Here is a 456330-nt window from a genome sequence, read left to right as displayed (position 1 = left end):
GCGCCGACCGACCTGTCGGGCCGGCAGAGCTGTGGCCGAGCCGTGGCCGAGCCGTGACCACATCGGTGTCGCGATGCGACCGCGGGCGGCGGGGTGGCCTGCACACTGTGTCGATGGGACGTGCACGGGGGAGGGTCGCGGCACTCGTCGCGTGTGTCGGCGTGGTGGTCGCCTCGTCCGGGTGCGGGAGTCCCGCCGACCCGGCGCTCGCGGCACCGACCGACGTCGCAAGCCAGGCCTCCTGCCTCCGGCTCGACGCCCACCTCACGCCGCGGTGGCAGGGTGGCTTCATGATGAGTGCCGAGGCGGCCGCCGTCGGTGAGGAGCTGCACGCCAGCGCGTCGGCCCACCCTGACGAGGCGACCGGGACCGCGGTGTGCTCCGACGGGTCGGGCTCCGAGATCTACCTGTCCCCGGCCCGGGGCGACGCGCGCACGCAGGCCGAGGCCCTGGCGCGCCGACATCCCGGCCTCGTCCACGTCGCCGAGGTGCCGCACTCCCTCACCGAGCAGCTGGCCGCCATGGATGCGCTCGCCCACCTGCAGTCCACCGAGCCGCGCCTGCACGGTTGGGGTCCCCGTGAGTTCACCGGCGGCCTGCTGCTCATGGTCACGCCGACCCGGAGCACGGCCGAGGACATCTCGCTGCAGCGTGGCGACGACGTCGCCCAGGTGCGCGCGCAGGTCGCCGCCGCAGTGGGAGCCGACTACCCGTTGATCTTCGAGCCTGCCGGGAGCAACGCGGTCGACCAGTAGGGCGAGGAGTGCGACCCGTCGCGCCGAGGGCCCCCGGCCCGTCGTGCCGAGGGCCCCGGCCCGCGCCGCCAGCCGTCCGCCTAGGCTGGCGCGGTGACTCTCGCTACCGGCATCGGCTCCTGGCCCGGCACCTCGGTGCGCGACGCGGTGCGGCAGGTGCGCGAGATCCTCGACGGCCACGTGCCCTACCTGCCCGAGCTGCCGGCACGAGGCCCGGGCGCCGACATGGTCGGGCGCACGGCGGGCCTGCTCGTCGAGCTGCCCGTCGATCTCCAGCCCATCGGCTGGCGCCTCGTCGACCGCCCGGGACGTGACGCGTCGCGCACGGCGGCGATGCTCCGCGAGGACCTCGACGAGCTCGCCGAGGCCTTCGACGGGCACACCGGGCCGCTCAAGCTCCAGGTCGTCGGACCGTGGACCCTCGCCGCCAACGTGTGGCTCTCGCGCGGCGAGCGCGTCATCGTCGACGAGGGCGCCAGCCGTGACCTCGTCGAGTCGCTCGCCGAGGGCGTACGCCTCCACGTGGCCGCCGTGCGCAGCCTCGTCCCCGGTGCGCAGGTCGTGCTCCAGGTGGACGAGCCCAGCCTGCCCACCGTGCTCGCCGGCCGGCTGCCGACCTCGTCGGGATTCGGCCGTCTGCCGAGCCTCGACCCCCAGGTGGCCGCGGCCGGTCTGACGACGGTGCTCCGGGCACACGACGGCGAGACGGTCGTGCACTGCTGTGCGGCGAACCCGCCGCTGCCCCTGCTGCGCGCCACCCGTCCGAGCGCGCTGTCGCTCGACACCTCCCTGCTGCGCCCCCGCGAGTGGGAGGGGGTCGCGGTCGCGGTGGAGGACGGCATACGCCTCCATGCCGGCGTCGTGCCCACCGACGGGAGCCGGACGCGACCGCAGGACCTGGCTGCCGACGTCGTCGAGGCCTGGACACGGACCGGCCTGCCGCTCCGTGCGCTCGCGGACGTCAGCGTGACGCCGGCCTGCGGCCTGGCCACGGTCTCACCCGATGTCGCGAGGGCCGTGCAGCAGGCGGCCGTGGAGACCGCCCGCGAGCTCGAGGAGCGCAGCGCCGGCTGAGCGGCTCCCGAGCACGCCAGAGGCCGGCCACCCCGAAGGGTGACCGGCCTCGTGAGTCTCAGTGAGTCTTCGTGGATCAGGTCAGAGCGCGGAGCCCGACGTCCACTTGGCCCAGCTGAGGTTCCAGTCGGCGTAGCCGTTGCCCATCGTCATCGGACGGCTGGTGCCCGTCGTCTCGACGACGTCGCCGATCTGCATCTGGCTGTAGAGCCACTTGCCGTTGGCGTCGCTCATGCCGGTGCACCCGTGGCTGACGTTGCGGTGGCCCTGGTCGGCCACCGACCACGGAGCGGTGTGCAGGAACTCGCCGGAGTTCGTGACGCGCATGGCGTACTTGACCGGCGTGTCCTCGTAGTAGCCCGTGTCGCCCTTCTTGAGGCCGATGGTCTCGGCGCGCATCGTGATGTTGGTCTGCTTGTCCATGATGACCTTGACGCCCGAGCGGGTGATGAAGCCGGGCTGGCCACCGGTGACCGGGATGCGCCGGGCCCACTTGCCGTTGATGAAGACGTCCATCTGGTGGGTCTTGAGGTTGACCTTGGCGACGACGGCGCGGCCGACGGTGAAGTCGGAGGTCCGGCTCATCTGGCCGTAGCGGTTGCCGCCGGCGGGCACGCCGTTGAGGTCGGCCTCGACGTGCACCTTGGTGCCGGCCTTCCAGTACGTCTTGGGACGCCAGTGCGCCTCGCGCGAGCTCAGCCAGTACCAGGACCCGGCCTGGGCCGGGGTCGAGGTCACCTTCATGTGCTTCTCGAAGGCGGCCTTGTCGACGACCGGCAGGTCGAAGCGGACGACGACCGGCATGCCGATGCCGACGGTGCCGCCGTCACGCGGGGAGACGGCGACGTAGATCTGGTCGTCGAGCGTGAGGTTCGCGGTGCGGAAGGTCTGTGTCGACTCGGTGGTCTTGCCGTCGGCGTCCTCGGCCTCGAGGTCGAGGGTGTACTTGACGCCGGGCTCGAGCAGGTCGCCCGCGGTCCACGTGCCGCCCTCGAGGGTGCCGTCGACCGGGACGCGGTTGCCCTTCTTGCTCTTGTACGAGAGCGAGGCCTTCTTGAGGGTCCCCTTCTCGGCCGAGGCGGTGACCCGCGTGTCGACCGAGACGTCCTCGGAGTCGTCGTCCGGGTTCGTCTTGAAGACCACCGGGTCGGTGGTCGGCGTGGGAGCCGGCGACGACGTCTCGTCGGACGGGGCCGACGAGGAGCTCGCGGGCTTGCCGTTGTCGGCCGTGGCGGTTGCATTGCAGGCCGTGACGCCGAGCATGGCCAGGACGGCCATCCCCGAGACTGCGGCGGAACGGATGCTCAACTTCACGCGTGAATACCCTTCGCAGACGTGACGCCGGGCGGCCCAGGGCGGGACGGGGTGCGGCACGTCGATAGTGACCCTGCTCCAGTGTCACCGATTCGGGTCAATACTCCAAAACGTACGGCGAGTCCAAACCTCGCGTGTCGCAGCGGCGCACGGCGGCGTCAGGAGACGTTCTGGGGGCGCACCTCGCGACGCAGGATCTTGCCCGTCGGCCCCTTCGGCAGCTCGTCGAGCGACCAGATGCGGCGGGGGTACTTGTAGGCCGCCAGGCGCTCCTTGACGTAGCTCTGCACGTCCTCGAGGGTCGTCGTCGTGCCGGGGCGCAGCACGACGGCGGCACCGACCTCCTCGCCCATGAGGTCGTCGGGCACGCCCACGACCGCGGCCTCAAGCACGTCCGGGTGGGTGTAGAGCACCTCCTCCACCTCGCGCGGGTAGACGTTCATGCCGCCGCGGATGATCATGTCCTTCTTGCGGTCGACGATCGTGTAGTAGCCCTCGTCGTCGACGGTGGCGAGGTCGCCGGAGCGGAACCACCCGTCGGGGATGGCCTCCTTCGTGGCCTCGGGCCGGTTCCAGTAGCCCTTCATGATGTTATCGCCGCGGATCGCGATCTCGCCGATCTCGCCGGCGGGGGTGTCGTTGCCCTCGAGGTCGACGAGCTTCATCTCGCAGCCCGGGATGGCCCGGCCGATCGTGCCCGGCTTCGTCGGCTTGTCGGGCATGTTGAACGAGGCGACGGGCGAGGTCTCGGACAGGCCGTAGCCCTCGAGGATCTGACAGTGGAACTTCTCCTCGAAAGCCTTCATGACGGCCTCGGGCATCGCCGAGCCGCCCGAGGCGCACGTGCGCAGGCTGCTCGTGTCGGCCTGGTCGGCGTTCGGGTGGTTGAGGATCGCGGCATACATCGTCGGGACGCCCTGGAAGATCGTCACGTGGTCGCGCCCGAGGACCTCGATGGCCTTGGCCGGGTCGAAGCGGGGGATGAGCGTCAGGGTGCACCCGCGCTGGACCGAGGTGTTGAGGCCGCACGTGAGGCCGAAGACGTGGAAGAGGGGCAGGCAGCCCATGATCACGTCGTCCTCGGTGATCTGCATGATGTCGGTGGCGGAGCGCTCGGCGTTGCGGTGGAGGTTGAAGTGCGTCAGCTCGGCGCCTTTGGGCTTGCCGGTGGTCCCGCTCGTGTAGAGGATCACCGCGGTGTCGTCGTCGGCGCGCTCGACCGGCTCGAGCACCGGCGCGCCGGCCGTCTCGGACGCGTCGAACTGACCCTCGGCCGGACCCATCGGGCCGCACACGACGAGGCGGGTCCCGGTCTCGGCGGCCGCCTTGCCGGCCTCGTCGGCGAAGTCGGGCCACACGAAGCTGAAGCGGGCGCCGCTGTCCTCGTAGAAGTACTGGATCTCGCCGGACTTGAGCAGCGGGTTCATCGGCACGACCACGCCGCCGGCGAGCAGGGTGCCGTAGAAGGCGACGGGGTATGCCGGCACGTTGGGGAGGATGAGTGACACGCGGTCGCCGGGCTCGAGTCCCGCCGCGCGCAGCTGCCCGGCGACGGCCGCAGCCGCACGGTGCAGCGCCGACCACGACAGCTCGATCTGGTCGAGCTTGATGCCCACCTTGTCGGGGACGCGGGCCGCGGTGGCGGTGAGGTTGGCGGCGAGGTTGGTCATCTCTGCTCCTTCGCAGGGGGCGGGCGCTCGGGCTCGCGCCCATTGTTACTGCTGGGTCGCCCCGTGAACAGTCCCGCTGCCACGTGAGGAGCGTCATCGGTCGGTGACCGTCGGAGCAGGCTGGCAGGATGAGCGCGTGAGCGAGAGCACCGGCCCCACGCCCGTCACCGACGACGTCCCGACCGAGGTCCACCAGGAGTGGGCCGAGCTCGCCGAGCAGGCCGCCGCGGCCCAGTTCGCCTACCACGTCAAGGACGCGCCGACCATCAGTGACGGCGAGTACGACGCCCTGATCCGGCGGCTCAACGCCATCGAGGACGAGCACCCGTCGCTGCGCACGCCCGAGAGCCCGACGCAGAACGTCGGCGGCGCGTCGTTCGCGACCGGCTTCGAGACCGTCGACCACGTCGAGCGGATGCTCAGCCTCGACAACGCCTTCTCCTTCGAGGAGCTGCAGACGTGGGCCGAGCGCGTCGAGCGCGAGGTCGGTGACGGCGCCCACTTCCTCACGGAGCTGAAGATCGACGGCCTGGCCATCAACCTGCTCTACGAGAAGGGGCGCCTCGTGCGTGCCCTGACCCGCGGTGACGGCCGCACCGGCGAGGACGTCACCAACAACGTGCGCACCATCGAGGGCATCCCCGAGCGTCTGGCGGGCGACGACGTGCCAGACCTCGTCGAGATCCGCGGCGAGGTGTTCTTCCCGACGGCGGCGTTCGCCGATCTCAACGCGGGCCTCGTCGAGGCGGGCAAGGCACCGTTCGCCAACCCACGCAACGCCGCCGCGGGCTCCCTGCGCCAGAAGGACCCCAAGGTCACGGCCACCCGGCCACTGCGCATGCTCGTGCACGGCATCGGCGCGCGCCGCGGCTTCGACATCGAGCGCCAGAGCGAGGGGTATGCCGCCCTCCGCGCCTGGGGGCTGCCGACGTCCGACGAGGTGCGCGTCCTGCCCGACATCGCCGCGGTGCAGGAGTTCGTGACCTACCACGGGGAGCACCGGCACGACCGCTCGCACGAGATCGACGGGATCGTCGTCAAGGTCGACGAGGTGCCCCTGCAGCGCCAGCTCGGGGCCACGTCGCGGGCGCCGCGCTGGGCCATCGCCTTCAAGTACCCGCCCGAGGAGGTCAACACCAGGCTCCTCGACATCCGCGTCAACGTCGGGCGCACCGGCCGGGTGACCCCGTACGGCGTCATGGAGCCCGTCGTCGTCGCCGGGTCCACGGTCGAGAACGCGACGCTCCACAACGCGTACGAGGTCGAGCGCAAGGGCGTGCTCATCGGCGACACCGTCGTGCTGCGCAAGGCGGGCGACGTCATCCCCGAGATCGTCGGTCCCGTCGTCGACCTGCGCGACGGCACCGAGCGCGCCTTCGTCATGCCGAGCGAGTGCCCCGCCTGCGGCACGCCCCTCGCCCCCGAGAAGGAGGGCGACAAGGACATCCGCTGCCCCAACACCCGGTCGTGCCCTAGCCAGCTGCGCGAGCGGGTCTTCGCCCTCGCCGCCCGTGGCGGGCTCGACATCGAGGCGCTCGGCTGGGAGGGCTCCATCGCGCTGCTCGAGTCGGGGATCATCACCGACGAGGGCGACCTCTTCGCCCCACCCGACGGCAGCCCCCACGCGGGGGAGTACGGCATCACCCGCCAGAAGCTCGCACGGGTCCCGCTCTACACGCGGGCCGCGAAGAAGAGCGACCCCGACGAGAGCGTCGTCGACGGGCGCGTGCTCTCAGCCGGTGGCGACAAGCTGCTCGCCGAGCTCGAGAAGGCCAAGAGCCAGCCGCTCTGGCGGGTCGTCGTGGCCCTCTCGATCCGGCACGTCGGACCCACCGCGGCGCGCGCGCTGGCCGCGCACTTCGGCTCGATGGACGCGATCCGCGCCGCGTCGACCGAGGAGCTCGCGCAGGCCGAGGGGGTCGGCGGCGTCATCGCCGAGGCCGTCACGGCCTGGTTCGAGGTCGACTGGCACCAGGAGATCGTGCGCAAGTGGGCCGACGCCGGGGTGCGGATGGCCGACGAGGTCGACGAGTCCGTCGAGCGGACGCTCGAGGGCAAGACCGTCGTCGTCACCGGCTCGCTCGAGGGCTTCTCCCGCGACGAGACGAAGGAGGCCATCATCAGCCGCGGTGGCAAGGCCTCCGGCTCGGTCTCGAAGAAGACCGACTTCGTCGTCATCGGCGCCAACGCCGGGTCCAAGGCGGCCAAGGCCGAGGAGCTCGGCCTGACGATCCTCGACGAGGACGGATTCCGCCGGCTCCTCGAGACGGGCTCGCCCGAGTGACCGTGCCCGTCGAGGGCACGTGCGACGGGGCGATCCGGTAGTCCCGGCGCGGCGGTCGGTCTGGCACGACCGGACCACGCGCTCATGTGTCGCGAGCCCACAGAACCGTGTCAGGTGTGTGGGTCCCCACCGTCCTTTCGGCGAGCCGCCCTCCTAGGCTTTGGCGAAGTTTCCCAGACTTAGGAGTCCACGCCCGCCGGTCACGCCCGACCGGCACGGTCGGACACCTCGCTCACACGAGCGCGACGCACGAGGAGGTGCAGGTCTTGACGGGTACCCCGTTGCTCGAGACCAGGGCCCTGACCAAGGAGTTCCGCGGTTTCCGGGCCGTCTCGGAGGTCGACCTGACCGTCACCCGCGGCACGGTCCACGCCCTCGTCGGACCCAACGGAGCGGGCAAGACCACGCTCTTCAACCTGCTCACCGGCTTCCTGTCCCCGACGTCCGGCACCGTGCTCTTCGACGGCCAGGACATCACCGGCCGGGCCCCCGAGCAGATCGCGCCGCTCGGCATCGCACGCTCCTTCCAGATCACAAGCCTCTTCGAGGCGATGACCCTGCGCGAGCACCTCGAGCTCGCGCTGGCCAGCCCGACCGGCATGGGCAAGCAGTGGTGGCGCTCGGTCACACGCATGGCCACCTTCAAGGACCGCGCCATGGAGCTGCTCGACCAGGTCGGGCTCGCCGACCGTGCGGGAGCCCCGGCCTCGTCTCTGGCCTACGGCCAGAAGCGCGCGCTCGAGCTGGCGATCGCCATGGCCCTCGACCCCAAGCTGCTGCTCCTTGACGAGCCGACCGCCGGCATGGGCATCGAGGACGTCGACCGCACCATCGCCCTCGTCAAGCAGCTCGCCGAAGGCCGCACCGTCGTCTTCGTCGACCACAACATGCACGTCGTCGGATCGCTCGCCGACCGCGTCACCGTGCTCCAGTCGGGGCAGGTGCTCGCGGAGGGACCCTACGAGCAGGTGCGCGCCGACGAGCGGGTCATCACGGCATACCTCGGAGCAGCCCATGAGTGACGACACGACCGGCACGACGACCACGGAGCACACGGCCCCCGACGGCGCGGTGACCCCGGTGAGCCCGGTGAGCCCGGCGACCCTGGGGTCCCCAGTGACCCCAGGGGCCGGACCCGCCGAGCGCGGCGCGGCACGCATGCTCGAGGTGGCCGGGCTCTCCGCCTGGTACGGCGAGGCCCGTGTCCTCACCGACGTCGGCATCGACGTGGCCCCCGGCGAGGTCGTGACCCTCGTGGGGCGCAACGGCGCCGGCAAGACCACCCTGCTGCGCTCGGTCATGGGTCTGCACCGGCAGATCGAGGGCACGATCACGCTCGACGGGGTCGACCTCGCCCAGCGGTCGGCCGACGCCCGCGCCCGGGCCGGGATCGGCTGGGTGCCCGACGACCGCGGCATCTACGCGAGCCTCACCGTCGCCGAGAACCTCCTGCTGCCGCCGGTCGTCCACGCGGACGCGTGGCCCCTCGAGCGGGTCTACGAGTTCTTCCCCGTGCTCCACGAGCGCCGTGACTTCCCCGGCACCAAGCTGTCCGGCGGCGAGCAGCAGATGCTCGCCATGGCCCGCGTGCTGCGGATGGGCTCGCGGCTGCTGCTGCTCGACGAGCCGAGCGAGGGGCTGGCCCCGGTCATCGTCCAGCGCATCGGCGAGATCATCCGCGAGATCAAGGGCCAGGGCGTCGGCGTCCTCCTCGTCGAGCAGAACGTCACGTTCGCCTCGACGGTCGCGGACCGGCACTACCTGCTCGCACAGGGCAAGGTCGTCGAGCACCTCGGCAACGACGACTTCAGGGCCCGCGAGGGAGAGCTGCTCACCTACCTCGGGATGTAGCCCGAGCCACGGCCCGGCCACAGCACGCGCCGGGCGCACCACGCCACCATCACGACGCCCTCGCGTCATCCCGTCACACCGCCCCACCCCGTCACACACCCGTCACATCTCGTCACAACCCCAGGAGGGGACATGCGTAGCAGGACAGTCCAGGGCACCGTCGCCATCGCGGCGACCGCGTCGCTCGCGCTCGCCGCGTGCGGAGGGGCCGGCGGCCCCCAGTCCGGCGGCTCGAGCAAGCTCACCGACGACAAGGTCGTCATCGGCCTGCTCAACGACCAGTCGGGGGTCTACAAGGACCTGTCCGGTCCGAACAGCAAGGTCGCCATCGAGATGGCGATCGAGGACTACAAGGCCAAGTACGGCGAGAAGGCCGTCGCCAAGGACATCGAGGTCGTCACGGCCGACCACCAGAACAAGGCCGACATCGCCAACTCCAAGGCTCAGGAGATGTACGACCGCCAGAAGGCCGACATCATCCTCGACGTGCCGAATTCGGCCGCGGCGCTCGCCGTCGCCACGCAGGCCAAGAACAAGAAGAAGCTCTACATCAACATCGGCGCTGGCACGACGGCGCTGACCGGAGCGAGCTGCAACAAGTACACCTTCCACTGGGCGTACAACACGGCCGTCCTCGCCCGTGGCACCGCCGGCACGATCACCAAGGAGGGCGGGACGAGCTGGAACATCGTCTACCCCGACTACGCCTTCGGCCAGGACATGAACAAGTCGTTCAGCGCCGAGGTCACCAAGAACGGCGGCACCGTCGGCCAGTCGATCGCCTCGCCGTTCCCGAGCGACAACTTCGCCACCTTCATCACCAAGGCCGGCGAGGGCAGCCCCAAGGTCATCGGCTCGATGCACGCCGGCGGCGACCTCATCAACTTCGTCAAGCAGTTCAACCAGAGCTCGCTCAAGGGCAAGTCCCAGCTCGCGGTCGGCCTGATGTTCATCACCGACATCCACTCGCTCGGTGTCGACCAGTTCGCCGGCACGCAGTTCACGGACGCCTGGTACTGGAACTTCGACGCCGAGAACAAGAAGTGGGCCGACCGCTTCAAGGAGAAGACGAACACCCGTCCGTCCTTCGCCCACGCCGCGAACTACTCGGCCGCGATGAACTACCTCGAGGCCGTCCAGGAGGCCGGCACCGACGACGCCGACGCCATCGTCGGCAAGCTCGAGGGCAAGAAGATCAACGACGTCTTCCTGCGCAACGGCGAGGTCCGCAAGGCTGACCACGCCGTCATCCACGACGTCTACCTCGCCAAGGTCAAGTCCTCCGCCCCGGAGGAGTGGGACTACGAGGACATCGAGAAGACGATCCCGGCCGCCGAGGCGTACGGCGAGGCCAACGCCGCCTGCTCGATGAGCTGATCCACAGGGGAGTATGCCGTCCGGTGGCGTCCACGAGGACGCGCCGGACGGCATACGGCACAGCGCGACTGCCGAGGCAGCCGCACCCAGCCCGATCGACCGCGAACCGAGCGAGAGACATGAGCGAATTCATCCAGTACACCCTCCAGGGGCTCGCCGCCGGCGGCTTCTACGCCCTGTCCGCGCTGGGCCTCGCCGTCATCTTCGGCGTCCTCGGGGTCGTCAACTTCTCCCACGGCGCCTGCTACATGCTCGGCGCCGTCCTCTCAGCCGTGCTGCTCGCCGAGCTCAACGTCGGCTTCTGGGCGGCGCTCGTCATCGTGCCGGTCCTCATGTTCGGCTTCGGCGTGCTCATGGAGCGACTGCTCGTGCGCTGGCTGCTCGAGCTCGACCCGCTCTACAACTTCCTGCTCACGTTCGGCCTGACCCTGGTGATCGTCGAGGCGGTCAAGCAGCGCTACGGCGTCTCGGGGCTGCCCTACCAGGTGCCGGCCGGACTCGGCGGCCAGGTCTCGGTCGGGTCGGTGAACCTCTCGGTCTATGCGATCTTCGCCTGTCTCTTCTCCGTCGTCGTGTGCGTCGCCGTCGGTCTGCTCCTGACGAAGACGCGGATCGGCATGATCGTGCGCGCCGCGACCGAGGCTCCCGACCGCACCCGGGCCCTCGGCATCAACGTCGGCCTCTGGGTCACGCCCGTCTTCGGCTTCGGCATCGCGCTCGCGGGTCTCGCCGGTGTGCTCGCCGCGCCGACCCGCGCCATCACCGCCGAGATGGGGAGCAACTTCATCATCATCCTCTTCGCCGTCGTCGTCATCGGCGGACTCGGATCCATCCTCGGGGCGGTGGTCGCGGGCTTCCTCGTCGGACTCGTCGAGGCCTACGGCATCGCCTACGCCCCCACGTACGCCCAGATCGTCATCTTCGTGCTGATGGCGCTCGTCGTTCTCGTCCGGCCCTCGGGGCTCTTCGGACGGGAGGAGGTCGCATGAGCGAGCAGATGACCGCCAAGGTCGACGTCGACCTGGCCCAGCCCTCGATCCTGTCGCGGCGCAACCCGCTGCGCTACGTCATGCTCCTGGCCGGCCTCGCCGTGCTCGTGATGCTGCCGTACTGGATCTACCCGCCCGTCGCGATGGACATCCTGTGCTGGGGCCTCTTCGCGATCAGCGTCGACCTGCTCCTCGGCTTCACGGGCCTGCTCAGCTTCGGCCACGCCGCGTTCTGGGGCGGCTCGGCCTACTGCACGGGCCTCATCGCGACGCACTGGGGCGTGCCGTTCCCGGTCGCGGTCATCGGCGGTGCGGTCTTCGCGATGCTCATCGCGTGGCCGATCGGCTACCTCTCGGTCCGACGCACCGGCATCTACTTCGCGATGGTCACCCTGGCCTTCGCCCAGATGCTCTACTTCATCGCCAACCAGGCCCGTGACCTCACGGGCGGCGAGAACGGCCTGCAGGGCATCCCGAGGAACTTCTTCGGCATCGAGGCCGTCGAGACCGACCCGTTCTACTTCTACTACGTGGGCGCGGCGATGATCCTCGTCGGGATCCTGCTCGCCTGGCGGGTCGTCAACTCACCCTTCGGCCGGGTCCTGACGGCGGTGCGCGACAACCCCGCCCGCGCCCGTGCCCTCGGCTACGACGTCGAGCGCTACAAGATCACCGCGTTCATCATCTCGGCCGGGCTGGCCGGCCTCGCCGGCGGCGTCTTCGCGGTGAGCCACCAGTTCGCGTCGCTCCAGGAGCTGATGTGGACGACGTCGGGCAAGGTCGTGCTCATCACGGTCCTCGGTGGCATCGGCACGCTGTGGGGTGGCCTCGTCGGTGCCGGCGTCGTCGTGACGCTCGAGGACTACCTCGCGAGCTCGGGTTTCGAGGGCATCGGCCTCATCACCGGCACGATCTTCGTCGTCATCGTCCTGCTCTTCCGGCACGGCATCTGGGGGACCGCGCGCAACGTCCTGCGTCGCTCCGTCCTCGAGCGGCGCGGCAGACGACGCGACTGAGCGTCAGTCCTCCAGCAGTCCCCGAAGGACGCGCCGGACCATGTCGCGGAAGACGTCGTCGGGCTCGCCGGCTGCCTCGGGCCGCAGGGCCGCGAGGTGTGGGAGGTGTCCCTCGCTGACGAGACGGGCGACGTATGCCGCCTGGCCCCGAGCGCGCGCCGGGTCCTGGTCGCCGTGGCGGGACCGGGCGTACGCCGTCGTGAGGGCGTTGAGCGTCGCGTAGGCGACGAGCTTGCGGCCGTCCGGGGACGGATGCTGGTCGAGCACGGTGAGCACGTGCTCGGTCAGCGCGAGTCCGTGCGGGCCGACGACGGGTGTGCCTGTCACGTCGCCGAGCCAGTGGTGGCGCCGGTGGATGGCGAGGCCCTGCACGGCGATGTCGATGAGGTCGGTGAGCCAGTCTCCCGAGGGCGGGTCGAGGCGGTACTCGGCCGCGACGTGGTCGACCATGAGGTCGAGCAGCTCGTCGCGGCCCGTGACGTGACGGTAGAGCGCGCCCCCACCGGTGCCGAGCTCCGCGGCGACGGTGCGCATTGTCACCGCGGTCAGGCCGTGCGCGTCCCCGACCCGCACGGCGGCCGACGTCAGCGCCTCACGGGTCAGCCTGGCCGGTCGTCCCACGGGGGAGTGGTCGGGCCGCATCCAGATGACGTCGTCGCCGGCCGGGCGACTCTGGGGCGCCGTCGCGTCGATGGCGGCTTCCGACGGCGTCACGAGCCCATCCGCCGCAGCCAGTCCCTCAGTGGCGCGGTGCCGTCCTCGTGCGTGAGCGCGTTGCTGACCCTCGACGCGCCACCACGCAGACTCGCCGACGTTGCCGCCTCGGTCATGCGCGATGCCAGGGCGTCGGCAGTCACGCGCTTCATCGGGACCGGCTCGGTGCCCGCCGAGAGGGCCACGAGGCGGCGCGCCCAGAAAGGCTGGTCGGTGTGCATGGGCAGCGTCACCGAGGGCACGCCGGCACGCAGGGCGGCCGCCGTGACACCCGCGCCGCCCTGGTGCACGACCGCGGCCGCCCGCGGGAACAGCCAGGCATGGGGCACGTCGCCGGTGTGGAGCACGTGGTCCGCTCCCACCTCGTCCGCCAGCCGCCGCGCGACGGGCTCGAGGGCGTCGCCCTGGAGCAGGACGCGCAGGCCCGTCAGGCGCACGGCCCCGGCGACGGCCTCGGCGACGGCGCCTCCCGGAGGGAGGCTGCCGAGAGTGACGACGACGGGCGGTGGTCCCGATGCCAGCGCCCCGTCCAGCGCCTGATCCGGTGCCCAGTCGGCCGTGGTGGCGGGCGGCCACCAGAACCCGTCGAGGCTGAGCCGATCCGGCCAGTCGCTTGGGCGCGGCAGGACGACGCGGCTGATGCCGTGGTGCACCGGAAGCCCTGCCGTGCGCCGGCGCCGCTGGGCGTGAGCGCGGCTCTCCGGGGGCATGCCGAGCTCGGAGCGCACCCTGGCGCAGGCGGGGTCGTAGGGCGTCCGCACCCGCTCGGCGACCCGTCCTGCCCACCGGTTCGCGGGGCCCAGGTCGCGCCAGCTGGCGATCATCGGCGGATAGGCCGCGCTCGGCTCGGCCGGTTGGAGGAGCGCGGCCGCGGAGGGCACCCCGAGGTGCTCGGCGATGTCGTGCCCGTACGGCGAGATGGCGTTCGTCAGCACCACGTCGGATCCGGGCGAGGCTGCCAGCGCGGCTGTGGCGGCGGCGTCCATGTAGGCCCGCAGCACCGTGAGGTAGGCGGTCACGCCTGACCCGCGGCGACTCTCGGCGCCGTCGGCTGACGGAGCGACGGGCGGCGACATCGGCGCGTCGAAGCCGACGTGGGCGCACCCTGCTTCCCGGACGAGCGGGGCGTACTCCGTGCCCGCGACGACGGTCACCTCATGGCCGTCGGCGATGAACGACCGGGCGAGTCCGGCCACCGGAGCGACGTCGCCGCGGGTGCCGGGGGCGAGCATGAGGACCTTCACGACGACTCCTTTGCGAACAGTGTTAGCAAACGGAGCGTAGCGCACCCCGGCCGCAGACCGGCGCGGTCGACGGTCGGGTCGGCGGCCGTCAGGGTGTGAGGATCCGGCGGGCGACGCGCCCCACGACGAGCCACGCCACGGCGCCGAGTCCCCAGTTGGTGATGGCGTTCTTGACCGTGGCGCCGTCGCCGGTGAACTGCTTGATGCCCGCGGTGCGGCTGAAGACGCCGAGGTCGGCCCAGTCGGCGGCGCGCAGGACGGCTGCCACGAGGGCGTTGCGCGTGTTGGCGTCCAGCACGACGAGGACGGCTCCGAGCAGGAGCGCCGTGGCCGCGAGGAGGCAGGCGAACCAGACGATCTCGCCGAGCAGGGTGCGCAGCCGCTTGATCCCGGCGCCGGTGAGCGTCACGGCCGTGCGGGCTCCGGCCCGCACGTCGGGGGAGCGACGTGCCGGGACGGGCGACTCCGCCTTGGCCGCCGCCCGGTCGGCGGGCGCCTCGGGGGTCGGGGCAGCGTCCGTGGGCTCGGGCCTCGTGGCGGGCCTCGTGGCGGGGCTCGTCGCGGGGCTCGTCGCGGCAGTCGAGGCGGCGTCGGTCGTCTCGGGCGTCGTGGTGGTCGGGCTGGCCGGGCTCGTCATCGAGGGCTCTCCTTGGGTGGTTCGTGGATCCGATGTGGTCAACGAGCGACCCCGGCGGCAGGACACGCCCGCCACCCCACGACTTCGCGGAACGCAGCACGCGCGGTGACGGCCCCGGGCTCCGGGACGCGTGGTCCGGGCCCGAGGGGCTGCCCCATAGACTGGCCCGCATGTCATCCCTGTCCCGCGACGACGTAGCCCACCTGGCCGGCCTCGCCCGGATCGAGCTCTCGGACGCCGAGCTCGACCGCATGGTCGGTGAGCTCGGAGTCATCCTCGAGTCCGTGGCCAAGGTCCAGCAGGCACCGACCGACGGCGTCGCCCCGATGTCGCACCCGATGCCGCTGACCAACGTGACCCGACCCGACGTGGTGCGTCCGAGCCTCGGCGCCGAGGCCGTGCTCGCCGGCGCGCCCGAGGCAGAGCAGCAGCGCTTCTCGGTGCCGCGCATCCTCGACGAGGACTGAGCGACCCCGAAGCCCGCGTATGCCGCCCTGCCGGGCACCCGGCATACGCCCGCCCGTGACGGGCACCACGAAACCTCCTGTCGCAGCTACGAACCGAAGGCACTGACGTGACCGACCTGCCAACTGACCTGACGAGGGCCACCGCCGCCGGCCTGGCCGACGCGCTCGCGAGCGGGGCCATCAGCTCCGTCGAGGTGACCCAGGCGCACCTCGACCGGATCGCGGCCGTCGACGGCCAGGTGCACTCCTACCTCCACGTCGACACCGAGGGCGCCCTCGCGGCGGCCCGGGCCGTCGACGACCGACGTCGTGGCGGCGAGAGCCTCGGTGCACTCGCCGGCGTGCCGATCGCCGTCAAGGACGTCATGACGACCAAGGGCGTGCCGACGACGGCGGGCAGCAGGATCCTCGAGGGCTGGGTGCCGCCCTACGACGCGACGGTCGTCACGAAGCTGCGCGAGGCCGGCCTGCCGATCCTCGGCAAGACGAACATGGACGAGTTCGCCATGGGCTCCTCGACCGAGCACTCGGCCTACGGCCCGTCGCACAACCCCTGGGACCTCGAGCGGATCCCCGGCGGCTCGGGCGGCGGCTCGAGCTCGGTACTCGCCTCGTTCCAGGCGCCGCTCGCGACCGGCACCGACACCGGCGGCTCGATCCGTCAGCCCGCGGCCGTGACGGCGACCGTCGGCACCAAGCCGACCTACGGCGGCGTCTCGCGCTACGGCCTCATCGCCCTCGCGAGCTCGCTCGACCAGGCCGGCCCCTGTGGTCGAACGGTGCTCGACACCGCCCTGCTCCACGCCGTCATGGGTGGTCACGACCCGATGGACTCGACCTCGATCGACGCGCCGGTCCCGCCGGTCGTCGAGGCGGCCCGCGCCGCCAGCGTCAAGGGCATGCGCATCGGCGTCGTCAAGGAGCTCGGCGGCGAGGGCTACCAGCCCGGCGTGCGCGCCCGCTTCGACGAGTCCGTCGCCCTGCTCGAGGAGCTCGGGGCCGAGGTCGTCGAGGTGAGTTGCCCGAACTTCGAGTACGCCCTCGCGGCCTACTACCTCATCCTCCCGAGCGAGGCGTCGAGCAACCTCGCCAAGTTCGACGCCATGCGCTACGGCATGCGGGTGCTGCCGGAGGGCGTCGACGCCCCGAGCGCCGAGCAGGTCATGGCCGCGACGCGTGACGCCGGCTTCGGGCCTGAGGTCAAGCGCCGCATCATCCTCGGCACGTACGCCCTCAGCTCCGGCTACTACGACGCGTACTACGGCTCGGCCCAGAAGGTCCGCGCGCTCATCGCGCAGGACTTCGACAACGCGTACGCCACGGTCGACGTGCTCGTCAGCCCGACGGCGCCGACGACGGCGTTCAAGCTCGGCGACAAGCTCGAGGACCCGATGGCCATGTACCTCAACGACATCGCCACCATCCCGGCCAACCTCGCGGGCGTCCCCGGCATGTCGATCCCGTCGGGTCTCGCCGACGAGGACGGCCTGCCCGCGGGCATCCAGATCCTCGCGCCGGCCACCAAGGACGAGCGCCTCTACTCCGTGGGCGCCGCCCTCGAGGCCGCGCTCGTCGACCGCTGGGGCGGTCCGATCCTCGACCGCGCGCCCGAGCTGGGCGGCGCCGCTGCTGCGAAGGGAGCCTGACATGACCACCGTTGCGACCGACGCCGTCATGGATTACGACGAGGCCATGACGAAGTTCGACCCGGTCATGGGCCTCGAGGTCCACGTCGAGCTGCACACGGCCACGAAGATGTTCTGCGGCTGCCCGACGGAGTTCGGCGCCGAGCCCAACTCGCAGGTCTGCCCGGTGTGCCTCGGTCTCCCGGGGGCGCTGCCCGTCGTCAACGAGAAGGCCGTCGAGTCGGCCATCCGCATCGGCCTCGCGCTCAACTGCGAGATCGCCGAGTGGTGCCGCTTCGCCCGGAAGAACTACTTCTACCCGGACATGCCGAAGAACTTCCAGACGTCGCAGTACGACGAGCCGATCGCCTTCGAGGGCCACCTCGACGTCGAGCTCGAGGACGGCAGCACCTACCGCGTCGAGATCGAGCGCGCGCACATGGAGGAGGACACCGGCAAGTCGCTGCACATCGGCGGCGCGACCGGTCGCATCCACGGCGCCGACCACTCGCTCGTCGACTACAACCGGGCCGGCATCCCGCTCATCGAGATCGTCACCAAGCCCATGGTCGGGGCGGGGGAGCGCGCTCCCGAGGTCGCCAAGGCATACGTCTCGGCGCTGCGCGACCTGCTGCGCGCCCTCGACGTCAGCGACGTCAAGATGGAGCAGGGCTCGATGCGCTGCGACGCCAACGTGTCGCTGCGCCCGCGCGTCGGTGACCCGCTCGACGAGGCGCAGCTCGCCGTGCCGCTCGGCACCCGCACCGAGACGAAGAACGTCAACTCGCTCCGCTCCGTCGAGCGGGCCGTGCGCTACGAGATCTCGCGCCACGCGGCGATCCTCGACGGCGGTGGCTCGATCCTCCAGGAGACCCGCCACTGGCACGAGGACACCGGCATCACGACGTCGGGTCGCGTCAAGTCCGACGCCGAGGACTACCGCTACTTCCCCGAGCCCGACCTCGTGCCCGTCGCTCCGACGCGCGAGACCGTCGAGGCGCTGCGCGGCACGCTGCCCGAGCCTCCCGGACAGCGCCGCAAGCGGCTCCAGTCCGACTGGGGCTACAGCGATCTCGAGATGCGCGACGTCGTCAACGCCGGCGCGGTCGAGCTCATCGAGGAGACCGTGGCCGCCGGCGCCAGCGCGGCCGCGGCGAAGAAGTGGTGGCTGGGTGAGCCGTCACGGCGCGCCAACGCCGAGGGCCAGGACATCGTCACGTATGCCGCCGGGCTGGGCCTGACGCCCGCGCACATCGCCGAGCTCGACGGGCTCGTCGCCGCGGGCCGCCTCAACGACTCGATGGCGCGCCAGGTGCTCGACGGCGTGCTCGCCGGCGAGGGCACGCCGACGGCCGTGGCCGACGCCCGTGGGCTCGAGCTCGTCCAGGACGACGGTGCGCTCGAGGCGGCCGTCGACAAGGTCATCGCGGCCAACCCCGACGTCGCGGCCAAGATCCGCGACGGCAAGGTCGCGGCTGCAGGAGCCCTCATCGGCCAGGTCATGAAGGAGATGAAGGGCCAGGCCGACGCCGGCAAGGCCCGCGAGCTCATCCTCGCCAAGCTCGTGTAAAGCCCCGCTCCAACCGTCGAAAGGCCACATTCCGGTCGGTCCCAGGGGTCCGTGACCTCGGGAAGTCCCCGGAATGTGGCCTTTCGACGGTGCGCTGCGGCGAGGCAGCGGGAGTGCGGTCAGTGCGGTCAGCGCCTGCCGCCGCCGAGGAGACCGCCGAGCAGTCCGCCGAGGATGTCACTGGCGCCGCCGCTGCCTCCTGACGAGCCGGAGCCGCCGCCGAGCACCTGGCCGAGGATGTCCTGGAGCGGGTTCGAGCCGCCGGAGGCCGCGCCCGTAGACGTCGAGCTGCCCGGCGCCTGCACGGGCCCGCTGTCGGCACCGACCCCGCCGGGGAAGAGGGGGCCGCCGTCGGTCGACCCGGGGCCGGAGGTTCCGGTGGCGCCCGTGGAGTCCGAGCCGCCCCCGAGCATCCCGCCGAGACCGCCCTGGCCCATCTTGTTGGCGAGCCACGACATGACGATCGGGGCGAGGATCGGCAGGAGCTTCTGCACGAGACCGCCGGTCGAGCCTCCCAGGCCGCCGAGCTGGTTCACGACCTGGTCCGTGCTGCCGCCGAAGATGTTGCCGACGATGGCGCGCCCGTCCTGCTCGTCGACGTCGCCGAGGCCGTTGATCGTGCCCTGGTGGTCGGACAGCGCCGTCAGCAGGGAGTCGGCGCCGGCCGGGTCGGAGGCGTTGGCCTGGAGCCCGCCGAGGAGGGCGGGCAGCGCGTTCTCGGCAGCCTGGCGGACCTCGTCGCTCCCGACCCCGAGCTGGCCAGCCAGCTCGTCGATCGGTACCTGGTCGAGTATCTCGTCGTACGAACCCATGGGTGCCCCTCCTGCTCGTGGGTGGCGCCGGTGCCGACCCCTGACCGTCAGGCTAGCCACGTCCGGCTTCCGGTGGCAGGCCCGCGCGTCGCGGGTCCGCGCGTCGCGGGTCCGCGGGCCACCGGTCGGAGGGGCGAGGCTCAGGCGGCCCCGACCGCGGACAGCGGCAGCGAGATGAGCCGGTCGGCGCCGTCGTTGTTGCTCGTCGTGATCCACGCCCGGTTGCCAACGAAGCGGATGTCGCGGATGCGGCCGTAGGTGCCCTGGAGGTGGCGGGTCGGCGTGCCGGCGGAGCCATCGGCGTTGACCGGCACACGCCACACCGACTGCCCGCGCAGCGCAGCCATGTAGACGGCACCGTCGGGACCCACCGCGATGCCGCTCGGTGACATGTCGGAGGTCGGCCACTCGGCGACCGGGTCGACGTAGTCGGGGTCGCCGGCCCGGCCCTCGACCTCGGGCCACCCGTAGTTCTTGCCGGGCTCGATGAGGTTGAGCTCGTCGAAGGTGTTCTGCCCAAACTCACTGGCCCACAGGCGCTTCCGGCTGTCCCAGGCGAGGCCCTGGACGTTGCGGTGGCCGTAGGACCAGATCGGCGACCCGCCGAACGGGTTGCCGGGGGCCGGGTCGCCGTCCGGCGTGATGCGCAGGATCTTGCCGCCGAGCGAGTCGAGGTTCTGCGACAGGGAGGTGTCACCGGCCTCGCCCGTGCCGACGTAGAGGAAGCCGTCGGGCCCGAAGGCGATGCGGCCGCCGTTGTGGTTCCGACCGCGGGGGATGCCCGAGAAGATGACGACCGGCTCGCCGATCGTCCCGTCGCGCCACGGGACGGCAGCGATGCGGTTGTCGCTCTCGGTCGAGTAGTACGCGTAGAAGACGGGGTCGGCGTCGAAGTCCTCGGGCACGGCGAGCCCGAGCAGGCCGCCCTCTCCTTCGGTGCGCGTGATCGGCAGCCTGCCGGCGACCGTCGCCTTTGCGCCGGACCCGGGCTTGGGCACGTGGTGGATCCGGCCGGTGTTGCGCTCGCTGACGAGGGCGCTCCCGTCGGGCAGGACGGCCACCGACCAGGCGATGTCGATCCCGCCGAGCAGGGTCACCGGTCCCGCCGGCTGCGCGGCCGGTGGGCGCGTCGTGGTCGTGGGGACCGCCGACGTCGAGGTGCTCTCCGGCGTCGCGTCCGTGCCCGGGCTCGTCGACGTCGTCGTCCCGGCACCCGTCGTGGGGGCGGAGGGCTCGGCCGTCGAGCACGCGGCCGTGACCAGGGCGACGAGGACACTACCCACGAGGGCGCGGCCGATCGGTCGGGAGGTGTGCGGCATACCTCATTGTGTCCCACGTGGCGCCCGGGACGGCGGTGCTCAGCCGCCGCGTCGCTCGAGGGTCTCGACGAGCCCGTCGCGGACCTCGGGGTGGACGACGTCGGCGTCGACGACCCGTCGCGCGGCGGCGAGGTCGCCGGTGAAGGCCCGGAAGAGCAGGAGCAGGTCGACGTCGTGGGCGGGTCGCTCCACGTCGATGGCCGCACCGGTGTGCACGGTGCCGGGCGTCACGACGGAGAGGTAGGCGCCGGTGCGCCCGGCCTCCGTGAACCGCCGCACCCATCGCCGCTCACCCATGTGCGCGGCGAAGGTGCTGCACGGGATGCGCGGCACCTCGACCCGCAGCACGACGTCCCCGATGCGCCACAGCTCGCCGACGAGCGCGTGCGTCGTGTCGACGCCGAGGGTCGTGATGTTCTCGCCGAATCCCCCTGAGGGGATGGGGCGCCCGATCTGCTGCTCCCAGAACTCCTGGTCCTCGCGAGGGTAGGCGTAGACGGCCTGCAGCGCGCCGCCGTGGTGCTTCGGGTTGCCGATCTCGTCCCCGACGACGCCGCTGCCGAGCCCGCCGCGCTTGGGGCCGGGGTCGCGCACCTCGAACGACTCGACGGGCCGCTTGTCGATCGCGGTGGGTCGGCCGCCGCCCTCGGGGGCGGTGCATCGGCCCGTGCCGAGGGTGAGGACGTGGGGATGGTTCGTCACCCGCGCGAGCCTAGCGTCGGCGTGCCGGACGGCCGCCGGTCCCTCCGTCCGAGGTGGCTAGCGTGGACGTCATGGCTGACCTTCCTCTCGTCGTGTCCGTCCCCGACCCCGAGTTCGCCGAGGCGCTCGCCGACCTCGACGGCGTCGACGCGGTCGTCTGGGACATGGAGCGACCACACCCGCGCGGCCCCGAGATCCGCTACGCCGTCATGCCCTACATGACGAGCCTCGACCTCGCCGACGTCACCCGCGGGCTCGACGCCCTCGACGTCGTCCAGCTGCAGAGCGCCGGCTACGAGCAGTTCGTCGGTCAGCTCCCCGACGGCGTGACCCTCTGCAACGCCGCGGGGGTGCACGACGCCTCGACGGCAGAGCTGGCGCTGACCCTGACGCTGTCGTCGATCCGCGACATCCCTGAGTTCGTCGGGTCGCAGCAGCAGGGGCGCTGGGAGCCGCTGCGCCTGCGCTCGTCGCTCGCGGACCGGCGGGTGCTCGTCGTCGGCTACGGCCGGATCGGCCGGGCGATCGCGCGGCGCTTCGCCCCCTTCGAGGTGACGCTGACGGCGGTGGCGTCCCGAGCGCGCGCCGGCGACGAGCTCGTCCCGCGCGTGCACGGCATCGACGAGCTGCCCGACCTCCTGCCCGACCACGAGGTCGTCGTCGTCATCGTCCCGCTGACGGACGCCACGCGAGGCCTCTTCGACGCGTCGATGCTCGGTCGTATGCCGGACGGCGCGCTCCTCGTCAACGTGGCCCGGGGGCCCGTCGTCGACACCGACGCGCTCGTGGCCGAGTGCGCCTCCGGCCGGCTACGGGCCGCGCTCGACGTGACGGACCCCGAGCCGCTGCCGCAGGACCACCCGCTGTGGACGGCCCCGGGGGTCCTCGTCACGCCGCACGTCGGGGGAGCGACCGACGCGATGCGTCCCCGGGCCGTCGCGCTCGTGCGTCGACAGGTCGAGGCGCTGCTCGCGGGCGAGCCGGTCGACAACGCCGTCGCCGGACCCTTGTCTGCCCCACAGTCATAGTGGACACTGTCAACATGACCGAGACCATCGTCGCCATCGGCACGCGCAAGGGGCTCTGGATCGCCCGCAGCACCGACCGGCAGGACTGGACCCTCGAGGGCCCGCACTTCCTCATGAGCGAGGTCGCCTCCGTCGCCGTCGACACCCGCGAGGGCCGGTCCACGGTGCTGGCGGGCGTCAAGTCGTGGCACTGGGGGCCCACCGTCCAGGCGTCCACGGACGGTGGTCGCACGTGGACCGAGAGCGCCGAGCGGGCCCTGGCCTTCCCGGCAGACACCGACACCGCCCTCGAGCGCGTCTGGCAGCTGACGCCCGACCCCAACGACACCGACGTCGTCTGGGCGGGGGTCGAGCCGCACGCCCTCTTCAAGAGCACCGACCGCGGCGAGCACTACGAGCTCGTCCGCGGCCTCTGGGACCACCCGCACCGTCCGAGCTGGGAGCCCGGCTTCGGCGGCGGGGCCGTGCACACGATCGTCCCCGAGCCCGGACACCCGGAGTCGGTCCTCGTCGCGATGAGCGCGGGCGGCGTCTACCGCTCGGGCGACGGCGGGGAGACGTGGGCGCCGAGCAACCCCGGCATCCGGGCCGGCTTCATGCCCGACAACGAGTACCCGGAGTACGGCCAGTGCGTGCACAAGGTGGCCCGCGGACAGGGCGAGGGCGAGCTCTTCGCGCAGAACCACAACGGCGTCTACCGCTCGCACGACAACGGTGCGACGTGGGACTCCATCGCGGAGGGGCTGCCCACCGACTTCGGCTTCACGGTCCTCGCCCACCCGCGCCGTCCCGGCGTCGTCTGGGTCGTGCCGGTGGCCGATGCGGGCGAGCGCATCCCGCCGGACGCCCAGCTGCAGGTGCAGCGCTCGGACGACGCCGGCTCGACGTGGCGCCAGCAGGCGAGCGGCCTGCCCGACCACAGCTACACGTGCGTGCTGCGCGACGCCGCCGGACTCGACACGGCCGACCCCGTCGGCGTCTACCTCGGCACCCGCAACGGCGACGTCTTCGCATCTGCCGACGAGGGTGAGACCTTCCAGCGCATCGCGACCCAGCTGCCCGACGTGCTCGTCGTGCGCGCCGCCCAGATCGCCTGACACGCAAAGGGATTCCGTATGCCGTCCGCCCCCGTCCGCGTCATCCTCCCGGGCATGCTCCGCGACCTCGTGGGCGGTGTCGCCGAGATCGAGGTCGAGTCACCGGCCGAGTCGCAGACCGTGGCCGAGCTGCTCGACCGGGCGTTCTCGGGTCACCGCATCCTCGAGGGGAAAGTGCGCGACGAGCGCGGCCAGATCCGCAGGCACGTCAAGGTGTTCGTCAACGGCGAGGACGCGACGCGCGGCGAGGGCATCGGTGCGCCGGTCCCGGCCGGCGCCCGGGTCCACATCATCAACGCCGTCTCCGGCGGCTGATCGCGCGGAGCCTCAGGCGTCGACGCCGAGGAGGATGGGCAGGACGGTGCGCTCGAGCTCGCCGACGGTGAGCGAGCGCGGTTCCACGAGGCGCTGGGTCATCGACCCCTGCGCGAGCGAGATGGCGGCGCGGACGAAGAGGTCGGTGGGGATCGGGAGCGTCAGCCCCTGGCGCGACACCGCCTCGTCGACGACGGAGACGAGCTCGTCGCGGACCCGGCGCTGCTGGGCGGCCCACGCGCGTCGCGCGGCGGCGTCGCGGATGGCGTGGAGGGTGAACTCCGTCGTCAGCACGAGCCAGCGCTCGCGGCTGTCGTCGGCCAGCGCCGCGAAGACGTCGCGGAGCACCTCGTCGGCGCTCGCGTGCTCGCGCTTGCTCGCGCGACGGATCCGGTCGACGAGCGCCTCCGAGTGGCGTCGGGAGAGCTCGACGACGAGGTCGTCCTTGGAGCTGAAGTTGGAGTAGAACGCGCCTCGGGTGAAGCCGGCGCGCTCGCAGATGTCCTCGACGGTGGCTCCGTGGAAGCCGCGTTCGGCGAAGACCTCGCTCGCGGCCTCCAGCACGCGGTCACGCGTGGCCTGACGTCGGGCCGTGATGCGAGGGGTGGTGGACGGGGCGGTGGCGGACGGCATACGCAAAGGATACAACCTCGAATTGAATACAACCTCGTATCGGAGCATACTCGTCGGGTGACCACTTCCAGCACCGGACGCCCGACGGCCTCCGACCGACGCACCGTCGTCGTCGACGACGTCAGCGTCGCCGGCACGCACGAACCCTTCGTGGAGCACGTGAGCTTCACGGCCCCCGAGGCCGTCGTGACGCTCGTGCCGACCGACCCGGGCATCCCGCAGGTCGCCCTCGCCCTCGCCATCGGGGGGCGGGTCGCCCTGCTGCGCGGCCGGGTCAGCATCGGCGGGGTCTCGGAGCGAGCCGAGCTGCAGCTGCGCACGCGCCTCGTCGACGTCGCCGACGTCACGGCACCCGAGGACTCGCTGGCCGTGCGGGCCGTCGTGCAGGAGGAGCTCGCCCTCGCCGAGCGCCCCGCCTCCCGTTCGGCCGTCGCCGCCTTCCTGGCCCAGCACGACGTCGCCGACCGGGCCGGGGTGCCCTGGGAGCAGCTGCCCGCGGGCGTGCGCACGAGCCTGCTGCTCGAGCTCGGTGCCCTTCACCCACAGGTGCGCGTCCTCGTCCTCGCTGGTGCCGAACGGCACGGCGGCGACCACGCGGTCTGGCTGGAGACCTGCCACCGGCTGGCCCGGGAGGGCTTCGCCGTCATCGTCCTGACGACGGCAGCCCTGGCGTCGACGCTGTTTCCCGTCGAGGCCTCGGCCGACCCAGAGCCCGCACCAGAGCCGGAGCAGGAGCCGGAGCTGGAGCTCGCGACGGAGTCGCAGCCCGACCCTGCACCTGAGCTCGAACCCGAACCCGCACCCGGAACAGAGCCAGAGCCCGCGACCGAGTCCGAGCCGTCGACCGAGCCCTCGACCGAACCCTCGAGCGAGCCGGAGCCCGGTCCGGAGCCGCAGGACACCACAGCCACCACCCCGAAGGAGCCCTCGGCATGAACCCCGTCCGCCTCGCGGTCGCCGAGCTGCGCCGTCTCACCAGCTCGCGCCTGGCCCGGCTCGCCCTGGCCGCCCTCGTCCTCATCCCCACCCTCTACGGCGGCCTCTACCTCTACGCCAACCACGACCCCTACGGCGGCTTCCCCCAGGTGCCGGCGGCTGTCGTGAGCGACGACGCCGGGACCACCCTGAGCACGGGCGAGAAGCTCCAGGTCGGGGGACAGGTGGCCGACCAGCTCGTCGACTCCGGGTCCTTCGACTGGCACCGGGTCTCGCACGACGAGGCGATGCGCGGCGTCGACGACGGGTCCTATGCCTTCGCCGTCATCCTGCCGCGGACCTTCTCGGCCGACCTCGCCTCGACCGCCGAGTTCACACCGCGCCAGGCCACGATCGTGCTCGAGACGAACGACGCCAACAACTACATGACCTCGACCATCGGCAACCAGGTCATCAAGCAGGTGACGGCGTCGGTCGCGAGCCAGGTGAGCCGGACCGCCGCCAGCAAGCTGCTCCTGGGCTTCAGCGAGGTCCACGACCAGCTCGTCAAGGCCGCCGACGGCTCCGAGCAGCTGCGTGCCGGGGCGGTCAAGGCCGACGACGGCGCGAAGAAGCTCGCGAGCGGCGCGCGAACCCTCGCGACCGGGCTGGACGACCTCGCCTCGGGGGCCAGGCGCCTCGACACCGGCATCGGCCAGGCGGCCTCGGGTGCCGACAGTCTCGAGGCGGGCGCCGGCCAGCTCGCCTCCGGGCTCGCCACCCTGCAGTCCCGCACCGCCAACCTGCCGGCGCAGACCGCTCGCCTCGCCGACGGCGCCGAGCAGGTGGCGGCGGGCAACCGGACCATCGCCTCGTACGGCACCAAGGCGGCGACCGCGTCGACCCAGCTCAAGAGTCGGATCGCCGCTGACCGGTCGAGTTTCCTGTCGGCCCTGCGCGCCCAGGGGCTCACCGACGCGCAGCTCGCCGTCGTCGAGTCCAGGCTCGACGTCGTCGACGGCTACGTCGACTCGGCCGACGCCACGATCCAGTCGGCCTCCGGCAGCCTCACCCGCCTGTCCAAGGGCGCCGACCAGGTCGCGACCGGCGCCCGCACGCTCGCCTCGGCCACGCCGGCCCTGACGAGCGGCATCGCGCAGGCGCACTCGGGAGCCGAGCAGGTCCGCGACGGCGCGAGCTCGCTCGCCACCGGGCTCGACCAGCTGAAGACGGGTTCGGCCGCGCTCGCGTCCGGCGCGACGAAGGCCGCCACCGGGGCCGAGACGCTCTCGTCGGGCGCGACCTCCCTCGCCTCGGGGCTCGACTCCCTCGTCAAGGGCGCCACGGACCTGCACGCCGGCCTCGTCAAGGGCCGCGACGCCGTGCCGGACCCCTCCGACGCGCAGCGCAAGGCGATGGCCCAGACCATCGGCAACCCCGTCGGGGTCTCGTCCGACTCGCTCTCGTCGGCCGGCTCCTACGGGGCAGGGCTCGCGCCGTTCTTCATGAGCCTGGCCCTGTGGATCGGGGCCTACGTCCTCTTCCTCTTCGTCCGACCCCTGTCGACCCGCGCGCTCGCGACGAGCCAGCGGTCGCTCCGCACGGCCGTCGGCGGCTGGCTCGCGCCGGCGCTCGTCGGTGTCCTCCAGGCCGCGGCGCTCGTGCTCGTCGTCGGGCGGGGCGTCGACATCCGGATCGCGCACCCGGTGCTCGCCTTCCTCTTCCTCGTGTTCGTGTCCATGACGTTCGTCGCGATCCTGCACGCCCTCGCCGCACGTCTCGGCGCCGTCGGGAAGTTCCTCGGCCTCGTCCTCATGGTCGTCCAGCTCGTCAGCGCGGGTGGCACGTTCCCGTGGCAGACGCTGCCCGGACCGCTCCAGGCCATCCACCACGTCGTACCGATGACGTACGCGATCGACGGGCTCCGCCGGCTCATGTACGGCGCCGACCTCGGTCCGGTGCCGGCCAGCGTGGCGGTGCTCGCGGCATACCTCGTCGGTGCCCTCGCGGTGTCGACGGTCGCGGCCCGACGCTCGCGGATGTGGACCCCGTCGCGGATCAAGCCCGAGCTGAGTCTCTGACCGGTCCGGGCTGACAACGCGGCCGGTCCGGAGCATGCTCGGAGTCATGAGCAGCGCCTCGAGAGAGAAGACCCTCATCCTCATGCGTCACGCCAAGGCCGAGGAGGGGCCGGGCAAGGTCGACCACGACCGCGAGCTCGCCGCACGTGGTCGACGGGACGCCAAGGCTGCGGGGAAGTGGCTCCATGCCGAGGGGCTCGTGCCCGACCTCGTCATCTGCTCGACCGCGCAACGCACGCGGCAGACCTGGGAGGAGGCGTGCCGCGGTGGGGCGCACACGGAGTTCGTCGAGTTCCGACGCAGCGTCTACCTCGGCGGCTCGGAGCAGACGCTCGAGACGGTGCGCGAGGACGGTGGTGACACCGCGACCGTGCTCGTCGTCGGGCACAACCCCACCATGGCGCAGCTGACGAGCCTGCTCACCGACGGCGAGGGCTCGCGCGAGGCGCACGAGGCCCTCGGGGAGGGCTTCGTCACGAGCGGGCTCGCGGTCCTGCGCTACGCGGGGGACTGGGCCGACCTCGACCTCGGCACGTGCGAGCTGACGCGCTTCCACGTCAGCCGCGGGCACGACGACTGACCCCCGCGGGCACCCGGTCCGGGTCGGGCTCAGGCTGTGAGATGCGGTGTCCACCCAGCGGACACGGTTCTATGCTGCTCGCATGACGCAGACGCCTGACATCAAGCCCCGCAGCCGCGACGTCACCGACGGTCTCGAGAAGACCGCCGCGCGGGGGATGCTCCGGGCCGTAGGCCTCGGCGACGACGACTGGGTCAAGCCGCAGATCGGCGTCGCGAGCTCGTGGAACGAGATCACGCCGTGCAACCTGTCGCTCGACCGGCTCGCCAAGGCGGTCAAGGACGGCGTGCACGCCGGCGGCGGCTACCCGCTCGAGTTCGGCACGATCTCGGTCTCCGACGGCATCTCGATGGGTCACGAGGGGATGCACTTCAGCCTCGTCTCCCGCGAGATCATCGCCGACTCCGTCGAGACCGTCATGAACGCCGAGCGCCTCGACGGGTCGGTGCTGCTCGCGGGCTGCGACAAGTCGCTCCCGGGCATGCTCATGGCCGCGGCGCGCCTCGACCTCGCGTCCGTCTTCCTCTACGCCGGAACGATCCTGCCCGGCATCGCCAAGCTCTCCGACGGCACCGAGAAGGAGGTCACGATCATCGACGCCTTCGAGGCGGTCGGGGCGTGCGCCGCCGGGAAGATGTCGCTCGAGGACGTCGACGCCATCGAACGCGCCATCTGTCCGGGCGAGGGTGCCTGCGGCGGCTTCTACACCGCGAACACGATGGCCGCCGTCGCCGAGGCCATCGGCATGTCGATCCCCGGTTCGGCCGCACCGCCCGCGACCGACCGACGCCGCGACATGTACGCGCGCAAGTCGGGCGAGGCCGTCGTCGAGCTGCTCCGCAAGGGGATCACCGCCCGCGACATCATGACCAAGCCCGCCTTCGAGAACGCCATCGCCGTCGTCATGGCCTTCGGTGGCTCGACGAACGCCGTGCTCCACCTGCTCGCCATCGCCAACGAGGCCGAGGTCGACCTCACGATCGAGGACTTCCGCCGCATCGGCGCCAAGGTCCCGCACCTGGCCGACGTCAAGCCCTTCGGCAGCTTCGTCATGAAGGACATCGACCACATCGGTGGCATCCCCGTCGTCATGAAGACGCTCCTCGAGGCGGGCCTGCTCGACGGCGACTGCCTCACGGTGACGGGCAAGACGATGGCCGAGAACCTCGATGACATCAACCCGCCGCACATCGACGGCCGCGTCATCCGCGAGATGGCGACCCCGATCCACAAGACGGGTGGCCTGACGATCCTCACCGGCTCGCTCGCGCCGGAGGGGGCCGTCGTGAAGTCGGCCGGCTTCGACGAGTCCGTCTTCGAAGGCACCGCGCGGGTCTTCGACGGCGAGCGCGCTGCGATGGACGCCGTCGAGCAGGGCGCGCTGCAGAAGAACGACGTCGTCGTCATCCGCTACGAGGGACCCAAGGGTGGCCCCGGCATGCGCGAGATGCTCGCCGTCACCGGCGCCATCAAGGGCGCGGGCCTCGGCAAGGACGTCCTGCTCCTCACCGACGGTCGCTTCTCCGGCGGCACGACCGGCCTCTGCGTCGGCCACGTCGCCCCCGAGGCCGTCGACGACGGCCCGATCGCCTTCGTCCACGACGGCGACACCATCCGCCTCGACGTCGCGAACGGCACGCTCGACGTGCTCGTCGACGACGACGAGATGGAGCGTCGGCGTGCCGCCGGCGTCACGCACCCCGAGCCCAAGTACCAGCGCGGCGTCCTGGCGAAGTACCGCAAGCTCGTGGGCAGCGCGAGCCGCGGCGCCGTCTGCGGCTGACGCCCGCACAACACGCCGAGCAGGTCGCGACGCACCGGGATCCGATCCCGGTGCGTCCGCCCCTTCTCGGGGTGTCGCACGAAGGGCGCGTATGCCGTGTGGCCGGGTCAGTGCCCGGCGTCGCGGAAGGCGCGGGGCGTGATCCCCGTGTGCTCGCGCAAGCGGCGGATGAGGTGCCTCTCGTCGCTGAACCCGGTCGCCGCGGCGATGTCCCGGACGCCGAGCCCGGTGTGGACGAGCAGGTCGGTCGCGGCCTCGAGCCGCCGTGCGGCCCGGTGGGCGTAGGGACTCGTGCCGGTCTCGGACCGGAACCGGCGCCGCCACGTCTCGTACGTCATGCCCACCTCCTCCGCGACGGACGGCAGGTCGAGCGGCTCGCCGAGGTCGCGGTCGAGCAGCTCGACGGAGAGGTCGAGCCAGTCGGGCCGCCCGGGTCTGCGCAGCGCCGCGCCCGCGGTCGCCGCCGCGCTCGACTCGAGTAGTGCCGCGAGCAGGTCGAGGGCCTCGGCGTCGCGACCGTCGACGGTCGTCGGGCGGGTCCTCTCGCCGAAGGCCGCGAACCGGTGCTGCCACCGAGGGACCGGCAGGCCGTGCACGAGCGGCCGGTCGGCCGTGAGCGCGCCACGCCGGCGCGCCAGCTCGAACGCCACGCCGTCGAAGACGACGAAGACCTCGTCCCAGCCGCCGCGGTCGGCGCCGTACCAGTGCGGGTGGCCGGGGTGCACGACGACGAGCGAGCCCGCGCCCAGGGGCTCGTCGTGACCCGCGTCGCGGTAGCGACCCGTCCCCGCAGTGACGAAGGTGAGCCCCCACGTCGGGTGCCGTCGCGCAGTGCCCGCCGGCAGGCCGCTGCCGCCGGCGATGCGCCCGGCCACGAGCACCTCGCCGAGCCGCCCGGAGGGGACGCGGTGCACGCCGGCGCTCTGGGCCTCCCGTTCGTCCATGGGGCCATCGAACCAGATCGTTCCCCGGTGACCACGACGTTCCGGGTCGTCCCCGTGGCTGTCTGGTGGGCTGTTCCCTGCGACGACCACTCGGGTCGTTCACGATCCACGGAGGACGAGCCGCCACATGCCCACCGACCTGCTTCCCGCGCTCACCACGGCATACCCCATCCATGACGACGACGTCGCGGCCTTTCGCTCGAACGGCCACGTGCGCCTGGCCCAGGTGGCCACGCAGGAGGAGGCGGCGGCATACCGCGCGCCCGTGGCGGCGGCCGTCGAGCGCCTCAGCACCGAGACCCGGCCCCTCGCCGAGCGTGACAGCTACGGCATGGCGTTCCTGCAGGTGATGAACCTCTGGCGGCACGACGAGGGCGTCGCGCGTTTCGTCATGGCCTCCCGCTTCGCCGACGTGGCCGCGCGCCTGCTCGGCGTCCCGCGGATGCGGCTCTACCACGACCAGGCGCTCTTCAAGGAGCCCGGCGGCGGCTACACGCCGTGGCACCAGGACGCGATGTACTGGCCGCTCGACGGGTCGCGGTGCCTGACCATGTGGATGCCGCTCGTCGACATCACGCCTGCCCACGGCGGGCTCGCCTTCGCCACCGGGAGCCACGTCGACGGCCCGTTGAGCGACATCGGCATCTCGGACGCGTCCGAGGAGCACTTCGACCGCGTGCTGTCAGAGCGTCGCCTCGTCGTCGACGAGCCGGTCGCGATGCGCGCCGGTGACGCGTCCTTCCACTCGGGCTGGACGGTGCACAAGGCCCTCGGCAACTCCTCCGACCGGATGCGGGAGGTCATGACGGTGATCTGGTTCGCCGACGGTCTCACCGTGCTCGAGCCGGCCAACCCGGCGCAGGCCAACGACCTCGCCTCGTGGCTGCCGGGGCTCGCGCCGGGCCACGTCGCGGCGTCACCGGCCAACCCCCTGCTGACCCCCTGACTCGCGCAACACACCGAGGAGGTGACAACGCACCGGCATCCGAACCCGGTGCGTCGGGACGTTCTCGGTGTGTTGCGGGTGAGTGGCCGCCGGGCTCTCTTCAGACGCCCGACTCGGCCCGCTCCTTGAGGCCCGCGGCCTCCATCGCGAGGTAGCGGTCGGTCAGTGTCCGGTAGCCGCGGCCGACGACCGAGCCGAGCCAGCCCGACTGGGTGATCGACAGCGTCGCCCGGCACGTGCCGGGGCCCGTCGCCTCGACCCCGTGACGACCCGTCGTCAGCGTGCCGGGACCGCTCGCCTCCCACGTGAAGTCGTGTCCCTCGGTGAGGCCCGTGACGGTCCAGACCGTGGTCGGGATCCGCGGCTGGTCGATGCGGGCGCGCGCCCCGACCCGCAGTCCGTCGTCGAGCAGCGTCACCGACCTCACCGACGCGGTCCACTCGGGCCAGTGCTCGACGTCGCGCAGGACCGCCCACACCCGTGCGACCGGGGCGTCGATGTCGATGCTCGTGTGCTGCTCCACGGCGCCTCCTCAGGCGGGTGCGGCCCCCGGGTCCGGTGTCACGTCTGCCGCCCAGTGGCGCCACACCGACGTGACCTGCATGCCGACCTTCTCATAGAGACCGAGCGCTCCGGTGCGGGAGTCGGTCGACAGCTCGGACCGCTCGCCGCCGTGGGCTCGGGCGACCTCGAAGGCGTCGACGAGGAGCGCTCGGGCCAGGCCCTTGCCGCGCTCGTCGCGGCGCACCGCGAGCTTGTCGACGTAGGCGCAGCCGCTCGACACGACGACGAAGGCCATGCCGACCACCGTGTCGGACGCGTCGACCATGAGCCGCAGCTGCCAGGGCTCGTAGCCGGGGCGCCGCGAGACGTTGGCCGTCCACTCCTCGAAGGTCGTGCGCTCGCGCTCGGACCACTCGAGGAAGGCGTCCTCGTTGACGGTCCACGTCGCGCGGAGGTCGTCCTCGTCGCGAGGCTCGCGGACGGCATACCCCTCCGGGACGGGCTGCGGCTCGATCGCCTGCCCGGCAGGCAGCTCGAGGACCCACGACGTCCAGAGGGTGCGGTAGCCCAGGGCAGCGAGGAGGCGTTCGCCGGCGGAGTCGCCGGGCACGGGCTGGCCGACGACGGTGCCGCCGTCACGCGCGCCCACCGCTCGGGTCCAGTGCGACAGCGCCGTGCCGATGCCCAGCCCGCGGTGCGTCGGCGCGACGGCCGCGTCGGCCCAGCGCCCCTTGTAGACCTCCGCGTATGCCACGAGGCGGTCGCCGTCGAGCACGCCGACCGACTGCGTGGCGAGGTCGAAGGCGGGGCGCTGCCAGTCGCCGACGATGTCGGCCTCCTCGATGAGGACCTCGCCGACGTCGTGCAGCTCGCAGGCCGCCATGAGGGCGGTGACGGCCGCCGCGTCGCCCCGCGTCAGCGGGCGGGTCGTCAGGGTGGCGGCGGTCTCGGGCAGGTGCAGCTGCACGGCCGGGTGCGGGCCGGTCCGTGGCGTCAGGTCACTCGACGTCTCGGTGCTCATGGGGTCTCCTCGAGGGATCGGTCGTGCGGTCGGTCGTGGGTTCGGTCGTGGGTTCGGTCGTGCGGCCGGTCGTCGGGTGGGTCGGGGGAGTCCTCGGCGTCGAGGCCGATCGAGCGGCGGAAGGCCGGCAGGCCCTCGACCGTGACGGGGTGGTCCCCACGCACCAGGTCCTCCGGCCGCAGCACGAGCTGCTGGTTGACGGCCAGCTCGCCCTCGCGGCGGCGCAGCCGCTTCTGGCCGCCGGGCCGGTAGCCGACCTTGCGGCTCACGGCGAGCGAGGCTGCATTGTCGGTGAAGGCGCCCGACGTGAGCTCCTCGGCATCGAGGTGGTCGAAGGCGAAGGCGCAGATCGCGCGGCGCATCATCGTGCCGATGCCCTTGCCCTGGTGGGCCAGGCCCAGCCAGGAGCCGGTCTCGCCGGTCCGGGTCACGAGGTAGTCGCGCGTCGAGATCCCCTGCGTCCCGACGAGCGTGCCCTCGTGCCAGACGCCGAGGTTCAGCTCCCAGCTCTCGAGGGAGAAGTCGGCGCGGCAGCGCCAGTGGAACTGGGCCATCCGGCGGCGGAGCGTCTCCGGGTCGGTGTCGGTCCAGGGGTGGTAGAAGGGCATCCGGTCGGCGGGGTGGATGCCCGCGGCCGCGAGGTCGGCGAGCGTGCCGAGGTCGTCGTCGCCCAGACCACGCAGCTCGACCGGTCCGGCGACGACCCGGAGGCCGAGGGCGGGCAGCAGGTCGGCCACGGTGCTCGTCATGACGGTCAGTGTCCCGAGCCGGTCGCACCGGCGACAACCGACTTTCGCGCACGCGCCCTCCTGCGGGGTCCGGAACCTCGGAGTGACAGTGGGTGAGATCACGAGGTCACATGCTGAGACGCGTGAGATGGTCGATTGACACCGCTGGGGCTTGGTAGGACGGTTGTCACGTGGCCCGACTCCTCGTACTTCCCTAGCGCGCCGACCAGCTCGAACGGTCAGCGCGCTCCCTTCCGTCCCACCGCGGGACCGAAGGGTTTTTTTGTGGCTGGAGTCAGCCCGAACCGGCATCACCACGCAGTGCTCGAGACAAGGAAGAGATCGTGAGCGACACGACGAAGCAGGCGCCCTCGCCCGCCGACGTGGCCTCCCTGGCCCGTCCCCGACCCGCGGCGGAGGCCAAGGCCGTCGAGCCCGTCGGGCCCGTCACGCCGGCCCGTGAGGTCACCGGGGCGCAGGCGCTCGTACTCTCCCTCGAGGCCATCGGCTGCGACACCGTCTTCGGCATCCCCGGCGGTGCGATCCTGCCCGCCTACGACCCCATGCTCGACTCGAAGAAGGTCCGCCACATCCTCGTGCGCCACGAGCAGGGCGCCGGCCACGCGGCCGAGGGGTATGCCTCGGCGACCGGCAAGGTCGGCGTCTGCATGGCGACCTCGGGCCCCGGCGCGACGAACCTCGTGACGCCGCTCGCCGACGCGCACATGGACTCCGTGCCCGTCGTCGCCATCACCGGTCAGGTCGCGAGCGCCGCCATCGGCACGGACGCCTTCCAGGAGGCCGACATCCGCGGCATCACGATGCCGATCACGAAGCACAACTACCTCGTCACCGACCCGGCGAAGATCCCGCAGGCCATCGCCGAGGCGTTCCACGTCGCGAGCACCGGTCGTCCGGGTCCCGTCCTCGTCGACATCAGCAAGGACGCGCTCCAGGCGACGACGACCTTCAGCTGGCCGCCGCAGATCGACCTGCCCGGCTACCGCCCCGTGCTGCGCCCGCACGGCAAGCAGATCCGCGAGGCGTCACGGCTGATGGCCGCCGCCAAGCGGCCCGTGCTCTACGTCGGCGGCGGCGTCGTGCGGGCCCGAGCGAGCGAGGCCCTGCGCCGACTCGTCGAGCTGACCGGGATCCCCGTCGTCACGACCCTCATGGCGCGGGGCACGGTGCCCGACAGCGAGCCGCTCAACCTCGGCATGCCGGGGATGCACGGCACGGTCGCCGCGGTGACGGGCCTGCAGAAGTCCGACCTGCTCATCGCGCTGGGCGCCCGCTTCGACGACCGCGTCACCGGCCAGCTCTCGACGTTCGCCCCGCACGCCAAGGTGATCCACGCCGACATCGACCCCGCCGAGATCTCCAAGAACCGCATCGCCGACGTGCCGATCGTCGGTGACGTGGGCGAGGTCATCAAGGACCTCATCGAGCAGGTCACGCTCGACCGGGCGGGCGCCGACGACGACACCGACGCCTGGGACTACGCCGACTGGCGCGAGCGGGTCGCCGACTGGAAGCGGACCTTCCCGCTCGGCTGGACCGACAGCGACGACGGCACGCTCTCGCCGCAGTACGTCATCGAGCGGATCGGTGCGCTCACCGGACCCGAGGCGACGTACGTCGCGGGTGTCGGCCAGCACCAGATGTGGGCCGCGCAGTTCGTCAAGTACGAACGCCCGAACGCGTGGATCAACTCCGGCGGGCTGGGCACCATGGGCTTCTCGGTCCCGGCGGCCATGGGTGCCAAGGTCGCCGAGCCCGAGCGCACGGTGTGGGCGATCGACGGCGACGGCTGCTTCCAGATGACCAACCAGGAGCTCGCGACCTGCGTCATCAACAACATCCCGATCAAGGTCGCGATCATCAACAACAGCTCGCTCGGCATGGTCCGGCAGTGGCAGACGCTCTTCTACAACGAGCGCTACTCCAACACCGACCTGCAGCCGATGAGCCAGCGCGTGCCCGACTTCGTCAAGCTCGCCGACGCGTACGGCTGCCTCGGCCTGCGCGCCGAGACGCCCGAGGAGGTCGACGCCGTCATCAAGCTGGCGCTCGAGATCAACGACCGACCCGTCGTCATCGACTTCATCGTGCACCGCGACGCCATGGTGTGGCCGATGGTGCCGGCGGGCGTCAGCAACGACATGATCCAGGCCGCCCGCCACGAGGCGCCGGTCTGGGAGCGGGAGGACTGAGCATGAGCAAGCACACCCTGTCGGTCCTCGTCGAGGACAAGCCCGGCGTCCTGACCCGCGTGGCGGCGCTCTTCTCCCGACGCGGCTTCAACATCAACTCCCTCGCGGTCGGCCCGACCGAGCTGCCCGACATCTCGCGCATCACCGTCGTCGTCGAGGTCGAGGGCGCGGCCCTCGAGCAGGTGACGAAGCAGCTGAACAAGCTCATCGAGGTGCTCAAGGTCGTCGAGCTCGACCCGCACGCCTCGGTGCAGCGCGAGATCCTGCTCGTCAAGCTGCGCGCGGACCCGGCGACCCGCAGCCAGGTCATCGACACGATCCAGCTCTTCAAGGCCAAGGTCGTCGACGTGACCACCGACGCGATCGTCATCGAGGCGACCGGCACCTCCGACAAGCTCCGCGCCCTGCTCGACGTGCTCGAGCCGTTCGGCATCAAGGAGCTCGTCCAGTCCGGCATGGTCGCCGTTGGGCGCGGCTCGCGCTCGATCACCGACCGCAGCCTGCGCAGCGCCTGACCCGATCCCCACCGACCGCACCACCAGACCCACTGCACACCGCAACCGAAGGAGAAGGCCACCATGGCCGAGATGTTCTACGACGACGACGCCGACCTGTCGATCATCCAGGGCAAGAAGGTCGCCGTCATCGGCTACGGCAGCCAGGGCCACGCCCACGCGCTCAACCTGCGCGACTCCGGCGTCGACGTCCGCGTCGGCCTCGCCGAGGGCAGCAAGAGCAAGGCCAAGGCCGAGGCCGAGGGTCTGACGGTCACGTCGGTCGCCGACGCGGTCAAGGAGGCCGACCTCGTCGTCATCCTCACGCCCGACCAGGTGCAGCGCACGGTCTACGCCAACGACATCCAGCCCAACCTCAAGGACGGCGCGGCGCTGCTCTTCGGCCACGGCTTCAACATCCGCTTCGGCTACATCAAGCCCGAGGCCGACGCCGACGTGCTCATGGTCGCCCCGAAGGGTCCCGGCCACATCGTGCGCCGCGAGTTCGCTGACGGCCGTGGGGTGCCCGTGCTACTCGCCGTCGAGCAGGACGCGTCCGGCACGGCGTGGGACCTCGCCAAGGCCTACGGCAAGGCCATCGGTGGCCTGCGTGCCGGCGGCATCAAGACGACGTTCACCGAGGAGACCGAGACCGACCTCTTCGGTGAGCAGGCCGTGCTCTGCGGTGGCGCGAGCCAGCTCGTCATGTACGGCTTCGAGACCCTCGTCGAGGCGGGCTACCAGCCCGAGGTCGCCTACTTCGAGTGCCTCCACGAGCTCAAGCTCATCGTCGATCTCATGATCGAGGGCGGCATCGCCAAGCAGCGCTGGTCGGTCTCCGACACCGCGGAGTACGGCGACTACGTGTCGGGTCCGCGCGTCATCGACCCGCACGTCAAGGAGAACATGAAGGCGGTGCTCGGCGACATCCAGAACGGCACCTTCGCCAAGCGCTTCATCGACGACCAGGACGCCGGTGCGCCGGAGTTCAAGCAGCTGCGCGAGCAGGGTGCCCAGCACCCCATCGAGGCCACGGGCCGCGAGCTGCGCAAGCTCATGGCGTGGGTCAAGCAGACCGACTCCGACTACGTCGAGGGCAGCGCCGCACGCTGACGCTCTCGAACGGCTTGACGGCCGGCGCCCCGTTCGTGGGGGCGTCGGCCGTTCCCGTGTCGCGACGGGTCAGCGGCCGCTGAGCCGCTGCGGCTGGAGAGCGAGCCAGTCGGCGAACGTCCGGCCGCCCGTCTGCGCGTCGCCGGGGAAGGGCACGGTCCGCCGCTCGGCGAACGCCTTCATGACCCCGCCGACCGCAGGCAGGCGCACGACCTTCGAGCGGGAGGCGCCCCGGTGCGCGCGCAGCAGGCCGGCGAGCTCGCCGACCGTGAGCACGTCGGGACCCGCGACGTCCGTCGCCCTGGCGTATGCCGTGGGGCGCGCTCCCAGCGCGAGGTCGACGAGGCGTCCGGCGACGAAGTCGGTGTCCACGGGTTGGAGGGCCATGTCGCCGATGGTCAGGGTGACCGGCCCGACGCTCAGCTTCCGGGCGAAGAACGCTGCCAGGGAATGGAACTGGGTGGCGCGCAGGACCGAGGCCGCGCCGCCTGCCGCCTCGATGCCCTGCTCCGCGCGCAGCTTGCGGCGGTAGTAGGCCAAGGGGTGCTCGTCGATGCCGACGATCGAGATGTGCACGAGGTGCACCCCGAGGTCGGCAGCCGCGTCGGCCAGTCGTCGCGTCCCGTAGACGGTGACGGTGTCGCCGCGCGACGTGTCGTCGGCGCAGTGGACGACGGCGTCGGCGCCCGCCAGAACGGCTTCGAGCCCGTCGCCGGTCGCCAGGTCCACGCCGCTCCTCCGGCTCGCCGACACCGCCTGGTGCCCGCGAGCCGTGAGCTCCCGGACGACCCGCGACCCGAGGTCCCCGGCGCCTCCCGTCACGACGATGCGCATGACCCCACCCTGACGTGCTCGCCCCCGGCGGCGCAACGCTTCGCGTCGGATCATGCTGTGGTTCTGCGCACGTTGCCGCGGAAGGCTCCCTTCTCCGTCCAGCGAGCCCGAGGTGTCGGTCGCCGCGAGCACGACGCGCAGCAGGTCGATGGTCGGGTCACGTCCTGGTGCCACCCACCCGACGAGGCGTCCGGCATACGGAATCGGTGTTCCATCAGCTGATACGTGCGCCGCCCTCCGGGCCGTGTTCACATGTTGGTTACATCTCGTGATTCCGCGCGAACGACGGCCTAGACTCGCCGACGGCACATCGCGGTGCCGCCGACGGCCCGCGCCCCCTGTCGTGCGTGAGGCCCCGCTCCGTCCGGAAGGGTTCCCCTGTGAGCAAGCCCGTTGTCCTCATCGCCGAAGAGCTGTCGCCCGCCACCATCGAGGCGCTGGGACCGGACTTCGAGGTCCGTTCGGTCGACGGGGCCAACCGCGACGCACTGCTCCCGGCGCTCGCCGACGTCGACGCGATCCTCATCCGATCGGCCACGAAGATGGACGCCGAGGCGATCGCCGCCGCGAGGCAGCTCAAGGTCATCGCCCGCGCGGGCGTCGGTCTCGACAACGTCGACGTCCAGTCGGCGACGCAGGCCGGGGTCATGGTCGTCAACGCACCGACCTCCAACATCACGTCCGCCGCCGAGCTCGCCGTGGCGCTGCTCCTCGCGACGGCCCGCAACATCGCCCCCGCCAACCAGGCCCTCAAGGCCGGCGCGTGGAAGCGCAGCAAGTACTCCGGCGTCGAGCTGCTCGACAAGACCGTCGGTGTGGTCGGCCTCGGTCGCATCGGCGCCCTCGTCGCCGAGCGCCTCAAGGGCTTCGGCATGAAGATCGTCGCCTACGACCCCTACGCCTCGCCCGCCAAGGCGGGACAGCTCGGCGCCCAGCTCGTCGGCCTCGACGAGCTGCTCGCCCAGTCCGACTTCATCACCATCCACCTGCCCAAGACGCCCGAGACGCTCGGCCTCATCGGTGAGGAGGCCCTCACGAAGGTCAAGCCGTCGGTGCGCATCGTCAACGCCGCACGCGGCGGCATCGTCGACGAGGCCGCCCTCGCGCGCGCCATCGCCGAGGGCCGCGTCGCGGGCGCCGGCATCGACGTCTTCGCCACCGAGCCGACCACCGAGTCGCCGCTCTTCGAGCACGAGTCCGTCGTCGTCACCCCGCACCTCGGCGCCTCGACCGAGGAGGCCCAGGAGAAGGCCGGCATCGCCGTCGCGAGGTCGGTGCGTCTCGCGCTCGGAGGGGAGCTCGTCCCCGACGCCGTCAACGTCAGCAGCGGCTTCATCGCCGAGGAGGTCCGTCCGGGCATCCCGCTCGTCGAGAAGCTCGGCCGGATCTTTACCGCGGTGTCCGGCAGCGTGCCGGCGCAGCTCGACGTCGACGTCCGCGGCGAGATCACGGCCCACGACGTCAACGTGTGGAAGCTCGTCGCCCTCAAGGGCCTGTTCACCGACGTCGTCGAGGACACCGTGACCTATGTCAACGCCCCGGTCCTCGCCGAGCAGCGCGGCTGCGTCGTGCGGCTCGTCACCGACCCCGATGCCGGCGACTTCCGCAACGTCACGACCTTGCGCGGCACCCTCGCCGACGGCTCGGTCGTGTCGGTCTCCGGCACGCTGACCGGCCCGAAGATGGTCGAGAAGCTCGTCGGCGTCAACGGCTACGACCTCGAGGTCCCGCTCTCGGACCACATGCTCGTCTTCGAGTACTCCGACCGTCCGGGCGTCATCGGCGCGGTCGGCCGGATCCTCGGCGACGCCGGCATCAACATCGGCGGCATGCAGGTCTCACGCCAGGACGACCGGGCCATCGGCGTGCTCAACGTCGACAGCGCCGTCCCCGCCGCGATGGCGGCCGAGCTCTCCGAGGTCATCGAGGCCAAGACCTTCTCGGTCATCGGCCTGCAGGACTGACCCGGAGCGGGTCAGCTCCGGCGGGCCGTGTCGGTCCCGACGCGCTCGTCGGGCTCGTCACCCGCGTCGCCGCGCCCGTCGTCCGCGCGCTCACCCCCCTCGTCCACGTCCTCGTCCTCGTCGTCCTTGTCGTCGGCGGTCTCGAGGTCGGCGAGCTCGGGGACGAGCTCGTGCCGCTTGCTGAAGGTGTCGACGATGGCGAGGGCGACCGCCGCGATGGGGATGCCGATGAGGGCGCCGATCGGGCCGAAGAGTGCTGCGCCGGCGATGACCGACCCGAGCGCGACGGCCGGGTGGACGTCCATGGTGCGGCGGCTGATGCGCGGCGTGAAGACGTAGTTCTCCAGCTGCTGGTAGACGGTCGCGAAGGCGGCGATCCACACGGCGTTGATCGGCTTGTCGAGGATGGCGAAGAGGGCGGGCAGCGCGACGCCGATGTACGTGCCGATCGTGGGGATGAACTGGCCGACGATGCCGGCGAAGATGCCAAGGGGCAGCCAGAACGGCACGTCGATGAACCAGAAGAACGCGACGTGGAAGACGGCCGAGAGTGACGCGAGGACGAGCTTGGAGACGACGTAGCCGCCGGTCTTCTCGACCGAGATCGTCCACACCGTGATGAAGACGCGCTGGTAGCGCTGCGGCAGCCACGAGCCGATGGTCTGGCGCAGCCGCGGGCTGTCGGCGGAGAAGTAGTACGCGAAGACGAGGATCGTCAGTGCGTCGAAGAGGAAGGTGATGACGGAGCCGAAGATCCCGATGATGCCGCCGCCGTACTTGCCGGCCAGCTCGCCGAGCTTGTCCGGGGTCAGGCTCAGGGCCGTCTGGATCTGCGCGATGTCGAACTGCGTGCCGAAGGCGGAGTTGACCCAGTCGATGGCCGACGTGATCGCCCCGGGCAGCTGCGACCCGAGCTGGGAGAGCTGCGAGACGAAGACCTGGCCGAAGAGCTCGGCGAGACCCGCGAAGAGCAGGAGCATCCCGAGCATCGTCAGGCCGGTGGCGAGACCGCGCTTCATCCCGCGCTTGCTCAGCCACAGCACCACCGGCTCCATCGCGATCGACAGCAGCCAGGCGAGCAGCAGGAGGAAGAGGAAGCTGCCCATCGCGTGGAAGGCCCACGTCGCCACCGAGAGCAGGACGACGGCGACGAACACCGTGACGATGATGCGTCTCGCGTTGCCGGGCGTGATGGCGATCCATCGCGCCTCGTTGTCGAAGGGCACCCCCGGGACGGCGTGGCTCGTGTGCCTCGCGCGCGTGGAGGTGGCCCGGTGGTCCGGGTGGTCGGCGTGGTGGCGAGCGGTGCCGGTGGAGGGGTCGGCAGGCGCGTCGGGGTGGTCGGCGCTCACGCGGCGAGCCTACGGCCCCCGGCGCGGTGAGCGGGGGATGCGCGACACGTGCCGCGGCCCGGGAGCGGACGAATGGCGGACATCGCGTCTCATCCAGTGGAAACCCCCTTTACCCATGGGTAGCCCGGCGTACCGTGAAATGCATGACGCGGCAGGTCGTACGTATTCCCAGCCGCGGCGAGTCCAGGTAGTCAGCACCTCGCCGCGGAGATCCCGCCACCCCTCTGCTGACCGGTTCGCCCACCCGGGCTGGAGCCACCTGAGACCACCCACACCGCATGCACACCCGAAAGACGTGATCACCATGAGCGAAGACGCCAAGGCCGCCCGTCAGGCCCTCCAGGAGTCGATGGACCTGCGCGACCAGGGTCACACCGAGGACTGAGCGACACCCGACGACGACCCGAACCGCGGTCCCGTTGCGCGGTCGTGACGACGGCCCCTGCCCTCCCGGGCGGGGGCCGTCCTCGTCCGCTCACTAATTGAGACGCAGATTCCACATCACAAGACGGGTTCTAGGCTGACGACATGGCACAGACGCAGGTCAAGGACGCCTACTCCATCGCCGTGATCGGTGGTGACGGCATCGGCCCCGAGGTGGTCGCGGAGGGTCTCAAGGTCCTCGACGCGGTCACCGGAGACAGCGGTCCGAAGTTCGCGACGACCGAGTACGACCTCGGCGCCCGCCGCTGGCACGCCACCGGCGAGACGCTGCCCGACTCCGTCCTCGAGGAGCTGCGCGGCCACGACGCGATCCTCCTCGGTGCCATCGGCGACCCCAGCGTCCCGAGCGGCGTCCTAGAGCGAGGCGTGCTGCTGCCGCTGCGCTTCGCGCTGGACCACTACGTCAACCTGCGCCCGGCCAAGCTCTTCCCCGGAGTCGCGAGCCCGCTCGACGTCGCGCGCGTCGCCCCCGACGGCATCGACTTCGTCGTCGTCCGCGAGGGCACCGAGGGTCCCTACACCGGCAACGGCGGCGCCCTGCGCGTCGGCACCGCGGCCGAGATCGCGACCGAGGTCAGCGTCAACACCCGCTTCGGTGTCGAGCGCGTCGTCCGCGACGCCTTCGCCCGCGCCCAGGCCCGCCCGCGACGCCACCTGACGCTCGTGCACAAGCACAACGTCCTCACGTACGCCGGCCACCTCTGGCGCCGCACCGTCGAGGAGGTCGGTGCCGAGTTCCCCGACGTCGAGACCGCCTACCAGCACGTCGACGCGGCCACGATCTTCATGGCGACCGACCCCGGGCGCTTCGACGTCATCGTCACCGACAACCTCTTCGGCGACATCCTCACCGACATCGCCGCCGCCATCGCCGGCGGCATCGGGCTCGCGGCGTCGGGCAACATCAACCCGGCCCGCACGACGCCCAGCATGTTCGAGCCCGTCCACGGCTCCGCCCCCGACATCGCCGGCCAGTCCAAGGCCGACCCGACCGCGGCGATCCTCTCGGTCGGCATGCTCCTCGCCCACCTCGGCCTCGACGCCGAGGCCGCCCGCGTCGACGCCGCCGTCGCCGCCGACCTGGCCGAGCGCGGAGACGCCGCGCGCAGCACCACGGCCGTCGGTGACGCCGTCGTCGCGCGTCTCTGACCGGGGCGCCCGCGCCGGCCGGACGGCATACGACCACCTCCCGTCGGGGAGGGGCTACTTCTGCGTCTCACGATGTGGGCGATAGCCTGACGTCGAATCACCGCTGATCGCTCTTGGAGGTTGCGCCATGTCCACGGATGCCGCGAAGGCTTCGACCCTGTCGTTCGAGGTGACGCGCCGCGACGACGCCACCCCCCCGGAGCGCATCGCCGAGATCCTCGAGAACCCCGGCTTCGGCAAGACCTTCACCGACCACATGGTCGTCGCGACGTGGACCGCCGACGCCGGCTGGGGCGGCGCGCAGGTGAAGCCCTACGGTCCCTTCCAGCTCGACCCGGCGGCGGCGGTGCTCCACTACGCCCAGGAGATCTTCGAGGGCATGAAGGCCTACCGTCACGCCGACGGCTCGATCTGGACCTTCCGCCCCGAGGCCAACGCGGCTCGCTTTGCCCGCTCGGCCCGACGGCTCGCGCTGCCGGAGCTGCCCGAGGCCGACTTCATCGAGTCCCTGCGCCAGCTCGTCGGCGTCGACCAGGCGTGGGTCCCGGCCGGCGACGCGGGGGAGAAGAGCCTCTACCTGCGTCCCTTCATGTTCGCCTCCGAGGCCTTCCTCGGCGTGCGTCCGGCGCAGCAGGTCACCTACTCCGTCATCGCCTCCCCGGCCGGCGCCTACTTCTCCGGCGGGCTCAAGCCCGTCACTCTCTGGATCTCCACCGACTACGCGCGTGCGGGCGAGGGTGGCACGGGCGCGGCCAAGTGCGGCGGCAACTACGCCAGCTCGCTCGCCGGCCAGCTCGAGGGGATCGAGCACGGCTGCGACCAGGCCGTCTTCCTCGACTCCTCGACGCACACGTACATCGAGGAGCTCGGGGGCATGAACCTCTTCCTCGTCACCAAGGACGGGCGCATCATCACGCCCGAGCTGACCGGCACGATCCTCGAGGGGGTGACGCGCAGCTCGATCCTCGAGATCGCCAAGGAGCTCGATCTCGAGCCCGAGGAGCGGCGCATCCCGATCGAGGAGTGGAAGGAGGGCGCGGCCAGCGGCGACATCGTCGAGATCTTCGCCTGCGGCACGGCTGCCGTCGTCACGCCCGTCGGCGAGCTGCGCTGGGACGGCGGCTCCGTGGACCACCGTCGTGAGGGCCACGAGGACCGCTACGCGGAGGCCATCCGCGCCACGCTGCTCGACATCCAGTACGGCCGCGCCGAGGACTCGCACGGCTGGCTGACGCGCCTCGTCTGAGACGGGGAGTGGCGCCCATGGGCGACGCGCCGTTGGCACGGCCTCGTCTCGTCGCCACCGACCTCGACGGAACGCTGCTGCGCTCCGACGGGGTGATCTCGCCGCGGACCGGCGCCGCGCTGCGCGCCGCCGAGTCCGCCGGCATCGGCGTCGTCTTCGTGACGGCCCGTCCACCCCGGTGGCTCGACCCGCTCGCCGACGCCGTCGGCGGTGACGGCACGGTCATCAGCGCCAACGGCGCCTTCGACTACGACGTGCGCACGCGGACCGTCACCGCGTCCTACCCGCTCGAACGCGCCCTGCTGCTCGAGATCGTCTCCGACCTGCGCGCTGCCGTGCCGGGGATCGGCTTCAGCGCCGAGCTGAGCGACGGCGTGCACACCGAGCCGAACTACCCCGAGCTGCACCCCCGGTGGGTGCCCGACGGCCTCGTCCCCGCACCCATCGACGACCTCCCGGCCGGGGCCGTCGTCGGCAAGCTGCTGGCCCGCACCGAGCACCTTCCCGAGGACGAGGTCATCCCGCGGGTCGCCGAGGTGCTCGGTGGCCGCGCCCTCGTGCAGCACTCGGGCACCGGGGGTCTCGCCGAGATATCGGCCCCCGGGGTCACGAAGGCGGCGGGACTCGTGCGCTGGTGCGCCCGGGCCGGCATCCGCGCCGAGGACGTGTGGGCCTTCGGGGACATGCCCAACGACGTCCCGATGCTCGAGTGGGCCGGGGTGGGGTGGGCGGTCGCCAACGCCCACCCGGACGCCCGTGCCGCCGCGACGCGCACGTGCGCGTCCAACGACGAGGACGGCGTCGCGCGCACCCTGGAGTGGGCGCTCGACCTCTGACCCCCAGTGTCGCCGGCGGCCCGCGAGGTGGTCCCGCTGTCCGAATGGTCTGTTGTGGCTCCTTTGGCCCGGTCACCGGGCAGAAAGGCGCCGGAAACCTGCCTGTCCCAGCACGGAAGAGGTCTCTCGGAGGTCTGTTCGGCTGCGATCCGCGGCGCTAGCATCGGTCCAACTTCATACCGAAGATGGGAGTGCAGGGCATGGCTCAGGCAACTGATCTCTCCGACGACGAACGCCGACTGGCGGAACTCGGCTACAAGCAGGAGCTCGACCGGTCGTGGTCGGGTTTCTCGAACTTCGCGATCTCCTTCTCCATCATCTCGATCCTGGCCGGCTGCTTCACGACGTTCGGCCAGGGCTTCAACAACGGCGGCCCGATCGCGATCTCGTGGGGCTGGCCCATCGTGGCCGCCTTCATCCTCGTCATCGGGCTGACGATGTCCGAGCTCGTGTCGGCCTACCCCACCTCGGGGGGCATCTACTGGTGGGCCAACAAGATGGGCGGCGCGCGCGCCGGCTTCTTCACCGGCTGGCTCAACCTCATCGGGCTCGTCGCCGTCACGGCCTCGGTCGCCTACGGGTGCGCGACCTTCATCGACCTGGCCCTCAGCACGTGGTCCGAGGGATATGCCGCCGGCTACTCGTTGACCCGTGTCTTCTGGATCTTCCTCGTCGTGCTCGTCGCGGCCGCCGTGCTCAACATCTTCAGCGGCCACCTCATGGCGGTCATGAACAACGTCTCCGTGTGGTGGCACGTCGTCGGTGCCGCGGTCATCATCCTCATCCTCATCGTCGTGCCCGACAACCACCAGAGCTTCAGCTACGTCTTCACCGAGCGCTTCAACAACTCCGGCTACTCCGACGGCTCGACGAGCTCGCCGACGTACTGGCTGCTCGTCGTCCCGTTCGGCCTCCTGCTGACGCAGTACACCATCACCGGGTTCGACGCCTCCGCCCACCTGTCCGAGGAGACCTCGGCGGCGTCCAAGGCTGCCGCACAAGGGATCTGGCGCTCGATCTTCTACTCCGCCATCGGCGGCTGGATCCTCCTGCTCTGCTTCCTCTTCGCCGTGCCGGACGGCGCGGACGGCAAGCCCGACAACGTCGGCGTCGGCGGTGGGGGAGTGGCCTACATCTTCACGCACGCGATGGACTCGAAGTGGGCGGCCGCCATCCTGACCATCTCGTGCATCGGCCAGTTCTTCTGCACGACCTCGTGTATGACGAGCGCCTCGCGCATGACCTTCGCCTTCAGTCGCGACGGCGCCGTGCCCGGCTCGCGGCTGTGGTCGACGCTGACCGGGGCGAAGGTGCCGGCCAACGCCGTCATGCTCGTCGGTGTCGTCAGCGCGATCATCACGCTGCCCGCGCTCGTCGAGGTCAACATCGGCACCGAGGAGGCTCCGCTCATCGTGCCGACCGCCTTCTACGCCGTCGTCTCGGTGGCCGTCATCGGCCTCTACCTGGCCTTCCTCATCCCGATCTGGCTCCGGTGGAAGATGGGCGACGCGTTCGTGCCGGGCTCGTGGACCAACGGGCCGAAGTACAAGTGGATGAACCTCGTGGCCGTCATCGAGATCGCGATCATCTCGATCTACTTCATCCTGCCGTTCGTGCCCGGCGGGGTGCCCTTCACCGACGGCTTCGAGTGGAAGTTCGTCAACTACGCGCCCATCCTCACGTTGGGCTCCCTGCTCGTGCTCGGCGTGTGGTGGCGGGTCTCGGCGCGGCACTGGTTCAAGGGACCGAAGAGCAACATCGACCCCGAGGTCGTCGACGCGTTCAGCGAGTGACCACGGAACCGCGGGCCCGGCCGGACCCCGCTCCCGGTCCGGCCGACCAGCTCGCCACCGCCCTCGCTCGGCTGTCCCACGCCGGACAGCCGAGCGAGGTCACGGAGCTTCCCGGCGGGTTGACCAACCACAACTACCGCGTCCGCACGGGCGGCCTCGACGTCGTCGTGCGCGTCTCGTCGCCGACGAGTGCGCTCCTCGCCGTCGACCACGAGCACGAGTGGCTCAACTCGATCGCGGCGGCCGAGGCGGGCGTGGGTGCCCCGGTCGTCGACTACGTGCCCGGCGCGGGCATCCTCGTCGTCGAGTTCCTCCCCGGACGCACGTATGCCCCCGCCGACGTGGCTGCCAACCTCGGCCGTGTCGCGGCGTCCCTGCGTCGGCTGCACGAGGGCCCGGAGTTCGCCTCGCGCTTCGACATGTTCGACATCCGGAGGTCGTATGCCGCCATCGTCCGTGAGCGCGCCCTGCGGGTCCCCGAGGGCTACTGGCTGCTCGAGGAGGCATCGACCCGCGTCGAGCGGGCGCTGCGGGTCCACCCCGACCCGCTCGTGCCGTGCCACAACGACCTGCTCGCCGCGAACTTCCTCGACGACGGTGGGGACGTGCGGATCATCGACTACGAGTACTCCGGCACCAACGAGGCCGCGTTCGAGCTCGGCAACCTCGTCAACGAGTCGCGGCTCGACCACGACCACCTCGTGGAGCTCGTCGAGGCCTACCACGGCCGCGTCAGCGACCGCCTGCTCGCGCGCGCCGAGCTCTGGGGGCTGGCCGGGCAGTACGCGTGGACGCTGTGGGGTGCGATCCAGCACGGCGTCTCCGACCTCGACGCCGACTTCTGGGCCTTCACGACCGAGCGCTTCGAGCCGGCTGCCGCCCTGCTGACCAGCCGGCGCCTCGGCCAGCTCGTCGACGCCGCCACCGGCGACGACCCCGGAGCGCCACGATGACCGAGATCCCCTCTCGCGCAGAGGTCGTCGTCATCGGCGGCGGGGTCATCGGCGCCAGCGTCGCCTACCACCTGGCTCATCTCGGGCGGACCGACGTGCTCCTCGTCGAGCAGGGCACCCTGTCCTGCGGCACGACGTGGCACGCCGCAGGACTCGTCGGGCAGCTGCGGGCGAGCGAGGCCGGCACCCGGCTCGTGCAGTACTCGACCGACCTCTACTCGCGCCTCGAGGCCGAGACGGGACTCGGCACCGGCTACCGGGTCTGCGGCGGCCTGACCGTGGCCCGCACCCCGGAACGCATGGTGGCGCTGCGGCGCACGGCAGCCAGCGCGGCGGCATACGACCTCGACTGCGAGCTGCTGACGCCGGAGCAGGCCCACGATCGCTACCCGCTCATTCGCATCGACGACGTCGTCGGCGCCATCTGGCTCCCCGGCGACGGCAAGGCCAACCCGACCGACCTCACGCAGGCCCTCGCCAAGGGCGCGCGGCAGCTCGGGGTGAGGGTCGCCGAGCGTGTCCGCGTCACCGACGTGCTGACGCGTGACGGGCGGGCCGCCGGGGTGCGCACCGACCACGGTGACGTCGAGGCCGACGTCGTCGTCAACTGCGCCGGGCAGTGGGCGCGAGCCGTCGGCGCGATGGCCGGGGTCAACGTCCCGCTCCACTCGGCCGAGCACTTCTACGTCGTCACCGAGCCGGTCGAGGGCGTGCACCGGGACCTCCCGGTGCTGCGCGACCCCGACGGCTGGACCTACGTCAAGGAGGAGGTGGGCGGCCTGCTCGTCGGTGGCTTCGAGCCCGAGGCCAAGCCGTGGGTGTCGCCCGACCGCATCCCGTACCCCTTCGAGTTCGCGCTCCTCGACGAGGACTGGGAGCACTTCGAGGTGCTCATGGAGAGCGCGATCCACCGTCTCCCGGTCCTGGCCGAGACGGGGATCCGCAAGTTCTACAACGGCCCCGAGAGCTTCACGCCCGACAACCAGTTCATCGTCGGCGAGGCGCCGGAGCTGCCGGGCTTCTTCGTCGGGGCCGGCTTCAACTCCGTGGGGATCGCGAGCGCGGGAGGGGCCGGCCGCGCCCTGGCCGAGTGGGTCGTCGAGGGGCGTCCGACGCTCGACCTCGTCAGCGCCGACGTCCGTCGCTTCTCGCCGCTCGCCGGCAACAACGCCTGGCTGCGCGAGCGGGTCGTCGAGGTGCTGGGCCTGCACTACGCCGTGCCGTGGCCCAACCGCGAGCCCGGCACGGGACGGCTGCAGCGGCTCTCTCCGGTGCACGACCGGCTCGTCGCGCAGGGGGCGGTGCTCGGTACCCGCAACCACTGGGAGCGCGCCAACGTCTTTGCGCCGCAAGGGCAGTCGCCCCGACTCGACTACTCGTGGGAGCGGCCGACCTGGGTCGACTGGTGCGTCGAGGAGCAGCGGGCCACGCGCGAGGCGGTCGCCGTCTTCGACCAGACCTCGTTCTCGAAGTACCTCGTCGTCGGCGCGGACGCCGAGCGGGCGCTGCAGTGGATCTGCACGGCCGACGTCGCCGTACCCGTCGGGCGCACGGTCTACACCGGCATCCTCAACGACGGTGGCACCTACGAGTCCGACGTCACCGTGACCCGGACGGGCGAGCGCGAGTTCCTCGTCGTCAGCAGCGCGGCGACGACGGTGCGCGACCTCGACTGGCTGAGGCGGCACGTGCCCGTCGGCGCCGACGCGAGCGTCGTCGACGTCACGAGCGCGTACGCCGTCCTCGGCGTCATGGGGCCGCGCTCGGCCGACCTGCTGTCCGCCCTCTCGGACGACGCCTTCGACGACGCGTCGTTCCCGTTCGGCTCGAGCCGCGAGGTGCGTCTCGGCGCGGCCGTCGTGCGAGCCACGCGGATCACGTACGTCGGCGAGCTCGGCTGGGAGCTCTACGTGCCGACCGAGCTCGCGGCCGGGGTCCACGACGAGCTCTTCCGGGTCGGTGCCGGGCTCGGGGTCCGGCCGGCCGGCTACTACGCCATCGAGGCGATGCGGCTCGAGAAGGGCTACCGCGCGTTCGGACGCGAGCTGACGACCGAGACCGGACCCGTGGCGGCCGGCCTGACCTTCGCCTGCAAGCTCGGCACGGACGTCGACTTCCTCGGCCGGAGAGCGGTCGAGGCCGCGAGGGCCGTGACCCCGCCGCGACGGGTCGTGTCGTTCGTCGTGGGGGACCCGGCGGCATACCCGTGGGGCGGTGAGCTCGTCCTCAGGGACGGGCGGCCCGTCGGGCAGGTGACGAGCGCTGCGTGGGGCGCGACCGTCGGGGCCGGCGTCGGGCTGGCGCTCGTGGGCGACCGTGAGACGGGCGAGGCCACGAGGGAGTGGGTACGCACGGGGGAGTGGGAGATCGACGTCGCGGGTCACCGCCACCTCCTGGCGGTGGGGCTCCGTGCGCCATTGGACCCGCAGGGGCTGCGACTCCGGAGAACCGGGTCCGACACGCCCTAATGGTTCCTTCTCAGACCATTGACGAGGTGGAGGTGACGGTATTGGATCGACACGTGAGTGCAGCCGTACGTCAGCCGTCCCTCCCGGACGTCGTGCTGCGCCCCGCGGCCGGGAACGTCTTCGAGGGCACCGTCGAGCAGCTCGCGACGGCGATCCGGCTGGGCGTCTTCACGCGCGGCGAGCAGCTGCCGCCCGAGCGGGAGCTCGCCGAGCGGCTCGGCGTCAGCCGCAACACGCTGCGCGAGGCGATCGCTGCCCTGCGCGACTCGGGCCTCGTGACGACCCGCCGCGGTCGCGGCGGCGGCACGTGGGTCACCGACGCTGCGGAGCTCCCCTCGAGCACGACCGGGGCGTTCGTGCGGAGCGGCGCGGCGATGCGTGACGCGCTGACCTTCCGCCGCGTCGTGGAGCCCGGCGCCGCCTGGCTCGCGGCGACCCAGCCCCTTGCCGGCGACCAGCGGGCCTGGCTCACCGACAGCCTCGCCGAGGTCGACGACGCGGTCGACGGCGCGGCGCACCGCGTCGCCGACTCGCGGCTGCACCTCGCCGTGGCCACGCTCTCCGGCTCGCCGATGCTCATCGACGCCGTGACGCGGTCGCAGGCGGCCCTGCACGACATGCTCATGGCGATCCCGGTGCTCCGGCGCAACATCGAGCACTCGAACGCCCAGCACCACCAGATCGTCGGGGCCATCCTCGGCGGGAACCCGGAACGAGCCAGGGCGGTCATGGAGGAGCACTGCGACGCGACCTCCGCACTGCTCCGTGGCCTCATCGGCTGAGACGACAGGAAGGCACGACATGGCGCCCACACCCACGCTCACGCTCGACCGGCTCCGCGAGGAGGTCGAGTCCGGCGACATCGACACCGTCGTCGTCGCCTTCACCGACATGCAGGGACGCCTGCAGGGCAAGCGCCTGCACGGCCACTACTTCCTCGACCACGTGCTCGAGGACGGCACGGAGGGGTGCAACTACCTCCTCGCCGTCGACGTCGACATGAACACGGTCGACGGCTACGCCATCTCCTCGTGGGAGCGCGGCTACGGCGACATGTTCTTCGACCTCGACCTCGACACGCTGCGGCGCACTCCGGGCAGCCGTCACTCGGCGACGGTCCAGTGCGACCTCACGTGGCTCGACGGCAGCGGACCGGTCACGCAGTCGCCCCGCTCCGTGCTCAAGGCCCAGGTCGACCGGGCCGCCGCCCTCGGGATGGCGGCGCACTGCGGCACCGAGCTCGAGTTCATCGTCTTCCAGGAGTCCTACGAGCAGGCCTGGGACGCGAACTACACGGGACTGACACCCGCGAACCGCTACAACGTCGACTACTCGATCCTCGGGGGCGACCGCGTCGAGCCGCTGCTGCGCGAGATCCGCAACGAGATGTATGCGGCCGGCGCCGTCGTCGAGAGCGCCAAGGGCGAGTGCAACTACGGCCAGCACGAGATCGGCTTCCTGTTCGACACGGCGGTGCGAACATGCGACAACCACGTCGTCTACCGCAACGCCGCCAAGGAGATCGCGGCCCACCACGGGCAGTCGCTCACCTTCATGGCCAAGTTCGACCAGCGCGAGGGCAGCTCGTGCCACATCCACCTGTCGCTGCGCGGCCTCGACGGAGAGACCGTCTTCGTCGACGACGAGCGCGAGCACGGGCACAGCGCGATGTTCGAGCACTTCCTCGCCGGCATCCTCGCGACGCAGCGCGAGCTGACCTACTTCTACGCGCCGAACATCAACTCCTACAAGCGGTTCGCGTCGGCGAGCTTCGCCCCGACGACGGTGGCGTGGGGTCGTGACAACCGCACGTGCGCGCTGCGCGTCGTCGGCCACGGCGCCGGCCTGCGCGTCGAGAACCGCATCGGCGGCGGCGACCTCAACCCCTACCTCGCCGTCGCGGCCATGCTCGCCGGGGGGCTCCACGGCATCGAGCACGAGCTCGAGCTCGAGCCGGCCCTCGAGGGCAACGCCTACACGTCGGACAAGCCGCGCGTGCCCTCGACGCTGCAGGAGGCCCGCGACCTGCTCGCCGGGTCGACCATGGCCCGGGCGGCCTTCGGGGACGAGGTCGTCGACCACTACGTCAACGCCGCCGACGTCGAGATCACGGCCTTCAACGCCGCCGTCACCGACTGGGAGCGCAGGAGAGGATTCGAGCGACTGTGACCACCACGCACGACGTCATCAACCCGGCCACCGAGGAGGTGGTCCGCACCGTCGAGCTCGCCTCGCTCGAGCAGACCGACGCCGCGATCGCCAGGGCCTCGGCCGCGAGCCCCGCCTGGCGCGCCGTCAGCCCCGCCGACCGGGCGCTGCTCCTGCGTCGCTTCTCCGACCTCGTCGGCGAGCACCAGGAGGAGCTGGCCCTGCTCGAGGTCGAGAACGCCGGCCACACGATCGGCAACGCGCGGTGGGAGGCGGGCAACGTCCGCGACGTCCTCGCCTACTACGCCGGCGCGCCCGAACGGCACTTCGGCCGGCAGATCCCCGTCGCCGGAGGCATCGACGTCACGTTCCGCGAGCCGCTCGGCGTCGTCGGGATCATCGTCCCGTGGAACTTCCCCATGCCGATCGCCGGCTGGGGCTTCGCGCCGGCGCTCGCCGCCGGCAACACGGTCGTGCTCAAGCCGGCCGAGCTGACCCCGCTGACCGCAGTCCGGCTCGGTGAGCTGGCCCTCGAGGCCGGGATCCCCGACGGGGTCCTCACGGTCGTGCCCGGCAAGGGCGCGGTCGTGGGGGAGCGCTTCGTCACCCACCCCGACGTGCGCAAGGTGTGCTTCACCGGCTCGACCGCGGTCGGCCAGCGGATCATGCGCGGCGCCGCCGACCAGGTCAAGCGCGTCACGCTCGAGCTCGGCGGCAAGAGCGCCAACATCGTCTTCGCCGACTCCGACCTCGAGCTCGCCGCGGCGCGGGCGCCCTACGGCGTCTTCGACAACGCCGGCCAGGACTGCTGCGCCCGCAGCCGCATCCTCGTCGAGCGCAGCGTCTTCGACACCTTCATGGAGCACTTCGAGACCGCGGTGCGCGGCGTCGTCGTCACCGACCCCCGCGACGAGGCCGCCGAGATGGGGCCGCTCATCAGCGCCGGCCAGCGGGACACCGTGCGTTCCTACGTCGAGGACGCCACCGAGGACGTCGACGTGGCCTTCCGCGGGGACGCCCCCGAGGGCAGCGGCTACTGGTACCCCGCGACCGTCGTCCTGCCGCGCTCGACGACCGACCGGGTCTGGCAGGAGGAGGTCTTCGGGCCGGTCGTCGCGGTCATGCCGTTCGACGACGAGGCCGACGCGGTCGCCAAGGCCAACGACACGGCATACGGCCTCTCGGGGTCGATCTGGACCCGCGACATCGGCCGTGGCCTGCGCGTCGCGCGCGGCGTCGAGGCCGGCAACCTGTCGGTCAACTCGCACAGCAGCGTCCGCTACTCGACGCCGTTCGGCGGCTTCAAGCAGAGCGGGATCGGGCGCGAGCTCGGCCCCGACGCGCTCGACGCCTTCTCTGAGGTCAAGAACGTCTTCATCTCGACCGACTGACGGTCGACACGATTCCATCACGCAGATCCACTGGGCTGGAAGGACATCCACATGGCAGGCAGGCTCGACGGCAAGGTCGCGGTCATCACGGGCGGGTGCTCGGGCATCGGGCTCGCGACCGTGCGGCGGTTCGCCGAGGAGGGCGCGAAGGTCGTCATCGGCGACCTCGACGAGGCGAACGGCACGCGCATCGCCGAGGAGGTCGGCGGCACCTTCGTGCGCGTCGACGTCGTGAGCAAGGAAGACGTCGACACGCTCTTCCGCACGGCCAAGGAGACGTACGGCTCGGTCGACGTCGCGTTCAACAACGCCGGCATCAGCCCGCCCGAGGACGACTCCATCCTCGACACCGACCTCGACGCCTGGCGCAAGGTGCAGGAGGTCAACCTCACGTCGGTCTACCTCTGCTGCAAGGCCGCCCTGCCCTACATGCTCGAGCAGGGCAAGGGCTCGATCATCAACACGGCCTCGTTCGTGGCCGTCATGGGGGCGGCCACGTCGCAGATCTCCTACAGCGCCAGCAAGGGCGGTGTGCTCTCGATGTCCCGCGAGCTCGGCGTCCAGTTCGCCCGGGAGGGGGTCCGCGTCAACGCCCTGTGTCCCGGCCCGGTCAACACCCCGCTGCTCCAGGAGCTCTTCGCCAAGGACGAGGAGCGTGCCGCGCGGCGGCTCGTCCACGTGCCGATGGGTCGCTTCGGCGAGCCCGAGGAGATGGCCAACGCGGTGCTCTTCCTCGCCTCCGACGAGTCCAGCTTCATCACGGCGTCGACCTTCCTCGTCGACGGCGGCATCTCGGGCGCGTACGTGACGCCGCTCTGAGGCCGGTGGGAGGCTGGGACAGGAGGTCGTCATGGGTCGTCCGGTCATCGGGATCACCGCCTACGTCGAGCGGGCGTCGTGGGGTCGCTGGGTCGACGTGCCCGGCGCCCTCGTGCCGCACCGCTACGTGCGCCAGGTCGAGGACGCGGGCGGGATCGCGGTCGTCATCCCGCCGCGCCCCGATGCCGACGACGGCACGGCCCTCGCGATCGTCGAGCGCCTCGACGGCGTCATCCTCGCGGGTGGCGTCGACGTCGCGCCCGAGCTCTACGCGGACGAACGGCACGCCTCCGTCCAGGCCTCGCGTCCCGACCGGGACTCGACGGAGCTCGCCATCGCGCGGGCGACGGCGGGAGCCGACCTGCCGGTCCTCGGCATCTGCAGGGGGATGCAGGTCATGGCGGTCGCCGCCGGTGGCCTGCTCGAGCAGCACGTGCCCGACCGCGTCGGCCACGACGAGCACTCGCCGGCCCCCGCGACGTACGGCAACCACGCCGTGCGCACCGTCGCCGGGACCCGGCTCGCCGAGATCCTCGGCGAGGAGGCCGACGTGCCGAGCTACCACCACCAGTCCGTCCTGACCCATCCCGGCTACGAGGCCTCGGCGTGGGCCGACGACGGGACGCTGGAGGCGATGGAGGACCCGGGCGCCTTCTTCCGGCTCGCGGTCCAGTGGCACCCGGAGGTCGGCACCGACCCGCGCCTCTTCCGCGCCCTCGTGGAGGCCGCCGCCACGAGCCGCTGACGTATGCCGTCCGGCCCGGTCGAGGTGGCGCCGCAGCCCACGTGGGTGGCGGGGTCACCCGGGCCGCGGAGTGGGACGGCGGTCCCACGATCCGGACGTGGTGTTTCGCGGACGTTACGCGAGCCCTACCGTGAGCGTGTGATGAAGCGACCCGTGCCCACCGGCACCCTCATTATCGAATAGCGCGACGAGCACCCCTCGTCGCGCAGACCTCCCAACCCTGGGGGGTCTTTTTGTTTCCCGAACCACCCCGACGGAGACACCGCGAAGGCCACCACCCCGGCCGCCGCGACCACGAGAAGAGACCGGGCCGCCCGCCACACCCGCGTCGCCCGCCCCTGAACAGGCGGTCGGCCGAACCCCCGAGACCGAGGACAATGAAGGTCATGGAAGCGCTGCACGTCTACGACACCACCCTGCGCGACGGCGCCCAGCAGGAGGGGCTCAACCTCTCGGTGTCGGACAAGCTCGCCATCGCCGGGCTGCTCGACGATCTCGGGGTCGACTTCATCGAGGGCGGATGGCCCGGAGCCAACCCGAAGGACACCGAGTTCTTCGAGCGGGCCAGGACCGAGCTCGACCTGCGTCACGCGACCCTCGCCGCCTTCGGGGCCACCCGTCGCGCCGGCGGGGTCGCGGCGGAGGACCCCCTCGTGCGTGCCCTCGTCGACTCCGAGGCGTCGGTCGTGTGCCTCGTCGCGAAGTCCCACACCGGCCACGTCGAGAGGGCGCTGCGCACGACCCTCGGGGAGAACCTCGAGATGGTCCGTGACACCGTCGGCCACCTCGTCGGCCGGGGCCGCCGCGTCTTCCTTGACTGCGAGCACTTCTTCGACGGCTGGCACCTCGACCGCGACTACGCCCTGTCGGTCGTGCGCACCGCGCACGAGGCCGGCGCCGAGGTCGTCGTGCTCTGCGACACCAACGGGGGCATGCTCCCGCACCAGGTCGAGGAGGTCGTCGCCGACGTCATCGCCTCGACCGGGGCCCGGGTCGGCGCCCACTGCCACAACGACACCGGCTGCGCGGCCGCCAACTCCGTCGCGGCGGTCCGCGCCGGCGCGACCCACGTGCAGGGCACGGTCAACGGCTACGGCGAGCGCACCGGCAACGCCGACCTGCTCACCGTCGCCGCCAACCTCCAGTTCAAGCTCGGGCTCGACGCGATGGAGCCCGACGCGTTCCGGCGCGCCATGCACATCGCGCACGCCATCAGCGAGGTGACCAACGTCCCCGCCTACAGCCGCCAGCCCTACGTCGGTGCCAGCGCCTTCGCGCACAAGGCGGGCCTGCACGCGAGCGCGCTCAAGGTCGACCCCGACCTCTACCAGCACATGGACCCCTCGCTCGTCGGCAACGGCATGCGCACCCTCGTCTCCGACATGGCCGGGCGGGCGAGCATCGAGCTCAAGGCCCGCGAGGCCGGGCTCGACCTCTCCGACCGGCCTGACGTCGTCGCGGCGGTGCTCGCCGAGGTCAAGGACCTCGAGCTGCGGGGATGGACCTTCGACGCCGCCGACGCCACCGTCGAGCTGATGCTCCGCGAGGCGCTCGAGCCGGGCTGCACCGACTACTTCGAGGTCGAGTCGTGGCGCGTCATCACCGACTCCTCCGGGGAGGGTGACGCGACGTCCGAGGCGACGGTCAAGCTGCGCGCCGACGGTGCCCGCCTCATCGCGACCGGCGAGGGCAACGGCCCCGTCAACGCGCTCGACCACGCCCTGCGCGAGGCCCTCGCCCGCGCCTACCCCGAGATCGAGAAGATCGAGCTCATCGACTTCAAGGTGCGCATCCTGGACGCCTCGCACGGCACGGACGCCGTGACGCGCGTGCTCATCGAGACCTCCGACGGCGAGACGTCGTGGGACACCATCGGCGTCGCCGGCTCCATCCTCGCAGCGTCCTGGCGCGCCCTCACCGACGGCATCGTGCACGGCCTGCTGCGTCAGGGTGTGCCGAGGCGCTGAGCCAGGCGCTCGGCGAGCCCGGGCAGCCAGCCGGGGGCGGCGGCGGCGAAGGTCGACGCGTCGTGGTGCGGGGCCCCGAGGGGGATGGCACCGAGGAGCCCCTCGAGGAGCGCGGCGAGGTAGTCGCGGTTCGTCGTCTCGATGACGTCAGGGTCGTCGGGCCACGCGCCGATGACGATCCCGAGCGACCGGACTCCTCTGTGGGACAAGGCCTCTCGCGTCAGCATCGTGTGGTTGAGCGTGCCGAGCGCACTGCGTGCCACGACGACGACGCCGCTGTCGGGCAGTGCCGTCGCGAGGTCGGCCAGCGTCTCGCCGGCGTCGGTGAGCTCGACGAGCAGGCCGCCCGCACCCTCGACGACGACGAGGTCGTGGCGTACGCCCAGATCCGCGACGCGGGCCACGTGGTCGGCCAGCGTGGGGAGGTCGGCGCCCTCGAGGGCGGCGGCCGGCCTCGGCGCCATGGGCGCCCTCAGGCGCACTCCCTCGACCGTCGCGACGCCGGTCAGCCGCTCCACCTCGGCCATGTCGCCGGGCTCGCCGGGTGCCACCCCCGTCTGCGTGGGCTTGTATGCCGTCACGCCCAGTCCCGCGCCCCGTGCCGTCGCGACGACCGCCGCCGTGACGACGGTCTTGCCGACGTCGGTGTCGGTGCCCGTGACGACGACGACCCGGGGCACGCGCGGCTCAGGCATCGTCGCCGTGCGGTGGGATCGACCCGAGCGGGGAGGGTGGCGCCAGTGGCTGCACGCCCTCGACGGCCGCGACCGACGGGAGGCCACGGACGGGGGAGGGAGCGTCCCCTGCCCGTGGCCCCTCGACGGTACCGGGGCCGGGAGCCCCACCGTGAATCGCGGCCGCGCGGGCCACGTGCCGCGCAGCCTCGTAGAGGTCGGCGCCGGTCAGGTCGGCGCGGGCCGTGACCCGGAGGCGCGACACGCCGTCGGGCACGCTCGGCGGCCGGAAGCAGCCGACGAGGACGCCCTGGGCGCGCAGGTCGAGGGCAGCGGCGACGGCGCTCTCGGGCGAGGGCATCGGCAGCGACTGGACCGCACCGGCCGCTCGCTCGATGCCGCAGATCGCCGCGATGGTGGCGGCGTTGGCGCGGACCGCGGCCGCCAGGCTCGGGTCGTCGCCGACGAGGTCCGCGGCGGCACAGGCTGCCGCCGCCGACGCCGGCGCGAGCCCCGTGTCGAAGATGAAGCTGCGCGCGGTGTTGACGAGGTGGTGGCGCACGGTGGTCGAGCCGAGCACCGCTCCGCCCTGCGAGCCGAGCGCCTTCGACAGGGTCATCGTCACGACGACGTCCCGCGCCCCGACGAGGTCGAGCTCGTGGACGAGGCCGCGGCCGTGGCCGGCCACCCCGATGCCGTGAGCCTCGTCGACGACGAGCAGGGCGCCGTGACGGCGGCAGACGTCCACGAGCAACCTCAGGGGCGCGGCGTCGCCGAGGACCGAGTAGACGGACTCGACGGCGACGACGACCCTCCGGTCCGGTCTGTCGGCGAGCTCCCGGTCGAGGGCGTCGACGTCGTTGTGGGCGAACGTGGCGTAGGGCACCCGGGACATGCGGGCGGCGTCGTGGAGGGAGGCGTGCGCGTGGGCGTCGAGGAGGATCTCGGCCCCGCGCCCGCTGAGCGCCGTCAGCACCCCGAGGTTGGCGGCATACCCGGTCGAGAAGGCGAGCGCGCTCGGCTGGCCCGTCAGCCGGCACAGGGCGGCCTCGAGGTCGCGGTGGACGGGAAGGGTGCCGGTGACGAGCCGGCTCGCGGTCGCCGACGCCCCGTAGCGGTCGAGCGCCGCGTGCGCGGCGGCCACGACCCGGTCGTCGCGGGACAGGCCGAGGTAGTCGTTCGAGGCGAGGTCTAGCGGGTCACGAGACCCGGGCCGAGGGCCGCCCAGCCGCAGGACGGGGTCGAAGCGCTCGGTGCCGCGCTCGGCCCGGAGATCGGAGCGCTCCGCCAGCCACGTGTCCCAGCCGCTCATCCGTGGACCTCCGCCACAGCGCCGACGACCGCCTCGGCGATGAGCCGGACGTCGTCGTCGGTGCAGACGTAGGGGGGCATCGTGTAGACGAGGTCGCGGAAGGGGCGCACCCAGACGCCGCGGCGCAGCGCGGCGCGGGTGACGCGGGCGACCTCTACCGGAGACGTGAGCTGCACGACGCCGACGGCTCCGAGCGTGCGCACGTCGGCGACGTGGGGGAGTGCGGCAGCGGGAGAGAGACGCTCGGCTAGGAGACGCCCGACTCGGGGGACACGGTCCTTCCACGTGGTCTCGACGAGCTCGACGGACGCGTTGGCCACCGCACACGCGAGCGGGTTGGCCATGAAGGTCGGGCCGTGCAGGAGGGCTCGGAACTCCGATCGCGTGATCGCCTCGCCGACCTGACTGGTCATGAGCACCGCTGCGAGAGAGAGGTATCCACCGGTGAGCGCCTTGCCGACGCAGATGACGTCGGGGGCGACGTCGGCCCACTCCGAGGCGAAGAGCCGACCGGTGCGACCGAATCCGGTCGCGATCTCGTCGACGACGAGGAGCAGGCCGTGGTCGTCGGCGACCTCGCGCAGCACCCGCAGGCAGTCGGGGTGGTAGACGTGCATGCCACCGGCGCCCTGGAGGACCGGTTCGACGACGACCGCGGCGAGCGCGTCGGTGTGCGTCTGTGCGAGGACGCGCACCTCGGCGGCCCAGGCCTCGAGCGCAGCCCGGTCGGTCTCCCAGTGGTCCTCGCCGGTCGCCGTCGTGACGAGGCGTGCCGCAGGGGGTCTCGGGGCGAAGACCTGGCGGGCGAGGGCGCCCGGGAAGGCCGAGTGCATGCCGTCGACGGGGTCGCACACGCTCATCGCCGCGAAGGTGTCACCGTGGTAGCCGCCGCGCACGGTGAGGAACCGGTGGCGGTGGGGACGTCCTCGCGCGGCCTGGTACTGCAGGGCCAGCTTGAGGGCGACCTCGACCGAGACCGAGCCGGAGTCGGCGAAGAAGACGTGCGCCATCGGTCCGGGGGCCATCGCCGTGAGGCGCTCGGCGAGCCGGACCGCGGGCTCGTGGGTCAGCCCCCCGAACATGACGTGGCTGAAGCGGTCGACCTGCTCGTGGGCCGCGGCGTCGAGGATGGGGTTGCGGTAGCCGTGGACGGCGCACCACCACGACGCCATCGCGTCGACGGCCTCGAACCGCTCTCCGTCGGGTGACGTGAGGGTCAGGCGGACGCCCGAGGCGCCCTCGACGGCATACGGCTCGGGCCCGTCGAGGGGGGCGTAGGGGTGCCAGACGAGCCCGCGGTCACGGGCCGTGAGCGGGGACCCCAGTGGCTCAGGCATTGGCGGGAAGGTCGGTGCCGGCCCCCCGACGCCGCTTGGCCGGGTCGTGCGTGGCCGCGGACGGGAGTGCCGGACGGGTGGTGGACTCGTCGGCACCGAGGACGACGAAACCGTGGTCACGGATCAGTTCGAGGTCGGCCTCCGCGGCCTGCCCCTCGGACGTCAGGTAGTCGCCGAGGAAGAGCGAGTTGGCGACGTGGAGTGCGAGGCCCTGGAGCGAGCGCAGGTGCATCTCGCGCCCCCCGGCGATGCGGATCTCCTTGTCGGGGCAGACGATCCGCGCCATGGCCAGGATGCGCAGGCAGCGTCCGGGCGTCAGCTCCCACGTGCCCTCGAGCGGGGTGCCGTCGAACGGCATGAGGAAGTTGACGGGGATCGAGTCGGACCCGAGGTCCCGGAGGGCGAAGAGCGCCTCGACGAGCTGTTCGTCGGTCTCGCCGAGGCCGGCGATGAGGCCGGAGCACGGCGAGAGGCCCGCCGCCTTCGCCTTCGTCACGGTGTCGACGCGGTCGGCGTACGTGTGGCTCGTGACGATGTCGTCGTGGTGCGACTCGGCGGTGTTGATGTTGTGGTTGTACGCGTCGACGCCGGCCTCGCGCAGCCGTTCCGCCTGGCCGTCCTTGAGGAGGCCGAGGCAGGCGCAGACCTCGACGTCGGGGTGCTCCTGCTTGAGGGCGCCGACCATCCCGGCCACGCGCTCGACGTCGCGGTCGGTCGGTCCGCGTCCGCTCGAGACCATGCAGATCCGGGTCGCGCCGCCGCGCAGTCCGGCGGCCGCCTGCTCGATCGCCTCGTCAGGCCTGAGCCAGGTGTATCTGAGGATGTCGGCCTGCGAGCCGAGGCGCTGCGAGCAGTAGTGGCAGTCCTCGGGGCAGAGACCGGACTTGAGGTTGACGAGGTAGTTGACCTTGACGGTGTTGCCGAAGTGCTTGCGGCGCAGGCGTGCTGCGGCCGCGACGACGGCGAGGAGCTCCTCGTCCGTGGCGCGCAGGACGTCGAGGGCGTCGTCGGGGGTCGCGGGGGTGCCGGCGAGGACGGCGTCGGCGAGATCGTCGAATCGGCGGGTCATGCGGGCTCCTTGCGCGCTGCGTTGAACGGTGTTCAACTTGAACGGTGTTCAGTATGCCGAGTCGCTAGGCTCGGCTGTCAACGCGGGTCCGCCGGACCCGTCCGTCGAGGGCAGGGGAGCGCGTGGCACTCAGTCGGGACCAGGTCGTCGCGACCGCCGTCGACCTGCTGCGGCGCTACGGCCTCGGCGACCTGTCGATGCGCCGCCTCGCCCGCGAGCTCGGCGTCGCCCCGGGCGCCCTCTACTGGCACGTCGCGAACAAGCAGGAGCTGCTCGTCGAGGTGGCCGACGTCCTGCTCGCCGAGATCCCGGCCCCGTCGGGCGACCGCCCGCCAGCCGACGCGCTCGTCGGCCTGGCCGTCGCCGTGCGCGACGCGCTCGTGCAGGTTCCGGACGCCGCCGACGTCGTCGGGCTCGCGTATGCCGTCGAGCCGGGTGCCGCTCGCGCGCTCCGCGACATCGCCCGCCTCGTCCACGACGCCGGGGCGCCGGCCTCCGAGCGCGACGAGGTGGCGGCACTCGTCGTGCACCACATCCTGGGATCCGTTGCGGGGCAGCAGGATCGAGCACTTGCCGCGTCCGTCGACCCCGATCTCCCGGCGCCTGACGCGACGACCGAGGCCAAGGCCTTCGAGGTCGGGCTCTCCGTCATCGTCCGGGGGCTCGCGACCTCCCGCTGAGCGTCCCCGGACGTCGTCAGTGCTGGGCGGTCCAGGCCCCGCCCAGCACCACCCCCTGAAGGGTGGAGATCGTCGACGCGCGTGCCTGGACCTTCGCCGACACCCCTCAGAGCGAGTGGCGTCACGGCTGATACGTCGGTCGGCACCTTTCTCCCCACCTCCGAGGCGTTCGCCCTTGGCATGCTGGGGTGATGCCGCTACGAACGACGAAGCACTGGTTCGGCGTCGTGCTCGACGCCCCTGACGCCTCCGTGCTCGCGCACTTCTACGAGCGACTGCTGGGCTGGACGCTCTACAAGGACACCCCCGACTGGGCGACGCTCGCGCCGTCGGAGACCGCGGGCTACAACCTGTCGTTCCAGACCGAGAGGAACTACGTGCGCCCGGTCTGGCCCAGTGAGCCGGGCAAGCCGATCATGATGCTCCACCTCGACCTCGAGGTGGACGACCTCGAGGCCGCCGTGGCGTATGCCGTCGAGGTGGGTGCGGAGCTCGCCGACTTCCAGCCTCAGGAGGACGTCCGCGTGCTGCTCGACCCCGCGGGCCACCCGTTCTGTCTCTACGTCGACGACTCCGAGCCTCCCGAGCCCGCCGAACCCGCAGAGCCCCCCAAGGCCGCCCGGGCACGCTGACGCCCGGGAGTCGGAGCCCTGCTCACGCGAGCCCGGATGTGACATCCGTCCGGTTCGCCCCATCCCGCGTCCGGGCAGTGCGTCCGGTGACACGGTGGAGGGAGTCGAGCAGATCCAGGAGGGGTTTCCCATGACCACAGGTCGCACGAGGACGTCGAGAGAGGGACACGGTCCGTCGGGGTGGTGGCCGCCGGGTGCTGCCGAGCGCGGGCAGTGGGTGCACGAGGGTGGGCCCAGGACCGGCCAGGGCCGGCGACCCACGCCGGGCCACGGACACGGGCCGGGCCCGGCGACGGGCCACGGCCACGGCCACGGCCACGGCCACGGCCACGGCCACGGCCACGGCCACGGCCACGGCGCCCCGACCGGGGAGATCCTCTTCTTCGCGTGGACCATCGACGGCACCGAGCCGACGTCGCAGGAGGACATCTTCGGGTGGACGTGGCGACCGGTGCCGTGCGGCGCTTCACCGACCAGTCGTCCGGAAGCCCGTTCATCTCCGACCGTGACGCGTCCTGGTCGCCGGACCACAGCCGTCTGGTCTTCATGAGCAGCGACGCCGTCGTGCCGACGCACCTGCCCGTGCTGTCGTCCGCCGGCGCGCCGGTCGCGGACCTGCCCGTCGAGGGGACGACGCCGGTCTGGAAGAACGCGAGCACCGTCATCTGTGCGGTCGCGCGGTCGGAGTCCGACGACACGGGGTGGCGCGACGACCTCGTGGCCGTCGACGTGCCGGCCGGCACGGTGCATCCACTGACGGCGGTAGCCCCCGGCGACCACCTCGGTGAGCCGGCCTGGCATGCCACCGGTGGCCTCGCTGCCACGCTCTACCGGGAGGATCCGGGCACGGGAGACTGGTCGCTGAGCCAGCTCGTCGTCGCGCCCGCCTCTGCCGTCGAGGCGGTGTTGGCAGGCGGGCCGCCCCTGACTGCAGCCGCGTTCACCGACGTGGCCCCCGGGTGCGCGTGGCCCGCGAGCCCGGACTGGTCGCCCGACGGCACACGGATCGCCTTCAGCGCCACCCGTCCCTGCGCGTCGACGCACGAGGACGGTACCCCGTTGCTGCAGATGGACGTCGCCGTCGTCACGCTGCCGATCCCGGGGAGCGGGGGAGCCGGGACCGTCGCGTGGGTCACCGATGACACGGCTGCCGACTACGAGTCCGGGATCAACGACTCCTCCCCGGCCTTCTCTCCCGATGGTCGGTGGCTGGCCTGGGCCCGGGGGCACGAGGACGACTGGACGCACATCGTGCTCGAGGACGTGGGCGCTCCGGGCTCGCCCACCGTGCTGTTGGACGGCACGCACTGGTTCCGAGGCGGACTCGACTGGTGACCGGTGACCCCGGCACCATCCGGCTGGCCCCGCCGGGGCGGCGGATCACGGTCGTGGTGCCGCGGCGGCGGTAGGGATGCGGTCGATGGCGTCGACGAGGCGGGCGCGGAGCGCCTGACCGCGGGCCGAGAAGCCGCGCTGCGCGGCGGCATACTCCGCCTTGCCCTCGGCGGTCTCGATCCGCACCGGCTCGTAGCCGAGCTCGCGCAGGTCGTAGGGGGCCGCGCGCATGTCGAGGGCCCGGATGTCGCGGGCGAGCTCGAAGCAGTCCATGACGAGGTCGCTCGACACCGCGGGCACGAGCTTGTGCGCCCACTTGTAGAGGTCCATCCCGGCGTGGAGGCAGCCCGGCTGCTCCATCTCCGACTGGAGCTCGCGGGTCGGCGCCAACGCGTTGAGCGGCGCCGCCTCGGGCGTGAAGAAGCGGTACGCGTCGAAGTGCGAGCAGGCCACCTGGTGGCTCTCGACCACGGCGTCGGTCCCGGCGGCACCGAGCCGCAGCGGCCACCCCGAGTGGCGCACGTCGGACGGGTCGAGCCGGTAGACCATGGCCCACTCGTGCAGCCCGAAGCAACCGAACCGCGCCGGCCGACCCGCCGTGCGCACGAGCAGCTCGCGGACGAAGCGCAACGTGTCGCCGCGCGCCGCGGTGAAGGCCTCGACGTCCACGCCGACGACGTCGCCCCGGACCGCGTAGAACCGCCACTCCGCGTGCGGCGCGTCAGCAGCCTCCGCGATGCACGTCCCGGCCCCGGGGTGCCAACGACGCAGCTGCGCGGGCTTGAAGGAGTAGTACGTGAAGAGGAAGTCCTCGACCGGGTGCGTGCGGTGGTCACGACGACGGGCCAGGTGCGCCGACGTCGCGGCGTCGACCCGCGCCTCGTGCGCCGCCGTCCGCTCTCGCCACTCCGGCTCACCCAGGACCTGCACCCCACGAGGGTAGGCGACTCCCGGCGCCGAACCCCACCGCGCGGGGCTGCCGCGACGGCAGGATGGCCTCATGGCACCTGACGCCGAGCGGCCCACCCACCTGCTGCACCGCCTGACCTCCTACACCCCCGAGCGGGAGTGGACGGAGGTCCCCGACGACGACCGGCTCGTCCAGGACCTCGTGCCCAACGACGTGACGCGGCGACCGCAGTCCTACAAGCGCTACGACGACGACCTGCGGCGCGTCCTCCTGCCGCCGGACCTCCCCGCGTCCTCGGCTCCCGCCACCGCCGTGCTCGCGGGCACGGCGGACGTCGAGCCGAGCCGGCTCGACCTCCCCGGCCTGGCCCGTCTGCTCTACCTGTCGTCCGGGGTCACCCGGCGCACGAGGCGGCCCGACGGCGGGGTCATGCTCTTCCGCGCCGCGGGCTCCGCGGGGGCCCGCTTCCCGCTCGAGCTCTACGTCGCCGTCCCGCGCGGGGCCGCGGTCGACGGGCTGGAGCCGGGACTGCACTGGTACGACCCGGAGGCCCATGCTCTCGTCGTGCTCGGCCCGCCGCCGTCGGGTGACGCCCTGACCGTCGTCGTCACGGGGGTGCCGTGGCGCACCGGCTGGCGCTACCGCGAGCGCGGCTTCCGCCACGTCTACTGGGACGCCGGCACCATGCTGGCCCAGACGCTCGCCCTCGCCGACTCGGCAGGCCTGACGGCGCGCCTCTTCACCGCCTTCCCCGACGCCGAGGTGGCAGCGCTCGTCGGCGCTGACCGCGTGCACGAGTTCCCGGTAGCCCTCGTGGCGCTCGGCCCCGGAGACCCGGCCGTGCACCTGACCGGCGACCCGATGTCGGGCCACCACGACGCCGACGGCCTCGAGTTCCCGCTCGTCACGGCCGCGCAGCGCGCGGGGGAGCAGCGCACGCTCGGCGCCGAGCTCGAGCGCGGGGCGCCGGTCGAGCTCACCTCCGAGGGCGGCCCGAGCACCGACGCCGTCGTCGTCAGCAAGGGGTCGATCCGCCGGCTCCACCCCGAGCGCTCCCTGCCGCGCCACGTGCTCGTCGACGCGATGAGCGCCTCGCTGCGCGGCATCGACGTGCCGCACTGGGTGGGGGTCAGCGGCGTCGACGACGTCCCGACCGGGATCCACCGCTGGCCCGACCTCGCGTCGCCCGTGCGCCCGCTCGACGAGCCGTCCGTCCGCGACGAGCTCTTCACGGCCGCCCTCGAGCAGGGACTCGCCCGCGACGCCTCCTTCGTCGCCATGAGCGGCATCCCCCTCGACGGGCTCGACGGGCTCGACGGGCTCGACGACCACGGCTACCGCGAGGCCCAGCTGCTCGCCGGGCTCGCCGAGGGCCGGCTCCACCTCATGGCGTACGCGTTGGGCGCGGCGGCGTCGGGCATGACCTTCCGCGACTCCGACCTCGCCCACCTCCTCGGGACGGACGTGGCGGGTCTGCTGTGGACGTGCGTCGGCGTGCCGGAGTACCGCACCCGACCCAGCGGGCAGCCCGGGTCGCCGGCCGACGTCACCATCGTCTGGCCGCGCTGACCGCCTCCGCGGCCAAGCCCCACCCGTCGTAGGGTGGGCGCGTGCGCATCGCGAGGTTCACGACCGGGGACGACCCGGCATACGGCATCGTCCAGGGCGACCCCGGCAGCGAGGTGATCACGCCGCTGGCCGGCGACCCGCTCTACATCGGTCTCCAGCCGAGCGGGCAGCCGCCCGTCATGCTCGACGACGTGCGCCTCCTCGCGCCGGTCATCCCGCGCTCCAAGATCGTCGCGATCGGCAAGAACTACGCCGACCACGCCAAGGAGATGGGCGGCGAGGCTCCGGCCGAGCCGATGATGTTCTTCAAGCCCAACACTGCCGTCGTCGGTCCGTTCGACCCGGTCGTCCTGCCGGCCGGGAGCAGCGAGATCTCCTACGAGGGCGAGCTGGCGGTCGTCATCAAGACCATCACCAAGGGTGTCAAGGCCAAGGACGCGGCCGAGTGCATCTACGGCTACACCATCGCCAACGACGTCACGGCGCGCGACTGGCAGCGCAGCGACGGCCAGTGGGCCCGCGCCAAGGGCTTCGACACGAGCTGCCCGCTCGGCCCGTGGGTCGAGACCGAGCTCGACACGGCCGACCTCTCGATCGTCACGACGCTCGACGGCGACGTGAAGCAGGACGGCACGACCGCCGACATGATCCACGGCATCGCGACGATCATCGAGTACGCCTCGGCGGCCTTCACGCTGCTGCCCGGTGACGTCATCCTCACCGGCACCCCGGCGGGGGTCGGGCTCGTCGAGGCCGGCCAGCAGGTCACCGTCGAGATCGCGGGTATCGGGTCGCTGACCAACACCTTCGTGCGTCGCTGACCCTTTCGGGCTCCCACTAGGCTGGGTCGCACCATGAGCGACAACACCACCAGCACAGGTATGCCGTCTTCCACCGCCAGCGACGCCGGCGAGCTCGTCGAGATCCGCACCGAGGAGGGCGCGCGCGTCTCGACCTCGGACGGCTCCGGCCCGGTGCGCACCCGCGTCGCGCCGTCGCCGACCGGTGACCCGCACGTCGGCACGGCGTACATGTCGCTCTTCAACCTCGCCTTCACCCGGCAGCAGGGCGGCCAGTTCGTCCTGCGGGTCGAGGACACCGACCGCGCGCGCTTCCGTGAGGACTCCGAGGCGCAGCTCTACGACACCCTCGCGTGGCTCGGGCTGCACTGGGACGAGGGCCCGGACATCGGTGGGCCCTTCGCGCCGTACCGCCAGTCCGAGCGTCTCGAGACCTACCGCCCCTACGTCGAGCGGCTCCTCGAGGACGGCCACGCGTACTACTGCTGGTGCTCCAAGGAGCGCCTCGACCAGATGCGCGAGATCCAGCAGAAGACGAAGCAGCCGACCGGCTACGACCGTCTCTGCGTCGGCAAGACCCGCGAGGAGCGCGCCGCGCTGCCCGGTTTCAGCGAGACCCCGGTCGTGCGCATGCTCATCCCCGACGACGTGCCGCTCGTCTTCGACGACGTCATCCGCGGCAAGGTCTCGGCGCCGCGCCCCGACGACCAGGTGATCCTCAAGGCCGACGGGTTCCCCACGTACCACCTGGCCGTCGTCGTCGACGACCACCTCATGGGCATCACCCACGTCGTGCGCGGCGAGGAGTGGATCAGCTCGACGCCGAAGCACGTCCTGCTCTACCGCTGGCTCGGGCTCGAGCCGCCGGCGTTCGCGCACATGCCGCTGCTGCGCAACACCGACAAGTCCAAGATCTCCAAGCGCAAGAACCCCGCCGCGCGCCTCACATGGTTCCGCGAGCAGGGCTACCTTCCCGAGGCCCTCGTCAACTTCCTTGCGCTGCTTGCCTATCCGCCGCAGCAGGACGCCGAGGGCACGGACGTCGAGGTCTTCACGTTCGACGACTTCAGCCGCACGTTCGACTGGGCCAAGGTCAACCCGATCGGTCCGATCTTCGACCTCAAGAAGCTCGACTGGCTCAACGGCGTCTACATCCGGTCGCTCGAGGTGGGCGAGTTCGCGAGCCGTCTGCTTCCCTACCTGGTCGCCGACGGTGTCCTCGGCGAGACGCAGTCGCTCGGTGAGCTCGCGCGCCTCAAGTCCGTCGCCGAGCTCATCCAGACCCGTATGGCCCTGCTCACCGAGGCGCCCGCGCTCGTCCGTCCCTTCTTCGTCGCCGACGACCAGCTCGTCATCGACGAGGACGCCCGCGCGCAGCTCAACGACGACGCCCCCGCCGTGCTCGACGCGGCCCTCGAGGTCCTCGGCGACATCGACGACCACGGCACCGGCGTCCTCGGCACGGGCAGCCCGTGGAACGCCGCCCGCATCGAGGAGGCGCTCCGCGCCGCCATCGTCGACGGTCTCGGCATCAAGCCGCGCTTCGCCTTCGGCCCGCTGCGCACGGCCGTCTCGGGGGCGCGCATCTCGCCGCCGCTCTTCGAGTCGATGGAGATCCTCGGCAAGACCTCGACCCTGAGCCGCCTCCGGTCGCTGCGCGACTCGATCTGAGGACACGGGGGTGGAGGGCGCCGATGGCTGGTCCTGGCCGCTGCACGGCATCCGCCTGCGCACGGCCGACCTCGACCTGACGGTCATGACCGAGGCGGACCTGCCGACCCTGTGGGCCCTGCTGCCCGCCGACCTCGAGCTCAACCCGCACGCGACGACGTATGCCGGCCTCGACGTCCCGGCGAACCGTCGGGCCGTCCTCGCGCAGGGGTACTGGCGCGCCCTCGGGATGTGGTCGCCCGACGACTGGGCGCTGCCCTTCGTCGTCCGGCTGGCGGGCCGCGTCGTGGGTGCCCAGTGGCTCGAGGGGCCCGACTGGCGCGCGGACCGCACCGTCGACTCCTCGTCGTGGCTCGTGGCCGAGGCGCGGGGGAGAGGGCTCGGCACGCAGATGCGGGCTGCGGTGCTCGCGCTCGCCTTCGGCCCGTTGCACGCCGAGGCGGCGATCAGCTCGGCCGTCGTCGGCAACGCGTCCTCCCTCGGCGTCTCGCGCTCCCTCGGCTACCACGACACCCACCGCTCGGTGCTCGAGCACTCGGGCGAGACGCTGCAGCACGTGCGCCTCGAGCGGGCGACGTGGGACGCGTCCGGTCGGTCCCGGCACGTCGTCATCGAGGGCATGAACCCGGCCCTGCCCCTCTTCGGCCTCGACCCGTGACAGGAGTCACCGCGTGAACGCACCCACCCTGGCCGCCGTCCTCGACGGCGTGCACGCCGTGCTGCTCGACGTCGACGACACCATCGTCGACACGCAGGAGGCGATGGTCGCCGCCGGCACCGAGGCGGCGGCCGCCCTCTGGCCGCACCGCTCGGACGAGGACCACCGCGCCATGGCGCAGCGCTACTACGACGACCCGGAGCGCTGGTTCCCGCGCTACGCCTCCGGCGACGTCCCGTTCGACGCGATGCGGTCGGGCCGGCTCGCCGAGGTGGCGCTGGCCTTCGGCCTCGAGGTCCCCGACGGCGCCCACCGGTCGTTCGAGGACACGTACGCCCCGGCCTTCCGCAGCGCCCAGCGCCTCTTCCCCGACGTGCCGGGCCTGCTCGCCGCGGCCGAGCAGGAGGGGCTCCCGGTCGCCCTGCTGACCAACTCCGCCCACGCGCCGACCCGGGTCAAGCTCGAGGCCCTCGACCTCGCCGAGCGGTTCGACGTCGTCGTGACGACCGACACCCTCGGCTTCGGCAAGCCGGACCCGCGCGTCTACCTCGAGGCCTGCCGGCTCGTCGGTGCGCCGCCCCACCGGGTGGTCTGCATCGGCGACAGCATCGAGTGGGACGTCCTCGGGGCCCAGGCCGCCGGCCTGCGTGCCGTGTGGCTCGATCGTGGGGGTCTCGGGACGCACCAACCGGTCGCCACCGTGCGTGGGCTGGACGAGGTCGCGGCGGTGCTCGACCGCCGATTTGGGCCACCGCTCACGGACCGGTAGTATTCCCATTCGGTTCACCCCGTACCGGCCGCGAGGCAGGCTCGGAGTGAAACCCCTTGGGGTATGGTGTAATTGGCAACACTACGGTTTCTGGTTCCGTCATTCTAGGTTCGAGTCCTGGTACCCCAGCTCTGGTTCACGGCAACGTGAGCCGATTCGGAGAAATCCAGCCTTCACGGTAAGGTTTCTTCTCGTGCCGAGTCCGCTCGGCACCGCTCACGGCCCCGTTGTGTAGCGGCCTAGCACGCCGCCCTCTCAAGGCGGTAGCGCGGGTTCGAATCCCGTCGGGGCTACGTGATGCTCGAGAGAGCACAAGGAGACCCCGGTCCACACGGACCGGGGTCTTCGTGCATGTCAAGGGTCTCCCCGGCCGGCGAACCTTATGCTGACGCTCGTCATAGGCACGCCGAGCAAGGAGCCGCCGCATGACCGCAACGATCGCCGTCGCCCCTCCGGAGGTCGCCGCCCGTCGCCGCACGTGGCACCCGGCACTCGGCACTCCCCGCCGCGTCTTCGACCTGACGTTCTCCGGCGTGGGCCTCACCGTGGCGGCGTGGTTCTTCGCGCTGTCGCTGCTGCCCTCGCTCCTGCCTCGCGGCGCGATGGTGCAGGGCGTCGCCTCGGGCGTCACCGTGATGATCGGCTACGGCATCGGCGCCGGCGCCCAGGCGATCTGGCGCTATCTCGGGATCCCGAGCGTCACCGGTCGCGCGCGCCTTGCCCTCGTCGCGATCTTCGTGGGCCTCGGTCTCTGGGCGGCCGTCTTCACCGGGTGGCGCCAGGTCGGGTGGCAGAACGAGATCCGCACCCTCTACGGCATGGAGCCGGTGTCGCCGACCGACTGGCCGGTCATCATCGGGGTGACGGCGCTGCTCGCGGCCCTCATCCTCGTCGTCGCGCGCAGCCTGCGCCTGCTCTTCCGCACCGTCTTCCGCTGGCTCGGACGCCGGCTGCCCCGCCGTGTCGCCGTGGTCGTCGGCTCGGCGGTCCTGCTCGCGCTCATCTGGTCGCTGCTCACCGGCGTCCTCGTCAACGGCTTCTTCGCCGTGGCCAACAACATCTTCGCCCCGCGCGACACCCTCATCGCCGAGGACATGAACCGGCCGCAGGTGCCGGAGCGGTCCGGCAGCCCGCAGTCGCTGTCGAGCTGGGACCTGCTCGGCCGCCAGGGCCGCTACTTCGTCGGCGGCGGCCCGACCGTCGCCGAGATCGACGCCGCGAGCGGCGGCGGCGCCAAGGAGCCGATCCGCGTCTACGCCGGTCTCCGGTCCGCCGACACCGTGCAGGGCCGGGCCGACCTCGTGCTCGCCGAGCTGAAGCGCACCGGAGCCTTCGACCGGAAGGTCCTCGTCGTCGCCACGACGACGGGCACCGGGTTCCTCGACCAGAACGGCACCGACCCCCTCGAGTTCCTCTGGAACGGTGACACGGCCATCGCCGGCGTGCAGTACTCCTACCTGCCGTCGTGGATCTCGCTGCTCGCCGACCAGGACGCCGTGCGCGAGACCTCACGCGTCGTCTTCGACACCATCCACCAGTACTGGTCGACCCTGCCGGAGGCGACCCGGCCCAAGCTCTACCTCTACGGCCTCTCGCTCGGCTCGTTCGGCGTCGAGAGCATCCTGTCGTCGATCAACGTCATCAACGAGCCGATCGACGGCGCGCTCATGTCGGGGCCGCCGTTCGTCAACGACCTGCACGCCCGGCTCACGGCGCAGCGCGAGCCGGGCAGCCCGGCATACCTCCCGATCTACGAGCAGGGACGCACGGTGCGCTTCACCGCCGAGCAGAACGGCCTCGACCGCGGGGGCTCGAGCTGGGGCCCGACGCGGCTCGTCTACCTCCAGCACGCGAGCGACCCCATCGTCTTCTTCTCGCCGTCGATGGCCTTCAGCCCGCCCGAGTGGCTCGCCAACGGCGACCGGGGGCCCGACGTCTCGGCCAACATGGGCTGGTTCCCGCTCGTCACGATGTGGCAGGTCCTGCTCGACCTGCCGGGAGCGGGCAGCATCCCGATGGGCTACGGCCACCTCTACTCCGCGACGTCCAACCTCGAGTCCTGGGTCGCCGTCACGAATCCGCCCGGCTGGACCGCCGACCAGACGGCGACGCTGGCCTCCGTGCTCGAGAAGCGCCCCTACAAGGACACCTGAGCGTCGTCCCTGCGCGACTGGAGCCCGGCACGGGCCAGGTCGCGCAGGGAGGCCCCGGGAAGGTACGCCGACGTCAGGGCGAGGCCGATGCGCGGCAGGGCGGCCTCGTCGGAGAAGACGAGGTAGACCGGCTCGTGCCGGGGCCGGAACTTCTGCTTGAAGCTGTCGAGCGACCGGAAGCCGTAGAGGGGCTCCATCGCCTCACCGAGCTGGTCGAGGAGCCGCTCGAGCGCGGCCCGCTCGGCCGTGCCGTCGCCGGAGTGCGCGAGCGGCGCACCCGACAGCGAGACGAACGATGCGCCCTGCTCCCGGAAGGACAGGCAGGCGCTCGCGATGAGGAACTCGGTGACGGGCCGGAACCCGTCCGGCAGCCGGCGCATGACGTCGAGCGTCCACCCGCGGATCTCGCCCCCGGCGGAGTGGACGGGTAGCCACGACGTGACGCCGTGGACCGTCATGTCGGCGTCGACGGCCAGCCCGACCCGCGTGTCGGGGTCGAGGGCCTCGTCGACGCCCCCGAGGGTGAAACCCATCTCGGGCAGCCCCTTGTCGGACACCCAGAGCTCGGAGATGGCGCGCACCTGGGTCAGCAGGCCGCGGGGCATCTCGGCGAGCCGCCCTTCGCGATAGGTGATCCCGTCCTTCGTCGCCCGGTTGAGGGCCGTGCGGACGCTCTGCCAGGACCTGCCCTTGAACTCGAGGTCGGGCAGGTCGATGATCGCCTCCTCGGCCACGAGCACGTCGCGCCGGCCGTGGGCCCGCCCCCAGTCGGCGACCTCCTGCGTGACGGAGAAGAAGCACACCATGAGCCCGTGCGTCTCCTGCTCGTCGACGAAGCCCTGCAGCACGGCGGCGCGCGTCGCCGCGTCCGCTGCGACGGGGTCGCCGAGGGCGATGGCCGTCCCCCGGTGCACCTGGAAGGCGACGTAGCCCAGGGGCGCACCCGACGGGTCGCGGTGGATGTACCAGTGGTTGTCGGGCCAGGTCCCCATCCAGGACATCGTCGACCCACCGTGCTCCTTGAGCAGGGCGACCGCGGTGTCACGCTCGCTCGCCCCGGTCGCGAGCTGCGCACGTCGCTTGCGGCTCGACCGGGCCTGGAAGGCCGACCTGCCGAGCACGAGGACGGCGAGCTGCAGCACCGTGATGACGACGCTGACGACGAGCTCCGGGACGGAGGTCGCGACCTGGCCGTCGGCGTTGAGCTGGTCGGGGGCGACGAGCTCGACGACGATGAGCAGGGACTGGGCCAGCAGGGAGAGGGTCGCCAGCGCGCCCGCGAGGAACCAGACCCGACGGGACCCGCGGCGGAGACCGTCGGCGAGCAGGAGCGCGATGGCGGCGCTGACGAGGACGCTGAAGGCGTCCGTGTCGTCGGACGTCGCCCCGAGCGGGCCGTTCGAGGGCGTGAAGTAGAGCAGTATCTGGATCGCCGCGCTGACGAGGTAGAAGACCGACGACACGACGCGCCACTCGTGACGGCTGAAGCGGGGGAGCGCGAGCGACGGACGGCGGCCGAGCAGGACGGGGCCGAGGGCGAGCCCGACCGAGATGCCGATGGCGTGCTCGAGGTCCCACAGGCGTCCGACGTAGAGCAGCGCGACGACCGCGTAGAGGGAGAGGACGGCTCTCAGGCGTCCGCGCCACGGTGGGGTCAGGGTGGCGCTCGCCGCGGCGACGGCCCCGAGGGCGCCGGCGCTGAACCCCGCGTCCAGCTCGGTGGCGAGCCGGGCGGCCCACTCCCAGCCGGTGCCTCCCACGACGAGGAGGAACAGCGAGGCCAGCAGGACGCCGGCGAGATGGGTCGAGGTCGCGGCGACGGCGACCGTGCGGGTGCCGAGGCGCCACTCCGACCACCCGACCATGAGCAGGGCGCCGCCGGCCACGGGGAGGTACTGCCCCGGCGTGAGGGCGAAGACGGCCCCGGTGACGGGTGTCCACCATCGGCCGTCCTGGAGGGCGGGAAGCCCGTAGGCGACGTGGTGGAGCAGGTCCCGGTCCTCGAGGGCGCTCCACAAGGTGCCCGTCGCCACCCCGATGACGAGCATGGTGCCCACGACCGCGAGCGTGAAGGGCAGCCGGCGGGCGAGGGCTACCGCCCGGACCGCCAGGCCGGGGTCCGGCCCGTCGTCAAGGTCGTTCGAAGGTGTCGTCACGCGCGCGGTCCCTTCCCGGGTTCCCGGTCCGCGGTGGACCTGTCTCCGATGCTAGTGCGCGGCTGTCGCCGACGGCCCGGGCTTCGGGCGAGTCACGGGCGGGGCGTGTCGCCGAGCCGCCGGGCGCTCACGGCCTCCTGGGCGACCCGGCGCAGGGCGAGCAGCACCGGGTCGGTCAGGACGGTGCCGACGATCGCGTAGCGCAGGGCCTCCTCGGGTGGGGCGGTGGCGAGAGCGGGGGCGACGTCGGTCTCGGCGACGGAGAGCATGGCCCGGTGCCACGTGGCCAGGGTGGCGTCGTCGATGCTCCACCCGCCGGCGGCAGCGGCGGTGAGCGCCTGGGCGAGCTGGAGCCCGGCCGGCGAGTGCTCGCACCCCGGCGGCCCGAGGGCGCGCACCCGGGCGAGCGACTCGGTCGTGGCGTCCGCCGAAGGGGCGGAGGGGGCCGAGGGGCGCAGGGCCTCGTGGGCGGCCCCGAGCAGCTCGTGGCGACTGGCGGGTGGGTCGTCGAGGGACCGCACGACCTCACGGACCCGGTCGATCGAGAGGCGTCCCACGTCGACGAGGGTGCGCACGAGGCGGACCCGGTCGACGTGGCTCTCGTCGTAGCTCGCGCGGGTGGCGCCCTGGGCCTCCCCGGCATGGAGCAGCCCCTCGCGCAGGTAGTACTTGAGCGTGGGGATGCTGACGTCGGTGCGGCCGGCCAGCTCCGAGATGCGCATGAGAGTCCTCCCTTGACTTTGGATAGTATGACTGTCCAAACTTGGATAGCACCACTATCCGAGAGGCGTGTCATGACCGGTTTCATCCACAGCAGTCACACCCACGACGGCGAGCTCGCCGTCTTCCTCATCGGCATGCGGGTCAACCACCCCTGGCGCCCGGACCTCTGGGGCCCGGTGTTCGCCGCCATGCCGGGCATGGTCACCGAGCTGTATGCCGCCAAGGCCGCGGCCGCGCAGGGGGAGGGGCCCGACCTCGGCTTCCTCGAGGCCCGCACCCTCATCGGCGCCGGAGGGCCCACGCTCGTGCAGTACTGGCGTGACGTCGACTCGGTGTACGCCTACGCCAACGACCCCGAGCGTCGCCACCGTCCCGCGTGGACGGCGTTCTACCGCCGCAGCCGCAAGGCCACCGGAGCCGTCGGCATCTGGCACGAGACGTACGCCGTGCCGGCCGGCGCGCACGAGAGCCTCTACGTCGGGATGCCGCCCACCGGCCTCGGCAGGGCGTTCGGCCTCACCGAGGACCGCAGCCGTCGACGGCACGCCCGGATCGGCCGGCGTGAGGTCGCCACCGACAGCGCGACCCCCGAGGGCGTCGTCAGCTGAGCTCGCGCAGTCCGGGCAGCACGTCGGCCGAGAACTGCTCGAGGAACCGGCCCTGGTCGTGGCCGGGCGCGTGGAAGACGACGTGGTTGAAACCCCAGTCGACGTACTGGCGCACCGCGTCGACGGCCTCGGCCGGGTCGCTCGTGACGATCCAGCGCTTGGCGATCTCCTCGTCGGACAGCTCGTCGGCGTGGCGCTCCATCTCGACCGGGTCGTCGACGCCGTGCTTCTGCTCGGCGCTGAGCGACAGCGGCGCCCAGAAGCGCACGTTGTGCAGCGCCTGCTCGGGGTCGCGGTCGTAGGAGAGCTTGATCTCGATCATCCGGTCGATGTCGTCGCGGGTGCGCCCCGACTTGGCCAGGCCCTCGTCGACGGCGGGCAGCAGCTTGTCCTCGTAGAGCTCGCGGCCCTTCCCGGACGTGCAGATGAACCCGTCACCCGACCGGCCGGCATACCTCGCGACGAGCGGGCCCCCCGCCGCGACGTAGACGGGGATGGGCTGCTCGGGGCGGTCGTAGACCGTCGCCGCGTGCGTGCGGTAGTAGTCGCCCTCGAAGTCGACGCGCTCCTCGGTCCACAGCCTCCGCATCAGCGTCACGGCCTCGCGCAGCCGCGCGAAGCGCTCCTTGAACTCCGGCCACGGCGAGCCGGCGGCGCCGACGGCCACCTCGTTGAGGGCCTCGCCGGTGCCGATGCCGAGGACGATGCGTCCCGGGTTGAGGGCCCCGAGCGTGCCGAACGCCTGCGCCACGACGGCCGGGTTGTAGCGGAACGTCGGGGTCATGACCGACGTGCCGAGCTGGATCCGCTCGGTGCGCTCGCCGGCCGCGGCCAGCCAGCTCATCGCGAACGGTGCGTGCCCCTGCTGGTGGCGCCACGGCTGGAAGTGGTCGGAGATGAAGGCCGAGTCGAGGCCGACCTGCTCGGCCTGCGTGGCCAACGTGACGAGGTCGCGCGGACCGAACTGCTCCGCGGACGCCTTCCAACCAACCTTGAGCACACCGACTCCTTCGGGCCGTGGGGGAGTGACCCCGTCAGCCTACGTCCGGGTGCCCGGACGCCGTCGGGCCGTCGGGCCGTTAGGCCGTCACCAGTGCACGACGACCTTGTCGCCGATCCGCACCTCGTTGTAGAGCTGGATGAGCAGCGGCTTGTTGCGGACGTTGACGCAACCGTGCGAGGCGCCCGAGTAGCCGAGGCGGGCGAAGTTCGAGGAGTAGTGCACGGCCTGGCCGCCGGAGAAGAACATCGAGTACGGCATGGGCGTGTGGTAGAGGTTCGAGATGACGTCGACCTTCTTGAGGTAGACGGAGAAGACGCCCTCGCGGGTCGGCAGCTCGTCGCTGCCGAAGCGCACGTCGAAGCCGTACTGCGGTATGCCGTCGACGACCCACGTGAGGCGCTTGGTCGACTTGCTGACGCACATGACGCGTCCGGTCATGCAGCGCTCGTCGACGTCCCACGACATCGACCCCGGCGCGGGCTCGGCCGGCTTGGGCTTGACGTTGGCGAGCTCGTCGGCCGTCGGGCGATGGGTCATCGAGACGAGCTTGTCCCACGTGCGCTCGTCGAGGGTGCCGGTCGCGTCGAAGCCGCGCTTGGCCTGGAAGCCACGGACCGCGGCGGTCGTCCTCGTGCCGTAGCGGTCGCTGACGTCGCCGTCGAACCAGTTCAGCTGGCGCAGCCGCGCCTGCAGGGAGCGCACCTTCGGACCGGTGTCGCCGGCGCGGAGGACGATGACGGGCACCGGCGTCGGCTCGGCCGTCGCGGTGGGCGCGGGGCGCGGCTTCGCCGGTGTGGTCGTCGGCGGGGCGACCGTGGTGGGGGTGGCCGCCGGGGTGGTCGACGGGGTCTCGCTCGGGGTCTCGCTCGGGGTGCCGGCGGGGGTCTCGCCCGTGGGTGCCGGCGTGCCGGACGAGCTGGACCCAGCGGTCTGGCCGACGTGCGTCGCAGCCACCCCGGCCCCCTGGTCGGGGCTGCAGGCCGTCGTCGCGGCGACGAGGGCGACGGCGCCGGCGAGCACGAGGGCGCGGCGCAGGGCGCCCGTGGCCCGGAGCGGTGAGGTGGCTGTCTGCATCGTGACCCCTTGTCTGAACGCGACGTGCCGTGCGTCGTGCACTGCACTGAGGGTGACGCGACGACGTCGGGAATGGTTGTCCGAGTCGGGGTGTCGATGCGGATCGTGACCGATCCGTTGTGCACGACCGGCCGTCCCCGACACCGTTGTCGGGAGGCGGCAGGGAGCCGGCGGGGTCAGGCGTTGTGCTGCTGCTGTTGCTGCTGCTGCATGGCGTGGTGGCGACGCAGCACCTCGGTCAGCTTGTTGGCCCCGGCGACGACCGTCGCCGCGTGGAGCCGACCGGGCTGGCGCGAGAGGCGCTCGATGGGTCCGGAGATGGAGACCGCGGCGACGACGCGACCCGACGGACCGCGCACCGGCGCCGACACCGACGCGACGCCGGCCTCGCGCTCGGCGACGCTCTGGGCCCACCCGCGGCGGCGGACGCCGGACAGGGCGGTGGCCGTGAAGGCCGCACCCTGCAGGCCGCGGTGGAGCCGGTCGGGCTCCTCCCACGCGAGCAGCACCTGGGCGGCGGAGCCCGCGAGCATCGAGAGCGTCGCGCCGACCGGGATCGAGTCGCGCAGGCCGACGGGCCGCTCGGCCGCGGCCACGCAGATGCGCTGGTCGCCCTGGCGGCGGAAGAGCTGCGCGCTCTCGTTCGTGTGGTCGCGCAGGGCGCCGAGCACCGGACCGGCCGCTGCGAGCAGCCGGTCCTCACCCGCGGCCGAGGCGAGCTCGCCGAGGCGCGGACCGAGCACGAAGCGCCCCTGCATGTCCCGGGAGACGAGGCGGTGGTGCTCGAGGGCGACGGCCAGACGGTGGGCCGTCGGACGCGCGAGTCCGGTGGCTCCGACGAGCTGGGCGAGGGTGGCCGGACCGGCCTCGAGGGCGCCGAGCACCGTGGCGGCCTTGTCGAGAACACCGACCCCTGAAGAGTTGTCCATGCACTGATACTGACGTCTCAGGCACTGAGACGTCAATCCACCGGGCCCACAAAAGGTTCACGCTTGCCGAAGAGCGATGTCGCGACCAGGTCCTCGATGGCGCACGCGCTCGAGCACCGGAACGCCGCCGCGGAGGGAAGTCAGAGGGAGTCATGGCAGGGACACTGGCCGAGAAGGTCTGGGACGCACACGTCGTACGTCGCGCCGAGGGGGAGCCCGACCTCCTCTACATCGACCTCCACCTCCTCCATGAGGTGACCAGTCCCCAGGCCTTCGACGGGCTCCGCCTCGCCGGCCGGCCCGTGCGCCGCCCCGACCTCACGCTCGCGACCGAGGACCACAACGTCCCCACGACGCCGGGCCCCATCACCGACCCCGTGTCGAAGATCCAGGTCGAGACCCTCCGCCGCAACTGCGACGAGTTCGGTGTCCGCCTCTACCCGATGGGTGACGCCGACCAGGGCATCGTCCACGTCGTCGGCCCGCAGCTCGGCCTGACGCAGCCGGGCATGACGGTGGTCTGCGGCGACAGCCACACCTCGACGCACGGCGCCTTCGGTGCGCTCGCGTTCGGCATCGGCACCTCCGAGGTCGAGCACGTGCTCGCCACGCAGACGCTGCCCCTCAAGCCGTTCCGCACGCTCGCCGTCAACGTGCGCGGCGCGCTGCCCGACGGCGTCACGGCCAAGGACATCGTGCTGGCCGTCATCGCCAAGATCGGCACCGGCGGTGGCCAGGGCTACGTCATCGAGTACCGCGGCGAGGCCATCGAGGCCCTGTCGATGGAGGCCCGGATGACGGTCTGCAACATGTCGATCGAGGCCGGCGCGCGCGCCGGGATGATCGCGCCCGACCAGACGACGTTCGACTATCTCCGGGGTCGCCCGCACGCACCGACCGGCGCCGACTGGGACGCCGCGGTCGCCGAGTGGACCGCGCTGCGCACCGACGACGACGCCGTCTTCGACGCCGAGGTCGACCTCGACGCGGCCGAGCTGACCCCCTTCGTCACGTGGGGCACCAACCCCGGCCAGGGCCTCCCGCTCTCGGCCTCGGTCCCCGACCCCGAGGAGTTCGCCGACGAGAGCGACCGCCTCGCCGCCGCCAACGCCCTCGCCTACATGGGCCTCGAGCCCGGCACGCCGCTGCGCGACATCAAGGTCGACACGGTCTTCGTCGGCTCCTGCACGAACGGACGCATCGAGGACCTCCGGGCGGCGGCGGCCGTCGTCCAGGGCCACCGGGTCGCCGACGGCGTCCGCATGCTCGTCGTCCCCGGGTCGGCCAAGGTCCGCCTCCAGGCCGAGTCCGAGGGGCTCGACAAGGTCTTCACCGAGGCCGGCGCCGAGTGGCGCCTGCCCGGCTGCTCGATGTGCCTCGGCATGAACCCCGACACGCTCGCCCCGGGGGAGCGCAGCGCGTCGACGTCCAACCGCAACTTCGAGGGCCGGCAAGGCAAGGGTGGCCGCACCCACCTCGTCAGCCCGCTCGTGGCGGCCGCGACCGCCGTCCGGGGCACGCTGTCGAGCCCCTCCGACCTCGACAGCGCCAGCCGGACCCACGGCCAGCTGGCGTCCGCGACGACCGGAGAGGCCTGAGCCATGGACGCGTTCACGACCCACACGGGCATCGGCGTGCCGCTGCGCCGCAGCAACGTCGACACCGACCAGATCATCCCCGCCGAGTACCTCAAGCGCGTCACGCGCACCGGCTTCGAGGACGGGCTCTTCGCTGCCTGGCGCAAGGACGAGTCGTTCGTCCTCAACAACCCGGTGTATGCCGACGGCTCGGTCCTCGTGGCCGGACCCGACTTCGGCACGGGGTCGAGCCGCGAGCACGCGGTGTGGGCCCTGATGAACTGGGGTTTCCGGGTCGTCATCAGCTCACGCTTCGCCGACATCTTCCGTGGGAACAGCGGCAAGCAGGGCCTGCTCACCGCGATCGTGGCGCAGGACGACGTCGAGCTGATCTGGAAGTACCTCGAGAACAACCCGGGCGCCGAGATCTCGGTCGACCTCGTGGGCCGCACCGTCCACGCCGGTGAGATCGTCGCCCCCTTCGAGATCGACGACTACACCCGCTGGCGGCTGCTCGAGGGCCTCGACGACATCGGACTGACCCTGCGACACGAGGATCTCGTCGCAGATTTCGAGTCGCACCGCGCGAGCCACAAGCCGGTCACCACCCCGGCCTGACGAGACGCCCCTTTGGCGCCCTGGTGGCGCCTTGGACCGAACGGATCCCCTTGTGAGACAAGGGGATCCGTTTGCGTTTCCGGACGAATCAGACACGGCTGGGCTGCCCCTGCGGCGTCCCGGAATCCGCTCAGAACGCGTCAAACTCCTTGCGACACAACGAAAAACCCACCGACCGGTGATGGACGTGCCTGCCGCGGCGGCCTAACGTCAGGAGGTAGCCGGACCGGTTCCGGACGCACATCGTCGGGTCGCCTGACGCCGACAGTCCTCTGGAGGGGAAGACGTGAACAAGGCAGAACTGATCGACGCGCTCGAGGTCAAGCTCGGCAGCAAGAAGGTCGCATCCGACGCGCTGGAGGCGTTCCTGGACGTCGTCATCCGCGAGGTCGCCAAGGGTGGCAAGGTCGGCATCACCGGCTTCGGCACCTTCGAGCGGGCCGACCGGGCCGCGCGCACCGGCCGCAACCCCAAGACGGGGGCGACCGTGAGGATCAAGAAGACCCGCGTCCCCAAGTTCCGTTCGGGCACGAACTTCAAGGAGGTCGTGTCGGGCGCCAAGAAGCTCTCCAAGACCGAGTCGGCCGCCTCGCGCGCCTCCGCCGGCACCTCGGTGGCCGCAGCGCCGGCCAAGCGGACGGCGGCGAAGAAGACCGCAGCCAAGGCCGCCCCGGCCAAGGCTGCTGCCAGGAAGACGACGACGAAGGCCGCTGCCACGAAGGCCGCCCCGGCCAAGCGGGCCACGGCCACCAAGGCCGCCCCGGCCAAGGCTGCCGCCAAGAAGACGACGACGAAGGCCGCCCCGGCCAAGCGCGCCACCGCCACCAAGGCCGCCCCGGCCAAGGCTGCCGCCAGGAAGACGACCACGAAGGCCGCTGCGACCAAGGCCGCCCCGGCCAAGCGCGCCACCGCCACCAAGGCCGCCCCGGCCAAGGCTGCCGCCAGGAAGACGACGGCGAAGGCTGCCGCCACGAAGACCACGGCCGCCAAGAAGACGACGACGGCCCGCAAGACGACCGCGAAGAAGACCGCCTTGAGGTGAGGCCTCGCGGCGGCGCCCGGCAGGGGTGCCGCCGGACGTGACGTGGGCCCGACCGGCGACGGTCGGGCCCACGCGCGTGTCAGCGGATGGGCTGTCCCGGCCCGACGCCCACGATGTGCAGCGCGACGACGAGGTCGTCGACGACCTCGACCGTCAGGCGCTGCCCGAGGCGCAGCAGGCGCAGGCCGCTCGCCTCGAACGCCGGCGCCTCGAAGCGCAGCTCGACACCGTCGTCGCGCAGCACGCTCCCGGTGTGGGTCTCGGGGTCGAAGCGGTGCACGGTGGCCTGCATGCTCCTGATCCAACCAGATGCCCGGTGCTCGAGGACCGCGCGCGTCGCCGGCCCCAGCCCGAGACGGCGCGCCTGCGCCAGGCTCCGCGCGTCGTCGACGTCGGTGCGCAGGCGGGGGAGCGGCAGCTCGAGGCGCACCGCCCCGTCGGCCTCGTGACGCGCGGCGCTGTCGGTGCCGAAGCGCGGCGTGAAGCCGCGGCCGCAGCGCAGGACCGTCCCCGTGCCGTCCGCGTCGGGCACGAACGACTCGTCGACGGACGCCGCGGCCGCGAGCGCCGAGCGCAGCGAGGCGGCGTCGAGCGACGGCACGTCGCCGAGCAGGGCTGCCACGCGGGCACCCGGCCCGGCGTGCCGCATACCCGCAGCGACGGCGTCGTTGAGCCCGGCGCCCGGGTCGGCCACGACGTGCACCCCACGCGTACGCCAGCGGCCCGCCAGGCCGGCGTCGCTCGTCACGAGCACGAGGCGGCCCGGACCGACCGCCTCGAGGGCGGCGGCCAGCGTGTCGGTGGCGATGGCGGCGCTGAGGTCGGCGCGGTCCGAGCCGACGGCGCGCGCCAGGCGGGACTTGCCGTGGCTCGTGTCCTTGACGGGGACGACGACGTGCCAGTCGGTGGTCGGCGCGTCCGGGGGGTGCGCGTGGGAGGAGGTCGTCATGCTGGCGATATCGTCCCACTCGCCGCCTCGCTGCTCGACACCGCGCCGTGAGGTGGACAAGATGAAGCCCTGCCACGTCGACCGGCGTGCGCACGACGAGGAGGACGTGACACCGTGACAGCCGGCGCACCCAAGAGGCGGCTGCCGTTGGCCTACCGGCTCGTGGCCCTCGTGCTCCGGCCGCTGCTGATGCGGGTGACCAAGCGCGACTGGCGCGGGCTCGAGAACATCCCGGCGGAGGGCGGCTTCGTCGTCTCGACGAACCACATCTCCTACGCCGACCCGCTGGTCTTCGCGCACTTCATGTTCGACAGCGGGCGCGAGGCCTACTTCCTCGGCAAGGACAGCCTCTTCGCGATCCCGGTCGTCGGCTGGCTCCTCAAGAAGTGCGGCCAGATCCCCGTCTACCGCAACTCGGCCGCGGCGGCCGACGCCTACCGGGCCGCCGTCGAGGGGGTCAGGGCCGGGAAGCCGCTCGGCATCTTCCCCGAGGGCACCATCACGCGTGACCCCGACCTGTGGCCGATGCGCGGCAAGACCGGCGCCGCCCGCGTCGCCCTCGAGACGCGCTGCCCGCTGATCCCGGTGGCACAGTGGGGCGCCCAGGAGATCCTCTCGCCCTACGGCCACCGGCCCTCGCTCTTCCCGCGCAAGACGATGCACATGTATGCCGGCCCGCCCGTCGACCTGTCCGACCTCTACGACCGGCCGATCGACACCAAGGTGCTGCGCGAGGCCACCGACCGCCTCATGGACCGCATCACCGGGCTGCTCGAGGAGATCCGCGGAGAGAAGCGGCCCGACGAGCGCTTCGACCCGCGCCAGCACGGCGTCCCCGAGATCGGTGACCCGCTGGGGCACCACGAGATCGGGCGCACCAAGCGCCACCGTGGCCGGGACGGGAGCCCGTCGTGACGACTCGCGTCGCCGTCATGGGCAGCGGCAACTGGGGGACGGCCTTCGGGATGATCCTCGCCGACGCCGCGTGCGACGTGACGATGTGGGCCCGACGCCCCGAGGTCGCCGAGGCCATCAACGCCGGTCGCAACGACGCCTACCTGCCCGAGCTCGAGCTGCCGTCGGCGGTCCGCGCCACCGTCGACCCGGCCGAGGCGCTGCACCGGGCCGACGTCGTCGTGCTCGCCGTGCCGTCGCAGACGCTGCGCGCCAACCTGACGCAGTGGGGTGGCTCCATCCCCACCGATGCGCCGGTCGTGTCGCTCATGAAGGGTGTCGAGCTCGGCACGACGATGCGGATGAGCGAGGTCATCGCCGAGGCCGGCGATGTCGGGCCGGACCGCGTCGTCGTCGTGTCCGGGCCCAACCTCGCCCCCGAGATCGCCCGCCGGCAGCCGGCTGCGGGCGTCGTCGCGTGCCGCGACATGGCGACCGCCGAGCGCGTCGCCAGCGCGTGCGCGACGCCGTGGTTCCGGCCCTACACCGACACCGACGTCATCGGCGCCGAGGTGTGCGGGGCGACGAAGAACGTCGTCGCGCTCGCCTCCGGCATGGCCGAGGGCATGGGCTTCGGCGACAACACCAAGGCCACGATCATCACGCGAGGTCTCGCCGAGACGACACGCCTGGGCCTGGCCCTCGGCGCGCACCCGCAGACCTTCATGGGCCTCGCCGGCGTTGGCGACCTCATCGCGACGTGCATGTCGCCGCTGTCGCGCAACCACAGCTTCGGTGTGCGGCTCGGGCGCGGCCGGACCGTCGAGGAGGCCACCGCCGAGCTGCGCACGACGACCGAGGGCGTCAAGTCCTGCGAGTCGATCCTCACGCTTGCCGGTCAGCACGACGTCGACATGCCGATCTGCGAGCAGGTCGTCGCCGTCATCCGCGACGGACACTCGGCGAGCGAGGTCGGTCCGCGCCTCATGTCACGCGACCTCAAGGCCGAGAAGCACTGAGGGCGTATGCCGTCCGCCTCGTCGCGGGTCCCGTGACCTCTGCGTCCGCCTCGGCGCAGCCGACGGACGACCGTAGGTGCACGGCATACGCGTGTCGGCGGCGTGTCGCGGCCTCGCGGCGACCAACGGTCGTCGGTCGGCGCCAGACTGCGACGCGACCCCGTGGGTCAGGCGCGGTCAGGCTGGGGACGGGCCGGGTCAGGCGTGGTCGAGGGCCTGGGACAGGTCGGCCCACAGGTCGTCGACGTGCTCGATGCCGACCGAGAGCCGCACGAGGTTGACCGGCACCTGCTCGGACTCCGAGGGGTGTCGGCGGCGGCGCTCGAGCTGTGACTCGACACCGCCGAGACTCGTCGCGTGCAGCCAGAGCCGCGTCGCGGCGCAGACCCGCTCGGCGCCCTCGGCGTCACCGGCCACGTCGACGGAGACCATCGCGCCGGAGCCGGGGTAGCGCACGCGCTCCACGGCGGGATGGCCCTCGAGGCGCCGGGCCAGCTCGGCCGCGCTGGCACTCGCCCGCTCGAACCGCACCGACAGGGTCCGCAGCCCGCGCAGCGCGAGGAAGACCTCCATCGGCCCCGCGACCGCGCCGTGCAGGGTGCGGTGGCGACGCAGCCGCTCGCCGACCTCGCGCCCGCGCTGGGAGTCCGCGACGACGGTCGCGCCGAGCACGACGTCGCTGTGGCCCGAGAGGTACTTCGTCACCGAGTGCACGACGACGTCGGCACCGAGCGAGAGCGGCCGGCACAGGAGCGGCGTCGAGAGCGTGTTGTCGACGACGCTCGTGACGCCGAGGTCCCGTGACCGGGCCAGGACCACGTCGAGCTCGGTGACGTCCATGAGCGGGTTCGTCGGTGACTCGAGCCAGAGCAGGTCGGCCGACTCGAGGGCGGCGAGGAAACCGGCCGTGTCGGTGGCGTGGACGCGTACGACGGTGCCGCCGGCCTTCTCGTGGGCCACGAGCAGCTCGCCCGTGCCGTTGTACGTCGTGTCGGGCGCGACGACCGTGCCGCCGGCCGGGACGAGCGAGAGCGCCGCCGAGATGGCGCCCATGCCGGACGCGTGGACGAGCGCGTGGCCGCCCTCGAGTCCGCCGAGCGCCTCCTCGAAGGCGTTCCACGTCGGGTTGCCCGAGCGGGCGTAGTTGACGGGCCCGTCCGCGGCATACGTCGACGTCAGCTCGACGGCGACGTTCGCGGGCGAGCCGGGGGAGCGCTCGGGGCGCCCCGACGCCACGAGGAAGGTGTCGACGTGCAGGTGCTGCGAATCCGCTTCGGTGCCCACGCCCTCAGGGTACGAGCGGGTCCCACGGTCTTCGGTAGAGTCTCGCCTGATGACCACGGACCAGCCCCAGCCCGACCTGCCGAGCCGCCCCCGCGTCGCCATCGTCTTCGGAGGACGCTCCTCGGAGCACGCGGTCTCCTGCGCCACCGCCGCCGGGGTGCTGCGCGCCATCGACCGCAGCAAGTACGACATCATCCCGATCGGCATCTCCCGCGACGGGCAGTGGGTCCTCGCCGCCGACGAGCCGAGCCGTTTCGAGCTGACGGCCGGGCGCACGCCCGAGGTCGAGCCGGGCGCCGCCCACGTGGTCCTGCCGCTCTCGACGCGCGAGAGCTCGCTCACCTCCCTCGAGGCCGGCCGGCCGCCGCAGGAGCTCGGCCAGGTCGACGTCGTCTTCCCGCTGCTCCACGGGCCGTTCGGCGAGGACGGCACGCTGCAGGGCTTCCTCGAGCTCTCCGACGTCCGCTACGTCGGCTCCGGCGTCTTCGCCTCGGCCGCGGGCATGGACAAGCACTACATGAAGGTCGTCTTCGCCGGCCACGGTCTGCCCGTCGGCCCGTATGCCGTCATCACCGACCGCGCGTGGCGCACCGACCCCGCCGCCGCCATGGACGCCTGCGCCGGGCTGGCCTACCCGCTCTTCGTCAAGCCCGCCCGGGCCGGATCGTCGATGGGGATCACCCGCGTCGACGACCCCGCCGAGCTCCGGGCCGCCATCGAGGTGGCGCGCGAGCACGACCCCAAGGTCCTCGTCGAGGCCGGGATCGCCGGCCGCGAGATCGAGTGCGCCGTGCTCGAGGGCCACGGCACGTCGGGCCCGCGGACGTCGGAGGTGGGCGAGGTCGCCGTCCACGACAACCACGGCTTCTACGACTTCGAGGCGAAGTACCTCGCCGAGGCCGACGTCGACCTCACCTGTCCCGCCGACGTGCCCGAGGAGATCTCCAAGGAGGTCCGGCGCCTCGCCGCGGAGGCCTTCGAGGCCCTCGGCTGCGAGGGGCTGGCTCGCGTCGACTGCTTCTACACCGACGACGGCCGGGTGCTCGTCAACGAGATCAACACGATGCCGGGCTTCACGCCGCACTCGATGTACCCGCGGATGTGGGCGGCCTCCGGCGTCGACTACCCCGACCTCATCGACGAGCTCATCGCGCTCGCGCTCGAGCGGCGCACCGGCCTGCGCTGACCTGCGCTGACCCGCGCAGACCTGTGGTGACCCGGGCCCACCGCTCTCCTGCGGGCTCGTGCAGAGGCGGCCACACGGCATACGCCCTCAGGAGCAGTGGCGGCCGTTGGTCGGCAGGGACCTCGCGACGTCGGTGAAGGCCGGCAGCAGCAGCGGCACGGCGCCGTAGACACCGGGTGCCAGCACCTCGATGGCCGGGTCGCGGCCGTAGGTCGTCGCGGCGGAGCCGTCGGTGAGCGGGCGCACGACCCAGTCGACGCCGTCGACGGTCACGCAGTCGTCGGTGGTCGGGCCGAGCGGGTCGAGGCCGCAGCGGGCGATGACCGCCGGGTCGCCCCACGCCGCCACCGACCCGTCGTCGGGCTGCGTCGTGACCCGCGCGTGGCCGCTGACGTCACCCGGCCACCGCGCCGACGCGCAGACCGGCGCCGACGCCTGGGGCGCGAGGGCCACCTCGGGCGCCCGGCTGCACGCGGACAGCACGACGGCGGCGCCGAAGAGCGCCGCCGTCGTGAGGTACGTGCGTCCGGTCAGGGGGCTGGCCTCAGACGTGGACGACCGTGCAGGTCAGGGTCCGGGTGATGCCCGGGACGTCCTGGAGCTTGGCGATGACGAGACGACCGAGGTCGTCGACGTTGGAGGCCTCCACGCGGGCGATGACGTCGTAGGGACCCGTGACGTCCTCGGCGAGGGTCACGCCCGAGATGCCCGCGATCGCCTCCGCCACGCTCGCGGCCTTGCCGACTTCGGTCTGGATCAGGATGTAGGCCTGGACCACGTGTCACCTCACTGTGTGTCGATCGTTGGACGGTCGGGCGCGGCGCCGTGCGATGGCCCGACCGGTCGGAACGGCAGGTCCCAGTGTGACTGCGACCGTGCCCTGACGCTACCTTGCCATGGGGCCTCACGTCCCATGGAAACCGGGGGCCTGAGACGGCCGTCCACCGAAAGGGTGTGTGATCCGTGCCGAACGGGCAGCGGCTCCAGCGCGGGCCGATGATGACGGGCGGGACGCCGCTGCGCGACCTCGACGAGGACGAGCTGCTCGGACGCATCCTCCCGGCCTTCCCCGGCACCGACGAGCTGCTCGTGGCCCCGGGTGACGACGCCGCCGTGCTGCGCACGTCCGAGCGCACGATCGCGACCACCGACACCGTCGTCCTCGGCCGCGACTGGCTCGACGCGTGGTCCTCGGGCGCCGACATCGGGCACAAGGTCGTGGCGCAGAACCTCGCCGACGTCGCGGCCATGGGTGGCCGGCCCACGGGCGTCCTCGTCACCCTCGTCGCCGACCCCGACCTGTCGCTGGAGTGGGTGCTCGACCACGTGCGCGGCCTGGCCGAGGCGTGCGCCGCTGCGGGCGTCGCCGTGCTCGGCGGGGACCTCTCGTCCGCGCCGCCCGGGGTCGTCATGGTCTCGGTCACGGCGCTCGGTCGCCTCGACGGCGAGCCGGTGCTCCGGTCGGGGGCGAGGCCCGGTGACGTCCTCGCCGTCCGCGGCTCCCTCGGTCTCGCGGACGCCGGCCTGCGCCTGCTGCAGGCCGACGCCGTCGACCGGCACCCGGTCGCCGTCGCCCGTCAGCGACGTCCCGAGCCGCCGCTCGCCGCCGGCCCCGAGGCCGCGGTCGCCGGGGCGACCGCCATGCTCGACCTCAGCGACGGCCTGCTGCGCGACGGTGGGCGCATCGCCCGGGCGAGCCGCGTCGTCATCGACCTCGACCCGCGCGCGCTCGCCGCGGACGTCGACGCGCTCACCGAGGCGCTCGGGGCCGAGGCGGCGCTCGACTGCGTGCTGGCCGGCGGCGAGGAGCACTCGCTGCTCGCCACCTTCCCGGCGGGGGAGCTGCCGGGCGGCTGGCGGCCCATCGGGTCGGTGCGGGCTCCCGGGGACGGCGAGCCGGCGGGCATCCTCGTCGACGGCCACGTCGTCACCCACACCGGCTGGGACCACTTCCGCGGCGCCTGACCGGACGGCGGGCCTCTCGTCGGGCCAGGGAGGCGGGTACGACGAAGGCCGGCCCCCGAGGGGGCCGGCCTTCAGCGTTGGTGAGGGACGTTCAGCGAACGACCTTGCCCGCCTTGAGGCAGGAGGTGCAGACGTTGAGTCGCTTCGGCGTCACACCGTCCACCAGCGTCCGAACGCGCTGGATGTTGGGGTTCCAGCGGCGCTTGGTGCGGCGGTGCGAGTGCGAGATGTTGTGACCGAAGCTCGGTCCCTTGCCGCAGACGTCGCAGTTGGCAGCCACGGGTATCTCCTGAAATTCGATGTTGACGAAGTGCTGAGCTCCACCACGGAATCGGGGCAGACGCACGAGGGCGCGCGTCACCCCGCAGTCACGGGGGGAACCGGTAAAGCGTAGCCGACGAGATGCTCGGACGACAAAACGGCGTGAGCACGTCGGCGACCCCACCTCACGCGAACGTCCGGGCCGTGTCGACAAGCTCAGCGGCATACGCAGGCCCGTGCGACGCCGCGTGCACGGCGAGGGGGTGGAGCTGGTGCAGCCCGACGAGCTCGCGCCACCCGGCGGCAAGGCCCGCGGCCTCCTCGTACGCGGCGCCGATGCGGCCCAGCCCCGGGCAGCCGAAGAGGGCGAGCATCGCGAGGTCGGTGAGACCGTGCCCACCGTGCGCGGCGGGGTCGATGAGGACGGCGCCGTCCGCGGTGAAGACGACGTTGCCCGACCACAGGTCGCCGTGGATGCGCGCCGGGGGCCGGTCGTCGTCGAGGGCGCCGGACGCCAGCCGGTCGCAGACGCGGTCGACGGTGCGGGCCCCGGCGGCGTCGAGGTGCCCCCGGTCGACGGCCCGGCGCACGAAGGGCCGCACCCGCTGCTCGGCGTAGAAGAGGCCCCACGTCGACGTCGGCTCGTTGCTCTGCGTCTGGCGCCCGATCCAGGAGTCACCGGTCCAGCCGGCCGGGGGAGACCCGAAGGCGGGTGCACCCGCGGCGTGCGTCACGGCGAGCCCCCGCCCGAGGGCCTCGGCCGCCTCCTCGGTCGGACGAGCGGGGTGCAGCCGGGCGAGGTCGATGTGCCCGGCGCCGACGTCCCGGACCTCGACGACCCTGGCGCCGCCCCGCGGCTGCGCCTCCCCGAGCCAGCGCAGGCCGGCCGCCTCGACCTCGAAGAAACCGGAGGGGGCCGCGGGCCACGACTTCCGGTGGGCGGGGGAGGCGCTCGACACCGCGCCCACGGTAGCCGCCCGGGGTCTCGACGGTCCCGGTCGTCGGCGGTGCGCGTCCACGACGCCGGTCCGGAGCAAGGAGTGGTGCATGCGACCGTCCGGGCGAGGCGCTAGCCTGCCGAGCATCGGCGAGCCGATCCCCCGGCCGATGGACACGCACGACGAGCAGGAGGTCCGATGTCCGGCGCAGCGCCGCCGCCCGACGGGCCGCTCAGCCTGCTCGATCTCGTCGCCGTCCGCCGGTGGGCCGTGCTGACCCGGTCGCTCTTCGCCGCCCGCCGCGCCGAGATCGACGCCCTCAACGTCTTCCCCGTCCCCGACGGCGACACGGGCACGAACCTCTACCTCACCTTCGACGGCGCGGTCGAGCGCACCCTCGCCACCGCCGACATCACGAGCGCCGACGCCCTGCTCGCCGTCTTCGCCCGGCACCTGCTCTGGACCGCCCGTGGCAACTCCGGCGTCATCCTCAGCCAGCTGGCCCGGGGCCTCGCCGAGGGCTGCGCGGGTGCCGCCGAGATCGACGGCCGGGTCCTCGCCGAGGGCCTACAGCACGCCGAGCAGCGCGCCCGCCAAGCCGTGACGGACCCGAAGGAGGGCACGATCCTCACCGTCGCCCGCGCCATGGCCGAGGCCGCCGCCCGGGCTGCCGGGTCCACCGGCCAGGGGTCGTATGCCGCCGCCGACGGCACCGGGGACCCCGGCCCGGGTGCCCCCGCGGCCGGCGATGGACCCGTCGGCGTCCACGCCGTCGCGCTCGCGGCCCTCGACGCCTCCCGGGTCGCGCTCGAGCACACCCCCGAGCAGCTCGAGGTGCTGGCCCGCGCCGGGGTCGTCGACGCCGGGGGTGCCGGGCTCGTCGTGCTCCTCGAGTGCCTCGAGCGGGTCTGCGCCGGTCAGCGCGCCCGGTCGGGGGCCGACGCCTCGGACCGGCGCTCCCGGCGCCGACCCGACCCGCAGAGCGCCGCTCTCAGCGCCGCCCGCCCGGCTGACGGTGTCGAGGCCCTCGGCATCCCGGAGTACGAGGTGATGTACCTCCTGCGCGACTCCGACGACGCCGCGGTGGACGCGCTGCGCGCCCGGCTCGTCGAGCTCGGTGACTCGGTGCTCGTCGTCGGCGGCGACGGCGAGTGGAACGTCCACGCCCACGTCGACGACGCGGGCGCCGCCGTCGAGGCCGGCATCGAGGCCGGGCGCCCGCACCGGGTGCGCATCACGCGCCTCACCGACGACCACGGTCACGGCACCCGGGCGCCCGGGGGTGACGGTCCCGGAGTCGCGGCGACCGGTGGTGCCGCGATCGTCGCGTGTGCGGCCGGCGTCGGCCTCGAGGCGCTCTTCGAGGACGCCGGTGCGGTGGTCGTCCGCTCCGGCCCCGGTCGCCGCGCCTCGACGGGCGGGCTCATCGACGCCATCCGCCAGCAGCACGCCCGCGGCGCCTCGGGCGTCGTCGTGCTGCCCAACGACGGCGACACCCTCCTCGCCGCGGCCGCGGCGGTGCGCGCGGTCGCCGACGACGGCATCGAGGCGCACCTCGTCCACGTCCGCACGGCCGTGCAGGGGATCGCCGCGCTCGCCGTCTTCGAGCCGACCGCCGCGGCGTCCGCCAACGTCCTCGCCATGCAGGCGGCGGCGTCGGCGACCCGGCACGGCGCGGTCACCGTCGCCAACCGCGCAGCGCTGACGAGCGGTGGCCCGTGCGAGGCGGGTGACGTGCTCGGCGTCGTCGACGGCGACGTCGTCATCGTCGGCTCCGACCAGCTCGACGTCTCCCGGCAGGTCGTCCGGCGTCTGCTCGCGAGCGGCGGGGAGCTCGTCACCGTCGTGGCCGGTGTCGACGCACCCGACGGCCTGCTCGACGCCGTCACCGCGGAGGCCCGCGGCGCGCACCACGGCATCGAGGTCTCGCTCATCGACGGGGGGCAGGCGGTCTACCCCGTGCTGCTGGGGGTGGAGTGAGGTGCCCCTGCTCACCGAGGACTCGCCGCTGAGCAAGCTCGTCAAGAAGAACGAGGCCGAGCAGCTGGCCCGCACCAAGGGGCTGCTCAGCGTCGCCGACCTCTTCGAGTTCGTGCCGCGTCGCTACGTCCGGCCGGGGCAGCTGACCGACCTCTCCTCGCTCCGCGTCGGGGACGACGTCCTCGTCGTCGCCGAGGTCAAGAAGGCCACGTCGCGGGCCATGCGCAACCGGCGCGGCAAGATGCTCACCGTCGTCATCGGCGACGACCTCGGCAACGAGCTCGACGTCACCTTCTTCAGCGCCTACGGCCACGAGGCCAAGCTCACGGTCGGTGTGCGCGGCTTCTTCGTCGGCCAGATCGGCGCCTACGGCCAGCGCCTCCAGCTGACCCATCCCGAGTACGAGCTCTTCGACGACGACGCCCAGGGCGAGGCAGCCGTCGAGTGGTACCGCACGCACCGCGTCCCGGTCTACTCCACGACCGGCAAGCTCAACTCCCTGCGCCTGCGCAAGCTCGTCCACACCGCGCTCGACAGCGTCGACCGCATCCGCGAGCCCGTCCCCGACGACGTACGCGCGAAGCGCGGTCTCGTCGAGCGTGCCGTCGCGCTCGAGCTCGTCCACCGCCCCGCCGTCGACGACCAGCCCTCGCGTGGCCTCGACCGGCTCAAGTACGACGAGGCGTTCGTCCTCCAGACGATCCTCGCCCAGCGGCGCAAGGCCGCCGAGTCCGAGCTCGCGACGCCGCGGCCCCCGCGTCCCGGCGGCCTGCTGGCCGCCTTCGACGCGCGCCTGCCCTTCGAGCTCACGGCCGGTCAGCGCGAGATCGGCGAGGTGCTCACCACCGAGCTGGCGTCCGACCGGCCGATGCACCGGCTCCTGCAGGGCGAGGTCGGCTCGGGCAAGACGGTCGTCGCGCTGCGGGCCATGCTCGCCGCCATCGACGCGGGCGGTCAGGCCGCCCTGCTGGCCCCCACCGAGGTCCTGGCGGCGCAGCACCACCGCTCGATCACGGCGATGCTCGGAGACCTCGCACAGGGCGGGATGCTCGGCGGCTCCGAGTTCGGCACCACCGTGGCGCTGCTCACCGGTAGCCAGAACGCCGCGACCCGTCGTCGCTCCCTGCTCGACGCGGCGTCCGGCGAGGCCGGCATCGTCGTCGGCACCCACGCGCTCATCCAGAAGCACGTCCAGTTCGCCGACCTCGCCCTCGTCGTCGTCGACGAGCAGCACCGCTTCGGCGTCGAGCAGCGAGATGCTCTGCGCGAGAAGGGGATCCGCCCTCCCCACGTGCTCGTCATGACCGCGACCCCGATCCCGCGCACCGTCGCGATGACTGTCTTCGGCGACATGGAGACCTCGACGCTGCGCGAGCTGCCCCGCGGTCGCTCGCCCATCACGACGCACGTCGTCGACGCCGACCGGCCCGGCTGGGTCGACCGCACGTGGCAGCGCGTGGCCGAGGAGGTCGCCAAGGGCCACCAGGCCTACGTCGTGTGCCCGCGCATCGGCGACGTCGACGACGAGGCCGCTCTCGCACCGGGCAGCAGCGCCCCGTCCCGCGACACCTCCGACGAGGACGCCGGCTGGGACGCCCACTGGGAGGGCGACGAGGGCGAGGTGGAGGCCGATGCTCCCGAACGGGAGCTGACCGGCGTCTACGCGATGCTCAGCACCCTGCGCTCCACCCCGGCTCTCGCCGGCACGCGCATCGGCGTGCTCCACGGCCGGCTCGACCCCGACGCCAAGGACGCCACGATGCGTGCCTTCGGGGACGGCGAGATCGACGTCCTCGTCGCCACGACGGTCATCGAGGTCGGCGTCGACGTGCCGAACGCCTCGGTCATGGTCGTCGTCGACGCCGACCGGTTCGGCATCTCGCAGCTGCACCAGCTGCGCGGCCGCGTCGGTCGTGGCGCGGTCCCCGGCCTCTGCCTCCTCATGACCCAGGGCGCCGGAGAACGTGCGGCCGAGCGGCTCGACCAGGTCGCCGCGACGACCGACGGCTTCGAGCTGGCCCGCGCCGACCTGCTGCTGCGGCGCGAGGGAGACGTGCTCGGCGCGCGCCAGAGCGGCCGCGGCAACTCGGTGCGGCACCTGCGGCTCGGCCGGCTCGAGGACGAGCGGATCATCGCCGACGCGCGTGAGGACGCCTTCGCGATCGTCGACGCCGACCCCGGGCTGCGCGGGCACCCGGCGCTCGCGGCCGCCGTCGCGATGCGCCTCGACGAGGAGCAGGCCGTATGGCTCGAACGGGGCTGACATGACGCGCATCATCAGTGGCACGGCAGGCGGTCGCCGCCTCCAGACGCCACCCGGGTCCTCGACCCGGCCCACGTCCGACCGGGTCCGCGAGGCGCTCTTCAGTCGTCTGGAGCACCGCGGGCTGCTCGAGGGCGCCTGCGTCCTCGACCTCTACGCCGGTTCCGGCGCCCTCGGCCTCGAGGCTGCGAGCCGAGGCGCCGCGCAGGTCCTGCTCGTCGAGTCGCATAAGGCGGCTGCGAAGGTGATCCGCGCCAACGCCGGCGTCATCGGCCACCCGGCCGTCCGGGTGCTCGCCGACACGGTCGAGCGCGCCCTCGCTGCCGGGCCACCCGCCGGGGTCCGCATGGACCTCGTGCTCGTCGACCCGCCCTACGACGTGTCCGAGGAGGCGCTGGCGGCCGTCCTGGCCGCGCTCGTCGCGAACCAGTGGCTCGCGCCCGACGCGTTCGTCGTCGTCGAGCGCTCGAGCAGGTCACCGCAGCCGACGTGGCCCGAGGGGCTGGAGCTGTCCGGCGAGAAGCGCTACGGCGAGACGGCGATGTGGTTCGCCGAGCCACCGCCGACGGAGGTCGTCGCCTGAGGGTTACGCATCCACGACGGGCCGGACGGTAGGTTGGCCGCGTGACGAGCGAAGCGCGCCGCTGTGTCTGTCCCGGCTCCTACGACCCGATCACCAACGGTCACGTCGACGTGGTGACCCGGGCCAGCAGGTTGTTCGACGAGGTCGTCGTGGCGATCCTGCACAACCCGAGCAAGCACGGCACGTTCAGCGTCGAGGAGCGCACCGCGCTCATCGAGCAGTCCGTCGGGCACCTGCCCAACGTCCGCATCGGGACCTGGGCCGGCACGCTCGTCGTCGACGTGTGCCGCGAGGTCGGCGCCGCGACGATGGTCAAGGGGCTGCGTGGCGGCACGGACTTCGCCTACGAGCTGCCCATGGCGCACATGAACCACCACCTCACGGGCGTCGAGACGCTCTTCATCGCCGCCGACCCCACGCTCCAGCACGTCTCGAGCTCGCTCATCAAGGAGGTCGCGCGCTACGGCGGCGACGTCAGCGGGCTCGTGCCGGACCCCGTCCTGACCGCGCTCACCGACCGGCTCACCGACCGGCTGACCGACCGGTCGGGGGAGCGCCCGGGCTGATTTGGGTGCACGGCGCGCCTCTAGTAGCCTTGGAGGTCGGTCCACGTCCGTCTTGGCGCGGGCCGAATCCTCAACTGTGCGCAGGAGTCATGGACCGTCCCGATCCCCGTTCTCCTCTGGTGCTCGACACCAGAGAGCTTGTTCGGCGACCGGGCACGATGCACGAGATCTCGCGCACGGTGACGTTGCCCGACGACCTCGGAACCGACGTCATCTCGATCCAGACCGGTCAGCCGGTCCAGGTCGAGGTGCGCCTCGAGTCCGTCGTCGAAGGTGTCCTCGTCACGGGTTCGGCCAGTGGCACGGCGACCGGCGCCTGCGTGCGGTGCCTGGATCCTCTCGAGCTCGATGTCGAGGGGACCTTCCAGGAGCTGTTCGCCTACGCCGACCGGGCGGCGCACCACCACGCGGTGGGAGCCGACTCGGACGAGGACGAGGTGCACGAGCTGGTCGGTGACCTCATCGACCTCGAGCCCGTGCTCCGGGACGCTGTCGTGCCGACGCTGCCGTTCCAACCGGTGTGTCGGCCTGACTGCCCGGGGTTGTGTTCCGAGTGTGGGATGCACCTCGCGGAGGACCCCGACCATCATCATGAAGTGATCGACCCGAGGTGGTCGTCCCTCAGCGGACTGCTGGGGAACGACCCGCAAGAGAAGAGGAACTGACGTGGCTGTCCCGAAGCGGAAGATGTCGCGCTCCAACACCCGTTCGCGCCGCGCGAACTGGAAGGCAACGCCGACGACGCTCACCACGTGCCCCCAGTGCGGTGCGGCGACCCAGCCGCACATCGCGTGCCCCTCGTGCGGCACGTACAAGGGCCGTCACTACGCCGCTGCCGAGCGCACCGAGCACCAGGCCTGATCACCCCGTGAGCAGCCCCGTGAGCAGCCTTGGCGCTGGGGGTGTTCCGGCGGTGCCGCAGCGGCCCGTCGATGCTCTGATCGCCCACCTCCGTGAGGTGGTCGGCCAGGACATCGACGAGCCGCTGCTCCTGCGTGCCCTGACGCACCGGTCGTACGCCTACGAGAACGGTGGCCTGCCCAACAACGAGCGCCTCGAGTTCCTCGGCGACTCGGTGCTGGGTCTCGTGGTCACCGAGTCCCTCTACCGTGAGCACCCCGACCTCGCGGAGGGGCAGCTGGCCAAGCTGCGTGCCGCCGTCGTCAACATGCGGGCGCTCGCCGACGTCGCCCGGGTCTTCGACCTCGGGCAGTACGTCATGCTCGGCAAGGGCGAGGAGGCCACCGGTGGCCGTGACAAGGCCTCGATCCTGGCCGACACGCTCGAGGCCCTCATCGGCACCGTGTTCCTGTCGACCGACATCGACTTCGCCGCGCGCTTCGTGCACCACCACTTCGACCCCCTGATCGAGGAGGCGGCCACGCTCGGCGCCGGCCTCGACTGGAAGACGAGCCTGCAGGAGATGGCAGCCGGCTCGGCGCTCGGGTCGCCCGAGTACCGCGTCAGCGAGCAGGGGCCCGACCACGAGAAGGAGTTCCACGCCCGCGTCGTCGTCGGCGAGGAGGTCCTCGGCGAGGGTCGCGGCCGCTCGAAGAAGGAAGCCGAGCAGAAGGCCGCCAAGGAGGCGTGGCACACGCTCGACGGCCGACGCAGCGCTGTCGTGCCGACGGCGGTCCCGGGCTCGACGCAGGCCTGAGCCGCCCGTGCCGGAGCTGCCCGAGGTCGAGGTCGTGCGCCGCGGCCTCGAGGACCACGTGGTGGGCCGCCATGTCACGCGCGCCCGCATCACCGGCGTCCGCGTCGCGCGTCGTCACGACGCGGGTCCCGAGGACCTCGCCGCGCGCCTCCACGACGTCACCGTCACCGCCGCGTCACGCCGCGGCAAGTACCTCTGGCTCGCCCTCGACGGCGAGGACGCGCTCATCGTGCACCTCGGGATGAGCGGGCAGATGCTCGTCGAGCCGGCCGACGCGCCGCTCGAGAAGCACTGCCACGCCCGTTTCGACTTCTCCGACGGCGGGCCCCAGCTGCGGTTCGTCGACCAGCGGACCTTCGGTGGTCTCGCCCTGTCGCCGCTGCGCCCCGACGGCATCCCCGAGTCCGTCGCCCACATCGCGCCCGATCCCTTCGAGCCGGTCTACGACCAGGCGGCGGTCGTGCGGCGGATGAAGCAGCGCGACAGCGCGGTCAAGCGCGCCCTGCTCGACCAGTCCCTCGTGTCGGGGATCGGCAACATCTACGCCGACGAGGCGCTCTGGCGTGCCAGGCTCCACGGCGAGAGGCTGTGCTCGTCGCTGACCAAGCCTACGCTCTCCGGCCTCCTCGACCACGCGCGCGAGGTCATGGCCGAGGCGCTCGGCCAGGGCGGCACGAGCTTCGACTCCCTCTACGTCAACGTCAACGGGGCGAGCGGCTACTTCGACCGCTCGCTCCACGCATACGGCCGGGCGGGCACCCCGTGCGACCGGTGCGGCACGACCATGCGGCGCGAGCAGTTCATGAACCGCTCGTCCTTCTCGTGCCCCGTCTGCCAGCCCCGTCCGAGACGCCGCAGCCCGTCCTGACCGTCAGGGACGGTGGACGGGCTGCGCGTCGTCGTGGCGGTCGGTCTCTCGGCCGTGCCGCGGGTGGTGGCAGTGGTGTCAGGACCCGGTCGGGCGACGCTTCGGGGCCGGGCGCACCGGGTCGTCGTCGACGCGTTCGACGTGCTCGGGCACGACAATCGGCTTGATCCGCGCCCAGACGAAGAAGAAGGCGGCCATGACGAGCAGGACGATGCCCGCCCACAGGTTGGCGTTGACGCCGCCGGTCTTCTGCAGCGACTGGTCCCCGAAGATCCCCATGACGAGGAGGATCAGGCCGTAGAGGCCCAGCAGGGCACCGATGAAGTTGCGGATGTCGAAGGCGCCCGCGGTGTGCCTCGCGCCCCGCTTCTCGTCGGGGTCAGGGGCGTCGAGCCGGTGTTGGTCACTCATGTCGAGGCTCCTGTCAGAACAAGAAGTTGAGGATGATGACGAGACCGAGCGAGATGCCGGCGAGGGGCAGCGTGCGTCGGTACCACGGCAGCTTGCGCTCCTCGGGGTCGACGAGCTCCTCTCTCGGCGTCTCGGAGTAGACGAGTCCGCGCAGCTCGGAAGCCGGCTTGGGCTCGGTCACGAGCGACACGCCGACGCTGAGCACGATGTCGACGACGAACGCCGCGGACGCCGCGACGAACGCGGCGCCCTGGCCGCTCAGCGGGATGACCCCGAGGCTCGCCGACCCGAAGCCGTCCTCGCTGAGGAACGCGACGAGCACGGCCGAGAGCGTGCCGGCCGTCAGGCCGACCCACCCGGCGGTTGCCGTCATGCGCTTCCAGAACATGCCGAGGATGAACGTCGCGAAGAGCGGCGCGTTGAAGAAGCCGAACAGCGACTGGAGGTAGTCCATGACGTTGCTGAAGGAGCTGGCGATGGTGGCCGTGAAGATCGCGATGACCGTCGCTCCCACTGTGGCCAGACGGCCGATGCGCAGGTAGTAGTCGTCGCTGTGGTCCTTGCGGATGTAGCGCTGCCACAGGTCGTAGCTGAAGACGGTGTTGAACGCCGAGATGTTGGCGGCCATGCCGGCCATGAACGCGGCGAGCAGGCCGGCGATCGCGACGCCGAGCAGGCCGTTGGGCAGGATGTCGCGCATCAGCAGCAGGAGTGAGTCGTTGTACTTGACGCCCTCACCCGAGGCTCCGCCGGCCGGGGTGCCACCCGCCTTGAGCTCGGCGATCTCCTTGACGAGGACGGCAGCGACCATACCCGGGATGATGACGATGAAGGGGACGAACATCTTGGCGAACGACCCGATGATCGGCGTCTTGCGCGCGGCCGACATCGAGTTGGAGGCCATGGCGCGCTGCACCTCGACGAAGTTCGTCGTCCAGTAGCCGAACGACAGGACGAAGCCGAGACCGAAGACGATGCCGACGACCGACCAGAAGGGGGAGTCGAAGCCCGAGAGCGCCTGACCGGGCCACGACTGGAGCTGCTGCTCGGCCGACGGGACGCCAGCGGCTGCAGCGGCGGGCGTGGCCGCGAACTCGGTGATCCTGTCCTTGAGCCCCTGGTAGCCGCCGACCCGGTGCAGGCCGATGAGCGTCAGCGGCAGCAGCGCGGCGACGATGACGAAGAACTGCAGCACCTCGTTGTAGATCGCTGCCGACAGGCCACCGAGCGTGATGTACGACAGGACGATCGCGGCGGCGACGAGCAGCGCGACCCAGAGCGGCCAGCCGAGCAGCGCGTGCACGATCGAGCCGAGCAGGTAGAGGTTGACGCCGGCGATGAGCAGCTGGGCGACCGCGAAGCTGATCGAGTTGACGAGGTGGGCCCCGGTGCCGAACCGGCGGAACATGAACTCGGGGACCGAGCGCACCTTCGAGCCGTAGTAGAAGGGCATCATCACGACGCCGAGGAAGAGCATGGCGGGGATCGCACCGACCCAGAAGTAGTGCACGGTCGAGATGCCGAGCTCGGCGCCGTTGGCCGACATGCCCATGATCTCGACGGCTCCGAGGTTCGCCGAGATGAAGGCGAGGCCGGTGACCCAGGCCGGCAGCGACCGGCCGGAGAGGAAGAAGTCGATCGAGTCGGACACCGCGCGCCTCGCCATGACGCCGATGCCGAGGACGAAGACGAAGTAGAGGGCGATGATGAGGTAGTCGACCGGTTCGGCGCTGATGAGGGCGTCCGCCGTGGGCAGACCCGCCAGTGCGTGCATGCGTTCAGTCCCTTCGTTGGGCGACGACTGACGCTAGCGCAGCCCCTGGGGCGGGGCGAGTCAGGATGCGCGAGTGCCGCGTGCCCTCGTGATGAGCCGTTTGAGCGGGACGGAGGTGTCCGCCGCCGAGTCGGCCTCGATCGTCATACCCTTCTCGAGCGCCCGTTTCACGGCGAGGTAGTCGGTCGGGACGCCGACCGACTCGACGGCGATGAGCAGGCCGTCACGGTAGCTGAGCAGCGAGAAGCGTTCGGCTGCGACGTCGCCTCGCACGACGGTCTGGTCGGCCCCGTGCGGGAGCCCCGCCATCTGGAGCCGCAGGTCGCCCTGGTCGCTCCAGAACCACGGCACGCGGTCGTATGCCGTCGGGTGCCCGACGAGGGTCGCCGCGGCCGCCCGCGCCTGGTCGGTCGCGTGCGGCACGCTCTCCAGCCGCATCGCGCCCGGCTCGCCGCGGTCGAACGGGTTGGGTCCGACGGCGCAGTCGCCGGCCGCGACGGTGAGCCCGTCCGAGGTCAGTGCGCACTCGTCGACGACGATGCCTCGGGGTTCGACGAGCAGGCCGAGCTGCTCGGCGAGCGCCGTGGCGGGGACGGCCCCGATCCCGACGACCACGAGGTCGGCGGGCAGCACGGCGCCGTCACCGAGCTCGACACCCGTGGCACGTCCGCCCTCGCCGGTCACGCGGACCGCACTGGAGCGCAGCAGGATCCGCGTCCCGCGGCGCTCGTGGGCGTGCCGCACGGCGTCGGACAGGATCGGGGTGACGGCTCGGCCGAGGACGCGGTCGGTCACCTCGACGACGGTGACACCGGCGCCGAGGGCCCGCGCACCGGCAGCGATCTCGAGCCCGATGAAGCCGCCTCCGACGACGACGACCTCGCGCGCGGCGCGGAGGCGGGGCGCCAGCCGGTCGGCGTCGGCGAGCGTGCGGACGTCGTGGACCCCGTCGAGGTCGGCGCCCTCGACCCCCAGGCCGCGGTTGACGGCGCCCGTGGTGAGGGCGAGGCGCTCGAAGGCGAGGGTCCGGCCGGCCTGCGTCGTGGCGGTCCCCCCGGAGGCGTCCCGGCCGATCGACACGACGGCGTCGCCGGTGACGAGCTCGACCCCGAGCTCGGCGAACCAGGCTGCGTCGTGGAAGACGAGAGAGGCGCGGTCGTGCTCGCCGCGCAGGTAGCTCTTCGACAGGGGCGGGCGCTCGTAGGGCGGCTCGGGCTCGGCGCCGACGAGCACGACGGTCCGCGTGTCACCGAGCTCGCGCAGGGCCGTGACGAGCGAGATGCCGGCCTGCCCGGCGCCGACGACGAGGGTGCTGACGGTCGCGGCGGTGGCCATGCGTCCACCCTAGGGTGGGCCCATGACGTGGTCTCCCGCGAACCCCGAGTCCGTCTTCACCTACGGCGCCCCGCAGCTGAAGTTCGGCACCGGCGCGGCCGATGAGATCGGGCACGACCTGCTGGGGCTCGGTGCCCGCCGGGTCCTCGTCGTCACGGACGCCGGCGTGCTCGCGACCGGCTGGCCCGACCGCGTCGCCGAGGGCATCCGCGGGTTCGGGGTCGAGGTCGTCGTCCACGACTCGGCGCACGTCGAGCCGACCGACGCGAGCCTCCTCGCCGCGGTCGAGCGGGCCCGGGCCGACGGGCCCTTCGACGGCTACGTCGCCGTCGGCGGTGGCTCGGCCATCGACACCGCCAAGGCGGTCGACCTGCTCCTCAGCGACGGCGGCGAGCTCATGGACTACGTCAACGCCCCGGTCGGCGCCGGCCGCGCCCCGACCTGTGCGCTCGCACCGCTCGTGGCGGTGCCGACCACGACGGGGACCGGCGCCGAGAGCACGACGATCTGTGTCCTCGACGTGCTTGCGCTCAAGGTCAAGACGGGCATCAGCCACGTACGGCTCCGGCCGAGCCTCGCCGTCGTCGACCCCCGACTCACCGCCACCCAGCCCGCGGGAGTGACGGCGAGCGCGGGCATGGACATCCTGTGCCACGCGCTCGAGAGCTGGACGGCCCGACCGTTCACGAGCTACGAGCGCAAGCAGCCCGGCGAGCGCGTGCCCTACTGCGGCAGCAACCCGATCGCCGACATGTGGTCGGAGCGCTCGATGTCCTTGCTGGCCAAGGCTTTCCGGACGGCCGTTCGCGACAGGTCCGACGAGTCCGCCCGCGGCGAGATGGCGCTTGCGGCGACGTTCGCCGGCCTGGGGTTCGGCAATGCGGGCGTGCACGTGCCGCACGCCAACGCGTACCCCATCGCCGGTCGGGTGCGCGACTTCCACCCGGACGGCTACCCGAGCGACGAGCCGATGGTGCCGCACGGCATGGCGGTCGCGCTGACGGCACCCGAGGCGTTCCGGTGGACCTTCGAGTCGGACCCCGACCGGCACCTCGCCGCGGCCCGGCTCCTCGACCCGGCGCACGGCGCCCGCTGGGACTCCGAGCCCCGGGACGTGCTGCCCGGCGTCCTCGTGGACCTCATGCGCGACATCGGCATGCCGAACGGCCTGCGTGCCGTCGGCTACGACGAGGGCGACGTCGACGCCCTCGTCGAGGGTTCCCTCACGCAGCAGCGACTGCTCGCGACGAGCCCGCGCGAGGTCGGCCCCGACGACCTCGCCGGCATCGTGACCCGCTCCCTGCAGCTCTGGGAATAGCGGTCGACGCGAGGGGAGGGTGGCGGCATACAGTGCCGTCTGTGACCACGGAGCCCACGCACCTGCCCCTGCCCCTCGAGAGCGACTGGCTCGACTGGGTCGGCGCCCGAGGCGAGCAGCAGCTCGCGCTGGCGCGGTCCCTCGTCGAGGGCCTGCGCAGCGACCCGCCCACGGAGCCGCTCGAGGTGCTCCGGGTCTGGAACGACGCGCAGACCGCCCTGTCCAACGCCGCGTCCGTCGGGTCGCTCTTCTCCGAGGTGCACCCCGACTCGGGCGTGCGCGAGCGGGCCGAGTCCGTGGCCCAGCAGGTGCAGAAGCTCGACACCGACCTCGGTCTCGACACGCAGCTGTATGCCGTCCTCGCCCAGCTCGACGCGAGTGGCCTCGACGCCGACGCGACGCGAGTGCTCGAGCGGACGCTGCGGGACTTCCGTCGCTCGGGCGTCGACCGCGACGAGGAGACCCGCGACCGCCTCCGTGCGCTGAGCGAGCGGGCGATCCTGCTCAGCCAGGAGTTCAGCAAGAACATCCGCGAGAACGTCCGCAGCATCCGGGTCACGCCCGACCGGCTCGCGGGCCTGCCGCAGGACTGGGTCGAGGCGCACCCGGTCGAGGACGACGGTCTCGTCACCGTGACCACCGACTACCCCGACGTCGTGCCGTTCCGCACCTTCGCGCACGACGCGCAGGCGCGCCGAGACCTCGTCACCGAGTTCCTCACCATCGCGTGGCCGGCCAACGACCGCGTCCTGCAGGAGATCTTCGCCGTCCGGCGCGAGCACGCCTCGCTCCTCGGCTACGCCTCGTGGGCCGACTACGACGCCGAGGTCAAGATGATCGGCAGCGGAGACGCCATCGGCGAGTTCATCGACCGCATCACCGAGCTGTCGGCCGCGAGTGCCGAGCGCGACAAGGCGGTGCTGCTCGAGCGTCTGCGCCAGGACCGTCCCGACGCCACCGACATCGACGGCGCCGACGTCTCCTACTACGCCGAGCTCGTCCGCAAGGAGGACCTCGCCGTCGACGCGCAGCGCGTGCGCACGTACTTCCCCTTCGAGTCGGTCCGACAGGGACTGCTCGACGTCACCGGCCGGCTCTTCGGTCTCGAGTGGTCACCGGTGCCCCGGGAGGACGCCCGCACGTGGCACGAGGAGGTCGCGACCTACGACGTCTCCTTCGACGGCGAGCGCATCGGCCGCATCCACCTCGACCTGCACCCGCGCGACGGGAAGTACAAGCACGCGGCGCAGTTCGACCTCGCGCGTGGTGTCGCCGGCAGCCAGCTCGCCGAGGGCGTGCTCGTCTGCAACTTCAACCGTGGCCTGATGGAGCACGACGAGGTCGTGACCCTCTTCCACGAGTTCGGCCACCTCGTGCACCACGTGCTCGCCGGGCGCACCGAGTGGGTGCGCTTCTCGGGCGTCGCGACCGAGTGGGACTTCGTCGAGGCCCCGAGCCAGATGCTCGAGGAATGGGCCTGGGACGCCGACGTGCTCGCGACCTTCGCCCGCGACGCCGACGGCGAGACCATCCCCGCCGAGCTCGTCGAGGCGATGCGCCGGGCCGACGACTTCGGCAAGGGCTACGACGCCCGGACGCAGATGTTCTACGCCGCGCTCTCCTACGACTTCCACGTCAACGAGAGCGACGACCTCACGGCCCGCCTGCGCGACCTCATGGGGCGCTACTCCGTCTTCCCGTACCTCGAGGGCACGCACATGCAGTGCCACTTCGGTCACCTCGACGGCTACAGCTCGGCGTACTACACGTACATGTGGTCGCTCGTCATCGCCAAGGACATGTTCTCGGCCTTCGACAAGGGCGACCTCTTCGACCCGGAGGTCGCCGGTGCCTACCGCGACAAGGTCCTCGCGCAGGGTGGGCGGCGCGACGCCGCCGACCTCGTCGAGGACTTCCTCGGCCGTCCCTACACGTTCGACGCGTATGCCGCATGGCTGGCGGAGTGACCGCGTCGCGCCCTGAAGGCCTTCGCGTCACGGCGCTGACGGCCTACCCGGTCAAGTCGCTCGCGGGCGTCCCGCTCGAGGAGGCCGTCGTCGAGCCGCAGGGCCTGCGTGGCGACCGACGGTGGGCGGTCGTCGACCCGCACGGCACGAAGGTCACGGCTCGCGAGGAGCACGCCCTCCTCGGGCTGTGCGCAGAGCCTCTCGACGGTGGGGGAGTGCGCCTCGGCGGACCCGGGGCGGGGTCGCTCGACGTCGTCCCGCCGCGGGACGCCGATCCCGTTCCCGTCCGGTTCTCCGGACAGGACCACGCGCTCCCCGCCGGACCCGATGCCGACGCGTGGCTGAGCGCGCGGGTCGGCCGCCCGCTCCGGCTCGTGTGGCAGGACGACGACCTGCGCCGACCGATCCGACCGGACATGGGTGGCGCCGACGGCGACCGCAACTCGCTGTCGGATGCGGCACCGCTCCACGTCACGACGGAGTCGTCCCTCGCCCGGCTCAACGACTGGCTGCTCGAGACGGCGGCCGATCGCGGCGAGGAGCCGCGAGATCCCTTGGGGCACGACCGGTTCCGCCCCAACGTCGTCGTGTCCGGGTGTGAGCCGTTCGCCGAGGACGCGTGGTCGTCGGTCCGCATCGGGGAGGTGCCGTTCCGCACGACGATGGTGTGCGACCGCTGCGTCATGACGACGGTCGACCGGGTCGAGCTGCGCACCGGCAAGGAGCCGATCCGCACCCTCGCCCGGCACCGCAAGTGGGACGGCGCCACGTGGTTCGGGATCCGCCTCACCCCCGAGCTGCCGCTCGCCGAGGGAGCGGTGCTCCGCGTCGGCGACCCCGTCGTCGCCACCTGGGCCGACGAGCCGGGGACGGTCTCAGGTGAGGCGTGACAGGACGTCACGCAGGTCGGTGAGCGCGGCCGCCTCCTCGGGGCTCAGCGCAGCGAGCGGCGTCGACGCCAGCCGGCGGTAGACGGCCGCCATGCCCTCGAAGAGCTCGGGTGAGACGCCCGCCGAGTGCTGGGTGGCCGCGATGCTCTCCATCTCGTCGACGAAGCGGGCGCTCTTGGCCGTCGCGACGGCGATGCGGCGACCTGCCCCGGCGACCTGGTGCGGGAACTCCTCGGCGAGGTCGTCGAGCACGACGTCGAGCACGCCGAGCGCCTCGGCCGACTGGAGCGCCTGGGCCCAGATCGCCGTGGTGCCCTTGTAGACGGAGGCGGTGCACATCTTCACGGCCGACGCCTGACCAGGGCGGTCGCCGACGACGCGACGACGCAGACCGTCTGCCGGCAGTGCCGCGACCTCGGATGCGCGCCGGCCAGAGAGGTAGAGCATCGTGTCGCCGCCGGGTGACGGGGGACCGCCGCTCACCGAACCGTCGACGAGGTCGAGACCGGCCGCCGCGGCTCGCGCGTCGAGCGACGCCACGAGGTCGGGGGCGACGGCGTTGCACTCGACGACCAGCGGCGTCGGGCCGGTGCGGGAGGCGGCGGCGACGATGTCGGCGAGCACCTGCTCGGCTGCGGCCGGCGGGCAGATGCTGACGACGAGGTCGCTGGCGGCGACGACGGCGTCGAGGCCATCGAGCAGCTCCAGGCCGGCAGCGAGACCAGCCGTGCGCTCGCTCCGCCCGACGACCGTCGCCACGACCCGCGTCCCGGCCGTCGCCCAGCTGCGCCCGAGGGCCGAGCCCATGGCTCCGGGCGAGACGATCCCGATCGTCCTCACACCCCGTGCTCCGAGCCCGAGGCCGCCGGTGGGAGCGGACCGTCCGTGCGTCCGGGGGTCACGGGATCGGGAGCTCCTTGAGCACGACCGGCTTGCCGGTGTTGCGCTGCGACAGGTCGGCCATCGCCTGGCGCACCGTCTTCGAGAAGAGGTGGGCACCCTTGATCGTCGGGTGGACCCGGTCGGACTGGACCTGCTCGGGGTGGGCCCGGATGGCGTCGGCCCAGTCGGCGACGATGACGTTGGGGCGGCCGCGGGCGATGAGGTCGAGCGTCGCGTTGTCGGTGTCGACGCGCGCGAACGGTCCCATGATGTTGACGAGGACGACCATGCGGTCGGGGCCCAGCACGTCGAGCACCTGCTTGACGCGGTCCTCGTCGACGCCGGCGTTGGTGCCGAAGGCGAGGATGATCGCGCGCCGGTTGCCGTCGCCACGCGCCGCGACCTCGGCGAGGCCGTCGGACCAGCGCCGGTTGGACTTCGCGTCGATGCGGATGCCCGGGAAGTAGTAGCGCAGCGCCTGGAGGCTGCCGACCATGATCGAGTCGCCGTAGGCGTCGATCTCGGGCCCGGCGGGCATCGTGAAGGACGCGTTGCCGGCCGTCGCGACCGCGGACCCGGACGGGCCCGCGGTGGCCGTCGTGGCCGGTCTTCCCGCCGTCGAGCCCGCCGTCGAGCCCGGCGTCGCGGCCGAGGGGGACTGGCTCGACATGGCGTCGGCGGCCGCCTCGTTGGCGGCGAGCATGCGCGCGGTCTCGCTCTGGTCGGGGGCGGTCAGGACGATGACCGCCGTCACGACGGCCAGCGCGGCGACGCCGGCGCCGACGACCTGCTTGGTGCGTCGGGTCAGGCCGGAGACGCGGCCGCGCAGGCGCGAGGCCACGCCCCGGAAGCCGAGGGTGCGGAAGGGCGTCTCGACGAGACGGAAGGTGAGGTCGGCGAGGGCGAGCGTCACGAGCACGCACCACAGGCGGGTCAGCAGGTGCGACGTGGTGCCGGGGGCCGAGGGGTTGTCGAGCGCGACGAGCAGGATGACGGGCCAGTGCCAGAGGTAGATGGAGTAGGACCGCGCGCCGACCCAGCCCGCGACCGGGTGGCGCATGACCCGCTGCACCGCGGTGACCCGGTCGGGACGCCGCTCGATGACGCCCATGACGAGGACCGCCGTCGCGAGCGACGCGAGCACGATGCCGCCGCGGAAGGTCAGGGTGGACTGCTCGTCGAGGAGGGCCATCTCGGCGAGGAGGACGGCGAGGGCCAGCGGGACGGCATACGACCCGAGACGACCCCAACGCGAGGGCGCCACCCAGAGCGCGAGCTGCGGGCTCGCCCAGGCGAAGGCGAGGGCCGCGCCGGCCATGAGCCCCATGACATGGGTGTCGGTGCCGTAGTAGACGCGCGTCGCGTCGGTGCCCGGCGTGAAGAGCAGCGCCATGAGCAGGGACGAGCCCAGCCCGACGGCCGCCGCCACGCCGACGCGCACCCGGCTCGACACGGCGAGCAGCGCGAGGGTCACGAGCGGCCAGAGCAGGTAGAACTGCTCCTCGACGGCGAGCGACCAGAAGTTCATGAACAGCTGCGGCGCGGTCTGGTCGAAGTAGCTCGTGCCGGCCGTGATCTCGGCCCAGTTCGTCGAGAACGTCAGTGCCCCGACGATCTGCCGGCCGATGTCGACGAGGAGGTCCTGGCTGACGGCCCGCGCGATGAGCACGCTCGTGACGACGCAGAGGACGAGGGCGGGCAGGAGCCGGCGCGCGCGTCGCACCCAGAACTGCGAGAGCGCGATGCGGCCGGTGCGGTGGTGCTCGCGGACGAGCAGGGTCGTGATGAGGAAGCCCGAGACGACGAAGAAGACGTCGACGCCGAGGAAGCCGCCCGGCAGCCACGAGGCGTTGAGGTGGTAGACGAGGACTCCGACGATGGCGAGGGCGCGGAGCCCGTCCAGCCCCTCGATGCGAGCCGGGCGTCCCGACGGCGCACGCCCCGATCGGGGGATGGCCCCCGTGGCCGTGTCGGCGGTCTGACCCGTGCCAGCCGCCCGTGAAATCGCCGACGTCGTCACGTCGCTCCTTCCGTGGGCCGCGGTGAGTGGAGTCACCGCCGTGCCTGTTGTGAGCATAGGTACGCGTGGGGCTCCCGTTGCGGCGCCACGCGGCATACCGTGTCCCGGTGGCTGTGGAGCAGGATGCCGAGGAGACCGGCGCGCCGGTACGCGTGACGATGTTCGTGCGCGGGGAGGTGCAGGGCGTCGGCTTCCGCTGGTGGACGCGGGCCCGCGCGCTCGAGCTCGGTCTGGCCGGGCACGCCCGCAACACCGCCGACGGCCGGGTCGAGGTCGTCGCCCAGGGCAGCGCAGAGGCGGTCGACGCGCTCGAGGCGCTGCTGCGGGAGACCCCGTCGACGACCCGTCGGCCGGGACACGTCGAGAGCGTCGTCGTGCAGCAGGGCGTTCCGAGGGACGGAATCTCCGGGTTCGTCGAGCGCTGACCCGCCTAGGCTGACCGGGTGAGCGACGTGCCCGAGGTCCCCGCCGAGCTCGCTCGGCTGCGCAGCAGCATCGACAACATCGACGCCGCGCTCGTCCACCTGCTCGCGGAGCGCTTCAAGTGCACCCAGCAGGTCGGCCGGCTCAAGGCGGAGGAGCACCTCCCCGCGGCCGACCCCCAGCGCGAGGAGCGCCAGATCGCACGGCTGAGGGCGCTCGCCGACAGCGCGGGCCTCGACCCGGTGTTCGCCGAGGCGTTCCTGGGCTTCATCATCGCCGAGGTCATCCACCACCACGAGCGCATCGCCAACGGCGACACGTAGGCGTCCCGCCGGCGAGCCGGAACCTCAGTAGAGGGTCGCGTCCTGCCGCGCGCCGAGGGCCGCGTCGTACGCCGCTGCCTCGGCGTCGGAGGCGAACCCGCCGGCCTCGCGCGTCATCGCGCCGGCCGTCGGGAGGGTCTTCGGGTCCACGCGGGACTCGCTGTCCCACAGGCGACTTCGCTTGATCGCACGAGCGCACTGGAAGTAGATGCGCTCGACGGTGACGACGAGCACGGACGCCGGCAGCACACCCCTGACCTCGTGGCGGGCCAGCTCGTCGGGGTCCGTCGAGACGACCGCGGTGCCGCGCACGCGCAGCTCCTCGCCGAGGCCCGGCACGAGGAAGACGAGACCCACCCGAGGGTCGGCGACGACGTTGCGCAGGGTGTCGAGGCGGTTGTTGCCCCGGCGGTCGGGGATGACGAGCGTGCGCTCGTCCCGCACGACCACGAAGCCGGGTCGGTCCCCGCGCGGCGACTGGTCGAGGCCTCCGTCACCGACGGTGGCCACGACGACGAAGGGCGCCGCCTCGATGATCCGGGCCTGGCTCGGCGTGATCGTCGCGGACTCCTTGGCGAGGCTGTTGGCCGCCGGCGCCGTGGGGTAGACCTCGCGCAGGCGCTCGAGGGAGGTGACCGTGTGACCGTCGTGACCGTCGTGCTCTGCGTGCTCCTCGGCATCCACCCGACCACGGTATGCCGTCCGCCCCCGCACGCGCAGGTGCTCACCTCCCCGGAGCACGGCCCCACGACTAGTACGCTGACCGGGATCGCTGGCTGGCTGGACAAAGGATTTCTCGGGTCGTGTACGTCAAGAGCCTCACTCTGAAGGGCTTCAAGTCCTTCGCCTCGGCGACCCACCTGCGTCTCGAGCCCGGCATCACCTGCATCGTCGGCCCCAACGGCTCCGGCAAGAGCAACGTCGTCGACGCGCTCGCCTGGGTCATGGGCGAGCAGGGCGCCAAGTCGCTGCGCGGCGGCAAGATGGAGGACGTCATCTTCGCCGGCACGTCCGGCCGCGCGCCGCTCGGCCGCGCCGAGGTGGCCCTCACCATCGACAACACCGACGGCGCGCTCCCGATCGACTACACCGAGGTGACGATCGCCCGCACGATGTTCCGCAACGGTGGCTCGGAGTACGCCATCAACGGCACCCCGTGCCGCCTGCTCGACGTGCAGGAGCTCCTCTCTGACAGCGGCATCGGCCGCGAGATGCACGTCATCGTCGGCCAGGGCCAGCTCGACACGGTCCTGCGCGCGACGCCCGAGGAGCGCCGCGGGTTCATCGAGGAGGCGGCCGGCGTCCTCAAGCACCGCAAGCGCAAGGAGCGCGCGCTCCGCAAGCTCGACACGATGGAGGCCAACCTCACCCGGGTCCAGGACCTGACGGGTGAGATCCGCCGCCAGCTCGGCCCCCTCGGTCGCCAGGCCGAGACGGCGCGCAAGGCGGCCGTCATCCAGACCGACGCCCGCGACGCGCGCCTGCGCCTCGTCGCCGATGACCTCGTCCAGCTGACGTCGACGCTCGAGCAGGAGGTCGCCGACGAGTCCGCCCTCATCGAGCGTCGCTCCGAGGTCGAGGCGTCCATCGGCGACCTCGGCCACCGGCTCTCCACCCTCGAGGAGGCCGCCGAGGCCGCCCGTCCGGCCCTGACCCGGGCCCAGGACGAGTACGTCGCGCTCGGCCGGCTCGTCGAGCGGATGGCGTCCACCCGGTCGCTCGCCGCCGAGCGCGTGCGCCTGCTCAGCGAGGACGACGAGCCCGAGGCCCCCGGACAGAGCCGTGACCCCGAGCAGCTGCGCGCCCAGGCCGCGGACGTCCGCGAGCAGGAGACGTTCCTCCTCGAGGAGATCGCCGAGGCCAAGGCCGCCCTCGAGAACGCCGTCCTGTCGCGCACCGAGGCCGAGCGGGGGCACGCCGAGGAGACCACCCGCCTGCAGCGCGAGGCCCGGGCCGCAGCCGACCGTCGCGAGGGCCTGGCCAAGCTCGGCGGCCAGGTCGGCGCCAAGGCCTCGCGCATCGAGGCCCGCGAGGCCGAGGTCGGACGCCTGCGCGGCACCATCGAGGCCGCCCAGGCCCGCGCCGCCGAGGCCGAGCACGAGTTCTCGCGGCTCGAGTCGAGCGTCGCCCAGGACGAGGAGGGCGAGGAGGGACTCGACACCGCCTACGAGGAGGCCGCCGCGCGCCTCGACGCCGCCGAGGCCGAGCTCGCCCGCTGGAAGGAGGCCGAGGCGACCGCCGAGCGTGCCCGCACCACGGCCGCCGCTCGCGTCGAGGCCCTCGGCCTCAGCCTCAGTCGCAAGGACGGCGCCGCGGCGCTCCTCGCCGCCGCCGACGAGGGCCACCGCATCCTCGGCTCGGTCGCCTCCCTCGTCACCGTCGAGCCGGGCCTCGAGAACGCCGTCGCCGCCGCCCTCGGGACGGCCGCCGAGGCCCTGGCTGTCGGGTCGCTCGACGCCGCCGCCGCGGCCCTCGACGCGCTGCGCGACGGCGACAACGGCCGGGCCAGCCTCCTCGTCGCGGAGTCCGCGACCCGCGTCGACACCGCGTCCTGGCCGGCGCTCACCGGCGACGCCCGCTGGGTCCGCGACGTCGTCGAGTGCCCCGACTCCGTACGCCCGGCCGTGGAGCAGGTGCTCGAGCGCGTCGCGCTCGTGCCCGACGGCGCAGCCGCCCGCACCCTCGTCCGCAGCCACCCGGGCGTCACGGCCGTCACCCGCGGCGGCGACGTCTACGCACCCGGCACGGTCCGGGGTGGCAGCACGACCGCGCCCAGCCTGCTCGAGCTCCAGGCCGCCTTCGACGACGCCCAGGACGCCATGGCCCGCGCCACCCGCGAAGGGGAGGAGGCCCGCTTCCGCGTCGCGGGCGCCGACGCCACGCGTGCCGAGCTGGCCGACGCGGTCGAGGCCGCCCTCGAGCGCCTCAACGAGAGCGACGCCCGGATGGCCGCGATCGCCGAGAAGCTCGGCTCCCTCGGCCAGACCCTGCGTGCCGCCCGGTCCGAGGTGGAGCGCACCGAGAAGGCCATCGCCGATGCGACCTCGGCCCTCGAGGCCGACCAGACCGAGCACGCAGCCCTGCTCGAGCGGCTCGAGGCCGCGAGCGGGGAGGGCGACTTCGCCGACGAGCCGTCGACCGAGGAGCGCGACCGTCTCGAGGCCGTCGCCCGCGAGGCCCGCGCCGCCGAGACCGAGCTCCGTCTCGCGCTGCGCACCCGCGAGGAGCGTGCGCGTGCCCTCAAGGACCGCGCCGACGCGCTCGAGCGCGGCGCCCGCCACGAGGAAGAGGCGCGCCAGCGCCTGGCCGAGAAGCGGGCCCGCCGTCAGCGTGAGGCCGCCGTGGCCGGGGCCGTCCGCACCGCGGCGGCCTGGGCGCACGAGTTGCTCGCCGAGTCGGCCGAGCAGGCCGGTCGCGCCCGCGCCGCCGGGGAGGCCGAGCGCACCGAGCGGGACGCCGAGCTCGCCGTCGTGCGTCGTGACATCTCCACGCTCCAGGCCGAGCTGCGCGAGCTCACCGACACCGTCCACCGCGACGAGGTCGCCCGCACCCAGCAGCGCCTGCGCATCGAGCAGCTCGAGACGAGGGCCGTCGAGGAGCTCGGCATCTCGCCGTCCGACCTCGTCGAGGAGTACGGCCCGCACCAGCTCGTGCCGGCCGTGCCGGACCCCGACGCGGACCCCGACGCGCCGCAGCCCGAGCCGGTCCCGTTCGTGCGCGAGGCCCAGGAGAAGCGGCTGCGTCAGGCGGAGCGCAAGCTGAACGCCCTGGGTCGCATCAACCCGCTGGCGCTCGAGGAGTTCACGGCGCTCGAGGAGCGGCACAAGTTCCTCACCGAGCAGCTCGAGGACCTCAAGAACTCCAAGCGCGACCTGCTCGACATCGTCAAGGAGGTCGACGAGCGCGTCGAGCGCGTCTTCGCCGAGGCCTTCGAGGACACCGCGGTCCAGTTCGAGCGCGTCTTCCAGCGGCTCTTCCCGGGTGGCGAGGGACGGCTCGTCCTCACCGACCCGTCCAACATGCTGACGACGGGTCTCGAGGTCGAGGCGCGCCCGCCGGGCAAGAAGATCAAGCGGCTGTCGCTGCTCTCCGGTGGCGAGCGGTCCCTCGTCGCCGTGGCGCTTCTCGTCGCGATCTTCAAGGCGCGGCCCTCGCCCTTCTACATCATGGACGAGGTCGAGGCCGCCCTCGACGACGCCAACCTCGGCCGCCTCATCACCCTCTTCGAGGAGCTGCGCGACAGCTCGCAGCTCATCGTCATCACGCACCAGAAGAAGACGATGGAGATCGCCGACGCCCTCTACGGCGTCAGCATGCGCGGCGACGGCGTCACGACGGTCGTGTCCCAGCGACTGCGCGACGTCGCCGACCGACCCGCCTGACGACACGGCACACGCCCGACGTCCGCACGCCCCCGGGGCGGCGGCGCCGCGCGAGTGTGCGCCGAAAGTCTTCGAGTTGCGAAATCGTCACTCCGTGCTATTTGCGTCACACGGGTCACATGCGTCACTCTTGTCACATGGTTTACCTGGTCATCTCGATGCTCGTCGTCACCGTGCTCGCTGTGGCGGTCGTCGGCGTCGTCGCGGTGCCTGCGCACCGTGGCGGCCGGGACCTGCTCACCGCCAAGGGGGAAGGGGTCGCACGCTCGGCACGTCGCCGGGCCGGCACCCTCGGTCGCCCGCGCGCCCGCACGCACTAGTCGCGCCCGACCGCCTGCCCACCCACCTCGGCCACCGGCCACCGCCGGTGGCCGAGCCGCGTCCGGCTGCACCAGCGGCCCTGCCCGAGCCGTGATCGCGGCGTCCGGTACGTCCCCGCCACCGTGGTTGGATGGCTGACGTGGACACTGTCTGGACATACGTCATCATCGGCGTCGCCATCCTCGTCGGCGCGGTCGCCTACGGCGTCAGCCTCGTGCGCGGCCGCGGCCGCACCGTCGAGCGCGAGGCCCCGCCGGCCCGCCCGGGGCTGCCCGCCGAGGACCTCGACCGCCGGCCACCCAGCGACACCACCGGCACGACCGACACCGTCGCCCCACCTGCGGGCGAGGGTGCCACCACGACGCTCGAGCCCGAGGCTCCCACCGCGCCGGAGCCGACGCTCGAGCCGACCCTCGAGCGGCCGGAGTCGGCGCGAGGGCGCCTGCAGCGCCTGCGCGCCCGCCTCGCCCGGTCCAACTCCTCCATCGGCCAGGGACTGCTCGCCCTCCTCTCGCGCGGCAAGCTCGACGAGGAGGCGTGGGAGGAGGTCGAGGACACCCTCATCTCCTCCGACCTCGGCGTCGAGGCCACGACCGAGCTCGTCGAGTCGCTGCGCACCCGCGTCAAGATCGACGGCGCCACCGACGAGGCCACGGTCCGCGGCTGGCTCCGCGACGACCTGCTCGCCCTCGTCCAGCCCGAGATGGACCGCCGCATCGCGAGCAGCCGCGTCGGCGACCGCCCTGCCGTCATCCTCGTCGTGGGTGTCAACGGCACCGGCAAGACGACGACCGTCGGCAAGCTCGCCCGCGTCCTCGTCGCCGAGGACCGCGAGGTCCTGCTCGGTGCTGCCGACACCTTCCGCGCCGCGGCCGCCGACCAGCTCGAGACATGGGGCGCCCGCGTCGGCGTCGCGACCGTGCGCTCCGACAAGGACGGCGCCGACCCCGCCGCCGTCGCCTTCGACGCCGTCAAGGCCGGCATCGAGGAGGAGGTCGACGTCGTCATCATCGACACCGCCGGCCGCCTGCACAACAAGGTGGGCCTCATGGACGAGCTCGGCAAGGTCAAGCGCGTCATCGAGAAGCAGAGCCCCATCGACGAGGTGCTCCTCGTCCTCGACGCGACGACGGGGCAGAACGGCCTCCAGCAGGCCAAGGTCTTCTCCGAGGCGGTCGCGGTCACGGGCATCGTCCTGACCAAGCTCGACGGCACCGCCAAGGGCGGCATCGTCGTCGCGGTCCAGCGTCAGCTCGGCGTCCCGGTCAAGCTCGTCGGCCTCGGCGAGGGCCCTGACGACCTCGCCCCCTTCGACCCCGAGGCCTTCGTCGACGCCATCGTCATGTGACACCGGGGGAGTGCGTGCCCCCAGCCCCGACGCACGCCCACGTATGCCGTCCGGCCCCGCCGGGCGGCATACGTGCGTCCTGGGCCGGCCGGCGGCACGGCTGGGCGGGTCGGCGTCCTCGACGGTCCACCGGCCGGGCGGCCGAGTCCACGATCCGGACGCCCACGGTGGGGGAAACCATCCGCTAACACCGTCCACCCGTTGTTGACACGGCTGTAACAAACGGCGCCGTCGGGCGAAACCGCGCGTCCACAGACTGCTGCGCATGACACCAGCACTGATGCCCTTCGCGGCAGAAACACCAGTGATCAACGAGGCCGCGACCGCATTCATGCTCATCGCGTCCTCGATGGTCCTCCTGATGACGCCCGGGCTCGCCCTCTTCTACGGCGGCATGACCCGGAGCAAGTCCGTCCTCAACATGATGATGATGTCGTTCGGCGCCATGGCCGTCGTCGGCATCGTCTACGTGCTGTGGGGCTACTCGATGTCGTTCGGCAACCTGCAGGACGGTGGCGACGACATCGCCGGCATCTTCGCCAACCCCTTCCACCTCTTCGGGCTCAGCCAGCTCGCCGGTGAGGACGGCGCCCGCCTCATCGACCCGTTCGGGGTCGGCGTCTTCATCCCGGAGTACATCTACGCCGGCTTCCAGCTGACCTTCGCGGTCATCACCGTCGCGCTCATCAGTGGTGCCATCGCCGACCGCGTGAAGTTCGGCACCTGGATCACCTTCGCCGTCATCTGGGTCACCATCGTCTACTTCCCGCTCGCCCACATGGTCTGGGGCGGCGGCCTCCTCTCGGGTGCCGAGGGCGGGCTGTCGGCCAAGCTCTTCGGTGTCACGGAGGGTGTGGCCTCGGTCCTGCCCATCGACTTCGCCGGTGGCACGGTCGTGCACATCAACGCCGGTGCCGCGGGCCTCGCCCTCGCCATCGTCGTCGGCAAGCGCCTCGGCTTCGCGAAGGTCGCCATGCGTCCGCACAACCTGCCGCTCGTCATGATCGGCGCGGGCCTGCTGTGGTTCGGCTGGTTCGGCTTCAACGCCGGCTCCGAGCTCGCCGCCGACGGCGTCGCCTCGGCCGTGTGGCTCAACACGACGGTCGCCACGTGTGCGGCCGCGATCGGCTGGCTCGTCGTGGAGAAGATCCGTGACGGTCACGCCACCTCGCTCGGTGCCGCGTCCGGTGTCGTCGCCGGCCTCGTCGCCATCACCCCGGCCTGTGGCGCCCTGTCGCCCGTCGGCTCGATCATCCTCGGTGTCGTCGCCGGTGGCCTCTCGGCCCTCGCCGTCGGCCTCAAGTACAAGTTCGGCTACGACGACTCGCTCGACGTCGTCGGCGTGCACCTCGTCGCCGGCCTCTGGGGCACCATCGGCGCCGGCCTGCTCGCCACCACCACCGGCCTGCTCTACGGCGGCGGCTGGCAGCAGACGGTCCTGCAGATCCTCATCGCGCTCATCTCGCTCGTGTTGTCCTTCGCCCTGACGTACGTCATCGCGGTGGCCCTCAAGGCCACCCTCGGCTGGAGGATCACCGAGGACGAGGAGTCCGAGGGCATCGACCAGGCCGTCCACGCCGAGTCCGGGTACGAGATCGGTGGCTTCCCCGCATCGGGCGGCCGCACCAGCACCCGTCCCGCCGTCACCTCATCGCAGGTCGAAGGAGCCAACGCATGAAGCTCATCACCGCCATCATCAAGCCCCACCAGCTCGACGAGGTGAAGGAGGCCCTGGAGGCCTTCGGGGTGGCTGGCATGACCATCAGCGAGGCCAGCGGCTACGGCCGCCAGCGCGGCCACAGCGAGGTCTACCGCGGCGCCGAGTACACCGTCGACTTCGTGCCGAAGGTGCGCCTGGAGGTCCTCGTCGACGACGTCGACTCCTCGGACGTCCTCGAGGTCATCCTCAAGGCGGCCCAGACCGGTCGCATCGGCGACGGCAAGATCTGGTCCGTCCCGGTCGAGGAGGTCGTGCGGGTCCGCACCGGCGAGCGGGGCGTCGAGGCTCTCTGAGCGTCGGCGGACCACTCGCAGCACGAAGCACGAAGCAGCACCACACACGCAACTCAAGGGGACGGCGAGACCTGACATGACGGATGTGACCTCACGACGTCTGGACCTCGCCGGCACCCGAACCTTCGCGACGCCCGGCGCGGGCCAGACCCGCCGCCGGGCGCTCGCGGAGTTCGGGTTCGGATGGCTCCAGGAGCTCTGGCGCGAGGCGTGCGCCGGGCGTCGGCACGAAGGTGTCGCCCTCGCAGCGGTCGGCTCGCTGGCCCGTGGCGACGGCGGACCGCTCAGCGACTACGACCTGGTGCTCGTCCACCACCCGCGAGGCCTGTCGGGCAAGGAGGTCGGCGCCTTCGCCGACAAGCTCTGGTACCCGATCTGGGACGCCGGCGTCCGGCTCGACCACAGCGTCCGCACCGTGGCCGACTGCCGGGCCGTCGCGTCCGACGACCTCTCCGCGGCCGTCGGCCTGCTCGACCTCACCCACGTGGCCGGTGACGCCGACGTCGTCAACGCGGCCCGGTCCACCGTGGCGCACGACTGGCGGGCCAACGCCCGCACCCGGCTCGGCGAGATGCACGAGTCGGTGCTCCAGCGCCACGCACGCCAGGGCGACCTGGCCCACCTCATCGAGCCGGACCTCAAGGAGGCCCACGGCGGCCTGCGCGACATGTCGGTCCTGCGGGCCCTCACGGCCGCCTGGCTGACCGACCGTCCGCACGGCGAGGTCGACGAGGCCTACGAGCGCATCCTCGACGTGCGCGACGCCATCCACGTCGTCACGGGCCGGGGGAGGGACCGGCTGACCCGCGACGACCAGGACGCGTGCGCCGCGCTGCTCGGCTACATCGACGCCGACGACCTCCTCACCGACCTCTCGACGTCGGCGCGGACCATCGCGTATGCCGTCGACGGCACCCTGCGCCGCGCCATGCAGTCCCAGCGCGCCCGCACCCTGCGCGTCGGTCCCCGCCGCCCGCAGCTGGCCCCCCTCGGCTACGGCCTCTACCGGCACGACGGCGAGGCCGTCCTCGGACCGTCCGCCGACCTGTCGTCCGACCCGATCATCCCGCTGCGCGCTGCCGTCGTGGCCGCGCGCGGCGGCATACCCCTCTCACCGACGACGCTGAAGAACCTCGCCGCCACCGCTCCGGTCCTGCCGGAGCCGTGGCCCGAGGTCGCCCGCAACCTCTTCGCCGACCTGCTCGCGTCGGGCCCCGGGCTCGTCACCGTGTGGGAGGGCCTCGACCTCGCGGGGGTCATCGAGCGGTGGATCCCCGAGTGGAAGGCCGTGCGGAGCCGCCCGCAGCGCAACGCCGTCCACCGGCACACGGTCGACCGCCACCTCATCGAGACCGTCGTGGCGGCGAGCGGCATGGTCCGCGACGTCGCCCGGCCCGACCTGCTCATGCTCGCCGCCGTGCTCCACGACATCGGCAAGGTGCCCGGGTCGCAGGACCACTCCGTGACCGGGGCCGAGCTCGCCGACACCGTGCTCCAGCGGATGGGTGTCACCGACGCCGACCGCCGCACCATCGTGCGCCTGGTGCGCGAGCACCTCACGCTCGTCGACCTCGCCACCCGCCGGGACCCCGAGGACCCGGCCACCATCGCCGCGCTCTCGGAGGCCGTCGACGGGTCGGCCATGACCCTCGACCTCCTGCGCGCCCTCACCGAAGCCGACGCCTCGGCTGCCGGCCCCAAGGCCTGGAGCGACTGGCGCGCCGGTCTCGTCCAGCGCCTCTACCAGGCCTGCCGGACCGCCCTGACCACCCAGACCCAAGCAGAGGGGCCTCTCGTCGTGGAACCGATCGAGACCCTGCCGCTCTCCGATGACGCGCTCGACCGCATCGCGTCCGGAGAGCCCTACGTCACCGTGTCATCCCTCGGTGGCGCCCACCGCATCGACATCATCGACCGCGACCGCGCGGGCCTCTTCGCCGACACCGCCGGCCTGCTCGCCGCGCACGGCTTCGTCGTGCGCTCGGCGATCGTCCGCACCATCGACGGCCTCGCCGTCAACGAGTGGTGGGTCGACTCGCCTGGCAGCGAGACCCCGCTGCCCGAGGTCATCGCGCGCGACCTCGTCCGCGTCGCGAAGGGCGACCGCTCGCCCCTCGGCAAGCTCCAGCGGCGCAAGTCGACGGGGGTGCGCAGCCCCGGCTCGGGCTCCGTCGACTCGACGCGGGCCATGGTCATCAGCAGCGCGTCGGACAGCGCGACCGTCGTCGAGGTCCGCGCGACGGACCGTCCGGGACTGCTCCAGGACATCGGCATCACGCTCGCCCGGGCGTCGCTGTCGGTGCGCTCGGCGCACATCGCGACGTATGCCGGCCAGACGCTGGACACGTTCTACGTGACCGAGTTCGGTGGCGGGCAGCTCGCGCCGGCCCGGGCCGCCCAGGCCGTCGCGATGATCATCGACACCTGCGACGCCGACTGACCCGACGGGTCACGCAACCGGAACGGTGGCGTCTCCGGCGGCCGACCGAGCGTGGCCGCGCGCGAGTGTCCTGTTGGTCGACCTCGTCAGTCGAGCAGGCCCGCGTCGTGCAGGTGGGCGAGGACCAGCCGGTCGACGGCGGACACCCGGTCTCCGTCCCCGGCCGTCAGCCAGGCGATCTCGTCGATCTCCCGCGACGGCACCAGCTCTCCGCTGTGCGTCGCCGTGTAGCAGGTGAGGCGCACGACGAGCCCGTCCGTGCGGGCGTCGGCCAGCGCTTCGAACGTCCCGACGTGGGCGGCGGTGGTCGGGTCGACTGACACGGTCAGTTCCTCGTCGAGCTCGCGGACCAGCGTCTCGAGGTCGCTCTCGCCCGGCTCGCGCTTGCCACCCGGCAGGTAGAAGCGGTCCCGGCCGGCGTTGCGGGCCGTGAGGAGGCGGCGCTGCTCGAGGTGGATCCACGCGATCTTGTCGATGAAGGGGGGCGGGGCAGTGGGGTCACTCACCCGCGCGACCCTACGCGGCGGCGTGCGCCGTCGCGCCCGTGGGAGGCGGTCGAGTCGGAGTTGGTCGGCGGAGCGGATAGCCTTGCCGGGTGTTTGCATCCCTGTCTGACCGCCTGACCGCGACGTTCAAGAACCTCCGCGGCAAGGGCCGGCTCACGGAGTCCGACGTCAACGCGACGATCCGCGACATCCGCCTCGCCCTGCTCGACGCCGACGTCGCCCTACCCGTCGTCAAGCGGTTCACCGGGTCGGTGCGCGAGCGCGCCCTCGGGGCCGAGGTCAGCCAGGCGCTCAACCCGGCCCAGCAGGTCGTCAAGATCGTGCAGGAGGAGCTCGTCGCCATCCTCGGCGGGCAGACGCGCACGATCCGCTTCGCCAAGCAGCCGCCGACCGTCATCATGCTCGCGGGCCTGCAGGGCTCGGGCAAGACGACCTTCGCGGGCAAGCTCGGCAAGTGGCTCAAGGACCAGGGCCACACGCCCCTGCTCGTGGCCGCCGACCTGCAGCGCCCCAACGCCGTCACCCAGCTCGAGGTCGTCGGCGAGCGCGCCGGCGTCCCCGTCTTCGCACCGGAGCGCGGCAACATGGGCGGCCACGACGCCGTCCTCGACTCCGGCGAGGGCACCCGGTCGTTCGGCGACCCGGTCACCGTCTCGCGGATGGGCATCGAGCAGGCCCGCGCCAAGCAGTACGACGTCGTCATCGTCGACACCGCCGGCCGCCTCGCCGTCGACGCCGACCTCATGCAGCAGGCCTCCGACATCCGCGCGGCGATCTCGCCCGACGAGGTCCTCTTCGTCATCGACGCGATGATCGGCCAGGCGGCCGTCGAGACGGCCCAGGCCTTCCACGAGGGCGTCGCCTTCACCGGTGTCGTCCTGTCCAAGCTCGACGGCGACGCCCGTGGTGGCGCCGCCCTGTCGGTCGCCGAGATCACCGGCGAGCCGATCATGTTCGCCTCGACGGGCGAGAAGGTCAGCGACGTCGAGGTCTTCCACCCCGACCGCATGGCGAGCCGCATCCTCGACATGGGTGACGTGCTGACGCTCATCGAGCAGGCCGAGCGCGCGTTCGACAAGCGCGAGGCCGACGAGATGGCCCGCAAGTTCCTCGCGGAGGAGGACTTCACCTTCGAGGACTTCCTCTCGCAGATGAACGCCATCAAGAAGATGGGCTCGCTCAAGTCGATGCTCAAGATGATGCCGGGCATGCAGGGGATGCGTGACCAGCTCGACGCCTTCGACGACCGCGAGTTCGACCGCGTCGAGGCGATGGTCCGCTCGATGACGCCCTTCGAGCGCACCCACCCCAAGCAGATCAACGGCTCCCGTCGCGCCCGCATCGCCAAGGGCTCGGGTGTCACCGTCACCGAGGTCAACCAGCTGCTCGAACGCTTCGGCCAGGCCCAGAAGATGATGAAGTCGATGGCGCGCGGCGGCGGGGGCGGCCTCCCGGGCATGCCCGGCATCCCGGGCACGGGCAAGCGCGGCAAGCAGCAGCAGCCGCAGCGCAAGAAGAGCAAGAGCGGCAACCCCGCCAAGCGCGCCGCCGAGGAGCGGGCCGCGGCGGAGAAGGCCGCCTCCGGGCGGGCCGCGTCGGCGGCCAGTGCCTTCGGGGCGCCGGGTGCAGGCGGTGCCAACGGCGCCGGCGCGTCCGACGAGGACCCGCTGGCCGGCTTCGACCCGTCGAACCTGCCCAAGGGCTTCGAGAAGTTCCTCGGCGGTCGCTGACCCCGTCACGACCGACCGGTAGGCGGGTCGCCGTCCACGGTGACCGAGACGGCGTGCTGGCCGACCCCGGAAGATTCTGCTCCGGCCGAGGGATCCGACCACGCCCGCGTGTCGTCGGAAGCGCGTCCTGACGAGACGTCACGACGACCCCGGAGCCCGAGGAGACGCGTACCCGCATGCCCATGACCCGCAAGTCCGCCGCCGTCACGGTCGGTGCCGTCGCGCTCGCGTCCCTCGGCATCTACGCCGCGGTCCAAGACGACGACCACGACTACGCCGGGGTCTGCGTCGACGAGGCGACCCGGACGCGCATCGCCGACGAGCAGTGCGACGACCACCACTCGTCGGGCTTCCACGGGGGTCACGGCTGGTACTTCGTGCCCCGCGGCGTCGCGGCTCCGGCCATCGGCGCGCGGGTGGCCGGCGGCTCGTACACCGCGCCGCCGTCGTCGAAGTCGTGGGGGACCGGCTTCAGGGCCGAGGGCGGCGTCGTGACGCGCGGCGGCTTCTCCGGCCACGGCTTCTCCGTCGGCGGCTGACCCGTGGACCGCGTCCCGAGCTCGCCGCGTGACGGCTGGCTGCACACCGTCGAGCAGCAGGGGTTGTCGTACGCCGTCGACGGCGCCGCCGACGGCAGTGCCGTCCCGTACTGGGACGAGACGGCGTGCTACGAGCTGACCGAGTCCGACGTCGAGGTGCTCGAACGAGCCACCGGCGAGCTGCACCGGATGACCGTCGCGGCGGTGCACCGGATGGCCCACGACCCGGAGGTCGTCGCCCGTCACGGCCTGCCGGACGGCGCCGGGGCGTGGCTCGCGGCATCGCTGTCGGACCCCGACGCGACCTCGGTCTACGGCCGGTTCGACCTCGCGTGGGACGGCGACGGCCCGCCGAAGCTGCTCGAGTACAACGCCGACACCCCGGCCGGGCTCGTCGAGGCCGCCGTGACCCAGTGGTTCTGGCTCGAGGACCTGCACCCCGGCCACGACCAGTGGAACCTGCTCCACGAGCGCCTCGTCGAGGGCTGGCGCCGGATGCGGGCGCGCACCGGGGTCGAGGTCGTCCACTTCGCCGTCGGTCAGGACGAGCCGACCGAGGACTGGGCGACCGTCGCCTACCTGCGCGACACGGCCCAGGAGGCCGGCCTCGTCGCGCTCGGCATCACGATGGAGGACATCGGCTGGCACCACGGGCAGCAGCGTTTCGTCGATTTGCACGGCGAGCCGATCACGCACTGCTTCAAGATGTACCCCACCGAGTGGATGCTCGACTCGCCCTTCGGCGGCTACCTGCTCGGCGGTGCGTCGACGACGCAGTGGGTCGAGCCGCCGTGGAAGCTGCTCGCCGGCTCGAAGGCGCTGCTGCCGGTCCTGTGGGAGATGTTCCCCGGCCACCCCAACCTGCTGCCCGCCTACTTCGACCACGCCCACGGCATGGCCGCTCACGTGTCGAAGCCGCTCTTCGGCTGGGAGGGGGACGGTGTCGACGTGATCGGACCCGACGGTGTCGAGCGCTCGCCGCGGCTGCGCACCGAGGGCCAGCAGCGGGTCTACCAGCAGTACACCCCGCTGCCCGACATCGACGGCAACCGGCCGGTCTTCGGCACGTGGGTCGTCGACGGCAAGCCGGCGGGGCTCGGCATCCGCGAGTCGACGAACCTCGTGACCAACACCGGCGCCCGCTTCGTGCCGCACCGCATGCTGACGCCGCGCTCGACCCCGGAGCAGGTCGCCTCCTGGGTCGCCGAGCCCTGAGCGCCCACCTCACCCCGGACCAGACCCCGTCACCCGACACCCGAACACTGGAGCCTGCATGGACCTGCTCGTCCACACCGGATACGCCCTCGTCTACGCCGTCGTCGGCATCGCCGTCCTCGGCCTGGGCTACGCCGCACTCGACCTCGTGACGCCGGGCCACCTCGGCTCGCACATCTGGACCGAGCGGTCCGTCAACGCCGCCATCGTCCTCGCGGCCGGCTTCCTCGGTCTCGGGCTCGTCGTCTTCGCCGCGATCTGGACCAACGGCACGGGCTCGCTCGGCGTGGCGCTCGGCTGGTCGGTCGTCTTCGGCCTGCTCGGCGTCGTGCTCCAGGCCCTCGCCTTCCGGCTGCTCGACCTCGTGACGCCGGGAGACATGGCCGAGCTCGTGACGCAGCGCGACTTCCACCCGGCGTCGATCGTGGCGGCGGCCGTGCAGCTCGCCGTGTCGCTCATCGTCGTGGCCTCGATCGCCTGAGCCGTCCGGCGCCCGGCCGGAGCGGGACGCGACGCCGGTGACGGTGCCCGCCGGGCGGCATACGCTCGACGCGTGGTCACCACCGACGGACGCTCGCGGGTGCGGCTGCCCGACGGGCGGCGCGTCGACGTGTGGCAGGGCGGCGCCCCGCGCGGCGCCCCGCTGGTCTTCTTCCACGGCACGCCCGGCGGTCGCCTGCAGGCCGCGCTCGGCGACGGCGCGGCCTCCCGCGCGGGCGTCCGGCTGCTCGCGTTCTCGCGTCCGGGCTACGGCGGGTCGACGGACGCCCCGACGACCCTGACCTCCGTCGCGCTGGACGCCGGCTCGGTCGCGGACGCGCTCGGGATCGACGCCTTCGCCGTGCTCGGCGTCTCCGGGGGAGGGCCGTATGCCGTCGCGGCGGCTGCCGTGCTGCCCGACCGCGTGCGCGTGGCCGGGGTCGTCGCCGGCGTCGGGCCGCTGCTCGAGCTCGACCCGAGAGCGGCCGACGACCCCGCCGTCCGCGCAGCGCGCCGCGGGGACCTCGACGCGGCCATCGCGCTCCAGGACCGTGCGACGACCGACGGCGCCCGGGGGAGCGGGACGGGCACGTCTGCGACGGTTCGCGTGGGCGGCTTCGTCTCGCCCGAGATCCTGGAGCCCTGGACCGGTCGCGGGCGCCCCGGCGTGCCGGCCTACCGCGGGGTGTCGCGCGACGCGCTCGCCTTCACGGCCGGCTGGGACGTCGAGCTCGCAGACGTCCGCGCACCCGTCCACCTCTGGTACGGCGACCGGGACCGCACGGTCGGGCTCGAGCACGGGCAGTGGCTGCACACCCACCTGCCGACGTCCCGGCTCGTCGTCCGGGAAGGTGCGGGCCACCTCGCGACCCTCATGGCGCACTGGGCCGACGTCCTCACGGATCTGGCGCACGACGGAGGTTAGGGTCGGTGCCATGAGTGCACCGGTGCTCCACGTCCGCGGTCGGGTGCTCGTCGGTCCCGACGACGTCGTCGACGAGCTGTGGGTCATCGGCGGGCGCGTGTCGTTCACGCCGCCGACCGACCGCAGCGACGTGCAGACGCTCGAGGGGTGGGTGCTGCCGGGTCTCGTCGACGCCCACTGCCACGTCGGTCTCGGGCCGCACGGGGGCGTGCCGCGCGAGGAGGCCGAGCAGCAGGCGATCACCGACCGCGACCGCGGCACGCTCCTCATCCGCGACGCGGGGCAGCCCGGCGACACGCACTGGGTCGACGAGCGCGACGACCTGCCCAAGATCATCCGCGCCGGCCGGCACATCGCCCGCACGCGGCGCTACATCCGCAACTACGCCCACGAGGTCGAGGAGGACGAGCTCGTCCGCCACGTGCGGCTCGAGGCGCACCGGGGCGACGGCTGGGTCAAGCTCGTCGGCGACTGGATCGACCGCGACGTCGGCGACCTCGCCCCGAGCTGGTCGCGACAGGTGGTCGCCGACGCGATCGCGGCCGCCCACGAGGAGGGGGTCCGCGTCACGGCGCACTGCTTCGGCGAGGAGTCCCTGCGCGACCTCGCCGCCGCCGGCATCGACTGCATCGAGCACGCGACCGGCCTGCGCGAGGACTCCATCGACACCTTCGCCGCCCAGGGCATCGCCATCGTGCCGACCCTCGTCAACATCGCGCAGTTCCCCGACCTCGCGGCCCCGGCGAAGGAGAAGTTCCCCGACTACCACCGCCACATGCTCGACCTGCACGAGCGGCGCTACGCCACGGTCGGGGCCGCGCACGAGGCCGGCGTGCCGATCTACGTCGGCACCGACGCCGGTGGCAGCCTCCCGCACGGCCTCGTCGCGCAGGAGATGGTCGAGCTGACCAAGGCCGGCCTGAGCAACGCCGAGGTCGTCGCCGCTGCGACGTGGGGCGCGCGCGAGTGGCTCGGCCGCCCCGGCATCGTCGAGGGCGAGGACGCCGACCTCGTCGTCTACGCCGCCGACCCGCTCGCCGACGTCACCGTCGTCGGAGACCCGCAGGGCGTCGTGCTGCGAGGTCGCGTTGTCGTCTGACCACCTGCGCGAGCCCGCCTCCGACGGGCCGCCGCTCACGGCCGTGGGCGAGCGCGTCGAGGTCCGTCCCCCGTCGACCGCAGACATCGAGGCGTATGCCGCGGCCGTGACCCTCTCGGAACGGCGCCTCGCGGACTTCGCGATGCCCAACCCGCACAACCTGCCGGTCGTCCTCGACAACCAGTCGCCGACGTACCGCACCTTCATGGTGCACGCCCTCGACCCCGAGGGGTCGCACGGCCTCGTCGGCCGCATCAACGTCGCCAACGTCGTCGAGGGGGCCTTCCGCAGCGCGACCGTCGGCTACGACTCCTACGACCCGTATGCCGGCCGGGGCCTCTTCGTCGAAGGGCTGCGCCTCACGCTCGACCTCCTCTTCGCCGACCAGCCGCACGGCATGGGCCTGCACCGCGTCGAGGCGAACATCCAGCCCGCCAACCACCGCTCGGCCGGCCTCGTGCGCTCGCTCGGCTTCGTCCACGAGGGCTTCTCGCGCGACTTCCTCTACCTGCCCGGCATCGACGGGCGCCGGGACTGGCGCGACCACGACCGCTTCACGCTGCTCTCCACCGACTGGCCCGCCGTGCCCTACCGGCCCCACGGCCACCGGCGCCTCGCCTGCGTCGTGAGCGGTGCGGGGTCCACGGCCTTCGGCGCCTACGGCGGCACGAGCCTCGCCTCGGCCGTCGCGGCCGAGCTCGGCATCCCGCTCTACTCCGCGTCGACCGTCGAGAGCACGGCGACGCTCTTCGAGCTGCTCCGCGTCTCTCCCGTCGGCGGGGTCGTCGAGTGCCGGCTCACCGGGCCGGAGCTGCGGATGGGCCTGGCCCGCGCGGGTTTCGAGCCCGCCAGGGTGCCCGTCCTCGAGGGCGCCACCGACGTGTCCCGGCGCGAGGTCGTGCGCCACGCCCTCGCGGTCCGCGCCGCCCACGCCTGAGGGAGCGGACGGCATACGCGGTCGGTCTGCGGGGTGCGTGTCCGGAGCATCCCTTCGGGTCTGGCAGAATGGAGGGCTGTACCCGTCCGGCCCCTTCCGGCTGGACCGGACGCCTACACACCGAGCGTCGGCACCCCGGCTGAACCCAGTCGGTCTCGCCGCGCTCACTACTGGTTGAGGAGACCGCCACCATGGCAGTCAAGATCCGTCTGAAGCGCATGGGCAAGATCCGTGCACCGTACTACCGCGTCGTCGTCATGGACTCGCGCACCAAGCGCGACGGCCGTGCGATCGAGGAGATCGGCAAGTACCACCCCACCGAGCAGCCGTCGCTCATCGACATCGACATCGAGCGCGCGCACTACTGGCTCGGCCAGGGCGCGCAGCCGACCGAGGCCGTTGCGGCGCTCATCAAGATCGTCGACGAGGGCAAGCTCCAGACCAAGGAGCCGAAGACCCCGAAGAAGGACCTCTACGAGGCCGCGATCGCCGCTGCCGGTGGCAAGAACGACGCCGGCACCGACGGCCCGACGCCGCGCAAGAAGGCCGCCAAGAAGGCCGAGCCCAAGGCTGAGGCCAAGGCCGACGAGACCACCGAGCCCGCCGCGGCGACCGAGGCTCCGGCCGACGCCGCCGGCGACGACGCCGCGAAGGCCGAGGCCTGAGCATGCTCGAGGAGGCGCTCGAGCACCTCGTCAAGGGCATCGTCGACCACGACGAGGACGTCGTCGTGGTCCGCAAGGAGCTGCGCCGTGGTGAGCTGCTCGAGGTCCGGGTCCACCCCGACGACCTCGGCCGCGTCATCGGCCGCTCCGGCCGCACGGCGAGCGCGCTGCGCACCGTCGTCGGCGCCCTCGCGGGCACCAACAACGTGCGCGTCGACATCGTCGACACCGACCGCGTGCGCTGAGCGCCGACGACTCCCACGCGAGTCACCGAGAGGGGCGTCCCGGAATGCCGGGGCGCCCCTCTCGCGTCCCCGCGCCCGACCTGCGTGCACCGGTCTCCGAGCGCTCCCAAACCTGAGAGGATTCGGCCCATGAACGTCGTCCTCGCCCGCATCGGCAAGCCCCACGGTCTGCGTGGAGAGGTGACCGTCCAGCTGCACACGGACGACCCCGAGACCCGTTTCGCCGTCGGCACCGTCATCGAGACCGAGGCCGAGCCGGGTTCCGGCGTGCCGACCGCGCTGACCGTCGCCTCGACCCGGGTGCACCGTGGCATCTGGCTCATCACGTTCGAGGAGATCCCCGACCGCGGCGGCGCCGAGAGCCTGCGCGGCACGCGCCTCGTGCTGCCGGAGTCCAACCCCCAGGTCGAGGACGAGGCCTTCTACGAGGAGGACCTCGTCGGGCTCGAGGCCCGCGACCCCAGTGGCGAGACGGTCGGCACCGTGAGCGGCCTCGAGATCGGTCCGGCCCAGGACCGTCTCGTCCTCACGCTCACCGACGGCGTGACGGCCTACGTCCCGTTCGTCAAGCGCATCGTGCCCGTGGTCGCCGAGGACCACGTCGTCGTCGACCCGCCGCCCGGCCTCTTCGACCTCTACCGCGAGGGCACCGAGTGACCGTGCCCGACCCGCGTCCCGAGGCTCGTCCCGACACGCGTGCGGCCCTGCGCGTCGACGTCGTCTCGATCTTCCCCGACTACCTCGCCCCGCTCGACCTCTCGCTCATCGGCAAGGCGCGCGAGGACGGCCTCCTCGACGTCCGCGTCCACGACCTGCGCGACTTCACGCACGACCGGCACCGCACCGTCGACGACACCCCGTACGGCGGGGGAGCGGGCATGGTCATGAAGGCGCAGCCGTGGTCCGAGGCGCTCGACCACGTTCTCGCTCAGGACAACCCGTCGCAGGCGAAGCCACGGCTCGTCGTCCCCGGGCCCGGCGGGCAGCCGTTCACGCAGGCGCTCGCACGCGAGCTCGCCGACGAGCCGTGGCTCGCGTTCGCGTGCGGACGCTACGAGGGCATCGACGAGCGCGTCTACGACCACGCCCGCGAGGACCTCGGTCTCGAGGTGTCCGTCGTCAGCCTCGGCGACTACGTCCTCAACGGCGGCGAGGTGGCCGTCCTCGCCATGGTCGAGGCCGTCGGTCGTCTCGTGCCGGGCGTCATCGGCAACGCCGAGTCGCTCGTCGAGGAGTCGCACGAGGACGGGCTGCTCGAGTACCCCATCTACACCAAGCCCGCCTCGTGGAACGGCCGCGACGTCCCGCCGGTCCTCCTCTCGGGCAACCACGGAGCCATCGCCGCCTGGCGCCACGAGCAGCGGCTCGCGCGCACGGCAGCGCGCCGGCCCGACCTGCTCCACGCCTCGCACGCCGCCCGCGACGCCAACGACGTCGTCATCAGCGCCGCGACACCGGGCGACGTGCCCGAGCTCGCCGTGCTCATGCGCGCGTGCTGGGTGCAGGAGGCCCTCGCCAACGACACGCTCGACATCCCGGCCCTGCACGAGAGCCTCGACGACGTCCGGGCGAGCCTCGACACGACCCAGACCTGGGTCGCCCGCAGCGGCGGCCGGCTCGTCGGCGCCGTGCGGACCGCCCGCGGCGGCGCGGACGACGACTGGTTCGTCGGGCGCCTCTGCGTCGCCCCCGACCTCCAGGGTCGTGGACTCGGCCGACGCCTCCTCGAGCACGCCGAGTCGACGGCGCCGGACGGCATACGCACCTTCACGCTGCACACGGGCGCGCGCAGCACCGACAACCTGCGGATGTACAAGAAGGCCGGCTACCGCCTCGTCGACACGACGGCGCCGATCCCGGGTGCGGTCACGCTCGTCAAGCGTCGCCGCCGCTGACGGCCGGCCCGGTCACGACACGAGCGCGAGGCCGAGGTCGGCCGGCAGCAGCAGGCGCCGGCGGATGAGCGCAGCCTGCACCCCGGCCGTGATCGACTGCGTCGCCATGATCGCGAAGAGGACGAGCACCTGCGCCGTCGCGGCCTGCACGGCGCTGCCGCCACCGAGCATGACGCCGATGAAGGCGCCCGGCAGCGTGACGATCCCCGACGTGCGCACCTGGTCGAGGCTCGGGACGATGCCCTCGGGCACCCGTCGCGCGATGATCTCGTCGATGGCCTGGCTCGAGGTGAGTCCCAGCGACAGTGACGCCTCGTACTGCCCGTGCTCCTCGCGCAACGCGGCGAAGGTGCGCCGCCCGACGAGCGTGTGCACCGTCATCGTGTTGCCGATGACGATGCCGGCGATCGGGATCACGGCGATGCCCGTCAGGGGGACCGCGCCGGTGGCGAGCACGATGGCGACGACGGGCACGACGCCGCACGCCATCGCGGCCGCGGCCCACGGCCACGTGCGCGGGGCGCCGACCCGCTTCGACGTCGTCGCGACGGCCATCGCGAACATCGCACCCACGGCGAGGAACGAGAGCCACAGCGACCCGACGACGGCCGTGATGACGAGCGCCACGAGGGAGAGCTGCACGACCGCCCGGGCGCCGGCGACCGCCGACTGGCGACCCAGGCCCACGCCGCTCAGCCGGTTGGCGAGCAGCGTCACGACGAGCAGGACGGCGAGACAGAGGTACACGGGCCAGCCGGGGGAGACGTCCACGGGGCCACGCTAGGGCACCGGCGGTCGTCGTCTGGCGTCGCCGATTTCTGGTATGCCGTGCGCTCTGGCAGACTTGCTCCTTGCGTCCGGCACACGACGGCCCCTGCCACAGGGGGAGTCGGGTCACCACAGCTCGACCGGATCCACCCGGTGACTCGACGCGGCCCGACGGACGCGACCCACACCTTTGTGACGAGGTGGCCTGTGGCACCCAGGAAAGCGAAGCATCATGCACACGTTTGACGACATCAACGCGGCATCGCTGCGCTCGGACGTCCCCGACTTCCGCGCCGGCGACACCCTCAAGGTCCACGTCAAGGTCATCGAGGGCACGCGCTCGCGTGTCCAGGTGTTCCAGGGCATCGTCATCCGTCGCCACGGCGGCGGCATCGGCGAGACCTTCACGGTCCGCAAGATCTCCTTCGGTGTCGGCGTCGAGCGCACCTTCCCGGTGCACACCCCGGTCATCGACAAGATCGAGGTCGTGACCCGCGGTGACGTCCGTCGCGCGAAGCTCTACTACCTCCGTGGTCTGCGCGGCAAGGCTGCCAAGATCCGCGAGAAGCGCGACAGCATCCCCACCAAGGCCGGCGCGAAGAGCTGACGACCTGCTGACGCAGCCGTCCGTCTAGACACGCGAGGCGCGGTGGACCCCGAGCGGGACGTCCCGGAGCGATCCGGTACGTCCCCCGACTCGGGGTCCGCCGCGCCTTCGTCGCGTCCAGGGGACTCCGCGCCGCCGGGGGACCCCGCGCCATCGGGCAGCGGTCGCGGACGGGCCACCCGTCCGGCATACGCCGCCGCGCGCCGTCACCGGTGGCTGCTCGGTCCCGCCCTGCTGCTGCTCGCGATCGTCGTGGTCCGGGCCTTCCTCGTGACGCCCTTCGGCATCCCGAGCGAGTCGATGCAGGACACGCTCCTCATCGGCGACCGCATCCTCGTCAGCCGCACCACGGCGCCCGCCGACCTCCAGCGCGGCGACATCATCGTCTTCGACGCCTCCGAGGCGTTCAACCTGCGCGTGCCCGAGCGCGGCATGGTGCAGACCCTCGTCGAGGCCGTCGAGAGCCTCGCCGGCAAGGGCCAGCCCACCGACTACGTCAAGCGCGTCATCGGCCTGCCGGGCGACCACGTCCGGTGCTGCGCGGCCGACGGGCGGCTCGAGGTCAACGGCGTCGCCGTCACCGAGCCGTACGTCGCGCCGGGGCAGAAACCGAGCGGCCTGACCTTCGACGTGACGGTCCCCGCCGACCGGTTCTGGGTCATGGGCGACAACCGTGGCTCGTCCGCCGACTCCCGCGCACACCTCGGCGATCCGGGTGGCGGCATGGTGCCGGGGGACGACATCATCGGCAAGGTTTGGGTGCGATACTGGCCGCTCGATCGGCTCGGACCGGTCGACCAAGCACCAATTGCCTCCGTCCCACGAAATGGTGAGTGATGTCGCAGTACACCGGACGCCCCGAAGACCCGACGCGCGGGCGGAGTGCTGACGACACCGACGGTGACCTCGACGACGACAACCTCGACGACGACTACGACGACGAACCCCGCGGTTTCGGCGGGACGATCCTCGCCGGCCTCAAAGAGCTCGTCATCGTCGTGGTCCTCGCCATGGCGCTCTCCTTCGTCGTCAAGACGTGGCTGTTCCAGGCCTTCTACATCCCGTCGGGCTCGATGGAGAACACCCTCGTCAAGGACGACCGCGTCATCGTCAGCAAGCTGACGCCAGGCCCGCTCGACCTCAAGCGCGGCGACGTCGTCGTCTTCGAGGACCCGGGCGTGCCCAGCCCCTGGCTCGGCGACCTCGGTGAGCAGCGCAGCAACGTCGGTGGCCCGTTCCACGACGCCCTCGTCTTCGTCGGCCTGTTGCCCGAGGACTCCGAGAACCACCTCATCAAGCGCGTCATCGGCCTGCCGGGCGACCACGTCCAGGCCGACGGCGACACCGGCAAGCTCAAGGTCAACGGCGTCGAGATCACCGAGCCGTACGTCAAGCCGGGCGACTACCCCAGCGAGGGCAAGAAGTTCGACATCACGGTCCCCGCCGGACGCGTGTGGGTCATGGGCGACCACCGCAGCGACTCCTCCGACAGCCGCTGGCACGACGACGGCACCGGGGCCACGGGCTCCGTGCCGATGGACAAGATCGTCGGTCGCGCCCTCTTCGTCGTCTGGCCGATCGACCACGTGACCTGGCTCGGGGTGCCCGAGCGCACCTTCTCGCAGGTCCCGACGCCTACGACGCCGTCGACGGCACCGACGAAGAAGGCCACCGTCAACCCGAGCCAGAGCGGCAAGCCGAGCGCCACGACGACGAAGGCCGCGGCGGGCTGATCGGCTCGAGCAGCACCATGGCACGCCCAGCACCCTCCAAGAAGCCCTCGCTGCGGGTCGAACGCGCCCTGCAGCGCTCGGGCCACCGTCTCCTCGCCGGCATGGACGAGGTGGGCCGCGGCGCGCTCGCCGGCCCGGTCAGCGTCGGCGTCGTCGTCATCGACGAGACGGTGCGCTCGGCGCCCATCGGGGTCAAGGACTCCAAGCTCCTGACGGAGCGGGCCCGCACGGTGCTCGTGCCCCGCATCCAGCGGTGGGCCGTGGCGCACGCCGTCGGGCACGCGAGTCCCGACGAGATCGACGAGATCGGCATCATGTGCGCACTGCGCCTCGCCGGCCTGCGCGCGCTCGGCGGGCTCGGTGTCGTGCCCGACCTCGTCATCCTCGACGGCAACCACGACTGGCTGACGGCCCCCACCGAGGTGGGCCTCTTCGCCTTCGCCGACGACTCCGCGCCGACCACCCCGCCGGTGACGACGATGGTCAAGGCCGACATGAAGTGCTCGTCGGTCGCGGCTGCGAGCGTGCTGGCGAAGGTCGAGCGGGACGACATGATGGTGGCCCTTTCGGCCGACCACCCGGCATACGGCTGGTCCCTCAACAAGGGCTACTCCGCGCCCGAGCACATGGACGCGCTGGCGCGGATGGGGCCGTGCGAGCTGCACCGGCGCTCGTGGCGCCTGCCCGGTGTGTACGTGGGCGAGCCCGTCGAGGTGTTGAATGAGGGGACGGAGACGTTCGCTCCGGTGCCCATCACGGCAGAGCAGACAGGGACGGCGATCAGGTGAGTTCGGAAGATCTCGAGAAGTACGAGACCGAGATGGAGCTCCAGCTCTACAAGGAGTACCGCGACGTCGTCGGCCTCTTCACCCACGTCGTCGAGACCGAGCGCCGCTTCTACCTCGCCAACTCGGTCGACGTGAAGGTGCGCAGCGACGGCGGCGAGGTCTTCTTCGACGTCACGATGGCCGACGCGTGGGTCTGGGACATCTACCGGCCGGCGCGCTTCGTCAAGAACGTGCGGGTCGTGACGTTCAAGGACGTCAACGTCGAGGAGCTGCCCAAGCCCGACATCAAGCTGCCGGAGAACGGCGACTTCAGCTGAGCCGGCGGGGTTCGTCCACACCCCCTCGCCTATCGCGTATGCCGTCCACAGCCTCGCGCTGACGGGTGTCCTCGCCGGGTCGGTGCCGGGAGGGTGGTCGCCATGGACCTCTCCACCCGTGCCCTCGGCGACTACGGCGAACGCCTCGCGTGCCGCTACCTGCTCGCCCAGGGCCTGACGATCATCGACCGCAACTGGCGCTGCGTGCGCGGCGAGATCGACGTCGTCGCCGTCGAGGGCCGCGAGCTCGTCGTCTGCGAGGTCAAGACCCGCACGAGTGAGGCCTTCGGCGCACCGTTCGAGGCCGTGACCTGGAGCAAGCAGCGACGGCTGCGGCGGCTGGCCGGGCTGTGGCGCGACGATCACGACGAGCTCGTGCGCGGTCTCGCCCTGCGCATCGACGTCATCTCGATCCTGCGGCCGCGCTCGGGTCGGGCCAGCCTCCAGCACCTGCGCGGGGTGTGCTGATGGGCACCGGTCTCGGCCGCACCCGGTCGGTCGGGCTGCGCGGGGTGCACGGGTTCGTCGTCGACGTCGAGGCGCACGTGACGCCCGGGCTGCCCGGCTTCGCGATCAGCGGGCTCGGGGACTCCGCCGTCAAGCAGTCGTCCGACCGGATCAAGGCGGCCGCCGCCCTCATCGACGACATGCCCGTCAGCCAGCGGAGGGTCACCGTCAACCTCTCTCCGGCGGGGGAGCGCAAGGTCGGCACCGGCTTCGACCTCGCCATCTTCGTCGCGGTCGCGGCCGCGATGCGGCTCGTGCCGACCGAGGTGGTGCGCGACGTCGTCCACATCGGCGAGGTGGGCCTCGACGGGACGGTGCGACCCGTCCCCGGGGTCCTGCCCCTGGTCCGTGCGGCGGCCATGACCGGGGTGCGTCACGTCGTCGTGCCGGTCGCCAACGCCGGGGAGGCCCGTCTCGTCTCGGGCATCGGCGTCCACCCCGTGTCTGACGTCACCGAGCTCGTGCGGCGCTACGACGCGCTGGGCAAGGGGCGGGCCGTCGACGAGGTCCCGGTGCCGCTCGTCGTGCCGCCGGCACCCGAGCCGGTGCGCGACCTCAGCGAGGTCGTCGGGCAGGCCGACGCGAAGCTCGCCCTCGAGATCGCGGCCGCTGGTGGTCACCACCTGCTGCTGGCCGGTCCTCCGGGCGCGGGCAAGACGATGCTCGCCGAACGGCTGCCGGGTCTGTTGCCGGCACTCGACGAGGCGGAGTCGATGGAGGTCACGGCGATCCACTCCGTGCTGGGCGCCCTGGGTGCCGGTGAGGACGTGCGCCTCATCTCGAGACCGCCGTTCGTCGCGCCCCACCACGGAGCCTCGCAGGCCGCCGTCATCGGTGGCGGCAGCGGACACATCCGGCCGGGCGCCATCACCCAGGCCCATCGGGGCGTCCTGTTCCTCGACGAGACCCCGGAGTTCGACAAGGGTGTCCTGCAGTCGCTGCGCACGCCGCTCGAGCGCGGCTCCGTCTCCATCGCCCGTGCCCAGGAGACGGTGACGTTCCCGTCGCGATTCCAGCTCGTCCTCGCCGCCAACCCGTGTCCGTGCGGCAACGGCTGGGGCAAGGGCCTCGACTGCACGTGCACACCGCTCATGCGCCGGTCCTACTTCGGCAAGCTGAGCGGGCCGCTGCTCGACCGGGTCGACCTGCAGGTCCACGTCCAGCCTCCGGGACTCTCGATGGCGGGGGCACCCGCGGGCGAGTCCACGACGTCGGTGGCCGCGCGGGTCGCGGGCGCCCGCGCTGCACAGGGCGAGCGCTGGCGAGAGGTGCTCGAGCACCGTCGCGGGGTCAACGCCGACGTCCCGGGCTCGGTCCTGCGGGGGCGGCCCTGGCGACTGCCGACGTCGGCGACGACGACCCTCGACCGCACCCTCGAGAGCGGCTCGCTCAGCCTGCGTGGCTACGACCGGACCCTGAGGTGTTCGTGGACCATCGCCGACGTCCTCGGGCTCCAGCGGCCCGGTCGCGAGGAGGTCGACCTCGCGCTGTCGCTGCGTCACCGGGCCGGGGTGGCGGCATGAGCGCGCGAGGCTGGTGCCGACGCCTCGCAGCTGGGCGTCGTGCGGCCTCAGGGCAGGAGCTGCGCCGTGGACGCTGACCGGTTCGCCCGGGCGGCGCTGTCGCGTCTCGCCGAGCCGTGCGACAAGGAGGTGCCGGGTCTCATCGAGGAGCTGGGGGCCGTCGAGACCTTCGCGCGCATCCGCGCGGGTCGTGGCACGCTGGCCCGGTTCCGGGCGAGGCTGGCCTCGCTCGACACCGAGCGCGATCTCGACATCGCGGCGAAGGTCGGCGCCCGGGTCGTCGTGCCCGGCGACGAGGAGTGGCCCGACCGGCTCGCCCAGATCCCCGTGCCGCCCTACTGCCTCTGGGTGCGAGGACCACTCGACCTCGCCGAGACGGTGGAGCGCTCCGTCGCGATCGTCGGCTCGCGGACGGCCACCGGCTACGGCGAGCAGGTTGCCGCCGACCTCGCCGCCGGCGTCGCGCAGCGGGGGTGGACCGTGGTGTCCGGCGCCGCGTTCGGCATCGACGGCAGCGCCCACCGCGGCGCACTGGCCGTCGACGGCGCCACCGTCGCCGTCCTCGCCGGTGGGGTCGAGCGGCCCTACCCGTCGGCCCATGCCACCCTCATCTCGCGGATCGCCCGCGACGGGCTCGTCGTGTCCGAGGTGGCGCCCGGGTCGGCACCGATGAAGTCCCGGTTCCTTGCCCGCAACCGCCTCATCGCCGGGATGACGCGTGGCACGGTGGTCGTCGAGGCCGACCTGCGCTCCGGCTCGCGCAACACCGTCAAGCACGCGATCGAGGCAGGCCGCCACGTCGGGGCGGTGCCCGGTCCGACGACGTCGATGACCTCGGCCGGATGCCACCAGGAGATCCGCGACGGCCGGGCCGTGCTCGTCACGAGTGCCGACGAGGTCATCGACCTCATGGGCGACCTCGGCGACGACGCGTGCGAGCCGGCCCGCGGGCCGGTCCGACCGGAGGACGACCTGCCGCCTCTCGATGCCTCGGTGCTCGAGGTCGTGCCCTTCCGCTCGGGCCAGACCCTCGACGCGATCGTCCGTCAGGTCGCCCACGCGCCCCTCATGGTCCGTGCGGCGCTCGGACGCCTCGAGCGCAGGGGCCTCGTGACCGAGTCCGCCGGGACGTGGCGCAAACGCCCCCAACCCCGCCCCGCCAAAGCCGAGTGAGCGCCAGCCCCACTCGAGTGGCCTCACTGTCACACGGGTCCCACCCGGGGCCGTGACGGATGGGGTCACGCGGCCACTCGAGTGAGCGCCCGGTCCCAGTCGAGTGGCCTCCCTGTCACACGGGTCCCACCCGGGGCCGTGACGGGCGGGACCACGCGGCCACTCGAGTGAGCGCCCGGTCCCAGTCGAGTGGCCTCCCTGTCACACGGGTCCCACCCGGGGCCGTGACGGGCGGGACCACGCGGCCACTCGAGTGAGCGCCCGGTCCCAGTCGAGTGGCCCACCTGTCACCCGGCTCCCGGGTGAGGCGTGGCGGAGGGGCCGCGGTGCCGCACGACAGGTGCAGTCGAGCCGGGCCAGACCTCGGCGAGATGGGCTCCGACGCAGTGCGGTGCTTGCCATGCGACGACGGCTTTGCGATGGTGCGGGAGTGACGGATGTGGTGAAGGCGGTGCCGGACGTGCTCGAGCGGCACTCCGAGCTGCTGCATGCCTACTCCCGCCACCTCGGCGCAGAGCGCGGCCGCTCGGTGCACACTCGACGCGCCTACCTCGGGGATGTCCGGCACCTACTCACCTTCGCCGCGACCCGGGGGATCGACGAGATCGCCGACCTGCGCATCGGCGACCTCCGTGCGTGGCTTGGTGTTCAGGCCGATGCAGGCGCCGCACGGGCGACCATTGCGCGCCGAGCCGCATCCGCCCGAACCTTCCTCCGGTGGGCCGAGCACACCGGTCGCATCCCCAGCGATCCCTCCTTGCGTCTCGTCGCACCCAAGCGGCACGCCACCCTGCCCGGCGTGCTGCGTCAGGGCGAGGCGAGCGAGATGCTCGACCTGGCCGCCACGAGGGCCGACGACGCGGACCCGATCCACGTGCGGGACCGCGCGGTGCTCGAGCTCCTCTACGCCAGTGGCATCCGGGTGGGCGAGCTCGCGGCGCTCGACATCGACGACCTCGACCTGTCGCAGGGCGTCGTGCGCGTCATGGGCAAGGGCGCCAAGGAGCGGATCGTGCCGTTCGGGGCCCCGGCGGCCCGGGCCATCGAGTTGTGGCTGGCCGTCAGGTCCAGGCTTGTCGGTGAGCACTCCGGACCTGCGCTCTTCCTCGGACGCCGGGGACGTCGCGTCGATGCACGGCAGGTCCGTTCCGCTGTGCACGAGCTGCTCTCACACCTGCCCGACGCCCCAGACCTCGGTCCGCACGGGCTCCGACACAGCGCCGCCACGCACCTGCTCGAGGGTGGCGCGGACCTCCGCATGGTCCAGGAGATCCTCGGCCACGCGAGCCTCGCGACGACCCAGATCTACACGCACGTCTCCGTCGACCGGCTGCGGCGCAGCTACGAGCAGGCACACCCTCGAGCCTGACCGACAGGTCCGCGACCCTAGGGGATCGGGAGCAGGACGACCGGCGCTCGACCCACGAACGACAGGGGGTCGAGATAGGTCTCACCGCGCAGCACGCCCCAGTGCACGCAGGTGCGGGGCGCACAGTGACCCGGGGTCGTCGTCACGACGCCGACGCTGTCGCCGCGTCCCACCACGGTGCCCACGGAGGCAACCGCGGCAACCGGCTCGAAGGTGCTCCTCAGCCCGCCGCCGTGCGCCACGACGACGACGACTCGTCCGGCGATGACGCCGGTCCACGAGATCCGACCCGCCGCCGGAGCCTGGACGGACTGCCCTGTGGTGGCGGCGAGGTCGACGCCGCGGTGACCGGGCAGCCACGGTTGGTCGGGACGGTCGAACCGCCGCACCACGTCGGGACGCGGGTCGAGGGGCCAGGCCCAGGCGGCCGAAGCAGTCTCCGTGGTGACACGCCCGGCAGGGGCGTCCAGAGCGCTGCTCACAGACGGATGCGCGCTCGCACCGGTCACGGACGCGGCCGCGAGGACCGCGCTGAGAAGAGCTGACCCGATGGACATGGACCCATGCTCGTCCGGCATTCCTCCGCGGTGCAGACGCAGTCGACGCCTGTGGACGAGCGAAGACCTACCCCAGCGGATGTGGACAACCGTGGCCGTGTGACGGGTGAGGCGGGGTGGCCACTCGACTGAGTGGTTGCGTCCCACGGTCTGTCGGCGGTCTCAGATCGTCTGCGCAACACGGATGTCGTGTGGAGGCGGGACGATGGCTGGTGGACTGAGGAGGTATTCGCTATCTCAGCGGGAGCAGGCGTTGGGGCTGCTCGAGCAGGGGCTGTCGGGGCTGGAGGTCGCCCGGCAGGTCGGGGTGGACCGGTTCGCGGTGGCCCGGTGGGCCAAGGTGGCCGGCATGAGGATGCGGATCGGACCGGTCGGTGGGATGGTCAACCCGACCTTGGCGGCGCCGTCGGTGCGCGGTGACTTCACCGACCCGCGGGGCCGGTTGACCGAGGCCGGTCGGGGCCTGATCGCGCTGCGGCTGCGTGAGGGCCGGTGCCCGGCCCGGATCGCGGCCGAGCTGGGCGTGCACCGCTCGAGCGTGACCCGGGAGCTGCACCGCAACCGCGTCGCCGGGGTGTACTCGGTGCGGGTCGCGCAGGCCCGCACCCGCGCCAACCGGGCCCGTCCCCAGCCGCGGAAGCTGGACCGGCCCGAGCACGCCGCGCTACGCGCGGTCGTCCTGCACGGGTTGACCTCGCACTGGTCCCCGCAGCAGATCCAGGGCGAGCTGGTCCTGCGCTTCCCGGACGATGAGTCCATGCGGATCTGTCACGAAACTCTCTACCAGGCCCTCTACGTGCAGGGCCGCGGCAGCCTGCGCGCCGAGCTGGCCCGGGAGAAGGCGCTGCGCAGCGGGCGCACCTCGCGGGTGCCGGCCTCGAAGCTGGCCGCCCGGCCCCGGGGGAAGTCCTGGGTCGGGGACGCCGCGATCACCGCCCGCCCGGCCGAAGCGGCCGACCGCGCCGTTCCCGGGCACTGGGAAGGCGACCTGGTCATCGGCGCCCGCGGCTCCAGCGCCGTGATCACGCTGGTCGAGCGGGCCACCCGGTACCTGATGCTCGCGCGGCTGCCGGGCCGGCGCGACGCTGCCACCGTCACCGACCGGCTCACCACGATGATCACCACGCTCCCGGCCCACCTGGCCAAGACCCTGACCTGGGACCAAGGCGCCGAACTGGCCGACCACGCCCGGTTCACCGTCGCCACCGACTGCACGGTCTACTTCTGCGACCCTCACTCGCCCTGGCAACGCGGCACCAACGAGAACACCAACGGCCTGATCCGCGAGTTCTTCCCCAAAGGCACCGACTTCACCACCGTCCCCGACGAGGAGATCACCCGCGTCGAGCAGCTGCTCAACACCCGGCCCCGAGCCACCCTCGGCTTCCAGACCCCCGCCTCTAAACTCAACGAACTACTCACCGTTGCGCACACGCCCTGAAACCGCCGTCACTCGTGTGGGGTGGGGCGCTCACTCGTGTGGGGTGCGGACGTGCCGGCGGCGGCGAGGCGGCGGCTGGCCTCGAGCAGCACCTCGTCCTTCTTGCAGAAGGCGAAGCGCACCAGGGTGCGCGCGGCGTCCTGGTCGTCGTGGAAAACCGATACCGGCACGCCGACGACACCGGCGAGCTCAGGCAGCCTTCGCGCGAACTCGAGTCCGTCGACGGCACCGAGCGGCGCCGCGTCCGCGATGACGAAGTACGTGCCCGACGGGCGGGCGACCCGGAGCCCGGACGCCTCGAGGGCCGAGCACAGCAGGTCGCGCTTGGCCTGGAGGGAGTCCCGCAGGCCGGCATACACCTCGTCGCCGAGCCCGAGCGCGAGGGCCACGGCCGGCTGGAACGGCCCGGACGCGACGTACGTGAGGAACTGCTTGACGGTGCGCGCCGCGGCGACCGCCTCGGCGGGACCCGAGAGCCAGCCGACCTTCCAGCCGGTGGCCGAGAACGTCTTGCCGCCCGAGCTGATCGTCATGGTGCGGTCGGCCATCCCCGGCAGGGTCGCCATCGGCACGTGCTCGGCGTCGTCGAAGACGAGGTGCTCGTAGACCTCGTCGGTGACGACCCACGTGTCGTGCTCACGGGCGAGCGCCGCGACGAGCTCGAGCTCGGCCCGCGTGAAGACCTTGCCGGTCGGGTTGTGCGGCGTGTTGAGCAGCACGAGACGGGTCCGCGGCGAGAAGGCCGCCCGCAGTGACTCCTCGTCGACGGCGAAGTCGGGGAAGCGGAGCACCGACGTGCGGCGGGTCGCTCCCGCGAGGGCGATCGTGGCGGCATACGAGTCGTAGTAGGGCTCGAAGGTGACGACCTCGTCGCCGGGCTCGCACAGCGCGAGCACGACCGACGCGATGGCCTCGGTCGCGCCGGCGGTGACGAGCACCTGCGACGACGGGTCGAGCGAGATCCCGTAGAAGCGCTCCTGGTGGGCGGCGACCGCCTCGAGCAGCTCCGGGACCCCCGGGCCCGGTGGGTACTGGTTGCGGCCCCCGTCGATCGCGGCCTTCGCCGCCTCGAGCATCTCGCGCGGCCCGTCCGTGTCGGGGAAGCCCTGGCCGAGGTTGATGGCGCCGGTCCGGGTCGCGAGCGCCGACATCTCGGCGAAGATCGTGGTCCCGAAGGGCTGCATGCGCGAGATCAGCGGCGAGCTCATGGCCCGAGCGTAGCCACGACCGACCCCGTGACAGGGGAGAGCCCCCGCCGGGCACGGGGCGCGGGGCGGGGGCTCTGGCGCCTGCGGCGGCTGTGGAGGGTCCGTGCCGCGGACGTGGGTGGAGATCCCACCCGGTCAGGGGGTCCGTGCGGGATCTCCATCACCACCATCGCGGGCGCGCCGCGAGCGTTACGTGCCGTCCACCGGACGGCGCCGGAGAGCCCGAGGGCGTATGCCGTCCGGCCGGCTCAGGAGGTCGCCGCGGCGCCCAGCCCGCACCCGGTGACGCGGTAGAGCGTGTAGTCGCCGTCGGTCCGCACGGGCTCGACGCCGTCGACGTTCGCGAGGTCCGTGAGTCCGGACGAGCGCTCCGGGCGGTCGAGCCAGTAGACGTGCGTCGAGTCGATGGCCCAGCGGATGTCGTGACGGGCCATGGCCGCGCAGACGTCCGGTCGGTTCGCCATGTCGTCGAACCCCGTGCCGATGACGATCTCGTCCCCGGTCGTGGGGATCGGGATCGAGCGGTAGAGGGTGTTGGTGCCGAAGAGCGGCCACATGAGGGGCGAGCCGTTCTCGGGGCGGCCGACGACGCCCTCACCGGCCGGGACGAGGGCGTTGAGCCGGCGGAGCGAGTCCTGGGCCTCGAACGACAGGATGACCTTCTTCGGGTCGTCGGGCTGGAAGAAGGCGGTGAGCATGCGGTGGCGCGTGGCGCCGTTGAGACCGAGCGTGAGGACGGGGATGGCCAGCACCGCGACGAGCCCGACGACGACGGGCCGCGACCCGAGGCCCGGCACCTTGCGCAGCAGCTCGCGCAGGGCGGGGGTGGCCGCGGCGACGAGCACGACGCCGGGGACGGCGGCCAGCGAGGCGAGCCGGACCTTGTCGTTGTACCAGTAGCCGGTCACGAGCGAGGTCCACGACATCGTCGACGAGGCCGCCATGACGTAGAGGACGACGACGGTGCCCCACATCGCCACGACCGGGAGGGCGGCCCGGGCCCGCAGCGCGATCCAGCCGATCCCGAGGGCGATGAGCAGGACGAGGCCCCAGAGCACGTCGGGGATCTGCAGCCGGCCACCGACGACCTCGACGAGCGCGGTCCAGACCGACACGCGGTCCTTCCACTCGTAGGACTGGGTCGAGGCCAGCCGGGCCGACACGACGGGGGCGGCCACGAGCCCGACGACGCCGACGACCGCGACGATCGTGAGGTCGCGTGCGACGACCCACCACGAGACGTGGTGCAGCAGCCCGGCCCGCACCCTCGCGGTGACGAACCAGACGAGCGCGAAGAGCACGAGCGCCACGAGGGCGTTGGGCTGGATCAGGGCGAGCCCCGGCAGGGCGGCGACGAAGGCGAGCCACTGCCCCAGGCGCCCGGACCGTGCGGCCTGGAGCATGAGGGCGAGCGCGCCGGGCGTCAGGGCGGTCGCCATGAGGTTGGGCCACAGGACGCCCCAGCCGAGGAGGATCGTCGGGAAGGCGATGAAGGCCGCGGAGGCGAAGCCGGCGGCATACGTCACGAGGCGGGAGGTGCCGAGCGCGTGGCGCACGAGCGCGACGCAGCCGACCGGCCACACGAGGGCCGCGAGCACGATCGTGGCGACGTTGGTGCCGGGCAGCACGTCGGCGACGCCGGGCAGCAGGCTCGTCGCGATCCACGAGTGGAAGCCGTTGGGGTAGAAGGTCGGGTTGGCGATCGAGAAGTTGCCGGTCTCGAGGAAGGTCTTGATGCGCCCGAGGTGGTAGACGGCGTCGGGGGAGTCGACGAGCTCGTCGGGTCGCCCGATGGCCGGGAGGATCGTCACGAGCGCGAGGACGGCCCCGATGGCGATGGCGACGACCGCGTCGGGCCGGGGGCGGCCGAGCAGGCGTCGGGTCGCGCCGAGCTGCGGGTCGTGCCGGCGAAGGAGCCGCATCCCGCCCCAGGCGACGGCCACGGCGAGGGCCGTGACGGCGACGAGCGGCAGCAGCCCCCAGCGCACGCCGAGCCGCTGGGCGAGCGTCGCGCAGACGGCGATGATGCCGACGGACACGGCCGGGGAGACGGCCAGGGCCTCGAGCCCGCGCGCGCCCAGGGCCCGCACGACCAGCCAGCCGGGCAGGAAGAGCACCACCGAGAGGACGACGAAGGCCGGGATCGTCTCCACCCAGTGCGCCATGCGGGCCATTCTGTCGGGTCGCCACGATTTCTCCACAACCCGGGTCAGGACGTACGATGGTCGGCGGTCCCGTGTGCTCGTCGCACGGACCGTAATTCGCGCGTCTTCTACCGGTCCGCCGGACCGGGTCGCACCACGGCAGTCCCCACCGCTCGCGGCGGGGCGGGGTGCTTCAGGCGCCAGGAGTGAGGTCGTATGCCGCAGGCCGGCTCACGTGTTCCACGTGACCGTCAGGCGTCAGCGCCCACGCACAACTGACAACACACAACCTAGGGAGAACACGGCATGGCCGTCGTCACCATGCGCCAGCTCCTCGAGAGCGGCGTCCACTTCGGGCACCAGACCCGTCGCTGGAACCCCAAGATGAAGCGCTTCATCATGACCGAGCGCAATGGCATCTACATCATCGACCTGCAGCAGTCGCTGACGTACATCAACAACGCGTACGACTTCGTCAAGGAGACGGTGGCCCACGGTGGCACCATCCTCTTCGTCGGCACGAAGAAGCAGGCCCAGGAGCCCATCGCCGAGCAGGCGACGCGCGTCGGCATGCCGTACGTCAACCACCGCTGGCTCGGTGGCATGCTCACCAACTTCCAGACGATCTCCAAGCGCCTCACGCGCCTCAAGGAGCTCGAGGAGCTGAACTTCGACGACGTGGCCGGCTCGGGCTACACGAAGAAGGAGCTGCTCATCCTCAAGCGCGAGATGATCAAGCTCGAGCGCACCCTGGGCGGCATCCGCACCATGGCCAAGGTCCCTTCGGCCGTGTGGATCGTCGACACCAAGAAGGAGCACCTCGCCGTCGACGAGGCCCGCAAGCTCGGCCTCCCGGTCATCGCGATCCTCGACACGAACTGCGACCCCGACGAGGTCGACTACAAGATCCCCGGCAACGACGACGCGATCCGCTCCGTCACGCTGCTGACGCGGGTCATCGCCGACGCCGTCGCGGACGGTCTCGTCCAGCGCTCGTCCGGCAAGTCCGGTGGCGACGCGCAGGCCGAGGAGCCCCTGGCCGAGTGGGAGCGCGAGCTCTACGCCGACGCCGCCGCCGCGACGGAGACCACCGAGGCTCCCGCTGCCGAGGCTCCCGCTGCCGAGGCTCCCGCTGCCGAGGCTCCCGCTGCCGAGGCCCCCGCTGCCGAGGCGACCGAGGCTGCCGAGGCCCCCGCCGCTGAGGCCACCGAGGCCCCCGCCGAGGCGACGGCCGGTGCCGAGAAGGCCTGACGGCCCTCGCACCAGCCGCACCACACGAGTCAATCTCCACTGACGAAAAGAGCGATACAGAGCATGGCGAACTACACCGCCGCTGACATCAAGGCGCTGCGCGAGCAGACGGGCGCCGGCATGATGGACGTCAAGAAGGCGCTCGACGAGGCCGAGGGCGACCGCGCCAAGGCCATCGAGATCCTTCGCGTCAAGGGCCTCAAGGGCGTCACGAAGCGTGAGGGCCGCTCGGCCTCCAACGGCCTCGTGGCGGCCTCGGCCACCGACGGCGTCGGCACCCTGGTCGAGGTCAACTGCGAGACCGACTTCGTCGCGAAGGGCGAGAAGTTCATCGCCCTGGCCGACCAGGTCCTCACGCAGGCCGTCGCCGCCGGTGCCACCGACGCCGACTCGCTCCTCGCCAGCACGCTCGATGACGGCAAGACCGTCAAGGAGCTGCTCGACGAGGCCAACGCCACCATCGGCGAGAAGATCGAGGTCCGCCGCGTGGCGCGCCTCGAGGGCGACAAGGTCGTCTCCTACCTCCACAAGACGAGCCCCGACCTGCCCGCGCAGATCGGCGTCCTCGTCGCGCTCGAGGGTGGCGACGAGACGGTCGGCCGCGACGTCGCGATGCACATCGCCGCGTTCAGCCCCACGGTGCTGACGCGCGAGGAGGTCCCGGCCGAGACGGTCGAGAACGAGCGCCGCGTCGCCGAGGCCACGGCCAAGGAGGAGGGCAAGCCCGAGGCTGCCCTGCCCCGCATCATCGAGGGTCGCGTCAACGGCTTCTTCAAGGAGAACGTCCTGCTCGAGCAGGCCTTCGCCAAGGACGCCAAGAAGACCGTCGGCAAGGTGCTCGAGGAGGGCGGCGCCACGGCGAAGTCCTTCGCGCGCTTCCGCGTCGGCCAGTGAGGTCCTGACCTCCTTCGTGCCTTCGCACCACTCGTAGCGCAGAACCCGCGCATCACGACGACGTATGCCGGTCGCCCCGTCGGGGCGGCCGGCATCGTCGCGTCCGGGGGCCGTCACCGGCCGCTCCGGACCCAGCCCAGGAGGATCCCCATGAGCACGAGCACCGCCACACCGGCCGGCGCCGAGGTCGACGGCCCGCTGACCGTCTCGATCACCCGTCGCGTGGCCCCCGAGGACGAGATGCTCATGCAGGCCTGGGTCCACGCCGGCACCTCGATGGCCGAGCGCTTCGAGGGCTTCCTCGGCGCCGGCTGGGTGCGGTCGGGCACCGAGGACTGGCACATGCTCTACCGCTTCGACTCGCGCGCCCACCTCGACACGTGGGAGCGGTCGCCCGAGCGGCTGCGGTGGCTGCGGTCGGCGGCCGACCTCGTCGAGCACCGTCGCACGGAGTACCGCACCGGCATCGAGGGCTGGTTCGACGAGCCGGCGTCGTCGTCGGTCCACGAGGCCGGCGAGGCCGGACCGACCGGACCGACCGCGCCGCCGCGCTGGAAGCAGGCGAGCGTCATCTGGGTCGCCTTCTTCCCGACCAGCCTGGCGCTGTCCTACCTCCTCTCGCCGTGGAGCGGGGACTGGCCGGTCGTCCTGCGCGTCCTCGTCACGACCCTGCTCGCGACGCCCTGGATGACCTACGTCCTCCTGCCGTTCGTGACCCGGCTCTTCGGTCGGTGGCTCAAGGCCGACCGACGTCGCCGGCGTTGACGGGAACGTCGACGAAGTCCTTTGTGAGGCAAGACTTTGTCTCGCACCTCACAGTCCTTCTGTCTCGTGGATCACAGCGCCCCCGATACCCATGGGGGTACTTTCGGAGCATGACCACCACCATGAGATCGCTCGTGGTCCTGGGAGCGGGCACGGCCGGCACCATGGTCGTGAACAAGCTGAGGCACCGCCTCCCCACCAACGAGTGGCGCATCACCGTCGTCGACAAGGACGACGTCCATCACTACCAGCCGGGCTACCTCTTCCTGCCCTTCGGGCTCATCGAGCCGGAGCAGGTGAGGCGCAGCCGGCACGCCCTCATCACCGACGGCGTCGAGCTCGTGCTCGGTGACGTCGACCGCGTCGACCCGCAGACCCGCGAGATCTCGCTCCTCGACGGACGCACACTCACCTACGACGAGCTCGTCATCGCCTCCGGCACGAGCCCGCGCCCCGACCAGACGCCGGGGATGCTCGGACCCGAGTGGCATCGCAGCGTCGGCGAGTTCTACACCTACGACGGCGCGATGGCCCTGCGTGAGTCGCTCGCCGGCTTCTCGGGCGGCAGGCTCGTCGTGCACATCACCGAGATGCCCATCAAGTGCCCGGTGGCGCCCCTCGAGTTCGCGTTCCTCGCCGACGACTTCCTCCGCCGCCGGGGTCTGCGCGACCGTACCGAGATCGTCTACGTCACGCCCCTCGACGGCGCCTTCACCAAGCCGGTCGCGAGCCGTGAGCTCGGCCACCTGCTCGCCGACAAGGGCATCACCCTCGAGACCGACTTCATGGTCGAGCACGTGGACCAGGAGCGCCGCGTCCTCGTGTCCTACGACGAGCGCGAGGTCGCCTACGACCAGCTCGTGACGATCCCGCTCAACATGGGCGCGGAGTTCGTCGCCCGGTCCGGTCTCGGCGACGAGCTGAACTACGTCCCGGTCGACAAGCACACGATGCGCTCCACCGAGCACCCCTCGATCTTCGTGCTCGGCGACGCGAGCAACATCCCGACGTCCAAGGCCGGCTCCGTCGCGCACTTCTCCGTCGAGGTCTTCGTCGACAACTTCGTCGAGCACGTGCACGGGCAGGGGATGACCCACTCGTTCGACGGCCACGCCAACTGCTTCGTCGAGTCCGGCGGTGGCAAGGCGATGCTCCTCGACTTCAACTACGACACCGAACCGCTGACCGGCACCTTCCCGCTGCCGCTCCTCGGTCCGATGACGCTGCTCAAGCAGTCGCGGGCCAACCACCTCGGCAAGCTCGCGTTCCGCCACATCTACTGGAACCTCCTGCTCCCCGGACGGCCTCTCGGACTGCCCGCGCAGATGTCGATGGCGGGGAAGGTCCCCGCCGCCTGAGCTCGACCAGACACAGACAAGGAGCGCCACCATGCCCACCACGACGATCGCCGGCCATGCCGTCGAGGTCAACGACGAGGGCTTCCTCACCCGTCCCGACCAGTGGTCGGACGACCTCGGCACCGAGCTCGCCCGCCTCATCGGGATCGAGCTGACCGACGACCACTGGAAGCTCGTCCACTTCCTGCGCGACGACTTCGCGCACCAGGGCGAGACCGCCACCCTCCGCCGCGTCAGCACGCAGACCGGCACCCCGATCAAGTCCCTCTTCGACCTCTTCCCCGGCAAGCCGGCCAAGAAGATGGCCTACGTCGCGGGGCTGCCCAAGCCGAAGGGATGTGTGTGATGACCACGCACGCCGACCAGACCGCGCCGTTCGTGCCGATGTTCGACTCGCCCGGGTCGCAGGGCCGCAAGCTCGCGATCATCTGCAGCAAGGGCAACCTCGACATGGCCTACCCGGGCCTCATCCTCGCCAACGCGGCGCTCGGTGAGGGCGTCGAGACCCACCTGTTCTTCACCTTCTGGGGCTGCGACATGATCAACCGGAAGACCTCGGGAGACCTGAAGTTCACGATGCTCGGCAACACCGCGACGCACCTGCCTCAGGGCCTCGGGGGCATCCCGGGGATGACGCACCTCGCCACGTCGCAGATGAAGAAGGCCATCGCCGACCTCGACGTCCCCGAGGTCCCGGAGTTCCTCGACCAGATCGTCGGCTCGGGCGGCACCTGTGGGCCTGCCGGATGTCGACGGACATGCAGCACCTGACCGAGGAGGACCTCCGCGACGACGTCGAGGGGATCATCTCGGCCTCGGACTTCATCGAGCTGACGGAGGGCGCACAGCTGCTCTTCATCTAGAGCCACCGTGGTGGGTGGGCGGCCGGTCGGGCCGGTGTGGGCCCGGCCGGCCTTCACACGATCTCCACACGTCGCACCCTCGCTGCCCGCGTGCCCGCTCCTAGGCTCAGGGACATGAACCAGGGGTATGCCGCATCGTCCTCGAGCGCCAGCGCTCCCGTGCTCCTCGTCGTCGAGGACGACCCGACGATCAACCAAGCTGTCACCGATCGTCTTGTGGCAGAAGGCTTCCGGGTCGTCCAGGCCTTCGACGGGCCGGGTGCGGTAGCGGCCCACGGCGAGCACGCGCCGGACCTCGTCGTCCTCGACCTCATGTTGCCCGGCTTCGACGGGCTCGAGGTCTGCCGGCGCATCCAGGGGGAGCGCCCGGTGCCGGTCCTCATGCTCACGGCACGCGCGGACGAGACGGACCTCCTGGTCGGGCTCGGCGTCGGTGCCGACGACTACGTGACCAAGCCGTTCCGCATGCGCGAGGTCGTCGCCCGCATCCGCGCCCTGTTGCGTCGCGTCGAGCGGGCACGCGAGCTGGCCGCCGAGCAGCCGCCCGTGCTGTCGGTCGGCGACCTGACCGTCGACCGCGGCTCGCGCCGCGTCTCCGCCCGGGGGAGCGAGGTGCACCTGACGCCCCTCGAGTTCGACCTGCTGCTGGCCCTCGCCGCCGAGCCGGGCGCGGTGCGCGAGCGAGACGAGCTGATGCGCGAGGTGTGGGGCTGGGCGGACGCCGGCGGCACCCGCACCCTCGACAGCCACGTCAAGTCGCTGCGCGCCAAGATCGGCGCCGACCGCGTCCGCACCGTCCACGGCGTCGGCTACTCGCTCGAGGTGGGTCCGGCGGGCGACGAACCCGCCGACGAACCCGCCGACGAACCCGGTGGGGGCCGGCCGTGAACGCCGACCGCCCCCTCGACGGCATCCGCTCGATCAAGGCCAAGCTCGGCCTGCTCGTCGCCGTGAGCATCGTCGTCGCGTCCCTCGTGTCGGTCATCGGCGACCGCGCCGGGGTGCCCGGCTGGCTCACCCTCCCGGTGACGGTCGCCGCCGCGCTCGGGGTCACCCAGTGGCTGGCCCGCGGCATGACCTCACCGCTGCGCGAGATGACGACCGCGGCGTCGCGGATGGCGACCGGCGACTACTCGCAGCGCGTCACGGCGACGTCGGCCGACGAGGTCGGGGTGCTCGCCGACGCCTTCAACACCATGGCTGCCGACCTCGCCGGCGCCGACCAGCAGCGACGCCAGCTCGTCGCGACCGTCTCCCACGAGCTGCGCACGCCGCTCGCGGCCCAGCAGGCGCTGCTCGAGAACCTCGTCGACGGCGTCGTGCGCCCCGACGACGCCGTCCTGCGCACGGCGCTGGCCCAGGCCGAGCGACTCGGCACCCTCGTCGGCGACCTGCTCGACCTCAGCCGCGTCGACGGCGGACGGACCCCCCTCGCCCTGGCGGAGGTCGACGTCCGCGCCCTGGCCGAGGCGGCCGTGGCGGAGGCCGGCGTGTCCCGGCGCGGCACCGTGCACGTCGTCGAGATCCCCGCCGACCTGCGCGTCACCGCCGACGCGGCCCGTCTCGCCCAGGTGCTCGCCAACCTGCTCGACAACGCCGACCGGCACAGCCCGCCCGGAGGCCGCGTCACCGTGAGTGCGGGGCCCGACGGCCCGGACCGGTGGTGGCTCATGGTCGCCGACGAGGGGCCGGGCATCCCTCCCGAGCACGTCCACCGCATCTTCGACCGCTTCGGGTCGGGTGACGACGCCGGGGGAGGCACCGGCATCGGGCTCGCCATCGCGAGCTGGGTGTGCGAGCTGCACGGCGGGTCGATCTCCGCCGTGGCGCCCCGCGCGGGGGAGCACGGCGCCCGCCTCCGGGCCGTCCTGCCCCGGACCCCGGGACCCACGCCGTATGCCGCCGAGGGGGTCGCGGACGTCCCCTCCGGGCCGACGGGCCCGGTCGTCACGACCCACCCGACCGGCCCCGTGAGCCAGGCCGTCCCGACCGACTCGACCGACCCGACCGCGCCCGACCTCGAAAAGCCCACCGTGCCCGCACCTGTCCCCGCCGCGGCGGGACCCACCCCAGCCGGAGCGCCCGGCGCCCCGGGCGCCGATGCCCGCCCCACGGCATACTCCGGCGTGCCCGTCGGGGCACCCAAGCCCGTCGTCGACTCGCTCTTCGGCGATCTCTGGCCGGAGGCGGGTCTCGCACCGCAGGTGCGCCTGCTGCTGGTCTGCCTCGGGGTCGGGGTCCTGTCGGCCGTGCTGCTGCCCTACCGCGACATCGGGGTCGCGCTCTTCGGCGTGCTCCTCCTCGGGGGCGTCGTGCTGTGGCGCACGACGCGCCACCGCACCACCCGCTGGACGGCACTCAGCAGCGTGCTCTGCGTCGGTCTCGCCTCCTTCTCGGTGCTGCGGGCCGCCGAGTGGCTCACCGTCATCTCCGTCATGCTCGGGGTCCTCGTGCTGACGACGGCGCTGACCGACGCCAAGGGCTTCCTCTCGCTCGTCGCCGGACTCGCGTCCTGGCCCCTCGCCGCGGTCCGGGGGCTGCCGCTGCTCGGGCGCACCGTCTCCGCGACGAGCCGGATCAGCGTCGTGTGGCCGGTCGTGCGCACCGCCGCCATCTCGGTCGTGGCGCTCGTCGTCTTCGGCGGACTCTTCGCCTCGGGCGACGCCGTCTTCGGCTCGTGGGCGCAGGCGCTCGTGCCGCACTTCGCGTGGGACGGGCTGACCTTCCGCTTCTTCGTCGGGTTCGTCATGGGCGGAGCCCTGCTCGCTGCCGGCTACGTCGCCCTCAACCCGCCGCGCGTCGACCGCGTCGCCCTGCCGGAAGGGCGCCCCGTCGCTCGCCTCTGGGAGTGGGTCGTGCCCGTCGGTCTCGTCGTCGCCCTCTTCGCGGCGTTCGTCGTGGCGCAGGCCGCGGCGCTCTTCGGCGGGCACGACTACGTCCAGCGCACGACCGGGCTGACGTACGCCGAGTACGTCCACCAGGGCTTCGGCCAGCTGACGGTCGCCACGGTGCTCACTCTCGCGACCGTGGCGCTCGCCGTCCGCAAGGCGCCGCGCTCGACGGCCCGTGAGCGGCTCGTGCTGCGGGTCGCGCTCGGCGCGCTGTGCGCCCTGACGCTCGTCGTCGTCGCGTCGGCGCTGCACCGGATGGACCTCTACCAGCAGGCCTACGGCTTCACGCTCCTCCGGGTGCTCGTCGACGGTTTCGAGCTGTGGCTCGGCCTGCTCGTCGTGCTCGTCCTCGTCGCAGGGGTCCGGCTCTCGGGCTGGTGGCTGCCCCGGGCAGCGCTCGTCTCCGCCGTCGCCTTCGTGCTCGTCGGCGGCCTGGCCAACCCCGAGGCGTGGGTCGCGCAGCGCAACATCGACCGCTACCAGGCGACGGGCAAGCTCGACGCGGCCTACCTGCGGACGCTCGGAGCGGACGCCACCCCGGCGATCGTCGCGGGCCTGCCGCGCGACGTCTCGGCCTGCATCGTGCTCCCGTCGACGATCGCCGCACGTGCCGGGCGCGAGGACGCCCTGTCGTGGAACCTCGGCCGATCCCGGGAGGCGTCCGTCGACGTCGCGCCGATGACCCCCGCCGAGGCGGCCAGGTGCCCGGCCCTGATGTCGGGCGGTCCCAACCCCTGAGGCAGGATGGCCGGGTGCGCCGCGACATCGCCGAGCTGTTCGAGCTCGACCCGGCCCTGACCCACCTCAACCACGGTGCGTTCGGGGCCGTGCCCCGCTCGGTCCGGGAGGCGCAGGACCGCGCCCGCGCCCGCATCGAGACCGCGCCCATGCCGGCCTTCCGCGACGAGCTCCCCTCGGCGCTCGCCGGCTCCCGCGAGGCCGCGGCGGTCTTCCTCGGCGTGTCGGCCGGGTCGACCGCGCTCGTGCGCAACGTCACCGAGGCGGTCGGGGTGGTGCTCCAGGGTCTCGGGATCGGCCCCGGTGACGACGTCGTCGTCGGCAACCACGGCTACCTCACGGCCGGCTGGTCCGTCGAGGCGCGCGGCGGGACGCTGCGCTCCGCGGACGTCCCGGTCGACGGCGACCCGGACGACGTCGTGGCTGCCTTCGCGGCCGCCGTGACCGACCGCACCCGCCTCGTCGTCATCGACCAGATCACCTCGCCGACGGCCCTCGTCCTGCCCGTCGCCGAGGTGGCGGCGGCCGTCGCACCCGTCCCGGTCCTCGTCGACGCCGCCCACGTGCCCGGCGCCCTGCCGGACCTCGACGTCGAGGCGCTGGGCGTCGCGTTCTGGGCGGGCAACCTGCACAAGTGGGCCTACACGCCGCGCGCGGCCGCCGCGCTCTGGGTGGCCCCTGGGCGCCGCGAGGCGATGCGTCCTCTGGTCACCTCGTGGAGCCACGGGCTGCCCTTCCCCGAGCGCTTCGACCTGCAGGGCACCGTCGACCACTCGTCGTGGGTGGCCGTGCCCGACGGCCTCGCGGCCTGGGCAGCCCTCGGCGGGTGGGACCAGGTCCACCGCAACGCCGAGCTGCTCCTGCGCGGGGCCGAGCTCGTGCGGGACGCGCTCGGCACGGACAGCCCGCACGGCGGCATACCCTCCGCCCCGTGCCTGCGCCTCGTCGCGCTGCCCGACGGGGTGGCGACGACGACCGAGGACGCCGAGGCCCTGTGGCAGCGGTTGTACGCGGCCGGTTTCGTCGTGCCGCCCATCGCCTTCGAGGGGCGCGGCTACGTCCGGCTCGCGGCCGCGCCCTACAACGACGAGGACGACTACGCCCGCCTCGCGGCCGCGCTGCCGGGGCTGCTGACCGAGGTCCGCACCGGCTGAACCCGATGCGGCCGAAGTCCTCGGGATGTGGAAAGATCGACCGACCGCCGGAACGCTGCCCACGAGGAGGCCCTGCGCCATGACCGACGCCCAGACAACCCCCTTCCACCGGGTCCTTCTCAAGCTCTCCGGTGAGGTGTTCGGGGGCGGGAGCATCGGGCTCGACCCGGCCGTCGTCTCCGGCATCGCCAAGCAGATCGCCGACGCCGTCCGCGGGGGCGTCGAGGTCGCCGTCGTCATCGGCGGCGGCAACTTCTTCCGCGGCGCCGAGCTGCAGCAGCGCGGCATGGACCGCACGCGCGCCGACTACATGGGCATGCTCGGCACCGTCATGAACTGCCTCGCCCTGCAGGACTTCCTCGAGAAGGAGGGCATCGAGACGCGCGTGCAGTCCGCGATCGCGATGCAGCAGGTCGCCGAGCCGTACATCCCGCGCCGGGCCATCCGTCACCTCGAGAAGCACCGGGTCGTCATCTTCGGAGCGGGCGCCGGCATGCCGTTCTTCTCCACCGACACGGTCAGCGCCCAGCGCGCCCTCGAGATCAAGTGCGACGCCGTGCTCATCGCCAAGAACGGCGTCGACGGCGTCTACGACTCCGACCCGCGCACCAACCCCGACGCCAAGAAGCTCGAGACGGTCACGTTCCAGGACGCCATCGTCGAGGGGCTCAAGGTCGTCGACGCCGCGGCCTTCAGCCTCTGCATGGAGAACAAGCTGCCGATGGTCGTCTTCGGCATGGAAGGCGCGGGTAACATCACGCGCGCCCTGCTCGGTGAGAAGATCGGCACGCTGGTCACCAACGCCTGAGCGCTGCGGCGCCTGCCGCGCGCGAGCACGACCACCCGAACCACCTGTCACCCCGCAGCACCCCCGCAGCACCCCCGCAGCACCCCCGCAGCACCCACGAACGAGGGACGAGGAAGCCAGAGCCATGATCGAAGAGACGATGTTCGAGGCCGAGGAGAAGATGGACAAGGCCGTCGAGGTCCTCAAGGAGGACTTCGCCGGCATCCGCACCGGGCGCGCCAACCCGGGCCTGTTCAACAAGCTCACCGTCGAGTACTACGGCGCGCCGACGCCCCTGCAGCAGCTCGCCTCGTTCCAGAACCCCGAGCCGCGCACCATCCTCGTCATCCCGTTCGACAAGTCGGCGATGCACGAGATCGAGCGCGCCATCCGCGACTCCGACCTCGGCGTCAACCCGAGCAGCGACGGCAACCAGATCCGCTGCGTCATGCCCGAGCTGACCGAGGAGCGCCGCCGCGAGTACATCAAGCTCGCCAACCACAAGGCGGAGGAGGCGCGCGTCTCGGTGCGCAACATCCGTCGCAAGGCCAAGACCGACCTCGACAGGCTCGTCAAGGACGGCGAGGTCGGCGAGGACGACGGCTCGCGTGCCGAGAAGGAGCTCGACGGCCTGACCAAGAAGCACACCGACCTCGTCGACGGGCTCGTCAAGGCCAAGGAGGCCGAGCTGCTCGAGGTGTGACCTCGATGCTCGACCGATGATGACGACTGACTCCCCGTCGGACCCCGTGGATCCCGCACCCGCGGCGCACGCCGGCGACGGCGGGGCCGGGCCGCTCGAGCCCGTCCCCTACGACCCTGCCCTCGACGAGCTCGCCGGCCTCCCCGCCGAGCAGGTCATCGAGAAGAAGCAGAGCCGCGCGGGCCGCAACCTGCCGGCGGCCATCGCGGTGGGCGTCGGGCTCGGCATCCTCATCGTCGCGACCCTGCTCATCCGCAAGGAGTCGTTCATCGTCCTCGTCGCGCTCGCCGTGGCCGTGGGCATCTGGGAGCTGCGGGCGGCGTTGCGGCACGCCGCGGTCCGGGCGCCGCTCGTGCCTCCGGTCGTCGGCATGGTCGTCATGCTGTGGGCCGCCTTCGTCCACGGTCCCGCCGGCCTCGTCGTCGCCTGGTCGCTGACGTGCCTCGCCGTCGTGCTCTGGCGCGGCACCGGGCGCCTCGACGGGGCAGGGCGCGACGTCCTCGGTGGCATCTTCATCGCCACCTACCCGACCTTCCTCGTCGGCTTCGCGATCCTGCTGCTCGCGCCCGCGGACGGCGTGGGCCGCCTCTTCGTCTTCCTCATCACGACCGTCTGCAGCGACGTCGGGGGGTATGCCGCGGGCGTCCTCTTCGGCAAGCACCCCATGGCCCCCACGATCAGCCCCAAGAAGTCGTGGGAGGGCTTCGCGGGCTCGGTGCTGCTCTGCATCGTCGCTGGCTCGCTCACCGTCCACTTCCTGCTCGACCACTCGTGGGTCATCGGGATCGCGCTCGGTGTCGGGGTGGCCGTCGCCGCGACGGTCGGTGACCTCATGGAGTCCCTCATCAAGCGCGACCTCGGCATCAAGGACATGTCCAACGTCCTGCCCGGCCACGGCGGCATCATGGACCGGCTCGACTCGCTCGTCGTCGTCGCCCCCATCGTCTGGGCCGTGCTGACGCTGCTCGCCGCCAAGCCGGGCTGACCGGGTGGCTGCGCCCCGGGCGTCCGGTGCCGTGACCGCGCCCTTCGACCAGAGCGGCCGGGTCGCGCTCGTGACGGGTGCCGGCAGCGCGACCGGCATCGGCTTCGCCACGGCGCTGATGCTCGGCCGGATGGGTGCGACCGTCGTGCTCGGTGCCACGACCGACCGGGTGCACGAGCGCGCGGCCGAGCTCCGTGGCGCGGGCGTGAGGGCCAGCGGCCACGTCGGCGACCTGACCCGGGAGCTCGCGGCCGAGGAGCTCGTCGAGGCCTGCCTCGCCGAGCACGGGCGCCTCGACGTCGTCGTCAACAACGCCGGCATGACGAGCGCGGCCGACCCCGACACGCTCGGCGGCGACCTGCCGGCCACCGACCCGTCGCGCTGGCACGGCTCGCTCGCCCGCAACCTCGACACCGCCTACCTCGTCACCCGGGCCGCACTGCCGCACCTGCGGGCGTCCGGGTCGGGCCGGGTCGTGCTCGTCAGCAGCGTCACCGGGGGCGTCATGGCCATGCGCGGCGAGGTCGCCTACGCGACGGCCAAGGCGGCGCTGGTCGGGCTCGCACGGGCCCTCGCCGTCGACGAGGGAGTGCACGGCACCACGGTCAACGCCGTCGCCCCGGGCTGGGTCGCCACCGGCTCGCAGACCGACGACGAGGCACGCGAGGGACGGGCGACGCCGCTCGGCCGCTCCGGCAGCGCCGACGAGGTGGCCGCGGCCATCGCCTTCCTCACCAGCCGAGAGGCGTCCTACGTCACGGGGCAGGTGCTCGTCGTCGACGGCGGCAACGCGGTCAGCGAGCAGCGCGCACCCCGGGCGTGACCGAGGCGTGGGCACCGGCTGCGGGAGGGCGGCATACGCCCTCGGTCGTGGTCGCCGCGCGCCCGACCCGCGTTTTGACTCCACCTGAGAGACTGGAGGGGAGATGACCGACACCCCAGCCCCCGCCTCCGAGTCCGCCGCTGCCCCAGCCCCGGAGCCTGCTTCCGCGCCTGCTTCCGCGCCTGCTTCCGAGACCGCCTCCGGGGCGGCGCCCGTCGCGCTGCCCGAGCCGACGACCGCCCGCCCCGTGCCGGGGCAGCTGACCTTCCAGGCACCCCGCCGCGGCAAGCCGCCGCGGCACCTCGCCGACTTCACGCCGTCCGAGCGCAAGGAGGCCGTCGAGTCCCTGGGGCACAAGGGTTTCCGAGCCAAGCAGCTGTCGACGCACTACTTCGAGCGCCTCGAGGACGACCCCGAGCAGATGACCGACCTGCCGAAGGCCGTGCGGTCCGAGCTCGTCGCCGACCTGCTCCCGACCCTGCTGACGCCGATCGTGCAGCGCGTCGCCGACGACGGCCAGACGATGAAGTACGCCTGGCGACTGCACGACGGCGCGATCGTCGAGTCCGTGCTCATGCGCTACCCCAACCGCGTCACGATCTGCATCTCGAGCCAGGCTGGGTGCGGCATGAACTGTCCCTTCTGTGCCACGGGCCAGGCGGGCCTGACGCGCAACATGTCGGCCGGCGAGATCGTCGAGCAGGTCGTGTGGGCGGCCCGGGCGCTGCGACGCGGTGAGCTCGCCGGCGGCGGGGACGACGACCGTGAGGCGCCGCTGCGGGTCAGCAACGTCGTCTTCATGGGCATGGGCGAGGCGCTGGCCAACTACAAGGCCTCGATCGGCGCGATCCGCCGCCTCACCGACCCGGCGCCCGACGGCCTCGGCATGTCGGCCCGCGGCATCACGATGTCGACGGTCGGGCTCGTCCCCGGCATGGACAAGCTGACCGCCGAGGGCATCCCGGTCACCCTCGCGCTCTCGCTGCACGCCCCCGACGACGAGCTGCGCAACGAGCTCGTGCCGATCAACACCCGGTGGTCCGTCGACGAGGCGCTCGACGCCGCGTACCGCTACTTCGAGGCGACCGGGCGTCGGGTGTCCATCGAGTACGCCCTGATCCGCGACATCAACGACCAGGGCTGGCGCGCCGATCTGCTCGGCGAGAAGCTCAACCGGCGCGGCCGGGGATGGGTGCACGTCAACCCGATCCCGCTCAACCCGACGCCCGGGTCGAAGTGGACCGCGAGCCGGCCGGGCGTCGAGCAGAACTTCGTCGAGCGCCTGCGCGCCCACGGCATCCCGACGACGATCCGCGACACGCGGGGTCAGGACATCGACGGGGCCTGCGGGCAGCTCGCCGCCTCGACGGCCTGACACGCGTACGCTGGCGGGGTCGTGCCCCGCTCGGGCACTGGTGACGAGTCGCCGGGCAGAGCGCGGGGCGGCCCACCAGGAGGTCCTCGCATGGTCCAGCTCAGCCTCGGCGTCATGGCCCGGTCCCTCAAGGAGAACGAGCACCGGCTGCCGCTGCACCCCAAGCACGTCGACCGCATCCCCGAGGAGCTGCGCGGGCGGATCTTCCTCGAGACCGGCTACGGCGAGCGCCACGGCGTGTCCGACGACCAGCTCGAGCGCTACGTCGGCGGCTTCCTCAGCCGCGAGGAGCTCGTCGCGCAGTGCGACGTCGTCCTCGCGCCGAAGCCTCTGCTCAGCGACATCTCGGCCCTGCGGGTCGGTCAGGTGCTCTGGGGCTGGCCGCACTGCGTGCAGGACGCCGAGCTGACCCAGGTCGCCATCGACCGGGAGCTGACCCTCATCGCCTTCGAGGCGATGAACCACTGGAACAAGGACGGCTCGTTCAGCCTCCACGTCTTCCACAAGAACAACGAGCTCGCCGGCTACTGCTCGGTGCTGCACGCCCTCCAGATCGCGGGGATCACCGGCGACTACGGCCCCCAGCGGCGCGCCGTCGTCATCGGCTTCGGCGCCACGGCACGAGGGGCCGTCACCGCGCTCAAGGCCCTCGGGATCGGCGACGTCGACGTGCTGACCCACCGCCAGAAGGCGGCCGTGGCCTCGCCCATCCACTCGGCCCGGATCGTGCACTTCGACACCGACGACACGACGGCGCGCGTCAGCCACGCGGTCACGGAGGACGGCCCGGTCGCCCTGGGGGAATTCCTCGCCGAGCACGACATCGTCGTCAACTGCGTGCTCCAGGACACCGACGCCCCCATCACCTTCATGTCGGACGACGACCTCAAGCGGATGACGCCGGGCAGCATCGTCATCGACGTGTCGTGCGACGAGGGCATGGGGTTCAGCTGGGCCAGGCCGACGACCTTCACCGACCCGACCTTCCTCGTCGGTGACCACGTGCTCTACTACGCCGTCGACCACAGCCCGTCCTACCTCTGGGACGCCGCCACGTGGGAGATCAGCGAGGCGCTGCTGCCCTTCCTGCCGACGGTCATGGGCGGCCCCGAGGCCTGGGACGAGAACCCCACGGTCCGGCGTGCCATCGAGATCCGTGACGGCGAGATCCAGAACCCCGCGATCCTGTCGTTCCAAGGCCGTTCGTCGAAGCACCCGCACCTGCCGCTCGCAACCTGACCGGAGCCGCATCGACCCGGAAGGGAGGGGACGGCGTGCTCACTGCGCTGGCAGGGCAGCCGATCCTGCTCCTCGCGCTGCTCATGCTCGTCGGCACGATGCTCGGGCGGGTCCGGCTGGGGACCGTCGAGATCGGCCCGGCCGGAGTGCTCTTCGCCGCGATCGCGGTGTCGGCCATCGGCGTCGCGAACGGCGTGAAGCTCCAGATCCCCGAGAACGTCGGCACCCTCGGGCTCGTGCTCTTCACCTACACGGTCGGGGTCGTCTCGGGCCCGAGCTTCTTCGCCTCCCTGCGCCGAGGGTGGCCGGTGATGCTCTCGGTCGTGGCGACGATCGCCGTCGTCGCGGTCGCCGCCGTGCTGGTCGGCCGGGCCCTCGGGCTCACGTCGTCGGTCGTGGCCGGGGCCTTCACCGGCGCCCTCACCAACACCCCCGCGCTCGCCGCGGCGACCGAGCGGGCCGCGGACCCCGCCGGCCCGACGGTCGGCTACTCCATCGCGTACCTCTGGGGGGTCGTCGGGATGCTCCTCGCAGCGGCGTGGTCGCTGCGCCACCGCGGCAACGAGGCGCCGCCCAGCGAGCCTCTCGTGCACCAGACGATCCGGACGGAACGCGGCGCGGGCCTCTCCCTCGCCGAGGTCGAGAAGCGCTACGACCACAAGGTCACCTTCTCGAGGCTCAAGCACGGCCACCTCGCCAACCCCACGCTCGTCGCCGACGACGAGCTGCTGCTCGGCCCGACGACCTCGTGACGGTCGTCGGACCACGCGACCTCGTCGACCGGGTCACCCTCGAGCTCGGCCACCGCTCTTCGCACGACATCGTCGAGGAGCACGAGGACCTGGACTACCGCCGGGTGACGATCTCCAACGAGCGGGTCGCCGGCCGGTCGGTGGGCGAGATCGACCTCGAGAGCCGCTTCGGCGCCCACATCAGCCGGGTCCGGCGCGCGGACGTCGACCTCGTGGCGTCGCCGGCGCTCGTGCTGCAGATGGGGGACCGGGTGCGCGTCACGTCGCCGGTGACACGGATGCCGGAGGTGTCGGCCTTCCTCGGGGACTCCGACCGGGGGATGTCGGACATCAACCCGGTCGGCTTCGCCCTCGGGCTCTCCATCGGCCTGCTCGTCGGCATGGTCCACATCCCCCTGCCGGCGGCGGCTTCGCGCTGGGCGCCGCCGCCGGCACGCTGCTCACCGGACTCGTGTTCGGGCGGCTCGGCCGCATCGGTCCCGTCGTCACCTCGATGTCGAACGGCGCCGCCCAGTCCCTGTCCTACTTCGGCGTCATCACCTTCCTGGCGTATGCCGGCACCCGGGCCGGCGAGCGGATCGTCGGTGCGATCACGTCCGACGTGGGCTGGAAGGTCGCCGTGCTCGGTTTCGTCGTCACGACAGGAGCCGCCGTGCTGCTGCTCCTGGCCGGACGCCTCGTCCACCACATGGGCGGGACCCAGCACGCCGGCATGCTGGCCGGCGCGCAGACACAGCCGGCGATCCTGGCGTTCGCCAACGACCGCACCGGCTTCGACACCCGGGTGAGCCTGGGCTACGTGCTCGTCTACCCGGTGGCGATGATCGCCAAGATCGTCATCGTCCAGGTCCTCGCTGGGCTCGGCTGAGCCTCCGAGCCCTCCGAGCCCTCCGAGCCCTTCTAGCCCGAGCACCCCCTCGGCCGGTCAGGCCGGCTCGGCCCGGTAGGTGCGACGGTAGGCGAGCGGCGACAGGCCGACGGCGGCCGTGAGGTGCTGGCGCAGCGAGGCGCTCGTGCCGAAGCCCGCGGCGGCGGCGACCCGGTCGACCGGCAGGTCGGTCGTCTCGAGCAGGTGCCGGGCACGGTCGACGCGGGCCCGCGCGAGCCACGTCCCCGCCGTCTCGCCCGTCTCCTCGCGGAAGCGCCGGGTGAAGGTGCGCACGCTCGTCCCGGCGTGGCGGGCCAGGTCGGTCAGGCCGATCGGCTCGTCGAGGTGCTCGAGGGCCCACGTCCGCGTCGACCCGGTGCCGGCGTCCGAGGCGTGGGGGACGGGGCGCTCGATGAACTGGGCCTGACCGCCCGCCCGCCACGGGGCGACGACGGCGCCCCGGGCCACCCGGTTGGCGGCCTCGGTGCCGCGGTCGCTGCGGAGCACGTGCAGCAGCAGGTCGATGCCCGCGGCGTTGCCGGCCGAGGTGAGGACGTCGCCGTGGTCGACGTAGAGCACGGCCGGGGTGAGGTGGACGGCGGGGAAGTGGCGGCGGAAGAGGTCCTCGTAGACCCAGTGCGTCGTCGCCTCGCGTCCGTCGAGCTTGCCGAGGCCGGCGAGGACGAAGGCGCCGGTGCAGATCGAGAGCCAACGCGCATCGGGCCGGGCCGTGCCGGCGAGCGCGACGAGCTCTGCGGGCAGCTCGCCCTCCGTGACGATCGCGGTGTTCGTGATGCCCGGGACGATGATCGTGTCGGCCTGCGCGACAACGGAGTTCGGGTGGGTCGGCACGGCGGCGTAGCCGGCCGACGTCATGACGGGCCCGTCGTCGAGCGCGCACATCGACACCTCGTAGGGCGGGGGAGCGCCGGTGAGGCGGCCGGGCCAGCCGGGGTCGAGGGCGCTCGCGCTGAAGAAGCGGTGCGGCAGTCCGAGCTCGAACGCGACGACGCCGTCGAGGGCGAGGACGGCGACGCGGTGCGGTCGCGAGGGAGCGGCGGTCATGGCCAGATTCTTGCACATCGTGTCCTTCTGGCCACTCGTCGCGGCCGGGGCCGCTCCTGCAGAGTGGGTCCGTGAGCCTGACCGACCGCCGCGCCGACGTCCCCGACGACGCCACACCCGCGCCCGCCACCACACCGATCCGATCCGGTCACCGGGTCCACCCGGCCTGGTGGGTCGCCGTCGTCACCTTCCTGACGATCATCGGCTCGGCCGGCTTCCGCTCCACGCCGGGCGTGCTCATGACGCCGCTCCACGACGAGTTCGGCTGGCCGATGGGCGTCATCGGCGGTGCGGTGTCGGTCAACCTCGTCCTCTTCGGGCTGGCCGCGCCCTTCTCGGCGGCTCTCATGGAGCGCCTCGGCATCCAGCGCGTCGTCGCCGTCGCCCTCGTGCTCGTCAGCGTCGGCTCGCTGCTGCCCATCTGGATGACGGCCTCGTGGCAGCTCGTCCTGTGCTGGGGCATCGTCGTCGGCCTCGGCACGGGCGCCATGGCGATGAGCCTCGTCGCCACCGTCACGGGGCGCTGGTTCGTCGAGCGGCGCGGCCTCGTCACCGGCGTGCTCACGGCCGCCGGGGCCACCGGCCAGCTCGTCTTCCTTCCGGTCCTCGCCTGGCTGGCCGAGAACCACGGCTGGCGCACCGCCGCGATCGCCACCTCGGCAGCGGCCCTGACGGTCGTCCCGCTCGTGCTGTGGAAGCTGCACGACCACCCGAGCGTCCTCGGCATCACGGCCTACGGGGCACCCGAAGGCACCCCGGTCGGGCGCCCGCCCCGCCCGACCGGTCACCCGGCTCACCTGGCCCTGGCGACGCTGCGCGATGCGGCCCGCACCAAGGTGTTCTGGCTGCTCGCCGGCAGCTTCGCCGTGTGCGGCGCCTCGACGAACGGCCTCGTCGGCACGCACTTCATCCCGGCCGCGCACGACCACGGCATGCCGACGACGACCGCCGCCGGCCTCCTCGCCCTCGTCGGCGTCTTCGACATCGTCGGCACCGTCTTCTCGGGCTGGCTCACCGACCGGGTCGACCCGCGCATCCTGCTCGCGGCCTACTACACGCTCCGGGGCGGCTCCCTCTTCCTGCTTCCGGCGCTCTTCAGCGACTCGATGCACGTCAACATGCTCGCCTTCGTCCTCTTCTACGGCCTCGACTGGGTCGCGACGGTGCCCCCGACGATCGCCCTGTGCCGCAGTGCCTACGGCGAGCGTGCGCCGATCGTCTTCGGCTGGGTCTTCGCCTCGCACCAGATCGGGGCGGCCGCCGCGGCCCTCGGCGCGGGCCTCGTCCGCGACCAGCTCGGCACCTACGACCTCGCCTGGTACGTCGCGGGCGCCCTGTGTCTCGTGGCCGCCGTGATGTGCGTCGCGATCACGACCGCTCGTCTGTCAGATGCGTCACCTCGGCGCACCGACTCTGGCGCGCAGGCGCCACCGGCGGCACAGTGAGGCCATGAGCGACGGCGCTTCGACGGCATACGAACGCATCCACGACGACAGCCTGCGCGACCCCGAAGGGTTCTGGCGCAGGGCCGCCGAGGGCATCGACTGGGTGACGCCGCCGACGCGCATCCTCGACGACTCGCGGCCGCCGTTCTACCGGTGGTATCCCGACGCCGAGCTCAACGTCTGCTTCAACGCCGTCGACCGTCACGTCGCCGCCGGCCGTGGTGAGCAGGCCGCCATCCACTACGACTCGCCGGTCACCGGCACGAAGACCACGCTGACGTATGCCGCCCTGCTCGAGCGGGTGCGCGCGGTGGCCGGCGGGCTGCGCGGGCTGGGTGTCGCCAAGGGCGACCGTGTCGTCATCTACATGCCGATGGTCCCCGAGGCCGTCATCGCGATGCTCGCGTGCGCCCGCATCGGCGCCATCCACTCCGTCGTCTTCGGCGGCTTCGCGCCGCAGGAGCTCGCTGCCCGCATCGACGATGCTGCGCCGAAGGTCGTGCTCTCGGCGTCGTGCGGGGTCGAGCCGAGCCGGGTCGTGCCCTACAAGCCCTTCCTCGACGAGGCGATCAGGCGCTCGGAGCACCAGCCCGAGCACTGCGTCGTCCTCCAGCGCGAGCAGCTCGTCGCAGAGCTGGGGGAGCGCGACCTCGACTGGGCCGACCTCGAGTCGAGCGACGCGGCCCGCGAGGGCAGCGAGTGCGTCACCGTGGCGGCGACCGACCCGCTCTACATCCTCTACACCTCAGGCACGACCGGGAAACCGAAGGGCATCTACCGCGACAGCGGTGGCTACGCCGTCGCCCTGCGCTGGTCGATGGCCAACATCTACGACGTCGCCCCGGGAGAGACGATGTTCACCGCGAGCGACGTCGGCTGGGTCGTCGGGCACTCCTACATCGTCTACGCGCCCCTGCTGACGGGCGCCACGACCGTGCTCTACGAGGGCAAGCCGGTGGGCACCCCGGACGCCGGGGCGTTCTGGCGCGTCATCGCGGAGTACGGCGCCGTCTGCATGTTCACCGCTCCGACCGCCTTCCGCGCCATCAAGAAGGACGACTCGACGGCGTCGAAGGTCGCCGAGCACGACCTCTCGGGGTTCCGCGCGCTCTTCCTCGCGGGGGAGCGGCTCGACCCCGACACGTACGAGTGGGCCTCGGCAGCGCTCGGCAAGCCCGTCATCGACAACTGGTGGCAGACCGAGACGGGGTGGCCGATCGCCAGCAACCCCAAGGGGATCGGGCTGCTGCCGATCAAGGCAGGCTCACCCACCGTCGCCGTCCCCGGCTACGACGTGCGGGTGCTCGACGCCACGGGCGAGCAGGTCGAGCCGGGCATCGAGGGGGCGATCTGCATCAAGCTGCCGATGCCGCCCGGCACGCTGCCGACGCTCTGGGGCGACGACGACCGCTACGTCAGCTCGTACCTGTCGGCCTACCCCGGCTACTACCTCACCGGCGATGGCGGCTACCTCGACGAGGACGGCTACCTCTACGTCATGGGCCGCACCGACGACGTGCTCAACGTCGCGGGTCACCGCCTCTCGACCGGCTCGCTCGAGGCTGCCCTCGCGGGCCACGAGGCCGTTGCCGAGTGTGCGGTCATCGGCGTCCACGACGACCTCAAGGGCCAAGTGCCGCGTGCCCTCGTCGTGCTGAAGTCGGGCGTCGACGCAGAGGCCGACGGCGAGCGGATCAAGCGCGAGCTCGTCGCGCGGGTGCGTGCCGAGGTCGGGGCCGTGGCGGCGCTGCACCAGGTCGACATCGTGGCCGGCCTGCCGAAGACGCGGTCGGGCAAGATCCTGCGCAAGACGATGCGCGAGCTGGCCGACGGCAAGGCACCGGCCGTGCCCGCGACGATCGAGGACGCCTCGGTCCTCGAGACCCTGACGCCCGTCCTGCGCGGCCCATCGTCCTGAGGCCCCTCCTGCACCGAACGCAGCGTTCGGTCTCGAACTCACTGTTCCAACAGCGCGTTCGGCACCGAACGCTGCGTTCGGTCGGGGAGTCGGGGAGTCGGGGGGGTCGGGCGTCAGGAGTCAGGGAGTCGGGGCTGCCAGGAGGGGGAGGACCTCGTCGATCGAGTCGACGAGGTGGACGGCCTCCTCCATCGGGCGACCGGCGGCGATGGCGCGCAGGGCAGGCCAGACCGGCAGGCGCTCGGTCCAGTGCTCGCGCCCGACGAGGACGAGCGGGGGCAGCGGCGCCTCCTCGGGCGCGTAGTAGAGCGGCGTCACGGCCTGGAAGATCTCCTGCACGGTGCCGGCCGCGCCGTCGAGGACGACGATCCCGGCGTTCGACCGGGCGAGCAGGCCCTCCTCGCGGATCGCGTTGGAGAAGTACTTGGCGATGACGTCGCAGAAGACGTTGGGCGGCTCGTGACCGTAGAACCACGTCGGGATGCCGAGTGACCGGGCCGACGGGCCGAGCGTCTCGGACGGGGCCTGGGGCTCGTCGCCGACGACGACCCGCCGTGCCGCGAGGGCCGTCGTGGCCCACGCCGTCACGTCCGGCCGGAATCCCCGCACGTTCGCGATACGGCCCACGGTCTCCTCGACGGCTGCCACGCTCCGGCACAGCGCGCCGAGGTTGGCCGCCTCCATCGCACCGGGACCACCGCCGGTCGCGACGAGGTGCCCCTCCTCGGCGAGCGCGTGGCCCAGTCGCGCCGCGCCTGCGTATGCAGCCGAGTCCCGTTGCAGCGCATGGCCGCCCATGATCCCGATGACCGACCGACCCTGGACGAACTCGTCGAGCTCGTCGGTGACGGAGTCGTCGTGGATCGCGCGAACGAGCGTGGCGTACGCGTCGGTGCGCAACCGGGCGTCGACGAGCCACGCGTACGCCCTGGCATCGGGGGTCTCGGCGTAGCCGTGCTCGAGGCCCTCATAGAGGTCCGACGGGAAGTAGAGGCCGCGCCACGGGTCGACCGGGGCGTCGGCGATGCCCGGGAAGAGGATCGCGCCGCGGGTCAGCAGCACCTCTGCCACCGGGACCGGCACCGTGCCCCCGAGCACGACGAGCCCGGTCAGGTCGCCACGGGAGGCGAGCCGGTCGCCGTAGGTGGTGAGGTCGAGGTCCTGGAGCCGCAGTCCGCGCAGCGGCCCCTCGGAGGCGAGGTGGTCGTCCAGCTCGTCGAGCGTCTCGATCTCCATGCCCCCATCCTGCCCCGGGCGGATGGCCGAGGAGCGGACCCGGGCGACGTCGCGTCGTCGCCGGCTGGAAGGATCGCCGCCATGGTCGGCGTGCTCGAGGGATTCGCGACGATCGCGATCATCGTCGCGGTCGGCTGGCTGCTCGCCGACCGCCGGGTGCTCGACGACTCGGCGCAGGTCAACCTCTCGCGGCTCGCCTTCCACGTCGCCTCGCCCGCGCTGCTGCTCACCGTCATGCAGCGCACCTCGCTCGACGCCGTCCTCTCGGCCAACCTCGTGACGTCGCTCATCAGCTTCGCGATCATTGTCGGCGTCTACCTGCTCATCGCCCGGTTCCGTTGGGCGGGAGGCACGCTCGGGTCGCGACTCATCGGCAGCCTCTCGGCGGCCTACGTCAACGCGGGCAACCTCGGCATCCCGATCGCGCTCTACGTCCTCGGCGACGTCGCGTGGGTCGCGCCGACGCTGCTCATGCAGCTGCTCATCATCACGCCGGTCTACATGGCGCTCTTCGACAGCGACGCCCGCGGGGAGCGCCCGACTCTAGGCCGGAGCCTGCGCCGGATGTTCAGCAACCCGATCACCCTCGGCGCCGTGGCAGGCCTGCTCATCGCCGTCTTCGACATCGACCTGCCACGCGTCGTCGCAGCCCCCATCGACCTGCTCGGCGCGATGGCCGTCCCGTCGATGCTCGTCGCGTTCGGCATCTCGCTGCGACGCGGGCCGCGCCCGGCGACCGGGCGGGCTGCCGAGCACGTCTGGACGATCGTCGTCCTCAAGACCCTGCTCATGCCGGCCGTCGCGCTCGGCGTCGGCCTCGCGCTCGGACTGCGCGGCGAGGCGCTCTTCGCCGTCGTCGTGACCGCGGCCCTCCCGACGGCGCAGAACATCTTCACGTATGCCGTCCGGTACCGGCGCGAGGTCAACCTCGCCCGCGACGTCATCTTCGTCAGCACCTTCGCGTCGGTCCCGGTGATCCTCGGGATCGCCGCGCTCTTCCACTGGCTCGCCGGCGTCTGACCGCAGCCGGGCGCCCGAGCTCCCGTCGAGTGGCCCCGTCGTCACGCCCCGACGGCTCGCGTCCCCGTCGAGTGGCCCCGTCGTCACACCCTTCTGGCCCGTCCTGCGTACCACGCAGGGGTCAGGTGTGGCTCGTGTGACGACGGGGCCACTCGAGTGGTGTTGCGCGCTCCCTCGAGTGGTATTGCGCGCTCACTCGAGTGGGCGAGGTGGGGTCAGCCCCAGTTGGCGGCCTGCGTCAGGCAGAACGGGTGACCGCTCGGGTCGAGCAGCACGCGCCACGTCTCGCCCGGCTGCTCGTCGGGCAGCGTCGCGCCGGCAGCGACGCACTCCGCGGCCGCCGCGTCGAGGTCGTCGACGGCAAGGTCTAGGTGGAACTGCTTGGTGCCGTGCTCGTTCGGCCAGGCCGGTGGCTGGTGGTCGTCGACGAGGCCGAGGCCGAGGGCGAGGCCCCCGGGGCCGGTGAGCATGGCGTACTCGTCCTGGGCGTGCGCGACCTCCCAGCCGAGCACCGTCGACCAGAAGGTGGCGTCGCGGCGAGCGTCCGAGCTGTCGAGGGTGAGCATCTTGAGGTCGGCGATGGCCATCGGGGTCCCTTTCGTCGGTGACGGTGAGCGCCCAGCATCGCTCGTGCCGGCCGTCGCCGTCTTGGACGAACCCGACACCTGAGCAGACGGTCGGGCAGACGGACGCGGCGCCCGGTTCCGTGGCCCCGAACGAGTCGTGGACCACGGGAAACGAACGCCGCGCGACGATCCTGGCTACGGAGTGGCTCAGAAACCCCCGAAGTCGCCCCCGCCGCCGAAGTCGCCGAAGTCTCCTCCGCCGCCGAAGTCGCCGAAGTCCGAGCCGCCGGCATCCCCACCGGCATCCCCACTGGCGTCACCGCCCGCATCGCCCCCGGTGTCTCCGGTGTCTCCGGTGTCGCCGGCGTCGGCGCTCGCGTCGCCGGCCTCCTGCGCCTCGGGTGAGGACTCGTAGCCGCCGAGCATCATGTCGGCGAGGGCCGAGCCGACGACGACGCCCGCGATGGTGCCGAGCATCGAGCCGGCGATCATGCCGCCCATCCCCATGCCGCCGCCCATCCCGCCGCGGCCTCCGCCGCCGAAGGCGCCCTGGAGGTAGCCGGGCCGGCTCATCTCGGCGCGGGTCGCGCTGCGGGCGAGGTCGGCCGGCTGGTCGCTGCGCGGGCGCTCACCCTCGGGGAGGTCCTCGTTGAGGCGCTGGAGGACGATCTGGCGCTGCTCGGGCGAGAGCTTGGCGAAGGCCTCCGTGTGCACCTTCTCGATGTCCTCCGGCGGCGCGGTGCGCAGCAGGTACTTGTAGCGGGCGATGGCCCGCTCGTCCTCGGACGACGCGCCACCGCGCGGCGGCGGGACGGCATACGGCGCCCCTGTGGGCGGCTGCTGGGCCCGCTGCTGCTGCTGGAGGGGCTCACGGCCCAGGAGCTTGTCGAGGAATCCCATGTCTTCTCCTTCGTCGGCGGTGCGTCGGCGTCGCACTCGTCGGATACCTACCCCAACGAACGGCCCGTGCCAGCGTTCCGAGCCGTCCCGTGCGCCTGCGTGACCCGGACACGCACGAAGCCACCCGCTAACGGGTGGCTTCGTGGCCGGCGACACCCCCACGGCATACGCACGGAGTCGGGAAGGCTGGGGTCAGAGGTGGTTCTCGGCCTCCGTGAGCACCGAGCGCAGCCGCGACTCGATGTCGTCGAACTGCTCCGGGCCCATGATGAGCGGCGGCGCGAGCTGGATGACGGGGTCACCGCGGTCGTCGGCGCGGCAGTAGAGGCCCGCGTCGAAGAGCGCCTTGGAGAGGAAGCCACGCAGCAGTCGCTCGGACTCGGCGTCGTTGAAGGTCTCGCGGGTGGCCTTGTCCTTGACGAGCTCGATGCCGTAGAAGTAGCCGGCGCCGCGGACGTCACCGACGAGCGGCAGGTCGAGCAGCTTGTCGAGCGTCGCCTTGAAGATCGGGGCGTTCTGCTTGACCCGGTCGTTGAGACCCTCGCGCTCGAAGATGTCGAGGTTGGCCATCGCCACCGCGGCCGACACCGGGTGGCCACCGAAGGTGTAGCCGTGCGGGAAGTACGTCGTGCCGTGCTTGAACGGCTCGAAGAGGCGGTCGCTCGCGATCATCGCGCCGATGGGGGAGTAGCCGCTCGTCATGCCCTTGGCGCACGTGATGATGTCCGGCACGTAGCCGAAGTCGTCGCACGCGAACATCGAGCCGATGCGGCCGAAGCTGCAGATGACCTCGTCGGACACGAGGAGCACGTCGTACTCGTCGCAGATCTCGCGGACCCGCTCGAAGTAGCCGGCGGGCGGCGGGAAGCAGCCACCGGAGTTCTGCACCGGCTCGAGGAAGACGGCCGCCACGGTGTCGGGACCCTCGAACTCGATGGCCTCGGCGATGCGGTCGGCGGCCCAGCGGCCGAAGGCCTTCTCGTCGTCGCGCAGGTGCTCGGGGGCGCGGTAGAGGTTGGTGTTCGGGACCTTGTGCGCACCGGGCACGAGCGGCTCGAACATCTCCTTGGCCGCCGGGATGCCGGTGATCGACAGGGCGCCCTGCGGCGTGCCGTGGTAGGCGACGGCCCGCGAGATGACCTTGTGCTTGGTCGGCTTGCCGGTCAGCTTGAAGTACTGCTTGGCGAGCTTCCACGCGGTCTCGACGGCCTCACCGCCACCCGTCGTGAAGAAGACCCGGTTGAGGTCGCCGGGGGCGTGGCTCGCGAGCCGCTCGGCGAGCTCGATGGCCTTGGGGTGCGCGTAGCTCCACAGCGGGAAGAAGGCGAGCTCCTTGGCCTGCTTGGCCGCGGCCTCGGCGAGCTCCTCACGGCCGTGGCCGGCCTGGACGACGAAGAGGCCGGCGAGTCCGTCGATGTACTCGTTGCCGCGGTCGTCCCAGATCGTCCAGCCCTGGCCCTTGGTGATGATCGGCACGGTGTGGCCGAGGCCGCCCTCGGTCCGGTCCTCGAACACCGAGTGGCGCGTGAAGTGCATCCACAGGTGGTCGCGCGCGGCCTCGGAGTGGAGGGTGCCCATGGGCGTGCGGTGGTCCGAGGTGGGTTCCCAGACCTCGTTCGGGTTGATGCTCATCGTGTACCCCAGTTGTAGAGCTGTTTGTTGAGTTTCAGGTAGACGAACGTCTCGGTGGCCGTGACGCCCGGGAGCGGGCGGATGCGGGTCGTGAGCAGCTCGAGCAGGTGGGTGTCGTTCTCGCAGACGACCTCGGCAAGGACGTCGAAGCTCCCGGCCGTCGTGACGACGTAGGAGACCTCCTCCATCTCGGTCAGCGCGTCGGCGACCGACGTCATGTCTCCCGACACCCGCAGCCCGACCATCGCCTGGCGCTGGAACCCGACCTGCAGCGGGTCCGTCACCGCGACGATCTGCATGACGTCGGCGTCGAGGAGTCGCTGCACGCGCTGGCGCACCGCGGCCTCGGAGAGCCCGACCTCCTGGGCGATGGACGCGTAGGACTTGCGCCCGTCGTGCTGGAGCAGCTCGATGATGGTCTTGCTCACGTCGTCGAGATTGACCGAGGGTCTCTTGGCCCCGTTCCCCCCGGTGTTGGCCACACCTCGGATCGTCGTCATGCGCCGATACTGACCTGTGGAACACGCTGTTGGCAAGTCCCTGCACAACTGATTCCGAAGATTTATCTCGACAAGTCTTCACGATTGCGAAGGTATGTGTTTAGCATTCCCGCATGACTTCGCAGCCGCGCCAGCTCCGCAACTTCATCGGTGGCCAGTACGTCGACCCCGACGGCGACGCGACGACCGACATCGTCGACCCGTCCACCGCGCAGGTCGTGGCCACGGCCCCCGTCAGCGCCCAGGCGGACGTCGACCGGGCGTATGCCGCCGCGGCCACCGCGTTCGAGACGTGGGGTGACACGACCCCCGGCGAGCGGCAGGCCGCCCTGCTGAAGTTCGCCGACGCCATCGAGGCCCGGGCCGACGACTTCATCCGCCTCGAGGGCGAGAACACCGGCAAGCCGCACGCGCTGACGCAGAGCGAGGAGATCCCCCCGATGCTCGACCAGCTGCGCTTCTTCGCCGGTGCCGCCCGGGTGCTCGAGGGCAAGTCGGCGGGGGAGTACATGAAGGGCCACACGTCCTTCGTGCGTCGCGAGCCGATCGGCGTCGTCGGCCAGGTGACGCCGTGGAACTACCCGATGATGATGGCGATGTGGAAGATCGCCCCGGCGCTCGCCGCAGGCAACACCATCGTCCTCAAGCCCTCGGACACGACGCCCGAGACGACCCTGCTCCTCGCCGAGCTCGCCGCGGAGTTCCTGCCCGAGGGCACCTTCAACGTCATCACCGGTGACCGCGAGACCGGCCGCATGCTCGTGGAGCACCCCACGCCGGCCCTCGTCGCCATCACCGGCTCGGTGCGCGCCGGCATGCAGGTCGCCGAGAGCGCGTCGCGCGACCTCAAGCGCGTCCACCTCGAGCTCGGTGGCAAGGCGCCGGTCATCGTCTTCGACGACGCCGACATCGAGGCCGCCGTCGAGGGCATCGCCATCGGCGGCTACTTCAACGCCGGCCAGGACTGCACCGCCGCGACCCGCGTCCTCGCGGGCCCGCGCATCCACGACGACTTCGTCGCCGCGCTCGCCGAGTACGCCAGGGGCTCGGCCAAGGTCGGCATGCCGGACGACCCCGACGCCCTCTTCGGCCCCGTCAACAACCCCAACCAGGTCGCCCACGTCGGAGGCATGATCGACCGCCTGCCCGACCACGCCCGCATCGAGGCCGGTGGCCGCCGCGCCGAGGGCCTCGGCGAGGGCTACTTCTTCGAGCCCACCGTGCTCGCCGGCCTCCGTCAGGACGACGAGCAGATCCAGAACGAGATCTTCGGTCCGGTCATCACGGTGCAGCAGTTCACCGACGAGGCCGAGGCGCTCGCCTGGGCCAACGGTGTGCAGTACGGCCTCGCGTCGTCGGTGTGGACGCGGGACTTCGGCAAGGCCATGCGCATGAGCAAGCGGCTCGACTTCGGGTGCGTCTGGATCAACACCCACATCCCGGTCGTCGCCGAGATGCCGCACGGGGGTTTCAAGCACAGCGGCTACGGCAAGGACCTGTCCATGTACGGCCTCGAGGACTACACCCGCATCAAGCACGTCATGGCCAACATCGACTCCTGAGCCTCGCGCCGTCCACTGCGGGCGGCGCGAGCTCGTCTGTCGGACACGGCATCCCAGAGCACCACCATCTCGGGTCAGCGCTGATCCCTCCAACCGACCCCCACGAAACCCCTGGAGACGAACCCATGAACGACAAGTCCTTCGACACGGACAACCCGGTCTTCCGCGCGGCTCTAGCGCGCGGTCTCGTCAGCCGTCGTTCGGCGATGATGGGCGCCGCCGGAGTGAGCGCTGCCGCCTTCCTCGCGGCCTGCGGCTCGTCCGGCAAGAACCCCGCGACGGGAGGCGGCGCCTCCGGGACCGTCGCACCCGCCAAGACGGCGGCGGCCGCGCAGGACATGTCCGACACGGAGAAGGTCGTCAACTGGTCGAACTGGACCGAGTACATCGACACGAGCGACGACGGCAAGTCGCGTCCGTCGCTCGACGCCTTCCAGAAGAAGACCGGCATCAAGGTCACCTACACCGAGGACTACCTCGACAACGACGAGTTCTACGCCAAGGTGCGCCCGCTCCTCGAGGGCGGCAAGGACACCGGCCGTGACGTCTGGTGCAGCACCGACTGGATGGTCGCACGACTCATCCGCCAGGGCTACGTCCAGAAGCTCGACCTCGCCAACATCCCGAACGCCGGCAACCTGGACGACTCCCTGAAGAACGTCGAGTTCGACCCGGGCCGGCTCTACTCGCTCCCGTGGCAGAGCGGCTTCGCCGGGATCGGCTACAACCTCAAGGCGACCGGCGGCAAGAAGATCGAGTCGATCACCCAGCTGCTCACCGACCCTGCCCTCAAGGGCAAGGTCACCCTGCTCACCGAGATGCGCGACACCGTGGGCCTCGTGATGATGGAGCAGGGCAAGAAGATCGACTCGTTCACGGACGCCGACTTCCAGGCCGCGATCGACATGATCCAGCAGGCCAAGGACTCCGGGCAGATCCTCCGGTTCACCGGCAACGAGTACACCGAGGGTCTCGCCAAGGGCGACATCGCCGCCTGCGTGGCCTGGACCGGCGACGTCGTCCAGCTCCAGTTCGACGACCCGAACATCCAGTACGCCCTGCCGGAGAAGGGCTTCACGCTCTGGTCCGACAACTTCGTCATCCCGGCGCTCGCCAAGCACAAGAAGAACGCCGAGAAGCTCATCGACTACTACTACGACCCGGCCGTCATGGCGCAGGTCGCCGCCTTCGTCAACTACATCGCCCCGGTCAAGGGCACGGCGGAGGAGCTGGTGAAGATCGACCCCGAGCTCGGCAAGAACCCGCTCATCGTGCCGACGGCCGACGTGCTGTCGCGGGCGCAGGTCTTCCGCGGCCTCAGCACGGTCGAGGAGACGAAGTACAACAAGCTCTTCTCCGCGCTGACGACGGCATGAGCGAGCAGCAGGGAAAGGGTGACCTCAGCCTCGTCGCCCTCACGAAGTCCTTCGCCACCTTCACGGCCGTCCACCCGCTCGACCTGACCGTCCCGCAGGGCTCGTTCTTCGCCCTGCTGGGGCCGTCGGGCTGCGGCAAGACGACGACGCTGCGGATGATCGCGGGTCTCGAGGAGCCCACCGACGGGCGCATCCGCATCGGCGACGCCGACATCACCGACACCAAGGCCTACCAGCGCAACGTCAACACGGTCTTCCAGAGCTACGCGCTCTTCCCGCACATGAGCGTGCTCGACAACGTGATGTTCGGGCTGCGGCGGCGTGGTGACAAGGATGCCAAGGCCAAGGCCGACGAGGTGCTCGAGCTCGTGCAGCTGGGACAGGTGGCGAGCAAGAAGCCGACCCAGCTCTCGGGCGGCATGCAGCAGCGCGTGGCGCTCGCCCGTGCGCTGGTCAACCGGCCGGACGTCCTGCTCCTCGACGAGCCGCTCGGTGCACTCGACCTCAAGCTGCGTCGGCAGATGCAGATCGAGCTCAAGCGCATCCAGCAGGAGGTCGGGCTGACCTTCATCCACGTCACCCACGACCAGGAGGAGGCCATGACCATGGCCGACTCCATCGCGGTGATGAACGCGGGCCGCCTCGAGCAGCTCGGGGACCCGGCGACGCTCTACGAACAGCCGCGGTCGACGTTCGTGGCCAACTTCCTCGGGCAGTCCAACCTGCTGCGGGCCACGGTCAACCCGGGAGGCACCGACCACGTCGTCACGGTCCGCGCCCACGACGCCGACCTCGAGGTCTCGCGTGAGCACCTGCCCGACGGCGTCCGCGACGTCTGGCTCGGCGTGCGACCCGAGAAGCTGCGCCTCGGCGAGGAGGGCGGTCCCAACCACCTGCGCGGCATCGTGCGCGACGTGTCGTTCAGCGGCGTCGCCACGCAGTACTCCGTGCAGATGCCCTGGGGGCAGGAGCTCATCGTCGTGCAGCAGAACGACGGCACGGCACGAGCGGCCCTCGGGGAGACCGTCACCGTCTCGTGGGCGGCCCAGCACGGCTTCGCCCTCGACGCGTCGCAGGACGCCGAGGCCGGGGCCGAGCTGGTGGACGACCATGGCTGAGGCGGCCGTCCTCTCGACAGGCTCCGCGGCGCCCCCGTCGAGGCGCCGGCGCAACTGGGTGCCCTACGCCCTGCTGCTGCCCGGTCTGCTGTGGCTCGTCGTCTTCTTCGTCCTGCCGATGGTGACCCTCGGGTCGCAGTCGCTCCAGGAGGGCAACGTCGACGACGGCTACACCTTCACCGGCAACGTCGGCATCTACGTCGACGCCCTGAAGCAGTACTGGCCGCAGTACGTGCGCTCGTTCCTCTACGCGGGCACGGCCACCGTGCTCGCCCTCCTGCTCGGCTACCCCCTGGCGTACTTCATCGCGCAGAAGGCCGGGCGCTACAAGAACCTCGTGCTCGTGCTCGTCATCGCGCCGTTCTTCACGAGTTTCCTCATCCGGACGCTGGCGTGGCGCACGATCCTCTCCGACGACTGGTTCGTCACGACGTGGGCGCAGAAGCTGCACATCACCGACCTGCTCCAGGCCGTGGGCCTCACGGCCAACGACTCGCTCCTCAACTCGAAGTTCGCCGTCATCATGGGCCTGACCTACAACTTCCTGCCCTTCATGATCCTGCCGCTCTACACCTCGCTCGAGCGCCTCGACCCACGGCTCATCGAGGCGGCGGGCGACCTCTACGCCTCACCGTGGCAGACCTTCCGCAAGGTCACCTGGCCGCTGTCGCTGCCGGGCGTCGTGGCCGGCACGCTGCTCACCTTCATCCCCGCGGCCGGCGACTTCATCAACGCCCGCCTGCTCGGCAACACCCAGACGACGATGATCGGCTCGGTCATCGACAGCCAGTTCCTCCGGGTGCTCGACTACCCGCTGGCCGCCGCGCTGTCGTTCATCCTGCTCATCCTCATCGTCGCCATGGTCTCGGTCTACGTGCGCCGAGCCGGAACCGAGGAGCTGCTCTGATGGCCTGGATCAAGCGACACCTCATCGCCTTCGCCGCGATCGCGGTGCTCATCTACATGCTCGTGCCCAACGTGATCGTGGCGGCCTTCTCGTTCAACGACCCCAAGGGCAAGTACAACTACAACTTCAACGAGTTCTCGACCGCCGCCTGGACCAACCCGTGCGGGGCGCAGGGGATCTGCGAGTCGCTCGGGCTCAGCCTGCAGATCGGCGTCATCGCGTCGCTGACGGCGACCGTGCTCGGGACGATGATCGCCTTCGCGCTCGGCCGCTACCGCTTCCGCGGGCGGTCGGCGACGAACCTGCTGATCTTCATGCCGATGGCCACCCCCGAGGTCGTCATGGGATCGAGCCTGCTCACGCTCTTCCTCATGCTCGGCGTGCCGTCGGGGCGCACGGCCATCCTCATCGCGCACATCATGTTCTGCGTGTCCTTCGTCGTCGTGGCCGTCAAGGCCAGGGTGGCCACGCTCGACCCCAAGCTCGAGGAGGCTGCGGCGGACCTGGGGGCCAACCCCGCCCAGACCTTCCTGCGCGTGACCCTGCCGCTCGCGGCCCCCGGCATCGCGGCAGGCGCCCTGCTCGCCTTCTCGCTGAGCTTCGACGACTACATCATCACCAACTTCAACGCGAGCCCGAGCTCGATCACCTTCCCGATGTACGTCTGGGGGGCCTCGGCCCGTGGCGTGCCCGTGCAGGTCTACGTCATCGGGACGCTGATGTTCCTGCTCGCGCTCGTGGTCGTCCTCACGGGGCAGCTCATCTCCAGCCGACGCAACCGACAGGTGGCCTGATCCCCGATGCGTGTCCTCATGATCGGCTCCGGCGGGGTCGGTGACGCCGCCGCGCGTATCGCCGCCGAGCGTGGCTTCTTCGAGCGCTGGGTCGTCGCCGACTACGACGTGTCGCGTGCCGAGCGCACGGTCGCAGCCGTCGCCGGACGCCACCCGGGGGAGTCGCGCTTCGTCGCGGCCCGGGTCGACGCCTCGTCGGCCGAGGCCGTGACGGCGCTGGCCCGCGAGCACGCGGCGACGCACGTCTTCAACGCCGTCGACCCGAAGTTCGACATGCCGATCTTCAACGGCGCCAAGGCTGCCGGGGCCGACTACCTCGACATGGCGATGAGCCTGTCGCAGCGTCATCCCGAGCAGCCCTACGAGAAGGTCGGCGTCATGCTCGGCGACGAGCAGTTCGCCGTGGCGGGGGAGTGGGAGGCCGACGGTCGCCTCGCGCTCGTCGGGATCGGTGTCGAGCCGGGACTATCCGACGTCTTCGCCCGCTACGCCGCCGACCACCTCTTCAGCGAGATCGACGAGCTCGGCACCCGCGACGGCGCCAACCTCGTCGTCCACGACGACGACGGCAACGAGGTCTTCGCCCCGAGCTTCTCGATGTGGACGACGATCGAGGAGTGCCTCAACCCGCCCGTCGTGTGGGAGAAGGACCGCGGGTGGTTCACGACCGCGCCCTTCAGCGAGCCAGAGGTCTTCGACTTCCCGGAGGACATCGGGCCGGTCGAGTGCGTCAACGTCGAGCACGAGGAGGTGCTCCTCATGCCGCGCTGGGTCGACGCCAGGCGGGTCACCTTCAAGTACGGCCTCGGCGAGGAGTTCATCACCATCCTCAAGGTGCTGGGCACGCTCGGCCTCGACCGCACCGAGCCCATCTCGGTCAAGGGCGTCCAGGTCTCGCCCCGTGACGTCGTCGCTGCGGCCCTGCCGGACCCCGCGACGATCGGCCCCCGGATGACGGGCAAGACGTGCGCGGGTCTCTTCGTCACGGGCACCGGCAAGGACGGTCGGCCGAGACGGACCTACCTCTACCACGTCGTCGACAACGCCGAGACGATGGCGGGCTACGACGCCCAGTGCGTCGTGTGGCAGACGGCGGTCAACCCCGTCGTCGCCCTCGAGCTGCTGGCCCGGGGCACGTGGAAGGGCGCCGGCGTGCTCGGCCCCGAGGCGTTCGACGCCGTGCCGTTCCTCGACCTGCTCGCGGCGCCGAAGCCCGAGGGCTACGGCTCTCCGTGGGGCATCGACGAGCGCTGAGCCCACTCGGACGGACAGGGGCCCGACACGGGCCACGACGACAGGAATAGGGTTTCAGGCATGGCAGCGGTGACGCAGAAGTCAGTGATCGACTCGGTGCCCAAGGGCCTGCTCATCGGCGGGCGGTGGCGCGACGGCAGCGACGGGCAGACCATCGCGGTCGACGACCCCTCGAGCGGCCGGGTGCTGACCCACGTCGCGGCGGCCTCGGTCGCCGACGGCCGGGCCGCCCTCGACGCCGCCGTGGCGGCGCAGGCCGACTGGGCCCGCACGGCGCCGCGCGACCGTGGCGAGCTGCTGCGGGCGGCATACGAGAAGATCACCGAGCGCGCGGAGGAGTTCGCGATGCTCATGACGCTCGAGATGGGCAAGACGCTCGCCGAGAGCCGCGGCGAGGTCGCCTACGGCGCCGAGTTCTTCCGGTGGTTCTCCGAGGAGGCCGTGCGCATCTCGGGTCGCTGGTCGACCGCCCCCAACGGGGCCACCCGGCTCATGACGATGAAGCAGCCCGTCGGCCCGACGCTCATGATCACGCCGTGGAACTTCCCACTCGCGATGGGCACCCGCAAGATCGGCCCGGCCATCGCGGCCGGCTGCACCATGGTCGTCAAGCCGGCCAGCCAGACGCCCCTGACGATGCTCGCCCTGGCCGACCTGCTCCGCGAGTGCGGGCTGCCCGACGGCGTGCTCAACGTCGTCATGACGACCCACGCGACGACGGGCGAGGTCATGGAGCCGCTCATCCGCGACCCGCGCCTGCGCAAGCTGACCTTCACCGGCTCGACCCCCGTGGGTCGCTCGCTCATGGAGCAGGCCTCGCAGGGCATCCTCCGCGTCTCGATGGAGCTCGGCGGCAACGCGCCCTTCCTCGTCTTCGAGGACGCCGACGTCGACAAGGCCGTCGACGGCGCGATGCTCGCCAAGATGCGCAACATGGGCGAGGCGTGCACGGCCGCCAACCGCTTCTACGTCCACGAGTCGCTGGCCGACGAGTTCAGCGCGAAGCTGGCCCGCCGGATGGGCGCGCTGACGCTCGGCAAGGGCACGAAGAAGGGCGTCGACGTCGGCCCGCTCGTCGACGAGAAGGCCCGTGACAAGGTGTCGGCCCTCGTCGACGACGCCGTCGCCAAGGGGGCGAAGGTCCTCGTCGGCGGCTCGGCACCGAAGGGCGCCGGCTGGTTCTACAGCCCGACCGTCCTCGCCGACGTGCCGACCGACGCCGACATGGCGCGCGAGGAGATCTTCGGTCCCGTCGCGCCCGTCACGACCTTCCGCACCGACGCCGAGGCGATCCGCCTCGCCAACGACACCGAGTACGGCCTCGTCGCCTACCTCTTCACCCGGGACCTCTCGCGGGCCATCACGATGAGCGAGGCGCTCGAGTACGGCATGGTGGGCGTCAACCAGGGCATCGTCTCCAATCCTGCGGCTCCCTTCGGCGGCGTCAAGGCGTCCGGCGTCGGGCGTGAGGGCGGCTTCGAGGGCATCGAGGAGTACCTCGAGACGAAGTACGTCGGCATCGCGCTCTGACGCCGTCGGGCGCGGCCCGCGCGCCCTGAGGACATTCGCCGAACCGGCCCGGCTCGTGGGCACCCTGTGGTGCAATCTGCGCATGGTGACACCAGCCGGCCCCCGCGACGCGGGATCCCTGCGTCCGCTCGGCGCCCTGCTCAGCGAGACGGACGACGTGCTCCGACGAGGGTCCCCGGCCGGGGCCCGCGTCTGGTCGACGGGCTTCCCGGCCCTCGACACCGTCCTGACCGGCGGCTTCCGCTCCGGTGAGCTCGTCCTGCTCGGCGGGCCGGCCGGCCACGGCAAGACGACGATCGGGCTCCAGCTGGCCCGCAACGTCGTCGCCGCCGGCGCCAGCGCCCTCGTCCTGTCCTACGAGCACGAGAGCCACACGCTGCTCGAGCGGCTCATCTCGATGGAGGCCGCCGAGGGCGACGCCGGCGAGGTGGCCGGGGTCATCGACGTGCGTCGTGCGCTCGAGACGGCCGACCACGGCGGCTCGCTCGGCTCGGTCCTCGGCAGCCTCCCCGGCGGCGAGCGGGCCCTCGCGGCGCTCGGAAGCTACGGCGACCGGCTCCAGATCCACGAGTCGTCCGGCGCGACGACGACGCTCGCCACGATCGGCGAGACGGTCGACCGCGTCACCGAGGCCACGGGCCAGGCGCCCTTCGTGCTGCTCGACTACATCCAGAAGGTGCCCGCCGACCGTGCCGAGGAGGACGAGCGGATCACCGCGGTCGCCGAGGGGCTCAAGGACCTCGCGCTTGCCGCGCGCGTGCCCGTCGTCGCCATCTCGGCCGCCGACAAGGAGGCGCTCGCCGCCGGCCACCGGATGCGCACGCACGACCTGCGAGGCTCGTCGGCGCTCGCCTTCGAGGCCGACGTCGTGCTCATCGTCAACGACAAGGTCGACGTCGTCTCGCGCGAGCACCTCGTCTACAACCTCGGCAACATCCAGCGCTTCCGCGGCTGGTCGGTCGTCAGCGTCGAGAAGAACCGCCACGGCAAGGCCCACGTCGAGCTCGAGTTCGCCAAGGACTTCGAGCACGGCCGCTTCCACACGGAGGGCCAGGAGGTCACCGAGCGGCTCATCGACGACCGGGTCTTCGTCTCCTGAGCCGTCCCACCGATGGCGTATGCCGTCCCGTGGCGTCCGCGCGCCCGCGCCGTCTCGCGCGGGGTGGCGTGCCGGCACAGGCCGGCCCTGCGTCCGGCCGCTAGCGGGTGATGACGGTGACGTGGAGGTCGTCGCGCTCGTCGGCGACCTGCTCGAGGATCTCCACGACGGTGTCGTAGGCGCCGCGGTCACGCTCGCGCAGGGCTGCGGCGTGGTCCCAGACGAGCTCGACGGGCACGCCTCGCGCGCCGTCGAGGTCGCGCAGCGCGTCGAGCAGGGCGTCCCAGTTGTGCCCGAACCAGTCGGGCAGGTCGAGACCTGATGCGAAGGCGTCGAGCACTCCGGCCTTGTCGTCCCCGCCCGAGACGACGCGCACGTCGTGGCCGAGCCAGACGAGCTGCGCGATGTGGTCGTCGGCCTCGCTGTGCCGGCCCAGGAACGTCGTCACGTGCCCTCCCTGATGCGGCTGAACGACGCGTAGTGGTCGTCGGTCCAGTATCGCTCGCCGCTGCTGCCGGTGATGATGCGGCGTGCACCGCGATCAGCGGATCCCGGTGTGACGACGGTGAACTCGCGGTAGTAGCCGCTCGTGTGGGGTGGCAGCAGGCGCTCGCGGTTGGCGAAGCTCCGGTTGTCGCTGCGGGGGTAGGGGAACGGGCCGCCGGCGCGGATCAGGGCCAGCGTCTCGCGGGCCTGGGTGGGCAGGGCCGACTCGTCGACCCACGGCAGCCCCGAGACGGGGTCGGTCCCGTCGGTCCCGCCGGTCGCGTCGGTGCCGCCGGCGGACGGCCCGCTCGCCGTGGTGTCGCGGGCCGAGGGTCCGGCGGGTGTGGCCGGCCCCTGCGCGGCGCGCACGACGACCCAGGCCAGCACGACGAGGGCCACGGCGAGCACGCCGAGGAGGACCTGGCGCGAGCCGAGCGTCTTCACGTCGTCATCATGCCCGAGGAGGGAATGGCCGAATCCTCTGACGGCGGCGCGCCGCTGGGGGAGACTGCCGGTCGTGAGCCTTCTACGCGGCCTCTTCGGGGAGCGGGGCGGTCGGCGTGACGAACCGCCACCCGCGGTCGTGGCGCGCGACGTGGGCCACCGGGTCTTCGTCGAGCGCCGACCCGAGCAGGTCTGGCCGCACCTCGTCGCCCCCGCGCCGGGGGCCGAGCTCGGCGTCGACTGCGTGCGGGTGCTCGCCCTGCGGGCCTCGGGCCCTGCCGGGCTGCCCGAGTTCGCCGGCGTCTGGCGGCGGTCCAACGGCCGGCTCTGGGTGGGGCTCAGCACCGTCGTCGCCGTCGAGCACGGGGTCCAGGTCGTGTCCCGGTCGGCGGACGGCGCGACGGCGCTCACCCTGACGACGACGGTGGAGCCGCTCGACGACGGCTGCGTCGTCGCCCAGCGGCTCGACGGCCTCGCGCCCACCGACCCCGTGGCGGAGTTCGCCCGGGCCTGGATGGCGCGGGCACTGCTCGGGCTCAAGGCCGACGTCGAGGGGACGCCCCGCAGCCGGACGACCGACCCGACGTCCGACGGGCCGGTCGAGGACGCGATGGTGAGCGGCTTCGTCGGACACGGCGTCGCCACGGCCGGCGGTCCCGGAGTCCTGCCCGTGCACGAGACCGCCTCGATCGAGGTCGCCGTCGCCCCCGACCGGCTCCGGGAGCTGCTCGAGCAGCCGGCGTCCGAGCAGCTGCTCAAGCCCTCCCTCGAGCAGCTCGTGCGCCTCGAGCTCGCCGACGAGCCCGGACGCGAGCACGTGCTCGCCGTGCACCGCCACGACGACGGGCGACGGGCCGGCTCGGTCTCGCTCGTCGCCCCGGCGTCCGAGCCCGGACGGACCGTCGAGCGGGACCTGACCTCCTCCCACGAGGCCGACGTCGTCACGACGGTCGAGCCCTGCGAGGGGGGCGCCCGTCTCACCGAGACCTTCACCGGCTGGCTGCCCGCCGGGCCCGGACGCGTCGTCGACGGCTCCGGGATCGCGGCGCTGATGGCCACCCGCCTCGCCGTCGTCAAGAACCTCGCCGAGGCCGGCGTCGCCCCGCAGCGTGACCCGAGCACCGGCTTCCTGCCGCCGGGGCAGCTGCCGGACCTCCCGCCCCCGACCGGCGCGCCGACGCCCCACGCACCCGTGGCATCGCTCGGCCCGGCACCGGCCGCGCCTGCCGCGCCTGCCGCGCCTGCCGCGCCGACCGCGCCAGCCGCGCCAGGCGCCGCCCCAGCCGCGGGCGCCCGCCCGTCCGTCCCGTCGAGCGTCCTGCTCCCGCCCCCGCACGTCGCGGCGCCCGCCGCCGGCTACGACGTCGGGCCGTGGCAGCTGTGGACCGACGACGGTTTCTACGCCGCGAGCGAGGCCACGTGGTGGTGAGGTCGCCGGCGAGGACAGCAAGGACGATCAGGTCCGGCGTCGGCGCTCGGCGCTAGCGTCGGAGGATGCTCGAGACACCTGACGAGACAGCCGCGCTCCAGGACCTGCTCGACGCCTCGCACGCCAGGGCGTCCGGCCACCTGCGCAGCATCATCGACGACGACCGCACCCTCACCGCCGAGCAGCTCGTCGCGCTGCTCACCGGCATGAAGGTGCTCTCCGTGGCCACCGTCACGGCGGCGGGCGAGCCGCGCATCAGCGCCCTCGACGGCCACTTCCTCCACGGCACGTGGACGTTCAGCACCGCAGGCACGTCGGCCAAGGCGAAGCACCTCGAGACGCGCCCGGCGGTCAGCGTCGCCCACGTCGACGGGGAGGACCTCGCCCTCTTCAGCCACGGGTACGCCGACCTCATGCCCCCGGGACCGGAGCGCGACGAGGTCGAGGCCCACTGGACCGCGCACTACGGCAGCAGCCCGTGGACCTGGGCCGACGACATCCGGATGTACCGCCTGCGCATGACCTGGGCCGTCGCCTACGCCTTCAAGCGCGACGAGCTGCTCCGGGCGAGGGGAGTGACCGCCTGACCCGCGGGGCCGCGGCCTGCGCGAGAATGCCGGGGTGACTGACACCTCGACGCGCCCCCGCCGCATCGTCCTGCTCGGCTCGACCGGCTCGATCGGCACGCAGGCCATCGACCTCGTCCAGCGCAACCGCGACCGCTTCGAGGTCGTCGGGCTCTCCGCCGGCGCCAACCTCGACCTCGTCGCAGAGCAGGCCGTCGCGCTCCGCGTCCCCGTCGTGGCCGTGGCGAGCGGGACGCAGGACGACCTCGCCGCGGCGCTCGCGCGCGCTTGCGACGCGGCGGGCGTGACGGCATACGACCCCGAGCTGCTCGTCGGCCCGGAGGCCAGCACGACGCTCGCCGCCCGCGAGGCCGACCTCATCGTCAACGGCATCACGGGTGCCATCGGCCTCGAGCCGACGCTGGCCGCGCTGCGCGCCGGCACGACGCTCGCGCTCGCCAACAAGGAGTCGCTCATCATCGGCGGCCCACTCGTCAAGGCGCTCGCGGCCCCCGGCCAGATCGTGCCCGTCGACAGCGAGCACTCCGCGATCGCCCAGTGCCTGCGCGGGGGCACCGCCGACGAGGTGCGTCGGCTCGTCGTCACCGCCAGCGGTGGCCCGTTCCGCGGCCGGTCGCGCGCCGCGCTCGCGGACGTCACGCCCGAGCAGGCCCTCGCGCACCCCAACTTCTCGATGGGCCGCGTCATCACGACGAACTCCGCCACGCTCGTCAACAAGGGGCTCGAGGTCATCGAGGCCCACCTGCTCTTCGACATCCCCTTCGACCGCATCGACGTCGTCGTCCACCCGCAGCAGATGATCCACTCGATGGTCGAGTTCGTCGACGGCTCGACGATCGCCCAGGCCGGCCCGCCGCGGATGCTCGTGCCGATCGCCCTCGGGATGAGCTGGCCCGAGCGCATCGCCGACGCCGACGTCCCCGTCGACTGGACGCGTGCACAGTCGTGGGAGTTCGAGCCGCTCGACGACGACGCCTTCCCCGCGGTCGCCCTCGCCCGCCGGGTGGGGGAGGTCGGGGGCACGTGGCCGGCCGTCTACAACGCCGCCAACGAGGTCGCGGTCGACGCCTTCCACGAGGGCCGCATCGGCTTCGTCGACATCGTCGACACCGTGGCGCACGTCGTGGACGCGTATGCCGCCGAGCCGGCCTCCCGGGTCACCGACCTCACGCTCGACGACGTCCTCGCCGCCGACGCCTGGGCGAGGGACCAGGCCCGCAGGATGGTCCCCACCCCCTGACCGCCGGTTCGATGTATCTGCGCGGGCTCTTGCGTGCGCTGGTACATCGACCCGGAGGGGGGATCCGCGTCAGGCGGCACGGCGCTGCAGGAGGCCGCGCTCGACCTGCTCGAGGAAGCGGTCGGTCTCGAGGCGGAAGCCGATGACGTCGATCCGGAGGACGCGCTCGCCGGAGAGGGTGACGTCGTTCTGCCTCAGGTTGTCGCCGGTGACGGCGGCTCCCCAGCGGTGCTGTGCGCCGTCGATCTCGACGACGAGGTCGTAGTCGTCCCAGGCGACGTCGAGGTAGATGCGCCCGCCCGGCGTCTGGCGCACGACCTGGCGAGACGGCTCGGGCAGTCCGCGGCTCCGGCACTGGCGCGCGAAGTCGAGCTCGCCGAGGCTCTGCACACCGAAGGCGATGTCGCGCACGACGGCACGGATGAACGCCCTCCGTGTGCGCCCGCGGACGAGGCGCTGCGCCGCGGCGAGCCGGCGTGGGGTCGTCAGCCGTTGCTGGACGGTCATCAGCAGGATCAGGGCGGCCTGACGGTCGGAGCTCGCCCAGTGGGCGGCGCGGACCGCCGCCACCGCCGGACGGGTCCGCGCGAGACCGGCGAGGACGAGCTCGCCGCTCACGCGACGGATCACCTTGTGGACCACGACGCCGGGAAGCCGCTCGGTGTTGTGGTTGTGCACCGCCGAGACGTGGATCCGGTCGTCGACGAAGCCGGTGAGCCCGGCGTGCTGGAGTGCCGTCACGCCGTCGACCGCGGCGATCGTGACCCCCGTCTCGAAGACCGCTGACCACCGGCGCGCCACGACACCCAAGGAGCCGTTGTGCACGGCCACCGTCTGGTGCCCGTGCGCGCGCCAGCGGCCGGCGTCCACCTCGTAGCGGACGTCGTGCCGGCTGATGCCCGCGGCCGCGAGCGTCGCCCTGGACACCACGCCATCCGCTGGCTCGGCGAGCTCTGCCGCCAGGCGGCGGCGTGCCTCTCTCTCCACCGAACCACCATCGAGCCATCGCCGGGTCGCCGTCCGCCCCGGCCCCCCCGGCTGTGGACGACCGAGGTCCGTCGGCAGGGGCTGTGGACGCGTCCCGGATCGATGTATCCGCGCGGCCTGGAGCGTGCGCTGATACATCGACTCGGGTTTGGTGGGGGGTCGATGTGACAATGGAGGGGTGCTGTTCTTCCTAGGGGTCCTGGTCGTCGTCGTCGGTGTGGCGCTCAGCATCGCGCTGCACGAGATCGGCCACCTCGTGCCGGCCAAGAAGTTCGGGGTCAAGGTGACCCAGTACATGGTCGGCTTCGGCCCGACGGTCTGGTCGCGCCAGCGGGGCGAGACCGAGTACGGCATCAAGGCGATCCCGCTCGGCGGCTACGTCCGCATGATCGGCATGCTCCCGCCGCGCCCCGGTGACAAGCCGGGCGAGCTGCGCACCCTCTCGACCGGCCGCTTCAGCCAGATGGTCGACCAGGCGCGCGCGGACTCGATGGAGGAGGTCAAGCCCGGCGACGAGGACCGCGTCTTCTACAAGCTGAGCCCCGGCAAGAAGATCGTCATCATGCTCGGTGGGCCGGTCATGAACCTCATCATCGCGTTCGTCCTCATCACCGGCGTCATCACGCTCTACGGCCTGCCGCAGGTGGCCCCCAAGGTCGGGCTCCTCTCGGCGTGCGTGCCGACGACCGCCCCGACGTTGCAGGTGCCGCAGCCCGAGTGCAAGCCCGGCGACCCCGTCGCGCCGGCCAAGGCCGCGGGACTGCAGGAGCGCGACCGCATCCTCTCCGTCGACGGCAAGGCGGTCAGCACGTGGGACCAGGTGACCGCGGCCATCCGCGACAGCAAGGGTGCCACGATGTCGTGGGTCGTCGAGCGCGGCGGCCAGCAGGTCACCATCTCGATCACGCCGGCGGTCCTCGAGCGTGCCACCTACGACGACCAGGGCAACCCGGTCGCCAAGGACGGCAAGCCCGTCCTCGCCTCGATGGGCTTCGCGGGCATCACACCGGGCCAGGAGCTCGTCCGCACCCCGGTCGCCCAGGCGCCCGGCTTCGTCTGGGACCGCCTCGTCGACACCGCCTCGATCATCGTCAAGATCCCCGAGAAGATGACGGGCGTCGTCCAGGCCGCCTTCGGCACGCAGGAGCGCGACCCCAACGGGCCCATCTCGGTCGTCGGCGTGGGCCGCATCGGCGGCGAGGTCGCGGCCCTCGACATCCCGGCCGACGAGGGCGGCAACTGGGTCAAGCTCGCCCAGCTGATCCTGCTCATCGCCTCGCTCAACCTCGCGCTCTTCGTCTTCAACCTCATCCCGCTGCTGCCGCTCGACGGCGGTCACGTCGCCGGGGCCCTCTGGGAGGCCGTCAAGCGGGGCTGGGCGCGCCTGCGCCATCGCCCCGACCCCGGCTTCGTCGACGTCGCCAAGGGGCTGCCCATCGCCTACGGCATGAGCCTCGTGCTCATCACCATGTCGGTGCTGCTCATCTACGCCGACATCGTCAAGCCGATCAAGCTCTTCGGCTGAGCCGGGTACGCCCCGGCGCCGGGCGCCGGGGCCCGCCGGACGGCATACGCACCCGGGTCGTGGCCCCTGGGGGCCGGGAGTGTCACCTCCCCGGCTCCCGGCCCGGTGGGGCGGGACATAATGGCGACATGAGCGTCTCCCTCGGTATGCCGCCCCTGCCCCCACCGGTCCTCGCCCCGCGGCGCCAGACCCGCCAGATCCAGGTCGGCAAGGTCGGTGTCGGGAGCGACTTCCCGGTGTCCGTGCAGTCGATGACGACGACGCCGACGACCGACATCAACGCGACGCTCCAGCAGATCGCCGAGCTGACGGCCTCCGGCTGCGACATCGTGCGCGTGGCCTGCCCGAGCCAGGACGACGCCGATGCGCTGCCCGCGATCGCCCGCAAGAGCCAGATCCCGGTCATCGCCGACATCCACTTCCAGCCGAAGTACGTCTACGCGGCCATCGACGCCGGCTGTGCGGCCGTGCGCGTCAACCCCGGCAACATCCGCCAGTTCGACGACCAGGTCAAGGAGATCGCGCGCGCGGCCAAGGACGCCGGCGTCTCCATCCGCATCGGCGTCAACGCCGGCAGCCTCGACAAGCGGATCATGGAGAAGTACGGCAAGGCGACGCCCGAGGCGCTCGTCGAGTCGGCCGTCTGGGAGGCGAGCCTCTTCGAGGAGCACGACTTCCACGACTTCAAGATCTCGGTCAAGCACAACGACCCCGTCATCATGGTGCGCGCCTACGAGCTGCTCGCCGAGCGCGGCGACTGGCCCCTGCACCTCGGTGTCACCGAGGCCGGCCCCGCCTTCCAGGGCACGATCAAGTCGGCCACGGCCTTCGGCGCGCTGCTCTCGCGCGGCATCGGCGACACGATCCGCGTCTCCCTCTCGGCCCCGCCGGTCGAGGAGGTCAAGGTCGGCATCCAGATCCTCCAGAGCCTCAACCTACGCCCGCGCAAGCTCGAGATCGTCTCGTGCCCGTCGTGCGGCCGCGCCCAGGTCGACGTCTACACGCTCGCCGACCAGGTGACCGCCGGCCTCGAGGGCATGACCGTGCCGCTGCGCGTCGCCGTCATGGGCTGCGTCGTCAACGGCCCGGGGGAGGCCCGCGAGGCCGACCTCGGTGTCGCGTCCGGCAACGGCAAGGGCCAGATCTTCGTCAAGGGTGAGGTCATCAAGACCGTGCCCGAGGCGCAGATCGTCGAGACGCTCATCGAGGAGGCCATGCGTCTCGCCGAGGAGATGGGCGAGCCGGTCGACGAGGAGTCGGCCGGAGCCCCGAGCGTCACCGTCAGCTGAGGTGCGTCCGCCCGTTCCCTCGACCCCGAGTGGAGCCGGGGACGAGCCACGCCCGAGCTCGCGAGGGCCCGGCACGTCACTCCGGTATGCCGTCCTGCGGGACCTCGCCGACCGTGTCGTCGCGCTGCGGCCGGGTGAGCGCGTGGCCGTGGCCGTCGACGGGTTCGACGGCGCCGGCAAGACGGTCCTTGCCGACCAGCTCGCCGAGGTGACCGGGACGGTCGACGGCGCCAGGGACGTCCTCCGGGTCTCGATCGACGGCTTCCACCGGCCGAGGGCCCAGCGCATCGCGCGGGGTCGCGGGCCCGAGACGTTCTACGAGGACTCCTACGACTACGCCGCGTTCCGGCGCGCGGTGATCGAGCCGTTCCGTGCGGGCCGCCCCGTCACCCCCGCGGTCAACGACGTCGACGCCGACCGGCCGGTGCACCCGGACCCCGTGGCTGTCGGGCCCGACACGGTCCTCCTCGTCGACGGGATCTTCCTCCAGCGTCCTGAGCTCGCCGACGTCTGGGACGGCGCGGTGTGGGTCGACGTGCCCTTCGCCGTGTCCGTGCCACGCGGCAACGCTCGCTTCGGAGAGGGCCACGACCCTGACCCGGAGGCGGAGGCGAACCGCCGCTACGTCGGCGGACAGCGGCTCTACCTCGCGGCGGCCGACCCGCGGGCCTGCGCGACCTGGGTGCTCGACAACACCGACCTCGAGCGGCCCGTCCTCGGCACCGGACGCTGAGAGCCGGCCCGGCACCGCCGTCACCGGGTCGTGACGGGTTCGTGAGGCGCGCCGGGGTGACACCCGGCCCGCGGGCGGGCACTCTTGGGAGGTGCTCCGCCAACGCCTCCCCGTGCGACCGCTGTCGGTGGCCGACCACGACGCCGCCCTCGAGGTGTGCGCGCGTGACCGGGTGGCCAACGCCTTCGTCGCCGCCCGCATCGCCGAGGGATCGCTGCGCACGTCCCCGGGCGCCCTCCTCGGGCACTGGGGCGACGGAGAGCTGCGCGGCCTCGCGTGGGTCAGTGCCAACGTCGTGCCCGTCGAGCTCGACGACGACGGCGTCGCGGCCGTCGCGTCGCGGATCAGCAGGATGCGCCGTCAGTGCGCCTCGATCTTCGGACCGAGCGGACAGGTCGTCGGCCTGTGGGACCGGCTCGGCCCGACGTGGGGGCCCGTTCGCGCCATCCGCACCCACCAGCCGCTGCTGACGACGCGCACGCGTCCGTCGGCTCTCGGCATGACCCTCGACCCCGGCGTCCGGCCGGCCCGACTCGACGAGGTCGACCTCGTCCTGCCGGCGGCGGCGCACATGTTCACCGAGGAGATCGGCTACCCGCCCTACTTCGGCTCCGACCGCGGCTACCGGGCGAGCATCGCGGCCCTCATCCGCAACGGCCACACCTTCGTGAAGGTCGAGGACGGCGAGGTCGTCTTCAAGGCCGACGTCGGCTCACTCGCGCTCGGCTGCGCCCAGGTCCAGGGCGTGTGGCTCCACCCTCGGCTCCGGGGACAGGGGCTCTCGGTGCCCGCGATGGCGAGCGTCGTCGAGCAGGTGCTGTCGGGCCTGGCCGACGAGGTGTCGCTCTACGTCAACGACTTCAACGTCGCGGCCCGGGCGACGTACGAGCGCTGCGGCTTCCGCGAGGTCGGGTCGTTCACCACGGTGCTGCTCTAGCGTCCTCGGGCGCCCGGCCTAGGGTGGGCTCATGAAGACCGCGACGAACGCCCCGCTCGGCAAGGACGCCATCGCCCTGGCCGGCCTCTTCCTCACCTCGGGGACGATGCACTTCGTCAAGCCGGAGCCCTTCGAGGCGATGGTGCCGAAGCAGCTGCCGTCGCGTCGGGCGCTCGTGTATGCGTCCGGCGCCCTCGAGATCGCTTGCGCGGTAGGGCTCTTCATCCCTCGCACGCGCCGCGTGGCCGGTCTCGCGTCCGCAGCCCTCCTCGTCGCGGTCTTCCCGGCGAACGTCACGATGACGGGCCAGGCCAAGCGCCGGCTCGACCGCAAGCCGGACGACGCGAAGCGGCAGGGCTACCTCGCCGCGACGGTCGCGCGGCTGCCCCTCCAGTGGCCGATGATCCGCACGGCGCTGCGCGCCGGGGGAGTGGTGCGCTGAGGCGTCAGGCTCGCTCACCGAAGGCGATGCTGATGCTGTCACCGACGCGGCGGTAGCCCATCGCCCCGTAGATGGCGTTCGACGTGGGGTTGGCGAGGTCGGTGTAGAGCATGCAGGCCTCGCCCGCGTCGAGACGGGCGGCACTGAGGGCTGCCACGACGCCGCTCGCGTAGCCGTGCCCGCGCAGCTCCGGCGGGGTCCACACGCCCGAGATGCGGGTGACCCCGCCGCTGGCGGGGGAGGCGTACGCCATCGACACCGTGCGCCCGGCGTCCTCCCAGAGACCGACCCGCCCGTCCGCGACGTGTCGGTCGAGCGACGGGACGACCCGACCCTGGCCCTCGATCGCGTCGACGAACTGCTGGTGCCAGGGGTCGACGAGCTCGATGTCGGTGCCGTCCGCGAGCCGAAAGGACCCGCTCACCACGAACGGCACGTGCGGACGGGCGGGCAGGTCGTAGCGACCCACCTCCATGGCGACCCTCGACGTCGCTCCCGTGCGCGCGACCCACTCGGCGGCGAACGCCTCGGCCGGTCCTCGCTGGCCGCCGACGCCGGGCAGCGCGTCGTCCTGGTCCGCGAGCAGCGCTGCGAGGTCACGCGCCTCGTCGACGGTGGCGAGCGCGATGTGCACCGGGTGGGGAGGCGTGTGCATGACGGCGCCGACGACCTCACCCGACGCGTCAGTGACCGCCCACCAGCGCGGCCCGGCATAGCGGCTCGGGTCGGCGACGAGACCCTCCGTCACGCTCGCGATGACGCTGAGCGCCTCGGGTTCGCGCGCCACGAGGTCCGCGAAGCGCGCCCGTGCCGCGGCGGCGTCGGTGACGAGCGTGAAGGTGGAGGAGGAGCGCGGCATACGGCAACTCTCGCAAAGCACGCCCGGTGACCGCGACCGGATTCCGGAGTGGCCCGGGCCGTGGACGTGTCAGACGTGGGCGAGGACCTCGGCGTGGGTCATCGCGAACCACGCGTCGGGGTGCGTCGACCAGTCCTGCCAGGCGGCACTGATCTCCGCGAGCTCGTCGGCCGTCGCGAGCCCGCGCTCGAGGGCCTGCGTCGCGAAGGTCGACTCGAGCGTGCGCCGCGCCCACGCGCGGCCCCACCAGGCGCACTGCTCGGGCGTCGTGTAGCTCCACAGCGAGGCCGACGGCGTGAGCCGGGGGAGACCGGCGGCGTGCGCCCAGGCGACGAGGTGGCGGCCGGCATCCGGCTCGGCGTGGTTGAGACGCGCGAGACGACGGTAGAGCTCGAGCCAGCGGGTCATCGCCTCGGAGGCGGGATGCCACACCATCGAGGCGTAGTCGACGTCGCGCACCGCGACGAGGCCGCCGGGACGCGCGACCCGCGCCATCTCGCGCAGGGCACCCACGGGGTCGGTGAGGTGCTGGAGCACCTGGTGCGCGTGGACGACGTCGAAGGACGCGGCGGCATACGGGAGTGCCATGACGTCGGCGCGCTCGAACCGGGTGCGCTCGTCACCCCGCGCTGCGGCGTGGCCGCGAGCCCGCTCGAGGGGCCCGTCGACGTTCTCGATGCCGACGACCTCGCCCGAGGGGCCGACGGCGGCGGCGAGGTCGAGCGTGATGGTGCCGGGCCCGCAGCCGACGTCGAGGACCCGTAGGCCGTCGCGCAGGTGGGGGAGCAGGTAGGCCGCCGAGTCGGCGGCGGTACGCGCGCCGTGGGAGGCGAGCACGCTCGCCTGGTGACCGTGGAGGTAGACGTCCGCCATGGCGCGACGCTACGCCTCGAGCGTGGTGCACGGCTTCGGCGTCCACGCACGACGAAGGCCCGCCCCAGGACGGGGCGGGCCTTCACCGAGGTGGTTGACCGAACGGTCTCAGCTCACTTGGTGAGCGGGGCCAGCGTCGGGTCGTTCGCGTAGGCCTCGGCTGCGTTCTCCTTGGTCACGATGACCGGGGGAAGCAGGTTGGCCGGGACGACCTTGACACCGTTGTTGTAGGACTTGGTGTCGTTGACCGTCGGGGCCTGGCCCTTCTGGAGGGCGGAGACCATGGCGATGGTCTCCTTGACGAGGTTGCGGGTGTCCTTGTTGATCGTGGAGTACTGCTCACCCGCCATGATCGACTTGACCGACTCGACCTCGGAGTCCTGGCCGGTCACGATCGGCACGGGCTTGCCGGCCGCCTTGACCGACGTGATGATCGCGCGGGCCAGCGTGTCGTTGGGCGACAGGACGCCGTCGAGCGCCGCGCTCGTGTAGTTGGCCGCGAGGAGCGTGTCCATGCGCTTCTGGGCGTTCTCGGCCTTCCAGCCCTGGGTGACGACCTGGTTGAAGTCCTTCTGGCCGGACGTGACCTTCAGGGTGCCGTCGTCGATCTTCGGCTGGAGCACCTTCATGGCGCCGTCGAAGAAGACCTGGGCGTTCGCGTCGTCGGGCGAGCCGGCGAAGAGCTCGATGTTGTACGGGCCGTTCGGCTTCTTCTTGGCCATGCCGTCGAGCAGGGCCTGGCCCTGCAGCTCGCCGACCTTGAAGTTGTCGTAGGCGACGTAGTAGTCCACGGCCGCGGTGTTCTTCACGAGACGGTCGTAGGCGATGACCGTCGCGCCGGCGTCCTTGGCGGCCTTGAGCTGGGTGCCCAGCTGCGAGCCGTCGATGGCGCCGACGACGATGACCTTCGCGCCCTTGGTGACCATGGCCTGGATCTGGTTCTGCTGCTCCGACACGCCGCCGTTGGCGAACTGCACGTCGCCCTGGAAGCCGGCTGCCGACAGGCCGTCCTTGAACAGCTGCTCGGCGAGCACCCAGTTCTCCGACGTCTTCTGCGGCAGGGCGACGCCGATGACCGCGTTGGCGGGGAAGCCCGCCGCAGCGGATCCGCCGTTCGATGCGCCCGGCGTCGTGCCGGTGTCGCTGCTCCGACCGCAACCGGTCAGAACAAGGGCGGCCACAGCCGTGACGCCCAGCACCTTGGTGAAGGTACGCATGTGCTCTCTTTCCTCTCATCGCGTCCGGGCGGAGCGCGGATCCATCTCGGTCGCGGGCGGGCGCCCTGACCGGGTCTTTGGTGGGTCTTGGGTGGGTCTCAGGAGGGTCCTGGTCGGGCGAGCCGCAGGCTCAGCTGGACTGACGGATGGTCTCGGAGACGGGGGTCGTCTCGGTGGCCGCGGAGGGCGGGGGCGGGGCGGCCGAGTCGTCGTCGGTGCCGCCGCGTCGGAAGTTGCGGGTCAGCATCCCGAGGAGCGAGACCCGGCCCTGCGACTTGTTGTAGACGTCGAAGGCGACGGCGACGAGGAGCACGAGGCCCTTGATCATCTGCGTCGCGTCGGCGCCGATTCCCTTGAGCTGCAGGCCGTTGTTGAGCACGGCCATGACGAGGCCTCCGACGATGGAGCCGACGACGGTGCCGACACCGCCGGTGACGGCGGCGCCACCGATGAAGACGGCCGCGATGGCGTCGAGCTCCCAGCCGACACCGTCGGACGGGCCGGAGGCGGTCGAGCGCGCCACGAAGATCATGCCGGCCAGTGCCGCCAGGATCGACATGTTCATCATGACGAGGAAGTTGACCTTCTTGCTCTTCACGCCGGACAGCTCGGCCGCGTGGCGGTTGCCACCGACGGCGTAGATGTGGCGGCCGATCACGGTGCGGTTGGAGATGAAGCCGTAGAGCAGGACGAGGACGGCCAGGATGATGCCGGAGATCGGGAAGGACGTGCCGGGGCGGCCGGAGCCGAAGAGCAGCGTCGCACCGATGATCGCGGCGCAGATGAGGGCGAGCCGCACCCACATGACCCAGGCGTCCTCGACCTCGGCACCGAGCTTGACGAGGGCGCGACGGCTGCGGAGGCTGCCGACGACGATCCCGACGGCGAGCAGCAGGCCGATGAGGACGGTGAGGTTGTTGTAGCCGGTGTCGGGCCCGACCTCGGGGAGGTAGCCGCCGCCGATGACCTGGAAGTCCTCGGAGACCGGCACCGAGTTGGACTTGCCGACGTACTGGTTCGCGCCGCGGAAGAGGAGCATGCCCGACAGCGTCACGATGAAGGCGGGGATGCCGACGTAGGCCGTCCACAGACCCTGCCAGGCACCCACGAGGGCGCCGATGGCGAGGCCGAAGATGATGCCCATCCACCAGCTGAGGCCCCAGTCGCGCATCGCGATGGCCACGCAGATGCCGACGAACGCCGCGACGGAGCCCACGGAGAGGTCGATGTGGCCGGCGATGATGACGAGCACCATGCCGATGGCGAGCACGAGGATGTAGGAGTTCTGCTGGAAGATGTTGATGACGTTGTCCGGCGTGAGCGTCAGCCCGCCGGTCCAGATCTGGAAGAAGATGATCAGCGCCACGAGGGCGAAGATCATGCCGAGCTGACGGGTGTCGCCACCGAAGATCTTCTTGACCTTGTCCATGGGTGCAGTCCTGGCTGTGTCGGGTGTGGATGGGGGAGGTGTCGGGTCCGGCGTCGCGGCGCCGGTCACGCGCTCTCGCGCGTGGTCGCCTGGGAGCCGCCGTGGGTGCGCCGGGTCATGAGTCGCATCAGCGACTCCTGGTCGGCCTCCTCACGGGACAGCACGCCGGTGACCGCGCCCTCGGCGATCGTGTAGATGCGGTCGGACAGGCCGATCAGCTCGGGGAGCTCCGACGAGACGAGGATGACGCCCTTGCCCTCGGAGGCCATCTTCTGGATGATCCCGTAGATCTCGAACTTGGCGCCGACGTCGATGCCGCGCGTCGGCTCGTCGAGGATGAGCAGGTCGGGCTCGGTGAAGAGCCACTTGGCCAGCACGACCTTCTGCTGGTTGCCTCCGGAGAGCTTCGAGACTCCCTCGTCCACGTTGGGGGCCTTGGTGCGCAAGGACTTCCGGTAGGACTCGGCGAAGTTGTACTCCTCACGCTCGTCGACGACGAAGCCGCGCGTGATCCGCGAGAGCCGTGCCGAGACGGTCGTGCGCTTGATGTCGTCGAGGAGGTTGAGGCCGAGCGTCTTGCGGTCCTCGGTGACGTAGGCGAGGCCGGCGTCGATGGCGTCCGAGACGGTCCGCAGCCGCAGCTCCTTGCCGTCCTTGACGATCGTGCCCTCGACGTAGGTGCCGTAGGAGCGACCGAAGAGGCTGCGCATGAGCTCGGTGCGGCCGGCACCCATGAGGCCGGCGAAGCCGACGATCTCGCCGCGGCGGACGAAGAAGTCGCTGTGCTTGGCCACGAGCCGGTCGGGGACGCTCGGGTGGCGCACCGTCCAGTCGCGCACCTCGAAGAAGACCTCGCCGATCTCGGGGGTGTGGTCCGGGAAACGGGACTCGAGGTCGCGACCGACCATGCCGCGGATGATGCGGTTCTCGTCGACGCCGTCCTCCTTGACGCGGAGGGTCTCGATCGACTTGCCGTCGCGGATGATGGTGATGGAGTCGGCGATCTGCTCGATCTCGTTGAGCTTGTGGCTGATCATGATGCAGGTGACGCCCTTGGAGCGCAGGCCCGCGATGAGGTCGAGCAGGTGCTGGGAGTCGCCCTCGTTGAGCGCGGCGGTCGGCTCGTCGAGGATGAGCAGCTTGACGTCCTTGGACAGCGCCTTGGCGATCTCGACGAGCTGCTGCTTGCCGACGCCGATGTCGCGGATCTTCGTGTCCGGCTCCTCCTCGAGGCCGACGCGGGCCAGCAGCTCGCGCGCCTTGACGCGGGTGGAGAGCCAGTTGATGACGCCGCTCTTGGCCGTCTCGTTGCCGAGGAAGATGTTCTCGGCGATCGACATCTCCGGGATGAGCGCGAGCTCCTGGTGGATGATGACGATGCCGGCGTGCTCGCTGTCGCGGATGTTGTTGAACTCGCACAGCTGGCCCTCGAAGTGGATCTCACCGTCGTAGGTGCCCGCGGGGTGGACGCCGGAGAGCACCTTCATGAGGGTCGACTTGCCGGCGCCGTTCTCTCCGCAGATCGCGTGGACCTCTCCGCGGCGGACGGCCATGGAGACGTTCGAGAGCGCCTTGACGCCGGGGAACTCCTTGGTGATGTCCCGCATCTCGAGGATGACGCTGCCGGCCGGGTTCGCGGGGGCGGCCGCGGCTCCGGTGCTGTCCGCACCCGAGGATCCAGGAGCCGGGATGGAGGGGTCGCTCATCTGGTCGTCAACACTCCTTTGTGGTGTTCGTGAGGCGCGGACGCCCTCCCCGATTCTTCCTCACCGTTCAGGTGCGCGTGGCCGAACACCCCGTCGTGTTGTCACAAGGACGTCACGATGTCTGGACGAGTTCGAGCACGGCGCCGAGCCGGCAGGCTCACTGAACACGCGGGGCTCCTCGTCGGTCAAGCCCGTGACCGGTTCCTGTCCGGTCAGGACGGGAAGTGGACAGGACACGGGCCAACGGGACATCACGGGCGGCCGATATCCTGCCGGGGTTCCGCACCCGCCCGCGCCCCTCGTGGCGCGGGGTGCACCCTGTTCCACTCGAGGAGTCCCGGTGGCCCTGCACATGTCGTCCCTGTTCCTGCGAACCCTTCGTGAGGACCCGGCGGACGCAGAGGTCCCGAGCCACCGTCTGCTCGTCCGCGCCGGCTACGTCCGCCGGGTCAGCCCCGGTGTCTACACGTGGCTGCCGCTCGGCCTGCGGGTGCTGCGCAACGTCGAGAAGATCGTCCGCGAGGAGATGGACGCCATCGGCGCCCAGGAGCTGCTCTTCCCGGCGCTGCTGCCCAAGGAGCCCTTCGAGGCCACGGGCCGCTGGACCGAGTACGGCGACAACATCTTCCGCCTCCAGGACCGCAAGGGCGCCGACCACCTCCTCGGCCCGACCCACGAGGAGATGTTCACCCTCACGGTCAAGGACCTCTACAGCTCCTACAAGGACCTGCCGCTCTCGATCTACCAGATCCAGACGAAGTACCGCGACGAGGCACGTCCGCGCGCCGGGGTGCTGCGCGGCCGCGAGTTCGTCATGAAGGACAGCTACTCCTTCGACGTCGACGCCGCGGGGCTCGACAAGAGCTATCAGCTGCACCGCGAGGCCTACGTCCGCATCTTCGACCGCCTCGGCTTCCACTACGTCATCGTCGAGGCGATGGCGGGCGCGATGGGTGGGAGCAAGAGCGAGGAGTTCCTCGCGACGGCCGAGGTCGGCGAGGACACCTACGTGCGGTGCACGAGCTGCGGCTACGCCGCCAACGTCGAGGCCGTGCGCGTGCCCACTCCCGACCCCGTCGGCTGGGACGGCGTGCCGGCCGCGCACGCCGAGGACACCCCCGACACCCCGACCATCGACACGCTCGTCGCCCACCTCAACGAGCGCTACCCGCGCGAGGACCGTCCGTGGTCGGCGGGGGACACCCTCAAGAACGTCGTCGTGACGCTCGTCCAGCCCGACGGCACCCGCGAGCCGCTCGCCGTCGGCGTGCCCGGTGACCGGGAGGTCGACGAGAAGCGCCTCGGCGCGCAGGTCGAGCCGGCGGAGGTGAAGGCCTTCACCGAGGCCGACTTCGCGGCCAACCCGGCGCTCGTCAAGGGCTACATCGGCCCCGGCGCGCTCGGGCTCGAGGGAACGACCGGCATCCGCTACCTCCTCGACCCCCGGATCGCGGAGGGCACCCGCTGGGTCACCGGTGCCAACGTCGCGGGCCAGCACGTCATCGACCTCGTCGCCGGCCGCGACTTCACCGCCGACGGCATCATCGAGGCCGCCGAGGTGCGCGCCGGTGACGCCTGCCCGAACTGCGACCACACGCTGTCGACGGCCCGCGGCATCGAGATGGGTCACGTCTTCCAGCTCGGGACGAAGTACGCCGAGGCGCTCGACCTCAAGGTGCTCGACCAGAACGGCAAGCTCGTCACCGTCGTCATGGGCTCCTACGGCGTCGGCGTCTCGCGGGCCGTGGCTTGCGTCGTCGAGGGCAACCACGACGAGTCGGGCATCATCTGGCCGCGCGAGCTCGCTCCGGCCGACGTCCACATCGTCGCGGCCGGCAAGGACGAGGCTCTCTTCGTCAAGGCGGAGGAGATCGCCCGCGAGCTCGAGGTCCAGGGCCTGACCGTCCTCGTGGACGACCGCAAGGGCGTCAGCCCCGGCGTGAAGTTCAAGGACTCCGAGCTCATCGGCGTCCCGACCATCCTCGTCATCGGCCGGGGCCTCGCCGACGGCACCGTCGAGATCAAGGACCGTCGCACCGGCGAGCGCCGTGAGGTCGCCGTCGACGACGCCGTCGCGGCCCTCACCGCCGAGGTCACCGCGGAGGTCGAGCGCTCGTGACGCCGGCCGTCCCGCCCGTGCGGGCCGTCCTCTTCGACTGGGGCGGCACCATCACGCCGTGGCACGAGGTGGACTTCCACGCCACGTGGGGGGCGTATGCCGCCGGGCTCGGTCACACGGGCGACGCGCACGCCGCGTTCGTCGCGGCCATCTGCGGCGCCGAGGACGCGGCGTGGAAGCGAGGCCGGACCGGCGGCGGCAGCGCGCGCCTGCACGAGCTGCTCGAGTCGGTGGGCGTCACGGACGGCCACCCGGGCGCCGAGGAGGCGCTCACGGCATACCGCACGATGTGGGAGCCCCACACGATCACGGCACCGGGCATCCGCCCCCTGTGGGAAGGCTTGCGCGAGAGGGGGATCCGCGTCGGCGTGCTGTCCAACACCCTCTGGGACCGCGACTACCACCGCTCGATCCTCGAGCGGGACGGCGTGCTCGACCTCGTCGACGTCGACGTCTACTCCAGCGAGACCCCGTGGGTGAAGCCGCAGCCCGAGATCTTCGCCCACGCAGCCCGTGAGGCCGGCGTCGAGCCTGCCGAGTGCGCCTACGTCGGGGACCGGTCCTACGAAGACGTGCACGGTCCGCAGCGGGTCGGCATGCGCGCCATCTGGGTGCCGCACTCGAGCATCCCGGTCGACCAGCAGGTCTCGCACGACGCGACCCCCGACGCCGTGGCGCACGAGATCACCGACGTGCTGACGATCGTCGAGTCCTGGAACGCCCGCGCCGACGGTGCGGACGCGTGAGCGACCCGACCGTCACGACCCTCGCCTTCCTCGGTGCCGCGGCGTTCGTCGCGGGCTGGATCGACGCCGTCGTCGGTGGCGGCGGCCTCGTGCAGCTGCCGGCGCTGCTCATCGGCCTCCCCGGTGCGTCGCCGGCCCAGCTGCTCGCGACGAACAAGTTCGGCTCGATCTTCGGCACGGCGACGAGCTCGGTCACCTTCTACAAGCGCGTGCGCCCCGACCTGCGCACGGCACTGCCGATGGCGGCCGTCGCCTACGTCGGGTCGATCGGCGGGGCGCTCATCGGGCTGCACATCCCCAAGTCGGCCTTCAACCCGATCATCCTCGTGCTGCTCGTCCTCGTCGGCGCGTACACCCTCTTCAAGCCGGACCTCGGCAAGGAGTCGATCCGGCGCTTCCACGGCGCCAGGCACACCGTGCTCGCGATGCTGACGGGCTTCACCATCGGGGTCTACGACGGCGCGCTCGGGCCGGGCACGGGCAGCTTCCTCGTCTTCGCGCTCGTGGGCCTGCTCGGCTACAACTTCCTCGAGGCGAGCGCCAAGGCCAAGATCGCGAACTTCGCGACGAACCTCGGGGCCCTGACGGTCTTCCTGCCGATGGGCCTCGTGCTCTTCAAGGTCGGCGTCGTCATCGCGGGGGCCAACCTGCTCGGCGGCTACGTCGGGGCGCGCACGGCCGTGGCGAAGGGGAGTGGCTTCGTCCGCGCCATCTTCGTCGTCGTCGTCACCTCCTTCATCGTCAAGATCGGCGGCAGCCTGCTCGGCTGGTGGCCCTGACGGGTCGCCCCGGTCGCGTCCGGTGGCGTCCGGTCGCGTCGAGTCTCGGGCCGGTCTCAGGCGCGGGCGACGACGAGGCGGCGGTAGGTGGGGATGAGGACGCCGCGGGCCGGCTCGCGGTCGACCACGGTCCAGGGCCCGGCGTCGGCGAGGGCTGTCAGCACGGCCCGCAGCTCGGCCCGCGCGACCGGCGCGCCGAGGCAGAGGTGGCGCCCCGCCCCGAACCACAGGTGCCGGTTGTCCGGCAGGTAGGGCCGGTCGAGGTCGAACGCCCCCGGCGCGGTGTTGGCCACGTAGGTCAGGGCCAGCACCCGGTCGCCCGCCCGGAGCCGGCGACCGCCCAGGGTGACGTCCTTCGTGACGTGTCGCCCGATGACCGGGGCCGGTGTCGTCACGCGCAGGCCCTCCCGGACGGCGACGTCGAGCAGCTCGTCCCGCTCGGCACCGGAGGCTGCACTGACCCGTGCCGCCTGCCCGGTGTCCGCGAGCAGGGCTGTGGTCCGGGCGATCGCGCTCGCCGCCGTCTCCGTGCCCGCGACGAGCAGGAACGAGGCCAGTCCCGTCGCCTCCTGCTCGGTGACGCCGAGCTCGCGGCAGCGTCCGAGCACCGTCGTGCCGGGGGAGGAGCGGTAGGCCGCCGGGACCCCACCGGTCAGACCGCCGAGGATGTCCTGGGCGCGGAGCACCGTGTCGGCGGACAGCGTCGTGTCGGACTGCGTGCCGAGCGCCAGGGCAGCGAGCTCCTCGCCGCGGGCGAAGACGAGGCGGTAGACGCCCCAGCCGTCGTCGTCGAGCCCCGCCGCTGTGGCCTCGTCGGCGAACGTCGCCCCGTCGATGCCGAGCATCGCGACGACGAGCCGACCGACGAGGACCCGGGCCAGGTCGGCGACGTCGACGGCTCCTGCCTCGCGCAGGCGTCGCCCGATCAGCTCCGTCACGGGGCCGGCGGCGTCCGCGACGAGGTCGTGGGCCGCGGCGTCGGTGAAGAGGTCACGCGCGCGCGTCCGCAGGGAGTGGTGCCCGCGGCCGTCGAAGAGGTCCTCGACCCAGTCGCCCAGCACCTGTGACCAGAGGTGGCCGACACCGCCCTCCCCGAGCAGCGACGTCGAACGGTGGTCGACGAGCAGCTCCCGGATGAGGACGGGGTCACGCACGAGCCAGCCGAGGAGCGGCAGCCGGACGACCCGCGGTCCCAGGCGCGCTGCGGTGACGAGCAGCCCCAGCCGTGGGTCGGCCGACCAGACGACGCGCCGCTCGTGGCCTGCCGCCGTCCGGTGGGCCGCGTGGTCGGTGCCGACGTCACGGGCCTGAGTACGTCGGCTCAGCGCGGGTGCCATGGGCTCACCGTAAACTGCCCGCACGGCTCCGGAGGGGCCACGTCGCCGAGCCAGGGAGTGCCGCGTTCGCATGTCCAGTCGCCTGCCCAGCCGGATCACCGGCGTCAGCGCGCACGTCGCCGAGCACGCCCTCACCGTCGAGGAGGTCGAGGCCCGCGTCGTGGGGTCGAGCGACGGCTTCGCGCCTCCGACCGGGGTGCTCGGACGCCTCACCGGGGTGCGGCGCATCCACCACGCCGGACCCGACACGCAGGCGTCCGACCTGGCGGCGCACGCGGCCCGCACGTCGCTCGCCTCGCTCGGCCTCGACGTCGCCGACGTCGACCTGCTCGTCTTCGCCTCCGCGTCACAGGACCTCGTCGAGCCCGCCACCTCGCACATCGTGGCCGACCTGCTCGACGCCCGCTGCCCCGTCATGGACGTCAAGAACGCGTGCAACTCCTGGCTCAACGGTGTCCAGGTGGCCGAGGCCCTCATCGCCATGGGGCAGTACGAGCGGGTGCTCGTCGTCACCGGTGAGATGCCGTCGCGCGCCGCGCGGTGGGCGGTGCGCGACGCCCGGCAGTTCGTCGAGTCGGTGCCCGGCTACACGATGAGCGACGCCGGGGCCGCGGCGCTCGTCGAGCGAGCCGCCCCCGGTGCACGCGGAGAGATCCTGCACCGCTGGTTCACGGCGGAGTCACGGCACTGGTCCGTCGGCCAGCTCCCCGCCGGCGGCACGCGCCACCCCCGCGACGTCGACAAGGGCTACTTCGTCATGGACGGCGCGCGCCTGCGCCAGGCCTTCGACAGCGTCGACGTCGAGGAGATCCACCGAGCCCTCAAGTCCGACGGTCTCGGGGTCGAGGACTTCGCCGCCGTCGCCGTCCACCAGGTCGCGATGCCCTACCTCGACGTCTTCGCCGCACGCCTCGGGCTGCGCCGCGACCTCGTCGTCGAGACCCTGCCCGACCACGGAAACTGCGCCTCGGCCACCCTGCCGCTCCAGTGGCAGCAGATCGAGCGGCTCGGTCTCGCCCGGCCGGGCGAGCCGGTGCTCCTCGTGGGGCTCGCCGGAGGCATCAGCGTGGGCACGATGGCGGTGCGCTGGTGACCCGTCCCGCACCGCTCGGTGCCGGAGGCGTCCGCCTCTGGGTCGTCGTCCCGGCCTTCAACGAGCAGGCCGGCATCGGGCACACCATCGCTGCCATCGCGGCGCAGCGCGACCGCGACTTCCGCCTCGTCGTCGTCGACAACTCCAGCACCGACGAGACTGCGGCTGAGGTCGAAAGGGCCTGTGCGGCATACGATCTCGGCGTCACGATCGTCACCGAGACGCGCAAGGGCACCGGCGCGGCCTCCGACACCGGCGTGCGTCACGCGATCGCGCGCGGCGCGACGCACGTGCTGCGCACCGACGCCGACACGCTGCCGGTCCGCGAGTGGACCGCCGTGGGTCGGCGCGCCTTCGCAGCCGGGGCCGATCTCGTGACGGGACCGATGCGCGCGCGCACCGACGAGGTGCGCCTCCAGCCGTGGGAGCGGGTCGTGCTGCCCGGGGTCATCGGGCTCTGCCAGACGTTCGGCCGCTTCCGTCCGAGCAACCGGTCTCCCGAGCTGCACGGGCCGTACCGGATGAGTCCCGGCTGCAACATCGGCGTCAGCGCCACGGCCTACGAGGCCAGCGGTGGCTTCCCGCGCACCGCCATCGAGGAGGTCCACGAGGACCGCGAGCTCGTCAACCGGGTGCGTCGCGTCAGCTCCCGCGTCGAATACCACCGTGACCTCGTCGTGCACGCGTCGGTGCGTCGACTGCGGGCCTACGGCCTGCGCAACACCCTGCGGTGGTATCTCGACCACGGCCACCGCCCCGACGTCGTCGACGTCCGGGGCATCGCGTGAGGGCACTCGCCGGCACCGACCCCGGGAGCCGCTGGGAGGCCCGGCTGGTCCGCTCGGCACATCCCGTCGTCGCCCGCGTCGTCGACGCGGCCGTGGCGCGGCGCGGGGTCGTACGCGTCCCCGGCCTCGGCGTGCTCGTGGCCGACCCGCGGTCGGCGCGGCAGGTGCTCACCGACACGGACGCCTTCGCCAAGAACGGCCCCGGCTCGTCGGGAGCGCTGTGGACGCCCGTGCTCGGCGACCGCGTGCTGCTCAACATGGAGGGCGAGGACCACCGCAGCCTGCGACGCTCGCTCGCCGACCTCTTCTCGCCCCGCGTCGTGCGCGAGGTCTGCGACGCGGCCGCCGGTCCGGTCGTGTCGGACGCCGCGGCGCGGCTACGGCGAGGGGAGGAGGTCGACGTCGTCCGGCTCGCCCGTGAGGTGTCCGCCGCCGCGATCGGCGTGGTCGTCGGGCTCGACCCCGCGACGCCGCCCGCGGCGCTCCTCGAGGCGAGCGACGCCATCGAGTCGATGGTGACGTGGCGCACCCGCACCTTCGACGACGCAGCCGCGCACCGGGCGCGCGCGGCCCTGGCCGTGGTGCAGGACGCCGCCGGGTCCGCCCACGCCGCAGCGTCGTCAGACACCGTCATGGGCCGGCTGGCCCGACAGGGCGCCTCGCTCGACGACGCGCGCTCCCTGGCCGCAGCCCTCTTCCTCACGGGCACGGGCACCGTCAGCAGCGCGCTGCCGCGGATCGCCGGGCAGCTGGCCGACGCCGGACTGCTCGAGGCGCCCGCGGCGACGGGCTGCGACGTCGACGACGTGGTCGCCGAGGGCCTGCGCATGACGACGCCGAGCCTCGCGACCCTGCGCCGCTGCGTCCGTCCGACCGACGTGGGCGGGGTCCGTCTGCGCAGCGACGAGCGCGTCGTCGTGCTGCTGTGGTGGGCGACGCGACGCGACGGGGGCTTCGAGCCGGGGCGACCCGCGACGGGCGACCTGCGCCACCTGTGGTTCGGAGCCGGCTCGCACTTCTGCCTCGGTGCGCCGCTCGCGCTCGCGGAGCTGCGGGCCATGACGGGCATGCTGCTCGACGTCGCGGGGGAGCAGGGGCTCGTCGTCACGTCGCGCCGGGCCGCCCGTCGCGTCCTCGTGCCGAGGTACGCCGAGCTCACCGTGAGCGGCGCGGGCGTGTCCCACGTCCGGCGCGAGGGCCGAGCGGCATGACCGGGGAGCTCGACCTCGTCACGGAGGTCCTCGCCCGGGCATCCGCCGAACCACATCGCGTGGCCATCCGGGACCACCGTGCCCGTTCGGTGACCTACGGCGAGCTCGGCAGCGGCGTCTGCGCCGTGGCCGCGCACCTCACCGAGCACGGCGTCGGCGCGGGAGACGGGGTCCTGCTCGCTGTCCGCCCCTCCGCGCGGGCCGTGGCCGCCGCCCTCGGCATCGTCCTCGCAGGCGGTGTCGTCGTCGTCGCCGACCCCGGAGCAGGAGAGGCGCTGCTCGACGTCCGCCGTCGCATCGTGCCCGTAGGCGCGGCGGTCGCGGACACCCTCGTGCACGCGGCCGGCCGCCCGCCCCTCTCGTCCCTGCTCGCGCGGCTGCCGGCCACGAAGGGACTCCGGCTCCCCGACCTGTCGACGCGGGGCCTCGTCCACGTCGTCACCGGACCGCGCCTTCCCGGTGTGCCGCGCTCGGCGACCCGCTGGGAGCACCTACCGCCTGCACCCACGGACGCGCCCGTCGTGGGCGACCCGGCGCGCGACGCGCTCGTCGTCTTCACGTCGGGCTCGACGGCCGCGCCCCGCGCCGTCGTCCACACTCTGGCGTCGCTCTCGGCCGGGGTCCGCGCCGCCGTGTCGGCCCTCGGGCTCGACGCCGGGGACGTCATGCACACGGACCAGCTGATGATCGGGCTGCCGACGCTCATGGCCGGGGCCGTCTGGTCGCTCCCGCCGGTGACCGCCTCGCCCGACGCGTGGCTGCGGCAGGCGGAGCGCGAGTCGGCGACCCACGCGTACGCCGTCCCGGCCAAGGTGCTCGCAGCAGCCACCGGGGGACTGCCACCGACGGTGAGGCACCTCGCCATGGGCGGAGCGCCCGTGCTGCCGGCCACGGTGCGACGGCTCGAGGCCCTGGCGCCCGGCGTGGACGTGCGCGCCGTCTACGGGCTGACCGAGGCGCTGCCCGTCGCCGTCGCCACCGGGGACGAGGTGCTGGGGTCACCCGCCGGACGCACGAGCCTCGGCCGGCCGCTGCCCGGCGTCTGCGTGCGCATCGACGCGTCGGGGTCGGGCCGGGTCGGCGAGATCGTCGTCCGGGCGGCGCAGGCACGGCACCGCCTGGCGGGGGAGGCCCCGACCGAGGAGGTCCGCACGGGTGACCTCGGCGAGCTGGCGGCCGACGGCACCCTCCTGCTCGCCGGCCGGGCCAAGAACATGATCATCCGCGGCCAGGCCAACATCTACCCGGAGCTCGTCGAGCCGCTCCTGCTCGAGCAGCTCTCGACGACCATCCGGGACTGCGCGCTCGTCGGGCTCCCCGACCCGGTCACGGGCGACGAGCTGGTGGTGCTCGCCGTGGTCCCCGCCGCCGCGGCCGGCCGGGTCGGGCCGGCGGAGGCGGCCCGGGTGAGCCGTCTCGTCCACGCCACGTGGGCGGCCCTCGCCGACGAGGCCTGGCGACCCGACGACGTCGTCCTCGTCGAGACGGTGCCACGTCGAGGTCGATCCGCGGCGGTCGACCTCGACGGGCTGCGAGCCCTCGTCTCCCACGACCGGGTGCGAGCGGCCCGATGAGGGTCGCGGTGACCGGGGCCAGCGGCTTCGTCGGCGGAGCCGTCGTCAGCCGGCTGCTGGACCGCGGCCACGAGGTGCTCGCGCTGAGCCGACGGCCGGTGCCGGCGCGCCCGGGGCTCGAGCACCGCCGGTGGGACCTCACCGGCGGCGTCCTGCCCGACCCGCCGCCGGTCGACGTCGTCGTCCACGCGGCCGCGCACGTCGACGAGTGGGACCCGTGGGCCGTCCACGAGGCCGTCACCGTGGGCGGGACGCGTGCCGTCCTCGAGACCTGGCGTGGGGCCAGGGTCGTGCTCGTCTCGTCGTGCAGCGTCTACCCCCTCCGGGCCCCGGTCCGGCCCCGACACGTCTTCACCGAGGACGTCCCGGTGACGACCCGTCACCTGTCGGCCTACTCGCGCGCCAAGGCGGAGCAGGAGCGGCTCGTCCTCGGGCGTCAGGGCAGCATCGTGCTCCGGCCGCACGCCGTCCACGGTCCCGGCGACCCGACGCTGCTCCCGCGCCTCGAACGTGCCCGTCGCCGCGGGCGGCTGCTCTGCCCCGGGAGCGCCGACACGCTCGTCCACCTCACCGATGTCCGCCTTCTCGCCGAGGCCGCCGTTGCTGCCAGCGAATCCGTATGCGGCACAACGGTCCTCAACGTCGCCGACGCTCGAGCCCTGCCGCTGTCCGAGGTCGCGGCGGGTGTCGCGGCGGCCAACTGCTGGCCCGAGCGCCCCCTCCTCATCGGAGCGGGTCTCGCGTGGACCACGGCACTCGCCCTGGAGGCGACCGCCCGGCTGAGCCGGGCGTCGACGCCCCCGCTGCTCACGGCATACGCCGTCTCGCACCTCGCGGTGACCCGGGTCTTCGACACCACGCGGCTACGGCAGCGGCTCGGGGTCGAGCCCGGCCTCACGGACCTGTCGCGGTGGCGTCAGGAGCCCCGGAGACCGGCGTCCGGCGACTCATACGACTGACACCCCGTCGACACAGCGCACGCACAGGGTCCGTCACAAGTGTGGGTGACATGACCTCACTCGCCCTCCCCGAGAGCCGCGACCTCTCGGTGCCGGCCGCGTCACGGCCCCAGGCTCTCGCCCCGACGCCCCGGTGGTGGCGCGACGCGTCCGCAGTGTTCGCCTGGGGGGTCACGCTCTTCGTCGTGGCGCTCTGGGTCGCCGGTGGCGGACTGACTGCCTTCGGCTCGCTCGGCGAGAGTGTCACCAACGTCGGGCGCCTCAGCGGCCTCGTGGCCTCGGTGCTCCTGCTCCTGCAGGTCCTGCTCATGGCGCGCATCCCGCTCGTCGAGCAGGCCTGGGGGCAGGACGAGCTCGCCCGCGTGCACCGGCTCGTCGGCTTCACGTCGTTCACCCTCATGCTCGCCCACATCGTCCTCGTCATCGTCGGCTACAGCGCCGGCACCGACCTCGGCGTCATCGCCACCTTCGTCGACCAGGTCCTGCACTCCCCGGGCATGCTGCTCGCCCTCGCCGGCACGATCGCGCTCGTCATGGTCGTCGTCACCTCGGTGAAGAAGGCCCGGGCCAGGCTGCGCTACGAGTCGTGGCACCTGCTGCACCTCTACGCCTACCTGGGGGCCGGCCTCGCGCTGCCGCACCAGCTCTGGACCGGGGCGGACTTCACCGCGAACGTCGTCGCGACGGTGTTCTGGTGGGGTCTGTACGCCTTCGCGCTCGTCGCCGTCCTCGTCTACCGGGTCGGGCTGCCGGTGCTCCGCTCCCGCCGCCACCGCCTCGTCGTCTCCGAGGTCGTCACGGAGTCGCCGACCGTGACCTCCGTCGTCATGACGGGGCGCCGCCTCGACCGCCTGCCCGTCCGGGCCGGCCAGTTCTTCCAGTGGCGCTTGCTCGACGGCCCGGGGTGGACCCGCGGCAACCCGTACTCCCTCTCCGCCGCGCCCGACGGCCGCTCGCTCCGGATCACGGCCGAGGCCGTCGGTGCATCGAGTGCGCGACTCGCGTCACTCCGCCCCGGCACACCGGTGGTCGTCGAGGGTCCGTACGGCCGACTGCACACCGGTGTCCGCACCAGGGAGAAGGCCGTGCTCATCGGCGCCGGCATCGGCATCACGCCGCTGCGCGCCATCCTCGAGGAGCTGCCCGCCTCGCCCGACGGCGTCGTCGTGATCTATCGCGTCGGCAGCCAGTCCGACATCGTCCTCGGCGACGAGCTGCTCGACCTCGCTCGCGCCAAGGGCGGCCGCGTCGTCGCCGTCGTCGGGCACCGCAACCGCGACCGCGCCAGCTGGCTCCCCGTCGACTCACGACACCTCACCGACGTCGAGGCCCTGACCCGGATCGTGCCCGACATCGCCGAGCGCGACGTCTACGTGTGCGGCAACCCCGCCTGGATGGACACCGTCATCGCCGCCGCCCACGAGGCCGGCGTGCCCCACGACGCCGTGCACCACGAGCGCTTCAGCTACTGAGACGCGCGGCCCGGCACGTCCGGCTCCGCGACCTGCACCCACCCCAACGACCTGCACCGACCTGACCGACCCGAATCGAGCCCCCATGCGCCGCATCGTCCTCTGGGCCATGAGCACCCTGACCGTGCTCGTCCTCCTCTTCAGCTACAGCACGTCCCGCAGCTCGTCCGCCGTCGTGGCCGCCGAGACCCGGCAGGTGACGACGAGCAGCAAGACGTCCGACAGCACCGGGTCGACGTCCGGCTCGGCGTCCGCGTCCTCGACCGACTCGTCCGGCCAGGAGCCCGCCGACGACACGGCCGACTCGGGCACCTCGTCGTCCGGGACGAGCGGTTCGAGCTCGTCCTCGGGCTCGTCGGGTGCGTCCGGCTCGACGGGCACCTCGTCGGCGGCCGCGACGTACGCCGGTGACGCGGTCATGACCCGCTACGGCAACGTCCAGGTCCAGATCACCGTCAAGGACGGCAAGATCACGGCGGCCGAGGTGCTGCAGGTGCCGTGGAACGACCGGCACGACCAGATGATCAACTCGGCCGCCGTCCCCGTCTACAACGAGGAGACCGTCACCGCGCAGTCGGCGCAGATCGACGTCGTGTCCGGGGCCACGTACACGTGGGACGGCTACACGCAGTCCCTGCAGTCCGCCATCGACCGGGCCAACCTCTGAGGCACTCTTGAGACACGCGACCAAGGAGCGATCCATGAGCCGACGCGACACGCGACCGAGCCAGACCGGCGTCCCCGACTCCGCACCTGCACCGGCACCAGCCCCCGCTCGACGGGCGTGGGTCGAGCAGATCATGGGCATGCCGATCTCCATCCACCTGCGCGGCGACGACGTCGACGGCAGCGCCGCGAGCGAGGCGGTGGCCTCGGCCTTCCGGATCCTGCGCGAGATGGACTCGATCTTCTCGACCTACCGCGACGACTCGGACCTCATGCGGCTGCGCCGCGAGGAGGTCGAGGTCTCGCAGTGCAGTCCCCTCGTGGAGGAGGCACTCCGCATCGGGCAGGAGGCGGAGGTCCTGACCCGGGGTGCGTTCACGACCCTGCTCCCCACCGGTGACGGCGACCTCGCGTTCGACCCGACCGGCCTCGTCAAGGGGTGGGCCGTCGACCGTGCGTCCGTGCCCCTGCTAGCGCTCGAGCGGATCTCCTTCTGCATCAATGCCGGCGGCGACATCCTCATCGGAGCCCACCCCGACATGCCCACCGACGGGCCGAGAGCCATCACGTGGCGCGTCGGCGTCGAGGACCCCGTCGACCGGCAGCGGATCGCGAGCACCCTGACCCTGACGCGTGGTGCCGTGGCGACGTCGGGGACCGCAGCCCGCGGGGCGCACCTCTACGACCCGGAGTCGGGTGAGCTCGTCGGACGTCCGGGGTCGGTGACGGTGACCGGCCCGACCCTGCTGTGGGCCGACATCTGGGCGACGGCACTCTTCGTCGGCTCGGAGCGCACGAGTGCGGCGTTCGCGGCGAGCGCGACGGACTACCTCTCGACAGCGCTCTGACCCGACCTCGTGGTGCGGTGCGACCGCCGTCGGTTGGCCCCGGCGGGCACCCGCGAGGACAAAAGCCGCAGGGGGACGCGAACCGGGAGGGCCTTGAGGCTTTCTTGCGGAAACCGTGCGTGGCACGGGGTTCGGGCCTTGCAGTTGGCGCGGCAGAGTCGTCCTCATCAGCAGGAACGGTCGGGGGACCGGCTCGCTGACTCAGAGACCTTCGGGCGAGTGCCCGCCGATCCGGGGAGGAGAGCGCCATGACCACCAGCACCAGCACTGACCCTGCAGTGACGGTGCGCGGTCGCAGCGCCCTCCCCGGTCGGCGGGCCCACTCGAGGATTTCGGTGGGGGGAGGGGACCGGAGCGGGGCGGGCCACCTGGTGGAAGGCAGGCCCGTCCCGACCCGGCACGTCGTCCGACGTCCACGGAGCCGCTGGGTGACCGGTGCCTTCGAGGCGTTCGACGCCTCCGGCGCCGGCCGTGGCCGCTGAGCAGGTCGTGGGCCCGGTCTGTCCCGGACTCACGGTCGACGAGCTCGACCCGGCGGCCCTGACCCGGCTCGCGGCGGAGCTCGAGAGCGACGACCTCGCCCGCTCGATCGCCCGGACCTACCTGCGGATGCTCGACGCCCGTCTGACCCGCGCCGCGTCGGCGCTGGATCGTCGCGACGAGGTCGCGGCGATGGACGTGCTGCTGAGCCTGCGCGTCTCCTCGGCCACGGTCGGCCTCGTCCGGCTCGAGTCGGCCGTGCTCTGCGTCATCGACGCGGTCCGCCGCGGTGAGGCCGACCTGGCCCGCGAACGCGGGGCGTCCATGCTCGGTCTCGCGCCCGCTGCGCGCGTCGCGCTCCGGTCGCACCTCGACCGCGCCGCACCGCCCGTCGTCGCCTGACGCTCGACGCCCCCGACGCGTCACGCACGACTGCAGCAGACCGGGCCGCGTGGGCCGTCGGCGTCAGAACGCGTCGGGCTCCTCCATGCGGTAGCCCACGCCCCGCACGGTCCGGATCGGGGCGCGCATGCCGTCGGGGCCGAGGCGGCTCAGCTTGCGGCGGAGGTTGCCGACGTGCACCTCGACGAGGTGCTCCTCGGACCAGCCGGGCCCCCAGAGGCTGTCGAGGAGGACGGCACGCGACCACACGCGGCGCGGTGCGCTGACGAGGGTCGAGAGCAGGTCGAACTCGGTGCGCGTCAGGTCGACCTCCTGGTCGTCGACCGTGGCGACACGGCCCTCCGGGTCGACGGCGATGCGGCCGTGGCGGACGAGCTCGGGTGCTGGCCCGCCAGGTGTCGCGGCGTCGGCGGGCACCCCGCTCGTCGAGGACGCAGAGCCGTTGGCACCGGTCCCCGGCGTCTCGTCGGAGCCAGCGGGCGCGGCCGTGCGGGGTCGCCGGAACATCGCGTTGACGCGGGCCTGGAGCTCGCGGGGGCTGAACGGCTTCGTGAGGTAGTCGTCCGCGCCGATCTCGAGGCCCATGAGGCGGTCGATCTCGTCGGTGCGCGCGCTGATCATGACGACGTAGGCCTGGCTCACGTCGCGCACCCGACGGCAGACCTCGATCCCGTCGAGATCGGGCAGGCCGAGGTCCAGGGTGACGAGGTCCGGGTCGGTCGCGACGACGAGCTCGAGGCCGGCCTGTCCTGACGCCGCCGCCGAGACCTCGAAGCCCTGCATGGTCAGGCTGTGAGTGATGAGCTCACGGATGTCGTCGTCGTCCTCGACGACGACCGCGGTGCGTGCTGAGCCCATCATGCGGTGATTCTTGCAGAATGAGCGGGTTTGGCCCGCCAGATGCGAATGTCGGGCGGTTCGTCGCCTCAGCCGACGGCTCCGCCTGACCCGTCGGCGACGCCGTCACCCAGCTGCACCGCCAGCTCGCCGGGGTCGGTCGTGGGCAGGTCGCAGACCATCCCACGGCACACGTAGGCCGCGGCGCGGCCGGCGACGAGCGTGCGGCCCGCCAGCAGCGGGAGGCCGGGCGCGTCCGGTTCGCCACGCACGACGACGAGTCCCGGACTCGGTGACCGTCGCGCCACCGCCTCGAGGGCGTCAGCGTCGGGACCGGACCCGACGACGGCGACCTGCAGCGGACCGGAGACGAGAGCCTCGGCGACCGCGAGCGACCACCCGCCGAAGCGCGGCTCGCGGACGGCGAGCCCGAGCCCTGCGGCGGTCGACCCGGCTCCCGCCTCGAGGGCGGCGGTGTCACCGGTGACCGCCCCGAGCGTCACGAGCGCTCCCGCCAGTGCGGACTGCCCCGACGGCTCGGCGTTGTCGGCGGCGCTCCGTGGGCGCAGGTAGAGCCGCTCGGCGTCCTCGGCGGTGTCGTGGAACCCACCGTCGTCGGCGGCGAAGTCGCGCGCGGCGTCCAGAGCCTGGCGCGCGGCGTCCAGCCAACGCGCGTCGCCCGAGACCTGGTGCAGCACGAGGAGCCCCTCCGCGAGGTTGCCGTGGTCGTCGGCGACAGCCCGGGCGGTGCCGACGCGGCCGTCGCGCGACGCGCGTCGCAGCTCGCCGTCGACGACGTGGACGTCGAGGACGTGTGCTGCGCACCGGGCCGCTGCCTCCACCCAGTCCGGCCGGTCGAAGGCGGCGCCGGCGCCGGCGAGCGCGGCGATCGCGAGGCCGTTCCACGACGTCACGACCTTGTCGTCGCGACCGGGCTGAGGTCGCTCGGCGCGGGCCGCCAGCAGTCGTGCCCGCACGTCGTCGAACCAGCCGCGGTCGCCCGGCTCGCTCGGCAGCTGCAGCGTCGAGGCGCCGTCCTCGAACGTGCCCTCCGTCGTCACGCCGAGCAGCTCGGCGGCGACGGGGCCGTCGTCGCCGAGGACCTCCCGCAGCTGCGCCGGTGTCCACGCGTACGTCAGACCCTCGACACCGTCGGCGTCGGCGTCGAGCGACGACGCGAACCCGCCGGTCTCCGTGCCGAGGTCGCGCACGACGAAGTCGGCCGTCTCGCGGACGACGCGCTCGGCCAGTGGGTCGCGGGTCACCTTCCACCACGTGGTGCAGGCCCGGAGCAGCAGGGCGTTGTCGTAGAGCATCTTCTCGAAGTGGGGCACGACCCACCCGGCGTCGACGGCGTAGCGCGCGAAACCACCGGCGAGCTGGTCGTAGAGGCCGCTGCGCGCCATCGCCTCCAGCGTCCGGCAGGCCATGTCGAGCGACGACGGGTCCCCGGTCCGAGCGTGGTGACGGAACAGGAACTCGAGCACCATCGACGGCGGGAACTTCGGCGCGCCGCCGAATCCGCCTGCCACGTGGTCGAACTGACGGGCCAGCAGCCCGACCGCGGACGACAGCGCCCCCGGCTCGACGGCATACGGCGTCGGTGGTTGGAGGGCCTCGGCGAGGCTGGTGGCGATGTGCGTGCCCGACGCGCGCACCTCGTCCTCGCGGGTGCGCCAGGCCTCGTCGAGGGCGGCCAGGACGCGCAGGAAGTGGTCGCGCGGGAAGTACGTGCCGCAGAAGAACGGCTCGCCCTCGGGGGTGAGGAAGACCGTCATCGGCCAGCCGCCGTGGCCGGTCGTCGCGGTCACCGCCGACATGTAGACGGCGTCGATGTCGGGGCGCTCCTCGCGGTCGACCTTGACCGAGACGAAACGCTCGTTGAGCGCGGCGGCGACGGCCTCGTCCTCGAACGACTCGTGGGCCATGACGTGGCACCAGTGGCAGGCGGCGTAGCCGACCGACAGGAGCACGGGGACGTTGCGCTCGCGCGCCTCGGCGAACGCGGCGTCGCCCCACTCCTGCCAGTGCACGGGGTTGTCGCGATGCTGGAGCAGGTAGGGGCTCGTCGCTCGGTCGAGGCGGTTCGGCATGGCTCCACTCTCGCGCACGCCGGCGGCCGCCCGGCGACTGGTGCGTCACACCCGTCGTCCACGCATACCCCCCGGGGTTAGCCTCGAGGTGTGACCAGAGGTCGTCCCACCCATCGCTCGCCGGGTGGCTGGGTCGCGCTCGCCGCTGCCGGCCTCGTGCTGGCCGGGTGCGGGTCCGCGCCCGTCGCGACCTCCCCGATGGGTGGGGCCATGGGCGGCATGCGCTCCGGGTCGACCACGGGCGTCGGCATGGCGGCGCCGTTGTCGTGCCAGGCCCCGACGGACCTTCCCGGGTCACGCGTGACCGTCACCCTGGTCGACATGGGGATGTCGCGGATGATGGGTGGCATCGCCCCGATGGGGGCCCGGATGCTGCTCGTCGCCAGGCCCGCGACCGTGCGCTCCGGACCGGTGAGCTTCGTCGTGGAGAACTCCGGGTGGCGCACCCACGAGCTCGTCGTGCTCCCTCTCGCCGCCGGCGCCGTCGCCGGACAGCGCGTGCCGGGGCAGGACGGCACGGTCGACGAGTCGGGGAGCCTGGGCGAGGCCTCCGCCGCGTGCGTCGCCGGCGAGGGGGACGGCATCGACTCCGGCGCCGTCGGCTGGGTGACCGTGACCCTGGCGTCAGGGCGCTACGAGCTCGTCTGCAACCTCGAGAACCACTACGCGAACGGCATGCGCCAGGAGCTCGTCGTCACCGGCTGAGGTCCACTGACGACGACCGACCAAGGCCGTCAGGCGGCGACGGCCTCGCGCGGCGTGACCAGCCGCTCCCAGCGGATCCGGCGCGCGCGCCACGTGAAGATGGCGAGCTTGGCCAGCTCCTCGAGGATGCGGGCGACGAAGATGCCGACGTAGCCGAGCGGGGTGTGCAGGCCGAGCAGGACGGCGAGCGGCAGCCCGATCGCGAAGGCGCCCACGACGTCGCCCATGATGACGCCCCGCACGTCGTTGGCGCTGGGCAGCACGCCCGCGCCGACGATCATGTTGCGCACCTTGACCACCTGGAAGGCCGCGTTGATGAGGATGCCGACGCCGGCCATGGTGCGCACGTCGCGCCCGGCCTCCCCGAAGAGGACGTCGAGCAGCAGCACCGAGGCGGCGAAGAGCACCCCGAAGACCGCCGCGGTCCCGATGCCCGCGCGCGTCAGCCGCCGCACCCACGCCATCGCGTCGTCGACGTCTCCCCGGCCGACCGAGCGGCCGACGAGGGTCGTCGTGGCGCTCATCAACCCGATGCTGCCGACGACGAAGACGCCCTCCAGGGTCGTGACGATCTGTGCCGCGGCCAGCGCCTCGTCGCCGAGCTGCTGGAACACGACGTTGTAGAGGAAGGTCCCGACGGTCCAGAAGAGCTCCGTGACGCCGAGGGGGAGCGCCAGGACGAAGAGGGGGACGATGACGGCTCGCCACTGCCGGACCCCGTCGGGCAGGCTCCAGCCGACGACGGCGCGCCGGCCGTAGGCCATCCACAGGAGGATGAGCGCCTTGACGACGGCGGTCAGGAGCGTGGCCCACCCCGCGCCCGCCACGCCGAGCGAGGGCAGCGGGCCGAGCCCGACGACGAGGGAGTACGCGACCGCCGAGTTCGCGACGACGGTGACCATCGTCGCGATCATCGGGCTCGTCGGCCGGCCGGCCGAGCGGAGCACGCCGGACAGGATCGCGCTGAGCATGACCGGCAGCGTCGCGAGGACGGTGAGGCGGAAGTAGTCGGTGCCCGCCGCCGCCACCGACGGGGACGCTCCGACGAGCGACATCAGGTGGTCGGCGAAGAGCCACGGCACGAGCGAGACGACGATGCCGAGCCCGACGGCGACGACCAGTGCCGCGGTGACCGTGTGGTCGAGGGCGTCCCGGCGACCGGCGCCGTGCGCCCGCGCGACGAGGATGCTCACCGACGTGCCGAGGCAGCCGAGCGTCACGGCGAGGATGAAGGTGAGGCTGTTGGAGAAGCCCACGGCCGCGATCGCGGTCGCGCCGAGGCTCCCCACGACGATCTGGTTGACGAAGTTGAGCACCAGCATGAGGACGAACTCCATGCTCACCGGCACGGCGATGCGCGCGATCTCGCGAGCAGGGGTCGGCGGGGCCGAGCGCTGGTCGCGGGAGGTGGGCATGGCAAGGCGAGGCATGCGAGTGCCTTTCGACAACGAGGTGGGGGATCGCGTCAAGGTTAAGGCTTCAAGCACCTCGAGTCGAAACGATTTGACCGATGGCGTCGCGCGCGTGTCGTCGGAGTGTGCCGAGGGTGTGCGAAGGGCGCCGCGAGGGTGTCCTGACGGTGTCGTGTCGGCGCTCGCGAGCCCGACGGCTCAGTCGTTCATCGCCTTGATGATCGTCACCGCGAGGCTGATCCGGTCGTGGGCCCAGGCGTCGTCGGCCGGGCCCTTGCCCAGCGACTCGGCGGCGTCGAGGGCGTTGTCGGCCTCGCGGACGATCGTCCACGCGCGGGCTCGTCCCTCGTCGAGACCGGCGCGCTCGCAGATGATCTCGAGCCGCCGACGCAGGGACCAGCGGACCTCCGAGCCGGTCCCGAGCTCGTCGGCCCGGTTCCACAGCGCCGGGGCCACCTCGAACGCAGGGTCGCCGGCCATCGGCTTGGGGTCGATGGCGAGCCACGGGGAGCGGTAGGCGGCGAGCACGTTCGTGTAGTGCAGGTCCGTGTGCAGCAGCCGGTCCTCGGCCGGTGCGCGGTCGACGAGCTCGCGAGCGAGGGTGGAGGCCTGGTCGAGGTAGCGCCGCGGCAGCACCGCGGGCGCCGCCCGCAGCTCCTCCGACTGACGCAGGGCGTATGCCGTGAGGCTGGGTACCCGCGGGTGCGGGGGTCGGCGCAGCACCCTCAGCAGGTCACCGATGACCCCGCAGGCATCGTCGATCTCGACGCGGGTGAGGTCGCGCGTGTGCAGCCGCTCGAGCAGCAGGGCGAAGCGCGCGGGGTCGGCGCGCACGAGGCGCACCGCACCGTGCCCGTTCCACGTCTGCAGCGCGAGGTGCTCGGTCGCGGCCTCGGGGTGCGGCCAGGTGATCTTGAGGATGCCCTCGCCGCTCACGCCGACGACGTCGCGACCCGAGCCCAGCAGCCGCACCGGGATGGCCACGGCGCACACGCCGTTGGTCGCCCGCCCGATGGGCTCGAGCTCCCACTCGGCGAGCAGGTCGGTGATGAGCCCCGGGAGCGCGTCGATCCAGTCCTCTCCGGAGACGTAGCCGTCGGGCTCGTAGCCGCTCACCTCGTGGGCGAAGAGCGCGGGGATGAGGTCGTACATCGGGTCGTAGCTCACGCGGTGGCTCCCGGGAAGGCGGTCAGGGGCACGTCCCAGTCGACGGCGAGTGCCTGGATGTTGGCGCTCCAGCGTGCGACGTCCTCGAGCGAGGCGGCGCTCGGGCTCGGTCCGGCGACCTCGGTCCCCGAGTCCACGGCGGACGACAGCGTCTGCGTCGCGAGCCGGCCGGCCGCGTCGGGAGTGGTCACCGGGAAGGGGAGCGCCCATCCGGCGGGGGTCGTCGAGCTCGCACCGGACACGGCGATGTCGAGACGCAGCAGCGCGGCGAGCGTGTCCTCCGCCCTCGCCCGCTGGTCGCCGGAGCTCTGGGCCGCGACGACCTCGAAGGCGTAGACGAGGGGGGAGGTCCGCGACACGACCGTGGGCCGCACCGGGCTGGGCGGGGACACGGCGACGTCCCTCCCGAGGAGCACCGCGCCGGCGAGGCGTTGGCCGTAGGCCGCCGCGAGCAGCTCGCGGGTGTCTGCGGTCGCCGTCGTCAACGCGGACCAGTCGTCGGGACCGAGGGAGTCGAGCAGGGCGGCGAGCGCCCTGCGGGTGCGCACGGGCGGCGGGCTCGTCGCAGCGGCGCCCGAGGGGGAGGGGGTGCCCGTGGAGCCGGCCTGCGACGACGGCACCGGTCCGGCGGCCACGGCTGCGTCGATGACGGTCGTCGGGACGCCGGCGTTCGTCAGGCGGCCGCGCAGCACGCGCAGCTGCTCCCGGTTGACCGTGCGCAGCCGACGGACGAGGGCCCCGCCCTCGTCGCCCTCGAGGACGGAGGTCTCGGCCGCCACGACGCGCTCGAGATCGGCCACGGCCGAGAGCAGGAGCGCCTCGTCGGGAGCCGGACGGCGCGTGGGCACCGGCGGCGGGGGCGGCGGGACGTCGAGCCGCAGGCCCCGGTCGACGAGCAGCGCGAGGGCGGCGGCACCCCCGCCGAGCACGAGGAGGCGGCGTGGGGGACGGCCGAGACCGTCCATCACCCGTGACCCGAGCCCACGGGTGTCGCCGTCCATGCCGAGATCTTCGCACGCGGGCGGCGGTCTGCGACGACCCCCCGGCGCCGATAGAGTGGTGGGCACGCGGTGCCCCTCGCGCCCTTCGGGGCGTCGGCGCCGGACATTCGAGAAGAGCAGGAGGCGTCGACTGATGAGCACGGCCCAGGAGATCAGAGCGACGCTCGAGCCGGTGCTCGCGCCCCTCGGGCTCGTCGTCGAGGACGTCTCCGTGTCTCCCGCCGGCAAGCGGCGACTCGTGCGCGTGCTCGTCGACTCCGACATCGCCGGTCTCGACGCCGCCGACACGACGAGCACCGTGCCCCCGCTCTCGCTCGACGCCGTCGCCGAGGCGACGCGTGCCGTGAGCGACGAGCTGGACGCGAGCGACGTCATGGGCTCGGCCCCCTACGTCCTCGAGGTGTCCTCGCCGGGGGTGGGCCGTCCGCTCGCCTCCCGCGACCAGCTCCGGCGACAGGTGGGGCGGCTCGTCGAGGTCGTCCACCAGGACGGCACCGACACGGGACGGCTCACCGAGGTGGGCACCGACTCGCTCACCCTCGAGGTCCCGGCGACGAAGAAGACCCCGGCGCGCCACGTGACCCTCGACCTCGACTCCGTCCAGCGCGGCACCGTGCAGGTCGAGTTCACGCGCACCGGACCCGCACACGACGCCTCAGACGACGCCGCAGACGACGTGCCGGACGGCTCCGTCGACGGCGCACCCGACCACACCCACGACCCGGACGAGACGTCCGCCCTGGAAGGGGACCACTGATGGACATCGACCTCGCAGCCCTGCGCGCCCTGGAACGGGAGCGCGACATCAGCCTCGACGTGCTCATCCCGGCCATCGAGCAGGCGCTCCTCGTCGCCTACCACCGCACCGACGGCAGCCAGCGCATCGCGCGGGTCGAGCTGGACCGCAAGACCGGCCACGTCATCGTGTGGGCGCGCGAGGAGGGCGACCTGCTCCCGGTCACCGAGGAGGGCGAGCGCCCGCAGCGCGGCGAGCCCGGTCCCGAGTTCGACGACACCCCGGTCGGCTTCGGCCGCATCGCCGCCTCGACGGCTCGTCAGGTCATCGTCCAGCGCCTGCGCGACCTCGAGGACGAGGCCATCCTCGGGGACTTCAAGGGCCGCGAGGGCGACGTCATCTCGGGCATCATCCAGCAGAGCCAGGACCCCCGGAACGTCCTCGTCGACTTCGGCACGGTCGAGGGCATCCTGCCCCTGGCCGAGCAGGTGCCGGGTGAGCGCTACGTCCACGGCGAGCGCCTGCGCTGCTTCGTCGTCAGCGTCAAGCGCGGGCCCAAGGGCCCGCAGGTCGGCCTGAGCCGCACCCACCCCAACCTCGTGCGCACGCTCTTCAAGTTCGAGGTGCCCGAGATCGCCGACGGCACCGTCGAGATCGCCGCGCTGGCCCGCGAGGCCGGCCACCGCACGAAGATCGCGGTCCACAGCCGGGTTGCCGGCGTCAACGCCAAGGGCGCGTGCATCGGCCCGATGGGCGCCCGCGTGCGTGCCGTCATGACCGAGCTGCGCGGCGAGAAGATCGACATCGTCGACTACGCCGACGACCCCGCCACCTTCGTCGCGGCCGCCCTGTCGCCGGCCCGCGTTCAGTCGGTCGAGATCGTCGACGCCGCGGCCCGCGCCGCCCGGGTCGTCGTCCCCGACTACCAGCTGAGCCTCGCGATCGGCAAGGAGGGCCAGAACGCCCGCCTCGCCGCCAAGCTCACGGGCTGGCGCATCGACATCCGTCCCGACACCGAGGCGGCCGACGCCGCAGGTGCTCCGGGATCGAGTGCCGATGTGGCGCCCGACGAGCGCTGAGCGCCGGGTACGCAGCACCCCGTGGAGCGGGCAGCAGCCCGAACGCGGTAGACTTACCTGTGGCCGACCGGACTGGACTCCGTGCTGAGCCGTCCCGCACCTGTGTGGGATGTCGAGGAATGGATAGCTGGTCGGCCCTGCTGCGAGTGGTCGCGGCGACGGACAGAGACGCTGGGGACACCTCCCCGGTCACGCTCCGTCCCGACCCGAGGCACCGGATGCCGGGACGTGGTGCATGGCTGCACCCGACGCCCGACTGTTTCGAGCTGGCAGTGCGCCGCAAGGCGTTCGGTCGTGCCCTGCGCCTGCAGGTCGCGCTCGACGTCAGCGCGGTGGCACGACACCTCGGAGTCCAGCACGCGTAGCAACGTTCCGGTGCCCCACACGGGTCGCACCGATCAGTCAGAGATCAGTCAACGAACCAAGGCGGGTTGAAAACGCTATGAGCACCCGATGAGTACTCAGCGATGAGCAAGCCCCAGCAATAACCCACGGTTCGGCCACTTCCTGTTCAGGCCGGACCAGGAACAGGAGAGATGTGGCTAAGGTCCGGGTCTACGAGCTCGCAAAGGAGCTTGGAGTCGAGAGCAAGACACTGCTCGCACACTTGAAGAGCCAGGGAGAGTTCGTCCGGTCGGCATCGTCGACCATCGAGCCCCCCGTTGTCCGCAAGATCATCGAAACCTTCCCCCGGGAAGGCTCGTCCAGCGGAGACAAGAAGCCGGCGGCCCCCAAGGCCGCCCCCACGAGCGCGGCCCCCTCCGCGCCCCAGAAGGCTGCCCCGGCGCCGTCGGCCCCCGCGCCGGCCGCTCCCGCAGCCGCAGCGCCGGCGGCTCCCGCCCCGGCCGCTCCCGCAGCACCTGCCGCCCGCGAGGCCGCTCCGGCGCCCGTCGCCAAGGCAGCTCCCGCACCCGCCGTCCCGGCACCGAAGGCTCCGGCCCCGGCTGCTCCGGCTCCCGCCGCTCCCGCCGCTCCCGCGGCGTCGGCTCCGGCGCGGGTGCAGTCCAGCCGTGACGGAGGTCAGCAGTCCTCCGGCGTCCCGGCCTCCCCGCGTCCGGCTCCCCGTCCGGGTCAGCCGCGTCCGGGCAACAACCCGTTCGCCCCGAGCCAGGGCATGGGCCAGTCCCGCGCCCCGCGTCCCGGTGGCGACGCCGGCCCGCGTCCGGGCAACAACCCGTTCAGCCCCAGCCAGGGCATGCCGCGTCCGCAGCAGCGCCAGGGCGGTCAGGGTGGCCAGGGCGGTCAGCGTCCCGGTGCTCCCGGCGGCGCCCCGCGTCCCGGTGCGCCCGCCGCAGGCGGTCGTCCCGGTGCTCCCGGTGGCGCCCCGCGTCCCGGTGGTCCCCGTCCTAGCCCGGGCATGATGCCCGAGCGCAGCACCGTCGGTCGTCCGGGCCAGCGCCCGGCCGGCGGCCCCGGCCGTGGCGGCCCGGGTGGCGGCGGTGGTCGTGGCGGCTTCGGTGGTGGCCCCGGTGGCGCCCCCGGTGGCGGTCGTCCCGGTGGCTTCGGCGGTCCCCGCGGTGGTGGCGGCGGTCGCGGCTCGACGGCTGGTGCCTTCGGTCGTGGCGGCGGTCGCCCGGTCCGAGGCCGCAAGTCCAAGCGCGCGAAGCGCCAGGAGTTCGAGCAGATGCAGGCCCCGAGCCTGGGTGGCGTCAGCGTCCCCCGTGGTGACGGCAAGACGACCATCCGCGTCCGTCGTGGTGCCTCGCTGACCGACTTCGCCGACAAGATCAACGCGAACCCGGCGTCGCTCGTCACCGTGCTCTTCCACCTCGGCGAGATGGCCACGGCCACGCAGTCCCTCGACGAGGAGACCTTCAAGGTGCTCGGCGCCGAGCTCGGCTACGAGATCGAGGTCGTGTCGCCCGAGGACGAGGAGCGCGAGCTGCTCGGCTCGTTCAACATCGACCTCGACGCCGAGCTCGAGGCCGAGGAGGACGAGGACCTCGAGCCCCGTCCGCCGGTCGTGACCGTCATGGGTCACGTCGACCACGGCAAGACGAAGCTCCTCGACGCGATCCGCTCCGAGGAGGTCGCCGAGGGCGAGGCCGGTGGCATCACCCAGCACATCGGTGCCTACCAGGTCGCCACGACGCACGAGGGCGAGAAGCGCGCCATCACGTTCATCGACACCCCCGGTCACGAGGCCTTCACGGCCATGCGTGCCCGTGGTGCGTCGGTGACGGACATCGCGATCCTCGTCGTCGCCGCCGACGACGGCGTCATGCCGCAGACCATCGAGGCGCTCAACCACGCCCAGGCGGCCAACGTGCCGATCGTCGTGGCCGTCAACAAGGTCGACAAGCCGGACGCCAACCCGGCGAAGATCCGCCAGCAGCTGACCGAGTACAACCTCATCGCGGAGGAGTACGGCGGCGACACGATGTTCGTCGACGTCTCGGCCAAGAACGGCACGAACATCGACGGGCTCCTCGAGGCCGTCCTGCTCACCGCCGACGCGGCCCTCGACCTGCGCGCCAACCCTGACAAGGACGCCCGTGGTGTCGCCATCGAGGCGCACCTCGACAAGGGCCGCGGCCCGGTCGCGACCGTCCTCGTCCAGTCGGGAACCCTCAGCGTCGGCGACTCGATCGTGGCCGGCAGCGGTCACGGCCGCGTGCGTGCCATGCTCGACGAGCACGGCAACAACGTCGAGCAGGCCGGTCCCTCGCGTCCGGTCATGGTGCTCGGTCTGACCTCGGTCCCCGGCGCCGGTGACACGTTCCTCGTGGCACCCGACGACCGCACGGCCCGTCAGATCGCCGAGCGTCGTGAGGCCGCGTCGCGTGCGGCGAGCCTCGCCAAGCGCCGCAAGCGCATCTCGCTCGAGGACCTCAACGAGGCCCTCGCCGCGGGCAAGGTCGACACCCTCAACCTCATCCTCAAGGGTGACGTGTCGGGTTCGGTCGAGGCGCTCGAGGACGCGCTGCTCAAGATCGACGTGGGCGACGAGGTCGACCTGCGGATCATCCACCGCGGTGTCGGCGCGATCACGCAGAACGACGTCAACCTCGCGACGGTCGACAACGCGATCATCATCGGCTTCAACGTCCGCCCTGCGGAGCGTGTCGCCGAGCTGGCCGACCGGGAGGGCGTCGACATGCGCTTCTACTCGGTCATCTACCAGGCGATCGACGACGTCGAGGCAGCGCTCAAGGGCATGCTCAAGCCGGAGTACGAAGAGGTCCAGCTGGGCACGGCCGAGGTCCGCGAGGTCTTCAAGTCGAGCAAGTTCGGCAACGTCGCGGGTTCGCTCGTGCGCTCCGGCGAGATCAAGCGCGGGACCCGTGCGCGGATCATCCGCGACGGCACCGTCATCGGCGAGGGGATCGAGATCACCGGACTGCGTCGCTTCAAGGACGACGTCACCGAGGTCCGCGAGGGCTTCGAGTGCGGTATCAACCTCGGCAACTTCAACAACATCGAGATCGACGACGTCATCGAGACGTTCGAGATGCGCGAGAAGCCGCGCGCCTGAGCTCGACACGCTCGACGGCGCCGGCCCCCACGGGGGTCGGCGCCGTCGCCGTCCGCGGGGTCGCACCCGACCCGCGGACGCCCGGGTGGGAATGCGCGGGGCCCCCGGCCCGCTACTAGGGTGAACACGACGTCGGCCCGGCTGTCACGGCCCGACCGCACAGCACACGAAAGAGGTAGTCATGGCTGACCCCGCCCGCGCCCGCAAGATCGCCGACCGGATCAAGGTCATCGTCGCCGAGTACCTCGAGTTCCGGCTCAAGGACGAACGCCTCGGCTTCGTCACGATCACCGACGCCCGTGTCACCGGGGACCTCCAGCAGGCCTCGGTCTTCTACACCGTCTTCGGCAGCAACGAGGACCGCCAGGCCACGGCCGAGGTGCTCGAGGCCAACAAGGGCCGCATCCGCTCGGCCGTCGGCAAGGGCATCGGCATCCGCCTGACACCGTCGATCGAGTTCATCGCCGACGCGCTGCCCGAGGGCGCCGCCCACCTCGAGGACCTCGTGGCCCAGACGCGGGCCCGCGACGAGGAGCTGGCGCGCGCCGCGGCCAACGCCAAGCCCGCCGGCGACCCCGACCCCTACCGCAAGCCGGTCGACCGCTCCGCGGACGACGACGATGACGAGACCGTCGACGCCGTGGACGCCGAGGACGCCGAGGACGCCGAGGACGCCGTGGACGCCGAGGTGGACGCGGACGTCGACGCCCGATGACCGACCGTTCGGGTGGCCTGCTCGTCGTCGACAAGCCGGCCGGATGGACGAGCCATGACGTCGTGGCGCGCGCCCGCCGCCTCTGCGGCACGCGGCGGGTCGGCCACGCCGGCACGCTCGACCCGATGGCGACGGGCCTGCTCGTGCTCGGCGTCGAGCGCGGCACGAAGCTGCTGACCTTCCTCGTCGGCTGCGACAAGTCGTATGCCGCGACGATCCGTCTCGGGATGGCCACGCTGACCGACGACGCCGAGGGCGAGACCACCCAGGCGCTGGGGGTCGACGACGTCCCGGCGCTCGAGGCGGCCCTGCCGGCCGCCGTCGCGGGTCTGACGGGCGAGATCCAGCAGGTGCCGAGCTCCGTCAGCGCCATCAAGGTCAAGGGCGTGCGCAGCTACACCCGCGTCCGTCAGGGCGACACGGTCGAGCTGCCGGCCCGACCGGTCACCGTGAGCCGTTTCGACGTGCTCTCGGTGCGTCCCGGCACCGAGACGGTCGAGGTCGGGCCCCCGATCGACGTCGTCGACGTCGAGGTCGAGGTCGACGTGTCCTCCGGCACCTACGTCCGTGCGCTCGCCCGTGACCTCGGCGAGGCGCTCGGCGTCGGTGGGCACCTCACGGCGCTCCGGCGTACGCGGGTGGGCCACTTCGGGATCGACGCCGCGGTCTCGCTCGACGACCTCACGGCCACGTCGGAGGCCGACGGGCCGGACGGCATACCCCTGCTCCCGATCGCCGAGGCGGCGCGGGCCCAGCTGCCGGTCCACGAGGTGACGGCCGAGGAGGCCGTCGCGCTCGGCTACGGCCAGCGCATCCCGAGCGTCGTGGCCGGCTCCGACGCCGTGGCCGCGATCGACCCGGACGGGCGGCTCGTGGCGGTCCTCGACGAGACGCGTCCGACCGCGCGGGCCAAGGTGGTCTTCGCCGCGTCCGGGGCGGGGGCCTGAGCCTCGTGCCCCAGCCCTCGGACGTCCGCTCCGACGCGGCCACTACAGTGGTCGCCGTGCAGCGCTGGTACGGACTCGACGACATCCCGGCCGACCTCGGGCCCACCGTCGTCACCCTCGGCAACTTCGACGGGGTGCACCGCGGGCACCGCGAGGTCCTGACGCGCGTCGTGCGCGAGGCCGCGGACCGCGACGCGCTCCCGGTCGCCGTCACCTTCGAGCCGCACCCGATCGCCGTGCTCTACCCCGACCGCGCGCCGGCGGCCGTCATGTCGCTCGAGCAGCGCCTCGACGCCCTGGCGTCGGTGGGCGTGGGCGCGGTCCTCGTCATCGAGTTCACGCGCGAGTTCGCCCAGCAGACCCCCGAGGAGTTCGTCCGCGGCACCTTCGTCGAGGCCCTCGGCGCGTGCGCCGTCGTCGTCGGCAAGGACACCCGGTTCGGCGTGCGCAACTCCGGCGACGTCGGCACCCTGCGCGACCTCGGCGCCGTGCACGGCTTCGAGGTCATCACCCTCGACGACATCGGCGAGGGTGCCGACGAGGGCGCCCGCTGGAGCTCGACGCAGCTGCGCGCCGAGCTGCTTGCCGGCAACGTCGACCACGCCGCCCAGATCCTCGGCCGTCCGCACCGGGTCACCGGCACCGTCGTGCACGGCGACCACCGAGGCCGCGAGCTCGGCTACCCGACGGCGAACCTCTCGCAGGACCACGAGGGCCTCGTGCCGGCCGACGGGGTGTATGCCGGGTGGCTCGTCCGTCTCGGCCTCGACGAGGGTGCCCCGGACCGCACCCTGCCGGCGGCCGTATCCGTCGGCACCAACCCGACGTTCGACGGGCACCAGCGCCGGGTCGAGGCCTACGTCCTCGACCGCACCGACCTCGACCTCTACGGCGAGCGCGTCGCGGTGGAGTTCGTCTCGCACCTGCGTCCCACCCTGAAGTTCGACTCGATCGACACCCTCGTCGAGCAGATGGCCCAGGACGTGGTCCGGTGTCGCGAGATCCTCTCGGCGATCGTCCCGTCGTAGCCTCACCGCTCCTGCGGTCGACGCGCCCTGACGGCGGCGTGCGGCGCCCGTCACGGCGCGCCGCCGGCCCCTCGTGGCTCCGGGTCGACCTCGGCCTGCTCATCGGAGCCTTCGGCCTGTCGGTCGTCGGCGTCGTCCTCGTCTGGTCGGCGACCCGCGCGTCGGCCGGCGGCACGGCGGCGCTCAAGCAGCTCGTCGCGCTCGGCGTCGGCATCGCGTGTGCCGCCGTCGTGACACGGCTCGACGTGCGCGTGGTCCGCGCGGTCGCTCCGGTCGTCTACGTCCTCGCAGTCCTCGGGCTCGCCGCGGTCGTCTCGCCGCTCGGGTCGACCGTCAACGGGTCACGGTCCTGGATACGACTGCCGGGCGGGATGAGCCTGCAGCCCTCGGAGCTCATGAAGGTGGCCCTGGCGATCGGTCTCGCGATGCTCCTGGCGGAGCGGGCCGAGCGCGGGCTGCGCCAGCGTCATCGGGACGTGGTCCTCGCGTGGGTCGTGGCCGGCATACCCGTCATGCTCGTGCTCGCCCAGCCCGACCTCGGCTCGGCCCTCGTGCTCGTCGCCATGGCCGTCGTCATCATCGCGGCCGCCGGTGCGCCGGCCGTGTGGACGCTCGGCGTCCTCGTCGTCGGCGCGGCCGCCGTCGCCGCCGCCTTCCTGACGCCCGCCCTGTCGGCCTACCAGCGCAACCGGCTGCGTGCCTTCCTCGACCCCTCGCTCGACCCGCAGGGCATCGGCTACCAGACCCGCCAGGTGCGCATCGCCATCGGCTCGGGCGGGCTCGACGGTCAGGGCCTGTTCGCGGGCCGCCAGACCCAGGGTGGCTTCATCCCCTTCCAGGAGACCGACTTCGTCTTCTCCGTGGCGGGGGAGGAGCTCGGCTTCCTCGGGGCTGCCGGGCTCGTCGTGCTCATCGGCTTCATCGTGGTGCGGTGCGTCGTCGTGGCGCGCGGTGCCGACGCGTTCGGGCGCCTCGTCGCGATCGGCGTCGCGGTCTGGCTCGGCGTGCAGGCCTTCGAGAACATCGGGATGAACCTCGGGGTCATGCCGGTGACGGGGCTGCCGCTGCCGTTCGTGTCGAGCGGTGGCTCGTCCCTCATCGCGTCGTGGATCGCGATCGGGCTCGTCGGCAACGTCGCCTCGGCGTCGCAGCGGCGCGGCGGTCGTCCTCCGGTGGAGCGCACCCGACGGGGGTGACCCTCGCCCGTCCTGGTTACCGAGGGGTCACATTTCGACGAGGACGCCGACGGATGCGTGACTGGCGGGTGGATTGTTGACATCATCCCCGCATGGCGGTCGCCCGCAGACGCCGATGACGGGCAACCGCAGTGACAAAGGAGTCCACATGCCCCTCCAGGCACTTGCCGACCGGGACGTCGACCAGAACGTCCTCGACGGACGCGCTCCCAGCGTGGGCGCGCTCTTCCGCAGCAGGGTCCGGGCCACGCCCGACGCCCCGGCCTACCTCTACTTCGCCGAGGGGTCGAGTCAGCTGACCACCCTGACGTGGCGCCAGACGCACGAGGTCGTGGAGCAGTGGGCCGCCGGGCTCGTCAGCCTCGGGGTGCAGCTGGAGGACCGGGTCGCCATCGCCTCGACGACCCGCGTCGAGTGGATCCTCGCCGACCTCGCCGTCATCTGTGCGGGCGGTGCGACGACGACCGTCTACCCGACGACGATCGCCGAGGACGTCGCCTACATCCTCACCGACTCCGGCAGCGGCATCGTCTTCGCCGAGAACGCGGAGCAGGTCGCCAAGCTCCAGCACGTGCGCTCGGAGGTGCCCGGCGTCCGCCAGGTCATCGCCCTCACCGGGCCCGGCAGCGACGACGGCTGGGTCATCACCACCGACGAGCTCGCCGAGCGCGGTCGCGAGTGGCTCGCCGCGACCCCCGACCTCGTCGACTCGCGCATCGACCAGCTCACCCCCGAGTCCCTCGCGGTCGTCATCTACACCTCGGGCACGACCGGCCGGCCCAAGGGCGTGCGCCTCGTCCAGGACAGCGTCGTCTACGAAGGCGCGGTCATCGACGCCATCGGCACCTTCACCAAGGACGACCTGCAGTTCCTCTGGCTGCCGCTGTCCCACGTCTTCGGCAAGATGCTCGTCGCGACCGGGCTGCAGATCGGCTTCCCGACCGCCGTCGACGGCCGCGTCGACAAGATCGTCGAGAACATGGCCGTCATCAAGCCGACCTTCATGGCCGGGCCGCCGCGCATCTTCGAGAAGGCGCACGGACGCATCGCCCTGATGTTCGCCGGGGAGAAGGGCGTCAAGAAGAAGCTCATCGACTGGGCACTCAAGGTCGGCGGCGAGATGCGCGACGTGCAGGCCCGCGGCGAGCAGCCATCGGCGGGCCTGCAGCGGCGCCACGCGCTCGCGACGAAGCTCGTGCTGCACAAGGTGCAGGAGCGCTTCGGCGGCCGGGTCCGCTTCATGATCAGCGGCTCCGCGCCGCTCAACGCCGAGGTCGCGCGCTGGTTCGGGTCGGTGGGCCTGCTCGTCCAGGAGGGCTACGGCCTGACCGAGACCTCGTCGGGCACCACGGTCAACGCCCCCGAGCACGGCTCGTACCAGTACGGCTCCGTCGGCTGGCCGCTGCCGGGCACCGAGGTGCGCATCGCCGAGGAGGACGGCGAGATCCTCGTCAAGGGTCCCGGGGTCATGCGTGGCTACCACAACAACCCCGAGGCGACCGCCGAGGTGCTGACCGAGGACGGCTGGTTCCACACCGGCGACATCGGGCGCATCGACGAGCGCGGCTTCCTCTACGTCACCGACCGCAAGAAGGACGTCTTCAAGACCTCGGGCGGCAAGTACATCGCCCCGGCCGAGATCGAGGCGCGCTTCAAGGGCCTGTGCCCCTTCGTCAGCCAGTTCCTCGTGCACGGCGCGGGCCACAACTACGCGACGGCACTCGTGACGCTCGACCCCGACGCCGTGGCCGGCTGGGCCCCGACCGTCGGGCTCGACGGCAAGCCGTATGCCGAGGTGGTCGCCTCGCCGCAGGCGCACGCCCTCGTGCAGCGCTACGTCGACCAGCTCAACGACGGCCTCAACCGCTGGGAGACCATCAAGAAGTTCACCATCCTCGACAAGGACCTCACGGTCGAGGAGGGCGACCTGACCCCGAGCATGAAGCTGCGTCGCAAGGCCGTCACCGAGAAGCACCGCGCCGAGCTGGACGCGATGTACGACGGCGCCTGACGCCCGGGCTCAGCGCCGCGCCGGGAGGTCGATGACCGTCCCGGCGTCGGCGTGCCCCGGCTCGGGGAACACGACGCGGTGCCCGTGCGTCTCGACGAGCCGCGGGTCGGCCCAGCGTTCGGTGCGGGGCGTGCGGTAGTTGAACCACAGGGTCGGCCCGGCCGGGGCGCCGAGCACGACCCGGGCGAGGGCAGCGTCGTCGGGGTGGTGGAAGACGTCACCGTTGGTCGAGACGAGGTAGTGGCTGGCCGGCGCCGCCTCGAGCAGGGCCGCGACGACGTTGGCGTCGCTGCCGTGGTGAGGCAGCTTGAGGGCGTCGACGGTGAGGGTCTCGCCCCCACGGGCGCGGGCGACGCCCTGCAGGGCCGCCGCCAGCACGCTCCCGTAGGCGTCCGCACCGAGGACGACGCTCGCCCCGCGGTGCTCGACGAGCAGGGCGATGCTGCTCCCGTTGGGCACCGACGAGTCCCGCGGCGTCCGCTCGTCGGCCAGGTGCCTGAGGTCGTCGAGCGGCCCGGGCGCGTCGAGGCCCATCGCGCGGTCGTGGTCGCCCAGCGCGGCGAGCAGGCTCTTCGACCACGTGTGGGCCAGGCGCGTGAGCCGCTTCGTCGTCGGCGAGAGCACCGTGACCGTCGGTCCGTCCCGCACCGCGACCTCGACGAAGCCGCCCGTCGCGCCGGTGTCGACGGGCCCGCCACCGAACGCGACGTTCCACGGCAGGGCACGGCGCCGTGACTGCATCGCCGAGGGGCCGCCCGCCAGAGGATCCGCCTCGGGGCCGCTGAGCGCGGCGACGAGGCTCTCGCCCTGGTCGACGCTCCGGGGCCGGCCGGGCCCGCTCACCGGAAGGTGCGGGCGCCCGTTGAACCAGAAGTCGCGGACGTCCGCGGCGAGGTCGCTGGCGAGGAGCGGCAGCATGCCGCCGATGTGGTCGCTGTCGATGTGCGTGATGACCGCGACGTCGATGTGGCGGTCACCCGGGTCGAGGCGGCGCAGCCGCGCCTCGAGGAGCGGCCAGGTGTCCGGAGGGCCGCCGTCCACGAGCATCCGCCACGTCCGGCCGTCGGGGCGCGGGCACTCGACGAGCAGGCAGTCGCCCAGTCGCGCGGGCAGCACCTCCACGTGGATCGCCGTCGGCTCCGTCGCCACCTCTCCACCTCCGCCCACCCAGACTAGGTGGGGCGCCCCCGCCTGTCCGCGGCTTGGACGGGTGCGGGCGGTTCGCCGTGTTTCGGCGCAGCGGTAGACCCACGTACCATGGCGGGATGCCCGGAGAGTCCCTGTTCAACGCCCTCGAGCCCCTGCTGGAGCGGGTCAACAAGCCCATCCAGTACGTCGGCGGCGAGCTCAACTCCACGGTCAAGGACTGGCACGTCGGCGGCCACGGCCCCGACGGCGAGGAGCTGACCACCCGGTGGGCGCTGATGTACCCCGACGCGTACGAGGTCGGCGTCCCCAACCAGGGCGTCATGATCCTCTACGAGGTCCTCAACGAGCGCGCTGACGCCCTCGCCGAGCGCACGTATGCCGTGTGGCCCGACATGGAGGCGCAGCTGCGGGAGGCGGGCCTGCCGCAGTTCACCGTCGACGGGCACCGCTCGGTGCGGGACTTCGACCTCTTCGGCCTCAGCTTCTCGACCGAGCTCGGCTACACCAACATGCTGACGGCGCTCGACCTCGCCGGCATCCCGCTGCACTCGGTCGATCGCGACGTGGACGACCCGATCGTCATCGCGGGCGGGCACGCGGCCTTCAACCCCGAGCCCATCGCCTCGTTCATCGACGCCGCCATCGTCGGTGACGGGGAGCAGGCCGTCCTCACCGTCACCGACATCGTGGGGGAGTGGAAGGCCCAGGGCCGTCCGGGCGGCCGTCGTGAGGTGCTCCTGCGCCTCGCCCGCACGGGCGGCGTGTACGTCCCGGCGTTCTACGACGTCTCCTACCTGCCCGACGGGCGCATCCAGCGCGTCGCGCCGGCCGCCGACGCCGCTGGGGTGCCGTGGCGCGTGGCCAAGCACACCGTCATGGACCTCGACGCGTGGCCCTACCCGAAGCAGCCCCTCGTCCCGCTCGCGGAGTCGGTGCACGAGCGCATGTCGGTCGAGATCTTCCGCGGCTGCACGCGCGGCTGCCGCTTCTGCCAGGCCGGCATGATCACGCGGCCGGTGCGTGAGCGGTCCATCACGGGCATCGGCGAGATGGTCGAACGTGGCCTTGCCGCAACGGGTTTCGAGGAGGTGGGCCTGCTCTCGCTGAGCTCGGCCGACCACTCCGAGATCGCCGACCTCACGAAGGGGCTCGCCGACCGCTACGAGGGCACCCAGACCGGGCTGTCGCTGCCCTCGACGCGCGTCGACGCCTTCAACATCGACCTCGCCAACGAGCTGACCCGCAACGGCCGCCGGTCGGGGCTGACGTTCGCGCCCGAGGGCGGGTCAGAGCGCATCCGCAAGGTGATCAACAAGATGGTGTCCGAGGAGGACCTCATCAACACCGTCGCCGCGGCCTACGGCGCTGGCTGGCGCCAGGTCAAGCTCTACTTCATGTGCGGGCTGCCGACCGAGACCGACGAGGACGTGCTCCAGATCGCCGACCTCGCCAAGCGCGTCATCGAGACCGGGCGCCAGGTGTCCGGCCGGCGCGACATCCGCTGCACCGTCTCGATCGGCGGTTTCGTGCCCAAGCCGCACACGCCCTTCCAGTGGGCCTCGCAGCTCGGCGTCGAGGAGACCGACGCCCGGCTCGCCAAGCTGCGCGAGGCGCTTCGCTCCGACAAGCGCTACGGCTCGTCCATCGGGTTCCGCTACCACGACGGCCAGCCCGGCATCGTCGAGGGACTGCTCTCCCGCGGTGACCGCCGCGTCGGCAAGGTCATCGAGGCGGTGTGGCGCGACGGCGGTCGGTTCGACGGGTGGAGCGAGCACTTCTCCTACGACCGCTGGATGCGCTGCGCCGACGAGGCCTTCGCCGACGTGCCCGTCGACCTCGCCTGGTACACCACGCGCGAGCGCGGCGAGTCCGAGGTGCTGCCCTGGGACCACCTCGACTCCGGTCTCGACAAGGACTGGCTCTGGGAGGACTGGCAGGACGCCCTCGACGAGACCGAGGTCGACGACTGCCGCTGGACCCCGTGCTTCGACTGCGGCGTCTGCCCACAGATGGGCACCGAGATCGAGATCGGGCCCACCGGCAAGACCCTGCTGCCGCTTACGGTCCTCGGGTCCGGACGCCAGGACCTCCTCGAGCACCAGCACTGAGGGCCCCACCCCGGACACGCGCGGCTCGAGGCCTCGGGCCGTATGCCGCCGGCCGGGGGAGGGTGGCGGAGCGGCATACGGCGTCCGGGGGCGTCATCCTCACAAGGAGTCGCAAGGGCCCGTCGAGCAGGTGCTCGACGGGCCCCTGTTTCCTGTGGTGACTCAGACGGCGAAGAAGGTGCGCGAGATGCTGTTGATGGAGACGCTCGTGCCGTTCGTCGTGTCGGTCAGCACGATGTTGCTGTACGTGACCGCAGCGAGGACGAGACGCTGACCGCCGGGGCAGGTGAAGGCTCCGGCCGAGATCGGGCCCGCGCTCAGGCTGGCCTGGACGCGACCGTTGCGCGACTCGAAGCTACCGGCGGCGCTGACGTCGCCGTTGGCCGTCTCCTTGTTGGCGGCCTGCGGGTGGTTCCCGCCGCCGTTGATGCAGGCGTACACCGCGACCGAGTCGGCTGCGAGCACGTAGTCGATGTTGCCGTTGCCGAGCCCCCGCTCGTCGAAGCTGACGACCAGCGCGCCCGAGTTGTTGACCGAGGCGCTGACGGAGTGGAACTTCGCCGCGACGGCCGAGGCCGGGCTCGCCATGACGACGAGGGCGAAGAGGGCGACGAGGGCTGACTTGATGACCTTCATGATGGTGCTTCTTTCCCTGGTGGAGGTGCCCGAACCCCCGACTCGGGTCTGTGACGACAGCGACCGTTGTCGGTCGCGTCGTGCTCTGGAGGCGGGAACGACCTCCCCCGAACGCGTCCCGCCGGGCTGGCTGCAGGTGCCAGAAACATCCGTGATGTGTACTTACGAACGCTTCCTGCCGAATATTGCGAGCTCTCGTGGCCCTTGGCTAGCGTTCGGCTGGCCTCCGCCGCGGAGGTGTCGGTCGCAGGGGAGCCGTCCATGCACCGACCCACGGGTCGGGCCAACGAAGGGAACCGCTGCATGAGTCTTTCCGCCGTCGCACGACCAACCCGCCACACCGTGAGCGCCCTGCTGGGCCTCGGGGCCGCCGCCGCGGTCCTCATCGCCACCTCGGCCCCGGCAGAGGCCCGGCCGCTCGGCGACCGCGTGTCTGGTGCCAGCCGCACGTCTAGCGTCACCATGATCCCCGTGGATTCCGCAGACGCGGTCGTCAACTACGGCGACGAGGTCACCTTCACCGTCTCCACGACCGTCACCGACCGCCCGATGGTGAAGTTGTACTGCTACCAGAACGGCACCGAGGTCTACTGGGCGTCGGCGGGCTTTTTCCCCGACTACCCGTGGCCGTGGGCGCGGAACTTCACACTCCGGTCGGACTACTGGGCAGGCGGGGCCGCCGAATGCACGGCGACGTTGTACTACTCGGCCGGCCACAACAAGTTCCCCACGTTGGCCACCAAGTCCTTCCACGTCGAGGGGTGAGCCCCGGGCGCAGCGGGACACGGTGCCCGGGAGCGACGGCTCCCGGGCACCGCTGTCACTCAGTTGGTGATGGTCAGACTCGTGCTCTCACAGTGTTCGCTGTTGCCCACGAGCGCGTTGTCGCTCGTGAACGCGACCTTCCACGACACCGTCTTCGTGACCGTGACCGAAACCGTGGAGTTGCTCGTCGACTTCGTCACAGGTGACGCGCCGTCGACGGCGATGGTCTCAGTCGGTCGCAGCACGGTGCCCGTGCAGTTCGCGCTGTCGTACAGCGTGAAGGCGAGCGAACCCTTGAGTGCGGTTCCGCCGAGCGAGGTGATCGTGGCGGAGTCGTTCGGGAGCCAGGTCTGCTCTGAGGTGGCAGACGTCGTGTCCGTCACCGTGAAGCACTCGTTGGCCCTCGAGTCACTCGAGTTCGTGTAGTTGACCGTGTTCGACTTGTACTCGGCGCGGAAGCACCACTTGCCGACCACGTTGGCGTTGACCGCGTTGGAGTCGGCCGTCGCGGTGTTGCCCGCCCCTGCCGTCAGCGGCTTGTCGGCGCCGGCGGACACGCCACCGGTGCTGCACAGCTGGTTGGCGTCGAGCTGGCTCGGGCTGCAGATGAAGAAGTCGACCGTACCGGTGGGCGAACCACCGGCCGCGGTTCCGGTGACCACTGCGTGGTCCGTGACGGAGGTTCCGACGGCGACGGTGCCCGAGATGGGCGATCCGGACACCTGCGGGGTCGTCACTGTGGTCGTGCTGTCAGGGTTGACCTTGACGCACTCGGTCGTGCTTCCCGTGTCGTTGGACGGGTCGTACACCGACCCGGTCGGCACGTAGTCGGCCCGGAAGCACCAGACTCCCGCGATGTTGCCCAGGACCGCACCCGAGATGGCGAATGCCGCCGGTGGGTTGCTACCGACAACGGACGCGAGCGCCTTCGGGTTGCCCGTCACCGGTGAACCGGTGCCCGCGGCGCAGACGCCGCCGGTGAGCTGGTTCGGGTTGCAGACGGAGAAGTTGACGTTGCCCGTCGGCGTTCCGCCGATGGCCGTCCCCGTCACGACAGCCTTGTCGAACAGGTTGGTGCCGAGGGCCACACCGGTGGTGGTCGGGTTCGGGATCGGAACACCCGAGCCGTCCGTCGGCGTGGTGACCGTGTTGGTGGGGATCGTGCGGACGAGGAAGCACTCGCTGTTACCCGTACCGGTGTGGCTCAGCGGGTCGGGGTAGTTCGCGTCGCCCGGCCAGGTCGCCCGGAAGCAGTAGCGTCCGGGACTGAGCGGGGACGCCGCGGTGTTGACGAAGTTCGACAGGGCCGTGGCCTCGCCGGCAGGTGGTGCCGAGCCCGCAAGGGGGTTGACACCGACGGCCGTGCCGCCTGTGGTGCAGAGCGCAGTCGAGTTGGCAGCGGTCGGTCCGCAGAGGAAGAACGAGACGTTGCCGGTCGGCGTGGGCGGGGAGCCGGTGCCCGAGCCCAGGATGACTGCGGTGTCACGCACCTGCTCGCCCGGGGAGACCGCGGTGGCCTCCGTCACTCCGGCCGACGGGGTCGTCGTCAGCGTGGCGCTGCAGAGGGCGAACTGGCCGAGGACGAAGTCCTTGAGGGTCGCGGTGGTCGACGTGGAGGAGCGGGTCTCGGCGGTGAAGCTCGAGAAGCACTCGCCGCCCAGTCCGATCGAGGGATCGCTGAGGTTGACGCCGCCCTCGTAGAACTCGCCGTTGAGGTAGGTGCTGTTGCCGCTCTTGTCGGTGAACGACCACGGTGCGACGGTCCCGTTGGTCGGGTTGACGATGCCGCAGAACGGGTCGTTGGTCGTGCCACCGCACTTGGACGTGGCCCCGCCGGTGAGGAAGGTGAGCCCACCCGCGGCGTCGGTGCCGGTCCACTTGTAGATGTTGATCGTGGAGACCTGGCCGCCGTTGCTGAAGTCGCTGAGGATCAGCAGGTCGCCGTCCTTGTGGACGCCGACGAACTTGCCGGTGGCCGGGTCGAGCGTGACCTTGTTCTGGAAGAACCAGAAGCCCTGTTGGGCGTCGCCGCTGTTGTCGAAGCGGTCGGACCCGAAGTAGAGGACCTCACAGTTCAGGGCCCCCGGTGTGGGGTTCGGACACGCGGTCGACTTGGGGATGGAGTAGCGGGCCGCGAAGGCGTCCTGGAGGTTGTCCTTGTCCGGCAGTCCGCCGGACTGGTCCTTCCACGCCCACCCGGTGAGGGTCAGCGGGTCCTTGGAGCCGCCGCCGGTGAAGATGGTCGCGTTCTGGGCGCCGTCGTTGGCCCACGCGACCGCGGTGTTGCTGGCCTCGAGCGATCCGGCGCTGGCGCACTGGTCCGGGATCGCGTTGGCAGAGTCGTTGGTGATCGTGACCGCCTTGCAGACCTCGTTCCAGTCATCGGGTGCGTTGGCGCCGCTCTGCGGCAGGGATGCGACGGCGTTGCCGTCGAGCTCGATGAGGTTGAGCTCGTGTACGGCCTGGGCCGACGGGGCGAGCAGAACCGCCCCCGAGAAGGCCAGGGCCGCGGACGCCACCATCACGGTGGCCTTGCGACGGGATGAATGTGTGCTCAGCCCTGTTGCGGGCTTCCCCCGAGACACGGTCCATGAAAGGTGCATGTGTGTCTCCATACATGAGCGGTTGTCGGCCCCCGCACCGTTGGAGGATGTGCATCGGCGATGCCGGCACGATCACCACGAGCCCCACAGCTCCAGCCCCCGAGTGGTCGCCCGCACAGGGCCCACCCACGTCCTCCTGCGAAGGTAGGACGACGTCACGGAGAGCGAGGCAGATCACAGAAAGTCGTCCGCTATGCCAGAACAGTCCCGTGAGAAGTCACACGATCAGCCGGATGATCAGCAAAAAGCACTGTTTTGGTGTCGATGTCAGTGGGAGACCCGACGTGCGTTTGCGACTGAAGGGCCCGGTCGCCTCCGCGACCGGGCCCCTCAGCGCTCAGTGAGTGACCGTTCGGCCAGATCCTGATCAGTTGGTGATCGTCAGCGATGTCTTCTCGCAGTGGCTGCTGTTCCCGACGAGCGCGTTGCTGCTCGTGAACTCCACCAGCCAGGAGACAGCCGACGACGTCGACACCGTCACGGTGCTGTTGGTCGTGGACCGTGTGGCAGGCGAGGCCGCATTGGTGAGCGAGAAGGTCTCGGCGGGCCGCAGGATCGAACCGCTCGTCACACCGCAGTTGTCGTCGGAGTAGAGCGTGAACGACAAGCTGCCGTTCAAGGCCGTGCCACCGGCGGACGTGATGGTCGCCGAGTCGTTCGGCAGCCAGACCTGGGCTGAGGTCGCCGATGTGGTGTCGGCGACGAAGAAGCACTCGCTACCCGCGGCCGTGCCAACGTGGCTCAGCGGGTCGGGGTAGTTCGTGTCGCCCGGCCAGGTCGCGCGGAAGCAGTACCGTCCGGGCGCGAGGGGAGCCGCCGCAGTGTTGACCGCGTCGGACGTTGCCGAAGCCTCCCCGGCCGGCGGTGGTGTGGCTGCCAGAGCCTTGACTCCAGCGGCCGTGCCGCCTGTGGTGCAGAGGGTCGTCGAGTTGGCAGCGGTCGGTCCGCAGAGGAAGAACGAGACGTTGCCGGTCGGCGTGGGCGGGGAGGACGTGCCTTGTCCTTGGACCACGGCCAGGTCGGTGATGGCCGTGCCTGGCAGGACAGCCGTCCCGACCGTCGTTCCACCGCTCGGCGTCGTCGTCAGCGTGGCGCTGCAGAGGGCGAACTGGCCGAGGACGAAGTCCTTGAGGGTCGCGGTGGTCGACGTGGAGGAGCGGGTCTCGGCGGTGAAGCTCGAGAAGCACTCGCCGCCCAGTCCGATCGAGGGATCGCTGAGGTTGACGCCGCCCTCGTAGAACTCGCCGTTGAGGTAGGTGCTGTTGCCGCTCTTGTCGGTGAACGACCACGGTGCGACGGTCCCGTTGGTCGGGTTGACGATGCCGCAGAACGGGTCGTTGGTCGTGCCACCGCACTTGGACGTGGCCCCGCCGGTGAGGAAGGTGAGCCCACCCGCGGCGTCGGTGCCGGTCCACTTGTAGATGTTGATCGTGGAGACCTGGCCGCCGTTGCTGAAGTCGCTGAGGATCAGCAGGTCGCCGTCCTTGTGGACGCCGACGAACTTGCCGGTGGCCGGGTCGAGCGTGACCTTGTTCTGGAAGAACCAGAAGCCCTGTTGGGCGTCGCCGCTGTTGTCGAAGCGGTCGGACCCGAAGTAGAGGACCTCACAGTTCAGGGCCCCCGGTGTGGGGTTCGGACACGCGGTCGACTTGGGGATGGAGTAGCGGGCCGCGAAGGCGTCCTGGAGGTTGTCCTTGTCCGGCAGTCCGCCGGACTGGTCCTTCCACGCCCACCCGGTGAGGGTCAGCGGGTCCTTGGAGCCGCCGCCGGTGAAGATGGTCGCGTTCTGGGCGCCGTCGTTGGCCCACGCGACCGCGGTGTTGCTGGCCTCGAGCGATCCGGCGCTGGCGCACTGGTCCGGGATCGCGTTGGCAGAGTCGTTGGTGATCGTGACCGCCTTGCAGACCTCGTTCCAGTCATCGGGTGCGTTGGCGCCGCTCTGCGGCAGGGATGCGACGGCGTTGCCGTCGAGCTCGATGAGGTTGAGCTCGTGTACGGCCTGGGCCGACGGGGCGAGCAGAACCGCCCCCGAGAAGGCCAGGGCCGCGGACGCCACCATCACGGTGGCCTTGCGACGGGATGTGGTGACGTGTTGCCCGGAAGTGGGCTTCCCCCGAGACACTGTCCTTGTAAGGTGCATGTGTGTCTCCATGTGCAGGTGATGGCCCGGCCCCTGTGCCGGATGGAGAGCGCCGACCGGCGGTGTGACTGCGGCTCGCGGGACGAGGCATCAACCACGAGACGTCCGGTGTCACGATGTCGCCGCACAGGGTCGACCAACGCTCAACTCTCCACGCTAGGCCGGTGTCCGGCGTCACACCCGAGATCGTCGCAACGCGTCCGAAATGGTCGGGAAGTCCGGACCGAAGTCATGAACTGTCTTGCGTTTCAGTCAATCCCGCGAATTAGTCACCTTTAGACGGGGAAACCGACGTGCGCCAGGGCCTGGCGGACGAGGACGCCGTGGGAGCCCGACATCTCCGAGCCGACCGCGATGGTCGCCGCCTCCTCAGGCGTCACCCACGACAGGTCGAGGGCGTCCTGCTGCGGCCGGCAGTCGCCCATGACGGCGACGACGAAGGCCAGCGACACCGCGTGCTGACGTGGGTCGTGGAAGGGGGTGACGCCGGGCGTCGGGAAGAACTCGGCGACCGTGAACGGCTGCGGCGACAGGGGGATGCGGGGGAGCGCCATCGGACCGAGGTCGCTCTCGACGTGCCGCGTCAGGGCGTCGCGGATGCGCTCGTGGTAGAGCACGCGACCGCCGACGACCTCCTGCCCGATCCCGCCGTCGCTGTCGGCGCGGAGCAGCAGGCCCACGTGGGTGACGACGCCACGGTCGTCGACGCGGACCGGGATCGCGTGGACGTAGAGGATCGGCAGTCGGTCACGGGCGTTGTCGAGGTCCTCGCGGCTCAGCCACGCACCCGTCGTGTCCACTTCGGTCATGACGTCATCCTGCCAAACGCGTGCGCCGACCCCGGGGGCAGTCCATCAGCGGCGCGTCGGGCTCAGCGCAGCGAGCGGATCCAGGCCCAGAGGACGGCGCCGGATCGTGCGAGCTGACCCCCGTCGACGACGGAAGGCACGTCGCCGGCCGAGTGGTAGGCCGCGTAGGGCACGCTGCCGAGCCGGGCGGCGGGGATGCCGGCCTTCTCGAACGACACGTGGTCGCTCGCCCTGTTGACACACCCCCTGGTCGGCGCGGCGGCGCCCGCCGCGCGACGGATCGCCTGCGCGAGGGAGGCGTCGGCGCCCGCGACGTGGCACACCGGCACCGCTGCCGCCCGGACGCCGACGCGGTCGAGGGCGACCATGCCACTCACGGCGCGACGCTCCGCCGCACCGAGCGAGCGGACGAGGTGCCGCGAGCCGAACGCATACACCGTGCCGTTGCCGCCGCGTGCCTCCTCGGCGCCGAACGCGACGAACCGCACGGGGAGGGCGCCGGGCTGCTCGCGCGTCATCCTGGCGACCTCGGCCATGACCATCAGGCCGGAGGCGTTGTCCTCGGCTCCGGGCGACTGGGGCACGGTGTCGAGGTGCGCTCCGACGACGACGTGCGGTGCCGTAGGGTCGAAGCCGGGCGGGTCGGCGACGACGTTCACCGTCGTGCCGGCCGGGACCCGGACCCCCCACGAGACCCCGGCGGGCACCGCGACGGGCTGGAGGGTGACGCGGTAGCCCGCCGCGCGCAACCGCCCGGCGACGTAGGCGGCCGCCCGGTCGCTCGCCGGGCTCGCCGCGTCGCGCGGTCCGAGCGACGCCAGAGCTCGTATGCCGCCCAGCACCCTGTCGACGTCGAAGGGGTCCGCGCGTGGCGGGGGAGCAGACGTCGCCGGAGCCGGTGCGGCCGGACGAGTCGCCGTGGCTGCAGCCGAGGAGCTCGAGGAGGGAGAGACGGGCGAGGAGGCCGTCGAGGACGGCGGCGCCGAGACGCTGTGGCCGGCCGGCGACCCGCCCGTGCAGGCTGCCGCCGCCAGTGCGAAGGCTGCAACGAGACCGGCGCCGCGGATGCCCATCACCCACGCTAACCCGGGAGTGCGGTGGATCCCCGGCGCCAGGTGCCGAGGACCCACCGCACCCGACAGGTCAACGGGGTGCGACGGGGAAGACCTTGCCGGGGTTCATGATCTCGAGCGGGTCGAAGACGGCCTTGAGGCGGCGCTGCCGGTCGAGCTCGGCGTCCCCGAGCTCGAGACCGAGCCACGGCACCTTGACCGAGCCGATGCCGTGCTCGCCCGTGATGGTGCCGTCGAGCGAGAGCCCGAGCCGGATGAGGTCGTCGAAGGCCTCCCACGCGCGCGCCAGGCTGTCGGGGTCGTCGTGGGTGAAGACGATCGAGGGGTGCAGGTTGCCGTCGCCGCCGTGGCCACTCACCGGGATGAGCACCGACCGGCGCTCCGAGATGGCCTCGATGCCGCGGACGAACTCGGCGAGCCGGCCGATGGGCACGCACATGTCCTCGGCGAGACGCCCGCCCATCGCCTCGAACGCGGTGCTCATGACGCGGCGCCCGGCGAGCAGCGCCTCCGACTCCTGCGCGTCGTCGGCGACCGCGACGTCGGTCGCGCCCGCGGACTCCAGCAGGGCGGCATACCTCGCGACGTCGTCGGCGACGTGGCCCGGGCGGTCGGACTGGACGAGCAGCACCGCCGCGCAGTCGTCGGGGAAGCCGAAGTCGCCGAAGGCCTGGATGGCCCGGACGCTCGTGCGGTCGATGATCTCGAGCAGGCACGGCCGGTGCGGGTCGCGGCGCAGGGCGACGATGCCGGCCACGGCCGCGTCGAGCGAGTCGAAGACGGCGAGCGCCGTGAGGGCGGGGTCGGGGGCGGGGTCGAGCCGGACCACGGCCTCGGTGACGACGCCGAGGGTGCCCTCCGAGCCGACGAAGAGCCCGGTCAGGTCGAAGCCGGCGACACCCTTGGCGGTGCGGTGACCGGTCTGCATGACCTCGCCGCCCGGGAGCACGACCTGCAGGGCCTTGACCCAGTCGGACGTCACGCCGTACTTGACGCAGCACAGCCCGCCGGCGTTCGTCGCGATGTTGCCGCCGATGGTGCACGTCTCCCACGAGGCGGGGTCGGGGCCGTAGAAGAGGCCGGCCGCGGCCGCCGCACGCTTGAGGTCGGCGTTGACGACGCCGGGGCCGACGACGGCATACCCCTCGAGCTCGTTGACCTCGTGGATCTCGTCGAGCGCCTCGACGTTGAGCACGATGCAGTCCTCGGTGGCGACGGCGCCGCCCGAGCGCGACGTGCGCGCGCCCTGCGGCACGACCGCGGTGCCGGTGGCCTGTGCGTGCTCGAGCACGGCCACGACGTCGCTGACGTCGCGGGCCCGCACGACGGCGAAGTCGTCGGGCGGGGGAGCGAGGGCGACGGTCGCGTCGAGCGCGTACGACCGACGCACGTCGGGGTCGGTGACCTCACGATGGGCGATCTGCTCGGGCAGGCTGGGCATGACGACAGGCTAGACTGGGCGGCACAGGCGTCGGAGCCGTGTATCAGCGGCGAGCCTCCGGAAGAACAGGGTCACCCACCTCGGCGGGTGGCCCCCACTAGAACCGGACGGGTGGGCCCGTCACAGCCTTCGACAAGAGCGGTCGTATGCGGTCAGCCCGAGCGGGCGGGCGCGTGCGGCAAGCGGGGTGGTACCGCGGCAGCCTCCGGCAGGAGACGTCGTCCTCGTGGCAGAGACGAGCGACCAACAGACGCGAACGCAGGAGACCACGAGCATGACCTATCCCAAGGTCACCACGAACGACGACGCCGGCCAGTCCACGACGGGCGGCGTCCCGTCCAACCCGCGCTTCCCCGAGATCGAGCAGCGGGTCCTCAGGTACTGGGACGAGGACGGCACGTTCATCGCGTCGGTCGAGGGCCGCGACGCCGGCACCGACGGCTCCAACGAGTTCGTCTTCTACGACGGACCGCCTTTCGCCAACGGCCTGCCGCACTACGGCCACCTGCTCACCGGCTACGTCAAGGACATCGTCCCGCGCTACCAGACGATGCGCGGCAAGCGCGTCGAGCGCCGCTTCGGCTGGGACACCCACGGCCTGCCCGCCGAGCTCGAGGCGCAGCGCCAGCTCGGCCTCAAGACGAAGCAGGACATCGTCGAGCTCGGCATCGACACGTTCAACGACGCCTGCCGCAGCTCGGTGCTCAAGTACACCGGCGAGTGGCGCGACTACGTGACGCGCCAGGCGCGCTGGGTCGACTTCGACCACGACTACAAGACGCTCGAACCCTCCTACATGGAGTCGGTCATCTGGGCCTTCAAGCAGCTGCACGACAAGGGCCTGGTCTACGAAGGCTTCCGCGTCCTGCCCTACTGCTGGAACGACCAGACGCCGCTGTCCAACCACGAGCTGCGCATGGACGACGACGTCTACAAGATGCGCCAGGACCCCGCCGTCACCATCGGCCTGCGCCTCGAGACCGGCGAGCTCGCCCTCGTGTGGACGACGACGCCGTGGACCCTGCCCGCCAACCTCGGCATCATGGTCGGGCCCGACATCGACTACGTCGTCGTCGAGTCCGACGTGACGGGCACGACCGAGCGCTACGTCATCGGCGCGGCCCGCCTCGCGGCCTACGCCAAGGACCTCTTCGGGGCCGACGTCGACCTGGGCGCCCTCGACGAGCGCGTCGTCGAGCGGCTCACGGGCCGCGACCTGCTCGGCCGCTCGTTCACGCCGCCGTTCTCCTACTACGAGGGGCACGAGCGCGCCCACCGCGTCTTCCCGGCCGACTTCGTCACCACCGAGGACGGCACGGGCCTCGTCCACACCGCCGGCGCCTTCGGTGAGGAGGACAAGATCGTCACCGACGCGGCCGGCATCGAGCCGGTCGTGCCCGTCGGCGCCGACGGCCGGTTCCTCTGGCCCGTCACCGACTACGAGGGCATGCACGTCTTCGACGCCAACGCCCACATCATCGACCACCTCAAGGCGGCGACCCGCGGCGAGGGCGAGACCGGTTCGGTGACGGCCGGCACGGTGCTGCTGCGCCGCGAGACCTACGACCACAGCTACCCGCACTGCTGGCGCTGCCGCGAGCCCCTCATCTACATGGCGGTCTCGTCGTGGTTCGTCGAGGTCACGAAGATCAAGGAGCGGATGCTCGAGCTCAACCAGGAGATCGAGTGGACGCCCTCCCACATCAAGGACGGCCAGTTCGGCAAGTGGCTCGCCAACGCGCGCGACTGGTCCATCTCGCGAAACCGCTTCTGGGGCAGCCCGATCCCCGTGTGGAAGTCCGACAACCCGGAGTTCCCGCGCCTCGACGTCTACGGCTCGTTCGAGGAGCTGGAGCGCGACTTCGGCGTCGAGGTCACCGACCTGCACCGGCCCTTCATCGACAGCCTGACGCGTCCGAACCCCGACGACCCGTCGGGGCGGTCGACCATGCGCCGCGTCGAGGACGTCCTCGACGTCTGGTTCGACTCCGGCTCGATGAGCTTCGCCCAGGTGCACTACCCGTTCGAGAACGCCGACTGGTTCGAGCACCACTTCCCGGGTGACTTCATCGTCGAGTACATCGGCCAGACGCGCGGGTGGTTCTACACCCTGCACATCCTCGCCACGGCGCTCTTCGACCGGCCCGCCTTCAAGACGTGTGTCAGCCACGGCATCGTCCTCGGGTCCGACGGCCAGAAGATGAGCAAGTCGCTGCGCAACTACCCCGACGTCCGCGAGGTCTTCGACCGCGACGGCGCCGACGCCATGCGCTGGTTCCTCATGAGCAGCCCGATCCTGCGCGGCGGCAACCTCGTCGTCACCGAGCAGGGCATCCGCGACGGCGTGCGCCAGGTCATGATCCCGCTGTGGAACGCGTGGTCGTTCTTCTCGCTCTACGCCAACACGGCGCGCGGCGGTGAGGGCTACGAGGCGAAGCGCTCGACGACCTCGTCCGACGTGCTCGACCGCTACCTGCTCGCCAAGCTGCGCGAGTTCGTCGGCGACATGACCGAGCAGCTCGACGCCTACGAGATCGCCGCTGCGTGCGACACGATGCGCGCCTTCCTCGACGTGCTGACCAACTGGTACATCCGCCGCTCCCGCGACCGCTTCTGGGGCGGTGAGACCGACGAGTCGCTCGCGGCCTTCGACACCCTGTGGACGGCGCTCGAGACGGTCACGCGTGCCACGGCGCCCCTGCTGCCGCTCGTGACCGAGGAGATCTGGCGCGGCCTGACGGGCGAGCGCTCGGTGCACCTCACCGACTACCCGACGGTCGACGACCTCCCGGCCGACCACGAGCTCGTCGTCGCGATGGACCGGGCGCGGGAGATCTGCTCGACCGGCTCGAGCCTGCGCAAGGCCCGGGGCCTGCGCGCGCGCCTGCCCCTCGCCGAGCTGACCGTCGTCGCGGCCGACCCGGCCGCGCTGGAGCCGTTCCGGGCGATCATCCAGGACGAGCTCAACGTCAAGGCGTTGACCCTCGTGGACGTCGCGACGGCGAGCGAGGCCGACTTCGGCGTCAGCCAGCGCCTGACCGTCAACGCCCGCGCGGCCGGACCGCGCCTGGGCAAGGACGTCCAGCGCGCCATCAAGGGCAGCAAGTCGGGCGACTGGAGCGTCGACGCCGACGGCACGGTCACGTCCGGCGGGCTCGCGCTCGTCGAGGGCGAGTACGCCCTCGAGACCGTCGTCGCCGGCGACGCCGACGCGGGTGCCACGGCGATGCTCCCCTCGGGTGGCTTCGTCGTGCTCGACACGACCGTCACCTCCGAGCTGGCCTCCGAGGGCCTGGCCCGTGACCTCGTCCGCGCGGTCCAGCAGGCCCGTCGCGACACCGGCCTGCACGTCAGCGACCGCATCAGCCTGACGGTTCAGGGCGGCGCCGAGGTGTTCGAGGCCACGGTGACCCACCGCGACCTCATCGTCGGGGAGACGCTCGCGACGCAGTTCGCCGCGGCCGGACCCGACCACGCGCTGCCCGACGGGCTGCCGGGCACACCGACCGACGTCGTCGTCGGCGACAACCACCCGGCGACGATCCTCGTGGTCAAGCGATGATCGCCGCGAACCGCGAGGACGAGCTGGAGGGCGCCGACGTGAGCACGACCCCCGACCCCGACCCGACCGACCACGACACCCGCACGGACGGGCGACCGGCCGACGGCGTCGTCGTGCGCGGGGCCGTGGGCGACGACCTGGCGGGCGTGCTGTCCGTCGGTCACCGGACCTGGCTCGCGACCTACGAGCCGATCGCCGGGCCCGAGTACGTCGCCATGGGACTGGCCAAGTGGTGGACGAGCGACGTCGTCACCGACTCGATCCGCAAGGGCCGCACCCTCGTCGCCGTGAAGGGTGACGAGGTCGTCGGAGTGGCGACCTTCGGATCCCAGGACGAGTCGTTCGTGCTGTGGAAGCTCTACGTCCTGCCCGGCCACCACGGTCACGGCATCGGCTCGCGCCTCATGGACGCCGTCGTCGCCCGCGCCCTGGAGAGCGAGCACCCGCGCATCACCCTGTCCTACCTCGAGGGCAACCAGCAGGCGGCGCGCTTCTACACGCGGCACGGCTTCGTCGAGACGCACCGTGAGACACCCGGATCGGGCCTGCCCGAGAGCGTGTGGATGGTCCGCGAGCTGGGCACGGGGGAGCCGGCATGAACGGCCGCCCGGACGCCGCCGCCGTCGAGGCCGCGCGCAACCTCGAGGAGATGAAGCGGATGCGCGAGATCGAGGAGGAGATCCTCGCCCGAGCGCCCGAGAACGACATCGGTCCGTCGCTCGACCGCATCCGCGCGGTCATGGAGCTCGCCGGCGACCCGCAGCGCACCTACCCGACGATCCACCTCACGGGCACGAACGGCAAGACGTCGACGAGCCGCATGATCGACTCGATCCTGCGCGAGACCGGACTGTCCACCGGACGCTTCACGTCGCCGCACCTGCACGACATCCGTGAGCGGATCACCTTGTCGGGCAAGCCGATCCCGCGCGAGAAGTTCATCGCCGCCTACGACGAGGTCGCGCCACTCATCGAGCTCGTCGATGCCCGGTCGCTCGAGTCCGGCGGCCGCCGGATGAACTTCTTCGAGGTGCTGGTCGCCCTCGCCTACGCCGCGTTCGCCGACGCCCCGGTTGACGTCGCGATCATCGAGGTCGGTCTCGGTGGCTCCTGGGACGCCACCAACGTCATCGACGCCCAGGTCGCCGTCGTCACCCCCGTCGACCTCGACCACACCCACCTGCTCGGTGACGACGTCGTGTCCATCGCCGAGGAGAAGAGCGGCATCATCAAGGCCGACTCCGTCACCGTCTCCGGCGTGCAGGACGAGGACGTCGCGCGCGTCCTGGTCGACCGCGTCGAGGAGGTCGGTGGTGCCCGGATCGTCTTCGAGGGCAACGACTTCGGCGTCCTCGCACGAGAGGTCGCGATCGGCGGCCAGCAGGTGTCGATCCGTGGGCTCGCGGGGGAGTACGCCGACCTCTTCCTCCCGCTCCACGGCGCGCACCAGGCGAGCAACCTCGCCACCGCGGTCGCGGCCGTGGAGTCCTTCCTCGGGGGCGGCGACCAGCGCATCGAGCCCGAGGTGCTGACCGCTGCCGTCGCGGGCATGACCTCCCCGGGGCGCCTCGAGATCGTCCGACGGTCGCCGACCGTCCTCGTCGACGCGGCCCACAACCCGCACGGCGCCCGCTCGCTCGTGGCGGCGCTCGGGGAGGCGTTCTCCTTCACCCGTCTCGTCGGGCTCGTCGGCATCGTCGCCGACAAGGACGCCGCCGGGATGCTCGAGGTGCTCGAGCCCGCCCTCGACCACATCGTCGTCACCCGCAGCTCGTCGCCGCGCGCCATGCGGCCCGAGGCTCTCGGCGCGCTCGCCGTGGAGCTCTTCGGCGAGTCCCGGGTGACGGTGGTCCGCGACCTGCCGGACGCGCTCGAGCAGGCCGTGACGATCGCCGAGTCCGACGGCATGGGCGGCGGTGTCGTCGCCACCGGGTCGGTCATCACCGCGGGCGAGGTCCGGATGCTCCTCGGGCACACCGACCTCTGACCCCGTCGACCCCTCGACCCCGACCTAGGCTGGCCCCATGCACCCTCTGGTGAAGCTCGTCCTCATCGTCATCGTCATCGTCGTCGCGGTCGTCGTCTGGGGACGGGTCATGGGGCGCAAGGACCCCGACCGCGAGCTCGTCGGCCTCACCGACGCGGTCCGCGCCCGGGTGAGCCGCGAGATCAGCGCCGGCCACAAGATCAACGCCATCAAGATCTACCGCGAGGCGACGGGGGCACCGCTCGCCGACGCCAAGCGGGCCGTCGACAGCTGGTTCGTCCCGGGCCAGGGGCCGGGCGTGCGCGACGCGGCGGCCTCCTACACCGACGGTCGTCTCACCGACGAGGCCCGGTCGCGCATCAGCGAGCTCATCCTCGCCGGCCGGCGCGAGGACGCCATGAGCCTCTACGCCGAGGCGACGGGGGCGAGCGGCGCCGAGGCGCAGGCCATCATCCGCACCTGGGACACCACCCAGAACTACTGAGCCCCACCGGCCACGAGACCCACACCCGAGGCGAGACCCACTCCCATGCGTTCGATCATCTTCTACGGCCAGACCGGCAAGTTCACGTTCCGCATGCTCGCGACGGTGCTCGGTGGGCAGGCCATCTGCATCCTGCTCGGTGCGCTCGTGGCCCGGGCCATCGCGGCCACCGACGAGGGGAGCGGGCCGAGCACGGCATACCTCGTCGTCGGCCTCGGCCTGGGCGCTCTCAGCATCGTCGCAGCGGGCCTCATGCGTCGCCCGTGGGGCGTGACGCTCGGCTGGGTCGTGCAGGCCCTGACCCTGCTCAGCGCCCTCGTCGTGCCGATGATGCTCATCGTGGGCCTCTTCTTCCTCGCCCTCTGGGTCACCTGCCTCGTCAAGGGCACCCAGGTCGACGCCGTCGTCGCCCGCCGCGAAGCGGCCGCAGCCGACGGCGACGCGGCCGATAGGGTGGACGGGTGACCACCGAACGTTCCCTCGTCCTCGTCAAGCCCGACGGTTTTCAGCGCGGCCTCACCGGTGAGGTGCTGCGTCGCATCGAGGGGAAGGGCTACCGTCTGGTCGCCCTCTCCGTGCTGACGCCCACCCGTGAGCAGCTCTCCGCGCACTACGCCGAGCACGAGGGCAAGCCCTTCTACGAGCCCCTCGTCGAGTTCATGAGCTCCGGTCCCGTCACGGCGGTCGTCGTCGAGGGCCAGGACTGCGTCAAGGGCTTCCGCAGCCTGGCCGGAGCCACCAACCCGACCGAGGCCGCCCCGGGCACGATCCGCGGCGACCTCGGGCGCGACTGGGGCACCAAGGTGCAGCAGAACATCGTCCACGGATCCGACTCCCACGAGTCCGCCACACGCGAGATCGGCATCTGGTTCCCCGATCTCGAGGGCTGATCGGGGCACAATCGCGGCATGACCTCCCGACCGTGGCTGCGCCCCCTCGGGCGTGACCTCGCGATCGACCTCGGCACCGCCAACACCCTGATCCACGTCCGTGGGCGCGGGGTCGTCGTCGAGGAGCCGTCGGTCGTGGCCGTGGAGGTCGGCACCGGCCGGCTCGTCGCCGCCGGCACCCGGGCCAAGGAGATGCTCGGGCGGGCTCCGGGCACCATCCGGGCGGTCCGGCCGCTCCGGGACGGCGTCGTCTCCGACGCCGACGAGACCGAGCGCATGCTCCGGTGGTTCATCGACCAGGTGCGCACCTCACGGCTCGTGCGTCCCCGCATGGTGCTCTGCGTGCCGAGCGAGGTGACCGGGGTCGAGCGCCGCGCCCTCGAGGACGCCGCGACCCGGTGCGGCGCGCGCCGCGTCTACATGATCGAGGAGCCGATGGCGGCCGCCATCGGCTCGGGCCTGCCGGTCTACGAGACGGCGGCGAGCATGGTCGTCGACATCGGCGGCGGCACGACCGACGTCGCCGTCATCAGCCTCGGCGGCATCGTCACCTCGAACTCGCTGCGCATCGCCGGCGACGAGATCGACGAGGCCCTCATCGGCTACGTCAAGAGCGAGTACTCCCTCCTGCTCGGCGAGCGCAGCGCGGAGGACATCAAGGTCGCCGTCGGGTCGGTGTTCCCCCTGCGCGAGGAGCTGACGACCCGCCTGCGCGGCCGCGACCTCGTGACCGGGCTGCCCAAGACCGTGCAGGTGAGCTCGGTCGAGGTCCGCCGCGCCATCGAGACCCCGGTGCTCCAGATCATCGAGCTCGTCCGCGCGACGCTCGACGTGTGCCCGCCCGAGCTCGCCGGTGACATCCTCGACCGCGGCATCACGCTGACCGGGGGAGGCGCCCTGCTGCGCGGTCTCGACGAGCGGATGCGCCACGAGCTCGGCGTGCCGGTCCAGGTCGCCGACGACCCGCTGCGGGCGGTGGTGCGCGGCGCCGGCCGGTGCGTCGACGAGTTCGCCGGCCTCGAGCGCGTCCTCGTCGGGGACCACCGCCTCTAGTCGCATGCAACCCACCGTCCGCCGCCGTCTCCTCGTCGTCCTCGCCTCGCTCACCCTCGCGCTGCTCGTCGCCGACCTCGCCCATCTGGCCGTCGCCGACGGGGTCCGCCGGACGGGCGGCCTGGTGCTCGGCCCCGTGCAGCGCGCCCTCGCGGGGGCGCCGCGTGACGACGTCGCCGCGCTCGAGAGCGAGAACGTCCGCCTGCGCGCGGTGGCCGCCGAGCAGCAGCACCGCCTCGAGGAGCTCGGTCGGCTCGACGAGCTCCTCGGCTCTGACGCCACGACCGGTCGCACGCTCGTGCCGGCGCGCGTCGTCGCCACCGACGTCAGCGCGCTCGGCGGACGGAGCGTGACGATCGACGTCGGCTCGAGGGACGGGGTCCGCACCGACTCGACGGTCGTGGCTGCCGACGGTCTCGTCGGCCGCGTCGTGGCCGTCTCGCCGTGGACGAGCGACGTGCAGGTCCTCGGCAGTGCCGACTCGGTCGTCGCGGTGCGCGTCGGCCCGGCCGGCACGCTCGGCACGGTGTCGCCGCCGGCGCCCGGCGACTCCGAGTCCCGTCCCCGTGGCTCGCTCCGGCTCGTGGGCATCGCACCGTCCACCCCCGTCGTCGGCGACGTCGTCCGCACCCTCGGCAGCGTCGACGAGACGCCGTATGCCGCCGGGATCGTCGTCGGGACCGTGACCGCCGTCGACCCCGACCGGGGCCAGCTGACGCGCGGCGCGACGGTGCGCCCGGCCATCGATCCCGACGCGATCGACGTCGTCGCCGTGCTCGTCCCGACCGCGCGCTCGACCCCGCGCTCGACGGAGGGTGCGACCGCGCCCGCCACTCGCCCGACGACGGGCTCCGGACGATGAGGCCGACGCTGCTGGGAGTGCTTCGGACGGCATACGTCCTCGTCGCGGCGCTCGTCGTGGCGACCCTTCTGCCGCGTCTCGGCGTCGAGCCCCGCTGGGTGCCCGACCTCGTGCTCGTCGGGGTCGTGGCGACCGCCGTGCTCCGGGGCCCTGTGCACGGTGCCCTCGTGGGGCTGCTCGCCGGCTGGGTCGTCGAGCTCGTGCCGCCCGTCGGCAGCCCGGTCGGACTGACCCCCCTCGTCATGATGGTCGCCGGGCTCGTCGCAGGCCTCCTGCGCCGATCCTCGTCACGCTCGCGGCTGAGAGCCCCGGCGGCCCTGCTCGCGGCGGCCGCCGTCGTGCTCGTCGCACGCCTCGGCTCGGCGGTCCTCGCCGAGGGCAGCGTCGAGCTGACCGACGGGCTGGTGCGGCTGCTCGTGACGGTGGCCGTCGGCGGGCTGCTGCTGCCGGCGTTCCTCGCGCTCGACCGGGCCCTCGTGCGCCGGAGGCTCGGGTGAACGGCCCGCGACGACGGGTCGGCGTCGCGGGGGTCGTGCTCGTCCTGCTCGTCACGCTCTTCGGGCTGCTGCTCGGCCGCCTCGGACAGCTCCAGCTCGTCGAGGGTCAGGACCTCGCCCGCGCCGCCGTCACGGTCAACACCCGAACCGTCAGCGAGCACGCCTTGCGCGGCCGCATCCTCGACCGCACCGGGGCGCCCTTCGTCGACAACACCTTCGACACCGTCGTCACGGTCCAGCGCTCGGTGCTCGTCGGGGCCGACAACGGCGGCCGCGACCTCGTGACGCGACTCGCGACCGCGGTCGGCCAGCCCTTCGAACGGTTGTGGGGCAAGACGATGCTCTGCGGCACGACCGGGGCGCCGCCGGCCCCGGCGTGCTTCAACGGCTCGCCCTACGTGCCGATCCCGGTCGCGACCGGTGTCGACGCGCGCCGCGCCCTGACGCTGCTCGAGCAGCCCGAGAAGTTCCCGGGCGTCGGGGTCACCACCGAGCCCGCCCGCGCCTACCCCCGTCCGCGGGGAGCGCTGGCCTCCCACCTGCTCGGCTGGGTCGCCCGGGCCGGCGCCGACGATGTGAGCGGCAGCCAGGGACGCATCGACGCCGAGGACGTCGTCGGACGCTCGGGGCTCGAGGCGCAGTACGACCGCGTGCTGCGCGGCACCAATGGGAGCACGGTCGTCGCCATCGACCCCCGGGGGATCGTCACCGACACGGTCAGCGCCACGCCTCCCGTGGCCGGCCGTGACGTCGTGACCCACCTCGACGCGCGGCTGCAGGCGCGCACCGAGGCCGCGCTCGTGCGAGCCGTCGCGTCGGCACGGGCCCAGAAGCTGCGCGCCGACACCGCGGCCGCGGTCGTCGTCGACGTGACGAACGGTGCCGTCGTCGCCGCAGCCAGCTACCCGTCCTACGACCCGTCCGTCTTCTCCGGCGGGATCAGCACCACGGAGCTCGCGCGCCTCACCGACGAGCGAGCGGGCACGCCGCTGCGCTCACGGTTGACGGCCGAGACGTTCCCGCCGGCCTCGACGTTCAAGGTCATCTCGGTGCCCGCGGCGGTCAGCTCCGGGGCCCGGCTCGACGGGACCTACGACTGCTCACCCAACGTCTCCGTCGGTGGCCGACGCTTCAACAACTTCGAGTCGCGCGGCTACGGTCCCATCGACCTCCACCGGGCCCTCGTCGTCTCCTGCGACACCGTCTTCTACCGCCTCGCGTATGCCGCGTGGCTCGAGCAGGGAGGCCTCGCCGCGCCCGTGAGCGCCGCCGACCCCTTCGTCTCGATGGCCAAGGCCTTCGGGCTCGGACGGCGCACCGGCGTCGACGTGCCGGGCGAGGCAGCCGGTCGCGTCCCCGACCGCGCCTGGAAGGAGCAGTACTGGCTCGCGACGAAGGACGAGACGTGCCGCCGGGCGAGCAGCGGCTACCCGGAGGTCGCCCGCACCGACCGCCAGCGCGCCGACTACCTCAAGCGGCTCGCCACCGAGAACTGCTCGGCCGGCTACCAGTACCGCGCGGGCGACGCCGTGAACTTCTCCATCGGCCAGGGCGACACGGCCGTGACGATCCTCCAGATGGCGGGGGTCTACGCCGCCATCGCCAACGGCGGCACCCTGTGGCAGCCCCAGGTGGCCGCCGGCTACCGCACGGCCGCCGGGGTGACGACGCCGATCGTGCCGAAGCGCGTCGCCACGGTGCCCCTGCGACGCGACGTGCTGGCATACGTCCGCTCTGCCCTCGGCGACGTGACCCGACCCGGTGGGTCGGCGGGGACGGCCTTCGCGGGCTTCCCCCAGGACCGCTACCCGCTCGCGGGCAAGACGGGGACGGGTGAGGTCTTCGGCAAGCAGGCGACTGCGTGGTTCGCGGGCTACGGACCGACGACGAGACCGAGGTATGCCGTCGTGGTCGTCGTCGGGCAGGGCGGCTCGGGCTCCAAGGTCGCGGCCCCTGCCGTGCGACAGATCTTCGATGCCATCCTTTCCCTGGGGCTCTAGCCCTGGACGATCGGATGCACGAGTGACTACCCGCACGACCCCCGGTGGCACCTGCCGCGGGGACCGACCGAGAGGCGCGTTCGTGGACGACTACCTGAGGAGCGACGCCCCGGTCGCCGAGGCCCTCGACCGTGCCTGGGACCGGAGCCGGCTCAGCGTCCGCACCCGGTTCGAGCGACTGCGCTCGCGGATCTTCCTCCTCGTCCAGTGCGCCGTCTCGGCCGGTGTCGCCTGGTGGCTCGCGACCGACGTCTTCGGGCACGCCTCGCCCTTCTTCGCACCCATCGTCGCCGTCGTCTGCCTCGGCATGTCCTACGGCCAGCGGCTGCGCCGGGTCTTCGAGGTCGCGATCGGCGTCGCCGTCGGCGTCTTCACGGCCGACGTGTTCGTGCACGTCGCCGGCAGCGGCCCGTGGCAGATCGCCGCCGTGGTGCTCGTGTCGATGGCGATCGCGACCCTCCTCGACGGCGGGCCGGTCATCGTCACCCAGTCGGCCGTGCAGGGCATCGTCATCGCCGCCCTCGTCGCGAGCCCGGGCCAGGCGTTCGGCCGGTGGACCGACGCGCTCATCGGCGGTGGCATCGCGCTGGTCGCCGCCACGGTCGTGCCGCAGGCGCCGCTGCGTCGACCGCGGGTCGCGGCCGCCGAGGCGGTCCGCAAGATCGGTGAGCTGCTCCGGCGGGCGGCGGTCAGCGCGCGCGACGGCGACGTGGAGGGCGCGGCCGAGGTGCTGGCCTCGGCCCGCGGCACGGAGTCGCTGCTCCGCGAGCTGCGGCAGGCGGCCGACGAGGGCCTGTCGGTGATCACCTCGTCGCCCTTCAAGCGTCAGCACGCCGCCGGGGTGCGCAAGATGGTCGACCTCGTCGAGCCGCTCGACCGCGCGATGCGGAGCACGCGGGTGCTCGTCCGCCGGGTCACGGTCGCGGTCGGGCGCGGCGAGCCGTTGCCGCCCGGCTACGAGACGCTCCTGCTCGAGCTCGCGTCGGCGACCGACGTCATCGGACGAGCGCTCTCCGAGAACGCCTCTCCCGAGGTCGGGCGGACGGCGCTGCTCGCGGTGGCGGCCGCGACGGGGGAGGTGCCGCGCACGTCGAGCCTCGCCACCGAGACGGTGCTCGCCCAGGTGCGCTCCACCATCGTCGACCTGCTCCAGGTCACCGGTCTCGACGTCGACGAGGCCATCGCCGCCCTCCCGCCCGAACGCCCCCGCGACCCCTGACACCCACTCGAGTGAGCGAGCCGCCCCACTCAAGTGCGCGCCCCGCCCCAGTCGAGTGGCCCCGTCGTCGCATCCTCGGAGGGTCCCATCCGGTCGAGTGGCCTCGTCGTCACATCCTCGGAGGGTCCCACCCGGTCGAGTGGCCTCGTCATCACATGGTGCAGGTGGGGTCACGGGGCCACTCGACGGTGTGGGGGCTGGCTCGGTGGGGCGGGTGGGGTCACGGGGCCACTCGACGGGGTGGGGGCTGGCTCGGTGGGGCGGGTGGGGTCACGGGGCCACTCGACGGGGTGGGGGCTGGCTCGGTGGGGCGGGTGGGGTCACGGGGCCACTCGACGGTGTGGGGGAGTCGGGACGCGCGGAGGGCCGGGTCCTTGCGGACCCGGCCCTGCGGCATACGTGCTCGGACGCGTCAGGCGGACGGCGTCGTCTCGTGGGGGCCGACGGCCAGCTTCTCGACGCGGGGGTCACCGGCGTCGGCGAAGTAGTCGGCCGGGATCGTCGCGTCCTCGCCCTCCGGAGCCTTGGCGGCCCGGAGCACGAGGGTGAGGATCGCGGCGACGACGACGTTGATCGCGAAGGCGGTCACCGCGATGTAGCCGAGCTGCCCGATGAGAGGCATGTTCGCGACCGACCCGGCGAACGGCGCGCCGGTGGCCTTGTTGGTCACGTTGTACGCGGCCAGCGTGCCGTAGACCATGCCGACCGCCCAGCCGGCGAGCAGCGCCCAGCGGTGGAACCACCGCGTGTAGAGGTAGAACACCAGGGCCGGGAACGTCTGGAGGATCCAGATGCCGCCGAGGAGCTGGAAGTTGATCGCGTTGCTCTTGTCGAGGGTGAGCACGAAGATCAGCGCGAACGCCTTGACGACGAGCGAGGTGAGCTTGCTGACCTTCGCCTCCTGCTGCACGGTCGCGTCCGGCTTGATCCACGCCTTGTAGATGTTGCGCGTGAAGGTGTTGGCCGCCGCGATCGACATGATCGCTGCCGGGACGAGCGCCCCGATGGCGATCGCCGCGAACGCCACTCCCGCGAACCACGAGGGGAACATGTCCTCGAAGAGCTGGGGGATGACCAGCTGGCCGTTCACCTTGCCGTCGAGGCCCACGGGCTTCGTGCCGGCCGCGATGGCCACCCAGCCGAGCAGGGCCAGCAGGCCCAGGAGGAAGGAGTACGCCGGCAGGATCGAGGCGTTCTTGCGGATCGTGTTGCGGCTCTTGGCCGACAGCGTCGCCGTGATCGAGTGGGGATACATGAACAGCGCCAGGGCCGAGCCGAGGGCGAGCGTGCCGTAGGCCCAGTACGCCTTGGGCCCGGGGATGAAGACGTTCGGGTTGCCCGTCGCCGGGTTGGTCGTCGTCGTCATCTTCTCCTTGGCCGAGTCGAACACGTGGCCCCAGCCGCCGACCTTGGAGGGCAGGTAGATGACGGCCACGATGATGACGAGGTAGATGAGGATGTCCTTGACGAAGGCGATGATCGCCGGCGCACGAAGGCCCGAGGTGTACGTGTAGAGCGCGAGCACGAGGAACGCGATGAAGAGCGGCAGGTCCTTGGCGACCCAGTTGTTGCCGCCACCGACGCCGGCGACCTCGAGGACGGCCTGGATGCCGACGAGCTGCAGGGCGATGTAGGGCATCGTCGCGAGGAAGCCGGTGACGGCGACCGCGAGGGACAGGACCCGGGACCCCGAGCGGCCCTCGACGAAGTCGGCCGGCGTCACGTAGCCGTGGCGGTGGGACACCGACCAGAGGCGCGACATGAAGACGAAGATGATCGGGTAGAGGACGATCGTGTACGGCACGGCGAAGAAGCCGTTGACGGCTCCGAAGGCCCACATGGCGGCGGGCACGGCGACGAACGTGTAGGCCGTGTAGAGGTCACCGCCGAGCAGGAACCACGTGATCCACGTGCCGAACGAGCGCCCGCCGAGCCCCCACTCCTCGAGGCTCTCCATGCTCTCCGGGCGACGCCAGCGGGCCGCCCAGAAGCCGGCCCCGGCGACGACGACGAAGAAGAAGATGAGGACGGTGAGCGCGACGCCGTTGACGCCACCGGTGTCGGCGGCCGGTGCGAGAGCCGGCGCGAGAGCCGGTGCGGGGGCGGTCATCGGGTGCCGTCCTCTCGCGTGTCGTCGTCGTCGACGAAGGAGTCACCCTCGGGGTTCATCGGCACGTGCGGGCGTGCCTTGAGCACGATGCGGTAGGCCGTGTAGGTCAGGGCCGAGCAGAGGACCACCCAGAGGAACTGGTACCAGATGAAGAAGGGGAAGCCGCCGAGACGGGGCTCGTCCTTGGCATAGGTGCCGACGAGCATCAGGGCGACGATGGGGATGGCGAGGAGGACGCCGGCGAGGGCCAGCAGGCCCTTGTTCGCCGGTGGCGCCTCGTGACGGTGCGGAGTGGTGCTCACGCGGGTGACCTCCGTTGGTCGGGCCGGACGGGTTCGGCCGTGCGTCGGGGAAACTTACTCTCGCCACGGCGGTCCGTGTGCTCTGCGACACAGGGAAATGCACAGTTCTGCGCAGATCGTGATGTGCGGGTGGGCGCCGTCTCGGAGCGCTCCCGCTCACGGATAGGCTGGGGCCATGGCTGATTTCGATGTCGTTGTGCTCGGTGCCGGTCCTGGTGGCTACGTCGCGGCGATCCGCGCGTCGCAGCTCGGCAAGAAGGTCGCCGTCGTGGAGAAGCAGTACTGGGGCGGCGTCTGCCTCAACGTCGGCTGCATCCCGAGCAAGGCCCTGCTCAAGAACGCCGAGCTCGCGCACACCCTGACGCACGAGAAGAAGAAGTACGGCATCGAGGGCGACGCCACGATGAGCTTCGGCCCGACGCACGCCCGCAGTCGCTCCGTGTCGGCCGGCATCGTCAAGGGCGTCCACTTCCTCATGAAGAAGAACAAGATCGAGGAGATCGACGGCTGGGGCACCCTGACGTCGGCGTCCTCGATGGACGTGGCGCTCAACGACGGCTCGTCGCGCTCGATCACCTTCGACAACCTCATCCTCGCGACCGGCTCCGTGACGCGGATGATCCCGGGTGTCGAGGTCAGCAAGAACGTCGTGACCTACGAGGAGCAGATCCTCGACCCCGAGCTGCCCGGCTCGATCATCATCGCCGGCTCCGGCGCCATCGGCGTGGAGTTCGCCTACGTCATGAAGAACTTCGGCGTCGACGTGACGATCGTCGAGTTCCTCGACCGCATGGTGCCCACCGAGGACGCCGACGTGTCCAAGGAGCTGCTCAAGCACTACAAGAAGCTCGGCGTGAAGGTCATGCTCGGCACCAAGGTCGAGTCCGTCGAGGACACCGGCTCCGGCGTCAAGGTCACGGTCAGCCCCGCCGCCGGCGGCGACCAGCAGGTGCTCGAGGCCGACCGTCTCCTGTCGGCCATCGGCTTCGCGCCGCGTACCGAGGGCTTCGGCCTCGAGGCCACCGGCGTCGAGCTCACCGAGCGCGGCGCCATCGCCATCGACGAGTACGGCCGCACCAACGTCCCCAACGTCTACGCCATCGGTGACGTCACCGCGAAGCTCATGCTCGCCCACGTCGCCGAGGCCATGGGCATCGTCGCCGCCGAGACGATCGCCGGCGTCGAGACGATGGCGATCGACTTCGCCTTCATCCCGCGGGCGACGTACTGCCAGCCGCAGATCGGCTCGATGGGTCTGTCGGAGGCACAGGCCAGGGAGGCCGGCCACGACGTCAAGACGGCAACGTTCCCCTTCTCGGCCAACGGCAAGGCGATGGGCCTCGGCGAGCCCGTCGGCTTCGTCAAGGTCATCGCCGACGCCGAGCACAACGAGATCCTCGGCGCCGCGATGATCGGGCCCGACGTCACCGAGCTGCTCCCCGTCCTCAACCTCGCGCAGACGTGGGACCTCACGGCCGACGAGGTGTCGCGCACCGTCTTCGCGCACCCGACGCTCGGCGAGGCCGTCAAGGAGGCCGTGCACGGCATCGCCGGCCACATGATCAACTTCTGAGCCCCTCACGGACAGGCGTGCGTATGCCGTCCGGCCGGCTCACGAGGGCACTCCCGATCGTCGGGGGGGCCCTCCGCCTGCGGACGTCCTGAACGCCCGGGGCACGCGTGGGTCGTGGGCGCGGGGTCGGCCACACGGCATACGACCCCGGCCACACGGCGTACGACCGCTGCCGGCCGGGGACGCAAGACGCCCCCGCGGAAGTCCGCGGGGGCGTCTGGTTCCTGCTGGTGGTGCGACCGATCAGTACCAGTGCTTCCGGCCACCGATGGCGCGTCCCGACGCGCCGAGGATGAAGAGCACCGCGCCCACGACGACGAGAATGATGCCGATCGTGGTCAGGATGCTGATCTTGGCGAAGATGCCAATGAGCAGCAGGATGAGTCCGAGAACGATCATGGTGTCGCTTGTCTCCTTCAAGAGGGTTTCCCCGAGCAACCTCTGTCGTACCCATGCTCCGGGCCGGGCCAAACACGCCCGCGGTCACGAAACGGTCACGGCCGCCGACGTGTCCTCGTAGCCGCCCCGAAGCCCCCGTGAAGCCCTCGTGACGCACCCCGAAGGCCCGATTAGGGCGGCACGTACCCCGCTGTTACGCTTGGAGACGCCGTCGAACGGCCGCGGATTCGATAGCGCCCAGGTGGACATGCCCTGGAGCACCGCGCAACGAGATGAGAAGGAGTCGGTTCATCCATGCCTTTGGACGCTGACGTGAAGAAGCAGATCATGACCGAGTACGCCACGGTCGAGGGCGACACCGGCTCTCCCGAGGTCCAGATCGCGATGCTGACGCAGCGCATCAAGGACCTGACCGAGCACGCTCGGGCCCACAAGCACGACCACCACAGCCGTCGTGGTCTCCTCCTGCTGGTCGGCCGCCGCAAGCGCATGCTGCGCTACCTCGAGGCGACCGACATCGAGCGCTACCGTTCGCTGATCAAGCGACTCGGCCTGCGTCGATGAGTTCGTGACGAAAGGCGGTCACCGCGTTCCGCGGAGACCGCCTTTCGTCGTAGGTGCAGGCGGGCGACGCCCGTCGTCCGCCGCACCAGGGCCACCCGGCCCGAAGAAGGAAACCACGCACACAACGACGATGTGCGCGGGCACATGAGAAAAAGAAAGCGAGGGCCCACATGGAGGGTCCAGACATCACCTTCGCCGAGGCCGTCATCGACAACGGCAGCTTCGGCACCCGCACGGTCCGGTTCGAGACCGGCCGCCTGGCACGTCAGGCCGGCGGCGCCGTCACGGCGTACCTCGACGACGACACGATGCTCCTGTCGACGACGTCCGCGGGCAAGTCCCCGAAGGACCAGTTCGACTTCTTCCCGCTGACGGTCGACGTCGAAGAGCGCATGTACGCCATCGGCAAGATCCCCGGCAGCTTCTTCCGTCGTGAGGGTCGCCCGTCGACCGAGGCCATCCTCACCTGCCGCCTCATCGACCGCCCGCTGCGCCCGACCTTCAAGAAGGGTCTGCGCAACGAGGTCCAGGTCATCATCTCGGTGTTCTCGCTGAACCCCGACCACCAGTACGACGTGCTCGCCATCAACGCGGCCAGCGCGTCGACGCAGATCTCCGGCCTCCCGTTCTCGGGCCCCATCGGTGGCGTGCGCGTCTCGCTCATCGACGGCCAGTGGGTCGCCTTCCCGAACTTCTCCGACATCGAGCGCTCGGTCTTCGACATGGTCGTCGCCGGTCGTGTCGTCGGTGACGACGTCGCGATCATGATGGTCGAGGCCGAGTCCACCGAGTCGACCTGGGACCTCGTGAAGAACGAGGGCAAGCAGGCTCCGACCGAGGAGGTCGTGGCCGAGGGCCTCGAGGCCTCCAAGAAGTTCATCAAGCAGCTGTGCGATGCCCAGGCCCAGCTCGCTGCCGAGGCCGCCAAGCCGGTCCAGGACTTCCCGATCTTCCTCGACTACGAGGACGACGTGTACGCCGCCGTCGAGTCCGCCGTCGAGGCCGACACGACCGCTGCCCTCACGATCGCGGGCAAGCAGGAGCGTGAGGAGCGCCTCGACGAGATCAAGGCCGCCGTCAAGGCGCAGCTCGCCGAGCAGTTCGAGGGGCGTGACAAGGAGGTCTCGGCCGCCTTCCGCTCCGTGCAGAAGAAGCTGATCCGCCAGCGCATCCTGCGCGACAAGGTCCGCATCGACGGTCGTGGCCTCGCCGACATCCGCGCCCTGGGCGCCGAGGTCGAGGTCCTGCCGCGCGTGCACGGCTCAGCGATCTTCGAGCGTGGCGAGACCCAGATCATGGGTGTCACGACGCTCAACATGCTCAAGATGGAGCAGCAGCTAGACACGCTGAGCCCCGTCACGCGCAAGCGCTACATGCACAACTACAACTTCCCGCCCTACAGCACCGGTGAGACCGGCCGCGTCGGTTCGCCGAAGCGCCGCGAGATCGGTCACGGCGCCCTGGCCGAGCGTGCGCTCATGCCGGTCCTGCCGACGCGCGAGGAGTTCCCGTACGCCATCCGTCAGGTGTCCGAGGCCCTCGGCTCCAACGGCTCGACGTCCATGGGCTCGGTCTGTGCCTCGACCCTGTCGCTGCTCAACGCCGGTGTGCCGCTGCGCGCCCCGGTCGCCGGCATCGCGATGGGCCTCGTGTCCGACACCGTCGACGGTGAGACGCAGTACGCCGCCCTCACCGACATCCTCGGAGCCGAGGACGCCTTCGGCGACATGGACTTCAAGGTCGCCGGCACCAAGGAGTTCGTCACGGCCATCCAGCTCGACACGAAGCTCGACGGCATCCCCGCGTCGGTCCTCGCCGGCGCGCTGACCCAGGCCCGCGACGCGCGTCTGCACATCCTCGACGTCATGGCCGAGGCCATCGACGTGCCCGACGAGATGAGCCCGTACGCCCCGCGCATCATCACGGTGAAGGTCCCCGTCGACAAGATCGGTGAGGTCATCGGCCCGAAGGGCAAGATGATCAACCAGATCCAGGACGACACGGGCGCCGACATCTCGATCGAGGACGACGGCACCGTGTTCATCGGTGCGGTCGACGGCCCCTCGGCCGAGGCGGCTCGCGCGGCGATCAACGCCATCGCGAACCCGACGATGCCCGAGGTCGGCGAGCGTTTCCTCGGCACCGTCGTCAAGACGACGACGTTCGGTGCGTTCGTCTCGCTGCTGCCCGGCAAGGACGGCCTGCTGCACATCTCCGAGGTGCGCAAGCTCGTCGGTGGCAAGCGGATCGACAGCGTCGACGACGTCGTCAAGATCGGCCAGAAGATCCAGGTGGAGCTCAAGGAGATCGACCCGCGCGGCAAGCTCAGCCTCGCTGCGGTCCTCGCCGAGGGCGACAACGGTGACTCCGCCGCCGAGGCCGACGCGCCGGCCACGGAGTCTGCTGACGCCTGACCCATCCGGTGCCGACGCGAGTCGGCCCCGGTCGACCCGTCCAGGTCACGAAGCGGCCCGTCACCCCTCAGGGGTGGCGGGCCGCCCCGTCGTCCGGGTCAGAAGATCGCGTTGACGATGTTCCAGCCGGTGCTGACGAGCACTCGCGGGCTCCAGCCGCCGGCGGCGGTCCGCGGGTAGAGCCACAGCCGGCCGCTCGAGTCGCGGGCCAGCACGTCGGGCACGCGGTCGCCGTTGAGGTCACCGGGGCTCATCAGCGCGGTCATGCCGTTCCAGCCGGTGCCGATCTGGACGCGGGTGCCCAGCGTGCTCGTGCTGGTCCCCGGCACGAGCCAGAGGATGCCGGTCGACGTCTCCCGGGCCAGCAGGTCGGGCCGCCCGTCGCCGGTGACGTCACCCGGCCCGACGAGGACGTTGTAGCGGTTCCACCCGGTGCCGAGGCTCGACCTGGGCTTCCAGCCGCCACTGCCCGTGCCGGGGTAGAGATAGAGCTCTCCGGTGGTGGCCCGGCGGGCCACGATGTCCATCCGACCGTCGCCGGTGAGGTCGCCGACGCCGACGATGGCGTTCATGACCTGCCAGCCAGTCCCGACGCGCACGCGGGGGAGGCGCCATCCGCCCGCGCCGTTGCCCTTGTACATCCACAGGTCGCCGGTCGACGTCTCGCGGGCGAGCACGTCCTGCGCGCCGTCGCCGCTCAGGTCGCCGGGCGTCTCGAGCGCGGACATGCCACCCCAGCCGGTGCCGATCTGGGCGCCGAGTGACAAACTCCCCGTGCCCGTGCCGGCGTAGAGCTTGAGGGCCGCGGTCGCGGTCCAGCGCGCCAGCACGTCGTTGTTCCAGTCGCCGTTGAAGTCAGCGGTCCCGCCCGAGAGGGACGCGGGTGCCACCGGGAGGCGGGTGAAGGCGTACGGGTCGCACGTGCGGTCGTAGTCCCACGTCGCGTCCCACCACTGGGACAGGTAGACCTTGCCGCCGGAGAAGCTCGGCTGGGTGCACTTGTCCAGCGCCTCGTTCGGGTAGTCGAGGGTGCCGGCCGTCGCCCACACGGGGACGCCGGGCAGCCACCAGGACCCCGTGATCGTCTGCCAGCCCGAGGCGTTGGAGTAGACGCCGTAGGAGTAGCCCGCGGCCCGCAGACCGCGCATGATCCCCTCGATGACGTAACGGTTCTCGAGGCGCTGCAGCGTCGTGGACGTGGGCCAGGGCTGCCGTCGCGGCGCCGTGTCGCGTGGCTCGACGTCGATCCAGACCATCCGCGGCGCCCAGCCGGGGACGTCGCGCACGGTCGCGATGGCATACATCGCCTCGGCGTAGCCGACGTTGCTGAGTCGACCTGCGCGCGTCGCGGTCGACCACGGTCCGCTGCCGCCGTAGGTCGTCAGCTGGGCGGCGGTCGGGTATCCCGCCATGGTGTAGGCGTGGGTCGGCTTGGCGTGGTCCGCGGCCCAGTCGGCCTGGGATGCGACACAGGGGTTCTCGGTGAAGGGCAGACCGTTGGTCAGGCCGATGACGAGGAACTGCGTGGACGTCGGCGGGAAGCTCGACGGGCACTGCGGCCACGAGAGGTCGTGCCCGAAGAGGACAGCCGCCTGGGCGCTGGGGGCGACGAGGAGACCGACGATCAGCCCGATGGCCGCGAGAGGAGCCAGGGCCAGGCGACGGAGCCGGCCCACGACGGTGGAGCTTCGCGGACGGACGGACATACGAACCACTTCCTCGGTCCCTTCCAGTGTGCGCCTCGCAGCCGACTCCCAGCAGGGAATCGTGAGGCACGAGTCCGTATGCCGTGTGCCTCGTCCCGAGGCCCTGTGGCCTCGTTAGGCTGGCCGCGTGAGCGACACGACACGCCAGCCGTCCCGCGACACCAGGGTCGCCGTCATCGGCGCGACCGGCCGGATGGGCTCGGAGGCGGTGCGCGCCGTCGAGTCCGCCTCCGGAATGACCCTCGTCGGTGCCTACGGGTCGGGTGACGACCTCGGTGACCTCGGTGGGGCCGAGGTCGCCATCGAGCTGACCGTCCCCGGAGCCTCGCCCGCCAACGTCGCCCACTGCGTCGAGCGCGGCGTCCACGTCGTCGTCGGCACGACCGGGTGGGACGACGCGCGACTCGAGACGCTCCGCGGCCAGCTCGCCGATGCGCCGCCGGCGTCCTCCGGTGCCGGGGTCGGCGTCCTCATCGCGCCGAACTTCGCCATCGGCGCGCTGCTCATGATGTCCTTCGCCGCCAAGGCCGCCCCCTTCTTCGAGTCCGTCGAGGTCATCGAGCTGCACCACCCGGCGAAGGTGGACGCGCCCTCCGGCACCGCCGCGCGCACCGCGGCGATGATCGGTCAGGCGCGGTCCGAGGCCGGCTGCGCGCCGGTGCCCGACGCGACGACCCACGACCCCGACGGTGCCCGCGGCGCCCGGGTGGACGGCATACCCGTGCACTCCGTGCGGCTGCGCGGTCTCACCGCCCACCAGGAGGTGCTGCTCGGCAACGCGGGGGAGATGCTGACGCTGCGGCACGACTCCTTCGACCGCGGCAGCTTCATGCCGGGCGTCATCGCCGCGGTGCGGGCCGTCGCCGACCACCCGGGCCTGACCGTCGGGCTCGAGCACTACCTCGGCCTCGACTGAGCCGCCGCGCACGCGACGAGACCGACATGGCCATCCCCAGGGTCGTCCTCTTCTACGCCTTCCGCCCGCTCGCCGACCCCGAGGCTCTCCGACTCTGGCAGCGCGACCTCTGCGAAGGACTCGGCCTCCGCGGGCGGATCCTGCTGTCGCGCCACGGGATCAACGCGACGGTCGGTGGCGACGTGACGGTGCTCAAGACGTACGTCCGCAAGACGAGGGAGTACGCGCCGTTCCGCGACATCGACGTGAAGTGGAGCGACGGCACCGGGCTGGACGCCGAGGGACGGAGCCTCGACTTCCCGCGGCTCGTCGTCAAGGCCCGCGAGGAGATCGTCTCGTTCGGGGTGCCCGACGAGGTCGTCGTCGACGAGCAGGGCATCGTCGGGGGCGGCGAGCGGCTGAGCCCCGACGAGCTGGACGCCCTCGTCGCCGAGCGTGGTGACGACGTCGTGCTCTTCGACGGGCGCAACGCCGTCGAGGCGCAGGTGGGCCGCTTCCGAGGTGCAGTCGTGCCGGACATCCGTCACACGAGCGACTTCGTCCGCGAGCTCGACGCCGGCCGGTGGGACGAGCTCAAGGGTCGGCCCGTCGTCACGTACTGCACGGGCGGGATCCGCTGCGAGGTGCTGACGAGCCTCATGCGCTCGCGGGGCTTCGAGGAGGTCTACCAGCTGGACGGCGGCATCGCGCGCTACGGCGAGCAGCGGGGCCACCGCGGGCTCTGGGAGGGCCACCTCTACGTCTTCGACGAACGGATGAGCGTGGGCTTCGGCGACGGAGCGGCCCACCTCGCGACGTGCCACGTCTGTGGCACCCCGACGAGCCGGATGCACAACCGCGAGGACCTGCCGGGTCGCCCGCTCCAGCCCGTCTGCGACGCCCACGCCTGAAGCGGGTCGCCCGGACACACCATCTCGGCCCGTACGGGGGTGGTCGTGCGGCGGGGACAGCGTCGGGCCCGAGTTCGTGTGTCGTGCGGGCCCGCCCCGGAAGGGTCGCCTCAGTCGTCGAGCAGGTCGGCGGGCGCTCGCATCCGCCACGCGTCGGTCACGAGCTCGTCGAGCCGGTCCGTGTCCACGTGCTCGAGCCGGACCATGACGAGCGGAGAGCCGTCGTAGGCGGGCGTCGTGAAGAAGAGGTCCGGCTCACCGAGCACGAGGGCCTGCTTCTCCGCCTCGTCGCCGACGTAGAGCACCGCGATGTCGGTGCGGATGACGCGCCGCTGTCCCGGGACGCGCTCGGGATAGGACCAGACGAAACCGTGCCCGCCGACCCGGAAGTCGAAGCCCGCACTGGCGATCTCCTCGACGCCGGGCAGCGCGAGGGCCAGTCTTCGCACGGCGTCCGCATCCGCCACCGTTCAGGCCCAGCCCAGGGCGCGCAGGGAGGCCGCGGTGGCAGCGCCCAGCACGACGACGACGATGAACGGCGCGCGCAGCAGGAGCGCGACGACGGCGACGAGCACGGCAGCCGCCCGCGCATCGAGGACGAACGATCCCCCGGGACCGGTGAACGCCTGTGTCGCGACGAGGGCGGCGAGCAGCGCGATCGGCAGGGCGGCCGTGATCCGGCGGACGCGTGGGGCGTCGAGCAGATGCGCCGGCACGAGATGACCGGTGAGCTTGAGGCCGAAGGCGATCGCGGCCGCGACGATGACCGCGGTCCACAAATTCACGGCTGCTCCCGCCTCGGGGTGCGCCACGCCAGGAGCGAGGCCGCGGCGGCCGCCACGACGGGTATGCCGGGCGGCATCGTCGGCGACAGCACGACCGCAACGACGGCGCCGACGACGGCGATCGCCACGGCGTCCCGGTTGCGCAGGCGCGGCCAGAGCAGGGCGGTGAACGCGGCGCACGCGGCAGCGTCCAGTCCGTAGGTGCGCGGGTCGCCGACGTGGCCGCCGACGAGGGTGCCGGCGAAGGTGCTGAGGTTCCACAGGACGAAGACGGTGACGCCCGTGAGCCAGAAGCCCATCCGCGACGTGCCCACCTCGTCCTGGGCGACGGCGACGGCGGTCGACTCGTCGATGGTCAGGTGTGCGGCCGCCACCCGCCGGGGGCCGCGGACGCCGAGGAGGTGTGTCAGCTCGAGGGCGTAGAGGCCGTTGCGGATGCCGAGCATCGAGGATGCCGCGATCGCTGCCGGTGCGGCGTGCAGGCCGTTGGCGATGATGCCGATGAACGCGAACTGCGACCCGCCGGTGAACATGAGCAGGGACAGCGCCATGGCCTGCCACGTGTCGAGTCCGGCCGCGACGGCGAGGGCGCCGAAGCTGATGCCGTAGGCACCGGTGGCGACACCCACCGACAGGCTCTGGCGCACGACGGCCCGTCGTGCCCCCGGGTCGACGGTCGCAGTCACGGGACCTCCGGGGCCCTGACGTCGGCGATGGGGGAGTCGGTGGTGCCGGACGTCTCGTCGGCGAGGGCTGCCGACAGGCGCACCTCGCGGGCCGTGTCACCGTCCGGCGACACGACGCGCTCGCGGTGAGCACCGTCGGCCACCATCCCGGCCGCCGTGAGGAAGCCGCGCGTGGCGTCGTCCGTGGCCAGCAGCCAGGCAGAGAGCTCGGAGCGGCCACGCGCACGTGCCGTGTCGACGACCGCGTGCAGCAGGCGCGAGCCGTGCCCCTGGCGCCGCGCGTCGGGGTGCACCCCGAGCACCCCGAGCTCGGCCGTGTCGGGGCTCGCGTCGGCGTCGTCCGACGCGCCCACCGCGGCGAAGCCGACGACCTGCTCTCCGGCGCAGGCCACGAGCAGCACGCCGTCCCCGGACTTCTCGCCCTCGAGCGTGGCGCGCCAGGCGTTCGCGAACGCCCTCGGCTCGAAGGTCGCGAGCACGTCGGGCGCGAGCACGGCGGCATACGCGTCCCGGAACACGACGGCCTGGACGAGGCCGACCGCGGGGGCGTCCGACGCGCGCGCGACCCGCACCGACGCGTCTGCGACCGGCCCCCGCTCGTGCTCGTGGTCGTGCTGGTCGTCGTGCTCGCGTGTGTTCGCGTCCTCGTGTGCCACCACGGCATCCTCTCAGGCGTGGACGCGCCGGCTGTCCACCCCGGCACACCCCGGCTTTGGACGCCCTCGGTCCCATCTCGCATACTGGACTCATGTATGGCAATGACGTCATCGACCCGAACGAACCGCTGAACGCGGCCGAGACCGCCGCCTACGACGCGGCGGCCGAGCACGACGACCAGCGGGACGGTCGGGACGCCGTCGGGGACGACTTCGACGCCCTCCTCGCGGCCGACCAGCGCATCGAGCCGCGCGACGCGATGCCGGACGACTACCGCGAGACGCTCATCCGCCAGATCGCCCAGCACGCGCACTCCGAGATCATCGGCATGCAGCCCGAGGGCAACTGGATCACGCGCGCCCCTTCCCTGCGCCGCAAGGCCATCCTCATCGCCAAGGTCCAGGACGAGGCCGGGCACGGGCTCTACCTCTACTCCGCGGCCGAGACGCTCGGCATCGACCGGCAGGAGCTGCTCGACCGGCTCCACGACGGCAAGCAGAAGTACTCCTCGATCTTCAACTACCCGACGCTGACGTGGGCCGACTGCGGCGCCATCGGCTGGCTCGTCGACGGTGCGGCGATCATGAACCAGGTGCCGCTCTGTCGGTGCTCCTACGGCCCGTACGCCCGCGCCATGATCCGCGTGTGCAAGGAGGAGTCCTTCCACCAGCGGCAGGGCTTCGAGATCCTCTGGAACCTCATGCGCGGTACCGAGGCGCAGCAGGCGATGGCCCAGGACGCCGCCGACCGCTGGTGGTGGCCCGCGCTCGCGATGTTCGGCCCGCCCGACACCGGCGAGGCCGCCAAGGGGGGCCACACCGAGCAGTCGATGGCGTGGGGCATCAAGCGGTTCAGCAACGACGACCTCCGCCAGAAGTTCGTCGACATGACCGTCCCGCAGGCCCAGAAGCTCGGCCTCACCCTGCCCGACCCCGACCTGCGCTGGAACGAGGAGCGCGGACACTGGGACTTCGGCGAGATCGACTGGGACGAGTTCTGGCAGGTCCTGCGCGGCGACGGCCCGTGCAACGCCGAGCGCATCGAGCACCGCCGCCGCGCCCACGACGAGGGCGCCTGGGTGCGGGAGGCCGCCAACGCGTACGCCGCCAAGCACACGACGACCGCTGAGGAGAGTGCCGCGTGAGCGGAGCCACCACCCCGACCACCGGTGCCGGGGCCCCGTCCGAGCCTGCCCGGGGGGAGCGCAGCTGGCCGCTCTGGGAGGTGTTCGTGCGCGGCAAGCGGGGCCTGTCGCACGTGCACGTCGGCTCGCTCCACGCGCCCGACGCCGAGCTCGCCCTGCGCAACGCCCGCGACGTCTACACCCGCCGGCAGGAGGGCGTCTCGATCTGGGTCGTCCGGGCCGACGACGTCACGGCGAGCAGCCCGTCCGAGAAGGACTCGTTCTTCGACCCCGCCGGCGACAAGATCTACCGGCACCCGACGTTCTACGACGTGCCCGAGGATGTCGAGTACCTGTGAGCGGCCAGACGACCGACACCGGCACGACCCCCGTCACCGAGCCCGTCACCGAGCCCGTTACCGACGCGGCGACGTCCGCCGCTGGGTCCGCCCGGCGTGAGCCCCTGCCCGGGGCCGCCGAGAACACCGGCGCCGACCCCGGCGCCAAGCCGTATGCCGCCTACCTCGTCGGGCTCGCCGACGACGCCATGGTCTACGCGCAGCGCCTCGGAGAGTGGATGACGAACGCCCCGCAGATCGAGGAGGACATGGCTCTCGGCAACGTCGCGCTCGACCTCCTCGGGCAGGCGCGCGGGCTCTACCCGTACATCGGCTCGATCGACGGCAGCGGTCGCGGCGAGGACGACTTCGCCATGCAGCGCGACGAGCGCGAGTGGCGCAACGTCCACCTCGTCGAGCAGGAGCGCGGTGACTTCGCCGACGAGATGGCCCGGCTGCTGTGGTTCTCGGCCTACCAGGTCGAGCTGCACACCGCCCTGACCGGCTCGGGCGACGACGTCGTGGCAGGCGTCGCGGGCAAGGCGCTCAAGGAGGTGCGCTACCACCTCGACCACGCCTCGCTCTGGGTCGTGCGCCTCGGTGACGGGACCGAGGAGTCCCACCGCCGCATGCAGGCGGCGCTCGAGCGCGTCCTGCCCCACCTCGCCGAGCTCTTCGACGACGACGAGGCCTCGGTGCTCGCGGCCGACCTCGGCGTCGGCGTCCTGCCCTCGACCCTGCACGACGCCGTCGTGGCCCGGGTCGCGCGCGTCGTCGAGCAGGGCACGCTGACGCTTCCCGACGGCTCGCGGTGGCGCTCACGCGGTGGCCGCGCCGGCATCCACTCGCGCCCCATGGGCTCGCTCCTCGCCGAGATGCAGCACATCGCGCGGTCCCACCCCGGCGCGACGTGGTGACCGCCGTGGTCGCGGAATCCGCTGTCGCAGAGGCGATCTCGCGCATCCCCGACCCGGAGGTGCCCGTGATCAGCATCGCCGACCTCGGCATCCTGCGGGCCGTCGACGTCGACGAGGAGGCGCACACGGTCGCCGTGACGATCACCCCGACCTACAGCGGGTGCCCGGCCATGGATGCCATCGCGTCACGCATCGTCTTCGAGGCCGGACGGCAGGGGTATGCCGCCGACGTCCGCACGCAGCTGTCGCCGGCCTGGACGACGGACTGGATGAGCGACGAAGGACGAGCGGCCCTGCTGCGCTTCGGGATCGCGCCCCCGGGCGCAGTCCCGGCGGGGGAGCCGCACGGCCCCGTGGCCGTGACCCTGAGCCGCCACGTGGTCGCCTGCCCGCGCTGCGGCTCCGTCGACACGACCGAGATCGCCCACTTCGGCTCGACCGCGTGCAAGGCCCTGCGCCGGTGCAACGCGTGCCTCGAGCCCTTCGACGAGTTCAAGGCCATCTGAATGACCGACGTCACCACCCCGAGCGCTCCCGCACGCCACCACCGGGCGCGTTTCCATCCCCTCACCGTGGCCGCCGTCGAGCGCCTCACCGACGACGCCGTGGCCGTCACCTTCACCGTGCCAGAGGAGCTCGTCGACGAGTTCGTCTTCGAGCCTGGCCAGCACCTGACGCTCCGCGCCGACATCCGCGGCGAGGACGTGCGCCAGTCCTACTCGATCTGCCAGTCACGCCGGGCCGACCCCGCCGGTCGCAGCCTCCGGGTCGCCGCCGCGCGCGTGCCCGAGGGCCGCATGTCGAACTGGCTCAACGACGGGATCTGGCCCGGCGTCGTCGTCGACGTCATGACCCCGCAGGGTTCCTTCACGTGCCCGACCCGACCGGACGGCATACGCCATCACGTCGCGATCGCGGCCGGCTCGGGCATCACGCCCGTCCTCTCGCTGCTGACCACGGCGCTGGAGGAGGAGCCCGGGTCGCGCGCGACGCTGCTCTTCGGCAACCGGCGCACGTCCTCGATCATGTTCCTCGAGGAGCTCGAGGACCTGAAGAACCGCTTCCCCGGGCGCTTCCACCTCGTCAACGTCCTGTCACGCGAGGCCCAGGACGTCGAGCTCTTCCACGGCCGGCTCGACACCGAGCGGCTCGAGGCGATCTTCGGCTCGCTGCTGCCGGTCGGTTCCGTCGACGAGTGGTACCTCTGCGGGCCGTTCGGCATGGTCACCGGCGCCGAGGCGCTGCTGACCGGGCGCGGCGTCGACCCGCGGCACATCCACCACGAGATCTTCCACGTCGACGACGGCACCGAGCCCAAGCGCAAGGTCGTCGTCGATGCCGCGGCGCCCCCCGAGGCCACGGTCACGGTCAACCTCGACGGGCGCACGACGGTCATCCCGATGCCGAGCCGCGAGGAGACCATCCTCGACGCGACGCTGCGGGCCCGGCCCGACGCGCCCTACTCGTGCACCGGCGGCGTGTGCGGCACCTGTCGCGCCCGCCTCGTGTCCGGCGAGGTGCGGATGGACCGCAACTACGCGCTCGAGCCCGAGGAGGTGGCGGCGGGCATCGTCCTCGCGTGCCAGAGCCACCCGGTGACCGACGAGGTCAGCCTCGACTACGACGCCTGAGCCCGCCGGTCGGGAGTTGCCGAATGTCCCGCAGGCGGCGGTCGACCGGCGCACACTGGGGTCGAAGGCGAGGCGGTGACAGATGAGCAACAACGCGGGCGCCGCGGGTGGGGGCGCGATCTACGGCCTGGGCATCTTCGGGGCCCTGGTCTACTTCTGGCAGCAGGCGGACCAGCTCTGGGAGTACCTGCTTGCCGTCTTCCAGGGTCTCTTCTGGCCGGCCTTCATGGTCTACGAGGTCTTCGCCGCGCTGGGAAGGTGAGCAGCGGCGTCGGACGTCGGTGTTAGGTTGCCGACGTGCGGCAGTACCTCGACCTCCTCGACCACGTCCTGACCCATGGCCAGGAGAAGTCCGACCGGACCGGCACGGGCACGCTCAGCGTGTTCGGCCACCAGATGCGCTTCGACCTCGCCGATGGCTTTCCGGCCATGACGACGAAGAAGCTGCACCTGCGCTCGATCATCGGCGAGCTGCTGTGGTTCCTGCGCGGCGACACCAACGTGCGCTGGCTCCAGGAGCGCGGGATCTCGATCTGGGACGAGTGGGCCGACCCCGCGACGGGCGACCTCGGCCCCATCTACGGCTACCAGTGGCGGTCCTGGCCCACGCCCGACGGTCGCCGCGTCGACCAGATCGCCAAGGTCATCGAGCAGATCCGCACCAACCCCGACAGCCGCCGCCTCATCGTCTCGGCCTGGAACGTCGCCGACGTCGACGACATGGCCCTGCCGCCGTGCCACACGATGTTCCAGTTCTACGTCTCGCCGCCCGGACCCGACGGCCGCCGACGCCTGTCGTGCCAGCTCTACCAGCGCAGCGCCGACATCTTCCTCGGCGTGCCGTTCAACATCGCGAGCTACGCCCTGCTGACGCAGATGGTCGCCCAGCTGACCGACCTCGAGCCGGGCGAGTTCGTGCACACCCTCGGCGACGCCCACCTCTACCTCAACCACCTCGACCAGGCCCGCCTCCAGCTGACCCGCACACCGCACGCACTGCCGACGATGCGCATCACGCCCGGCAAGACCGACATTGACGACTTCGACCTCGATGACTTCGAGCTCGTCGACTACGTCGCGGAGCCCGGCATCAAGGCCCCCATCGCCGTCTGAACCCGCGTCTGGGAGCCTTGGCGCCATGACCACCGCGCTGCCGAACGTGACGATGATCGCCGCCGTCGGGCGCAACGGCGTCATCGGCGACGGGCTGGCGATGCCGTGGCACCTGTCCGAGGACCTCAAGTTCTTCAAGCGCACGACGATGGGCCACCCGATGGTCATGGGGCGGCGCACCTTCGACTCGATGGGGGCGCTCCCGGGCCGGCGCAGCGTCGTCGTCACCCGCCAGCGCGACTGGAACGCGCCCGGCGTCGAGGTCGCGCACTCCCTCCCCGAGGCGCTCGCGCTCGTGGCTGACGCCGACCAGGTCTTCGTCGTCGGCGGGGGAGAGATCTACCGCGAGGCCATGCCGTATGCCGTCCGCCTCCTCGTGACGGAGGTCGACCAATCCCCGGAGGGCTCGGTCACCTTCCCGGTCATCGACCCGGCCGTCTGGACCGAGACCGCCCGCGACGAGCAGCCCGGCTTCGTCTGGGTCACCTACGAGCGGCGCGGCTGAGGCGGCACACGCCATCTCGGGGAAAAATGCCCGGATCGGGCTGTAACGCGACGGCGACCCCGCCGATATAGGGGGTGGCGAGGCACTACTCGGACCCCCGAGCGAGTAGTGCCTCGCCTCTTTCGTGCCCGCCTCGAGCCCGCTCGAGGGTCCGGCGTGGGCGTGGCGTCGTGCGCGAGGGCCCGGGCGCTAACCTTGGGTCCATGGCTGACGCACCCGCCCTCGGACGTGTTCTCTCGGCGATGGTCACGCCCATGCGGCCGGACGGCTCGATCGACCTCGAGGCCGCCCAGCGGGTCGCGACGCACCTCGTCGAGGCCGGCCACGACGGCCTCGTCGTCTCGGGCACCACGGGCGAGTCGCCCACCACCTCGTCCGACGAGAAGGACGAGCTGCTCCGCGCCGTCATCGAGGCCGTCGGCGACCGCTGCGTCGTCATCGCCGGTGCCGGCAGCAACGACACCGCCAAGAGCGTCGAGTCGGTGCGCCACGCGCAGAAGGCCGGCGCCGACGCGGTGCTCGCCGTGACGCCCTACTACAACAAGCCCCCGCAGGCCGGGCTCGTCGCCCACTTCACGGCCCTCGCCGACGCGAGCGACCTGCCCGTCATGGTCTACGACATCCCCGGCCGCTCGGGCATCGCCATCGCGCGCGAGACCTACCTGCGCATCGCCGAGCACGACCGCATCACCGCCGTGAAGGACGCCCGAGGCGACCTCTGGTTCGCGAGCGAGATGATGCAGGAGACCGGCCTCGACTGGTACTCCGGCGACGACGCCATGAACCTCGGCCACTTCGTCAACGGGGCTGTGGGCTTCGTCGGCGTCACGTCCCAGGTGGCCCCGGCGGCCTACCGCGAGATGGCCGACGCGGTCGTCGACGGGCGCTGGGACGACGCCCGCGCCGTGCACCGACGCCTCACCCCCGTCGTCAACGCCGTCATGAACGTCACCCAGGGCGCCATCATGGCCAAGGCCGGCCTCGCCGAGCAGGGCATCATCGAGTCCACGGCCGTGCGCCTGCCGCTCGTGCCCGCGGACGACGAGCAGTCCGCCCTCGTCCGTGCCGCTCTCGCCGCCCTCGCGGCCCTCCCGGCGGTGGGATGACCGCCCCATGACCTCTGACCGGAGCCCCTGACGGCCCGGCAGCACCACCGAATGACAGGACACCTGTGAGCCACCCCCACCCCGAGCTGACCACGCCCCCCGCCCTCCCCGACAACGGCCTGCGGGTCGTCGCGCTCGGCGGGCTCGGCGAGGTCGGACGCAACATGGCCGTGCTGGAGACGAAGGGCAGGCTGCTCGTCATCGACTGCGGCGTGCTCTTCCCCGAGGACCACCACCCCGGTGTCGACCTCATCCTCCCGGACTTCACCTACATCGCCGACCGCCTCGACGACATCGAGGCCATCGTCCTCACGCACGGCCACGAGGACCACATCGGCGCCGTCCCCTACCTGCTCAAGCTCAAGGGCGACATCCCGCTCATCGGCTCCACGCTGACGCTCGCGCTCGTCGAGGCCAAGCTCAAGGAGCACCGGATCCGGCCGTACTCCATGGCGGTCAAGGAGGGCCAGCGCGAGAAGCTCGGCGTCTTCGACCTCGAGTTCGTGGCGGTCAACCACTCGATCCCCGACGCGCTCGCCGTCTTCGTGCGCACCGAGGCGGGCACCCTGCTGCACACCGGTGACTTCAAGATGGACCAGCTGCCGCTCGACGGCCGCCTCACCGACCTGCGCGCCTTCGCCCGCCTCGGCGAGGAGGGGGTCGACCTCTTCCTCACCGACTCGACGAACGCCGACGTCCCCGGCTTCACGACGCCCGAGCTCGAGATCGCGCCGGCCATCGACAAGGTCTTCCGCCACGCCCAGCGGCGCGTCATCGTCGCCTGCTTCAGCAGCCACGTGCACCGCGTGCAGCAGGTGCTCGACGCCGCGGAGAAGGCCGGCCGCAAGGTCGCCATGGTCGGACGCTCGATGGTGCGCAACATGGGGATCGCCGCAGAGCTCGGCTACCTCCGGGTGCCCGACGGCATCCTCATCGACATCAAGAAGATCGACAGCCTGCGGGACGACGAGCTCGTCCTCATCTGCACGGGCTCCCAGGGCGAACCGATGGCGGCCCTCTCGCGCATGGCCAACCGCGAGCACCGCATCGACGTCGGCCCCGGTGACACCGTGCTCCTCGCGAGCAGCCTGATCCCGGGCAACGAGAACGCCGTCTACCGCATCATCAACGGGCTCATGCGCCTCGGCGCCACCGTCGTGCACAAGGGCAACGCCAAGGTGCACGTCTCGGGCCACGCCAGCGCCGGCGAGCTGCTCTACTGCTACAACATCGTCAAGCCGCGCAACGTCCTGCCCGTGCACGGCGAGTGGCGGCACATGTACGCCAATGCCCAGCTCGCCATCGCCTCCGGCGTCCACGAGGACAACGTCGTGCTTGCCGAGGACGGCGTCGTCGTCGACCTGGTCAACGGGGTCGCCGAGGTGACCGGTGTCGTCGAGTGCGGCTACGTCTACGTCGACGGCAGCAGCGTCGGTGGCGCCGACGAGGCCCTGCTCAAGGACCGCCGGATCCTGCGCGACGAGGGCTTCATCACCTGTGTCGTCGTGCTCGACGCGGCCACCGGCAAGATCGCGAGCGGACCCGAGATCACGGCCCGCGGGTTCGTCGAGGCCGACGAGATCTTCCAGCAGGTCATCCCCAAGGTCGAGCGGGCCGTCGAGGAGGCCGTGGCCAAGGGTGTGCGCGACGACCAGCAGCTCCAGCAGGTCATCCGCCGCGCGGTCGGCTCGTGGGTCGGCGGCAAGATCCGCCGTCGGCCGATGATCATCCCGGTCGTGCTGCAGGCCTGACGTGACGGTGCAGGAGGTCGCCCGGCGGACCGGGCCCGCCGGCGACGGCGACGACGTGCCCGCCGACCCGCCGGGGGACACCGGGGAGACCGCCGGGTCGTCGACGCCGGAGCCGGCGCGACGGGGACCGCGCCGGCGCTGGGTCGACGTCGTCATCGGCGTCGTCCTGCTCGTGCTCGTCGCGGTCGGCGCGCTGCGCTGGTACGACTCGACGGCGTACGTCGTCGTCGTGCTCCAGACGGCCGGACCCTTCGTCGTCATCGGCCTGGGCCTGCTCACTGTGGCGACGCTCGTGCTGCGCCGGTGGTGGATGGTGGCCCCGGTCGTCGTCGCGCTCGTCGTGGCGGCGACCGTCGCGGCCCCCGCCTTCCGGGCCACGTCCTCGTCCAAGGCCGACCGCGACCTCACCGTCATGTCGGCCAACGTCTGGGTCGGCTCGGCCAACGCCGGCCAGCTCATGGACGCCGTGCGCTTCCACTCGGTCGACGTCCTCGTCCTCACCGAGGCCACGCCGGCGATCCTGCGGCGGCTCGACGCCGAGGGCGCCGGCGACTACTTCTCGCAGCGCGAGGGCGTGGCCCGCGCCAACACCTCCAGCGGCACGATGGTGCTCTCGCGCTACCCGCTCTCGGTGCGCAGCCTCGGCACCGACCCGGCGATCGAGGGCACCCAGAGCGTCCAGCCCGAGGTCGACGTGACCGTCCCCAACGGCACGGTCCGCCTCAAGGTCGCCCACCCCGCGGCGCCGTTGCGCGGTGACACGCTCGAGTGGCGCGCCGGTCTGCGGGCGCTCGAGTCGTGGAAGCAGCGGCTCGACGGCGACGAGCTCGTCGTCATGGCCGGCGACTTCAACGCCGGCTTCGGCCACCCGGGCTTCCGCGACCTCGCCGCCGGTCTCAGTGACGCGCAGCGCACCGACGGGCAGGGGTGGGTGCGCACCTGGCCGTTCGCGGGCAACCGGCTCCCGGCCTTCGTGCAGCTCGACCACCTGCTGAGCCGCGGGCTGACGGTCGTCTCGGCCGGGCAGGTGGCCTTCAACCGGGCCGACCACGCCGCCGTCTGGGCGAGCTACGCGCTGCCGGCACGCTGACCGACCTCCCCGACCGACAACCCGGACCGCCGGGCCGAAGGCGCTGACACACCGACCCCGATCAGCGGCAGACGCCCGCGGTCACCAGGGTCGCTCGACCTCGACGTCGCGTGGGTCGGTGCCCTCGAGCGCCCAACCGGTCTCGGTGAGCGTCCACTCGGCGTCGGTGCCGTGCTCGACGAGGCGCGCGACGGCGGCGACGAGGCGCTCGACCCCCTCGAGCGTGCTGCCGAGGCCGATGCTGGCGCGGACGGCGGTGACGGAGCGCTCGCCCCAGGGGTCCTCGAGGAGCTCGTCGACGAGCAGGTGGGCGCAGAACTTGCCGTCCCGCACGCCGATGCCGTGCTCGACGGAGAGCACCTGCGAGACGAGCGAGGAGTCCCAGCCGTCGATGGTGAAGGCCACGACGCCGACGCGGTCGCTGTCGTCGCCGAAGATCGAGAGGACCTCGACGCCTGCGACGTCGTCGAGGCCGGTGCGCAGCCGCTCGAGCAGGCGGGTCTCGTGCTCCTCGATCGCCTCGCGGTGGCGGCTGATCGTCGAGCACGCCGCGGCGAGCGCGATGGCGCCGATGACGTTGGGGCTGCCGCCCTCGTGGCGGGCCGGGCCGGTCGCCCACGTCGTGCCGTCCTCGGTCACCGAGCGCGTCGCGCCGCCGCCGAGCAGGTAGGGGTTGCCGGCGTCGAGCCAGTCGGAGCGCCCGGCGAGGACGCCTGCGCCGTAGGGGGCGTACGTCTTGTGCCCCGAGAACGCGACGTAGTCGGCGTCCCACGCGGCGAGGTCGATGGTGCGGTGCGCCGAGAGCTGGGCCGCGTCGACGGCGATTCGGGCTCCGTGCGCGTGGGCCAGCGCGGCGAAACGCTCGACGGGCCAGACCTCACCCGTGACGTTCGAGGCGGCCGCGACGACGACGAGGCGGTGGCGCGACGGGTGGTCGGCCAGTGCCTCCTCGAGCAGGGCGTGCGCGTCCTCGACCGTCTGCGGGACGGGGAGGCGCACGGTGCGGAAGCGGCCCCACGGCAGCAGGGTCGAGTGGTGCTCGGTGCCGAAGACGAAGACCGTCGTGCCGCTCGGCAGCGCCTTGCTCAGCAGCGCCCAGGAGTCGGTCGTCGTCCGGGTGAAGACGACCGAGTCGCCCTCGCGCGCGCCGACGAAGGAGGCGACCTCCGCGCGGGCCTGCTCGTACCACGCGCTCGTCAGCCGCGATGCGAAGCCGGCGCCCCGGTGGACGGAGGAGTAGGTCTCGAGGGCACGGTCGACGGCCGCCTTGACCGTCTCGAGCGCCGGCGTCGAGGCCGCGTGGTCGAGGTTGGCGTATGCCGTGTCGCCGTGCAGCGTCGGCACGCGCAGACCCGCGCCGACGACGGTGGGCAGCGTGCGCGCCTCCGGCACGACGTGCAGGGCGCGGGTGCGCATGAGCGGTGCGGGGGAGCCTCCACAGAGGGAGGCGGCGGGGTGCGTCGAGGGAAGGACCGACATGGGAGTGCTCCTGGGTCATGGGACCCACCTCGTGCAGGTCCGCGCTTGCCGACCTCGAGGACGCATGCGGACCGAGGGCGGCCTGGTCGTCACCCGGAGCACCCCACCGCGGAGGAGGGTTGCTGGCCAGCGAGCCGGGGCTTGTCACTGGCACTCATGACCTGCGCAAGACCATAGGCGGGACGGTCGCCGGCTGTCCACCGGTCGGTCCCCGGGTGTCGCGATCTGAGACGCCGCCCGGCCCGAGGTGCGCCCCGCGGCACCCGACGACGGTCCCCACGGTGCCCGGGAGGTTCGCCCACGGCATACGAGAGCCCTGTGAGCCCTGGAGAGCGCTGTCCGACTGATCGGTCCTGTTGCGCGTGTGACGCGTGAGTTCATCGGTGCGTTGACGTACGGTGCCAGCATGGCGTCACGTCCGTCCACCAGCCAGCGCTCGAGCTCCGCCGCGGCCACCCGCGCCAAGGGGTCCGCGGGCAGCGCCTCGTCACGCCCTCCGGCAGCACGCGGTGGGAGGCCGGCGCAGCGCAAGCCCGCTGCCCGCAAGCCCGCCGCCAAGACGGCGTCCAAGACCCGGGGCGGAGGCCTCCCCTTCCCGCTCGGCGCGATGCGCAACACGTGGATGGGGGTCTCGCACATGGCCGGGGGGGCGGTGCGCCGCGTCGGCCACAGCGCCGCCGACCTCGAGCCCGAGCATCGTCGCGACGGCATCGGCTTCGCCCTCATCGCGCTTGCCGTCGTCGTCGCCGCCCGTGAGTGGTGGGGCGTCTCCGGCACTTTCGGCCAGGTCGTGCACGCCGTCTTCGCCGGCACCTTCGGCCGCGTCGCGTACGCCGTCCCGCTCGTGCTGCTCGCGCTCGGCCTGCGCATGCTGCGCGCCCCCCAGGACGACGCGGCGACCAACCGCATCGTCGTCGGCACCATCGCCCTGACCTTCGCCGCGTGCGGTCTGTCGCACCTCGCCGACGGCATCCCCAACCCGCCCGACGGCGCCGACGGCATGCGCGCCGCCGGCGGCATCCTCGGCTTCCTCGCGTCGAGCCCCCTCGCGGCGGCCGTCTCGACCTACGGTGCGCTCGTCCTGCTCATCCTGCTCGGGCTCTTCGGCCTGCTCGTCATCACGGCGACGCCGGTCAACATGATCCCGACCCGCATGCGGCAGCTGCGCGCGCTGGTCATCGACCGCGACCACGTCGACGAGCAGCCCGACGAGGCGCTCGACGCCCCGGCCGCCGCGGTCAAGCGCGCGCGTCGCAAGGCCGTCGACCTCGCCGACCGTGACGGCGACGAGGCGTTCCGCCAAGCCGCGCAGAAGGCCCTCGAGGACGAGGCGACCACTCATCTGCGGCCCGGCGAGAAGCGCCCGACGCCTCCCGGACTGCTCGCCCCGCGCCCCGGCGGCGAGAAGGGCGCCGAGCGCGTCATCGACGCCACCGACCCCAAGACCCTCGGCGCCCCCGACACGAGCAAGGTCGGCCCCAAGGCCGAGCTCATCCCGCCGCCCATGTCCGACCTGCCCGCTCGCGTCGAGCAGCTGAGCCTCGGCGGCGACATCACCTACCAGCTGCCCGACCACTCGATGCTGACGCCGGGTCCGCCGCACAAGACGCGCAGCGAGACCAACGACCGCGTCGTCGAGTCGCTGACCAACGTCTTCGACCAGTTCGACATCGATGCCGCGGTCACCGGCTTCACCCGTGGCCCGACGGTGACGCGCTACGAGGTCGAGCTCGGCTCGGGCACCAAGGTCGAGCGCGTCACCGCGCTCTCCAAGAACATCGCGTATGCCGTGGCCTCGGCCGACGTGCGCATCCTCAGCCCCATCCCGGGCAAGTCCGCCATCGGCATCGAGATCCCGAACCTCGACCGTGAGAACGTGTCGCTCGGCGACGTGCTGCGCAGCAACACGGCCCGCACCAACGAGCACCCGATGGTCATGGGTGTCGGCAAGGACGTCGAGGGCGCCTACGTCATCGCCAACCTCGCGAAGATGCCGCACCTGCTCGTCGCCGGCGCCACCGGCTCGGGCAAGAGCAGCTTCGTCAACTCGATGATCACCTCGATCCTCATGCGCTCGACGCCCGAGGAGGTCCGGATGATCCTCGTCGACCCGAAGCGCGTCGAGCTGACGGCCTACGAGGGCATCCCGCACCTCATCACGCCGATCATCACCAACCCGAAGAAGGCCGCCGAGGCGCTCGCGTGGGTCGTCAAGGAGATGGACCAGCGCTACGACGACCTCGCGGCGTTCGGCTTCAAGCACGTCGACGACTTCAACAAGGCCGTCCGCGCCGGCAAGGTCAAGCCGCTGCCCGGCTCGGAGCGGCAGATCACGACCTACCCGTACCTCCTCGTCGTCGTCGACGAGCTCGCCGACCTCATGATGGTCGCCCCGCGCGACGTCGAGGAGTCGGTCGTGCGCATCACCCAGCTCGCGCGCGCCGCCGGCATCCACCTCGTCCTCGCGACGCAGCGGCCGTCGGTCGACGTCGTCACGGGCCTCATCAAGGCCAACGTGCCCTCGCGGATGGCCTTCGCGACGTCCTCGCTCGCGGACTCCCGCGTCGTGCTCGACCAGCCCGGCGCCGAGAAGCTCATCGGCCAGGGTGACGCGCTCTTCCTGCCGATGGGCGCGAGCAAGCCGATGCGTGTGCAGGGCGCGTGGGTCAACGAGTCCGAGATCCACGAGGTCGTCAAGTTCGTCACGACCCAGCTCAAGCCCAACTACGTCGAGAACGTCACCGTCGCGGCGCCGAAGAAGCAGATCGACGACGACATCGGCGACGACCTCGACGTGCTGCTCCAGGCCACCGAGCTCGTCGTCACGACGCAGTTCGGCTCGACGTCGATGCTCCAGCGCAAGCTGCGCGTCGGCTTCGCCAAGGCCGGTCGCCTCATGGACCTGCTCGAGTCGCGCGGTGTCGTCGGCCCGAGCGAGGGGTCCAAGGCCCGAGACGTGCTCGTGCGCCCGGACGACCTCGAGCAGACGCTCGCGCTGCTGCGTGGTGAGGACGTGCCGCACCCCAACGAGCCCGTCGACGCCGACGACCTCGCCGACATCATCGAGCCCGCGGAGCCGTATGCCGCCCCGCCCGTCGACGTGGAGCCCCCGGCCGTGTCGGCCGGCTACACCGATGAACCGGAGGAGGCCGCGCCCCAGCGGACGGCCGCCCTCGTCGCCGAGCGTGGCGAGCAGCGCGCCCACGAGGACGAGACGACCGCGGTGCCGACGGCCCGGTGGACGCCGGGCGACATGACGCGCACCGTCGACGAGGACGACGAGGAGTCCGAGGACGCCTGGAACCTCACCGACCGCGGCCCTCGCGAGCGCTACTGACCCGAAGGGCTCGACGTCTTCCCGTCCCAACCGTCGAAAGGCCACAAACCGGGAGGGACGCGCTTCGCGCGGCACACCGGTTTGTGGCCTTTCGACGGTCAGGGGTTGAAGCGGTAGCCGAGGCCGGGCTCGGTGACCAGGTGGCTCGGGTTCGCCGGGTCGGGCTCGAGCTTGCGGCGCAGCTGGTTGGCGTAGACGCGAAGGTAGTTCGACTCGCGGCCGTAGGACGGGCCCCACACGGCCCGGAGCAGGTCCTGCTGCTGGACGAGGTGGCCCGGCTCGCGACACAGAGCCTCGAGCACCCGCCACTCCGTCGGCGTCAGACGGACCTCCTCGCCGTCGACGGTCGCACGACGCTCGGCGAAGTCGAGGACGAAGTGGTCGGTGACGACGGGGCCGAGGTGCCGCCCGAGGTCACCGCCGCGGCGCACCGCGGCGCGCACTCTGGCGAGGAGCTCCTCGACGCCGAAGGGCTTGGTGACGTAGTCGTCCGCGCCGAGGTCGAGCGCCTCGATCTTGTCGTCGGACTCGTGCCGTGCCGACAGGACGATGACGGGCACGACCGATGCGGCGCGGATGCGGCGGAGCACCTCGGTGCCGTCGAGGTCGGGCAGCCCGAGGTCGAGGATGACGACGTCGGGCGCGTCCTCGAGGACCGACTGCACGGCGGTGCGACCGTCGGCGGCCGTGACGACCTCGTTGCCGTGGGCGCGCAGCGCGATCGTCAGCGTGCGCTGCAGCCGCGGGTCGTCGTCGACGACGAGCACTCGGGTCACGCGTCCTCCTTGGTGTCGGCCGGCTCGGTCGCCCCGGTGGCCCTGGTCGCCTCGGTGGCTCCGGTCGCCTCGGTCGAGGTGGTGCCGGCCGCGACGTCCCTGCCGCCATCACCTCGAACCGAAGGGGCGGGCGGGGCGTGCGGGGTCGGGGTGAGCGGCAGCTCGACGACCATGGTGATCCCACCGCCCGGGGTGTCCTCGGGCACGAGCGAGCCGCCGAGGACGCTCATCAGCCCTCGGGCGACGGCGAGCCCGAGGCCGAGGCCGTCGCCCTGGGGCGCATCGCCGACGCGCTGGAACGCGGCGAAGATGCGCTCCTTGTCGGCGTCGGACACCCCGGGCCCGCGATCGACGACCCGCAGCTGCACGGTGTCGCCGATGCGACCTGCGGTGATGCGCACCTCGGCGTCGCCGCTGTGCCGCAGGGCGTTCTCGACGACGTTGGCGAGCACCCGGTCGAGCAGCCCGAGGTCGGTCCGCACGAGGGGGAGGTCCGGCTTGAGGTCGACCTCGACGCGCTGCGGCGCCGACGTGGTGCGCACCGTCGACACGACGGCGTCGAGCAGGTCGATGGAGTGGTGGTGCGCGCGCACGGCTCCGGTCTCGAGGCGTGACAGGTCGAGGAGGTTGCCGATGAGGGCGTCGAGGCGGTCGGCGCTCTCCTCGACCGACTCGAGCAGCTCCGCCTCGTCCTCGGCCGTCAGGTCGAGACCGGCCTGGCGCAACGTCGAGACGCCGGCCTTGATGCTCGCGAGAGGCGTGCGCAGGTCGTGCGAGACGGCGGCGAGGAGCGTCGTGCGTGCGGCGTTGTCGCGCGCGAGCCCGGCGGCCTCGCGCGCGGCCCGGACGAGCTGCTCGCGTCCGTGGAGGATCGCGGCGTGCGCGGCGTAGGCGTTGACGACGCGCTGGTCCTCCGCGGCCACGGGAGGGCCGTCGAGCAGCAGGTGGACGCCGTCGTCGACGGTGACGTCGAGCGCCCAGCCCGTGCCGGCAGGGAGCACGCTTCCCGCCGGCAGGTCGGCGTCGGTCGAGGCGACGACGGTCGTGGGCCGGTCGGGGTGCACCTCGGCGAGCACGGCGGCCCGCATGCCGAGGTCGTCCCGCGCCCGGTCGAGCAGGGCCGGCAGGGGCCGAGGCTCCGCGAGCAGGTCACGGCTCATCGCGGCGAGCGCCGACGACTCGCGCTCGGCCGAGATCGCCTGTTCGGTGCGGCGGGCGGCGACGTTGACGACCGACGAGACGGCCATGGCCACGAGCACGAAGACGGCGAGCGCCAGGGCGTTGGGTGGGTCGCTGATGGTCAGGGTGCCCCGCGGCTCGGTGAAGAACCAGTTGACGACGAGCGACCCGACGACGGCGCAGAAGAGCGCGGGCCAGATGCCGCCGACGAGAGCGCAGACCACGGTGAGGGCGAGGTAGAGCAGCAGGTCGAGCGACAGGGTGTGACCTTCTCGCGTCGCGACGAGGACCCCCGTCAGGGCGACGAGGGCGACGACGGCGAGGAGCAGCCCGGTGACCACCCGACGGGTGGGCAGGCCGGTCGCGCGCGACCGCCGTCGGCCCACCTTCGAGCCCTCGTGCGACACGAGGTGGACGTCGATGTCGCCCGACTCGTCGGCGACCTCGGAGGCGATGCTCGGTCGGAGGATCTGCTGCCAGCGCCCACGTCGGCTCACGCCGACGACGATCTGCGTCGCGTTGACGCCTCGCGCGTGGTCGAGGATGGCCTCGGCCACGTCGTGACCCGACACGTCGTGGAACTCCGCGCCGAGGTCGTGCGCCAGCCGGTGCAGGCGAGCGAGCACGGCAGGGTCGGTCGAGGTCAGCCCCTCGGCGGACCGGACGTGGCAGGCGATGAGATCCCCGCCGGCGGCCCGGGTGGCGATCCGGGCGCCGCGTCGCAGCAGGGTCTCGCTCCCGGTCTCGCCGGTCAGCGCCACGACGACGCGCTCGCGCGCGGGCCACTGGTCGAGGATGCCCTGGTCGGCCCGGTAGCGCTCGAGGGCCTCGTCGACCCGGTCGGCGAGCCAGAGCAGGGCGATCTCGCGCAGCGCCGAGAGGTTGCCGACCCGGAAGTAGTTGGCGAGGGCGGCGTCGACCTTGTCGGGTCCGTAGATGTTGCCGTGGGCCATGCGACGGCGGAGGGCCTCGGGCGACATGTCGACGAGCTGCACCTGGTCGGCGTGGCGCACCACCTCGTCGGGCACGGTCTCCTGCTGACGGATGCCGGTGATCGACTCGACCACGTCGTTGAGGGACTCGAGGTGCTGGATGTTGACGGTGGAGATGACGTCGATGCCGGCCTCGAGGATCTCCTCGACGTCCTGCCACCGCTTCTCGTGGCCGGCGTCCGGACCGTCCGCGACTCCGCCATCGGTGGTGTCGCGGCTGCGGACGTTGGTGTGTGCGAGCTCGTCGACGAGGACCACGTGGGGACGTCGGGCGAGGACCGCGGGGACGTCGAGCTCGGTGAGCCGGCTGCCGCGGTACTCGACCGTGCGACGAGGGAGGACCTCGAGGCCCTCGAGCATGGCCGCCGTGTGGGACCGCCCGTGCGTCTCGACGTAGCCGACGACGACGTCGGTGCCGCGCTCGAGGCGGCGGTGGCCTTCATCGAGCATGGCGACCGTCTTGCCGACTCCCGGTGCTGCCCCTAGATAGATCCGCAGCGACCCACGCCCCATGAGGCGATCCTCTCAGGTCGCCCCGCGCTCGGCGCCGTGAGGCGCGCGAGGGCGAGGTTGAGCTCGAGGACGTCGACGCGCGGCTGACCGAGGAAGCCGGCCACCCGCTCCCGTGTGTGCTCAGCCACGAGCGACCGCACCTGGGTCACGTCGAGCCCACGGGCTGCGGCGACGCGCTCGACCTGGGCTCCGGCATACGTCGGCGAGATGTGCGGATCGAGCCCGCTGGCGGATGCCGTCAGGGCGTCGGCGGGTGCGCTGGTCGCGTCGAGGGCGGCGGCCTGCCCGCGCTGCGCGACCTCGGCGTCGAGGTCGGGCCCGGGCCCGAGGTTGGTGCCGCCGCTCGTGTCCCCGGCGTAGGCTCTGGCCGAGGGGCGGCCGTGGAACCACTCGTCGCCCTGCCACAGCTGGCCGATGAGGCTCGAGCCGACCACCCTGCCGCCGGACGAGACGAGCGAGCCGGCCGCCTGGTCTCGCGCCACGACCTGGCCGACACCCCACACGACGGCGGGGTAGAGCACCCCGAGCAGGACGGTGAGGACGAGCATGGCCCGGAGGCCCGCGAGGGACTGCTTGACGACGTTGTTCACAGGTCTCACATCATTCCGGGTAGGTGGCTCACGACGAGGTCGATCAACTTGATGCCGATGAAGGGGGCGATGACGCCGCCGACGCCGTAGACGAGGATGTTGCGTCGCAGGAGGGCGGTGCTGCCGGAGGGTCGGTAGCGAACGCCCCTGAGCGACAAGGGGATCAGCGCGACGATGATGAGCGCGTTGAAGATGACGGCCGAGAGCATCGCCGACTTCGGGGTCGACAGGCCCATGACGTTGAGCGCGTCGAGACCGGGGAAGAGGACGACGAACATCGCCGGGATGATCGCGAAGTACTTCGCGATGTCGTTGGCGATCGAGAAGGTGGTCAGCGCGCCTCGGGTGATGAGCAGCTGCTTGCCGATCGAGACGACGTCGATGAGCTTCGTCGGGTCGGAGTCGAGGTCGACCATGTTGGCCGCCTCCTTGGCTGCGGACGTCCCGGTGTTCATCGCGACACCGACGTCGGACTGCGCGAGTGCAGGGGCGTCGTTCGTGCCGTCACCCGTCATCGCGACGAGCCGGCCGCCCTCCTGCTCCTTCTTGATGAGCGCCATCTTGTCCTCGGGCGTCGCCTCGGCGAGGAAGTCGTCGACCCCGGCCTCTGCCGCGATGGACCTGGCCGTGAGTGGGTTGTCGCCCGTGATCATCACGGTGCGGATGCCCATCGCGCGCAGCTGGGCGAAGCGCTCCTTCATGCCCGGCTTGACGATGTCCTTGAGGTGGACGACGCCGAGCACCCGAGCCGGCTCGCCCGGCTGCATCGACGCGACGACCAGAGGGGTCCCGCCGGAGCTCGCGATCCCCGCGACCTCGGTGAGCACCCCGGACGGGACGCCGCCCCCGTGGTCGGAAGCCCAGCGGCACACGGCGTCGGACGCGCCCTTGCGCACGGACGTGCCGTCGGGCAGGTCGATCCCCGACATGCGGGTCTGTGCGGTGAACTCCACGAACGTGGCACCCTCGCGCCGGACCTCGTCGAAGCGGGTACGCGTCTCGTCGGCGAGTCCCCGTGCCGACAGCTCGACGATCGAGCGCCCCTCGGGCGTCTCGTCGGCCAGCGAGGAGAGGTATGCCGCCTCGGTGACCTCCACGTCGGGGAGCCCGGGGGCCGCGAGCAGCTCGGTCGCACGGCGGTTGCCGAAGGTGATGGTGCCGGTCTTGTCGAGCAGGAGCGTGGACACGTCACCCGCCGCCTCGACGGCGCGCCCCGACATGGCGAGGACGTTGTGCTGGACGAGCCGGTCCATGCCCGCGATGCCGATCGCCGAGAGCAGCGCCCCGATGGTCGTCGGGATGAGGCAGACGAGCAGGGCCACGAGCACGACGACCGACTGCGCCTGCCCGGAGTAGACGGCGAGCGGCTGGATCGCCATGACGGCGAGGACGAAGATGATCGTCAGCGTCGTGAGCAGGATCGTGAGGGCGATCTCGTTGGGCGTCTTCTGCCGGGCGGCCCCTTCGACGAGCGCGATCATCCGGTCGATGAAGGTCTCACCGGGCCTGGTCGTGATGCGCACGGTGATGCCGTCGGAGAGCACGGTCGTGCCGCCCGTGACGGCGCACCGGTCGCCGCCGGACTCGCGGATGACCGGGGCGGACTCGCCCGTGATCGCCGATTCGTCGACCGTGGCCATGCCCTCGACGACGTCTCCGTCGCCGGGGATGACCTCGCCGGGCCGCACGACGACGAGGTCGCCGATCGTGAGGTCCGAGGCGGCGACCGTCTCGAGGGAGCCGTCGGCACGCCGGCGCTGCGCCGTCGTCGTGGTGCGCGTGGCCCGCAACGTGGCCGCCTGGGCCTTGCCGCGACCCTCGGCGACGGCCTCGGCCATGTTGGCGAAGAGCACGGTGGCCCACAGCCACAGCGTGATGCTCCAGGCGAACCACGAGGGGTCGACGACGGCGACGACCGTGGTCACGAGCGAGCCGACCCACACGACGAAGACGACGGGGCTGCGCCACACGTGGCGTGGGTCGAGCTTGCGGACGGCCTCGGGGAAGGTCGCGACGAGCTGCCGCGAAAGGGTGGCGAGCGACACGGACGCACGCGCGGCACGGATGAGCTCCGACGCGGGAGGCGCCGTCTCCGTGGCGCCGGACCTCGGGTCGGTGCCGGCGCCCTGACCGGTGGTGGGTGACGACGGCGTCGTCGTCGACGACGGCGTGGGCGAGGGGGTCATGACAGTGCCTCCGCGAGGGGACCGAGGGCCAGGGCCGGGAAGAACGTGAGTCCGGTGACGATGACCGCCACCCCGACGAAGAGGCCCGCGAACGTGGGTGTGTGGGTGGGCAGCGTGCCGGCATTGACAGGCCGGCGCCGTTGCGCCACAAGAGAACCGGCAAGAGCCAGCACGAGGACGATCGGCACGAAGCGGCCGAGGAACATGCACAGGGCGAGGGTGAGGTTCGTGTAGGGCGTGTCCGCCGAGAAGCCCGCGAAGGCGCTGCCGTTGTTGTTGGCGGCCGACGCGTACGCGTACATCACCTCGGTGAGCCCGTGCGGCCCCGAGGCGAGCATCTGCGACGAGACGAGCGGCGCGACCATCCCGATGCCGGTGAAGACGAGCACGAGGGCAGGCATGACGAGCAGCGCGAGCGCGGTGAGGGTGATCTCGCGCCGCCCCACCTGCTTGCCGAGCAGCTCGGGCGTGCGCCCGACCATGAGTCCCGAGATGAAGACGGTCAGCACGGCGAGGAGCAGCGCGCCGTAGAGCCCCGAGCCGACGCCACCGGGGGAGACCTCGCCGAGCAGCATCGAGAAGAGCGCACCGCCGCCGCCGAGCGCACTGTAGCTCTCGTGCATCGAGTTGACGGCGCCGGTCGACGTGCCGGTCGTGCTCGCCGCGAAGAGCGCGGACGGCCAGACGCCGAAGCGCAGCTCCTTGCCCTCGAGGCCGCCGAGGGGTCCGCTCGCGGCACTCACCTCGGCCCACGTCACGGCGGCGACCATGAGCCCCCACAGGGTCCCCATGAAGGCGAGCACCGTCCAGCCCTGCCGGCGGTCGCCGACGAGGACGCCGTAGGTCCGCGGCAGCGAGAAGGGGATGACGAGCAGCAGGAAGATCTCGACGAGGTTCGTGACGGCGTTCGGGTTCTCGAAGGGGTGGGCGGAGTTCGCGTTGAAGTAGCCGCCCCCGTTGGTACCGAGCTCCTTGATCGCCTCCTGGGAGGCGACGAGCCCGCCCTGGATGACCTGCGACCCGCCGGACACGGTCGTGACCTCCGTCGGCGACATGAGGTTCTGGATGACGCCGCCGAGCAGCAGCACGACGGCGCCGACGAGCGCGAGCGGCAGCAGGACGCGGACGGTGCCCCGCACGAGGTCGACCAAGAAGTTGCCGATCTCGGCGCCGCTGGAGCGTGACAGCCCGCGCACGAGCGCCACGGCCACGGCGAGGCCCACGGCCGGAGAGACGAAGTTCTGGACGGTCAGCCCGAGCGTCTGGACGAGCGGCGACGTGCCGGACTCACCGGCATACGACTGCCAGTTCGTGTTCGTCACGAACGAGACGGCGGTGTTGAGCGCGGTGTCGAGGTGCATCGACGCGCCGCGCGCGAGCGGCAGGACGCCCTGCAGGGCGATGAGCGCGAAGAGCAGGACGATCCCGACGACGGAGAAGCCGAGCACGGCGACGGCATACGTGCTCCAGCGCTGCTCGGACGACGGGTCGATGCGGCACAGGCGGTAGACGAGGCGCTCGACGCGCCAGTGCTTGGCGTCGGTGAAGACGCGGGCCATCCACGACCCGAGGGGCACGTGAGCGACGGCGAGGGCGGCGACGAGGACGGCGATCGTGAGCAGCCCGCTGGCGGTGTCGCTCATCAGAAGCGGTCCGGGTGGAGGAGCACGTGGACGAGGTAGGCCAGCACGGCGAGCCCGACCACGCCGAGGAGGATGGAGGTGAACATGACTCCTTCCTAGGGTCGCCACCGCTGCCGACCGCGGCCGTTGACCTCGCGCTGACGGCTCTTGACGCGTTCTTGACGGGGCCGCCACTAGAGTCCGAGTCGTGAGTGCGTCGCTGGAGCTCTGGCCGTCATCGCCCCGTCGTTCGGGGCCGCCGTCGCGGGTCGACCGCCTGCGCCGCAAGGTGAACGAGCTGCCGTGCGCCCTCCTGCTCTTCACCCAGCTCGCGGCGCTCGTGGCCTACCCGTTCATCGAGACGCGGGCGGGTGACGTCCGTGAGACGGGCCGGGCCATCTTCGGCCTCATCGGCCTCGTCGTGCTGTTCCTCGCCGTGCGGGCGGTACGGGCGACACCGGCCCTGACGTGGGTCGCGGTGGGGCTGGGCGGCCCGGTCGTGCTGCTCACCATCGGCGAGGCGGTGTGGCCGACGAACGACGTCGTCGCCTTCTGGAGCGCCCTGCTGCACGCGCTCTTCTACTTCTACACGGGCTACGGGCTGCTGCGGTACATGTTCGCCGACAACTGGGTGACGCGCGACGAGCTCTACGCCACCGGCGCGACGTTCACCGTCGTGGCGTGGGGCTTCGCCTACCTCTACGTCGCCGTCCAGCTCCTGTGGCCGAACTCGTTCACCATCTACGGCGAGGCCGACCCGGGCACGCGCACGTGGTTCGAGCTCCTCTACCTCTCGATCACGACCATGACCTCGACGGGCCTCTCCGACATCATCGCGGTCGAGCCGCACGCCCGGGCCTTCGTGCTGCTCCAGCAGATCGCGGGCATGCTCTACGTCGCGCTCGTCGTCGCCCGCCTCGTCGGGCTCACCATCGCTCGCTTCCGCCAGTAGGCGTTCGCGCCCACCGAGGGCGTATGCCGTGCGCCCGGGTCGCGCTCGGACGACCTCAGCGGGTGCCGTCGAGCTCGGCGAAGGTCCTGAGGCTCGGGGCGCGGGTGGCCTGCAGGTCGCGGGCCACGGCCTCGACGTCGCGCATGACACGCAGGGTGTTGCCGCGGACGAGCCGCGCGACCTCGGCCTCGGACCACGACCGGTCGAGCAGGGCGGCGACGAGCCGCGGGTAGCCGCTGACGTCCTCGAGACCGACGGGGAAGGTGTCGGTGCCGTCGTAGTCGCCGCCGATGCCGATGTGGTCGATGCCGGCGACCTCGCGCACGTGCTCGAGGTGGGCGACGACCTGCTCGATCGTCGCGTCGGGCTTGGGGTGCTCGCGCTGCCAGCCGGCGGTGAACCGGCCGAACGCCTCCCAGTCCCGCGCCTCGACGCCCACCTCGGCCGCAGCCGCGGCAGCCTCGACGCGCCAGGCGGCGGTCGCGGGGGAGACGAACTCGGGCACGAAGGTCACCATGCACACGCCGCCGTTGGCGGGCAGCGCGGCGAGCACGTCGTCGGGCACGTTGCGGGGCGTGTCGCACAGTGCGAGCGCCGAGGAGTGGCTGAAGATGACGGGGGCGTCGGTGGTCTCGAGCGCGGTCCGCATCGTCGTCGCGGCGACGTGGCTGAGGTCGACCATCATGCCGAGCCGGTTCATCTCCCGCACGACCTCGCGGCCGAACTCGCTGAGCCCGCCGACGACGGGCACGTCGGTGGCCGAGTCCGCCCACGGCGTGTTGTCGTTGTGCGTCAGCGTCAGGTAGCGCACGCCGAGGACGTGGAGCAGGCGCAGGGTGCCGAGCGAGCAGCCGATGGAGTGACCGCCCTCGGCGCCGAGCAGCGACGCGACGCGGCCTGTCGCGGTGGCCGCCTCCACCTCGTCCGCGGTGCGGGCCAGAGCCAGCCGGTCGGCATACGACCCGATCATCCGGTGCACGCCGTCGACCTGCTCCAGCGTCGCCGTGACGGCCGAGTCGCCCTGAAGGGTGCTCGGCACGAAGACCGACCAGAACTGGGCGCCGACCCCGCCCTCGGCCAGGCGCGGGAGGTCGGTCTGCGTCGACGTGAGGCGACCGGAGATGTCGAGCGCCTCGAAGTCGTAGCCGGTCTGCTCGCGCGCCTCCCACGGGAGGTCGTTGTGGCCGTCGACGAGGGGGTGCTCCCGGAGGAGCTCGCGTGCCCGCGTCAGGAGGTCGTCATGGCCCTGGGGGGCGGTTCCGAGCATGTCGGCCATTGAACACCCCGCCATCTAGAGTGGACGCATGACCCCTCCCCACCCGAGCGCCGACAAGAGCGTCGCACTCGTCACCCTCGGGTGCACGCGCAACGAGGTCGACTCCGAGGAGCTGGCCGGCCGGCTGCTCGCGGAGGGCTGGCGTCTCGTCGACGACGCGGCCGAGGCCGACGTCGCCGTCGTCAACACGTGCGGCTTCGTCGAGCAGGCCAAGAAGGACTCCATCGACGCCCTCCTCGAGGCCTCCGACCTCAAGGGCGAGGGCGGCCGCACGCAGAAGGTCGTGGCCGTCGGCTGCCTCGCCGAGCGCTACGGCAAGGAGCTCGCCGACCAGCTGCCCGAGGCCGACGCCGTGCTCGGCTTCGACTCCTACCGCGACATGAGCAGCCACCTGCAGACGATCCTCGCCGGTGGCCACGTCGAGAGCCACACGCCCGGAGACCGCCGCACGCTGCTCCCGCTCACCCCGGTCGAGCGCCAGCAGGGCTCCGCGTCCGTCTCCCTCCCGGGGCACGGCGACGCCCGCCCGGACCTCGCCGACAGCGACGTGCCGACCCCTGCCTCCGGGCCCCGCGTCATCCGCGCACGCCTCGACGGCCGCCCGTGGGCGCCGCTCAAGATCGCGTCGGGCTGCGACCGCCGCTGCTCGTTCTGCGCCATCCCGATGTTCCGTGGCGCCTTCCTGTCACGCCGTCCGGCCGACATCGTCGCCGAGGGCCGCTGGCTCGCCGAGCAGGGCGTCAAGGAGCTCTTCCTCGTCTCCGAGAACTCCACGAGCTACGGCAAGGACCTCGGCGACCTCGCCCTCCTCGAGAAGCTCCTGCCCGAGCTGACCGCCATCGAGGGCATCGAGCGGGTCCGCGTCTCCTACCTCCAGCCGGCCGAGATCCGTCCGGGCCTGTTGCGTGCCATGGCCGACACCCCCGGGGTCGTGCCCTACTACGACATCTCCTTCCAGCACGCGTCCGAGCCGCTGCTGCGCTCGATGCGCCGTTTCGGCTCGCGGGAGGCCTTCCTCGACCTGCTCGGCCGCGTGCGCGTGGACGCGCCGGAGGCCGGCATCCGCTGCAACGTCATCGTCGGCTTCCCCGGCGAGACCGAGGCCGACCTCGACGAGCTCGAGGCCTTCCTCACCGAGGCGCGCCTCGACGTCGTCGGCGTCTTCGGCTACTCCGACGAGGACGGCACGGAGGCGGAGGGGTATGCCGGCAAGCTGGCCCCAGAGGTCGTCGCCGAGCGTCTCGACCGCTTCACCCGCCTCGTCGAGGAGCTCAACGCCCAGCGGGCCGAGGAGCGCGTCGGCGAGCGGGTCCTCGTCCTCGTGGAGGAGATCGACGACGAGGAGGGCACCGTCATCGGGCGCGCCGACTTCCAGGGCCCCGACGTCGACGGCGTCGCCATCGTGCACGTCCCCGAGGGCGCCCCGGCCCCTCAGGTCGGCGACCTCGTGCCGGCTGTCGTCGTCGGCACCGAGGGGATCGACCTCGTCGCGGAGCCGCGATGACGCCACAGACCTTCCACCGGGGGGAGGGGCCCGCGCCCCGGCCCACCGACTGGAACCTGCCCAACGCCCTGACGGTGCTGCGCTTCCTGCTCGTGCCCGTCTACGCGATGCTGCTCTTCCAGGACGGCGGCCACGAGCCGTGGTGGCGCTTCTGGGCCTGGGCGGTCTTCGTCCTCGCCGCGGTCACCGACGGCATCGACGGCAAGATCGCGCGGCAGCGCGGCGAGATCACGAACTTCGGCAAGGTCGCCGATCCCATCGCCGACAAGGCGTTGACGGGCACGGCCTTCATCGGGCTGTCGCTGCTCGGGGTCGTCTGGTGGTGGGTGACGGTCGTCATCCTCGTCCGCGAGATCGGCATCACCGTGCTGCGCTTCGTCGTCATCCGGCACGGCGTCATGCCGGCCGGTCGCGGCGGCAAGCTCAAGACGATGCTCCAGACGCTGTCGCTCGGCGCCCTGACCTTCCCCCTCTGGGTGCTCCCGTTCGGCGACGCCTGGCTGCTCGCGGCGTACGTCGTGCTCGGCGCGGCCCTCGTCATGACCGTCATCAGTGGCATCGACTACGTCTTCAAGGCCGCGCGACTGCGCGAGACGAGCGAGCGGACCCTGGCACGGCGGGCCGCCCGCGCCGCTGCCCGCGATGCCGCCCGCGATGCCGCCCGCGATGCGAGGTCCGAGGCGGCGGACGGCCCGTCCGGCGACCCGGCACCGCCCGAGCGGACGGCGAAGCGGGACTGACGTGGACGACGTCGCCGAGTCCGTCGAGTCCGCCGAGTCCGCCGAGTCCGTCGAGTCCGTCGAGGCGCCCGGGGCGCGGCTCGTGGCCCGCCTGACCGAGGCGCACGAGACCGTGGCGTGCGCCGAGTCGCTGACGGCCGGCCTCGTCGCCGCCACCCTGGCCGACACCCCCGGTGCGTCCGCGGTGCTGCTCGGTGGGGTCGTCGCCTATGCCGCAGCCGTCAAGACGGCACTGCTCGGCGTGCCCGCCGACCTCGTCGCGCGGGTCGGCACCGTCGACCCCGAGGTCGCCGTCCTCATGGCCGAGGGCGTACGCCGCCGGCTGGGCTCCACGTGGGGTCTCGCCACGACCGGCGTGGCCGGTCCGGGACCGTCGGAGGGCAAGCCCCCGGGCACGGTCCACGTGGCCGTGGCCGGGCCGTCGGGAACAGTGACGCGCGCGCTGGGGTTGAACGGGACCAGGGCCGAGATCCGGTCGGCCACCGTCGACGCGGTGCTCCGGCTCGCGGTGGAGGAGACGGGCGCCACGCGCCAAACACCTGCGCCGCCGTGGGACCCTCGGGGTACGGTAGGGCTGTCGGGTCGCCCCGACGACGGCTCCACACCCGAACGCACGACACCAGCGACCTGAAGGAGGACGGCATGACGACACTGTTGCGGCGCGAGCTCGGCGACGTCCTCCGTGAGCGCCGGCGCGCCCAGGGTCGCACCCTCCGTGAGGTCTCGGCGACCGCCTCCGTCTCCCTCGGCTACCTCAGCGAGGTCGAGCGCGGCGAGAAGGAAGCCTCGTCCGAGCTGCTCGCCTCGATCTGCGGCGCGCTGTCGCTCCCGCTGTCGCAGGTCCTCATCGACGTGTCCAACCGGATGGCCGAGAGCGAGGGCCTCGCCCCGACCGTCTCGCTGCCCGTCCCGTCGGGCGACGTGGTGTCCGCCTCCGCCGCCTGATCGTCTACCGTGCTGGGGTGCGCAGCCCCTTCTCGGACCTCGACTCACGACTGGACCGGGCCGTGGTGCCCCGGGACCCGTCGGCTCAGCCGCAGCCCGCCACCGTGTCGGTGTGGCTGGGCGACCTGCAAGGCCGGACCCGCTACGAGCACGACGCGCTCGCACCCCACTACGCGGCGTCCACCATGAAGCTCCCGCTCGTCATCGCCGCCTTCCGGCGCGTCGTGCGTGGCGAGCTCGACCTCGACGCGCCGGTCGCGGTCACCGGCACCTTCGCCTCCGTGCTCGACGGCTCCCCGTTCGAGCTCGACGAGTCGGAGGACCAGGACCCGCAGACGTGGGCGGCCGTCGGCGGCACCCGCACCCTGGGTGAGCTGGCCGAGCAGGCCATCACCCACTCGAGCAACATCGCGACCAACCTGCTCGTCGACGTCGTCGGCCTCGACGAGGTCGCCGAGGTGCTCCGCATCGTCGGCTGCTCGCCGGCCACCGTGGTCGGGCGCGGCATCGAGGACGCCGTGGCTCGTCACGCCGGGATCACCAACACCGTGACCGCCGCCGACCTGGGGCTCGTCATGGCCGCGGTCGGGCGTCGCGAGCCCGCTCTCGGCGGCGACGAGGTGCTCACACCGGTCGAGGAGATGCTGGCCCGTCAGGTCCACGTCGACCAGGTGCCGGCCGGACTGCCGCCGGGCACCGCGACCGCGAGCAAGTCGGGCTGGATCCCCGGCGTCTCCCACGACGTCGCGCTCGTGCGTCCGGAGGGGGAGGAGCCCTTCGTCATCGCCGTCTGCACGACGATCGACCTCGACGAGACGGAGGCGGCCGTCTTCGTCGCCGGCATCGCCCGCGACGTCTGGCGCGCCGAGCACCCGACCGAGGACACCAGCGAGAACACCGAGGAGGAGCGAGCATGACCACCGTCGCGCGGGTGACGACGACGACCTCGTCCGTGCCGCTGCACACGCCGTTCGTCACGGCCCTGCGCCGCACCGAGACCACCGACACCGTCGTCGTCACCGTCAGCGACAGCGACGGCCGCACGGGCTGGGGCGAGGCGCCGCAGGTGTGGCAGGTGACGGGGGAGTCGCTCGCGAGCGCCACCGCCTGCATCGAGCAGGTGCTCGCCCCTGCCGTCACGGGTCACCGGCTCGACGACCGCAGCGACCTCGCCGCAGCCGCTGCCGTCGTCCAGCGCGCCGTGGCCCGCAACTTCGGCGCCAAGGCCGCGGTCGACGCGGCCCTGCACGACCTCGTCGCCCAGGCGGAGGGCACGTCGGTGGCGGTGCTGCTCGCGGCCCGGCCGGACGGCATACGCGAGGTCCTGACGACCGACGTCACCCTGTCGGCAGGTGCCGCTGACGCCCTCGCCGACACGGCGCGAACGCGCGTGTCCGACGGTTTCCGCACCCTGAAGATGAAGGTCGGCACCGACGCGAGCACCGACGTGCAGCGTGTCGCGTCGGTGCGCGACGCCGTCGGTCCCGACGTCGCCATCCGGCTGGACGCCAACCAGGGCTGGACGCGCGAGGAGGCCGTGCAGGTCATCCGTGCGCTCGAGGTCGCCGACCTCGGGGTCGAGTTCGTCGAGCAGCCCGTCGTGGCCGACGACGTCGAGGGACTGGCCTGGGTGCGCGAGCGGGTCGGACTGCCGGTCATGGCCGACGAGTCGTGCTACGGCCCCTTCGACCTCGAGCGGATCATCCGGCTGGACGCGGCCGACCTCGTCAACGTCAAGCTCGCCAAGTGCGGGTCGCTCACCGTGGGCCGTGACATGCTGCGCCGCGCCCACGACGCAGGACTGCGCACCATCGTCGGATCGATGATGGAGAGCCACGTCGGGGTCGGGGCCGCGGCGGCGCTCGTGGCTGCCGAGCCGACCACCGAGGTGAGCGACCTCGACGCCGCATGGTGGTCGGTCAGCTCGCCCGTCATCGGGGGAATCACTTACTCCGGCAACCAGATCCGTGTGCCGACCACTGACGGCCTGGGGATCACGGGGTTCGTCGACCGCGCGTGACCCCGCTGGTGCCAGACACACGAAGGGCCCCGCCGGAGCGGGGCCCTTCGTGTGTCGCGGGTCGGGTCAGTCGCCCAGGACCCGTAGTGAGAACGAGCCCTCACCGTTGCCGGTGTTGGTGGCGGTGAAGCCGACGGCACGCAGCGACTCGAGGAAGGACTTGGCCTCGCCGTGCACCTCGCCCTTGACGATGGCGTCGATCTTGTCGAGGTCGACGAAGAGGGTCGCGGTGGCGTTGCCGACGTCGCCGACGGCGAGCTTGAACGTGTCGCTCTCGCCGAGCTTGCCGCCCGACTTGAGGTCGTCCGCGTAGTCGGGCGTCGTGGCCACGAAGACCTTGTCGCCCTCGACCTTGTGGGTCAGCACGTCGCTGCCCACGCCGGCCGACTCCATGAGGCGACCGACGAGCTCGTCGGCGCGCTTGGCGTCGCTCGAGACGACCTTCGCGCCGAGGACGGGCACGTCGGACTGGAGGTCCTGCTCGGGCATGGCCAGGGTGAAGGACCGGCCGAGCAGCACCTTGAGGTCGTCGGGGAGCTTCATGCCGAGCTGCTGCTCGACCATGCCGATCGGGTCGGACTCACCGTCGGCGGCGGCGAGGCTCTCGATCTGCTTCTTCAGCTGGGGCCACGCGGAGTCGAGCATCTGGTCGGCGCCCGAGACGTTGAAGGCGGCCATCGTGTTGGCCGGGAGGGAGGCCACCTCGCTGCCGTCGCCCTTGACGGACCTCGTCGCGTCGGCGCCGCGCACGACGCCCGCCATCTCGACGTAGTCGGCGTCGAAGCGGACCGCCGTCGCGACGCGTCCCTTGGCCGAGGCCAGGGCCGTCGCGTCCATCCCCGTCGTGCCGCTGAGCTTCTGGATCTCCTTGAGGCCCGTGCCCATGTCGAACCACGCCGACAGGATCCCCTGCTCGCCGAGCGCCGCCATGTCGGAGGTGAAGCCGGCGTTCTGCGCGAGCGTGCCCTTGGAGGCGGCGGCGAGGGTGGCGTCGCCGACGCCGGGCGGGGTGACGATGGCGTAGCCGTCCTTCATCCGCAGCTCGGTGTCGGAGCCGCCCTTGTCGCAGGCGAAGAGCCTGGTCAGGGTGTCCTTGGCCGCCGACTCGTCCTTGACCTGGATCGCGATGGCGACGTTGGGGGCGTCCTCGGTGCCGCCGGGCCGGATCGCGGCGCCGACGCGGTCACCGAGCCAGGGCGCGATGTCGGTGTCGTAGCTGAACTTGGCGACGCAGTCGTTGCTCGCGTCCTTGGAGGCGAGCTGCCACAGCTGCTTGCGGGGGTCGTCGGCGCCGAGCGTGTCCTTGACCTTGGGCAGCTTGCCCAGGAAGCGCACCGCGGCGATCTTCTGGCCGGCCGACGGGTCGATGTCGAGACGGAGGTAGGCGTACGCGTCGCCGGGCAGCACGTCGGCGGGCTGGGAGCCGCCACCGCTCAGCGTCTGGAAGGCGAAGGCCCCTGCGCCGCCGAGGACGAGGGCCGTGACGACGCCGCCGACGAGCAGGCCCGTCCGCTTGCGGCCACCGGACGCGGGCGGCTGCGGGTCGTCGGAGAGGGTGACCTCACCGGGGACGGTCTCGGCCGCGCCGGCGGGCGTCGGGTAGGTGTAGGGCTGGGCCGCCGCGCGCGTGGGTTCGGTGGGCTCGGTGGGCCCGGTGGGCTCGGTCATGGTGTGCTCCCCTGAAGAGTTCGGTGTGCCGCGCGGCTGCGCGCGCGACGAGAGGACGATACCGGCCGCGCCGGACGTTCGCGGGCGGTTGCGGTAACGCTCCGACGACGGGTTCGCGCGGAACGGTTCCGGCCCGGCGGGTGGCACACTGCAGTGGTGCGGATCAGCCACTTCTGGACCTTGATGGACGACGAGTTCGGCGCGGCGTATGCCGGGTCGCTCGCCCGCGACCACGTGCTGGGTGCGCTCGGCAACCGCACCGTCGTGCAGGCCCTCGCCGAGGGCGAGCCGCCGCGCGCCGTGTGGGAGGCGCTCTGCACCGACATGGACGTGCCGCCGGAGCGACGCCTCGGACGCGACACCCGCGTCGCGCGGGGAGCCCAGGGCGGTCAGGCCGGTCGCTGACGCCGCCGCCGTTCGGCCCGGTGCGGAGCGGGGGAGCGCGCGGTGAGCGGGAGCTCCGCGTGGACCGCGTTCGACCGGGCGCTCACTCAGGTCCGGGCGACACGCTGATCTCGGCACCGGCGTGTCGTGCAGACTTCGAACACCTGTTCGGTAGTGTTCTCCACAGGTCCTGCGCCACCACCCGCATCGTCCACAGGCCGTCTCGTGGATCCTCCCGATGTCGGCGCCGGCACCTAGCGTCTGACCCGACAGCGGACCTCGCAGCACGAGGCCGTGGCCCGGGTCGAAGGTAGACGACCGCAACGCAGACGGCAGATAGGTGACCGACATGGCTTCGGTGCAGGAAAAGGACAAGGACAAGGCCCTCTCCTCGGTGATGGGCCAGATCGAGAAGAGCTACGGCAAGGGTGCGGTGATGCGTCTCGGCGACGACATCCGTCCTCCCATCGAGGTGATCCCCACCGGGTCGATCGCCCTCGACGTCGCTCTCGGCATCGGTGGTCTGCCGCGCGGACGCGTCGTCGAGATCTACGGCCCGGAGTCCTCGGGCAAGACGACCGTCGCCCTCCACGCGGTCGCCAACGCGCAGAAGGCCGGCGGCATCGCGGCGTTCATCGACGCCGAGCACGCGCTCGACCCGGACTACGCGAAGAAGCTCGGGGTCGACACCGACGCCCTGCTCGTGTCGCAGCCCGACACTGGTGAGCAGGCGCTCGAGATCGCCGACATGCTGATCCGCTCGGGCGCCATCGACATCATCGTCATCGACTCCGTGGCGGCCCTCGTGCCGCGCGCCGAGATCGAGGGCGAGATGGGCGACAGCCACGTCGGCCTCCAGGCGCGACTCATGAGCCAGGCGCTGCGCAAGCTCACCGGTGCCCTCAACAACACCGGCACCACGGCGATCTTCATCAACCAGCTCCGCGAGAAGATCGGTGTCATGTTCGGCTCGCCGGAGACGACGACCGGTGGCAAGGCGCTGAAGTTCTACGCCTCGGTCCGCCTCGACGTGCGTCGCATCGAGACCCTCAAGGACGGCACCGAGCCGGTCGGCAACCGCACCCGCGTCAAGGTCGTCAAGAACAAGGTCTCCCCGCCGTTCAAGCAGGCCGAGTTCGACATCCTCTACGGCCACGGCATCTCGCGGGAGGGCGGCCTCATCGACATGGGTGTCGAGCACGGCTTCGTCCGCAAGGCCGGTGCCTGGTACACCTACGACGGCGACCAGCTCGGCCAGGGCAAGGAGAACGCCCGCAACTTCCTCAAGGACAACCCCGATCTCGCCGACGAGATCGAGAAGAAGGTCAAGGAGAAGCTCGGCGTCGGGCCGCGCGTCGACCAGCCCGCCGAGGTCTCGGACGTGCCTGTCGACTTCTGATCATGGGTCTCTCCGAACAGGAGACCGCACGGGACCGTCTGGCTCGCGCCGCGGCCGCCCTGGCTGAGGCCGAGGGTGTCGCCGGGGTGCGAGCCGGCGGTGCGTCGGGCATGGCGTCGGGCGCAGTGTCCGGGGAGTCGGCGTCCGAGGTCGGCGCAAGCCGGTCCGGGCTTCCGTGGTCCGAGCCTGCCCACGTCGAGCCATCCGGGCGCGAGAGTGGTCGTCCAGCGAGCACGAGCGCGACCCGACCCGGCAACACGGGCTCGTCTGGAGCGGCGGGCGGGTCCCGTGGCGGCGGGCGTTCGGGCCGCTCCGGTGGCGCGAGCGGTTCCGGTCGTCAGGGTCGCCGGTCGTCGAGGCCCCGCTCGGGCTGGGGTTCGGACGAGGCGGGGGAGCGACCCGACTGGGCGCCTCCTCCCGACGACGTCGAGGTGGCGGTTCCCGACGCCGACGCAGAGTCGGTGGCGCGGGCCATCGTCCTGCGACAGCTGAGCATGGCTCCGCGCAGCCGAGCCCAGCTCGAGAAGAAGCTGCGTCAGCGCGGCTGCGAGGACGACATCGCGGCCAAGGTCCTCGACCGCATGACCGAGGTCGGCCTCATCGACGACGAGGCGTACGCCCAGATGCTCGTCCGGTCGAAGCAGTCGGACAAGGGCTTGGCACGGCGCGCCCTGGCGCACGAGCTGCGCAAGCAGGGCATCGACCAGGAGGTCGCCGACGAGGCGCTCGGTCAGGTCGGTGCGGGCGACGAGAAGGTGCGGGCCGAGCAGCTCGTCGCCAAGAAGCTCCGGTCGATGCGGGGTCTGGCGCCGGACGTCCAGACGCGACGCCTCGCCGGGCTGCTCGCGCGCAAGGGCTACTCGGGTGAGGTCGCGTGGCCGATCATCCGCGACGCCGTGGACGGCCTGCCCGAGCACCGGCGCGACTGACGTCCGGTGCAGTGCTGACCAGGGCCACCCGGGCTTCTGCGGACACCACGAGGGGGTGAGGACCGTGCGGTCCTCACCCCCTGGGTGTGCTGTGGTGCGGTGCTGCTCAGACCTCGGCGGGCACGTTGGCGATCGCGGACACGTCGAACTCGAGCTTGACCTTCTCGCTGACGAGGACGCCACCGGTCTCGAGGGCGGCGTTGAAGGAGAGGTTCCACTCGGTGCGGTCGATGGTGACGTCACCCTCGAAACCGACGCGGGTGTTGCCGAACGGGTCCTTGGCCGAGCCGGTCTCCTCGAAGGGGATCGTGACGGACTTGGTGACGCCGTTGATGGTGAGGTCTCCGGTGATGTCCCACTCGGCGCCGTCGCGCTCGACGTTCGTCGAGACGAAGGTGATCTGCGGGTAGTTGGCGATGTCGAAGAAGTCGGGGGTCTTGAGGTGACCGTCGCGCTGCTCGTTGCCGGTGGTGACGCTGGCCGCCTGGATCGTCACGGTGACCGAGGAGTTGGCCGGCGTCACGGTGTCGACGTGGGCCGAGCCCTCGAACTCGTCGAAGTGGCCGCGGACCTTCGTGACCATGGCGTGGCGGGCGGAGAAGCCGATGCGCGTGTGGCTCGGGTCGATGGTGTAGTCGCCGGAGATGTTCTCGACGGCGACCGACGCGGTCTCGGTGGCGGTCTCGTCCTTGGTGCGGTTGAACAGGCCCATGATGTGTCCTTCGGAGTAGGTTATTGAATATTCAACAACTATGATGCAACCAAGTCGTTGAACTGTCAAGCACCGGGGTCAACAGGTCCACCATCGCTCCTATTCCTCCGTCTCGCGCGTCGGGACCAGAGCCTGAGCAGCACGCCGCCCGTGCGCGACGCTGACCGGGCGCTGCACGACGTACCCTTGTCGGTGCCATGACAACGCAGAACTTCGCGCCCGCGCCCGAGGCCGCCACCGCGCCCGCCGGCTCGCCCCGCACCTACGACGTCCGCACCCACGGGTGCCAGATGAACGTCCACGACAGCGAGCGCCTCGCCGGCCTGCTCGAGACGGCCGGCTACGTCGACCTCGCGAGCCTGCCGACGCAGGACCGGCCCGAGGTCGCCGACGTCGTCGTGTTCAACACGTGCGCGGTGCGCGAGAACGCCGACAACAAGCTCTACGGCAACCTCGGCCAGCTGCGTCCGGCGAAGCAGAAGAACCCCGCCATGCAGATCGCCGTCGGCGGCTGCATGGCGCAGAAGGACCGCGGCACCATCGTGCAGCGCGCGCCGTGGGTCGACGTCGTCTTCGGCACCCACAACATCGGCTCGCTGCCGGCTCTGCTCGACCGGGCTGCCCACAACAAGCGGGCCGAGGTCGAGATCCTCGAGAGCCTCGAGGTCTTCCCCTCGACGCTGCCGACCCGTCGGGACTCGGCCTACAGCGCCTGGGTCTCCATCTCGGTCGGCTGCAACAACACGTGCACCTTCTGCATCGTGCCGAGCCTGCGCGGCAAGGAGCAGGACCGTCGCCCCGGCGAGATCCTCGCCGAGATCGAGGCCCTCGTGGCCCAGGGCGTCGTCGAGGTGACCCTGCTCGGCCAGAACGTCAACACCTACGGCGTCGAGTTCGGCGACCGTCTGGCGTTCGGCAAGCTGCTGCGCGCGTGCGGCGAGATCGAGGGTCTCGAGCGCGTGCGCTTCACCAGCCCGCACCCGGCCGCCTTCACCGAGGACGTCATCCTCGCCATGGCGGAGACGCCGAACGTCATGCCGAGCCTGCACATGCCGCTCCAGTCCGGCTCGGACAAGGTGCTCAAGGTCATGCGTCGCTCCTACCGGAGCACGAAGTTCCTCAGCATCATCGAGAACGTCCGCCGGCACATCCCCGACGCCGCGATCACGACCGACATCATCGTCGGCTTCCCCGGTGAGACCGAGGAGGACTTCCAGGGCACGCTCGACGTCGTGCGCGAGTCGCGCTTCTCCAGTGCCTTCACCTTCCAGTACTCCATCCGGCCCGGCACCCCTGCGGCGACGATGGACGACCAGGTCCCGAAGGCTGTCGTGCAGGAGCGCTTCGAGCGGCTCATCGCCGTGCAGGAGGAGGTCAGCTGGGCCGGCAACCGCGCCGTCGAGGGCCGGGAGGTCGAGGTGCTCGTCGCACCGTCCGAGGGCCGCAAGGACGTCGAGACGAAGCGGCTGTCGGGGCGGGCCCGCGACAACCGGCTCGTCCACTTCGCCGTCCCCGAGGGCGCCGAGGTGCCCCGCCCCGGCGACATGGTCACCGTGAGGGTCACGTACGGCGCGCCCCACCACCTCGTCGCCGACTCGGGCCTCGACGGTGGGACGTATGCCGTCCGGCGCACTCCCGGGGGAGACGCCTGGGCGGCGCTCCAGGACGCGCCGCAGGGCACGGGCAAGCCGGCCGTCAGCCTCGGTATGCCGTCCGTCGGCCGACCGGCCGCGCCCCCGGCTGCGCCGGGCTGCTCTGTCGTCTGAGCCGATTCGGGTGAGCGCGTCCCCTCGTGCTTGACTTGGCGCATGAGTGTGCGCCCCATCGTCATCACCGGTGAGCCCGTCCTGCACCGGGCCGCCGCCCTCGTCACGGACTTCGACGACGAGCTCCGCACCCTCGTCGAGGACATGTACGAGACGAACGTCGCCGCCAACGGCGTGGGACTCGCCGCACCCCAGATCGGCGTCGGCCTGCGGGTGTTCATCTGGAAGATGGCCAACGAGGACGGCGTCCCGGAGCAGGGGCACGTCATCAACCCGACGGTCACGACGTCGAGGATCCCGCAGGAGCGACCGAACCCCGACGAGGAGACCGAGGGCTGCCTGTCGGTGCCCGGCGAGGCCTTCCCGCTCAAGCGGGCCGACCGGGCGCACGTCGTCGGTCTCGACGTCGACGGCAACCGCGTGGAGTTCGACGCGACCGGATGGTTCGCGCGCTGCATGCAGCACGAGTACGACCACCTCAACGGCACCCTCTACGTCGACCGGCTCGACGACCGGCAGTCGAAGAAGGCCCGCAAGGCCGTCAAGCGCAACGGTTGGGGCAAGCCCGGCAGCTCGTGGCTCCCGGGCGTCGACAAGGACCCGTTCGGTCACGACGAGGACGAGAGCGACGAGTACGCCGACGACCTCATCGGCTGAGGGCGCGCACCTCTCGTGACGGGCACCCCCAGCTCCGGTCCGGTCAGCCGTGACGCCTGAGAGCGCGTCAACGGTCGGTGCGCCCGTGGTCGCGGTCGTCGGGCCGACGGCGACGGGCAAGTCCGACCTGGCCCTCGACCTCGCCGAGCGGCTCGGCGGGGAGGTCGTCAACGCCGACGCCATGCAGTTCTACCGCGGCATGGACATCGGCACGGCGAAGCTCCCCGTCACCGAGCGACGCGGCATCGCCCACCACCAGCTCGACGTGCTCGACGTGACCGAGGAGGCGAGCGTCGCGGGCTACCAGACGGCGGCGCGCGCCGACATCGCCGCCATCCGCGGCCGACGCCACCGGCCGCTCCTCGTCGGCGGTTCGGGGCTCTACGTCCGCGCAGCCCTCGACCGGCTCGAGATCCCGCCCACCGACGCCGCGGTCCGCGCACGCCTGGAGGCCGAGGCAGAGGTGATCGGCGGGGACGCCATGCACGCGCGGCTGCTCGCCCTGGACCCGCGGGCGGCCGCCGCGATCCTGCCCGGCAACCGCCGACGCGTCATCCGAGCCCTCGAGGTCATCGAGCTCACCGGTCGCCCCTTCAGTGCGTCGATGCCCACGCGTGAGTTCGTCTCTCCAGCAGTGGTGCTGGGTCTCCGAGTCGACCGCGAGCTCCTCGTCGAGCGCATCGACCGGCGGGTCGAGCGCATGTGGGCGGAGGGTCTGCGGGGCGAGACCGAGTCCCTGCTCGCGCAGGGCCTGCGTGACGGCGTCACCGCGAGCCGGGCCATCGGCTACAGCCAGGCCATCGCCGTCGTCGACGGCACCCTGGACGAGGCCACGGCGCGGGGCGACACGGCGCAGGCGACGCGCCGCTACGCGAGGCGGCAGGAGTCGTGGTTCCGGCCCGACCCCCGGATCCTGTGGCTCGACGCCACGGACCCGCACCTGCTCGACCGGGCGCTCACGGCGGTTCGTGAGGCGGATGCACGGGTGCGCGACGGCATACCGGAGAATGTCTGACATGACGCGTTTCACCAAGGGCCACGGCACCGAGAACGACTTCGTCCTCGTCCCCGACCTCGAGGGCTCGCTCGAGCTCACCCCGGCCCAGGTGCAGCGCATCGCCGACCGGCACGCCGGTCTCGGGGCCGACGGCGTCATCCGCGTCGTGCGCGCGGCACTCTCCACCGACGAGGACGTGCGGGCGCAGTCGCGCGAGGCCGAGTGGTTCATGGACTACCGCAACGCCGACGGCTCGCTCGCCGAGATGTGCGGCAACGGCACCCGGGTCTTCGCCGAGTACCTCCGCCGTGAGGGCCTCGCGTTCGGCTCGACCTTCAGCATCGCCACCCGCGCCGGCGTCAAGACGGTGCGTGTCGTCGACGAGGGGTATGCCGTCGACCTCGGGCCGTGGCGGCTCGGCGACGAGGAGGGAGCCCGCCGTGACGGCTTCGACGTCATGGTCAAGCCGCGCCACGGCAAGCCCGTGCCGGCCCTGACCCTCGACCTCGGCAACCCGCACGCCGTCGTCATGCTCCCCGAGGGCATCTCCCTCGAGAACCTCGACCTCGGTGAGGCCCCCGAGCTGCATCCCGAGCCGGCTGACGGCTCCAACGTCGAGTTCGTCCGGGCCGTCGGGCCCGGCCACATCGCCATGCGCGTCCACGAGCGAGGAGTCGGTGAGACCCGGTCGTGCGGCACAGGCGCAGCAGCGGCGGCCCTGGCAACGCGCTTCTGGTCGGGCGTCGAGGACCTCAGCCCGTGGACGGTCGACGTGCCGGGCGGTCGCCTGACGGTCACGCCCCTGGCGGGTCAGCGCGTCGAGCTCGCGGGTCCCGCGGTCCTCGTCGCCGACGGGGACTTCCCACTCTGACGACCGTCACCTCTCGTTCGAGGTGATGTCGGCTCACTGCGGGCCCGGGGTCACCTCGAACCGAGAGGCGGTCGCGCCGCGGGGTCGGTGCCGGAGAGCCGGTGGCCCTCGAAGAGCGGACCTCCGTTGCGGGCCAGCACGTCGTCGGCGAAGGCGAGCACGAGGGACACGTCGCCGGCAGCGGCCGTGACGAGCGCCTGCTCGTGCCGGACCCGCCAGGAGCTGCCTTCACGCTCGTCGAGGTCGGCCAGCTCGCGCACCACCCACTTGCCGCGGCCCCACCAGTGGCCTGCCCCGTGCAGGAGCAGGCGGGCGGCCTCGTCGGCGAGCAGGACGGCGCTCACGAGCCGCTCGTGGCCGTCGTGTGCGTGGGTCACGTCGTCGAGCAGGTCGGTGACGGCATACCTCAGGGTGGCGAGGTCGTCGCCGGTGAGCCGCGGAGGTCCCGCGGCCAGCAGCTGCTGAGCCGTCTGCTGCCACTGTGCGCCGGTCCCGTCCGTGTCGACGAGCACGACCGACCGTCCGACGAGGCGTGCCATCGTCGGACGCCCGCCCTCGACGTCACGCCGCACGTAGTGGCCGAGCGAGGTCTCGGTGTGCACGAAGAGCTCGACCGGCCAGCCGCGATAGCGCCGAGAGTCCCGGTACGGCGCAGGCGGCCCGGGGAGCAGCACGGTCACGTCGAGGTCGGAGCCCGGGGTGGCCGAGCCGAGGACGACGCTGCCGCCGAGCCACGCCGCCCGTGCCTCGGGGAACCACTGGGCCGCGAGGGCACGCGCGTCGTCGACGGCCCCGTCCACCTCAGGCACGGCGCACCTCGAGGATGCGGAACGCCTTGGCCGACGACAGGCGCGTGCACGTCAGCCCCCAGTCCTGCTCGTTGATCCACCGCTGGAGCGAGTCGGAGCCGAGGTGCTTCTGGACGACGAGGTGCGCGACCCCGTCGTCGGCCAGGCGTGGGAGCCACCGCTCGAGGAGGGCGTGCAGGGCGGCCTTGCCCACGTGGATGGGCGGGTTGGACCAGATCGTCGCGAACCGCACGTCGTCGGGCACCTCGTCGGGCTCGCAGAAGGTCGTGTTGTCGACGTGGGCCGCCGCGGCGTTGGCCCGGGACAGGTCGAGCGAGCGGCGGTTGACGTCGACGCCCCAGACCCTGGCAGCGGGGGAGCGGAGCGCGAGCGTGAGGGAGATGGGCCCCCACCCGCAGCCGATGTCGAGCAGGTCGCCGGTCGGGCTCGGGTCCGGGGCGCCGTGGAGCAGCACGGCCGTGCCCGGGTCGAGGCGGTCGGGGGAGTAGACGCCGCGGGCCGTCGTCAGGGTGAACCGGCGCCCGTCGAGGGTGACCTCGATGGAGCGACGCTCCTCCGGTGTGGCCGGCTCGGCGGTGAAGTAGTGGTCGGTCGGCTCGCTCATCACGGTCACCGTATCGGCCCCGAGGTGCCCTCCGCGGCACGTGCGCGCCGTGCCCTGGGCGACGCATCGGGCACAAACGAGTGGCTCGTGGCGTTGGACGAGTGGGACCATAGGGAGAACATGACGAGCAACCACACGAACCACCCCAGCGACACCGACCGCGCCGTCCAGCGCGAGCGCACCCTCTTCGCCACCCGCGCCGACGCGCTGGCCGAGGAGCTCCACGAGACCGACGAGACGGCATACCCGCTCTACGACGGTGACCAGCTCGACCGCGAGGAGCGCGCCGCGCTCCGCCGCGTCCAGGGCCTGTCGACCGAGCTCGAGGACATCACCGAGGTCGAGTACCGCCAGCTGCGCCTCGAGCGCGTCGTGCTGGCCGGTGTCTGGACCGAGGGCACCGCCGACGACGCCGAGAACTCCATCCGTGAGCTCGCGGCGCTCGCCGAGACCGCCGGCTCGACCGTGCTCGAGGGCGTCGTCCAGCGCCGCCAGAAGCCCGACCCGGCGACCTGGCTCGGCAAGGGCAAGGCGATCGAGCTGCGCGACATCGTCGTCGAGGAGGGCGCCGACACCGTCATCTGCGACGGTGAGCTGGCCCCCAGCCAGCGACGAGCGCTCGAGGACGTCGTCAAGGTCAAGGTCATCGACCGCACCGCGCTGATCCTCGACATCTTCGCCCAGCACGCCAAGAGCCGCGAGGGCCGTGCGCAGGTCGAGCTGGCCCAGCTCCAGTACCTCCTGCCGCGCCTGCGTGGCTGGGGTGAGTCGATGTCCCGTCAGGCCGGTGGCCGCGTCGCCGGCGGTGAGGGCATCGGTTCGCGTGGACCCGGTGAGACGAAGATCGAGCTCGACCGTCGCCGCATCAACACGAAGATCGCCAAGCTCCGCCGTGACATCAAGGGCATGAAGACGAGCCGAGACACGCGCCGGCACTCGCGCCGCGCGGGCGGCGTCCCGTCCGTCGCCATCGCCGGCTACACCAATGCCGGGAAGAGCTCGCTCCTCAACCGCCTCACCGGCGCGGGTGTCCTCGTCGAGAACCAGCTCTTCGCCACCCTCGACCCGACCGTGCGTCGCACCGAGACCGAAGACGGCCGCGTCTACACGCTCGCCGACACCGTCGGCTTCGTGCGCAGCCTGCCGCACCAGCTCGTCGAGGCGTTCCGCTCGACGCTCGAGGAGGTGGGCGACTCCGACCTGCTCCTGCACGTCGTCGACGGCTCGCACCCCGACCCCGAGGGGCAGATCACGGCCGTGCGCGAGGTGCTCGCAGAGGTCGGCGGCGACCAGATCAAGGAGATCATCGTCGTCAACAAGGCCGACATCGCCGACCCGGAGGTGCTCGACCGGCTCCGCCGCCACGAGAAGCACTGCATCACCGTGTCAGCGCGCACCGGCGCCGGCCTCGACGAGCTGCGTGCCCTCATCGACGAGGAGCTGCCGAAGCCCGACATCGAGGTGGACGTGCTCGTGCCCTACGAGCGCGGTGACCTCATCTCGCGCCTCCACGAGGAGGGCGAGATCCTCGAGAGCGAGCACGTGGCCGAGGGGACCCGGCTGCGCGCGAAGGTGACGCCGAGCATGGAGCCCGACCTCGCGGCATACGCCGTCGTCGCCAGCTGACGTCCACCGCACCGTCGAAGGGCCCCTCACCGGGGCCCTTCGGCATGTCGGCCCCTGGCCGTCGGGGGCGTCGGGGAGGATGAGGAGCATGGCCCTCGAGATCCCGTGCCCCTACTGCGGCACACAGATGTACGCCGAGCAGGCGCACAACCGCTGCCCGAAGTGCCTCTACATCGAGCCCTGCTGCGACGGCGCGCCGCTGGCCGCCTGTGAGACGCGCGCGCCCGAGCGACAGGCGCCGTGACCGCTCCCGCCGACGACGGGGCCGTGTGGCTGACGACCGACCGGCTCGTCCTGCGCCGTCCTCGGGCCGACGACCTCGACGACTACGTGCGCCTCCACAGCGACCCACGCACGTACGCCCACTCGCCCTCGAGCATGCCCAGCCCCGAGCGGTGCCGCGAGAGGCTCGAGGCCGACCTCGCCGACTGGGAGCGGGACGAGCTGGGGTATGCCGCCGTCCTCGACCGCGCGACCAGTGAGGTCGTCGGGTGGGCGGGCTTGCGGCACAAGGACTCCGACCGCTCTTCCCTCAACCTCTACTACCGGCTGGCACACGACCGGCTCGGCGCGGGTCTGGGGCGGGAGATCTCCCGCACCATCGTCGCGTGGGGAGTCGAGCACCGCCCGGACGCCCTCGTGACGGCCATGGTCGACGCGGTCAACACCGCGTCGATGCGCACGGCGGTCTCCGCAGGACTCGTCCAGGTGGGCACCCGCCGGATGAAGGGCGAGCCGGACGGCGAGCCGATGCCGTACTTCGTGTCGCCGAGCGTCGTGTCCGTGCCGCGTGAGGCCGTGGACGCCGGGCTCCGGGAGGCCGTCGTCGGCCTCTGGGTGCGCGTCAACGACGCCGGTGGCTCGGTCGGCTTCCTGCCGGGTGCAGCCCGACGCGACGTGGCGACCGCCCTCGACCGGCACCTCGACGACGTGCACGAGCGGCGCTCCCTGCTCTGCGTGCTCAGGGAACCCGCCGGGGCCCTGCTCGGGGTCGGCCTCTGGGAGCACTCGAGAGGCTTCCCCTACGACCACGTCGCCGGGCTGAAGCGGCTCATGGTCGACCCGGCCGCCCAGGGGCGCAACCTCGGGCGCATCCTCCTCGGTGGCATGGTCGGCATCGCCCGACGCGAGCTGCCGTGGGTCGAGCTGCTGCGCCTCGACTACCGCGACGGTCTCGGTCTGGGGGAGTTCTACGTCCGCGCGGGCTGGACCGAGGTCGGTCGGGTGCCACGCGGCCTTCGACTCAGCGCGAGCGACTACCGCGATGACGTCGCGATGGCGCGGCGCGTCGACGGGACTCCGCTGTCGTGAGCGTCGATGCCCCGCTCGTCGCCCTCACCGCTGCCGCTGCGCTCCACGCCGGGTTCCAGGTCACGGTCACGGCGCTCGTCTACCCGGCGCTGCTCTGCGACGACCACGACTGGGCCCGGCGCCATGCCGCGCACGGCCGCCGGATCGTGCCGCTCGTCGCCATCGCCTACGGAGCCGTGCTGCTGACGGTGGCCTGGGTGCTGTCGAGCGGACCGGCATCGCTCAGCGTGTGGGTCGCCGCCGGCGCGTTCGGTGTCATCCTCGTGCTGACCGCCGTGGGTGCAGCCCCACGGCACGGACGGCTCGGGCGGGGCTACGACGCCGATGTCGCGGCCGGCCTGTCACGCGTCGACCAGTGGCGCTGTGCCCTGGCCCTCGTCATCGTGGGTAGCGCGCTGTGGGCGCTGATGACGGCCTGAGCCGATGGACCGGATCGGGTCGGACGGTCACGACAGGCCCGTGACGGAGCCGTCCGCGCTGATGTCGATGCGCTCGGCGTTGGGGGAGGTCGGCAGGCCGGGCATGGTCCGCATGTCGCCGCAGACCGCGTAGACGTAGCCGGCGCCGACCGCGGCCCTGACCTCGCGCACCGGCATCCGCCACCCGCGCGGCGCCCCGCGCAGCGACGGGTCGGACGAGATCGACAGGTGCGTCTTGGCGATGACGACGGGCAGCCCGCCGTAGCCGAGACGCTCGTAGTCCTTGAGCGCCCTGGCCGCCGCCGGGCTCACGTCGATGCCGTCGGCGCCGTAGATCTGCGTGGCGATGGCCTCGATCTTCTGCTCGAGCGGCAGGTCGAGGGGGTAGAGGAACTCGAAGCTCGTCGGCTCGTGCGCGGCCTCGATGACGACCTGGGCGAGCTCGAGCGCGCCGGCTCCCCCCTCGGCGACGTGGCGGGTCACCGCAGAGCGCACCCCCAGGCTGTTGCAGAAGCGACGGATCACCGCGTGCTCCGAGTCGTGGTCGTCCGGGAAGGCGTTGATCGCGACGACGGGCTGCACGCCGAAGCGCCGCACGATCTCGATGTGCTTGCGCAGGTTGGCCAGCCCGGCCTCGACGTCCTTGGGACTCTCCTTGAGCAGGCCCGCGGGCAGGGGCTTCCCGGCCTTGACGGCATACCTGCCCGAATGGGTCTTGAGGGCACGGACCGTCGCCACGATGACGGCGACGTCGGGCTTGAGGCCGCTGACCCGGCACTTGACGTCGAAGAAGCGCTCGGCGCCCATGTCGGCACCGAAGCCGGCCTCGGTGATGGCGTAGTCGCTGCCGCGCATGGCGATGAGGTCTGCCGTGACGGAGGAGGTGCCCGTCGCGATGTTGCCGAACGGTCCGCAGTGGATGATGGCCGGGCCGCCCTCGAGCGTCTGGAGCAGGTTGGGCTTGAGGGCGTCCGCGAGCATCGCCGTCATGGCCCCGGCCGCGTGCAGGTCGTCGGCGCTGACGCCCTTGCCCTCGGTCGTGTAGCCGACGACGATCCGGCCGAGTCGCTCGCGCAGGTCGCGCAGCGAGGTCGCGAGGGTGAGCAGGACCATGACCTCGCTCGCGGCGGTGATGTCGAAACCCGTCTCGCGGGCCACCCCGTCCTGGCGGGCGCCGAGCCCGATGACGACGTTGCGCAGGGCCCTGTCGTTGACGTCGAGGACCCGGCGCCACGTGATGTTGCGGACGTCGAGCCCGAGCGCGTTGCCGTGGTGCAGGTGGTTGTCGATCATCGCGGCGAGCAGGTTGTGGGCCGACGTCACGGCGTGGAAGTCGCCCGTGAGGTGCAGGTTGAGCCGCTCCATCGGCACGACCTGGCTGTAGCCGCCGCCGGCCGCACCGCCCTTGATCCCGAAGGTCGGACCCATCGACGGCTGGCGCAGCGCGACCGCAGCGCGCTTGTCGAGCCGCTGGAGCGCCTGGGCGAGCCCGACCGCAGTCGTCGTCTTCCCCTCGCCGAGCGGGGTGGGCGTGATCGCCGTGACGACGACGTACTTCGCGTCCGGCTGGTGCGGTGGCTCGTCGAGGACGGCGAGGTCGATCTTCGCGACGTCACGCCCCCACGGCTCGAGGCGGTCGGGGGTCACGCCGAGGTCGGCGGCGACGTCGACGAGCGGACGCAGGGTCGCCGCGTTCGCGATGTCGAGGTCGGTGGGCAGGGGTGCGCTCATACCTCGATACAACTCCCGCACCTGCCTGCGCACAACGGGATCGCCGGACGAGCTGTGGTGACGTGCGTCCCAGCACCGACGGCGATCGGCGTCTCCTCAGCGCGTGGGGGACCAGCGGGGATCGCGCCCGAGGTAGCGCAGCAGACGGTCGACGGCGTCCCCGTCGTCGCCGGGAAGCGCTGCGGCGTAGGCGAACCCGCGCAGCGGCTCGACGATCTCGCGGGCCACGGCATGCAGCTGCTCGGCCAGCACGGCGTCCACCGGGGACGGCTGCCCGGTCGCGACGGCGATGTCCCAGGCGTGCACGGCTGCGTCCAGCGCGCCGGCGCCGACGGCGACCGGCGCGGCCAGCCGTCCCTGCGGCAGCGGCACGGGGACGGCGGGGTCTGCGGCGTCGACGCGCGAGAAGGCGAGCCGGGCGGCCGCGAGCGGCGGGTCGAGCAGGTCAGGAGCGTCGGCCTCGAGAGCGCCGGTGGGGGAGAAGGGGTCGTATGCCGGGAAGTCGCCTTCGCCGAGGACCGCGGCGTAGGCCTGTTGGTCGCCGGCGGCGTGCTGCAGCACCTGGGCCACGGTCCACTCGGTGCACGGCGTGGGACCGTCCCACTGGTCGCTGCGGACCGCGGACACGGTGTCCCGCAGGGCTGTGTGCGCCGTGTCGAGGATGGTCCAGGCGGTCGGGGCGGCGTCCATGAGGTGACCTCTCTATCGGAACGATGCGTTCCGACCAAGATAACGGAACGAAGCGTTCCGTTCAAGTGCTACCGTCGGCGGATGACCAGCGACCGCCCGCAGGAGCCCAGCACTCACGCCGAACGGGCCCGTCCCCGACGAGGCCGCCAGGCCGAGGCCGCCCGCAACGACACGGCGATCCTCGAGGCGGCACGCGCGACGCTGCTTCGTGACCCGGAGGCGTCCATGGCCGCCGTGGCGCAGGCTGCCGGCGTCGGCGTCGGCGGCCTGTACCGCCGTTATGCCGGCCGTGACGAGCTGCTCCAGCAGGTGTGCGGGGACGGGCTTCGTCGTTTCGTGGAGCTGGCCGAGCAGTCACTCGCCGACGACGGCGACGCCTGGTCGTCCTTCGAGACCTTCCTGCGCCGAGTGATCGACGCCGACGTCCACGCCCTGACGGTCCGGCTCGCCGGCACGTTCAGGTCGACGGGCGAGCTGCGGGACCTGGCCGCGCGCAGCGGTGGGCTCGTCGACGCCCTGGTGCGCCGGGCGCAGGCTGCCGGTCGGCTGCGCCCCGACGTCGAGGCGGCGGACGTCCCGATGCTCCTCGAACAGCTGACGGCCGTGCGCGTCGAGGACCCCGAGCGGACCGCCGCCCTCCGGCGCCGCTACCTCGGCCTGCACCTCGACGCGCTCCGGGCGCCCGGGCCCTCTGTGCTCGACGCGACCGCGCCGACGGGAGCCGAGCTCGGCGAACGCTGGGCCCGAAGCCACTGAGTCGCCGGGTCGCCGGGTCGCCGGGTCGCCGGGTCGCCGAGTCGCGAGTGCGTGCCAGACCATCGAGGCACGCCGGACCACGCGTCGCGCGCGGGCGGGGGACGGGTGGCACAGCAGGTCACCCCTGCGGCATACGCTGATCCAATGCCTCAGCGACCCGCGCTCGACGACCTCCTCCACGCCGCGGTGTCGGGGGTCGGCGGCGCCGAGCGTCCCGGGCAGGTCGAGATGGCCAAGGCCGTCGCCCACGCCATCGACGGCGGCGAGCACCTGCTCGTCCAGGCAGGGACCGGCACCGGCAAGTCGCTCGCCTACCTCGTGCCCGCCGTCGCGCACGCCTTCGAGGCGGGCAAGCCGGCCGTCGTCGCGACCGCGACCCTGGCGCTGCAGGCGCAGATCGTCGACCGCGACATGCCGCGCGTCGCCGACGCGCTCGCACCGGTGCTCGGGCGTCGACCGACCTACGCCCTCGTCAAGGGCCGGCGCAACTACGTGTGCCTCAACAAGCTCGAGGGTGGTTTCCCCGACGACGAGGACGGGCTGCTGTCGGTCGGCCAGGTCGACGCCGCCGTCGGGCGTCTCGGCCAGGAGGTCGTCCGGCTGCGCGAGTGGGCGAGCACGACCGACTCGGGCGACCGCGACGAGCTCGTCCCCGGCGTCTCCGAGCGCGCGTGGCGGCAGGTCTCGGTCTCGGCGCACGAGTGCATGGGTGGCAAGTGTCCGCTCGTCGCCGAGTGCTTCGTCGAGCGCGCCCGCGAGGCCGCCAAGGACGTCGACGTCATCGTCACGAACCACTCGTTCATGGCCATCGACTCCTTCGAGGGCCGGCAGATGCTGCCCGAGCACGACGTGCTCGTCGTCGACGAGGCGCACGAGCTCGTCGACCGCGTCACCGCGACGATCACCGACGAGCTGACCGGCACGATGGTCATGACGGCCGCCAAGAAGGCCGGCCGGATGTCCGAGAACACCGCCGCCCTCGACGAGGCGGGGGAGATGCTCGCCCTCGCGCTCGAGCCGCTCGAGGAGGGCCGGATGCTCGGCGTCCCCGACTCCGTCGGGCTCGCCCTCGCCCGGGTCCGCGACACCGCGCGCACCGTCCAGAGCGACCTCAAGCCACCCCCGGGCCAGGAGGCCGACGGAGCCCGCCAGGTGGCGCGCGCGGCCGTCGACGAGGTCCACGAGAACGCCGAGCGCATCCTCGAGGAGCGCGAGCTCGACGTCGTCTGGCTGAACCGCGACCAGCGCCGCGGTCCCGTCCTGCGCGTCGCGCCGATGAGCGTCGCGATGCTCGTGCGCGACAAGGTCTTCGAGGAGCGCACCGTCGTCCTGACGTCGGCGACGCTCGAGCTCGGAGGCTCGTTCGACGCCGTGGCCGGGACCATCGGGCTGCGCGGCGACGGCGCTCCGAAGTGGCAGGGCCTCGACGTCGGCAGCCCCTTCGACTACCCCAAGCAGGCCATCGCCTACGTCGCCGCGCACCTGCCGCCGCCGGGTCGCGACGGCGCCGGCGACGACACGCTCGACGAGATCGAGGAGCTCGTGCGTGCCGCGGGTGGGCGCACGCTCGGCCTCTTCTCCTCGATGCGCGCGGCCCAGACGGCCGCCGAGGTCATGCGCGCCCGCTTCGGCGACGACATCCCGGTCCTCTGCCAGGGGGAGGACCAGATCACGACCCTCGTGCGCCAGTTCGCGCGCGACCCGCGCACCTGTCTCTTCGGCACCCTGACGCTGTGGCAGGGCGTCGACGTGCCGGGCTCGTCGTGCCAGCTCGTCATCATCGACCGCATCCCGTTCCCGCGCCCCGACGACCCGCTCGCGTCGGCCCGTTCGCAGGCCATCGCGCGGATGGGCGGCAACGGCTTCATGGCGGTGTCGGCCACCCACGCCGCGCTCCGCCTCGCCCAGGGCGCCGGGCGTCTCGTGCGCCGGGCCGACGACCGCGGCGTCGTGGCCTTCCTCGACTCCCGGATGATGACGGCGAGGTATGCCGGCTTCCTCCAGCGCTCGCTGCCGCCCTTCTACCCGACGACCGACAAGACGATGGTGCTCGCGGCGCTCGCCCGGCTCGACGCGATGGCGCCGCCACCCGTCGCCGTCGAGGAGCCCGCCCTGCGCTCGCTCACGGGCGCCCGGTCCGACGCCGACGGCACCGAGCACCCGCGGCCGGTCGCGGTGGCCCCACCGGCTCCGGTCTCGTCGCGCAGCGCGGTCACGTCCGGCCACGCGTGGACGGACGAGCAGGACGAGGAGCTGCGTGACGCAGCCGAGGCCGGCATGCAGCTCGACGAGCTCGTCGACCACTTCGAGCTGCCCGAGGAGACGATCGCGGCCCGGGTCGAGCAGCTCGGGCTCACCATCGCCTCAGGTGCTCTCTTCGACTGACGGGACTGTCGCCCGGGCATGACAGAGTTGGGCCATGACCGACCCGGCCATCCTCCCCTTCGTGCTCGTGACCGGCCCCGAGGGCGTCCTCGTCGAGCGGGCCGTCGCCGGCGTCCTCGCCGGTGCCAGGGAGGCCGACGTCGAGGTGATCCGCATCGAGGCCGCCACCTACGAGTCCGGGGCCCTGCAGATGCACGCCAGCCCCTCGCTCTTCGGCGGCACCAAGACGATCGTCGTGCGCGACCTGCACGAGTCACCCGACGAGCTCCAGCTCGACCTGCTCGCGCTGCTCGCGGCTCCCGACCCCGACGTCGGCCTCGTCGTCGCGCACGGAGGAGGGATGAAGGGCAAGAAGGTCCTCGACACGATGAAGAAGGCCGGCGCCCGCGTCATCGAGTGCCCGGCCGTCAAGACCGACCGCGACAAGACCGACTTCGTCATGAAGGAGTTCTCGGCGGCCCGGCGCAAGATCACGAGCGAGGGCGTGCGGGCGCTCATCGAGGCCGTGGGCAAGGACGTCCGCGAGCTCGCCGCCGCCTGCTCGCAGCTCGTCTCCGACACCGAGGGCACGATCGACGACGCCGTCGTCGACACCTACCACGGGGGCAAGGTCGAGGCCACCGGCTTCCGGGTCGCCGACGCGACGATCGCCGGGCACTCGGGCGAGGCGCTGCGCCTGCTCCGGCACGCCATCGCCACCGGCGTCGACCCCGTCCCGATCGTCGCCGTCATCGCCTCCCAGCTGCGCCAGCTCATCAAGGTCGGTGCGGCCGGCCGGGGCAGCTCGGCCCAGCTCGCCAAGAGCCTCGGCATGGCTCCCTGGCAGATCGACAAGGCCCGCCGCGCCGTCGGCCACTGGACCGCCGACGGCCTCGCCGTCGCCGTGCAGGCCGTGGCCGCCGCCGACTTCGAGGTCAAGGGCGGCGGCCGCGACCCCGTCTACGCCGTCGAGCGGGCCATCCTCACCATCTCCCGGGCGCGGGCCGCCCGCTGAGCGCGCCCCCACCGGGCGTCCGCGCGGACCGCAGCGGACGGCATACCTCCGGTTTGGTCGAGCGCACCGGCCGCTGGTAACTTTGACCCTTGCGTGCGCGCTCAGGTCGTGCGCGCATGCATGCACCACCCAGAGCCGCTCACGCAGGGTGTCCCCACGCCCGGTCCCGAGCAGCTTTGCCGCCCTCTAACGGCAACCATCCGACCGAACGAAAGAAACCATCAACGTGGCAAACATCAAGTCGCAGCTCAAGCGCATCAAGACGAACGCGACGCGCACCGAGCGCAACAAGGCCGTGAAGAGCGAGCTTCGCACGTGGGTCCGCAAGGTCCGCGAGGCCACGGCCTCCGGCGACAAGGACGCTGCTGCCGAGGCCCTCAAGACCGCCTCGAAGAAGCTCGACAAGGCTGTCAGCAAGGGTGTCATCCACCAGAACCAGGCCGCCAACAAGAAGTCGGCGCTGGCCAAGAAGGTCGCGTCGCTCTGACGCACCACCCTCGCGCGTGAGCGGGCCCGTCACCTCGTGGTGACGGGCCCGATCTGCGTCTCAGCCGTGGTGGGCGCGCGCGGCGGCCACGACCTCGTCGTAGCGGTCCCGCGGGAGCACGGCTCCCTCGCGGCGCACCCCGTCGGGGTCGACGCGGACGAGCCGGTTGACCCGTACCTCGCTCGGGCGTCCGCGGCCGTCCCACGCGCCGGAGCCGATGTCGACCCACTCGCGGCCGGAGCGCCGCTCCTGCTGCTCGTCGCGGTCGTGGTCCTTGCTCGTCAGGGGCAGCGCCACGAGCCAGTCGCCGTCGCGACCGATGACGAGCACGGGACGGTCCTTGCCCTGGGTGTGGTCCTCCTCGTAGGGCACCCAGGTCCAGACGATCTCACCCGGGTCGGGCCGTCCGTCCGGGCGCGGCGCGTACGTCGCGTCGGGCACACGTGTCGCGTCACCGGGGTAAGGCTTCGTGGCACCCGGAGGCGCCGCGGTGGCACCCGGCGGCGCCGGGCTGCGACCGGCCGGTGGACGGGTGCGGGTCGACGAGGACGTGGCCCGCACGAGGCCGCGGAGGCGACCGAGCAGGCGATCGAGGGTGCTGGACATGGGAATCACCGTAGCCGCGCCACCGTTACCGTTGAGGTCCGAGACCGGGTCGACGGCGATCCGCACCACGCCTTCCCGCGCCACCCCGTGGACGCCGACCAACGACCGAACCCGGAGAGCCCTGTGAGTCCCGCAGCACGCCGCACGACCCTCGCCATCCTCGCCATCGCGGTCGGCGGCTTCGCCATCGGCACGACGGAGTTCGTGACGATGGGCCTGCTGCCCCAGATCGCCGACGGGACCGGGGTCGGCATCGCCACCGCGGGTCACTACGTCTCCGCCTACGCCCTCGGCGTGGTGGTCGGTGCCCCGATCATCGCCATCGCCTTCGCCAAGGCGCCGCGCAAGGGCCTGCTCATGGGGCTCATGGCCTTCTTCGCCGTCGCGCACCTCGCCATCCTCGCGGCGAACACGTACCCGACCGTCATGGCCGCCCGGTTCCTCGCCGGTATGCCGCACGGTGCCTTCTTCGGCATCGGCTCGGTCGTCGCCGCCTCCCTCGTGTCGCACCAGCGCCGCACCGCGGCCGTCGCCGCCATCCTCGGCGGCCTGGGCGTCGCCAACGTCGTCGGCGTGCCCCTCGCGACCCTGCTCGGGCAGCGCTTCTCGTGGCACCTGCCCTACGTCCTCGTCGGCGCCATCGCGGCCCTGACGGTCGTGGCCATCGCGTTCTTCCTGCCGCACCAGCCGCCGAGCGGTGAGGAGTCGATGCGCGCCGAGATGCAGGCGCTGCGTCGGCCCCAGGTGTGGCTCGCGCTCCTCATCGGCGTAGTGGGCTTCGGCGGCATGTTCGCGATGTACTCCTTCATCACGCCGACCATGACCGAGCTCGCGGGGCTCGACGAGCGCTACATCCCGTGGGTGCTCGCGGCCTACGGCGTCGGCATGGTGGCCGGCATGGTGCTCAGCGGCCGCGTCGCCAACCGCGTCGGCGTGCTCAGGGGCATCATCGGGGCTCTGGCCGCCATCGCCGTGCTCCTCGCCCTCTTCGGGTGGGCCGCCCAGATCCTCTGGCTCGCGGTCGTCATGGTCTTCGTCCTGGGCCTGCTGCCCTCGATCGTCGTGCCGCTGCTCCAGACGCGCCTCATGGACGTCGCTCACGAGGGGCAGTCGCTCGCGGCCGCGCTCAACCACTCGACGCTCAACACCGCGAACGCCCTCGGCGCCTGGCTCGGCTCGATCGTGCTCGCCGCTGGCTGGGGCTACGGCGCGCCGAGTCTCGTGGGTGCCGGTCTCGCCGTGCTGGGTGTCGGCGTGGCCGTGCTCTCGGCAGTGCTCGAGCGCCGGTCCCGTGCCGCCGCGCCAGGCTCCGACCGTCAGGTCGAGCCCGCTGCCGTCGTGTCGGCCACGACGAACGCCTGACGGCCGGGGTCGCTCACTCGAGCCAGTCGGTGACGAAGCGGTCGTTGGCGTGGATGTGGACCGCTTCGTAGCCGCCGGGCCCCGTGCGGAACCGGTGCGGTGTACCAGCCGGCACGACGAGCACCTGACCGGCGTGTCCGAGGACCTCTTCCGTCCCGACCGTGAAGGTCGCCGACCCCCGCCGGATGATGAAGGTCTCGGCGTAGGGATGCCGGTGCAGGCGGGGTCCCACGCCCTCGCGCGTCGTCGACTCGAGGATGATGCTGATGCCCGCACCTCCGGGCAGCTCCTCGTAGTTCTCGGTCCAGTCCTCGCCGTCGTCGCGTCCGTCGGCCCGCTCGATCAGGGTCTCCATCGCTCGTCCTCTCGGTTCGGCGGCGGCGTCGTCGGGGCCGTCGCGTCGGGGTAGGGCGCGGGGACGCCCTCACTCCCACGTCGAACGGCGGGAACACCGTTCGACAGGGCGTCGACCGGGACGCCCTGCGTCACCTCCCGGCTCGGCACCGCCTCGGGGAGTGGCGTGGGCGAGAACCCGACCATCGCGGGGAGGGCGTACGCGCCGGGCGCGGCCGGAGCGCCCCACAGCCACGGCTCCCTCGGGCGCCAGAGCAGCCGTCCCGGACGGCGCCGGTCGCGCAGGGCGTGCATGCGCCACAGCAGCACCGGGTGGCTCGCCGCGGCGTTCGCGACCCAGACGAACAAGCCCGGCTCGGTGACGGCGCGGTCGGCCATCGCGTCGACGTCGACCGACCGGCCCAGGTACTTGCCCCCGGCGAGGGTCGCCATCGCCGACCGGGCGCCCTGGGGTGCGAGCGCGTGGCCGTAGTTGTCGGCGGTGTACTCCTGGGCCCGGCTCAGGGTCGACCCGACGAGCGGGATCCACTGCGAGGCGAACGTGCCGAGGATCCGCCAGTAGCTGACGTGGCCGGCGGCGATGTGGCCGACCTCGTGGGCGATGACGAACCGCAGCGCGTCGGGCTCTCGGGCCGCGCCGCCGACCTCGAGGAGGTCGCTGTGGATGAAGACGAAGCGACGGAACCCGTGTCCGGATGCCGCCGCGTTGATGACACCGTTGCCGAGCACGACGTACGCGTCCGGCACGTAGGAGAGTCCGGACCGGCCGGCGGCGTCGACGAGCATCGCGTACGCCTCGGGGAACTGCCCGGGGGTCAGCTTGATGCCGTTGAGCCGCTGCTGCGCCCACAGCTGCCCACGCGCGAACCAGACGAGGATCGGGGCGAAGACCAGCGCGAGCGCGTAGACGTCGGGCGTGCGCTGCTCGTCGACGGCGGCCGACACCTCGGCGATGGCCGCCAGGAGCAGGAGCAGCGAGGCGATGATGGCGACGACGAGCGTCACGATCTCCCGAGGGTGCCGCACGTGACGGCGCAGCGGCAGGTGCGACCCGGGGGCCACGGGCAGGACCTGCATGGGTTGGGCGCGCATGGCCGCCATTGTGCGTCACGACCCGGGGCGGTGGTGGGCGCGGGCCGTGAGGGCGTGAGCGCCGGGACCCCAAAGCATGGGACACTGTGCTGGCTGCGGCGGCACCCCGAGCGATCCGAGCGATCCGAGCGACTCGAGCCCGCCCGCCCACCGACCAGCACCATCCCCGTCACCCTGACTCTGCGAGGTTCGTCCCACGTGTCGCCCATGGCCCGCTCCGCGTTGGCACCCAACGCAACGCCGCCGGACCTGATCCGCAACTTCTGCATCATCGCGCACATCGACCACGGCAAGTCCACGCTGGCCGACCGCATGCTGCAGCTGACCGGCGTCGTCGACGCGCGCGCCATGCGCGCGCAGTACCTCGACCGCATGGACATCGAGCGCGAGCGCGGCATCACGATCAAGAGCCAGGCCGTGCGCATGCCGTGGGAGCTCGACGGCACGACGTACGCCCTCAACATGATCGACACCCCGGGGCACGTCGACTTCACCTACGAGGTGTCCCGGTCGCTCGCCGCGTGCGAGGGTGCCGTGCTCCTCGTCGACGCCGCCCAGGGCATCGAGGCGCAGACTCTCGCGAACCTCTACCTCGCGATGGAGAACGACCTCTCGATCATCCCGGTCCTCAACAAGATCGACCTGCCCGCGGCCCAGCCGGAGAAGTACGCCGAGGAGCTGGCCAAGCTCATCGGCTGCGAGCCCGAGGACTGCCTCCGGGTCTCCGGCAAGACCGGCGCGGGCGTCGAGCCGCTGCTCGACAAGATCGTCCGCACCCTGCCGGCCCCGGTGGGTGACCCCGACGCCCCGGCACGCGCGATGATCTTCGACTCGGTCTACGACACGTACCGCGGCGTCGTGACCTACGTCCGCGTCGTCGACGGCAACCTCAGCCCGCGCGAGAAGATCGTCATGATGTCGACCCGGGCCACCCACGAGCTCCTCGAGATCGGCGTCATCAGCCCCGAGCCGGTCCCCGGCAAGGGCCTCGGCGTCGGCGAGGTCGGCTACCTCATCACCGGGGTCAAGGACGTGCGCCAGTCGCGCGTCGGCGACACGGTGACCAACGCGAGCAAGCCGGCGACGAAGGACCTCGGCGGCTACCGCGACCCCAAGCCGATGGTCTTCTCCGGCCTCTATCCCATCGACGGCTCGGACTACCCGGACCTGCGCGACGCGCTCGACAAGCTCAAGCTCAACGACGCCGCGCTCGTCTACGAGCCAGAGACGTCGGCAGCGCTGGGCTTCGGCTTCCGCGTCGGCTTCCTCGGCCTGCTGCACCTCGAGATCGTCCGTGAGCGGCTCGAGCGCGAGTTCGACCTCGACCTCATCTCGACCCAGCCCAACGTCGTCTACGACGTCACGATGGACGACGGCAAGTCCGTCCACGTGACCAACCCGAGCGAGTACCCCGACGGCAAGATCCGCGAGGTGAGCGAGCCGGTCGTGCGCGCCACGATCCTCGCGCCGTCGGAGTTCGTCGGCGCGATCATGGAGCTGTGCCAGCAGAAGCGCGGCAACCTCCGTGGCATGGACTACCTCTCCGAGGACCGTGTCGAGATGCGCTACACGCTGCCGCTCGCCGAGATCGTCTTCGACTTCTTCGACCAGCTGAAGTCGCGCACCCGCGGGTACGCCTCGCTCGACTACGAGCCCGACGGCGAGCAGGTCGCCGACCTCGTCAAGGTCGAGATCCTGCTCCAGGGCGAGACCGTCGACGCGTTCTCGGCGATCGTCCACAAGGACAAGGCGTACGCCTACGGCGTCATGATGGCGAGCAAGCTCAAGGACCTCATCCCGCGCCAGCAGTTCGAGGTCCCGATCCAGGCCGCCATCGGGTCGCGCATCATCGCCCGCGAGAACATCCGCGCCATCCGCAAGGACGTGCTCGCCAAGTGCTACGGCGGCGACATCAGCCGCAAGCGCAAGCTCCTCGAGAAGCAGAAGGAGGGCAAGAAGCGCATGAAGATGGTCGGACGGGTCGAGGTGCCGCAGGAGGCCTTCGTCGCTGCCCTCTCGAGCGACGGCGACAAGGGCGACAAGAAGAAGTAGCCGAGGCCGCAGCCCTCCGGTGCGCTCGGGAGCGGACGGCATACGGCGTACGTCACGTGGGTGTCCGGGGACGACAGGGTTACCTGTCGGTACCCTGACCGGCATGACGAACGCCTACGCGCTCTACCGCCGTCTCGAGCACCGTCCCTTCGGCAAGCGGGTCTTCGCCCGGGCGTTCACGGCCGCGGCGCCCTACTTCGCCACGGTGCGTCCGAAGGTCGTCGACGTGGCGCCCGACCGGGCCGTCGTCGTGGTGCCCAAGCGGCGCCGGGTGCACAACCACATCGGCACGGTCCACGCCATCGCGGCCTGCAACGGTCTCGAGGCGGCGATGGGACTGCTGGCCGAGGCGAGCATCCCGCCCACCCATCGCTGGATCCCGCGCGGCATGGAGGTGCGCTACCTCGCGAAGTCCACGTCCGACCTCACGTGCACGGCCGAGACCGACCCGCAGGTGTGGCGCGACGGGCGGGCGGAGGTGCCGGTGCGCGTCACGGCCACCCGGGCGGACGGTGTCGTGACGGTCGAGGGCACGATCCACCTCTACGTCAGCCCTCGCGGCTGACGGCTCTGCCCGCGACCCCGGGTCGCGGCTCTCAGGCCTCGAGGAGCTTGCGGCGCAGGCGCTCCGTGTCGGCCGCCGTCCAGCCCTGGGCGTCGAGCCAGCCCATCGGACCGCCGTAGCGCTCGTCGAGCGCGGCGAGCAGCAGGCGCATCGTGTCGGTGGTCGGTGACTGCTGGGCCACCGTCTTGTCCTTGAGGTTGGCGGCGTAGGCCTCCTTGGCGCGCAGCCGCTCCATGATCGCGGCGACGCGCTCGGCCGACGCCGCGTAGTCGGCGACGACGAGGTCGTCGGGCACCCCGACGACCTTGAGCGCGAGTCCGACGACGGTGCCGGTGCGGTCCTTGCCGGCGGCGCAGTGCACGACCGCGGCGCCCTCGCTCGTCGCGATGGCGTGCAGGGCCGCCACGACCGAGTCGGGACGGCTCGCGAGGTAGCTGAGGTAGTGCTCCGACCAGAACTGGTCGTGGCTGGGGCCGTGGCCCTCGCCCCGCGCGGCGGCCGGTGCGGCGTCTCGGCGCTCGTCGGTCTCCCAGGGCAGGGCGCGCTCCGCGGCCGGGATGCCGGACTCCGTCGTGTCCTCGCGGTAGAGCGTGTGGTGGTGGTGACGTATGCCGTCCAGCGCGCGGAGCGGGCCGTCGCCCTCCTTGGCGACCTCGACGTCGGTGCGCAGGTCCACGACGTCGCTGACGCCGTAGCGGTTGACGAGGGCGTCGACGGAGCCCGGGGTGAGGTCCTGGAGGTTGTCGGAGCGCAGCAGCCGACGGGGCCGGACGGTGTCGCCGTCGGCTGTCACCATGCCTCCCAGGTCACGCATGTTGACGACGCCGTCGAGCTCGATCCAGTTGGGGCTGTACACCCCAGCACCATATGCGACGGCCGAAAACGAGTTGTACCGATGTGCCCAGCGCCATATATCTTGACGTCGAGATAAGTGCGGGGACGAGAGAGAGTGCCATGACGTCGACGACGACCCGACCGCTGACCCACCGCGGCATCCCGGTGGACCGTGACCTGCGCATCCTCGCGCTGGGCTCGTTCGCCAACCGGTTCGGCGCCGGGGCCGTCCTGACGACGAGCGCCCTCTACTTCACCCGCCAGGTCGGCTTCAGTGCCACCGAGGTGGCGCTCGCGATGTCGGTGTCGGCCGTGGTCGGCATCGTCGTCCAGGTGCCGGCGGGCCACCTCGGCGACACCCGCGGCCCCCGCCAGGTGCTCACGGCGTTCATGGTCGGGGCCGCCGTCTTCAGCGCGCCGCCGGTCCTCGCCACGACCCCGTGGATGCTCGCGCTGCTGCTCGGCGTCCTCGCGTTCTTCGAGCGCGGGGCCGGCGCGGTCAACCAGGGCGTCATCGCCCAGCTCGCCACTGGCGGGCGGGGCGTGCTCTTCAAGGCCTACCTCCGCGCCGTGACGAACACCGCGCTCGGTCTCGGGTCGGTGTTCGGGGGCGCCGCGCTCATCATCGACGAGCGGTGGGCCTACGTCACCGTCTTCGTGCTCAACGCCCTCTTCACCGGCCTTGCGGCCTGGAACTCGACGCGCCTGCCGGACCTCGCCCCGCACGAGCGAGCCGCCGGCGAGCCACGTCTGGCGGTCATCCGGGACTGGCCCTACGTCGTCATCACCGTCATCACCGGGCTCTTCTCGCTCCACTTCTTCGTCATGGAGCTCGGGCTGGCCCTCTACGTCTCGGCCCACACGTCGGCCCCCACGGTCATGGTGGCCGTCCTGCTCGTCATCAACACCGCCGCCGTCGCGCTCTTCCAGGTCCGGCTCTCGCGCCGGGCCGACTCGGTCGTGGCCGGCGCCCGGGCGCTCGTGCGAGGGGCGTGGTGGATCGCAGCGGGCTTCGCGATCGTCGCCCTCGCCGACCGCGGCTCGATGTGGCTCGCTATCGCTGCCCTCGTCGCCGGCTCGCTCGTGCACGTCGTCGGCGAGATGATCGGCTCCGGTGGTCAGTGGGGGCTGCAGATGGGGCTCGCTCCGCACGAACGGCAAGGCCAGTACCAGGGCTTCGCCGGACTCGGCTTCAGCGTGCTCGCCGTCGTGGCCCCGCCCGTCGTCACCTACCTCTGCGTCGACCTCGGTGAGACGGGCTGGCTCGTCCTGGCGGCCTTCATGGTCGTCATCGCCCTGGTGTCGGTCCCCGCCGCGAGGTGGGCGCTCGCCTCCCGGGCCCGCTACGGCGTCACGACGCACTCGGGCTGAGCGCGTCCTGCGAGCTCTCCGACAAGAGCCCCGTCCTGGCGTCCGGGTGGGTGCGGGCGTGCTTGGATGTCCCCTGTGCCAGCCACACGCCTACCGGACGGTGATGCCGCCGACCCCGTCGTGGGGGAGCCTCCGGTGCATCCGGCGAGCGAGCTGGTCCGGCGGGCCGACCAGCAACGATGGGCCGACGTGCGTCCCCACCTCGCCGCGATGGAGGTCGTCGTCGCCGCCCTGCGCGGGCGCACGGACGGTGCCGTGCTCGTCGTGGGTGGACCCGACGCCGCACCGTGGTCGACGATCCTGGCGGCCCAGTGGCCCCTGCTGCGCGTGTCGACGGTGCAGCTTCCCGACGACGCCTCGAAGACCCACGCGCGGCTCACCGTCGAAGGGCCCTTCGACCTCGTCGTCGACGCCTCCGACGAGAACGGCAACGACCAGGCCCTGCTCTTCGAGCGGGTGTTCATGCACCTGCGCCAGGGGGGCGAGTACGTCGCTCGTCGTCTCGTCCCGCACCCGCTCGAGGACGCCGTGGCCTCCGCGAGCCCCGGGGAGTCCCTCGCGCAGCGTCAGGCCGCGTCGCTGACCGCCTCGGACGGCGGCACCCGGATCGCGGTCGACGACGCCCTGCCCAACGAGAACCTGCCGCCGGAACCTGCCTACGCCGGCGACCTGTGGGGCCTGGTGGCCGCAGCCCAGGAGGCCCGCACGCGCGACTTCCACGACGAGCGGTTCGAGGCGCCCGCCTACCGGGACGTCGAGGGGCTCGGTCGCTCGCTCGAGCAGGTCCACGTCCACAGCAAGGTCCTCCGCGTCGTCAACGGCGTCCGCGTCGCCCCGAAGCTGCGTGAGGAGGAGGTCGACACGGTCCTCGCGGGACGTCCCGAGCTGGGGGAGCGGCTCGATGCGCTGCCCGCCGTCACGTGGACCGCGACGTGCGCCTACGACGTCAACCGGGTCGCCGATCCCTACGTCCAGTCCCGGCTGACCGTGCCCGAGATGGTCCTGCGGCGCTACGACGCGCCGACGTGCTCGCGCGGGCAGATCGTGACCCGGGACGACGTCCTCTTCCCCGAGACCTTCCGGCAGAGCTGGATGGAGCGGATCGCCAACGTCTACGTCGTCGAACGCGCCCCGCGCTTCGGGACGGTGCGGCGCGACATCAGCTCGCCGGACGAGCTGCCCGGGGCGTGGTTCCACCTCGACTCCGAGTGGCCCGGGCACTTCGGCCACCTCATGACCGAGCAGCTGAGCCGGCTCTGGGCCTGGGAACGGGTCCGCGCGCTGGAGCCGGACGTCAAGGTGCTCCTGACGCTGCAGCACGACCGCGAGCCGGCCGTGCTCGCGCCCTTCGAGATCGACATCCTCGGCGCGTTCGGCATCACCCCCGACGACGTGCACGTCTTCACGGCACCCTGCCGGCCCGAGCGGCTCTACACCGCGACCGGCATGTTCTCGCTGCCTCGATTCGTCCATCCCGCCATGGCGCAGCTCTGGGACCGCGTCGGTGACCACGTCGTTGTCTCGGCCGAGCGGCGTCGCCGGCCCGAGCGGATCTTCGTCTCGCGCCGCCCCTCGCTCAAGCGGTCGTGCCACAACGTGGCCGAGGTCGAGGCGTTCTTCGTGGCGAGGGGTTTCGAGGTCGTGCACCCCGAGGACCACCCGCTCGCCGAGCAGGTGGCGCTCTTCCGCGCCGCCGGGACGATCGCGGGCTTCGCCGGCAGCGGCCTCTTCTCGCTGGCCTTCTGCACGACGCCGAAGCGCGTCTTCGCCCTCGGGCCGGACGCCTACACGGCTCGCAACGAGTACCTCATCTCCGCCCTGCGTGGGCACGACCTCACCGCGGTGCGCAGCCGGTCGGACCTCGAGCACCCCGACGGCTCGTGGACCCAGCAGGCCTTCGCGTCGAGCTTCAGCTTCGACTTCGACGACGAGGGACGCTTCCTCGCCGACCGCCTCGACCAGCTCGACCGCTGACGCTCCCGCGCGGGGTCATCTCCGGGCGACGTCGACGGAGAGCACGCTGACCGACTGGAACGGCGGACCGTCGGGCCGGGTGTCCTCGCCGCCGTGGCTCGCGACCTGCTGCACGACCTCCTGCCCCGAGGTCACCCTCCCGATGAGGGAGTAGACGGGTGCGCCGGCCGGCACCGTGAAGTCCTGGTGGACGACGAAGAACTCACCCGCCGTGCCGGGGAAGCCGTCCCCGCGGGCCATCCCGACGTCCCCGACCCGGTAGGTGCGGCCGGCCGGGACGTTCTCGAGCGGCAGGTCGTAGCCGGGGTCGGCCGTGCTGCGGCCCGTCGGGTCGCCGCACTGGAGGAGCTTCGTCGGCGCCTGGCGCGAGGTGAGCCGGTGGCAGACGCTGTCGGTCCAGTAGCCGGCCTCTGCCAGCGTGACGAACGAGGCGACGCTGCGCGGGGCACGCGTCCCGTCCAGCCGCATGGTCAGGCTGCCGCACGTCGTGCGCACGACGGCGGACCAGGACGCGCCCTGCGCCACTGAGGCGTCCGGCGCCGACGTGAAGGTCGGGTAGGTCGTCGGCGGGAGCGGTGGCGGCGAGCACGTCGGGGCGGCGACGGGGGTCGGTGTGGGCAGCCGCCCGGGGCGGTTTCCCTCGACGAACACGTGTTCGGCGACCACGGGCAGCACGATGACGAGGCAGAGCACGAGCACGGCGACGCCGAGGAGGAGACGAGCGGCCCTCCGTCGCTGCGACGGACTCTCTGGCATGACCGCAGCGTACGACCGAGGGAGTGGACGGGACATGCCTCCGGGGCTGGGACAATGGGCGTATGCCGCCCTCCGCCCTCCCCGACGGCGACCCCGCTCCCAGCACGGGTGAGCTGCCCTCCGCGGCCCTGGCCGATCTCGCGAGCGCCGACCTCGGCGTCTACGTCCACGTCCCGTTCTGCACGGTCCGCTGCGGCTACTGCGACTTCAACACGTACACGCTCACCGAGCTCGGTGGCCCGGGCGCGAGCATCGGCATCGACACGTACGCCGACGCCGCCATCCGTGAGCTCGATCTCGCGCGCCGCGTGCTCGGGGACGAAGCGCCAGCAGTGTCAACGGTGTTCGTCGGTGGTGGTACCCCGACGATGCTGAGGTCCGCCGACCTCGTGACCGTGCTGGACGGCATACGCACGCGGTTCGGCCTGGCGGCCGACGCGGAGGTCACGACGGAGGCCAACCCCGACTCCGTGACGCCCGACTCCCTGCGCGAGCTCGCCGACGGCGGCTTCACGCGGGTCTCGGTCGGCATGCAGTCGGCGGTGCCCCACGTGCTCCGCACGCTCGAGCGCACCCACGACCCCGACAACGTCGCGCGGGCCGTCGCGGCCACGAAGGCGGCCGGCATGCAGGTGAGCGTCGACCTCATCTACGGCACGCCGGGGGAGTCGCTCGCCGACTGGCGCCGCAGCCTCGAGGCCGCCCTCGCGCTCGATCCCGACCACATCTCGGCCTACGCGCTCGTCGTCGAGGACGGCACGAAGCTCGCTGCCCAGGTGCGCCGCGGCGTCGTGCCCGCGCCCGAGGACGACGACGAGGCCGACAAGTACGAGCTCGCCGACGAGCTGCTCTCGGCCGCGGGCTTCGGGTGGTACGAGGTGAGCAACTGGGCGCGGTCGGAGCAGACCCGGTGCCGCCACAACGTCGCCTACTGGTCCGGCACGAACTGGTGGGGCGTGGGCCCGGGCGCGCACAGCCACGTCGGGGGGCTGCGGTGGTGGAACGTCAAGCACCCCAGTGCGTATGCCGCCCGGCTGGGTGCGGCGGAGTCGCCGGCCCAGGCGCGTGAGACCCTCACCGACGACCAGCGCTACGACGAGCGTGTGCTGCTCGGCACACGCCTCGTCGAGGGACTGCCGGTCTCCGATCTGCGAGGATCGGGTCGCACCGCCGTGGCCGGCCTCATCGCCGACGGCCTGCTCGACGGCACGGCCGTCGTGCGGGACTCCCGTCTCGTGCTGACGCGGCGCGGGCGCCTGCTCGCGGACACGGTGGTGCACCGGCTCCTCGCCTCCTGAGGGGCCCCGACGAGGAAGGCCCCGATGAGCGAGACCCTGTCGACGACCGCCGGTGACGAGGCGGACTCCCACGCGAGCCACGGTGCGGTGTCCCGGGCGGCCGAGGTCGTCGCCGCGGCCCGGCGCGCCTTCGACGACGGGGTCACCAAACCGCGGGCATGGCGCGTCGCCCAGCTGCGGGCCCTGCGCTCGCTGCTCGTCGACCACGAGGGCGAGCTCGCCGAGGCGCTGCACTCCGACCTCGGCAAGGGCGCCACCGAGGCCTGGGTCACCGAAACGGGTTTCGTCGTCCGCGAGATCGACCACACGCTGCGACACCTCCGGGCGTGGACCGCCCCGCGCCGGGTGCGGGTGCCGGTCTCGCTCGCCCCCGGCCGGGCCAAGGTCGTGCGGGAGCCGCTCGGTGTCGTCCTCGTCATCGCGCCGTGGAACTACCCGGTCCAGCTGTGCCTCGCCCCGCTCGTCGGTGCGCTCGCCGCCGGCAACGCCGTGGTGCTCAAGCCGAGTGAGGTCGCCCCGGCGACGTCACGGGTGCTGGCGCGCCTGCTGCCCCAGCACCTCGACACCTCAGCGGTCCACGTCGTCGAGGGCGCGGTGCCGGAGACGACGGCGCTGCTCGCCGAGCGGTTCGACCACATCTTCTACACCGGCAACGGAGCCGTCGGCCGCATCGTCCTGGAGGCTGCTGCTCGGCACCTGACGCCGGTGACGCTCGAGCTCGGGGGCAAGTCCCCGGCCTACGTCGCCGACGACGCCGACCTCGAGGTGACCGCGCGCCGCCTCGTGTGGGGCAAGTTCACCAACGCCGGCCAGACGTGCGTGGCGCCCGACTACGTCCTCGCGAGCCGCTCCACGCTCGATGCCCTCAAACCCCTTCTCGTGCAAGCGATCCAAGAGGCCTTCGGTGACGACCCGGCGGAGTCGGCCGACTACGGCCGCATCGTCGACGGCCGCCACTTCGAGCGGCTCACGGCCCTGGTCGACCCGGCTCGGGTCGTCACCGGTGGTCGTTCCGACGCCTCCACGCGCTACCTCGAGCCGACGGTCGTCGAGGTCGACGACGCGGACGACCCGCGGGAGCTCGTCATGCGCGAGGAGATCTTCGGGCCGGTGCTGCCCCTGGTCGCCGTCGACGGGCTCGATGCCGCCATCGACGTCGTCAACCGGCGGGACAAGCCCCTCGCGCTCTACGTCTTCACGACCTCCGACCAGGTGCGCCAGCGCTTCGTGCGCGACACCTCGTCGGGCGCGCTCGGCTTCAACATCCCCCTTGCGCACCTCGCCGTCCCGGGGCTGCCCTTCGGTGGGGTGGGGGCGAGCGGCATGGGCGCCTACCACGGGGAGCGGTCGGTCGCGCTCTTCTCGCACGACAAGGCCGTGCTCTCGATGCCGACCCGACCCGACACGACGGTCTGGGTGCGCCCACCGTTCACCTCGCTCAAGGAGCAGGTCATCGCCCGGGTGGCCTTCCCGGGCCGCCGGCGTCGCGCGGACGGGTCGTAGTCGCGAGGCCGCGGGAGCGCGCGGCCTCGCGAGCCTCTTGTGCCCGAGAATGACAGCGGTGTCATTAACACAGGAGTGACCCGAGGTCCCGTAGATCTCTCGCGTGTCGCATGGGATTTCTGGGAAACCAGTGATCGTGTGGCCCCATTGTCCTAGATTGCCGAATGCACCCACGGCGACCACGGGAGACACCTATGCCACTCGAGCGCGACCTCACGGCCGAGCCTCGTCTCCCCGGACCCGGCGGCGAGCCCGCGCGGACCTCTCGTCCCGCCCGCACGCGCACGGGTGCCGTCCTCCTCGCGGTGGTCGCGCTGCTGCTCGGTGCGGCCGGGACGGTCGGTCTGGCGGGACCGGCCCGCTCGGCCGAGTGGATCGTCCTGTGCACCGGCTACGACCCGTGCCAGTCGGCCGGCTATCCGCACTCGGGCTACAAGGAGAACAGCGCCACGAGCTACTGGCGGCAGTCGACCGGCCACAACTGCACGAACTACGTCGCCTACCGCCTCGTCAGGAACGGCCTGCCGAACACCAAGCCCGCCTCCCTGTCCGGCAACGCCTACAACTGGGGCCCGTCGTTCCCGAGCCAGACCAACGACGACCCGGCCGTCGGCTCGGTCGCCTGGTGGAACACCTCCTTCTCCTCGACGGGACACGTCGCCTACGTCGAGAAGGTGGTCTCGGCCGACGAGATCCTCGTGTCCGAGGACAACTGGGGCGGCGACTTCAAGTGGCGCAAGGTCACGCGGGCCGGCGGCAAGTGGCCCAACGGCTTCATCCACCTCAAGGACCAGGGCGCGACGGTCGTCGACACCGACGTCTACCGTCCCGTCCGCCCGACCCGTCTGCTCGACACCCGCACGGGACTCGGTGCGCCCGCGGCCAAGGTGGCGGCCGGCACGTCGATCGCCCTGCAGGTCAGCGGCCGGGCCGGTGTCCCGAGCGGCGGTGTCGGCACGGCCGTCCTCAACGTCACGGTCACCGCGCCCGCCGCCTCCGGCTACCTCACGAGCTACCCGTCCGGCGCGGCACGGCCCGGCGCCCGGAGCGTCACCTTCACGACGGCGGGCACGATCAGCGAGCTCGTGCCGGCGCGGCTCGGCACCGACGGCAAGGTGCGGCTCTACACCTCGGCGACGACGCACCTCGTCGCGGAGGTCGTCGGGTGGTACCCCACGACCGGACACCTCGTGTCCGTCACGCCGACCCGCGTCCTCGACACGCGCACCGGCCTGGGCACCGTGCAGGTCCGGGTGCCCGCGAACGGGAGCGTCGACCTCCCGGTGGCCGGGGCCGGCATCGTGCCGAGCACGGGAGCGTCCGCCGTCGTCCTCGCCGTCTCGGCGGCCGCGCCCGGCGCGGGTGGCTGGCTGACGGCATACCCGACGGGGACCGGCCGGCCGACGACGGCCCAAGTGCGCTATGACGCGGACGCCGGCATGACGGGCGTCGTCGTGTCGCGGATCGGCACCGGCGGAAAGGTGACCATCCACTCGACGGCGCAGACCGACCTGCTCGTCGACGTCATCGGGTGGTTCCGGACGGGCGGCGACCATGTCGCGGTCGCCCCGTCCAGAGTGCTCGACACGCGCGTCGGCCTCGGGGCCCCGACGGGCCGCGTCGCAGCGGGCTCGACCGTCTCGGTCCCCGTCCTCGGCCGCGCGGGGGTGCCCACCGTCGGTGTGGCCGCCGTGTCCATCACCCTGACGCCGATCGCGCCGACGGCGACGACCGCCGTGACGGCGTACGCCTCGGGCACGACCCGACCGAGCCCCGCGAACGTCACCGTGGCCTCGGGACGGACCCGGGTCAACGCCGTCGTCGTCCCCGTCGGCGCCGACGGGTCGATCACGGTGCACACGAGCGCGGCGTCCTACCTCGTCGTCGACGTCCAGGGCTACCTCAAGAAGTGACCCGGCCGCCGCGAGCCGCCGCGAACCGCCGCGAGCCGCCGTGAGGCGCCGCGGGCCGGCGCTCAGGCGCCGGGCTCGGTGACGAAGTCGATGAGCTCCTCGACGCGCGCGAGCAGGGTCGGCTCGAGGTCGGCGTAGGTGCGCACCGTGCCGAGGATCCGCTTCCACGCGTTCGCGATGTCGGCCTGGCTCGCGTGGGCCCAGCCGAGCTCGGCGCAGATGCCGTGCTTCCACGACGTGCCGCGCGGGATGACCGGCCACTGCTGCCAGCCGAGCCGCTCCGGGCGCACGGACTGCCACACGTCGACGTAGGGGTGGCCGAGGATCCGCACGTGCTGGGAGAGGCCCGGCAGGGCCTGGGCCTGCGCGACGATGCGGGCCTCCTTGGTGCCGGGGACGAGGTGGTCGACGAGCACGCCGAGGCGACGCCCGGGCCCCGGCTGGAACTCGGCGATGATGCCGGCGAGGTCGTCGACGCCGTCCATGAGCTCGACGACGACGCCCTCGACGCGCAGGTCGTCGCCCCAGACCTTCTCGACGAGCTCGGCGTCGTGGCGGCCCTCGACGTAGATCCTCGACCCGCTCGCGACGCGTGCCCGGGCGCCCTCGACGGCCACCGAGCCGCTCGCGGTTCGGGACGCGGCACGGCGCGCCTCGGCGAGGGCGGTGCCGGCGGCAGCCTGCGGGGGAGTGAGCGTCACCGGGGCACCGTCGACGAGGAAGCCGGGTCCGAGCGGGAACGCCTTCGTGCGTCCGCGCCGGTCCTCGAGGTGGACGACGTGCATGCCGCCCGCCTTCTCGACCCGCACGACGGCGCCGACCCAGCCGGTCTCGACCTCCTCGACGACGAGGTCGGGCTCCGCCGGGGTCGGGGTCGACCGGCCGCGCCGTGGGGCACGCCAGTCGCCGTTGAGCACGTCGGAGCCGTAGCGATCGTTGGGGGACACGACCAGTGAGGGTATGCCGCCCGGTGGGCTCCCACGCAGCCGCCACGCGGGCGGGGGCGGTGGCGCCGCGACGGCATACGGTTGGATGAAATCGGAGATCCGCGAGGCACGTCGTAGACTTGGCACTCGTCGATCGAGAGTGCCAGACCCGTGAAGGAGGGGACGCGATGAGCGAGGACCGCCGGCTGATGGTGCTGCGCGCGATCGTGCAGGACTACGTCCAGACCTCCGAGCCCGTGGGCAGCCGGGCGCTCGTCGAGCGCCACCACCTCGGTGTGAGTGCCGCGACCGTGCGCAATGACATGGCCCTGCTCGAGGAGGAGGGCCTGATCCACGCGCCGCACACATCGGCCGGGCGGGTGCCCACCGACGCGGGCTACCGCGTGTTCGTCGACCGCCTGAGCGCCGTCAAGCCCCTGGGCTCGGGCGAGCGCCGCGCGATCGGCCAGTTCCTCGAGGGAGCTGTCGACCTCGACGACGTCGTCGACCGCACCGTGCGCCTCCTGGCCAGCCTGACCCGCCAGGTCGCCGTCGTGCAGTACCCCTCGCTGACGCGGTCGACGGTGCGCCACATCGAGCTCGTGCCGATGGGGTCGTCGCACCTGATGATCGTGCTCATCGTCAACACCGGTCGCGTCGAGCAGCGCGTCGTCGACACCGGACGCGTGCTCTCCGACGGCACCGGTGAGGCACTCGTGGCCTCGATCCGCTCGCGCATCAACGAGGTGGCGGCCGGTGTGCCGTTCACCGTGGCCGCGACGCGGCTGCGGCGCCTCGTCGACGAGGCCGACGAGGCCGACCGCGCCGCCACGGAGGCCGTCGTGTCCGCGCTCGGCGACGCCCTCGTCGAGGAGCGCGAGGAGCGTGTCGTCCTCGCCGGGCAGGCCAACCTCGCGCGCGCCGGCACCGACTTCCCGCGCACCATCGGGCCGATCCTCGAGGCGCTCGAGGAGCACGTCACCCTCCTGCGCCTGCTCGGCCAGCTCGGGGACGACCCCGACCTCGTCTCCGTGCGCATCGGCTCCGAGAACCCCGTGACCGGGCTCCAGTCGACGTCCCTCGTGTCGATGGGCTACGGCTCCGGAGCCGAGCGCGTCGCAAGCCTCGGGGTGCTCGGCCCCACCCGCATGGACTACCCCACGACGATGGCCTCGGTCCGCGCCGTCGCGCGCTACGTCTCCGAGATCCTCGACGAGAACCAGGCCACCTGACCCACCTGCACCACAGCGGCCAGTCCGCCGGCGCAGCGCCGCGCCGGAACCGAAAGCACCACGTACCAAAAGGAATCTCAGCTTGAACGACTACTACGCCGTCCTCGGGGTCTCGCGCGACGCGAGCCAGGAGGAGATCAAGAAGGCCTACCGTCGGCTCGCCCGCAAGCTGCACCCGGACGTGAACCCCGGCGCCGAGGCCGAGGAGGAGTTCAAGCGGGTCTCGCAGGCCTACGACGTCCTCTCCGACCCGCAGAAGCGCCAGTCCTTCGACATGGGTGCCGACCCGTTCGCCTCGGGCGGCGGCGCCGGTTTCGGTGCAGGACAGGGCTTCTCGTTCAGCGACGTCATGGACGCCTTCTTCGGGGCGGGCGCCCAGGCCGGCACGCGCGGTCCGCGGGCGCGGGTGCAGCGCGGCCAGGACGCGCTGGTCCGCCTCGACATCGACCTGTCCAAGGCCGTCTTCGGCTCCGAGGAGGAGCTGACGCTCGACACCGCGGTCGGCTGCAAGCGGTGCGACGGCGACGGCGCCGAGCCCGGCACCGGTCGCCAGACCTGCCAGATCTGCAAGGGCGCCGGCGAGGTGCAGCAGATCCAGCGCAGCTTCCTCGGCCAGGTCATGACCTCGCGCCCGTGCGTCAACTGCCAGGGCTACGGCTCGACCCTCACCGACCCCTGCCACGACTGCTCGGGCGACGGCCGGGTGCGCACCCGCCGCTCGCTCAAGCTCAAGGTCCCTGCCGGTGTCGACACCGGCACCCGGATCCAGCTGACCGGCGAGGGCGAGGTCGGTCCCGGCAACGGGCCCAAGGCCGACCTCTACGTCGAGATCCGCGTCGTCAACCACGACACCTACACGCGTCGCGGCGACGACCTCCACTGCAGCGTCGAGCTGCCCATGGCAGCGGCCGCGCTCGGCACGAGCTTCAAGCTCTCGACCTTCGACGGCATGCAGGACCTCGAGATCAAGCCCGGCACGCAGAGCGGCGACGTGCTGACGCTGCGCGGTCTCGGCGTGACGCACCTGCGCCACGGGGGCCGCGGCGACCTGCTCGTGCACGCCACGGTGCAGACGCCGACCCGCCTGACCGAGGAGCAGCGCGAGCTGCTGCACCAGTTCGCGACGCTCCGCGGCGAGGAGCGCCACGAGGGACGGCTCACGCCCGCCAACAAGGGACTCTTCGGCAAGCTGCGCGACGCCTTCAAGGACAAGTGACCCGTCCGTGAGCGCCCGGTGACGCACCAGCTCTTCCTCGGCGAGCCGTCCGCGGTGGCCGGGGCCGTCGTGGGCGCGTCCCTGCTCCTCGAGGGCGACGAGGGGCGCCACGCCGCGACCGTCGTGCGCATCCGCCCGGGTGAGCGCTACTACGTCGCCGACGGTGCCGGTCGGCGCGCCCTGCTCGAGGCCACCGACGTCGACCGGGCCTGGGTCCGGGGACGGGTCCTCGACGTGACGGTCGAGCCCGAGCCCGCCCCGCGGCTCGTCCTCGTCCAGGCCCTCGCCAAGGGCGACCGCGACGAGCAGGCGGTCGAGGCCGCCACCGAGCTCGGCGTCGACGAGGTGGTCCCGTGGCAGGCCGAGCGCTCCGTCGTGGTCTGGCGTGGTGACCGCGCCGCCAAGTCGCTCGCCAAGTGGGCCGCGGTCGTGACCCGCGCGACCAAGCAGTCACGCCGCTCGCGTGTGCCGGTGACGTCCTCCGCGGTGGGGCTCGCACCGCTCGTGGCCCGGGTGGCGGAGTCGGCCCTCACGCTCGTGCTCCACGAGGACGCCACCGAGCCGCTCGCGTCCGTCGAGCTGCCCGCGTCGGGTGACGTGCTCGTCGTCGTCGGCCCCGAGGGTGGCATCTCCGAGCGCGAGATCGAGGCCCTCACGGCCGCCGGGGCGCGTCCGGTGCGCCTCGGGGCGACGATCCTGCGGGCGTCGTCCGCCGGACCCGCGGCCCTCGCCGTCCTCAGCGCGCGCACCCGCTGGACCTGACGGCACACGCCCGTCCAGGGAGTGACCCGGGACGCCCCTCTGGTCCGGGGTGGTCTCGATCCTGAGGTGGGTGCCGCGACCACCCCGAACGGGTCGGAGCGGGCCGGTCAGCGGGCGGTGACGGGGACGAGCTGCTCGGCGACCGCCGACCCGTCCTTCGCGCTGGTGGCGAAGACGCGGACGACGTAGGCGCCGGGCGTGAGCGAGGTCTTCGTCGTGAACCGGTAGGTGCCGCGGTCCGGGGCCCCCGCCGACGCCGTCGTGAAGCCGTGGTCGACGCGCCGGCCGTCGCGGAGCAGCTCCCACTCGACGGTGGCCTCGAACGTGCTGGCGACGCCCTTGACGGTGAGCCGAGCGCCCGCCTTGACGGCAGAGCCCCGGGCCGGCTCGTCGACCCAGACGGGCGCCACCTGCTCGAGGACGGCCATGGCGTCGGTGGGACGGGTGAAGGTCGACGAGGCCGGGTGGCCGGGCGAGACCTCGGCGCCTCCGTCGGCCAGCTCGAAGCGGACGGGCAGCGCCTTGCCGAGCGCCGCCTGGACGGTCCAGACGAGCTGTTCGGTCGCGAGCGACTCGGACGAGGTCGTGCCGGACGAGAGCCGGACCGTGACGACGTCGGGGCCGAGCGTCACCGCCTCGGCGGTGACGCCCTGCCAGGCCGTCCGGTAGCTGCTCCCGGTCGGAGCCGGTCCCATCGCGAGGCGCAGCGCCGTCAACGCGTTGCCCGCCGGCACCGAGGGCGACGGGACCGCGGACGACACGAACTCGCGGAAGAGTCGCAGCTGGTCGCTGCCGGCCACGACCGGGCCGAGGTAGTAGACCGGCACGGTGGCGGTCGTCGTGGCCGGAGGCGGTACCGCGGTCGTTGCCGGTGTGGTCGGCCGCTGGGCCGTCTGCGTCGGGACGGTCGACGGTGCGCCGGACGACGTCGGGGACGAGGGCCGCGAGGTCGAGGAGGCCACGACCGTGGGCGTTCCGGCGACCGGCGGTGTCGGCGCGGACGGTCGGTTGACGGCCCAGACGGTGCCGGCGACGAGGACGGCCGCGGCCGCTGCGACCGCCGGCACGAGCCACCGGTGGTGCTTCGACCCCGACCCCGAGCCCGTCTGGTCCGACGCGTGCGCGTCCGCGAGGATCGCGCCGAGACGGTCGGTCGGGGCGATCGAGCGAGCCTCGGCCTCGAGGGAGCGACGCAACCGCGCCTCGACCGGCCGCAGCACGGCACCGATGAGGGTCGGCTCCTCGTCGGGCAGCTCGCCCGGTCGCTTCGGCTCGGTGTTCATGACAGCTCCAGGGGTTCGATGGTGCGGCGCAGGGCCGTGAGGCCGCGGTGGGCGTGGGTCTTCACGGCGCCGGGGGAGATCTCGAGCGCGTGGGCGATCTGTGCCTCGGAGAGGTCGGAGTAGTAGCGCAGCACCAGCACCTCGCGCTGGCGCGAGGGCAGGGTGCGCAGGGCGTCCAGCACGGCGTCGCGCTCGGCGGTGTGGAGGACCTCGGTCTCGGCGCTGCCGTGGCTGCCCCGCCCCGGGGCGTCGGCTGCAGCGGCGTCGCGGGCGTTCTGGCGGTCGACGACGACGGTGTGGCGCTGCACGGAGCGGCACCCGTTGACGACCGCGGTCTGGAGGTAGCCGACGACGCGCCCGCCGTCCCGGATGGCCGACCAGCTGCGGTGCGTGGCGACGAACGCGTCCTGCACGACGTCCTCGGCGGCGAGCTGGTCGCGCAGCAGGAGCCACGCGAGGCGCACGAGCCGGTGCCAGTGCGCGTGGTAGAGCTCGGTGATGGCGACGTCGGGGTCGGTCGGCAGCTGGGCTCCGGCGGGGGCGCCCTGCGCCGGGAGCCCGGTGCCGCCCGTGGCGGGACGGCCAGCGTCCCCCGAGGCCCCGGGGTCGCTGAGCTGGCCGGCCGGCATACCCAACGTTCTCACGGACAGATGACGCGCACCGGGAGCTGGCGGTTGACACGTCGGAGCGGGAGATGTCCGGAAGGCGTCGCGGGCCCACGGCTGCCAGGAGGCTTCCGTGGGCCCGCGACCGGAGGACGGCTCAGGCCTCAGCCCGCGGACCTCGCCAGCACCTCGACCTCGCTGACGGTCATGTAGCTCGACGCCGTCATGACGACCCGCACGGCGGTGGTGCGTGTGGGGGTGACCGGCACCGACACCACGGGCGCGGCCGGTCCGCTCGCGGCGACCGTCACCTCGCCCGACACCGGCGTCCAGGTGCCACCGACGAGTGCCTCGACGTGGAGCGTCCTGGCGTAGCTGACGTTCGCGCCGTCCTGGTAGAAGCGCGTCACCACCCGGGTGACGTCACGGGCACCGGGCAGCGTGACGGTCAGGGTGTCGCCGGGACGCTGGGTGCCCGAGCGCCAGTTCGACCAGGCCTTGTCGGTCAGCACCCCGTTGACGATGCCCTGCACGGAGTAGCCCGGCTCCGTGAAGGTCGCCGATGCCGTCGTGCCCGGCGCGAGGGCCGCGTTGGCCTCGACCGGCTCGGTCACCGTGACGACCACGGTGGCCGGCGCGGTGGACCCGTCGGGCAGGGTGGCCCGGCCGGGCAGCGTGACCGTGCCGACCGAGTCGTAGGCCGCGCCGGTCGTGTCCCACACCACCGGCAGGGTGACCGTCGCGGCGTAGCGGTCCGACGTCGCCGTGACGGTCGGCGGCAGGTCGGGCGTGCCGCCGACGTAGGTGCGGGCCTCGGCCGGGTCGGTCGCGGCGATGGTGTCGACGGTGAGGACGGCCCGTGCCGCGTACTCCCGTCCGGTGGCCGGGTCGGTCGCGGTGCCGAAGACGACGACCTGGCCCGGGCGCGCCCACCGCACGGCGGGCACGGGGCGCCACGTCACGGGCAGGGCGGCGGTCCCGGCGCCGACCCGGTCGGGCTTCACCGTCGTGGGCAGGGTCGGGGCCACCCCGGGCATCGTGAAGACCGGGACGTCGGAGACGCCGCGCACGGTCTCGTCGACGAGCCGCCACCGCTGGTTCGCGGCCGCGTTCGGCTGCCAGGTGCCGACGGGGGAGCCGTCGGCGGTCGCCTGACCGCCCACCTCGATGTTGCCGGGACCCGCAGCGCTCGAGATCGTCCACGTGCCGTCGCCGGTCGTCGAGAGGTACCACTGTGCCGCCACGTCCGGGGTGGTCTGCGCCGTCTCGAGGACGAGGGCGCCCGATCGCAGGGCCACCTGGCGACCGTCGAGCGCTCGCAGCTGGTAGCGCTCGCGGTTCGTGTCACCGCCGGTGAGCTTCGTCGTGGTCCAGAGCTGGTCGGCGCTCGCGGCGTCCGTCGTGCGGATCGCGAGACCGGTCTGCTCGGCGTCGAGGGAGCGCCCGCTCTGGACACCGACGAAGCGGTACGCGTGGTCCTCCTGGAAGGTCGCTGCGTCCTTGGCGACACCACGCACGTCGGAGACGACGAGCGTCGTGACCGACTGCGCGGGCACGCGGACCGTGGCCGAGGTGCCGTCGACGGGCACAGGGGTCTGCGACCGGAGCGCGCCCGCGGCGTCGGTGACGACGGCGGTCACGCTGGCCTTCGGGCCGACCTTGCCGAACTTCGACAGGTCGATCGCGAGGTCCTGGGGCGTCGTCCCGCCGTTGGTGTGCACGAGGGTCGCGGTGCGCGCACCGGGGCGGATCGCGGCGATCGTGCTCGCGTCGTCGACCGTGACGACATGGTCGCCGGGGCGGATGTAGTGGGTGAAGTTGCGGACGGTGTTGAACTTCTGGTTCGTGTAGATGGGGCAGGTGGCCAGCGTGTCCTGCGCCGTGCAGTCGAAGCGCATCTGGATGCTGCCCCAGTTGGCCCCGGCCGCGCTCTCGCCGCCCGGCTTCATGTTGTCGTAGTCCTCGACGGGCTGCCAGAAGACCCAGGCGGACGGCTCGAGCTCGCGCAGGTCGTCGGTCATCCGCTGCGCCATGCCGATGCCGGGCTCCATGGACGTGAAGCTCTGGCCGCTGCCCCAGCTGCCCTCGACCTCGGACATCCACAGGGGCTTGGCGTCGGACTTGCTGAGGTCACGCACGGCGGTGCGCTGCGCGGTGCCGTAGGTGTGGACGTTCATCCGCGACACGGCGGCCTTGACGTCGTCCGGGTAGCTCATCCAGTTGGTGACGAAGGTCCCCGGGTTGGTCTCGTCCATCGCCGCGATGCTCGCGTCGGTGCCCGAGCCGGCGAGCCGCTGCTCGAGCGAGCGGACGACGTCCTGCTGCAGCTGCGGCCCGATGTGGGCGCCCTCCTGGCGGCCGCCGGTGGGCTGCCCGTCGGCACCGAGCTGGGTGCCCCAGTAGCTCGTGTTCGGCTCGTTGAACGGGTCGATCGTGTCGACCTTGATGCCGTGCGCCGCCTCGAGGTGCTCGGTCACCCTGACGAGGTATGCCGTGAAGTCGCCGATGCTCTCGCGCTTCAGCTGGTCCTGGCTCGCGTCGAAGTTCCCCGACACGTAGCCGCTCTCGGTCATGAACCACGGCGGGGAGTTGCTGAAGGTCTCCCACTTCGTGATGCCGCCCTTGATGCGGTCGACCCACCAGCGCTGGCTCCGGTCGGCGTCCCAGTTCCAGTCGGCCTCGTCGTCCGGCGACCACCAGTCGACGTCGGTCCGCGTCGTGCCGGCCGGTGCCTTCCACCAGCCCTGCACGGCGCCTCCGGGGCGCAGGTAGTCCTCGACGTCCGGCGCGTTGCCGCCACCGATGTTGTAGCGGGCGATGTTGAGCGCGAGCCCGTCCTTGCCGAAGACGAGGTCGGCGAGCCTGTCACGGACGGCGTCGGGGTAGTCGCCGGTCGCGTTGGCGAACCAGACGAGGCTCGTGCCCCAGCCCTCGAACGCGGGCTGCTGGTAGGACGGGTCGGGCGTGAGGCGCACGACGGGGACGCCGTCGACGGCACTGGTCCGGGTGGAGGAGGAGGCGGTGGCCGAGGTCGGGGGAGCAGCTGCCGGGGCGGGCGCCGCCACGGCGACGGAGCCGGCCAGGAGCGAGCCGACGGCGACCGTGGCGGTTGCCAGGGCGCCCGAGGCGACGCGGGTGGGACGGGGTCTCATGGGTGGTGCCTTCCTGGAGCGACGGCGGTGGCGGTCCGGGGCGAATGCGCAGCCACCGCCCGGAATGAGCGTATGTTTGCGTAAACATCGACCGTCGCCACCGTCCCAGCCGAGCCAGACGGGTGTCAAGGGGCCGTCTCGCGGAGGCTGGCAGGATGGCGCCGGGGCGGACGGCATACGCCCGCCGGACGTGTGGGCCGAGTGACACGAGCAGGAGGAACGGTGGGGGAGCGACGAGCGGTGTCGATGGCCGACGTGGCGCGCCTGGCCAACGTGTCGTCGCAGACGGTGTCACGGGTGGCGAACGGCGAGACGAGCGTCGTCGAGAGCACGCGCCAGACGGTGCTCCGCGCCATGGAGGAGCTGGGCTACCGTCCCAACAGCGCGGCGCGAGCGCTCAAGCGTGGGGCGTTCCGTGCCATCGGGGTCATGACGTTCACCCTGTCGACGACCGGCAACGTGCGCACCCTCGAGGGCATCGTCGCGGCGGCCGCCGTGCACGACTACGCGGTGACGCTCATCCCGGTCAACGCCCCCTCCCAGGACGCCGTCCGCGGGGCCTTCACCCGCGCCGGTGAGCTCGCCGTCGACGCCGTGGTCGCCATCATGGAGACCCACCTCGCGAGCGACGCCCCCGCGCCCTACCCGCCCGGGTTCAAGGTCGTCGTCGCCGACTCCGACGACGCCGGCGACCGCCACCCGGTCGTCGACACCGACCAGGCGGCGGGCGCCGCCTCGGCGACCGACCACCTGCTCGACCTCGGGCACCGCACCGTGTGGCACGTGGCCGGCCCCGAGAGCTCGTACGCCGCGCAGCGTCGTCGGGACGCCTGGCGGGCGCGGCTCGTGGCCCGGGGCCTCGAGGTGCCTCCGGTGCAGCACGGTGACTGGACCCCCGAGTCCGGCTATGAGATCGGTCTTCGGCTGGCCGACGAGCCCTCCTGCACAGCGGTTTTCGCCGCCAACGACCAGATGGCACTCGGTCTCCTCCGGGCTTTCCACGACCGGGGCCTGCGGGTCCCTGAGCAGGTGAGCGTCGTCGGCTTCGACGACGTGCCCGAGGCGGCGTCCTACATCCCCCCGCTGACCACGGTGCGCCAGGACTTCGAGCAGATCGGCCGGCTCTGCGTCGAGCAGGTGCTCGGCCAGGTGCGGGGCACAGGGCCGACCACCGGCACGACCCTCGTGCCCACGCAGCTCGTCGTGCGGTCGAGCAGCGCCGCGCCGAGCCGCACGGGTGCGCGCCGACCACGTCGTGCCTAGGGTGCAGTCATGACCTCGCAGACCCCCAGTGACTGCCTCTTCTGCAAGATCGTCGCGGGCGACATCCCGTCCGACCGGGTCGCCGAGAGCGAGCGGTCGATCGCCTTCCGCGACATCAGCCCGGCGGCGCCGATCCACGTCCTCGTCGTGCCCAGGCGCCACGAGCCGACCGTCGGCGCGCTGGCGGCGGCGTCCGGTGACGACCTCACCGACGTCTTCCGGCTCGCGGCCCGTGTGGCGGAGCAGGAGGGTGTGTCCGACGCGCACCGGATGATCGTCAACACCGGCAGCGGTGCGGGGCAGACGGTCTTCCACGCGCACGTGCACGTGCTCGCCGGTGCGGCCTTCACCGAGGGGAGGATGGTGTGAGCGACGAGAGCCCCACCCCCGACGAGAAGACCTCTGCGACAAAGGGACCGGCGGACACGGAGCCGAAGGCCGCTGACGCCGGGGCGAAGCCGGTCGACCCCGTCGACGACCTCGTGACGACCCACCACACGCTCAAGGTGGGCCGGCGACGGCTGCGCTACACCGCGACGACGGGCCGCGTCGTCCTCCGCGAGGAGGAGCACAAGGACGGCACCTTCGGGGGCCACAAGGCTCGCGCGGAGCTGTCGATGACGAGCTACGTGCTCGACGACGCCGACGCCCGCACGCGGCCCGTCACCTTCGCCTTCAACGGTGGTCCCGGCAGCTCGAGCGTCTGGCTGCACCTCGGCCTGCTCGGTCCCCGCCGCGTCGTCAGCGGCGACGTGGGCGCCCTCGAGCCGCCGCCCTACCACCTCGTCGACAACCCCGAGTCGCTCCTCGCCGTCAGCGACCTCGTCTTCATCGACCCCATGTCGACCGGCTACTCGCGGGCCGTCGAGGGCGGCAAGCCGGGGGAGTACCACGGCTACCAGAAGGACATCGAGTCCGTCGGCGAGCTGATCCGGCTCTGGACCTCGCGCAACGGGCGCTGGATGTCGCCGAAGTTCGTCGCAGGCGAGTCCTACGGCACCCTGCGCGGCGCAGCGCTCGCCGAGCACCTCCAGTCCCGCTACGGCATGTACCTCAACGGCCTCGTCCTCATCAGCAGCGTCCTCGACCTCAGCTCGGTCGACTTCGAGAACCAGCGCAACGACCGAGCGCACGCGCTCTACCTGCCGACGTATGCCGCCGTGGCCCACTTCCACGGCAAGCACGGCCGCCGCTCCCTGCGGTCCGTCCTCGACGAGGCCGAGGCGTATGCCGCCCGCGACTACCCGTGGGTGCTCTCCCGAGGCCACCGGCTGACGAAGGCCCAGCGCGCCGAGGCGGTCTCGACCCTGGCCCGGCTCTCGGGGCTGACCGAGGACTACGTCGACCGCGCCGACCTGCGCATCGAGCACTGGCGCTACTTCACCGAGCTGCTGCGCGACGAGCGCCTCTCGGTGGGTCGCCTCGACGCCCGCTTCACCGGGCCGGCCGCCACGGCCATCGCCGAGAACATGGACGCCGACCCGTCGCACGACGCCATCGCCGGCCCCTACGCCGCGGCCTGGAACCACTACGTCCGCGATGAGCTCGGCTACGTCAGCGACCTCCACTACGAGCAGATCTCGCGTCTCGTGCACCCGTGGAGCTTCAAGGACTTCGAGGGGCGGCCCATCGACGTGTCTCCGAAGCTCGAGCGCGCGATGCGCCAGAACCCGCACCTCAAGGTCCACATCGCCTACGGCTACTACGACGGTGCCACCCCGCACTTCGCCGCCGAGGACGTCGTGGCCCACCTGCAGCTGCCGGCCGACCGGCTCGCGAACATCGAGCACGCCTACTACGAGGCCGGCCACATGATGTACGTCCACGAGCCGTCGCGCGTGCAGCAGAGCAAGGACCTCGCGGAATTCGTGGTGAGGAGCTGCGGCCGCGACACGTAGACTCGTCACCACGATGAATGACGCGCAACCTCGACCATCCGACAGCGACGGCCCTGACGCCCCTGACGGCACCCAGCTTCCTGCGGGAGCCGAGAGCGGCGGTGACGCGCCGGTGCTGACCCGGCAGATCCCGCCGCCCATCGAGATGGTGACCCTCCTCGGTCCCCGCGACGAGCTGCTGCGCACGATGGAGCGCCAGTTCCCGCTCGTCGACACCCACGTGCGCGGCAACGAGATGACCTTCGCGGGACCCGCCGGTGAGCTCGAGATCATCGACACCCTCGTCGACGAGCTGCTGACCATCGTCTCGACCGGACAGCCGCTCAACCGCGACGCCGTCGAGCGGTCGATCTCGATGCTGCGCGGGCAGACCGCCGAGCGCCCGGCCGACGTGCTGACGATGAACATCGTCAGCAGCCGCGGTCGCACGATCCGCCCCAAGACGCTGAACCAGAAGCGCTACGTCGACGCCATCGACGAGCACACCGTCGTCTTCGGCATCGGCCCCGCCGGCACCGGCAAGACCTACCTCGCGATGGCCAAGGCCGTCGCGGCGCTACAGGCCAAGCAGGTCAACCGCATCATCCTGACCCGCCCCGCGGTAGAGGCCGGCGAGCGTCTCGGCTTCCTGCCCGGCACGCTCAACGACAAGATCGACCCCTACCTGCGCCCGCTCTACGACGCGCTCCACGACATGGTCTCGCCCGAGACGATCCCACGGCTCATGGCGTCGGGCACGATCGAGGTGGCGCCGCTCGCGTACATGCGCGGACGCACGCTCAACGACGCCTTCATCATCCTCGACGAGGCGCAGAACACCTCGAGCGAGCAGATGAAGATGTTCCTCACCCGTCTCGGCTTCGGCTCGAAGATGGTCGTCACGGGCGACATCACCCAGGTCGACCTGCCCGGCGGCACGCGGTCGGGCCTGCGCGTCGTGCGCGACATCCTCGAGGGCGTCGAGGACGTCCACTTCGCCGAGCTGACCTCGCACGACGTCGTGCGTCACCGCCTCGTCAGCGCCATCGTCGACGCCTACGAGCGCGACGAGGTGCGGGCCGAGCGCCGGGCCCGGGCGAGGAGCGGGGCGGTCGACCACCGCGACCACCGGGGTTCACGTCGTGGCCCCGACCACCGCGACGACCACCGCGACCACGACGACCACCGCGACGATCGCGGCGGTCGCCGTGACGCCACGGAGGCCGGCGCGTGAGCATCGACGTCCTCAACGAGACCGACCACGACGTCGACGAGCTCGAGCTGCTGGCCTGCGCGGCCTACGTCATGGAGCAGATGCGCGTGCACGCGCAGGCCGACCTCTGCATCAAGCTCGTCGACGAGGACGCGATGGAGGTCCTGCACGTGCAGTGGATGGACCTGCCCGGACCCACCGACGTCATGAGCTTCCCGATGGACGAGCTGCGGCCCGGCCGCGAGGGCCAGGAGCCCGAGGAGGGCACCCTCGGCGACATCGTCCTCTGCCCGTCCGTCGCGACGAAGCAGGCGCTCGAGGCCGGTCACGCGCCGATGGAGGAGATGCTGCTGCTCACGACGCACGGCATCCTGCACCTGCTCGGCTACGACCACGCCGAGCCGGACGAGGAACGCGAGATGTTCGAGCTGCAACGTCAGCTGCTGCTCACCTTCCTCGCCACGCGCAACCGCCCGAGCGCCTGACCGCGGACGAGAGACCGAGATGTTCCCGCAGTTCGCCCTCCCGGCCCTCATCAGCATCGTCGTGGCGTTCCTGCTGTCGGCCGCCGAGGCCGCCATCTTCCGCATGTCACGGGTGCGCGCCCAGGAGCTCTTCGACGAGGGACGCTCGGGCGCCAAGTCGCTGATGACCGTGGTCGGCGACTCGCCGGCATACCTCTCGGTCATCGCGTTCCTGCGCGTCGTCGCCGAGGCCACCGCAGCGGTCCTTGTCACCTTGGCCGTCGCCGGGCGGTTCGAGTCGACCTGGAGCCGCGCCCTCATCAGCATCACGATCATGGCCGTCGTGTCGTTCGTCGTCGTCGGCGTCTCGCCGCGCACCCTCGGCCGGCAGAACTACGACACCGTCGCGCTGTGGAGCGCCCCCTTCGCCGTCGGCCTGCGGCGCGTGCTGGGCCCGCTGGCCAAGCTGCTCGTCGTCCTCGGCAACGCGGTCACGCCCGGCAAGGGCTACACCGACGGCCCCTTCCAGACCGAGTCCGAGCTGCGCGACCTCGTCGACATGGCCGGTGACTCCGACGTCATCGAGGCCGACGAGCGCGAGATGATCCACTCGGTCTTCGAGCTCGGCGACACCCTCGCTCGCGCGGTCATGGTGCCGCGCACCGACATGGTGGTGCTCGACGCGGACAAGACGCTGCGCAGCGCGATGTCGCTCTTCCTGCGCTCGGGCTTCTCCCGGATCCCCGTCGTCGGCGAGGACAGCGACGACGTCCGCGGCCTGCTCTACTTCAAGGACGTCGCCCGACGCCTCAACGCCGCCCCCGAGGACGGCCGGCACCCGGCCACCGAGGTCATGCGGCCCATGCACTTCGTGCCCGAGAGCAAGCCGGTCGACGACCTGCTGCGCGAGATGCAGCGCGACCAGAACCACTTCGCCATCGTCGTCGACGAGTACGGCGGCACGGCCGGCCTCATCACGATCGAGGACATCATCGAGGAGATCGTCGGCGAGATCGCCGACGAGCACGACCGAGAGGCGCCCGGCGTCGAGCAGCTCGAGAACGGCACCCTGCGGGTCCCGGCGTCGATGGACATCGACGACCTGGCGGAGCTCTTCGACGTCACCATCGACGAGGAGGACGTCGACACCGTCGGCGGTCTCCTCACGAAGGTGATCGGGCGGGTCCCGATCGTCGGGTCGTCCGGTACGGTCGCCGGGTTGGAGCTGACGGCCGAACGCATGGCCGGACGCCGCCACCGCGTCGCGTCGGTCATCGTGCACCGGGCCTCGGTGCCGGAGGACGACGCCGCGTACACCGAGACGGAGGACGCCCATGGGCACCCAGGACGCTGACCCGACGCACGGCGAGACCTCGGCCTCGGGGACGACCGACCGATCGGCCGACTACCGCGCGGGCTTCGCCTGCCTCGTCGGGCGGCCCAACGCGGGCAAGTCGACGCTGACCAACGCGCTCGTGGGCCAGAAGGTCGCGATCACGAGCTCCAAGCCGCAGACGACCCGCCACACGATCCGGGGTGTGACGACGACCGCGACGGCGCAGCTGATCCTCGTCGACACCCCCGGTCTCCACAAGCCGCGGACCCTCCTCGGCCAGCGCCTCAACGACCTCGTCCGCGAGACGCTCCTCGAGGTCGACGTCATCGGCTTCTGCCTGCCCGCCGACCAGCGCATCGGGCCCGGCGACACCTTCATCGCCCACGAGCTCGCCGAGCTGCGCTCGGTCCGGCGCCGCCCGGTCGTCGCCATCGCGACGAAGGCCGACGCCGTCGACCGCGAGCGGCTCGCCGAGCACCTCATCGCCATCGACCAGCTGGGCGAGTGGGACGCGATCATCCCGTGCTCGGCCGTCTCCGGGAGCCAGGTCGAGGAGGTGCGTGACGTCCTCGCGTCCTTCCTGCCGCGCTCGCCGCAGCTCTACCCCGACGGGATGCTCACCGACGAGCCCGAGATGGTCATGATCGCCGAGCTCGTGCGCGAGGCGGCGCTCGAGGGCGTGCGCGACGAGCTGCCGCACTCGCTGGCCGTGGTCGTCGAGGAGATGGTGCAGCGCGAGGGCCGTCCCGACGACAAGCCGCTGCTCGACGTCCGCGTCAACGTCTTCGTCGAGCGTCCGAGCCAGAAGGCCATCGTCATCGGGCGAGGCGGGTCCCGGCTGCGTGAGGTCGGGACGAACGCCCGCAAGGGCATCGAGGCACTCCTCGGGCAGAAGGTCTACCTCGACCTCCACGTCAAGGTGGCCAAGGACTGGCAGCGCGACCCCAAGCAGCTCCAGCGCCTCGGCTTCTGACCCGCGACGAACACTGCAGCCCAACGGATTTCGCTCTCGTCGCGCGGTGCTCTAGCCTGCCGCGATGAGCAGCCCGATCCAGCGCCGCGTCGGCCAGGTCTTCGTCCCCGTCCGTGACATGGCTGCCGCCATCCGGTGGTATGCCGCCGTGCTCGGTTTCGAGCCGGGCGTGGCCTCCCATGGCGGCACCGTCTACGACATCCCGACCGACGGGGAGACCCGGCTCGCGCTCGACGCGAACCGTCCCGAGTTCGTGGCGTCCGGGCCGCCGCGCTTCTTCCTCTGGACCGACGACATGGCGGCGACGGTCGAGCACCTTCGCCGCCTCGACGTCACGATCACCTCGGACGTCGAGGACATCGGCAGCGTCTTCTTCGTGCAGTTCGAGGACCCCGACGGCAACGCACTCATGGTCTGCCAACGCGCCTGACGTCACCGTGCGGTCCTAGACTTCGGGCAAGGAGGCGGACATGTCGGAGACGGCTGCACACGACCACGAGCTCGAGGTCCTCGAGGAGGACCAGACGGTTCCCCCGCGTCCGGAGGAGCAGATCGCCGACGCCCGCGAGGATGCTTCCGAGGCCGACGCAGCTGACCCCACCTCCGCGCCGTGACCGACGACCCCTGGGGACTCCACGAGCCACCTGCCGTCGCCGAAGCAGACCTCGAGCCGCTTCCGGGGGTCCTGGCCGAGATCGCCCGGGCCCTCGACTCAGGTGACCGGCTGCCCGCTCCTGAACGGGCGCACATGGACCGGCCCGGGGCGCGTGACCTGCCAGAGGTCGACGCTCTCGTCGGGCAGGGGTGGGAGCCTCTCGCCGCCATGCGCCTCGGCTCCGACGTCGGTCTGGTGCCCGCCGTGTGGCCCGCCGAGCACCGGTGCTGGCTTCACGACCGGGTCCCCGCCTTCGGCGTGTGCGCCTACGGACCCGGCGAGACGTACGTCGAGCCGGACCTGCGCAACCCGCAGCGTGAGCACTGGGAGCTCGCGCGCCACGCTCGGTCCGTGGGCCTACCACCCCCGCCGCCGGGTCGACTGTGGCTGCTGCGCTCACCCTGGACCGGGATCAGCGCCAGCAGCCTCCTGCTCGCCATCAGGCAGGTGCGCGACGCCGATGCCTTCGGCTGGGACGCCGTCGGCATGATGCGGGCGGCCGCGCACGTGCTCGACCACGGCGAGGACGCCCTGTGGAACCGGTGGACCGGACGCCAGGCCGATGCCGCCATGGCCTGGCGTCGCGAGGGTGCCATCGGCCGGGACGTCGCCCAGTGGGTTCGTCTCGGGCTGCGACCCGAAGACCTCGCCGTCCTGACCGCCCCCCTCGCCGAGGGCGGTGCCGGTCTGTCGCTCAGTTCGGTGCCCGAATGGTGCGAGACCGTCACTGCCATGACGGGAGAGCCGCGGGACGACGACGTCTCGCGCGTCATCGCCTGGCGGAAGATCGGGCTGTCGGAGGATGCGCCGGTGTGGCGGCTGTCAGGTGTGATGTTCGAGCGTGAGCCGGCCCACGTCCGGGCCTGGCTCGAGGCGGGCCTCGCCGTGGAGGAGATCGTCGCCTGGGATGCCGACGACCTGTCCCTGGCGCTGCGGTGGCGCGAGGCCGGCGTGGAGGTGCGGGACGCCAGAGCGCTGACGCTGGCCGACCCGACCTTGACGCCGGAGGAGGCGCTCACCTTCGACGCCATGGGGATCGAGCGACGCGCCCGGCAGCGCTGGGTCGAGGCCGGCTTCTCGGCCGATGAGGCCAGGACGTGGACCGATCTCGACATCGTGGCGTCCGAGGCCCGCGTCTGGCGTTCCCTCGGCCGTGGAGTCGAGGAGGCCCGAGCACAACGAGCGGCTGGCGGGGCTGCACTGCCGGCCGGGTTCGAGGGCGGGTGGATCGGCTTCGGCTCGGACCGCGACGACGTCAGTTATGGCGTCACCGACCCGCCGGGCACTCGGGGAAGCGTGGCGAGCATCGGTCCGGACGGCATGCCGTACCCCTGACCGGACTCATGTCTCACGATCCGGGCAGCGGTCCCGAGGGGTGGACGCGAACGGAGCGACCGGCATACGGTGAACGGGTGCGAGCGGTGAGCCTCCTTCTTCTCTGCCGCGACGAGGCCTGACCCCGGCCCTCCTCGTCGCGGAGTTTCCCGTGTCCGGCCGGACACCGAGCGAAACGCAGACGAGAGAGTGACGCGATGATCCACCCCCAGCAGACGTCGGGAATGCCGTTCCAGAAGTACGTCCCGTTCCACGAGCAGATCCCGTTCGAGCTCCCGGACCGCACGTGGCCGACGAAGCGCATCGACCGGGCCCCGCGCTGGTGCGCCGTCGACCTGCGCGACGGCAACCAGGCGCTCATCGACCCGATGAACTCCGAGCGCAAGCTGCGGATGTTCCAGCTGCTCGTGAAGATGGGCTACAAGGAGATCGAGGTCGGCTTCCCGTCGGCGAGCCAGACCGACTTCGACTTCTGCCGCGAGCTCATCGAGGGTGGGCACATCCCCGACGACGTGACGATCCAGGTCTTGACGCAGTGCCGCGACCACCTCATCGAGCGCACCTACGACGCGATCCGGGGCAGCAAGCAGGCCATCGTCCACTTCTACAACTCGACCTCGGCCCTGCAGCGCAGGGTCGTCTTCGGCCTCGACCAGGACGGCATCATCGACATCGCCGTCCAGGCCGCGCGTCTCTGCAGGAAGCTCGAGGAGACGATCCCCGACACGACGATCTACTACGAGTACTCGCCCGAGTCCTACACCGGCACCGAGCTCGACTTCGCGATGCGGATCTGCAACGCCGTCGTCGACGTCATCGACCCGACGCCCGACCACAAGATCATCGTCAACCTGCCGGCGACCGTCGAGATGGCCACGCCCAACGTCTACGCCGACTCCATCGAGTGGATGATCCGCCACCTCGAGCGTCGCGAGTCGATCGTCGTGAGCCTGCACCCGCACAACGACCGCGGCACGGGCGTGGCCGCGGCCGAGCTAGGCTACCTCGCCGGCGCCGACCGTATCGAGGGCTGCCTCTTCGGCAACGGTGAGCGCACCGGCAACGTCTGCCTCGTCACCCTCGGCATGAACCTCTTCAGCCAGGGCATCGACCCGCAGATCGACTTCAGCGACATCGACGAGGTGCGCCGCACCGTCGAGTACTGCAACCAGCTGCCCGTGGGCGAGCGCCACCCCTACGGCGGCGACCTCGTCTTCACCGCCTTCTCCGGCTCCCACCAGGACGCCATCAAGAAGGGCTTCGAGGCCATGGCGTCCGAGGCCAAGGAGAAGGGCACGGGCATCGACGACCTCGTCTGGGGCGTCCCCTACCTCCCGATCGACCCGCACGACCTCGGCCGCTCCTACGAGGCCGTCGTCCGCGTCAACAGCCAGTCCGGCAAGGGCGGCGTCGCGTACATCATGAAGACCGAGCACCAGATGGACCTGCCGCGCCGGCTGCAGATCGAGTTCTCCGGTGTCGTCCAGCGCGGCGTCGACCAGGACGGCGGAGAGGTCGCGCCCGCCGACCTGTGGGCGAGGTTCCAGGACGAGTACCTCCCCGACCCGACTCGTGCGTGGGGTCGCTTCGAGCTCGTCAACGTCGTCACGGACTCGACCGTCGACGGGGCGAGCACGATCGAGGCGACCGTCCGCGACGGCGGCGAGTCCCTGACCGTCACCGGCACGGGCAACGGCCCCATCGCCGCCTTCGTCGATGCGCTCTCGACCGTCGAGGGCACCCCGGACGTCCGGGTCCTCGACTACGCCGAGCACGCCTTGTCCGCTGGTGGCGACGCCCGCGCTGCGGCCTACGTCGAGTGCGCCGTCGGCGACCGCGTCCTCTGGGGCGTCGGCGTCGACCCGTCGATCGTCACGGCGTCCATCAAGGCGATCGTCTCGGCAGTCAACCGCGCCCACCGCGACGCCGTCCCGGCCGCCTCGTCGGACGCCTGATCTGACGCCCACTCGCGTGGGGTAGCGTCTGGCGCCATGGAGTCCCCGGTCGGTCGAGCACTGCTTCGACTGGCCGGGGTCTCTCTCGTCGCGGTCGCGGTCGTCGGTCTCGTCGCGCCCCGACCCGTCAACGTCGAGCACCGCTGGCAGGTGGTGGTGCCCGTCACGGTCGGGCTGGTCCTGCTGGCCGCCGTCGTCCGCGTGCCCGGGTGGGCGAAGCGGCGCTGGGTGCCCGTCGTCGTCGCGGTCGGCGGGGGCGTCGTCGCGACGATGGTCGGGCTCATGACCCGCTACCGCTACGGCTGGGACGCCCGCATCGTCATGGACATGGCCCGGGGACTGCAGTCTGGCCGACCGCTGAGCCCAGCGGAGTACGACTACCTCTCCCTCTACCCCAACAACCTGCCGCTGCTCGCCATCGACCGGATGGGCGTCGCTGTCGGACAGGCGTTCTCGCTGGCGCCCGACGCCGTCCTCATCCCGCTCAACGGGATCTGCGTCGGCGTGACGCTGTATGCCGTCCACGACCTCGTCGGGCGCGTGGCAGGTCGCGGGCCCTCCCTCGTGGCCCAGCTCGCGACGCTCGTCCTCGTCGGCACGAGCCCCTGGCTGGCCGTGCCCTACACGGACTTCTACGCGATGCCGTTCGTCGTCGGGGGCGTGGCCCTCGCCGTCCGGGCCATGACCCCACGGGCGCGGACCGGCCGGGTCGTCCTGTGGCTGCTCGCCATCGTGTCGGTGACCGTCGCGTACTCCATCAAGACCACGCCCGTCGTCATCGCCATCGCCGCGGTCCTGACGGCCGTCGTCGCGATCTTCGACCACGACCTCCTCCCCGCCCGACGCGCGGGCGTCATCGCAGCGTGCGCAGCGTCCGCGCTCGCGTTCGTCGGCCTCGGAGTCGGGCTGGCCGCCACCGCGACGGCCGCATCGGGCGTCGACTCCGCGCGCATCGACACCGCGGTCTCGCCCCCGATCCTCTGGTGGGTTGCGCTCGGCGCCGACGAGCAGCGCTCATCGACCGGGGTCGTCAACTACGGCGCCTACTCGAGGGAGATGGTCGACGCCGTGACCGGCCGCAGCCAGGCCGAGATGAAGACGTATGCCGCCGGCGTGCTCGCGGACCGGTGGGCCGAGCGCGGTCTCGGCGGCATGCTGGCCTTCTACGGCAACAAGGCCGCGTGGAACTGGGGAGACGGGATGTTCTGGGCCTGGGGTGAGGGCCCCGACTCGCTCCCCGGCACGCTCGTGCCCGCGACCGGTGTGACCGCGGTCGTCCACGACCTCAACGGGTTCCAGGGCTCGGGATACCAGACGCGCGCCGACCTGACGCAGGCGTTGTGGCTGGCCCTCCTGCTCGTGGCCGGTGTCGGGCTGCTGCGCGCGCCCTACCGACGCGAGACCCTGCTCGTCGCCGCCTCGGTGCTCGGCATCGCCGCCTTCACCCTCGTGCTCCAAGGCCGGTCGCGCTACCTCTTCGCGTTCGTCCCCCTCGTCGTCGTCCTGGCCGGGATGGTCCACGCCTGGTTCCCGGGCCCGGGGCGAGCAGGTCGCATCGGGCGCCGCACGGGCTGAGCCGTCCGGGTCCGTCGTCCGGGTCCGTCGTCCGGGTCAGTCGATCGAGTCAGTCGATCGAGTCAGTCGATCGAGTCAGTCGATCGAGTCAGTCGATCGAGTCAGTCGATCGAGTCAGTCGATCGAGTCAGTCGATCGAGTCGGAAAGCACGGCGTCGACCGCGGCCAGCGCTGCGGCGTCGCCGTCACGCGTGATCTCGCCCTCGGCGGGGCGGTTCCAGAGCCAGCAGTCGATGTCGGCCGCGGACCCACTGATCTCGGCCGCCGCGTCGGCGTCGGGCCCGTCGCTGACGAGGAAGCGCAGCACGTCGATCTCGTCGCCGTTCCACGTGCCGGTGATGCGCACCGGGGTCACGGTCCAGGTGTGCATGGCGTCGACCGTCGCGATCGTCACCGGTGCCGAGACCGGCACGTGGGTCAGGTCCGGCTCGGGCTCGTGACCGCGCATGATCCGCAGGGCCTCGTCGATGCCGTCGGCCGCGAGCCGACAGTCGAGCGGGGTGCGCTCACCGACGGTGAGCTCGGCGTCGATGCGGTGCACCATCGCCTCGTGGGCCTGACGTCGGCGGATGTAGCCGGCCGTCTTGTCGTCGGCCCACATCCACAGCGGCGTCTGCGGCGGCAACTCGCCGAGAACCCGGTGCAGCCTCTCGCTCGAGCGGTCGAAGAAGTCGAGCAGACCGGCGCGGTCGGCCGGTCGCTCCTCCCGGGTCGCGTTCATCGCGTCGAGGTCGGCGGCGTCGGTCAGCCCTCGCTCGGCGATCTCGCCCCAGAACCACTGCACCTCACCCAGGTGCCACAGCAGGTCGTCGGCGTCCCAGTCGGGGCACGACGGCACCCGGGCGTCAGCCGGCGCCGTCGCGAGCACCGTCCGAAAGCGAGCCGAGTCGGCCGCGAGGTGGTCGAGGAGGGGAAGGGGGCCACCTGAGCGGCTGGACGGCATACGTGGGTCTCCTGTCAGCGGACACCGGCTACACGGAACTGCACCGAGATGCGCGGCCCCATCGGCTCCGACGTCTTGGGGACCGCATGGTCCCACGTCCGCTGGCACGAGCCGCCCATCACGACGAGGTCACCATGTCCCAGGGGATAGCGCAAGCTCTTTGTCGTCGCCCCGGGGATCGGCCCGCCGTCGCGCGGGCGGAGCGCGAGCGTGCGCGCCGAACCGAGGGAGAGGATCGCGATCATCGTGTCGCTGTCACGGGAGCGCCCGATGCGGTCGCCGTGCCAGGCGACGCTGTCGCGACCGTCGCGGTAGAGGCAGAGGCCGGCCGTGACGAACGGTTCTCCGAGCTCGGGCGCGTAGTGCCGGCTCAGCGCGTCACGCGCCTCGACGAGCATCGGGTGGGGGAGCCTCTCGTCGCCCGCGTAGAACTTCGTGAGGCGGGGGACGTCGACGACGGAGTCGTACATCTGGCGCCGCTCGGCGTGCCACGGCACGTCGCGCAGCAGCGCCGTGAAGAGCTCGTCGCCGGCCGCGAGCCAGCCGGGGCGGACGTCGACCCACGCGCCGTGGGCCAGGTGGTGGCGGGTCTTCCCGGTGCCCACGTCGCGGAGCGTCATCGCGTCGGCGAGGTCGAGGAGCGAACCCTGGAGTGAGAGGTCCATGCCCCCACGATAGCCCAACCTGTCGAACGGGTGTTCTGCATATCTGCTTGGGTGAAGTAGGATCTGTGGATGACCGCGAATCCGGTTCGGGGTGTGGATTATCCGTCGACGTATCAGCAGCTGCTGGAGTGGTTCCCGGACAACGAGTCGTGCCTGGACTACCTGGCCGGGCTGCGGTGGCCGGACGGGTTCGTGTGCCCCAAGTGTGAGCAGCGCGAGTTCTGGCGCACGGGTGCCGGGTTGTGGATGTGCCGGGCCTGCGGGCGGCGGACGTCGGTGACCGCAGGGACGATCTTCGACCGGACGCGGACGCCGTTGTCGACCTGGTTCGCGGCGATCTGGTTCCTGACCTCGCAGAAGAACGGGATGTCCGCGCTGGGGCTGCAACGGGTCCTCGGGTTCGGCTCGTACGAGACGGCGTGGGCGTGGATGCACAAGCTGCGCCGGGCCATGGTCCGGCCTGAACGCGACAAGCTCTCCGGCATCGTGGAGCTCGACGAGACGATGATCGGTGGCGCCACTCGTAACAGCGGTGGGGGCTACGGCGACAAGGTCGCGGTCATGATTGCCATAGAGCGCAACGAGACTCATCGTCTGGGCCGGGTGCGGCTCGCCGTCGCCGACCACCCCGGAACAGCCCAGCTCGTCGACTTCGCCACCACCGTCATCGAGCCCGGCTCCACGATCCGCACCGACGGCGCCCGCACCCTGCGCCGGCTCGCCGACCTCGGCTACACCCACGAGTTCACCCTCGGCTACTCCGCCCCCGACAAGGCCAGCGTGCTGCCCGGCGTACACCTGGTCGCATCGCTGCTCAAGCGCTGGCTCATCGGCACCCTGCACTTCCGCGTCGAGGAAGCGCACCTGCCCTACTACCTCGACGAGTACACCTTCCGGTTCAACCGCCGCAACGCCAAGTCACGCGGCCTCCTCTTCTATCGCCTGCTCGAGCAAGCCGTCGACACAACCCCGCATCCGCTGAAGGACCTCCTCAAGCCAGAAACCGGCATACCGGACTTCACCTAAGCAGATATGCAGTACGGGTGTTCGAACGACGGCGGCGTTTCGCGACGACCTCGGGCAGACCGGCGCGTGCGGTGCCACCCACGCCCCGGCGGGGGAGAGAATGGACCCATGCCCCTCTACCGTGACGAGGCGATCGTCTTGCGCACCCACAAGCTGGGCGAGGCCGACCGCATCATCACGATGCTGACCCGCACGCGGGGCCGGGTCCGCGCGGTCGCCAAGGGCGTACGGCGCACGAGGTCCCGCTTCGGGTCGCGCCTCGAGCCCGGGATGGTCATCGACGTGCAGTGCTACGAGGGACGCAACCTCGACACGGTGACCCAGGTCGAGACGCTCGCTCCCTACGGCGACGCGATCGCCCGTGACTACACCGCCTACACGTGCGCGACCTCGATGCTCGAGACGGCGCTCCAGCTCACGGAGGAGCACGAGCCCCAGACTCAGCAGTACCTCCTGCTCGCCGGCGCCCTGCGCTCCCTCGCCGAGCACAGTCACGACGCCGGGCTCGTCCTCGACGCCTACCTGCTGCGCTCGCTCGCCGTCGCCGGCTGGGCGCCGAGCTTCGTCGACTGCGCGAAGTGCGGTGCGCCGGGCCCCCACCGCGCGTTCAACGTGCAGGCCGGCGGCGCCGTGTGCTCCGTGTGCCGTCCGCCCGGCTCGAGCGCCCCCGCCCCCGAGACCTTCGAGCTGCTCGCGTCACTGCTCACCGGCGACTGGGACGTCGCCGACGCGAGTGACGACCGCATCCGGCGACAGGGCAACGGCCTCGTCTCCGCCTTCCTCCAGTGGCACATCGAGCGAGGGCTGCGGTCGCTGCGCCTCGTCGACCGAGCCTGAGCCAGCAGCGAACCCGATCCCGACCGACCGGAGACCCATGTACGCCAAGCCCTTCCCGCACCCGTCCGGCGCGACGCCGCCCGCCATCCCGACCGACCTGCTGCCCAAGCACGTCGCGATCGTCATGGACGGCAACGGCCGCTGGGCCAACGCGCGAGGGCTTCCGCGGACCAAGGGCCACGAGGCGGGGGAGGCGTCGCTGCTCGACGTCGTCGCGGGAGCCGTCGACATCGGCGTGACGCACCTGTCGGCCTACGCCTTCTCGACGGAGAACTGGCGCCGGTCGCCCGACGAGGTCCGCTTCCTCATGGGCTTCAACCGCGACGTCATCCGGCGGCGGCGCGACCAGCTCCACGAGTGGGGCGTGCGGATGCGCTGGGTCGGCCGCGCGCCGCGCCTGTGGCGGTCGGTCATCAAGGAGCTCGAGGTCGCCCAGGAGCTGACGCAGCACAACACGGGTCTCACGCTCTACTTCTGCGTCAACTACGGCGGGCGCGCCGAGATCGCCGACGCCGTGCAGCGGATCGCCCATGACGTCAAGGACGGTCGGCTCCGCCCGGGTTCGGTCGACGAGAAGACGGTCAAGCGCTACCTCGACGAACCCACGATGCCCGACGTCGACCTCTTCGTGCGCAGCTCCGGCGAGCAGCGCACGAGCAACTTCCTGCTGTGGCAGTCGGCCTACGCCGAGATGGTCTTCCAGAACCGGCTGTGGCCCGACTACGACCGCCGAGACCTCTGGTCCGCGATCGAGGAGTACGTCGACCGCGACCGCCGCTACGGCGGAGCCGTCGACGCCCCGACGACCACCTCCTGATCCCGCCCGCGGCTTGAGCGACCCGCTCGGGTCGACGCCACCCGGTCGGGTCGACGCCACCGGTGTCCGGGGGCCTCGCAGCCGTCACCGTGGCGTCGCCTCGAACGGCCGGCTGCGGGCGATCGCGGCCCGGATGCGCTCCCAGACCAGCTCTGGCCGGTCCAGGTCGCTCCACGTGACCCGGACCACCGTCCAGCCCTCGTCCTCGAGCGCGTCCTGGCGCCGCTTCTCCTGCCACAGGACGTCGGCCCCGTGCTGCGGGTCGGTGTACTTCACCTTGCCGTCGAACTCGACGAGCACTCGGGTGCCGTCGATGCGGAAGTCGGCGCGGCGCGTGCCGAGTCGGGTCGAGACCTCGAGCTGCGGCGTCACGGGCAGCCCGAGATCGGCCAGGAGGTGGGCGAGGCGCGTCTCGCCGGGGGACTCGTGCCTGCCGTCGCACCGTTCGAGGGCTGCTGCCGCAGCCCGGATGCCGCGGTGCCCCGACAACAGGACGGTGGCCTCGCGCAGCGACCCGGCGGTCACGAGCCCGGCCCGCAGGGCGGCGTCCCCGCAGATGGCGGCATCCATGGCGCCGGCGACGAGGCCCGTCTGGACGACGGCGACGGCCAGGGGCACGAGCGGTCCCAGGGCAGGTGGGCCCGGCTCTGGCGCAGGTGTGATCGGGACGAGCCCGGGCACCGCCGAGTGGCTGACGACGTGCGGCCTGCGCCGCGTCACGCGGTCACCGACCCGGGTCACGTGGACCGCCGACAGGTCGGCGCGCCAGACCGGGAGGCCTGCGATCAACACGCGGGAGTGATGGCTGAGCGCCACCCGTCCGTCGAGATGGCGCACCACGGCCCGGGCGAGAAGCAGGTGCCGGTCGACGGCGTTCTCGGGGCGTCTCGTGGCGTACCAGCCCGTGCACAACCGGTGCAGCCGACCAGCCCGGAGGAGACGCCGGACCTGGTGCGAGTCGATCCCGTGCCGAGCCAGGTCGGCCGCGCTGAGGACGTCGTGGGCGGCATACGGCAGGTCGACGTCGGGCTGCGTGCGGGTGGGGGCGCTCATGGTGACAGCCTGAGCCGCACGCCCGGTCTGGCTGGCGGGACCAAGCGGGCTGTGGACGACCCGCCGCGGACGCGCGGGGGTGTGGACGGAGCCGCGCCGCCGGGGCCGGGCCACCCTTGCGGCACGGAGCGACCCGCCCGCCAGTGGCTCGCTTCCGCCAGGGTGGCGTCGGGCGTCGAGGGTGGCGTCAGCCGGCGGCGGTGCAGTCGGCGCAGGTGCCGAAGATCTCGAGGGTGTGCGTCACGCCGCTGAAGCCGTGGTCGCTCGCCACCTTGTCGGCCCACTTCTCGACGGCGGGGCCCTCGACCTCGACGGTGCGGCCACAGGCGCGGCACACGAGATGATGGTGGTGGTGGGTCGAGCAGGCCCGGTAGACGGCCTCGCCGTCGTCGGTGCGCAGCACGTCCACGGTGCCGGCCTCGACCATCGACTGGAGCGTCCGGTAGACCGTGGCGAGCCCGACGCCGGCTCCCGCGTCTCGCAGCCGGGCGTGCACCGTCTGGGCGGAGGTGAAGTCCTCGGAGCGCTCGAGCAGCTCGGCGACGGCCACCTGTTGCCGGGTCGGCTTGCGCGAGGTCGCCGAGGCGCTCGAGGTGTTGGTGCCGCTCGTCATGGTCTCGATCCTGTCGTCGGGCCGGTCGCCGTGCCGGCGGTGCCGGTCGGGCCGGCGCCGGCCGTCTCCGGAGCGGGTCCGGAAGGGTGCTCGTGGTGGACGCCGTGCTCGTCGTAGTGGCCCTCGTGGGCGGCGTGCAGGTGCCCGTCGTGGACGTAGTCGACGTGGTCCCCGTGGGTCACGGCAGGGTGGCCGCACTCGACCCCGTGCTCGTGGGCGTGCGTCTCGGCTACGTCGTGCCGCCGGCCTCCGACCCTCGCGATGACGCCGGTGACGACGGCCGTGACGACGAAGAGTGCGACGGCGAGCAGCACGATGGTGCCGCCCGAGGGCGTGTTGAGCGGGTAGGACAGCGCGACCCCGCCCACGGACGAGACGAGACCGAAGGCGATGGCCCATCGGAGGCCGCTGCTGAACGACCGGGCGATGAGCTGGCTCGCGGCGTTGGGCACGATCATGAGGGCGCTGATGAGCAGGAGCCCGACGACGCGCATCGCCACGACGACGGTCGTGGCCGTGAGGACGGCGAGCACGATGTTGAGCGGCAGGACGGGGATCCCGACCGCGCGGGCGTACTCCTCGTCGTTGGCGACCGCGAAGAGGCGCGGGCGCAGGGCCCAGGTGGTGAAGGCGATGACGAGGGCGAGTCCGGCGAAGACGTAGAGGTCGCCGCGCTGGGTCGTGAGGATCGAGCCGAAGAGGTACTTCATGAGGTTGGCCGGGGTGCCGTCGGGCGACTTGCTGATGATCACGACGCCGCCGGCGATGCCGCCGTAGAAGATGACGGCGAGGGCCACGTCACCGTTGGTGCGGCCGCGGGCCCGGAGCAGCTCGATGACGACGGCGGCGAGGACGGCCGCCACGAGTGCCGTGAGCACGGGTGCGGCCCCGGAGACGAGGCCGATCGCGACGCCGGCGAGGGCGACGTGGCCCATGCCGTCGCCGATGAGCGAGAGCCGCCGCTGGACGAGGAAGATCCCGACCATGGGTGCGACGGTGCCCACGAGCAGCGCCGCGATGAGCGCGCGCTGCATGAAGTCGACGGAGAGGAGGTCGATCACGGCCGGCTCCTGTCGGGGTGGGTCACGTCGAGCGGCCCGTGCGCGAGGGAGGCGTCGTGCCCCTCGAGCTCGAGGTCGTGGTGGTGGCTGTCGTGGTCGTGGTGCACGCTGTCGCGCGCGGCGGCGTACTCCCGCGGGGTGCCGTCGAAACGGATGCGGCCGCCGTCGACGACGACGATGCGCGTGAGCAGCCGCTCGAGGGCGCCGAGCTCGTGCGTCACGATGACCATGGTGACCTCGCGCTCGACGAGGCGGTCGAGGACGTCGGCGAGCACGTGCTGGTTCGCGGCGTCGACCCCGGCGGTCGGCTCGTCCATGATGAGGACGTCGGGCTGACCCGCGAGGGCGCGGGCGATGAGGACCCGTCGCTGCTGCCCGCCCGAGAGGGTGCTCACCTCGGTGGCGGCTCGGTCGGCGAGGCCGACGACGTCGAGCGAGCGGGCGACGATCTGCCGGTCGGTGGCCCGGAGCCTGCCGAGCCAGTTGATGCGGGGGAGTCGTCCTGTCGACACGATCTCCTCGGCGGTGGCCCGCACCGACGTCGACAGCGTGTGCCGCTGCGGGACGTAGCCGAGGCGGGCCCGGTCGTCCAGGTCGCGACTGGGCGCCCCGAAGAGGCTGACGGTGCCCGAGACGTGGTCGTTGAGGCCGAGGATGCCCTTCATGAGCGTCGACTTCCCCGACCCGTTGGGACCGACGACGGCGACGATCTCGCCGCGGCGGATCGTCAGCGACGCACCGCTCAGCACGGCGCGCTCGCCGTACCCGAAGGCGGCGTCGTGCAGGTCGATGACGATGTCGTCCGGTCGCTCCGGCGCCGAGGTGACGGGCGGGGTGCCGGTGGTCACGAGCAGCCCAGACCCTTCTGGAGCGCGGTGAGGTTGCTGCGCATGACCTCAAAGTAGTCGGTGCCGGCCGATGCCTTGGTGATCCCCTCGAGCGGGTCGAGCGTGGCGACGGTGGCCCCGGTGGAGCCCGCGACCGTCTCGGCGAAGTGCGGCTCGACGAGCGTCTCCTGGAAGATGGTCGTGACGCCCTCGCTGCGGACGAGGTCCGAGATCTGCTTGAGCCCGGCAGCACTCGGCTCGGCCTCTGGGGAGATGCCGGTGATGCCGTGCTGCTCGAGACCGTAGCGCTGGGCGAGGTAGCCGAAGGCGGCGTGGCTCGTGACGAGCACGTTCGAGCGGCACGAGCCCAGGCCGGTCCGCAGCTCGCCGTCGAGCGCCGTGAGCTTCGCGACGAAGGCCGCGGTGTTCTTGTCGTATGCGGCAGCGTTGGCCGGGTCGTCCGTGGCCAGTCGGGCGCCGATGGCCTTGGCCACCGCCGCGTAGCGCTGGGGGTCGAGCCAGAAGTGCGGGTCGCTGCCGCCGTGGTCGTGGGCGTCGTGCTCCTCGGTGGTCTCGTCCTCGTGCCCCTCCTCCTCGGCGGAGGTGAGGGTCAGTTGGGCGGCGTCGGCGACATCGAGCACCGCGCCCGGCTGGACCTCGGCCATGGCCTCGTCGACGGCGGGCTGGAAGCCGTCGGCGTAGACGACGAGCCTCGCCCTGGTCATCGAAGCGATGTCCTGCGGGGCCAGCTCGAGGTCGTGCGGCTCGGCGCCGGGCTTGGTCAGCACGGTGACGGGCAGGGTGCCACCGGTGATCTGCTGGGTCGCGTACTGGAGCGGGTAGAAGGACGTGACGACGGCCCCGTCGGTCGACCCGGCCCCTGGGTCGGACGCGCTCCCGCAGGCGGCGGTCGTGAGCGCCAGCGCGGTCGCGGCAACGAGGGCGGACAGGGCGCGGCGTGGGGGAGCGATGGCCATGAGCACCATCATTCTCATAATGAGAATGATTGTCAAAACCGTTCTCGCGAACCGGCGGCGGACTGTCAGCCGGCCGGGACGATCCTCACGACCGCGACCGCCACGGCGAGCACGAGCACCGACGTACGCATGAGCCGCTCGGGCAGGGTCAGGCGCTGCCACGTGAGGAAGAGCAGCCAGCCGACGAAGGCCGCGACGACGAGGAAGGCGATGCCACCCCACGGACGCCGGGCGAAGATGCCGACGGCCAGCAGGACGACGAGGGCGGCGAGCGCGACGGGACGCGGGACGGCGTTGAGCCGATCCACCCACGGGTAGGAGGCGTGCTCGAGACGGGAACGGAAGCTCAGGGCCACACGACGAGCCTAGGGGACGCGACGGCATACCCCGGACGCGTGGCAAAGCAGTGGCGCAGGCCCGATAACCTGTCCCGCATGGCAAAGCAGACATCCATCGTGGACACCGTCGTCAGCCTCTGCAAGCGCAGGGGCTTCGTCTTCCCGAGCGGTGACATCTACGGAGGCACCCGGTCTGCCTGGGACTACGGCCCCCTCGGCGTCGAGCTCAAGGAGAACATCCGCCGCCAGTGGTGGAAGTCGATGGTGACGAGCCGCGACGACGTCGTCGGTCTCGACTCCTCGATCATCCTCCCGCGCGAGACGTGGGTCGCCTCGGGCCACGTCGGCACCTTCACCGACCCGCTCGTCGAGTGCCTGAGCTGCCACAAGCGCCGCCGCCAGGACCACCTCCAGGAGGCGCTCGCCGAGAAGAAGGGCATCGAGGACCCCGACTCGATCCCGATGTCCGACATCGTGTGCCCCGACTGCGGCACCAAGGGCCAGTGGACTGCACCGCGCGAGTTCAACATGATGCTCAAGACCTACCTCGGCGTCATCGAGGACGAGTCGGGCCTGCACTACCTGCGCCCCGAGACCGCCCAGGGCATCTTCGTCAACTTCAACAACGTCATGCAGGCCTCGCGCAAGAAGCCGCCGTTCGGCATCGCCCAGACCGGCAAGAGCTTCCGCAACGAGATCACGCCGGGCAACTTCATCTTCCGCACCCGCGAGTTCGAGCAGATGGAGATGGAGTTCTTCGTCAAGCCGGGCGAGGACGACGAGTGGCTCCAGTACTGGCTCGAGGAGCGCACCCGCTGGTACGTCGACCTCGGCATCAACCCCGACAACCTGCGCCACTACGAGCACGCGCCCGAGAAGCTCTCGCACTACTCGAAGCGCACCGTCGACATCGAGTACCGCTTCAACTTCGCCGGCTCCGAGTGGGGGGAGCTCGAGGGCATCGCCAACCGCACGGACTTCGACCTCTCGACGCACTCGAAGCACTCGGGCACCGACCTCGTCTACTTCGACCAGCAGACCGGTGAGAAGTACACCCCCTACGTCATCGAGCCGGCAGCAGGCCTGTCCCGCTCGCTCATGACCTTCCTCGTCGACGCCTACTCCGAGGACGAGGCGCCCAACACCAAGGGCGGGGTCGACAAGCGCGTCGTGCTGCGTCTCGACCCGCGACTCGCGCCGGTCAAGGCCGCGGTGCTGCCCCTGTCGCGCAACGCCGACCTCTCGCCCAAGGCCCGTGACCTCGCGGCCACCCTGCGCAAGCACTGGAACATCGACTTCGACGACGCCGGCGCCATCGGCAAGCGCTACCGCCGCCACGACGAGATCGGCACCCCGTTCTGCATCACGGTCGACTTCGACACGCTCGAGGACCACGCCGTGACGATCCGCGAGCGCGACTCGATGGCCCAGGAGCGTGTCGCGCTCGACCAGGTCGAGGGCTACCTCGCGCAGCGCCTCGTCGGCTGCTGACGCAGCACCACCGCACCACCGACGTATGCCGTCCGCCCACCCGGGCGGGCGGCATACGTCTGTAGGCGCCGTCCCACGCGTCCCCGAGCCTTCGCGCGCGAATCATCACCGGTGACAAGGGTTTTCGCATCCCGAGCCGGGCGTCCTGACGATGAAATGGGTTTCAAGGACTTCTCTTGACCGAACCCGGAGGCAAGCCTGAGGCGGTCCATGGACCGGTCTTGAGCGGCCCTTCCTAGGTTCGTCGTCGTCGGCCGGAAGCGCGGTCGACGAGCCCGACACAGGAGAACCGCGCATGATCCGCACGAGCTTCACCGCCCTGGCAGCCACCGCTGCCGTCGCGACGGCGATCACCGTGATGCCGGCCCAGGCATCGACCCTCGCCGCAGACGAGACCCCCACGCCCACCCCCGCGGCGTCCACCGACTCCGGCCAGTCCGTCGCCGAGATGTCGGCCCGCTGGCTCGCGAAGGACCGTGGCATCTCGCTCGCCACGGCGCGTGAGCGCGTCGCGGCCCAGGACGGGCAGGCCCGCACGGCGACCTCGCTCGAGCGCTCGCTCGGTGCCCGAGCCGCAGGGTCCTACATCGACGCCACGTCGGGAGTGCTCGTCGTCAACGTCGTCGACGCGGCGTCCGCCGCGAAGGTGCGGGACGCCGGAGCCGTCGCCCGCGTCGTCGACCGCTCGACGAGCGAGCTGTCCGCGACCGAGCGCACGGCGCGTGAGCGGGCGGGTTCGGTCGTCGTGTCCTCCTACACCGACCCCGTCACCAACGGGGTGGTCCTGACCGTCCCCACCGCGCGGGTCTCGGAGGTCCGCAGCGAGGTCGCCGGTCTCGACGGTGTGGCCGTCGCGGGCACCGACGCCCGGACGACGACGCAGGCCAACGTCTACGGCGGCCAGCAGATCGAGTTCAGCGGCTACGTCTGCTCGCTCGGCTTCAACGCCACCCGCGGCGGGTCGGCCGTCTTCATCACCGCCGGGCACTGTGGTGAGGGCTACCAGACCTTCAGCAGGGGCGGCACGACGCTCGGCAAGACACAGGCCTACTCCTTCCCGGGCAACGACTACGCCTACTCGACCCTGACGTCGAGCTGGACCGGCATCGGTGCCGTCGACCTCTACGACGGCGTCAACGCGCGCCGCGTCTCGGGTTACTCGAACGCGCCGGTGGGCACCGCCATCTGCAAGTCGGGCCGCACGACCGGCTGGACCTGCGGCTCTGTCCAGGCCAAGAACGTCACGGTCAACTACAGCAACGGTGACGGCACGACGAGCACCGTGAGCGGCCTGACGAAGAGCAACACGTGCACCGAGGGTGGGGACTCGGGCGGCTCCTGGATGGCGAGCACGTCGGCTCAGGGCGTGACGAGCGGTGGTGCCGGCTACGGCGCGAACAACGTGTGCGGCGAGAAGGTAGGCCAGCCCAACATCGCCTACTTCCAGCCCGTCGACGAGATCGTGTCGCCCTACGGGCTGACCCTCAGGACCTCCTGAGGTCCACCCCTGCCGACCCGTTCCTCCCGGGTCACGACCGACGGCCCCCACCACGACGACGTGGTGGGGGCCCGCCGGCCGTCCCGGGCGCCGCCCGTCCGGGATGGGCGGCATACTGCCCGCATGGTCGAGCCCGAGGTGCTGCACGCCACGCCCGGCGACCGGGCCAGGGCCGCTGCGGATGCGCTCGGTGACGACGTGCTGACCGGCTGGTGCGCCGACCTGCTGTCGGGCCGTGCCACGTGGGGCGACCCGGCCCTTCCCGACATCGGCTGGGTCGGCGGCCAGGTGGTGACGGGCTGGGGGTCGCCCGTCCACCTCGACGACCACACCCGCTACTGGTCGCGGGTGTGGGCTTCCCGCACCCTGCTCTACGTCTGGTCGGAGCGGTGCGGGCCGGATGTCGTTGCAGGACTGCTCGATCCGGCCTGGCGCGTCCGCGAGATGTGCGCGAAGGTCGCGGCCCGCTGGGAGGTCGGACCAGCGGCCGAGACCTGCGCGGACCTCGTCACGACCGACGACGTGCCGAGGGTCCGGGCCGCGGCCGCGCGGGTGCTCGGCGCCGTGGGGGAGGCCGAGCACGCCGACGCCCTGCACGAGGCCGTGGACGACCGGGACGCCTCCGTGCGCGTCGCGGCCGCCCGAGCACTCGGCACGCTCGAGCGTCGACTCGACCGCGACCTCTGACCGCGCCAACACGCCGAGCAGGTCACGACGCGCCGGGATCCGATCGCGGTGAGCCGTGACCTGCTCGGTGTGTTGCGGGGTGGAGTGGGTCAGCCGCGGGAGTGGCCGGTCGCGACGGGCCGCGCGGCGTCGCGGATCCACTCGCTCCAGGATCCGGGGTAGAGCACCGTGTCGACGCCGAGCTCGGCCAGTGCGAGCATCTCGTGGGCAGCGGTCACACCCGACCCGCAGTAGACCCCGACCGTCCCGTCGCCGGGGTCGACGCCGTCCGTCACGGTCGCCCAGTGCTCGGCGAGGTCGCGGCGGAACGTGCCGTCGCCGGTGACCCACGCGGCCGTCGGGCTGTTGACCGCCCCCGGCACGTGCCCGGCCACGGGGTCGATCGGCTCGGTCTCGCCCGCGTAGCGCTCGGGCGCCCGCGCGTCGAGGAGCAGCCCGTCCCGGGCCAGGGCGGCCGCACCCGCCGCGTCGAGCGTCGGCAGCTGCCCCGGCCGCACCTCGACGTCGCCGTGCCGGTCGGCAGGCTCCTCCGTCGAGACCGGAAGCCCGGCCGCCAGCCAGGCGGTGTACCCACCGTCGAGCACGCGGACGTCGCTGATGCCGACCCAGCGCAGCACCCACCACGCCCGCGCGGCGGCATACGACTCCTTGCCGTCGAGGACGACGACGCGGCTGTGCTCGGTGATGCCGGCGCGGCGCAGGACGGCCTGCACCACGGCAGGGTCCGGCAACGGGTGGCGCCCGCCGTCGCCCGCCGGCGAGGCGAGCTCGGTGTCGAGGTCGACGAAGAACGCGCCGGGGACGTGGCCGGCGTCGTAGTCCTGCCGGCCCGCGGGGGTGTTCGCCGTCGTCAGCGCCCACCGCACGTCGAGCACGACGACGTCCTCGATCTCGTGGGCGAGCTCGGCGGCGGTGATGAGGTGGGTCACCGGGCCATCGTGGCATCCTCACCGTGTGCGTGCTCACCTGGTCCTCGTCCACGGGTCGCGCCTGTCGAGCACCCAGTGGGCGCCCCAGGTGCCGCTCCTGCGGGACCACGTCGACCTGACGCTCGTCGACCTGCCCGGGCACGGCGCGCGCGTGGACGAGGAGTTCACCCTCGCCCGCTGCGTCGACGTCATCGACGAGGCCGTGGCCGGGGTCCCCAACGGCACGCCGGTCGTGCTCGTCGGCCACTCGCTCGGCGGCTACGCCGCGATGGCGTATGCCGCAGCGCGTCCCGACACGCTCGCCGGGCTCGTCCTCGCCGGGGCCAGCGCGGTACCGACGGGGCCCGGAGCCGCGGTCTACCGCGGGGTCGCAGCGCTGACCGACCGGCTCGGCGCGGAGCGGATGACGCGGGTCAACGACCGCGTCCTGCACCGCCTCTACCCGCCCGAGCGCATCGACCCGGTCATCGCCGGTGGCTACTTCTTCGCGCCGACGGCTGGGGCCTGGCGGGAGGTCATGGCGCACTGCCGGCCCTCGATGCTCGAGCACGTGCACTGCCCGGTGCTGCTCCTCAACGGCCAGTTCGACCAGCTGCGGATCGGCGCCCGGGCCTACCTGCGCGCGTGCCCGAGCGCGCGCGAGCAGATCGTCCGCCGGGCCGGGCACCTTTCCGGCCTCGACCGGCCCGAGGCCTTCGCCGACGCCCTGCTCGGCTTCGTGCGGACCGACGTCGATTCGGCCCCGCGCGCCTGATCGGGGACAATCGAGCCCGTGACCGACGTGATGAGCCCCGCGACGCAGGCCGGTGAGGCCGCCCCCGCAGAGACGACGGGCGCCGTGCTGCCCCCGCTGCGCATCGGGCGCCACGTCATCGAGTCACCCGTCGTGCTCGCGCCGATGGCGGGGATCACGAACCGTGCCTTCCGCCGGCTGTGCCGCGAGTACGGCAACGAGGGTCGTGCGATCGGTGGAGCCAGCGGCGCGACGAGCCTCTACGTCAGCGAGATGATCACCTCCCGCGCCCTCGTCGAGCGCACGCCCGAGTCGATGCGCCTCATCGAGCACGACCCCGACGAGAACCCGCGCTCGATCCAGCTCTACAGCGTCGACCCCGCGACGGCACGGGCCGCCGCCCGGATGCTCGTCACCGAGGACCGCGCCGACCACATCGACCTCAACTTCGGCTGCCCCGTCCCGAAGGTCACCCGCAAGGGCGGCGGCTCGGCCCTGCCGTGGAAGAAGGACCTCTTCAAGGCGATCGTCGGCGCCGTCGTCGAGGAGGGCGCCAAGCGCGACATCCCGGTCACGGTCAAGATGCGCAAGGGCATCGACGACGTCCACCTGACCTTCCTCGACGCGGGCCTGGCCGCCGAGGCCGAGGGTGTCCTCGCGGTCGCGCTGCACGGACGCACGGCCGCACAGGCGTACTCCGGCACCGCCGACTGGAGCGCCATCCGGATGCTCAAGGAGACCGTGACGAGCATCCCCGTCCTCGGCAACGGCGACATCTGGTCGGCCGAGGACGCGCTGCGGATGGTCCGGGAGACCGGCTGCGACGGCGTCGTCGTCGGACGCGGCTGCCTCGGTCGTCCGTGGCTCTTCACCGACCTCGCGGCTGCCTTCGCCGGCACCCCGGCGCGGGTGACGCCGACGCTCGGGGAGGTCGCTGACACGCTCCGGACGCACACGGCGTACCTCTGCGACTTCTACGGCGAGGAGGAGCGCGCCTGCCGCGACATCCGCAAGCACATCGCCTGGTACCTCAAGGGGTTCCCGGCCGGCTCGACGATCCGCAACTCGCTGGCGCTCGTCGACTCGATGGCCGCGCTCGACCGGCTGCTCGCGACCCTCGACCCCGACGTGCCGTGGCCCGGTGAGGCCGCAGAGGGCCAGCGCGGGCGTGCCGGGTCGTCGCGCACCGTGGCGCTGCCCGACCGCTGGCTCGAGTCGCGCGAGCTGTCCGAGGAGCACCGACGCACGATCGCCGAGGCCGAGCTGTCGGTCAGCGGCGGCTGAGCGTCACTTCAGCCAGACGCTGAGCCGGCCGATCCGCTCGCACCCCGCGGCGACGGCGGCCTCGACGCCCGCCCCCGCCTCCCAGCCGACGAGGGGCATGCCGCCCACGACGCCGCGGCCGGCGGCCGCGGCCGCGGCCCAGGCGCGCTCGACGTCGCCGTCGGACGTGAAGACGTTGCCGAGACCGGCGACCTCGCCCGTCACGTTGACGATTGCCCCGGAGACGAAGGGTGACGTGCTGTCAGCGGGGTCGTCGGACGAGCGGGCGCCGAGGACGTGGACGCCGGGCTCGTCGAGCAGCGACGGGCGCAGGATGGCCTCGGCATCGGGGTCGCTCGCCCACGCACGCACCCAGTCGGCCATCGCGTCGGGCGTCGTGACGCGCTGCCACGCCGCCGCGGGTGCGTGCACGGGAGGTGTCGACGGGTCGAGCCAGACCCACTCGCCGACGACGAGGCGGGCGAAGTCCTCCATCGACAGGTCGAGACGCGACCACGAGTCCTTGACCGAGCAGCCGTCGGAGTCGTCGACGCGCGCGAGGACGTCGTACTCGCCGAGCTCGGGGGAGAGGGTCACGGCGTCGGGGTAGTAGGGCGGCGTGCGCGTCGACGCCGTCCACGCATCGTCGTCGAGGGTGCACACGACGCCGTGCGAGCGGGCCACGGCGTCGCACCAGAGCGCGTTGTTGCGGGCGGCGAGCAGGATGCGGTCGGTCACGGCACGATCCTCCCAGCGTCGGTGGCCGATGGCAGGATCGGGGCATGCGACAGGGCGGATCGGCCGAGCGGCCCGCGACCTTCTTCGACGACGCCGAGGACTTCCGGGCCTGGCTCGAGGCCCATCACGAGAGCGCCACCGAGCTGTGGATGGGCCTCAACAAGAAGCACGTCGAGCCGCGCGGTCTGCAGTGGGCCGAGGCCGTGCGCGAGGCCCTGTGCTTCGGCTGGATCGACTCGATGGCCCAACGCATCGACGAGGACGCCGTGCGCCAGCGGTGGACGCCGCGCAAGCCGGGCAGCAACTGGAGCGCCATCAACATCAACGCCGTCGCCGAGCTCACTGCCGCCGGGCGCATGCGTCCGGCCGGGCTCGTCGCCTTCTCGAGGCGCCGCGAGGACCGCTCCGGCATCTACGCCTACGAGAACCGCGAGCTCACGTGGTCCGACGACTACGAGGCGATGTTGCGCGCCGACCCCCGCGCCTCGGCCTTCTGGGACGGGGCGACACCCTCCTACCGCAAGATCGCGACGAACTGGGTGCTCACGGCCAAGCAGGAGGCCACCCGCGACAAGCGCATGGCCGAGCTCGTCGCCGACTGCTCCAACCTGCGCCTCATCAAGATGCAGCGCTACGGCACCGAGCCGGCCTGGGTGCGACGCATTCAGGCCGAGCTCGGCTGAGCCGGGGCGAGGTCAGACCGTGTCAGACCGGTGTCAGACCCGTGTCAGACCCGTGTCGGACCGAGGTCAGCGCTTGCCCTTGGGCGGGATGATCTCGGTGTGGTCCTTGGCTGCGGACTTCGCGTGCTTGTCGGCACGCTTCTCCTTGAGCGATCTGGCCTTCGTGGACATGTGGGACTTCGGTGACTTGTCGCCCATGGCGCGCTCCTGAGGTTGGAAGCCTGAGCGGCTCCATGACTCAGTATGCGCCCGGGAGCGGCGCCGCGGTCGGCTGCGCCTCGCCGCATAGAGTTCCGGTGTGGGCTACGAGGGTCGGGACCGGGAGCGCTGGGTCGCGGAGGACCCTGCCCAGAAGCGGGCCGACCGCGACGACTTCGCGCGCGACCGGGCGCGGGTCGTGCACTCCTCGTCGCTGCGCCGGCTCGCCGCCAAGACGCAGGTGCTCGCACCGGGCCACGACGACTTCGTCCGCAACCGCCTGACGCACTCGCTCGAGGTCGCCCAGATCGGCCGCGAGTTCGGGGCAGCCCTCGGCTGCAACGCCGACGTCGTCGACACCGCGTGCCTGGCCCACGACCTCGGTCACCCGCCCTTCGGGCACAACGGCGAGACGGTCCTCGACGAGATCGCCTCGGGGATCGGCGGGTTCGAGGGCAACGCCCAGACGCTGCGCCTGCTGACGAGGCTCGAGGCCAAGCGTGCACACGCCGACGGCACGTCCGCCGGGCTCAACCTGACGCGGGCCAGCCTCGATGCCACGACGAAGTACCCGTGGGCGCGCGGCGACGGCCCCTACGAGACGCACAAGTTCGGGGTCTACCCGTCCGACCTCCCCGTCTTCGAGTGGATCCGCGAGGGCGCGCAGCCGCAACGCCGGTGCCTCGAGGCCGAGGTCATGGACTGGTCCGACGACGTCGCCTACTCGGTCCACGACGTCGAGGACGCCATCGCCTCGGGCTGGATCGACCCTCGGCTGCTCCACTCGCGAGACATGGCCGACGTCATCGACGTGGCGGGCCGCACCTACGCGCCCGACCTCGGCGCCGACGCGCTCGGGGCCGCGCTGGAACGCATCCTCGCGTCGGGAGCGGTGCCCACGGCATACGACGGCTCGCGCGGCGACCTCGCGCGCCTCAAGGACATGACGAGCCGGCTCATCGGCCACTTCGTGCTCGTCGTCGAGCAGGCCACGCGCGAGCGTCACGGCCCCGGTGAGCTGTGCCGCTTCGAGGCCGACCTCGTGGTCCCCGATGGCACGCGCGCCGAGTGCTCCGTGCTCAAGGCCATCGCCAACCACTTCGTCATGACCACCGACGAGCGCCTCGCGATCATGTCGGGTCAGCGCGACGTCGTGCGCGGCGTCGTCGAGGCGTATGCCGCCGCGCCCGAGGAGCGCCTCGACGTGGCCTTCCGCCTCGACCACGAGGCCGCTGCCGACGACGGGGAACGGCTGCGCGTCGTCGTCGACCAGGTGGCCTCCCTGACCGACGTCCGGGCGCTCGCGCTCCACAGCCAGTGGTGCCGGTGACGGGCACCTCGGGGCCGAGCACCTAGAATCACGGATGGCGACAGGAGGCAGATGGCGGGGCTGATCAACAGCGAGGACATCGCGGCGGTCAAGGCGCGGTCGTCCATCGAGGACGTCGTGCGTGAGCACGTGACGCTCCGCTCCGCCGGTCCGGGGTCGCTCAAGGGCCTGTGTCCCTTCCACGACGAGAAGACGCCGTCGTTCAACATCCGCCCGGCCGTGGGTGCGTGGCACTGCTTCGGGTGCGGCGAGGGCGGCGACGTCATCTCCTTCATCCAGAAGGTCGACCACCTCAGCTTCTCCGAGGCCGTCGAGCGCCTCGCGCAGAAGCTCGGCATGGAGCTGCGCTACGAGAACGGCGACCGGCCGCGCGAGGAGGGGCTCGGCCGCCGCAGCCGCCTCGTCGAGGCCCACCGCGTGGCCGAGGAGTACTACACCGAGCTGCTCCTCGGCAGCCAGGGCGCCCGGCAGGCGCGAGACTTCCTGCGGGCCCGGGACTTCAACAGCGAGCACGTCAAGCAGTTCGGCATCGGGTTCGCGCCCCGTGGGGGCGAGGACCTCGTGCGCCACCTGCGCGCCAAGGGCTTCACCGACGACGAGCTCGTCACCGGCGGCATCGCCGGCCGTGGCGCGCGGGGTCTCTACGACCGCTTCCGAGGGCGTCTCGTCTGGCCGATCCGCGACATCACCGGCGACACCGTCGGCTTCGGAGCCCGACGGATCTTCGACGACGACCGCATCGAGGCGAAGTACCTCAACACGTCCGAGACCCCCATCTACAAGAAGTCGACCGTGCTCTACGGCCTCGACCTCGCCAAGAAGAAGATCTCGCAGGGCCGCCAGGCCGTCGTCGTCGAGGGCTACACCGACGTCATGGCCTGCCACCTCGCCGGCGTCGAGACCGCCGTCGCCACGTGTGGCACGGCCTTCGGCGCGGACCACATCAAGACGCTGCGACGCCTCATGCGTGACGAGGCCGACCTCGCCCCGGCCAAGGTGATCTTCACCTTCGACGGCGACGCCGCCGGCCAGAAGGCAGCCATGCGCGCCTTCGCCGACGACGAGAAGTGGACCTCGCAGTCGTTCGTCGCGGTCGAGAAGTCGGGCAAGGACCCGTGCGAGCTGCGCCAGGCCGGGGGAGACCCGGCGGTGCAGGCGCTCATCGAGGACGCCGTGCCCATGTTCGAGTTCGCGGTGCGCACGACGATCAAGCGCTTCGACGTCGCGACGGCCGAGGGTCGCATCCAGGCCGTCCGCGCGGTGGCCCCGATCATCGCCTCGATCCGCGACCAGTCGCTGCGGCCGGAGTACACCCGCGAGGTGTCCGGCATGCTCGGCCTCGACGTCGAGCAGGTCGCGACAGAGGTGTCCCGGGCCGGCAAGATCAAGGTCGACGAGGACGCCCGCACGGACCGGGCCGACCGGGCCGACCGGGCCGACCGGGCCGACCGGGCCGACCGGGCCGACCGGGCCGACCGGGTCGACCGGGTCGACCGGAACGGCCGCGACCGTGGCGACGGACGGGACGACGTGGAACCGGACGCGGGTGACGGGGGAGGCATGCCCGTGCCGGACCGTCGCGATCCCGTCGTCCACGCCGAGCGGCAGCTGCTCCAGGTCCTGCTCCAGTTCCCGACGGTCTTCAAGCCCGGCGCCATCGACCTGCTGACGCCCGAGGCCTTCTCGGCGCCGGCGCACCGCGCGGTCTTCGACGGCATCCGCATCGCGCACCACAGCGGCGACAAGGGCAACGCGCGCGCCTGGACCTCGGCCGTCACCGAGGCCGCGCCCTCGCCCGTCGCCGGGCTCGTCAGCGAGCTCGCGGTCGACACCCTGCCGACGCGTATGGACGCCTCGACAGGGCTGCCCACGTCGCGCTACGTCGACGAGCTCTTCGACCGGGTGCGCACCATCGCCCTGACGCGGCAGATCGCCGACTCGATGAGCGAGATGCGCCGGCTCGACCACGCCGAGACGCCGTCGCCCGAGCGCACGCGTGAGCTCGGCATCCAGCTGCAGACGCTCCAGCGCGAGCTCGCGGCGATCAAGGCAGGAATGGGCTGATGGCACTCTTCGAACGCCGGCGTCGACCGGCGCTGACCGCTGACGTCCGCGCGGCCGTCCCGCTCGACGGCGGGGAGCAGGTGCTCGCCTGGGCCCGTGACGAGACGAGCGGCGCCCACGTCGTCGCGACGACCTACCACCTGGCCCTCGTCGACGCCGCCGGCGGCCTCGTCTGGCGCCGCGCGTGGCACGAGGCCGAGTCCGGCACGTGGCAGGGCGAGTCCTCCCGGCTCACAGTCACCTGGGTCGACCGCGGGATCCCTGCGCGCTGGCACCTGACGGAGCCCTCGCTGCTGCAGCAGACCTTGCGTGAGCGGCTCCAGGCGAGCGTCGTGCTCGCCGACGAGTTCCGCACCGCAGGGCGCCGCACGGTGCGCGTCGTGATCCGTCAGGACCTCGCCAGCGGCGCTCTGCTCGAGCAGACGATCCCGGGCAAGGGCGCCGACCTGACCGACCCCCAGGTGGCCCGCGAGGCGGCACAGCGGATGGCTCGGCTGCGCTCCGAGGTCGGGCTCTGACGGGACCTGACGAGGTGTCCCGGAGGCTCGTCAGGACGTCGTCTCCGACCCGCCGAACCCGATTTCTCGACGGCGCTGATGCTTTGCTATGGTTGCGCAGCAGCATTCCCCTGTAGCTCAATTGGCAGAGCAGCCGGCTGTTAACCGGCAGGTTATTGGTTCGAGTCCAATCGGGGGAGCCCAGCGAGAAGGGCCCCGACACCACTGGTGTCGGGGCCCTTCTGCTGTCGGTCCCGCCGACGTCGGCCGGCACCACACCGAGGCGCCGGCAGCCCCCGACGGTTGCGTCCGTCAGGGGCTGCCGACTGCTCGGGGTGCTGCGACGAGGTGGTTCAGCGGCTGTTCGCGTCCCCGGTGCGGACGCCCGCGCCGTCGATGCCGACGGTGGGTGCGTCGACCGTGCCGGCGCCGACCACCCCGGCGGTCTGGGCGGCCTTGCGGGGGCCGCGGCCACGACGGTTGAGCCGGCGCTCGACGCGACCGGCGAGCACCGTGAGGCCGTAGTTGAGCAGGATGAAGATGACCGCGACGAAGATGTACGCCGGGATCGTGTTGCTGTAGGCCGTGCCGATGTCCTTCGCGGCCTGGAGCAGCTCCGGGTAGAGCACCGCGGTGCCGAGCGCGCTGTCCTTGAGGATGACGACGAGCTGGCCGACGAGGGCCGGGAGCATGGCCGTCAGGGCCTGGGGCAGCTGGATCGAGCGCAGCGTCTGGCCAGCGGTCAGGCCGATGGACAGGCCCGCCTCGGCCTGTCCCTTCGGGAGCCCGAAGACTCCCGAGCGGACGAGCTCGGCGATGACGGAGCCGTTGTAGAGGGTCAGGCCCGTGACGACCGCCGCGAGCGGGTTGATCGCGTTGGTGAAGACACCGTTGTTCGAGTAGTAGAAGTAGGTGAAGTACATCATCAGCAGCACCGGGACGGCCCGGAAGAACTCGACGATGACGCCGCACACCCAGCGGACGGCACGCAGGTGCGACAGCCGGCCCATGCCGAAGACGAGACCGAAGGCGACGGCGAGCACGATGGAGATCGCCGCGGCCTTGAGCGTGTTGATCAGGCCGGGGATCAGGTAGGCGGTCCAGACGTCCGCGGTGAACAGCGAGGTCCACATCGAGGCCTCGAGCTGCCCCTGTGCGTGGAACTTCCAGATGACGAGCGCGATCGTGGCCGCGGCGAGGACGAAGCCGAAGGCGGTGAGGATCGCGTGGCGGCGCCGGGCACGGGGGCCGGGGGCGTCGAAGAGGACGGACTGTGCGCTCATCGCTTCACCGCCAGTCGCCGCGACAGCGACGTGAAGAGGATGCCGACCGGCAGCGTCAGGATGACGAAGCCGAGGGCGAAGATGAGGAAGACCGTGACGCTGGCCGTCTCGTTCTCGAAGATCTCGCTCATGAGCAGCGAGGCCTCGGCAACGCCGATGACCGACGCGACGGTGGTGTTCTTGGTCAGGGCGATGAGGACCGAGCCCAAGGGCGCGATCGCGCCGCGGAAGGCCTGGGGGAGGATGACCTCACGCAGGCTCTGGCCGAAGGTGAGCCCGATCGAGCGGGCCGCCTCGGCCTGGCCGACCGGCACGGTGTTGACGCCGCTGCGCAGCGCCTCGCAGACGAAGGCCGCGTGGTAGACGGCGAGACCGACGATCGCCCACCGGATGTTGTTGTCGACGATGGACGTCGGCGAGCTCGGGTCCGCGAGGTTGATCTGGAGGATGTAGAGCACGCCGAGCGAGCAGAAGACGAGGATCAGGGTCAACGGGGTGTTGCGCACCGTGTTGACGTAGAAGGTCCCGAGCCGCCGCAGGACCGCGACCGGGGACACGCGCATCACCGCGAGGACCGTGCCGATCACCAGCGCCCCGATGGCGGAGAAGAAGGTGAGCTTGATGGTCATCCAGAACGCGCCGAAGATCGCGTACTTCTCGAAGATGTCGAGCACTACGCCCCTTTCCGCAGGAGAGTCACACCGTCGTGGGTCGTGCGGTCACCCGTGGATGACCGCACGACCCGACGAACCGGCTGGGGGTCAGGAACAGGCAGCCGGCGTGGGCGGGTTGCCCGGGCCCGGCTTGTAGTTCGCCGGTCCGAGGTTGTCGGCGATCGCCTTGTCGAGCGAGCCGTCGCTCTGCATCTTCTTGATCGCGTCGGTGATCTTCTGGCACAGGGCGGTGTCGCCCTTCTTGAGGCCGATGCCGTAGTTCTCGGTCGAGAAGGGCTTGCCCACGACCTTGAACTTGCCCTTGTTCTCGGGCTGGGCGGCGAAGCCGGCAAGGATCGTGTCGTCCGTCGTCAGGGCGTCGACACCGCCCGTGGCGAGGGCCGGCAGGCACTCGGAGTAGCCCGAGAACTCCTGCAGCTGCACGGTCTGGGCGAACTTGTCCTTGACCTTCTGCGCCGACGTCGAGCCCTTGACCGAGCACAGCTTCTTGCCGTTGAGGCTGTCGGGGCCGGTGATCGACGTGTCGTCGGCCCGCACGAGCAGGTCCTGGCCGGCGACGAAGTAGGGGCCGGCGAAGCTGACCTTCTGCTTGCGCTCGTCGGTGATGGAGTACGTGGCGACGACGAAGTCGACCTGCCCGGTCGAGATGAGGTTCTCGCGCTGGGCGCTGGGTGCCTGCACCCAGGTGATCTTGTCCTCGGTCGTGCCGAGCTCCTTGGCGACGTACTTGGCGACGTCGACGTCCATGCCGGAGTACTCGGTGCCCTTCTTGAGGCCGAGGCCGGGCTGGTCGAACTTGATGCCGATCTTGAGGCCGTCGCCGCTGCCGGCGTCGCCTCCGCTGGTGCCGGAGCCGCACGCGGCGAGCGTGAGCGCCAACGTCGCAGCCGCCGCGACGGCTCCGATTCGTCGTGCCTTCATCTGGGTTCCTCCCTGAGTGGTTGCACGCGGCACGCGGTGCTGCGTGCCGCGCCCTGTCGCTTGGTCCAGTGGGTCGGTGGGTGAGGTCGGTTCAGTGGGTGAGGATCTTGCCGAGGAAGTCCTTGGCGCGCTCGCTCCTGGGGTTGGTGAAGAACTCCTGCGGCGTGCCGGTCTCGACGATCTGGCCGTCGGCCATGAAGACGACCCGGTCGGCGGCCTTGCGGGCGAAGCCCATCTCGTGGGTCACGACGATCATCGTCATGCCCTCCTTGGCGAGGCCGACCATGACGTCGAGGACCTCGTTGACCATCTCCGGGTCGAGGGCCGATGTGGGCTCGTCGAAGAGCATGACCTTGGGGCCCATGGCCAGGGAGCGCGCGATGGCGACGCGCTGCTGCTGCCCGCCGGAGAGCTGCGCGGGGTACTTGTCGGCCTGGGCCTCGACGCCGACGCGCTTGAGCAGGTCGGTCGCCTGCTGGTCCGCGTCGGACTTGGACTTCTTGCGCACCTTGATCGGTCCGAGCGTCACGTTGTCGCGGATCGTCTTGTGCGCGAAGAGGTTGAAGGACTGGAAGACCATCCCGACGTCCGCGCGCAGCTGCGCGAGCGGCTTGCCCTCCTCGGGCAGGGCCTTGCCGTCGATCGAGATGGTGCCCGACTCGATGGTCTCGAGACGGTTGATGGCGCGGCACAGCGTCGACTTGCCCGAGCCGGACGGTCCGAGGACGACGACCACCTCGCCCTTGCCGACCGTGAGGTTGATGTCGCGCAGCACGTGCAGGTCGCCGAAGTGCTTGTTGACGCCCTCGATGACGACCATGGGGTCACGAGGCGTGTCCGGGGTGCGATCGCTCGGCGCCGCGGTGTCGGGGTTCACGTCGTCCATCCCGGAAACCTATCGGCTCCGGGGACTGCGGGGCACCCTCCGCGCCGAGCGTGCCCGAATCGTGAGGAGTCCCGTCCGACGACGCGCAGGCCGCGTCGGCCGGAACGGACCCGCCGAGCTCCCCCGTGCCCCGGGCAGGTGCCCGCGGACGTCCGGGTCAGGCGCCGCCCTCGGCGGCCGCCGTCGTCGAGGCGGTCGGCTCGCTCGTGGACGTGTCGCTGGCCGTCGCGACCGCGGTCGCGACCTCCGTCGCCGTCTTGAGGACCTGGGTCGCCGTGGCGGTCGCCGTGGCCGTCGGCGTGGGGTCAGCGGCCACGGGCGCGGCCGACGGCTCGCTCGACGTGCTCGGCGCCTCGGACGACGGGGCGGGCGGCGGGTCGCTCGTCGTCGTGGGCGGCGGCTCGCTCGTCGTGGTCGTCGTGCTCGGCGGCGGGTTGGTCGTCGTCGTGGTCGTCGTCGTCGGAGCGGGCGTCGTCGGGGCCACCGTCGTGGTGGGCGAGCTCGTGGTCGTCGAGGGCGACGGCTTGGTGCTCGTCGGGCTCGACGTCGTCGTCGGGCCGGGAGCGCTCGTCGTCGTCGAGGGACGGGTCGTCGTCGGCGTGCCCGTGGACGTCGTGGGCTGCGTCGTGGACTGCGTCGGGGTCGACGTCGGCGGACGGCCGCCAGTGCTCGTCGGGGTCGGTGAGCTCTCGGTCGCCTCGGGGATCGGCACGTCGCCGTCCTCGACGGTGCGGATGACGCGACCGCCCTGGTCGAGCACGAGGTGCGGGACGACGGCATACGGCACGGAGGCCGTGGCCGACGGCGCGAAGCCGAGGTACGGGGCGGGGTCGACGTAACGGTCGTTGACGATGACGTCGAAGTGCAGGTGGCAACCGGTCGACCACCCGGTCGTGCCGCTGAGGCCGATGACCTGGCCCTGCTTGACGCGCTGGCCCTCGGTGACGAGGAACTTCGACTGGTGGCCGTAGGCCGTCTTGAGCGTCGGGCTGTGCTCGATGATGGTGCGCCCGCCCCACGACGCCGACACGCGGGCGTAGATGACGGTGCCGTCGGCGGCCGCGTGGATCGGGGTGCCGCACGCCGCGGCGAGGTCGATGCCCGTGTGGAACATCGGACGCCCGAGAAGCGGGTGGATGCGGGGGCCGAACGGCGAGGTCTCGCCACCGGCGACCGGGTGGATGAACAGCGGGCGCCCGATGATCGGGGCGGCGATGGCCTGGGCCGTGGCCGGAGCCAGGCTGATCGCCGGGAACATGAACAGGCCGCCACCGATGGCGGCGGAGAACGCCGAGTCGACCGGGGCGAGCGCGGCGGTGGGCGACGCGGCGACCGAGCCGCTCATCTCCTGGCGGGCCTGCCCGACGGCTGCCACGGCGTCCTGCACCGCGGCCGGGGATCCGGCTGCGAGGACGACCGAAGCGGTCGGGGTCTGGGGGGTGCTACCCCCGAGGAACGGCAGCAGCGCGAAGAGCAGCACCATCGTCGCGAAGGGCACAAGGCGACCGCTCATCCTGATGTTCAGGACGAACGGACCACTTCGCTCATTGGCATCTCTCACCGTCAAGCCACCCCCTCGAGGCACACGCGCTGTCACCTTCGACACTCTCCCGGCAGTCGCACCGCCGCAACCGGAAGGCCCCCACGGACGCCCCCACGTCCTGACGTACCGGTCTCGACCACCATAGGTCGACCGGTTGCGCAAGGGGCGGTTCCCGGGAAAATGCGTCGGGAATCGGTGACGTATGTGACTGATGGGGACAATGTCCGTCTCTCGTTCGGTCGGGAATCGGGAGCGTCGTCGCGAGGTTGGCGTTGGAGACCGTACCCCGCAGAGCAGATGGAGCCAGCATGACCCCGCAGGCAACCTGGATCGACGCCGTCCGCACGTCCCACGAGAGGCTCCGGGGGGTCCTCGACCGGGTCGAGCCGCAGCAGTACGAGAGCAGGGCCTACCCGTCCGACTGGAGCATCGCCCAGGTGGCGTCCCACCTCGGCAGCCAGGCGGAGATCTTCGGCCTCTTCCTCGACGCCGGTCTCGCGGACGGTGTCGCCCCGGACGGCGACGCCTTCAAGGCCGTGTGGGACCGCTGGGACGCCATGGCGCCGGCCGACCAGGTCACCGGGAGCGTGGTCGCCGACGACCGCTTCGTCGCGCGGCTCGAGGAGGTCGCGTCGTCCGGTGCGCCGTTCGAGGTCGACCTCTTCGGCGGGCCGTCCGACCTCTCGGGCGTCGCCGCAGCCCGGCTCGCCGAGCACGCCGTGCACACGTGGGACGTCGAGGTGGTCCTCGACCCCGAGGCGACCGTGGGGCCCGAGGCCGTGGACCTGCTCGTGGACCGCCTGCCGGGCACCGTCGCCTTCGCCGGCCGACCGTCGACAGACGTCGGCCCGACCTCCGTGGTCGTGGGCACGCTCGGGACCGAACGTCGTTTCCGTCTCGACGTCGACGCGGACGCGGTCCGCCTCGAGCCGGTCGACGTCGGGACGGAGTCCGGGGCGCACACCGCCGACGTCGTGCTGCCCGCGGAGTCGCTGGTCCGCCTCGTCTACGGCCGCCTCGACGCCGGGCACACTCCCGCCGACGTCGCCGGCGCCGAGCACCTGCCCGCGCTGCGGGCGGTGTTCCCCGGCTTCTGACGCGACCCGGACGCGGTGGACCCCGCCGGTCACGAGACCGGCGGGCTCCGCCGTCCGCAGCACACGGCATACGCCATCAGCGCGCCGAGGCGGCGACCGTCAGCTCCTCAGGACCCTTCCGGAGGGCGACCCAGGCGCCACGGGGTCCTGGCGCGTGACCACCTCCGACGGGCGGAACGGTGGGCTCGGAGCTATACCACGACGGATCCCGTCGCGTCCCTTGCGCCAATCTTGCGGAAACCACGGCATTTGGGGGGTTTCGATCTTGCAGTCCGCACGGCACAGTGGTCGTTGTGGGGGAGGAAGCCCGACCAGGACCGTGGGGGGACGGGTCGGGGGCGTGACCGGCGGGGGAGCCGGCTGGGGGGTGAGGACGGGGCGGGTTCTGCCGGGGGAGTCGGCGGGACCCGCCCCGACCGCTGTCCGCCCACGTCGCCGTGCACGGCGTGACGATGTCGTGACTGCCGGATCTGTGCCGTTTGCACCCGGGACGCGCGGGTGCGGGTGGACACTGGGACCAGGGCCTCGCAGGCCCCTTCTCGGGAGAAGGGTCGGCGTGGCCCAGCGGACGGTGCGGCCCTCGTGGTCGACGAGCACCGGGCCCCGACTCCCACCCCCGGGGTCCGTGCTCTCCCTCAACGCCGTCCGGGCGCCGACCGGCCCGTGAGCGGGCCGCCCGGTGCAGGACTGGCCGGCGGCGGTCGCACCCCGCCGGCCAGCCCCACCGTGGCGACGGGCCGGTGCGTGCGGTGAACGGTGGGGCAGCAGGGGCTTGAACCCTGGACCGACGGATTATGAGTCCGCTGCTCTGACCGGCTGAGCTACTGCCCCGGGACCGTCGGCGGGCGGGGCCGCCGAGATCGGTCGGAGTCTAGCGACCGGCCGGCAACCGTCGTGGAGGCGGGCGCGGGTGCTTGCGACCGAACCTCTAGGCTCGCCGTGACCATCGACACCGGGCACGTGAGGAACGACAAGCATGAGTGACGGCATCCGCGTGGCAGCGGTCGACGACGTCGAGCCTGGTGAGGCGCTCGTCCTCGACACCGCGGTCACGGCCACGGACGAGCCGATCTCGCTCTTCCGCGACGACGACGGCACGTACTACGCCCTCGACGACACGTGCTCGCACGAGGACGCGTCACTGGCGGACGGCTGGATCGAGGCCGGCGAGGTCGAGTGCCCGCTCCATGCCACGCGCTTCTGCCTCAGCGACGGCAAGCCGATGTGCCTGCCCGCGACGAAGCCGGTGCGCACCCACAAGGTCGAGGTGCGGGGCGACGAGGTCCTGCTCTTTCCGGGCGTGCCCGCCGGCACCTGAGAAGGGCGAAAGCCACATATCGGTTCCTGAGACTGCTGGTGCCGATGAGACTCGTGGTGCACAATGGGCGAGTGCTCGGAGTCGAGCACGCTCGTCCGGCACCACCGAGTCAGTCCACCGGCACGTGAAGCAGCAGGCGTTGGGGAAGACGTCCCTGCAACTTCAGGAGGTTCGGATGGCTGTCGCGATGCCGCGCACCACGACACGTGGGGTCCTGTTCGTACACGGAGCCCCCGCCGCGCTCTGCCCGCACATCACGTGGGCGATCGAGGCCGTCCTCGACCAGCCGGTCACGTTCGACTGGATCCCTCAGCCGGCCGCGCCCCGGATGGTGCGCACCGAGCTGGGCTGGACCGGCGCCCCCGGCACCGGGGCCGAGCTGGCCAGCGCCCTGCGCGGCTGGGACGGCCTGCGCTACGAGGTGACGGAGGACCCGTCGCCCGGATGCGACGGGTCCCGGTGGTCCTACACGCCGCGCCTCGGCATCCACCACGCCATGACCTCGGCGTCCGGCGACGCCGTCGTGCAGGAGGACCGCCTGCGCGAGGCGATCCTGCGCACGCGCGGCGACGTCGAGGCGCTCCAGGACGAGATCGACCTGCTGCTCGGAGTCCCGTGGGACGAGGAGCTCGAGGTCTTCCGCTATGCCGGTGACGGTGCCGCCGTGCGCTGGCTGCACAAGGTGGGCTGACCACCACACGTCTCGCCCGTCGCGACCTCCAGCGCGGCGCACGAGATGACGAGGGCCCGGGCGGTTCGTGCTCCCGCGCCCTCGTCATGCGTGGCACCGTGGACGGCCCGTGCAAAATCCTTGGCGGACAGGTGCTGTCGCCTGTCATGATCGACCGGGGCACGACGACCGCTGTGCCCCAAGACCTCTCACCGTCCGTCATCGAAAGGCCTGTCATGGCAACGGGACCCATCATGGAAGCGAAGCGCAGCCTGTGCCTCGCCGATGCGGCCTACCCGTTCCCGGGGGAGTGCGGCATCCGGCACCCCCAGCCACGGCATCCCCGCCTGCGATCTCGCTGACGCGACGAACCTCACGGTTCCGTCCGACGAGCCGCCCACCGGGATGACCCGGACGGGCGGCTCTTCTCGTGCCGCCCGTCGGCCTGACAGCAGCGCACCACGAACTGCAGCGCACCACGAGCAGCAGCGCACCATGAGACGAAGCCCGAGACGGCACGACGGACAGGAGGTCCCGGTCATGACACAGGTCGAGGTGTGGAACGCCGACGAGACGCTCCTGCACCGCGTGTCCGTGCGGCACGCCGTGCGGATGATCTGGCGCGGCGTCGCCACTCCCGTCGAGGTCCATGCGACGGAACGGTTCGGGCCCTACCAGGTGCCGGTCGTCGTGCGCCTCGTGCGCTACGTCGAGCAGAAGTGGCTCTACTCGCGCACCCGTGCCACCTACTCCCGTGAGGGCGTGCTGCTCCGCGACCGCCACCAGTGCGCCTACTGCGGCCGTTTCACGGCCACGACCATGGACCACGTCCTCCCGCGCTCGCGTGGCGGCGCGACGGCGTGGGCCAACGCCGTCGCGGCCTGCGAGCCGTGCAACGTCCGCAAGGGCGACCGAACCCCCGACGAGGCGCGGATGCCGCTGCGCTGGGAGCCCTACGTCCCCACCCGGGTGCAGCTGCACTTCGCACGCACCACCTCATTGTCCGCAACGCACGTCACCGACCTCGGGAAGGAGCCCGCCAGATGACGAGGAACCGCACGATCACCCGCACCCAGTCCCTCGGACAGGTCGGTCTCCGACCGGCCGCCAGGAGCGCGCACGGCCTCGACGCGTGGATCTTCCGCGCGGCGTCGGAGCACCCCTTCGAGCCGGGCGACGTCGAGCCGCTCTGCGCGGGGGAGGACCCGAACCTCTTCTGGCCGGCCACCGAGGCCGAGGCGGAGCTGGCCAGGGCGGTGTGCCGTGCATGCCCCCTGACGGAGGCCTGCCTGGCCGTGGCGCAGCAGCGCCTCGAGTGGGGCGTGTGGGGCGGGCAGCTGCTCGCCAAGGGACGTGCCACGACCGAGCTCCCGGGCAACGTGCGTCCGTCGGCGCACGACACGGCGCGCAGCGCCTGACACCGAGGACGTATGCCGGGTGGTGGGGTCCATGGGGACGCCACCACCCGGCATACCACCACGCCGACAGACCCTGTCGGCGACACGAACGTCCGACCACGACGTCCGGGCGCCCGCCCGGCACCACGAAAGGATGAGGACCATGACCACCTTCCCTGTCGCGCTCCCGGGCGCGCAGGCCTCCACTCTCATGTGGGCCGACCCCGCGCAGGTCGAGCCCGCAGCCCTGGAGCAGCTGCGCACCATCAGCCGGCTGCCGTGGGTGCACGGCCTGCGCGTCATGCCGGACGTGCACCTCGGCAAGGGCGCGACGGTCGGCTCGGTCATCGCCATGCGCGACGCCGTCTCCCCGGCTGCGGTCGGCGTCGACATCGGCTGCGGCATGACCGGCGTCCGCACCAACCTCACGGCCGCCGACCTGCCCGACGACCTCGGCCCGCTGCGATCGGCCATCGAGGCCGTCCTGCCGGTGGGCTGGCACGCGCACGAGGGAACGGCCCCGGTGCTTCGACGCGAGCGCGCGCTCGCGGCACGGTTCGACAGCCTCATGGGGCGCTTCGGGGAGCTGCGCGCCCCGAGGATCGCGGACCGCCAGGGCCGGGCACTGGCGCAGTGCGGTTCGCTGGGATCGGGCAACCACTTCCAGGAGGTGTGCGAGGGCGACGACGGTCACCTGTGGCTCATGCTCCACTCCGGGTCGCGCAACATCGGCAAGGAGCTCGCGGAGCGGCACATCGCCACGGCCAGGACGCTCGAGCACAACCTCGGGCTGCCCGACCGTGACCTCGCGGTGTTCCTCGCCGACACGGACGAGATGGCGGCGTACCTCCACGACCTCTACTGGGCCCAGGAGTACGCGCTGATCAACCGCGAGGTGATGATGGCGACGACGCGCGACGTCCTGGCGCGGCACTTCCCGCACGTCGTGTTCGACGAGCCGGTGCGCTGCCACCACAACTACGTCTCGGAGGAGACGTACGACGGGGTGGACGTCGTCGTGACCCGCAAGGGGGCGATCCGGGCAGGAGTGGGCGACCTGGGACTGATCCCGGGGTCGATGGGCACCGGGTCGTACGTCGTGCGCGGACTGGGCAACGAGGCGTCGTTCAGGTCTGCGAGCCACGGGGCGGGTCGCCGGATGTCGCGCAACGCGGCCAAGCGGCAGTTCACCGTCGAGGACCTCCGGGCGCAGACCGCCGGGGTGGAGTGCCGCAAGGACGCCGGCGTCATCGACGAGATCCCCTCTGCCTACAAGGATCTCGAGTCGGTCATCGCGGCGCAGGCGACAGGGCCGAGCCCTCTGGTCGCGGTCGTGGCGCGGCTGACCACACTGCTCTGCGTCAAGGGCTGACAGCGAGTCACGGATAGACGGAGTGCCCACCCGACGAGCAGGTCGGGTGGGCACTCCGTCACGGCAGATGCGCCATGCGAGTCAGATGCTGCGGATCGCGAGGGCGACGTTGTGCCCGCCGAAGCCGAACGAGTTGTTCAGGGCGGCGATGTCACCGTCGGGCAGCTTCTGGTGCTCGCCCGTGACGACGTTGAGCGGGATCTCGGGGTCCTGGTCCTCGAGGTTGATCGTCGCCGGGACGAGGCGGTGGTAGATCGACTGGATCGTGATGACCGCCTCGAGGGCCCCGGCCGCCCCGAGCAGGTGCCCGGTCATCGACTTGGTGGCCGTCACCGACATGTTCTCGGTGTGGTCACCGAACGCCCGCTTGATGGCGTTGTACTCGGCCACGTCACCGACGGGGGTCGAGGTGGCGTGCGCGTTGATGTGGATGATGTCGGTCGGTGCCAGGTCGGCCCGCTCGACGGCGTACAGCATCGCGCGGGACGCGCCGGAGCCGTTGGGCTCGGGGGCGGTGATGTGGTGCGCGTCGGCGGACATGCCGACGCTCGCGAGCTCGGCGTAGATCCGGGCGCCGCGGGCGCGGGCGTGCTCCTCCGACTCGAGGACGATGACCGCGGCGCCCTCACCGAGGACGAAGCCGTCACGGCCGGTGTCGTAGGGGCGCGAGGCCTTGGTCGGGTCGTCGTTGCGCGTCGACAGCGCCTGCATCGCGGCGAAGCCGGCGATGGGCAGCGGGTGGACGGCTGCCTCGGTGCCACCGGCCACGACGATGTCGGCCCGGCCCGTGCGGATCATGTCGATGGCGTAGCCCATGCTCTCGGCGCCCGACGCGCAGGCGCTGACCGTCGTGTGCGCCCCGGCGCGGGCGCCCAGGTCGAGCGAGACGGCCGCGGCAGGGCCGTTGGGCATGAGCATCGGGACCGCCAGCGGGTAGACGCGGCGGGGCCCCTTCTCCTTGAGGACGTCCCACTGGTCGAGGAGGGTCCACACGCCGCCGATGCCGGAGCCGATGGCGGCGCCGAGCCGCTCGGGGTCGACCTCGGGGGCGCCGGCGTCGGCCCACGCCTCACGGGCCGCGATGAGGGCGTACTGGCTCGAGGGGTCGAGACGTCGCGTCTCGACCTTGGCCAGCACGTCGACGGGCTGGGTGGCGATCGTCGCGGCGAACGTGACGGGGAGCTCGTACTTGGCGACCCAGTCGAAGTCCATGGGGCGGGCGCCGGACCGGCCGGCGAGCAGGGCCTCCCACGTCTCCGTGGCGGTACCGCCCAGGGGCGTGGTGGCTCCGAGACCGGTGACCACGACGCGTCGGTCGCGATTGGACGTCATGGTGACGTGCTCCTCTGGGTCGAGTGGGGTGGTGTCGTGCGAGGGGTGGTGGCTGTGACGGGACTGCGGTGCTGCTCGTGGGGCGGGCGCCCGTGGTGCGGCTCGGTCGGCGCCCGGTGGTGCCGGGCGCCGACCGGGTGCATCAGGACTGCGCGCCGGCGATGAACGTGACGGCGTCGCGGACGGTCTTGAGGTTCTTGACCTCGCTGTCCGGGATGCGCACGCCGAACTTCTCCTCGGCGTTGACGACGATCGTCATCATCGAGAGGGAGTCGATGTCGAGGTCCTCGGTGAAGGACTTGTCCATCTCGACGGACGCGGTGTCGAGGCCGGTCTCCTCGTTGACGATCTCGGCAAGACCCTCGAGGATCTCCTGCTCGGACTGAGCCATCTGTCTGCTCCTTGTTCGTGTTGGCGGTTCGTGCTGGCGGTGGTGCTCGGGGCTGTCATCCGCGTGGATGGCATTCCGTGGCCCGAATGACCCGTCGGGACCGGCGGGAGTGCTGGACTGCCCGTGCTGGGAGTGCTCAGGGCAGCACGACGACCTGCGCGGCATACACGAGACCGGCGCCGAAGCCGATCTGCAGGGCGAGGCCGCCGCTCGGGATCTCCTTCTCGGCGAGCATGCGGGTCGTGGCGATCGGGATCGAGGCCGCCGAGGTGTTGGCGGTGGTCACGATGTCGCGGGCCACGGGGATGTCGGCCGGCAACTTGAGCTGCTTGACCATCGCGTCGATGATGCGGATGTTGGCCTGGTGCGGGATGAAGGCGTCCAGGTCGTCGGCCTTGATGCCGGCCTTGTCGATGGCCTGCTGCGCGACGGGGGCCATGCCCCAGACGGCCCAGCGGAAGACCGTCTGGCCGGCCATGCCGATCGCGGGCCACACGTTCTTGTCGGCCTGCGCGGACTGCCACGACTCCCGGACGTCGGTCCACGCCTGCTTCTGCGTGATGGCGTCGCGCTGCGTGCCGTCGGAGCCCCAGACGGTCGGGCCGATACCCGGGGTGTCGCTGGGACCGATGACACAGGCGCCGGCGCCGTCGCCGAAGATGAAGGCGCTGCCGCGGTCGTAGGGGTCGGTGAAGTCGCTCAGCTTCTCGACGCCGACGACGAGGACGTAGTCGGCGGAGCCGCCCTTGACCATGTCGCTGGCCATCGCGACGCCGTAGCAGTAGCCCGCGCACGCGGCGGAGATGTCGAGGGCCGGGGCCGTCGAGCCGAGACGGGAGGCGAGCTCCGGAGCCGCGGCGGGGGTCTGGTACGGGTGCGTGACTGTGGCGACGAGGACGAAGCCGATCTGCTCGGGCGCGATGCCGGCGTGCTCGAGGGCCTGGCGGGAGGCTGCCTCCGCCATGTCGATGACGCTCTCGTCGTCGGCGGCGAAGTGGCGGCTGATGATGCCGGACCGCTCCCGGATCCACTCGTCGCTCGAGTCGATCTTGTCGACGATCTCGGAGTTCATGACGACGCGGGCCGGGCGGTAGGCGCCCACGCCCAGGATCCGCGAGTGGCGTGCGGCGCCGTTGTCGACGAGGGTGCCGGTGCCCTTGGGCGTCGGCGCGGTGGCGCTGGGGGATGTCACGTGAGGCCTTCTCGAGGGTGAGGGTTCAGGTGGGGTCGTGGTGCGGCGCGGGGGAGGTCCTGGTCGGGCGGGGTCACCGTCGGACGGGGCCCTCTCCACGAGCGTGCCCCTGTCGGGGTCGGTGCGCCAGTCATGGGACGTCGGTGTCGTCAGGGGCTCGAGTGGGTGGCGACGAGCCCGCGGGCCGCCTCGAGGTCGTCGGGCGTCTTGACGGCGAGGGTCTCCACGCCGGGCATGGCGCGCTTGGCGAGACCGACGAGGGTGCCGGCGGGAGCGAGCTCGAGCAGCCCCGTGACGCCGAGCGCGAGCATCGTCTCCATGCAGCGGTCCCAGCGCACGGGGTTGCTGACCTGGCGCACGAGCCGCTCGAGCGCGTCGGGACCGTCGGCCACGGTGGCTCCGTCGGCGTTGGACAGGAGCCGGAGGGTGGGCGCCGAGGGCGTGACGTCGGCCGCGGCGGCGGCGAGAGCGTCGACGGCGGGGGACATGTGGCGGGTGTGGAACGCGCCGGCGACCTGGAGGGGGATGACCCGCGCCTTGGCCGGGGCAGCCGCGCGGAGGGCCTCGACCTGCTCGAGGGTGCCGGCGGCGACGACCTGTCCCGCTCCGTTGATGTTGGCGGGCGTCAGGCCGTGGGTCTCGAGCGCGGCGAGGACCTCGTCGGGGTCGCCGCCGAGGACGGCGGCCATGCCGGTGGGGGTGACCGCGCTGGCCTCGGCCATCGCGCGCCCGCGGGTCGCGACGAGGGAGATGGCCTGCTCGTCCGTGACGACGCCCGCGAGGGCGGTCGCGGTGAGCTCCCCGACGGAGTGCCCGGCGAGGACGGCTCCCGTGCCGGCGAGCTCGTCGCGCGAGGGGAAGAGCGCCGAGGCCGTCACGAGCCCGGCCGCCACGATGAGCGGCTGCGCGACGGCGGTGTCCTTGATCGTCTCGGCGTCGGACTCGGTGCCGTGGGCGACGAGGTCGTGCCCGGCCGCACGGCCGAGGGCGTTCAGCTGCTCGCGCACACCGTCGAGCTCGAGCCACGGGGCGAGGAAGCCGGGGGTCTGGGAGCCCTGTCCAGGGCAGACGATCGCTAGCACGTGCTCAACCTTTCCGGGTTACCGGTGAGGACCTCGCCACCGAATGTCACGAAGTCGTCGGGGATAGTTTGGAGGTTTCCTCCAAGGGGGAACGATCGGTTGTGCGTGGCCGCAGTCGTGGCGTCCGCGACGGGCTGGTCGGGCCGTCGCCGCCCGGCGGGGCGAGGCCGCCCGCGCCGCGGGTGCCAGCGGAGCCTCCGGACCCGCCCGTGCTCGCCGGGGCGGCAGCGAGGCGGCCGAGGGCGAGCGCGATCCGCACGGCCCAGGCCTCGCGCGGCGTCGCGAGGTCGTAGCCCGTGACGTCGGAGATGCGCCCCAGCCGGTAGCGCACGGTGTTGGGGTGCACGAAGAGGACCCGCGCCGTCGCCTCGAGCGACCCGCCGTGCTCGAGGTAGGCGGTCGCCGTCTGGAGGAGGGGTGCGTGCCCGGGGGCGGTGAGCGGGCGGTGGATGCGGTCGACGAGGATGCGGCGCGCCGGAGGGTCGCCGGCGAGGGCACGCTCGGGCAGGACGGCGTCGGCCTCGAGCACGCGCGGTGCGTCGGGCCACGCCCCGGCGGCCGCGAGCCCGCTCAGGGCGGCACGTGCCGACCGCCCCGCCGCGAAGAGGTGGGGGACCGTGGGCCCGAGCACGATCGGGCCGGGTCCGAAGCAGTCCGCGACGGCCTCGACGACCCGTGACGCCTCACGCGTGCCGCCGAGGATCGCGATGAGGCGAGAGCGCTGGACGATGGCGAGGGCCTCGACGCCGTGCTGGCGCACCGCGCGGCGCAGGTCGTCGACGGCGGGAACCGCTCCGCCGCTCGCCGTCGGGGTGCTGCCCACGACGAAGGTCACGTCGGCGAGCTCGCCCCAGCCGAGTGCGCTGGCGCGGGACTGCATCGAGTCGTCGGCCTCGCCGCGCAGCACGGCGTCGACGACGAGTGCCTCGAGCCGGGCGTCCCACGCGCCACGGGCCTCGGCCGCGCCGGCGTAGACCTCCGCGGCCGCGAAGGCGATCTCACGGGAGAAGCGCAGCACCGACTCGCGCAGCAGCTGCTCGTCCCCGGGCGCGGCGAGGCCCTCGACGCGCGACTCGACGACGTCGACGACGGTCCGCACGAGGTCGAGCGTCTGGCGCAGGCTGACCGACCGGGTCAGCTCCTGCGGCGCGTTGGCGAAGATCGAGATGGCCGACGGCGGATGGCTCTCCTCCTGGTGGAACCACGCGATGAACTGCGAGATGCCGGCCTGGGCGACGAGCCCGACCTGAGAGCGTTCCTCGGCCGAGAGGTCGCGATACCACCGCAGGTGCTCCTCCATGCGCTGCGACGCGAGGGTCGAGAGCTCGCCGGCGCTGCGCTCGACGGCGCGGGAGGTCGCCTCGCTCGGGTGCTGTCGCCGTCTGCTCACGGGCCCAGCCTAGGTCTCCGGCAGCCTTGACTTTGTATGCCGCTCACAAAGGGATGGCGGGCACGTGACATCGCGGACGGGTCGGGTCGCCGTCGGAGCGGCGTCAGTGGGCCGACAGGACGGCGGTGTGGCCGGCGTACGTCCGAGGGCCCTCGAAGTGCGGGAGGGACTGCGCGAGGTCGGGGGAGAAGGTCGCGAGGTAGGCGCTCGCGGCCGCGTGGTCGGCGAAGGTCGCGCGGGTCTCGACGTCGCGCTGGACGACGTGCTCGAAGTGTCGACCCAGCACCTCCGCGGCGTTCTCCGACATGAACTGGGTGACGAGCGCGTCGCCGCCGGCCTCGCGCAGCAGCCCGGCCAGGTGCTCGCGGCCGTTCGTCGCGACGTACAAGGCCCCTCCGTCGCGCAGGACGCGGCGCAGCTCGCGCAGCGTGCCGTCGAGGTCGGGCACGTGGTAGAGCATCCAGGCCGCGACGGCCGCGTCGCACGTGCCGTCGCCGAAGGGCAGGACGTCCGAGGAGGCGACCTCCGCCGGGACGCCCAGGGCGCGCGTCGCCTCGACCATCGCCGGGGACAGGTCGGTCGCGACGTAGTCGACGTCAGGCGCCTCGTCGAGGACGGAGCGAGCGAACTGTCCTGTGCCGCAGCCGATCTCGATCAGTCGCTTCGGCTGGGAGGACACCACGAGCGTACGCAGCACGTCCACGGGCGACACGCCCTCAGGACCGGGGCCCCACACATCACGCCGCGTGAGCAGGTTGTCGGTCGAGCGGTACTGACGGGCGACGTGGTCGCTCTCGGTGAGGTGGGTCGTCGAGTCCATGACCGGCCACCCTAGCGGCGGTCACGGGGAGATCCCATGACCGCCGAGAGGTGCGTCGGTCAGCTCGAGACGGCTGACGCGAGGTTGCCGAGGCTGTCCTCGAGCTGGCTCTTGTCGACGAGGGGGAAGCTGACCTTGGACAGGATCTCCTTGTCGGTGACGTGGCTCCAGTCATAGGTCAGCGTCACGAGGGTCGCGTTCGGGCCCTCCGGCGCGAGCTCCCACATCCACTCCCACCCGGGGGGCGGGGTGTCGGCGGGAGCCGTCTTCCACGCGAGCAGGGAGTTGTGCGAGTAGCCCGAGACCGTGTTGTCGGTCTGGTACTCGCCACCCATGTGGTCGCCGGCCATGTTCATCCGGAACACGTCGCCGACCTTCTGGAGGCGCTCGGCCTTCTCGTCGGACCGGACGAAGCCGGACCCGTCGAGCTGGACGTGGCGCTTCGGGTTGCTGAGCACGTCGAAGATCTCGGCTGCCGGGGCGTCGATGGTGCGCTGGACGGTGATTCTTCCGTTGTCGCTCATGCAGGGTCCCTACCCGATCGGTGCGTTCCCGCGACGGGGTCGGACGGGGTCAGTCCGTGCCGAACTCCATGGCGGCGCGGTCGAGCGCGTCGTCCTGGTCGTCGAGTCCCACGGCCGCCGGGTTGGCCGAGATCGCGGCCGCGCCGCCGGGCGTCAGCTCGCCCACGAGCTCGCGCGCGTCGGCGCCGAGGAGGCCCTGGGCGGCATACAGCTCGAGCTTGGCGCGCGAGTCGGCGATGTCGAGGTTGCGCATCGTCAGCTGACCGATGCGGTCGACGGGACCGAAGGCGGCGTCCTCGGTGCGCTCCATCGAGAGCTTCTCGGGGTGGTAGCTGAAGGCCGGACCCGAGGTGCCCACGATCGACCAGTCGTCACCGCGGCGCAGCCGGATCGTGACCTCGCCCGTGACGGCCGAGGCGATCCACCGCTGGATGGACTCGCGGACCATGAGCGCCTGCGGGTCGAGCCAGCGTCCTTCGTAGAGAAGGCGGCCCAGCTTGCGGCCCTCGGCGTGGTAGTTGGTGATCGTGTCCTCGTTGTGGATCGCGGCGACGAGCCGCTCGTAGGTGATGTGGAGCAGCGCCATGGCCGGGGCCTCGTAGATGCCGCGCGACTTCGCCTCGATGATGCGGTTCTCGATCTGGTCGCTCATGCCGAGGCCGTGGCGGCCGCCGATGGTGTTGGCGGCGTCGACGAGCGCGACGGGGTCCGCGTACTCCTGGCCGTTCACGGCGACGGGGCGGCCGCGCTCCCAGCGCACCGTGACGTCCTCGGTCTCGATGGCGACCGAGGGGTCCCAGAACTTGACCCCCATGATCGGCTCGACGACCTCGATCGACTCGTCGAGGAACTCGAGGGTCTTGGCCTCGTGCGTGGCGCCCCAGATGTTCGCGTCGGTGGAGTACGCCTTCTCGGCGGACGCGCGGTAGGGCAGCTCGCGGGCCGTCAGCCACTCGGACATCTCGTGCCGGCCACCGAGCTCGGTGACGAATTCGGCGTCGAGCCACGGCTTGTAGATGCGCAGGCTCGGGTTGGCCATGAGGCCGTAGCGGTAGAACCGCTCGATGTCGTTGCCCTTGAAGGTCGAGCCGTCGCCCCAGATCGACACGCCGTCGTCCTGCATGGCGCGCACGAGCAGGGTGCCCGTGACGACGCGGCCGAGGGGGGTCGTGTTGAAGTACGTCTTGCCGCCACTGCGGATGTGGAAGGCGCCGCACGCGATCGCCGACAGGCCCTCCTCGACGAGGGCGGCCTTGCAGTCGACGAGACGGCTGATCTCCGCGCCGTACTGGCCGGCGCGGCCGGGGACGGAGTCGATGTCGGGCTCGTCGTACTGCCCGAGGTCGGCCGTGTAGGTGCAGGGCACGGCGCCCTTCTCGCGCATCCAGGCAACAGCCACAGAGGTGTCGAGGCCGCCGGAGAAGGCGATGCCGACACGTTCACCGACGGGGAGCGAGGTCAGGACCTTGGACATGGATGCAAGTATATGCACAGCCGCGCATACCTATCCAATCGCCGTGGCAGCCCGTGAACATCGCGTATGCCGGGTGGCCGACTGCCGCTCAGCAGCGTCGGTCACGCTCAGCCCCGGTGGAGGACTCCGGCGCTGGTGAGCCGTCCACACCCTCCTGGGACCGGCCCACGTCGTCCACAACCCGTGGCGGACCGTCGCCGCGGGTGCGCGCTTCAGTGGACGCTCGAGCGCATGGACCTCCACCTCATCGCGCGTGACGGCGTCTTCTCCACCTCGGACGCGGCCCGCCTCGGACTGGACCGCAACGCGCTGGCCCGCCTCGTCCGTCAGGGGCGCTGCCTGCGCCTCACGACCGGTTGGTATGCCGTCGTCGACGGAGAGCCGCCGGCCCCCGAAGCACTGCACCGGCTCACTGCCGTTGCCGTCGGGAGGGCGCTGCGCGGACGCGCCGCCCTCAGTCACCACTCGTGTCTCGTCGTGGCTGGGCTTCCGACGTTCGCGGCCGACCTCACGACCGTGCACCTCACCTCGCTGGTCGAGACGCGAGGTGGCGTGTCGGTCACCCGGCGCGGCGTCACGGTGCACCGGCGCGTCGGCAACCTCCGCATCCCCGCACCGGACCTGCTCGCACCGGACCGGCCGCGGCTCGTACCGACGGCGTGGGCAGCCGTCCAAGCCGGCATGGCAGCCGGGCCCGAGGCGTTCGTGGTGTCGGCCGACGGCGCTATGCGCGCGGGAACAGCCACGCCGGATGCGCTGTCCCGCGCGGTTGAGGTCTTCGCGACCCACACCGGCATCGGCCCGGTCCGAGCTGCGCTGCCCCTCGCGGATGCGCGGCACGAGTCGCCGGGTGAGTCGCGCGCGGCCTTTCTGCTGGCGGCTCTGGGTCACTCGGTGGAACCGCAGGTCGAGGTGGTGGCCGAGGGGCGGCGATACCGCGCGGACTTCCGGATCGTCGGCACGCGGGTGCTCGTCGAGTTCGACGGTGCGGTCAAGTACGAGGACCGCCGCGCACTGTTCGAGGAGAAGCAGCGCGAGGACGCCCTGAGGCGGGCCGGTTGGGTCGTGGTCCGGGTGGTGTGGGGCGACCTGGACGACCCGAGGCGGGTCGCGCGGCGGTTGGCGGCGGCCCTGGCCGTCGCCGCGTGACCTGCTGTGGCGCTCAGCGGACCCACTCGAGCTCACTGACGCCGGAGGCCTGCGGCGCCAGTGAGAGCGACCCGCGCGGGTGAGAGCGACCGGCGTCGCTGGGGTGGGGGCGGGTGGCCGGGTATGCCGTGCGGCCCAATCCCTGGGCAGGGAGCGGGCCGCACGGCATACGTCATCGGGGAAGCGTCAGCTCTCGCCGCCCGCGTTGCCCGACGTGCCCGCCGTGACGTCGTCGAGCTGGTACTTCTCGGCCGCGCGACGGGGGACGTCGGCGTCGACCTTGCCCTCCTTGGCGAGCAGCTGCAGCGTCCGCACGGCGACCGAGGGGCCGTCGATGTGGAAGAAGCGGCGTGCGGCGGGGCGGGTGTCGGAGAAGCCGAAGCCGTCGGCGCCGAGCGTGGCGTAGGTGCCCGGGACCCATTCGCGGATCTGGTCCTGGACGGCCCGCATGTAGTCGGACACACCCACGACCGGGCCCTCGGTGCCCTCGAGGCACTGGGTGACCCATGGCTTGATCGGCGGGCCGTCGGGCTTGAGGAACTCCTGCTCGTCGGACCGCAGGCCGTCACGACGCAGCTCGTTCCACGAGGTCACCGACCACACGTCGGCGGCCACGCCCCAGTCGTCGGCGAGCAGCTGCTGCGCCTCGAGCGCCCACGGCACACCGACACCGGACCCGAGGAGCTGCGCGCGCGGCGCCTCGTGCGTCCAGCCCCCGGTGTCGGCCACCGAGATGCGGTGCATGCCGCGCAGGATGCCCTCGACGTCGACGTCCTCCGGCTCCTTGGGCTGCTGGATCGGCTCGTTGTAGACGGTGAGGTAGTAGATGACGTTCGACTCCTCGGGCGTGTTGCCCTCGCCGTACATCCGCTTGAGGCCGTCCTGCATGATGTGCGCGATCTCGTACGCGTACGCCGGGTCGTAGTGCACGACGGCCGGGTTGGTCGCGGCGAGGAGCGGGCTGTGGCCGTCGGCGTGCTGCAGGCCCTCACCGGTCAGGGTGGTGCGGCCGGCCGTGGCGCCGATGAGGAAGCCACGTGTCATCTGGTCGGCGGCCGCCCAGATCGAGTCGCCCGTGCGCTGGAAGCCGAACATCGAGTAGAAGACGTAGATCGGGATCATCGGCTTGCCGTGCGTGGCGTACGACGTGCCCGCCGCCGTGAACGCCGCCAGGGAGCCCGCCTCGTTGATGCCGAGGTGCAGGATCTGGCCGCTGACGTTCTCGCGGTAGGCGAGCATCAGCTCGGCGTCGACCGGCGTGTAGTTCTGCCCGTTGGGGTTGTAGATCTTGATCGTCGGGAAGAACGCGTCCATGCCGAACGTGCGCGCCTCGTCGGGGATGATCGGCACGATGCGCGGACCGAACTCCTTGTCGCGCAACAGGTCCTTGAGCAGGCGGACGAACGCCATCGTCGTGGCGACCTCCTGCTTGCCCGAGCCCTTCTTGACCTGGGCGTATGCCTCGTCGCCGGGCAGCTTGACCGGCTCAAAGTCGACGCGACGGCTCGGCAGGGTGCCACCGAGCTTGGTGCGGCGGTCGATGGAGTACTTGATGACCTCGCTGTCGGCACCCGGGTGGTAGTACGGCGGCTGGTAGGGGTTGGCCTCGAGCTGCTCGTCGGTGATCGGGATGCGGAGGCTGTCGCGGAAGGCCTTGAGGTCGTCCAGCGTCATCTTCTTCATCTGGTGCGTGGCGTTGCGGCCGGCGAAGTGCGAGCCGAGGCCGTAGCCCTTGATCGTCTTCGCGAGGATGACCGTCGGCTGGCCGGTGTGCTGACGGGCAGCCTGGTAGGCCGCGAAGACCTTGCGGTAGTCGTGGCCGCCGCGCTTGAGGTCCCACCAGACCTGCTCGTCGGTCCAGTCCTCGACCATCTTGGCCGTGCGCGGGTCGCGACCGAAGAAGTGGTCGCGGACGTACTTGCCGTCGTTGGCGCGGAAGGTCTGGTAGTCGCCGTCGCTCGTCTGGTTCATGATGTGCACGAGCGCGCCGTCGCGGTCGGCGGCGAGCAGCGGGTCCCACCCGCGGCCCCACACGACCTTGATGACGTTCCAGCCGGCGCCACGGAAGAACGCCTCGAGCTCCTGGATGATCTTGCCGTTGCCGCGCACCGGTCCGTCGAGCCGCTGCAGGTTGCAGTTGATGACGAAGTTGAGGTTGTCGAGCTCCTCGTTGGCCGCGAGCTGGAGCAGGCCGCGCGACTCGGGCTCGTCCATCTCGCCGTCGCCGAGGAAGGCCCACACGTCCTGCTGGCTGGTGTCCTTGATGCCGCGGTTGTGGAGGTACTTGTTGAACTGCGCCTGGTAGATCGCGTTCATCGGGCCGATGCCCATCGACACCGTCGGGAACTCCCAGTAGTTCGGGAGCAGCCGCGGGTGCGGGTAGGACGGGACGGCCTCGACGGTGCCGTCGACGCGGTGGCTCTTCTCCTGGCGGAAGCCGTCGAGCTGCGCCTCGGTCAGGTGGCCCTCGAGGAAGCTGCGGGCGTACATGCCGGGGGAGGCGTGGCCCTGGAAGTAGATCTGGTCGCCGCCGCCGGGGTGGTCCTTGCCGCGGAAGAAGTGGTTCATGCCCACCTCGTAGAGCGTCGCGGCGGACGCGTACGTCGAGATGTGCCCGCCGACGCCGATGCCGGGCCGCTGCGCGCGGTGCACCATGATCGCGGCGTTCCAGCGGATGTAGCGGCGCATCTCGCGCTCGACGTCCTCGTCGCCGGGGAACCACGGCTCGCGCTCGGGCGGGATCGTGTTGATGTAGTCGGTCGCCGTCAGGGACGGGACGCCGACCTGCTGCTGGCGCGCGCGCTCGATGAGCTTGAGCATGATGTAGCGCGCCCGCGTCCGGCCCTTCTCGTCGAGGACGGCGTCGAGCGAGTCGATCCACTCCTGCGTCTCGTCCGGGTCGATGTCCGGGAGCTGACTGGGGATGCCGTTGAGGATCGGTCCGGCCTCGGATGCCACGTCGTGGGTCCTTTCTCGTCGCGAGGCGGCGCCCGCGGCCGGTCGGCCACGGCGCTGCACCCACCCATCCTCTACCAAACCGTGGTGGCCGTCACACTCGGGTCCAGCACCGGGACGGCCACTCCGGCGTCGCCGCCGTCCCACCCGGTGGTATGCCGCGTGCTCCCTCTGGCGCGGCGTGCGCGTTGCGCACCCACCGGGTCGGGCTTGCGCGATAGCGTCGGAGCCAGTGCACTGATCTCGTGGCACCCACGCCACGACACGACGCGCCAACGATCGAGAGGACCGGTGACAGTGAGCGAGACCGCGGGAGCGGCGTCCTTCAGCAAGCTCGGATTTGCCAAGGGGCAGATCATCCAGGAGTTCGGCTATGACGACGACGTCGACGACGACCTGCGGTTCGAGCTCGAGGACGCCATCGGGACCGAGCTCGAGGACGAGGACTTCAACGACGGCGCGGACGGGGTGCTGCTCTGGTACCGCGACGGCGACGACGACCTCGTCGACCTCATGGTCGACGGGCTGACGAAGCTCTTCGACCAGGGCTTCATCGTGCTGCTGACGCCCAAGGCCGGGCGCTCCGGTCACGTCGATGCCAGCGTCGTCGAGGAGGCCGCCTCGACAGCCGGCCTGACCACCGGGGGCCAGGTCAACGTGGCCGCCGACTGGGCGGCCACGAAGCTCATGCCACCGAAGGGCCCGCGCCGCTGAGCCCCGTCTGACGTCGGGTCCCGGGCCGAGCCCGTGTCGAGGGTGGCGGCGACACCCGGGCAGTGGTGTCACACTTGCCGCCATGACGAACGCGCACCCGACCGAGTCACCGGTCCAGGCGTCCGCCCCGTTGGGCGTCGGCGCGCTGGCGCCCGACTTCACCCTCGTCGACCAGTACGGCGTCGACGTCAGCCTGTCGGCCGTGCGCGACGTCAAGAACGCCGTCGTCGTCTTCTACCCGGCGGCCTTCTCGGGCATCTGCCGCGGCGAGCTGCGCGAGATCCGTGACGGGCTCGAGGACTTCCAGGACGACGACATCCAGGTCTTCGCCATCTCGTGCGACTCGATGTACACGCTGCGGGCGTGGGCCGACGCCGAGGGCCACTTCTTCCCGCTCCTGTCGGACTTCTGGCCGCACGGCGAGGTGGCGCGGCGCTACGGGATCCTCGACGACGAGGACGGGTTCGCACTGCGCGGCACGTTCCTGCTCGACCGCTCGGGCCGGATCGTCTGGACCGAGGTCCGCGGCATCGGTCAGGGACGCGACTTCCGGGCCTACCGCGAGGCGCTCGCGACGCTCCGCGCGAGCCAGCGCGATGCCGTAGGCTGACCGCCGCCTGCCGGTGTCAGCCACCTGCCTCCTGCGGGCACGTGAGGGGCCTGTAGCTCAGTTGGTAGAGCACCGCGTTTACACCGCGGGTGTCGTCGGTTCGAGCCCGGCCGGGCCCACGTGGACGACATCGCCCCCGCCCTCAGCCTCCGTGACGTCGTCGCGGCGCTCGAGTCGCTCTACCCCCTCGAGAGCGCGGCCGACTGGGACCGCGTCGGCCTCGTGACGGGTGACCTCGACCAGCCCGTACGCCGCATCCTCTTCGCCCTCGACCCGACCCTCGCCGTCATCGACGAGGCGCGGGCGTGGGGCGCCGACCTGCTCGTGACGCACCACCCGCTGCTGCTCCGCGGCATCCACTCCGTCGCGACCTCGTCGGCCAAGGGCGCCTCCGTGACGGCGCTCGTCCGCGCCGGCGTCGCGCTCTGGGTGGGCCACACGAACGCCGACGTCGCCGACCCCGGGGTCTCGACGGTGCTCGCCGACGCCCTGGGGCTCGTCGACCAGCGCCCACTGTCGACCGAGGGTGGGTACGCGATCGGTCGGGTCGGCGCGCTGACCTCGCCCGTGACGCTGGCGGAGTTCGCCGACCACGTCGCCGCGGCCCTGCCCGCCACCGCCGGCGGCACCCGGGTCAGCGGCGACCCCGATGGCCTGGTCTCCACCGTCGCCGTGATGGGCGGGTCCGGTGACGACCGCTTCGACGACGTCCGCGCGAGCGGCGCCGACGTCTACGTGACGGCGGACCTCCGACACCACCCGGTGCTCGAGGCGCGCGAGGAGGCGCGGGGCGGTACGCCCTACCTCGTCGACGCGGGCCACTGGGCGACGGAGTCGCTGTGGCTCGCCAGCGCCCGCGACCGTCTGCTGACGGCGCTGGAGCAGGTGCCCGGAGCGACTAGGGTCGAGTCCAGAGTCTCAGCCATCCGCACCGAGCCGTGGACGTTCGTCGTCGGTGCGAACGCCGCGCGGGCCGACCGTGCGGCTCCCTCACCCGGAGGTGTGCCCTGAAAGCCGACCCGTCCCGCCAGTGGCGCCTGCTCGACCTGCAGGCGATCGACACGCGTCTCGACCAGATCACGCACGCGAAGGCGACGCTGCCGCAGACCCCTGCGCTCGAGGCGGCCCGGCGCGAGCTGGGTGCTCTCGAGACCGAGATCGTCAACGCCCGGACGGCCGCGGGCGACGTCCAGCGCGAGCTGACGAAGTCCGACCAGGACGTCCAGCTCGTCCGCGACCGCGCGGCGCGCAACCAGGCGCGTCTCGACGCCGGCCAGGGCAGCGCCAAGGACCTCCAGGCCCTCCAGCACGAGCTGACGTCGCTCGCGCGGCGCCAGGCCGAGCTCGAGGACGTCGAGCTCGAGGTCATGGAGCGGTCCGAGTCGCTCACGGCACGGGTCGCCGAGCTCGAGGCCCAGCGGGTCGAGCTCGCCGCACGCGTGGAGACCCTCGAGTCCGAGCGCACCGCCGCCATGACGACGCTCGATGCCGAGGCCGAGCAGGTCGGCTCCGGACGGGCCGACATCGTCGCGGGTGTCGGCGACGAGCTCATCGCCCTCTACGAGAAGATCCGCGCCAGCAGCGGTGGCATGGCCGCCGCCGAGCTGCGCCACCGCCGCTGCGGCGGCTGCCGGCTCGAGCTGGGCAACGTCGACCTCGCCCGCATCCGCAACGCTCCGGAGGACGAGGTCGTGCGCTGCGAGGAGTGCCGCCGGATCATGATCCGCACGGGCGAGTCCGGTCTGTGACCGCTGCGTCTCGCGGATCGGGACGCCGGCTCGTCGTCGAGGCCGACGGCGGCTCACGGGGCAACCCGGGGGTGGCCGGCTACGGTGCGCTCGTCCGTGACCCCGAGACCGGCCGGGTGCTCGTCGAGCTCGCCGAGCCGCTCGGCAAGGCCAGCAACAACGTTGCCGAGTACTCCGGTCTGCTCGCCGGCCTGCGCGCCGTGCTCGACCTCGACCCGGGGGCGTCGGTCCGCGTCAAGATGGACTCCAAGCTCGTCGTCGAGCAGATGTCCGGGCGCTGGAAGATCAAGCACGAGGACATGCGCCGGCTCGCGCTCGAGGCGCGCGACCTGTGCGCCGAGATCTCCGAGGCCGGTGGCAGCGTCGACTTCGAGTGGATCCCGCGCGAGAAGAACAAGGACGCCGACGCCCTGAGCAACGACGCGATGGACGGCAAGAGCGTGCACCGGGTCCTCACGGACGAGGCTGACGGAGCCGATACGTCGGCCGGCGCGGATTCCGTTGCAGCGCAGAAAATCTCCGAGACAACCTCGCCGCAGCCGGCGTCCCGACCGCTCCGCCTGCTGCTCGTCCAGGCACCCCACGACGGAGCGGCGGCGCCCCGCATCGTCACGGCGGTCCGACGCCTCGTCGGCCCCGGCACCCGTGTCGTCGGCGCCGACGACGACCTCGCTGCCCGGGTGGCGGCCGACCTCGCCGCGGCGCTCGACGTCGAGGCCACGACGACGGGGGACTGGTCCGGCCAGGCACCCGGCGAGGGAGCCGACGAGAGGGTGCGGACGGCATACCACTCGCTCGCCGCGACCGGCGGCACCGTCGTCGCGGTGACGAGCCGCAGGGGCGTGCTCTCGGTGCTCAGCGACGTGCTCGGCACGCCTGTCGGGCGCTTCTGGGCCCTGGCGACCGCGGCCGGCAGCCTCACCGCCGTGGAGGTCTGGGAGGACGGGTCCGCGTCGGTGGCTTTCACCAATCGGACCGACCATCTCGCCTGACGGACGCTGTGCGATATTCGGGGCATGAGCTATGCCGGTGACGTGACCCCCGAGCAGGCCTGGACGGTCCTGCGCGACGAGCCCGGTGCGGCGCTCGTCGACGTGCGCACGAGGGCGGAGTGGTCCTACGTCGGACTGCCCGACCTCGGCGAGATCGGCAAGGACGTCGTCCTCGTCGAGTGGCAGACCTACCCCGACGGCGCGGTCAACGAGCGGTTCACCGCCGAGCTCGAGGCCGCCGGGGTCCCCAAGGACGCTCCGGTCTACTTCCTCTGCCGCTCCGGGGTGCGCTCCGTCGCCGCGGCCGAGGCCGCCACGCGTGGCGGGTGGGTCCGGTCGCACAACGTCGTCGAGGGCTTCGAGGGACCGCACGACGAGCAGCGCCACCGCGCGGTCTCCGGCTGGAAGGTCGCGGGACTGCCGTGGGTGCAGGGATGAGCGACGCAAGCCAGCCGTGGCGTCCCGACACCCTCGCGGTGCGGGGAGGCTTGTCCCGCAGTGGTTTCGAGGAGACCTCCGAGGCGCTCTACCTGACGTCCGGCTTCGTCTACGACACCGCGGAGGACGCCGAGGCGGCCTTCAAGGGTGACGTCGACCGCTTCGTCTACTCCCGCTACGGCAACCCGACCGTGGCGATGTTCGAGGAGCGGCTCCGGCAGATCGAGGGCGCCGAGGCGTGCTTCGCCACCGGCTCGGGCATGTCCGCCGTCTTCGTCGCGCTGGCGGCCCTCCTCGGCCAGGGCGACCGTGTCGTCTCGTCCCGGGCCCTCTTCGGCTCGTGCTTCGTCATCCTCGACGAGATCCTGCCGCGCTGGGGCGTCGAGACCGTCTTCGTCGACGGCGCCGACCTCGACCAGTGGCGCGAGGCGCTCTCCGAGCCCACCACCGCGGTCTTCTTCGAGACGCCGAGCAACCCGATGCAGGAGCTCGTGGACATCGCTGCCGTGACCGAGCTCGCCCACGCCGCGGGAGCGAAGGTCGTCGTCGACAACGTCTTCGGCACGCCGGTCTTCTCCAAGCCGCTCGACCTCGGCGCCGACATCATCGTCTACTCCGCGACGAAGCACATCGACGGCCAGGGCCGCACCCTCGGCGGCGCCGTGCTCGGGCCCAAGGAGTTCATCGACGGGCCGGTGCAGAACCTCATGCGCCACACGGGGCCGTCGATGTCGCCCTTCAACGCGTGGGTGCTCGTCAAGGGTCTCGAGACGATGTCGCTGCGCGTCGAGCGGATGGCCGACAGCGCCCTCGAGGTGGCGCGCTTCCTCGAGACGCACCCGAGCGTCAAGCGCGTCGTGCACCCGTTCCTCGAGTCGCACCCACAGCACGACCTCGCCAAGCGCCAGATGCTCGCCGGCGGCACCGTCGTCACGTTCGAGCTCGACGGGGGCAAGGACGAGGCGTTCGCCCTCATGAACGCCCTGCAGGTCATCGACATCTCCAACAACCTCGGTGACTCCAAGTCGCTCATCACGCACCCGGCGACGACGACGCACCGCCGCCTGACACCCGAGGCGCGGGCATCGGTCGGCATCACCGACGGCGTGCTGCGGGTCTCGATCGGCCTCGAGGACGTCCGCGACCTCGTCGACGACCTCCGCCGCGCGCTCGGCTGAACCGACGTCCGCACACCTTGCGGTCAGTCGCGCGCCGCGTACGGCGTGCATCCGGCTCCGGGGTGTGCGGCTGACGGCATCGTGCATGCCGTGGGCCGGGTCAGGTGGTGGCGGCGAGGGCCAGCGTGGCGGTGGCCACCACGGTGACGGCGCAGAGGGCACCGGTGCGCGCGATGCGCCCCACGTCCACGGTGAGGTCGGCGGAGCGGCAGCGCGAGGCCCAGAGCAGCGTCGCGACCGAGCCCCACATCGTGATGATGGGGCCGGCGTTGACGCCGATGAGCAGGGCCGCGAGGCGCGCCGGGGAGTCGGCCACCGTCGGCTCGAGCGCCAGGTAGGCCGGCAGGTTGTTGATGCCGTTGGAGGTCAGCATGCCGATGCCGCTGACGCGGAAGAGGTCTCCCGTGCCGGTGCCGTGCCCGACGACGGTGCGCAGCCACGCCTCCAGCCCGAGGCGCAGCGCGGCGTCGATGACGAGGAAGAGGATGCAGATGCCCATGACCGTGAGCCACGGCATCTTGATCCGGCGCAGCAGCTCGGGTGCCCGCCAGTAGGTCGCCGCGAGCAGGACGAGGGCGGCCGGCACGGACGCCAGGGCGGGCTGGATCCCGACGACGAACGCCGGGGCGAGGAGGACGCACACACCGCCGGCGACGAGCATGAGCACCCGGTCGTGCGGCTCGGCGCGCGGCGGCGTGTCGTAGGTGCTGCGGAGGTCGCGTCGGTGCAGCAGCCAGAGCACGGCGACGGTGGCGATGATCGCGACGACGGCCGGCACGGCCATGAGCCTGATGTAGCCGGGGCTGCCGACGCCGAGCACGGCGAACGGGTGCAGGGCCAGCAGGTTGGTCAGGTTGGACACGGGCAGCAGCAGCGACGCCGTGTTGGCCAGCCAGAGCGTCGTCATGGCGAACGGCAGTGGCGGGGCGCCGACCTGACGAGCCACCGTGATGGCCACGGGCGTCAGCAGCACGGCCGTCGTGTCGAGGCTGAGCACGATGGTGCACACCACCGCGAGCCCGACGATGAGCAGCCACAGCACGAGCACCCGGCCCTTGGCGACGCGCGCGGCGTGGTGGGCCAGGACGTCGAAGAGCCCCGACAGGTCGCAGATCTCGGCGACGAGGGTGATGGCGACGAGGAAGACGAGGATCGGGGCCACGCGCTCGACGAGCAGCCCGAGGTCGAGCACCTCAGGCCCTCGGCGTCGTGGCCAGCTGCCACGGTCGTCCCGGGCGCGGCGGTGGCGTCAGCTCGACGTCGAAGCGCTCCGAGAGGCGCTCGGCCAGGGCCTGCGGTGTGCGCGGCGCCTCGGCCTGCACGAGCTCGCGCGAGACGAGTCCGCGGGTGTGCTTGGCCATGTGCGAGGCGCCGGGGACCGTGACGTGCACCCACCGCTCGGCGCGCTCGCCCGTGGGACGCCACACGGCGGCATACGTGCTCGACCGGCAGTCGACGACGAGCTCGCGGGGCTTCACCGCGGCGTCGAGGGCCGTCGGCAGCTCCTTGCGCCACTCGTGCGACACGTAGCCGATGCCCGGGAGGGTGCTGCAGATGTTGACGCGGTAGGCCGGCACGCGGTCACCGAGGCGCAGCGCGCCGAAGAGAGCAGACACGACGACGACCCAGCGGTTGGCGCGGCGCTTGGAGGCCGCGTCGAGCGAGTCGACGTCGAGGGCCTGGTAGAGGACTCCGGTGTAGACGTGGGCGGCCGTCGCCGTCGGAGCGGTGCGCAGGACGGTGTTGCCCTTGAGGTCGGCGACGAGGTTGGGGTTGATCTCGAGGACGCGGGCCGCGTCGGGCTCGCCGCTCAACCGCTCCACCGTCTCGACGAGCGACTCGCGCAGGGGCGTCAGCTCGGGGAAGGAGAGGCTGCCGAGGTCGAGCGACCGCCCCCGCCGGGGTCTGGTCTTGCCCTCGGACGGGGGGAGCAGGATGAGCACGGGGGTCAGCCTAGGCAAACCGGACAGGGATGTCTCATCCCTGCGCGTGTCGCGGACGACGAGCAGCGGTCCGACCGACGGGCGGGAGAGCGGGGTGCCGGGACCGCCCGGAGCGGGTCGTGATGCGTAGGGTGACGCCATGGCCCAGCGACACATCGTCTTCCGCCCGGCGACGCAGCCCGGCGACGTGGCACGGCAGCTCACGGCCCGCTTCGAGGCGGTGCGCCGCGAGTTCGAGGTGCCCGACCGGTTCCCGCCGGAGGTGCTGGCCGAGGCGGCAGCGGCCGCCGGCGCCGCGCCCCTGCCGGAGCGGGACGAGACGGCCATCCCCTTCATCACCATCGACCCCCCGACGTCGATGGACCTCGACCAGGCCATGTCGATCGAGCGCAGCGGCGACGGCTACCGCGTGCGCTACGCCATCGCGGACGTGCCGGCCTTCGTCCGTGCCGGTGGGGCCGTCGACGGCGAGGCCCGCCGCCGCGGCCAGACGGTCTACTGCCCCGACGAGCGCATCCAGCTGCACCCCACCGAGCTGAGCGAGGGTGCGGCCAGCCTGCTGCCCGACCAGGTGCGGCCCGCCTTCGTCTGGGACATGACGCTCGCCGCCGACGGCGAGGGCACCGCGGTCGAGGTCTACCGCGCGATGGTCCGCAGCGTCCGTCGCTACGACTACGAGCAGGTGCAGAAGCAGGTCGACGCCGGCACCGCCGAGGAGTGTCTCGTCCTGCTCAAGGAGGTCGGCGAGAAGCGTGTCGTGCTCGAGCGCAAGCGGGGCGGTGCGACCCTGCCGATGCCCGAGCAGGAGGTCGAGGAGGACGAGGACGGCAGCTTCCGGATCTCGTTCCGCCCGCTGCTCGCTGCCGAGGACTGGAACGCCCAGATCTCGCTGCTCACCGGGATGGGCGGTGCCGACCTCATGCTCCGGGGCAAGGTCGGCATCCTGCGCACCATGCCGGCACCGGACCCGCGGGACCTGGCGCGCTTCCGGCGGCAGGCCGCGGCGGCCGGTGTCGACTGGCCGAAGGACCTGACGTACGGCGAGCTGCTGCGCACGCTCGACCACAGCAACCCGCGACACCTCGCGCTCATCCACGAGGCGACGTCGCTCTTCCGAGGCGCCGGCTACACGCCCTTCGACGGTGACGTCCCCGCGCAGCCGGCGCACGCGGCGGTCGCCAACCCGTACGCCCACGTCACGGCCCCGCTGCGGCGCCTCGTCGACCGCTTCGGGCTCGTCGTGTGCGAGGCCCTCTCGGCGGGTCAGGACGTGCCCGGCTGGGCGCGCGAGGCGCTGCCGACGCTGCCCGAGATCATGGCGACCTCCGACCGGCGCACCAACGGTGTCGAGCGTGCCTGTACCGATGCCGTCGAGGCCGCCGAGCTGCACCCCTGGGTCGGGCGCACGGTGCAGGGCGTCGTCGTCGACGAGAACGACAAGGGCGTCGTCGTCCAGCTCATCGACCTCGCCGTCGTGGCGAAGGCCAGCGGGTCCGCCAAGGCCGGCGAGACGGTGACCCTGCGGGTGGACGCCGCCGACGTCGGCACGGGCACGATCGCGCTGTCGGTCGCCTGACCCCACGCGGCCGAGCGCGAGGGACGCTGCCGAAAACCGCTGGCACCGCGCCGACGTGCGCTCCTAGCCTCGAGGGCGTGCGGGTGAGCTTCGTGAGGACCGGCGAGCGTCGCTACGAGGTGCGCGTGGAGCGAGACCTCGCGACGGACCTCGTCATGAGCCCGGCCCCTGGCTGGAGCGACCTCGCCCCGCACGACCTCGTCCACCTCGTCGTCGAGCACCGCTTCGGCCTGCGCGACGGCATCTTCGGCCAGATCGCCGCGGGCGGCAACGGGGGCACCTTCGTGCCCACCCAGGAGCCGCGCACGAAGGCGTGGGCCCGTCGCGTCGCGCGCCGGAACCAGTCCCGGGGCACGCAGATCGGGCGGTCGGAGCAGCTCGCCGCAGCCGTCTACCCGGCCTGGCTGCGACACCGCGGCATGACCCCGGACGTCCACCACGATCGGGGGGCAGAGGGAGCGGCGGACCTCGGAGCCCGCGAGCTCGGCGAGGTGTTCACCGACCTCGACCGGCTCTCGGCCCAGTGGTCCGGGCTCGCGGTCGGGGAGTCCGTCGACGTCGACTGGCCCTGGCCCGAGCGACGCTGACCGACCACGACGACGTATGCCGTCACACCCGACGGGCGCGACGGCATACGCCAGGAGGTGGCTCGGACGCTCAGGGAGCCGTGACGGGGGCGCTCGGGGTGCTCGCGCCCGGGTCGGGCGCGGCCGGCGTCGTCGGCGGCGTCGGGTCGGCCGACCCCGTCGCCCCACCCGGGGTCGCCGGGGTGGTGGGGGTCGCCTGGGTCGTCGCGGACGGGGTCCCCGTGGAGGTCGCCTGACCGGGCGTGGACCCGGCGGGCGCCGTCGTCGCGCCGGTCGCGGGCGCGGTGGGCGCCGTGTCGACCGCGCCGGTGTCGGTGGAGGTGCCGTCGCCGGCGGTGTCGCGCGCGGTGCCGCCGGAGGTGCCGCCGGGGCTGTCGACCACGGCGCCCGCGCTGGTGCGGCCGCCGAGGTCCGTGCCGGTCACCTGGGCGCCGGTCGCCAGCTGGAGGCCGGTGAGGAAGGCCGCGGCGATGGCGAAGACGGCACCCGTCGTGACGAGCACGCGTCGCGTCGTCGCCCGGTCGGGACGTCGCCACCACGTCTCGCGCACGACCTCCACGTCCACGCCGTCGGGCCCGCGGCGCGATCGCACGAGCACGACGGCCTCCTTGGCGCGGGCCATGGAGTTCGTGTAGAGGCTGGCCGCGATCGCCGAGATGATGCTGAGCACCGCGGCGCCGGCGATCGTGCCGACGACGCCGAGCCGGGAGCCGAGGGCCGCGGCCGTGGCAGCCGCCATCGAGCCGCCGAGCAGCTGGGTCAGGGAGAGATCGAGCAGCTTCGCTCTGGGCCGTGCGCCAGGCTCCGCATCGGGGGCGGATCCGGGTCGGGTGTCGGGCAGGTCGTCGGTCAGCGGTTGCGTCATGGTCCTGGGGTCGGTTGCGATCGTCATCTCCCATGCACGACGAACGACGTCACCGGATCGTTGACGCGACCGGCGAGGTGTGACTCGGGTCACCTCGCGTCACGTCGTCGTCGGGCCCGGTGGGCGGTGCCGATTCGGGCGATCAGGCCCGACGGTGACAGACTCGGGGCGATCACTGGAGGACCATGGACGCCACCGCACTGCACGACCGCGACCTCGCGGGCAGCCGAGACCCCGACGGCGCGGACCACCACGGGGGAGCGGTCGCCGAGGAGGCGGCCCGACGCCGCACCTTCGCCGTCATCTCGCACCCCGACGCCGGCAAGTCGACCCTGACCGAGGCGCTGGCCCTGCACGCGCGCGCCATCGGCGAGGCCGGTGCCGTGCACGGCAAGGGCAACCGGCGCGGCGTCGTCTCCGACTGGATGGAGATGGAGAAGGACCGCGGCATCTCGATCACCTCTGCCGTGCTCCAGTTCGCCTACGACGGCACCGTCATCAACCTGCTCGACACCCCCGGCCACGCCGACTTCTCCGAGGACACCTACCGGGTGCTCGCCGCCGTCGACGCCGCCGTCATGCTCGTCGACGCCGCCAAGGGCATCGAGCCCCAGACGTTCAAGCTCTTCGAGGTCTGCCGGGCCCGCGGCGTGCCCGTGATCACCGTCGTCAACAAGTGGGACCGGCCCGGGCTCGACGCGCTCGCGATCATGGACGAGCTGACGACCCGGATCGACCTGCACCCGATGCCGCTCACCTGGCCGGTCGGCGTCGCCGGGGACTTCCACGGCGTGCTCGACTGCGCGACGGGCGACTTCGTCCAGTTCACGCGGACGCCCGGCGGTGCCACCGAGGCCATCACCACCCGGATGAGCGCCGAGGAGGCCGAGCGGCTGCTCGGCTCCGTCTGGACCGACGCGGTGGAGGGGTACGACCTGCTCCGCTCCTCGGGCCACGACCTCGACCTCGAGCTGTTCCTCTCGGGCGCGGCCTCGCCCGTGCTCTTCGGCTCGGCCGTCCTCAACTTCGGCGTACGCCAGCTGCTCGACACGCTCGTGACGCTCGCCCCAGCGCCGGGTGCGCGGCCCGACCGCTCCGGCGACCCCCGGGCCGTGTCGGCGCCCTTCTCGGGCTTCGTCTTCAAGATCCAGGCCGGCATGGACAAGGCGCACCGCGACCGGCTCGCGTTCGTCCGGGTCTGCTCGGGCCGGTTCACCCGCGGGATGGTCGTGACGCACGCCGACACGGGCCGCCCCTTCGCGACGAAGTACGCGCAGAGCGTCTTCGGCCGCGACCGGTCGACGCTCGACGAGGCCTTCCCCGGCGACGTCATCGGCCTCGTCAACGCCAACGCCCTCCGGGTCGGCGACACCCTCTTCGCCGACGAGAAGGTCGCCTTCCCGCGCATCCCGCTCTTCGCCCCCGAGCACTTCGCCGTCGCGCGGGCGGCCGTCACCGGCAAGCAGAAGCAGTTCCGCAAGGGCATCGAGCAGCTCGGCGAGGAGGGCGTCGTGCAGGTGCTGCACTCCGACCGGCGCGGTGCGCAGGCGCCGGTGCTCGCGGCCGTCGGGCCGATGCAGTTCGACGTCGCCAAGCACCGGATGGAGCACGAGTTCGGCTCGCCGATCCGGCTCGAGCCGCTCGGCTACTCGGTAGCGCGGGCCGTCACGGCCGCCGCGATGCCGATCGTCGACAGCCGCCCCGGCGCGGAGTCGCTGACGCGCGAGGACGGGCTGCACATCGCGGTCTTCGCCGACAAGTGGCGCCTCGCGTCCGTCGAGAAGGACCTGCCGGCCGGCTCACTCACCCCGATCTTCGGCTGACGTCGTGAGCCGGCGCTTCGAGGAGATCGACTGGCAGCAGACGCCGATGGGCGAGATCAGCCTCCGCCGCCGGCTCGAGCCGTCGCTGCTCGTCGACGTCTACGAGGTGAAGCTCGGCGAGGAGTTCCTCATGTCGAGCCTCTTCACGGTCGCCGAGGTGGAGCTGGCCCGTCTCGGGCTCGCAGCTGTCGAGGGGGACGGCTCGGGCGCGGGGCTCGACGTCGTCGTCGGCGGCCTCGGCCTCGGCTACACCGCGGTCGCGGCGCTCGAGGACGACCGGGTGCGCACCCTGACCGTCGTCGAGGCGCTCGCACCTGTCGTCTCCTGGCACGAACGGCAGCTGCTCCCGGACACTGCGGTCCTCACCGTCGACGCGAGGACCACCGTGCTCGAGGGTGACTTCTTCGCCCTGGCGCGCGAGGGACACGGTTTCGGTGACGCGCCGGACCTGCTCCACGCGGTGCTGCTCGACATCGACCACACCCCGCACCACGTCCTCCACCCCAGCCATGCCGACCTCTACAGCCGGGAGGGGCTCTCGCGGCTCGCGGCCACCCTGCACCCCGGCGGCGTCTTCGCGCTGTGGTCGGACGACCCGCCCGAGGACGCCTTCACGGCCCTGCTGGCAGAGGTCTTCGCCGACGTCGCGGCGCACGAGGTGTCCTTCGCGAACCCGCTCACCGGGGGCACGTCGTCCAACGGTGTCTACGTCGCGACCACTGCGGTCGGCGGCCGGCCCACCGACTGAGCCGCATCTGGTCACACACCACCCGAAGTCGTCCTAACGTAGGGCCGAGGACTCCGACGTCCACAGGAGGTTCGATGAGCGTCACGGTCTCGGTCAACGGCGCCGTCACCACCGCCCGGCTCGCGGGGGAGATCGACACGTACACCGTGCCGGACGTCCGGGCGGCGTTCGAGAAGCTGACCCTCGCGCCGGTCGCAACGGTCGTCGTGGACCTGCGCGACGTCACGTTCCTCGACTCGTCGGGCCTCGGGGCGATCATCGGGCTCTACCACCGCGTCGTGGCCGCGAACGCCCGGCTCCAGCTCGTCTGCGGCGACCTGACCCTGCGTCTGGTCAGGCTCATGCACCTCGACCAGGTCATCGACGTCGTCGAGGCGGCGGACGCCGATGCGGCCGCCGGTGAGCCGGCGGACCCGGCACGGGCCGACGCGGACCGTTCCTGACGGTCCCGACCGTCCGGCACTCCGGGTCCCCTCGGTCAGGACGCCAGGCTGAGGTGCACGCCGATGCGCGTACGCGTCGGGCGGGCCTCGATGGTCAGCCGGTCGCTCAGCCGCTGCGCGATCCACAGCCCCCGGCCGCTCGTCGCGTGATCGTCGAGCGCGAGGACCTCGGGCACCGACCCGGTGCCGTCGTCGTCCTCGACGGTGAAGACGAGCGAGTCGGCCGTCTCGTCGATGAGCAGGACCCCGTGACCGCCGCCGTGGACGATGCTGTTGACCGCGATCTCGTGGACCGCGAGGACGGCGTTGTCGGCCCGGTCGGGGATGCGCTCGCCCGCGATGGCCCGCACGACGTCGCGCACATGACGGAGGTCGTCAGGACCGAACTCGACACGGCCGAGCTCGCGTCCCCTGGCCACCCCTTGACCCGTCACCTCTGCATGCTCCCACTTCTGCGGCATCCGTGGGTGCCCAAGCCCATCGGCTGTCAGGATGACCCCATGAACGCGCCATGGCAGAGCCCGGCCGCGAGCCGTGCGTCGGTCCCTCCGCGACTGGCGTCGTTGGCGGGCGTCGCAGCGCAGGTCGCGGCGGCCACGACGCTCGACGAGCTCACCGAGACCATCACCGAGACCGCCTCGAAGGCCATGGGTGCCTCACGGGCCGTGCTCGCTGTGCAGGACGGCCCCTCGAGGCTGCGCACCATCGCCACGCACGGGCTGACCCCGTCGGAGGCCCGTCAGTGGGCCAGCCTCGAGCTCGACGACAGCTCCCCGCTCACCGATGCCTTCCGGACCACCGAGATCGTGTCGGTCGCGGGCCGGGCCCAGCTCCGCGAGCGCTACCCGGACCTCGACGACGGCACGGAGCGGTCGTCGGTGACGCTCCCCCTCATCTCGCGGGCCGACGGTTCCGCGATCGGCGCCGTGGGGTTCCGGTTCGACGGACCCGTCGGCCCGGTCGACCCGGAGCTCGTCTGGGTCCTGGGCGTGCTCACCGACATGTGCGCGCAGACCCTGCTGCGCCTGCGGGCCGAGGCCCAGAGCGCGTCTCGCGCGGCGCAGCTCGAGTTCCTCGCCGACGCGTCCCAGGCGCTCGCCACCTCCCTCGACTATCGGCAGACCCTTCGGCAGGTAGCCTCGCTCGCCGTGCCGACGCACGCCGACTGGTGCTCGGTCCAGATGGTCGACGACGGGGTCCTGCGGACCCTTGCCGTCGCCCACGTCGACCCGGACAAGGTGCAGCTCGCCAAGGAGCTCGAGACCCGCTGGCCCTCCGACCCCGACCGCCCCGGGGGAGCCGCCCAGGTGGCGCGCACCGGGCAGAGCCTGCTCATCGAGAACGTCACCGACGAGATGCTCGTCGCGGCGGCTCGGGACGAGGAGCACCTGCGGGTCGCGCGCGAGCTCGGTCTGCGCAGCGCCATGACGGTGCCGCTCAAGGCCAAGGACCGGGTGCTCGGGGTGCTGACCTTCGTCGCGGCCGAGTCCGGTCGCCGCTACACGCACGACGACGTCGCCTTCGCCGAGGACCTCGCCCGGCGGGCCGGGCTGGCCATCGACAACGCCGACCTCTACTCGCAGACGCGCCGCGTCGCGTCGGTGCTCCAGGCGACGCTCCTGCCCCAGGACCTCCCCGAGATCCCCGGCTGGCAGATCGGCACGGTCTACCGCCAGGCCGGCCGCACCGACGTCGGCGGCGACTACTACGACGTGAGCGGACTCGACGGCGGCCGCGTCGCCGTCGTGCTCGGCGACGTCATGGGGCGCGGTGTCGACGCGGCCGTCGCGGGATCCCGTATGCGTTCTGCCGCAAGGGTGCTCGCGACCCAGGACCCAGAGCCCGATGCACTCGCAGGCGCGATGGACCGCTTCATGGCGACGGAGCCGCCGACCCAGATGGCGTCGTCGGTCTACCTGCTCTTCGAGCCCGAGCGCGACGACCTCGCCGTCGTCGTCGCCGGACACCCGCCACCGCTGCTCGTCCAGGGCGGTCGCACCCGCTTCGTCACCGAGGACGGCTCGCCGGTCCACGGCCTCGGTGAGGTCCCCCGGGCCTCCGCCCGGGTGCCTTTCGCCGTGGGGGACATGCTCCTGCTCTACACCGACGGCCTCGTCGAGCGGCGCGGCGAGAGCATCGACATCGGGCTCAAGCGCCTGCAGGCCGCCGCCGAGGAGCTGCTCACCGGGGCCGACGACGACACCGACCTCGACGAGGTCCTCGACGAGCTGGCCGAGGCGGTCTCCGACCCCGACCGGCACGACGACGTGGCCGTGCTCGCGTTCCGCCGCGTCGTCTGAGCGGGCCACCGGTGCGCGTCGGCGCCGGGGGAGCGGCTCGCCGGCGGGCGCGGACGCAGCGGACGGCATACGCCCCTATGCTGGTGCGCGGATGAGTCGGCCAGGCGGTCGCGTCAGGGCCTCGGCCCTGCCGAGGAACGTCCGGGCTCCACAGGGCAGGGTGGTGGCCAACAGCCACCCGGGGTGACCCGCGGGACAGTGCCACAGAGAACAGACCGCCGACGGCTTCGGCAGCCGGTAAGGGTGAAACGGTGGTGTAAGAGACCACCAGCGCTCCAGGTGACTGGAGCGGCTAGGTAAACCCCACCCGGAGCAAGTCCAGACAGCACACGATCGACGCCTCCGGGCGTCGGGAAGACCGGCCCGGTCGAGTGTGCGGGTAGGACGCTCGAGCCGGCCAGCAATGGTCGGCCTAGATGGATGGCCGTCGCCACGTCACCGGTAACGGGGGCGCGGAACAGAACCCGGCGTATCGGCCGACTCATCCACTTTCAGGCCTCTGACCTGCGGTGATGTGTTCGGTCGTCCCCCTTTGGTCCGCATGGGTCCACACGATTTTGGAGGACTCCGTCGAGGGCGGCCCTCGTTCGCTCGTCGTTGTCGCGCCTGAGTGCTCCTCCCGTTCGTCACCGCTACCGCCGGCGCGGGGCGCCTGCGCATGAGGATCAGTACTTCGGGCCATCTCGTGAGTGCCAATCCCGAATCACGTGGTGTGGCCGCGACGGCAGGTCATCGGACACGGCCTACCCTCGGGCCGCCGCTCTCAGGCCAGGCTCAGGAAGAGCTTCTCGAGGACGGCCTGGTCCTCGTCCTGCAGGCCCTCGGGGGAGGTGATGCACTCGCGCAGGTTGGTCGAGATGATGGCGAAGCCGGCCCGGTCGAGGGCCTTGTTGACGGCAGCGAGCTGGGTGATGATGTCCCGGCAGTCACGGCCCTCCTCGATGAGGCGGATCACGCCGCCGATCTGGCCCTGGGCTCGCTTGAGCCGGTTGATGACCGGCGTCATCTCCTCGGCGGGGGGTGTGACCATGAGTGGACCTCTCCTGTGTTGGACGGCGCCCTCCAGGGCGCTGCGGGTGTGGTGGTGTGCTCGGCGCGATCTCGGCAGGTCGCCGCGGTCAGGCAGGACGGCCGAGCGCTTCGAGCGCGCGGCTGAGACGCTCGCGTGCGTCGGCGGCGACATCGGCGAGCTGGTCGTTGCCCGTGAGCTCGACCATCGTGGCCGGGTCCATCGCCTCGACGATGGTGCGCCCTGCCCCGATCGCGCGGACGACGACGTTGCACGGCAGCAGGACTCCGATGGAGGGCTCGGCCCGGAGTGCGGCATGAGCCAGTGGTGGCCTGCAGGCGCCGAGGATCACCTGGGGCGCGATGTCCATGTCGAGCTTCGCCTTGAGGGTCGCCGCCATGTCGATCTCGGTGAGGATCCCGAAGCCCACCTCGGCCAGCTGGGCACGGGTCGCGGTGAGTGTCGCGTCGAAGTCGGCGTCGACCGTGGTCGTGAGCGTGTAGTCCATGTTCTCTCCTGGGGTGGTTGATGACGGGCGAGCGGGGGAGGGGGCGCGCCTGTGACGGCCCGGTCCAGACTCAGACGTCGGCCGTCTGCGACGCGGCGACCTTGGCCCGGACGTCGTCCATGTCGAGGTCGCGGACTGCCGTGATGACCTGCTCCAGGGCGGCGGCGGGCAGGGCGCCGGGCTGGCTGAAGACGAGGATGCCGTCCCGGAAGGCCATGAGGGTCGGGATCGAGGTGATCCCCGCAGCGGCGCTGAGCTGCTGCTCGGCCTCGGTGTCGATCTTGCCGAAGACGATGTCGGGGTGCTTCTCGGACGAAGCCTCGTAGACGGGTGCGAACATGCGGCACGGTCCGCACCAGGCGGCCCAGAAGTCGACGAGGGTGATCCCCTCGCGGGTGATCGTCGACTCGAAGTCAGCGGCGGTCAGGTTCTGCGTGGACATTGGATCTCCTTGTGTGGGAACGGTACGACTGGATAAGGTTATACCCACCGGGGTATAACCGACCGGCGTAAGAGATCATTCCCGCCTGAGCGGCGCATACGGGCAGGGGTATGTGTGCGGCGCGCCGGCCGGTTCGACGAAACGCCCTGTCGCGGGTTACGGTTCTGTCCGTGAGATACCCCCATGGGTATCAATTCCCTACCTCAGGAGCGAGAATGACCACCAGTGCCAGCATCGACGAGCTCGCTGCCGCCGCGGCTGACGGTGCCGCCGTCGTCGACGTGCGGGAGCCGGGTGAGTACGTGGGCGGGCACGTGCCCGGCGCCGTGCTGATGCCGATGGGTCAGCTGCCGTCACGGCTCGGCGAGCTCGACCGGCACCGCCCCGTCTACGTCATCTGTGCCAGCGGCAACCGCAGCCGCGCCATGAGTGACTACCTCGCGTGCGCCGGCTTCGACGCCCGGTCCGTCGACGGCGGGACGGCGGCCTGGGCCGCGGCGGGGCGCCCGATCGTGGGCGGCGCCAAGGCCTCCACCTGCCACCTGCCACCTGCCACCTGCCACCTGCCGCGCCGGCCTGGCCCGGCGCCGCACCTGACCGCATACCGGTCCGTTCCCGAAAGGACCCGCTGCATGGCGACCATCATCCCCATCGACACCCCGACGCTCGGTGACCGCAGCTACCTCGCCCATGACGGGCAGGTCGCCATCGTCATCGACCCCCAGCGCGACATCGACCGCGTCCTCGACCTCGCGAAGGACGCCGGCGTCTCGATCACCCACGTCTTCGAGACGCACATCCACAACGACTACGTCACCGGCGGCTACGCCCTGGCCCAGGCCACCGGTGCTGCCTACCACGTCAACGCTGCCGACGAGGTCTCCTACGACCGCGTCTCCGTCAGCGACGGCGACGTCCTCGAGGTCTCACCCGCACTGCGGATCCGGGTCATCGCCACCCCCGGGCACACCTACACCCACCTCTCCTACGCCCTCGACGCCGCGGACGAGGCGACGGGGACGCTCGAGCCGGTCGGGGTGTTTACCGGCGGTTCGCTGCTCTTCGGCGCGACCGGCCGACCCGACCTCCTCGGGCACGAGCACACCCACGACCTCGTCCACCACCAGTACGCCTCGGCCCACCGGCTGGTCGACGAGCTGCCCGAGCACACCCACGTGCTGCCCACCCACGGCTTCGGCAGCTTCTGCTCCGCGGGCTCCACCGGCGACACGACCGCCTCCACGATCGGCCGGGAGAAGACGGCCAACCCGGCCCTGACCCAGGACGAGGAGCAGTGGGTCGCAGACACGCTCGCCGGACTGGATGCGTACCCCGCCTACTATGCCCACATGGCCCCGGCCAACAGTGCCGGCCCACACGCGGCCGACCTGTCGGCCCCGGCGCGTGCCGACAAGGCCGTGCTGGCCCGCCGCATCACGGAGGGCGAGTGGGTCGTCGACCTGCGCACCAGGACGGCGTATGCCGCCGGGCACGTCACGGGCACGCTGAACTTCGGCGTCGACGGCCAGTTCGCCACCTACCTCGGCTGGCTCATCCCGTGGGGCACCCCTCTGACTCTGCTGGGGGACAGCCCCGAACAGGTCGCCGAGGCCCAGCGCGAGCTCGTCCGCATCGGCATCGACCACCTCGAGGGCGCCGCCACCGGCACCCCTGAGGACTGGACCGACTCCCCGCTCGGCTCCTTCGAGCGCGCGACGTTCGCCGACCTCGCGCAGGTGCGACACCACCGCCGCGTCGCGGTCCTCGACGTCCGCCGTGCCTCGGAGTTCACCGAGTCGCACATCGACGACGCCGTCAACATCCCACTGCACGAGCTCCTCGAGCGCCTCGACGAGACTCCCGCAGGCGAGGTCTGGGTGCACTGCGCCGGCGGCTACCGCGCCTCCATCGCCGCATCCGTCCTCGCCGCCCACGGGCACCACGTCGTCGCCGTCGACGACAGCTACGGGGAGCGCGCAGAAGCGGCCGGTCTGCCGCTGACCGCGGCCGCCTGACGCGCCGCCGAACTCTCACCACACCTCATCACCAAAACCCACCCACCGCCGAACACCGACGGTAGACAAGGAGATCCATCATGTGTCGTCCCGCCACCTGCAGGACCTGCGGCAAGACCACCTGGGCCGGATGCGGCCAGCACGTCGACCAGGTCATGCGCAACGTTCCCGCCGGCCAGCGCTGCCTCGGCCACGTCTCTGCCTCCTCGGAGGGCAGCGGGGGCGGCTTCCTCAGCCGCATCTTCGGCGGCCGCTGAGCCGCGCGGTCGGCGGCGGGTCGCTCGCCTTCGGCCCCATCACCGCCCACCCGGTCTGTGCCCGGGCGGGTCCAGCCCGGGAGTCCGCCCCCACGGACCTCCCGGATCCGATCCCGAGCCCGACGTCCCCCATCACCAGTAGCTCGAAGGAGCTCCATCTCATGTCCCTGCTGGCCATACCGCTCGGCGTGCTGATCGGTCTCGCCCTCGGGGCTCTGGGCGGAGGCGGCTCCATCCTCACCGTCCCAGCCCTGGTCTATGTCCTCGACCAGGACCCGCGTGACGCGACGACCAGCTCGCTCATCATCGTGGGGATCACCTCGCTCATCGCGCTCGTACCGCACGCCCGGGCCGGCCGCGTCAGGTTCGCGCAAGGGCTGCTCTTCGGTGCCCTCGGCACCGCAGGCGCGTTCGCGGGCACAGCCCTCTCACGGTCCGTGGCCCCCAACACCCTGCTGCTCGCGTTCGCAGCCCTCATGCTCCTCGTCGCAGCGCTCATGCTTCGTCGTGTCCTCGACCCCGCTGAGCGGTCGACACCGCTGGACCCGACGGTCGAGCCGATGATCACGCTTCACCCGTTCAGCTGCGCCTGCCCACGCGTCGCCAAGGTCGTCGTGACTGCCACCCTCGTCGGTCTGCTGACCGGGTTCTTCGGTGTCGGAGGGGGATTCGCGCTCGTACCGGCCCTCGTCCTGGCCCTCGGCTTCCCCATGCCCACCGCGGTCGGCACCTCGCTGCTCGTCATCGCCGTCAACAGCGCCACCGCGCTGACCGCGCGCGTCACCCACACGAGCAGCAACCTCGACTGGGCGCTCATCGCGACGTTCACGGCCGCCGCCGTCGTCGGCAGCCTCATCGGAGGGCGCATCGCGTCCCGGGCCAACCCGCGACACCTCACCATCGCCTTCGCCGTCCTGCTCGTCTGCGTCGCCCTGTACACCGCCGCGCGCAGCCTCTCCCTCCTCGGCTGACACCAGCCACCGGAACGCCGGGCGCGGTGGCCGATCCGTCGCGCCCTCCCTCGGAACCCGCACGCCTCCCGGCGCGCGGAACGGCAAGGGAACCAGCCAGGCGCCCGTGCCTCGGGCAACGGCCAGTCCGCGTGGCTCGCGTCCAGCCCCAGGACTCCGCCGCGGAGGAGTCAGTGGTCGCCGCTCTCCTCAGGCGCACGGGCGATGAGCACGGAGCACGGAGCATGGTGGATGACGGCGTGCGCGGTGGATCCGAGGACGGTACGACGGAGCCCACCGATGCCTCGTGTGCCCATCACGACCAGGTCGGGGCCGTCAGCGGCAATGGTGTCGAGGATCGTCGCCCGGACGTCGAAGGTCGCCGTGTGGGGCAGTGCCGCCAGCAGCCGGGTGCCGGAGAGCGTGACCCCGCGGGTCTCGAGGAGTCGCACAGCCTGCTCCACCCCCCGCTCGACGTCCGCGTGCTCCTCGCTGACGCCCAGGACCGTGACCTCGGTCGTGTCGATCCACGGGAGGCTGGCGAGAGTCTCTGCCGCCCGCTGGGCGTGGACCGAGCCGTCGACGCAGAGCAGCACCTGTCGGCTGGGGCGTGCCGATCGCACGATGACCAGTGGCGTGAGAGGGCGATGCGCCGAGATCAGCCATTCAGCCGTGCTACCGATGAACAGGTGCTTCAGCCGTCCCGTGCCACGGGGTCCGATGGCCATCAGCGCCGCGTCGCTGAACGAGTCCAGGACGAGCCGAGGGTCGGCCTCCGCCATCAGGTGCTCCACCGGCGTCGCGCCGTCGGCGAACAGACGTCGCGGTGCTGGCGGGTCCCAGGGGTGTGGGGATGACCGCTCAGGGCCGACCGAGGCTGTCAGAGGGATCCGCTTCGCCGTGACCACGGAGATGCGCCACCCCGGCCAAGGGTGGTTGTTGATCCACAACCAGACGACATCGGCGGCCGCTGATCCGTCGTCGCCGAAGACCAGGTGCCGGCTCTCGGTGTTCATGCGTGGCCCTTCCTTCGACGGTCTTCGGGATGCGACCCAGCAGCACGTGCTCGCCCACGGGGCTGATCCCGAGGACCGCGCCGACCCTGGGAACCCGGCACCAGGTGCCCTCGAGCGGCCGGGGGAGACCCCCTTCAGGAACTATGCCCCGTCTGGGTCGGGGGTGTCTCGTGATCCCCTGAGACGGGCCTCCGCGGGCGGCACCCGTCGCGACGCCGTGGAGGCGGGACGTGTCGGGCAAGGAGGTGTCGCGCGGACGCGAAACCCTCTGGCGGTGATCAAGAGGTGCGGTGCCACGCGCACCGATGGCCGGTCGGACCCGTGGACCAGTTCCGCGAGCTGATCTGGGCGCCGAAGAACCGGCACCTCCTGCTGCGCCTCTTCGACTGACACGGCGCAGCGACAAGCGCCGAGGCACCGATGCGGTCGTGCAGGAAAGCAGCCGGGGCGGAGGGGGCGTCGGCCCGTGACGGACCGGCGCCCCCTCCTCGGGTGAGATCAGACCCGTGGGTTGCAGCGGGGCGAGCAGCCGTCAGAGGCCGAGCAGGCGGTTCAGCAAGGTGGCGAGCCCGTTGACACCGCTGCCGTCGAGCAGCCCGGTGATGGCGCAGAGCAGGTTGCCAAGCAGGTTGCCGGCGCCGGTTGCACCGGTGATGTTCAGCACGACCTGGTTGAGGTCCACGACGAGTCCGAGGACGTCGAGGTGCAGCGGTCCGAGAACGAGGTTGAGGATGTCGCAGGAGCCCGCCGCCGTCGCGCCGGCCACTGTGGTCGTGACGGTCTGGGTGACGGGCACGACCGCCCCCGTCAGGGTCGTGAGCGTGCCGGTGACGACGCCGGTCACCGCGAGCTGCCCGTTCTGGTTGGTGAACGCCGTCGGCGTGAACGAGCCGGCGAACGTGCCGACCCCGGCGATGACCTGGTTGATCGTCGATGTCGCCGTGGTCCGAGGCGTGCTGGCTGCCGGGGCGGCCGACGGAGCAGCGGACGGTGCCGCGGACGCGGTGGCAGCGGGCATGAGGCCCAGCGCAGCGGTCGTGGCCAACGTTGCTCCGGCGGCGCACAGCTTGGTGGTCAGCTTCATGGGTGTGACTCCTTGATCGGTCTGCTTACCGGCCTCGTGGGCCGTCGGTCACACCTGAAGAGTCCGTCGCCGTCATGGCATGACGCGGGGTCGGGTCGACGGCATGCGTCCTGATGCACGGCCCCCGGCGTCGTGACCCTCCGAATCTCGGGGACTGCCACGTCATGCCATCACCCCCAAGGCGTCCGGGGCGCGGCTCAGGGGTCGAGCACGCTCCGGTTGGTCATGTCGTATGCCGCGAGCACCTCGAGCAGCAGCTCACCCGCCGTCTCGAAGATCTCGTGGTGGTCCGCGGCGCGTGTCTCGTCCAACAGCTCGAGGCTCGAGTCGTGGTGCACCCGACAGACATCGAGGAGGCTGATGCCTCCGGTGAAGGCTCGGCGCCCCAGGTCGTAGGCCGCCTCCCTGGCAGCCTCGTCGCGACGGGGGAGGAAGCGACGGAGGGTCAGGCTGTAGTTCTGTCTGAAGTCCTCCTGGCTGATGTGGTCCCTCGCCTGTCCGGGCATCGTGATCCGTCAAGCCTCGGATGCGTCAGGAGCCGAACGGTTCGACCCGTGCTCGGCGAGAAGCGCGAGGCCCTCCTCGAGGTCCAGCGCGGTCGGGACGGCGCCGGTGCCCATGCCGAGGCGGACCATGGTGAAGGCCACCTCCGGCTGGATGCCGACGAGGACGGTCACCGCCCCTCGAAGGCGCGCCATCTCCGCGATCCGCCGCAGGGTGAGAGCAGCGAAGGAGTCGATGACGTCCAGGGCCGCGACGTCGATGATGACGCCGCGGGAGCGGTGTTCACCGATCTGGTCGACGAGGTCGTGCTCGAACCTGATGAGCTCGGAGTCGTTCAGGGCAGTGTGCACCGACGCGATCAGGGTCGATCCCTGCCGCATGATGGAGACGAGCGCCGGTCCGCCGTTCACGAGCTGGTGCTGACCTCCTTCCGGGTCACGGTGTAGCCGAGGAGCCGCTCGGCCTCCTCGAGACCCCCTTGCAGGTCACCGATGGTGTTCATCTTGCTGAGGTCCACCCCGATGGTGACGAGGGTCTGCGCGATCTTGGGGGAGAGACCCGTGATGATGACGCTCGCGCCCATCAGGCGTGACGCGTCGACGGTCTGCACGAGGTGGTTCGCCACCGACTCGTCGACGTCGGGGGAGCCGGTGATGTCGATGACGACGACCTTCGCGCGGTGCTTGCGGATGCCGGAGAGGAGCTGCTCTGTGAGCTGTCGCGCGCGTTCGCTGTCCAGCACGCCGATGATCGGCAGGATCAGGAGCCTCTCCCGGACGGGAAGCACCGGGGTGGACAGCTCACGGATGGCGTCCTGCTGCTGGCGGATGACGCGCTCGCGTTCGTCGACGAAGCTGACGGCGACCGTGTTGGCGATGCGGTTGGCCGCGGGCTCGTAGGCGTCGAGCACCTCGTTGAGCATGGAGAAGTCCCGCTGGTACTTCTCGAAGAGTGACCGGGCGAGGACGTCGCGGAGGAGCAGCACGATGCCGACGACCTCATGGGTCTCGACGCCTCGCGGGATGATGCGCTCCGAGAGGTCCCGTGCATAGTGCTGCAGAGCTTCGACGTTGCCGGTCTCGAGCACCTCGACGTAGTTGTCGTAGACCGACGTGGTCTCGGCCGCCATCTCCTGGGGCGTCATGGCAGTCAGCAGGTGCGCTTGCTGGATGCGCTGCGACCACTCCTCCTGAAGGCGGGTCCGATGCTCTCGAAGGTGGGCCACCAGCTGCGACAGGAGGTGACCGCCGGGGCCGGAGTGCGCGGAGTCGTGATCAGGATGGGGTACGGGCTGCATCTGCCGTCGCTCCTCAGGTCGGTCGTTCATGGTCGGTCCTCTCCCACTTGGTCATCGTCACGGTGGTGCCGTGACCGGGCTCGCTCGCGATGGCGAACTCGTCCATCAGTCGCCTCACCCCGGGAAGGCCGAGACCCAGCCCTCCGTAGGTGCTGAAGCCGTCGCCCAGCGCTCGGTCGATGTCTGCGATGCCGGGACCGCCGTCGCGCGCGACGATCTGGATCCCGCGCATCGGCCCCTCGAGCAGCTCGACGACGATCTCTCCGGCGCCTGCGAAACGGACGATGTTGCGGCACACCTCCGAGACGGCCGTCGCGATCACCGTCAGCTCGGTGGTGCCGAAGTCCAGACGGGAAGCCATCTCGCGGGCAGCCCGGCGGGCCGACACGATGTCGGCGTCTGTGCTCACGGCGACGCGCAGACAGTCGTCGCGTTGCTGGCCGCGATCGAGCAGCGGCTGGCTCAGCCGGGCACACGGCTCGCACTCGAGAAGGTGCTGGGCTGCCCGAACCTCACGCTGACGCCGTTGGTCGCCGCTGCTCAGGGCGATCAGGACCGGGCGACAGCGATCGGTCGGTGGGTCGACGTGCTCGAGCGCCAGCAGGTACTCGACGCGCAGCCGTGCCCTGGTTCGGTTGAGCTGCGCGGCCACCGCACCGGCACTCGTGCCGTGGCGAGCGGCCAGGGCGTGCGTGTCGGTCCCGTCGACCTCGTGGTCGAGCAGCGCCCGCCGTTCCCGCTCGTCGAGCCGAGCCAGAGCCGTGGCCATCGCCGACTGCTCCTCCTCGAGAACCACCTGCCTCTCAGGTGGCTCCGGGGCGCTGAGGTCGACGAGCCGGTGCTGGTTGCGGCGCTTGCGGTCGATGTCCCGCCACAGCGTGGAGACGACGTTCCGGGCCGTCACGATCGCGTAGGGCTCGAGCATGCCGGGCTCGATCGTCGAGGCTGCGGAGAGGACTCGGGTCAGCGTCTCCTGCACGAGGTCCTCGGCCGACGGGTGGGAGCCCACCCTGGCGTACACGATCCGACGCACCATGGGAATGAGGTCCGCGACGTCCTCGGCGGTGTGGCCCGCGCCGGTCCCGGAACGCTCGGGCGCGCTCATGGGGTGACCGTGCCCGACCGGCGCTCGTCATGCGGTCCGGTCGGTGGCGTCGTCAGACAGAGACCGGTCGTACACGACGGTCGGCTGCCACCAGGAACGGACATGACGCTGCTCACGATTCTGACCCCGCTCGGGGGACTCGTTCTCCTTCTGTCGCTGGGGCGTCTGGAGACGTGGCTCGACGGCGAGGTGCCCGGGCGCCCACGCACATCGTCAACGCGCATCCGCCCGATCGCCGGCGGTGCGGCTCGCTGCGCACGCCGTCCATGCCGCCACACTCGGAGGCCGGGTGTCTGCCGCACTACCCACGAGTCTGGGGGGCCACCCTGCCGGTGTCGGTGGCGATGACACGCTCCTCGAACCACTGCAGCGTCAGCAGCAGGCCGAAACCCAGCACGGGGGCACTCAGGGCCAAGGCGATCACGGCGACTCCTAGCATCGGGATGTGGTGAGAATGCGTCGCCCCGCCGAACGCATCACGCTGGTCCTTACCTACCCCGATCCACCTGAGTGGGCACACGTACTCGGTATCCGGCACATCGTCCTTCCTTCTCCTCCGCCATCCCTCGGGGACGCGTCCCGCCACCCTGGCCACTACCCGCCGAGCGTGAGCTGCCGGCGATGGTGGTCGTAGTGCAGGACGGGGTAGGCGTAGACGGCAGCCACCGTCATGCGTCGCTGGAAGTACGGGTCCCAGCTCGTCGGGAACCGCATCCCGCGACCGAGCACCTCTTCGGGCTCCTGCATGAGGCTTACGACCAGGCGGTCGACGGTGTGGGCGCACAGGCGTCCCATCCGGGTGTGGTCGAAAACGAGTGCACCCCCGCATGAGCCCGCGTAGTTCACCCAGTGGAAAGGCGCCCGGCCCGCCTCGAGCACGGCGGCGAAGCCGCGGTCGACCCAGTCCGGGGCCACGGACATGAGTCGTACGAGCGGGAGCAGGCGGCGCACGACGAGAAAGCCGAACACCATGTGGAACAGCAGCTGCTCGTTCGTCCACCTGGTGCCGCTACTGGGCCCACGCAGCTCCGCGCGGGTGGCGGTGTCGAGGAGCACGAGCAGGTCGGCACGACACCGGTCCAGATCAGCCGCGATGGCATCGCGGTCGACGGGACCCGCGGCTCCGTCCCGGGGCCTCATCGCCACATTCCACCCACCACGGGCGGTTCCCGTCGAGACGATGGGCCCTGGCGCGGCGGCACGGCATACGCCCTCGTCAGCCGACGCGCTGCCGCGTCGATGGCCAGGCCATCGGGGTGGTGGGGAGATGGAGGGCGGCGTCGATCTCCTGAGGGGAGAGATGGTGAGGATGCTCGGAGGCGGTGACGATGACGTCGAGCAGCAGCTCGATCTCGTCACGCAGCCGGCCGTCCTCGAGGGGCGGGGGTTCTCGGCGGGACCGGGTGCGATCAACCGGTTGTCGGCTCATGGCTTCTCCTGGAGGGGTGGTCGAGGGCGCACGTGTGGACTGGCCGCCCTCGGCGAATCACATGGTGTCCGGTGTGGCCCCACCAGCCATCGGGGGCGCCCGGAAGCCGTCGATGCGGGTTCAGGGGACCGGTCCTGCGATCTCGCAGGCAGTCACCAGCCCGGCCGGTACGGCTCGGCATGAAGACCATGGGACCTCGGCTCGCTCGACGATGTCGGAGGTGCCGGGGTCTGGGGTACCTGTCTCGACGGTACTCCTGATCGGTGGCCGCCGCGCGGGTTGGCAGCACTCGTCGGGATCGTCGGAGGCGCGCAGGTCAGGACCGGGAGGATCAGGTCGGCGGCCTCGTGAGCACGGGGTGTCGCTCGGGGTCGTTGACGATCTCGGTCGCGACGGCGCTCAGACCGAGCCCTGCGCTGCGGGCGTAGGAGCGCAGGAGCGTGAACGCGTCGTCGACGCTGATGCCGTGGATGCGCGACAGGATGCCCTTGGCCTGCTCGATGCTGATCCGGCTCACCAGGGCGTACTGCAGCTGCTCGGTGAGAATGCCGCTCGCGCGGATGGAGCGCTCCTGCAGGATGCCGATCGTGGCAATGTCGGCCACGGCCTGGATGACCTTCACCTCCGCGTCCTCGAGGGGGTGCGCGTGGACGCTGAGCAGCGTCAGCGCGCCGATCGCGGTGCCCTGGTGGCGCAGCGGGAGCGCGTGCACGGACTCGTAGCCCATCGACACGGCGAGGTCGGCGAACGCCGGCCACCGCCGCAGTGCCTCGGTGTCACGCAGGTCGGTGTTGACCACCGGCTCGCTGGTGCGAAAGCAGTCCTGGCACGGACCGTTCTCGCTCTGGACCGCAAGGGCCTCGAGGAGCCGGACTGACTCCTCTGAGGCGGCGACGAACTGCAGTCGCCCCGTCGGGTCGCCCAGCACGATCCCGGCCGCGCTGGCCGTGCTGATGGTGGCAGCCTTCTGGGCGACGAGCTCGAGGAACTCGATGATGTCGAAGTCGGCGATCAGGGTGTCGGCGACGGCGACGAAGACGTCGGTGAGCTTGTCGATGGCGATCACGAGCGCTCGGCTCCTTTCAGCGTGAGGGGCACGTGGCGGGCGGTCCACAGACCTGTTCGAGGGGTCATGGCTGGTCCTCGGGATCTGGAGGTGGATGGTCTCGTTGCAGGCGGAGCGTGCCGTCGATGACGCTGCGGGCCACGGCTGTGATGTCCTGGCCGGTCCCGAAGGCGTGTCCACGCAGACGTGCCATCGCCTCGTCCGACCTGACCCCGAGGTCGACCATGACCATTCCCTGGGCCTGGTAGACCTCCATGCGGTAGGCCAGGGCGTCGTCCAGTCCCACAGGTGCCCGTCCCCCGGGGGACTCGGCCTGTCCCTGGAGCAGCAACCGGAGGGCGACCTCGGCGAAGGTGTAGCCCGACGCCAGTGCCTCGGCGGTGAGCGGCCCCGCCTGCTGCCGGTAGATGTCCAGCACCCCCACGCGTACTGAGCCGACCTGCAGCGGGAACGCGAAGACCGCGCCCACCCCGAGCTCGGCGGCCCGGGGTCCGTAGATCGGCCAGCGGTGCGACCCGGCTCCTGCGAGGTCGGGCTCGAACATCGCTCGCCGCGCCGCATGCGCATCGAGGCACGGGCCCTCGCCCAGAGTGAACTGCAACTCCTCCAGGCTGCGGCTGCGGGGCCCTGCAGCAGCAGCGATCCCGACTGAGCCATGTCCCTCACCCACGAGGCTGATCCCTGATCCCGACGCCGGCAGGTGGCGCACCAACGCGGCGCACAACCGCGTCAGGGAGCTCACGAGTCCGTCCGCTCCCGGAGGCTGAGGCTCCTCAGCGAGCTGGAGAAGGACCCGGGCGACTGCTGGATCCGGGCGGGACGTCGTCACGTGCAACCTCGTTCTGCGGCATGGACCACAAGCCCGACGCCACGGTCTGGGGTCGTCCTGCCTGAGATGACTCCACCCTACGCCTCGGCACCGGGCGGTCGGGACCCGACGAGCTAGCTGGGCGCGGCCCGCTCGGGTGGGGTGAGCGGGCCGCGCCGGGTGCGCCAGCGGCAGGGGGGTTGCCGCTGGGGCGTGAGCGCGCCCGTCGAGACAGGGGAGCATCGACGGGCGCGCGAGAGCGACAGTGCCACACCCGGCTGAACGATTCCTGCGCGCCACGCCGATCGAAAACTGCGTCATGATCCGGGCGCTCGATCGTCTTCCAGGTGACGGCGGTTCACCCCGAGTTGCCGACGTCAGGGGTCCCGGGTCTGCTCATGGAGGGGTGCCTGGGACCCCACCCCCAGCCGGTGCCGGGTCGTCCCGACGTCAGCCGCGCAGCTCCATCCGGTGCTCCGGGGGCTCGTCGGCCGGCCACCACTCCGGGACGCCGGTGTCGACGAAACCGACCCGCTCGTAGGCCCGGCGGGCGCGGACGTTGTCGCGGCGGACCATGAGGTAGGTCGCCCTGTCCTGGGCGGTTGCCCAGTCCACGACCGCGCAGATGAGCTGCCCCGCCAGCCCCGTGCCGCGCGCCTCCGGGGCCACCCACATCGAGATGAGCTCGACCCACGTCTCGTCGGCCGGCTGTCCGCTGACGACCCCCACCACCGTCCCCTCCTCGTGGGCCAGGAGGGTCAGCGGCACCTGGGTCAGGCGGGAGCGCCAGCGCTCGGCAGGGGCGTCGACCCAGTCGGCGTGCCGAGAGCCGAAGGCTCCCGGTGCCTCGGACAGCGACGCGAGCCGGACTGCTCGGAACTGCTCCCAGTCGTCCGCTGCGATACGCGTGATCTCCACGCGAAGAACGTAGCAAGCGGCGGCAGGCCACCCCGGTGGGCTTTCCAAGGGGTGGCCACGTGAGCCCGACCGGAGCATGCGTGACACCATCGGGTCGGTCGAACCAGGTGTGGCAGGCGTGCTCGAGCCGCTGCCCACCGACCCGCTTGCACCACAAACCGTCCTGCCCCGGACAAGGAGGCGCCCGTGAAGGTCCTGCTGCTGGAGAACGTGCACCCCGTTGCCGTCGAAGCCTTTCGAAGCAACGGCCACGAGGTCGAGGTCCGGTCCGGGTCCCTCACCGAGGGCGAGCTCATCGACGCGCTGGTCGGGGTCTCCCTGCTGGGCATCCGGTCCAACACCAAGGTGACCGAGCGGGTGCTCGCGCGGGCGGACGACCTGCTCGCGGTCGGGTGCTTCTGCATCGGGACCAACCAGGTCGACCTCACCGCGGCAGCCGCGCACGGGGTCCCCGTCTTCAACGCCCCCTTCTCGAACACGAGGAGCGTCGTCGAGCTGGTCATCGGCGAGATGCTCGCCCTGGCCCGCCGACTCCCCGAGAAGACGCAGCGGATGCACGACGGGATCTGGGACAAGTCCGCGCGGGGGAGCCACGAGACGCGCGGCCAGACGCTCGGCATCGTCGGCTACGGCAACATTGGCACCCAGCTGTCCAACGTCGCCGAGGCCATCGGGCTGCACGTCGTCTTCTACGACACCGCGGACCGGCTGGCCCACGGCAACGCCCGGCGCGTCGGCTCGCTCGAACAGCTGCTTGCCGAGTCCGACATCGTCAGCCTCCACGTCGACGGGCGCCCCGGCAACGCAGGCCTTTTCGGCGACGAGCAGTTCTCTCTCATGAAGCCCGGCTCGGTCTTCATCAACGCCTCGCGCGGCATGGTCGTCGACGACCTGGCGCTGCGCGCGCACATCCTCTCCGGCCACCTCTCCGGCGCGGCCATCGACGTCTTCCCGTCCGAGCCCAAGGCGCAGGGTGACCCGTTCGAGTCACCGCTGCGGGGGCTCGACAACGTGATCCTCACGCCGCACGTCGGCGGGTCGACCCAGGAGGCGCAGGAGGAGATCGGCTCCTTCGTCGCCGCCAAGCTGCTCGGCTTCGTGCAGTCCGGCGTCACCTCCCTGTCGGTGAACCTCCCCGAGGTGTCGGCGCCGCCGGCCGACGGTGGCGGCTTCCGGGCCGGCTACCTCCACCACAACGTCCGGGGTGTGCTGGCGTCGATCAACCAGACGCTCTCCGAGGCAGGTGCCAACATCACCGGCCAGTCGCTCTCGACGCGCGGCGAGCTCGGCTACGTCATCACCGACACCGACGTGGCGCTGTCGGACGAGACGCTGAAGCGGCTGCAGCAGCTGGAGGAGACCGTCTGGCTCCGGACCTGGGCGACCTGACAGACGCTCAGGATCCGTCTGCGGCGGGAGCCGATAGCGCCACGACGAGCTCGCGCACGACGGACGGGTCGAGGAGCCGGTCGCCGTAGAGCTCGCGCACCTGGCCCATGCGGTAGCGGACCGTCTGGGCGTGGACGTGGAGCTCGGCGGCGACCGCGTCCCGACGGCCCTGGTGGAGCAGCCACGACAGGAGCGTCTCGGCGAGCCGGTCGCGCGTGCTCGCGGGCAGGTCGGTGAGCGGCTCCAGCGCGTGGGCCCGGAGGTCGGCGAGGGCGTCCGGGTCGGCGGTGAGGACGAGGTCGGTCAGGTGCCGCTCGGTGTCGATCGGGGCTCCGGTGCGCGACGGCCGCACCAGCCGCGCCGTGCGGGCGGCCCGGTCGTAGGACGAGCGGGCGTCGTCCCAGGCGCGCGGCGGCCCGACGACGGCGTGGCGTCCGGCGAGCACCCGCAGCAGGTGGACGCGGCCGGGCCCGTCGGCGTCGGGGACGAGCAGCAGCGTCAGGGGATGGTCCGGGTCGACGTCGTCGACGCCCGGCAGGTCCTCGCCGACCTGGAGTGTGTCGGCCCCGAGTGACGCGAGGGCGCGCCGTCCCTGCGCCGCCGGCAGCAGCACGGCGGTCAGCGTGGCCGGGGGAGTCCACTCGGCACGGGCGGCAGCCGCGGTCAGCGCGTCGACGCCGGCCCGGGCCAGCAGGTGCTGACCGAGCCGCTCGCGGTAGCGGTCCCGGACCCGCCCGCTCGTCGTCAGCTCGTCGGTGTGGCCCGCGACGCTCGCCGCAGACAGCTCGTCGATGTAGGCGAAGAGCAGCTCGGCGAACTTCGCCATCGTCGTCGCGGGCAGGCCGGCCTCACCGGCGGCCCCGGCGAGCTCGCGCCACGAGACGCGGGCACCGACTCGGTATGCCGCGAGAAGGCTGTCCATCGAGCGTCCCCCACGTGCCTCGCCGCGTCCGAGGGCGTAGGCCCCTTCGCGGGTCGGGCCCAGCGGGGTGCTGGGGTCGACGTCGCTTCCGCCGCCCGCGAGCTTGAGGAATCCGGCGATCGCCATCTGCACGGCGCGCTCGATGGTGTCGCCGGCGGACCCGCCGAGGGCGCCCCGGTAGTCGGGGACCTCGTCGACGACGGCCGTGACCGTCGTCGACGCGATGGCCGGGAGCCGCTCGCGCAACACCCGCAGCACCGCATGGTCCAGCTGCAGGTCGGCCGCGCCACGCACCGTCGCCCTCGTCGCTTCTGAGGCCATCGACTGTTCCCTCCGCACAAGAGTTCCCGAACACTTCACGCCCTGCGGTCAGGATCTTACCCTTGCCCGTCAGTCATGCTGAGTGCATGAGCCTGACCGCGCCCTCGAAACCCTCGACCCGAGCTAGCCGCCCGTCGCTGCGACGACGGTTCCTCCAGCTCGCCGAGCGCGCGACCTCCCCGCTGCTGCCCGCCGACTACCTCGACCTCTTCGACCCGCTGCGCCCCGGCGCCGACCTGCGTGGACGCATCGTGGCCGTGCACCCGGAGACGGCCGACGCCGCCACCATCGTCATCCGCCCCGGGGCCGACTGGGCTGGCCACGTGCCGGGACAGTACGTCCGTATCGGCGTCGACGTCGACGGCATCCGCCAGTGGCGGGCGTACTCCCTGACCCACGGGCCGCGCGCCGACGGCAACATCTCCATCACCGTCAAGGCGGTGCCGGACGGGCTCGTCAGCACCCACCTCGTGCGCGAGTCGCGACCCGGCACCCTCGTGCACCTCGAGCAGGCCCAGGGCGACTTCGTGCTCCCCACCGACGGCGGGAAGTTCCTCTTCGTCACCGCGGGCTCCGGCGTCACCCCGGTCATCGGCATGCTGCGCAACCTCTTCCCCGTCGCCGACGGCGGCGTCGTGCGCCTGGCCCGCTCGGCGGCATACGACATCGTCGTCGTGCACGTCGCCCCGAGCGAACCCCACTCGATCTTCATCGACAACCTCCGCGCCCTCGACGAGGCCGGGCTCATCCGCCTCGTCGCGCGCTACGACGACGAGCACGGCGTCCTCGACGTCGCCGACCTCGACACCCTCGTCCCGGACCTCCATGAGCGGATGACGCTCGCGTGCGGTCCCGGCGGGCTGCTCGACGCGCTCCAGGGCCATCACGACGAGCGCGGGCTCGACCTGCTCACCGAGCAGTTCCGCGTCACGACGCTCGTCGTCGGCGAGGGCGGCACCGTCGACTTCACCGGCTCGGGCACGACCGTCGACGCCGACGGCTCCACTCCCATCCTCGACGCCGCCGAGGCCGTCGGCGTCCTCATGCCGTCCGGGTGCCGCATGGGCATCTGCTTCGGCTGCGTCCTGCCCCTGCGCGAGGGCGCCGTGCGCGACCTGCGCACCGGTGCCGTCACGACCGCGACGCCCGGCGAGACCGAGGGCCAGGGCGTCCCGATCCAGACCTGCATCTCCGCAGCCGCCGGCGCCTGCGTCATCGACCACTGATCCGATCCACAGACCTCCCGACCCCCTGACCAGAGGAGTCACCATGACCGTCCTGCAGAAGAAGGCCCACAACCCGATCGGGCACCTCTCGCCCGAGGACATCGAGCAGATCGGCGTCGAGCTCGACGCGATCCGCCAGTCCGTCATCGACACCCGTGGGGCCGACGACGCGGCCTACATCCGCAAGGTCATCGCCACCCAGCGCAAGCTCGAGCTCGGCTCGCGCGCGGTCCTGCTCGTGTCGATGTTCCCGCCCGCCTGGGTCGTCGGCACCGCCGGGCTCGCGGTCGCCAAGATCATCGAGAACATGGAGATCGGGCACAACGTCATGCACGGTCAGTGGGACTGGATGCGCGACCCGAAGATCCACTCGACGACGTGGGAGTGGGACAACGCCAGCCCGTCGGAGCAGTGGAAGCACTCGCACAACGAGCTGCACCACACGTACACGAACGTCATCGGCAAGGACAACGACCTCGGCTACGGCATCATGCGCGTCGACGAGGACCAGCGCTGGGTGCCGCTCTACGCCGCGCAGCCGCTGTGGAACTTCGTCAACGCCTGCTTCTTCGAGTACGGCATCGCGGCCTACGACCTCGAGCTCGGCAAGAACCTCGCCACCAAGGAGCGCCGCCAGGACCCCGACTTCCGGGCGCGCGCCAAGGTCACGCTGAAGAAGATCCGCAACCAGATGACGAAGGACTACGTCATCCACCCGCTGCTGTCGGGCCCGTCGTTCCTCAACACGCTCGCCGCGAACGCCACGGCCAACCTCATCCGCAACCTCTGGACGCACTCGGTCATCATGTGCGGCCACTTCCCCGAGGGCGTCGAGACGTTCGAGCGCCGCTCGATCGTGGGGGAGACCCGCGGCGAGTGGTACCTGCGCCAGATGCTCGGCTCGGCCAACATCAGCGGCAGCAAGGCCATGCACTTCATGACCGGCAACCTCAGCTTCCAGATCGAGCACCACCTCTTCCCCGACCTGCCGAGCAACCGCTACCAGGAGATCGCCCCGCAGGTGCAGGACCTCTTCCGCAGGTACGGCCTGACCTACACGACGGGCTCGCTGCCGCGTCAGGTCGCCTCGGCCTGGAAGAAGGTCATCCGGCTCTCCCTGCCCAACGACTTCCTCGGCCGCAACAAGGGCGCGTCCGTCACCGACCTGCCGACGTCGCTGCCCACCCGGGAGCACGCCGCCGCCTGACGCCGGTCGCGCCGCGCACCTCGTGGAACCGCGTGGAACCTCGTGACACCTCGACGCGAAAACCCTGTCATGAAATGGCACCCCGGTCGTCTACAGGGTGAAGGGACGCCTCCGGGCGTCCTGGCAACAGCCTCGGGTGTTCGTGGAGGGGTACCCCAGGCTGGCCCGTCGGGGACGGGCAGCACCGAACAGAGCCCCCGCTCGCCCACCTGAGCGGGGGCTCTGTGCTGCCCGCGCCCGTGCATCGGTTCCCGGTCAGCCCCGGACCGTGGGGTCCCAGCGCCAGGCGTCGAGGCGTGGCCGGTCCGGGAGGGCCGCCCGGCCGCAGCACCACAGGAGGACCTCCGTCGGGTCCCCGTCGGGTGCCTGCGGGAAGAGCCGCGGCAGCACGGGCCGGCTCAGCTGCGGCGGCGGCGCCCAGCACAGGCCCAGACCCAGGGCGATGTCGTGCGTGTGCACGAGCATCTCGACGACGCCCATGGCCGCGAAGCCCTCCGCGTCCGCGACGCCGGCCGGGTGCCACGCCCGCAGCCGGTCCGGCGCGGCCGCACACGCCAGGTGCAGCAGCTCCGCGCACGCCACGGCGGATGCGACGAGACGGCGGGGCGTCGCGGCGTCCTCGACCGTCACCTCCATCGGCAGGTAGGCCCCGTCCGGCTGCGCGACGACCTGGCCGGCATACGAGAAGAGCACGTCCGCCACGTGCGCGGTGGTGTCTCGGCACGACCAGTCGAGGTCACCCGCGGGCCCTTCCCAGTCGCGGTCGACGGCGGTCTCGAGGACGCGCCCGCACTCGGCCGCCACGGCGGGGAGCAGGTCGGTGATCGGGCGCGGGTCGGCGAAGGGTGCGGAGGTCGTCGCGGTGGTCATGGCCCGACGGTGCCAGCGGATCCGGACGGTCCCCGACCGGGATGCGGCGGACTCACCCCTGTTGCCGGCGCTCGCGCTCGCGGACCAGCTCCTCGACGGCGCTCGGCAGCGTCTGCTCGAAGTCGATGAGCTTCGCCCACGTCGGGGTCACGACGATCCGGACCATCCCGTCGTAGAGCGAGCGGACCTCGGCCTCCCACGCGACGCGCTGCTCCGGCGTCATCGTGTAGGTCCCGTTCATCTGGAGGTACTCCTCGGGGATGCCGTCGACGACGTCGAGCTCGGCCGTGCCGCGGATGAGCAGCATCGTCGGCGGGTGCACCTCGGTGTCGATGGTGAGCGCCACCGACGGGTCGCGGCGCAGGGCAGGCAGCTTCGGCGCGTTCGTTGAGGTGCACATGACCAGCTGGGTCCCGTTCCAGGTGAAGGCGATCGGGATGGCGCGCGGCGTGCCGTCGGTGCCGACGTAGGCCAGGCGGGCCACGTCGCGGGACAGCATCTCCTGGGCCCCGGGTCGGTTCAGGACCTCGGTGATCTCGTTCGGTTGCACGGTCGTCCTCCGTCGTCACGGGCCCCCGGGTGGATGCCCTTCACCCGTGGGACGGAGCCGGCCCGCACGTCTCGACATGGCGCCGGTCCCGACCTCCGAAGACGTCAGCGGGCGTCCGCCACGGTCACCGCTCGCCGGCTCGCGACGAGCGGGCACAGGAAGGGGTCGTTGTCCTTGAGCCCGACCGTGTTGAGGTGGCTGATGACGCTTCCGTATGCCGTCCAGAGCGTCGTCTGCGTGTAGCGCACTCCCTCGGCCGCGCAGTAGGCGACGACGAGCGGCTGGACGCGCCGGAGGTGGGGCCGGGCCATCGACGGGAAGAGGTGGTGCTCGGTCTGGTGGTTCAGGCCGCCGAGGAGCACCGACATCCACCAGCCACCGCTGATGTTGCGGCTCATGAGGACCTGGCGGTTGAGGAAGTCGAGCTTGAGCCCGGGCGCCACGAGTGGCATGCCGATGTGGTTCGGGGCGAACGAGAGGCCCATGTAGAGGCCGAAGAGGCCGAGCTGGACGGCGAGGACGGCGACGACCTTCGCCGGCGACATGACGAGCAGCAGGAGCACCGGCAGGCCCGCCAGGCGGATCGTGAGGAAGGTCAGCTCGACCCAGCGACGGTCGACCCGGCGGCGGCCGGTGACGCGGTGGATGCCCTCCCAGTGCAGCGACAGTCCTTCGAGCAGCAGCAGGGGGAAGAAGTACCAGCCCTGGTGGGCCACGAGCCACCGGACGAGTGGTCGCTCGGAACTGTGAACCTGCTCGGGGGTGAAGGCGAGGACACCCGGCGCGATGTCGGGGTCGTAGCCGACCTTGTTCGGGTTGCCGTGGTGGCGGGTGTGCTTGCTCTGCCACCAGCCGTAGCTGATGCCGACGAGCAGGTTGGCCACGACGAGGCTGACCCAGTCGTTCATCCGACCGGAGCGGAACATCTGGCGATGGGCGGCGTCGTGGCCGAGGAAGGCGATCTGGGTCATGAGCACTGCGAGGACAGCAGCGGGTGCGAGCTGCCACCAGCTGTCCCCGATCCACACGACGACGAGCACCCAGGCCGCCATCGCCACGACCGCGCCGACGAGCCTGGTCCAGTAGTAGGCGTACCGCCGACGCATCAGCCCGAGGTCGTGCACCTGGCGGGTGAGCGCGGTGAACGAGCTCCCGGTCGTCTGGTCGTGGTGGGTGCTGGTCACGGCGATCGATCTCCTTGGGTCACGGTGGGTGCCCGTTGGTGTGCGACCGGTCGCGGCCAGCACGACACAGGGCTGCACGGGGGATGTGAGCCGTGACCTGGCTCGCGGACGGCGGTGCCGGACGACGCGCGAGGTCACGTTCTCGGGAGGGACGCGACCGGGGTCCAGGGACTCGCCTACCACCCCGAGTGTACGCGTCCGGCGCGGAGTCGGCTCCCGGGCGTGACCGCCGGGACCGGACGACGCGCGCCGATCACTGCGCAGCCCCGCCTCGACCAGACGACGCGGGCGTACGCCACCGGCCCGTGCGGCGCCCGAGGCGCTCACGGCCGGAGGAGCGACCCGCGTCAGTAGCCGACGTCGTCGGCGAACCCGGCGGTGCACAGGGCCCAGATGACGAGGGCGTTGAGCGCCAGCAGCACGATGGACCAGAACGGATAGGTCGGTATCGAGGCGAAGTTGAGGACCATCGCGAGCGAGACGGGGACCAGACCGAGGATCCGGCCGATGGGGCGCTCGGCGAGGATGAGCCCTCCGACCACGACGAGGACGATGCCCCAGACGAGGTGGATCCATCCCCAGGCCGTGACGTCGAAGGCGAAGATGTAGCGCGGCGTGTTGACGTAGAGCGTGTTGTCGAAGAGTGCCGACAGCCCACGGAGGAACTCCAGGACGCCGGAGACGAGCAGCACCGTTCCCGCGAAGAGCACGGTCCCGTACCTCCAGCCGTGCGGGCGGGTCGGAGCGGTGATGGGCGAGGTGGTCATGCGTCCTCCCGGGCTAGGCGATGCCTCATCGTCGCCCGGTGGGTGGCCGACCGTCCTCACCCGGTCGGCATGAGATCGCTGCGCTACACACCGGCCGGGCGGCGCGGGCCTGGCGAGGTCGCGTGACCTCGCCAGGCGGCAGGACCGTCAGGAGACGACGGCGTCGACGGCCTTCTTCATGGCGCTGGGCTGCTCGGGTCGGCGCGGCGCCTTCTTCCTGGCCGCGAGCAGCTCCTCGCCGAGCTCCTGGAGCTGCTTGCGACCGAGTCCGTCGCGGACCTTGGGGAACCAGTCCTGCTCCTCCTCGGCCATGTGGTGCTCGACGTTCTCGATGAGCACGGTGGTCTTGGCGTCGAAGCGCTCGTCGGTGGCGTCCATCGCGGCGAGCTCCATGGCGAGCACGTCGGCGACGTGGTGCTCCTCGTAGGACTCGAGCACGTCGTCCTCGAGGTCGGGCAGCAGGGCCCGCACGCGGGGGTACATGACCTCGTTCTCGATGTAGGTGTGCACGGTCAGCAGCTCGAGGATCGTGTCGACGATCTTCTGCTTCTGGACGGGGGTCTGGTCGGGCTTGCGGAAGGCGCGGAACTGCTCGCGCACGTCCTTGTGGTCCTGCTTGAGCATGACGATGGCATCGGTGGACACGGGCACTCCTTCGAGCGGGGTGGGTGCTGCAGACGAGGGGTCGGCCCTGGACGTCCACCGGTGTCATACCCAGAGCGGGCGCGGACCCCGTGCGCACCTCGGGTTCGTCCGGCCCTGCGGGGGGTACGTCGAGCAGGAGGCGGACGAAGGGACATCGTGACGACGACGGATGCAGTGGTCATCGGCAGCGGACCGAACGGGCTCGTGGCGGCCAACCTCCTCGTCGACGCGGGGTGGTCGGTCGTCGTGCTCGAGGAGCAGGACCGGCCCGGGGGAGCGGTCTCCAGCGACGACTCCGTCGCGCCCGGCCACGTGCACGACACCTTCAGCTCCTTCTACCCCCTCGCGGCCGCGTCGCCCACCATCCGTCGGCTCCGTCTCGAGGAGCACGGGCTCGAGTGGTCGCACGCCCCATCCGTCCTCGGCCACTCGTTCGGCGACGGTCGATGGGCAGTGCTCCACCGGGACCGGGCGGCCACCGCGTCGGCGCTGGACGAGCACGCATCCGGTGACGGTGAGGCCTGGCTCGCCCTCTGTGAGACGTGGGACCGCGTCGGCGACGACGTGCTGCGCGGCCTCCTCAGCCCCTTTCCCCCCGTGCGTGCAGGCGCCGGCCTCGCGCGTCAGGTGCTCCGCCCCGGTGGGCTGGAGCTGCTGCGCGAGATGGCGATGCCGGCCCGGAGCCTGACCGAGCGGCTCTTCCGCGGCGAGGCGGCGCGCATGCTCGTGGCCGGCAACGCCGGTCATGCCGACATCGGCCTCGAGTCCCCGGGCTCGGCGGCGATGGGTCTGCTGCTCGCGCTGCTGGGACAGTCCGTCGGTTTCCCCGTCCCGCGGGGCGGGGCCGGCCGGCTGTCGACGGCCATGGTGAGCCGGCTGGAGGCGAGGGGCGGCGAGCTGTGCCTCGGCGAGCGGGCCGAGGGCGTACGCGTGGAGGGCGGTCGCGCGGTCGCCGTGCGGACCGCGTCCCGCGAGATCCGCGTCCGCCGCGCCGTCCTCGCCGACGTGTCGGCACCCGCGCTCTACGGCGGGCTCGTGACGTGGGACGTCCTGCCGACCCGGCTGCGCCACCGGATGGCGCGGTTCGAGTGGGACCCCTCCACCGTCAAGGTGGACTGGGCGCTGGACGGCCCGGTCCCGTGGGAGGGCGCACCGGCTGCGGCCCCCGGCACGGTGCACGTCGCCGACTCGATGGACGAGATGACCCTGACCGGGGGACAGGTGGCTGCCGGACTCGTGCCGGACCGGCCGTTCCTGCTCGTCGGCCAGATGGGTGTGGCCGACGCCTCCAGGGTGCCTGCCGGGGGGGAGTCGCTGTGGGCGTACACCCATGTGCCCCAAAGGGTCCGGGGTGACGCGGCCGCCGGGCGGCCCGGGGTCCGTCAGGTGCGCGGCACGTGGGACGAGGGCGACCTCGAGGCGATGGGCGAACGCATCGAGCAGCGCATCGAGAGCCGTGCACCCGGCTTCCGTGACCGGATCACGGCACGACGGGTCCTCGGCCCGCACGAGCTGGAGGCCCGTGACAGCAACCTCGTCGGGGGAGCGCTCAACGGCGGCACTGCAGGACTCCAGCAGCAGCTCGTCTTCCGGCCCGTCGCCGGGGCCGGACGATCCGAGACGCCGGTCATGGGCCTCTACCTCGCCTCCGCCTCGGCCCACCCCGGTGGCGGCGTGCACGGTGCCTGCGGAGCCAACGCCGCACGGGCAGCCCTGTGGCACCACAAGATCCAACCGCCTTGGAGGCGCACATGAGCACCACGACACGAACCGTCCACGGCACTCCCGAGGCGGTCTTCGACGTCCTCGCCGACGGGTGGAGCTACAGCCAGTGGGTCGTCGGCGCCTCGCGCGTGCGCGACGTCACCCCCGGCTGGCCGGAGCCGGACACGCACATCCACCACTCCGTCGGCGCGTGGCCGCTCCTCATCGACGACACGACGACGGTGCGCCGGTGCGAGCGCCCGCACCTGCTCGAGCTGACCGTGCGCGCGTGGCCGTCCGGTGAGGGCGTCGTGCGGATCACCTGTCGTGCGAGCGGAGCCGGTACCGAGGTGACGATGGAGGAGGACGCGACGAAGGGGCCCGCGAAGCTCGTCCCGAAGCCGGTGCGCGACGTCGTACTCGACCGCCGCAACCGCGAGGCGCTCCGTCGTTTGGCGATCCTCGTCGAGCGCGCCCAGCCGGACCCGACCTGACAGTCCTCGCCGGGCCACGGCGCTGAGGTCGTCAGTGGGAATCTTGCGGCAATCTTGCGAAACGGCTGCGCGAGTCTTGCGCAATCCGGACAATTCGGAGGGCTGGTCGCCACCCCTCGTCCCGGAGTCCTCTCATGCTCATCACCCGTCGTGCCCGCGCCACTCGCCTCGTCGCCGGGGCCCTGGCCCTCGCGGGCACCACTGCAGCCCTGCTCGCCACGGCTCCCGGCGCAGCCGCGGCCCCCAAGGTCAGGACGGTGACCACCGTCGCGGCGTCGGCCCAGGACGCCCGGGCCATGTGGGTGTGGGACACGAGCACCCCCGCGGCCACCGTCGACCTCGCCGTGAGCACCGGCATCGACCAGCTCTTCGTCGCCGTCCCGCCGAACCTCGCGACGTCGACCCAGCTGCCGAACATCACGACACTGAGCAACCGGGCCCGTGCCGCCGGGATCCGTGTGGACGCGCTCGGCGGTGACCCGGGATGGGTGGACAACCCGGCGTGGGTCGTCACCTACTGGCTCAAGCCGGCCAAGAGCTCGGGGCTCTTCACGGGCATCCACGTCGACGTCGAGCCCTACTCGACGCCCGCGTGGAGCACCAACCAGGCCACCGTCGTCAGCAGGTACCTCAGCCTGCTCGACAAGCTCAAGGCCAGTGCCGGCGCCGCCCCGATCGAGGCGGACATCCCCTTCTGGTTCAACACGATCCACGCCGTCGCGTCCACGGGGTCGGCATCGACCCTGGATCGGGAGATCATGAAGCGCACGGCCGGCGTCACGGTGATGTCCTACCGCAGCAGCGCCACCGGCACGGACGGGACGCTCGACGTCGCGGCATCGGCCCTCGCGGCCGGCGCCTCGCTGGGCAAGCCCATCCGCCTCGGCCAGGAGACCAACTACCTCGGCGCCACTGCGGTCGACACGAAGCAGACGTTCTACGGCTGGACCCGCACCGCCATGGAGACCCAGCTGGCGCAGGTGGACGCCGGCGCGAGCGCCTACGCGACGTATGCCGGACTGGCGATCCACGACGCCTCCGGGTATGCCGCGATGGCCCCGTGACCGGGCGCTGACGGAAGGGCGACGGGAGCGCGACGGCTCAGCCGCCGCCGATCCGGCCGGCGATGATGCTCGTGATGATGACGGACGTGATCGTCACGGTGGAGAAACCGGCGACGATCATCTTGGGCAGGATCTCGTTCTCGATCGCGGCCACCTCCTCGGGAGTCTCCCCGGCCCCCTTGGCGGCCTCCTGGGACAGGATCATCGTGCCGGGGAAGCCGTACAGCGAGGTGAGCCCGATCGCCACGGACATCGGGACGCTGTAGCCGAGGAGCTTGCCGACGAGCGCCGCGAAGCCGGCGATGCCGACGATCCCGAAGAGGAAGGCGATGAGCAGGGGCCCGGCCAGCGCCGACACGTCGGAGGGCTTGACGGTGGCCAGTGGTCCGAAGACGAGGATCATGATGGCGATCATCATGAGGCCGAAGGCGTCGATGCCGGAGAGGACCGAGGGCTTGAACACGCCGGTCGTCCGCAGCCCGATGCCGAAGAGCAGGGCCACGACGAAGGTGTTGAGGATGCCGTCGGTCAGGTTGTTGATGCCGAGGCTGACGAGCACGACGACCCCGACGATGAAGAGCGTGCCGGCGGTCGTCTGCAGGGCGGCGGGGAGCTTCGTCTCCGGAGCGGGTGGTGCGGACGCCTTCGCCGCCTCCTCGCCCCGGCCACCACCGCCGCCGGCGGCGGCGGCCGCTCCCGCCACCGCAACGGGCGCAAGCGTGCCCGCGCGGTACTCCTCCCTGAGACGGGCGGCCTCGCGGCGCAGGATGATCGAGGTGAGCGGGAAGCCGATGAGACCTTGCAGTGCGGCGATGAGGACGGGGAAGACGGCGATGCTCGTCAGGCCGACTCCGAGGGCGGCCTCCTGGACGATGAGCACCGAGATCGTGCCGCCGCTCAACGCGCCCGTGCCGGCGATCACGAAGTCGAGCGCCTGCGCGTAGCCGTCCGCAGCGGCGCCCGAGATCTTGGGTCCGAAGACGAGACCGGCGAGGAGCAGGGCCAGCCCGATGCCGATGACAGTGGCGATGCCGACGAGCAGCGTCTTCCACTGCTTCTTGAAGTCGTCGAGGCTGATCATCGTGCCGAGGTGGACGATGACGAAGCCGACGACGACGCCGGCGAGCGCGAGCAGGCTCGAGCTCGCGAGGAGGTCCTCGGGGAAGACGTCGGTGAGGAAGCCGACGAGGAAGATGATCGAGGCGACGAAGAGCGAGGACAGCAGTGACTGCGTCTTCTTCGCGACGAGGTCGCTGACGGTCCAGACGAGCATGACGATGACGAACGCGAGCACCGGGTTCACAGCGGCCTCATCTTCCTCGTGGTGGCGGGGTGGTCGTCTCCCGATCGTGCCGGGCAGGGGGGAGTGCCGATTCCCCCTCCGTGGGTGATCGGGACCCGGTCACGACGTCAGCCCTGCGCCCGGGCGGGTCGCAGGAGAGCTCGACCTCGGTCCAGAGGGGGCCACCGCCGTCGCTGTGCGACCCGGCAGAGCGCGGCCGTCCCGTCCGTCGACGGCGATACCCCGATTATCACGTCGAGTTAAGTGTCCTATAACCTTTTGAAGGTGAACGTCGCGCGACCCCGGATGTCTGCCGCTTCGCGGCGCTGTCCCTAGCCGCACCGCCGACGCGCCTCGCGTGGCGCTCGGCGTGCGGCACGCCCGTTCCCCACCAGCCAGCACCGTTGCCCGGCGAGCCGGGCCTCGGCGCGCCCTGACCTGCCCGAACGAGAAGGACCACACCCATGCCACTGCTCCAGCGCTCCCTCACGGCCGCCGCCGTCGCCCTCGTCTCGCTCTCGCTGGCCGCCTGCGCCGGCGGGTCGTCCGCGAGCCAGGGGTCGGCCGACAACCCTTACGACCTCCAGCAGCCCGGCACGCTGCGCGCCGGCACCCTGACCGACGCGCCGCCGAACGTCTTCCTCAAGGACGGGAAGTTCACCGGCTTCGACAACGACCTGCTGACGGCCGTGGCCGCCAAGCTCGGCCTCGAGGTCGAGTTCGTCGGGACGGAGTTCAGCTCGCTCCTCGCCCAGGTCAAGACCCGCAAGTTCGACGTCGGCTCCTCGTCGATCAGCATCACCGAGGCGCGCAAGAAGACAGTCGACTTCACGAACAAGTACGACTTCGGCTTCCTCGGCCTCGACGTGCCGAAGGGCTCGAGCATCACCTCCTTCGACCAGCTCGCCGGCAAGCGGGTCGTCGTCGTCCAGGGCACCGTCCAGGACGACTACGCCACGCGCGAGAACCTCGACCCGGTCCGCGTCCCCGACTACAACGCGGCGCTGAACCAGCTCCGCGCCGGCACGGCCGACGCGTGGATCACCCCGGCCGAGATCGGGGAGAAGACGGCGGGCGACTCGGGCGGCAAGGTGCTCGCCGTGGCCAAGCAGCTCGACCCGGGCGGCATCGCGTACGCCGTCGCCCCCGGCAACGACAAGCTGCGCGCCGCGCTCGACAAGGGGATCGACGCGGTCGTCGCCGACGGCACGTGGGCCAAGCTCCAGAAGCAGTACTACCCGAGCCGAGAGATCCCGGCTGACTTCGAGCCGGGCAGCGGTTCCGCCGCCGCCCAGTGACCCGACGCCGTAGCCGCACCCCCACCGAGAGGAGGGCCGGATGGACATCCTGACCACGTTGCGGGAGACGTTCTTCGACCTCGACGCCATGCGCGAGGCGCTGCCCGACCTGCTGCGCGTCGGCCTGCCCAACACGCTCATCCTGGCCCTCACCTCGGCGGTGATCGGCACCGTGCTCGGCATGGTGCTCGCCGTCTGCGGGCTCTCGCACCGACGCTGGCTGCGCTGGCCCGCGAGGGTCTTCACCGACGTCTTCCGCGGGCTCCCGGCTGCCGTGACGATCCTGCTCATCGGGGTCGGCCTGTCTCCCGTGGGACTGCAGATCTGGGGTCCGAACCCCTACCCGCTGGGCATCCTGGCGCTGTCGCTCATCGCGAGCGCCTACATCGGCGAGATCTTCCGGTCGGGCATCCAGAGCGTCGACGACGGCCAGCTCGAGGCGGCGCGAGCCCTGGGCTTCAGCCGGCCCTCGGGGATGCAGCTCGTCGTCATCCCGCAGGGGGTGCGCCGGGTGCTCCCAGCCCTGGTCAACCAGTTCATCGCCCTGATCAAGGAGTCCTCGCTCGTCTACTTCCTCGGCCTGCTCGCCAGCCAGCGCGACCTCTTCCGGATCGGGCAGGACGCCGCGGCCAACACCGGCAACCAGTCGGCGCTGGTGCTCGCGGGGCTGTTCTACCTGCTCGTCACCGTCCCGCTGACGCACGTCGTCAACGCCGTCGACCGCCGGCTGCGTGACGGCCGACGCGCGGACGGCGCCGCGCCGCCCGACGACGTGGGCAGCGACGACCGACCGGCTGACGCGCCGCTCGCCCTGACCCAGGAGGCACGATGACCCCCGGCCGCACGACCATGACCGACACGCCCGCCACGGTCCGTGGGGTCGCCGTCTCCACCCGGGACGTGCACCTCTCCTTCGGGTCGAACCAGGTCCTGCGCGGCGTCGACCTCGACGTGCCGGCGGCGACCACGGCCTGCGTCATCGGGCCCTCGGGCTCGGGCAAGTCGACGCTGCTGCGCGTCGTCAACCGGCTTCTCGAGCCAGAGCGGGGAGACGTGCTCCTCGACGGCCGGAGCGTGCTGCGCGACAACCCCGACGAGCTGCGCCAGCGGGTGGGCATGGTCTTCCAGCACTTCAACCTCTTCCCGCACAAGACCGTCCGAGCCAACGTCACCCTGGGCCTGACCAGGCTCAAGGGGCTCTCGAAGGACGCGGCGGCCGAGCAGGCAAAGCACCACCTCGAGCGGGTCGGCCTCGCCCACAAGGCCGACGTGCGCCCCGGCAACCTCTCCGGGGGTCAGCAGCAGCGGGTGGCCATCGCCCGGGCCCTCGCCATGGAGCCGGAGGTCATGCTCTTCGACGAGGCGACCTCGGCCCTCGACCCTGAGCTCGTCAAGGGAGTCCTCGCCACGATGGCCGACCTCGCGTCCGATGGGATGACGATGCTCGTCGTGACCCACGAGATGGGCTTCGCACGGTCCGTGGCGCAGCAGGTGCTCTTCATGGACCACGGACGGGTCGTCGAGTCGGCGGAGCCCGACCAGCTCTTCCAGGCCCCGCAGACCGAGCGTCTCCAGCGCTTCCTCTCCCAGGTGCTCTAGACCTCGAGACAACGCGCACCGGAGGCGACGAAACCCCGCGCTCGCTCGTCGGGCGCGACGTCGCACCCTATGCGGCCGGCGGGAGGAGCTGTGCCAGGGCGTCACCCATGCGGTCCCGGCTGCCACCGTCGCGCCCGATGTTCCCCAGGCCGAACTGCAGGTTCGAGGACAGCGTCACCTGCACGGTGCCCGGAGTGATCTCACGGATCCAGGCAGTGACCTTCTCCCCGAACGAGAGCACCACCCGCCCTGCGGTGAAGACGAAGACGCCGGTCGCAGCATCAGAGGAGAGGTGCTGCATCCCCGCGCGGCGCGCTGCGTCCTCGAGCGCCGTGACCGCCTCGCCGGTGCTCGCGCGGAAGGTCATCGACCGCGTGTTCCTTGCGCTCATCTCACCGCTCCCTCACCCGACGCCATCCGTGGGTCCGCGGCGGGTCACACTCCATGGTCGGCCCGACTGCAGCCCTTCCGCGCGTAGGACGAGACTAGCGAGACGACGACGGCGCAGGCGGTGCTTTCGGGTGCACCGACGTCAGGGACCGGACGGAGCGGCGGTACGTACGGTCCGGCGCCACCCGACCGTGCGTAGTTCCCGAGGTGCTGCGTTCGCGCGCGGGCCGGCGGGCGGGAGCCCTACATTGGGGCATGGCAGACATCATCCTGGGCCTTTTCGCCATCATAGCCGGTGGTTTCATGCTCTTCGCCGGACAGCTGCTGCTGCGCTTGGTCCTCCCCATCTGGGGCTTCTTCGCCGGATTTGCTTTCGGGGCAGGACTCTTCGCTGAGCTTGCCGATGAGCGTGTCCTCGGCACCGTGCTGGGTTGGGTGGCGGGCTTCGTCTGCGCCCTGATCTTCGCCCTCCTCGCATACCTCTACTTCGCTGTGGCCGTCGTTCTCGCCATGGCTGCGTTCGGTTTCGCGATCGGTTCGGGCCTCGTCGTCGCCCTGGGCATCGACTGCAACTGGGTTGCCGTGCTGGCGGGCATCGCCGTCGGCGCCGTGCTCGGCCTGGTGGCGGTCATCGGCAACCTGCCGATGATCGTGCTGGCTGTCGTCAGCTCGATCGCCGGGGCGGTCAGCGTCGTCGCCGGTCTGATGCTGCTGGTGGGCGCGATCGACTCCGCCGACTTCACCCGGGGCAACTTCACGCAGGCGGTGCAAGCCAGCTGGGGCTGGTACGTGACCCTGCTGGTGCTTGCCCTGGTCGGCATCGTCGCCCAGACCCGGCAGCGGCTGGCGATGCGCCGCTCCATCCAGGAGACCTGGTACGTCGAGAGTCGCTGACGGGGGACCCTGCACCTCGGGAGCCGCGGTCGCGGACATTCGGCGTCGTCGGCGTGGCGTCAGCCGGGTGAGCGGCTCCGCCGCCGTGCCGAGCACCAGATCGAGACGCCACAGCGAGGCTTGCGACGTCTTCGTCGCGGGCCACACGGTCGGACGACTCAGCGCTCGAGTGTGAATGCAAACTCTCCGGAGCGTCTGCCGCTCAGGCGGACACTGGATCTCAGCCTCCCCTCGGCGATGAGCTTCTCGACCTCGGCCCGCGAGAGGCCGAGGCCCTCGGCGATCAGTCGTGTCGGTCGGACGGGGATCGGCGCTGCGAAGCGCACGACGACCTCGGCGTCCTCGTCCACCAGGTCAAGCGGTTCAGAGGTGTCGAGGCGCCAGGCGTTGTCCCAGTCGAGCGCGACGCGGTTACGTCGCCGCACCGTCGGATCCGCGAGCAGCTCGGCCGCCAGACGGGGGTCGTTGTGGTGCAGGCGGTCCAAGAGCTCATGCCTCACCGACCGGACGTTGATCCGTTCAAGCACCGTGAGCTTCGTGGTGTCGCCGCAGATGGTGCACAGGGCCAGGAGCCAGGAGTCGAGCAGCTTGTGGTTGGCGTTGACGCGGAACTTGCCGCTCGTGCGAAACCGTTCGGAACCACAGGCGTGACAGCGTCGGACGATGGTGGGCAGGCAGGTGGGTACGACGACCCAGATTCTGGGCACAGAGATGCACCGGTTCCCGTGAGAGGTTCGAAAGCGAAAGGAGCGCGACGCGCATTCGCGTCGCGCGACGAATCAGCGCTCGAGAGGTCTCACAGGTGGTGCATCGGCGGGTCCTTGGCGGTGGCTACTGGGGTTGCCGCACCGTAGCAACGCGACGAAGGACCGCTCCATCGGTTTCCAGGGGACCGTCGGCCTGGCCACCCAGCTGGCAGCCCTCGATCACTGTTCGCCGACGAGCTCCTTGAACTCTGGTTCGTCACGGATCGGAACGAAGTCGGCGTCGGCGCGTGCATCTGCCCGGTACTTCTCCGAGGCGTCGATGGCGTGCCGGAGATGACGTATCGCCTCGGCCGGGCGGCCGCGGAGGCTCTCGCAGCAGGCCAGGTTGTAGGCGAGCATCGGATACCCGGGGTTGGCGGCGACGGCTTCCTCGAGTCGAGCGCTCAGCTCGTCGTGCTCGCCTTCGTCGTAGAGCGGTCTCAGCGGTGCCCACAGCTCCCAGCCGGTCGCGTCGTACGCCTTGCCCGGTGTGCCGTCGAAGACGAGGACGGTGGTTGCCGGCTCGGCCGCGACGGCTGTGCGCCGGGTGCCCTGTCTGGTGAACACGAGAGTGCCAGGGCTCGCTTCCACGCGTTCGTCCTCGAGCTCGAAGACCGCTCGCCCGCTGACGACGACGAAGAGCTCCTCGGCCGGCTCGGAGTCCTCGTCGAACTCGTTGATGATGGCGTCACCGTCAGAGCCCACCCATGCGGTCACCCCGAAGCTCGTGATGCCGAAGTGGTGCCGTACAGGCCGGTAACGACCCGGACCGTCGGCCAGCACGTCGATCTCGTCCAGTCGTGCGACTGCGTACCCTCGCTGCGCGTCCGCAGGCTGTGTAGACGTTGCCATCCACACACGCTAGGACCGCTTCCGGACGACCGGCGTCCGGGACAAGGTTCACCGTCGGGTGCCATTCCCGTGCGGGCACCATTCGTCCTGCAGCGGCACGCACACGGCGCCCTGCCCTGCTAGGGCCAGAAGTCGCCGAGCTCCAGCCGACGGGACCGTGCACTGCTGGGGCCCGTTCAGGAGCGTGTCCGCGTGCTGGGCCGTCGCGGTACGGTCACCGGGTGCCGGGTCACATCGACATACCTTCCGACGAGTTCGTCACGCTCGACGGTGTCCGCTTCCACTACCTCGACTGGGGCGGCGACGGAGACCCGCTGCTGCTGCTGGCAGGACTGGGCGGCACCGCCCACGTCTTCGCCGAGCTGGCCCCGCACCTGAGCGACCGGTTCAGGGTGCTCGCCCTGACCAGGCGCGGGCACGGCCTGAGCGACCGCGTCGAGGGCGGCCACGCGCTCGCCGACGCTGCCGAAGACGCGCGACGGCTGCTCGACGCCCTGGGCATCGAGCGTGCCCACGTCGCGGGGCACTCGATGGGAGGGGGTGAGGTCTCGGCCCTGGCCGCTCGTCATCCCGGACGCGTGGCCAGCATCGTCTATCTCGACGGGGCCTACGACTGGGCCGACAGCCCCACACCGGAGTGGCCGGAAGAGGCCGCGAGCCCGGAGCGGTTCGCCTCGTACGAGGACTACGTCGACGTCGTCCACTCATTGCTCCCCGACGACATCCGGGGACCCGCCCTCGACGCGATGCTGCGCACCTCCGTGGAGACCCAGGAGGACGGGTCAGTGGTGGACACGTTCTCCTCCGTGGCTGCCGCGCCGTTCGTTCAGGCCCTCAAGGCGTTCCGTCATCCCTACTCCGACATCACCGCACCCGCGCTGGCGATCTACGCGCTCGGGGACCAGTGGCAGGGGCCGGAGGCGATCTGGCGGGTCGCGTGTCGTGACCGCTTCGCCGCAGAGACGGCGGATGCCCACGTCATCGAGCTCCAGGCCAGCCACTACCTCTTCATCGACCGCCGTGACGACGTGCTCGCCGCGATGCGGGCGTTCCTCTCGTAGCGGTCACCCCGTTCTGCGAAACGCGTCACCCGCCGCCGTCCTCCGTGCGCGAGGTCAGCGGTCGCACCTGCCGCCGAGCGGCGGTGCCGACGAGGGCCGGTGGCCGAGCAGGTCGGCGGCCTCGTAGAGAACGACGACATGAGAGTGCCGGGACCGGAGGCGCCGGGCGGGCACCGTGCCTTTCCCTGTGCCAACGTTGGCACGTCGCTCCCGGCCGGGGGGCACCCAGGGAAGAGGGACGTGTGCGAGCCGACCACTACGACAGCTTCGCCGAGAGCTACGCGAAGGCCAACGAGACGGGCCTCTTCAACGCCTACTACGCACGACCGGCGATGGTCGAGCTGGCCGGCGATGTCGAGGGGCGTCGCGTGCTCGATGCCGGCTGCGGCTCCGGGCCCCTGTCCGAGGACCTCCGCTCGCGGGGCGCCCACGTGAGCGGGTTCGACTCGAGCCAGGCCATGCTCGAGCTGGCACGGCAGCGCCTCGGCGCGGAGGCGGACCTGAGAGTGGCCGACCTCAGCCAGCCTCTGCCGTATGCCGATGCAACCTTCGACGACGTCATCTGCTCCCTCGTGCTGCACTACCTCGAGGACTGGACGGCGCCCTTGGCCGAGCTGCGGCGCATCCTCAAGCCCGGAGGCCGCCTCCTCCTGTCGGTCAACCACCCACGCATCCTCGAGTCGAGCGACCCCGATGCCGACTACTTCTCCGTCACCCGCTACTCGGAGGAGTACCTCTTCGACGGCCGGCCCGCGGTGCTCACGTACTGGCACCGGCCGCTGCACGCCATGAGCGACGCGTTCACCGAGGCTGGCTTCCGCATCGCCGTCATCAGCGAGCCCCCCTTCTCGCCCGACACCCCACGAGACCTCCTCCCACCGGACATCGGTGGCCGGACCGCCTTCATCTGCTTCCTCTTCTTCGTCCTCGAGGCGCACTGACGTCCAAGCCCGTTCCCGGCGCGATCGATGGTGGTCAGGCACCCGCGCCAGACGGGTGGTGGCCGACGTGACGCGGGAGGGGTGTGCGGTGCGCTCGGAGACCGTGCTGCCTCTCCGGGGCACCGAGGCTCGTGTCGCGGCTAGGGTCCCCGTGTATGGACATGCTGAAGAGCGCACAGATCGCCGAGGCCGACCTGACCGACTGGCGCAAGCTGGCCCAAGGCCTGCACGCCCGCTACCTCGTCGACGACTTCGGCACCGGCGCTCGGTTCGTCGCGGCGGTGGGCGACGCGGGCGATGCCCTCGGCCACCACCCGCGCGTGTCCATGGGCAACGGTGTCGTCGACCTCAAGCTCGTCAGCGACGACGCCATCTACCGCGACGACGAGGGCACCGAGCACGTCGTCGAGTGGGTGACGCAGCAGGACGTCGACCTCGCGCGACGGATCACCGAGATCGCCGCGGACCACCACCTCGATGCAGACCCGGCGTCGGTCAGCGACATCGAGCTCGGGCTCGACACGAGGCGCTCGGCGACCATCGCCCCGGTGTGGGCCGCCCTGCTGACCGGCAGCGCCGACTCCCAGGGTCGCGGGACGCCCAGTGACGAGATCCGGGACGCCACGAGACGTGTGCCGAACCTGTGGTTCGGTGACGCCGACGAGCAGGACTCCCCGCGCCAGCGGTTCCACGTCGAGGTCTACGTGGCGCCCGAGGTGGCGGACGAGCGGATCGCCGCCGTCCTCGCTGCGGGCGGGACCGTCGTCGATGACAGCGACGCGCCCGGGCTCACCGTGATGGCCGACCAGGACGGCAACAGGGGAGTCCTGTGCGTCGACGTGTCCGCTGCCAGGAAGGCCTGAGACGCCG

The 456330-nt window shown here is 71.9% G+C and carries 428 protein-coding genes, 5 tRNA genes, 1 other RNA gene, 1 pseudogene and 1 riboswitch; of the genes and pseudogenes, 280 read left to right on the top strand and 155 right to left on the bottom strand.

Annotated elements, in window-relative coordinates; all coding sequences use genetic code 11:
* Positions 1–113: 113 nt before the first annotated feature.
* Together ACSSS0_RS03760 and ACSSS0_RS03755 are read left to right on the top strand one after the other, a co-directional pair.
* On the top strand, positions 114–755 hold the full coding sequence (locus ACSSS0_RS03760) for a hypothetical protein (RefSeq protein ID WP_487230116.1): 642 nt from the start codon (positions 114–116) through the stop codon (positions 753–755).
* Between the two features lie 93 nt (positions 756–848).
* Complete coding sequence (locus ACSSS0_RS03755; protein ID WP_487230115.1) at positions 849–1829, top strand: uroporphyrinogen decarboxylase/cobalamine-independent methonine synthase family protein; 981 nt, start codon at positions 849–851, stop codon at positions 1827–1829.
* An 81-nt stretch (positions 1830–1910) separates the two neighbouring features.
* Here the strand turns inward: ACSSS0_RS03755 and ACSSS0_RS03750 are convergent, their stop codons facing one another.
* Entirely contained in the window at positions 1911–3143 is a 1233-nt protein-coding gene (locus ACSSS0_RS03750; protein ID WP_487230114.1) for a L,D-transpeptidase, read from the bottom strand.
* Positions 3144–3301: 158 nt separating this feature from the next.
* Positions 3302–4813, bottom strand: a complete 1512-nt coding sequence (locus ACSSS0_RS03745) for a long-chain-fatty-acid--CoA ligase (protein WP_487230113.1) — start codon at positions 4811–4813, stop codon at positions 3302–3304.
* 136 nt (positions 4814–4949) lie between these two features.
* Here ACSSS0_RS03745 and ligA point away from each other — a divergent pair, with 136 nt between their 5' ends.
* From ligA to ACSSS0_RS03715, 6 genes are all read left to right on the top strand, one after another.
* Entirely contained in the window at positions 4950–7097 is a 2148-nt protein-coding gene (ligA, locus tag ACSSS0_RS03740; RefSeq protein WP_487230112.1) for an NAD-dependent DNA ligase LigA, read from the top strand.
* A gap of 257 nt (positions 7098–7354) precedes the next feature.
* Entirely contained in the window at positions 7355–8119 is a 765-nt protein-coding gene (locus ACSSS0_RS03735) for an ABC transporter ATP-binding protein (protein ID WP_487230111.1), read from the top strand.
* Positions 8112–8948, top strand: coding sequence for an ABC transporter ATP-binding protein (locus tag ACSSS0_RS03730; RefSeq protein WP_487230110.1), 837 nt, complete (start codon positions 8112–8114; stop codon positions 8946–8948). The genes ACSSS0_RS03735 and ACSSS0_RS03730 overlap by 8 nt, the downstream gene beginning before the upstream one ends.
* A 132-nt stretch (positions 8949–9080) precedes the next feature.
* Positions 9081–10325: an ABC transporter substrate-binding protein gene (locus ACSSS0_RS03725; RefSeq protein ID WP_487230109.1), complete on the top strand. Its 1245-nt coding sequence runs from the start codon at positions 9081–9083 to the stop codon at positions 10323–10325.
* Between the two features lie 119 nt (positions 10326–10444).
* Positions 10445–11314, top strand: a complete 870-nt coding sequence (locus tag ACSSS0_RS03720) for a branched-chain amino acid ABC transporter permease (protein WP_487230108.1) — start codon at positions 10445–10447, stop codon at positions 11312–11314.
* Positions 11311–12330, top strand: coding sequence for a branched-chain amino acid ABC transporter permease (locus tag ACSSS0_RS03715; protein WP_487230107.1), 1020 nt, complete (start codon positions 11311–11313; stop codon positions 12328–12330). The genes ACSSS0_RS03720 and ACSSS0_RS03715 overlap by 4 nt, the downstream gene beginning before the upstream one ends.
* Before the next feature lie 3 nt (positions 12331–12333).
* Here ACSSS0_RS03715 and ACSSS0_RS03710 read toward each other — a convergent pair whose 3' ends face one another.
* From ACSSS0_RS03710 to ACSSS0_RS03700, 3 genes are all read right to left on the bottom strand, one after another.
* On the bottom strand, positions 12334–13044 hold the full coding sequence (locus tag ACSSS0_RS03710; RefSeq protein WP_487230106.1) for a TetR/AcrR family transcriptional regulator: 711 nt from the start codon (positions 13042–13044) through the stop codon (positions 12334–12336).
* Entirely contained in the window at positions 13041–14288 is a 1248-nt protein-coding gene (locus tag ACSSS0_RS03705) for a glycosyltransferase (RefSeq protein WP_487230105.1), read from the bottom strand. The genes ACSSS0_RS03710 and ACSSS0_RS03705 overlap by 4 nt, the downstream gene beginning before the upstream one ends.
* Before the next feature lie 88 nt (positions 14289–14376).
* Positions 14377–14925: a hypothetical protein gene (locus ACSSS0_RS03700; protein ID WP_487230104.1), complete on the bottom strand. Its 549-nt coding sequence runs from the start codon at positions 14923–14925 to the stop codon at positions 14377–14379.
* Positions 14926–15095: 170 nt separating this feature from the next.
* Between ACSSS0_RS03700 and gatC the strand changes: the two genes are divergently transcribed.
* From gatC to gatB, 3 genes are all read left to right on the top strand, one after another.
* Positions 15096–15392 carry an Asp-tRNA(Asn)/Glu-tRNA(Gln) amidotransferase subunit GatC gene (gatC, locus tag ACSSS0_RS03695; protein WP_256792555.1) on the top strand — a complete coding sequence of 99 codons (297 nt, stop codon included), beginning with the start codon at positions 15096–15098 and terminating at the stop codon, positions 15390–15392.
* Positions 15393–15508: 116 nt separating this feature from the next.
* The gene (gene gatA / locus ACSSS0_RS03690; protein ID WP_435987827.1) at positions 15509–17038 is read left to right on the top strand and encodes an Asp-tRNA(Asn)/Glu-tRNA(Gln) amidotransferase subunit GatA; all 1530 of its coding nucleotides are present in this window, start codon (positions 15509–15511) and stop codon (positions 17036–17038) included.
* Between the two features lies 1 nt (position 17039).
* Positions 17040–18587, top strand: coding sequence for an Asp-tRNA(Asn)/Glu-tRNA(Gln) amidotransferase subunit GatB (gene gatB / locus ACSSS0_RS03685; RefSeq protein WP_487230103.1), 1548 nt, complete (start codon positions 17040–17042; stop codon positions 18585–18587).
* Between the two features lie 128 nt (positions 18588–18715).
* On the opposite strand, the gene ACSSS0_RS03680 is transcribed toward gatB, so the two are convergent.
* The 3 genes from ACSSS0_RS03680 to ACSSS0_RS03670 form a co-directional block, all read right to left on the bottom strand.
* Positions 18716–19399, bottom strand: coding sequence for a DUF937 domain-containing protein (locus ACSSS0_RS03680; RefSeq protein WP_487230102.1), 684 nt, complete (start codon positions 19397–19399; stop codon positions 18716–18718).
* 140 nt (positions 19400–19539) lie between these two features.
* Positions 19540–20718, bottom strand: a complete 1179-nt coding sequence (locus ACSSS0_RS03675) for a PQQ-dependent sugar dehydrogenase (protein WP_487230101.1) — start codon at positions 20716–20718, stop codon at positions 19540–19542.
* Positions 20719–20757: 39 nt separating this feature from the next.
* Positions 20758–21420 carry an MOSC domain-containing protein gene (locus ACSSS0_RS03670; protein ID WP_487230100.1) on the bottom strand — a complete coding sequence of 221 codons (663 nt, stop codon included), beginning with the start codon at positions 21418–21420 and terminating at the stop codon, positions 20758–20760.
* Between the two features lie 71 nt (positions 21421–21491).
* Here ACSSS0_RS03670 and ACSSS0_RS03665 point away from each other — a divergent pair, with 71 nt between their 5' ends.
* Genes ACSSS0_RS03665 through ACSSS0_RS03655 form a run of 3 tightly spaced genes read left to right on the top strand, consistent with a single transcriptional unit; the run spans position 21492 to position 23860 of the window.
* Entirely contained in the window at positions 21492–22448 is a 957-nt protein-coding gene (locus ACSSS0_RS03665; protein WP_487230099.1) for a 2-hydroxyacid dehydrogenase, read from the top strand.
* A 14-nt stretch (positions 22449–22462) separates the two neighbouring features.
* On the top strand, positions 22463–23545 hold the full coding sequence (locus ACSSS0_RS03660) for a WD40/YVTN/BNR-like repeat-containing protein (RefSeq protein WP_487230098.1): 1083 nt from the start codon (positions 22463–22465) through the stop codon (positions 23543–23545).
* Between the two features lie 18 nt (positions 23546–23563).
* The gene (locus ACSSS0_RS03655) at positions 23564–23860 is read left to right on the top strand and encodes a MoaD/ThiS family protein (RefSeq protein ID WP_487230097.1); all 297 of its coding nucleotides are present in this window, start codon (positions 23564–23566) and stop codon (positions 23858–23860) included.
* 12 nt (positions 23861–23872) lie between these two features.
* On the opposite strand, the gene ACSSS0_RS03650 is transcribed toward ACSSS0_RS03655, so the two are convergent.
* Positions 23873–24493 carry a TetR/AcrR family transcriptional regulator gene (locus tag ACSSS0_RS03650; RefSeq protein ID WP_435985266.1) on the bottom strand — a complete coding sequence of 207 codons (621 nt, stop codon included), beginning with the start codon at positions 24491–24493 and terminating at the stop codon, positions 23873–23875.
* A gap of 57 nt (positions 24494–24550) precedes the next feature.
* Here ACSSS0_RS03650 and ACSSS0_RS03645 point away from each other — a divergent pair, with 57 nt between their 5' ends.
* From ACSSS0_RS03645 to ilvD, 4 genes are all read left to right on the top strand, one after another.
* Entirely contained in the window at positions 24551–25429 is an 879-nt protein-coding gene (locus ACSSS0_RS03645; protein ID WP_487230096.1) for a hypothetical protein, read from the top strand.
* On the top strand, positions 25426–27489 hold the full coding sequence (locus tag ACSSS0_RS03640) for a YhgE/Pip domain-containing protein (RefSeq protein ID WP_487230095.1): 2064 nt from the start codon (positions 25426–25428) through the stop codon (positions 27487–27489). The genes ACSSS0_RS03645 and ACSSS0_RS03640 overlap by 4 nt, the downstream gene beginning before the upstream one ends.
* Positions 27490–27535: 46 nt before the next feature.
* Positions 27536–28069 carry a SixA phosphatase family protein gene (locus tag ACSSS0_RS03635; RefSeq protein WP_435985269.1) on the top strand — a complete coding sequence of 178 codons (534 nt, stop codon included), beginning with the start codon at positions 27536–27538 and terminating at the stop codon, positions 28067–28069.
* Positions 28070–28151: 82 nt separating this feature from the next.
* The gene (gene ilvD / locus ACSSS0_RS03630; RefSeq protein WP_435985270.1) at positions 28152–29852 is read left to right on the top strand and encodes a dihydroxy-acid dehydratase; all 1701 of its coding nucleotides are present in this window, start codon (positions 28152–28154) and stop codon (positions 29850–29852) included.
* 107 nt (positions 29853–29959) lie between these two features.
* Here ilvD and ACSSS0_RS03625 read toward each other — a convergent pair whose 3' ends face one another.
* Positions 29960–30796 carry a helix-turn-helix transcriptional regulator gene (locus tag ACSSS0_RS03625; RefSeq protein ID WP_487230094.1) on the bottom strand — a complete coding sequence of 279 codons (837 nt, stop codon included), beginning with the start codon at positions 30794–30796 and terminating at the stop codon, positions 29960–29962.
* A 127-nt stretch (positions 30797–30923) separates the two neighbouring features.
* Here ACSSS0_RS03625 and ACSSS0_RS03620 point away from each other — a divergent pair, with 127 nt between their 5' ends.
* Positions 30924–31742 (top strand): phytanoyl-CoA dioxygenase family protein, encoded by an 819-nt coding sequence (locus ACSSS0_RS03620; protein ID WP_487230093.1) that lies wholly within the window; start codon positions 30924–30926, stop codon positions 31740–31742.
* Between the two features lie 100 nt (positions 31743–31842).
* On the opposite strand, the gene ACSSS0_RS03615 is transcribed toward ACSSS0_RS03620, so the two are convergent.
* The 3 genes from ACSSS0_RS03615 to ACSSS0_RS03605 are packed head-to-tail and all read right to left on the bottom strand — an operon-like array spanning position 31843 to position 34016.
* Positions 31843–32265 carry an SRPBCC family protein gene (locus tag ACSSS0_RS03615; RefSeq protein WP_487230092.1) on the bottom strand — a complete coding sequence of 141 codons (423 nt, stop codon included), beginning with the start codon at positions 32263–32265 and terminating at the stop codon, positions 31843–31845.
* Between the two features lie 9 nt (positions 32266–32274).
* Positions 32275–33267: a GNAT family N-acetyltransferase gene (locus ACSSS0_RS03610; RefSeq protein ID WP_487230091.1), complete on the bottom strand. Its 993-nt coding sequence runs from the start codon at positions 33265–33267 to the stop codon at positions 32275–32277.
* Complete coding sequence (locus tag ACSSS0_RS03605; RefSeq protein WP_487230090.1) at positions 33264–34016, bottom strand: GNAT family N-acetyltransferase; 753 nt, start codon at positions 34014–34016, stop codon at positions 33264–33266. Before ACSSS0_RS03605 ends, ACSSS0_RS03610 begins: the two co-directional genes overlap by 4 nt.
* Before the next feature lie 323 nt (positions 34017–34339).
* Here ACSSS0_RS03605 and ACSSS0_RS03600 point away from each other — a divergent pair, with 323 nt between their 5' ends.
* From ACSSS0_RS03600 to ilvC, 3 genes are all read left to right on the top strand, one after another.
* On the top strand, positions 34340–36208 hold the full coding sequence (locus tag ACSSS0_RS03600) for an acetolactate synthase large subunit (RefSeq protein ID WP_487230089.1): 1869 nt from the start codon (positions 34340–34342) through the stop codon (positions 36206–36208).
* A 2-nt stretch (positions 36209–36210) separates the two neighbouring features.
* On the top strand, positions 36211–36723 hold the full coding sequence (ilvN, locus tag ACSSS0_RS03595; RefSeq protein ID WP_487230088.1) for an acetolactate synthase small subunit: 513 nt from the start codon (positions 36211–36213) through the stop codon (positions 36721–36723).
* Positions 36724–36786: 63 nt separating this feature from the next.
* Complete coding sequence (ilvC, locus tag ACSSS0_RS03590) at positions 36787–37815, top strand: ketol-acid reductoisomerase (RefSeq protein WP_435985278.1); 1029 nt, start codon at positions 36787–36789, stop codon at positions 37813–37815.
* 69 nt (positions 37816–37884) lie between these two features.
* Here ilvC and ACSSS0_RS03585 read toward each other — a convergent pair whose 3' ends face one another.
* The gene (locus ACSSS0_RS03585) at positions 37885–38649 is read right to left on the bottom strand and encodes an SDR family oxidoreductase (RefSeq protein ID WP_487230087.1); all 765 of its coding nucleotides are present in this window, start codon (positions 38647–38649) and stop codon (positions 37885–37887) included.
* 380 nt (positions 38650–39029) lie between these two features.
* Here ACSSS0_RS03585 and serA (ACSSS0_RS03580) point away from each other — a divergent pair, with 380 nt between their 5' ends.
* Complete coding sequence (gene serA, locus ACSSS0_RS03580) at positions 39030–40613, top strand: phosphoglycerate dehydrogenase (protein ID WP_435985280.1); 1584 nt, start codon at positions 39030–39032, stop codon at positions 40611–40613.
* Positions 40614–40624: 11 nt separating this feature from the next.
* On the opposite strand, the gene ACSSS0_RS03575 is transcribed toward serA (ACSSS0_RS03580), so the two are convergent.
* Positions 40625–41965: an AI-2E family transporter gene (locus ACSSS0_RS03575; RefSeq protein ID WP_487230086.1), complete on the bottom strand. Its 1341-nt coding sequence runs from the start codon at positions 41963–41965 to the stop codon at positions 40625–40627.
* 304 nt (positions 41966–42269) lie between these two features.
* Here ACSSS0_RS03575 and ACSSS0_RS03570 point away from each other — a divergent pair, with 304 nt between their 5' ends.
* The 13 genes from ACSSS0_RS03570 (at position 42270) to cimA (ending at position 57924) form a co-directional block, all read left to right on the top strand.
* On the top strand, positions 42270–42350 hold the full coding sequence (locus ACSSS0_RS03570; RefSeq protein WP_081633825.1) for a 3-isopropylmalate dehydrogenase: 81 nt from the start codon (positions 42270–42272) through the stop codon (positions 42348–42350).
* A gap of 143 nt (positions 42351–42493) precedes the next feature.
* On the top strand, positions 42494–43558 hold the full coding sequence (locus tag ACSSS0_RS03565; protein WP_487230085.1) for a 3-isopropylmalate dehydrogenase: 1065 nt from the start codon (positions 42494–42496) through the stop codon (positions 43556–43558).
* Between the two features lie 127 nt (positions 43559–43685).
* Positions 43686–44804 (top strand): branched-chain amino acid aminotransferase, encoded by a 1119-nt coding sequence (locus ACSSS0_RS03560; RefSeq protein ID WP_487230084.1) that lies wholly within the window; start codon positions 43686–43688, stop codon positions 44802–44804.
* Between the two features lie 17 nt (positions 44805–44821).
* Positions 44822–45640 (top strand): HAD hydrolase family protein, encoded by an 819-nt coding sequence (locus ACSSS0_RS03555; protein ID WP_487230083.1) that lies wholly within the window; start codon positions 44822–44824, stop codon positions 45638–45640.
* Between the two features lie 200 nt (positions 45641–45840).
* On the top strand, positions 45841–47433 hold the full coding sequence (locus tag ACSSS0_RS03550; protein WP_435985285.1) for an amino acid permease: 1593 nt from the start codon (positions 45841–45843) through the stop codon (positions 47431–47433).
* Entirely contained in the window at positions 47430–48386 is a 957-nt protein-coding gene (locus ACSSS0_RS03545; RefSeq protein ID WP_487230082.1) for a phosphotransferase, read from the top strand. The genes ACSSS0_RS03550 and ACSSS0_RS03545 overlap by 4 nt, the downstream gene beginning before the upstream one ends.
* Complete coding sequence (locus tag ACSSS0_RS03540) at positions 48383–50854, top strand: GcvT family protein (protein ID WP_487230081.1); 2472 nt, start codon at positions 48383–48385, stop codon at positions 50852–50854. The genes ACSSS0_RS03545 and ACSSS0_RS03540 overlap by 4 nt, the downstream gene beginning before the upstream one ends.
* Positions 50855–50907: 53 nt before the next feature.
* A complete protein-coding gene (locus ACSSS0_RS03535; protein WP_487230080.1) occupies positions 50908–51636 on the top strand; it encodes a FadR/GntR family transcriptional regulator in 729 nt (242 codons plus the stop codon).
* A gap of 19 nt (positions 51637–51655) precedes the next feature.
* On the top strand, positions 51656–53023 hold the full coding sequence (locus ACSSS0_RS03530; RefSeq protein WP_487230079.1) for a glutamine synthetase family protein: 1368 nt from the start codon (positions 51656–51658) through the stop codon (positions 53021–53023).
* Positions 53020–54393: an aldehyde dehydrogenase family protein gene (locus ACSSS0_RS03525; RefSeq protein ID WP_487230078.1), complete on the top strand. Its 1374-nt coding sequence runs from the start codon at positions 53020–53022 to the stop codon at positions 54391–54393. The genes ACSSS0_RS03530 and ACSSS0_RS03525 overlap by 4 nt, the downstream gene beginning before the upstream one ends.
* A 51-nt stretch (positions 54394–54444) precedes the next feature.
* Positions 54445–55212, top strand: a complete 768-nt coding sequence (locus tag ACSSS0_RS03520; protein WP_487230077.1) for a 3-oxoacyl-ACP reductase — start codon at positions 54445–54447, stop codon at positions 55210–55212.
* Between the two features lie 31 nt (positions 55213–55243).
* On the top strand, positions 55244–55957 hold the full coding sequence (locus ACSSS0_RS03515; protein WP_435985292.1) for a gamma-glutamyl-gamma-aminobutyrate hydrolase family protein: 714 nt from the start codon (positions 55244–55246) through the stop codon (positions 55955–55957).
* Between the two features lie 386 nt (positions 55958–56343).
* A complete protein-coding gene (gene cimA, locus ACSSS0_RS03510) occupies positions 56344–57924 on the top strand; it encodes a citramalate synthase (protein ID WP_487230076.1) in 1581 nt (526 codons plus the stop codon).
* Here the strand turns inward: cimA and bioD are convergent.
* From bioD to bioB, 4 genes are read right to left on the bottom strand one after another with little or no spacing between them, the layout of a single operon-like run.
* Positions 57903–58619 carry a dethiobiotin synthase gene (bioD, locus tag ACSSS0_RS03505; RefSeq protein ID WP_487230075.1) on the bottom strand — a complete coding sequence of 239 codons (717 nt, stop codon included), beginning with the start codon at positions 58617–58619 and terminating at the stop codon, positions 57903–57905. The genes cimA and bioD overlap by 22 nt on opposite strands.
* Positions 58612–59910 (bottom strand): 8-amino-7-oxononanoate synthase, encoded by a 1299-nt coding sequence (locus ACSSS0_RS03500; RefSeq protein WP_487230074.1) that lies wholly within the window; start codon positions 59908–59910, stop codon positions 58612–58614. Before ACSSS0_RS03500 ends, bioD begins: the two co-directional genes overlap by 8 nt.
* On the bottom strand, positions 59907–61247 hold the full coding sequence (bioA, locus tag ACSSS0_RS03495) for an adenosylmethionine--8-amino-7-oxononanoate transaminase (protein WP_487230073.1): 1341 nt from the start codon (positions 61245–61247) through the stop codon (positions 59907–59909). Before bioA ends, ACSSS0_RS03500 begins: the two co-directional genes overlap by 4 nt.
* The gene (gene bioB / locus ACSSS0_RS03490; protein WP_487230072.1) at positions 61240–62316 is read right to left on the bottom strand and encodes a biotin synthase BioB; all 1077 of its coding nucleotides are present in this window, start codon (positions 62314–62316) and stop codon (positions 61240–61242) included. The genes bioA and bioB overlap by 8 nt, the downstream gene beginning before the upstream one ends.
* Positions 62317–62438: 122 nt before the next feature.
* Between bioB and ACSSS0_RS03485 the strand changes: the two genes are divergently transcribed.
* The 3 genes from ACSSS0_RS03485 (at position 62439) to ACSSS0_RS03475 (ending at position 64963) form a co-directional block, all read left to right on the top strand.
* Entirely contained in the window at positions 62439–62996 is a 558-nt protein-coding gene (locus tag ACSSS0_RS03485; protein WP_435985298.1) for a TetR family transcriptional regulator, read from the top strand.
* A 191-nt stretch (positions 62997–63187) separates the two neighbouring features.
* A complete protein-coding gene (locus ACSSS0_RS03480; RefSeq protein ID WP_487230071.1) occupies positions 63188–63628 on the top strand; it encodes a VOC family protein in 441 nt (146 codons plus the stop codon).
* Positions 63629–64063: 435 nt separating this feature from the next.
* On the top strand, positions 64064–64963 hold the full coding sequence (locus ACSSS0_RS03475) for a hypothetical protein (RefSeq protein WP_487230070.1): 900 nt from the start codon (positions 64064–64066) through the stop codon (positions 64961–64963).
* A 45-nt stretch (positions 64964–65008) separates the two neighbouring features.
* On the opposite strand, the gene ACSSS0_RS03470 is transcribed toward ACSSS0_RS03475, so the two are convergent.
* The gene (locus ACSSS0_RS03470) at positions 65009–65893 is read right to left on the bottom strand and encodes a 3-methyladenine DNA glycosylase (protein WP_487230069.1); all 885 of its coding nucleotides are present in this window, start codon (positions 65891–65893) and stop codon (positions 65009–65011) included.
* Between the two features lie 70 nt (positions 65894–65963).
* On the opposite strand from ACSSS0_RS03470, the gene ACSSS0_RS03465 reads away from it, so the two are divergent.
* From ACSSS0_RS03465 to ACSSS0_RS03430, 8 genes are all read left to right on the top strand, one after another.
* Positions 65964–67442: a SagB/ThcOx family dehydrogenase gene (locus ACSSS0_RS03465; RefSeq protein WP_487230068.1), complete on the top strand. Its 1479-nt coding sequence runs from the start codon at positions 65964–65966 to the stop codon at positions 67440–67442.
* 41 nt (positions 67443–67483) lie between these two features.
* A complete protein-coding gene (locus tag ACSSS0_RS03460; RefSeq protein WP_020142824.1) occupies positions 67484–68263 on the top strand; it encodes a fumarylacetoacetate hydrolase family protein in 780 nt (259 codons plus the stop codon).
* A gap of 33 nt (positions 68264–68296) precedes the next feature.
* Positions 68297–69913: a glutamate--tRNA ligase gene (gene gltX, locus ACSSS0_RS03455; RefSeq protein WP_487230067.1), complete on the top strand. Its 1617-nt coding sequence runs from the start codon at positions 68297–68299 to the stop codon at positions 69911–69913.
* Positions 69914–69923: 10 nt separating this feature from the next.
* Positions 69924–70571, top strand: coding sequence for a GNAT family N-acetyltransferase (locus ACSSS0_RS03450; RefSeq protein ID WP_487230066.1), 648 nt, complete (start codon positions 69924–69926; stop codon positions 70569–70571).
* A 13-nt stretch (positions 70572–70584) separates the two neighbouring features.
* On the top strand, positions 70585–71340 hold the full coding sequence (locus ACSSS0_RS03445) for an HAD family hydrolase (protein WP_487230065.1): 756 nt from the start codon (positions 70585–70587) through the stop codon (positions 71338–71340).
* A 57-nt stretch (positions 71341–71397) separates the two neighbouring features.
* A tRNA-Gln gene (locus ACSSS0_RS03440) sits at positions 71398–71469 on the top strand.
* 91 nt (positions 71470–71560) lie between these two features.
* A tRNA-Glu gene (locus ACSSS0_RS03435) sits at positions 71561–71633 on the top strand.
* 132 nt (positions 71634–71765) lie between these two features.
* Complete coding sequence (locus tag ACSSS0_RS03430; RefSeq protein WP_487230064.1) at positions 71766–73493, top strand: alpha/beta hydrolase; 1728 nt, start codon at positions 71766–71768, stop codon at positions 73491–73493.
* Here ACSSS0_RS03430 and ACSSS0_RS03425 read toward each other — a convergent pair.
* Both ACSSS0_RS03425 and ACSSS0_RS03420 read right to left on the bottom strand, forming a co-directional pair.
* The gene (locus tag ACSSS0_RS03425; protein WP_487230063.1) at positions 73478–75649 is read right to left on the bottom strand and encodes a bifunctional lysylphosphatidylglycerol flippase/synthetase MprF; all 2172 of its coding nucleotides are present in this window, start codon (positions 75647–75649) and stop codon (positions 73478–73480) included. The genes ACSSS0_RS03430 and ACSSS0_RS03425 overlap by 16 nt on opposite strands.
* 92 nt (positions 75650–75741) lie before the next feature.
* A complete protein-coding gene (locus tag ACSSS0_RS03420) occupies positions 75742–76371 on the bottom strand; it encodes a MerR family transcriptional regulator (protein ID WP_435985309.1) in 630 nt (209 codons plus the stop codon).
* A 72-nt stretch (positions 76372–76443) separates the two neighbouring features.
* Here ACSSS0_RS03420 and ACSSS0_RS03415 point away from each other — a divergent pair, with 72 nt between their 5' ends.
* Positions 76444–76980 (top strand): DUF4188 domain-containing protein, encoded by a 537-nt coding sequence (locus tag ACSSS0_RS03415; protein ID WP_487230062.1) that lies wholly within the window; start codon positions 76444–76446, stop codon positions 76978–76980.
* Here ACSSS0_RS03415 and fgd read toward each other — a convergent pair.
* The 3 genes from fgd to ACSSS0_RS03400 form a co-directional block, all read right to left on the bottom strand.
* On the bottom strand, positions 76973–77980 hold the full coding sequence (gene fgd / locus ACSSS0_RS03410; protein WP_487230061.1) for a glucose-6-phosphate dehydrogenase (coenzyme-F420): 1008 nt from the start codon (positions 77978–77980) through the stop codon (positions 76973–76975). The genes ACSSS0_RS03415 and fgd overlap by 8 nt on opposite strands.
* Before the next feature lie 87 nt (positions 77981–78067).
* Entirely contained in the window at positions 78068–79057 is a 990-nt protein-coding gene (locus ACSSS0_RS03405; RefSeq protein ID WP_487230060.1) for a L,D-transpeptidase family protein, read from the bottom strand.
* Positions 79058–79233: 176 nt separating this feature from the next.
* The gene (locus ACSSS0_RS03400; RefSeq protein WP_020142814.1) at positions 79234–79986 is read right to left on the bottom strand and encodes an IclR family transcriptional regulator; all 753 of its coding nucleotides are present in this window, start codon (positions 79984–79986) and stop codon (positions 79234–79236) included.
* A gap of 152 nt (positions 79987–80138) precedes the next feature.
* On the opposite strand from ACSSS0_RS03400, the gene leuC reads away from it, so the two are divergent.
* The 3 genes from leuC to ACSSS0_RS03385 all read left to right on the top strand — a co-directional run bounded on the left by leuC (position 80139) and on the right by ACSSS0_RS03385 (position 83223).
* On the top strand, positions 80139–81584 hold the full coding sequence (gene leuC, locus ACSSS0_RS03395) for a 3-isopropylmalate dehydratase large subunit (RefSeq protein WP_487230059.1): 1446 nt from the start codon (positions 80139–80141) through the stop codon (positions 81582–81584).
* Positions 81585–81587: 3 nt separating this feature from the next.
* On the top strand, positions 81588–82181 hold the full coding sequence (gene leuD / locus ACSSS0_RS03390; protein WP_435985314.1) for a 3-isopropylmalate dehydratase small subunit: 594 nt from the start codon (positions 81588–81590) through the stop codon (positions 82179–82181).
* A 286-nt stretch (positions 82182–82467) separates the two neighbouring features.
* Positions 82468–83223: an HU family DNA-binding protein gene (locus ACSSS0_RS03385; protein ID WP_487230058.1), complete on the top strand. Its 756-nt coding sequence runs from the start codon at positions 82468–82470 to the stop codon at positions 83221–83223.
* Between the two features lie 79 nt (positions 83224–83302).
* Here ACSSS0_RS03385 and cofC read toward each other — a convergent pair whose 3' ends face one another.
* Positions 83303–84172 carry a 2-phospho-L-lactate guanylyltransferase gene (cofC, locus tag ACSSS0_RS03380; protein WP_435985316.1) on the bottom strand — a complete coding sequence of 290 codons (870 nt, stop codon included), beginning with the start codon at positions 84170–84172 and terminating at the stop codon, positions 83303–83305.
* 114 nt (positions 84173–84286) lie between these two features.
* Between cofC and ACSSS0_RS03375 the strand changes: the two genes are divergently transcribed.
* A complete protein-coding gene (locus ACSSS0_RS03375) occupies positions 84287–85087 on the top strand; it encodes a lysophospholipid acyltransferase family protein (RefSeq protein ID WP_487230057.1) in 801 nt (266 codons plus the stop codon).
* Positions 85084–86085: an NAD(P)H-dependent glycerol-3-phosphate dehydrogenase gene (locus ACSSS0_RS03370; RefSeq protein ID WP_487230056.1), complete on the top strand. Its 1002-nt coding sequence runs from the start codon at positions 85084–85086 to the stop codon at positions 86083–86085. Before ACSSS0_RS03375 ends, ACSSS0_RS03370 begins: the two co-directional genes overlap by 4 nt.
* Before the next feature lie 198 nt (positions 86086–86283).
* Here the strand turns inward: ACSSS0_RS03370 and ACSSS0_RS03365 are convergent, their stop codons facing one another.
* Positions 86284–87369, bottom strand: coding sequence for a trans-sulfuration enzyme family protein (locus ACSSS0_RS03365; RefSeq protein WP_487230055.1), 1086 nt, complete (start codon positions 87367–87369; stop codon positions 86284–86286).
* 49 nt (positions 87370–87418) lie between these two features.
* Between ACSSS0_RS03365 and ACSSS0_RS03360 the strand changes: the two genes are divergently transcribed.
* Positions 87419–88555, top strand: coding sequence for a D-alanine--D-alanine ligase family protein (locus ACSSS0_RS03360; protein ID WP_487230054.1), 1137 nt, complete (start codon positions 87419–87421; stop codon positions 88553–88555).
* Between the two features lie 87 nt (positions 88556–88642).
* Here the strand turns inward: ACSSS0_RS03360 and ACSSS0_RS03355 are convergent, their stop codons facing one another.
* Both ACSSS0_RS03355 and ACSSS0_RS03350 read right to left on the bottom strand, forming a co-directional pair.
* Positions 88643–89008, bottom strand: a complete 366-nt coding sequence (locus tag ACSSS0_RS03355; RefSeq protein ID WP_487230053.1) for a hypothetical protein — start codon at positions 89006–89008, stop codon at positions 88643–88645.
* Between the two features lie 91 nt (positions 89009–89099).
* Positions 89100–89333: an Lrp/AsnC family transcriptional regulator gene (locus ACSSS0_RS03350; RefSeq protein WP_020142803.1), complete on the bottom strand. Its 234-nt coding sequence runs from the start codon at positions 89331–89333 to the stop codon at positions 89100–89102.
* Between the two features lie 218 nt (positions 89334–89551).
* Here ACSSS0_RS03350 and thiL point away from each other — a divergent pair, with 218 nt between their 5' ends.
* Positions 89552–90520: a thiamine-phosphate kinase gene (gene thiL, locus ACSSS0_RS03345; protein ID WP_487231181.1), complete on the top strand. Its 969-nt coding sequence runs from the start codon at positions 89552–89554 to the stop codon at positions 90518–90520.
* A gap of 91 nt (positions 90521–90611) precedes the next feature.
* On the opposite strand, the gene rpmB is transcribed toward thiL, so the two are convergent.
* Positions 90612–90800 (bottom strand): 50S ribosomal protein L28, encoded by a 189-nt coding sequence (rpmB, locus tag ACSSS0_RS03340; protein WP_020142801.1) that lies wholly within the window; start codon positions 90798–90800, stop codon positions 90612–90614.
* A gap of 166 nt (positions 90801–90966) precedes the next feature.
* Positions 90967–91749: a fructosamine kinase family protein gene (locus ACSSS0_RS03335; RefSeq protein ID WP_487230052.1), complete on the bottom strand. Its 783-nt coding sequence runs from the start codon at positions 91747–91749 to the stop codon at positions 90967–90969.
* Between the two features lie 168 nt (positions 91750–91917).
* On the opposite strand from ACSSS0_RS03335, the gene ACSSS0_RS03330 reads away from it, so the two are divergent.
* The 8 genes from ACSSS0_RS03330 to mutM all read left to right on the top strand — a co-directional run bounded on the left by ACSSS0_RS03330 (position 91918) and on the right by mutM (position 99636).
* Positions 91918–93699, top strand: a complete 1782-nt coding sequence (locus ACSSS0_RS03330; RefSeq protein WP_487230051.1) for a DAK2 domain-containing protein — start codon at positions 91918–91920, stop codon at positions 93697–93699.
* A 1-nt stretch (position 93700) separates the two neighbouring features.
* Positions 93701–95962 (top strand): ATP-dependent DNA helicase RecG, encoded by a 2262-nt coding sequence (locus ACSSS0_RS03325; RefSeq protein ID WP_487230050.1) that lies wholly within the window; start codon positions 93701–93703, stop codon positions 95960–95962.
* Position 95963: 1 nt separating this feature from the next.
* Positions 95964–96545, top strand: a complete 582-nt coding sequence (gene rsmD, locus ACSSS0_RS03320; protein ID WP_435985325.1) for a 16S rRNA (guanine(966)-N(2))-methyltransferase RsmD — start codon at positions 95964–95966, stop codon at positions 96543–96545.
* Between the two features lie 41 nt (positions 96546–96586).
* Positions 96587–97111, top strand: a complete 525-nt coding sequence (coaD, locus tag ACSSS0_RS03315) for a pantetheine-phosphate adenylyltransferase (RefSeq protein ID WP_487230049.1) — start codon at positions 96587–96589, stop codon at positions 97109–97111.
* 89 nt (positions 97112–97200) lie between these two features.
* A complete protein-coding gene (locus ACSSS0_RS03310; RefSeq protein WP_487230048.1) occupies positions 97201–97776 on the top strand; it encodes a YceD family protein in 576 nt (191 codons plus the stop codon).
* A gap of 1 nt (position 97777) precedes the next feature.
* Positions 97778–97972, top strand: coding sequence for a 50S ribosomal protein L32 (gene rpmF / locus ACSSS0_RS03305; RefSeq protein WP_020142793.1), 195 nt, complete (start codon positions 97778–97780; stop codon positions 97970–97972).
* 52 nt (positions 97973–98024) lie between these two features.
* Positions 98025–98768 (top strand): ribonuclease III, encoded by a 744-nt coding sequence (gene rnc / locus ACSSS0_RS03300; RefSeq protein WP_435985328.1) that lies wholly within the window; start codon positions 98025–98027, stop codon positions 98766–98768.
* A gap of 7 nt (positions 98769–98775) precedes the next feature.
* Positions 98776–99636 (top strand): bifunctional DNA-formamidopyrimidine glycosylase/DNA-(apurinic or apyrimidinic site) lyase, encoded by an 861-nt coding sequence (mutM, locus tag ACSSS0_RS03295; RefSeq protein ID WP_435985329.1) that lies wholly within the window; start codon positions 98776–98778, stop codon positions 99634–99636.
* A 78-nt stretch (positions 99637–99714) separates the two neighbouring features.
* Here mutM and ACSSS0_RS03290 read toward each other — a convergent pair whose 3' ends face one another.
* Genes ACSSS0_RS03290 through ACSSS0_RS03280 form a run of 3 tightly spaced genes read right to left on the bottom strand, consistent with a single transcriptional unit; the run spans position 99715 to position 103156 of the window.
* Complete coding sequence (locus tag ACSSS0_RS03290; RefSeq protein ID WP_435985330.1) at positions 99715–100047, bottom strand: hypothetical protein; 333 nt, start codon at positions 100045–100047, stop codon at positions 99715–99717.
* A 13-nt stretch (positions 100048–100060) separates the two neighbouring features.
* Complete coding sequence (locus ACSSS0_RS03285; protein ID WP_435985331.1) at positions 100061–101821, bottom strand: sodium:solute symporter family protein; 1761 nt, start codon at positions 101819–101821, stop codon at positions 100061–100063.
* 60 nt (positions 101822–101881) lie between these two features.
* Positions 101882–103156 (bottom strand): NAD(P)/FAD-dependent oxidoreductase, encoded by a 1275-nt coding sequence (locus ACSSS0_RS03280; protein ID WP_487230047.1) that lies wholly within the window; start codon positions 103154–103156, stop codon positions 101882–101884.
* Between the two features lie 22 nt (positions 103157–103178).
* Between ACSSS0_RS03280 and ACSSS0_RS03275 the strand changes: the two genes are divergently transcribed.
* The 3 genes from ACSSS0_RS03275 to ACSSS0_RS03265 are packed head-to-tail and all read left to right on the top strand — an operon-like array spanning position 103179 to position 107331.
* Positions 103179–104474, top strand: coding sequence for a hydroxyacid-oxoacid transhydrogenase (locus ACSSS0_RS03275; RefSeq protein ID WP_487230046.1), 1296 nt, complete (start codon positions 103179–103181; stop codon positions 104472–104474).
* 41 nt (positions 104475–104515) lie between these two features.
* Positions 104516–106441, top strand: a complete 1926-nt coding sequence (locus ACSSS0_RS03270) for a M3 family metallopeptidase (RefSeq protein ID WP_487230045.1) — start codon at positions 104516–104518, stop codon at positions 106439–106441.
* Positions 106426–107331, top strand: a complete 906-nt coding sequence (locus ACSSS0_RS03265; protein ID WP_487230044.1) for an MOSC domain-containing protein — start codon at positions 106426–106428, stop codon at positions 107329–107331. Before ACSSS0_RS03270 ends, ACSSS0_RS03265 begins: the two co-directional genes overlap by 16 nt.
* Here the strand turns inward: ACSSS0_RS03265 and ACSSS0_RS03260 are convergent.
* Together ACSSS0_RS03260 and ACSSS0_RS03255 are read right to left on the bottom strand one after the other, a co-directional pair.
* On the bottom strand, positions 107317–108171 hold the full coding sequence (locus ACSSS0_RS03260) for an NAD(P)-dependent oxidoreductase (protein ID WP_487230043.1): 855 nt from the start codon (positions 108169–108171) through the stop codon (positions 107317–107319). The two genes, ACSSS0_RS03265 and ACSSS0_RS03260, sit on opposite strands and share 15 nt — an antisense overlap.
* A gap of 58 nt (positions 108172–108229) precedes the next feature.
* Complete coding sequence (locus tag ACSSS0_RS03255; protein ID WP_487230042.1) at positions 108230–110233, bottom strand: acyltransferase family protein; 2004 nt, start codon at positions 110231–110233, stop codon at positions 108230–108232.
* Positions 110234–110340: 107 nt separating this feature from the next.
* Here ACSSS0_RS03255 and ACSSS0_RS03250 point away from each other — a divergent pair, with 107 nt between their 5' ends.
* Entirely contained in the window at positions 110341–110658 is a 318-nt protein-coding gene (locus tag ACSSS0_RS03250; protein ID WP_435985338.1) for an acylphosphatase, read from the top strand.
* 18 nt (positions 110659–110676) lie between these two features.
* Positions 110677–110979 (top strand): chorismate mutase, encoded by a 303-nt coding sequence (locus tag ACSSS0_RS03245; protein ID WP_435985339.1) that lies wholly within the window; start codon positions 110677–110679, stop codon positions 110977–110979.
* 24 nt (positions 110980–111003) lie between these two features.
* Here the strand turns inward: ACSSS0_RS03245 and ACSSS0_RS03240 are convergent, their stop codons facing one another.
* Positions 111004–111663: an MSMEG_1061 family FMN-dependent PPOX-type flavoprotein gene (locus tag ACSSS0_RS03240; RefSeq protein ID WP_487230041.1), complete on the bottom strand. Its 660-nt coding sequence runs from the start codon at positions 111661–111663 to the stop codon at positions 111004–111006.
* A 119-nt stretch (positions 111664–111782) separates the two neighbouring features.
* Between ACSSS0_RS03240 and smc the strand changes: the two genes are divergently transcribed.
* The 6 genes from smc to ACSSS0_RS03210 all read left to right on the top strand — a co-directional run bounded on the left by smc (position 111783) and on the right by ACSSS0_RS03210 (position 121483).
* Entirely contained in the window at positions 111783–115361 is a 3579-nt protein-coding gene (smc, locus tag ACSSS0_RS03235; RefSeq protein ID WP_487230040.1) for a chromosome segregation protein SMC, read from the top strand.
* A 137-nt stretch (positions 115362–115498) separates the two neighbouring features.
* Positions 115499–115681: a hypothetical protein gene (locus ACSSS0_RS03230; protein WP_020142778.1), complete on the top strand. Its 183-nt coding sequence runs from the start codon at positions 115499–115501 to the stop codon at positions 115679–115681.
* A gap of 131 nt (positions 115682–115812) precedes the next feature.
* Complete coding sequence (gene ftsY, locus ACSSS0_RS03225; protein ID WP_487230039.1) at positions 115813–117030, top strand: signal recognition particle-docking protein FtsY; 1218 nt, start codon at positions 115813–115815, stop codon at positions 117028–117030.
* Positions 117031–117295: 265 nt separating this feature from the next.
* A complete protein-coding gene (locus ACSSS0_RS03220; RefSeq protein ID WP_487230038.1) occupies positions 117296–118708 on the top strand; it encodes an ammonium transporter in 1413 nt (470 codons plus the stop codon).
* Positions 118705–119043: a P-II family nitrogen regulator gene (locus tag ACSSS0_RS03215; protein ID WP_435985344.1), complete on the top strand. Its 339-nt coding sequence runs from the start codon at positions 118705–118707 to the stop codon at positions 119041–119043. Before ACSSS0_RS03220 ends, ACSSS0_RS03215 begins: the two co-directional genes overlap by 4 nt.
* Before the next feature lie 76 nt (positions 119044–119119).
* Positions 119120–121483, top strand: a complete 2364-nt coding sequence (locus tag ACSSS0_RS03210) for a [protein-PII] uridylyltransferase (RefSeq protein ID WP_487230037.1) — start codon at positions 119120–119122, stop codon at positions 121481–121483.
* Between the two features lie 86 nt (positions 121484–121569).
* On the opposite strand, the gene ACSSS0_RS03205 is transcribed toward ACSSS0_RS03210, so the two are convergent.
* A complete protein-coding gene (locus ACSSS0_RS03205; RefSeq protein WP_487230036.1) occupies positions 121570–121989 on the bottom strand; it encodes an NUDIX hydrolase in 420 nt (139 codons plus the stop codon).
* Positions 121990–122078: 89 nt separating this feature from the next.
* On the opposite strand from ACSSS0_RS03205, the gene ffh reads away from it, so the two are divergent.
* The 11 genes from ffh (at position 122079) to trmD (ending at position 131719) form a co-directional block, all read left to right on the top strand.
* Positions 122079–123719, top strand: coding sequence for a signal recognition particle protein (ffh, locus tag ACSSS0_RS03200; protein ID WP_435985347.1), 1641 nt, complete (start codon positions 122079–122081; stop codon positions 123717–123719).
* Positions 123720–123901: 182 nt separating this feature from the next.
* Positions 123902–124258 (top strand): hypothetical protein, encoded by a 357-nt coding sequence (locus ACSSS0_RS03195; protein ID WP_435985348.1) that lies wholly within the window; start codon positions 123902–123904, stop codon positions 124256–124258.
* Positions 124259–124261: 3 nt separating this feature from the next.
* Positions 124262–125473 (top strand): glutathionylspermidine synthase family protein, encoded by a 1212-nt coding sequence (locus ACSSS0_RS03190; protein WP_487230035.1) that lies wholly within the window; start codon positions 124262–124264, stop codon positions 125471–125473.
* A gap of 58 nt (positions 125474–125531) precedes the next feature.
* A complete protein-coding gene (locus ACSSS0_RS03185; protein ID WP_435985350.1) occupies positions 125532–125954 on the top strand; it encodes a DUF350 domain-containing protein in 423 nt (140 codons plus the stop codon).
* Between the two features lie 72 nt (positions 125955–126026).
* Positions 126027–126878, top strand: a complete 852-nt coding sequence (locus ACSSS0_RS03180; protein ID WP_487230034.1) for an alpha/beta fold hydrolase — start codon at positions 126027–126029, stop codon at positions 126876–126878.
* 10 nt (positions 126879–126888) lie between these two features.
* On the top strand, positions 126889–127977 hold the full coding sequence (locus ACSSS0_RS03175) for an amidohydrolase family protein (RefSeq protein ID WP_435985352.1): 1089 nt from the start codon (positions 126889–126891) through the stop codon (positions 127975–127977).
* Positions 127967–128914: a GNAT family N-acetyltransferase gene (locus ACSSS0_RS03170; protein WP_487230033.1), complete on the top strand. Its 948-nt coding sequence runs from the start codon at positions 127967–127969 to the stop codon at positions 128912–128914. The genes ACSSS0_RS03175 and ACSSS0_RS03170 overlap by 11 nt, the downstream gene beginning before the upstream one ends.
* A gap of 191 nt (positions 128915–129105) precedes the next feature.
* Positions 129106–129579, top strand: coding sequence for a 30S ribosomal protein S16 (gene rpsP / locus ACSSS0_RS03165; RefSeq protein WP_487230032.1), 474 nt, complete (start codon positions 129106–129108; stop codon positions 129577–129579).
* A 2-nt stretch (positions 129580–129581) separates the two neighbouring features.
* A complete protein-coding gene (locus tag ACSSS0_RS03160; RefSeq protein ID WP_487230031.1) occupies positions 129582–129824 on the top strand; it encodes an RNA-binding protein in 243 nt (80 codons plus the stop codon).
* A 129-nt stretch (positions 129825–129953) separates the two neighbouring features.
* Positions 129954–130481: a ribosome maturation factor RimM gene (gene rimM, locus ACSSS0_RS03155; protein WP_435985355.1), complete on the top strand. Its 528-nt coding sequence runs from the start codon at positions 129954–129956 to the stop codon at positions 130479–130481.
* Positions 130478–131719, top strand: coding sequence for a tRNA (guanosine(37)-N1)-methyltransferase TrmD (gene trmD, locus ACSSS0_RS03150; RefSeq protein WP_487230030.1), 1242 nt, complete (start codon positions 130478–130480; stop codon positions 131717–131719). Before rimM ends, trmD begins: the two co-directional genes overlap by 4 nt.
* A 12-nt stretch (positions 131720–131731) precedes the next feature.
* On the opposite strand, the gene ACSSS0_RS03145 is transcribed toward trmD, so the two are convergent.
* On the bottom strand, positions 131732–132490 hold the full coding sequence (locus ACSSS0_RS03145; protein ID WP_435985357.1) for an ABC transporter permease: 759 nt from the start codon (positions 132488–132490) through the stop codon (positions 131732–131734).
* A gap of 229 nt (positions 132491–132719) precedes the next feature.
* On the opposite strand from ACSSS0_RS03145, the gene rplS reads away from it, so the two are divergent.
* The 9 genes from rplS (at position 132720) to ACSSS0_RS03100 (ending at position 140504) form a co-directional block, all read left to right on the top strand.
* Entirely contained in the window at positions 132720–133094 is a 375-nt protein-coding gene (gene rplS, locus ACSSS0_RS03140; protein ID WP_435985358.1) for a 50S ribosomal protein L19, read from the top strand.
* A 42-nt stretch (positions 133095–133136) separates the two neighbouring features.
* The gene (gene lepB / locus ACSSS0_RS03135; protein ID WP_487230029.1) at positions 133137–133931 is read left to right on the top strand and encodes a signal peptidase I; all 795 of its coding nucleotides are present in this window, start codon (positions 133137–133139) and stop codon (positions 133929–133931) included.
* The gene (gene lepB, locus ACSSS0_RS03130; protein ID WP_435985360.1) at positions 133931–134827 is read left to right on the top strand and encodes a signal peptidase I; all 897 of its coding nucleotides are present in this window, start codon (positions 133931–133933) and stop codon (positions 134825–134827) included. Before lepB (ACSSS0_RS03135) ends, lepB (ACSSS0_RS03130) begins: the two co-directional genes overlap by 1 nt.
* Positions 134828–134844: 17 nt before the next feature.
* Positions 134845–135615, top strand: a complete 771-nt coding sequence (locus ACSSS0_RS03125; protein ID WP_487230028.1) for a ribonuclease HII — start codon at positions 134845–134847, stop codon at positions 135613–135615.
* Entirely contained in the window at positions 135612–135932 is a 321-nt protein-coding gene (locus tag ACSSS0_RS03120; RefSeq protein WP_028785386.1) for a DUF2469 domain-containing protein, read from the top strand. The genes ACSSS0_RS03125 and ACSSS0_RS03120 overlap by 4 nt, the downstream gene beginning before the upstream one ends.
* Positions 135933–136034: 102 nt before the next feature.
* Entirely contained in the window at positions 136035–136400 is a 366-nt protein-coding gene (locus ACSSS0_RS03115) for a YraN family protein (RefSeq protein WP_487230027.1), read from the top strand.
* Positions 136400–137962 (top strand): YifB family Mg chelatase-like AAA ATPase, encoded by a 1563-nt coding sequence (locus tag ACSSS0_RS03110; RefSeq protein WP_487230026.1) that lies wholly within the window; start codon positions 136400–136402, stop codon positions 137960–137962. Before ACSSS0_RS03115 ends, ACSSS0_RS03110 begins: the two co-directional genes overlap by 1 nt.
* A gap of 66 nt (positions 137963–138028) precedes the next feature.
* Complete coding sequence (gene dprA, locus ACSSS0_RS03105) at positions 138029–139135, top strand: DNA-processing protein DprA (RefSeq protein ID WP_487230025.1); 1107 nt, start codon at positions 138029–138031, stop codon at positions 139133–139135.
* A 439-nt stretch (positions 139136–139574) separates the two neighbouring features.
* Positions 139575–140504: a tyrosine recombinase XerC gene (locus ACSSS0_RS03100; RefSeq protein ID WP_487231180.1), complete on the top strand. Its 930-nt coding sequence runs from the start codon at positions 139575–139577 to the stop codon at positions 140502–140504.
* A 17-nt stretch (positions 140505–140521) separates the two neighbouring features.
* Here ACSSS0_RS03100 and ACSSS0_RS03095 read toward each other — a convergent pair whose 3' ends face one another.
* Complete coding sequence (locus tag ACSSS0_RS03095) at positions 140522–140986, bottom strand: peptidoglycan DD-metalloendopeptidase family protein (RefSeq protein WP_487230024.1); 465 nt, start codon at positions 140984–140986, stop codon at positions 140522–140524.
* 280 nt (positions 140987–141266) lie between these two features.
* On the opposite strand from ACSSS0_RS03095, the gene ACSSS0_RS03090 reads away from it, so the two are divergent.
* Positions 141267–142502, top strand: a complete 1236-nt coding sequence (locus ACSSS0_RS03090) for an IS30 family transposase (RefSeq protein WP_487228385.1) — start codon at positions 141267–141269, stop codon at positions 142500–142502.
* 8 nt (positions 142503–142510) lie between these two features.
* Here the strand turns inward: ACSSS0_RS03090 and ACSSS0_RS03085 are convergent, their stop codons facing one another.
* Both ACSSS0_RS03085 and ACSSS0_RS03080 read right to left on the bottom strand, forming a co-directional pair.
* Positions 142511–143710, bottom strand: coding sequence for a pyridoxal phosphate-dependent aminotransferase (locus ACSSS0_RS03085; RefSeq protein WP_487230023.1), 1200 nt, complete (start codon positions 143708–143710; stop codon positions 142511–142513).
* 248 nt (positions 143711–143958) lie between these two features.
* A complete protein-coding gene (locus ACSSS0_RS03080) occupies positions 143959–145875 on the bottom strand; it encodes a DUF6541 family protein (protein ID WP_487230022.1) in 1917 nt (638 codons plus the stop codon).
* 285 nt (positions 145876–146160) lie between these two features.
* Between ACSSS0_RS03080 and rpsB the strand changes: the two genes are divergently transcribed.
* From rpsB to ACSSS0_RS02990, 18 genes and pseudogenes are all read left to right on the top strand, one after another.
* Positions 146161–147105 (top strand): 30S ribosomal protein S2, encoded by a 945-nt coding sequence (gene rpsB, locus ACSSS0_RS03075; protein WP_487230021.1) that lies wholly within the window; start codon positions 146161–146163, stop codon positions 147103–147105.
* Between the two features lie 63 nt (positions 147106–147168).
* The gene (tsf, locus tag ACSSS0_RS03070; protein ID WP_487230020.1) at positions 147169–147999 is read left to right on the top strand and encodes a translation elongation factor Ts; all 831 of its coding nucleotides are present in this window, start codon (positions 147169–147171) and stop codon (positions 147997–147999) included.
* Between the two features lie 150 nt (positions 148000–148149).
* Complete coding sequence (locus ACSSS0_RS03065) at positions 148150–148764, top strand: antibiotic biosynthesis monooxygenase (RefSeq protein ID WP_487230019.1); 615 nt, start codon at positions 148150–148152, stop codon at positions 148762–148764.
* A 110-nt stretch (positions 148765–148874) separates the two neighbouring features.
* Complete coding sequence (gene sqr, locus ACSSS0_RS03060) at positions 148875–150122, top strand: type III sulfide quinone reductase, selenoprotein subtype (RefSeq protein WP_487230018.1); 1248 nt, start codon at positions 148875–148877, stop codon at positions 150120–150122.
* A 31-nt stretch (positions 150123–150153) separates the two neighbouring features.
* A complete protein-coding gene (locus ACSSS0_RS03055) occupies positions 150154–150468 on the top strand; it encodes a TusE/DsrC/DsvC family sulfur relay protein (RefSeq protein ID WP_487230017.1) in 315 nt (104 codons plus the stop codon).
* On the top strand, positions 150468–150893 hold the full coding sequence (locus ACSSS0_RS03050; RefSeq protein ID WP_487230016.1) for a DsrE/DsrF/DrsH-like family protein: 426 nt from the start codon (positions 150468–150470) through the stop codon (positions 150891–150893). Before ACSSS0_RS03055 ends, ACSSS0_RS03050 begins: the two co-directional genes overlap by 1 nt.
* Positions 150894–151099: 206 nt before the next feature.
* The gene (locus tag ACSSS0_RS03045; RefSeq protein ID WP_487230015.1) at positions 151100–151873 is read left to right on the top strand and encodes a response regulator; all 774 of its coding nucleotides are present in this window, start codon (positions 151100–151102) and stop codon (positions 151871–151873) included.
* A complete protein-coding gene (locus tag ACSSS0_RS03040; RefSeq protein WP_487230014.1) occupies positions 151870–154614 on the top strand; it encodes a DUF4153 domain-containing protein in 2745 nt (914 codons plus the stop codon). Before ACSSS0_RS03045 ends, ACSSS0_RS03040 begins: the two co-directional genes overlap by 4 nt.
* Before the next feature lie 14 nt (positions 154615–154628).
* A complete protein-coding gene (locus tag ACSSS0_RS03035) occupies positions 154629–155768 on the top strand; it encodes an aminotransferase class V-fold PLP-dependent enzyme (protein WP_487230013.1) in 1140 nt (379 codons plus the stop codon).
* Positions 155769–155847: 79 nt separating this feature from the next.
* Positions 155848–156576 carry a UMP kinase gene (pyrH, locus tag ACSSS0_RS03030; RefSeq protein WP_020142739.1) on the top strand — a complete coding sequence of 243 codons (729 nt, stop codon included), beginning with the start codon at positions 155848–155850 and terminating at the stop codon, positions 156574–156576.
* Positions 156577–156700: 124 nt separating this feature from the next.
* Positions 156701–157258 (top strand): ribosome recycling factor, encoded by a 558-nt coding sequence (frr, locus tag ACSSS0_RS03025; RefSeq protein ID WP_487230012.1) that lies wholly within the window; start codon positions 156701–156703, stop codon positions 157256–157258.
* A gap of 16 nt (positions 157259–157274) precedes the next feature.
* A complete protein-coding gene (locus ACSSS0_RS03020; protein ID WP_435985378.1) occupies positions 157275–158243 on the top strand; it encodes a phosphatidate cytidylyltransferase in 969 nt (322 codons plus the stop codon).
* A 4-nt stretch (positions 158244–158247) separates the two neighbouring features.
* Positions 158248–159066 carry an SDR family NAD(P)-dependent oxidoreductase gene (locus ACSSS0_RS03015; RefSeq protein WP_487230011.1) on the top strand — a complete coding sequence of 273 codons (819 nt, stop codon included), beginning with the start codon at positions 158248–158250 and terminating at the stop codon, positions 159064–159066.
* Between the two features lie 103 nt (positions 159067–159169).
* Positions 159170–160441: a dual-specificity RNA methyltransferase RlmN gene (gene rlmN / locus ACSSS0_RS03010; protein WP_487230010.1), complete on the top strand. Its 1272-nt coding sequence runs from the start codon at positions 159170–159172 to the stop codon at positions 160439–160441.
* Positions 160442–160531: 90 nt separating this feature from the next.
* Complete coding sequence (locus tag ACSSS0_RS03005) at positions 160532–161680, top strand: N(5)-(carboxyethyl)ornithine synthase (RefSeq protein ID WP_487230009.1); 1149 nt, start codon at positions 160532–160534, stop codon at positions 161678–161680.
* A 35-nt stretch (positions 161681–161715) separates the two neighbouring features.
* Positions 161716–162432, top strand: coding sequence for an aspartate-alanine antiporter-like transporter (locus tag ACSSS0_RS03000; RefSeq protein WP_487230008.1), 717 nt, complete (start codon positions 161716–161718; stop codon positions 162430–162432).
* Positions 162429–162674: pseudogene (locus tag ACSSS0_RS02995) on the top strand (TrkA C-terminal domain-containing protein); the annotation flags it as partial. The gene ACSSS0_RS03000 and the pseudogene ACSSS0_RS02995, both read left to right, overlap by 4 nt.
* A 209-nt stretch (positions 162675–162883) precedes the next feature.
* Positions 162884–163300 (top strand): aspartate-alanine antiporter-like transporter, encoded by a 417-nt coding sequence (locus ACSSS0_RS02990; protein WP_487230007.1) that lies wholly within the window; start codon positions 162884–162886, stop codon positions 163298–163300.
* Positions 163301–163357: 57 nt separating this feature from the next.
* Here ACSSS0_RS02990 and ACSSS0_RS02985 read toward each other — a convergent pair whose 3' ends face one another.
* The gene (locus ACSSS0_RS02985) at positions 163358–164365 is read right to left on the bottom strand and encodes a GlxA family transcriptional regulator (RefSeq protein WP_487230006.1); all 1008 of its coding nucleotides are present in this window, start codon (positions 164363–164365) and stop codon (positions 163358–163360) included.
* Positions 164366–164436: 71 nt separating this feature from the next.
* On the opposite strand from ACSSS0_RS02985, the gene ACSSS0_RS02980 reads away from it, so the two are divergent.
* Together ACSSS0_RS02980 and ACSSS0_RS02975 are read left to right on the top strand one after the other, a co-directional pair.
* The gene (locus tag ACSSS0_RS02980; protein WP_487230005.1) at positions 164437–165810 is read left to right on the top strand and encodes an MFS transporter; all 1374 of its coding nucleotides are present in this window, start codon (positions 164437–164439) and stop codon (positions 165808–165810) included.
* A 4-nt stretch (positions 165811–165814) separates the two neighbouring features.
* Positions 165815–167728: a propionyl-CoA synthetase gene (locus tag ACSSS0_RS02975; RefSeq protein WP_487230004.1), complete on the top strand. Its 1914-nt coding sequence runs from the start codon at positions 165815–165817 to the stop codon at positions 167726–167728.
* A gap of 120 nt (positions 167729–167848) precedes the next feature.
* Here ACSSS0_RS02975 and ACSSS0_RS02970 read toward each other — a convergent pair whose 3' ends face one another.
* Positions 167849–168964, bottom strand: coding sequence for an LOG family protein (locus tag ACSSS0_RS02970; RefSeq protein WP_487230003.1), 1116 nt, complete (start codon positions 168962–168964; stop codon positions 167849–167851).
* 81 nt (positions 168965–169045) lie between these two features.
* On the opposite strand from ACSSS0_RS02970, the gene ACSSS0_RS02965 reads away from it, so the two are divergent.
* Positions 169046–169984, top strand: coding sequence for an AEC family transporter (locus ACSSS0_RS02965; protein WP_487230002.1), 939 nt, complete (start codon positions 169046–169048; stop codon positions 169982–169984).
* 215 nt (positions 169985–170199) lie between these two features.
* On the opposite strand, the gene ACSSS0_RS02960 is transcribed toward ACSSS0_RS02965, so the two are convergent.
* From ACSSS0_RS02960 to ACSSS0_RS02945, 4 genes are all read right to left on the bottom strand, one after another.
* A complete protein-coding gene (locus ACSSS0_RS02960) occupies positions 170200–170571 on the bottom strand; it encodes a VOC family protein (RefSeq protein WP_435985388.1) in 372 nt (123 codons plus the stop codon).
* 186 nt (positions 170572–170757) lie between these two features.
* Positions 170758–171450 carry a hypothetical protein gene (locus ACSSS0_RS02955; RefSeq protein ID WP_487230001.1) on the bottom strand — a complete coding sequence of 231 codons (693 nt, stop codon included), beginning with the start codon at positions 171448–171450 and terminating at the stop codon, positions 170758–170760.
* 192 nt (positions 171451–171642) lie between these two features.
* The gene (locus ACSSS0_RS02950) at positions 171643–173028 is read right to left on the bottom strand and encodes an aspartate aminotransferase family protein (protein WP_487231179.1); all 1386 of its coding nucleotides are present in this window, start codon (positions 173026–173028) and stop codon (positions 171643–171645) included.
* A 50-nt stretch (positions 173029–173078) separates the two neighbouring features.
* Positions 173079–173582 carry an Lrp/AsnC family transcriptional regulator gene (locus ACSSS0_RS02945; protein ID WP_435985390.1) on the bottom strand — a complete coding sequence of 168 codons (504 nt, stop codon included), beginning with the start codon at positions 173580–173582 and terminating at the stop codon, positions 173079–173081.
* A 113-nt stretch (positions 173583–173695) separates the two neighbouring features.
* On the opposite strand from ACSSS0_RS02945, the gene ACSSS0_RS02940 reads away from it, so the two are divergent.
* The 8 genes from ACSSS0_RS02940 to ACSSS0_RS02905 all read left to right on the top strand — a co-directional run bounded on the left by ACSSS0_RS02940 (position 173696) and on the right by ACSSS0_RS02905 (position 183222).
* Positions 173696–175144: a gamma-aminobutyraldehyde dehydrogenase gene (locus ACSSS0_RS02940; RefSeq protein WP_487230000.1), complete on the top strand. Its 1449-nt coding sequence runs from the start codon at positions 173696–173698 to the stop codon at positions 175142–175144.
* A gap of 125 nt (positions 175145–175269) precedes the next feature.
* Positions 175270–176520, top strand: coding sequence for a polyamine ABC transporter substrate-binding protein (locus ACSSS0_RS02935; protein ID WP_487229999.1), 1251 nt, complete (start codon positions 175270–175272; stop codon positions 176518–176520).
* Positions 176517–177638, top strand: coding sequence for an ABC transporter ATP-binding protein (locus tag ACSSS0_RS02930; protein WP_487229998.1), 1122 nt, complete (start codon positions 176517–176519; stop codon positions 177636–177638). The genes ACSSS0_RS02935 and ACSSS0_RS02930 overlap by 4 nt, the downstream gene beginning before the upstream one ends.
* A complete protein-coding gene (locus ACSSS0_RS02925) occupies positions 177631–178545 on the top strand; it encodes an ABC transporter permease (RefSeq protein WP_435985394.1) in 915 nt (304 codons plus the stop codon). The genes ACSSS0_RS02930 and ACSSS0_RS02925 overlap by 8 nt, the downstream gene beginning before the upstream one ends.
* On the top strand, positions 178545–179339 hold the full coding sequence (locus ACSSS0_RS02920; protein ID WP_435985395.1) for an ABC transporter permease: 795 nt from the start codon (positions 178545–178547) through the stop codon (positions 179337–179339). The genes ACSSS0_RS02925 and ACSSS0_RS02920 overlap by 1 nt, the downstream gene beginning before the upstream one ends.
* Positions 179340–179345: 6 nt before the next feature.
* A complete protein-coding gene (locus tag ACSSS0_RS02915; RefSeq protein WP_487229997.1) occupies positions 179346–180593 on the top strand; it encodes a saccharopine dehydrogenase family protein in 1248 nt (415 codons plus the stop codon).
* Positions 180594–180653: 60 nt separating this feature from the next.
* The gene (locus ACSSS0_RS02910; protein WP_435985397.1) at positions 180654–182123 is read left to right on the top strand and encodes an NAD-dependent succinate-semialdehyde dehydrogenase; all 1470 of its coding nucleotides are present in this window, start codon (positions 180654–180656) and stop codon (positions 182121–182123) included.
* A gap of 82 nt (positions 182124–182205) precedes the next feature.
* Entirely contained in the window at positions 182206–183222 is a 1017-nt protein-coding gene (locus tag ACSSS0_RS02905; protein WP_487229996.1) for a DnaB-like helicase C-terminal domain-containing protein, read from the top strand.
* 100 nt (positions 183223–183322) lie between these two features.
* On the opposite strand, the gene ACSSS0_RS02900 is transcribed toward ACSSS0_RS02905, so the two are convergent.
* Both ACSSS0_RS02900 and ACSSS0_RS02895 read right to left on the bottom strand, forming a co-directional pair.
* Positions 183323–183670 (bottom strand): barstar family protein, encoded by a 348-nt coding sequence (locus tag ACSSS0_RS02900; protein WP_487229995.1) that lies wholly within the window; start codon positions 183668–183670, stop codon positions 183323–183325.
* Entirely contained in the window at positions 183667–184152 is a 486-nt protein-coding gene (locus tag ACSSS0_RS02895) for a guanyl-specific ribonuclease (protein ID WP_487229994.1), read from the bottom strand. The genes ACSSS0_RS02900 and ACSSS0_RS02895 overlap by 4 nt, the downstream gene beginning before the upstream one ends.
* 73 nt (positions 184153–184225) lie before the next feature.
* Between ACSSS0_RS02895 and ACSSS0_RS02890 the strand changes: the two genes are divergently transcribed.
* The 3 genes from ACSSS0_RS02890 to dxr all read left to right on the top strand — a co-directional run bounded on the left by ACSSS0_RS02890 (position 184226) and on the right by dxr (position 187408).
* Entirely contained in the window at positions 184226–185581 is a 1356-nt protein-coding gene (locus ACSSS0_RS02890) for a hypothetical protein (RefSeq protein ID WP_487229993.1), read from the top strand.
* A 65-nt stretch (positions 185582–185646) separates the two neighbouring features.
* Positions 185647–186168, top strand: a complete 522-nt coding sequence (locus tag ACSSS0_RS02885; protein WP_435985402.1) for a pyridoxamine 5'-phosphate oxidase family protein — start codon at positions 185647–185649, stop codon at positions 186166–186168.
* Between the two features lie 34 nt (positions 186169–186202).
* Positions 186203–187408, top strand: coding sequence for a 1-deoxy-D-xylulose-5-phosphate reductoisomerase (dxr, locus tag ACSSS0_RS02880; protein WP_487229992.1), 1206 nt, complete (start codon positions 186203–186205; stop codon positions 187406–187408).
* A gap of 69 nt (positions 187409–187477) precedes the next feature.
* Here the strand turns inward: dxr and ACSSS0_RS02875 are convergent, their stop codons facing one another.
* Entirely contained in the window at positions 187478–188335 is an 858-nt protein-coding gene (locus ACSSS0_RS02875) for a hypothetical protein (RefSeq protein ID WP_487229991.1), read from the bottom strand.
* A 238-nt stretch (positions 188336–188573) separates the two neighbouring features.
* Here ACSSS0_RS02875 and ACSSS0_RS02870 point away from each other — a divergent pair, with 238 nt between their 5' ends.
* From ACSSS0_RS02870 to ACSSS0_RS02850, 5 genes are all read left to right on the top strand, one after another.
* Positions 188574–189920, top strand: a complete 1347-nt coding sequence (locus ACSSS0_RS02870) for a M50 family metallopeptidase (RefSeq protein ID WP_487229990.1) — start codon at positions 188574–188576, stop codon at positions 189918–189920.
* A 128-nt stretch (positions 189921–190048) separates the two neighbouring features.
* The gene (gene ispG, locus ACSSS0_RS02865) at positions 190049–191209 is read left to right on the top strand and encodes a flavodoxin-dependent (E)-4-hydroxy-3-methylbut-2-enyl-diphosphate synthase (RefSeq protein ID WP_026863740.1); all 1161 of its coding nucleotides are present in this window, start codon (positions 190049–190051) and stop codon (positions 191207–191209) included.
* A gap of 1 nt (position 191210) precedes the next feature.
* Complete coding sequence (locus tag ACSSS0_RS02860) at positions 191211–191942, top strand: nucleoside/nucleotide kinase family protein (RefSeq protein ID WP_487229989.1); 732 nt, start codon at positions 191211–191213, stop codon at positions 191940–191942.
* A 91-nt stretch (positions 191943–192033) separates the two neighbouring features.
* The gene (locus ACSSS0_RS02855; RefSeq protein ID WP_435985407.1) at positions 192034–192879 is read left to right on the top strand and encodes a GNAT family N-acetyltransferase; all 846 of its coding nucleotides are present in this window, start codon (positions 192034–192036) and stop codon (positions 192877–192879) included.
* Between the two features lie 31 nt (positions 192880–192910).
* A complete protein-coding gene (locus ACSSS0_RS02850; RefSeq protein ID WP_487229988.1) occupies positions 192911–193321 on the top strand; it encodes a DoxX family protein in 411 nt (136 codons plus the stop codon).
* A gap of 4 nt (positions 193322–193325) precedes the next feature.
* Here the strand turns inward: ACSSS0_RS02850 and ACSSS0_RS02845 are convergent, their stop codons facing one another.
* The 5 genes from ACSSS0_RS02845 to mmsA all read right to left on the bottom strand — a co-directional run bounded on the left by ACSSS0_RS02845 (position 193326) and on the right by mmsA (position 199306).
* Positions 193326–194180, bottom strand: coding sequence for a GNAT family N-acetyltransferase (locus ACSSS0_RS02845; RefSeq protein WP_487229987.1), 855 nt, complete (start codon positions 194178–194180; stop codon positions 193326–193328).
* A 69-nt stretch (positions 194181–194249) separates the two neighbouring features.
* Positions 194250–195053 carry a methyltransferase domain-containing protein gene (locus ACSSS0_RS02840; protein WP_487229986.1) on the bottom strand — a complete coding sequence of 268 codons (804 nt, stop codon included), beginning with the start codon at positions 195051–195053 and terminating at the stop codon, positions 194250–194252.
* 113 nt (positions 195054–195166) lie between these two features.
* A complete protein-coding gene (locus ACSSS0_RS02835) occupies positions 195167–196270 on the bottom strand; it encodes a substrate-binding domain-containing protein (RefSeq protein WP_487229985.1) in 1104 nt (367 codons plus the stop codon).
* A 130-nt stretch (positions 196271–196400) separates the two neighbouring features.
* Entirely contained in the window at positions 196401–197699 is a 1299-nt protein-coding gene (gene mmsB, locus ACSSS0_RS02830) for a multiple monosaccharide ABC transporter permease (RefSeq protein ID WP_435985412.1), read from the bottom strand.
* Between the two features lie 65 nt (positions 197700–197764).
* Complete coding sequence (mmsA, locus tag ACSSS0_RS02825) at positions 197765–199306, bottom strand: multiple monosaccharide ABC transporter ATP-binding protein (protein ID WP_487231178.1); 1542 nt, start codon at positions 199304–199306, stop codon at positions 197765–197767.
* 439 nt (positions 199307–199745) lie between these two features.
* Between mmsA and ACSSS0_RS02820 the strand changes: the two genes are divergently transcribed.
* From ACSSS0_RS02820 to ACSSS0_RS02810, 3 genes are read left to right on the top strand one after another with little or no spacing between them, the layout of a single operon-like run.
* Complete coding sequence (locus tag ACSSS0_RS02820; RefSeq protein ID WP_487229984.1) at positions 199746–201524, top strand: proline--tRNA ligase; 1779 nt, start codon at positions 199746–199748, stop codon at positions 201522–201524.
* Positions 201521–202270, top strand: a complete 750-nt coding sequence (locus ACSSS0_RS02815; RefSeq protein ID WP_487229983.1) for an HAD family hydrolase — start codon at positions 201521–201523, stop codon at positions 202268–202270. Before ACSSS0_RS02820 ends, ACSSS0_RS02815 begins: the two co-directional genes overlap by 4 nt.
* Positions 202267–203049, top strand: coding sequence for a TSUP family transporter (locus ACSSS0_RS02810; RefSeq protein WP_435985415.1), 783 nt, complete (start codon positions 202267–202269; stop codon positions 203047–203049). The genes ACSSS0_RS02815 and ACSSS0_RS02810 overlap by 4 nt, the downstream gene beginning before the upstream one ends.
* 56 nt (positions 203050–203105) lie before the next feature.
* Here ACSSS0_RS02810 and ACSSS0_RS02805 read toward each other — a convergent pair whose 3' ends face one another.
* A complete protein-coding gene (locus ACSSS0_RS02805; protein WP_487229982.1) occupies positions 203106–204386 on the bottom strand; it encodes a cytochrome P450 in 1281 nt (426 codons plus the stop codon).
* A 70-nt stretch (positions 204387–204456) separates the two neighbouring features.
* Here ACSSS0_RS02805 and ACSSS0_RS02800 point away from each other — a divergent pair, with 70 nt between their 5' ends.
* The 9 genes from ACSSS0_RS02800 (at position 204457) to ACSSS0_RS02760 (ending at position 213879) form a co-directional block, all read left to right on the top strand.
* On the top strand, positions 204457–205479 hold the full coding sequence (locus ACSSS0_RS02800; protein WP_487229981.1) for a 3-oxoacyl-ACP synthase III family protein: 1023 nt from the start codon (positions 204457–204459) through the stop codon (positions 205477–205479).
* Positions 205476–206267, top strand: a complete 792-nt coding sequence (locus ACSSS0_RS02795) for a glycosyltransferase family 2 protein (protein WP_487229980.1) — start codon at positions 205476–205478, stop codon at positions 206265–206267. The genes ACSSS0_RS02800 and ACSSS0_RS02795 overlap by 4 nt, the downstream gene beginning before the upstream one ends.
* Positions 206264–207478, top strand: coding sequence for a cytochrome P450 (locus ACSSS0_RS02790; RefSeq protein WP_487229979.1), 1215 nt, complete (start codon positions 206264–206266; stop codon positions 207476–207478). Before ACSSS0_RS02795 ends, ACSSS0_RS02790 begins: the two co-directional genes overlap by 4 nt.
* Positions 207475–209052 (top strand): class I adenylate-forming enzyme family protein, encoded by a 1578-nt coding sequence (locus ACSSS0_RS02785; protein WP_487229978.1) that lies wholly within the window; start codon positions 207475–207477, stop codon positions 209050–209052. The genes ACSSS0_RS02790 and ACSSS0_RS02785 overlap by 4 nt, the downstream gene beginning before the upstream one ends.
* A gap of 8 nt (positions 209053–209060) precedes the next feature.
* Positions 209061–210011, top strand: a complete 951-nt coding sequence (locus ACSSS0_RS02780) for an NAD-dependent epimerase/dehydratase family protein (RefSeq protein ID WP_487229977.1) — start codon at positions 209061–209063, stop codon at positions 210009–210011.
* Between the two features lie 50 nt (positions 210012–210061).
* Complete coding sequence (locus tag ACSSS0_RS02775) at positions 210062–211483, top strand: ferredoxin reductase family protein (protein ID WP_487229976.1); 1422 nt, start codon at positions 210062–210064, stop codon at positions 211481–211483.
* An 85-nt stretch (positions 211484–211568) separates the two neighbouring features.
* Positions 211569–212150 (top strand): FMN-binding protein, encoded by a 582-nt coding sequence (locus ACSSS0_RS02770; RefSeq protein ID WP_487229975.1) that lies wholly within the window; start codon positions 211569–211571, stop codon positions 212148–212150.
* A 34-nt stretch (positions 212151–212184) separates the two neighbouring features.
* The gene (locus ACSSS0_RS02765; RefSeq protein WP_487229974.1) at positions 212185–212997 is read left to right on the top strand and encodes an FAD:protein FMN transferase; all 813 of its coding nucleotides are present in this window, start codon (positions 212185–212187) and stop codon (positions 212995–212997) included.
* 471 nt (positions 212998–213468) lie between these two features.
* Entirely contained in the window at positions 213469–213879 is a 411-nt protein-coding gene (locus ACSSS0_RS02760) for a hypothetical protein (protein ID WP_435985425.1), read from the top strand.
* 63 nt (positions 213880–213942) lie between these two features.
* Here ACSSS0_RS02760 and ACSSS0_RS02755 read toward each other — a convergent pair whose 3' ends face one another.
* Together ACSSS0_RS02755 and ACSSS0_RS02750 are read right to left on the bottom strand one after the other, a co-directional pair.
* The gene (locus ACSSS0_RS02755; RefSeq protein ID WP_487229973.1) at positions 213943–214740 is read right to left on the bottom strand and encodes a response regulator transcription factor; all 798 of its coding nucleotides are present in this window, start codon (positions 214738–214740) and stop codon (positions 213943–213945) included.
* Positions 214741–214805: 65 nt separating this feature from the next.
* Positions 214806–216809: a thioredoxin domain-containing protein gene (locus ACSSS0_RS02750; protein WP_487229972.1), complete on the bottom strand. Its 2004-nt coding sequence runs from the start codon at positions 216807–216809 to the stop codon at positions 214806–214808.
* Between the two features lie 90 nt (positions 216810–216899).
* On the opposite strand from ACSSS0_RS02750, the gene ACSSS0_RS02745 reads away from it, so the two are divergent.
* Positions 216900–217514 (top strand): sulfocyanin-like copper-binding protein, encoded by a 615-nt coding sequence (locus ACSSS0_RS02745; protein WP_487229971.1) that lies wholly within the window; start codon positions 216900–216902, stop codon positions 217512–217514.
* Positions 217515–217543: 29 nt separating this feature from the next.
* On the opposite strand, the gene ACSSS0_RS02740 is transcribed toward ACSSS0_RS02745, so the two are convergent.
* The 3 genes from ACSSS0_RS02740 to ACSSS0_RS02730 all read right to left on the bottom strand — a co-directional run bounded on the left by ACSSS0_RS02740 (position 217544) and on the right by ACSSS0_RS02730 (position 221094).
* Entirely contained in the window at positions 217544–218944 is a 1401-nt protein-coding gene (locus ACSSS0_RS02740) for an MATE family efflux transporter (protein ID WP_487229970.1), read from the bottom strand.
* Between the two features lie 180 nt (positions 218945–219124).
* Positions 219125–220093 (bottom strand): aminoglycoside phosphotransferase family protein, encoded by a 969-nt coding sequence (locus ACSSS0_RS02735; protein WP_487229969.1) that lies wholly within the window; start codon positions 220091–220093, stop codon positions 219125–219127.
* Positions 220090–221094 (bottom strand): hypothetical protein, encoded by a 1005-nt coding sequence (locus tag ACSSS0_RS02730; RefSeq protein ID WP_487229968.1) that lies wholly within the window; start codon positions 221092–221094, stop codon positions 220090–220092. The genes ACSSS0_RS02735 and ACSSS0_RS02730 overlap by 4 nt, the downstream gene beginning before the upstream one ends.
* A 133-nt stretch (positions 221095–221227) precedes the next feature.
* Here ACSSS0_RS02730 and ACSSS0_RS02725 point away from each other — a divergent pair, with 133 nt between their 5' ends.
* The 9 genes from ACSSS0_RS02725 (at position 221228) to ACSSS0_RS02685 (ending at position 232281) form a co-directional block, all read left to right on the top strand.
* Entirely contained in the window at positions 221228–221851 is a 624-nt protein-coding gene (locus tag ACSSS0_RS02725) for a ribosome maturation factor RimP (protein ID WP_487229967.1), read from the top strand.
* Positions 221851–222909, top strand: a complete 1059-nt coding sequence (gene nusA / locus ACSSS0_RS02720; protein ID WP_487229966.1) for a transcription termination factor NusA — start codon at positions 221851–221853, stop codon at positions 222907–222909. Before ACSSS0_RS02725 ends, nusA begins: the two co-directional genes overlap by 1 nt.
* A gap of 59 nt (positions 222910–222968) precedes the next feature.
* Positions 222969–223274 (top strand): YlxR family protein, encoded by a 306-nt coding sequence (locus ACSSS0_RS02715; RefSeq protein WP_487229965.1) that lies wholly within the window; start codon positions 222969–222971, stop codon positions 223272–223274.
* 173 nt (positions 223275–223447) lie between these two features.
* Complete coding sequence (infB, locus tag ACSSS0_RS02710) at positions 223448–226384, top strand: translation initiation factor IF-2 (RefSeq protein WP_487229964.1); 2937 nt, start codon at positions 223448–223450, stop codon at positions 226382–226384.
* Between the two features lie 181 nt (positions 226385–226565).
* Positions 226566–227099, top strand: coding sequence for a 30S ribosome-binding factor RbfA (gene rbfA, locus ACSSS0_RS02705; RefSeq protein ID WP_487229963.1), 534 nt, complete (start codon positions 226566–226568; stop codon positions 227097–227099).
* Positions 227096–228046 (top strand): tRNA pseudouridine(55) synthase TruB, encoded by a 951-nt coding sequence (gene truB / locus ACSSS0_RS02700; protein ID WP_487229962.1) that lies wholly within the window; start codon positions 227096–227098, stop codon positions 228044–228046. Before rbfA ends, truB begins: the two co-directional genes overlap by 4 nt.
* Positions 228047–228102: 56 nt before the next feature.
* On the top strand, positions 228103–229074 hold the full coding sequence (locus ACSSS0_RS02695) for a bifunctional riboflavin kinase/FAD synthetase (protein WP_487229961.1): 972 nt from the start codon (positions 228103–228105) through the stop codon (positions 229072–229074).
* Positions 229038–230270, top strand: a complete 1233-nt coding sequence (rodA, locus tag ACSSS0_RS02690; protein WP_487229960.1) for a rod shape-determining protein RodA — start codon at positions 229038–229040, stop codon at positions 230268–230270. The genes ACSSS0_RS02695 and rodA overlap by 37 nt, the downstream gene beginning before the upstream one ends.
* Before the next feature lie 148 nt (positions 230271–230418).
* A complete protein-coding gene (locus ACSSS0_RS02685) occupies positions 230419–232281 on the top strand; it encodes an AMP-dependent synthetase/ligase (RefSeq protein WP_487229959.1) in 1863 nt (620 codons plus the stop codon).
* A gap of 9 nt (positions 232282–232290) precedes the next feature.
* Here ACSSS0_RS02685 and ACSSS0_RS02680 read toward each other — a convergent pair whose 3' ends face one another.
* A complete protein-coding gene (locus ACSSS0_RS02680) occupies positions 232291–233430 on the bottom strand; it encodes a ComEC/Rec2 family competence protein (RefSeq protein WP_487229958.1) in 1140 nt (379 codons plus the stop codon).
* 116 nt (positions 233431–233546) lie between these two features.
* Between ACSSS0_RS02680 and ACSSS0_RS02675 the strand changes: the two genes are divergently transcribed.
* Positions 233547–235538 (top strand): TIGR03960 family B12-binding radical SAM protein, encoded by a 1992-nt coding sequence (locus ACSSS0_RS02675; protein ID WP_435985448.1) that lies wholly within the window; start codon positions 233547–233549, stop codon positions 235536–235538.
* 162 nt (positions 235539–235700) lie between these two features.
* Here ACSSS0_RS02675 and ACSSS0_RS02670 read toward each other — a convergent pair whose 3' ends face one another.
* Positions 235701–236174 carry a hypothetical protein gene (locus ACSSS0_RS02670; protein WP_487229957.1) on the bottom strand — a complete coding sequence of 158 codons (474 nt, stop codon included), beginning with the start codon at positions 236172–236174 and terminating at the stop codon, positions 235701–235703.
* Between the two features lie 342 nt (positions 236175–236516).
* Between ACSSS0_RS02670 and ACSSS0_RS02665 the strand changes: the two genes are divergently transcribed.
* Positions 236517–236939 carry a hypothetical protein gene (locus ACSSS0_RS02665; RefSeq protein WP_487229956.1) on the top strand — a complete coding sequence of 141 codons (423 nt, stop codon included), beginning with the start codon at positions 236517–236519 and terminating at the stop codon, positions 236937–236939.
* Positions 236940–236998: 59 nt separating this feature from the next.
* Here ACSSS0_RS02665 and ACSSS0_RS02660 read toward each other — a convergent pair whose 3' ends face one another.
* The 5 genes from ACSSS0_RS02660 to ACSSS0_RS02640 all read right to left on the bottom strand — a co-directional run bounded on the left by ACSSS0_RS02660 (position 236999) and on the right by ACSSS0_RS02640 (position 245005).
* Positions 236999–239461, bottom strand: coding sequence for a hypothetical protein (locus ACSSS0_RS02660; RefSeq protein WP_487229955.1), 2463 nt, complete (start codon positions 239459–239461; stop codon positions 236999–237001).
* A 448-nt stretch (positions 239462–239909) separates the two neighbouring features.
* The gene (locus tag ACSSS0_RS02655) at positions 239910–241601 is read right to left on the bottom strand and encodes a hypothetical protein (protein WP_487229954.1); all 1692 of its coding nucleotides are present in this window, start codon (positions 241599–241601) and stop codon (positions 239910–239912) included.
* 356 nt (positions 241602–241957) lie between these two features.
* Positions 241958–242491 (bottom strand): NUDIX hydrolase family protein, encoded by a 534-nt coding sequence (locus tag ACSSS0_RS02650; protein ID WP_487229953.1) that lies wholly within the window; start codon positions 242489–242491, stop codon positions 241958–241960.
* 62 nt (positions 242492–242553) lie between these two features.
* On the bottom strand, positions 242554–243564 hold the full coding sequence (locus tag ACSSS0_RS02645) for a M28 family metallopeptidase (protein ID WP_487229952.1): 1011 nt from the start codon (positions 243562–243564) through the stop codon (positions 242554–242556).
* 70 nt (positions 243565–243634) lie between these two features.
* Positions 243635–245005, bottom strand: a complete 1371-nt coding sequence (locus tag ACSSS0_RS02640; protein WP_487229951.1) for an FAD-binding oxidoreductase — start codon at positions 245003–245005, stop codon at positions 243635–243637.
* Positions 245006–245279: 274 nt separating this feature from the next.
* Here ACSSS0_RS02640 and ileS point away from each other — a divergent pair, with 274 nt between their 5' ends.
* The 11 genes from ileS to ACSSS0_RS02585 all read left to right on the top strand — a co-directional run bounded on the left by ileS (position 245280) and on the right by ACSSS0_RS02585 (position 257559).
* On the top strand, positions 245280–248567 hold the full coding sequence (gene ileS, locus ACSSS0_RS02635; RefSeq protein WP_487229950.1) for an isoleucine--tRNA ligase: 3288 nt from the start codon (positions 245280–245282) through the stop codon (positions 248565–248567).
* Positions 248564–249166 (top strand): GNAT family N-acetyltransferase, encoded by a 603-nt coding sequence (locus ACSSS0_RS02630; protein WP_435985456.1) that lies wholly within the window; start codon positions 248564–248566, stop codon positions 249164–249166. Before ileS ends, ACSSS0_RS02630 begins: the two co-directional genes overlap by 4 nt.
* The gene (locus ACSSS0_RS02625) at positions 249163–250554 is read left to right on the top strand and encodes a bifunctional folylpolyglutamate synthase/dihydrofolate synthase (RefSeq protein ID WP_435985457.1); all 1392 of its coding nucleotides are present in this window, start codon (positions 249163–249165) and stop codon (positions 250552–250554) included. The genes ACSSS0_RS02630 and ACSSS0_RS02625 overlap by 4 nt, the downstream gene beginning before the upstream one ends.
* A 37-nt stretch (positions 250555–250591) precedes the next feature.
* Positions 250592–251038 carry a hypothetical protein gene (locus ACSSS0_RS02620; RefSeq protein WP_487229949.1) on the top strand — a complete coding sequence of 149 codons (447 nt, stop codon included), beginning with the start codon at positions 250592–250594 and terminating at the stop codon, positions 251036–251038.
* A 45-nt stretch (positions 251039–251083) separates the two neighbouring features.
* Complete coding sequence (locus ACSSS0_RS02615) at positions 251084–251503, top strand: DUF4233 domain-containing protein (protein WP_435985459.1); 420 nt, start codon at positions 251084–251086, stop codon at positions 251501–251503.
* A complete protein-coding gene (gene ndk / locus ACSSS0_RS02610; RefSeq protein WP_435985460.1) occupies positions 251500–251928 on the top strand; it encodes a nucleoside-diphosphate kinase in 429 nt (142 codons plus the stop codon). Before ACSSS0_RS02615 ends, ndk begins: the two co-directional genes overlap by 4 nt.
* Before the next feature lie 18 nt (positions 251929–251946).
* Positions 251947–252981 carry a rod shape-determining protein gene (gene mreB, locus ACSSS0_RS02605; protein WP_435985461.1) on the top strand — a complete coding sequence of 345 codons (1035 nt, stop codon included), beginning with the start codon at positions 251947–251949 and terminating at the stop codon, positions 252979–252981.
* Positions 252982–252985: 4 nt separating this feature from the next.
* Positions 252986–253843, top strand: a complete 858-nt coding sequence (gene mreC, locus ACSSS0_RS02600; RefSeq protein ID WP_487229948.1) for a rod shape-determining protein MreC — start codon at positions 252986–252988, stop codon at positions 253841–253843.
* Positions 253840–254340 (top strand): rod shape-determining protein MreD, encoded by a 501-nt coding sequence (locus tag ACSSS0_RS02595; protein WP_435985463.1) that lies wholly within the window; start codon positions 253840–253842, stop codon positions 254338–254340. Before mreC ends, ACSSS0_RS02595 begins: the two co-directional genes overlap by 4 nt.
* Positions 254337–256340 carry a peptidoglycan D,D-transpeptidase FtsI family protein gene (locus ACSSS0_RS02590; protein WP_487229947.1) on the top strand — a complete coding sequence of 668 codons (2004 nt, stop codon included), beginning with the start codon at positions 254337–254339 and terminating at the stop codon, positions 256338–256340. Before ACSSS0_RS02595 ends, ACSSS0_RS02590 begins: the two co-directional genes overlap by 4 nt.
* Positions 256341–256422: 82 nt before the next feature.
* Complete coding sequence (locus ACSSS0_RS02585) at positions 256423–257559, top strand: FUSC family protein (RefSeq protein ID WP_435985465.1); 1137 nt, start codon at positions 256423–256425, stop codon at positions 257557–257559.
* Between the two features lie 412 nt (positions 257560–257971).
* On the opposite strand, the gene mctP is transcribed toward ACSSS0_RS02585, so the two are convergent.
* Together mctP and ACSSS0_RS02575 are read right to left on the bottom strand one after the other, a co-directional pair.
* Entirely contained in the window at positions 257972–259669 is a 1698-nt protein-coding gene (gene mctP, locus ACSSS0_RS02580) for a monocarboxylate uptake permease MctP (RefSeq protein ID WP_487229946.1), read from the bottom strand.
* Positions 259666–259971: a DUF3311 domain-containing protein gene (locus ACSSS0_RS02575; RefSeq protein ID WP_435985467.1), complete on the bottom strand. Its 306-nt coding sequence runs from the start codon at positions 259969–259971 to the stop codon at positions 259666–259668. The genes mctP and ACSSS0_RS02575 overlap by 4 nt, the downstream gene beginning before the upstream one ends.
* Before the next feature lie 175 nt (positions 259972–260146).
* On the opposite strand from ACSSS0_RS02575, the gene lpdA reads away from it, so the two are divergent.
* On the top strand, positions 260147–261544 hold the full coding sequence (gene lpdA, locus ACSSS0_RS02570; RefSeq protein ID WP_435985468.1) for a dihydrolipoyl dehydrogenase: 1398 nt from the start codon (positions 260147–260149) through the stop codon (positions 261542–261544).
* Positions 261545–261787: 243 nt separating this feature from the next.
* Here the strand turns inward: lpdA and ACSSS0_RS02565 are convergent, their stop codons facing one another.
* The gene (locus ACSSS0_RS02565) at positions 261788–261943 is read right to left on the bottom strand and encodes a DUF6131 family protein (RefSeq protein ID WP_196805932.1); all 156 of its coding nucleotides are present in this window, start codon (positions 261941–261943) and stop codon (positions 261788–261790) included.
* Between the two features lie 294 nt (positions 261944–262237).
* On the opposite strand from ACSSS0_RS02565, the gene rpsO reads away from it, so the two are divergent.
* Together rpsO and ACSSS0_RS02555 are read left to right on the top strand one after the other, a co-directional pair.
* On the top strand, positions 262238–262507 hold the full coding sequence (gene rpsO / locus ACSSS0_RS02560; RefSeq protein ID WP_020142650.1) for a 30S ribosomal protein S15: 270 nt from the start codon (positions 262238–262240) through the stop codon (positions 262505–262507).
* 170 nt (positions 262508–262677) lie between these two features.
* Positions 262678–264921: a polyribonucleotide nucleotidyltransferase gene (locus tag ACSSS0_RS02555; protein WP_487229945.1), complete on the top strand. Its 2244-nt coding sequence runs from the start codon at positions 262678–262680 to the stop codon at positions 264919–264921.
* Positions 264922–265019: 98 nt separating this feature from the next.
* On the opposite strand, the gene ACSSS0_RS02550 is transcribed toward ACSSS0_RS02555, so the two are convergent.
* Positions 265020–266627, bottom strand: coding sequence for an FG-GAP-like repeat-containing protein (locus ACSSS0_RS02550; RefSeq protein WP_487229944.1), 1608 nt, complete (start codon positions 266625–266627; stop codon positions 265020–265022).
* A 127-nt stretch (positions 266628–266754) separates the two neighbouring features.
* On the opposite strand from ACSSS0_RS02550, the gene dapB reads away from it, so the two are divergent.
* Both dapB and trhO read left to right on the top strand, forming a co-directional pair.
* Positions 266755–267543, top strand: coding sequence for a 4-hydroxy-tetrahydrodipicolinate reductase (gene dapB, locus ACSSS0_RS02545; protein WP_487229943.1), 789 nt, complete (start codon positions 266755–266757; stop codon positions 267541–267543).
* Positions 267544–267569: 26 nt separating this feature from the next.
* Complete coding sequence (gene trhO / locus ACSSS0_RS02540) at positions 267570–268433, top strand: oxygen-dependent tRNA uridine(34) hydroxylase TrhO (RefSeq protein WP_487229942.1); 864 nt, start codon at positions 267570–267572, stop codon at positions 268431–268433.
* A 110-nt stretch (positions 268434–268543) separates the two neighbouring features.
* Here trhO and ACSSS0_RS02535 read toward each other — a convergent pair whose 3' ends face one another.
* Genes ACSSS0_RS02535 through ACSSS0_RS02520 form a run of 4 tightly spaced genes read right to left on the bottom strand, consistent with a single transcriptional unit; the run spans position 268544 to position 270560 of the window.
* Positions 268544–268882 carry an MmcQ/YjbR family DNA-binding protein gene (locus tag ACSSS0_RS02535; protein ID WP_435985474.1) on the bottom strand — a complete coding sequence of 113 codons (339 nt, stop codon included), beginning with the start codon at positions 268880–268882 and terminating at the stop codon, positions 268544–268546.
* A gap of 21 nt (positions 268883–268903) precedes the next feature.
* Positions 268904–269218: an AzlD domain-containing protein gene (locus tag ACSSS0_RS02530; protein WP_487229941.1), complete on the bottom strand. Its 315-nt coding sequence runs from the start codon at positions 269216–269218 to the stop codon at positions 268904–268906.
* Complete coding sequence (locus ACSSS0_RS02525; protein ID WP_487229940.1) at positions 269215–269904, bottom strand: AzlC family ABC transporter permease; 690 nt, start codon at positions 269902–269904, stop codon at positions 269215–269217. Before ACSSS0_RS02525 ends, ACSSS0_RS02530 begins: the two co-directional genes overlap by 4 nt.
* On the bottom strand, positions 269901–270560 hold the full coding sequence (locus ACSSS0_RS02520) for a GNAT family N-acetyltransferase (protein ID WP_487229939.1): 660 nt from the start codon (positions 270558–270560) through the stop codon (positions 269901–269903). The genes ACSSS0_RS02525 and ACSSS0_RS02520 overlap by 4 nt, the downstream gene beginning before the upstream one ends.
* A gap of 92 nt (positions 270561–270652) precedes the next feature.
* Between ACSSS0_RS02520 and paaA the strand changes: the two genes are divergently transcribed.
* The 11 genes from paaA to ACSSS0_RS02465 all read left to right on the top strand — a co-directional run bounded on the left by paaA (position 270653) and on the right by ACSSS0_RS02465 (position 280135).
* Positions 270653–271705, top strand: coding sequence for a 1,2-phenylacetyl-CoA epoxidase subunit PaaA (gene paaA, locus ACSSS0_RS02515; protein ID WP_435985478.1), 1053 nt, complete (start codon positions 270653–270655; stop codon positions 271703–271705).
* Positions 271702–272043 carry a 1,2-phenylacetyl-CoA epoxidase subunit PaaB gene (paaB, locus tag ACSSS0_RS02510; RefSeq protein ID WP_487229938.1) on the top strand — a complete coding sequence of 114 codons (342 nt, stop codon included), beginning with the start codon at positions 271702–271704 and terminating at the stop codon, positions 272041–272043. The genes paaA and paaB overlap by 4 nt, the downstream gene beginning before the upstream one ends.
* Positions 272040–272939, top strand: a complete 900-nt coding sequence (paaC, locus tag ACSSS0_RS02505) for a 1,2-phenylacetyl-CoA epoxidase subunit PaaC (protein ID WP_487229937.1) — start codon at positions 272040–272042, stop codon at positions 272937–272939. The genes paaB and paaC overlap by 4 nt, the downstream gene beginning before the upstream one ends.
* Before the next feature lie 5 nt (positions 272940–272944).
* A complete protein-coding gene (paaD, locus tag ACSSS0_RS02500) occupies positions 272945–273445 on the top strand; it encodes a 1,2-phenylacetyl-CoA epoxidase subunit PaaD (protein ID WP_487229936.1) in 501 nt (166 codons plus the stop codon).
* The gene (paaE, locus tag ACSSS0_RS02495; protein WP_487229935.1) at positions 273446–274570 is read left to right on the top strand and encodes a 1,2-phenylacetyl-CoA epoxidase subunit PaaE; all 1125 of its coding nucleotides are present in this window, start codon (positions 273446–273448) and stop codon (positions 274568–274570) included. It begins immediately after the preceding gene.
* Positions 274571–274652: 82 nt separating this feature from the next.
* Positions 274653–274832, top strand: a complete 180-nt coding sequence (locus ACSSS0_RS02490; RefSeq protein ID WP_487229934.1) for a hypothetical protein — start codon at positions 274653–274655, stop codon at positions 274830–274832.
* Positions 274833–274867: 35 nt separating this feature from the next.
* The gene (locus ACSSS0_RS02485; RefSeq protein WP_487229933.1) at positions 274868–275683 is read left to right on the top strand and encodes a thymidylate synthase; all 816 of its coding nucleotides are present in this window, start codon (positions 274868–274870) and stop codon (positions 275681–275683) included.
* Between the two features lie 25 nt (positions 275684–275708).
* On the top strand, positions 275709–276188 hold the full coding sequence (locus tag ACSSS0_RS02480) for a dihydrofolate reductase (protein ID WP_487229932.1): 480 nt from the start codon (positions 275709–275711) through the stop codon (positions 276186–276188).
* 203 nt (positions 276189–276391) lie between these two features.
* A complete protein-coding gene (gene dapA, locus ACSSS0_RS02475; RefSeq protein WP_487229931.1) occupies positions 276392–277294 on the top strand; it encodes a 4-hydroxy-tetrahydrodipicolinate synthase in 903 nt (300 codons plus the stop codon).
* Positions 277295–277359: 65 nt separating this feature from the next.
* Positions 277360–279045: a ribonuclease J gene (locus ACSSS0_RS02470; protein ID WP_487229930.1), complete on the top strand. Its 1686-nt coding sequence runs from the start codon at positions 277360–277362 to the stop codon at positions 279043–279045.
* Between the two features lies 1 nt (position 279046).
* Positions 279047–280135: an endonuclease/exonuclease/phosphatase family protein gene (locus tag ACSSS0_RS02465; protein WP_487229929.1), complete on the top strand. Its 1089-nt coding sequence runs from the start codon at positions 279047–279049 to the stop codon at positions 280133–280135.
* 81 nt (positions 280136–280216) lie between these two features.
* On the opposite strand, the gene ACSSS0_RS02460 is transcribed toward ACSSS0_RS02465, so the two are convergent.
* A complete protein-coding gene (locus ACSSS0_RS02460) occupies positions 280217–281614 on the bottom strand; it encodes an aminotransferase class V-fold PLP-dependent enzyme (protein ID WP_487229928.1) in 1398 nt (465 codons plus the stop codon).
* A gap of 36 nt (positions 281615–281650) precedes the next feature.
* Positions 281651–281776, bottom strand: a riboswitch (SAM riboswitch).
* A 244-nt stretch (positions 281777–282020) separates the two neighbouring features.
* Between ACSSS0_RS02460 and ACSSS0_RS02455 the strand changes: the two genes are divergently transcribed.
* Entirely contained in the window at positions 282021–284951 is a 2931-nt protein-coding gene (locus ACSSS0_RS02455) for an FtsK/SpoIIIE family DNA translocase (RefSeq protein ID WP_487229927.1), read from the top strand.
* Positions 284952–285049: 98 nt separating this feature from the next.
* Here ACSSS0_RS02455 and ACSSS0_RS02450 read toward each other — a convergent pair whose 3' ends face one another.
* Genes ACSSS0_RS02450 through ACSSS0_RS02425 form a run of 6 tightly spaced genes read right to left on the bottom strand, consistent with a single transcriptional unit; the run spans position 285050 to position 292916 of the window.
* Positions 285050–285727, bottom strand: coding sequence for a response regulator transcription factor (locus tag ACSSS0_RS02450; RefSeq protein ID WP_487229926.1), 678 nt, complete (start codon positions 285725–285727; stop codon positions 285050–285052).
* Positions 285724–288411 carry a DUF4118 domain-containing protein gene (locus ACSSS0_RS02445; RefSeq protein ID WP_487229925.1) on the bottom strand — a complete coding sequence of 896 codons (2688 nt, stop codon included), beginning with the start codon at positions 288409–288411 and terminating at the stop codon, positions 285724–285726. The genes ACSSS0_RS02450 and ACSSS0_RS02445 overlap by 4 nt, the downstream gene beginning before the upstream one ends.
* Positions 288381–289001 (bottom strand): potassium-transporting ATPase subunit KdpC, encoded by a 621-nt coding sequence (gene kdpC / locus ACSSS0_RS02440; protein ID WP_487229924.1) that lies wholly within the window; start codon positions 288999–289001, stop codon positions 288381–288383. Before kdpC ends, ACSSS0_RS02445 begins: the two co-directional genes overlap by 31 nt.
* A gap of 5 nt (positions 289002–289006) precedes the next feature.
* Positions 289007–291187 carry a potassium-transporting ATPase subunit KdpB gene (gene kdpB, locus ACSSS0_RS02435; protein WP_487229923.1) on the bottom strand — a complete coding sequence of 727 codons (2181 nt, stop codon included), beginning with the start codon at positions 291185–291187 and terminating at the stop codon, positions 289007–289009.
* Positions 291184–292830, bottom strand: coding sequence for a potassium-transporting ATPase subunit KdpA (gene kdpA, locus ACSSS0_RS02430; RefSeq protein WP_487229922.1), 1647 nt, complete (start codon positions 292828–292830; stop codon positions 291184–291186). The genes kdpB and kdpA overlap by 4 nt, the downstream gene beginning before the upstream one ends.
* Complete coding sequence (locus ACSSS0_RS02425) at positions 292830–292916, bottom strand: potassium-transporting ATPase subunit F (protein WP_487231177.1); 87 nt, start codon at positions 292914–292916, stop codon at positions 292830–292832. The genes kdpA and ACSSS0_RS02425 overlap by 1 nt, the downstream gene beginning before the upstream one ends.
* A 101-nt stretch (positions 292917–293017) precedes the next feature.
* Between ACSSS0_RS02425 and ACSSS0_RS02420 the strand changes: the two genes are divergently transcribed.
* Positions 293018–293761, top strand: coding sequence for an ion channel (locus ACSSS0_RS02420; RefSeq protein WP_435985495.1), 744 nt, complete (start codon positions 293018–293020; stop codon positions 293759–293761).
* 55 nt (positions 293762–293816) lie between these two features.
* Here ACSSS0_RS02420 and ACSSS0_RS02415 read toward each other — a convergent pair whose 3' ends face one another.
* Positions 293817–295037 carry a dipeptidase gene (locus ACSSS0_RS02415; RefSeq protein ID WP_487229921.1) on the bottom strand — a complete coding sequence of 407 codons (1221 nt, stop codon included), beginning with the start codon at positions 295035–295037 and terminating at the stop codon, positions 293817–293819.
* 28 nt (positions 295038–295065) lie between these two features.
* Between ACSSS0_RS02415 and rimO the strand changes: the two genes are divergently transcribed.
* The 6 genes from rimO to ACSSS0_RS02385 are packed head-to-tail and all read left to right on the top strand — an operon-like array spanning position 295066 to position 300246.
* Positions 295066–296541: a 30S ribosomal protein S12 methylthiotransferase RimO gene (gene rimO / locus ACSSS0_RS02410; protein ID WP_487229920.1), complete on the top strand. Its 1476-nt coding sequence runs from the start codon at positions 295066–295068 to the stop codon at positions 296539–296541.
* Positions 296538–297281: a CDP-diacylglycerol--glycerol-3-phosphate 3-phosphatidyltransferase gene (pgsA, locus tag ACSSS0_RS02405; RefSeq protein WP_487229919.1), complete on the top strand. Its 744-nt coding sequence runs from the start codon at positions 296538–296540 to the stop codon at positions 297279–297281. Before rimO ends, pgsA begins: the two co-directional genes overlap by 4 nt.
* A gap of 1 nt (position 297282) precedes the next feature.
* A complete protein-coding gene (locus ACSSS0_RS02400) occupies positions 297283–297912 on the top strand; it encodes a CinA family protein (protein WP_487229918.1) in 630 nt (209 codons plus the stop codon).
* Between the two features lie 11 nt (positions 297913–297923).
* Complete coding sequence (locus ACSSS0_RS02395) at positions 297924–298226, top strand: helix-turn-helix domain-containing protein (RefSeq protein WP_435985500.1); 303 nt, start codon at positions 297924–297926, stop codon at positions 298224–298226.
* A 17-nt stretch (positions 298227–298243) separates the two neighbouring features.
* A complete protein-coding gene (locus tag ACSSS0_RS02390; protein ID WP_487229917.1) occupies positions 298244–299143 on the top strand; it encodes a serine hydrolase in 900 nt (299 codons plus the stop codon).
* Positions 299140–300246 carry a dipeptide epimerase gene (locus tag ACSSS0_RS02385; RefSeq protein ID WP_487229916.1) on the top strand — a complete coding sequence of 369 codons (1107 nt, stop codon included), beginning with the start codon at positions 299140–299142 and terminating at the stop codon, positions 300244–300246. The genes ACSSS0_RS02390 and ACSSS0_RS02385 overlap by 4 nt, the downstream gene beginning before the upstream one ends.
* Positions 300247–300312: 66 nt before the next feature.
* Here ACSSS0_RS02385 and ACSSS0_RS02380 read toward each other — a convergent pair whose 3' ends face one another.
* Positions 300313–301914 carry a DUF3352 domain-containing protein gene (locus ACSSS0_RS02380; protein WP_487229915.1) on the bottom strand — a complete coding sequence of 534 codons (1602 nt, stop codon included), beginning with the start codon at positions 301912–301914 and terminating at the stop codon, positions 300313–300315.
* Positions 301915–302070: 156 nt separating this feature from the next.
* On the opposite strand from ACSSS0_RS02380, the gene ACSSS0_RS02375 reads away from it, so the two are divergent.
* From ACSSS0_RS02375 to ACSSS0_RS02365, 3 genes are all read left to right on the top strand, one after another.
* Positions 302071–302319 (top strand): DUF3046 domain-containing protein, encoded by a 249-nt coding sequence (locus tag ACSSS0_RS02375; protein ID WP_435985504.1) that lies wholly within the window; start codon positions 302071–302073, stop codon positions 302317–302319.
* A gap of 328 nt (positions 302320–302647) precedes the next feature.
* On the top strand, positions 302648–303697 hold the full coding sequence (gene recA, locus ACSSS0_RS02370; RefSeq protein ID WP_028785358.1) for a recombinase RecA: 1050 nt from the start codon (positions 302648–302650) through the stop codon (positions 303695–303697).
* A 431-nt stretch (positions 303698–304128) separates the two neighbouring features.
* Positions 304129–304626 carry a regulatory protein RecX gene (locus ACSSS0_RS02365; protein ID WP_435985505.1) on the top strand — a complete coding sequence of 166 codons (498 nt, stop codon included), beginning with the start codon at positions 304129–304131 and terminating at the stop codon, positions 304624–304626.
* Between the two features lie 106 nt (positions 304627–304732).
* On the opposite strand, the gene ACSSS0_RS02360 is transcribed toward ACSSS0_RS02365, so the two are convergent.
* Positions 304733–305338 carry a YceI family protein gene (locus ACSSS0_RS02360; RefSeq protein ID WP_435985506.1) on the bottom strand — a complete coding sequence of 202 codons (606 nt, stop codon included), beginning with the start codon at positions 305336–305338 and terminating at the stop codon, positions 304733–304735.
* Positions 305339–305535: 197 nt separating this feature from the next.
* Between ACSSS0_RS02360 and miaB the strand changes: the two genes are divergently transcribed.
* Genes miaB through dapF form a run of 4 tightly spaced genes read left to right on the top strand, consistent with a single transcriptional unit; the run spans position 305536 to position 309629 of the window.
* On the top strand, positions 305536–307104 hold the full coding sequence (gene miaB, locus ACSSS0_RS02355) for a tRNA (N6-isopentenyl adenosine(37)-C2)-methylthiotransferase MiaB (RefSeq protein ID WP_487229914.1): 1569 nt from the start codon (positions 305536–305538) through the stop codon (positions 307102–307104).
* A 42-nt stretch (positions 307105–307146) separates the two neighbouring features.
* On the top strand, positions 307147–307761 hold the full coding sequence (gene def / locus ACSSS0_RS02350; protein WP_435985508.1) for a peptide deformylase: 615 nt from the start codon (positions 307147–307149) through the stop codon (positions 307759–307761).
* Between the two features lie 49 nt (positions 307762–307810).
* Positions 307811–308776, top strand: a complete 966-nt coding sequence (gene miaA, locus ACSSS0_RS02345; protein ID WP_487229913.1) for a tRNA (adenosine(37)-N6)-dimethylallyltransferase MiaA — start codon at positions 307811–307813, stop codon at positions 308774–308776.
* Position 308777: 1 nt separating this feature from the next.
* Positions 308778–309629 (top strand): diaminopimelate epimerase, encoded by an 852-nt coding sequence (gene dapF, locus ACSSS0_RS02340; protein ID WP_435985510.1) that lies wholly within the window; start codon positions 308778–308780, stop codon positions 309627–309629.
* 50 nt (positions 309630–309679) lie between these two features.
* Here dapF and ACSSS0_RS02335 read toward each other — a convergent pair whose 3' ends face one another.
* The gene (locus ACSSS0_RS02335; protein ID WP_487229912.1) at positions 309680–310438 is read right to left on the bottom strand and encodes a nucleotidyltransferase domain-containing protein; all 759 of its coding nucleotides are present in this window, start codon (positions 310436–310438) and stop codon (positions 309680–309682) included.
* On the bottom strand, positions 310431–311042 hold the full coding sequence (locus ACSSS0_RS02330) for a class I SAM-dependent methyltransferase (RefSeq protein ID WP_487229911.1): 612 nt from the start codon (positions 311040–311042) through the stop codon (positions 310431–310433). The genes ACSSS0_RS02335 and ACSSS0_RS02330 overlap by 8 nt, the downstream gene beginning before the upstream one ends.
* 120 nt (positions 311043–311162) lie before the next feature.
* Between ACSSS0_RS02330 and hflX the strand changes: the two genes are divergently transcribed.
* From hflX to ACSSS0_RS02310, 4 genes are all read left to right on the top strand, one after another.
* Positions 311163–312668: a GTPase HflX gene (gene hflX, locus ACSSS0_RS02325; RefSeq protein ID WP_435985513.1), complete on the top strand. Its 1506-nt coding sequence runs from the start codon at positions 311163–311165 to the stop codon at positions 312666–312668.
* An 88-nt stretch (positions 312669–312756) separates the two neighbouring features.
* Complete coding sequence (locus tag ACSSS0_RS02320; protein ID WP_020142601.1) at positions 312757–312912, top strand: hypothetical protein; 156 nt, start codon at positions 312757–312759, stop codon at positions 312910–312912.
* Positions 312909–313979: a GNAT family N-acetyltransferase gene (locus tag ACSSS0_RS02315; protein WP_487229910.1), complete on the top strand. Its 1071-nt coding sequence runs from the start codon at positions 312909–312911 to the stop codon at positions 313977–313979. Before ACSSS0_RS02320 ends, ACSSS0_RS02315 begins: the two co-directional genes overlap by 4 nt.
* The gene (locus ACSSS0_RS02310) at positions 313976–314398 is read left to right on the top strand and encodes a hypothetical protein (RefSeq protein ID WP_487229909.1); all 423 of its coding nucleotides are present in this window, start codon (positions 313976–313978) and stop codon (positions 314396–314398) included. Before ACSSS0_RS02315 ends, ACSSS0_RS02310 begins: the two co-directional genes overlap by 4 nt.
* A 27-nt stretch (positions 314399–314425) precedes the next feature.
* Here ACSSS0_RS02310 and ACSSS0_RS02305 read toward each other — a convergent pair whose 3' ends face one another.
* Both ACSSS0_RS02305 and ACSSS0_RS02300 read right to left on the bottom strand, forming a co-directional pair.
* Complete coding sequence (locus ACSSS0_RS02305) at positions 314426–316129, bottom strand: formate--tetrahydrofolate ligase (RefSeq protein ID WP_487229908.1); 1704 nt, start codon at positions 316127–316129, stop codon at positions 314426–314428.
* A gap of 96 nt (positions 316130–316225) precedes the next feature.
* On the bottom strand, positions 316226–316819 hold the full coding sequence (locus ACSSS0_RS02300; protein WP_487229907.1) for a TIGR03086 family metal-binding protein: 594 nt from the start codon (positions 316817–316819) through the stop codon (positions 316226–316228).
* 81 nt (positions 316820–316900) lie between these two features.
* Between ACSSS0_RS02300 and ACSSS0_RS02295 the strand changes: the two genes are divergently transcribed.
* The 4 genes from ACSSS0_RS02295 to rpsT all read left to right on the top strand — a co-directional run bounded on the left by ACSSS0_RS02295 (position 316901) and on the right by rpsT (position 321441).
* The gene (locus ACSSS0_RS02295; protein ID WP_487229906.1) at positions 316901–317575 is read left to right on the top strand and encodes an SbtR family transcriptional regulator; all 675 of its coding nucleotides are present in this window, start codon (positions 316901–316903) and stop codon (positions 317573–317575) included.
* Positions 317576–317719: 144 nt separating this feature from the next.
* The gene (locus ACSSS0_RS02290; RefSeq protein ID WP_435985519.1) at positions 317720–319960 is read left to right on the top strand and encodes an ATP-dependent DNA helicase; all 2241 of its coding nucleotides are present in this window, start codon (positions 317720–317722) and stop codon (positions 319958–319960) included.
* A gap of 34 nt (positions 319961–319994) precedes the next feature.
* On the top strand, positions 319995–320954 hold the full coding sequence (gene holA / locus ACSSS0_RS02285; protein WP_487229905.1) for a DNA polymerase III subunit delta: 960 nt from the start codon (positions 319995–319997) through the stop codon (positions 320952–320954).
* Positions 320955–321180: 226 nt separating this feature from the next.
* Complete coding sequence (gene rpsT / locus ACSSS0_RS02280; protein WP_020142594.1) at positions 321181–321441, top strand: 30S ribosomal protein S20; 261 nt, start codon at positions 321181–321183, stop codon at positions 321439–321441.
* Between the two features lie 60 nt (positions 321442–321501).
* On the opposite strand, the gene ACSSS0_RS02275 is transcribed toward rpsT, so the two are convergent.
* Positions 321502–322047 carry a type II toxin-antitoxin system PemK/MazF family toxin gene (locus tag ACSSS0_RS02275; RefSeq protein WP_487229904.1) on the bottom strand — a complete coding sequence of 182 codons (546 nt, stop codon included), beginning with the start codon at positions 322045–322047 and terminating at the stop codon, positions 321502–321504.
* Positions 322048–322170: 123 nt separating this feature from the next.
* Here ACSSS0_RS02275 and ACSSS0_RS02270 point away from each other — a divergent pair, with 123 nt between their 5' ends.
* Complete coding sequence (locus ACSSS0_RS02270) at positions 322171–323409, top strand: MFS transporter (protein WP_435985522.1); 1239 nt, start codon at positions 322171–322173, stop codon at positions 323407–323409.
* 13 nt (positions 323410–323422) lie between these two features.
* Here ACSSS0_RS02270 and ACSSS0_RS02265 read toward each other — a convergent pair whose 3' ends face one another.
* Together ACSSS0_RS02265 and ACSSS0_RS02260 are read right to left on the bottom strand one after the other, a co-directional pair.
* Positions 323423–323764 carry a cupin domain-containing protein gene (locus tag ACSSS0_RS02265; RefSeq protein ID WP_487229903.1) on the bottom strand — a complete coding sequence of 114 codons (342 nt, stop codon included), beginning with the start codon at positions 323762–323764 and terminating at the stop codon, positions 323423–323425.
* The gene (locus ACSSS0_RS02260) at positions 323752–324855 is read right to left on the bottom strand and encodes a M48 family metallopeptidase (RefSeq protein ID WP_487229902.1); all 1104 of its coding nucleotides are present in this window, start codon (positions 324853–324855) and stop codon (positions 323752–323754) included. The genes ACSSS0_RS02265 and ACSSS0_RS02260 overlap by 13 nt, the downstream gene beginning before the upstream one ends.
* 207 nt (positions 324856–325062) lie before the next feature.
* On the opposite strand from ACSSS0_RS02260, the gene lepA reads away from it, so the two are divergent.
* Positions 325063–326907 (top strand): translation elongation factor 4, encoded by a 1845-nt coding sequence (gene lepA / locus ACSSS0_RS02255; protein ID WP_435987835.1) that lies wholly within the window; start codon positions 325063–325065, stop codon positions 326905–326907.
* Between the two features lie 103 nt (positions 326908–327010).
* Positions 327011–327472 (top strand): hotdog fold domain-containing protein, encoded by a 462-nt coding sequence (locus tag ACSSS0_RS02250; RefSeq protein ID WP_487229901.1) that lies wholly within the window; start codon positions 327011–327013, stop codon positions 327470–327472.
* A gap of 31 nt (positions 327473–327503) precedes the next feature.
* On the opposite strand, the gene ACSSS0_RS02245 is transcribed toward ACSSS0_RS02250, so the two are convergent.
* Positions 327504–328328, bottom strand: a complete 825-nt coding sequence (locus ACSSS0_RS02245; protein WP_487229900.1) for a tyrosine-protein phosphatase — start codon at positions 328326–328328, stop codon at positions 327504–327506.
* A 98-nt stretch (positions 328329–328426) separates the two neighbouring features.
* Here ACSSS0_RS02245 and ACSSS0_RS02240 point away from each other — a divergent pair, with 98 nt between their 5' ends.
* Complete coding sequence (locus ACSSS0_RS02240) at positions 328427–329677, top strand: MFS transporter (RefSeq protein ID WP_435985527.1); 1251 nt, start codon at positions 328427–328429, stop codon at positions 329675–329677.
* Between the two features lie 189 nt (positions 329678–329866).
* Positions 329867–331651 (top strand): glycosyltransferase family 61 protein, encoded by a 1785-nt coding sequence (locus ACSSS0_RS02235; RefSeq protein ID WP_487229899.1) that lies wholly within the window; start codon positions 329867–329869, stop codon positions 331649–331651.
* Between the two features lie 15 nt (positions 331652–331666).
* Here the strand turns inward: ACSSS0_RS02235 and ACSSS0_RS02230 are convergent, their stop codons facing one another.
* A complete protein-coding gene (locus ACSSS0_RS02230) occupies positions 331667–332407 on the bottom strand; it encodes a peptidylprolyl isomerase (RefSeq protein ID WP_487229898.1) in 741 nt (246 codons plus the stop codon).
* Between the two features lie 62 nt (positions 332408–332469).
* On the opposite strand from ACSSS0_RS02230, the gene hemW reads away from it, so the two are divergent.
* From hemW to ACSSS0_RS02215, 3 genes are all read left to right on the top strand, one after another.
* Positions 332470–333705 (top strand): radical SAM family heme chaperone HemW, encoded by a 1236-nt coding sequence (gene hemW / locus ACSSS0_RS02225; protein WP_487229897.1) that lies wholly within the window; start codon positions 332470–332472, stop codon positions 333703–333705.
* Between the two features lie 24 nt (positions 333706–333729).
* The gene (locus ACSSS0_RS02220; protein WP_487229896.1) at positions 333730–335208 is read left to right on the top strand and encodes an aldehyde dehydrogenase family protein; all 1479 of its coding nucleotides are present in this window, start codon (positions 333730–333732) and stop codon (positions 335206–335208) included.
* Positions 335209–335402: 194 nt separating this feature from the next.
* A complete protein-coding gene (locus ACSSS0_RS02215) occupies positions 335403–337121 on the top strand; it encodes a CHAP domain-containing protein (RefSeq protein WP_487229895.1) in 1719 nt (572 codons plus the stop codon).
* A 62-nt stretch (positions 337122–337183) separates the two neighbouring features.
* On the opposite strand, the gene ACSSS0_RS02210 is transcribed toward ACSSS0_RS02215, so the two are convergent.
* Positions 337184–338074 (bottom strand): DUF3097 domain-containing protein, encoded by an 891-nt coding sequence (locus tag ACSSS0_RS02210; RefSeq protein ID WP_487231176.1) that lies wholly within the window; start codon positions 338072–338074, stop codon positions 337184–337186.
* Positions 338075–338235: 161 nt separating this feature from the next.
* Between ACSSS0_RS02210 and hrcA the strand changes: the two genes are divergently transcribed.
* The 3 genes from hrcA to ACSSS0_RS02195 all read left to right on the top strand — a co-directional run bounded on the left by hrcA (position 338236) and on the right by ACSSS0_RS02195 (position 341257).
* Positions 338236–339279, top strand: a complete 1044-nt coding sequence (gene hrcA, locus ACSSS0_RS02205; RefSeq protein ID WP_487229894.1) for a heat-inducible transcriptional repressor HrcA — start codon at positions 338236–338238, stop codon at positions 339277–339279.
* 82 nt (positions 339280–339361) lie between these two features.
* Entirely contained in the window at positions 339362–340495 is a 1134-nt protein-coding gene (dnaJ, locus tag ACSSS0_RS02200) for a molecular chaperone DnaJ (protein ID WP_435985534.1), read from the top strand.
* 18 nt (positions 340496–340513) lie between these two features.
* The gene (locus ACSSS0_RS02195; protein WP_487229893.1) at positions 340514–341257 is read left to right on the top strand and encodes a 16S rRNA (uracil(1498)-N(3))-methyltransferase; all 744 of its coding nucleotides are present in this window, start codon (positions 340514–340516) and stop codon (positions 341255–341257) included.
* A gap of 107 nt (positions 341258–341364) precedes the next feature.
* Here ACSSS0_RS02195 and ACSSS0_RS02190 read toward each other — a convergent pair whose 3' ends face one another.
* From ACSSS0_RS02190 to ACSSS0_RS02180, 3 genes are all read right to left on the bottom strand, one after another.
* Entirely contained in the window at positions 341365–342540 is a 1176-nt protein-coding gene (locus ACSSS0_RS02190; RefSeq protein WP_487229892.1) for a Gmad2 immunoglobulin-like domain-containing protein, read from the bottom strand.
* Positions 342537–343169: a SigE family RNA polymerase sigma factor gene (locus tag ACSSS0_RS02185; RefSeq protein ID WP_487229891.1), complete on the bottom strand. Its 633-nt coding sequence runs from the start codon at positions 343167–343169 to the stop codon at positions 342537–342539. Before ACSSS0_RS02185 ends, ACSSS0_RS02190 begins: the two co-directional genes overlap by 4 nt.
* 140 nt (positions 343170–343309) lie before the next feature.
* Positions 343310–346297: a glycoside hydrolase gene (locus ACSSS0_RS02180; protein WP_487229890.1), complete on the bottom strand. Its 2988-nt coding sequence runs from the start codon at positions 346295–346297 to the stop codon at positions 343310–343312.
* A 246-nt stretch (positions 346298–346543) separates the two neighbouring features.
* On the opposite strand from ACSSS0_RS02180, the gene ACSSS0_RS02175 reads away from it, so the two are divergent.
* From ACSSS0_RS02175 to ACSSS0_RS02120, 12 genes are all read left to right on the top strand, one after another.
* A complete protein-coding gene (locus tag ACSSS0_RS02175) occupies positions 346544–347560 on the top strand; it encodes a LacI family DNA-binding transcriptional regulator (RefSeq protein ID WP_487229889.1) in 1017 nt (338 codons plus the stop codon).
* 9 nt (positions 347561–347569) lie between these two features.
* Positions 347570–347929 carry a histidine triad nucleotide-binding protein gene (locus ACSSS0_RS02170; RefSeq protein ID WP_435985540.1) on the top strand — a complete coding sequence of 120 codons (360 nt, stop codon included), beginning with the start codon at positions 347570–347572 and terminating at the stop codon, positions 347927–347929.
* Positions 347926–349458: a S10 family peptidase gene (locus tag ACSSS0_RS02165; RefSeq protein WP_487229888.1), complete on the top strand. Its 1533-nt coding sequence runs from the start codon at positions 347926–347928 to the stop codon at positions 349456–349458. Before ACSSS0_RS02170 ends, ACSSS0_RS02165 begins: the two co-directional genes overlap by 4 nt.
* A 13-nt stretch (positions 349459–349471) precedes the next feature.
* A complete protein-coding gene (locus tag ACSSS0_RS02160) occupies positions 349472–350671 on the top strand; it encodes a PhoH family protein (RefSeq protein WP_487229887.1) in 1200 nt (399 codons plus the stop codon).
* Positions 350668–351135, top strand: coding sequence for an rRNA maturation RNase YbeY (gene ybeY, locus ACSSS0_RS02155; protein WP_435985543.1), 468 nt, complete (start codon positions 350668–350670; stop codon positions 351133–351135). The genes ACSSS0_RS02160 and ybeY overlap by 4 nt, the downstream gene beginning before the upstream one ends.
* A gap of 19 nt (positions 351136–351154) precedes the next feature.
* Complete coding sequence (locus ACSSS0_RS02150; RefSeq protein ID WP_487229886.1) at positions 351155–352468, top strand: hemolysin family protein; 1314 nt, start codon at positions 351155–351157, stop codon at positions 352466–352468.
* Entirely contained in the window at positions 352449–353423 is a 975-nt protein-coding gene (gene era, locus ACSSS0_RS02145; protein WP_435985545.1) for a GTPase Era, read from the top strand. Before ACSSS0_RS02150 ends, era begins: the two co-directional genes overlap by 20 nt.
* Before the next feature lie 64 nt (positions 353424–353487).
* The gene (locus ACSSS0_RS02140) at positions 353488–353853 is read left to right on the top strand and encodes a VOC family protein (RefSeq protein ID WP_487229885.1); all 366 of its coding nucleotides are present in this window, start codon (positions 353488–353490) and stop codon (positions 353851–353853) included.
* Positions 353854–353893: 40 nt separating this feature from the next.
* The gene (locus ACSSS0_RS02135; protein WP_487229884.1) at positions 353894–354037 is read left to right on the top strand and encodes a hypothetical protein; all 144 of its coding nucleotides are present in this window, start codon (positions 353894–353896) and stop codon (positions 354035–354037) included.
* Positions 354034–355413, top strand: a complete 1380-nt coding sequence (locus ACSSS0_RS02130; RefSeq protein ID WP_487229883.1) for a DUF5956 family protein — start codon at positions 354034–354036, stop codon at positions 355411–355413. The genes ACSSS0_RS02135 and ACSSS0_RS02130 overlap by 4 nt, the downstream gene beginning before the upstream one ends.
* 197 nt (positions 355414–355610) lie before the next feature.
* Positions 355611–357368, top strand: coding sequence for a 2-isopropylmalate synthase (gene leuA / locus ACSSS0_RS02125; protein ID WP_487229882.1), 1758 nt, complete (start codon positions 355611–355613; stop codon positions 357366–357368).
* A 36-nt stretch (positions 357369–357404) separates the two neighbouring features.
* A complete protein-coding gene (locus tag ACSSS0_RS02120; RefSeq protein ID WP_487229881.1) occupies positions 357405–358943 on the top strand; it encodes a glycosyltransferase family protein in 1539 nt (512 codons plus the stop codon).
* A gap of 127 nt (positions 358944–359070) precedes the next feature.
* Here the strand turns inward: ACSSS0_RS02120 and ACSSS0_RS02115 are convergent, their stop codons facing one another.
* Positions 359071–359886 carry a maleylpyruvate isomerase family mycothiol-dependent enzyme gene (locus ACSSS0_RS02115; RefSeq protein WP_487229880.1) on the bottom strand — a complete coding sequence of 272 codons (816 nt, stop codon included), beginning with the start codon at positions 359884–359886 and terminating at the stop codon, positions 359071–359073.
* A 14-nt stretch (positions 359887–359900) separates the two neighbouring features.
* Positions 359901–360551, bottom strand: a complete 651-nt coding sequence (locus ACSSS0_RS02110) for an alpha-ketoglutarate-dependent dioxygenase AlkB (protein ID WP_435985552.1) — start codon at positions 360549–360551, stop codon at positions 359901–359903.
* Positions 360552–360620: 69 nt separating this feature from the next.
* Between ACSSS0_RS02110 and ACSSS0_RS02105 the strand changes: the two genes are divergently transcribed.
* The 3 genes from ACSSS0_RS02105 (at position 360621) to ACSSS0_RS02095 (ending at position 363231) form a co-directional block, all read left to right on the top strand.
* The gene (locus ACSSS0_RS02105) at positions 360621–361577 is read left to right on the top strand and encodes an IS1595 family transposase (RefSeq protein WP_487229256.1); all 957 of its coding nucleotides are present in this window, start codon (positions 360621–360623) and stop codon (positions 361575–361577) included.
* Between the two features lie 108 nt (positions 361578–361685).
* Entirely contained in the window at positions 361686–362414 is a 729-nt protein-coding gene (gene recO / locus ACSSS0_RS02100; protein WP_435985553.1) for a DNA repair protein RecO, read from the top strand.
* A 37-nt stretch (positions 362415–362451) separates the two neighbouring features.
* A complete protein-coding gene (locus tag ACSSS0_RS02095) occupies positions 362452–363231 on the top strand; it encodes an isoprenyl transferase (RefSeq protein WP_487229879.1) in 780 nt (259 codons plus the stop codon).
* Positions 363232–363315: 84 nt separating this feature from the next.
* Here ACSSS0_RS02095 and ACSSS0_RS02090 read toward each other — a convergent pair whose 3' ends face one another.
* From ACSSS0_RS02090 to ACSSS0_RS02065, 6 genes are all read right to left on the bottom strand, one after another.
* Positions 363316–364284 (bottom strand): hypothetical protein, encoded by a 969-nt coding sequence (locus ACSSS0_RS02090; RefSeq protein WP_487229878.1) that lies wholly within the window; start codon positions 364282–364284, stop codon positions 363316–363318.
* Between the two features lie 187 nt (positions 364285–364471).
* A complete protein-coding gene (locus ACSSS0_RS02085; RefSeq protein ID WP_487229877.1) occupies positions 364472–364897 on the bottom strand; it encodes a Fur family transcriptional regulator in 426 nt (141 codons plus the stop codon).
* A complete protein-coding gene (locus ACSSS0_RS02080) occupies positions 364894–365958 on the bottom strand; it encodes a metal ABC transporter permease (protein ID WP_487229876.1) in 1065 nt (354 codons plus the stop codon). Before ACSSS0_RS02080 ends, ACSSS0_RS02085 begins: the two co-directional genes overlap by 4 nt.
* Entirely contained in the window at positions 365955–366806 is an 852-nt protein-coding gene (locus ACSSS0_RS02075; protein WP_487229875.1) for a metal ABC transporter ATP-binding protein, read from the bottom strand. Before ACSSS0_RS02075 ends, ACSSS0_RS02080 begins: the two co-directional genes overlap by 4 nt.
* Positions 366803–367762: a metal ABC transporter substrate-binding protein gene (locus ACSSS0_RS02070; RefSeq protein ID WP_487229874.1), complete on the bottom strand. Its 960-nt coding sequence runs from the start codon at positions 367760–367762 to the stop codon at positions 366803–366805. Before ACSSS0_RS02070 ends, ACSSS0_RS02075 begins: the two co-directional genes overlap by 4 nt.
* Positions 367763–367827: 65 nt before the next feature.
* Positions 367828–368118 (bottom strand): DUF6703 family protein, encoded by a 291-nt coding sequence (locus tag ACSSS0_RS02065; RefSeq protein WP_487229873.1) that lies wholly within the window; start codon positions 368116–368118, stop codon positions 367828–367830.
* 78 nt (positions 368119–368196) lie between these two features.
* Here ACSSS0_RS02065 and ACSSS0_RS02060 point away from each other — a divergent pair, with 78 nt between their 5' ends.
* From ACSSS0_RS02060 to ACSSS0_RS02050, 3 genes are all read left to right on the top strand, one after another.
* Positions 368197–369591 carry a glycine--tRNA ligase gene (locus ACSSS0_RS02060; RefSeq protein WP_435985561.1) on the top strand — a complete coding sequence of 465 codons (1395 nt, stop codon included), beginning with the start codon at positions 368197–368199 and terminating at the stop codon, positions 369589–369591.
* Positions 369592–369886: 295 nt separating this feature from the next.
* Positions 369887–371089 (top strand): S1 family peptidase, encoded by a 1203-nt coding sequence (locus tag ACSSS0_RS02055; RefSeq protein ID WP_487229872.1) that lies wholly within the window; start codon positions 369887–369889, stop codon positions 371087–371089.
* Positions 371090–371212: 123 nt separating this feature from the next.
* Positions 371213–371776, top strand: a complete 564-nt coding sequence (locus ACSSS0_RS02050; protein WP_487229871.1) for a HEAT repeat domain-containing protein — start codon at positions 371213–371215, stop codon at positions 371774–371776.
* An 89-nt stretch (positions 371777–371865) separates the two neighbouring features.
* On the opposite strand, the gene ACSSS0_RS02045 is transcribed toward ACSSS0_RS02050, so the two are convergent.
* Positions 371866–372705, bottom strand: a complete 840-nt coding sequence (locus tag ACSSS0_RS02045; protein ID WP_487229870.1) for a sulfurtransferase — start codon at positions 372703–372705, stop codon at positions 371866–371868.
* A gap of 25 nt (positions 372706–372730) precedes the next feature.
* On the opposite strand from ACSSS0_RS02045, the gene ACSSS0_RS02040 reads away from it, so the two are divergent.
* Both ACSSS0_RS02040 and dusB read left to right on the top strand, forming a co-directional pair.
* Complete coding sequence (locus ACSSS0_RS02040) at positions 372731–373459, top strand: alpha/beta fold hydrolase (RefSeq protein ID WP_487229869.1); 729 nt, start codon at positions 372731–372733, stop codon at positions 373457–373459.
* Positions 373460–373489: 30 nt separating this feature from the next.
* The gene (dusB, locus tag ACSSS0_RS02035) at positions 373490–374722 is read left to right on the top strand and encodes a tRNA dihydrouridine synthase DusB (RefSeq protein ID WP_487231175.1); all 1233 of its coding nucleotides are present in this window, start codon (positions 373490–373492) and stop codon (positions 374720–374722) included.
* Positions 374723–374725: 3 nt separating this feature from the next.
* On the opposite strand, the gene ACSSS0_RS02030 is transcribed toward dusB, so the two are convergent.
* Complete coding sequence (locus ACSSS0_RS02030; protein WP_487229868.1) at positions 374726–375439, bottom strand: hypothetical protein; 714 nt, start codon at positions 375437–375439, stop codon at positions 374726–374728.
* A 44-nt stretch (positions 375440–375483) separates the two neighbouring features.
* On the opposite strand from ACSSS0_RS02030, the gene ACSSS0_RS02025 reads away from it, so the two are divergent.
* Positions 375484–376122 carry a YdeI/OmpD-associated family protein gene (locus ACSSS0_RS02025; RefSeq protein ID WP_487229867.1) on the top strand — a complete coding sequence of 213 codons (639 nt, stop codon included), beginning with the start codon at positions 375484–375486 and terminating at the stop codon, positions 376120–376122.
* A 66-nt stretch (positions 376123–376188) separates the two neighbouring features.
* Here the strand turns inward: ACSSS0_RS02025 and ACSSS0_RS02020 are convergent, their stop codons facing one another.
* The gene (locus ACSSS0_RS02020) at positions 376189–376320 is read right to left on the bottom strand and encodes a hypothetical protein (protein ID WP_435985568.1); all 132 of its coding nucleotides are present in this window, start codon (positions 376318–376320) and stop codon (positions 376189–376191) included.
* Positions 376321–376420: 100 nt separating this feature from the next.
* Between ACSSS0_RS02020 and ACSSS0_RS02015 the strand changes: the two genes are divergently transcribed.
* The 4 genes from ACSSS0_RS02015 to ACSSS0_RS02000 all read left to right on the top strand — a co-directional run bounded on the left by ACSSS0_RS02015 (position 376421) and on the right by ACSSS0_RS02000 (position 380411).
* Positions 376421–377650 carry a deoxyguanosinetriphosphate triphosphohydrolase gene (locus ACSSS0_RS02015; RefSeq protein ID WP_487229866.1) on the top strand — a complete coding sequence of 410 codons (1230 nt, stop codon included), beginning with the start codon at positions 376421–376423 and terminating at the stop codon, positions 377648–377650.
* 51 nt (positions 377651–377701) lie between these two features.
* The gene (gene dnaG, locus ACSSS0_RS02010) at positions 377702–379714 is read left to right on the top strand and encodes a DNA primase (RefSeq protein ID WP_487229865.1); all 2013 of its coding nucleotides are present in this window, start codon (positions 377702–377704) and stop codon (positions 379712–379714) included.
* Positions 379714–380232, top strand: a complete 519-nt coding sequence (locus ACSSS0_RS02005; protein WP_487229864.1) for a hypothetical protein — start codon at positions 379714–379716, stop codon at positions 380230–380232. Before dnaG ends, ACSSS0_RS02005 begins: the two co-directional genes overlap by 1 nt.
* Positions 380233–380338: 106 nt before the next feature.
* Positions 380339–380411 (top strand) — tRNA-Asn (locus tag ACSSS0_RS02000).
* Between the two features lie 153 nt (positions 380412–380564).
* On the opposite strand, the gene ACSSS0_RS01995 is transcribed toward ACSSS0_RS02000, so the two are convergent.
* The 5 genes from ACSSS0_RS01995 to ACSSS0_RS01975 form a co-directional block, all read right to left on the bottom strand.
* Positions 380565–381494, bottom strand: a complete 930-nt coding sequence (locus tag ACSSS0_RS01995; RefSeq protein WP_487229863.1) for an amino acid ABC transporter permease — start codon at positions 381492–381494, stop codon at positions 380565–380567.
* Positions 381491–382168, bottom strand: a complete 678-nt coding sequence (locus ACSSS0_RS01990) for an amino acid ABC transporter permease (RefSeq protein WP_435985573.1) — start codon at positions 382166–382168, stop codon at positions 381491–381493. Before ACSSS0_RS01990 ends, ACSSS0_RS01995 begins: the two co-directional genes overlap by 4 nt.
* An 87-nt stretch (positions 382169–382255) precedes the next feature.
* The gene (locus tag ACSSS0_RS01985) at positions 382256–383089 is read right to left on the bottom strand and encodes a glutamate ABC transporter substrate-binding protein (protein WP_435985574.1); all 834 of its coding nucleotides are present in this window, start codon (positions 383087–383089) and stop codon (positions 382256–382258) included.
* Positions 383090–383180: 91 nt separating this feature from the next.
* Complete coding sequence (locus ACSSS0_RS01980) at positions 383181–383909, bottom strand: amino acid ABC transporter ATP-binding protein (protein WP_435987838.1); 729 nt, start codon at positions 383907–383909, stop codon at positions 383181–383183.
* A 223-nt stretch (positions 383910–384132) separates the two neighbouring features.
* Positions 384133–385488: a M23 family metallopeptidase gene (locus tag ACSSS0_RS01975; RefSeq protein ID WP_487229862.1), complete on the bottom strand. Its 1356-nt coding sequence runs from the start codon at positions 385486–385488 to the stop codon at positions 384133–384135.
* 338 nt (positions 385489–385826) lie between these two features.
* On the opposite strand from ACSSS0_RS01975, the gene ACSSS0_RS01970 reads away from it, so the two are divergent.
* Entirely contained in the window at positions 385827–386615 is a 789-nt protein-coding gene (locus ACSSS0_RS01970; protein ID WP_487229861.1) for a maleylpyruvate isomerase family mycothiol-dependent enzyme, read from the top strand.
* Positions 386616–387372: 757 nt separating this feature from the next.
* On the opposite strand, the gene ACSSS0_RS01965 is transcribed toward ACSSS0_RS01970, so the two are convergent.
* Positions 387373–387446: transfer RNA gene (locus tag ACSSS0_RS01965), tRNA-Ile, on the bottom strand.
* Positions 387447–387591: 145 nt separating this feature from the next.
* On the opposite strand from ACSSS0_RS01965, the gene ACSSS0_RS01960 reads away from it, so the two are divergent.
* The 5 genes from ACSSS0_RS01960 to ACSSS0_RS01940 all read left to right on the top strand — a co-directional run bounded on the left by ACSSS0_RS01960 (position 387592) and on the right by ACSSS0_RS01940 (position 391372).
* Positions 387592–387933: a bifunctional 3-phenylpropionate/cinnamic acid dioxygenase ferredoxin subunit gene (locus tag ACSSS0_RS01960; protein ID WP_435985577.1), complete on the top strand. Its 342-nt coding sequence runs from the start codon at positions 387592–387594 to the stop codon at positions 387931–387933.
* A gap of 175 nt (positions 387934–388108) precedes the next feature.
* Positions 388109–388624 carry a DUF3145 domain-containing protein gene (locus tag ACSSS0_RS01955; protein ID WP_487229860.1) on the top strand — a complete coding sequence of 172 codons (516 nt, stop codon included), beginning with the start codon at positions 388109–388111 and terminating at the stop codon, positions 388622–388624.
* Positions 388625–389143: 519 nt separating this feature from the next.
* Positions 389144–389650 carry an HNH endonuclease gene (locus tag ACSSS0_RS01950; protein ID WP_487229859.1) on the top strand — a complete coding sequence of 169 codons (507 nt, stop codon included), beginning with the start codon at positions 389144–389146 and terminating at the stop codon, positions 389648–389650.
* Positions 389647–390021: a WhiB family transcriptional regulator gene (locus ACSSS0_RS01945; protein WP_487229858.1), complete on the top strand. Its 375-nt coding sequence runs from the start codon at positions 389647–389649 to the stop codon at positions 390019–390021. The genes ACSSS0_RS01950 and ACSSS0_RS01945 overlap by 4 nt, the downstream gene beginning before the upstream one ends.
* Positions 390022–390163: 142 nt before the next feature.
* Positions 390164–391372: an RtcB family protein gene (locus ACSSS0_RS01940; RefSeq protein WP_487229857.1), complete on the top strand. Its 1209-nt coding sequence runs from the start codon at positions 390164–390166 to the stop codon at positions 391370–391372.
* A gap of 81 nt (positions 391373–391453) precedes the next feature.
* On the opposite strand, the gene fabF is transcribed toward ACSSS0_RS01940, so the two are convergent.
* The 8 genes from fabF to argG all read right to left on the bottom strand — a co-directional run bounded on the left by fabF (position 391454) and on the right by argG (position 399577).
* Positions 391454–392704 carry a beta-ketoacyl-ACP synthase II gene (gene fabF / locus ACSSS0_RS01935; RefSeq protein WP_435985582.1) on the bottom strand — a complete coding sequence of 417 codons (1251 nt, stop codon included), beginning with the start codon at positions 392702–392704 and terminating at the stop codon, positions 391454–391456.
* Positions 392705–392846: 142 nt separating this feature from the next.
* A complete protein-coding gene (locus tag ACSSS0_RS01930; protein WP_020145270.1) occupies positions 392847–393095 on the bottom strand; it encodes an acyl carrier protein in 249 nt (82 codons plus the stop codon).
* Positions 393096–393231: 136 nt separating this feature from the next.
* Positions 393232–394287, bottom strand: coding sequence for a beta-ketoacyl-ACP synthase III (locus ACSSS0_RS01925; protein WP_487229856.1), 1056 nt, complete (start codon positions 394285–394287; stop codon positions 393232–393234).
* A gap of 149 nt (positions 394288–394436) precedes the next feature.
* Complete coding sequence (locus ACSSS0_RS01920) at positions 394437–395369, bottom strand: ACP S-malonyltransferase (RefSeq protein ID WP_487229855.1); 933 nt, start codon at positions 395367–395369, stop codon at positions 394437–394439.
* Positions 395370–395415: 46 nt separating this feature from the next.
* Positions 395416–396759: a PucR family transcriptional regulator gene (locus ACSSS0_RS01915; RefSeq protein ID WP_487229854.1), complete on the bottom strand. Its 1344-nt coding sequence runs from the start codon at positions 396757–396759 to the stop codon at positions 395416–395418.
* Positions 396760–396862: 103 nt separating this feature from the next.
* Positions 396863–397579, bottom strand: a complete 717-nt coding sequence (locus tag ACSSS0_RS01910) for a class I SAM-dependent methyltransferase (protein ID WP_487229853.1) — start codon at positions 397577–397579, stop codon at positions 396863–396865.
* Between the two features lie 59 nt (positions 397580–397638).
* The gene (locus tag ACSSS0_RS01905; protein WP_435985587.1) at positions 397639–398103 is read right to left on the bottom strand and encodes an SRPBCC family protein; all 465 of its coding nucleotides are present in this window, start codon (positions 398101–398103) and stop codon (positions 397639–397641) included.
* 49 nt (positions 398104–398152) lie between these two features.
* The gene (argG, locus tag ACSSS0_RS01900) at positions 398153–399577 is read right to left on the bottom strand and encodes an argininosuccinate synthase (protein ID WP_487229852.1); all 1425 of its coding nucleotides are present in this window, start codon (positions 399575–399577) and stop codon (positions 398153–398155) included.
* A gap of 231 nt (positions 399578–399808) precedes the next feature.
* On the opposite strand from argG, the gene ACSSS0_RS01895 reads away from it, so the two are divergent.
* A complete protein-coding gene (locus ACSSS0_RS01895; protein WP_487229851.1) occupies positions 399809–400726 on the top strand; it encodes a type IV toxin-antitoxin system AbiEi family antitoxin domain-containing protein in 918 nt (305 codons plus the stop codon).
* A 186-nt stretch (positions 400727–400912) separates the two neighbouring features.
* Here ACSSS0_RS01895 and aceE read toward each other — a convergent pair whose 3' ends face one another.
* Positions 400913–403684, bottom strand: coding sequence for a pyruvate dehydrogenase (acetyl-transferring), homodimeric type (gene aceE, locus ACSSS0_RS01890; protein WP_487229850.1), 2772 nt, complete (start codon positions 403682–403684; stop codon positions 400913–400915).
* Between the two features lie 294 nt (positions 403685–403978).
* Between aceE and ACSSS0_RS01885 the strand changes: the two genes are divergently transcribed.
* The 8 genes from ACSSS0_RS01885 to ACSSS0_RS01850 all read left to right on the top strand — a co-directional run bounded on the left by ACSSS0_RS01885 (position 403979) and on the right by ACSSS0_RS01850 (position 409361).
* The gene (locus ACSSS0_RS01885; RefSeq protein WP_435985591.1) at positions 403979–404395 is read left to right on the top strand and encodes a DUF3052 domain-containing protein; all 417 of its coding nucleotides are present in this window, start codon (positions 403979–403981) and stop codon (positions 404393–404395) included.
* Positions 404396–404477: 82 nt separating this feature from the next.
* A complete protein-coding gene (locus ACSSS0_RS01880; RefSeq protein WP_435985592.1) occupies positions 404478–405005 on the top strand; it encodes a peroxiredoxin in 528 nt (175 codons plus the stop codon).
* A gap of 46 nt (positions 405006–405051) precedes the next feature.
* Positions 405052–405124, top strand: a tRNA-Val gene (locus ACSSS0_RS01875).
* A gap of 1 nt (position 405125) precedes the next feature.
* Complete coding sequence (locus ACSSS0_RS01870; protein ID WP_487229849.1) at positions 405126–406016, top strand: Nif3-like dinuclear metal center hexameric protein; 891 nt, start codon at positions 405126–405128, stop codon at positions 406014–406016.
* Positions 405944–406753 carry a zinc ribbon domain-containing protein gene (locus ACSSS0_RS01865; RefSeq protein ID WP_487229848.1) on the top strand — a complete coding sequence of 270 codons (810 nt, stop codon included), beginning with the start codon at positions 405944–405946 and terminating at the stop codon, positions 406751–406753. The genes ACSSS0_RS01870 and ACSSS0_RS01865 overlap by 73 nt, the downstream gene beginning before the upstream one ends.
* Positions 406750–407745: a reverse transcriptase-like protein gene (locus ACSSS0_RS01860; protein ID WP_487229847.1), complete on the top strand. Its 996-nt coding sequence runs from the start codon at positions 406750–406752 to the stop codon at positions 407743–407745. The genes ACSSS0_RS01865 and ACSSS0_RS01860 overlap by 4 nt, the downstream gene beginning before the upstream one ends.
* 24 nt (positions 407746–407769) lie before the next feature.
* Entirely contained in the window at positions 407770–408183 is a 414-nt protein-coding gene (locus ACSSS0_RS01855) for a rhodanese-like domain-containing protein (RefSeq protein WP_487229846.1), read from the top strand.
* On the top strand, positions 408180–409361 hold the full coding sequence (locus tag ACSSS0_RS01850; protein ID WP_487229845.1) for an O-succinylhomoserine sulfhydrylase: 1182 nt from the start codon (positions 408180–408182) through the stop codon (positions 409359–409361). Before ACSSS0_RS01855 ends, ACSSS0_RS01850 begins: the two co-directional genes overlap by 4 nt.
* Before the next feature lie 100 nt (positions 409362–409461).
* On the opposite strand, the gene ACSSS0_RS01845 is transcribed toward ACSSS0_RS01850, so the two are convergent.
* On the bottom strand, positions 409462–410553 hold the full coding sequence (locus ACSSS0_RS01845) for an SLC13 family permease (protein ID WP_487229844.1): 1092 nt from the start codon (positions 410551–410553) through the stop codon (positions 409462–409464).
* Position 410554: 1 nt separating this feature from the next.
* Positions 410555–411304, bottom strand: coding sequence for a YaaA family protein (locus ACSSS0_RS01840; RefSeq protein ID WP_487229843.1), 750 nt, complete (start codon positions 411302–411304; stop codon positions 410555–410557).
* A gap of 139 nt (positions 411305–411443) precedes the next feature.
* On the opposite strand from ACSSS0_RS01840, the gene ACSSS0_RS01835 reads away from it, so the two are divergent.
* Positions 411444–412880: an RNB domain-containing ribonuclease gene (locus ACSSS0_RS01835; protein WP_487229842.1), complete on the top strand. Its 1437-nt coding sequence runs from the start codon at positions 411444–411446 to the stop codon at positions 412878–412880.
* A gap of 83 nt (positions 412881–412963) precedes the next feature.
* Complete coding sequence (locus tag ACSSS0_RS01830; RefSeq protein WP_487229841.1) at positions 412964–413467, top strand: hypothetical protein; 504 nt, start codon at positions 412964–412966, stop codon at positions 413465–413467.
* Positions 413468–413537: 70 nt separating this feature from the next.
* Here the strand turns inward: ACSSS0_RS01830 and ACSSS0_RS01825 are convergent, their stop codons facing one another.
* Positions 413538–414332 (bottom strand): hypothetical protein, encoded by a 795-nt coding sequence (locus ACSSS0_RS01825; protein WP_487229840.1) that lies wholly within the window; start codon positions 414330–414332, stop codon positions 413538–413540.
* A gap of 185 nt (positions 414333–414517) precedes the next feature.
* On the opposite strand from ACSSS0_RS01825, the gene ACSSS0_RS01820 reads away from it, so the two are divergent.
* The 3 genes from ACSSS0_RS01820 (at position 414518) to ACSSS0_RS01810 (ending at position 417346) form a co-directional block, all read left to right on the top strand.
* A complete protein-coding gene (locus ACSSS0_RS01820; protein ID WP_487229839.1) occupies positions 414518–416155 on the top strand; it encodes a peptide chain release factor 3 in 1638 nt (545 codons plus the stop codon).
* Positions 416156–416159: 4 nt separating this feature from the next.
* Positions 416160–416903, top strand: a complete 744-nt coding sequence (locus ACSSS0_RS01815) for a polyamine aminopropyltransferase (RefSeq protein ID WP_487229838.1) — start codon at positions 416160–416162, stop codon at positions 416901–416903.
* A 74-nt stretch (positions 416904–416977) separates the two neighbouring features.
* Positions 416978–417346 (top strand): STAS domain-containing protein, encoded by a 369-nt coding sequence (locus tag ACSSS0_RS01810; RefSeq protein WP_487229837.1) that lies wholly within the window; start codon positions 416978–416980, stop codon positions 417344–417346.
* 35 nt (positions 417347–417381) lie between these two features.
* Here the strand turns inward: ACSSS0_RS01810 and ACSSS0_RS01805 are convergent, their stop codons facing one another.
* Positions 417382–417780: an ATP-binding protein gene (locus tag ACSSS0_RS01805; RefSeq protein WP_487229836.1), complete on the bottom strand. Its 399-nt coding sequence runs from the start codon at positions 417778–417780 to the stop codon at positions 417382–417384.
* A gap of 66 nt (positions 417781–417846) precedes the next feature.
* On the opposite strand from ACSSS0_RS01805, the gene ACSSS0_RS01800 reads away from it, so the two are divergent.
* Together ACSSS0_RS01800 and rnpB are read left to right on the top strand one after the other, a co-directional pair.
* Positions 417847–419646, top strand: coding sequence for a PP2C family protein-serine/threonine phosphatase (locus ACSSS0_RS01800; protein WP_487229835.1), 1800 nt, complete (start codon positions 417847–417849; stop codon positions 419644–419646).
* A 92-nt stretch (positions 419647–419738) separates the two neighbouring features.
* Positions 419739–420134, top strand: an RNA gene (gene rnpB / locus ACSSS0_RS01795) — RNase P RNA component class A.
* 275 nt (positions 420135–420409) lie between these two features.
* Here the strand turns inward: rnpB and ACSSS0_RS01790 are convergent.
* The 3 genes from ACSSS0_RS01790 to trxA form a co-directional block, all read right to left on the bottom strand.
* A complete protein-coding gene (locus ACSSS0_RS01790) occupies positions 420410–420676 on the bottom strand; it encodes a metal-sensitive transcriptional regulator (RefSeq protein WP_435985616.1) in 267 nt (88 codons plus the stop codon).
* An 88-nt stretch (positions 420677–420764) separates the two neighbouring features.
* Complete coding sequence (locus ACSSS0_RS01785) at positions 420765–421163, bottom strand: DUF302 domain-containing protein (RefSeq protein WP_487229834.1); 399 nt, start codon at positions 421161–421163, stop codon at positions 420765–420767.
* A gap of 70 nt (positions 421164–421233) precedes the next feature.
* Entirely contained in the window at positions 421234–421605 is a 372-nt protein-coding gene (gene trxA / locus ACSSS0_RS01780) for a thioredoxin (protein ID WP_435985618.1), read from the bottom strand.
* A gap of 215 nt (positions 421606–421820) precedes the next feature.
* Here trxA and ACSSS0_RS01775 point away from each other — a divergent pair, with 215 nt between their 5' ends.
* From ACSSS0_RS01775 to ACSSS0_RS01765, 3 genes are all read left to right on the top strand, one after another.
* Positions 421821–423620: a rhodanese-like domain-containing protein gene (locus tag ACSSS0_RS01775; RefSeq protein WP_487229833.1), complete on the top strand. Its 1800-nt coding sequence runs from the start codon at positions 421821–421823 to the stop codon at positions 423618–423620.
* An 80-nt stretch (positions 423621–423700) separates the two neighbouring features.
* Positions 423701–423877, top strand: coding sequence for a hypothetical protein (locus ACSSS0_RS01770; protein WP_487229832.1), 177 nt, complete (start codon positions 423701–423703; stop codon positions 423875–423877).
* Positions 423878–424038: 161 nt separating this feature from the next.
* The gene (locus tag ACSSS0_RS01765; protein WP_487229831.1) at positions 424039–424848 is read left to right on the top strand and encodes a sulfite exporter TauE/SafE family protein; all 810 of its coding nucleotides are present in this window, start codon (positions 424039–424041) and stop codon (positions 424846–424848) included.
* Between the two features lie 170 nt (positions 424849–425018).
* On the opposite strand, the gene ACSSS0_RS01760 is transcribed toward ACSSS0_RS01765, so the two are convergent.
* The 12 genes from ACSSS0_RS01760 to ACSSS0_RS01705 form a co-directional block, all read right to left on the bottom strand.
* Positions 425019–425843, bottom strand: coding sequence for a universal stress protein (locus ACSSS0_RS01760; protein WP_487229830.1), 825 nt, complete (start codon positions 425841–425843; stop codon positions 425019–425021).
* Between the two features lie 532 nt (positions 425844–426375).
* A complete protein-coding gene (locus tag ACSSS0_RS01755; protein ID WP_487229829.1) occupies positions 426376–426927 on the bottom strand; it encodes an ABC transporter substrate-binding protein in 552 nt (183 codons plus the stop codon).
* 197 nt (positions 426928–427124) lie between these two features.
* Positions 427125–427433, bottom strand: a complete 309-nt coding sequence (locus ACSSS0_RS01750; protein WP_487229828.1) for a phosphatase RsbU N-terminal domain-containing protein — start codon at positions 427431–427433, stop codon at positions 427125–427127.
* Positions 427434–427442: 9 nt separating this feature from the next.
* Positions 427443–427841: an STAS domain-containing protein gene (locus ACSSS0_RS01745; protein WP_487229827.1), complete on the bottom strand. Its 399-nt coding sequence runs from the start codon at positions 427839–427841 to the stop codon at positions 427443–427445.
* Positions 427838–428575, bottom strand: a complete 738-nt coding sequence (locus ACSSS0_RS01740; RefSeq protein ID WP_435985637.1) for an STAS domain-containing protein — start codon at positions 428573–428575, stop codon at positions 427838–427840. The genes ACSSS0_RS01745 and ACSSS0_RS01740 overlap by 4 nt, the downstream gene beginning before the upstream one ends.
* 166 nt (positions 428576–428741) lie before the next feature.
* The gene (locus tag ACSSS0_RS01735; protein WP_487229826.1) at positions 428742–429833 is read right to left on the bottom strand and encodes a sigma-70 family RNA polymerase sigma factor; all 1092 of its coding nucleotides are present in this window, start codon (positions 429831–429833) and stop codon (positions 428742–428744) included.
* A 301-nt stretch (positions 429834–430134) separates the two neighbouring features.
* A complete protein-coding gene (locus ACSSS0_RS01730; RefSeq protein WP_435985639.1) occupies positions 430135–430257 on the bottom strand; it encodes a hypothetical protein in 123 nt (40 codons plus the stop codon).
* A gap of 170 nt (positions 430258–430427) precedes the next feature.
* Entirely contained in the window at positions 430428–430973 is a 546-nt protein-coding gene (locus ACSSS0_RS01725; RefSeq protein WP_487229825.1) for a DinB family protein, read from the bottom strand.
* Positions 430974–431049: 76 nt separating this feature from the next.
* The gene (locus ACSSS0_RS01720) at positions 431050–431262 is read right to left on the bottom strand and encodes a hypothetical protein (RefSeq protein ID WP_487229824.1); all 213 of its coding nucleotides are present in this window, start codon (positions 431260–431262) and stop codon (positions 431050–431052) included.
* A gap of 331 nt (positions 431263–431593) precedes the next feature.
* Entirely contained in the window at positions 431594–432328 is a 735-nt protein-coding gene (locus tag ACSSS0_RS01715) for a GAF and ANTAR domain-containing protein (protein WP_487229823.1), read from the bottom strand.
* 64 nt (positions 432329–432392) lie between these two features.
* Positions 432393–432929 (bottom strand): ANTAR domain-containing protein, encoded by a 537-nt coding sequence (locus tag ACSSS0_RS01710; RefSeq protein WP_487229822.1) that lies wholly within the window; start codon positions 432927–432929, stop codon positions 432393–432395.
* A 657-nt stretch (positions 432930–433586) separates the two neighbouring features.
* Positions 433587–434054: a GNAT family N-acetyltransferase gene (locus tag ACSSS0_RS01705; protein ID WP_487229821.1), complete on the bottom strand. Its 468-nt coding sequence runs from the start codon at positions 434052–434054 to the stop codon at positions 433587–433589.
* Between the two features lie 186 nt (positions 434055–434240).
* Here ACSSS0_RS01705 and serA (ACSSS0_RS01700) point away from each other — a divergent pair, with 186 nt between their 5' ends.
* Positions 434241–435443: a phosphoglycerate dehydrogenase gene (gene serA, locus ACSSS0_RS01700; RefSeq protein ID WP_487229820.1), complete on the top strand. Its 1203-nt coding sequence runs from the start codon at positions 434241–434243 to the stop codon at positions 435441–435443.
* Positions 435444–435450: 7 nt separating this feature from the next.
* On the opposite strand, the gene ACSSS0_RS01695 is transcribed toward serA (ACSSS0_RS01700), so the two are convergent.
* Positions 435451–436686, bottom strand: a complete 1236-nt coding sequence (locus ACSSS0_RS01695) for a PucR-like N-terminal domain-containing protein (RefSeq protein WP_487229819.1) — start codon at positions 436684–436686, stop codon at positions 435451–435453.
* A gap of 86 nt (positions 436687–436772) precedes the next feature.
* On the opposite strand from ACSSS0_RS01695, the gene ACSSS0_RS01690 reads away from it, so the two are divergent.
* Entirely contained in the window at positions 436773–437912 is a 1140-nt protein-coding gene (locus ACSSS0_RS01690) for a ferredoxin reductase (protein ID WP_487229818.1), read from the top strand.
* 43 nt (positions 437913–437955) lie between these two features.
* The gene (locus ACSSS0_RS01685; protein ID WP_487229817.1) at positions 437956–439119 is read left to right on the top strand and encodes a fatty acid desaturase family protein; all 1164 of its coding nucleotides are present in this window, start codon (positions 437956–437958) and stop codon (positions 439117–439119) included.
* Between the two features lie 255 nt (positions 439120–439374).
* Here the strand turns inward: ACSSS0_RS01685 and ACSSS0_RS01680 are convergent, their stop codons facing one another.
* The 5 genes from ACSSS0_RS01680 to ACSSS0_RS01660 all read right to left on the bottom strand — a co-directional run bounded on the left by ACSSS0_RS01680 (position 439375) and on the right by ACSSS0_RS01660 (position 443135).
* Positions 439375–439989, bottom strand: coding sequence for a maleylpyruvate isomerase N-terminal domain-containing protein (locus ACSSS0_RS01680; protein WP_487229816.1), 615 nt, complete (start codon positions 439987–439989; stop codon positions 439375–439377).
* 52 nt (positions 439990–440041) lie between these two features.
* Positions 440042–440539 (bottom strand): pyridoxamine 5'-phosphate oxidase family protein, encoded by a 498-nt coding sequence (locus tag ACSSS0_RS01675; protein WP_487229815.1) that lies wholly within the window; start codon positions 440537–440539, stop codon positions 440042–440044.
* 104 nt (positions 440540–440643) lie between these two features.
* Entirely contained in the window at positions 440644–441723 is a 1080-nt protein-coding gene (locus ACSSS0_RS01670; RefSeq protein WP_487229814.1) for a fatty acid desaturase family protein, read from the bottom strand.
* A 347-nt stretch (positions 441724–442070) separates the two neighbouring features.
* Positions 442071–442490, bottom strand: a complete 420-nt coding sequence (locus tag ACSSS0_RS01665; protein ID WP_487229813.1) for a DUF7144 family membrane protein — start codon at positions 442488–442490, stop codon at positions 442071–442073.
* Between the two features lie 147 nt (positions 442491–442637).
* A complete protein-coding gene (locus ACSSS0_RS01660) occupies positions 442638–443135 on the bottom strand; it encodes a hemerythrin domain-containing protein (RefSeq protein ID WP_487229812.1) in 498 nt (165 codons plus the stop codon).
* A 156-nt stretch (positions 443136–443291) separates the two neighbouring features.
* Between ACSSS0_RS01660 and ACSSS0_RS01655 the strand changes: the two genes are divergently transcribed.
* The 3 genes from ACSSS0_RS01655 to ACSSS0_RS01645 all read left to right on the top strand — a co-directional run bounded on the left by ACSSS0_RS01655 (position 443292) and on the right by ACSSS0_RS01645 (position 446397).
* Positions 443292–444890, top strand: a complete 1599-nt coding sequence (locus tag ACSSS0_RS01655; RefSeq protein WP_487229811.1) for a phytoene desaturase family protein — start codon at positions 443292–443294, stop codon at positions 444888–444890.
* Entirely contained in the window at positions 444887–445333 is a 447-nt protein-coding gene (locus tag ACSSS0_RS01650) for an SRPBCC family protein (protein ID WP_487229810.1), read from the top strand. Before ACSSS0_RS01655 ends, ACSSS0_RS01650 begins: the two co-directional genes overlap by 4 nt.
* A gap of 134 nt (positions 445334–445467) precedes the next feature.
* Positions 445468–446397: a hypothetical protein gene (locus ACSSS0_RS01645; RefSeq protein WP_487229809.1), complete on the top strand. Its 930-nt coding sequence runs from the start codon at positions 445468–445470 to the stop codon at positions 446395–446397.
* A gap of 37 nt (positions 446398–446434) precedes the next feature.
* On the opposite strand, the gene ACSSS0_RS01640 is transcribed toward ACSSS0_RS01645, so the two are convergent.
* The gene (locus ACSSS0_RS01640) at positions 446435–447700 is read right to left on the bottom strand and encodes a hypothetical protein (RefSeq protein ID WP_487229808.1); all 1266 of its coding nucleotides are present in this window, start codon (positions 447698–447700) and stop codon (positions 446435–446437) included.
* Between the two features lie 443 nt (positions 447701–448143).
* Between ACSSS0_RS01640 and ACSSS0_RS01635 the strand changes: the two genes are divergently transcribed.
* The 3 genes from ACSSS0_RS01635 to ACSSS0_RS01625 are packed head-to-tail and all read left to right on the top strand — an operon-like array spanning position 448144 to position 450576.
* Positions 448144–448977, top strand: coding sequence for an ABC transporter substrate-binding protein (locus ACSSS0_RS01635; RefSeq protein ID WP_487229807.1), 834 nt, complete (start codon positions 448144–448146; stop codon positions 448975–448977).
* Positions 448978–449017: 40 nt separating this feature from the next.
* Positions 449018–449809, top strand: coding sequence for an amino acid ABC transporter permease (locus ACSSS0_RS01630; protein ID WP_487229806.1), 792 nt, complete (start codon positions 449018–449020; stop codon positions 449807–449809).
* Positions 449810–449826: 17 nt separating this feature from the next.
* A complete protein-coding gene (locus ACSSS0_RS01625; RefSeq protein ID WP_487231174.1) occupies positions 449827–450576 on the top strand; it encodes an amino acid ABC transporter ATP-binding protein in 750 nt (249 codons plus the stop codon).
* 67 nt (positions 450577–450643) lie between these two features.
* Here ACSSS0_RS01625 and ACSSS0_RS01620 read toward each other — a convergent pair whose 3' ends face one another.
* Positions 450644–450967 carry a hypothetical protein gene (locus ACSSS0_RS01620; RefSeq protein WP_487229805.1) on the bottom strand — a complete coding sequence of 108 codons (324 nt, stop codon included), beginning with the start codon at positions 450965–450967 and terminating at the stop codon, positions 450644–450646.
* Positions 450968–451221: 254 nt separating this feature from the next.
* Here ACSSS0_RS01620 and ACSSS0_RS01615 point away from each other — a divergent pair, with 254 nt between their 5' ends.
* Positions 451222–451860 carry a DUF4203 domain-containing protein gene (locus ACSSS0_RS01615; RefSeq protein ID WP_487229804.1) on the top strand — a complete coding sequence of 213 codons (639 nt, stop codon included), beginning with the start codon at positions 451222–451224 and terminating at the stop codon, positions 451858–451860.
* A gap of 158 nt (positions 451861–452018) precedes the next feature.
* On the opposite strand, the gene ACSSS0_RS01610 is transcribed toward ACSSS0_RS01615, so the two are convergent.
* Both ACSSS0_RS01610 and ACSSS0_RS01605 read right to left on the bottom strand, forming a co-directional pair.
* A complete protein-coding gene (locus ACSSS0_RS01610) occupies positions 452019–452567 on the bottom strand; it encodes a DUF1062 domain-containing protein (RefSeq protein WP_487229803.1) in 549 nt (182 codons plus the stop codon).
* A 219-nt stretch (positions 452568–452786) separates the two neighbouring features.
* Complete coding sequence (locus ACSSS0_RS01605; protein WP_487229802.1) at positions 452787–453323, bottom strand: cupin domain-containing protein; 537 nt, start codon at positions 453321–453323, stop codon at positions 452787–452789.
* A 356-nt stretch (positions 453324–453679) separates the two neighbouring features.
* On the opposite strand from ACSSS0_RS01605, the gene ACSSS0_RS01600 reads away from it, so the two are divergent.
* From ACSSS0_RS01600 to ACSSS0_RS01590, 3 genes are all read left to right on the top strand, one after another.
* Positions 453680–454519, top strand: coding sequence for an alpha/beta fold hydrolase (locus ACSSS0_RS01600; protein ID WP_487229801.1), 840 nt, complete (start codon positions 453680–453682; stop codon positions 454517–454519).
* 242 nt (positions 454520–454761) lie between these two features.
* Complete coding sequence (locus ACSSS0_RS01595; RefSeq protein WP_487229800.1) at positions 454762–455460, top strand: class I SAM-dependent methyltransferase; 699 nt, start codon at positions 454762–454764, stop codon at positions 455458–455460.
* A 155-nt stretch (positions 455461–455615) separates the two neighbouring features.
* Positions 455616–456323 carry a VOC family protein gene (locus ACSSS0_RS01590; protein ID WP_487229799.1) on the top strand — a complete coding sequence of 236 codons (708 nt, stop codon included), beginning with the start codon at positions 455616–455618 and terminating at the stop codon, positions 456321–456323.
* Positions 456324–456330: the final 7 nt, after the last annotated feature.

This window comes from Terrabacter sp. R4-6, assembly GCF_057529065.1.
Note: the sequence above shows the minus strand (reverse complement) of the source record. Positions and strands in the feature narration are given on the sequence as shown.

Bases quoted from the DNA above. Each gene is read 5' to 3' on its own strand.
- ACSSS0_RS03760 (WP_487230116.1), top strand. From the start codon at position 114: ATGGGACGTGCACGGGGGAGGGTCGCGGCACTCGTCGCGTGTGTCGGC.
- ACSSS0_RS03745 (WP_487230113.1), bottom strand. From the start codon at position 4,813: ATGACCAACCTCGCCGCCAACCTCACCGCCACCGCGGCCCGCGTCCCC.
- ACSSS0_RS03730 (WP_487230110.1), top strand. From the start codon at position 8,112: ATGAGTGACGACACGACCGGCACGACGACCACGGAGCACACGGCCCCC.
- ACSSS0_RS03725 (WP_487230109.1), top strand. From the start codon at position 9,081: ATGCGTAGCAGGACAGTCCAGGGCACCGTCGCCATCGCGGCGACCGCG.
- ACSSS0_RS03720 (WP_487230108.1), top strand. From the start codon at position 10,445: ATGAGCGAATTCATCCAGTACACCCTCCAGGGGCTCGCCGCCGGCGGC.
- ACSSS0_RS03715 (WP_487230107.1), top strand. From the start codon at position 11,311: ATGAGCGAGCAGATGACCGCCAAGGTCGACGTCGACCTGGCCCAGCCC.
- ACSSS0_RS03700 (WP_487230104.1), bottom strand. From the start codon at position 14,925: ATGACGAGCCCGGCCAGCCCGACCACCACGACGCCCGAGACGACCGAC.
- gatC (WP_256792555.1), top strand. From the start codon at position 15,096: ATGTCATCCCTGTCCCGCGACGACGTAGCCCACCTGGCCGGCCTCGCC.
- gatB (WP_487230103.1), top strand. From the start codon at position 17,040: ATGACCACCGTTGCGACCGACGCCGTCATGGATTACGACGAGGCCATG.
- ACSSS0_RS03680 (WP_487230102.1), bottom strand. From the start codon at position 19,399: ATGGGTTCGTACGACGAGATACTCGACCAGGTACCGATCGACGAGCTG.
- ACSSS0_RS03675 (WP_487230101.1), bottom strand. From the start codon at position 20,718: ATGCCGCACACCTCCCGACCGATCGGCCGCGCCCTCGTGGGTAGTGTC.
- ACSSS0_RS03665 (WP_487230099.1), top strand. From the start codon at position 21,492: ATGGCTGACCTTCCTCTCGTCGTGTCCGTCCCCGACCCCGAGTTCGCC.
- ACSSS0_RS03660 (WP_487230098.1), top strand. From the start codon at position 22,463: ATGACCGAGACCATCGTCGCCATCGGCACGCGCAAGGGGCTCTGGATC.
- ACSSS0_RS03655 (WP_487230097.1), top strand. From the start codon at position 23,564: ATGCCGTCCGCCCCCGTCCGCGTCATCCTCCCGGGCATGCTCCGCGAC.
- ACSSS0_RS03650 (WP_435985266.1), bottom strand. From the start codon at position 24,493: ATGCCGTCCGCCACCGCCCCGTCCACCACCCCTCGCATCACGGCCCGA.
- ACSSS0_RS03640 (WP_487230095.1), top strand. From the start codon at position 25,426: ATGAACCCCGTCCGCCTCGCGGTCGCCGAGCTGCGCCGTCTCACCAGC.
- ACSSS0_RS03635 (WP_435985269.1), top strand. From the start codon at position 27,536: ATGAGCAGCGCCTCGAGAGAGAAGACCCTCATCCTCATGCGTCACGCC.
- ilvD (WP_435985270.1), top strand. From the start codon at position 28,152: ATGACGCAGACGCCTGACATCAAGCCCCGCAGCCGCGACGTCACCGAC.
- ACSSS0_RS03625 (WP_487230094.1), bottom strand. From the start codon at position 30,796: ATGGACGAACGGGAGGCCCAGAGCGCCGGCGTGCACCGCGTCCCCTCC.
- ACSSS0_RS03620 (WP_487230093.1), top strand. From the start codon at position 30,924: ATGCCCACCGACCTGCTTCCCGCGCTCACCACGGCATACCCCATCCAT.
- ACSSS0_RS03610 (WP_487230091.1), bottom strand. From the start codon at position 33,267: ATGAGCACCGAGACGTCGAGTGACCTGACGCCACGGACCGGCCCGCAC.
- ACSSS0_RS03605 (WP_487230090.1), bottom strand. From the start codon at position 34,016: ATGACGAGCACCGTGGCCGACCTGCTGCCCGCCCTCGGCCTCCGGGTC.
- ilvN (WP_487230088.1), top strand. From the start codon at position 36,211: ATGAGCAAGCACACCCTGTCGGTCCTCGTCGAGGACAAGCCCGGCGTC.
- ilvC (WP_435985278.1), top strand. From the start codon at position 36,787: ATGGCCGAGATGTTCTACGACGACGACGCCGACCTGTCGATCATCCAG.
- ACSSS0_RS03585 (WP_487230087.1), bottom strand. From the start codon at position 38,649: ATGCGCATCGTCGTGACGGGAGGCGCCGGGGACCTCGGGTCGCGGGTC.
- ACSSS0_RS03570 (WP_081633825.1), top strand. From the start codon at position 42,270: ATGAGCGAAGACGCCAAGGCCGCCCGTCAGGCCCTCCAGGAGTCGATG.
- ACSSS0_RS03565 (WP_487230085.1), top strand. From the start codon at position 42,494: ATGGCACAGACGCAGGTCAAGGACGCCTACTCCATCGCCGTGATCGGT.
- ACSSS0_RS03560 (WP_487230084.1), top strand. From the start codon at position 43,686: ATGTCCACGGATGCCGCGAAGGCTTCGACCCTGTCGTTCGAGGTGACG.
- ACSSS0_RS03555 (WP_487230083.1), top strand. From the start codon at position 44,822: ATGGGCGACGCGCCGTTGGCACGGCCTCGTCTCGTCGCCACCGACCTC.
- ACSSS0_RS03550 (WP_435985285.1), top strand. From the start codon at position 45,841: ATGGCTCAGGCAACTGATCTCTCCGACGACGAACGCCGACTGGCGGAA.
- ACSSS0_RS03540 (WP_487230081.1), top strand. From the start codon at position 48,383: ATGACCGAGATCCCCTCTCGCGCAGAGGTCGTCGTCATCGGCGGCGGG.
- ACSSS0_RS03530 (WP_487230079.1), top strand. From the start codon at position 51,656: ATGGCGCCCACACCCACGCTCACGCTCGACCGGCTCCGCGAGGAGGTC.
- ACSSS0_RS03520 (WP_487230077.1), top strand. From the start codon at position 54,445: ATGGCAGGCAGGCTCGACGGCAAGGTCGCGGTCATCACGGGCGGGTGC.
- ACSSS0_RS03515 (WP_435985292.1), top strand. From the start codon at position 55,244: ATGGGTCGTCCGGTCATCGGGATCACCGCCTACGTCGAGCGGGCGTCG.
- cimA (WP_487230076.1), top strand. From the start codon at position 56,344: ATGGAAGCGCTGCACGTCTACGACACCACCCTGCGCGACGGCGCCCAG.
- bioD (WP_487230075.1), bottom strand. From the start codon at position 58,619: ATGCCTGAGCCGCGCGTGCCCCGGGTCGTCGTCGTCACGGGCACCGAC.
- ACSSS0_RS03500 (WP_487230074.1), bottom strand. From the start codon at position 59,910: ATGAGCGGCTGGGACACGTGGCTGGCGGAGCGCTCCGATCTCCGGGCC.
- bioA (WP_487230073.1), bottom strand. From the start codon at position 61,247: ATGCCTGAGCCACTGGGGTCCCCGCTCACGGCCCGTGACCGCGGGCTC.
- bioB (WP_487230072.1), bottom strand. From the start codon at position 62,316: ATGACCCGCCGATTCGACGATCTCGCCGACGCCGTCCTCGCCGGCACC.
- ACSSS0_RS03480 (WP_487230071.1), top strand. From the start codon at position 63,188: ATGCCGCTACGAACGACGAAGCACTGGTTCGGCGTCGTGCTCGACGCC.
- ACSSS0_RS03465 (WP_487230068.1), top strand. From the start codon at position 65,964: ATGGCACCTGACGCCGAGCGGCCCACCCACCTGCTGCACCGCCTGACC.
- gltX (WP_487230067.1), top strand. From the start codon at position 68,297: ATGAGCGACAACACCACCAGCACAGGTATGCCGTCTTCCACCGCCAGC.
- ACSSS0_RS03430 (WP_487230064.1), top strand. From the start codon at position 71,766: ATGACCGCAACGATCGCCGTCGCCCCTCCGGAGGTCGCCGCCCGTCGC.
- ACSSS0_RS03420 (WP_435985309.1), bottom strand. From the start codon at position 76,371: ATGCGCATCTCGGAGCTGGCCGGCCGCACCGACGTCAGCATCCCCACG.
- ACSSS0_RS03415 (WP_487230062.1), top strand. From the start codon at position 76,444: ATGACCGGTTTCATCCACAGCAGTCACACCCACGACGGCGAGCTCGCC.
- ACSSS0_RS03405 (WP_487230060.1), bottom strand. From the start codon at position 79,057: ATGCAGACAGCCACCTCACCGCTCCGGGCCACGGGCGCCCTGCGCCGC.
- ACSSS0_RS03400 (WP_020142814.1), bottom strand. From the start codon at position 79,986: ATGGACAACTCTTCAGGGGTCGGTGTTCTCGACAAGGCCGCCACGGTG.
- leuC (WP_487230059.1), top strand. From the start codon at position 80,139: ATGGCAGGGACACTGGCCGAGAAGGTCTGGGACGCACACGTCGTACGT.
- leuD (WP_435985314.1), top strand. From the start codon at position 81,588: ATGGACGCGTTCACGACCCACACGGGCATCGGCGTGCCGCTGCGCCGC.
- cofC (WP_435985316.1), bottom strand. From the start codon at position 84,172: ATGACGACCTCCTCCCACGCGCACCCCCCGGACGCGCCGACCACCGAC.
- ACSSS0_RS03360 (WP_487230054.1), top strand. From the start codon at position 87,419: ATGACCACGGACCAGCCCCAGCCCGACCTGCCGAGCCGCCCCCGCGTC.
- thiL (WP_487231181.1), top strand. From the start codon at position 89,552: ATGATGACGGGCGGGACGCCGCTGCGCGACCTCGACGAGGACGAGCTG.
- ACSSS0_RS03330 (WP_487230051.1), top strand. From the start codon at position 91,918: ATGTCCGGCGCAGCGCCGCCGCCCGACGGGCCGCTCAGCCTGCTCGAT.
- rsmD (WP_435985325.1), top strand. From the start codon at position 95,964: ATGACGCGCATCATCAGTGGCACGGCAGGCGGTCGCCGCCTCCAGACG.
- ACSSS0_RS03310 (WP_487230048.1), top strand. From the start codon at position 97,201: ATGGACCGTCCCGATCCCCGTTCTCCTCTGGTGCTCGACACCAGAGAG.
- ACSSS0_RS03290 (WP_435985330.1), bottom strand. From the start codon at position 100,047: ATGAGTGACCAACACCGGCTCGACGCCCCTGACCCCGACGAGAAGCGG.
- ACSSS0_RS03285 (WP_435985331.1), bottom strand. From the start codon at position 101,821: ATGCACGCACTGGCGGGTCTGCCCACGGCGGACGCCCTCATCAGCGCC.
- ACSSS0_RS03280 (WP_487230047.1), bottom strand. From the start codon at position 103,156: ATGGCCACCGCCGCGACCGTCAGCACCCTCGTCGTCGGCGCCGGGCAG.
- ACSSS0_RS03275 (WP_487230046.1), top strand. From the start codon at position 103,179: ATGACGTGGTCTCCCGCGAACCCCGAGTCCGTCTTCACCTACGGCGCC.
- ACSSS0_RS03265 (WP_487230044.1), top strand. From the start codon at position 106,426: ATGGCTGGCGGAGTGACCGCGTCGCGCCCTGAAGGCCTTCGCGTCACG.
- ACSSS0_RS03230 (WP_020142778.1), top strand. From the start codon at position 115,499: ATGGTTTACCTGGTCATCTCGATGCTCGTCGTCACCGTGCTCGCTGTG.
- ftsY (WP_487230039.1), top strand. From the start codon at position 115,813: ATGGCTGACGTGGACACTGTCTGGACATACGTCATCATCGGCGTCGCC.
- ACSSS0_RS03220 (WP_487230038.1), top strand. From the start codon at position 117,296: ATGACACCAGCACTGATGCCCTTCGCGGCAGAAACACCAGTGATCAAC.
- ACSSS0_RS03215 (WP_435985344.1), top strand. From the start codon at position 118,705: ATGAAGCTCATCACCGCCATCATCAAGCCCCACCAGCTCGACGAGGTG.
- ACSSS0_RS03210 (WP_487230037.1), top strand. From the start codon at position 119,120: ATGACGGATGTGACCTCACGACGTCTGGACCTCGCCGGCACCCGAACC.
- ACSSS0_RS03195 (WP_435985348.1), top strand. From the start codon at position 123,902: ATGACCCGCAAGTCCGCCGCCGTCACGGTCGGTGCCGTCGCGCTCGCG.
- ACSSS0_RS03185 (WP_435985350.1), top strand. From the start codon at position 125,532: ATGGACCTGCTCGTCCACACCGGATACGCCCTCGTCTACGCCGTCGTC.
- ACSSS0_RS03175 (WP_435985352.1), top strand. From the start codon at position 126,889: ATGAGTGCACCGGTGCTCCACGTCCGCGGTCGGGTGCTCGTCGGTCCC.
- rpsP (WP_487230032.1), top strand. From the start codon at position 129,106: ATGGCAGTCAAGATCCGTCTGAAGCGCATGGGCAAGATCCGTGCACCG.
- ACSSS0_RS03160 (WP_487230031.1), top strand. From the start codon at position 129,582: ATGCTCGAGGAGGCGCTCGAGCACCTCGTCAAGGGCATCGTCGACCAC.
- rimM (WP_435985355.1), top strand. From the start codon at position 129,954: ATGAACGTCGTCCTCGCCCGCATCGGCAAGCCCCACGGTCTGCGTGGA.
- rplS (WP_435985358.1), top strand. From the start codon at position 132,720: ATGCACACGTTTGACGACATCAACGCGGCATCGCTGCGCTCGGACGTC.
- lepB (WP_435985360.1), top strand. From the start codon at position 133,931: ATGTCGCAGTACACCGGACGCCCCGAAGACCCGACGCGCGGGCGGAGT.
- ACSSS0_RS03125 (WP_487230028.1), top strand. From the start codon at position 134,845: ATGGCACGCCCAGCACCCTCCAAGAAGCCCTCGCTGCGGGTCGAACGC.
- ACSSS0_RS03115 (WP_487230027.1), top strand. From the start codon at position 136,035: ATGGACCTCTCCACCCGTGCCCTCGGCGACTACGGCGAACGCCTCGCG.
- ACSSS0_RS03110 (WP_487230026.1), top strand. From the start codon at position 136,400: ATGGGCACCGGTCTCGGCCGCACCCGGTCGGTCGGGCTGCGCGGGGTG.
- ACSSS0_RS03090 (WP_487228385.1), top strand. From the start codon at position 141,267: ATGGCTGGTGGACTGAGGAGGTATTCGCTATCTCAGCGGGAGCAGGCG.
- ACSSS0_RS03085 (WP_487230023.1), bottom strand. From the start codon at position 143,710: ATGAGCTCGCCGCTGATCTCGCGCATGCAGCCCTTCGGGACCACGATC.
- ACSSS0_RS03080 (WP_487230022.1), bottom strand. From the start codon at position 145,875: ATGGCGCACTGGGTGGAGACGATCCCGGCCTTCGTCGTCCTCTCGGTG.
- rpsB (WP_487230021.1), top strand. From the start codon at position 146,161: ATGGCCGTCGTCACCATGCGCCAGCTCCTCGAGAGCGGCGTCCACTTC.
- tsf (WP_487230020.1), top strand. From the start codon at position 147,169: ATGGCGAACTACACCGCCGCTGACATCAAGGCGCTGCGCGAGCAGACG.
- ACSSS0_RS03065 (WP_487230019.1), top strand. From the start codon at position 148,150: ATGAGCACGAGCACCGCCACACCGGCCGGCGCCGAGGTCGACGGCCCG.
- sqr (WP_487230018.1), top strand. From the start codon at position 148,875: ATGACCACCACCATGAGATCGCTCGTGGTCCTGGGAGCGGGCACGGCC.
- ACSSS0_RS03055 (WP_487230017.1), top strand. From the start codon at position 150,154: ATGCCCACCACGACGATCGCCGGCCATGCCGTCGAGGTCAACGACGAG.
- ACSSS0_RS03050 (WP_487230016.1), top strand. From the start codon at position 150,468: ATGACCACGCACGCCGACCAGACCGCGCCGTTCGTGCCGATGTTCGAC.
- ACSSS0_RS03045 (WP_487230015.1), top strand. From the start codon at position 151,100: ATGAACCAGGGGTATGCCGCATCGTCCTCGAGCGCCAGCGCTCCCGTG.
- pyrH (WP_020142739.1), top strand. From the start codon at position 155,848: ATGACCGACGCCCAGACAACCCCCTTCCACCGGGTCCTTCTCAAGCTC.
- frr (WP_487230012.1), top strand. From the start codon at position 156,701: ATGATCGAAGAGACGATGTTCGAGGCCGAGGAGAAGATGGACAAGGCC.
- ACSSS0_RS03020 (WP_435985378.1), top strand. From the start codon at position 157,275: ATGATGACGACTGACTCCCCGTCGGACCCCGTGGATCCCGCACCCGCG.
- rlmN (WP_487230010.1), top strand. From the start codon at position 159,170: ATGACCGACACCCCAGCCCCCGCCTCCGAGTCCGCCGCTGCCCCAGCC.
- ACSSS0_RS03005 (WP_487230009.1), top strand. From the start codon at position 160,532: ATGGTCCAGCTCAGCCTCGGCGTCATGGCCCGGTCCCTCAAGGAGAAC.
- ACSSS0_RS02985 (WP_487230006.1), bottom strand. From the start codon at position 164,365: ATGACCGCCGCTCCCTCGCGACCGCACCGCGTCGCCGTCCTCGCCCTC.
- ACSSS0_RS02975 (WP_487230004.1), top strand. From the start codon at position 165,815: ATGAGCGACGGCGCTTCGACGGCATACGAACGCATCCACGACGACAGC.
- ACSSS0_RS02970 (WP_487230003.1), bottom strand. From the start codon at position 168,964: ATGGAGATCGAGACGCTCGACGAGCTGGACGACCACCTCGCCTCCGAG.
- ACSSS0_RS02965 (WP_487230002.1), top strand. From the start codon at position 169,046: ATGGTCGGCGTGCTCGAGGGATTCGCGACGATCGCGATCATCGTCGCG.
- ACSSS0_RS02960 (WP_435985388.1), bottom strand. From the start codon at position 170,571: ATGGCCATCGCCGACCTCAAGATGCTCACCCTCGACAGCTCGGACGCT.
- ACSSS0_RS02955 (WP_487230001.1), bottom strand. From the start codon at position 171,450: ATGGGATTCCTCGACAAGCTCCTGGGCCGTGAGCCCCTCCAGCAGCAG.
- ACSSS0_RS02950 (WP_487231179.1), bottom strand. From the start codon at position 173,028: ATGGGCACCCTCCACTCCGAGGCCGCGCGCGACCACCTGTGGATGCAC.
- ACSSS0_RS02945 (WP_435985390.1), bottom strand. From the start codon at position 173,582: ATGACGACGATCCGAGGTGTGGCCAACACCGGGGGGAACGGGGCCAAG.
- ACSSS0_RS02940 (WP_487230000.1), top strand. From the start codon at position 173,696: ATGACTTCGCAGCCGCGCCAGCTCCGCAACTTCATCGGTGGCCAGTAC.
- ACSSS0_RS02935 (WP_487229999.1), top strand. From the start codon at position 175,270: ATGAACGACAAGTCCTTCGACACGGACAACCCGGTCTTCCGCGCGGCT.
- ACSSS0_RS02930 (WP_487229998.1), top strand. From the start codon at position 176,517: ATGAGCGAGCAGCAGGGAAAGGGTGACCTCAGCCTCGTCGCCCTCACG.
- ACSSS0_RS02925 (WP_435985394.1), top strand. From the start codon at position 177,631: ATGGCTGAGGCGGCCGTCCTCTCGACAGGCTCCGCGGCGCCCCCGTCG.
- ACSSS0_RS02920 (WP_435985395.1), top strand. From the start codon at position 178,545: ATGGCCTGGATCAAGCGACACCTCATCGCCTTCGCCGCGATCGCGGTG.
- ACSSS0_RS02915 (WP_487229997.1), top strand. From the start codon at position 179,346: ATGCGTGTCCTCATGATCGGCTCCGGCGGGGTCGGTGACGCCGCCGCG.
- ACSSS0_RS02910 (WP_435985397.1), top strand. From the start codon at position 180,654: ATGGCAGCGGTGACGCAGAAGTCAGTGATCGACTCGGTGCCCAAGGGC.
- ACSSS0_RS02905 (WP_487229996.1), top strand. From the start codon at position 182,206: ATGGTGACACCAGCCGGCCCCCGCGACGCGGGATCCCTGCGTCCGCTC.
- ACSSS0_RS02885 (WP_435985402.1), top strand. From the start codon at position 185,647: ATGCTCGAGACACCTGACGAGACAGCCGCGCTCCAGGACCTGCTCGAC.
- ispG (WP_026863740.1), top strand. From the start codon at position 190,049: ATGAGCGTCTCCCTCGGTATGCCGCCCCTGCCCCCACCGGTCCTCGCC.
- ACSSS0_RS02850 (WP_487229988.1), top strand. From the start codon at position 192,911: ATGAAGACCGCGACGAACGCCCCGCTCGGCAAGGACGCCATCGCCCTG.
- ACSSS0_RS02845 (WP_487229987.1), bottom strand. From the start codon at position 194,180: ATGCCGCGCTCCTCCTCCACCTTCACGCTCGTCACCGACGCCGCCGCG.
- ACSSS0_RS02840 (WP_487229986.1), bottom strand. From the start codon at position 195,053: ATGGCGGACGTCTACCTCCACGGTCACCAGGCGAGCGTGCTCGCCTCC.
- ACSSS0_RS02835 (WP_487229985.1), bottom strand. From the start codon at position 196,270: ATGCGTACCTTCACCAAGGTGCTGGGCGTCACGGCTGTGGCCGCCCTT.
- mmsB (WP_435985412.1), bottom strand. From the start codon at position 197,699: ATGGACAAGGTCAAGAAGATCTTCGGTGGCGACACCCGTCAGCTCGGC.
- mmsA (WP_487231178.1), bottom strand. From the start codon at position 199,306: ATGCGGGACATCACCAAGGAGTTCCCCGGCGTCAAGGCGCTCTCGAAC.
- ACSSS0_RS02805 (WP_487229982.1), bottom strand. From the start codon at position 204,386: ATGGCACCCGCGCTGAGCCGACGTACTCAGGCCCGTGACGTCGGCACC.
- ACSSS0_RS02800 (WP_487229981.1), top strand. From the start codon at position 204,457: ATGTCCAGTCGCCTGCCCAGCCGGATCACCGGCGTCAGCGCGCACGTC.
- ACSSS0_RS02785 (WP_487229978.1), top strand. From the start codon at position 207,475: ATGACCGGGGAGCTCGACCTCGTCACGGAGGTCCTCGCCCGGGCATCC.
- ACSSS0_RS02775 (WP_487229976.1), top strand. From the start codon at position 210,062: ATGACCTCACTCGCCCTCCCCGAGAGCCGCGACCTCTCGGTGCCGGCC.
- ACSSS0_RS02770 (WP_487229975.1), top strand. From the start codon at position 211,569: ATGCGCCGCATCGTCCTCTGGGCCATGAGCACCCTGACCGTGCTCGTC.
- ACSSS0_RS02765 (WP_487229974.1), top strand. From the start codon at position 212,185: ATGAGCCGACGCGACACGCGACCGAGCCAGACCGGCGTCCCCGACTCC.
- ACSSS0_RS02755 (WP_487229973.1), bottom strand. From the start codon at position 214,740: ATGATGGGCTCAGCACGCACCGCGGTCGTCGTCGAGGACGACGACGAC.
- ACSSS0_RS02750 (WP_487229972.1), bottom strand. From the start codon at position 216,809: ATGCCGAACCGCCTCGACCGAGCGACGAGCCCCTACCTGCTCCAGCAT.
- ACSSS0_RS02740 (WP_487229970.1), bottom strand. From the start codon at position 218,944: ATGCCTCGCCTTGCCATGCCCACCTCCCGCGACCAGCGCTCGGCCCCG.
- ACSSS0_RS02730 (WP_487229968.1), bottom strand. From the start codon at position 221,094: ATGGACGGCGACACCCGTGGGCTCGGGTCACGGGTGATGGACGGTCTC.
- ACSSS0_RS02725 (WP_487229967.1), top strand. From the start codon at position 221,228: ATGAGCACGGCCCAGGAGATCAGAGCGACGCTCGAGCCGGTGCTCGCG.
- nusA (WP_487229966.1), top strand. From the start codon at position 221,851: ATGGACATCGACCTCGCAGCCCTGCGCGCCCTGGAACGGGAGCGCGAC.
- rbfA (WP_487229963.1), top strand. From the start codon at position 226,566: ATGGCTGACCCCGCCCGCGCCCGCAAGATCGCCGACCGGATCAAGGTC.
- truB (WP_487229962.1), top strand. From the start codon at position 227,096: ATGACCGACCGTTCGGGTGGCCTGCTCGTCGTCGACAAGCCGGCCGGA.
- ACSSS0_RS02685 (WP_487229959.1), top strand. From the start codon at position 230,419: ATGCCCCTCCAGGCACTTGCCGACCGGGACGTCGACCAGAACGTCCTC.
- ACSSS0_RS02675 (WP_435985448.1), top strand. From the start codon at position 233,547: ATGCCCGGAGAGTCCCTGTTCAACGCCCTCGAGCCCCTGCTGGAGCGG.
- ACSSS0_RS02670 (WP_487229957.1), bottom strand. From the start codon at position 236,174: ATGAAGGTCATCAAGTCAGCCCTCGTCGCCCTCTTCGCCCTCGTCGTC.
- ACSSS0_RS02660 (WP_487229955.1), bottom strand. From the start codon at position 239,461: ATGGTGGCGTCCGCGGCCCTGGCCTTCTCGGGGGCGGTTCTGCTCGCC.
- ACSSS0_RS02655 (WP_487229954.1), bottom strand. From the start codon at position 241,601: ATGGTGGCGTCCGCGGCCCTGGCCTTCTCGGGGGCGGTTCTGCTCGCC.
- ACSSS0_RS02650 (WP_487229953.1), bottom strand. From the start codon at position 242,491: ATGACCGAAGTGGACACGACGGGTGCGTGGCTGAGCCGCGAGGACCTC.
- ACSSS0_RS02645 (WP_487229952.1), bottom strand. From the start codon at position 243,564: ATGGGCATCCGCGGCGCCGGTCTCGTTGCAGCCTTCGCACTGGCGGCG.
- ACSSS0_RS02640 (WP_487229951.1), bottom strand. From the start codon at position 245,005: ATGCCCAGCCTGCCCGAGCAGATCGCCCATCGTGAGGTCACCGACCCC.
- ileS (WP_487229950.1), top strand. From the start codon at position 245,280: ATGACCTATCCCAAGGTCACCACGAACGACGACGCCGGCCAGTCCACG.
- ACSSS0_RS02630 (WP_435985456.1), top strand. From the start codon at position 248,564: ATGATCGCCGCGAACCGCGAGGACGAGCTGGAGGGCGCCGACGTGAGC.
- ACSSS0_RS02625 (WP_435985457.1), top strand. From the start codon at position 249,163: ATGAACGGCCGCCCGGACGCCGCCGCCGTCGAGGCCGCGCGCAACCTC.
- ACSSS0_RS02620 (WP_487229949.1), top strand. From the start codon at position 250,592: ATGCACCCTCTGGTGAAGCTCGTCCTCATCGTCATCGTCATCGTCGTC.
- ACSSS0_RS02615 (WP_435985459.1), top strand. From the start codon at position 251,084: ATGCGTTCGATCATCTTCTACGGCCAGACCGGCAAGTTCACGTTCCGC.
- mreB (WP_435985461.1), top strand. From the start codon at position 251,947: ATGACCTCCCGACCGTGGCTGCGCCCCCTCGGGCGTGACCTCGCGATC.
- mreC (WP_487229948.1), top strand. From the start codon at position 252,986: ATGCAACCCACCGTCCGCCGCCGTCTCCTCGTCGTCCTCGCCTCGCTC.
- ACSSS0_RS02595 (WP_435985463.1), top strand. From the start codon at position 253,840: ATGAGGCCGACGCTGCTGGGAGTGCTTCGGACGGCATACGTCCTCGTC.
- mctP (WP_487229946.1), bottom strand. From the start codon at position 259,669: ATGACCGCCCCCGCACCGGCTCTCGCGCCGGCTCTCGCACCGGCCGCC.
- lpdA (WP_435985468.1), top strand. From the start codon at position 260,147: ATGGCTGATTTCGATGTCGTTGTGCTCGGTGCCGGTCCTGGTGGCTAC.
- ACSSS0_RS02565 (WP_196805932.1), bottom strand. From the start codon at position 261,943: ATGATCGTTCTCGGACTCATCCTGCTGCTCATTGGCATCTTCGCCAAG.
- rpsO (WP_020142650.1), top strand. From the start codon at position 262,238: ATGCCTTTGGACGCTGACGTGAAGAAGCAGATCATGACCGAGTACGCC.
- ACSSS0_RS02555 (WP_487229945.1), top strand. From the start codon at position 262,678: ATGGAGGGTCCAGACATCACCTTCGCCGAGGCCGTCATCGACAACGGC.
- ACSSS0_RS02550 (WP_487229944.1), bottom strand. From the start codon at position 266,627: ATGTCCGTCCGTCCGCGAAGCTCCACCGTCGTGGGCCGGCTCCGTCGC.
- trhO (WP_487229942.1), top strand. From the start codon at position 267,570: ATGGCCATCCCCAGGGTCGTCCTCTTCTACGCCTTCCGCCCGCTCGCC.
- paaA (WP_435985478.1), top strand. From the start codon at position 270,653: ATGTATGGCAATGACGTCATCGACCCGAACGAACCGCTGAACGCGGCC.
- paaE (WP_487229935.1), top strand. From the start codon at position 273,446: ATGACCGACGTCACCACCCCGAGCGCTCCCGCACGCCACCACCGGGCG.
- ACSSS0_RS02490 (WP_487229934.1), top strand. From the start codon at position 274,653: ATGAGCAACAACGCGGGCGCCGCGGGTGGGGGCGCGATCTACGGCCTG.
- ACSSS0_RS02480 (WP_487229932.1), top strand. From the start codon at position 275,709: ATGACCACCGCGCTGCCGAACGTGACGATGATCGCCGCCGTCGGGCGC.
- dapA (WP_487229931.1), top strand. From the start codon at position 276,392: ATGGCTGACGCACCCGCCCTCGGACGTGTTCTCTCGGCGATGGTCACG.
- ACSSS0_RS02460 (WP_487229928.1), bottom strand. From the start codon at position 281,614: ATGTCGGTCCTTCCCTCGACGCACCCCGCCGCCTCCCTCTGTGGAGGC.
- ACSSS0_RS02455 (WP_487229927.1), top strand. From the start codon at position 282,021: ATGGCGTCACGTCCGTCCACCAGCCAGCGCTCGAGCTCCGCCGCGGCC.
- ACSSS0_RS02445 (WP_487229925.1), bottom strand. From the start codon at position 288,411: ATGGGGCGTGGGTCGCTGCGGATCTATCTAGGGGCAGCACCGGGAGTC.
- kdpB (WP_487229923.1), bottom strand. From the start codon at position 291,187: ATGACCCCCTCGCCCACGCCGTCGTCGACGACGACGCCGTCGTCACCC.
- kdpA (WP_487229922.1), bottom strand. From the start codon at position 292,830: ATGAGCGACACCGCCAGCGGGCTGCTCACGATCGCCGTCCTCGTCGCC.
- ACSSS0_RS02425 (WP_487231177.1), bottom strand. From the start codon at position 292,916: ATGTTCACCTCCATCCTCCTCGGCGTGGTCGGGCTCGCCGTGCTGGCC.
- ACSSS0_RS02415 (WP_487229921.1), bottom strand. From the start codon at position 295,037: ATGGCCGACATGCTCGGAACCGCCCCCCAGGGCCATGACGACCTCCTG.
- rimO (WP_487229920.1), top strand. From the start codon at position 295,066: ATGACCCCTCCCCACCCGAGCGCCGACAAGAGCGTCGCACTCGTCACC.
- pgsA (WP_487229919.1), top strand. From the start codon at position 296,538: ATGACGCCACAGACCTTCCACCGGGGGGAGGGGCCCGCGCCCCGGCCC.
- ACSSS0_RS02395 (WP_435985500.1), top strand. From the start codon at position 297,924: ATGACGACACTGTTGCGGCGCGAGCTCGGCGACGTCCTCCGTGAGCGC.
- ACSSS0_RS02385 (WP_487229916.1), top strand. From the start codon at position 299,140: ATGACCACCGTCGCGCGGGTGACGACGACGACCTCGTCCGTGCCGCTG.
- ACSSS0_RS02380 (WP_487229915.1), bottom strand. From the start codon at position 301,914: ATGACCGAGCCCACCGGGCCCACCGAGCCCACCGAACCCACGCGCGCG.
- recA (WP_028785358.1), top strand. From the start codon at position 302,648: ATGGCTTCGGTGCAGGAAAAGGACAAGGACAAGGCCCTCTCCTCGGTG.
- ACSSS0_RS02360 (WP_435985506.1), bottom strand. From the start codon at position 305,338: ATGGGCCTGTTCAACCGCACCAAGGACGAGACCGCCACCGAGACCGCG.
- miaB (WP_487229914.1), top strand. From the start codon at position 305,536: ATGACAACGCAGAACTTCGCGCCCGCGCCCGAGGCCGCCACCGCGCCC.
- def (WP_435985508.1), top strand. From the start codon at position 307,147: ATGAGTGTGCGCCCCATCGTCATCACCGGTGAGCCCGTCCTGCACCGG.
- dapF (WP_435985510.1), top strand. From the start codon at position 308,778: ATGACGCGTTTCACCAAGGGCCACGGCACCGAGAACGACTTCGTCCTC.
- ACSSS0_RS02330 (WP_487229911.1), bottom strand. From the start codon at position 311,042: ATGAGCGAGCCGACCGACCACTACTTCACCGCCGAGCCGGCCACACCG.
- hflX (WP_435985513.1), top strand. From the start codon at position 311,163: ATGACGAGCAACCACACGAACCACCCCAGCGACACCGACCGCGCCGTC.
- ACSSS0_RS02320 (WP_020142601.1), top strand. From the start codon at position 312,757: ATGGCCCTCGAGATCCCGTGCCCCTACTGCGGCACACAGATGTACGCC.
- ACSSS0_RS02305 (WP_487229908.1), bottom strand. From the start codon at position 316,129: ATGAGCGCACCCCTGCCCACCGACCTCGACATCGCGAACGCGGCGACC.
- ACSSS0_RS02300 (WP_487229907.1), bottom strand. From the start codon at position 316,819: ATGGACGCCGCCCCGACCGCCTGGACCATCCTCGACACGGCGCACACA.
- ACSSS0_RS02295 (WP_487229906.1), top strand. From the start codon at position 316,901: ATGACCAGCGACCGCCCGCAGGAGCCCAGCACTCACGCCGAACGGGCC.
- ACSSS0_RS02290 (WP_435985519.1), top strand. From the start codon at position 317,720: ATGCCTCAGCGACCCGCGCTCGACGACCTCCTCCACGCCGCGGTGTCG.
- holA (WP_487229905.1), top strand. From the start codon at position 319,995: ATGACCGACCCGGCCATCCTCCCCTTCGTGCTCGTGACCGGCCCCGAG.
- ACSSS0_RS02275 (WP_487229904.1), bottom strand. From the start codon at position 322,047: ATGTCCAGCACCCTCGATCGCCTGCTCGGTCGCCTCCGCGGCCTCGTG.
- ACSSS0_RS02265 (WP_487229903.1), bottom strand. From the start codon at position 323,764: ATGGAGACCCTGATCGAGCGGGCCGACGGACGCGACGACGGCGAGGAC.
- ACSSS0_RS02260 (WP_487229902.1), bottom strand. From the start codon at position 324,855: ATGCGCGCCCAACCCATGCAGGTCCTGCCCGTGGCCCCCGGGTCGCAC.
- lepA (WP_435987835.1), top strand. From the start codon at position 325,063: ATGGCCCGCTCCGCGTTGGCACCCAACGCAACGCCGCCGGACCTGATC.
- ACSSS0_RS02250 (WP_487229901.1), top strand. From the start codon at position 327,011: ATGACGAACGCCTACGCGCTCTACCGCCGTCTCGAGCACCGTCCCTTC.
- ACSSS0_RS02240 (WP_435985527.1), top strand. From the start codon at position 328,427: ATGACGTCGACGACGACCCGACCGCTGACCCACCGCGGCATCCCGGTG.
- ACSSS0_RS02230 (WP_487229898.1), bottom strand. From the start codon at position 332,407: ATGCCAGAGAGTCCGTCGCAGCGACGGAGGGCCGCTCGTCTCCTCCTC.
- hemW (WP_487229897.1), top strand. From the start codon at position 332,470: ATGCCGCCCTCCGCCCTCCCCGACGGCGACCCCGCTCCCAGCACGGGT.
- ACSSS0_RS02220 (WP_487229896.1), top strand. From the start codon at position 333,730: ATGAGCGAGACCCTGTCGACGACCGCCGGTGACGAGGCGGACTCCCAC.
- ACSSS0_RS02215 (WP_487229895.1), top strand. From the start codon at position 335,403: ATGCCACTCGAGCGCGACCTCACGGCCGAGCCTCGTCTCCCCGGACCC.
- hrcA (WP_487229894.1), top strand. From the start codon at position 338,236: ATGAGCGAGGACCGCCGGCTGATGGTGCTGCGCGCGATCGTGCAGGAC.
- ACSSS0_RS02190 (WP_487229892.1), bottom strand. From the start codon at position 342,540: ATGAACACCGAGCCGAAGCGACCGGGCGAGCTGCCCGACGAGGAGCCG.
- ACSSS0_RS02185 (WP_487229891.1), bottom strand. From the start codon at position 343,169: ATGCCGGCCGGCCAGCTCAGCGACCCCGGGGCCTCGGGGGACGCTGGC.
- ACSSS0_RS02180 (WP_487229890.1), bottom strand. From the start codon at position 346,297: ATGAGACCCCGTCCCACCCGCGTCGCCTCGGGCGCCCTGGCAACCGCC.
- ACSSS0_RS02175 (WP_487229889.1), top strand. From the start codon at position 346,544: ATGGCCGACGTGGCGCGCCTGGCCAACGTGTCGTCGCAGACGGTGTCA.
- ACSSS0_RS02170 (WP_435985540.1), top strand. From the start codon at position 347,570: ATGACCTCGCAGACCCCCAGTGACTGCCTCTTCTGCAAGATCGTCGCG.
- ACSSS0_RS02160 (WP_487229887.1), top strand. From the start codon at position 349,472: ATGAATGACGCGCAACCTCGACCATCCGACAGCGACGGCCCTGACGCC.
- ACSSS0_RS02150 (WP_487229886.1), top strand. From the start codon at position 351,155: ATGTTCCCGCAGTTCGCCCTCCCGGCCCTCATCAGCATCGTCGTGGCG.
- era (WP_435985545.1), top strand. From the start codon at position 352,449: ATGGGCACCCAGGACGCTGACCCGACGCACGGCGAGACCTCGGCCTCG.
- ACSSS0_RS02140 (WP_487229885.1), top strand. From the start codon at position 353,488: ATGAGCAGCCCGATCCAGCGCCGCGTCGGCCAGGTCTTCGTCCCCGTC.
- ACSSS0_RS02135 (WP_487229884.1), top strand. From the start codon at position 353,894: ATGTCGGAGACGGCTGCACACGACCACGAGCTCGAGGTCCTCGAGGAG.
- leuA (WP_487229882.1), top strand. From the start codon at position 355,611: ATGATCCACCCCCAGCAGACGTCGGGAATGCCGTTCCAGAAGTACGTC.
- ACSSS0_RS02120 (WP_487229881.1), top strand. From the start codon at position 357,405: ATGGAGTCCCCGGTCGGTCGAGCACTGCTTCGACTGGCCGGGGTCTCT.
- ACSSS0_RS02115 (WP_487229880.1), bottom strand. From the start codon at position 359,886: ATGCCGTCCAGCCGCTCAGGTGGCCCCCTTCCCCTCCTCGACCACCTC.
- ACSSS0_RS02110 (WP_435985552.1), bottom strand. From the start codon at position 360,551: ATGGACCTCTCACTCCAGGGTTCGCTCCTCGACCTCGCCGACGCGATG.
- ACSSS0_RS02105 (WP_487229256.1), top strand. From the start codon at position 360,621: ATGACCGCGAATCCGGTTCGGGGTGTGGATTATCCGTCGACGTATCAG.
- recO (WP_435985553.1), top strand. From the start codon at position 361,686: ATGCCCCTCTACCGTGACGAGGCGATCGTCTTGCGCACCCACAAGCTG.
- ACSSS0_RS02095 (WP_487229879.1), top strand. From the start codon at position 362,452: ATGTACGCCAAGCCCTTCCCGCACCCGTCCGGCGCGACGCCGCCCGCC.
- ACSSS0_RS02090 (WP_487229878.1), bottom strand. From the start codon at position 364,284: ATGAGCGCCCCCACCCGCACGCAGCCCGACGTCGACCTGCCGTATGCC.
- ACSSS0_RS02085 (WP_487229877.1), bottom strand. From the start codon at position 364,897: ATGACGAGCGGCACCAACACCTCGAGCGCCTCGGCGACCTCGCGCAAG.
- ACSSS0_RS02070 (WP_487229874.1), bottom strand. From the start codon at position 367,762: ATGGCCATCGCTCCCCCACGCCGCGCCCTGTCCGCCCTCGTTGCCGCG.
- ACSSS0_RS02060 (WP_435985561.1), top strand. From the start codon at position 368,197: ATGGCAAAGCAGACATCCATCGTGGACACCGTCGTCAGCCTCTGCAAG.
- ACSSS0_RS02055 (WP_487229872.1), top strand. From the start codon at position 369,887: ATGATCCGCACGAGCTTCACCGCCCTGGCAGCCACCGCTGCCGTCGCG.
- ACSSS0_RS02050 (WP_487229871.1), top strand. From the start codon at position 371,213: ATGGTCGAGCCCGAGGTGCTGCACGCCACGCCCGGCGACCGGGCCAGG.
- dusB (WP_487231175.1), top strand. From the start codon at position 373,490: ATGAGCCCCGCGACGCAGGCCGGTGAGGCCGCCCCCGCAGAGACGACG.
- ACSSS0_RS02025 (WP_487229867.1), top strand. From the start codon at position 375,484: ATGCGACAGGGCGGATCGGCCGAGCGGCCCGCGACCTTCTTCGACGAC.
- ACSSS0_RS02020 (WP_435985568.1), bottom strand. From the start codon at position 376,320: ATGGGCGACAAGTCACCGAAGTCCCACATGTCCACGAAGGCCAGATCG.
- dnaG (WP_487229865.1), top strand. From the start codon at position 377,702: ATGGCGGGGCTGATCAACAGCGAGGACATCGCGGCGGTCAAGGCGCGG.
- ACSSS0_RS02005 (WP_487229864.1), top strand. From the start codon at position 379,714: ATGGCACTCTTCGAACGCCGGCGTCGACCGGCGCTGACCGCTGACGTC.
- ACSSS0_RS01995 (WP_487229863.1), bottom strand. From the start codon at position 381,494: ATGAGCGCACAGTCCGTCCTCTTCGACGCCCCCGGCCCCCGTGCCCGG.
- ACSSS0_RS01985 (WP_435985574.1), bottom strand. From the start codon at position 383,089: ATGAAGGCACGACGAATCGGAGCCGTCGCGGCGGCTGCGACGTTGGCG.
- ACSSS0_RS01980 (WP_435987838.1), bottom strand. From the start codon at position 383,909: ATGGTCGTCATCGAGGGCGTCAACAAGCACTTCGGCGACCTGCACGTG.
- ACSSS0_RS01975 (WP_487229862.1), bottom strand. From the start codon at position 385,488: ATGAGCGGTCGCCTTGTGCCCTTCGCGACGATGGTGCTGCTCTTCGCG.
- ACSSS0_RS01970 (WP_487229861.1), top strand. From the start codon at position 385,827: ATGACCCCGCAGGCAACCTGGATCGACGCCGTCCGCACGTCCCACGAG.
- ACSSS0_RS01960 (WP_435985577.1), top strand. From the start codon at position 387,592: ATGAGTGACGGCATCCGCGTGGCAGCGGTCGACGACGTCGAGCCTGGT.
- ACSSS0_RS01955 (WP_487229860.1), top strand. From the start codon at position 388,109: ATGGCTGTCGCGATGCCGCGCACCACGACACGTGGGGTCCTGTTCGTA.
- ACSSS0_RS01950 (WP_487229859.1), top strand. From the start codon at position 389,144: ATGACACAGGTCGAGGTGTGGAACGCCGACGAGACGCTCCTGCACCGC.
- ACSSS0_RS01945 (WP_487229858.1), top strand. From the start codon at position 389,647: ATGACGAGGAACCGCACGATCACCCGCACCCAGTCCCTCGGACAGGTC.
- ACSSS0_RS01940 (WP_487229857.1), top strand. From the start codon at position 390,164: ATGACCACCTTCCCTGTCGCGCTCCCGGGCGCGCAGGCCTCCACTCTC.
- fabF (WP_435985582.1), bottom strand. From the start codon at position 392,704: ATGACGTCCAATCGCGACCGACGCGTCGTGGTCACCGGTCTCGGAGCC.
- ACSSS0_RS01930 (WP_020145270.1), bottom strand. From the start codon at position 393,095: ATGGCTCAGTCCGAGCAGGAGATCCTCGAGGGTCTTGCCGAGATCGTC.
- ACSSS0_RS01910 (WP_487229853.1), bottom strand. From the start codon at position 397,579: ATGGACTCGACGACCCACCTCACCGAGAGCGACCACGTCGCCCGTCAG.
- ACSSS0_RS01905 (WP_435985587.1), bottom strand. From the start codon at position 398,103: ATGAGCGACAACGGAAGAATCACCGTCCAGCGCACCATCGACGCCCCG.
- argG (WP_487229852.1), bottom strand. From the start codon at position 399,577: ATGTCCAAGGTCCTGACCTCGCTCCCCGTCGGTGAACGTGTCGGCATC.
- ACSSS0_RS01895 (WP_487229851.1), top strand. From the start codon at position 399,809: ATGGACCTCCACCTCATCGCGCGTGACGGCGTCTTCTCCACCTCGGAC.
- ACSSS0_RS01880 (WP_435985592.1), top strand. From the start codon at position 404,478: ATGACGAACGCGCACCCGACCGAGTCACCGGTCCAGGCGTCCGCCCCG.
- ACSSS0_RS01855 (WP_487229846.1), top strand. From the start codon at position 407,770: ATGAGCTATGCCGGTGACGTGACCCCCGAGCAGGCCTGGACGGTCCTG.
- ACSSS0_RS01850 (WP_487229845.1), top strand. From the start codon at position 408,180: ATGAGCGACGCAAGCCAGCCGTGGCGTCCCGACACCCTCGCGGTGCGG.
- ACSSS0_RS01835 (WP_487229842.1), top strand. From the start codon at position 411,444: ATGGCCCAGCGACACATCGTCTTCCGCCCGGCGACGCAGCCCGGCGAC.
- ACSSS0_RS01825 (WP_487229840.1), bottom strand. From the start codon at position 414,332: ATGACGCAACCGCTGACCGACGACCTGCCCGACACCCGACCCGGATCC.
- ACSSS0_RS01820 (WP_487229839.1), top strand. From the start codon at position 414,518: ATGGACGCCACCGCACTGCACGACCGCGACCTCGCGGGCAGCCGAGAC.
- ACSSS0_RS01810 (WP_487229837.1), top strand. From the start codon at position 416,978: ATGAGCGTCACGGTCTCGGTCAACGGCGCCGTCACCACCGCCCGGCTC.
- ACSSS0_RS01800 (WP_487229835.1), top strand. From the start codon at position 417,847: ATGAACGCGCCATGGCAGAGCCCGGCCGCGAGCCGTGCGTCGGTCCCT.
- ACSSS0_RS01790 (WP_435985616.1), bottom strand. From the start codon at position 420,676: ATGGTCACACCCCCCGCCGAGGAGATGACGCCGGTCATCAACCGGCTC.
- ACSSS0_RS01785 (WP_487229834.1), bottom strand. From the start codon at position 421,163: ATGGACTACACGCTCACGACCACGGTCGACGCCGACTTCGACGCGACA.
- trxA (WP_435985618.1), bottom strand. From the start codon at position 421,605: ATGTCCACGCAGAACCTGACCGCCGCTGACTTCGAGTCGACGATCACC.
- ACSSS0_RS01775 (WP_487229833.1), top strand. From the start codon at position 421,821: ATGACCACCAGTGCCAGCATCGACGAGCTCGCTGCCGCCGCGGCTGAC.
- ACSSS0_RS01770 (WP_487229832.1), top strand. From the start codon at position 423,701: ATGTGTCGTCCCGCCACCTGCAGGACCTGCGGCAAGACCACCTGGGCC.
- ACSSS0_RS01765 (WP_487229831.1), top strand. From the start codon at position 424,039: ATGTCCCTGCTGGCCATACCGCTCGGCGTGCTGATCGGTCTCGCCCTC.
- ACSSS0_RS01760 (WP_487229830.1), bottom strand. From the start codon at position 425,843: ATGAACACCGAGAGCCGGCACCTGGTCTTCGGCGACGACGGATCAGCG.
- ACSSS0_RS01755 (WP_487229829.1), bottom strand. From the start codon at position 426,927: ATGAAGCTGACCACCAAGCTGTGCGCCGCCGGAGCAACGTTGGCCACG.
- ACSSS0_RS01750 (WP_487229828.1), bottom strand. From the start codon at position 427,433: ATGCCCGGACAGGCGAGGGACCACATCAGCCAGGAGGACTTCAGACAG.
- ACSSS0_RS01740 (WP_435985637.1), bottom strand. From the start codon at position 428,575: ATGACGCCCCAGGAGATGGCGGCCGAGACCACGTCGGTCTACGACAAC.
- ACSSS0_RS01735 (WP_487229826.1), bottom strand. From the start codon at position 429,833: ATGAGCGCGCCCGAGCGTTCCGGGACCGGCGCGGGCCACACCGCCGAG.
- ACSSS0_RS01725 (WP_487229825.1), bottom strand. From the start codon at position 430,973: ATGAGGCCCCGGGACGGAGCCGCGGGTCCCGTCGACCGCGATGCCATC.
- ACSSS0_RS01720 (WP_487229824.1), bottom strand. From the start codon at position 431,262: ATGAGCCGACAACCGGTTGATCGCACCCGGTCCCGCCGAGAACCCCCG.
- ACSSS0_RS01695 (WP_487229819.1), bottom strand. From the start codon at position 436,686: ATGGCCTCAGAAGCGACGAGGGCGACGGTGCGTGGCGCGGCCGACCTG.
- ACSSS0_RS01690 (WP_487229818.1), top strand. From the start codon at position 436,773: ATGAGCCTGACCGCGCCCTCGAAACCCTCGACCCGAGCTAGCCGCCCG.
- ACSSS0_RS01685 (WP_487229817.1), top strand. From the start codon at position 437,956: ATGACCGTCCTGCAGAAGAAGGCCCACAACCCGATCGGGCACCTCTCG.
- ACSSS0_RS01680 (WP_487229816.1), bottom strand. From the start codon at position 439,989: ATGACCACCGCGACGACCTCCGCACCCTTCGCCGACCCGCGCCCGATC.
- ACSSS0_RS01665 (WP_487229813.1), bottom strand. From the start codon at position 442,490: ATGACCACCTCGCCCATCACCGCTCCGACCCGCCCGCACGGCTGGAGG.
- ACSSS0_RS01650 (WP_487229810.1), top strand. From the start codon at position 444,887: ATGAGCACCACGACACGAACCGTCCACGGCACTCCCGAGGCGGTCTTC.
- ACSSS0_RS01645 (WP_487229809.1), top strand. From the start codon at position 445,468: ATGCTCATCACCCGTCGTGCCCGCGCCACTCGCCTCGTCGCCGGGGCC.
- ACSSS0_RS01635 (WP_487229807.1), top strand. From the start codon at position 448,144: ATGCCACTGCTCCAGCGCTCCCTCACGGCCGCCGCCGTCGCCCTCGTC.
- ACSSS0_RS01630 (WP_487229806.1), top strand. From the start codon at position 449,018: ATGGACATCCTGACCACGTTGCGGGAGACGTTCTTCGACCTCGACGCC.
- ACSSS0_RS01625 (WP_487231174.1), top strand. From the start codon at position 449,827: ATGACCGACACGCCCGCCACGGTCCGTGGGGTCGCCGTCTCCACCCGG.
- ACSSS0_RS01620 (WP_487229805.1), bottom strand. From the start codon at position 450,967: ATGAGCGCAAGGAACACGCGGTCGATGACCTTCCGCGCGAGCACCGGC.
- ACSSS0_RS01615 (WP_487229804.1), top strand. From the start codon at position 451,222: ATGGCAGACATCATCCTGGGCCTTTTCGCCATCATAGCCGGTGGTTTC.
- ACSSS0_RS01590 (WP_487229799.1), top strand. From the start codon at position 455,616: ATGGACATGCTGAAGAGCGCACAGATCGCCGAGGCCGACCTGACCGAC.